We start from the raw sequence: 361,610 nt of genomic DNA, 5'->3' as shown, positions 1-361,610 counted from the left end.
GTTCGCGTAGGTCCTGGCTGTAGGGTCGGCCCATGCCTCGCTCCTCATCTGGAGCGCGCAATGAATCAGCCTCATACCGCCAAGTGAACCCCGCACGACCGACTCAGCTCAGACCGAAAACGCTCTAGAGCCGTCTTCGATGAAGTTGGCTCACGTGCCTCCGTCTTTGCGAGCGGTAGCGAAGCAATCCATGGCAGCGGGACGCTTCAGAACGGTGCGTCCCCCTGGATTGCTTCGCTGCGCTCGCAAAGACGGCCGGGAATCCATTGACGGGGGCGGCTCGGCTCGGTCGGATACGGCTCTAAAGCCACTTCTTCCAGCGGAAGAAGGCGTAGGGCAGCACGGCGGCCACCACCATCATCACCACCGCCATCGGATAGCCGAAGGACCAATCGAGTTCGGGGATGGACTTGAAGTTCATGCCGTAGATCGAGGCGATCAGCGTCGGCGGCATGAACACCACGGCCATGACCGAGAACAGCTTGATGATGTTGTTCTGCTCCAAGTTCACGAGCCCGAGCGTGGCATCGAGCAGGAACTGGATCTTGGTCGAGAGGAAGGTGGCGTGCTCTTCCAGCGATTGAAGGTCGCGCAGGGTGGAGCGGACATCCTCACGCAGGTCGCGCGGGGCCTTGTTGCTCCGATAGATGGCCGAGAGCGACAACAGGATGCGCTCCATGGATACGAGGCTCTCGCGCTGCTTGGAGATGAGATCCCCGTGGCGGCCCAGGGCGCGGAGCGTGTCCTGAAGGGCGGTGTTGCGCGCGCTCGGATCCTCCTGCACCTCGAAGATCGAGCCTGACAGCCGGTCGATCCGCTCGCCCTGGAGCTGAAGCACGTCCGCCGCCCGGTCGATCACCGCCTCGATCAGCCCGGCGAGGATCGCGTCACCCGAGGCCGCGACCGCCTGCCCGTTGCCGGTTGCCCGGCCCTTCCGCTGTGCGAACATGCGGAACGCCTGCGGCTCCTCGTGGCGGACCGTGATGAGGCGGTTACCGCGCAGGATGAAGGTGATGCCCGCGAGACCCGGCTCCTCCGAGTCGCTCACCTTCGACAGTACCCGGCCGGTCATGTAGCGGGCACCGTCCTCTACGTAGAGAAGCTCGGACGGCTCGATGTCCTTCATCTCCTCGCGGGTCGGCACCTCGATCCCGGCGAATTCCTCGACCTTCAGCTCCTCTTCCCGTGTCGGGCGGATCAGGTCGAGCCAGAGCGCCGTCTCCGGAATCACGTCCTGAAGGTTCACGGCCCGGCGCTCGAGCAGGTGCTGGCCTGCCTCCGTCACAAGCTGATGGATGAAGATCACGCGGGAATCTCTTCAGGGACACGGCGTCTGGGGCGGACCCCGCATCCCGCAGGCGAGCGGGAGGCGCAAGGGGCCGTGCGCATGTGGCGCCGTTTCTTGAAGGTTCCGTGACAGTCGTGCCGGAGGCCGCGTCAGTTGCAACCCTTGCAGATGCTGCTCTCGATCCGGCCGGTCAGGGCGCGCTCCCGCTGCTCTTCGCGGGCGGGACGCACCTCACCTGCGCCGAGGGAGGTGCCCGGGGGCTTCGTCACACCCAGGCTGTTCGTATAGGGCGCGGTGATTGTGGAGCCGGGCCCGCCACCCGTCCCGGTCTCGTCCGGCGCCACGCGGCTTTGCGCGAATGCAGCGCCGGGCAGAAGCAGCGAAGCGAACAGAAGGGAAGCGAGCTTGGCGGCCATCGTCGTGTCTCCGTCAGCGGGAAAACGTACGACGGACGCAGCAGTTGCGTCGGATCAGCGCTTGGCTTTGGCCCGGCGGAAAACGCCGACCATCTCGATATGGCCGGCGTGGCGAAACTGGTCGACGGGCGTCACCGTCTCGAGCCGGTAGCCGCCCGCTGCGAGGATCGATGCGTCCCGGCCGAACGTACCGGCATCGCAGGCGACGCCGATCACCAGGGGCACCTTCGACGCCGCGAGCTGGCGCGCCTGCGCCTCGGCCCCGGCGCGGGGCGGATCGAAGACCACGGCATCGTAGGCGTTGAGTTCGAGGGGAAGCAGCGGGCGACGGAACAGGTCCCGTCGCTCCATGGTGATCCCCTTGAGCCCGGTGGCCGCCCGTAGCGAGCGATCGAGACCCGCCAGCGCCGCCGCCTCGCTCTCCACCGCATGGACGGAGGCCTTGGTCGCCATGGCGAGCGCCAGGGGACCGCAGCCGGAGAATAGGTCGGCGACCCGCTTCACCTTCGGTCCCAGGGCGTCGAGCACGAGGTGGGTGAGCGTCGTCTGCCCCGCCGCTGTTGCCTGGAGGAAGCCGCCGGGCGACGGGTAGAGGCGCCCGGCCTCTCCGGGAACGCTGACCGGCTCGGCCTCCATGATCCGCTCGCCATGAAGCGACAGGCGCGCGAGGCCGAGTTCTCCGCCGAGCCTCACCAGGGCCGCGTTGGCGCCGGGAGACACCGGCCCGTGGCCGCGCAGGTCCACGTCGAGCCCCTGGTCGGTCGCGGTCACGGCGACGTCGAGGGGCTTGCGCCCGCCTCCGATGGGAACGGACAAAGCGCAGGCGACGTCCGGTGCGCGGTACAAGGCGGGCACGGTGATCGGACACACATCGAGGGGCACGAGCTCGTGGCTGCGGGCCGCCATCAGCCCTGCTTCCGTTCGTCCCTCGACGAAGCGCACATGCAGGGTGATGCGCCGCCGCCCCTCGCCATGGGCGTCGAGGGCGGGTTGCGGCTCGACGTCGAGCCCTGCCTGCGACAGGGCGCCTGCGACGATGCTCCGCTTCCAGGCGAGTTCGGCGTCGCGGGCCAGATGCTGCGTGCGGCAACCGCCGCAGCGCATGAAATAGGGGCAGAAGGGCTCGACCCGGTCCGGTGCGGTGCGCTCGATGGCAAGGCACTCGGCGCGCTGGCCCTCCCGCCGGATCTCCGCGCGTTCGCCGGGAAGGGTGTAGGGCACGATCGTGCCGTCATCGGCGATGCCGTCGCCCTTCGCCCCCAGGCGGATGATCTCGACGCTCTCACTCACGGCAGCTTGGCCCCAATCAGGAATTCGGTATTGCCGTCGCCGCCCTCGACTGGCGATGGGACGAGGCCCAGGATCGTGGCGCCGCTCGCTTCGAGACGGGCGCGCACCGTCTCACAGACCTCCGCGTGGATCAGCGGGTCGCGCACGATCCCGCCGCGCCCTACACGCTCGCGGCCCGCCTCGAATTGCGGCTTGATCAGCGCGGCGAGGGTCGCACCCGGCGCCAGGAGCGGCAGCACCGCAGGCAGCACGAGGCGCAGCGAGATGAAGCTCACATCGATGCTGGCGAGCTCCGGCACCGGATCGAGCACCCCGAGGCTGCGAATGTCGACCCCCTCGAGGCTTCGTACGCGCGCATCCCCCCGCAGTCGCGGGTGCAGCTGGTCCCGACCGACATCGACCGCGTGGATTAGGCTCGCGCCGCGCGTGAGCAGCACGTCGGTGAAGCCGCCCGTCGAGGCACCGACATCCAGGCAGGGAAGACCGGCCGGGTCGATCCGGAAGGCGTCGAGGGCGGCGGCGAGCTTCAGCCCTCCGCGCGAGACGAAGGGATGCTCGGGCTCGGCCTCTACGAGGGCGCCCGGCGGGATCGTCTCCGAGGCGCGAACGAGGACGCGCCCGTCCACCCGCACGCGGCCCGCGCGGATCGCGGCCTGCGCCCTGGCCCGGCTCTCGAAATGGCCATGCTCCAACAGGAAGAGGTCGGCCCTCTGGCGCTCGCGGTTCATCACTCTCCGGTCTCGTGGGGGCGGATTGCGCGACACCCTGTCGGCGCCGCTCGCGACCCCTACCTAACCGCGGCCAGACAAGAGGGCTATCGTATGACACGCACGCTGACGTTGCTCGCAGCACTGGGATGCCTCGCGGCAGGCGGAGCCATGGCGCAAGAGCCCGCCAAGGAACCGGCCAAGGAACCGGCGAAAGACGCCGCCAAGCCCGCGACCCCAGAGACCTATGAGAGCGCGATCAAGAACGCCAAGGGCGACACGATCGGCAAGCTCTCGATCCGCGACGGGGCGAATACCCTGGTCATGCGCGTGGCCATCCAGCCCGGCGGCCTGCCGCCCGGCTGGCACGGCCTTCATTTCCACGCGGTCGGCGATTGCTCGGACCCGAAGTTCATGAACTCCAAGGCCCATGTGAATCACGATCAGAGCAAGCACGGCCTGCTCAACCCGGACGGGCCGGACGAGGGCGACCTCCCCAACATCTTCGCCAACCCGGATGGCTCGGCCAATGCCGAGGTCTCGTCCGAGACCGCCCTGACCGGCGAAGGCGGGCTGAAGGACGGCGATGGCTCGGCCCTGATCATCCACGCCAACGAGGATGATCACACCACCCAGCCGATCGGCGGCGCAGGCGACCGGATCGCCTGCGGCGTGATCAAGTAGGGATCGCGCGCGGGCGGCCTTCGTCGTCGATGGCGACGAAGGTGAAGGTCGCCCGCGTCACCTTCTCGCGATGCTGGGTGCGGAATCGCCGCGCCCAGGCCTCGACCTCGATCTTCATCGAGGTGCGTCCGACGTGGGACACGCGCGTATAGACGCAGAGCACATCGCCCACTGCGACGGGGCGGAGAAACGTCATCCCATCGAGGGCCACGGTCACGACCCGGCCGCGCGCGCGCTCCACCCCTGCGATGCCGCCCGCCTGATCCATCTGCGACAGCACCCAGCCGCCGAAGATGTCCCCGTTGGCATTGGTGTCGGCCGGCATGGCGATGGTGCGCACGGTGAGATCGCCCTGCGGCATCTCCTCGGCGGCATGGCCGGTGACTGTCTCCGAATCCTGCATGACCGCCCTCAGGGAAACACCCCGGCGAGCGTGAGCCCCGCCGCGACGAACACGAACAGTGCGGACAGGATGCAATCGAGTGGGATCGATTGCCAGAGGTCACGCGACGGGCGCGCCTCCGCGTGCCGCTCGGCGATATCGTTCATGACGAAAAGTCCGCGTTTCCTCGCGGCCAGCCGGATCTGACGCCGACCGTGCCGAAACGGCACCATAGCGCAGGTAGCCAGGAGGCGCGATGGGCGGGCCTTCGTATTCGCGGTCAGTTGTTCCGTACCTGCAACCACGTCTCGACGCGCAGATCGGGCACGCGGGAAAATTCGCGGAGATTGTCGGTCACGACGATCGCATCGATCGCGAGGGCCTGAGCGGCAATCCAGGTATCGTTCGACCCGATCGGCGTGCCGTTGCGCTCGAGGTGCAGTCTTATCCGCGCGTAATGACGGGTCGTGTTCTGATCGACACCGACCAGGGGGAGCCTCCGTGCCAACGCCGACAACAGGGCGCGATTTCGTTCGCTGTAGGCGCTCTTTTCAGCCCCGAATTCGAGTTCGCCGAGTACGATCGTCGAGAGACGGATTGTCGTTGCCGATTCGACTTCGAGACGCTCACGAATCTCAGCACGGCCCTTCAATGCTGCGATGAAGATATTCGTATCAGGCAGATAAAGGCGTGACACCGATTAGTCGTCCCACGATGCCACAGGCTCTGCGGGACGATCTTCGGGCTTGATCAGATCGATCTCATCGGCATCGGGCCAGAAATCCCGAAAAATGTCGGCGGCGCTCTGCGGGTGATCGGGTACGATCCGCGCAATCACCTTGCCGTGGCGGGTAACAGCGATCTCCGCACCTGCTTCGACTTCGGCAAGCAGCGCAGAAAAATGTGCCTTCGCTTCGACCACAGGGACGCTCTTCACCTGCGCCCTCCCTTAATGACCATATGGTCATAATATCGCGGGAGCGCCGGAAGCGTCAACGTCTCACCGATGGGAGCCCTCGCCGGTGCGGACGTCGAGGGCTCCCATCCTCAGGCGATCTGCGTCGTCATATCGACGATCTTCGCCTCGGCGCTCTGACGCACGAGGTCGATGCCGTGCTCGCAATCCTCGCGGCGGACATAACCCTCGCCTGATTCGGCGACGATCTCGCCGTTGCGGGCGCGCAGGCGCCAGCGCCATTGGCCGCCGGCATCCCGGTAGAGTTCGAAGCGCATCGCAATCTCCCAAGAAAGCGCCCGCGACGCGTGGAGCGTCGCGGGCGGATGCCTTCAAGATAAGAGCGCTGCGTCCGTACGGAAGACGGTTCACTTACGAGCGCGGGGCGCGGTCGAGCCAGCCGATGCTGCGGCCGTCGTTGTTGGCGCGGCCCCCCCCCTCGCCCTGGCGCGGACGATTGTCACGGCCGGACCGGGGTTGCTGCGGACGGGCGTCGCGGGCCTGACCGTCGCGACCCTGCGCGGGGCGACCACCCTGCGCCGGACGGCCCTGCTGGGCCGGGCGACCACCCTGAGCGGGTCGACCCTGGCCATGCTGGGCCGGACGGCCCTGGCCCTGTCCGGCGGGACGCCCCCCTTCAGGACGGCCCTGCTGCGGACGGCCCTGGCCGGGACGGCCGCGGCCATCCTGCTGGCGACCGCCGCGCGGTTGCTGCTGCTGGCGCGGGGGACGGCGAGCCTCCTCGCGGGCGATCTCGGCGGCGGCCTCACCGGACGGCGCCACGAAGCCCTCGGGGAAGCCGACGACCGGCACCTTCTGACGGGTCAGACGCTCGATGTCGCGCAGGTAGGCCCGCTCCTCGTCATTGCAGAACGAGATCGCGAGACCGTCCTTGCCGGCACGGGCCGTACGGCCGATGCGGTGGACGTAGCTCTCCGGCACGTTCGGCAGATCGAAGTTCACCACGTGGCTGACGCCCTCGACATCGATACCGCGCGCGGCGATGTCGGTCGCGACCAGCACACGGCACTCGCCGTCGCGGAACGCCTGCAGGGCGCGCTCGCGCTGCGGCTGGCTCTTGTTGCCGTGGATCGCCGCACCCGCGATGCCGACCTTGTCAAGGCCGCGCACCACACGGTCGGCGCCATGCTTGGTGCGGGTGAAGACCAGCACCCGGTCGATCGCCGGATCGCGCAGGATGTGGCCGAGCAGAGCCTGCTTCGCGCCGGTATGGGCGAAGATCACCTGCTGCTCGACGCGCTCGGCCGTGGTGGCGACCGGTGTCACCGCGACCTGAACCGGATCGGACAGGTACTGCGCCGCGAGACCGGCGATGTTCTTCGGCATGGTGGCCGAGAAGAACAGGCTCTGGCGCTGCTCCGGCAGCATCCGCACGATGCGCTTGAGGGCGTGGATGAAGCCCAGGTCGAGCATCTGGTCGGCCTCGTCGAGGACGAGGATCTCGACCCCTTCGAGGGTGAGCGAACGGCGATCGACGAGGTCGATCAGGCGGCCCGGCGTGGCGACGAGGATGTCGACGCCCGGCGCCAATGCCCGCTCCTGGCGGCCGATGGTGACGCCGCCGAACACCACGGTGTTCGTGAAGGGCAGGTGCTTGCCGTAATCGGAGAAGGAATCCGCGATCTGGTTGGCCAGCTCACGGGTGGGGGAAAGCACCAGCACGCGGCAGCCACGGCGCGGCGCGCGACGGTTCTCGAGGCTGAGGCGGTGCAGGATGGGCAGGGCGAAAGCGGCGGTCTTGCCGGTGCCGGTCTGGGCGATGCCGCAGAGGTCACGGCCTTCCATGGCGGGGCGGATCGCCTGCGCCTGGATCGGGGTCGGCGCCGTGTAACCGGCCTCGTCGAGCGCCCGGAGCACGGGCGGAGCGAGGCCGAAATCGGAAAATTGGGTCAAGTCGGTATCCGTCGCAGCGGGACCGGCCGGCCGCGCGAGAGGCAGCGGCATCGTATGGGCGGTCCGTCGAGTGGGGAAAGCCCGCGTGATGGGGCCGTCCGGGTGCATGCACGTTATGAAGAGGGGGGCCGGACCGCGGCGCTGAAGCCCGTCCGTCACGCAGCCCCCTCAGGCGGTCCGTCTATGCGACCGCTGACGCTGCACCCCGCATATGCTGCGGTGCGGCGTGGAAGTCAATGGCGGGGACCTTTTACGCCAGCGGGTTGAGGCTGGCGTTCCGCTTCGGCAGGGGCGCCCGCATGGTCAACGAGAAGCCGTCCGGCGCGTAGTCCGTCGTGACCTCGGCCTGGACCTGGGTGATCAACACCCGCTGCAGGAGCCGAGAGCCGAAGCCCTGGCGGCGGGGCGGCTGGACCGGCGGACCTCCCGTCTCGCGCCAAGTCAGGCGCAACGTCCCCGCGGGGCCGCCCGGCTCCAGATCCCACGCGACGGTGACGCGGCCGGTGCGGTTGGACAGGGCGCCGTATTTCGCGGCGTTGGTGGTCAACTCGTGGATCGCCATGCCGATGGGGACGGCGATGTCCGAGGGCAGATCGATCGGCTGCCCTTCGAGGACGACCCGCCCATCCTCGCCGCCCGCCTCCGCCACTTCGGCATAGGGGCGCAACTCGTTCACGAGGAGCCCCGTGAGCGAGGCGGTCTGCCACGTCGCCTCGGTCAGCACCGAATGCGTGTGGGCCAGCGATTTGATGCGCCCGACGAAGGCCTCGTAGAAGCTGTCGATGTCGGTCGCCGTGCGGGCGGTCGAGCCGACGATCGCCTGAACCGTGGCCAGGGTGTTCTTCACCCGATGGTGCAATTCGCGGATCAGCAGGGTCTGCCGCTCCTCGGCGAGGCGCCGGTCGGTCACATCCGCGACCACCCCGATGAGGCGGCGGGGAAGCCGGTCGGGCGCATCGCGCTCGAACCGGCCCGCCATGTCGATGGTGCGCCATGCCCCGTCGGATTTGCGCCGGATACGGCCGCTGATGTGCAGGTCGCGGTCTTCGCGCAGGGCCGCCGAGATCGCCTTGCGCACCTCCGCCCGGTCCTCGGGGTGGAGGATGCCGTTGAGGAACTCGGTCTTGCCGATCGTGCCATCCTCGGGAGCATGCCCGAAGATCTCGAACATGCGGTCGTTCTCCCACACCGCGTGGTCGTCGAGCATGTGCCATTCGAAGATGCCGAGCCGGGCCACGGCCGTCGCGGCCCGCAGGCGGTGATCGTGCGCCTGCAACTCGCTGCGGGTCTCGATCCGGGTGGTGATGTCCTGCACCACGCCGACCATGCCGGTGAAGGCGCCGTTCTCGTCGGTGAGGGCTTGCCCGCTCACCTGCACCACGACACCGCGCCCCTCGATGGCGAGGCGGGTCTCGAACCGATAGGGTTCGAGGCTCGTCACCGCCTGCTCGACCAGCAGGGCGACGCGCTCCGGCTCGATGAGGAACGGCCGCAGGACGCCCCAGGTCACCGACCGGCCGGGCGGCTGGCCGAGGATGCGGGCGGCCCTGTGGGACAGGGTGACGTAGCCGCTCGCCCGGTCCCAGCGCCATTCGCCGAGCCCGGCCTCGGCCATCACGTCGCGATTGGCCTCGGAATGAGCGGCCTCGTCGGGATCGACCGCCTCGACCACGAGGGTATCGCCGGAGCGTCGGACCCGGACGTCGATCTCGACGCCATCAGCCCGGCGCCAGACGCGGATGCCGGAATAGAGGGAGGACGGCCCGGTCGCGAGATCGGTGGAAGGCGCGCCGTCGAGGCTGCCGGAGGGCCGGGCCAACAGGGCGTGCAGGGCCGGGTTGGCAACGACGACCGTGCTCCCGTCGCTCGACAGAAGGGCGAGTCCGACGAGGGCGCCGTCGAAAGCCGAGCGGCGCGCGTCAACGTCGATGGGATCGTGCTGTGCCCTTCCCGTCACGCCAGAACCCTTGGACACGCGGCACGTCCGAGCCAGACATCTCGGCTGCCGCCATCGCCGACCACCCCGCGTCCCAAGGATGGGGCTCAAGCGTGGCGGCGGCAAGTCTGACCTTTTGTCGGACTCGAGTTGTCAGCGGGGTTTCCGGGCGAATTCCAGGTAGGTCGGGCGCCGACCCGTGGCGATCGCCTTCGCCTCATACCGGGTGCCGGGCCAGCCCGGGAAAGGCTTCAGCCAATCGCGGGAGGAGGTCGCGTCCCAGTGCAGATCGGGGCTACGGGCCGCCCGCGCCAGGGTCCAGCCTGCGTAATCGTCGATGTCGCTGGCGAAGCGGAAGGTGCCGCCATCCTTCAGAAGGCGGGCGATTTGGACGAGCGACTCGTCCGAGACGAAACGTCGCTTGCGCTGGCGCCGCTTGGGCCAGGGATCGGGATAGAGCAGGCTGATGCGCCCGAGGCTGGCATCCGGCAGGCGGGCGAGCAGCGGGGCGACGTCCCCGTCACGGACGCGGACATTGTCGAGGCCGCGCGCCTCCACATCGGCCAGGAGCTTCACCACCCCGTTCACGAACGCCTCGGCGCCGATGAACCCGATGCGCGGATGCGCGGCGGCTTGGGCGGCGAGATGCTCGCCACCGCCGAAGCCGATCTCGAGCCAGACCTCATCCGGCCCGGCTTTCATTTGCGGAAACAGAGTGAGCGGGTCGATCCGGCCGCCGCCCGGCGGCAGATCGATCCTCAGCGCGGGAAGCAGGGTCTCCAGGCGCGTTTCCTGGGCATCCCGCAGGCGCTTGCCCTTGCGGCGGCCGAAGAAGGCGCGCTCCGCCTCCTCCGGTCCGGTCTCGTCGCTTCCCTCCGGCTCGGGAGGGACATCCGCCCTCCCGATCATGGCAGGGTCAGGCGAGGGTCGACCGCAGCTTGTCGGCAAGGTCGGTGCGCTCCCATGAGAAGCCGCCATCCGCCTCGGGGGCCCGGCCGAAGTGCCCGTAGGCGGCGGTGCGGGCGTAGATCGGCTTGTTGAGGCCGAGCGCCGTGCGGATGCCGCGAGGCGAAAGGTCGATGGCGTCCATCAGGACGGCTTCGAGCTTGGCCTCGTCCACCTTCCCCGTGCCGTGCAGGTCGACATAGATCGACAGCGGCTTGGACACGCCGATGGCGTAGGAGAGCTGGATCGTCGCCCGCGAGGCGAGACCGGCGGCCACGACGTTCTTGGCGAGGTAGCGCGCGGCGTAGGCGGCCGAGCGGTCCACCTTCGTCGGATCCTTGCCGGAGAAGGCACCGCCACCATGCGGGGCCGCGCCGCCATAGGTGTCCACGATGATCTTACGGCCGGTGAGGCCGCAATCGCCGTCCGGACCGCCGATGACGAACTTACCGGTCGGGTTGACGTGCCAGACGGTGCCCTCGTTCACCCAACCCTGCGGCAGGGCCTTGAGGATGTAGGGCTCCACGATGGCGCGCACGTCGGCCGAATCGAGGCTCTCATCGAGGTGCTGGGTCGACAGCACGATCTGCCTGACCTCGACCGGGCGGCCGTTCTCGTAGCGCACGGTCACCTGGCTCTTGGCGTCCGGGCCGAGCTTGGCGGCATCGCCCTCCTTCGCCTTCCGGGCGTCGGCGAGATCCTTCAGGATCTTGTGGGCATAGAAGAGCGGAGCCGGCATCAGCTCGGGCGTCTCATCCGACGCGTAGCCGAACATGATGCCCTGGTCGCCCGCACCCTCGTCCTTGTTGCCGGCCGCGTCGACGCCCTGGGCAATGTCGGCGGACTGGGCGTGCAGGTAGATCTGCACCTCGTTATTCTTCCAATGGAAGCCGTCCTGCTCGTAGCCGATCTCCTTCACGGCCTCGCGGGTCAGCTCCTCCAGATCCTTGAAGGTCACCGAATCGGGGCCGCGCACCTCACCGGCGATCACGACGCGGTTCGTCGTGGTCAGCGTCTCCACACCCAGGCGCGCCTCCGGCATGGCGGCGATGTAGGCATCCACGACGGTGTCGGAGATCCGGTCGCTCACCTTGTCCGGATGTCCCTCGGACACGGACTCGCTGGTGAAGAGATAGTTCGAGCGCGCCATTGAGTGATCTCGTCGCCTTGGGAAGCGGGCGTCCGGCCAATGCGGCTCCGCACCCTTGGGGCAAGGCTTTTCCCACCGGCCCGGCGGACGGTCAAGACGATCCGCCGAACTCGTTCGTTATAAAGGACGATGGAAACGTCGGATCAGGTGCGGAGCCGACGCTCCAGTACGTGAACGGCGGCGGCGATATCGCGGCGGGCCTCGTCCGGGAAGGTCTCGTTGATGTGACGACCAACCAGTTCCGCGAGCCCCGTCAGCCCCCCCTCGGAGAACGGAGCCTGTGCCTCTTCCGCGAATCCCTCGGGACCTTCATCGATGCTCGGCATACCGCGGAAGAAATACTCCATCGGCACGCCGATCATGCGTGAAAAGATGTCGAGATGCACGGCGCTGATGCGGTTGGTGCCCTTCTCGTATTTCTGTAATTGAGCTGCGGACATACCGAAGCTTTGCGCGACCCGTCGCTGAGTCAGAGAGGCCTTCCGCCGCTGCTCGGCGATGCGCTGACCGATATAAACGTCGCGCTGGTCCGTCTTCTGGCCTGCCATCGAGAAACTCTCGAACCTCCTGCTGCTGTCGGGCCCGCACGGTGACGCACGAACGCCCGCAAGCTTAGCTGCGGGCTGACAATTTGTCACGGCACGAGCCGACCCAGTCCCCTCCGGCACCGGTGAAGCAAAGGGCGCCGTTCGCACGGTTATGGCAAACTGACGTCTTATGTACCAGATCAGACATTAGCGGCGAACCGCATACGGCTATTCCTGTGCCGACGCCGAAACTCAATCCTGAAGCCGCATTCGCGCAGGCTGCGAGCCGTCGGCGTCGGTGAAGTCGTAGTGACGCGCGAGATCGCCGACGTGGAGGACCCGGCCCGACAGGGCGGCGACATCCGGATCGACCACGAGCGCCGCGAGCGCGCGCCCCGCATAGAGCGGCGTCTCGCTGTCCGGCTCGTCGCGCCCGATCTCGCGGGCACGCTCGGTCGCCACCGATCCCGGCGAGAGGCCCAGCGCCGTCACCCCGTGATCCGCCAGTTCCCGCCCGAAGGCGAAAGCGAGGCGAGCCTCGGCCGCCTTGGCCGAATCGTAGAACACGTCGCCGAGATAGGTTTCGTCAGCCCCGAAGGTGATGAGCGCGAGGACGCCGGAGCGCGCAGCGACCATGGCGGGCGCCACCGCTCTCGCCAGCAGCAGCGCGGGGAGCGCCCCGGCCTGCATGAGCGTGAGATACGGCTCGGCCGACCGGCGCCAGAACGGCGTGCCCCAGGTCGAACCATCGGCGTAGCGCGTCCCGTCGAAGCCCTCGTTGCCACCCCAGACGGCGCAGGCGGCGACGTCGATCCGGCCGAAGCGGCGGAGCACCCAGTGCACCATCTCGTCAACCGCCCGCTCGGAGCGATGATCGCAGAGGTAATGATGTCCCTTACCCCCGGCGAGATCGACCTCGCGTGCCGTGTCCTCGATGGCTTCGGAGCGCATCTCGGTGCGCGGGCCGGTCTCGCTCGACCGGGCGGTGACGATCACCGTCGCCCCGCCCTCCCCCAGGGCGCGCGCAATCCCCCGCCCCACGCCGCGGGAGGCGCCGGCCACGAGGCAGACCTTGCCGGAAAGATCGGGCGTGGGCACGGATCAGGCGGGTTTCGAGCGCGACAGGAAGGCTTGCAGCCGCTGCTGCGATTCCGGTGATTGCAGTTGCGCGTCGAAGGCCGTCGCTTCCGCTTCCAGGGCGGCCTCGACCCGGTCCCGGTCGCCCCGGATCAGTTTCCGCGAGGCGGCGAGTGCGCCCTGCGGCAGGGCGGCGAGCCGGGCCGCCTGCGCGAGGGCATGATCCACCAGCATGTCGGCGGGTAGGACCGCGTTGACGAGACCGAGGGCGACGGCCGCATCCGCGTCCAGCATCTCCGACAGGAGCAGCAATTCGGTGGCCTTCAGCCGCCCGACCCGAAGCGGCAGCAGGTAGCTCGATGCGGCCTCCGGCACGAGGCCGAGTTCCACGAAGGGCATGCGCAGACGCGCCACCGGGCTCGCATAGACGAGGTCGCAATGGAGCGTCAGCGTCGCGCCGATGCCGACCGCGATGCCGTCCACCGCCGCGATCATGGGCGTGTCGGTGCGGGCGAGTTGGCGGATAAAGCGAAGCGCCGGGGCATCGCTGAAGCCGTTCCGCGCCTGGCCGAGGAAGTCCGCGAGGTCGTTGCCTGCGCTGAACATGCCGGGTTGCCCAGCGAAGACCAAAGCGCGGATCGACTCCGACGCGTCGGCCTCTTCGAGCGCTACGCGCATCGCGTCGTACATGGCGCCGGTCAGGGCGTTCTTCTTCTGCGGCCGGTCGATGACGATCAGGCGGACGCCGTTCCCGCCGTCGCTGATCGTGACGTGTTCGGTCATGTCCCCCTCCTCAAACGGCGAGCGCCAGGGCGGCATCGTCGGTGAAGGCGCCGCCGCCGAGCACCGCCTCCTCCAATCCGCCCGCGGCCGGGAGCAGGTTCTCCGCGTAGAACCGGGCCAGCGCGATGCGACCCGCATGGGCCGGATCGGTCTCGCCCGCCTTGAGCGCCGCCGCCGAGGCCAGGGCCGCACGGGCGAGGGATGCGCCGCCGAGCGCCAAGCCGAACAGACGCAGATACGGTGCCGCCCCGGCGAGTGCCGTCTCGGGCCGGTTCGAGGTGAGCACCGCGAGCTGGTGGCTCGTCGCCCGGTCGAGGGATTCGATGGCATTCCGCAGGCGCGCCGCCATGTGGCCGAAGGCAGGGTCGGCATTCTTGAGCAGACCTTCCGCCGCCTTGCGCATCCAGGCGATCTGCCCCCGCGCCGTCGCACCGCCGTTGAGGGGCAGCTTGCGGGCGGTGAGATCGATGGCCTGGATGCCGTTCGTCCCTTCGTAGATGCCGAGGATGCGGGCATCGCGCAGGAACTGCGCCGCGCCGGTCTCCTCCACGAAGCCCATGCCACCATGGACCTGCACGCCGAGCGAGGCGACCTCGTTGGCGATGTCGGTGGAGAACGCCTTGGCCACGGGCGTGAGAAGCGAGGCCCTGTCGTGGGCCGCCTTCCCCTCCGGTCCATGGGCGGCATCCAGCGCGGCGGCGGTGAGGAAGCAGATGGCGCGCGAAACCGCCGTATAGGCCTTCATCGTCAGCAGCATGCGCTGCACATCCGGGTGGGCGATGATGGGACTCGTCGCCTCGGCGGAACCGATCGCCTTGCCCTGCCGACGCTCAGCCGCATAGGCGAGAGCCTTCTGCGTCGCCGCCTCCGCGATGCCGACACCCTGCACGCCGACGCCGAGCCTTGCCGCGTTCATCATCGTGAACATGCAGGCGAGCCCCTTGTTCTCCTCGCCGATCAGCCAGCCGGTGGCTCCACCGTTGTCGCCGAAGGCCATGGAGCAGGTCGGCGACGCATGGATGCCGAGCTTGTGCTCGATCCCGGAGCAGCGGAGATCGTTGAGCGAGCCGTCCGGAAGCACCTTCGGCACGAGGAACAGGGAGATGCCCCGCGTCCCGGCGGGCGCATCCTTCAGCCGGGCGAGGACGAGGTGGACGATGTTCTCGGCGAGGTCGTGCTCGCCATAGGTGATGTAGATCTTCGAGCCGGTGATCCGGTACGAGCCGTCGCCGACCGCCTCGGCACGGCTGCGCAGCAGGGCGAGGTCGGAGCCCGCCTGCGGCTCGGTCAGGTTCATGGTGGCGGGCCACTCGCCGGAGACGAGCTTCTCCAGGTAGCGTGCCTTCAACTCGTCCGAGCCATGGGCCGCCAACGCCTCGATGCCGCCCTGGGTCAGGAGCGGGCAGAGGCCGAAGGACAGGTTCGCCGCGCTCCACATCTCGGTGCAGGCCGCCTCGATCGCCTTGGGCAGACCCTGGCCGCCATGGTCGGGATCGGCCGACAATCCGTTCCAGCCGCCGGACGTGAAGGTCGCATAGGCCTCGCGCCAGCCCGGCGGCGTGGTCACGCTCCCATCCGAAAATTGCGTCCCGTGCCTGTCCCCGACGCGGTTGAGCGGGGCAAGCACATCGCCCGCGATGCGCCCGGCCTCGTTCAGGATCGCCTCCGCATCGTCGGGGTCGACGCCGTCCAGCCCGGAGACGTGGCGCAGGGTGAACAGCATCTCGGAGACGGGCGCACGGTAGCTCATGGGATGTCCTTTCCGTCTCCTCCCGGCACGATACGGGTTTGACCCCGCCCCGCCGCCGGCGCTAGGGCGGTTGACGTCTCAACCCGCAAGGCGGCGCGATGCCGCCGCAGATGGCATCCCGCATGAGCAATCCGGGGTCAACGGTCCCGGCCGAAACCCGGCTTCTCTCGGCTAATTCCGCTGGCATCGCGGAGGCGGTGGCATTCCTGCGCGCCGGGCGGCTCGTCGCCTTTCCGACGGAGACCGTCTACGGGCTCGGCGGCGACGCCACCGAGCCCGCGGCCGTCGCGGCGATCTATGCGGCCAAGACTCGACCGAGCTTCAATCCGCTGATCTCGCACCTGCCCGACACGGAATCCGCACGGAGGCAGGGTGCCTTCGATGCGGAGGCGAACACGCTCGCAGCGGCGTTCTGGCCCGGTCCTCTCACCCTCGTCGTTCCGGCCTCGGCGCAGACAGAGGTCTGCGACCTCGCCCGCGCCGGATTGCCGAGCGTCGCCCTGCGTGTTCCGGTCAGCGAGGCGGCCTGCGCCCTGCTCGACGCCTTCGGCAGGCCCTTGGCCGGTCCCTCGGCGAACCGCTCCGGCCGGGTCAGCCCGACGCGAGCGGCCCATGTGCTGGAAGACCTGAGCGGTCGCATCGCAGCCGTCCTCGACGGGGGCGACACGCAAGTCGGGTTGGAATCAACGGTGGTCGCCTGCCTCGGCGGTCGAGCGCGGCTGCTGCGGCCGGGCGGGATCACCCGCGAACGCCTGCGTGATGTGCTCGGCTACGATCCTGCCGGGCCAGATGAGGCCGATTCCCACGCCCCGGTCGGGCCAGGGCTCCTCGCCTCGCATTACGCGCCGAATGCCCGCGTGCGCCTCGACGCGACACGCATCGCAAAGGGTGAGGCGGTTCTCCTGTTCGGGGCGTTCCGGCCCGAAGGATTCGAGGAGGCCTGCGCCTCCATGAACCTCAGCGAACGAGGCGACACCGCCGAGGCGGCAGCCCGGCTGTTCGGCACCTTGCGTGACCTCGACGCCTCGGGCGCGCAGACGATCGCCGTCGTTCCGATCTCCCCCGAAGGATTAGGCGAAGCCATCCGCGACAGGCTCGGCCGGGCTGCGGCGCCGCGCTGAACTTTTTCGGGAACAAGTCGGCCGCCAACCCGTTCATTGATCAGGAAGGCCACTCAGCCCCCATACGGCCTTCAACCTTTCGAGGCTCGGAGCAATCCGAGCCTTTTCTTTTGCCTTCAGGTCGACCTGCCATCGCTCCCGTAGACGAGGGGGTCAGCCTCTGGTCGTTCGCTCAGGCGAGCTTCGCCGCGATGCCCGCGACGTGCTTGCCCTGGAAGCGGGCGCCATCGAGTTCGACCTGGCTCGGTTGGCGGGAACCGTCGCCGTCCGCGATGGTGCTGGCGCCGTAGGGCGTGCCGCCCTTCACCGCCTCGACGCCCGCTTGACCCTGGAACGCGTAGGGCAGCCCGACCACGACCATGCCGTGGTGGAACAGCACCGTGTGGAAGCTGGTGAGGGTGGTTTCCTGGCCGCCATGCTGCGAGGCGGTCGAGGTGAAGACCGAGCCGACCTTGCCGACCAGGGCACCCTTCATCCAGAGGCCACCGGTCTGATCGATGAACTGCTTCATCTGCGAGGCCATGTTGCCGTAGCGGGTCGGCGTACCGAAAATGATGGCGTCGTAGTTGGCCAGCTCTGCCACGGTCGCGACGGGCGCCTGCTGGTCGAGCTTGAAATGGTTCTGCCGGGCGACTTCCTCCGGGACCAGCTCCGGCACCCGCTTCACGACCACCTCGGCGCCGGTCTCGCGGGCGCCCTCGGCGACGGCATAGGCCATCTGCTCGACGTGACCGTAGGTCGAGTAATAAAGCACGAGGATCTTGGCCACGGCTGACTCTCCTGTTCGCTGCGCCGTTCGTGGCGCCCTGACGCTCCATCGCGCGATGCGCCGCTTGCAGGAAGCCCGCAGATGCAAGACCATCCTTGCAGATCTGCAAGGAGGCGCGATGTCTGCGAGCTGGGACGATTTCCGTTTCGTGAAAGCGGTGGCCGATGGGCATGGCCTCACCGGCGCGGCGGAGGCGTTGGGGATCGACCATTCGACCGCATTCCGGCGCCTCGGTGCCGTCGAGAAAGCGGTCGGCGCACGCCTCTTCGAGCGGGGACGCTCAGGCTACGCTCCGACCCCGACGGGGCGGGCGATGATCGAGGCCGCCAGCCGGATCGAGGCGGATGTTGCGGGGTTCTCTCGAGTCGTGGCGGGCGGCTCCGAGGAGGTGGCAGGCGAGTTGCGCGTGACCGCGCCGGTCGGCCTCGCCGGGCCCGTCTTCATGCCGATCCTGGCGGATTTCTCCCGCCGTTACCCGGCCGTGCGGCTGGATCTGATCGTGGCGGAGGAGACCCTGAATCTGTCGCGGCGGGACGCGGACGTCGCCCTCCGTGCGAGCCAGGGACCAGACGAGACCCTGGTCGGGCGGCGCCTGACCGGACTGTCCTGGGCGATCTACGGCCTGGCCGGTCGCGACTATGGCGATCTCGCCGACGAACGCTGGATCGGGCTCGGCGAGGGCGTGGCGGGCGGCATGCTGAGCCGCTTCATCAAGGCCCGCGTACCACCGGAGCGGATCGTGATCCGCCTCAACGCGGTGACGACGCTGCGGGACGCCATCGCCTCCGGAATCGGCATCGGGCTGCTGCCGTGCTTCGAGGGCGATGCCGATCCGGCCCTTGCGAGGCTGAAGGAGCCGGAGCCCGAGCTACGCGCGGATCTCTGGATTCTGACGCATCAGGACCTGCGCCGGGCGGCACGTGTCCGCGCTTTCATGGACCACGTCGCCGCCGCAATGATGCCTCAGCGCCCGGCCTTCGAGGGGACAAGCGTCAGCCTTTAATCTCGAGAATCTCGACGTCGTGGCCGTTCACCTCAACCACGTCACCGACACTCTTGCCGGTGATCGCACGGGCCAGCGGCGCGACGTAGGAGATCGACCCCTTGTGCGGATCGGCTTCGTCCTCGCCGACGATGCGGAAGGTCTGCTTCGTTTCCTTGCCGGAATCGTCCTCGCGCACCACCGTTACGGTTGCACCGAAATGCACCGTGTCGCCGCCCTTGGGCTCCACGATCTGCGCGGTGTTCTTGCGGGCCGCCCAATAGCGCAGGTCCCGTCCGATGCGGGAATCCTCCGCCTTGTCGTTCGGATCGAGGGAGGCGACCTCACGCTCCAACCGCGCGACTTCGGCCTCGATCTGCTTCAGACCGTCCGGCGTAACGAAGTTGGTGTGGGGCGAGATCGGCCGGTCGGGAAGGTTCTCGAACGCTTCCCCACCCTCGGGCTCTTTGACGAATGCGACGCTCATGGAGAGATCAACACGTTCGATATGGCGACGGTTCCAGTCGGCCTCAGCCGACCGTCACGACGGTGCGACCCCGGACATGGCCGCTGAGGATCTCGTCTCCGAGCCGACCGACCTCCGGAAGCGTCACCTTGCGCGTCATGGCGGCGAGCTTGTCGAGGTCGAGTTCGCGGGCGATCCGCGCCCAGGCCTCGCGCCGCTTGGGCAGAGGCGTCGTCACGCTGTTGATGCCGAGCAGAGAGACACCGCGCAGGATGAAGGGGGCGACCGAGGTCGGCAGATCCATGCCCTGGGCGAGGCCGCAGGCGGCGACGGCACCGTCCGCCTTGGTCATGGCCAGCACGTTGGCGAGGGTCGCGGACCCGACCGCATCGATCGCCGCCGCCCAGCGCTCCTTGCCCAACGGGCGGCCGGGCTTTTCCAACTCGGCCCTGTCGAGGATTTCGGCGGCGCCGAGGCCCTTCAGATAGTCCGTCTCTCCAGGACGCCCCGTCGACGCGATGACGTGCCAGCCTGCCTGCGCGAGCAACGCCACCGCCACCGAGCCGACGCCACCGGAGGCGCCCGTCACCAGGGCAGGCCCGTCGGCCGGGGTCACGCCATGGGCGTCGAGCGCCATCAGGGAAAGCATCGCGGTATAACCTGCGGTGCCCACCGCCATGGCCTGCTCGGGCGAGAGGCCCTGTGGCAGGGGAACGAGCCAGTCGCCCTTCACGCGTGCCTTCTCGGCATAGGCGCCGAGATGCGTCTCACCGACGCCCCAGCCGGTGAGCACGACCGCATCGCCGGGCTTGTAAGCGGAATGGTCCGAGGTCTCGACCGTACCGGCGAAGTCGATGCCGGGGATCATCGGAAAGCGGCGCACCACGGGCGACTTGCCCGTCAATGCGAGACCATCCTTGTAGTTGAGGCCCGAGTGGCTGACGCGGACGGTGACATCGCCTTCCATCAGGTCGGCTTCGTCGAAATCGCGGAACGCGAGGCTCTGTCCGCCCTCGTTCTTCTCGACAACCCACGCCTTGAACGTGCCCATCGCTCGGTCCTCCCGTTTATGGCGGGGAGGTACGCCGCAGACGGCCGGAATCAAGGCGGCCCGGATCGGTGATCCGGGCCGTTCGTCACTCAATATCCGTCGTAGATGCTGCCCCGGGAGAAGCCGAGCCCGACGCCGATATCGGCGGAGCTGGCGCCTGTGATGCCGAACGCATCCGGGATCGACCCGACCACCGGGCCGCCGTAACCCCGGTACCCGCCATAGCCGCCACCCACCGGCACCCACCCGGCCCGCGCCGGCGCGACCAGCACCCGGCGGCTCACCGTGGCGTATTCCGGGGCATAGGTCTCGGGGATCGTCTCGGCCGGACGCACGACGACCGTACGGCGGCGGATAGCGAAACGCGGCGGGGTCTCGACCCAGCAGCCGATCAACTCACCGCCGGGACCTCGGCTCTCCTGCCAGACGCGCCCGCCGGGGGCGACCATCACCCGCTCTTCGACGGTGTCGTAGACCGGCGGGATGGTGCGGTAGACCGTGCGAGGCGGGCGCACCAGCACGTTCTGCTGCACTGTGCCGTAGACCGGCGGGGTCGTCGCATACCGATAGCATTCGGCCCCATAGCACCCACCGGCCATGGCCGGTCCGGCGAGAAGCGATCCGCCGAGGGCAGCGGCGATCGTGAACAAACTGGCGGCCCGGGCACGCATCGTAACAGACCTCGTTAAGCACTATAAATTCAAGGGCACAGCCACTGCTGCGCCTACGCTCAACGAGAAAAGCAGTACCTCGATCAAATCCGCAATCGATACCGCGAATCAGAGTAAAATTAATCTATGGGCACAACTGCGTAGACGCTGCCGGCGCGTCCGTTAACTGTTGCTCGCAATCGTACGGAACCAATTGAGCTTGGACTCTCCGATACCAAATAGAAAACCCCGCCGGCCTGGGCCGAGCGGGGCTCGAAAATCACCTTGAGGGGTGGAGTCGGCTCAGGTCTGACCCGGCTTCAGGCCGTAGAAGATGTGGCGGCCGATCACGTCGAGCTTTCGCATCCGGCGCGACCAGCCGGGCCGAACGTAATTCGCGTGGTAATGGGTCGCGCCGCCGACTTCGGCAACATAGGTGCGCCCCTCCAGCACCGAGCGGGCGACACGGCTCGCATCGTCCCAGGCGGAGGCATCCGTGATGCGCAGCGACTTGCCTTCACACGCGAAGGAGAACTGGCAGCCCATGTAGCGATGGCGGTTCTGATAGACGACGCCGCAGATGCTCGGCGGGTAGAGACCACTCTTCACCCGGTTCAGCACGACCTGGGCGACGGCCGCCTGACCGGTTTCGGATTCGCTACGGGCCTCGAAATACACCGCCTCGGACAGGCAGCGCGTCTCCTTGTCCTGCGCCTCCGGGTCGATCAGATCGGCATAGCGGCTGCGGGGCGCGTCGGACGGTGTAGGCTCGACCTCCTGTCCGCTGCGAAGGGGATAGTCCGGCATCACGAGGCTCGCGGCCGTGATCTCGACGGGGATCGCATCCGTCGGGGCGGGCGTGGTCGAGGACAGGGCGACGGCCTTGGGCACGGCGGGGGTGGAACCGTCGAAGCGGTTCTCGTCCTCATCGCCGGTCTGGTCGGCACTGGCGGCCCCGGTGGACGCGGCGCTGTCGGTGCCGGTGGTCAGCCCGAGATCGGGAACGGGGACGAAGCTGTAGGTCGGCTCGGCTTCGGCGTCCCAAACGGCCGGGCCCGCCGTAAGCAGACCGCTGACGCCGCCGGTCACGTCGCCGAAGAGCATCGCGAGACCCGCTTCGCGGGAGAAGGCGACGGGTTCGGGGTGGAGCGGATCCTCGCCGATCCGGCGCATCGCCGCGCCGATCAGGGCGGTGCCGGGTGGCATGGCCGGAGCGACGCGCCGGATATCGGCGGCGCCGAGCACGCCCGAGCCGACCGTGCTCTCGGTTCCGGCGCTTGCCGTGAAGGAGACCAGCAAGCCCAGCCCGGCCATCCACGGCGTAAATACCGCCGAGAGCCAGCGTAGGTGGGTTTCCGGTCGCGCTCGTCTCGTCGCCGCCACTGCCGAACCGTTCCGATGTGCCGCAACTGCCACGCTGCCCGCCCATCACGGCGGAAGGTGACCCTCACGAAATTTATCGGCCGGGATGGTTGATCGGTGGTTAACGGGCGGATGTCGGGCCGGCGGAACGAAAAAGGGGCGGCCCTTCGGCCGCCCCTTTTCCCTATGGCGATGGTGCTTCGATCACTCGGCGGCGGGCGGGAGGCCCTCGACCGGGTCGATGCCACTCTCGGTCTGACGCTGCTGGAGGATCATCGTGTCCCGGCGACGGGCCACCGAACGGATGTCGGCGACGAGCGAACCGGTACCGGCCGGGATGAGCGAGCCGACGATGACGTTCTCCTTGAGGCCTTCCAGCGTATCGACCTTGCCGTTGACCGCCGCCTCGGTGAGCACCCGGGTGGTCTCCTGGAACGAGGCCGCCGAGATGAACGACTTCGTCTGGAGCGACGCCTTGGTGATGCCGAGCAGAACCGGCACGCCCTGGATCGGCTTCTTGCCCTCGGCAATCAGCTTCTCGTTGAACTCGGCGAGTTCGGTCCGATCGATCTGGTCACCCGAGAGGATGTCCGAATCGCCGCCATCGGTCACTTCGACCTTCTGCAGCATCTGACGGACGATCACCTCGATGTGCTTGTCGTTGATCGACACGCCCTGGAGCCGGTAGACCTCCTGGATCTCGTTGACGAGGTAAGCGGCAAGCTCCTCCACGCCCTTGATCGCCAGGATGTCGTGCGGCGCAGGGTTACCGTCGACGATGTAGTCGCCGATCTCGACCACGTCCCCATCCTGCAGGTGGATGTGCTTGCCCTTGGGGATCAGGTACTCGACCGGCTCCGACCCGTCATGCGGCGTCAGCGTCAGGCGGCGCTTGTTCTTGTAGTCGCGGCCGAAGGCGATCGTGCCCGACTTCTCGGCGATGATCGCCGCGTCCTTCGGGCGCCGGGCCTCGAACAGCTCCGCCACCCGCGGCAGACCGCCGGTGATGTCGCGGGTCTTGGCCGAATCGGTGGAGACACGGGCGAGGATGTCGCCTGCCTTCACCTTGGCCCCCGGATCGTAGCCGATGATGGCATCGACCGGCAGCGCGTAACGGGCATCCGACCCGCGCGGCAGCTTCACGGCCTTCCCGTCCTTGTCGACCACCACCATCGAAGGCTTCAGGTCGGAGGTGCGGGCGGAACCGCGCCAATCGATGACGACGCGCTTGGCGATACCCGTCGACTCGTCGGTCGTCTCGGTGATCGACTGGCCGTCGTACAGATCCTCGTAGGCCACGATACCGTCGACCTCGGTGAGGATCGGACGGGTGTAGGGGTCCCACTCGGCGATACGCTGGCCGCGCTTGATCTTGTCACCTTCGTCGACGCGGACGCGGGCGCCGTATTGCAGACGGTGAACCGCCCGCTCGACCCCGTCCGACCCGACGATGACGACCGCCACGTTACGGCCGGTGGCGACGAGATCCCCGTCCGAGTTCTTCGCGAGAGCCCGGTTGCGGATCTTGATCGTGCCCTCGAAGCTCGACTCGATGAAGGACGAGTCGGCGATCTGGGCGGCGCCGCCGATGTGGAAGGTGCGCATGGTGAGCTGGGTGCCCGGCTCACCGATGGACTGCGCCGCGATGACGCCGACGGCCTCACCCATGTTGACGGGCGTGCCGCGGGCGAGGTCGCGCCCGTAGCAGGTGGCGCAGACGCCGCTGCGGGTGGCGCAGACCAGCACGGAGCGGATCTTCACCTCCTGGATGCCGGCGGCGGTGATCGCCGGCAGGTGCTTCTCTTCGATGGTCTCGCCGGTCTTCACGATGACCGTGCCGTCCTGGGCGACCAGGTCCTCGGCCGTGGCGCGGCCGAGAATGCGGGTGGCGAGCGTGGCGACCACTTGGCCGGCATCGACGATGGCGCGCATCTTGATGCCGTTGGTGGTGCCGCAATCCACCTCGCGGATCACCGCGTCCTGGGCCACGTCGACGAGACGACGGGTCAGGTAGCCGGAGTTGGCGGTCTTCAAAGCGGTGTCGGCGAGGCCCTTACGGGCACCGTGCGTGGAGTTGAAGTACTCCAGAACGTCCAGGCCTTCCTTGAAGTTCGAGATGATCGGCGTCTCGATGATCTCACCCGACGGCTTGGCCATGAGGCCGCGCATCGCCGCGAGCTGCTTCATCTGAGCGGGCGAACCACGGGCGCCCGAGTGGCTCATCATGTAGATCGAGTTGACCTGCTTGTCGGCGCCGGTGTCGTCCTTCTGCACGGACGAGATGCGGCCCATCATTTCCTGGGCCAGCTTGTCCGAGCACTTCGCCCAGGCATCGACGACCTTGTTGTACTTCTCACCCTGGGTGATCAGGCCGTCGTTGTACTGCTGCTCGTAGTCCTTCACGAGCGTGCGGGTGCCCTCGACGATCTCCCACTTGTTCTCCGGCACGACCATGTCGTCCTTGCCGAAGGAGATGCCCGCCTTGAAGGCGTGGGTGAAGCCCAGGCCCATGATGCGGTCACAGAAGATCACCGACTCCTTCTGACCGCAGTGGCGGTAGACGGTGTCGATCATCGCCGAGATCTCCTTCTTGGTCATCAGCTTGTTGACGACGTCGAAGGGCACCTTCCGGTGCAGCGGCAGGGCGGTGGACAGGATCACGCGGCCGGGCGTGGTCTCGTAGGTCTTGGTCAGCGGCTCGCCATCCGGGCCGATGCCCTTCCAGCGCCACTTGATCTTCGAATGCAGCTTCACGACGCCGGCGGCCAGGGCGTGCTCGAGCTCGCCGATATTGCCGTAGACACCCTGCATCGGGTTCAGCTTGTTGGTCGCGTCGAAGGCGCCCGGGAGCCCCTCGCCCACGATCGACAGGTAGTAGAGGCCGAGAACGATGTCCTGCGAGGGCACGATGATCGGCTGGCCGTTGGCCGGGTGCAGGATGTTGTTCGTCGACATCATCAGCACGCGCGCTTCCAGCTGCGCTTCGAGCGACAGCGGGACGTGCACGGCCATCTGATCGCCGTCGAAGTCGGCGTTGAACGCGGCGCAGACCAGCGGGTGCAGCTGGATCGCCTTGCCCTCGATCAGCTTCGGCTCGAAGGCCTGGATGCCGAGACGGTGCAGCGTCGGCGCGCGGTTCAGCATCACCGGGTGTTCGCGGATCACCTCATCGAGGATGTCCCAAACCTCCGGCTTCTCCTTCTCCACGAGCTTCTTGGCCTGCTTGACGGTGGCCGAGAAACCCTTGGCGTCGAGGCGCGCGTAGATGAACGGCTTGAACAGCTCCAGCGCCATCTTCTTCGGCAGGCCGCACTGGTGCAGCTTCAGCTCGGGGCCGACCACGATGACCGAACGGCCGGAGTAATCGACGCGCTTGCCGAGGAGGTTCTGGCGGAAGCGGCCCTGCTTGCCCTTCAGCATGTCCGCGAGGGACTTCAGCGGGCGCTTGTTGGCGCCCGTGATGACGCGGCCGCGGCGGCCGTTGTCGAACAGAGCGTCGACGGCCTCCTGCAGCATCCGCTTCTCGTTGCGGATGATGATGTCCGGCGCGCGCAGCTCGATCAGCCGCTTGAGGCGGTTGTTGCGGTTGATGACGCGGCGATACAGATCGTTCAGATCGGACGTGGCGAAGCGACCGCCATCCAGCGGGACCAGCGGGCGCAGGTCCGGCGGGATCACGGGGATCACCGTCAGGATCATCCACTCTGGCTTATTGCCGGACATCTGGAACGCCTCGATGATCTTGAGGCGCTTCAGGAGCTTCTTCGGCTTCAGCTCGGAGGTCGTGACCGCGATCTCCTCGCGGAGGTCATTGGCGATCTTGTCGAGGTCGAGCTCCTGCAGGATCCGGCGGATCGCCTCGGCGCCGATCATGGCGGTGAAGCTGTCCTCGCCGTACTCCTCCTGAGCGCGCAGGTATTCCTCCTCCGTCAGGAGCTGACGCTCCTTCAGGGGGGTGAGGCCCGGCTCGATGACGCAGTACGACTCGAAGTACAGGATCCGCTCGAGGTCCTTGAGGGCCATGTCGAGCAGAAGGCCGATGCGCGAGGGCAGCGACTTCAGGAACCAGATATGCGCGACGGGGGCGGCCAGCTCGATGTGGCCCATGCGGTCGCGCCGGACGCGCGCCAGCGTCACCTCGACGCCGCACTTCTCACAGATGACGCCCTTGTACTTCATGCGCTTGTACTTGCCGCACAAGCACTCGTAATCCTTGATCGGCCCAAAGATGCGCGCGCAGAACAGGCCGTCGCGCTCGGGCTTGAAGGTCCGGTAGTTGATGGTCTCGGGCTTCTTGATCTCTCCGTAGGACCAGGAGAGGATCTTCTCCGGCGACGAGATCGAGATCTTGATCTGGTCGAAATTCACCGGCTGCGGCTGCTGGTTGAAAAGGTTCATGACCTCTTGGTTCATGATCCGCTCCTCGGCTCGACGCCGCCGGCCCCGCGCCGGGCCGCAGCGTCTTCAAAAAAAGGGCCGGCGCCATGCCCCAGGGGCTCGGCTCGCCGTCGTGCAGGAGGCTCCTCCCCTCCCCGCTCGACCGTGGCGGCGTTGCCGCCGCCACGGGAGGTGTCTTGCGAGTGCTACTCGGCCGCGTCGGCCGGGGGCTCCAGCTGGTCGTTCGCCGCCTTCTTGGAGGACGTCAGCTCGACGTTGAGGCCGAGCGAGCGCATCTCCTTGACGAGCACGTTGAACGACTCGGGGATGCCCGCCTCGAACGTGTCGTCGCCGCGCACGATGGCCTCGTAGACCTTGGTGCGGCCAGCCACGTCATCCGACTTGACGGTGAGCATCTCCTGCAGGGTGTAGGCGGCGCCGTAAGCCTCCAGCGCCCAGACCTCCATCTCACCGAAGCGCTGACCGCCGAACTGCGCCTTACCGCCCAGCGGCTGCTGGGTGACAAGGGAGTACGGGCCGATCGACCGCGCGTGGATCTTATCGTCCACGAGGTGGTGCAGCTTCAGCATGTAGATGTAGCCCATCGTGACCTTGCGGTCGAAGGGCTCGCCGGTCCGCCCGTCGTAGAGCGTCGACTGCGCCGAGCGGTCTAGCCCGGCCATCTCCAGCATCTGCTCGATGTCGGCCTCCTTGGCGCCATTGAACACCGGAGTGGCCATCGGCACGCCGCGACGGACGTTGTTGCCCGCCTCCAGCAGATCCTCATCGGACAGGCCTTCCAACTCCGACGGGGAGTAGATGGACTCCATCTCCTGCTTCAGCGGGGCGATGTCCTGTGTCTTGAGATAGGCATCGACCGCCTTGGACACCTTGCGACCCAAGCCCGCAGCCGCCCAACCGAGGTGCGTCTCCAGGATCTGACCGACGTTCATGCGCGAGGGCACGCCCAGCGGGTTGAGCACGATGTCGGCATGCGTCCCGTCCTCCAGGAACGGCATGTCCTCGATCGGCACGATCCGCGACACGACACCCTTGTTGCCGTGACGGCCGGCCATCTTGTCGCCCGGCTGGATCTTGCGCTTCACCGCCACGAAGACCTTGACCATCTTCATGACGCCGGGCGGCAGCTCATCGCCGCGCTGCAGCTTCTCGACCTTGTCGAGGAAGCGCTGCTCCAGACGCTTCTTCGACTCGTCGTACTGCTTCTGCATCGCTTCCATCTCGGTCATGAGACGGTCGTCGATGACGGCGAACTGCCACCATTGCGAACGCGGATAGTCGTTGATCAGCTCGCGGGTGAGCGTGGTGTCCTTCTTGAAGCCCTTCGGCCCGGCCACCGGTGCCTGACCGATCAGCACATCCGCCAGACGGGCGTAGGTGTTGCGGTCGAGGATTGCCTGCTCGTCGTCGCGATCCTTCGCGAGACGCTCGATCTCCTCGCGCTCGATCGCCTGGGCGCGCTCGTCCTTGTCGACGCCATGCCGGTTGAACACCCGCACTTCGACGATGGTACCAGTGACGCCCGGGGGCACGCGGAGCGACGTGTCACGCACGTCGGAGGCCTTCTCGCCGAAGATGGCGCGGAGGAGCTTTTCCTCCGGCGTCATCGGGCTCTCGCCCTTCGGCGTGATCTTGCCGACGAGGATATCGCCCGCATGGACCTCGGCACCGATGTAGACGATGCCGGCTTCGTCGAGGTTCTTGAGCGCCTCTTCCGAGACGTTCGGGATGTCGCGGGTGATTTCTTCCGGACCCAGCTTGGTGTCGCGGGCCATCACCTCGAATTCCTCGATGTGGATCGAGGTGAACACGTCATCCTTCACGATCCGCTCGGAGAGCAGGATCGAGTCCTCGAAGTTGTAGCCGTTCCACGGCATGAACGCGACGAGCACGTTCCGGCCGAGCGCCAGCTCACCGAACTCGGTCGAGGGACCGTCGGCGATGATCTCGCCCTTCTTCACGAACTCGCCGACGCGGACCAGCGGCTTCTGCGTGATGCAGGTCGACTGGTTGGAGCGCTGGAACTTCTGAAGACGGTAGATGTCGACGCCGGGCTTGTTCGCATCGGCCTCTTCGGTCGCGCGGATAACGATACGCGTCGCATCCACCTGATCGACGATGCCCGTGCGGCGGGCCGCGATGGCGGCACCCGAGTCGCGGGCGACGACCGCTTCCATGCCGGTGCCCACGAAGGGAGCGTCGGCGCGGACCAGCGGCACCGCCTGGCGCTGCATGTTCGAGCCCATGAGGGCGCGGTTGGCGTCGTCGTTCTCGAGGAACGGGATGAGCGCCGCCGCCACAGACACGAGCTGCTTCGGAGACACGTCCATCAGATCGACGCGCTCGGGCCCGACGACGATGACTTCGCCGGCACGACGGCAGACCACGAGGTCTTCCGTGAGCTTGCGGGCCTCATCCATTTGCGCGTTGGCCTGCGCGACGTAGTACTTCGCCTCCTCCATGGCGGAGAGGTAGGCGACTTCATCCGTCACCACGCCGTCGCGCACGCGGCGGAACGGGGTCTCGATGAAGCCGTACTTGTTCACGCGGGCGAAGGTCGCCAGCGAGTTGATCAGACCGATGTTCGGGCCTTCCGGCGTCTCGATCGGGCAGATGCGGCCGTAGTGGGTCGGGTGCACGTCGCGCACCTCGAAGCCGGCGCGCTCACGGGTCAGACCGCCCGGGCCGAGGGCCGAGAGACGACGCTTGTGCGTGACCTCGGAGAGCGGGTTGGTCTGGTCCATGAACTGCGAGAGCTGCGACGAGCCGAAGAACTCGCGCACCGCCGCAGCGGCGGGCTTCGCGTTGATCAGATCCTGCGGCATGACCGTGTCGATATCGACCTGGCTCATGCGCTCACGGATGGCGCGCTCCATGCGGAGCAGGCCCAGACGGTACTGGTTCTCCATGAGCTCGCCGACAGAGCGCACCCGGCGGTTGCCGAGGTGATCGATGTCGTCGATCTCACCCTTGCCATCGCGCAGTTCCACCAGCGCCTTGACGACCGCCAGCATGTCCTCCTTGCGGAGGGTACGCACGGTGTCGGCGGCGTCGAGGTCGAGACGCATGTTCATCTTCACGCGGCCGACCGCCGAGAGGTCGTAGCGCTCGGCATCGAAGAACAGCGAGTGGAACATCGCCTCGGCGGTATCGAGCGTCGGCGGCTCACCGGGACGCATGACCCGGTAGATGTCGAACAGCGCGCCCTCGCGGCCGGAGTTCTTGTCCACGGCCAGGGTGTTGCGGATGTACGGGCCGATGTTGACGTGGTCGATGTCGAGCACGGGGAGCTCGGTGACGCCGACATCGTCGAGCGCCTTGAGCAGCTTCTCAGTGATCTCCTCGCCCGCCTCGGCCCAGATCTCACCCGTCTGCATGTTGACGAGGTCTTCGGCGATGTACTGGCTGACGAGATCCTCGTCGGTCGCCTTGAGGAACTTGACGCCCTTCTCGGTGATCTGCCGGGCGTTGCGGGCGTTGAGCTTCTTGCCCGCCTCCAGCACAACCTCGCCGGACTCGGCGTCGATCAGGTCGGTCGTCGCCTTCAGACCCTTCATGCGCTCGGCATCGAACGGCACGCGCCAGTCGGCACCGTCGCGGTCGTAGACAACGCGGTTGTAGAAGGTCGACAGGATCTCTTCGCCGTCGAGGCCCAGGGCGTAGAGCAGCGACGTCACCGGCAGCTTGCGCTTCCGGTCGATGCGGACATGCACGATGTCCTTGGCGTCGAACTCCACATCGAGCCACGAGCCGCGATACGGAATGATGCGCGCGGCGAACAGGAGCTTGCCCGAGGAGTGGGTCTTGCCCTTGTCGTGGTCGAAGAACACGCCCGGCGAGCGGTGCATCTGCGAGACGATGACGCGCTCGGTGCCGTTGACGATGAAGGTGCCGTTCTCCGTCATCAGGGGCATGTCGCCCATGTAGACGTCCTGCTCCTTGATGTCCTTGACCGACTTGGCCTGCGTGTCCGGATCGACATCGAACACGATGAGACGCAGCGTCACCTTCAGCGGAGCCGCGAAGGTGATGCCGCGCTGACGGCACTCGTCCACGTCGTACTTCGGCGGCTCGAACGTGTAACGGACGAACTCGAGCAGGGCCGTCGAGGCGAAGTCCGAAATCGGGAAGACCGACTTGAACACACTCTGCAGGCCCTCGTCGGCGCGGCCACCCTCCGGCTCGTCGACCATCAGGAACTGCTCGTAGGATGCCTTCTGAACCTCAATGAGGTTCGGCATCTGCGTCACTTCCTTGATCTTGCCAAAGAACTTCCGAATGCGCTTGCGACCGACCAGCGTGTTGGCCATGTGACCTCGCTCCATTCCGCGTGCCCGTTGCCCGGGGAAGCTCGAGGCTCCCGCGCCGTGGCTGTGACGCGCGCCCCGCCGGACCACGCCACCCGTCCCGAATTCCGCCGAACCCGTTTCAGGGCCCACCGGTCGCCCGAAGCGACCTTAGCCCGCGGGTGCGAACACCCGCGGGCTCCGGTTCCGGTCAGCCTCGAGAGGCGCGCCGGAGAGTGATGGGCCGTTGGCGGCCCATCGCCGTCTTACTTGAGCTCGACCTTGGCGCCAGCCTTCTCGAGCTGGGCCTTGAGCTTGGCGGCGTCGTCCTTGGACACGCCTTCCTTGACCGGCTTGGGAGCGCCCTCGACCAGGTCCTTGGCTTCCTTGAGGCCGAGACCGGTGATCGCGCGGACCTCCTTGATGACCTCGATCTTCTTGTCGCCAGCGCTGGCGAGAACGACCGTGAACTCGGTCTGCTCCTCGGCAGCGGCAGCAGCGCCACCACCAGCGGCCGGGCCAGCGGCGACGGCGACGGCGGCAGCGGCGGAGACGCCCCACTTCTCTTCGAGCATCTTGGCGAGCTCGGCGGCCTCGAGAACGGTCAGCGACGACAGGTCGTCGACGATCTTGGCGAGATCAGCCATGTTGGTGTCCTTTCAGGATATCGGTTCGAACGGTTGGGTTTTGAAGGGGCCTCAGGCGGCCTCGTCCTTCTTGGCGTAAGCCCCGAACACGCGGGCGAGCTTGGCTGCCGGCGCGGTGCTGAGCTGGGCGATCTTGGTCGCGGGAGCCTGGATAAGGCCCACGAGCTTGGCGCGCAGTTCGTCGAGCGACGGCAGCGAGGCGAGCGCCTTCACACCATCGGGGTTCAGGGAGGTCGTGCCCATCGCCCCGCCAAGAATCACGAGCTTGTCGTTCGTCTTGGCGAAGTCGACCGCGACCTTGGCGGCGGCGACCGGATCGCCCGAATAGGCGAGCAGGGTCGGGCCCTTCAGGAGCGGCTTGATGGAGGCGACGTCCGTGCCTTCCAGAGCGATGCCGGCGAGGCTGTTCTTGGCGACCTTCACGGTGGCGCCGGCCTGCTTCATCTGCGAACGCAGCTTCTGCATGTCGGCAACCGTGAGGCCCTTGTAGTGGGCCACGACGACGACGGCGCTCTGATTGAACACGCCGTTGAGCGTCGAGACGAGATCAGCCTTTGCTGTCCTGTCCACTGGGCTCTCTCCGGTTGGCGGAACCTGGATTGGCTCCGCCGGTTGCACATGCCGCCCGGACGTGCTCGGCCTCGCGAAAGACCGTGAACGTCCGAACGACGCTTCGCGGCCCTGTCCCCGACCCGCTCCCGAGGGAGCTCACCGGGTGAGTTGGTTCAAACCGATTGCCTGCCTGGCCGAAGCCTGGCGCGGCTGTCGTAAAACGTCGGTCATCCCCGTCTGTGCAGGCTTTGCGATTAAGCTGGCGAACCAGCGCCTGCAGTCTCGGACAGGACATGGCCGAGCAAGGCTCCATCGGGCTGTTCACCCTCTGGATCCCGCTGGCCAGTGACGTCCGGTCACCCGGACGACATTTCGAACGGAAGCCGGCCTATCGGCCGTATCCCTTGATCAAATGAAAAAGCGTGAGGCGCGGTGTATAGAACCTAGCAAGCCGCCTGCCAAGGCCCGAAGCGCGACTTTTCCGCCGCAGGCAAGGGACGAAGCTTGGAATGGCTGCCATGCACCGCTCGCCACCGTCGGGCGGGTCCTGACGGATGGCTTTGCTTTTTGGGTCACCGGGGATATCTTCCTTGGCGAGGACCCGCGGGAGGCACCCCGCGGGCCCTCTTATCAGACGATCCGACTAGATCATCAAAGCGAGATGGATGGCGAACCGCCACCCGTCTCGCGTTTTCGCGATGGTGATGCTCACCATCAGCGGAAACACGATCATCGTCCTCACCTCCTCCGACATGCCTGCTCTCAGGCGGCGGCCGGCTAGCTCCGCCACAGGCTTCCATGCCCGAAGCCGTCGCGTCGGAGGGTGATCGACTGACCGGCCAAGCTTAGGATCAGCGTCTTAGGCTGTCACGTCTTTGGCTCGTCTCAGGCTACATCTTTGCGCGTCGAGACAGAGCTTTGCCCCCCTCGACGGCTTATCCACACGACTTGCGGATGTCTTCCTAGATGCCGGCACAAACCTGCGGCGAGGCCGGCTTACGCTGCCTCGCGCTCCGGCACGAATCGACGGCGGGCATTCTCCCACCAGCTCCGCTCCTCGGCCTCCTTCGCCTCGGCAGCCTTGGCCGCGTAGAACGAGGCGTTGTGCTCGCCGCGCAGGGCCTCACGGGTGAAGCGGATCAGGTGGTGGGCCACGAAGCCCATGTTGAACACCGCTTCGATCTGCCCACGCTTCAGGGCATAGCCCGCCGCCCGCCAGAACGGCCCGCGATAATCCGAGAACAGCCCGACCCGTGTGATGATGTTGAAGCCAAGGATCAACCCGCGCCGCAGGTTGGTGAGCGTCAGCTTGCCCGCCGTCGGCGTGGTGATCCGGTGCGGGTAGGTCACCTCGCACTGATGCTTGAACCGCTCGAAGATCTTCTCCGGGTCGTAAGCGTGAGCGATGGCCCGGCGCCAGCTCGCCACCACCGTGTCGTGGGGGCGCTTGAACAGCACGTTCGATTCGAGCGCAGCATCGTGGATGAGGCGGCCCTCCTTCTCCAGCCGGTCCCATAGGGGCGTCTTCGGCAGGGCCTGGAGAAGGTTGATGGTAAGAACGGGGATCGCCGAGCGATCGATGAAGTCGATCAGATTCTGCTCCGACTTGTCCGTATCGGAATCCAGGCCGAGGATGATGCCGGACGTGACCTCAAGCCCGTAGGAGTTGAGGGTCGAAATCGCCTCGTACATCGGCACGGCGGCGTTGTGGGTCTTGTCGATACCCTTCAGCGCCTCGGCTTCCGGCGTCTCGATGCCGACGAACACGGTCATGAAGTTGGCCTGCCGCATCAGCTCGAGAATCTCGGGCTGCTTGGCCATGTTCAGGGTCGCCTCGCAGGCGAACTGGAGCGGGTAGTTGTTCTTCTTCTGCCACTCCACCAGCACCGGCAGCATCTCGCGCGTCGCCTTGCGGTTGCCGATGAAGTTGTCGTCCACGAAATAGACCACCGCCGGGTGGCCCGGCTGGCTGACGATGGCGTCGAGCTCGGCGCAAAGCTGCTCAGGGGTCTTCAGGCGCGGCTGCCGTCCGTAGAGCTGCGGGATGTCGCAGAACTCACAGCGATAGGGGCAGCCGGACGAGAATTGCAGCGAACCGATCAGGTAGCGCTTCAGCGGCACGGCCTCGTAGGCTGGGACAGGAAAGTCCGCGAGGGCGAGGCGGTCGGCGGTTTCGTAAGTCTCCTGCGAGGTCGGTCGAGCCACACCCGCATCGAGGCGGGCGATCAGCCGGTCCGTCGCATCGCCGATCTCGCCGATGTGGAGGCAGTCGAAATCCGGATACTTCTCCGGCGCGCCGGAGACGGAGGGACCGCCGAGCACCGCGAGCTTACCGGCCGCGTGGGCACGGTCGCAGATGTCGTGGATCTGCCCTTCCTGGATATGCATGCCGGAGACGAACACCGCGTCCGCCCAGGCGAAATCCGCTGCGGAGGCCCGTTTGATGTTCTCGTCGATGAAGCGGCACTCCCAACTCTCGGGCATGTAGGCCGCGATGACGAGGAGCCCCTGAGGCGGCATGAACGCCTTCACGCCGCCCATGAGTGGGTAGGCGTGGGAAAATGTGCCGAAGGACGGCGTATAGGCGGGGAAGACGCAGAGGATGCGTCGACGGGACGTGACGGAGACGGTGCTGCGCATGAATGTGTATCTAGCACAGCCGTGCGCGTTGGCGCCCCCCTTCAGCAGTTAAGAATGGCGTGAGGCGAGAGACGAAGCGACCCAGGGGCTTGCCGCATCGGCCCAGACAAACAAAAAGCGCCCGGCCATGGGCCGGACGCTTCTAAAGGCGAACGATCGCCGGGATCAGGCGGTCAGAACCGTGTTCGGCTCGACCTTCACGCCCGGGCCCATCGTCGAGGTGACGGCGATGCGCTGGACGTAGGTTCCCTTGGCGCCGGTCGGCTTGGCCTTGGCCACCGCATCGGCGAACGCCTTGATGTTCTCGACGAGCTTGTCGGCATCGAACGAGACCTTGCCGATACCGGCGTGGACGATGCCCGCCTTCTCGACGCGGAACTCGACGGCGCCACCCTTGGCGGCGGCGACGGCGCCCTTCACGTCCATCGTGACGGTACCGACCTTCGGGTTCGGCATCAGGCCGCGCGGGCCCAGCACCTTACCGAGACGGCCGACGAGCGGCATCATGTCCGGGGTCGCAATGCAACGATCGAAGTCGATCTTGCCGCCCTGAACGATCTCGAGGAGATCCTCAGCGCCGACGATGTCGGCACCAGCGGCCTTGGCGTCGTCAGCCTTGGCGCCACGGGCGAACACCGCCACGCGCACCGTCCGGCCGGAACCGTTCGGCAGGTTGCAGACGCCGCGGACCATCTGGTCGGCGTGACGCGGATCGACACCGAGGTTCATGGAGACCTCGACGGTCTCGTCGAACTTCGCGGTCGCCCGCTCCTTCACGAGCTTGATCGCCTCGGCGAGCGGGTAGAGCTTGGTCGGCTCCAGGCCCTCGCGGGCGGCGCGGATGCGCTTTCCTTCGCGTGCCATCTGTCCCTCCTCAGGCCGTGACTTCGAGGCCCATGGCCCGGGCGGAACCCCGGATCATGGCGACCGCCGCTTCGACGGAATCGCAGTTGAGGTCGGGCATCTTCTTCTCGGCGATCTCGCGCAGCTGCGCTTCGGTGATCTTGCCGACAGTCGGGCCCTTGCCCGGGGTCTTGGAGCCGGAAGCCGGCTTCTTGCCGATCTTCAGGCCCACCGCCTTCTTCAGGAAGAAGGTGACTGGGGGCTGCTTCATCTCGAAGGTGAAGGACCGGTCCTGATACGCGGTGATGATCACCGGGATCGGGGTGCCCTTCTCCATCTGCGCGGTCTTCGCGTTGAAGGCCTTGCAGAATTCCATGATGTTGAGGCCGCGCTGACCGAGCGCGGGGCCGATCGGCGGCGACGGATTGGCGGCGCCAGCTGGGACCTGAAGCTTCACGTAGCCCGTGATCTTCTTCGCCATGGGGACTGCTCCCAATGTTCATCCGCCCCCACGCTGCCGAGGCGCGGCGGGTCGGACGGTTGCAGGTCGCGGTACGAACCGAAGCTCCCGGAGGCGAAGCCGGGCGGATCTCCCGCGTGTTTTACGCTCAGACCTTTTCGACCTGGGCGTATTCGAGTTCCACCGGAGTGGCACGGCCGAAGATCGACACGGCCACCTTCAGGCGGGAACGTGCATCGTCGATTTCCTCGACGGTGCCGTTGAAGCTTGCGAACGGGCCATCCGCCACGCGGACGGTCTCGCCGATCTCGAACGAGATCGAGGGCTTCGGGCGATCGACGCCCTCGGCGACCTGACCCTTGATGCGCTCGGCCTCGGCATCCGGGATCGGCACCGGCTTGGACTTGTCGGCGCCGAGAAAGCCCGTGACCTTCGGGGTGTTCTTGATGAGGTGGTAGACCTCGTCGGTGAGGTCGCACTTCACGAGGACGTAGCCGGGGAAGAACTTGCGCTCGGCATCGACCTTACGGCCGCGGCGCACCTCGACGACCTTCTCGGTCGGAACCATCACCTCGTCGAACAGGTCGGTCAGCCCGCGCTGCGCGGCCTGGTCCTTGATGGACTGGGCGACCTTGTTCTCGAAATTCGAATAGGCGTGGACGATGTACCAGCGCTTGGACACGGCTTTCGCTCAACTCCGATGAAGTCCGGGGCGTGACGCCCCTCAGAGCCCGAGGATCAGGCCGACGATGAAGCGCATGGCCTGATCGACCACGGTGAAGAAAAGGCTCGTCACCACCACCATGATGAACACCATCATCGTGGTGATGGTGGTCTCGCGGCGGGACGGCCACGTGACCTTGCGGGCCTCGTCACGGACCTGGGAGAAGAACTCGCCAGGGCCGACACGCTTCTGAGGCACCTTGGCAGGCGGCGTCTGACGGGCGGGCGGCACGACATCGCGACCGCGGTTCGTGCCGCGGGCGAGGTCCACCTTCTTCGTCGCTTCGTTCGATGCCATGGCGCCAGATTCGTTGACGGATACGTGCCTTGCGGCTGCGTTCAAAAACGCGAACGCCCGGCGCCGAGGGCCATTCCAGCCCGCACCGACGGTCGCTTCAGATCTCGGATCGGAGCCGCTCTAGCGCAAGTCAGAAGACTTGTCGACCACGGAGCGGCAGGGGCCGGAACTGGCAGGAGTGGAGGGACTCGAACCCGCAACCTCCGGTTTTGGAGACCGGCGCTCTGACCAGTTGAGCTACACTCCTGTGTGCACCGCTTGCGCGACGCGAAGGCTCCATGCCGCAACCGCATCGCGGATGCAAGGGCTGCCGCGCCTTCCGGAGCCCGAAAAAGGAAAAGGCCGGCACGAGGCCGGCCTTTCCACACCTGCCGACTGAAGCGATCAGTCGTTGATGGCGGCGACGACGCCGGCGCCGACGGTCCGTCCGCCTTCGCGGATGGCGAAGCGCAGCTTCTCTTCCATGGCCACCGGCACGATCAGCACCACGTCCATGGTCACGCTGTCGCCCGGCATCACCATCTCGGTGCCCTCGGGCAGCGTGCACACGCCGGTCACGTCCGTCGTGCGGAAGTAGAACTGCGGACGGTAGTTCGTGAAGAACGGCGTGTGGCGACCGCCCTCCTCCTTCGTCAGGATGTACGCCTCGGCCTTGAACTTCGAGTGCGGCTTCACCGAACCCGGCTTGCACACGACCTGGCCGCGCTCCACGTCCTCGCGCTTCGTGCCGCGCAGCAGCACGCCCACGTTGTCGCCCGCCTGGCCCTGGTCCAGAAGCTTGCGGAACATCTCGACGCCGGTCACCGTCGTCTTCGTCGTCGGCCGGATGCCCACGATCTCGACTTCCTCACCGACCTTGATGATCCCGCGCTCGACGCGGCCCGTCACCACCGTACCGCGGCCCGAGATCGAGAACACGTCCTCGATCGGCATCAGGAACGGAAGGTCGATCGGACGCTCCGGCTGCGGGATGTAGCTGTCCACGCTCTCCATCAGCTTCAGGACGGCTTCCTTGCCGATCTTCGGCTCCTTGTCCTCGAGCGCCATCAGGGCCGAGCCCTTGGTGATCGGGATGTCGTCGCCGGGGAAGTCGTACTTCGACAGAAGCTCGCGCACCTCGAGCTCGACGAGCTCAAGGAGCTCCTCGTCATCGACCATGTCGCACTTGTTCAGGAACACCACCAGCGCCGGAACGCCGACCTGACGCGCCAGAAGGATGTGCTCGCGGGTCTGCGGCATCGGGCCGTCGGCCGCCGACACCACCAGGATCGCGCCGTCCATCTGCGCCGCGCCCGTGATCATGTTCTTCACGTAGTCGGCGTGGCCGGGGCAATCGACGTGCGCGTAGTGACGGTTCGTCGTCTCGTACTCCACGTGCGCCGTCGAGATCGTGATCCCGCGCGCCTTCTCCTCAGGAGCCTTGTCAATCTGGTCGTACGCCGTGAACGTCGCGCCGCCAGACTCCGCCAGAACCTTCGTGATCGCCGCCGTCAGAGACGTCTTGCCATGGTCGACGTGACCAATCGTCCCAATGTTGCAGTGCGGCTTGGTGCGAGAGAACTTTTCCTTGCCCATGATTCCCGTTCCTGCGGCGGGGGCAGCGGGGGCGCCCCGGATCCTGCTCGGCCGCCCCGACGCTCGACGGGGCCTAAAAGCGCCGACCGCTTAGAGGGTCATGCCGCGCGGATCAAGGGTATCGCCGAATTCATCTTATTCCGCTGGGCGGTCGCCGGACCCGGCGCGCGGGGCCCGGAACAGCTTCGCTTTGGACGCTACTGTGTCCTCAAAGGCATAGGCGCCTCGCGGCTTGGCGTTTAACTTGGCCTTAGAGCAAGCCAAAACAAACTCCGGGTCTCGCCCTTATGATCAAGAAAGTCCTTCTCGCCACCGCAGCGTCGGCGCTCATCGCCACCGCCGCCAGCGCCGCCGACCTTCCGCGTCGCGCCGCGCCGCCGCCGGTCTTCACGCCGGTCCCGGTCTTCACCTGGACGGGCTTCTACGCCGGTCTCGAGTCGGCCTACACCTTCACCGACAACCAGCGCATCACCACCACCGGCCTGACCGCCGTGACCGCCGGCAACGTGCAGGCCGGTCGCCGCCCGGGTCTCGTGACGACCTCGCAGGACGGCATCGCCAACATCGGCGGCACCGCTGGCTACAACTACCAGTTCACGCCGGGCTCGGGCATCGTGGTCGGTGTCGCGAACAGCATCGACTGGACGGACATCACCAAGAACCGCTTCATCCTCGGCGCTCCGCTCGCCGGCGGCGTTCTCCCGAACCCGAGCCAGTACCGTCAGAGCCTCGACTGGCTCGGCACCCTCACCGGCCGCGTCGGCTACGCCTTCGACCGGTTCCTCGTGTACGGGACCGGCGGTCTCGCCTACGGCAACGTCTTCCACGACGTGAACTTCTACAACCCGGCCGGCACCCTGCAGTTCGCGGGCCGCTACGACGACTTCAAGATCGGCTACGCCTACGGCGGCGGCATCGAGTTCGCCCTCCCGACCGACAGCTTCCTGAACACCTTCGCCGTCGGCCGCTACCTCGGCATCAAGTACGACGCCATCACCATCAAGGCCGAGTACATCCACTACGACCTCGGCTCGCAGAACGTGCTGGTCAACGCCATCCCGGGCGTCGGCACCGGCGCCTACCTCTCGCGCTTCAAGACCGAGGGCAACGTCGTCCGCGCCGGCTTCAACTACAAGTTCGGCGGCTTCTAGGATCACGGGCGGGGAGCGATCCCCGGCCGACAGGGGGGCGGGTGCCGGACACGGCGCCCGCCCCTTTTCGCGTGAACAGGGGGGAAGGCGCGTCGCATGCACATGTACGGCAACTGGCGGTCGGCCGCCGCCTTCCGGGTGCGAATCGCTCTGAAGCTCAAGGGCATCGCCTACGAGGAAACCTTCATCGACCTCGATGCGGGCGACCAGCACAAGCCGGATTTCCGCGCGATCAACCCCCAGGGCGCCGTACCCGCGCTATTCGACGGCGACGGGCCGCCGCTCACCCAATCCCTCGCCATCCTCGACTACCTGGAGGAGACGAAGTGCGGCCAGCGCCTCCTGCCGGAGGATGCCCGTGAGCGAGCCCGGGCGCGCTCGCTGGCGCAACTCGTCGCCTGCGACACCCACCCGCTTTACGTGCCGCGCGTGCGCAACTTCCTGATGGAAGAGTATGCTCTGCCGAAGGATCGCATGATGACCTTCGTGCGCCACGCCTTCACGAGCGGTCTGACGACGCTGGAGAAGCGGCTCACAACGGAGGCCGGGACGGGTCGCTTCTGCCAGGGCGATGCCGTGAGCCATGCCGACCTGTGCCTCGTGAGCCTCTGGGTCGGCACGGGCATCTTCGCTGTGGACACAGCCCCCTTCCCGACCGTGAAGCGGATCGCCGAAACCTGCCTCGCCATCCCGGCCTTCGCGGAGGCGCATCCCCTGCGCCAGCCGGGCGCTCCGCAGGGCTGACGTGACAACGCGGCACGGCGAAATGAGGGAATAACTGGCAAACTCTCGTCGCGCCGGTCTATTCAACATCCCAGTCGGCGGCGTGGACATCCCGCGCCGTGATCTCCGAGGCATCCATGGGTTCAACGGCAAGCGCGTCCGGTCCTCATCGTATCGTCGTCGTCGGCGGCGGTGCCGCCGGCCTTCAGTTGGTGACCAAGCTCGGCGATCGCCTCGGAAAGAAGAACCAGGCCGAGGTCGCTCTCGTCGACCGTGCCCGGACCCATATCTGGAAGCCGCTGCTGCACGAGGTCGCCGCCGGGAGCCTCGATGTCGGCCACCACGCGGTCGATTATCTCCACCACGCGCACCAGCACCATTTCCGATACCGGATCGGCCAGATGACCGGCCTCGATCGGGAGGCGCGAGAGATCACCCTGGCGCCGAGCTTCGATGCCGAGGGTCGGCAGGTCACGCCCGAGCGTAAGGTCACCTACGACACGCTGGTGATCGCGGTGGGCTCCACCACCAACGATTTCGGGACGCCCGGCGTCGCCGAGCACGCCATCGCCCTCGACACGCAGGAGCAGGCGGTGCGTTTCCACCAGCGCCTCGTGAATGCGAGCCTGCGGGCGCACACGCAGGATGGACCGGTGCGGCCCGGCCAGCTGCACGTCACGGTCATCGGCGCGGGCGCCACCGGCACCGAACTCGCCGCCGAACTCCACCGCACCCTGCGCCACGTGGTGGCCACGGGTCTCGACAAGATCGATCCGGACAAGGACATCCGCATCACCCTCGTCGAGGCCGCCGACCGGGTGCTCCCGGCGGTGCCCGAGCGCCTTTCGGCCGAGGTCATGCAGCTGCTGCGCGGAATCGGCGTGGATGTGCGCCTGAAGGCGCGGGTGACGGAAGTGCGAGCCGACGGCGTCGCCTTGGCGGACGGCACCTTCCTGCCCTCGGAACTCGTCGTCTGGGCGGCGGGGGTGAAGGCTCCGCCCTTCCTCCAGAATATCGGTGGGCTGGAGACCACGCGTACCAACCAACTGGTGGTGACGCCGACCCTTCAGACCACCCGCGACCCCGACATCTTCGCGATGGGAGATTGCGCCTATCTCGTGGAGGCGGGTTCCGATCGGCCGATTCCGCCGCGCGCGCAGGCGGCGCATCAGCAGGCGACCCACCTCGTCGGGCAGATCGAGGCCAAGATCGCCGGCAAGCCGCTCAAGCCGTTCAAGTACCGGGATTTCGGCTCGCTCGTGTCGTTGGGCCATTACTCCACGGTGGGAAGCCTGATGGGCTTCATCCGCGGCCAGAACATGCTGATCGTCGGCCTGTTCGCGCGGATGATGTACCGCTCGCTGTACAAGATGCATGAGCGCGCCCTGCACGGGACGATCAAGACCACGATCGATGCGATGGCCCGTGCGCTCACCCGGCGCACCGTCTCACGGGTCAAGCTCCACTAGAGCCGTATCCGACATGACTGCGCGAGACCGGTGGCGCGAGGTCCTTATTGCAAGGCGCTTTCTTTCGACGAACCGGCGACCACTTCGTCGGAAAGCGCTCTAGATCGACACGGTGAATCCCCTCCCCGCCTCATCCTGAGTTGCGGGAGAACAAAGAAGCTCCTCCAAGCACAAGGGAGAACGCCATGATCCTCATCACCGTGATGTACCCGGCCGGGCCGAAGTTCGACATGGGCTACTACCTGAACACTCACATGCCGCTCGTGCGCGAGCGCTGGTCCGGCATGGGCCTGCACGAAGCCACCGTCGTCACCGGCACGAGCACGCCGGACGGCGGGCAGGCTCCGTTCCAAGTGATGGCCCTGCTCAAGTTCGAATCGGCCGACGCCTTCGCCACGGCCGCCGCCGCCCACGGCGCCGAGATCTTCGCCGACATCCCCAACTTCACCGAGGCCCAGGCGCAGGTGCAGCTGAACGAGTTCGCATGATCGATGTCATCGAGGCCGTAAAGGAGGCTGATCCCTCCCTTGGCACCTACGTGCTGGTCCTGCGCGGCGACGCGCGGGCTCTGGCGGCGCCGGACCGTTTCACGCCGGAGGCGCAGGCCTGGATCGACGCCAAGGCGCCGGGAGCCAAGCTGGTTCAGGTGCCGGTGATGCTGAGCCCCTATCCGGGCGGCACGCCGACCCCGCGGACGCTCAGCGTCGCCGCCTTCGCCGATTCCCGCGAACTCGCGGCCTTCGCGACGGCGTGGACGAGCGATCCGATCGAGGACGAAGCCGAGGCAGGCTGAACCGCACCGTCGTTCTTGCGAGCGTAAGCGATGCACGGACGACGGTGGGATCTTCCGGGCTCACGCGGCGCGGATCGTCCGGATGGCCCTGAGCGCCTTGGATCGTTGAACCTCGAGCCGCCGGATCAGCGGGGAGAGATCCCCGCCGGCATGGGCGGCGGCTTCCAACTCGCGGCAGAGTTCCGACAGCCCGGCAAAGCCCAACATGCCCGCCGCCGAAACCATGGCGTGGGCGTCATGGGCAATTTCGCTCCGGTCGTTCGCCGCCGTGCGAAAACGCTGCGACAACTCCCCCGCCAGCATATCCAGCAGGCCGTCGACGCGCTCCGGACCGAAGCGCAGGCGCATCCCGTCGAGCACGTCTGCGTCGAGGATCTGCGGATCGACCTTGGGCGGGGCGCTCGGCACCGGCCGGGCATGGTGCTGGCGCGCACCGGGCTCGGTCCAGCGCCCGATGGTGGCGAACAGATCCTGCCGCTTGAACGGCTTGCCGACGTGATCGTCCATCCCGGCGCGGATCAGATCCTCGACCTGTTCGGGCAGGACGTTGGCCGTCATCGCCACGATCGGTACATCGCGCGCGGGCCCGGCGAGATTGCGGATCCGCCGCGTGGCCGCGAGCCCATCGACCCCCGGCATCTGCACGTCCATGAGGACGAGATCGAAACCGTGTCCTGCGGCGAAGGCCGACTCGACCGCCGTGACGGCCTCCTCCCCATCGACCGCGACCGCCACCTCGTAGCCCTGGGCTTCAAGGACGGCACAGGCGAGTTCACGGTTGATCGCGACATCCTCGGCGAGCAGAAGCCGAAGCCCGGGCTGCGCCCCGGCCGTCATGGGCTCGGCTTTCGCCTGGGTGTTTTCGTGGCTCGGCTCGTCGCCCCGTTGCAGCACGAGGGTGAACCAGAAGGTCGAGCCCACGCCCTCGCGGCTCGTGACCCCGATCGTCCCGCCCATCAGCTCCACGAGCTGATGCGAGATGGCCAGCCCGAGGCCGGTGCCGCCGAAGCGGCGGCTGATCGAATCGTCGACCTGACTGAACCGGCGGAACAGGCGGACCTGATCGGCCGGCGCGATGCCGATTCCCGTATCGGTGATCGAGAAACGCAGCGCCTCGCCCGTCCCGCCGCCGGACACGGTCCCCTCGCCTTCGCTCCGGACACTGAGCGTCACGGAGCCCTCCGGCGTGAACTTCACCGCATTGTTCAGGAGGTTGAGCAGAACCTGCCGCAGCCGTCCCGAATCGCCCACGACGAACCGGGGCAGCGCGGGATCGAGATCGATATTGATGGCGAGCCCGCTTTTCAGGGCGCTCCCGCGCACGATGGAGATCGCCGCGTCGATCATGCCGAGGAGGGGGAAGGACAGGGATTCGAGGGTCAGCTCGCCCGCATTGACCTTCGAGAAGTCGAGCACGTCGTTGACCACCGTCAGCAGGGCCGCGCCGGAATTCTGGATGAGGGAAAGACGGCGGCGATCCTCGCCGTGGATCGTGTCACCTTCGAGCAGCAGGTCGGCATAGCCGATGATGCTGTTGAGCGGCGTGCGGATCTCGTGGCTCATGGCCGCGAGGAAGTTGCTCTTGGCCGCGCTTGCCCGCTCGGCTTCGGCCCGCGCCGTCTCGGCATCGTGGTTGGCCGAGCGAAGGGCCGCCTCGGTCGCCTTGGAATCGGTGATGTCGAGATGCAGGCCGACCATGCGGACCGGCCGGTCGTCGGCACCGAACACCGTGCGTCCGCGCCCGTAGATCCAGCGGTCGCCGACACGGAACTGCGCGGCGTAGGTGCTGCGCGAATCGATCGACCGGCGCACCTCGTTCCAGGCATCGGCGGCATCGTCGGGATTGAGCAGGCCCGTCCAGGTCGCGGCGCTCAGGAGGCGCGGCCCGTTCGCCGGACAATCGAGGCCATGCATCCGCGCACTGGCGGGATCGAGGGAGACCACGCCGGTCTGCATGTCCCAATCCCAGGTGCCCGCCCCCGCCGCCTCCAGGGCGAGGCCGAGCAGTTGGCGCGCATCCTCCATGGCGATGCGCGCGGTGACGATGTCATCGACATCGAGCGCCGTGCCGAGCCATTCGAGGATGTCGCCATTGGCATCGAGCAGGATCGGCGAGATCGAGATCTGGTGCCAGCGGTACACGCCGTCATGACGGCGGATCCGCCACTGGCCGGAATAGCCGACGCCGCTGGCGAGCCCCTTGGTCCAGGCGGCCTCCATGGCGCTGGCGTCGTCCGGATGGTTGCGCGACAGGCGCTCCGCCCGGCTCGCGCCGATGGGGCCGTAATAGGTACGGAACTGCGCGTTGAGGTAAGTCGCCTCGCCGTCGCTGACCCGCATCGTCCAGACAAGGAGCGGCAGGCTCTCCGCAAGCCCGCGATAGCGCACATCGCTGCGGCGGACCGCATCCTGCACCCGGCGCATCTCGGTGACGTCGATGAGAACGCCGACCAGACCCGTGACCGTCCCGCCGGGATCGGTCTGCGCCACGCCGCGGACCACCACGTCGCGCAGGGTCGCGTCCGGCCGAAGGATCCGCGCCTCGTAGGCGAAGGAGCCGCCGGAGGAGAGGGTCTCCCGCACCAGCGCCCTCACGCGATCGCGGTCGTCCGGATGGTAAAGGCTCGCCAGCCGCTCGAAGTCGGGCGGCGACTCCGCGGGGTCGAGCCCGCAGATCCGGTAGAGGCCCGGCGACCACGCGACCCGTTTTTCCGCCAGGATCAGGTTCCAAGTGCCGATGGAGGCGAGCCATTCGGCCATCATCAACTGCGCGTCGGCGCTCTCCTGGGCGCGGGCGCGCAGTTCGATCTCGCCATTCTGCTTGAGGATGACGGCTTCGCGCTCCTCCACCACTGCATCGACCTTGGCGCGCTCGGCCTTGACCAGAGCGAGCCGGAGATGCGCGATCACCGTTTCCGCGAGATCGGAGAAAATGGCTTCCTCGTCCTCGGTGAAGTCACGCGGCTGCGTATCGACGAGGCAGAAGGTGCCGACAGGCAATCCGGGCTCGAGGGCGAGCGGGATGCCGGCGTAGAAGCGGATGCCGCGCTCGCCCCTGACTCCAGCGAGATCCTTGAAATCGGGATGCTCCCAGGTGTCGCGGGCGACGATGGGCACACCCTTCTCGACAGTGAAATGGCAAAAGGTCTGCCGCCGTGGCGCGGTGGTGGGGATCAACTCGCAGGGGGTCTTCAGCCAGACCTTCTCGTCGCCCATCAGCGCGACGAAGGAGCCCGCGACGCCGAAGATGCGCTTGGCCACCCGGCAGACCGCCTCGAAATGCGGTTCCGGCGCGGTGCCGAGAAGCCCGAGCGCAGCCATCGCCTCGACCCGCGCGGCCTCATCGCGCGCGGGGATGACGTCGCTCTCGCCGGGACGTTGTTCGACGTCGTGCCTCATGGGCTGCGACCTACCCTGTCCCCGCCAGACTTCCACCGCGTGCTATGCAGTACGGCTACGCCGGTCCTCAATATCGGCCCGCCGCACAAGACGGAAGGACGACAGCGGCACGGTCGAGGGAAATTGCTTAGGCTTGGCGAACGACAGGTACTGCCACGCCGGGCTACTCCGCCGCCTGCGCCCCCGGCACCGCCGCCAGGAGGTTACGGGTGTAATCGTGCTGCGGCGAGGCGAAGAGTTCTGCCGTAGGGCGCATCTCGACCACCGCGCCGCGATGCATCACCGCGATCCGGTCGCAGATCGTCGCGGCGACGCGCAGATCGTGGGTGATGAACAGCATCGCGAGCGACAGTCGCTTCTTCAGATCCTCCAGAAGGTCCAGAACCTGCGCCTGCACCGACACGTCGAGGGCCGAGACAGCCTCGTCCGCGACGAGCACGTCCGGCTCCATCGCGAGGGCGCGGGCAATGCCGACGCGCTGGCGTTGGCCGCCGGAGAAGGCGTTGGGGTAGCGGTCGTAGGCCGTGGGATCGAGCCCGACCAGGGCGAGCAGTTCCTCGGCCTTGGCGCGGGCCTGCTTCCCGGGCACGCCATGGGCAATAGGCCCGGCGGTGATGATCTGGCCGACCGTGCGGCGCGGATTCAACGAGGCGAAGGGATCCTGGAAGATCATCTGGATCCGGCGGCGCTCGCTGCGCAGGTCGGCAGGCTTCAGGGCCGAATAGTCGAGGTCGCCGACGCGGATCGTGCCGCCGTCGGGTTCGATCAGACGGATGGCGAGGCGCGCCGTGGTCGATTTGCCGGAACCGGACTCGCCCACGAGCCCCAGGGTTTCGCCCCGGCGCACGTCGAAGGTGACGGAATTGGCCGCATTGACCACGCGAGGCGGGCCGAACAGGCGGGCCTTGGTGACATAGGTCTTCCGCAAGCCGCTGACCGAGAGGGCGACGGGCGCGCCGTCGAGGGGCTGGCGCTGCGGTGGGTTCAGCGTCGGCACGGCCGCGAGCAGCTTCTTGGTGTAGGGCGCCTGCGGATCATGCAGGACCTGCGCGGCGGGCCCCGCCTCCACCAGCCTGCCCCGCTGGAGCACGGCGACCTCGTCGGCGATGTCGGCCACCACGCCGAAATCGTGGGTGATGAACATCACGCTCATCCCGCGCCGCTGCTGCAACTCGCGGATCAGTTTCAGGATCTGCGCCTGAGTGGTCACGTCGAGGGCCGTGGTCGGCTCGTCGGCCACAAGCACCGAAGGTTCGAGGGCGAGCGCCATGGCGATCATCGCGCGCTGCCGCTGGCCGCCGGACAATTGATGCGGATAGGCCCGCACGATCTCCTGCGGGTTCGGCAGGCCGACCTCGGTGGCGAGCGCCACCACCTTTTCCCGGCGCTCGGCCTTCGTGAACAGGCCATGCGCCTCGTACATCTCCGCGATCTGGTCGCCGATGCGCATGACGGGGTTCAGGGCCGTCATCGGCTCCTGGAAGATCATCGCCACCCGGCGTCCGCGGAGATCGCGCCACTCCGTCTCGCCGAGGGTGAGGAGATCGCGACCCTCGAAGGTGATGGAGCCGCGTGCGGCCTTCAGGGAGCGCGGCAACAGGCCGGTGAGCGCATAGGCGCTCATCGACTTGCCCGAGCCCGATTCACCCACCACGCAGAGGATCTTGCCCGCCTCCAGATCGAAGTTCAGCCCTTCGACGGCGTAGGGCCGGTCGGCCCCCTTCGGCAGGGCGATGGTGAGATCGCGGATGCGGACGATGGCGGAGGACCGTTCGGGCTCGGACATGGTCAGGCTCCCTCGGTGCGTCGGCGCAGGATGGCGGGCCCATCCTCGCCCAAATCCCAGAACAGGCCCGCCATGATCGCCATCGATTCCCGTGCCTGCGAGCCGAGCAGGTGCTCGTTCGGGGCGTGTTGCTGGCAGGCGGGATAGGAATGGGGCACCCACAGGGTCGGCAGGCCCAGAATCTCGGAGAAGGCGTCGTTCGGCAGCGATCCGCCGAGATTGGGCAGCAGGGCGGGCGCCTTGCCGCTGCTCGCCTCGATCGAGCCGAGCGCCCAGGTCACCCACGGATCCTCCACCGGCAGGCGGGTCGCCATGAACACTTCGGACCCACGGGCCGGGCGCACCGCGACCATGGGGAAGCCGTGGGCGTCGAGATGGGCGCGGACGTTGTCGATCAGCGACTGCCATTCCGTGCCGACGACGAAACGCAGTTGCAGGACCGCCTTGGCATGGGGTGGCACGGCGTTGACCGGTCCGTCCGGATCGCCGGTGCGGAAGGCCAGCACTTCGAGGGCGTTCCACCCGAAGACCCGCTCGGCGGGGGAGAGGCCCGGCTCGCCCCAATCCTCATCGATGGTCGGCGCGGTCGGATCGGTGCCGACGCGGATGTCAGCCAGGGCGGCGCGCACGCCCGGCGGGATCGGTGGCGGGCGCAGACCCGGCACGAGGATGGTGCCCCGCGCATCGACCAGCGAGGCGATGGCACTGGCGAGCACGGTGCCGGGGTTCCGCAGCAGGCCGCCCCAATTGCCGGAATGGTGGCCGCCATCGCGCAGCTCGACGGCCAGCTCGAAATTGAATGCGCCGCGTGAGCCGAGGAACAGGGTCGGCCGCTCGGCACTGAGGCGCGGCCCGTCGGACGCGATCAGCACGTCGGACGCCAGCGCCTCGGCATGCTCGCGGCAGAAGGGGCGCAGGCCCGGCGAGCCCAACTCCTCGCCCATCTCCACGAGGAACTTCACGTTGAAGCCGAGGCGGCCCTGCCGTGACCGGATCACATGATCCAGGGCCAGGAGGTTGAGGATGTGTTGACCCTTGTTGTCCGCCGTGCCGCGCCCGTACCAGCGGTCGCCGTCCACCGTCACGGCCAGGGGGTCGAGGTCCTCGCGCCATTGCTCGGGGTAGTTCCGCACCGTGTCGCCGTGGCCGTAGATCAGCACGGTCGGCAGGTCCGCGCCCTCCTGGCGGCTAGCGATGAAGAGCGGGCCGTGGACGCCATCCGGGTTGGGGAGGATCCGCCGCTCCTGGAAACCGAGGCGTTCGGTGAGCGGGTCCAGGAAGCGCGTCAGGTAAGCGTGCAGGGCTTCGTCCTGGCCGGGCTTCTGGCTTTCGGTCGGCATCGCCACCGCCTCGCGCAGGAGGTTGAGGTAACCGCCCGCGTCGAAATCGGCCGTAGCCCTGGCAATGGCGTCGTCGCGCGTCATGAGATTTCTCTGGAAGGCGAAGGTCGTGACACTCCCGTCCTTGCGGGCGGAGCGAAGCAATCCAGGGCCGTGGGACGTTTCAAACCGTGGCGTGTCCCTGGATCACGTCGCTACGCTCGCGATGACGGTGGTGGAAACATCAGTTCCGGGCCTCGGGGGCGGTCACATCGCGCAAGCCATCGCCCAGGAGGTTGATGGCGAGCACGAGGATGAGCAGCGCCACGCCGGGGATGGTGATCACCCAGGGCTGGAAGAACATGTACTGCTTGCCCTCCGCGATCATCAGTCCCCACGAGGGCAGCGGCGGCTGGACGCCGAGGCCGAGGAAGGACAGGGCGGCCTCGAGCAGGATCGCGTGGGCCATCTCCAGCGTCGCCACCACGATCAGCGCGTTGGCGATGTTCGGCAGGATCTCCTGCAGGACGATCCGCAGGGAGGTGAGACCGGAGGCGCGGGCCGCGCTGATGAAATCCTGGTTGCGGATCTGTTGCGTGGCCGCACGGGCGACCACGGCGAAGCGGTCCCAGAGCAGAAAGCCCAGCACCAGCACCACGACCTTCAGCGAGCCCCCCACGAGGGAGGCCATGGCGAGCGCGACCAGCACGACGGGAAGCGCGAGGCGGGTGGTGACGATGTAGCTGACCACCGCATCGATCCGGCCCCCGAAATAGCCGGCGCAGACCCCCAGAACGGTGCCGATGATCCCGGAAATCAGGGCTGCCGAAATGCCGATCAGCAGAGAGATCTGACTGCCGTAGAGCAGGCGGCTGAGATAGTCGCGCCCGAGCTTGTCGGTGCCGAGGACGTGGTCCCAGGTACCCTTGGCCTGCCAGATCGGCGGGATCAGCCGCCGGGACACGTCCTGGGCATAGGGGTCGTGCGGCGCGATGAGCGGCGCGGTGAGCGCCGCCAGGACGATGAGAGCGAGGAGGCCGCCGCCGATCAGGCATCCCCCGTGGCGCAGGCCCCGGCGCAGGGCCAGGGCCCCAGGCGAGTGGATGGCGGCGGGAGCCTGGACCGGGGCGACCTGCGCCTCCGGTTCCTGCGGCAGGGTGGCTGCGGCGAGGGCCGCGGAGTCGCGGGGCAGGGTCATCACTGGCGAAGCCTCGGATCGAGGAGCGCGTTCAGCAGGTCGGCGGCCAGGGTCAGGGCGATGTAGATCATCGCCAGCACCAGCACGATCGCCTGGACCACGGGGAAGTCGTTGCGGGCGATGGATTCCCAGGCGAGTTGCCCGAGTCCTTGAAGGGAGAACACCGCCTCGATCACGATGGAGCCGCCGAGCATGAAGCCGAACTGCACCGCCGCCAGCGCGATGACCGGGATCACGGCGTTGCGCAGGGCGTGCCGGATCAGAATCTTGCGCGGGGGCAAACCCTTGGCTCGCGCCGTGCGGACGTAGTCGGACGACAGGACTTCCAGCATCCCGTTCCGCGTGAGCCGCATTACGGCGGGCATTGCGTAGTAGCCCAGCGCCACGGCAGGCAGGACGAAGTGCTTCCACGTCGCGTTGCCGGAGACCGGTAGCCAGCGAAGGTTCACGGAGAAGATCAGGATCAGCGTCAGGCCGAACCAGAAGCTGGGCATGGCTTGGCCCAGCACCGAGACCGAGAGCGCGAGCCGGTCGATCCAGGTATCGCGGCGCACCGCCGCCACCACGCCCAGCGGGATCGCCACCAGAAGCGCCACCGCCAGCGCGATGACACCCAGGAAGAGCGTGATCGGCAGCCGCGCGGCCAGCAGGTCGATCACCCGCTCGCGGAAGTAGAACGAGTTGCCGAAATCGAGATGGAGCGCCTTCCAGCCCCAAGCCAGGAACTGCGTGACCAGGGGCTGGTCCAGCCCGTAATCGCGGCGGATCTGCTCGATCTGCGGCCCCGATGCGTCGGGACCGGCGATGGAGGTCGCGAGATCGCCGGACAGGTGGAGGAGTAGGAAGCTCGCCACCGCCACCGTGAAGGCGACGGCGATGGCGACGAGGATGCGCCGGATCGTGAAGGCGATCATAGTCCGCGCCCCCTTACTTCCACGACGCCGCGTAGAAGCGCGGAACCTCGTCGGGCTGGGCGGTGAAGTTCAGGTCGGAGGTGAAGGCGTAGTTGGTCGCGTAGGAGAACATCGGCAGCGCGTAGGCCTGCGACGCGATCCGAGCCAGCGCCTTGGCATAGGCGGCCTTGCGCTTCTCGGGATCGAGGGAGGTGTCGCCCGTCTGGAGATCGGCGATGACCTCGGGATCCTTCGTCAGATCCTCTTCGCCGCCGCGGAAATAGACGCCGTCGAAGGCGGAGACGTCGTTCACCGAGAACGAGCCCCAGGTCTGATAGCCGATGGAGACCTTGCCCGCCCGCAGCGAGTCGCGGAACGCGGCATAGCGCAGGTAATTCAGGCGCACCTTGATGCCGACCGCACCCAGATAGCCGATCACCGCCTCGGCATAGTCCCGCTCGCGATAGGCGCCGAGATCGATCTCGAAACCATTTGCGTAGCCGGCTTCCTTCAGGAGCGCCTTGGCCTTGGCCGGATCGTAGGGGTAGCGCATGACGCCCTGATCGGTGCAGCCGAACTGCTCGATATAGCAAAGCGAGTTCATCACACGGGAATTGCCGCGGACGAGGTTGTCGACCATCGCCTTGCGATCGACCGCGTAGGAGATCGCCTGCCGGACGCGCACATCCTTGAGGGGCGAGTTCTCCTTGGCCCGGCCGAGGGTATCGAATTGGAGGAAGCCGACCCGCATCGTCTCGGCATTGAGCACGGTGAGGTTCGGGGCGGCCTTGAGCTGGTCGGCCTGATCGCTCGGCACCCGCCAGATCCAATCGACCCCGCCGGTCATCAACTCCGCCATCCGGCTCTCGCCATCGGGGATGATGCGGAATTCGAGCTTGCCGATCTTCGGCTTACCCAGCGGGCTGCCGTCCCAGTACTTGTCGAAGCGCGCCATCTTCACGCTACGGCCGTTCTCGACCGCCGTGATCTTGTAGGGCCCGCTGCCGATGGGCGCCTTGGCGAACCCATCGAGACCGACCTTCTTGAAATAGGCGGCCGGGAAGATTGGCGTCGGGCCTGCAAGATATTCCAGGGCCGCCGGGAAAGGTTGCTTGAGGTGGATGCGGACCGAATGCGGGCCCGTCACCTCGGCGGACTTCATCCAGTCCACGTTCTGGCGCGTCACGGTGCGCGCTTCGGGCGTCAGGACGTAGTTGAAGGTAAAGGCCACATCTTCGGGACTGAGTGAATCACCGTTGTGGAAGGTAACGCCCTCGCGGATCACCAGATCGAGGGTCGTATCGTCGACCCATTTCCAGCTCGTCGCGAGCATCGGCTCGTAAGCGCCGGTTTGTGTATTGCGGTAGATCAGAGTGTCCCAGCAGTTTCGCGCCAGTATAACACCCTCGCGGAGGTTGTTATGGTAGGGGCTGACGTTCTCTGGCTCCGAATCGGATGCGTAGACTAACGTGTCGTTCGCTTTACCGGCGAAGGCGGGTCCCACCACGAGGCTCGTGGCAAAGGCGACGGCGAGGGTGCGTACGAGCATTCGAATCGGCTTCCCTACTGGGGTTTCGGGGCGGTCTCGTTTGCTGATTTTTTGACCTTGCCAGCATGTTGTGCAGGAGCCTTCGCAACAAGTACAATTTAGCGAAGGGAGCATTGCCGAATCGGCAACGGAGCCGGAATGCAGACCACGAGCCTGCGCTACTTCCTGACGGTTGCCCGCACGGGCTCCATCGCGGCCGCCTCGTCCACCCTGAATGTCGCCGCCTCGGCGATCAGCCGCCAGATCGCCAACCTCGAAGCCGAGCTGGATTGCGTGCTGTTCGAGCGCCTGCCGCGCGGCATGTCGCTCAGCCCGGCGGGCGAGCTTCTGGCTCGCCACGCGCATCAGGTGCTGGTGCGGGCCGATCAGGTCGTGATGGAGATCCGCGAGATCGAGGGATTGGCACGGGGCCGGGTCAGGGTGGCCTGCTCGGAGGGCTTCGCCCTGGACATCATCCCCACCGTGATCGCGGACTTCCATGCCGACTATCCGGGCATCCGCTTCGAGGTGACGATGCTGCCCCCGGCCCAGGCGACCCATCTCGTCGCGCAGGGTGAGGCGGACATCGCCATCACCTTCGCCATGGCACCGGTGGATGGGGTGGATGTGCTCTATGACGGCACGGTCGAGATGATCGCCTTGGCCGCGCCCCACCATCCGCTGGCGAAGGAAAAGGACCTCTCGCTGTCGGACATGTTGAACTTCCCCCTCGCCCTGCCGACGCGGGACACGACCGTGCGGCTCGTCTTCGACGCGGCGTGCCAGGCGGAAGGAATCGTGATCGAGCCGGTGCTGACGGCGAACGTCCTCTCGGCGCTGCTGCCCTTCGTGCGCCGCTCGCGCGGCCTCGCGCTGATGTCGGCCCTGCCGGTGCAGACGCCCCTGCGCCACAACGAGATCGTGAGCCTGCCGATCCGCTCGCGGGTGCCTCTGACCCGGCGTATCCAGATCCAATCCTTACGCGGGCGGCGCCTGCCCCGCTCGGTTCAGTCGTTCGTCAGCCGCATTCGCGCAGCCCTGCCGCCGCCCCTGGAGACGTCGGCTTGAGGTGATGCCTCGACATAGGATGGAAACATGCCCGTCCCACTCTGATCGCGCGGAGTACGGGACGATGCTCGAAGACGAATACGACGGCACCCGATCGCGCCGGATCGACCGGGCCCTGCTCCTGGCGGCCCTGGTATCGTTCTGCTTCGGCTGCACCGCCATGCTCGCCGGATTGATCCGGTGAGCGAGGGCACGGGCCGCCGGACGGATGAGACGGGCCGGGCCGCGCTCCTTTTGATGGGAAGCGGCCTTATGCTCCTGATCCTGGCCGTGGTCCTGGTGGGTTTCCCCTAAGCGAGAGCCGTATCCGACCGAGTTGAGCCGCCGCTGTCGATGGATTCTCAGGCGTCTTTGCGAGCACAGCGAAGCAAAGACGGAGGTACGTGAGCCAACGTGGTCGAAGACGGCGCTAGCGCGTCGCCCGCTCGACACCCGGCGCGGCCGTCGCCTCCATACGAAGCCGGTCGTGGCGCCAGTCTGAGGGGGGCTCGAAAGTGCCCGCCCAGATCCCCTTGCGGGTCGCCCAGGCGCGCGCCTCCTGCCGGACATAGGCCGTCGAGACTGAGCGGCTGGCGAGCGCATAACCCTGGCTCACGAGAAAAGCCGACAGATCTTCACCGCCGACCTTGCAGGTCGCCTGAGCCCGTCCCTTGCCGTCGAGCTTGTGCGGTTCGCAGGTCACCGGCCCCTCCCCGATCCGCTTGCGCAGCAGCCGGGTCGCCTCGTGTCCGCACGGATAGGAGCGGCCCGCGGCGGTCTCGCACAACTGGCCCTCCTCCGGCGCGTCGATGCCATAGAGGTGGACGCGGACACCGCGGAGTTCGAGCGTGTCGCCGTCCACCACGGTGGCGGGACCGGCAAGGGTCTCCGCGGCACAGGGGGCGCAACCGAGGAGGGCGAGGGCGAGAACAAATCTCCGCATCGAAAGGTCCAGATCCACACTGCTTTGTCGGGCTGACGCCGGAAGCGACAATCCGTGGACGATGTTTGTGGCGGTTTTGTCGAAACGTTGACTTAACGGCGAGATGGCGTCGCCCCGGCGGGAACGGCACCACGGGCGGCCCGTTAAGGTTGCATGCGAACGCTCACCACCCTCGCCTACGGCCTCGCCGCGACCCTGGCTCTCATGGTCGCCACCTCGCACGTCATCGGCCCGCCGAACCCGGACGACGGGCGGCGCGGCGGGCTTACGGCGGCAACGGTGCTGGGCAGCGACGGATCTCAGGCCGACGCGCTACGCGCCACGGCCCGTCCGTCGAGCTAGAGCGCATTCCGACGAAGCGGATGCCGGTTCGTCGCAAGAATGCGCGTCAAAGCTAAGAGCTAGAACCGCCGACCTGATGCAATCAGGTCGGATACGGCTCGAGGGTGATCAGACGCGGTCGCGACCGCCGCGCTTGACGATGACGCGGGTGCCCACCGGCACGCGTTCGAACAGGTCGGCCACATCCTCGTTCAGCATGCGCACGCAGCCGGAGGACATCTGCTCGCCGATGCTCCACGGCTCATTCGTTCCGTGGATGCGGAACAGGATGTCGCGATTGCCCTGATAGAGGTACAGGGCACGCGCCCCGAGGGGGTTATCGAGGCCGCCCTTGCGGGTGCGCGGCAGATCGGGATGCAACGACACCATGGTCGGGGTCGGGCTCCAATCCGGCCAAACGCCCTTCCGGCCGACGCGCGCCTCACCCTTCCACGAGAAGCCCGCTTTGCCGACGCCCACGCCGTAACGCTCGGCCCTGCCGCCCTCCTGCACGAGGTAGAGCTGCCGCTGATCGATGTCGACGACGATGGTGCCGGGCGCTTCCAGGCCGGTATAGGCGACCGTCTGGCGACGGTATTTCGGATCGAGCCTGCCGGTGTCGACCAGGGGAATGTCGAAGGGCTTATCGGCCTTTGCGCCGATGTACCAAGCCGAGTCATCGTCCTGCGCGAGTTGCGCCTGACGGGTCTGGCAGGCGCCGAGCGGCAGGGCAGCCAGCAACGCCAGACATGCCGTCCTGATGCGGTGACGGTCGTTCGGGCGCGTGGCGGCCATGACCTTTCCTTCTGCAACTTTGATTTGCTTGCCTAACCCGATCTCGTCCGCACCGATGTAGCTTTTGCGCCGCATCTTCCGCCCTAGATCGTCCCTACAGGCAGGAGGCGCCCATGCCCGAGACCCAGATCGAGGCCGAAAACACCATCGAGGCGCCGCCGCTCGACCTGCGACCGGCGATCCATCTCGACCATTGCGTGATCCACGTCAGCGACTGGGACCGGTCGAACGCCTTCTATCGGGACGTTGTCGGCGCCGAGATCATCGAGCGCGGCCCCGGCTTCGCCTATCGCTTCGGCGGCGTTCAACTGAACTGCCACGGGCCGGGTGTGAACGCCGTACCGGTCGCGGCGCAGCCGGTGCTCCCCGGCAACAGCGACCTGTGCTTCCGCTGGTCGGGGACGATCGAGGAGGCCATGGCTCACCTCGAAGCTCTGGGCGTACCGGTGGAACTCGGTCCCGTCGAGCGCCACGGCGCAGCGGGCGCCGGGCAGAGCGTCTATTTCCGCGATCCCGACGGATCGCTCCTCGAATTCATTACCTACCCGGCGGAATGAGGCGGGGGAGACGGCCTCCCGCCAGCCCCGCCTCAGCCCCGGCTCTCCGCCAGGGCCTGGTTCGTCTGTTCGAGACGCGTCGCCAGCACCCGCATCAGGGCGATGCTGATCTGGGGGAACTGCGCCAGCAATTCGAGGAAGACGCCCCGGTCGATGCGAAGCGCAGTGACGGCGGTCTCCGCCGTGATGGTGGCCGAGCGGGGCTGATCGGCCAGGATGCCCATTTCGCCGACGAGCGCATCGGCGCCGAGCAACGCGAGGCGCACGGGACCGGCCGGTCCGTCGATGCTTACCTCGGCGCTGCCTTCGAGGATGACGTAGGCGGCGTCCGAGACGTCGCCCCGCGCGAAGAACTTCTGGCCGGGCTCGAAATGCACGCGCTCGCTGGTGAAGGCGAGCAGCTTGAGCCGCGCGGGCTCCACCTCCCGGAACAGCGGGACTTGCCGCAGGGACGAAACCTCGGTGTCGAGGGTCATGCAGGGCTCCGCGACCGGAAGGACAACCGGACGGCGAGATATCGCCAGCCGCCGTCATCCATGCGGCTCGGCGGGTTTTTGTCCAGCCCCGTGCGCGCCCTCGCCCTCGCGGCGGCCCTCTTGCTCACGCCTTCCGGTGTCGCAGAGGCCCGGCTCTCACGGGCGGAACTGGATCGGGTGGCCATGGCGCCGGAGCCCGGGGCACGGGCGCCGTTGAATCTGCCCGTCACACGGGCGGAGGATGGAACCGCGACGAGCCTCGGCGCCGTGCTCGGCGGGCACCCGGCCCTATTGCTGCCGGTGGATTACACCTGCGCCAATGTCTGCGATCCGATGATCGGCCTGTCGGGCGATGCCCTGGCCGCCACCGGTCTCGATCCGAGGGACAGGCGGCTCATTCTCATCGGGCTCGATGCGAAGGACGATGCGGCGACCGCCCGCGACCGCCTCTCTGCGATCTGGGGGGACCGGCCCGGACGTCCGGCCGCTCTCGTGACGGACGCGCCCAGCATCGCACGCCTCACCACGGCGCTCGGGTACCGCTACGCCTACGACCGGGATACGGACAGCTTCGCCCACCCGGCTGTCGCTCTGGTGCTCACCGGGGACGGACGCCTTGCCCGCGTTCTCTCGCCGCTGGCCATGGATCACAAGGTCCTGCGCCTTGCCCTCACCGAGGCGGGCGAGGGCCAAGTCGGCTCGCTGTCCGACCGCCTGATCCTGCTCTGCTACGGGTACGACGCCGCGAAGGGCGCTTACACTCCGCTCATCGGTCGGGTCCTGACGATGCTCGCGGCGGCGACGGTCTTTGCCATCGCCACCCTCATCCTCGTCCTCATTCGTCTGCGTCGTCGGCAGGAGGCGAGCTGATTCGTCTCAGCGCCGCGTGGCAAGGCCCTGTTTGTGCTCATCCGGCGCGTCGCGCTTGGCGCTGACATTCGGCTGCGGCGAATCGATTGGATCCTCGCGGGTCGTCGGATGGGCCGCGTCCTCGGGCGCGGGCATGGGCGGCAGGGGAGCCTGGTTCGGCTCTACCTTCCGCGCATCCTGGTTCACCATGTTGCGATTGGTCATGCGCTGAGATCCTGCGTTGCAACGAGCGGCTGATGCACCTGAATGTTTGCAAGCCGCGATGTAGTCGCCAACGTTTTCGTGCGTGCAGCGGTTGCCGCCAAGCTTAGCGACGGTTTCCGGCCCAGCTCGCAGGCCTAGCAGGAACCTTGGTTATTGCTGAAGGTTGTTGCCGAGTGCAGTGAAGCCTGAGGAGGAACTGATGGCATCCGGAAACTCGACCTCGAAGCGGGGCTTTGCCTCGATGGATATCGAGCGTCAGCGCGAAATCGCCAGCAAGGGTGGCCGCAGCGTGCCCGCCGAGAAGCGCTCCTTCTCGCAGGACCGCGAGCTGGCGTCGTCCGCCGGCCGCAAGGGCGGTCAGTCCACCGGGACGGGTCGCGGCGAGTAATCCTTGACGAGTGAGTTGCGTACACGGCGCCGCGTCCCCTGGACCGGCGCCGTTTTTTTATTGCGCGCTGCACACCCCAACAAAAAAGCCCCGCCGAAGCGGGGCCTTTTAAGGAAAGCGACGATTCTCAGGAGATGCAGCGGCCGGGGATCATGCGACGGGCCTCGGGCCCGACGAGGGAGCTGAGCGGCGCTTCGCAGCCCTCGCGCTGGAAGCGACGGACAGGCTTGGGGGTCGGGCTGCCAGGCAGTTGAACCTCGCTCGCCACCGGCCCGGAGGCGCGGCTGCCGCGCTCGATGCCCGCGACCCGAGTAGGACTCAATGCCAGGGAGGCGGGGCGCATGCCGGGAAGGACCGCCGGGCTGGCCGGAGCCGAAACAGGAACCGTCGGCGCCCACTGATCAGCACTGTCCCGGATCACCGGCTGAGCGAGCACGGTGAGCAGAGCAGCAGGGGCACTGATTCCGAGAATGACACCAGACCGCCGCATCACCGTGACCCTCACGAAGAGCTTGACAGGATGTTCTGATAACGCGGATTGCGTTATCTGGTTCCTCGACTGTCACGCTTCCTTAAGAAGTCAGTATTCGCCCCGCCGAGAGGGCAGCGTGCGGCGACGCACCCCCGTTATCCACAGCCTCTCCCTGTGGTGCAAAAAACACGCACGCTCAAAAAATAACGGAACCGGGGTGCTATCCGGCGGTTCTTGTCACACCCGGCCACTTGGTCCTCCCCGCATTCCCCTTGTGCATCGGCCGGAACCTCATCGACGGGCTGGAGCGTGCTCCGGCCCGTTTCTTTATGTTCGGGGCATGAAAAAGCCCCAGCGGATGCCGGGGCTGTTTCAAAGGAGACGTTGCGGAAGCGAGCCGGTGTAGCCGTCTCGTTAAGCTGACTTGGCCTCGCGGCGGCGGGCCGTCTGCTGGAAGAACAGCGCCTGGCTGATGACGGCCGAGACGTTCGCGGGCTGGAACGGCTTGGCGATCAGGAAGGCGGGCTCAGGCCGCTCGCCGGTGAGGAAGCGCTCCGGATAGGCGGTGATGAAGATCACCGGAACCTCGAAGGTCTTCAGCAGGTCGTTCACCGCATCGAGGCCGGACGAACCGTCCGCGAGCTGGATATCGGCGAGGATCAGACCCGGGCGGGTGTCGCTGCTGGCGATCTTGACCGCCTCGGTGCGGGTGCGGGCGACGCCGATCACGTTGTGGCCCAGGCCCTCGACCAGCGCCTCGAGATCCATGGCGATGAGCGGCTCGTCCTCAATGATGAGGATACCGGTCGCCATGTCGGCGGCGAGTTCACGACCGGCCTCGTCCACGAGATCGCGAACCTCGGCGACGTCGACCCCGAGGATCGTCGCGGCATCCTCTTCCGAGAAGCCTTCGAGGCAAGAAAGCAGGAAGGCCTGCCGGGGCAGCGGCGTGATCTGACCCAGGCGGACTTCCGCCGGGAGATCGTGCTGAACCTGCTCGCTGCGACCGTTGACCGAGAGCGAGTTCCAGATGCGCGTGAACACGCGGAACAGGTCGGCCTTGATGTTGGTGCTGCGCCCGAGCGTGTCGGGCTCGTTGACCAGGGTCTCAAGGGTCGCCGCCACGTAGGCATCACCCGCCACTTGGCTGCCGGTCAGCGCCCGCGCGTAACGGCGCAGGTACGGCAGATGCTGCACCACGAGTTGCGATGTCGACATTCGTTCTACCTGTGCCTCACAATGACCTCAGGCAACGCCCCGCCGTGACCGGTCGGAAAGGTGCCTGGGCCGTGACTTATATGACCCTTGGCTTCCCGCCCAACGCGGGTGCGCACGCTCCGTTCCGCGAGAAACGGAACCGAATTGCAGAGCGGGCGTTGCCGCCGAGCCATGACGCAACTCGAGCCGCAGCACAATGTGGCCGTGTGAATGCGCGCAACAAGGGGCGCTTGGATGACGGTGGACGGATCTGGAGAGGATCTCCGGAACGACAAATCGTGCGCCCAGGGCGACGCTGAGATGGCCGAGGGTGAAATGTTGTCCGAACGATCCGAGATCGACGCACCGCACGACGAGCCGAGCCGACGGGACCCGCGCGAAGCCGCGACACTGACGCCGCACATTCGCGACCGGATCGCCGGTCAGCTCCGGGCGATGTACGATTCCGTGGCGAGCCAACCGGTGCCGGACCGTTTCGCGGACTTGATCGCAAAGCTCGACGCGACCGAGCGCGACGTATCCTGACTGCGTTCTGATTTCTATCGCTTAAAACGAAGAGGGCCGCCCCAGTGGGGCGGCCCTTTCCGTACCGACCTTCAGGATGTGAAGGTTAAAGTGTCGGCGAACGGCCGCGCATCAGGCCAACGACGGCCGAAATCGCGAAGAGGACGATCGCAACGAAGAACACAAGCTTTGCAGCTTCCATGGCGGTGCCGGCAATGCCACCGAAACCGAGCAGAGCCGCCACGAGAGCGACGACGAGGAAAGTGACGGCCCAACCCAACATCGCTGTAATCCTTCTAAAGCTCCGGCACGTCCGAATGTCCGTGCTGATGATTGCCTACAAAACGCCAAGTTTGAGCTTCGGTTCCCAGGATCGTAGCCATTCTGTCGCAGCCAACGGCAACCGGCGGACAGGAGGAACGGTCGGGACCGCCCGGCGTTCGTGGAAGGGTCAGAGATGCCATGTCTGAGGTGAGCGATGCCTGCTTTCGGGTTCAGGACTGCACGTAAGCCTGCGCGCTCGACCGTCGGCGCCATCCCCGCTCGCGTGTCGGCACTCAAGTCGGGGCTCGGGAAGACGGTCTCCGACCTCGTGGCCACCATCGTGCGTGGCCTCGGCCCGGCACCGGTGTTGCAGCCCATCCCGGTGCGCGTGCGCGACCAAAGACGCCATCAGCGTTGAGAGCAGGATAAACTGCTTTGATGGCGAGATAGGCGCACGAAGTCGGCGGACTGATCGTAAAAACCGGTTCCTAGCGCGTTAATCAGTTGTTTACCGGTGTTGCCGGGCCACGCATTGCGCGCCTAATCCGACGGCTGAGGCGAATCGGACGGGGGCGGGCGTGCGTCAGGCTTTGGGACGCCGGAATGGTCTATTCCGGCGTGTCGCCGGGGCCGTGAAGAACGGCCTCTCCGCTGGAAAGGGACGTCGTCGGCTCGTCGGCCCGGCCGTGGCCGGTCTCGTTCTCGGCCTCGGGTCGGTTTCTGTCGGATCTTCCCTCGTGCAGGCCTCCGAGCGCGATGGGGTCGCGGGCTTTTTCGAGATGTTGTTCGGTGGCGGCGCTCCGCGTCAGGCCGAACTGCGCCCGCCGCCTCAGCCGACCCGCTACAACACCCTGCCGCCCCATAGGCTCGACCGCACGCCCAGACGGATCGTGCACACGCCGCGGCCGGAAGCCTTCCGCTTTGCAACGGTCGAGCGCCACAGCCGACAGAATCCCGAGATCGTCCGATCCGCAAGCGGGGATACGACCGTGTGCGTGCGCCGCTGCGACGGCTATCTCTTCCCCCTCGGGACGCTGCACGACCGCACGGACCTGCCCGTCCACCGTAACGCCTGCGCCGCCGCCTGCCCGAACGCGGCGACGGACGTGTTCACGCTGGCGGCGGGAGAGACCGAACTCGAACGCGCCGTCGGCCCCAATGGCCGCCCCTATCGGACTTCGGCCTCCGCCAATGTCTACCGCCAGCGACGGGTGGCGGATTGCTCGTGCCAGCCCCTCGGACGGGCGACCCATGCTTCACTCGAGAGCGATACGACCCTTCGCCCCGGCGATATCGTCGCCACGGGCACGAGCGCGCAGGTCGTCACCCGTATCCGCGCCGGGCGTGTCGACATGCAGGATTACCGCCGCGCCGCCATCGGCAAGACCGAGGTCCGGGCGATCGAGGCGCGGGTCGGCACGATCCGCCGGGAAGCCGCCGCACGCAGCTTCCGCCAGCAGCTCAGAGCGGCCGAGCGCACCCCGAGCGTGGTGCAGGTGGCGGGCGCGGGTGACGGCTTCATCCCGGCACGCGCGAGCCTGCGCATCGTCTCGCCCTCGCCCTACCTCCGCTGATCGCAGCCCCTCGCACCCTTCGGCCCGACGGCATCAGGCCAGCGGTTCTCTGTCCTCTATCGCGTGCATTCTTTCGACGAACCGTCGATCACTTCGCCGGAAATCGCGCTAGATGCGGCCCATGGCAGAGACCGACGATACCAATCCCACCCTCAACCCGGCCATGCCGGAGCCGGGGCATATGGAAGAGGTCGCGCGGCTCATCCGGCGGCGGGTCGCCGGCAATCGCGGCCCGTTCACCGCCACGGGCACTTGCACCTATGTGGTTGGGCGCGGCCGTGTTGCGGTGATCGACCCCGGCCCCGACGATCCGGCCCATCTCGACGGGCTGCTCGCGGACCTGTCGGGCGAGACGGTGGAGGCGATCCTCGTCACCCACACCCATCGCGACCATTCGCCCGGCGCCCGCCGCCTGAAGGAGGCGACCGGTGCGCCGATCCTTGGCTGCGGCCCGCACCGGGCGGCACGTCCCCTCGGCGAGGGCGAGACCCCGGCGCTCGATGCCAGCGCCGACCGGGAGCATCGCCCCGACCGGGAGATGGCGGAGGGCGATACGGTCACAGGTCCGGGCTGGACGCTCACGGCGGTCGAGACGCCCGGCCACACGATGAACCATCTCGCCTTTGCGCTCCCGGAGGCGGATTCGCTGTTCTCGGGCGATCATGTGATGGCGTGGTCCACGACGGTCGTCGCCCCGCCCGACGGGCAGATGCGGGCCTACATGGACTCCCTCGACAAGCTGCGCACGCGCAGCGAGGCGACCTACTGGCCCGGCCATGGCGGGCCGGTGCGCGATCCCAACCGGTTCGTGCGCGGCCTCGCCGGGCATCGCCGCCAGCGGGAGGCCGGCATCCGCAACCGGCTCGCGGCGGGCGACGAGCGCATCGCCGAGATCGTGGCAGCAGTCTATCAGGCTCTCGATCCGCGTCTGCGCGGGGCGGCTGCGCTCTCGGTCTTCGCGCATCTGGAGGATCTGGTTTCGCGCGGCCTCGCCCGATCCGACGGACCACCCCTCCTGCACAGCCGCTATTTCGCGGCGAGTGCCAAGTTCGACACGTCGTCCAGATAGGCGCGGATGCGGTCGGCATTACCGCCGAAGTCGCGGTTGCCGAGGCGCGAGGCCGAGCGGACGTCGATCCGCGCCCCGTCCGCGCGGGGGCGCACCCGCACGGTCACGTCGTCGGGCAGGTTGAGGACAAGGCCGCGAGCGATGGCGTCGATGCGCCCCTGGCCCATCCGCCCGCCGGGCCGGATCGCTTCCACGATCTGCCAATGGCGCTTCAGCGCCGCCTGCCGGGCGAGTTCGAAAGCTTGGTCGGCATCGATGTCGAGGGTGAGCGGCGCGATCTGCGGATAGGCCTTGCGCTGCATGTCCCGCGCCGCGCGGCCGGGATCGGGGGGCAGGCGCCCATCCCGCGCGGCGAAGGCGACGCGCGAGCGCGAGAAGGCGGGCGGCAGGTCCGGATCGGTCGAGATGTCCGACAGCGCGGGCAGCCGTGCTCCGCGCAAGCCCGCATAGGCCGGATAGGCCAGCACCATCACCGCGAGCAGCAGCCCGCCCAGCGCCGCCCCGAGGCCGCGGGCGCCCTCCTGCCAGACGCGCACGAAGGCGAAGATCGCGGCCAGGATCGCGAGCACCGCGACGCAGAGCCCCGCCGCCAGCGCCACCAGCGCGGCCGACACGTCGGCACGCGGATCCCGCACGATGAGGAGGGCGATGCCCGTGGCGAAGAGGGAGAAGACCGCGAGGTGCCGGGCCAGCGGTCCGGCATGGGTCACGGGGTCCTCGACGAGCAGGCGGCGCATGGATTTCCCTGGGGCACGTCGCGGCCCGCTCATGACGGCCGCCACGGAGCCGATCGCTCGGCTGTCGTCTTACGCGGGCGCGCGGCGCCCGGCCAGCCCGTTGCCTTGCATCAATTTTTCCAGACACGGCTGACGCCTCCGTCTGGATCGATGCTTTACGGCGCGTAGGAGCGAATGGCGGCGGGAAGACCCACGGCTTCGGGGGGTTGAAGGATGCTACGCATCCGGGCGAGCGTCGAGGTGGCGCCGCCCGGCTCCTGAATCTCACCGCGCTGCGCCTGCGTGGTCACCGCATCCCACGGTCCCGCGATGGCGATGCGCACCGTGCGCGCGCCCTCCATCGCCTGACGGGGGGCGAGCAGCGCCATCATGTCGAGGCGTTGATCCGGCAGGGAGACCTGACCGCGCAGGGTCGCCGCGACCCCGGCCCCGCGCAGGTCCGCCTCGGTGATCTCGCCGATCCCGTCCGCGAAGCGGAAGGCGATGGCCGCCCGCTCGAAGCCGGTGCGGCCGTTGCGCCGCGCCAAGGCCCCCGGGGCGAGACCGCCATTCCGGTGAATCACATCCGTGAGGTCCAGCCCCGACAGCGCGCCGCCGTCGATGGCCACGCTCGCCCGGCCGCCGAGAGCCGAGACCAGCGCCGCCACGTCGCGGCCGTGGCTTTCGAAGGTGAACTGGCCCTGGAGCGGGCCGGACACCCACCGGCTTCCACCGAGATCGCTCATCAACCCGCCGAGATCGACCTGATCGACGCCGCCCTGCGCCTTCATCTCGGTCTCGGCAGGATCGAGACCGCGCGCCAGGGTGAGACGGCCCTTCACCACGCCGTCCTTGAGCCGGGCGCGGTTGACCGCGACTTCCACGGCGGAGTCGCGTACGAGCACGCTCGCCGCGAGATCCTGCAGGACCAGGGGCCCCACCTGCCCCTCGGTCGCCGACATACGCAGATCGAGATCACCCCGGCTCAAGGGCGCCAGGGCGACGGACGCGCCGCCATCCTCGAACAGTTTCACCAGCGCGCCGACCAGGGGCGCCAGATCGATCCGGTCGGCGGCGAGCGTCGCCTGCGCCGAGAGGCGGGGATTGTCGCCGCCGCTGAGGGCGAAGCCCCCCGCTCCCTCCATCACGGCGTTGCCCGCGCCGACCCGCAGAACCGGCCAGGACACCGTCCGGCCCTGCGCTTCGAAGGCGCCTTCCAGGCTGAAGGCTCCGGTGAGGGGAGAGAGGGGGGCATCGCGGCCGATCCAGGCCAGGGTCTCCGGTAGGGACTTCGTCTGGAACCGGGCGCGGCCCGACAGCGAAGGCGATCCGGCAGCCTCGGCGGGCAGGAGCGCCGTGCCGTCGAAGGCGAGCCCACCGCCGGGCCACGTCGCCTCTGCGGCGAAGGGGCTGCGCTGCCCCTCGAACAGGTCGGACGGCCGCAGCCGCGTCAGCGCGATCCGTGTCGGAACGCCCCGCCATGTCAGGTGCGCCTTCGCCTCGACCGCGCCGCTCCAGAACGGCCACGCGACGTCGAGGCCGATATCCTTGATATCCGCCCCCTCCCCGAGGGTCGCTCCGGACAGAGTGAGGCGAGGCGGATGCTGCCCGCCCCCGGCCACGCCCTCGCGGATCCGCGCGAAGGGCTGAGCCCAGGCGGCGCGCTCCGCCGAAAGCGTGCTGTCCTCGAAGCGCAACCCGCCTACGGGGGAGCGGCCGGTGAGGAAGGCCAGCGGGTCGATGTCGGCGGTGAGGTGTCGGCTCTCGATGAGGGTCGGGCCGCTCGCGTCCGCGATGCGCACCTGTGCCAGGGAAAAGGACGGAAAGGGCAGTAGCCGCAGGGAGGCCGGGCCATCGGCCGTGAGCATCAGCCCGTAGGTGGACAGGGGCCTTTGGGCGAAGGCGATGGCCTTGCGGCTATCCACCGGCCAGTCGCGCAGGCCGAGCCCGGCGAGGGCAAGGGCGCCGATGGCGAGGAGGAGGATCGGGCGGCGCGGCGACATCGGGCTCCGGAGGCACCGCAGACGCGCCACGACCAGCCGGCCGGCGCGGCCCGCTGGGGCTCGTCGAGTAGCCAATCACTTAATGCCTTCCGCGGCTTTTGTATGCCCATGCGACATTTTCGAGGCGGGAAGCTGTGGGTCGTCGCGCGTGACGGATCGGCCTGGCTGCCGCTTCCGGCACTGGACCCGGCGCCCGGAATCGGGAAGAGCAGGCCCGGATCATGCTTACCGGCTCGGCAGAAGCCGACGGGAGGAAGGACGGTTCGATGCGGAAGGTTCACAAGGGTCCGACGGAGGCGCTCGCCGGTCTCCTGCGCGACGACATGATGATCATGTGCGGCGGTTTCGGTCTGTGCGGCATCCCCGATGAACTGATCGACGCGGTGCAGGCATCGGGCGTGAAGGGCCTGACCATCGTCTCGAACAATGCGGGCATCGACGGCGTCGGCCTCGGCAAGCTCTTGGAGACCCGGCAGGTCGCCAAGATGATCTCGTCCTACGTCGGCGAGAACAAGGAATTCGCCCGGCAGTATCTCGGTGGCGAACTCGAGATCGAGTTCAACCCGCAGGGCACGCTGGCCGAGCGCATCCGCGCGGGCGGCGCGGGCATCCCGGCCTTCTTCACCAAGACCGGCTTCGGCACCAAGGTGGCCGAGGGCAAGGAGACCCGCCAGTTCGACGGCGAGGATTACGTGATGGAGCGCGGCCTGTTCGCCGACCTCGCCATCGTCCACGCCCATACCGGCGATACCGAGGGCAACCTCCGCTACCGGATGACGGCGCGCAACTTCAACCCGATGATGGCGACCGCCGCCAAGGTCACGGTCGCGCAGGTGGAGCATCTCGTGCAGCCGGGTGAGATCGACCCCGACACGATCCACACCCCCGGCATCTTCGTGAAGCGGATCATCGCGGTGAACACGGGCGAGAAGCGCATCGAGCAGCGCACCACCCGCAAGCGCAACGACGCGACCCCGGCCGCAGCGGCCGGCGGCGGCACCCACTGATCGCAGGAGAGGAGACCACCCATGGCCTGGACCCGCGAACAGATGGCGGCGCGCGCCGCCAAGGAGCTGGAAGACGGCTTCTACGTGAACCTCGGCATCGGCATCCCGACGCTGGTGTCGAACTACATTCCCGACGGCATGTCGGTGCAGCTGCAATCCGAGAACGGCATGCTCGGCATGGGCCCCTTCCCTTACGAGGGCGAGGAGGACCCGGACCTGATCAACGCCGGTAAGCAGACGATCACCGCCCTGCCGACGACGAGCTACTTCTCCTCCGCCGATTCCTTCGGGATGATCCGGGGCGGGCACATCAACCTGTCGATCCTCGGCGCCATGCAGGTGGCCCAGAACGGCGACCTCGCCAACTGGATGATCCCCGGCAAGATGGTGAAGGGGATGGGCGGCGCCATGGACCTGGTGGCGGGCGTGAAGCGCGTCGTCGTGGTGATGGAGCACGTCGCCAAGAACAAGGACGGCTCGGAGAGCGCCAAGCTCCTGAAGGCCTGCGACCTGCCGCTCACCGGCACGCATGTGGTCGATCTGGTGATCACTGATCTCGGCGTCTTCAGCATCGACAAGAAGGGCGATGGCGGCATGACGCTGATTGAACTCGCCGACGGCGTCAGCGAGGACGAGGTCCGGGCCAAGACCGAGGCCGAGTACAAAGTGGGGCTGCGGTAGCGCCTCCGTTTCCCCTCCTCCCCTTTGCGGGGGAGGGTGGCCCCTGAAGGGGGTCGGGAGAGTGGAGCGCCAGTGCCGGAAACGGTGATGCTGGCTCTCTACTCCTTCGTCATTGCGAGCGTAGCGAAGCAATCCAGGGGCGGAGGGCCGCGCCCAAAGCGTGGTGCTTCCTTGGATTGCTTCGCTACGCTCGCAATGACGGGCTGAGGTGTCGATGAGGAAGCTCCTCCCCCCGCAAGCGGGGAGAGGAGAAACCCTCGCCTCACATCGGCGGGGTCAGGCCGTCCTTGCCGACCGCGACCAGCTTGCCGTCGATCTTGCCGCTGGCCTTGTCGACCACGGCGAAGACCTTGGCGCCCGGCTTGAGGGCGCTGGCATCCGCCGGCTCGAAGGCCACGATCGGGGCCGAGGACGGGACGATGATCTGCTTCGAGCCGTCGTTGCCGTAGCTGACCGTAAGGGTCCGCTCGCCACCCGCCGACTTGTCGGCCTTCACCGTGCCATTGGTCATGGCGCTCTTCACCTTCGGGCCACCGGCCGACTCGGCCTTCACGGTGCCGTTGGTCATCGCGCTCTTCACCTTGGAGCCCACTCCGGCGGTGTGGTCGGTGATCGCATCCCAGGCGTAGTGGCCCTCGCCGGTGCCACGCATGGATTCGGGGAACAGCACGACCTCAAGAGCGGTCATCGGGTTCTCACCCTTGGTGGCCGTGCCGATGAAGGTGCCTTCCTTGATCTGGTCGAGGCTCGACGGCACGACGGACACGACCTTGGCCGAGCCGATGTTCAGCGTCTCGTTGCCGCTGTCGGTCTTGAGGGTGAGCGTGCCACCATCGGCCTTCTCGATCGTGCCACGCACGCGCTCCAGCGCGGAGGCCGCGGAGACGCCTGCAAGGCTGATGAGACCCACGGCGGCGAGGCGGGCGAAACGACTTTGAACGGTCTTCATAAGATGTTCTCTCCGGTGAATAGGCGATAGGTTTCGAGGACCGGACCGGTCACATCGGCGGGGTAAGGCCGTCCTTGCCGACGGCGACGCGAGTGGCGGTGAAGGTGCCGTCCTTGCGGATCGCGACGACGAACACCTTGGCCCCCTTACCGAGAGCCGTTCGCGTGGTCGGCTCGAAGGTTACGACCGGCGCGGACGGGGGAACGAGAATCGTGCTCGATTGACCGCTGCCGTAATTGACCGTGAGCGTCTTGGTGCCGTCCTTGCCGCCAGCATCGGCCTTCACCGTGCCGTTGGTCATGGCGCTCTTGACCTTCGGATGAGCGGCGCTGCCCGTGGTCTCGGCCTTGACGGTGCCGTTGGTCATGGCGCTCCTCACCTTGGCGCCTCCGGCGGTCGTGTCGGCGATCTCGTCCCAGGGATATTGCCCTTCGCCCGTGCCGCGCATTGCCTCGGGGAACAGCACGACCTCTAGGGCGGTCATGGGGTTCTCACCCTTCGTGGCCGTGCCGATGAAGGTGCCTTCCTTGATCTGGTCGAGGCTGGCCGGAATGACCCAGGAGACCTTGGCATCGTCGGCCAGCGCCACGCGCTCGCTCTTGCCGTCGGAGGTTTTCACGGTGATCGCGTTGGGCTCGACCGTCTCGATCGTTCCACGCAGCCGCTCGGGCGCGGCGGCCTGGGCGAGGCTCGTCAGCCCGATCAGCGCGGCGGCGGAGAAGCCGGCAAGAGTCTTCCTCGCGGATGTCGTCATGAAGCATGTCCTGGCTACGGGCCCGGAACATGGCGCGCTACGGCACGGCGACAAGCTTGTGCGCGATTGATCTATGCAGGCTCTTCAACCGCCGCCGTCATTGCGAGCGAAGCGAAGCAAACCAGGGAGGCGGGCCGCCTCCGGACGTAGCGGATCCCTGGATTGCTTCGTTCCTCGCAATGACGGAGCGGGCGCAGAGAAAAGGGGGCGGCGCCGGCGGCACCGCCCCCTTTTCGATCCGTGGTCGTTCCGGTGCTTACGCCGCGAGCGAACGCAGCACGTAAGGCAGGATGCCGCCGTTGCGGAAGTATTCGAGCTCGTCGAGCGTATCGATGCGGCAGGTCAGCGGAACCTGCTTCACCGAACCGTCGGCGGACTTGATCTCGGCGGTGAGCGTCTGGCGCGGCTTCAGTTCACCCGCGAGGCCCTTGATGGTGACGGTCTCGTCGCCCTTCAGGCCGAGCGAATCCCAGCTCGTCTCGCCCTGGAAGACCAGCGGGACGACGCCCATCCCGACGAGGTTCGAGCGGTGGATACGCTCGAAGCTCTCGGCGATCACGGCGCGGATGCCGAGGAGCTTGGTGCCCTTGGCCGCCCAGTCGCGCGAGGAGCCGGTGCCGTACTCCTTGCCCGCGAAGACGACCAGCGGCGTGCCCTGCGCGGCATACTTCTGCGCCGCGTCGTAGATGAACATCTTCTCACCGGTCGGCTGGAACAGCGTGTAGCCGCCCTCGACCACGTTGCCCGAGGCGTCGCGGACCATCTGGTTCTTGATGCGGATGTTGGCGAAGGTGCCCCGCATCATGACTTCGTGGTTGCCGCGGCGCGTGCCGTACTGGTTGAAGTCCTGCACACGCACCTGATGCGACTGCAGATACTCACCGGCGGGCGAGGCCGCGCGGATGTTGCCGGCGGGCGAGATGTGGTCCGTCGTGATCGAGTCCTGGAACAGGCCGAGGATGCGGGCACCCTCGATGTCCGTGACCGGCGCCGGGGTCTTCTGCATGCCGACGAAGTAGGGCGGGTTCTGCACGTAGGTCGAGCCGCCGTTCCAGGCGAAGGTCTCGGCCTCCGTCACCTCGACGCCCTTCCAGTTGTCGTCACCGCCGAACACGTCGGCGTAGCGGCTCTTGAAGAGTTCGGAGGTGATGGTCTGCTCGATGAAGCTCTGGATCTCGGCAGCCGAGGGCCAGATGTCCTTGAGGTAGACCGGCTGACCGTCCGAGCCCGTGCCGAGCGGCTCCTTGGCGAGGTCGACCTGCATCGAGCCGGCGAGCGCGTAGGCAACGACCAGCGGCGGCGAGGCGAGGTAATTCGCCCGCACGTCGGGGTTCACGCGGCCTTCGAAGTTGCGGTTGCCCGAGAGCACGGCGGCGGCCACGACGTCGTTGTCGTTGATCGCCTTCGAGATCGCCGCAGGCAGCGGGCCCGAATTGCCGATGCAGGTCGTGCAGCCGAAGCCGACGAGGTTGAAGCCCAGCGCGTCGAGGCTGTCTTGAAGACCGGCCTTGGCGAGGTACTCGGCCACGACCTGCGATCCGGGGGCGAGCGAGGTCTTCACCCACGGCTTGGAGCGCAGGCCCTTGGCCACCGCGTTGCGCGCGAGAAGACCGGCGCCGATCATCACGCTCGGGTTCGAGGTGTTGGTGCAGGAGGTGATCGCCGCGATGACGACGTCGCCATGGCCGATGTCGAAGTTCGTGCCCTCGACCGGGAAGCGGCCGGAGATATCGCCGCCCTTCTTGAACTCGGTCTGCATGGAGGAGGCGAAGCCCGCCTTGGCGTCGGAGAGCAGCACCCGGTCCTGCGGCCGCTTCGGACCGGCGAGCGAGGGCTGCACCGTGCCCATGTCGAGCTCGAGCGTGTCGGTGAAGACCGGGTCGGGGGTCTTCGCGTCGCGCCACATGCCCTGAGCCTTGGCATAGGCTTCCACCAGGGCGATCCGGTCGTCAGCGCGGCCGGTGACCTTCAGGAAGTCGATGGTCTTCTGATCGACGGGGAAGAAGCCACAGGTGGCGCCGTATTCCGGGGCCATGTTGGAGATCGTGGCGCGGTCGGCCACCGCCATGTCGTCGAGGCCGGGGCCGTAGAATTCCACGAACTTGCCGACCACGCCCTTCTTGCGCAGCATCTGCGTGACGGTGAGCACGAGATCGGTGGCGGTGGTGCCCTCGGGCAGCTTGCCCGACAGCTTGAAGCCCACGACCTCGGGGATCAGCATGGAGAGCGGCTGGCCGAGCATGGCCGCCTCGGCCTCGATGCCGCCGACGCCCCAGCCCAGCACGGCGAGGCCGTTCACCATGGTGGTGTGCGAATCGGTGCCGACGAGCGAATCGGGATACGCGATCTCTTCGCCGCCTTCCTTCTTCGTCCACACGGTCTGCGACAGGTATTCGAGGTTCACTTGGTGGCAGATGCCGGTGCCCGGGGGCACGACGGAGAAGTTGTCGAAGGCCGACTGGCCCCACTTCAGGAAGGTGTAACGCTCGCCGTTGCGGGCGTATTCGAGGGCGACGTTCTCGTTCAGCGCCTTCGGGGTGCCGAACTCATCGACGATGACCGAGTGGTCGATCACGAGGTCGACGGGAACGAGCGGGTTGATCTTCTGCGGGTCGCCGCCGAGCGCCACCATCGCATCGCGCATGGCGGCGAGATCCACCACGGCCGGCACGCCGGTGAAATCCTGCATCAGCACGCGCGAGGGGCGGAAGGCGATTTCGACCTCGGCCTTGCCCTTCTGGTCAAGCCAGGAGACAGCAGCCTCGACATCGGCCTTCTTGACCGAGCGGTCATCCTCGAAGCGCAGCAGGTTCTCGAGCAGCACCTTCATCGAGAAGGGCAGAGAGGCAGCCGACCGGAGGCCGTTCTTCTCGGCCTCGGGGATGGAATAGTAGGTATAGGTCTTGCCACCGGCGCTCAGCGTCTGGCGGGCCTTGAAGCTATCGAGAGATGCCACGGCTGGTCGTATCCTCGCTGCGAATTGATCGAACACGCGCAGGCATAACCCGCGCCACGAAGGTGTTCGGCCTGTGAAGCGCCCGACGGGCGCGCGCCGCCCCGGGAGTGCCCGGTTCGAACGAGGCGCGGGGGCGATTTGGACGCCCTGAATGCCGCGCGGCGCAGCCGCGGCCCGTATAGAACGTTTCGAATGTGCCCGCTACCGGGACGTGATGACAGGTCCGGGAGCCTGTCGTTCGCCTAAATCGCTTGCGACGAAGCTCGACGTCATCGCGAGCACAGCGAAGCGACCCGGGGATTCGCGACGTCTTCAGACGTCTCGCTGCCCCGGATCGCTTCGCTCGCGAAAACGATGATGCGACGGTGAGGCTCAGCCTACCCGCGCTGCGCCCGCGCCAGACCGTCCTTGAACTTGTTCGGCGAAGCCGCCAGCCGGCGCAGGGCCGCGACGTTGGCGGCCGCTTCCTGCTGGCCCATATCCTGGCGCAGCAGCGTCTCCGCCTCGTCGTACCGGCCCTTCAGGCCCAGCACGAGGGCGAGGTTGGCACGGACCTTGGCATCGGCGCCAGGCTGGGCCGCCGCCTGCCGCAGGGTTTCCTCGGCGCGGTCGAGATCGCGCGAGAGGGCATAGGACAGGCCGAGATTCGACAGGAGCGACGGCTCGTTCGGGCGGATCTTCAGCGCCGCCTCGTAGAAACCTTGAGCGCGGACCTGATCGCCCATCTGCGCCGAAGCCGAGCCTTCGGCGGACAGGATGCGCCAGTCGGGATTGGCCGGGGTGTGGGCGTTCGAGAGAACCTCGAGGGCTTCACGGTAGCGCCCGGCCTCCACCAGCGACTTGCCGTAGGCGCCGAGGATCACCGTGTCGCGTGGGTTGCGGAGCGCGGCCTGCTGCAGCACGGCGCTGGCCTGGGTGATCTGGTCCGTCGCGCGAAGCGCCCGCGCGTAGCGGAAGGCGGTGCGGGCATCGCCCGGATTGGCCTTGTAGGCCTCGGCGAGACCGTCGAGATCGCGCCGCGCCGAGGCAGCCGCCGAGTCGGCGGAGCGGGCAGGCCCGATCGAGCCGGTCGTCTCGGGACCGGACGAGGTGTTGCAGGCGCCGAGCGTCACGGCGAGGCCGAGGATGGCGACACCACGGAGGATAAAGATGGCCGAGGTCATGTCACGCTCCGCGCGAGGCTCATGGCGATGGCGGGCCGGGCGAGGCGGATCGCCCTTCTCCGTGCCGTTGCCTCGGTGGTAGATCGTTAAGCCTAACCCTGGGTTAAGGGCGCGCCGAAGGGCTCGCCCGGCGAGGTCGAGACCATTCATGAGCCACTCCGTTCCCGAGGCCAGCGCGATCGCGTCGCTCCTGCCCGCCGGCACGCCCGCCATCGCCGTGACCTGCCTGCGTGCGAGCGGCTGGGAGGAGGGCCTGAGCGCGGCTGAGCGGGCTTTCGCCCGTGCGACCGGTTTCTCCGGCAAGGCGGGCACCGTCGCCTATCTGCCGGGGCCGGACGGAAGCGTGGCGCGGGTGCTGTTTGGCCTCGGCGACCCGGATGCTCCGGGCGCCGACCCGCTCATCGCCGGTCGCCTCCCGACGCTGCTGCCGGTCGGCACCTATCGGCTCGAAGGCGCGCCGGACGCCTCCGCCGCGACCCTGGCGTGGCTGCTCGGCAGCTATCGCTTTGGCCGCTACCGGAAGGGGGACGCCGCCAAGGCCAGCCTCGTCTCGCCAGAGGGCGTCGACGGTGCGGAGGTGGCCCGCATCGCTGCGGCCGTGGCCATGGGCCGCGATCTCGTCAACACCCCGGCCAACGACCTCGGGCCCGCCGAGATCGAGGCCGCCGCGCGGTCGCTCGCAGAGAAGCACGGCGCGGCGATCCGCGTGGTGCAGGGTGAGGACTTGGCGCGTGAGTTTCCCCTGATCCACGCCGTGGGCGAGGCCTCGACGCGCCCTCCCCGCCTGATCGACCTCACCTGGGGGGCCGAAGACGCGCCGCGCGTCACGCTGGTGGGCAAGGGCGTGGCCTTCGACACGGGCGGGCTCGACATCAAGCCGTCCTCCGCCATGCTGCTGATGAAGAAGGACATGGGCGGGGCCGCCGTCGCCCTGGCGGCGTCCGACATGGTGATGGGCGCGGGGCTCTCGCTCCGCCTGCGCCTGCTCATTCCGGCCGTGGAGAATGCGGTGGCGGGCAACGCCTTCCGCCCCGGCGACGTGCTTCGCAGCCGCGCTGGACTCACGGTCGAGATCGGGAACACCGATGCCGAGGGGCGCCTGATCCTCGCCGACGCCCTGGCGCTCGCGGAGGCCGACCAGCCCGACCTGATCCTGGATTTCTCGACCCTCACCGGCGCGGCCCGCGTCGCGCTCGGCCCGGATCTCCCCGCCTTCTTCACGGAGGACGAAACCCTGGCACGGGAGGTCGCGGAGGCGGGTGCGCAGGCCAACGACCCGATCTGGCGCATGCCCCTGCATCAGCCCTACGCGTCGATGCTCGACTCGAAGGTGGCCGACCTCAACAACGTCTCGAACGGCCCCTTCGCCGGGGCGATCACGGCGGCGCTGTTCCTACGCCGCTTCGCCCCCAAGACGAAGCGCCATGGGCATTTCGACCTTTACGGCTGGAACCCCTCCACCAAGCCCGGGCGCCCGGAAGGCGGCGAGGTGCAAACGGCACGGCTCGCCTACGCCTTGTTGAAAGGGCGCTACGGGGGGTGAGGACTCAGACGCACCAGATCAGGCCGCTCTGAGCTTTTTTGCGGCCTCGGCCAACGCCTCGTTCATCCGGGTCTGCCAGCCGGGGCCTGTTTCCTTGAAGGCGGAGAGCACGTCGGGATCAATGCGCAGGGACACCGGCACACGCTTCGATGGGGATCTCGGTCGTCCCCCACGCTTGAGCATGGCCGTCGCGAGGAAGGACGGCAGTCCCGTCCCCCCTGGCTGAAGCCCGGCGAGTTCAGCCTCGGTTAGCTCTGGGTTGTCACAGACCTCATCCCAATCATCCTGGGAATAGGCCGCGTTAGGCGTGTACCCGGGCGCGTGTTCAGGTCCGTTCATAGGCAACCCTCTCCTGGCGGCTTGCGCGGCGAACGCTCACGATATCCGTCGCCTCGGTTCCCAGAGGCGAAACGATCACCGTCACGACAGTCTCCCCGAACCACGTTCCGATAAGGAGAAACCTCTCACGCCCGGTTCGGCTGGGCTTGGTGGGTCGGCTTAAAAAGCGATCGAAGCTGAAAGCCTCTTCAAACTCCGCGAAGTCGAAACCATGCTTGGCAAGGTTCGCTTGCCGCTTTGGGGCGTCGAACGTGAACCGCACGGTTTAGGTATATACCAAAATAGGGCTACTGCAACGCGGTTCCATTCTTACTCCCCCACCGGCAACCCGGTCTCGATCAACCGCGCCCAAAGCGCGGCCCCGTAGGGAGCAGCCTCGTCGTTGAAGTCGTAGAGCGGGTGGTGCAGCGAGGCGCTGTCGCCGTTGCCGATGAACATGTAGGCGCCGGGGCGGCGGCCGAGCATGTAGGAGAAATCCTCAGCGGTCATCATCGGCGCGACCGCCCGGTCGACCTGCTCGGGCCCGACGAGGGATTCGGCGACGCCGGCCATGAAATCCGTCTCGGCGGGGTGGTTCTCGGTAACCGGGTAGCTCGCGCCGTACTCGATGCGGCCCGTCGCTCCGAAGCCCGCCGCGATCTCGCCGACCAGGGCTTCGAGCCTCGCCTTCACCTGTATGCGCACCGCCTGGGACAGGGTGCGCATCGTGCCGCGCATGGTCACGCTTTGCGGCAGGACGTTGAACGCCTCGCCCGCATCGAGCGCACAGACCGAGACCACTGCCGATTGCAGGGGATCGAGATTGCGCGACACGATCGTCTGCAGGGCGATGATGACGTGGCTCGCCACCAGCACGCTGTCGATGGCGTTCTGCGGCAGGGCGGCGTGGCCGCCGCGCCCCTCAATGGTGACGATGAACCGGTCGGTGGAGGCCATGATCGGCCCCGGCCGTACGGCGAAGGTACCGACGGCCATGCCGGGGATGTTGTGCATCCCGTAGACCGATTCGATGCCGAACCGCTCCATCAGCCCGTCATCGACCATCGCCTCGCCGCCGCCCCCGCCCTCCTCGGCGGGTTGGAAGATCAGCACGGCGCTGCCGTCGAAATCGCGCGTGTCCGCGAGGTACTTCGCGGCGCCGAGCAGCATGGCCATGTGCCCGTCATGCCCGCACGCATGCATCTTGCCCGGCACGGTGGACCGATAGGGCAGGTCTCGCACCTCCTGGATCGGCAACGCGTCCATGTCGGCACGCAGGCCGATGGCGCGGTTCGAGCGCCGTCCACGGCCCCGGACGACCCCGACCACCCCTGTGCGGCCAATGCCGGTGGCGACCTCGTCGCAGCCGAATTCGCGCAGGCGCTCGGCCACGAAATCCGCCGTGCGCTCCACGTCGTAGAGCAGCTCCGGATGGGCATGGAGCGTGTGCCGCCACGCCTTCATGGGGCCGGACAGGGCTTTGATCGGTGGGGGGACGGGCATGCCGGCCTGGATCCGTTGGAGACGCGTCCTCAAAGCGCGAGCAAGCCTAAGGCCAGATGCCGCGTCAATCCGAAACCCGTCGGCGTGGAGCCTTCGTCCTCAGGGCAGGCGCGGCATTCCCGGCGGCGAGGTCTTCGAGGATCGGGCAATCCGGGCGCTCGTCGCCGCAGCAATCGGCGGACAGCCGCTCCAAGCTGCGCGCCATGCCCTCCAGAGCGGCGATCCGGTGGCGAAGCTCCGCGATCCGCGCCTGGGCGATCGCCTTCACCGCCGCGCTCGGCCGCGCGCGATCGCTCCACAGGGCCAGCAACTCCGCGATGGCTTCAACGTCGAAGCCTAGATCGCGGGCGCGGCGCACGAAGTGCAGCGTGCGGATGTCCGCCTCGCCGTAGTGCCGATACCCAGCGGCCGTGCGGCGGGCGGGGGGTAGGAGCCCCCGCGCCTCGTACCAGCGGATCATCTTGGCGGAGACGCCGGTGAGCCGCGCCGCCTCGCCGACGGTGACGAGGCCCTCGCTCACGCCGTCCCCCCGGCGCGGCGCAGGCGGAGGGCGTTACCGAGCACGAACAGGCTGGACAGAGCCATGGCCCCCGCCGCCAGAATCGGAGACAGGGACGGTCCGCCGAAGGGAACGAGCAGCCCCGCCGCCAGGGGGATGAGCGCGGCATTGTAGGCGAAGGCCCAGAACAGGTTCTGGCGGATATTGGCCATCACCGCCCGCGACAGGGCGAAGGCCGCACTCAATGCCTCCGGTGCCCCGGACATCAGGACCACGTCCGCGCTCTCGACGGCAATGTCCGTGCCCGTACCGATGGCGAGGCCGACATCCGCCTCAGCCAGCGCCGGAGCGTCGTTCACCCCGTCGCCGACGAAGGCCACCGGCCCATGGGACTCACGGAAACGCTTGACCGCCTCGGCCTTGCCGCCGGGCAGGATACCCGCCGCCACCTCCGCGATGCCGAGCCCGGCCGCGACCTTGGCCGCAGCGCCGGGATCGTCACCCGTCACCATCGCCACCGTAAGGCCCCGCGCGCGTAACGCCGCCACCGCGTCTCGCGCGCCGTCCTTGACCGGATCGGTCACGGCGAGCGCCGCCGCATGGCGCCCGTCGAGGACGAGATGCACGGGGCTGAGGCCCGCGCCGGACCAAGCCTCCGCCTTCGCTGCCAGCGCAGGATCGCGGGCGATACCGAGCCGGTCGAGATAGCGCAGGGCCCCGACAGCGACCGCACGGCCCTCGACCCGGCCCGAGACCCCGAACCCTTCCACGGCCTCGAAAGCCTCCGCCTCCGGCAGAACCAGGCCGCGCGCCCGCGCCGCCGCGATGATCGCCCCCGCCAGGGGATGCTCGGAGCGCCCTTCGAGCCCCGCCGCGAGGCGCAGGGCCTCGTCCGGGGACAGGCCCGCGACGGTCTCGCTCTCGGCGAGCATCGGGCGCCCTTCCGTGAGGGTGCCGGTCTTATCGAGGGCGACGACCTTCACCCGCTCCAGTCCCTGCAACGCGGCACCGTCGCGAAACAGAACGCCCTTCTCCGCCGCCCGGCCGGTGCCGACCATGATGGCGGTGGGTGTGGCGAGGCCCATGGCACACGGACAGGCGATGATGAGCACGGCCACCGCATGGACGAGAGCCGGGCCGAGGGCGGGCGCTGGGGCGAACAGAAGCCAGCCGAAAAACGTCGCGAGGGCGAGACCGATCACGGCGGGCACGAACCGACCGGTGACGCGATCGACCAGAGTCTGGATCGGCAGCTTGCCGCCCTGCGCCCGCTCGACCATGGCGGCGATCTGCGCGAGCACCGTCGCGGCCCCTACCGCGCCGACCCGCAGGTCGAGGCTGCCGCCGCCGTTGAGGGTGCCGCCCACTAAGGCCGCGCCGGGCGACTTCCGCACGGGGGCAGGCTCGCCCGTCACCATGCTCTCGTCCACGCGGCTCTCGCCCGCCACGACCGTGCCGTCGGCGGCGATGCGTTCGCCGGGACGGACGCGGACCACATCCCCGACCGTCAGCGCGGACAAGGGAACCTCGTGCTCGGCGCCGTCGCGGATCACCCGCGCCATCTTCGGCGTCAGGTCCATCAGCCGCGCGATGGCTTGGCCGGTGCGGCCACGGGCGCGGGCCTCCAGCATCCGCCCGAGCAGGATCAGCGTGACGATGACGGCGCTCGCCTCGAAATAGAGGTGGGCCGCCCCCTCCGGCATGATCTGCGGCGCCAGCGTCGAGACCAGAGAGTAGAGGTAGGCCGCGCCCGCGCCGAGGGCGACGAGGGCGTTCATGTCCGGGTGCCCCCGGAACAGGCCGGGAAGACCCGCCGCGAAGAAGCGCCGCCCCGGCCATGCAAGGACGAGGGTCGCGAGCATCGCCTGCACGAGGGCGGCACCCTGCCCGTGGGCAATAGCCGGAAGGCCCTGACCGCCGAGGTGCCCGCCCATGTCGAGCACGACGATGGGGGCCGTGAGAAGAGCGGCGATCCCGAAATCCCGCCGCAGGTCACGCGCCTCGGCTTCGCGCCGCTCCGCCGGATCGACGGTGGCCGCCTCGGAGGGCAGGAGCGCCGTGTAACCCGCCGCCTTCACCGCCGCCGCGAGGTCGGCCGGGGCGACGATGCCCTCTCCGTGCCGAACCAGCGCCTGGCCGGTCGCGAGGTTGACGCTCGCCTCCGTCACGCCGGGCACGGCGCCGAGCGCCTTCTCGACCTTGCCGACGCAGGAGGCGCAATGCATCCCCTCGATCGGCAGCGTGGTTTCGGACGGGGCGACGGGGTAGCCCGCTTTCTGAAGCGCGGCGGCGACCTCGGCAGGCGCATGATCTCGCGTGAGCGCGAGGCTCGCCCGCTTGGTGGCGAGGTTCACCGACACATCGCTGGCGCCGGGCAACCCGGCCAGAACCCGCTCGACCCGCGACACGCAGCCCGCGCAGGACATGCCCTCGACAGGCAGGCTCAGGCGGACGGATTCAGGCTCGGAAAATGGGGCGATCGTATCCATGCCCCTTCAGATGGGGGTTCCCATCGTGGGAAGGTCAAGGGCGGATGGACGTCGCCGAAGACCACAGGGACGTGGACTGTGCGTGCCGGTTGCCGAGGCGGAACTCGAGCGAGCCCGCCCCGGCCGTCGGCACGATTACGACTGAGACTTGAGATAAGCGATCAGGTCGGTGAGCTTCTTGTCGTCGCTGATGCCCTGGAAGATCATCTTGTTGCCGGGCACCTTGGCCTTCGGGTTCTTCAGCCATTCGCGCAGATTGGCTTCGTCCCAGGTGAGGCCGGAATTCTTGAGGGCGGCCGAGTAGGTGTAGCCCTCGTAGGTGCCCGCCTTACGGCCGACGACGCCCTTCAGATCCGGACCGACACCATTCTTCTGGAAGTTGTGGCACGCCTTGCACGGCGCGAAAGCCTTCTCACCCGCCGCCACATCGCCAGCGTCTTGAGCGAAAGCCGGCGTTCCCATCAAAGCGACGACGATGGCGCCGAACGTAGCTGACCGCATCATTTGCCCTCATGTTATCACTGGGCGTTGCGACCCTGCTCGCTTGCCAACCACGCTTGCAGCGAGCCTCGGGCCGCCGGACACGTGGGTGACAAAGACGAAGCGCTGTTCGCATGCCAGGGAATAAACGGACGCCCGGTCCACTTATTCCGGCCCGCCATCATCATTCTTCAGAATGGCTCGAAAAAAGCGGCCGCCGCTTCGTCGAAGGAGGAGCACGGCGGGATGGTCGAAGGCGGATCGCCTCATGACAGCCGCCCGCCCCATCCTCTTGACCCTCCCCAGTTCCTTCTGATCGTCTCGGCGGAACCCGTCACGATCATCGAGGGAGCAGGACCGAGCGATGCCACCGCTGACGATCTACGGCAATTCCGGCTCTGGAAATTGCCTCAAGGTGAAGTGGGTCGCCACGCATCTCGGCCTTCCCTTCACCTGGGAGGAGGTCGATGTCCCGGCGGGGGGCACGCGCACGCCCGCCATGCTCGCCCTCAACCCGGCCGGTCGGGTGCCCTTCGTGGTGCTGCCGGGCGGAGAAGTGCTGTCCGAGTCCAATGCGATCATCGCCTATCTCGCGGAGGGCACGGCGCTGATTCCGCAGACGGCTCTGGCGCGGGCGCGGATGCTGCAATGGATGTTCTGGGAGCAGTACAGCCACGAGCCGTACATCGCCGTGCGGCGCTACCAGCTTCACTATCTCGGCCGCGACCCGGCCGACCTCGATCCCAAGCTGAAGGAACGGGGCGAGGACGCCCTGCGGCTGATGGAGGCGAGCCTCGGCCGCGCGCCCTACCTTGCGGGTCCCGCCTTGAGCCTCGCGGATATCGCCCTCGTCGCCTACACGCGCATGGCGCATGAGGGGGGCTTCGATCTCGCTCCCTACGAGCGGCTTCGCGACTGGATCACCCGCGTGGAGACCGGCCTGGGGATCGGGCCCTACGCCTGAACAGCGGACGCGCCCGCCCGCTTAAGTCCGGCCCAACCCGGCCCGGTACTCGGGCAGGCTCACACGGGCCGTCGTCCCCTGGCCGACCTCGCTCTCGATGGTGAGGCGGCCCCGGTGGCGTCGCAGGCTGTGCTTCACGATGGCGAGGCCGAGCCCAGTGCCGCCGCGGGCACGGCTCGACGCGACATCGACCCGATAGAAGCGCTCGGTCAGCCGGGGGATGTGTTCCGGCGCGATTCCGGGACCCTCGTCGCAGACGGTCAGCACGATTTGAGGACCGTGGCGCGATTCCTCCTCGCGGGTCAGGCCGACGCGGATTTCGCCACCGCCGTATTTCACGGCGTTCGCGATCAGGTTCTCGATCACGCGCGTCAGTTCGTCGGCATCGCCCTGCACGCGGAAGGGGCCGCCGTCCTCGATCAGCGTCACGCTCGCGTCTCGGGCAGCGGCCAGCGGCGCCTGCGCTTCGACCATCTGCCTCGCCAACGCTCCGAGATCGACCACGGTGGTCGGCGCGACATGCTCGCGCAGCTCGATCCGCGACAGGGAAAGCAAATCGTCGATGAGCCGTCGCATCCGCTGCGCCTGGACACGCATGATCTCCAGGAACTTCTCATGCGCGGCAACATCGTCCCGCGCCGGCCCTTGAAGGGTCTCGATGAAGCCGAGGAGCGAGGAGAGCGGCGTGCGCAGCTCGTGGCTGGCATTGGCGATGAAATCGACCCGCATCGCTTCGAGCCGGTGCGCGGAGGTGAGGTCGCGCAGGAACAACACAGCCCCCGCGCCGGAGCCGTCCGGCACTTGAAGCCCACCCACCTGGATCTCGAACGACCGCTCCAGGGGCACGCGGATCTCGTAGGCGACGCGCTGTGTCGGGCCGCCATTCAGCACCGCCTCGACCGCGTCGGTGATCTCGGGGTCACGCAGGGCGAAGGCCAGGGGATGGGACAGGTGCAGGGTCGGCAGCAGCGCCCGCGCGGCGGGGTTGGCTTCCAGAACGCGGGTGCGCCGGTCCACGAGGATGACCGGATCGGGAATATGGGCGAGCAAAGCCTCGGCCACCGCGTGGCGCGGGGTGCCCGCGACGGGCCGGGTCGGCGGCAGAGTCCGGCGGCGCCCCGCGATGAGACCGCCGAGGACGATGGCGCCAAGGCCCGCAAAGGCCCCAGCGACTCCGAGGCTTCCCTCCCAGAGCAGGAAGGTTATGAAGGCGCCTCCGGTGATCGCGGCGCCGCTCCAGGCCGCAGGCCTTCGAGGATCGTCGATCACGGGGCGGTCTCCCGGTCAGCCTTCGCGCTGATCCGGCCAGGACTTCCCGGAGGGTCCGGCGGTCCCCTCGGGCGGGCTGGACTCCCGGTCTCTGGCGCCCCCGGCCCGCTTCACGATCTCGTAGAGGCCGAGCATCGCGAGCGCCGTCACGAACGGCACGACGTAATAGCAGCCCCGGAACAGGAGCAGGGAGGTCAGCACCTCGTTGCGCGGCAGGCTCGACAGGGCGAGCAGGATCGTCGCCTCGAACACGCCGATCCCGCCCGGTGCGTTTGACGCGATGCCGAGCATCGCCGCCAGCACGTAGATCGCGAGGAAGGTGGTGAAGCCGATCCCGGTCTCTTGCGGCAGGAGCACGTAGAGCACCGCCGCCGCCGCGCAGACATCGCCGATACCGACGATCATCTGGCCGATGGACACCGAGGCACCCGGCAGTTCGAGCCGCCATTGCTTGACCGTGACGCTGCGGCGCTTGGCCGAGACCCAGGCGAGATAGCCGAGCACGGCGAGGAGTGCGGCGAAGCCGACGCCCTGATTCAGTTCGATGGACGTGAAGGCGAGCCCGGCGAGCTGCCCCGCCTCGATGATGAGGGACAGGCCGAGCACGACGCCCATGCCGAGCCAGAAAGTGAATCCGGCGATGACCGTCAGCGCGGCGATCTTGGACGCGGAGAGGCCCTGCCGGGCGTAGATCCAGTAGCGGATCGTTCCCGCCGTCAGCAGGGGAAAGCCGAGGGTGAAGCTCACCGCGTAGCTCGTGAAGGAGGCGAGCGCGGTGATGCGGTAGGGCACCTTGATGCGCAACTGCCGGAGGGCCAGCGCATCGTATCCGGTCAGGAACAGGTAGCTGATGCCGACGAAGAAGAAGGCGAGCCCCAGTTGACCCGCCGACGCCTTATCCAGGGCACCGCGCACCTCCGCCCAGGAGACGCTCTGAACGAGCTTGTACAGCACGAAGATGGAGACGCACGAGATGACGATGCTCGCGATTGTGCCGATCCACGCATAGCGGCTGCGACGGGTGGATTTGCCCGTATCGCCCTGCGACGCGCCCTCCTCGACCGGCTTGGCCGAGGCGACATCGTCCCGATGTTGCCCCTGGAAATTCATGCGGATCGGCGTCCGTCCCCTCGCTCGCGTGGGCAGGGCGGGTTCGAGGCCGCAGGGTGAGAAGCCCCTTGCCGGATCACCCGGACCGCGGCCCGTCGCCCGCCATGTAAGCCGAACACCCGCTCATGGCCAGCGAGGCCGTATGCGCTGTACGCAGTCACAATGCGAAATAAGGCGGCAGAGTGCGCCTTCATCCCCCCCGCAGGATGTCCGCAGCCTCCCTGAGGCCGCGTCGGATCCGGGCTGGCACCTCGGGCGAGGTGCACACGTAGGTCGGGCTCGGATGAGGAATTGCGATCACCGGCAGGCCGGGCCGCAGCGTTGCCAGCATCGGAGCGCACCCGCCCGCGAAGCGACCGGCCAGCACCACGACCACCAGATCGGGTAACAGCGCCAGAAGAGGAGCGAGATAGGGTTCGGCCGCCCTCGCCTCGGACCGGCGCGGGGCGCGGTTGAGGGCGCCGGGGGCGTGGATCACCCAGGGCACCGCGTTCCAGATGAGCGTCTCGCGCCGGGCGATCCCGGCCTCGCGCAGGAAGCGGAACAGGTTGGCGGCCGTGCCGTTCGCGCTGTCGCGGGTGACGAAACCGGTGCGCAGCACCATCGGGCCGGGTGTTTCGAGGAGCAGCAGAAGCCGCGCCGTCACGCCCCCGTCGAGGGGGTCGGGGTCCGGCACCGGGGCCCCTTGCGCGGCAGCGATGGTGCGGGCGAGAGCGCGGATCGGCGCCACGTGAGGCAAATCGATGAGAGCCCGCCGCGCGGCAAGGGCCGCCGGGTCCGCGAGGCTTTTCGGGGCCTCGGGCTCAGGGGGCATCGCGAGCCGGGAACGGCTCCGGCAATCGCCCCGTCAGGCGGTAGCGTTCGATCCCCGCCTCCCGCGCCAGACGCTCGGCGAGACCGTCTCGTCCGCCGAACTGGAAGCCGATCTGGCTCGCATAGGCGGCGCAGGCGGAGAGCTTACGCGACTGCGACGCGTCGTCGAAGGCGAAGGCGCGCGGCGTCAGGTCCGAGAACAGGTGAGCCAGCGGCTCCTTCGGGCTCGCCTCGCGCACCGTGTAGGGAAAGTCGCGCCACCACAGGATCGGCTGAGCAGGCGTGAGGCTCCGCAGGGCGCGCACGACCTGCACGTGATCGACATGGCCTCCGACCGCCTGGGGGGCGAGGATCAGGTCCGGCGCTTCCGTCACGATCAGGTCGGCGAAGGCGGGGGCGAGGTCCCGGTCGATTCCATCGTCCGGACGGACAGGCGAGAAGAGTTCGGGCGCGGAACCGTAGCCCCGGTGCGGCGCCTCCCGGAACGGCAGGTGCATGGGCGCGGCGATGCCGAGTTCGCGCGCCGCCGCCTCGTCCTCGGCCCGGCGCAGGTTCATGTAGTTGACCTCCGGCGCGAGACCCTTGTCGAGCTGGCAGGCCAGGGCGAAGCCCTTCGGATCGGCGACGCTCTGGGTGAAGACCGTCGCCATCACCACCCGCCACCCTCCGGAGGCGAGCGTCGCGAGGAGCCCGCCCGCCGAGAAGGCGGCGTCATCGAGATGGGGCGAGAGGGCGAGCGCTGTCGGCATCGTTCAGAGCAGGTGCGGCTCGGCGCGGAAGCGGCAGGACGGGTCGAACGGCAACGCGTCCGGCACGTCCTGGGCCGGGCGCTCGCGCAGCACCTGCCCGTAGACGCTCATGATCTGCGCGCCGACCGCCTGCCAGGAATAGACCCGGCGGCATTCCTCCAGACCGGCGGCGGCGATGCGGCGGCGCAGGGCGCCGTCCTCGACGATCCGGGTCAGGTTGGCGGCGAGCGCGGGGATGTCTCCGGGATTCGTGAGGAGGCCGTTCTCGCCGTCGCGCAGGCAATCCGACACGCCGACCGCGTGGCACGAAACCACGGCCAGCCCCGCCGCCATGGCTTCGAGGATCGTGTTGGAGAAACCCTCCGCATAGGTCGGAGAAGCGAAGACGTCCGCATCCCGATAGAGCGCGGGCACGCTCTCGTACTCGGCATAACCGGTGAAGCGGATGGCCTCCGGGCCGAAGCCATGCTGCTCGGCCAACGCCTTGGCCGGATCGACATCGGGACCGATGCCGGAGATCGTCGCGGCGAAGGGCGTGCCCTGCTCGCGCAGGATCGTCAGGGCCTCGATGAAGTCGAGCACACCTTTCCGGCGGTCGACCCGACCGTGATAGAGCATCCGGATCGGGCCGGAATGCGCCTCGGGCAAGCCGTCCGGCGTGCCTTGTGCGAAGCGGGCCGTGTCCACGGCTCCGGGCACGATCGTGAACCGCGCCGGATCGGAGCCCAGCCGGTCGCAAACTTCCCGGACGAAGGACGTGCCGCCAATCAGCAGGGCGTTGGCGTGGTCGAGCACGGCGCGCATGCCGAGGCGATGCGTCTCGCAGCACGAGCCGACCCAGTGGCCGTCGCCGCCCTGGATCGAGACCACGTTGGGCACGCCGAGCCGCTTCGAGGCGAGCAACACGGCATAGCCGGTTGGGTAGCCGTACTGCGCGTGCAGGATGTCGAAGGGCTTCTTGGCGTGCTCGGCGCAGATGGTCTCGACCATCGTGTCGATGTCGCGCTCGAAATCGCCGCTGGTCTGCTCGCCGAGCTGTTCGAGCCCGATCACCGTCACGCCCGGCACGGGCGGGGGCGGCCCGCCGCCATAGACCCGGGTGCCGAAGGCGTCGCCCCGATATTGCGAGACCATGGTGACGTCGTGCCCGGCCGAGACGAGCTCTCGCAGCAGGTTCTGGGCGTAGACGCTCATGCCGGAAATGGCCGGGAAGTAGCGGCGGCTGAGGAAGAGAATTCTCATGCGAACGTCGATCTGTGTCCCGATTTCGCCGTCATTGCGAGCGGAGCGAAGCAATCCAGGGATCCGCCACGCTCGCCGATGTCCCGCTGCCCTGGGTCGCTTCGCGACGCTCGCGATGACGAGGGGCGCGGCACCCGCTCACACTTGCCGCCGCGTCTCCTGCCCGGAGGCGAGATCCGGCCCCGGACGGCGGCAGGTCCGCAGGTATTCGAGGGCCTGGGGGATCATCACGTCGGCCCGGTGGCTCTCACGGGACAATTCCACGCAGATCAACTTGCCGAAACCGATCTCCTCCAGCGCCGAGAGGACGCCCGGCACATCCATGTCGCCCTCACCGAAAGGCAGGTGGATATGGCTGCCGCGCTTCATGTCCTCGATGGCCACGGTGCCGATCCGGTCAGCGAATTCCCGCACCGCCGCCTCGGGCTCGCGCTCGCCGGTGACGAGGCAATGGCCGGTGTCGAGGGCGAGCTTCAGGCCGGGAATGTCGAGGGCGGCGAAATCGTCCAGGGTTTCGATCAGCATGCCCGGCTCGGGTTCGAGGCAGGGGACGACACCCGCCTCGGCCGCGAAGGCGGCGACCTCCGCAAGCCCATCTGCGAGCCAGCCCCGCGCCTCGTCATGGTCGACGCCGGGCTTCGGCACGCCAGCCCAGAACGAGACCGCCTCGGCGGAGAGCATCCCGCCGATCTCGCAGGCCCGCTTCAGGAATCCGACACGCCGGGCGCGCCCCGCCGCATCGGCGGTGACGAGGGTCGGCTCGTGCTTGGCGGTCGGGTCGAGGAGGAAACGCGCCCCCGTCTCGATGACGCAGGCGAGGTCGAGCTTCTCCATGAGGCTCGCCACCCGGCCGGCTTCCGCCGCCCAGTTCTCCGCGAAGGGATCGAGGTGGTGGATGTCGAGCGTGAGGGCGACGCCGTCGTAGCCCGCCGCCTTGATCAGTTGCAGGGCGTCGTCCAGCCTGTGGTTGGCGGCGCCGTTGGTGTTGTAGGCAAAACGAAGCGTCACGCGGCCCTCCCCTTCCGCTGCTGCAAGCGGAACGGCGCGTGGTGCGATTCCGGCTCACGATAGAGCGGATAGTGGCGCCCGACGATGCGCTCGGCCAGGGCCACGTCGAACAGCGGCTGGCCGCCGAACCGGTCGATCGCTTCCGGCGTCAGGCGGATGGGCCGAAGCGTCTCGCTCTCGGCGCCGAACTTGATCAGCGGATGGTCGCGCTCGATCAGCTTGCGCGTGTTGCGCTCGCCGATGCGGTAGTAGCTCATGGTCTCGACTTCGAGCCCCGGCACGATCGCCTTCACGACGCCGACACCGCCGCCGGGGGGCGAGCAATCCACATAGAGCACGTCGAACCCGGCCCCCAAGAGCCGGTCACAGGCGATCTTGCCGCGCGCATGGCCATCCTCGGCCTGGGTCGTCGGCAACTCGGTGAAGGCCTTCTTCGACCGCTCGGAATAGACCGTGTCCGCAAGTACCGCCCGCAGCCCGGCATTCGGCATCTCGATCCATTCGAGCATGGCCTGAAGCGCCCTGCCCTCTTCGAGGTCCAGGCTGGGGAGCGCCTTCTGGATGAAAGCATCGACATAGCCCGGCGGCGTCACGGTCGCGGCGAGGTCGAGGGGGCCGTGGCCGAAGGTCTTGCGGACGCGGGCGGCCTGGAATTCGAGCAGCGCCTTGCGCAGCGCCCGGTCACGGTCGGGATCGCAGGCCTCGCCGCAGGCCGAAAGGGCGATGGGTGCGGGGGCGCGATCGGGGTCCTCGTCGTAGCCGACGACATAGAGGTTCGTCAGGCCGAACTGGTCGGTGGCGAATTTCGGCAGGGCCCGGATGCCGAGCTCCTTCAGCCGCGCCAACATCGCCGCGTTCTCCGGCCCGATACCGTCGAGGTCGAGCATCACACCCTGGTCGAGGGCACGGAACAGCAGGCCGTTGCCGTCGCGCTGGAGCAGTTCGAGCACGCCATGGCCCAGTGCGAAAGGCACATCCGGACCGGCGCCGAGGCCGTTGGTGATCAAGTTGGTGAAGGGCTGATATCCCTCCGACAGCTCGAAATAATCCGTCGCGGCGATGTCGAGGGGCATCAGCACGATCTCGCCGGTGGCGTGGCGGATCGTGGGCGTCCACTCAAGGACGGTGGCGCGCCCGACCGGCGATCCGGCAGGCAGGCAGAGGGTCAGCGGATCGGCCACGGATGTCTCACCGTAGACCCGCACGAGATCATCGTAGCTCGCCCGCTCCTTGGCGCGGGGCAGCACCGCGAGCGACGGCATCAGGTTTTCGGCGATCTCGGCGACGGCGCCGATCAGTGCCTCGTCATCGGTCGCGCCGTAGCCGATCCCGGAGGGCATCGCGCCGACGAAGAATGGATCGTCGAGGAAGAGCGCGACGAACCAGACCGGCACGCCCGTCCGGTCGAGGGGCGCCAGGGGGAAGCCGACGATCTTCCCCTCGGGCAGGATGTCGAGATAGGCGCGCACCGGATCGGGCAGCCGCTCGGGCAAGCCCTCGATCCGGCGGGGCGCGCCGAATGGATAAGAGCGCGGCGCCTTCAGCTTGGCGTGCCGGGCGCGTTCGTCCTGGGTCTCGCTCACGTCGGTTGTCCGATCCCTTGTTGAAGCCCTGGAACTCCTTCCCTCGCCCTCATCCTGAGGCGCCCGCAAAAGCGGGCCTCGAAGGAGGGCTCCAGTGTTCGCGCGATCCGCTGGAGCCCTCCTTCGAGGCCGCCGCTCCGCGTCGGCACCTCAGGATGAGGGGAGAGGGGTGAGAGCCGGGGGTAGATGGGGCGAGCGTGGCCACTGTCGCGATCATCCCTGCCCATAGGCCCGCGCCACGAGACGCATCGTGTGCAGGTCGCGGGCGGCGCTGTAGGCGACGCGCTCGCTCGGGTTGCGAAGCGCCGAACCGAAGGCACGGACCTGCTCCGTGAAGGGGGAAGCCTCGCCGTCGAAGGGCACCGGCTCGGTCCGGCCCGTGGCGCCGTCATGGAAGGTCAGGGTGCCGCCGGGCGTCTGACCCATCGTGTTCTCGGCCACGAGCATGCCCTTCGTGCCGACGATCTCCAGACGGCGCCGAGGTAGCGCGTCCGGGCAATTGTAGGCGACATGCAGGCTCGCGAGCGCGCCCGTGCCGGTTCGCCCGATGAGCAGGGCGCCGTCATCGACGGCGTAGTCCTGAACCCGGCTCTGCGTGAGGGCGGTGATATCGGTGAGCGGCTCGCCGAGGAGGAAGTCGATCAGGTCGATGCCGTGGGGCGCGAGATCGATCAGCGCGCCGCCGCCCGCCTGGACGGAATCGATCCGCCAGTTCGGCTGGCCCGCCGCCGACCAATCCCGCCCGAGCCAGCAGGCATAGACGATCCGCACCGTCGTGACGGTGCCGAGCGCGCCCGAAGCGACGCGCTCGCGGATCGCCCGGTGGGCCGGATGGTGGCGTTGATCGAAGGCCGTGCCGTAGAAGATGCTCCCCGCCTCGACGGCATGCACCATGGCTTCTGCGTCGGAGAGGGCAGCGGCCATGGGCTTCTCGCACAGCACCGCCTTGCCCGCCCGCGCCAGGGCCTCCACCGCCTCCCGGTGGAGATGGTTCGGGGTCGCGACATAGACCGCCTCGACCTCGGGATCGGCGAGGAAAGCGGCCAAGCCAGGGTAGGTTCGGGCACCCTCGGCGGCAGCGGCCTCGCGGCACGCCGGATTCGGGTCGCAGACCGCGACCAGCCGATGCCCGGCCTCGCGGATGCCGGGCGCCATGTAATCGCGGGCGACCCAGCCGTAGCCGACGATGCCCCAGCCGACCGGTGCCATCACCAGCGCTCCGGCAGGTCGACGAATTCACGCACGCGGACGCGCGGCGTCTCGGGGGCGTCGATGCCCCCGCCATAGGTCAGGCGCTCCGGTCCGGGAGAGCGCATCGGGTAGGTGACGCGCGGGCCGTATTCGGCCTCGTACCGCTCCGAGGGGAAGCGGATCGCGTAATCGTTGCCGTCCGGCACGTAGAGTGGGTTGAGCGACAGGTGCGTCCCGGCCTTGGGCAGGGTCAGCCCGTCCACCACGGAGCGCGGCGCCGGTCGCATCCCCGGCCCGGCCACCACCGAAAAGGCCTCGCAACCGCGTAGCTCCGCGACCTCGTGCGGGATCGGGGCGCGGGCCTCGGCCAAGGCGTGAGTCAACTCGTCGTCATCGTAGACGAGGGCATCGGGGAAGAGTTCGGCGATCTCCTCCACGGTCACCGCCTTGCCCGCCGAGAAGCCGGGGCAATCCCTGTTGTGGATGTGGCTCAAGGCGAGCCAGCCCTCGTCGCCCGCCATCTGCCGAAGGTGATCGAGGAGGCGGGGCTTGTCGTCGAGGAAGTAGAACGCGTCGTTGCACACGACGAGATCGACCGGCGCGTCGGGCACCGGCCAATGCGGCGAGTTCGCATCGAAGCAGACGAGTTGCGCCTTCTCCCCGACCACCCAGTGCCGGGCGACCCAGAGCTTGGCGAACACCACGTCGGCCCCTGCCACCTTGCAGCCGCGCCGGGCGAGCTCGCGCAGGTAATGGCCGATGCCGCAGGCGAATTCGAAGACGCAGGTGGGCTCGTTCCAGTGTGCCTCGAGCATGGCGAGGCCCGCGAGATAGGTCGGGTCGCTCCAGCGATGCAGGAAATAATCGCCCACGCGCCCCCAGCCGAGGAGCCGCACGGCATCGCGCAAGGTGGCGGTGCGACGATCACGGATCAGGGCGAGAAGGTCGGCCGGGTCGGCGGGCGGCCCGTTCCACCAATCGTCCTGATCGGCGAGGATCGCGCACAGCGCCTCGTCCAATTCGCCCGCATCGAGATGGGCGAGCACCCGCTCCACAAGCGCCTCACGGCCGACGCGCAGGTAGGGGATGCCGTCAATGACCGGCCAGCGCTCCCCCGTCTCGGCGTCCCGCAGGGCATGCGGGGCGTCGGGCTTCAGAGGGTGGCCGGTCGAAGGCGAGACGAGGGGAAAGGGTATCATGGCGCTCACGGACAGGATCGGCAGATGGGCGCGAGCGCCCATCGATCAAGCGTCGCGCTCAAGGGATCCGCATGTCCCGCAGAACCCTGTCATGGAAGCTCTTCACCGGCCCCGCATGAACCAACTCCATCTCATCGAGCACCGTGCCCATGGTCAGGGTCGCCGCGCGGAGATGCTGGGCGATCTGGAGGACGCGATCGATGCAATCGGCCGCATGGAAGGCGCGGCCCTCAGACGTGGAATCGTCGGGCAGGATCGCGCGGGCACGCTCGACGGCGGCACGCAGGCCGCCCGCCTCGTCGAGTTCCCCGAGCGCCCAGCCCGTCGCCACCTCCATGATCGGCAGGAGATGGTCGCCGAGCAGCATCTCGCCGGTGAAGCCCGCATCGGGCATCGCGGCGTTATGGAAATGGTGCGCCATGGCGGCGAGGAACACCGTCGATGGGTCCGCCCCGTAGAACGGGCTGAGGCACACGCCGTACACCGCCACCATTAGGCAGTGCTCGGCATGGTTCTCCGGCGGCTCCAGCAGGATCCGGGGCTTGCCGGGGCAGGTGACGCCCGCCCGGGGCTGGGCGGCGAGCGCGCCGACGAAGCCCGGCACGAAGCCCGCCTCCGGATCCTTGCCGGGGGTGAGCCGGGCACGAAGCCGGTCGCGAAGCGCCGGATCGAGCGCCCCCGTCACCTCATCGAACCCGGCGCGAAGAACCGTCGCCGCCTCGGCCTCGGAGAGGCCGGCGGCGGTGAGGAAGGCGGCGTCGAGATCGGTGAGGCGGGTCGCGGCAAGCGCGGTGGCGGTGATGTCGAGGGCGACGTCCTCGGGATCGGCGCCGCCCGTGAGCATGGACCAGCCCTGCGCGAACAGGCGCTCGGCGATGGTCCCCTCGCGCCCGGCGGACCGGACGCGCTTCAGGTCGTTGAGCTCCACGAGGAGATCACGCAACTCGGCGGGCGCACTGGCGCCCGCCCCGGTCTCGTCCTGCATCAGTGAACGCCGAGCCAGTCGAGGAGCATCTTCTCCTGCTTGCCGAAGGCGTGCTCGGGGCCATGGCCATTCTTGACCATCGGCGCCTTGAAGAAGGTCGAGAGCTGCTCCTGCACGCCGCCGTCGCCACGCTTCTTGGCGAGATCGAGAACGCGGGCGATCTCGATCACGAGCGGGGCGGCCAGGATCGAGTCCTTGCAGAGGAAGTTCACCTTCACCTGCATCCGCTGGCCCATGAAGCCGGTGATGTCGATGTTGTCCCAGGCTTCCTTGTCGTCACCGCGCGGGCGGTAATAGTGAATGTGCACGAGATGGTCCTCGACCGGGTAGCCGAGGATCGAGTCCAGCACCGTGCCCTTGGTGTTGAGCTTCGACTGCAGCGAGTTCGGGTCGTTGAGGGCGAGGCCGTCGCGGTTGCCGAGGATGTTGGTCGAGAACCAGCCGTCCACGTGCAGGGCGCGGGCCTTGAAGGCGGGGGCGAGCACCGTCTTCATCATGGTCTGGCCGGTCTTGCCGTCCTTGCCCGCCACCGGGACGTTGAGGTCCTTGGCGAGTTCGAGGAGCGCGGGTACGTCGGCGGCCACCGACGGGGTGAAGTTCGCGTAAGGGATGCCGCTCTTGATCGCCGCGTAGGCGTAGAGCATCGCGGGCGAGATCGCCTCGTCGCTCTCGTCCAGCCCCTTCTCGAAGGCGGCGCTGGAATTGAGGGTCGGATCGGACAGGTCGGGCCAACGCTCGGTCGAGGCGAGGTTCACCACGACGACGTCGTCGAGGTTGCTCTCCTTCTTGAACCGGCTGAGGTCGTTGGCGATGACCGAAACCGCCTCGCGGTGGTCCTTGGCGACGATGCGGTTCTGCCCGTCGATGTTCTTGCAGAACTTGGCGCTGCCCACAGCCGGCCAGGGCGTGATGCCCTTCAGCACCTGGGCGCCGTTCTCGATGTCCTGCTTCGTCAGCACGCCGTGCCCGGCGGCCGCCGAGGCGAGGTCGTCGCCGTTCAGGTCCCAACCCGCGAAGACGAGGTCCTTATAGTCCGCCATGCCGTTGACCGGCACACCCGCCAGCGGCAGCCCATCGAGCCGGTTCGAACCGGACTTGATCATCTCGATGCCGGCAATGGCGGTGGTCGCGACGGCGCCCCCCATGCCAACGATGGCGACGCCGACGCGGCGACCGGTCTGCATGCTCATGGGAAACTGGTGTCCTTGTGAGGACGCGGAACGCGTCCGGGTTGGAAGGTCGAACCCCCGTGCCCGGCTAACGGGCCCTACCCAACTGGGCCGCCGCTGCTTCGTTCCAAGACGGGCTGCGACATCTTGCGACCGCAACTTGCACGATCTGTTCGGATCAACCTGCGCCGCGCCCCTGCGCACAACCTGTGCGAGCCGCCTTCCAGCGGGGCATCGATGGTTAACCCTTCGTAGACCCTGCCACGGTCAGATCACCTCGCCGTCCCATTCTGGTCACGGCAGGCGCCGATAGAGCAGCCGCCCGACCGCACCTGGCCGTCAGATGCCGGGGCCTTCGGAGACAGGGAACAAGAGGACCAAAGAATGGGGGTTTTCCCGGAGCCGGCGCTCTGCGCCGACGACGTGGGCGGACTCATGCTCGCGACGACCACACGCACCCGGCGGTTTGCCCGCAGGCGTGCGACCGGTGCCCTGGCACTCGGCCTGCTTGCCGGTTTCGGCCTGCCGCAGAGTGCAAAGGCACCCGCCTTCTTCGCCACGGCCGCCCAGGCCCATGACCGGATCGAAAACAGCCCGAAGGCCGAGACCGCCCTCACCGCTGCCGCACCGACCGAGACCCGTTCGGCCTGGAACGGCCTGCCCCTGCCGGAGCAGGACCCGCCGACCACGGCCCTGATCGAGGACAACCTCGCCGCCCTCCCCCGCGTGACGCAGAAGGCCGGTGAGGATGCCGTGCGCTTCGGCGAGCGCAGCGTTCCGCTCAAGGTGGTCGACACCATCGTGAAGGCGTCCGAGGAAGCCGGCGTCGATCCCGTCTATATGATGGCGCTCGCCGACAAGGAGTCCAGCTTCGACACCGACGCAAAAGCTGCGACCTCTTCGGCCCAGGGCCTGTTCCAGTTCGTGCGGGCGACCTGGCTGGAGCTGATCCGCGATTTCGGCGCCCGCTACGGCCTCGATGAGGAAGCCGCCTCGGTGAAGGGAAGCGGCCCCGCCATCACCGTCGCGGGTGGGATGAAGGACCACGTCCTGTCCCTGCGCAACGACCCGCGCGTCGCCGCGCTGATGGCCGCCGAACTGATCAAGCGTGACCGGGACCGGATCGAGGCCCGCGTCGGGCGCCCGCTCTCTACGGCGGAGATGTACCTCGCGCATTTCCTTGGCTCGGCGAGCGCGGGCCGGTTCCTGTCGCTCTCGAACGAGAAGCCCGACGAGACCGCCGCCAAGGCTTTCCGTTCCGCCGCCAAGGCGAACCGCAGCCTGTTCACGCAGAAGCAGGGCGGCAAGCGTCGCCACCTGACGATCGCGGAATTCCAGAACCGCATCGAGGACATGATCGATGTACGCCTCGCCCGCTACCGGGGCGTGACCGCCGTGGCGGCCGTTGCGGACACGGTCACTCCGCCCGAGGCCGAGCCCTCTTCGCCGCGCCGTATCGAAGTGACCGAGGCGCTGCCGCCCACGGCCGAATGACCGGCTGAGGAAGGCGGGGCCGGAACGGGCCCCGTACCCCCGGCGTTCTGAGGCGAAACGGCGCAGCTTGGCTGCGCCGGTTTTCAGCCTCCACCGGAGCGCAGACAGCCATAACGACCGCTCCCTCCTTCGATCCTCACTTAAGGACCCCTCCGGGCTTGCCCCGGTCATCGAGCGGGGTATGTCAGCTTTCGCGCTCAGCGGGTGGGTCGGTGCCTACGCCAACGCGTTTGGAGTGATGCTCCTGATCCTCGCTTCCAGCCCCCATCACACCGCCGCACGGCCGCCCAGGCCGTGAGCGACGGCCCGCGCCCGGACGCCTCCCGGCCGGAGGATACGCCGCCAGACACCCGCTCCGCCGGGCGCGAGGTCTTGGGCGCGGCGGCGGCGCTGGGGCGCAGCCTCGGCGTCTTCATGGGACGAGCGGGCGGAGCCTCGTATCAAGCCGCGCGCTCCAGCCTCACGCGCGCGCTCGATGCACGCAAGCAGCGCCGGATCGCCCGGTCCGCTTCGGCTCCACAAGAGGAACCTCGCGCGGAGCCGACCCTGGCTCGTCCGCGTCTGTACACCCGGCTCACCGACTTACGGGCGGCCTCCGGGAAACGGCCGATCCTGGCCGTCGCAGGCGCCGCGATCCTGCTGCCGGTCGCCCTGCTCGCGATCTACGTGTTCGCGGCGCTCGTGACGCTTCCGCCGTTGGGCAGCGGCGTGACGGTGAACGGGCAACGCGCCATCACGGTCGAGGCCGATGATGGCCGCGTCTTCGCCACGCGGGGCACGTTCCGGGGGCAGAAGCTCACCGCCGCCGATCTGCCGCCGCACCTCGCGCAAGCCATCATCGCCATCGAGGACCGGCGCTTCTACAGCCATTTCGGCATCGACCTGCGCGGGCTCGCCCGGGCTTTCTGGCGCAACCTGCGCGGTGGCGGCGTGCGCGAGGGCGGCTCGACCATCACGCAGCAATATGTCCGGCTCGTCACCCTGAACCAGGAGAAGACCCTCTGGCGCAAGACGCAGGAGGCCCTTCTGGCGCTCCGCGCCGAGGCGACGATGAGCAAGGACGAGATCCTGCTCGGCTATCTGGATGCCGCCTATTTCGGGGCGGGCGCCTATGGCGCGGATGCCGCCGCGCGGCGTTATTTCGGCAAGCCCGCCAAGGCGCTCACCCTGTCCGAGGCGGCGATGCTGGCAGGCCTCGTCCGTGCCCCCTCCCAGTTGGCCCCGACCCGCAATCTCGGTGGTGCCAAGGAGCGCGCCGACGTGGTGCTGCAAGCCATGGTCGAGACCGGCGCGATCACATCGAAGGACGCCGATGCCGCAAGGCGCCAGAGCGTGACGCTGAAGACCCCGCCCGAGGCCCCGCCCGGCACGAACTACTTCCTCGACATGATCGCCCCGGACCTGAAGCGCCTCGCGGGGACCGATGGCGACATCACCGTCCGATCGACCCTGAACCTCGACCTTCAGAGCCTCGCGGAGGCGGCCGTGGCCCGCCGTCTCGACAAGGATGGCGCCCGCCGGAAGGTCGGGCAGGCGGCCATGGTCGTGCTGTCGAAGGAGGGGGCGATCCTCGCCATGGTCGGCGGGCGCGACTACGAGGACAGTCAGTTCAACCGGGCCGTGCAGGCGAAGCGCCAGCCCGGCTCGCTGTTCAAGATGCTGACCTACCTCACGGCCTACGAAAAGGGCTTCAGCCCCGAGACCGTCCTCGTCGATCGCCCGGTGCGGATCGGCGATTGGGAACCCGAGAACGACGACGGTCGATATCGCGGGCCGGTGCCGCTACGGACCGCTTTTGCCCTGTCGATCAATACCGTCGCGGCACAACTCGGCCAGGAGGTCGGGATCCCGGCAATCATCGCCACCGCCAAGCGCCTCGGCATCCAATCCGAACTGCCGAACGTGCCGAGCCTCGTCCTGGGCTCGGGGGCAGTGAGTCTCATCGAGATCACCCGCGCCTTCGGCTCGGTTCTCTCGGGCCTGACGCCCTTGGACACCTACGGCGTCAACGCCATCCGGGGCGGCGATCCCAAGCCGGTCTATGTCCGCAGCGATCCGGCGGGTACGGCGAGCCTTCCTGTCGAGCCGCGCACCATGATGCTCGATTCGCTTCAGGCGGTGGTCGAATCCGGCACCGGCCGGGCAGCCCGGGTGCCGGGCCAGATCATCGGGGGAAAGACCGGCACCAGCCAGGATTTCCGCGATGCGTGGTTCGTCGGAATGACCCCGGACCTCGTCGTGGGCGTCTGGGTCGGCAACGACGACGACAGCTCCATGAGCAAGATGTTCGGCGGGGAGATGCCTGCGGGGATCTTCCACGATTTCGTGCAGCGCGCCTCGTCCCTGCTCGCCAAGGGCAAGGCACGCAAGGCCGTCTCCGCCGCGCGGGCCGAGCCGGCGTCCCCTGCTCCCCCGCCCCCGGTCCCGCCTGCGCCGCAGACCGTCGGCCAGGATGAGGTGCGGGGTGTGCCGAGCGTGATCGACACAGGCACGCTCTCCTTCCGGGGGCGCACCGTGCGGTTGCTCGGCCTTGAGGGCCAAGGCGGACATCTCGCCCGGCAACTCGCGGGTTACCTGCGGCGGCGCGAGGTGGTCTGCACCGGGTCCGGCGAGACCGGTGCCCGCTGCACGCTCGACGGGGCGGATCTTGCCGGGATGATCGTCGCGGCGGGCGGCGCCCGCGCCCGCGAGGACGCCCCGGCCGACCTCTTGGATGCAGAGGATCAGGCAAGGGCAGAGCGTGTGGGGATGTGGGGGCGATAGAAGCGTCTCCGGCGGTTTTCTACCGCAAGCGCTCCACCGTCTTCGGATCCTCGGCGCCACCGTAGAATCGGGCCAGGGCCCTGAGGAACAGCGGCTCCTCCGGAGCCGCGCGGCCGAACAGCGTCATGCTGGAGCGGAACTTCATGTCGTCGGGGCTGCCGAACAGGGCATGGGCCGTACCGCCCGCCTGCAAGGTCGCCTCGGTGCAGTCCCGCAGGCGCGGACCGAGAAGGGGATGGGCGAGATAGGCCCGCGCTTCGTCGAGGGAGCCGATCGCGTAGAGTTGGGCCATGGAGCTCGATCCGAGACCCGCAATCTGTGGAAAGATGAACCACATCCAGTGGCTGCGCTTGGCGCCTGCGCGCAATTCGGAGAGCGCCCGCTCGTAGGCGGTCTCCTGGGCAGAGACGAAGCGGTGGAGATCGAAGGGGTCGTCTTTTGCGTGGACCATGGCAGACCCTGCCCTTTTGACCGGAGTGGGATCAACGCGAGCCCGCCTCGCGGAGTGGCGAGGGCATGACTGAGAGGGAGAACCACCGCATGCCGTCTTCCGATGCCCGCTGGCGCTCGATTGCGAAGGCCGTGACATTGCGAAGGCCGTGACGTGGCGCCTCATCGGCAGCCTCGACACCCTGGCCCTCTCATGGTCCTTCACCGGCGACATCGTCGTCGCGGGCACGATCGCTCTGGGTGGAGACTGTCACCAAGACGGTGCTCTATGACCTGCATGAACGAGCCTGGATCCTGGTTCCTCAGGGCTAGGCCTGAAGCGGGAAAGGAGGCGGCGCCTTGGCATCCATTTCGGTCGACGGCATTGATCTGAATCACACGCTGGAGGGTCCGGAGGGGGCGCCCGTCGTCGCCTTCTCGAACTCGCTCGGTGCGACCCTGGCCATGTGGGATGCACTGCTGCCCGCTCTCGCCGGGCGCTACCGCATCCTGCGCTACGATACGCGCGGCCACGGCGGATCGGGCACGCGTGACACCCGAACCGAGATCGCCGACCTTTCCGGTGATCTCGTCGGCCTGCTCGATGCGCTGGGCATCGCCCGCGCCCATTGCGTCGGCCTCTCGCTCGGCGGCATGACCGTGCAGGATCTCGCCTGCCGGATGCCGGAGCGGGTGATCAGCGCCACGCTCATGGCGACGGCAGCCTGCCTGCCCAGTGAAGAGATGTGGAACGAGCGCGCCCGGACCGTGCGCGAGAAGGGCCTCGGTGCCCTCGTCGAGGCAACGCTCGGGCGCTGGTTCACCCCCGGCTTCGCCGAACGCGAACCGGCCTCGATCCAGGCGGTGCGAGAACGATTCGTCGCGTGTGATCCCGTGGGCTACGCCGCCTGTTGTGGTGCGATCGGCCGGATGGATCTCCGCCCCCGCCTCGGGGCGCTCGAAGCGCCGACGCTCGTCATCGCAGGCCGCGAGGATCCCTCGACCCCGCCCACCATGGCGCAGGAGATCTGCGACCATGTTCCCCAGGCCGAACTCGTCGTGCTGCCGAAGGCCGCGCACCTTCTAGCCGTCGAACGCCCAGACGCCGTAGGCTCTTACCTGCGTGCCTTCCTCGACCGAAGCGGCTGACACGCAAAAAGCCCCCGGCGAGCGGCTCGCCGGGGGCTTCCTGTGTTCAGTGAGGGGGCCTGACGGCCCGCGCCTTACTTGATGAGGGCGAGGAGCGCCTTGCCAGCCTTGGAGTTCAGCTCCTTGGCGTCGAGGGTGCCGTCACCGTCCGGGTCGGCCATCTTGAAGCGCTCGCCGACAGCCGCGAGGTATTCCTTCTTGTCGAGGGTGCCGTCGGAATCCGGATCGGCGGACTGAACGCCAGCCTTGCTGAGGCGGCCCTTCAGCTCCTTCGCGTCGAGCGTGCCGTCGGAATCCTTCTCGAGACGATCGAAGGTGGCGGAGGCCACGGCCTCGACTTCCTTCATGTCGACGGTGCCGTCGCTGTCCGTGTCGATCATCTTGACGGCGGCGGCGCCGCCAGCCGGCTTCGCCATGGCGGCAGGCGCCGCGAAACCAACCGCCACGAGGGCCACAGCCGCGAAGCCACTGATGTTACGAAGGGTCATTGCCACTTTCTCCCGAACCTGTTGCCACGCACACCTAAGCTGCGCGCGGCTTTGACGCAAGTGCGAAAAGAAGCATTCGACGCCATCGCAGGTTCCCGAAGGCGACGGGGAACGGTGAGTACCGGCCCCTGTCGCTCGAAGATGTCGCGATCTCAGTATCCGTAGCCGCGCCGGTATTCACGACGCTCGTTACGGTCGCCGTAGCCTTCGCCCCTGTAACGCTCGCGGCGGTAATAGCGACGCTCGGCCTCGCGATCACGGCGATACTGCTCGCGCCGGAAATCGCGCTCGCGCTCACCGCGCGAACGCAGATCGATGCTCGGACCACGCGGGCCGAGTTCGATGGTTTGGGCAAACGCCGGAACGGCCGTCAGAACGGACGCGGCGACGAGAGCACCGGCCAAGACGATTCTCATTGGATCCTCCCCTTTTGAGTCGCGAGACAACTGTGCTCGCGACGAGGAGTTCCGGGAGCATCACCGTCAGGCTAGTGTCGTCAGGTCCTGAAACCAGTGTTGAGCCTGAACATACTGCTTCACCCGATTCGACAGGGCATGGGCGTTCGTGTCGTGGACCACCCAAACCTGCACGGCATCGTTCACCACGATCTCGTGGATACGGGCGAGCAGCTTGTCCTGCTCGGCGGGGTCGAGGCTCGCCTTCACCTTGTCACAGAGGCCATCGACCTCGGGATTCCGGTAATGGCTCCAGTTCACGCCGTTGGGTGAGATCTGCTTCGAATCGTAGAAGCGCAGGATCGCATAGAACGGGTCCGACGTGACGTAGGCGATGTTGCCGGCCGAGACGCCCTTCAGGCTCGGATCCGCCGCACCCTGGCGCCAGCCGGTATAGGCGACTTCCAGTTCCACCACCTTGAACTCGGCCTGGATGCCGACCTCGGCCCAGCTCTGTTGCACGAACTCGTTGATCGGCAGGGACAGCATTTGCCCGGTGCCGCCGCTCGGGATGAGGATCGTGGTCTTGAGCGGGTTCTTCACGGAATAGCCCGCCTCCTCGACGAGCTTGCGGGCCTGATCGACATCGGTCTTGACCACGAAATCCGGCTTGCCGAACCACGGGCTCGACTTCTGCACCTGGCCGGCCGCAGGGCTCGCAAGACCGCCCATCAATTGCACGACGCCGTCCCGGTCGATGGCGAGGTTGGCGGCCTTGCGCAGGCGCAGGTCGCGCCAGGGCGAGCCCTCCAGCATGGAGAGGTGGTAATTCCAGACATGCGGGGTGTCGTTGCCGACGACTCGCATCCCCGCTCCCTTCAGGCGCGGCACGGCATCGGGCGCGGGCGATTCGATGAGATCGACATTGCCCGAAAGCAGCGCGTTCACCCGCGCCAGATCCTCCGGCACGCAGGCGAGCGTCAGCTTCGACAGCTTGGGAATGCGCTTCTTGTTCCAGTACCCGGCGTTCGGCACCATCTCCAGGCTGACGCGCGGTGTGAGCTTGGCGAGCTTGAACGGCCCGGTTCCCGAGGGCTCGAAGGCGAACTTCGCCCAATCGCGGCCGACCTTCTCGAACTGCGTGGGCGAGGAGATCAGGAACCAGAGCATCTGGTAGGGGAACAGGCTGTCGGCGGCCTTCGTCGTCACCTGCACCGTCATCGGGTCGAGCTTCCTGTAGCTCGCCACCCCCGGCAGGCGCGGGCGGACCTGGGCCGCCTGTCGCTGGTCGAAATGCGGTGCTTCCTTGTTCAGCACCTTGTCGAAGTTCCAGATCACCGCGTCGGCGTCGAAGGCCGAGCCGTCATGGAACGTCACGCCGTCGCGCAGACGGAAGATCCAGTTCTTGCGCTCGGCCGGATCGTTCTCCCACGAGGTGGCGAGGCCCGGCACCATCTTGCCCGGCCGGTCGGCCACATCGAGTTCCCAGGCGACCAGGGGATCGTAGAGGGTGAGGCCGGTGAACTGGTAGCCGCCTGCGCCCCGGTCCGGCTGGCCGGTGGTGAGGGGCAGATCCGTCATGGAGATGCCGTAGGTGAGGCTGCCCGGCTCACTCGCGGCGCGGTCGCTCGAGCCCAGGGCGGCGAGTGCCGCGCCCCCGGCCATGAGGGAACGGCGTGTCGGCACGACAAGAGACATGGTGGTCCTGAAGCTGACGCGGCTGGCATCACCGCGTCAGGTATCTTGCATACATCGTGCCGGTGAGCGGCCGCTCAGCCCTGCCAGACCTGACCCGGCCGGAGGGGGATGAACCGGTCCTGCGGCCAACCGGCCGCGTCGAGGGCGGCGGCGAGATCCTCCGCCGGTCGCTCGACGCCCTCGTCGGTGAGCTGGAACGTGCCCCAGTGGTGGCCGAGCGCCTGCGCCGCGCCGAGAAGCCCGGCGATCTCCACCGCCTCGTGCGGATCGACGTGCTGGGGCCGCATGAACCAGCGCGGCTCATACGCGCCGATGGGCAGGGTCGCGAGGCGCGGCGGCCCGAACTGGGCGCGCACGTCGCGGAAGATCGTGCCGTCGCCCAGGCCGGTATCGCCGACATGGTAGTGGAAGCCCTGGGGCGACAGGATCGCGAAGGCGCACCATAGGGCCATGCGGCGGTCGTTCAGCCCCCGTGCCGACCAATGGTTGGCGGGGGTGAGGTGGACGGAGAGCCCGTCGCCGAGATCGACCGATTCACCCCAGTCGCGGGTCTCGACATGCATCGTGTCGTCGTAGCCGCGCAGGATCGCGTCGTTGCCGAGCGGCGCCACGACGAGGGGCTGATGCGCCTGCCAGATCCGGGCGAGGTTCGGCCCGTCGAGATGGTCGTAGTGGTTGTGGGTGATGAGCACCGCATCGATCGGTGGCAGGTCGGCCAGCGCGATGCCCGGCGGGTTCACCCGCTTCGGGCCCGCGAAGCGCACGGGGCTCGCCCGCTTGGCGAAGACCGGATCGATGAGGATGTTGCGGCCCGCGACCTGCACCAGATAGCTCGCATGCCCGATGAGCACGACGCGCAGGCCCGAGACCCGCTCCGGCGGGATATCGGCGGGGAACGGGCTCGGGACGCTCTTCGGCCAGGGGGTGCGCTGGCGTTGGGCCTGCCAGCGGGCGATGTCCTTCAGGCCGCGGTCGGTATCGACCCCGGGGATGAAGAACCGCTTCCCGTCGAAATGATCGGAGACCGGCCCCGAATAATAGGGGTTCGCGTTACGGCGGTGGGCGGCGTAGCCGACGCCGCCGAGGGTCATGACCGTGGCCGCGCTCGCGACCGTCAGCAGGCTGCGCCGTTTCATGCTGTGAGAGATGGCGGCACGGCCGCGCCGGTCAAGCGCGGCACCTTGCCGGATCGGCCATCGGCCGGATCAACCCTCGATGACCTCCGTCGCGAGGGACAGGCGCACACGGTAGACCACTTTGCCCACGGCATCGCGAACGCCCGCCACGTAATCCTGCCGCTCCACCTCGGGGAGCATGTCACGGGCGATGGCCGACATGATGCGGACCACCTTGGCGCGGGCGGCAGGCAGGTCGGGCAAGTCGAACCCGACTTCGTCCTTGATGGGCTGAATGCCGTCGTGCAGGTCGATAAAATAGCGGGGCATTGGCGAACGTGTCTCGGGGCCTCGGTCCTGGGGCGAGACTACGTAAACCATGGTTAACGGAAGCTTGCCGCGCGTGAGATCAGCCTCGTGCTAGGAGCGCCAGCGCAGCTCGCGCCGCTCTAGTGGATTGACGAAGGGCCGCCCCGCAAGACCCGCTTCCAGCGCCTCGCGCTTCAGGCGGAAGTACCATTGCGAGGGCAGATCGCCCTGGCCGAACAGCACCATGGTCGGCTTCCGGTCGAGCCCCTTCTGCGCGTCCTGTAGCACCCGCTGGTCCTGGCCGAGGAACTGGCGCATCAGCGGCCGGGCGACCGGCTTCAGAAGATTGAGAGCCGGCATGCTCCAATAGAGTGCGTTGGTCAGCATCGTCCGGTTGGCGGAGAGCGGGGTCGCGAAGGTGTAATTCGCCACGTGTTTCTCGCCCGCGCGGATGCGCTCCAGCCGCACACCCGGCAAGCGGAACTCGATCTCGACCTCGGGCACGCCGCCGAGCAGCCGGTAGACCGGCGAACTCGTCGTGGTGGCATGGCTCGCCATGGTGAAGCCGTGCATGACCGGCTCGAAGATCTTCACCTTCTCGCGCAGCTGCTTCGAAGGGCGAAACCACCACGTATCGTGGACGAAGGCGACGTGGCCGGGATCGACGAGGCTGAGCACCGTCAGGTCGAAGGAGGCCTCGACCTCCAATTCGACCACGAGGCTTCCGGCAGGCTCGAAGGCCAGTTCCGGCACGGCGGGCGGCTCACCGGCGGGCGCACCGAGATGCGGATTGACCCAGAGGAAGCCGGCGCTTTCGCGGATGGGGAAGGGCTGCACCCGGATGCGGGAGAAATCGGCGGCGTCGTGCTCGGAAAGGGTCGGCACGTCACGGCAGCCGCCATCCGTGCCGAAGCGCCAGCCGTGGAACGGGCACATCAGAGTCTGCCCGTCGAACGGCCCTTTCGACAGGGCCATGCCCCGGTGAGGGCAGCGATCCCGCAGAGCGAAGAACGCCCCGTCCTTGCCACGGCCGATCACCATCTGTTCGCCGTTCAGCCCGACGGCCCGAAGGCGACCGCCCGACAGGCTGTCGGCGCGGCCGACGCAGTACCACGCGCTCGGCAACGGCTGGCGCATCGCCTCGGGATCGAGGGCCGCCTCGTCGGAAGGGCGCGGTGGAGGAACCTGAACGTTCACGGGCGAGATCACGTTGGAGGATGGAAGCCTTCCGGCCGTCTTACCCCCCAACCGCAACGGCGGCAAAAATTCGACCGGCCCGGTGGGCTAACGGACGCAGGCCCACGCCCTTCACAAGCCGCGTCGGGCCGCCTAACTTCCTTTCATCCGCAACTAACGAAAGGAGGTGATCCAGTGTCTCATTGTCATCAGCCGACCGTCTCGGCTTCCCGGACCTGGACCTTCGCCTCCGGCGCGTCGCTCTAAGCGCGTCTGAGACTCGAATTCGGAACAGATCCGCCGGACGTGTCGGTTCGGCAATGGAAGGGCCATCCTGGAAACGGGGTGGCCCTTCGCCGTTTCAGGCATTGCCGGTTCAGGCCTTGGCCGGTTCAGGCCTTCACTTGGAACAAGGGTTGAGCCAAGGCCTCGGCGCGGGCGCGCCACAAGTCACGGTCGCCGCGAAGCCCGTCGCGCTCGGCGATCAACACGTCCCGCTCGGCGCGGACGGAATCCCGCTCCGCGACGGCCCGGTCGCAGGCGCGGCGGAGGCTGTCTCGCTCGGCCTGGAAAGCGTCGTACTCGGCCTGCACCGCCGCTTGCCCGGCCCGCAATTCCTCCAGGGTGCTCATTTCCTGCGCGATGTGCTCGCGCAACTCGCGGATCTGCACGGCGAGTGCCGTCTGCAACGAGTCCTGCCGGTCCTGCTCGACCTGGAGCCGCGCCTTGAGCATCAGGTTTTCGGCCATCAGCTCGGAGATGTCGGCGGCCTCGGCCTCCTCGGCGGCAGCCGGAGCAGGCTGGACGAGACGGGGCCCCCAAGGCGTGTTGTCGGCGGCCGGTGCCTTCAGGCCACCGTCTTCCTCGGTTTCGTAACGCTTGATGGCGGCGAGCCAGTCCTGCAGCGGCCCCGCGCCGCAATGGCTGTCGTCTTCCGGAAGACGGAATGCGCGGGCAGGTTCAGACATCGGCGAGCGTCCTGGGAATCATTCCCTTCCAGCCAATCCCAACATGCTTAACGGCCGGTAAAGACCTGCGGCGTCCACGCCGCACCCCCTGACGCGAGGGGGCGACCATGCAAAAAATTGACTTTTCCACGCTCGGCCGCTAGGTCCCGCCCTCCCGATCCTGAGATGATCGCAACATGACCCGCCGACCGGCCCGAGAGGCCGGAGGTCAACGCCCGACAGCGCGTGTGCGCCCTCGGGCGCAATGGGTGTTGGACCGATGACCGAGGGACGGGCCCGGTGGCGGAGGCATACACCTGATGGTGGCCGAGAGACACGTGCTGAAGATCGAGGATGCGGTGAACGACGCCTGCCCGTGGTCGGGCAAGCCGATTTCGGCCGACTCGCTCACCCTCTACAACGGCGCCGTGGTCGGCTTCTGCAATCCGGAATGCCGGGACAAGTTCGCCCGCGCGATCCAGAGCTTCGAGGCGTCGCTCCAGGCTCGCCGGGTCTCGCGCGCCGGGCTCGAGCAGTAACGGGCCCGGCATGTTCGAAGGACTTTCCGACCGCCTTTCCGGCATTCTGTCCGGCCTGACCCGCCGGGGCGCGCTGACCGAGGCCGACGTCACCGCCGCGATGCGCGAAGTGCGCCGCGCCCTCTTGGAAGCCGACGTCGCCCTGGAAGTGGTGCGCGGCTTCACCGACCGGGTCCGCGAGAAGGCCGTCGGCGCCACGGTGCTGAAGTCGGTCACGCCCGGCCAGATGGTGGTGAAGCTCGTCAACGACGAGCTGGTCGCCATGCTCGGCACCGATGCCGAGATCATCAGCCTGAACGCCCCCGCCCCCGTGCCGATCCTGATGGTCGGCCTCCAGGGTTCGGGTAAGACCACCACCACCGCCAAGATCGCCCGCCGCTTGTCCGAGCGCGAGCGCCGAAAGGTGCTGCTCGCCTCCCTCGACACCCGCCGCCCCGCCGCCATGGAGCAATTGGCGGTTCTGGCGAAGCAGGTCGGCGTCGAAAGCCTGCCCATCGTCGCCGGGCAATCCGCCGTGCAGATCGCCCGCCGGGCGATGGAGGCCGCGCGCCTCGGTGGCTTCGACGTCGTGATGCTCGACACCGCCGGCCGGACCACGGTCGACGAGGCCTTGATGGTCGAGGCGGCCGACGTGAAGGCGGCTACGAACCCGCACGAGGTTCTGCTCGTCGCCGACGCGCTCACCGGTCAGGACGCGGTGAACACCGCCCGCGCCTTCGACCAGCGCCTCGGCGTGACCGGCATCGTGCTCACCCGCATGGACGGCGATTCGCGCGGTGGTGCGGCGCTCTCGATGCGCGCCGTCACCGGCAAGCCGATCAAGCTCGTCGGCACGGGCGAGAAGGTCGATGCGCTGGAGGAATTCCACCCGGCGCGCGTGGCCAACCGCATCCTCGGCATGGGCGACATCGTCTCCCTGGTTGAGAAGGCGGCGGAGACGATCGACGCCGAACAGGCGATGCGCACCGCCGAGAAGATGCGCAAGGGCAAGTTCGACCTTGAAGACTTGTCCATGCAGCTCGCCCAGATGGAGAAGATGGGCGGCATCGGCGGCCTGATGGGCATGCTGCCCGGCATGGGCCAGATCAAGAAGCAGGTCGAGGGCGCGAACCTCGACGAGAAGATGTTCAAGCGTCAGCGGGCAATCATCTCCTCGATGACGCCGCAGGAGCGGAAGAACCCGGACCTGCTGAAGAATTCCCGCAAGAAGCGCATCGCGGCGGGGTCGGGCGTCGACGTCTCGGAGATCAACAAACTCCTGAAGATGCACCGGACCATGGCCGACATGATGAAGGCGATGGGTTCGGGCAAGCGCGGCATTGGACAGGCGCTCGGCTCGATGTTCGGGCTCGGCGGCGGCGGCGGGATGCCCGGCCTCCCCGGCGGCATGAAGCTGCCCCCGGGCATGCCGGAGCCGACCCCGGAGCAGATCGAAGAGATCCAGAAGCAGTTCGGCGGCAAGCTGCCGCCGATGCCGCCGGGCCTCGGTGGCGGGATGCCGAAATTGCCGGGCCTTCCGGGTCTCGGGGGGCCGAAGCTCCCCGGCCTCGGCGGCGGCCTGCCGTTCGGGAAGAAAAAATGACGATCCTGTCCGCGCAAGCCGTCGATCCTGAACTCGCGCGTCTGCGCGACAGCATCGACAATTTCGATGCCGCCCTGATCCACCTGCTCGCCGAGCGCTTCCGCTGCACCCAGCGGGTCGGCGAGCTGAAGGCCCGCAAGGGGATTCCCCCTTCCGATCCGGACCGGGAGGCCCGTCAGGTCGCCCGGCTCCGCAAACTCGCGGTCGAAGCCAAGCTCGACCCCGATTTCGCCGAGAAATTTCTGGCGTTCGTCGTCAAGGAAGTCATCCGGCACCACCAGACGATCGCGGCCGAGCATGGCGCCACGGTCGACGCTCAAGACTAGGAAGTCATCATGTCCCTCAAGATCCGTCTCACCCGCGGCGGCGCCAAGAAGCGCCCCTACTACCGCATCGTCGTTGCCGACGCCCGCTCGCCGCGCGATGGCCGCTTCATCGATAAGGTCGGCGCCTACGATCCGATGAAGGCCAAGGACGATCCGGCCCGCGTCGTGCTCGACAACGAGAAGATCCAGAGCTGGCTCGCCAAGGGCGCGCAGCCGACCGATCGCGTCCTGCGCTTCCTCGACCAGGCCGGCCTCGCCAAGCGTCCGACCCGCAACAACCCGCAGAAGGCCGAGCCGGGCGAGAAGTCCAAGGAGCGGGCCGCCAAGCGCGCCGAGAAGGCCGCCGCCCCGGCCGAAGACGCCGCCGCCTAAGGCACTCGCTGGTGACGCGCCGCCCCGCTGGTCCCAACTCCCGCGACGGCGCTCGCCGCGCCCGACCTCCGGCCCTTGCGCCGGAGGTCGCCACGTCGGCCAAGCCTCCCGCGCCGAAGCCGCCGCCCACCGCCGTGGATCCGGATCTCGTCCTCATGGGCGAGTTCGGTCGGGCCCATGGCCTCAACGGCGAGGTTCGGCTGAAGTCGTACACGGCCGACCCGAAAGCCATCGCGGGCTACGGCCCGCTGATGACCGCCGACGGGCGGGCACTGACCCTCGCCGAGGTCCGCCCCGCTCCCGGCTCCTCGACCGACATGCTGATCGCCCGCGTCCAGGGCGTCTCGGGTCGCAATGCCGCCGAAGCGTTGAATCGCCTTGCGGTCTACGTCCCTCGCGCGCGCCTCGGCACGCCGGAGGAGACGGATGAGTTCTTCACCACCGACCTGATCGGCGCGGAGGCGGTCGATGCCGCCGGAACCCTCGTCGCGACGGTGGTCGCGGTGCCGAATTACGGCGGCGGCGATCTGCTGGAACTTCGCCCGGCAGCGGGCGGCGCCACGGCGCTCCTGCCCTTCACCAAGGCTTTTGTGCCCGATCTCGATGTGCCGGGCCGACGGATCACCGTCGCGCTACCCGAGGATTTCTTCGAGGCGCCGGGGCCGAAGCCCGCCGACGATCCGGGCTGAACCGACGCAACGCGGCGATTGAAAGTCGGGGCCTGAGGATTTATCTTCAGGCCGGAGCCGGGGCGAGCGCTACCTCAACCCCGACTCCTTTGCTCTTGGCTGTTATACGAGCTTGAATGCCAGCGTGATGGTCACGGACCACGCGCTGGCATTTTTACTCACGGTGACGGTGAGAATCGGAATCCCGAGCACACGAATCACCTCCTCTCCGATCGATCTCCTCACCCTCGCGGGGGCGACGGCCGATCAAGTCCGCCGCAAGCCTCATAGCGAGGGCCTTCGGGCCGGAGAGGCGCCTTGAGCGTGGCCGTTATGGCGAGCCGCCTATGGACGCTCAAGCAACCCTACGTTGATTCTTCACACGCCCCGTCTGGGCGAAATCGCGTGATTGTCCTCATCGCGCACTCGCTGCGTCCTTGCATGGACGGATCGTGTCCGGCTTCGGCCTGGCCTCCGGCGTGGGCGCCTCGAACACGGCGAGATACGTTCCGTCAGGCATGGGGTGGAAGCCGGTTTCCCGGTAGCCGACCGCCGCCAACTCGCATCTCAGCAGCGCGGGTGGCGTTCCGTGGCGTGAGGGGATGTCGTTCGCATCGAGGATGCCGACACGGCCTCCAGGGCGCATCGCGGGAGCGAGATTGTAGAGCAGGCCGAAGGGCTGCGTGATCTCGTGGTACATGTGAACCAGCACCACCGCATCGACGGAAGCGGGCGGAAGGCGGGGGTCGTGGGGCTCGCCCCTAACCACCGTGACGTTCCCGAGCCCTTTCACCCGGCGCTCCAGGCTGGCGAGGTAGGCGGGCGTCACGTCCTCCGCGAGGACCTTCCCCGAAGGCCCGACGCGAGGGCTCAACCTCACGACGTAGTAGCCGCTGCCCGCCCCGATATCGGCCACGGTCTCGCCGGGGCCGATCCTCATGGCCTTGGCGACCGCCTCGAACTCTCCGATTTTGTCCCGCACGGCCTCAGCCGTCCATTGGGGCGCGACAATCTCGGCGACGGGCCGATCCGGCTTCGGAAACGCCTCGGCAGGCGCGCCCGGTGGGGACAGGGGTCCGGCGGCCTGGGCCGGTGCCACGAAAGCGAGGGAGAGGAGGAGCGAGAGGCGCAGCATGCTCCATAACCACCGAGGGCATTCGTCGGTGCCGAGCGCGTTGACCGTGCCGCACCGGACGCGCGATCTAGCGCCATGACACGCACGGACATGCCCTGGCGGGCCACCATCCTCACCCTCTACCCGGAGATGTTTCCCGGCCCCCTCGGCATCTCGCTCTCCGGCGATGCCCTCGGCCGGGGCGAATGGAGCCTCGAGGCGCGCAATATCCGCGAGCACGGGCTTGGGCGGCACCGGAGCGTGGACGACACCCCCTCCGGTGGCGGGGCTGGCATGGTCCTGCGCTGCGATGTGCTGGCCGCCGCCATCGACGCTGCTGCCCCGCCCGGGGATCCGAGGCCACGCCTCTTGATGTCGCCCCGCGGCCGCCCCCTGCGGCAGGAGCGGGTGCGTGAACTGGCCTCCGGGCCGGGCGTGCTCGTGGTCTGCGGCCGGTTCGAGGGCGTGGACGAGCGGGTGATCGCGGGACGCGATCTCGAAGAGGTGTCGATCGGCGATTACGTGCTCTCGGGCGGGGAGATCGCTGCGATCACGCTGCTCGATGCCTGCGTGCGGCTTCTCCCCGGCGTGATGGGCAAGGCCGAATCGGGCGTCGAGGAAAGCTTCGAGGGCGGGCTCCTCGAATACCCGCACTATACGCGCCCGAGGGAGTGGGAGGGCCGCGCCATTCCCGACATCCTGAGCGGCGGCAACCACGGTGCCATCGCGAAATGGCGGCGGGACGAAGCCCGGCGCATCACAGCCGAGCGCCGCCCCGATCTCTTGAAGCGCGTACCGTCCTGACGACGCTCAGGCCGCCTTGAGATCGAGCACCGGCCCGTCGGCATCGACCGACAGCGGATCGAATTCCAGCGATTGGTGGCTCGGCCGCTCCATCAAGTCGGGCTTCCGGCCGCGCGGAAGCAGGGCGATCACGAGACCGAACACGACAGTACAGGCCGCGACGATCGCGGCATCTTCGAAGGACATCGGCGCACCTGAAACACAACGCGGTACGTTGGCGAGACTAAGCCGACGATCTTAATCGCTCGTTCTTGTGACCGGCACGCCACCGTCCCGGTGCGGATCGGGCTTGCGCGCGGCCAAGTTTGGGCGCAGACGCGTCGGCGGGACACTCCTCCCCAACGAGGAGCGCCCATCTGCAAGGATGGATCATATGAGTGCTCGACCCACCACGCGCCCCCGCGTGCCTTATTTCTCGTCCGGCCCCTGCGCCAAGCGCCCCGGCTGGACCCCGCAGGCCCTGGCCGATGCCGCCCTGGGCCGCTCACACCGTTCCCCCCTCGGCAAGGCCAAGCTGATTCAGGCGATCGACCTGACCCGTGAGGTGTTGCAGGTGCCCGCCGACTATCGGATCGGGATCGTCCCGGCCTCCGATACCGGCGCCGTCGAGATGGCGATGTGGACCATGCTGGGCTGCCGCCCCGTGGCCGTCGCCGCGTGGGAGGCCTTCGGCAAGGAGTGGGTCACTGACGCGCTCAAGCAGCTCAAGATCGATCCGGTGATCCACCAGACGCCCTACGGCGTGCTGCCCGACCTTTCGGCGATTGATACGAAGAGCAGCGACGTCGTCTTCACTTGGAACGGCACCGCCGCGGGCGTGAAGGTGCCGGACGGCGAATGGATCCCCGCCGACCGCGAGGGGCTGACGATCTGCGACGCCACCTCGGCGGCGTTCGCGCAGCCCCTGCCGTGGGATAAGCTCGATGTCGTCACCTTCTCCTGGCAGAAGGTGATGGGTGGCGAGGCCGCCCACGGAATGCTCATCCTCTCGCCCCGCGCCGTCGCCCGGCTCGAGAGCCACACCCCGTCCTGGCCGCTGCCGAAGGTGTTCCGCCTGACCAAGGGCGGCAAGCTGATCGAGGGCATCTTCAAGGGCGACACGATCAACACGCCCTCCATGCTCGCGGTCGAGGATTACATCGACACGCTCACCTGGGCGCAGCGGATCGGCGGGCTCGAGGCCCTGCATGGACGTGCCGATGCCAACGCGGCGGCGATCTATACCTGGGTCGAGCGTACCCCGTGGGTGGCGCCCCTGGCCGTCGATCCGGCAACGCGCTCCAATACGGGCGTCTGCCTCGTGATCGCCGATCCGGACGTGCTGGCCAAGGGCGACGACGCCGTGGCATCGCTCGCCAAAGGCATCGCCTCGCGGCTTGAGAAGGAGGGCGTCGCCCTCGACATCGCGGCCTACCGCGATGCCCCCGCCGGGCTGCGGATCTGGTGCGGCGCCACCGTGGAAACCGCCGATGTCGAGGCGCTTCTGCCGTGGCTCGACTGGGCCTTCGCCCAGGAAAAGGCCGCGCTGACCGCAGCGGCCTGAAAACCCGCGCCCTTCCCTCGAGGGGCGTTGTGAACGCTTAGAAGCTCACCCCGTCATTGCGAGCAAAGCGAAGCAAGCCAGAGATCCGCCGAGGTCTCGAAATGTCCCGCCGCGCTGGATTGCTTCGCTGGCACTCGCAATGACGACGAGGATGTGAGGCGCGCACCGCGCGAAGCGGCGGCGCCATGCGGACGCACGCCCTGTTTCCTTCCAGCGCCGGAGGCCCCATGCCCGCGCAGCCCCAGACCCCCAAACGAGTCCTCGTCTCTGACGCCCTCTCCGAGGCGGCGATCCGCATCTTCAAGGATCGTGGCATCGAGGTCGATTTCCGCCCCGAACTCGGCAAGGACCGCGACGCGCTGATCCGCGAGATCGGCGCGTATGACGGCCTCGCCATCCGCTCGGCCACCAAGGTGACGCCCAAGGTCCTGGAGGCCGCGACCCGTCTGAAGGTGATCGGCCGGGCGGGGATCGGCGTCGACAATGTCGATGTCCCCGCCGCGACGGCGAAGGGCGTGATCGTGATGAACACGCCCCACGGCAACGCCATCACCACCGCCGAGCATGCCATCGCGATGATGTTCGCCCTGGCGCGCCAGATCCCTCAGGCCGATGCCTCGACGCAGGGTGGCAAGTGGGAAAAGAACCGCTTCCTCGGCATCGAGCTGACCGCCAAGACCCTCGGCGTGGTCGGCTGCGGGAATATCGGCGCCATCGTCGCGGAACGCGGCATCGGCCTGAAGATGAAGGTGATCGCCTACGATCCGTTCCTTTCGGCGGAGCGCGCCGTGGCACTCGGTGTCGAGAAGGTCGAACTCGATGAGTTGCTGGCCAGGGCCGACGTCATCACCCTGCACGTGCCGCTCACGGACAAGACGCGCAACATCCTGTCGGCCGAGGCGCTCGCCCGGACGAAGCCTGGAATCCGCATCGTGAATTGCGCACGCGGCGGCCTCCTGGACGAAGTCGCGCTTCGCGCGGCGCTGGATTCCGGCCATGTGGCGGGGGCGGCGCTCGATGTGTTCGCCGTGGAGCCCGCGCAGGACAATCCCCTCTTCGGGCATCCCAACGTGATCTGCACGCCTCATCTCGGCGCCTCGACGGCCGAGGCGCAGGAGAATGTGGCGTTGCAGGTGGCCGAACAGATCTCGGCCTATCTCGTGGATGGCGCCATCGCCAATGCGGTGAACTTTCCGGCGATCAGCGCCGACGAGGCGCCGCGTCTGCGCCCCTTCGTGGAGCTGTCCGAAAAGCTTGGCTCGTTCCTCGGCCAACTCACCGAGGCGCCGGTCACCGGCATCCGCGTCATCTACGAGGGCGCGGTGGCCGAGATGAACACCCGTGCGCTCACGGCGGCGGCAGTGACCGGGGTGCTCCGGGCCTTCCGCTCCGATGTGAACATGATCTCGGCTCCTGCGCTGGCGCACGAGCACGGCATCGTCGTCGATGAGGTTCGCCGGGGCGGCGCACACAGCAACTTCGAATCGGTGGTGCGGATCACGGTCGAAGCGCAGGACATGCCCCGCGACGCGGCGGGCACCGTGTTCCAGGACGGCAAGCCGCGGGTGATCGAAATCCGCGGCATCGCCATGGATGCCGCCTTCGCGCCGCACATGCTGTTCGTACGCAACCACGACAAGCCGGGCTTCATCGGCCGGTTCGGGAGCCTGCTCGGCGAGGCGGGGGTGAACGTCGCGACCTTCAACCTCGGCCGTGAGCGCGAGGGCGGCGACGCCATCGCCTTCGTGGCGGTGGATGGCCGGGTACCGGAGGAGGTCCTGGCTCAGATCACCGCCATCCCGCAGGTGAAGCGGGTGCGGGCGGTGCGCTTCTGAAGGTACTCAGCCCGTCATTGCGAGCGAAGCGAAGCAATCCAGGGGCGGAGGTCTACCTTCCGAGCTTGGCGCCTCCCTGGATTGCTTCGCTGACGCTCGCAATGACAGAGAGCAAATGAAGAAGGCCCCGGCTCTCGCGAGCCGGGGCCTTCTTCGTCAGAGCGTGACGCTCAGTAGTTGTAGGCGCGCTCGCCGTGATCGGCGATGTCGAGGCCCTCGCGCTCCTCTTCCTGCGTGACGCGCAGGCCGATCGTCAGGTCGACGAGCTTGTAGAGGATAGCCGAGCCGATACCCGACCAGAGCAGGGTCAGGCCGACCGCCTCGGCCTGCACGATGACCTGGCTCATCATATCGTAGGCGCCGACGACCAGCTCACCCGGCTTGGTGGTGTAGTCGGGGATGCCGACGCCGCCGAGCTTGGGATCGACGAGGATGCCGGTCGCGAGAGCACCGAGGATGCCGCCGACGCAGTGGACACCGAAGACGTCCAGGGAGTCGTCGTACCCGAGGGCGTTCTTCACGGTCGAGCACATGATGAAGCAGACCACGCCCGCGACGAGGCCGAGCACGATCGAGCCCATCGGACCGGCGAAGCCGGAGGCCGGGGTGACAGCCACGAGACCGGCGATGGCACCCGAGACCATGCCGAGCAGCGACGGCTTGCCCTTGAGAGCCCACTCGGCGAACAGCCACGCCACCGCCGCACCGCAGGTGGCGACGAAGGTGTTGAGCATGGCGAGCGCGGCGGTGCCGTTGGACTCGAGGTTCGAGCCGGCATTGAAGCCGAACCAGCCGACCCACAGGAGCGAGGCGCCGATCATGGTCATGGTCAGCGAGTGCGGGGCGAGCAGGTCACGGCCGTAGCCGATGCGCTTGCCGAGCATCAGGCAACCGACGAAGCCCGCGATACCGGCGTTGATGTGCACCACGGTGCCGCCGGCGAAGTCGAGGGCACCCTTCTGGAAGAGGAAGCCGGCATCCTTGTTGACGGCATCGAGGGCCGCCTGCGCGCTCGCCTTGGAGGCGTCGTCCGTGGCGGAAGCCAGAGCCTTGGCAGCGCCCGCAACCACATCCGGACCGCCCCAGTACCAAACCATGTGGGCCATCGGGAAGTAGATCAGCGTGACCCAGAGGATCACGAACACGACCAGCGCCGAGAACTTCATGCGCTCCGCGAAGGAGCCCACGATGAGCGCGGGGGTGATCATGGCGAACGTCATCTGGAAGCAGATGTAGACGTATTCGGGGATCACTACGCCGTTCGAGAAGGTGGCGACGGTCGAGTTCGGATCGACGCCCTTCAGGAAGACCTTCGAGAAGCCGCCGACGAAATCGTTGATGCCGCCGCCATTGGTGAAGGCGAGGCTGTAGCCGAAGAATACCCAGAGCAGGCCGGCGATCGCGACGATCGCGAAGACCTGGGTGAGAACCGAAAGCATGTTCTTGGTGCGGACGAGGCCGCCGTAGAACAGGGCGAGGCCGGGAACGCTCATCATCAGCACGAGGGCCGAAGAGATCAGCATCCAGGCGGTGTCGCCCTTGTTCGGGATGGGCGCCGCGGGCGTGGCCGCAGCGGCGGCCTCGGGCGTCGGCGTCTGCGCGAGCGAGGGCTCGACCAAGAGGAGGGCAAGCGCCGCTCCTCCCAAGCCGAGCGAGAGGGCAGTACGGAGTTTCATGGGCACGAGGCTCCCGGTCGCTTAAGCGGTGTGGAAGATCGAAGAGGGAATGGGGTCGATCGAACGGGCGCTGCCGGGCGGTCCGGCGCGGCCCCTTCGCTCAAAGGGCGTCGGCGTCGGTCTCGCCGGTCCGGATGCGCACCGCCTTTTCGAGGGGCATCACGAAGATCTTGCCGTCACCGATCTGGCCGGTGCGGGCGGCACCCGCGATGGCATCGACGACGCTGGAGGTCAGGTCGCTGGCGACCGCCACCTCGATCTTGAGCTTCGGCAGGAAGCTGACGGCGTATTCGGCGCCGCGATAGATCTCGGTATGGCCCTTCTGACGGCCGTAACCCTTCACTTCGGTCACCGTCAGGCCGTGCACGCCGATGCCGGTGAGGGCGTCGCGCACCTCTTCCAGCTTGAACGGCTTGATGATGGCCATCACGATCTTCATGGGTGGCACCCCCTTGTTGAATACTTGGGATCCGACGCCGAACCAGCGCCACGAGGGATCCGGGTGGCCCACACGGCCAGGATGGCCTGCGGTTGCTCCCCCCTATTCAAGGACTGTGCCAGCCAAGCTCGGCCGTAACGACGGCTCCCGCACACAGGCTGCCCGAAAATTAGCCGGTCAATTGCCTACGTGTTGGACAACGGGCAAAATCGTATGCCCACGGAACCGGCATATTGCGCACAAACAGCGTAGGGCGACGCCAAAGGCGTCGCTTACGTCTCTTCTCCCTTTTTAATCCAGGCGCGGCCGGATCAATCCCTCCTGGGCAACCGACGCGACGAGCCGCCCGTCGCGATCGAAGATCTGGCCGCGGGCGAAGCCTCTGGCTCCGGCGGCGGCGGGGCTGTCCTGCGCATAGAGAAGCCACTCGTCCGCGCGAACCGGCCCGTGAAACCACAAGGCATGGTCGAGGCTCGCCGCCTGGACCTGCGGGTCGAACACGGAGCGCCCGTGGGGAATCAAAGCCACGTCGAGCAGCGTCATGTCGGATGCGTAGGCCAGCACCGCCCGGTGAAGGGCCGGATCGTCGGGCAGCGTCGCCGCCGCGCGCAGCCAAACGTTGAAGACAGGTTCGCGCGGCTCACCGCCGCGATAGCGCCGCAGATCGACCGGGCGCAGGTCGATGGGCCGGGGCCGCGCGAAATAGGCGGCGATGGCCTCGGGCAGGGCGAGCCCGGCCATCGCGGCGATCTCCCGCCCACCCGGCAACCCTTCAGGGCCCGGTACGTCGGGCCGTTCCGTCCCGTGGGCGAAGCCGTCTTCGACGATCTGGAACGAGACCGTGGTGGCGAAGATCGCGCGGCCATTCTGGATCGCCTTCACCCGGCGTGTGGTGAAGCTCTGGCCGTCGCGCAGGCGCTCCACCTCGTAGACGATGGGGATGCGCGGATCCCCAGGCAGCAGGAAATAGGCGTGCAGGGAATGGACCGGGCGATCGGCCGACACCGTGCGCTGGGCAGCGACCAGGGCCTGCGCGACGACCTGCCCGCCGAACACGCGGCGCCAGCCGGTCTTGGGGTTGTGACCTCGGAACAGGTCGGTTTCCAGCTGTTCCAGATCGAGGATGGCGATGAGTTCGGCGACCGCCTCGGTCATCGCGTCGGTGTCGGCATCGGACATTCAGGGGGGATCCGCAGGCCTGGGGTTTCCGTTCCAGGTTCGGATGCGACATAGGCTTGTGCATCCGCGCGGTCCATCGGCCGCCCAAGAAGCCGCCCCAGGAAAACGGAGACTTGCGATGACGGCCAGCGCGCTCGCATCGGCCCGGAACGGCGCCCGCCCGGGCAGCCGCACGGTGCTGATCGCCGGAGGCGGCCTCGCCGGGCTGACCCTCGCGCTCGCTTTGAAGCATGCCAACGGCGCGGCGCTCCAGGTGGCGGTGCTCGATCCCGGCGGGGCCGCGCCGGAACGCCATCGCGGCCGGGCCTACGCCGTCGCGGCGGGCGGGCGCCGCATGCTCACGAGGCTCGGGGTGTGGGAGGCGATCACCGATGCGGCGGAGCCGATGACCCGCATGGTGATCAGCGACAGCCGCCTCGCGGATCCGGTGCGGCCGTCGTTCCTGAACTTCGGCGACACCCCGCTCGAAGTCGACGAGCCCTTCGCCCACATGGTCGAGGCCGAGCCCTTCGGCGCAGCCCTGCGAGAGGCCTGCCTCGCCGCGGGCGTATCCCTGATCGAGGCGGCGGTGATCCGCGCCACCTGCGAGGGCGGAACGATGCGGACCGAACTCTCGACGGGGGAGACGATGACGGCGGATCTCCTCGTCGCCTGCGACGGCGCCCGTTCGCGCCTGCGCGAGGCCGCGCGGATCGGCTGGGTCGGCTGGTCCTATCCGCAGGTCGGCATCGTCGCGACCATCGGTCATGCGAAGCCGCATGACGGCCGCGCCTTCGAGCATTTCCTGCCGTCCGGCCCCTTCGCGATCCTGCCCCTGCGGGATGGCGGGCCCCTCGGCCACCGCTCGTCCATCGTCTGGACGGAGCGGAAGGCGGATGCGGAGGCGCTGCTCTCCGGCGATGCGGACGAGGTTCTGGGCGAGATCGCCCGACGGTTCACCCTGGATCTCGGGGAGATCGCTCTGGAGCACGGGCCACACAGCTACCCGCTGTCGCTCGGCCTCGCACGGGCCTTCCAGGCGGAACGCCTCGCGCTGCTGGGCGATGCCGCCCACGTCATTCACCCCATCGCGGGCCAGGGCCTGAACCTCGGCCTCGCCGACGCGGCGGCTCTGGCCGAGGGGGTGAGCGATGCGATGCGCTTGGGCCTCGATCCCGGAAGCCCGGACGTGCTCAAGGCCTACGAGCGCGCCCGCCGGTTCGACACGCTGGCCATGGCCGCAGCCACCGACGGGCTGAACCGGCTTTTCTCGAACGATGCCCTGCCCCTGCGGCTCGCCCGCGATTTCGGCCTCGGCCTCGTGGACAAGCTGCCGGGGCTGAAGGGCTTCTTCATCCGCGAGGCGGCGCAGCAACGCCAGAGCGTGCCGCGCCTGATGCGGTGAGGACGGACCTCAGGCCTTCTTCTTCGCCCGCTCGATGCCCTCGGCGATGAGGCGGTGCGCCTCTTCCTTGTCGCCCCAGCGGACGAACTTCACCCACTTGCCGGGCTCCAGATCCTTGTAGTGCTCGAAGAAGTGCTGGATCTGGTGGATCGTGATCTCGGGCAGGTCGGTGTAGTTCTCGACCCGGTCGTAACGCTTGGTCAGGCGGCGCGACGGCACGGCGATGATCTTCTCATCCTCGCCGCCCTCGTCCTGCATCACCATCACGCCCACGGGGCGTACGCTCATCACGGCGCCCGGGATGATGGCGCGGGTGTTGGCGACCAGCACGTCGCACGGGTCGCCGTCGCCGGAGAGGGTGTGCGGGATGAAGCCGTAATTCCCGGGATAGAACATCGGCGTGTAGAGGAAGCGGTCGACGACCAGCGCGCCGGATTCCTTATCCATCTCATACTTGATTGGCTCGCCACCGAGCGGCACCTCGATGATGACATTGACGTCATCCGGCGGGTTCTTGCCGATCGAGATCGCGTCGATATTCATGGGGTCGCTCCCTGAGGCGGATATGGCCGCGCTGAGCGTCTCATAGACATGCGGGCGTCTGCTGGAAATTGCCCTTTAGCAACGAAACGGGGAAAGCGTTCGCTCAGACGAACACGTAGCCGACCTTCGCCAGGGTGATGCCGCCCACGCGATCCGGCACGAGCGGCCCGCGTTGTCCGCCCATGCTTTGATAGAAGGCGCCCGCCCGGGCATTGTCCTCCAGCGTCCAGACGCCGAGCCGCCCCAAACCGTGATCGGCGAGGTCGTTATGCACCGCACGGAACAGGCGGCGCCCCAGACCGAGGCCCTGATATTCCGGCATCATGTAGAGTTCGTCGATCTCCCCATCGGTGCCGAGCGTGCGGCTGCGAGCGCGCCCGTAAGCGGCATAGCCGACGACGGAATCACCGGTCTCCACCACGGCGAGGGGCCTCCCCCGATTCAGAGCGACCTTCCACCACGTCCGCCCGCGGCCGGAGATCAGCCGCTCCAGGGCGACGCCGGGGATGATCCCGCGGTAAGCCTCGCGCCACGCCGCGTCGAACACCCGTGACAAGCCGCCGAGGTCGGCCTCCCTGGCCCGGCGGATGCTCGTCGTGCGCGTGGTCATCGGCTCGGCCTCCCGTCTCTGTCGGCAAACAACCCCCGGATCCGGCGCAGGTTCGATGCGGATCCGGGCAGAGTGAAGGCAAGATCGGCGCCGTTTCGGCGCAGCGCATTTGCCGGGCTTCCCCCCTGCTGGTACAGGCGGCCCATCGCCTTCCGGACACATCGTGCTCAAACGTTTCATCAAGCCCGAGACGCGCTACGCCCGCCGCATGGCCCGCATCGCCCGCTTCGAGCGGCCGATCGGCGGCGCGGGCAGTCGGCTCATGGCCTGGGCCAACATGCTGCTCGTCGACCACGGCGTGTTCCGCCTCGCCTATCTCAACCGCCACCGGGTCGGTGGGGGCAAGATCTGGCGCTCGGCCCAGCCCGGCCCGCACCAGCTCGCGCGCTTCCGCGCCGAGGGCGTGCGCACGGTCATCTCCCTGCGTGGGGGGCGAGAGCACGGTTCCTGGCCGCTTCAGCGCGAGGCCTGCGAGCGCCACGGGCTCACGCTGGTGGAGTTCGTGCTGCGCTCACGCGAGGCACCGGACAAGGCGACGATTCTCGCCGCCAAAGCCTTCTTCGAAGGCATCGAGTACCCGGCGGTGATGCACTGCAAGTCGGGCGCCGACCGGGCGGGTCTCGCGGCGGCCCTCTACCTGATCCTGCACGAGGGACGCCCCGTGGCCGAGGCTGCGCGCCAGCTCTCGGCCCGCTACGGCCATTTCCGCTTCGCCAAGACCGGCATCCTCGACGCCTTCTTCGACCGCTATCTCGCGGAGGGCGAGCCCAAGGGCCTCGATTTCCTCACCTGGGTCGAGACCGTCTACGATCCGGAAGCCCTCAAGCGCGATTTCCGGCCGGGCTTCTGGTCCGACATGGTCGTGGACCGGGTGATCCGGCGGGAATAGGGGACGCCCCGCTCTCCGGCCCCTACTCTGCCGCAGGCCGAGCCATCTCGCGGAACGGGTGGGCCGGGTAGGTGCCGATGATGCGCAATTCGCGCGAGAAATAGCCGAGTTCATCGAGAGCCCGGCGCAAGCCCGGCTCCTCGGGATGGCCATCGACCTCGGCGTAGAATTGCGTGGCGGTGAATTCGCCCTCGATCATGTAGCTTTCGAGCTTCGTCATGTTGACGCCGTTCGTCGCGAAGCCACCGAGCGCCTTGTAGAGAGCCGCCGGAATGTTGCGCACCCGGAAGACGAAGCTCGTCACGAAGGCCCCCTCCCCCGGAATGGGCTCCGGCTCGGGCGAGAACACCACGAACCGCGTGGTGTTGTGGGCGGCGTCCTCGACGTCGCGCATCAGGATCTCGAGGCCGTAGACCTCCGCCGCCAGCGCCGGAGCGAGGGCGGCGCGGCTCGGATCACCCGCTTCGGCGATCTCCCGCGCGGCACCCGCTGTGTCGCCGCTCACCACCGAGCGCAGACCGAGGCGGCGGATGATCCGGCGGCATTGGCCCAAAGCATGGACATGGCTGTGGGCGCTCTTCAATGCTTCCACCGGCGTGCCCGGCAGAACCATGAGCTGGAAGTGGATCGGCAGGAAGTGCTCGGCCACGATGTGAAGAGTCGAGGTCGGGATCAGGTGGTGGATGTCCGCCACCCGCCCGGCCAGGGAATTCTCGATCGGGATCATCGCCCTCTGGGCGCGCCCCTCGGTCACCGCCGCGAACGCATCCTCGAAGGTCGGGCACGGGAGCGAGGACCAGTCCGGATAGGCCTGGGAGCAGATGATGTGCGAGTTGGCGCCGGGCTCGCCCTGGTAGGAAATCGTGCGGGGGGACATCGTCTCTATCGGGTTCAGTTGAGGCGGCGGCGCTGCATCACGGCGCGCGCCCTTTCGAGATCTTCGGGGGTGTCGACCCCGAGGGGCAGGTCGTCCACGATCACTGCGTCGATGCGCATGCCCGCTTCGAGGGCACGCAGCTGTTCCAGTTTCTCGCGGGTCTCCAACTCGCCCGGCGGCAAGGCGACGAACCGGACCAACGCCTTCCGGCGGTAGGCGTAGAGGCCGATGTGGTGCCAGAGCGGCCCCGGGCCGTAGGGCGCCCGGGCGCGGGTGAAATAGAGGGCCCGCAGGCGGCCGGGCGCCACCTCGTGGCCCACCAGCTTCACGACGTTGGGGTTGTCCGCCTCGTCGGGATGGGTGATCGGCGCACAGAGCGTCACGATGTCGACCGTCTTGTCCGAGAGCGGCACCACGGCGGCGCCGATGATCGCCGGGTCGATGGTCGGCAGGTCGCCCTGTACGTTCACGACCACGTCGTGCCGCCCCTCCGGGTCGATGCTCTCCAGCGCTTCGGCGAGGCGGTCGGAGCCCGAGGGATGGTCCGGCCGCGTCAGCACGGCGAGGCCGCCCGCCGCCTCGACCACCTGCACGATCTCCGGCGTATCCGTCGCCACCACGACGGGGCCGATTCCGGCCTCTACCGCGCGGCGCCAGACATGGATGATCATCGGCTCGCCCGCGATGTCGGCCAGGGGCTTGTTCGGCAGGCGGGTGGCGGCGAGTCGCGCCGGGATGAGGACCAGGGGATCGGACATGGCTCGAAGGGTCCGTGGAAGGCTCGGGTGCATATCAGGCCATGTCCCGATTGTCGTCCCCAGGCATGAGTGCGGGGCCGCTGCGTAGGCAGGACGGTGACAATACTGGCAGAATCCTGCAGGCACCGCCCCCCCGCGACCCCGCGACCCCGCGCAGCGCCATTGTCAAGATCGGTGCGAAGCGGCTAAGGCACCCTCGAAGCCTTCCAGAGAGCAGCCTTGCGGCCGGGTCAGCCCGCGCAGGTGCGGCCGGGAACGTAGAGAGGCCCATGAACTCGTTCGAGGTGAACAAGATCGCCGGTGCCGTGCTCGGCGCCTTGCTGTTCGCGGCCGGCTCGGGATTCGTGGCCGAGCTCATCTACCACCCGAAACCCGCCGGGAAGGCGGGCTACGACCTGCCCGAGGCGGCGGCCGAGGCGCCCGCTGCGGCCGCAGCCGACGCGAAGGTCGAGCCTATCGCCGTGCGGCTCGCCAGCGCCAGCGCCGAGAAGGGCCAGGGCGGCACGAAGGCGTGCCATGCCTGCCACAGCTTCGAGAAGGGTGGCCCGAACAAGGTCGGCCCGGACCTGTGGGACGTGGTCGAGCGCAAGAAGGCCGCTCACGAGGGGTTCGATTACTCGGCGGCGCTGAAGGAGAAGGGCGGCAGCTGGACCTATGCCGACCTCGACGAGTTCCTGACGAACCCCAAGGCTTACGCCAAGGGGACGAAGATGGCCTTCGCAGGCATCGCCTCGCCGACGGACCGCGCGAACGTCATCGCCTACCTGCGCAGCCTGTCCGACAGCCCCAAGCCGCTGCCCGCAGCCGAGAAGGCTGCGGACAAGCCCGCCGCTCAGCCCGCCGCCGCCAAGGAAGGCGACAAGCCCGCCGCTGCCCCCGCGGCCGAGAAGCCGAGCGCCGACAAGCCCGCTTTGAACAAGGGCTCCGAGGGTAAGGATTCGCCGGCCAAGCCCGCCGACACGAACACCGCCAAGCCTGCGATCGAGAAGCCCCCGGGCAGCCCGCGCCCCGAGGGCAACGGCAGCGACCGCAATGCTCCGGCCCCGCCCGCGAACGCGCATGACAGCGACCAGACCGGTCAGCCGTCGAGCCTGATCCCCGCCGAACAGGATGCCCCCTCCGCCCCCGCCACGAAGGAGCCGCCGGCCAAGGCGAACCCGGAAGCGGTGGAGAAGGCAAAGGAACTCGACGTGGGCACGCCCAAGCAGTAGGCGCCGCGCAGGAACGAGAGGCCGGGCTGATCGCCCGGCCTTTTGCGTTTGAGGCGGAGGATGGCGGCCCCGCGCGGTTTCACCGTTCCGGCCACAATTTCTCGTTCCAAACCAGCGTCCATTGCAACGGAAGATGCTTTAGCGGTAGCCGCAGCAGAAGCGCAGAGGATGCCCCTTTGCCGGACGACGTGACCCGACCCATGACGCCGCGACAGGCGCCGCTCGCCCTTCTCGTCGCGGTGACGATGACGGGCACGGTGGCGCTGCACATCTTCGTGCCCGCCCTCGCTGCCGCCGCCCTGGACCTCCACACCGACGCAGCGGGCATCCAGTCCACGATCACGGTCTACCTGATCGGCCTCGCGGGTGGGCAATTGCTCTACGGGCCCCTGTCCGACCGCTACGGCCGCAGGCCGGTCCTGATCGGTGGCCTCACGCTGTATCTCGCGGGGCTGTTGCTCGCGATTCCCGCGCCCAATCTCGGCGTGTTGCTGCTGGCGCGGGCGATGCAATCGCTCGGCGCCTGTTCCTGCCTCGTGATCGGCCGCGCGATGGTGCGCGACGTGTCCACCCGGGAGGACGCGGCGCGCAAGCTCGCGATCCTCGTCACGGCCATGACCCTCACGCCCGCCCTCGCCCCGGCCATCGGCGGTGTGGTGAGCCACGCCTTCGGCTGGCGGGCCGTGTTCGTCCTGCTGGCCCTGGTCGTCGCCATCCTGGGGACATTGGTCATCGTGATCCTGCCGGAGACCAACCGGCAGAAGGTCGCCCTGCCGGGGGCCGTGGCGGTGCTTGCCGCCTATCTGCGCCTCGTGCGCCTGCCCGCCTTCCGCGCCTATCTCGTCGCCGGGGGATGCGGCGGCACGAGCCTTTACGCGTTCCTGGCGGTAGCGCCGTTCCTGCTCGTGAACCGGCTTGGACGCTCGCCACAGGAAGTGGGGTTCGATTGCCTGCTGGTGGTGTTCGGCATGGTGGCGGGCGCGGTGCTGGCGAGCCGCATCGCGGGCCGGGTCTCGATCCTGCGCGCGGCCCGCAGTGGCAACCTCGTCTGCATCGTCTCGGCGCTGGCGCTGCTCGCGATCGACAGGGCCGGCCTGCTCCAGGTCGAGACGCTGATTCTGCCCCTCTTTCTCTACGCGGTCGGCGTCGGCATCCTCAGCCCCAACGCCGTGGCAGGACTGATGAACGTCGATCCACACGCGGCGGGCTCGGCCTCGAGCCTCTACGGCTTCACGCAGATGAGCTTCGGCGCCCTGTTCACTGCCGCCGCGACGGCATGGCCCGCCACCTCGGCGGCGCCGGTCGCCCTCACGCTGCTGGCGGCCGGGCTGATCGCCGCGCTGTCACTGCGGCGGGGCTGAACCTTCAGCGGCCTGCGGGGAGGATCACGCCTGACAACGTGGCGGCGAAGCCCTCGCGCAACTCAACCCAGAGCAGCCGGGCCGGGTCGACCGGGCCGGGCATGGCGAGCTGGCCCGGCGGCACGGGTGTGAAACCGAACCGCGTGTAATAGGGCGCATCGCCGACGAGGATCACGAGGCCCTCGCCCGCCTCCCGCGCGGCGTCGATAGCGGCATGAGTCAGGGCCGAGCCGATCCCGCGCCCCTCGAAGCTCGGATCGACCGCGAGCGGCCCGAGCATCAGGAAGCCCGCCTCTCCCGCCCGCACCGGGCTCATCCGCACCGAGCCGACGAGGAAGCTGCCCACGGAAGCGGTGACGCCGAGATCGCGCCGGTACGGGTTGCCTTCGCGCAGGCGATAGGCGGTGCGCGCGAAGCGGCCGGGCCCGAAGGCGCGGGACTCCAGGCGAGCGATGGCGGGGGCGTCCTCCGTCCGCTCGGGGCGGACGACGAGGGAGAGTGAGGTCACGGCGTGGCGGCTCCGCGGAAACGTGAGCCGCGTAACAGTGCGGAGGCGCGGCGGCAAACCAGAACCGGTTCGGTGCGCGCCTCCGCTGACGTCAGGCGGCCTGACGCGCCTCGTCCTCGATCAAGTCGTCGGCGGGGCCGAAGAACTCGTACTTCACCCGCGAGGCCGGGATGCCGAGGCGCAGGAGCCCGTTGAGGAGATCGCGCAGGAACGCCTTCGGGCCGCAGAGATAGTAGGTCGCCTGCGCCTGAGGCGTGTTGGCGACGAGCCATTCGGCGGTGATCAGGCCGCGATGGTCGTAATCGCGTCCCTGGCGGTCCGACCCTTCGGGGGCGGCGTAGAAGGTGGCGAGTTCCACGCCGCCATGGTGCGCGGCGAGCGTCCGGGCCCGCTCGCCCAGGGCGTGGACGCGCCCGTTCAGGGCTCCATGGACGTACCAGACCGGCCGGTTGTGCCGCTCGTCGGCCAGGGTCTCCAGCATGCTCATCATCGGCGTGAGCCCCACGCCGCCGCTCACCAGCACAACGGGATCGGACGCCTCCGTATCGAGGAAGAAATCGCCCGCCGGGGGCGCGAGCCTGAGCCGGTCGCCGGGCTTCACCTGCTCGTGCAGCCACGTGGAGGCGATGCCCTCGCGCTTGACGGTGATGCGATAGGCGCGGCCATTCGGGGCGCAGGAGACGGAGTAGTTACGCTTCAGGACGCCGATGCCCGGCACATCGAACAGGAAGCCGAGATACTGGCCCGGCCTGTGCCGCAGCACCGGGCCGCCATCGGCGGGAACGAGTACGAAGGAGCGGATCGTCTCGCTTTCCGGCGTCACACTCTCCACCACGAAGTCGCGCCAGCCGTTCCAGCCTCCCGTACCGCTGGCGAGGTCACGATAGATCGCCGCCTCGCGGCCGATCAGCACCTCGGCGAGGAACCAGTAGGCTTCGCCCCAGGCGGCGCAGATTTCGGCGGTGGCGGCATCGCCCAGCACGTCGCCGATGGCCCCGAGCAGGGCGCCTGCCACATGCGGATAATGCTCCGGCAGGATGTTCAGCGCCACGTGCTTCTGCGCGATCCGCTCCACCGCGCCCGCCAGGACGGACAGGTTGTCGATGTTGCGGGCATAGGCCAGCACCGCCTGCGCCAGCGCCTTCGGCTGTGAGCCGGTCTCGCCGTGATGCGACTGGTTGAAGAGATCCCGCATCTCCGGGTTCTCTAACAGGCGCTCATACATGCGCCGGGTGATGGCGAGACCGTGGGCTTCCAGGGCGGGTACGGTCGCCTTGATCAGGGCGATGGTCGCGGGGCTGAGAGGGGTCGGCATGGCAGACTCTTAAGGTGCATTCGACATGAACCTTATGTGCGCGCCATTTAAAACATGCAAGTGAAATACATGTTTCTCGCTACCGAGAGGCGCGGCCTCGCGCTTCGTGGTAAGCGGAAGGTGAGGAATTCAAAATGCGCCTGACCCGCTACACAGATTACAGCCTGCGCTCGCTGATCTATGTCGGCTTGCAAGAGCCTGCGCAGAGCTCGATCGGCGAGATCGCCCGCGCCTACGGGATTTCGGAGAATCACCTGACCAAGGTGGTCCACCAGCTCGGGCGACTGGGGTTGATCCGGACGATCCGCGGGCGCGGCGGCGGCCTGCGCCTCGCTCTTCCGCCGGAGCAGATCGTGATCGGGCAGGTGGTGCGGCAGACCGAGGACGACCTCGCCCTCGTGGAGTGCTTCGCCTCCGGCGCCTGCATCATCACCGCGCCGTGCCGCTTGAAGCAAGCACTCGGCGAGGCGCTGTCGGCCTTCCTCGCCGTTCTCGACGGCTACACCCTGGCGGATCTGCTGAACGATCCCGGATCAGGTGATGTCGCCCGCCTTCTGGGTGTTGCCAAGCCCGACTTGACCAACGCCGACCCTGCGCTCGCGGAAACCTGAGTCACGTGGCCCGCGCGGAGAAGTCGATCCGCGGATCGATCCAGACATAGATCAGGTCGGAGAGCAGGTTCACCGCAAGGCCGATCAGCGAGAAGATGTACAGGGTCGCGAAGACCACCGGATAATCCCGGCCGACGATGGCGCGGAAGGAGAGTTCTCCGAGCCCGTCGAGCGAGAAGATCGTCTCGATCAGCAGCGAGCCGGTGAAGAAGGCCGAGATGAAGGCGCCGGGAAAGCCCGCGATGACGATGAGCATCGCGTTGCGAAAGACGTGCCCGTAGAGAACCCCGCGCTCGGACAGCCCCTTCATCCGGGCGGTGAGCACGTATTGCTTGCGGATCTCGTCGAGGAACGAGTTCTTGGTCAGCAGGGTCGAGGTCGCGAAGGCGCCGATCACCAGGGCGGTGAGCGGCAGAGCCATGTGCCACGCGTAATCGGTGATCTTGTGCCAGAGGGTGAAGCTTTCCCACCCCTCACTGGTCAGGCCTCGCAGCGGGAACCATTGGTAGAACGATCCGCCTGCGAACAGGATGATCAGCATCAGGCCGAACATGAAGCCCGGCACGGCGTAGCCGACGATCACTACCGCCGAGGTCCAGCGATCGAAGCGCTCGCCGTCCTTCACCGCCTTGCGGATGCCGAGCGGGATCGAGATCGCGTAGGATAGGAGCGTCATCCACAGGCCGAGGGAGATCGAGACCGGCAGCCGCTCGCGGATCAATTGGATGACGCTGACGTCGCGAAAGTAGCTGCGTCCGAAATCGAAGCGGATGTAGTTCCACATCATCAGCGCGAACCGCTCGGGCGCCGGCTTGTCGAAGCCGAACTGCTTTTCGAGCTTGGCGATGAATTCGGGGCTGAGCCCCTGCGCGCCGCGATAATTGGAATTGCTGGCGCCGCCAGTCCCGCCGCGCGATCCGCCGCCGAGATCGCCGCTACCGCCGGTGACGCGGGACAGCGACCCCTCGCTCTGTCCCTGGAGTTTGGACAGAACCTGCTCCACAGGACCACCGGGGGCGAATTGTACGATAGCGAAGGTGATCAGCATGATGCCGAGCAGGGTCGGGATCATCAGGCCGATCCGGCGCAGGATGTAGCTCAGCATGGGGCCGGGGTGCTCGTGGCTGTCTCACACTCCATCGTCATTGCGAACGCAGCGAAGCAATGACGACGGGAAGGTCTGGTATCCATCCTCACTCCCGACCGATCTTGCGCGCCTTATCGGGGTCGAACCACCACGTCGCGGGGGCGCCGAGATCGTATTTCGGTGGGTCCGGCGGACGCCCGAACACATCCCACAGGGCGAGGCGGTGCTGTGCCGAATACCACATCGGAACCCAGTGCCGTCCGGCGCGCAGCACTCGGTCGAGTGCCCGGCAGGCCATGGTGAGAGCCACGCGGGACTGTGCCCCGGCGATGGCGGCGAGCAGCGCGTCGACCGCCGGATCCGCGATGCCGGGCAGGTTGTTCGAACCCGTCGTCGCGGCAGCGCGGGAGCCGTAGAGGTCACGCAGTTCCGCCCCCGGCGAGACGCCGCCCGAATAGCGGCGGGGGGTGAGATCGAAATCGAAATCCTTCAGCCGCGACTGATATTGCGACGGATCCACCATGCGGCTCGACGCCTTGATGCCGACGAGCCCGAGGTTGCGGATGAAGGGCTGCGTCACCGGTTGGAAGACCGGGTCGTCATCGAGGATTTCAATCGACAGCGGCTGGCCGCCCGGCAGGCGCATCTCGCTGCCGCTGCGGGTGCAGCCGGCCTCGCGCAGCAGCGCGTCGGCGCGCTTGAGCAGCGCCCTGTCCTGCCCCGATCCATCCGAGACCGGCGGCTGCCAGGGCTCACCGAACACCTCGGCCGGAAGCGTGTCGCGGAACGGCGCCAGCAGGGCCAGTTCCTCCGGTCCCGGAGGCCCGCTGGCCTTCAGGTCGGAATTCTCGAAATACGAGGCCGTGCGCTTGTAGGCGCCGAACATCAGGTTCTTGTTGGCCCATTCGAAATCGAAGCACAGGCCGATCGCCTCGCGGATGCGCGGGTCCTTGAACTGGGGCCGACGCTCGTTGATCCACCAGCCCTGCGTGCCCGAGGGCCGGGCATCCGGCACGGTCTCACGGACCACGCGCCCCTCGACGGCGGCGGGGAAGTCGTACCCCGTCGCCCAGACACGGGCGGTGAATTCTTCGCGAAAGGTGAAGGCACCACTCTTGAACGCCTCGAAGGCCACGGTGCGATCGCGGAAATACTCGTAGCGCAGGCTCTCGAAATTGTGCCGCCCGACATTCACCGGCAACTCGGCGCCCCAATAATCGGGCACGCGTTCCAGTCCGATGGACCGGCCGGGATCGACGGAGGCGACACGATAGGGGCCGGAGCCGAGGGGCGCGTCGAGGGTCGAGGCCTCGAAATCGCGCTTGGCGTAATAGTCGGCCGAGAAGACCGGCAATTGCGCGACGATCAGGGGCAGATCGCGGGCACGGCCCGGCGCGAAGGTGATGACGACGTGCCCATCGCCCTCGGCGCGGGCGTCGGTCATGTCGCGGATCGTCTCCGCGATCTCGGGGTGACCTTTGTCGCGCAGGATCTTCAGGCTGAACGCGACATCCCGCGCAGTGAGCTTCGAACCATCGTGGAAGCGCGCCTGCGGCCGGAGCGCGAACCCGTAGGTCAAGCCGTCCTCGCTGATGGTCACGGAACGGGCGAGGAGACCGTAGATCGCGTCTGGCTCATCCAGGGCGCGGGTCATCAGGCTGTCGAAGGTCAGGTTGACCCCCGCCGCGCCGGAGCCGCGCAGGACGTAGATGTTGAGGGTGTCGAACGTGCCGAGCGACTGGTTGCCCGTCGTCACCGCCAACTGGCCGGAAAACCGCCCGCCCTTGGGGGCCATGGGGTTCACGTAGCGGAAGTGGGCGAAGTCCTGCGGATAGGTGAGGTCCCCGAAGCTCGACAGGCCATGGCGCTCGTCCGGTGCGGCGGCGCGGACCGGGCGCGGCAGAGCAGCGGCGGCGAGACCGCCGAGGACGAGGCCGCGCCGTGTCGCCCTCACCGGGGCGCCCCCGTCTTCGCCGCCAGCGCCTCGTCATACCACCACGTCGTCGGGAACCCGGAATTGGCGTAGAGCGGCAATATCGCCGGATGGTTGAACCGGTTCCAGCGGAGCGTCCGCTGCCGGTCGGATGCCCATTGCGGCACCACGAAATCATGGGCCAGCAGCACCCGGTCGAGGGCGCGGGTGGCAGCGATGACGCCCTCGCGGTCGGGGGCGAAGATCACCTTCTCGATCAGCGCGTCGATGCCGGGATCCTTGATGCCGACAAGGTTTCGCGAGCCAGGCGTGTCGGCCGCCCTCGACCCCCAGTATTCCCGCTGCTCGTTGCCGGGCGAGAGGGACTCTCCCCACCCCGTGGTGGTGATGTCGAAGTCGAAATTGCGGATGCGGTTCTGGTACTGTGCCTGATCGATGACCCGTAGGGTCGCGCCGATGCCGATCAGCTTCAGCTGAGCCGAGAACGGCAGGATCACCCGCTCGAACGTGTTCTGGAATTCCAGGAACTCGACGGTGAGCGGCGTGCCCGTCTTGTCGACCATCTGGCCGCCCTTCAACTCGTAGCCCGCCTCGCGCAGGAGGCGCACCGCCTCGCGGAGGTTGGTACGCACCGCCTCGGGGCTGTCGTTGACCGGGTTCTTGTAGGGCGTGGTGAAGATCGAGGCCGGAACCTTGTCCTTCACGCTCTCCAGGACCTCGCGCTCCTTCCCCTCGGGCAGGCCCGAGGACGCGAGTTCGGAGCCGAAGAAGTACGAGTCGATGCGCTTGTACAGGCCGTAAAACAGCGACTTGTTCATCTCCTCGTAGTTCATGGCGAGGTTGAACGCCCGGCGGACCCTTGGATCCTTGAACTTGTCCTTGCGGGTGTTGAACACGAACGCCTGCATGATGCCCGTGCCCTTGTCGGGGAAGGCTTCCTTGATCAAGCGCCCGTCCTTCACGGCCGGGAAGTCGTCATAGGCCGTCGCCCAGTTCCGGGCGATGTTCTCGACGCGGAAATCATAGAGGTCGCCCTTCAGCGCCTCGACCAGCACGGTGCCGTCGCGAAAATACTCGTAGCGGATGGTGCCGAAATTGTTGCGGCCCGCGTTCACCGGTAGGTCCTTGCCCCAGTAATCCGCGACGCGCGTATAGGTGGCGGTGCGGCCGGGCTCGAACTTCTCCAGCTTGTAGGGGCCGGAACCCAGCGGGATCTCCAGGCTCGTCTCGGTGACGCTGCGCGGGCGGCCGTCCGCGTTCTTGCCCTCCCACCAATGCTTGGGCAGCACCCGTAGCTGGCCGATCACCTGGGGCAACTCGCGGTTGCCCTTCTCCGAGAAGGTGAATGTCACCTCGCGCGGGCCCGTCGCCTCGGCCTTCGAGACCGTGTGGTAATAGGCGGCGTAGAACGGCGAATTCGCCTTCAGCACGTCGAAGGACCACGTGACGTCCTCGGGCGTGATCGGCTTGCCATCGTGCCACTTGGCGCCCTCGCGCAGGCGGTAGGTGACCGAGCCGAGATCGGGGGCGATACGGATCGCCTCCGCGAGCAGGCCGTAGGAGCTGAACGGCTCGTCGGAGGATTCGGTCGTCAGCGTGTCGTAGATCTGCTGGATGCCGCCTTCGAGATCGCCCTTCAGGCCGGACACGACGATGTTGAAATTGTCGAAACCGCCCTGCGAGCCGAGCCGCACGAGGCCGCCCTTGGGGGCCTTGGGGTCGGCATAGTCGAAATGCGTGAAATCGGGGCCGTATTTCGGCTTGCCCATCAGCGTGACGGCATGGGTCCATTCGCCGTTCGCGTCGGGCGGCGCGGGCTGCGCATGGGCCGGGCCGACCATGCAGGCCGCCAGAAGAGTGCCGTTGAACAGGCGGCGGGTCACGGGCTGCGTCACGCTTAAGCTGCCTCCGGTCCTCGCGAACCGCCGGGCCGATGGCCCGCGATCCTTCCGGGGTCTTAGGACGGAGCCCCCTGTGCGTCGAGTGCGCAGGCGCCCCGTGCGTCACGAGGCGCGGGGCTTCGTGTCAGTGGCGAGCGCGCCGCGCGAGATGCGCGCCGACCTCGAACAGCGCCAGATCGAGGATGAGGCGCAAATGATTGCTGGCCTCTCCCGCCGCCTCGTCGAGCGCCTTGCGGGCATCGAGCAGGGACGCGGCCGCCCGGTCGAGGGGCGTGCGCGCTTCCGTATCAGCTTCCGCGAAGAAGCCGCCGCTCTCCTCGCGGCTTTCGGTGATGTCGATGAGGACACCCTTCGAGCGCACGGGGCGGCCACGCTGATCGTAATAGACACGGCCCCGGCTCAGGAGCCAGCGTATGCCCCGGTCGGGTGAGACGACACGGTATTCGGCGACGAACAGACCCCGGCCGGAGCGGGACCGCTTGACCGCTTCGAACAACCATTCCCGATCATCGGGATGAATGCCGATCATGGCCTCTTCGGCGTGCAGCGATTGTCCAGCCCGTTCGGGATCGAGGGCGAGGAGGTTCGCGGCGCCCCGGTCGTACCGGGCGCAGCGGCGCACCATGTCCCAATCCCACGTGCCGACGACACCCGAGGCGTCGAGAGCGGAGCGCAGATCGTCGAAAGACTCGAGGCTATCGCCATCCACCACGGTGGCCACGAGCGGTATCCCCTCAGTTCAAAACCATACTTTACGTCAGGGGATCGTTCCAGCGCCAAGTGGTAAACACCACCTTGAACATTGATAGCTACCCAATCGGAAACCGGACCGGCCCTATACTTTCAAACCAATACGGAGCTTTCTCCCGCCGAGCAACCTGCGCCTTTAGACAATTTTGGCGACAAGGGCGGGGCGGGGTGAGGGGTGCCCCCCTGTCAAGCCCTCCCGTGGCCACGGCGGCCCTCCACCAGCCACATGGCCAGTACGGCGGCGGCCAAGGCCGCGAGGGCGGCGAGGCCCAACGCCAGGGGATAGACCTCGACGCCGCGGATCGTGGCGCTGTCGCTCGGCCGGAAGCCGATCCAATCCCCACCGGAGAGGCGCCCGCCGCGAAGCACCTGCAGGCGCGGCACCTGCAGGGCACCCGACGCGTCGGACAGGCGCCGCACCGAGCCCCCCGACGCCTCGGAGACCGGCCGCAGGCGCTCGGTATCGCTGAACACGTCGGCGAGTTCACGCGGATTGGCGGGGCCGACGCTGACGAAGGCCACGAGGTTGCCCGAGCGCAGGGTGTGCAGGCCGAGGCTCGCAGCCTCGAAGGTGGCGGTGAACAGGCCGGGTTCGCTCGGCTTCAGCGTCAGGGTCGTGACCTTGCCGGTGGGGCCGGTGACGGTCACCGGCTCGGCGGTGTCGGCCATGGTCTGGCGCTCGACCCGGACCTCGCGCCCGCGCCCGGTCGTCTGGGCGCGCAGAGCCTCCTCTTCGAGGGCAGGCTCCTTCATCAGCCAATGGGCGAGGCGGCGGAGCAGATCGAGATAGGGGCCGCCATCCTGGTAGCCCCGGGCCCACAACCACGCATGGTCGGACAGGAGCAGCGCCACGCGGCCCTTGTCCTCCCGTGAGAGGGCGAGCAACGGCAAGCTGTCGGCTCCCGACAGGATCGGCTCGATGCCCGGCCGCAGGCGCGCCTGGACGATCCGCAACCAGTCGCCCCAGGCGGGCGGGGTCGCGTCCGAGCCCGGCAGGGAGCGGGTCACCGGGTGGCGGCGTCCGGTCTGAGTCGGCGTGGCTTTGTAAGGCCGCTCGACCACGCGACCGTCGGGATCGCCGGGCAGGATCCCCGCCAGCCGGGTACGGGCGAGGCTCGCTGCGCCGGCATATTCCGGCCCGGCCGCGATCAGGAGCGCCCCCCCCTCGCGGACATAGCGGACGATGTTGTCGAAATAGGCTTGCGGCAGCACGCTCTGGTTGGCGTAGCGGTCGAAGATGATGAGGTCGAAATCCTTGATCTTCTGAACGAACAATTCGCGCGTCGGGAAGGCGATGAGCGACAGTTCGGAGATGGGCGTGCCGTCCTGCTTCTCCGGCGGGCGCAGGATGGTGAAGTGCACGAGGTCGACATTGGCGTCCGACTTCAGCAGGTTGCGCCATGTGCGCTCGCCCTGGTGCGGCTCGCCCGAGACGAGGAGCACACGCAGCTTCTCGCGGATCCCCTCGATCGGCAGCACGGCGCGGTTGTTCACCGTCGTCAGCTCGTTCGGAAGCGGCTCGACCTCGATCTCGACGACGTTCTGGCCACCATGCTCGATCCGCGTGGAGAGATCGAAGGGTCGGCCGGTGGGCACGTCGCGCCGGTCGATCTCCTCGCCGTCGCGGCGGGTGACGACGACCGCATGGCCGGTGCCGCCGCGCTCCATCACCTCGGCGCGGATCTTCACATCCTTGCCGACAATGCCGAAGCGGGGCGCTTCGACGAGCTTGATCTGCCGGTCGCGCTCGTCGGCATGGCCGGTGACGAGAACGTGGAGCGGCGCCTTGATGCCGAGCTGCGCCAGCGAGTTCGGGATGTCGTGGACGACCCCGTCCGTCACCATGACGACACCGGCCAGGCGCTCGGGCGGGACATCGGCCAGCGCTTGGCCCAGAGCGGTGAAGAGCTTCGTGCCGTCATCGCCCTCCCCCGCATCGGGTACGTCGATGAAGCGCGGCTCGATCGTGGTGAGCGCGCCGAAGCGGCGCTGCAATTCGGCTCGCACCTGATCCGTCACCTGCGGCCGGTCGCCCAGGGCCTGCGAGGCAGACCGGTCGATCACCACCGCCGCGATGTCCTTCACCGGCTCCCGGTCCTCCCGGACGAGGGCCGGGTTGGTCAGCGCCGCGAGGACAAGCGCCAGCACGAGGGCGCGCAGCAGGGCCATGCGGCCCCGCGCCAGCACGGCCAGCACGGCCATCGCCAGCGCGACGGCGGCCAGGACCGCCAGGACGGGCCAGGGCAGAAGAGGCGTGAAGCTGAGGCTCAGCATGACGGCAGACCTTCCCTCGCCGTCTTTGCGAGCGCAGCGAAGCAATCCAGGGCGGCACCACGTTCGGAGGCGGCCCGTTGCCCTGGGTCGCTTCGCTGCGCTCGCGATGACGGCGTGAATGTCGAAGGGGTATCGATGCCGAACATCCTCACTGCCCCAGCCGCTCCAGCAGCGCGGGCACGTGGACCTGATCGGCCTTGTAGTTGCCGGTGAGCGTGTACATCACGATGTTGACGCCGCCCCGGAAGGCCATTTCCCGCTGGCGCTGGTCGCCCCCGGTGATCGGATAGAGCGGCTCGCCCCGGCGGCCGACCGCCCAGGCCGTGGCGAGGTCGTTGCTGGTGATGATGATCGGGCTCACCCCGTCGCCCGCGCGGGCGGGGCGGCGCTCGCCCCCCTCGGGAGCGGGGGGAAGCGCCTCGACCCAAGTCTGGCCGGTGGCGAAACGGCCGGGGAAGCTGTCAACGAGATAGAACGCCTTGGTCAGCACATGGTCGGCGGGCACAGGCTCCAGTTCCGGCACTTCGAGCGTGCCCAGCATCTTGCGCAGATAGATCGCCTCCGGCGTCGGCGGACTGCCGGGACGGCTGGTCAGGGCATCGCGCGTGTCGAAAAGGACCGTGCCGCCGTTCCGCATGAAGGCGTCGATCTTGCGGATCGCCGCCTCGGACGGCTGAGGCCGGTTCGGGGCGATCGGCCAGTAGATCAGCGGATAGAAGGCGAGTTCGTCCTTGGCGGGGTCGAGCCCCGCCGGTTCACCGGGTTCCAGGGCGGTGCGCGCGGCGAGCATCTGCGTCAGGCCCGCCAGCCCGGCGCGGCTCGCCTCGTCCACGGCCGCATCCCCCGTGACGATGTAGGCGAGCCGGGTGATGAGCGCCGATTCAATGCCGTTCGGCCGGTTGGCCGCCGCATCGGCCGCCCGCGCCTCGTGCAGCGGCACCGCACCCGCGAGCACGCCTGCGAGGAGGAGGGCCGCGGGCCGGGCACGAAGAGCGCGCAGGCGGCCCAGGAACCCGCCGAGCCACAGCCCGGCCAGGGTATCGAGCACGAGGAAGAGAAGGGCGGCGGTGAACAGGCCGGGACGCAGATCCACCGTGGCAGCGCCGGCCAGGGAGCCGAGGGAAGCCCCGGAGAGGGGCGCGAAATCGATCGGCGCCAGTCGGTCATCGGGCTTGAGGGCGTTCACGCTGATCCCTCCGTCAGGCGGGCCGTAGAAACCCGGCGGATGTTCCAGGCTCGCCCGGTCGGCGTAATCCGCCGGGACTGCGGTGGCGGCAGCGGGGGGTGAGCCGAGCGCCCCGAACCCGTCCAGCGTGACGCGGGGCGCGAGGACCGCGACCTTCGCCCGGTTCGCTCCGGCGCCCTGCTCCGGGTTGGCCTGACCGGCGCCGGCCAATGCCACCACCCGCCGGAGCATGTCGATGAACAGGCCGGAAAGCGGAAGGTTCGACCACGTGGTGTCGGCGGTGACATGGAACAGCACGATCCGCCCCTGCCCCCGCGTCTGCGCGGTGACGATGGGCGTGCCGTCCTGCAACGAAGCCCAGGTCTTGCCCGGAAGGTCGCCGTCGGGTTCCGCGAGGATCTGGCGGCGGACGCCGATATCGGCGGGCGGTGTCAGGCCCGCGAAGGGGCTTTCCGGCGGGAAGGGCGCGACGGTCTTGGGCGCGTCCCAGGACAGGGCGCCGCCGAGGTTGCGGCCGCCCCGGCGCAGGCGCACCGGCACCAGCGTATCGTGGCCCGCCGCGAGGCGCGGCCCGGCGAAGCGCAGGAGCAGCCCGCCCTCGTCCACGAACTTGTCGATCCGCCCGGCGGTCTTGTCGTCCAGAGCGCCGACATCGGCCAGGACCAGAACCGAGACCTGGTTGTCGAGGAGTTGGTTGATCGATTCCGACAGGCCCGCCGCGCCGCGCGCCTGCTGCACGTCGGCGAAGGGCTCCAGCGCACGGGAGAGATAATAGAGCGGCGCGAGGAGCGGCTGCGACTGGTCGAGGGTACCGCCGAAGACGAGGCCGACCCGCCGCCGCTTGCCGCGCTCGTCCACCAGCGAGACCGCCCCGGCGGACCGCTCGTTCGCCACCTCGATCCGGCTGATGCCGTTACGCAGTTCGGTCGGCATATCGAAGGCGACCTCCGTCCGCGTCGCATCGCCCGCGAAGGCGAAATCGCGCTCGGCCAGGGGCAGGCCCTTCTGGTCGAGGGCGCGGACCACCCCCGCATCCCTGCCGTTCGGCGCGGCGCGCAGGATCTGCGCGGACAGGCGCCCGCCCGTTTCCGAGACGGTCAGTGCGAGGGCGGGCGGCCTGTCGGCCTTGAGCACGCTGAGCGCGGCCCCGGCACCACCCGCAAGGTCGTTGAGCCCCTTCACGAAACGTTCGTCGCCGATACCCGCGACGCCATCGGCGATCCAGACGAGCCCCGCGCCGGGGTTCTTGTCGAGGAAGGCGCCGATGCCCTGGAGATGGGCGTCCCGCGTCGTCCAGTATGGTCGGGGCGCGATGGCCCGCAGCCGCTCGAGGGCGGCAGCCGGGGGCTTCGCCTCCACCACGGAGATGGGTTCGGCAAGGCCGACCACCGCGACGGCGCGCCCGTCGCGGGCCGCACCCTCGACGGTGTCAGTGGCGACGCGCATGCGGTCGCGCCAATCGTGCGCGGAGGTGAAACCGTTGTCGATCAGGACGAGGAGCGCCTTCTTGCCCCCGCCCGCCCCGATCCCGCCGGGACTCCAGACCGGCCCGGCCACCGCCAGGATCAGCGCCGCCGCGATCAGCAGGCGCAGGATCAGCAGCCAGGGCGGCGTCCGTGCCGGGGTCTGGCGCTGCGGGATGAGGTCCGCGACGAGCTTCAGCGGCGGGAAGTCGATCCGCTTCGGGCGCGGCGGCGTGACCCGCAGGAGGATCCACAGCGCGGGCAAGCCGATCAGGGCGGCGAGCGCGAGGGGCGCGGCGAAGGTGAAGCCGAGCATGAGTGCCTCAGCCGCCGCGGGCGATGACGAGGGTGGCCAACCGCAGGGCCGCCTCGCTGGCGGGCCGGTCGGTGCGGTGGAGTGTCAGTGTCCAGCCGGCCGCGCGGGCAATCTCCCGCAGCCTGTCCCGGTGGGCGGCGATCCGCGTCCGGTAGCGTTCGCCCCAGGCCCCGGCATCGCCGATATCGAGGGAAGGTCCCCCTTCGAGATCGTGCAGCACCGCCTGCCCCGTGAACGGGAAGGTCTCCTCCACCGGATCCGCGATCATCAGGAGATGCCCTCGGCTGCCCGCTGCCGAGAGGCTGGCGAGCGAGGCCGCGATCCGCTCGGGCGGCGTGAGGAAGTCGCCGATCAGCACCACCTCATCGAACCGGGCGGGCTGCGCCTCTGGCGGCAGATCCCGGTCGAGCCCGGCATGATCGGCCACGAGGGCCTGGGCCATGTGCTCGACGATGCCCCGCGAGGCCCGCGCCCGGGTGAGGCCGAGGAGCCCGACGCGCTCACCGCCATCCACGAAGGCGTCCGCCAGGGCGAGTCCGAGCACCAGGGCACGCTCCACCTTGGAGGCGCCCGCGAGATCGGACGAGAAGCCCATGGAGGCGGACCGGTCGATCCAGAACCAGATGTTGTGCGCCGCCTCCCATTCGCGCTCGCGGACATAGAGCCGGTCGTCGCGGGCCGAACGGCGCCAGTCGACGCGGGCGGCGGCCTCGCCGGTCACGAAGGGGCGGAACTGCCAGAAGCTCTCGCCCGGCCCGGCGCGCCGACGGCCGTGCAGGCCATGGGCGAGGAGGCTCGACACACGCCGCGCTTCCAGCACGAGACGGGGCATCGTGGCGGCGAGCGCCGCCGCACCCTCGGTTTCGCGACGGCCCGGACGGCGGGTGCCCGCATCGAGGGCCTGGGTGGCGACCAAGGTCAGAGCTTCTCCGCGAGCTTGGCGATCAAGCCCTCGATGGTCTCGCCGTCGGCGCGGGCGGCGTAACTCAGCGCCATGCGGTGCTTCAGCACCGGCTCGGCCAATGCCTTCACGTCGGCGACCGAGGGCGCGACGCGGCCCTCGATCAGCGCGCGGGCGCGGGCGGCGAGCGTCAACGCCTGGCTGGCGCGGGGGCCGGGCCCCCAGAGCAGCTTGTCCTTCACGAGCGGGTCGCCGCCATGGGGGCGGGCAGCGCGCACGAGATCGAGGATCGCCTCCACCACCGCCTCGCCCACCGGCAGGCGGCGCACGAGGCGCTGCGCGGTCATCAGCTGGTCGGTCGACATCACCGCGACGGGGCGGTGCTCCTCGGCGCCCGTGGTCTCGATGAGGATGCGCCGCTCGGCCGCCCGGTCCGGGTAGCCGACATCGATTTCGAGGAGGAAACGATCGAGCTGGGCTTCCGGCAGGGGATAGGTACCTTCCTGCTCGATCGGGTTCTGCGTGGCGAGCACGTGGAACGGCCGCGGCAGATCGTGCCGCTCGCCCGCCACGGAGACGTGCCCCTCCTGCATCGCCTGGAGCAGGGCGGATTGGGTGCGCGGGCTCGCGCGGTTGATCTCGTCCGCCATGAGCAGTTGCGTGAAGACCGGGCCCTTCACGAAGCGGAAGGCGCGGCGGCGATCGGCATCCTCTTCCAGGATCTCGGTGCCGAGGATGTCCGAGGGCATCAGGTCCGGGGTGAACTGCACCCGGCGGGCATCGAGGCCGAGCACGGTGCCCAGCGTCTCCACGAGCTTGGTCTTGGCGAGGCCGGGAAGGCCGACGAGCAGGCCGTGGCCACCGGACAGGATCGTCACCAGGGCGAGGTCGACGACCTTCTCCTGCCCGAAGATGACCCCATGGATCGCCTCGCGGGCCTGTCCGACCGCCTCCAGACAACTTTCGGCTGTCGCAACGATGCCGTCATCGAGGCTGGTGGCAGGGCTGGTGGCCTGACTCATGCCGTTATCCGTCTCCTGGGAGCGCCGCGGACAGGCATCCGCGGAAGGGGAAGAGTGTGAGCCCCCTTAGGAGGGCTGGCAAGGTCGGGATCGCCGCACGGTTGCGCAGCCTCGCCAGCCCCACCGAAACGGAGCTAGGCCTTGACGTCCCGTCCCTCGGTGAATTCCCGCCACAGGAGCACCAGGGCCGCCATCACCGCCGGGCCGAGGAACAGGCCGAGCAGGCCGAAGGATTCGACGCCGCCGAGGATGCCGAGGAGCACCCAGAGGAAGGGCAGCTTGGTGGTGCCGCCGATCAGCGCCGGGCGGATGAAGTGGTCCGCCACGAAGGTGACGACGAGGCCCGCCACCGCGACGATGATCGCGGCCTTCATCGCGCCCGCCGCCACGAGAAGCAGCGCCGCGATGCCGATGGCGACCGCCGCGCCGAACGGAATCATCGCGGCCACCGCCGTGAAGGCGCCGAGCAGCACCGGATGCGGCACGCCCGCGAAGTAATAGACGATGCCGAGGATCACGCCCTCGCCGAGCCCCACGAGGACGAGCCCATCGACGGTGCCGTGCACCGAAGCGACCATCTGCCGCCCGACCCGCTCGCCGCGCGGCCCGAACATCCGGTCGCAGGCGGCGAGCGCCTGCCGCCGGATCGTGTCGCGGTCGCGGAACAGGAAGAACAGGGCGACGAGGCTGAAGCCGAACAGCACGATCCGGTGAACCACCTCCCTGCCGACGTTGCGCGAGGCGCCGAGCACCTTGCCGTTGTCGAAGCGGTGCAGGATCTCCGAACCCGCCTGGGCATGGCCGAGATTGTCGTTCCACCACGCGATGGCCTGCGCCGAGCCGTAGGGCAGGTGCGAGAGGAATTCGGGCGCGGGAATGCCGCTCTCCTCCGCCTTCCGGACGAATTCGGCGACGTCGTGCGCTTCACGGGCCGCCTGGACGCCGAGGACGACGAGGGGCGCCAGAAAGACGAGCGCCACGGCGAGCACCGCCAGCGTCGGGAGAACGATGGTGTGTCCGCCCGGCGGAAACCGCCGCTCGATCCGCTCGTAGAGCGGCCCGAGGGCAATGGCGAGCACCACCGCCCAGGCTAGAGCGGGCAGGAATTCCCGCAGGATGTAGACCCCGAGCGCCCCGAGCGCGAGCACGAGGAACACACGGGCCGCCCCTTGCGACTTGGCCCGCTCGACCGGCGGGAGGACCGACGGATCGGGCCGCGCCTCGGCCAGGGCGCGGGCGGGCGGTACGGGCCGCTCGAAACCGGGATAGAGGGTCGAGGGGGGCTGCGGCTTCATCCGCCTTCTCCGATTCGGATCGTGGCCCGATTCGGCCGCAGCCGGACGTAGCCGTATCTCGCCGCAGATAGGATTGCGTTGCCATTCGGCCACCGCGACCGGCCGGTGGCTGACCGGCTCGTGATCGCGCCTTGCTGGCCAAACCCCTTTTCTCGTCGCGGTTGCCGCACCGGAACCCCTCGTGTAGAGGTCGCGACCATCCGTCGGCGCCGTGCGACGGGCCCGGTCGCCCGGTCCCGCCGTCCGCGCCTCATGGCAGCGAGGGAAAAGGTGCCGGTCTCCGGCGCGAAGGGGCTCCCGCCGCCGAACCGGAATTCGCTCAGAGCCCACGAGAAGACATGTCCGACGATTCCGCCCACGGCAGCGCGACCTTCCAGCGCGTGGCCGACATCATCGCCGAGACGGCCGACATCGAGCGGGACAAGATCACTCCCGAAAGCCACGCGATCGACGACCTCGGCATCGACAGCCTCGCCTTCCTCGACATCGCCTTTGCGGTCGACAAGGCGTTCGGCATCAAGCTGCCGTTGGAGCGGTGGACGCAGGAGGTCAACGAGGGCAAGGTCCCGGCCGAGCAGTACTTCGTGCTGAAGAACCTCTGCGCCCGAATCGACGCCCTGGTCGCCGAGAAGGCCGCCAAGGTCTGATCGGTTCTCGATCCGACGCGCCCGCCCGCCATGCGCCTTGAATATTTCGAGATGATCGACGCCGTGACACGGCTCGATCTGCAAGCCGGTACGATCGAAGCGTCGGCCAAGGTGCCGGATGCGAGCCCGGTCTTCGAAGGACACTTCCCCGGCCACCCTCTGGTGCCGGGCGTGCTCCTGACCGAGACCATGGCCCAGGCCTCGGGCTACCTCATCCTCGCCCATCTCGGCTTCGAGCGGATGCCGTTCCTGACCGGCGTCGACAAGGCTCGCTTCCGCAGCTTCGTCGGCCCGAGCGCCGCCCTGACGGTGACCGCCAAGCTCGAGCATGACGGCTCCGGCTACGCGGTGACGAAGGCGGCGATCACCCATGAGGGCAAGGCGCTCTGCGACGCGGAACTGCGCTTCCGCACCATGCCCTTCCCGGACGGCCTCGACGCGCCGATGCGCGAGCGGGCGAAGAGCAGCGGCCTCCTCGACCTTGCCGGTCTCGGCCGGGGAGAGACAAAGTGAGCCGTCCCGTCCTCGTCACCGGAATCGGCCTCGTCTCCTGCGCAGGCGAAGGGCCGGAGGCGCATCTCGCCGCTCTCGCCTCAGGCGCGGTGCCGCGCACGGACGCGCAGAGCTTCGCGCCCTACCCCGTCCACCCGGCCCCCGCCATCGCCTGGGACCGGCAGATTCCGAAGAAGAGCGACCAGCGCCAGATGGAGGCGTGGCAGCGCCTCGGTGTCTACGCCGCCGGGCTCGCCCTCGAGGCGGCCGGGGTGAAGGAAGACGCTGCCTTCAAGCAGGCGCTGCACCTCGTCGTGGCCGCGGGCGGCGGCGAGCGCGATTACGCGGCCGATGGTGCCATCCTGACCGGTTTGCGCGATGCGCTGGAGCCCGGCGCCTTCCTCAACGAGCGCCTTCAGAACGACCTGCGGCCGACCCTCTTCCTGGCGCAGCTCTCCAACCTGCTTGCAGGCAACATCGCCATCGTCCACGGCGTCACGGGCGCCTCTCGCACCTTCATGGGCGAGGAGGCGGCGGGCGTCGATGCCCTGCGCATCGCCCGGGCGCGGATCGCCTCCGGCCAGAACGAGGCGATGCTGGTCGGCGGCTCCTACAGCGCCGAACGGCCGGATGCGCTGCTCGTCCATGCCATGGGAGGCTTCGCGAAGCAGGGCGATTACGCGCCGGTCTTCGATCGCGCAGCGCCGGGCGGCTTCATCCTGGCGAGTTGCGCCGCTTTCCTGTTGCTCGAATCCGCCGACCACGCGCAAGCGCGCGGTGCCAAGGCCCTCGCCCGACTGGACGAGGTCGCGAGCGGACGCGGCGCCCGTGAGCCCGGCAGCGTGGCGCAGTCCCTGGCGGCCCGGTGGAAGGAGGCCGCGCCCTCCAGCCCCGACGCAGTGATCTCGGGCGCAACCGGCGTCGCGCCCATCACCGCCGAGGAAGCCGAGACCCTCGGCCGCCTCGCCCCCGAAGCAAGGGTCCACGCCCTCGGCGATCTGGTCGGTCACGGCCTCGAAGTCGCCGCTCCGTTCGGCGCGGCCCTGGCGGCGGCGCTGATCGCGGAAGGCAGGGCTGGCGAGGTCGCCGTCACGACGGTGGGGCACCGCCGCGGTGAAGGCGTCATGCGGCTTTCCCGGGCCTGAACGCCCTAACGCCGCCGCAGCCGGATATAGAGCGCGCCCTCGCCGCCATGGTGGCGAGCTGCTTCCTCGAAGCCCAGCACGATGCCGCGCAACTCCGGGCCGCGCAGCCAATGCGGCACGCTCCGGCGCAGCACCCCGCGCTCGCGATAGGGATCCGCATAGGCTTCCCCCCCCTTGCCGGTGACGACGAGGACGTAGCCGTGTCCCGCTGCCCGCGCCCGCAGGAGGAAACCGGTGAGCGCCGCATGCGCCTCGGATTGAATCATGCCGTGGAGATCGAGCCGCGCCTCGATGGCGACGCGCCCGCGCTTCAGGGCGAGGCGCGCCTGCCGTTCCAGCCCCGCCGTCGGGACCGGATGCTGCGGTGGCGCCTGGTAGGGCGCGGCCGTGGCGACGCGCGGCGGCGGCGGCACGAATTTCGGCGGCGTGCGCAGGTTGGCCCCCGCCTTGCGGTCAGCGGGGGAGTTCGGACGCGACGGCGCGGCCAAGGGGCCGGGTCCACGCTCGGGCATGCGCGGGGCGGCGACAGGCGGTCCCTGTTCCGCCTCAGGGATCGCGGTGCGGCCCCGCAGCGGCGTGAAACGCTTGGCGACCTCGCGCCACAGGTGGCTTTCCCCGGGCGACAGACCACGCGGGCGGCGCGGCGGCTTCACAACCCACCTCCGCGCTTCGGCAGGAGGACGACGAAGCCGACCGCATCGCGCAGGTTGCCGGCGGCGACACCGGCATCCACGCCACTGCCAACGAACAGGTCTCCCCGCGCCGGGCCGACGATGGCCGAGCCCGTATCGGCAGCGATGGTGAGGCGGCCACGCTCGCTCTCACCCGCACCGGGCAGACGCCCTTCCAGCCAGAACGGCAACCCATAGCGCCACAGATTGCTATCGACCGCGAGGCCGATGCCGGGACTGAGCGGAGCCCTGGCCGCGCCCGGCGGCCCCAGATGGGGCTCCTCGACCTCCGCCTGCCGGAAGAAGATGTAGGACGCATTCTGGCGGATCAGCCGACGCGCCTCGTCCGGGTGATCGCGGAGCCATCCCGTCCAACGGGCGAGGGTCAGCCCTTCGAGGGGTAGGTGCCCCTCCTGCACGATCAGCTTCGCCACCGCCGTGTAGGGGCGCCCGTTGCGCCCGTCATAGAGTGCCCGCACCACGCGCCCGTCGGGCAGGCGGATCCGGCCCGAACCCTGGACCTGAAGCACCAAGAGATCGACACGGTCGCGCAGCCATAGGATCGGCTCCGCCTTGGCCCCGAGCGCCCCATCCTCGATGGCGGCCCGGTCGGGATAGGGGGAGCGGCTTCCGAGATCCTCCGGCCGGGCGAGGAGCGGCGCGGTGAAGTCCGGCCCCGGCTCCAGCGAACCCGGCAGTTCCGGCTCGAAATAGCCGGTCAGGAAGCCCGGCCGCCCATCGGGGCGCACGACGCGATAGGCCGAGAAGGATGAGCGGAAGAACCCGGCGGCTCCCTCGGGTGGAACGGTCAGAGACTTCGCACAGGCCGCGATGAGGTCGGCGACATTCCCGGCAACGGACGCCTGGCGGTGCGCCGAGATCGGCGCGGCACAGACCCGGCGGAAGGCAACGAGCGCGCCCGCCGGATCGGCCCCCGGAAAGCCCGGCAGGGCGGCGAAGGCGACCGGTTCGAGCCGCGCGCCGCCGACAGTGAGGGGCGCCGGAGCGGCGCGAACGGCCGAAAGGCCGGTCAGCAGCAGGGCTGCGGCGAGGGCAGCCGGAGCGAAGCCGGAGCGGGCACGCGAAGGTCGCACGTCACGAAAGGGTCAGGCACCGGCCTCGGTCGCGACGAGTTGCCAGTTCGGATCCCGCGAGCCGAGGGTGCGGGCGAAGGTCCACACATCGGGCACCTCGACCACGGTCTCGGCGCTGCCGTCCACCACCTTGCCGTCCGCATTGCGGGTGGCGGTGATGAGGTTCGAGAGGAAGCGGACGGTGACGTGGGCCACGCGGTTACGCACGTCCACGGCGACGATCTCGGCCCGGTCGATGGAGACGAAGGTGGTCTCCAGGGTCTGCCGATTGCGCTCGCGCTCGGCGATGGCGCGCTCGAACGCCTCGCCGACCTCCTTGGACAGCAGGGTCCGCAGGGTCTTCCGGTCGCCCTTCGCGAAGGCGATCATGATCGCCTCGTAGGCGACCTTGGCGCCCTCGATGAAGGAGCGGGGCTCGAAGGAGGGCTCGACCTGCACCACGGCCTCGAGGCCGCGCGCGACCTCGGAGCCCGGCTCGGCGATACCGCGCCAATCGCGGGGGGCCGGAGCCGGGGTCGGCTGCACCACCCGGTCGGCACCGGGCAGGCGCACGACGTTGTCGCGCTCCCCGCCACGGCCTTGGGGTTCCGTGCGGCTGCGCTCCACGGGCTTGAACGGCGAGCGTTCTGCGCCGGTCTTCTGACCCAGCACAGACCGCAGCCGCCAGATGACGAAGACGGCAAGCGCCAGGAAGATGATCGTCGTTAAGTCGAAACCGTCCTGCATCACCGATCCGATCGCGGCCGTCCGCGCGTTTGCTGCCCCGCGCGACTGGGCCCTGCCGTAGCGCGCCGTTCCCCAACCCTTATCTGACCAACGCGCTCGGATCGAGCCGGTTGTTCAACGCTTCGTGTCTCAGCTGCGGCCAACGCGCGCCATCACACGTAGAATGGCCGGATATCACCGCAATGCTGCGTCGCTTGTCCGTTCCCTGCGGGCGTGTTAGCCGCGCCGACATTCGGGCCTTCTAGGCCCGTGGAACGACACACCTCCGCCGTCCGCGCCGGACGCCTGATCGAGAAGGAAGTATCCGATGGCCGACTCCCCGGCAGCGAACGGCAACGGCGGCGGCATGCCGCAGGGCGCCCCCACCATCAACGCCCTCGCCCAGTACGTGAAGGACCTGTCCTTCGAAAACCCGCACGCGCCGCGTTCCCTTCAGCCGAAGGAAGGCGCCTCGCCGCAGATCAACATCCAGGTGAACGTCAACGCCTCGCAGCTCAGCGAGACGGATTTCGAGGTCGAGCTGACCCTCGAAGGCGACGCGAAGATGGACAACGAGGTGCTGTTCGCCTTCGACGTGAAGTACGCGGGCATCTTCCGCATGCTCAACATCCCGGAGGATCAGATGCATCCGGCCGTGATGATCGAGTGCCCGCGCCTGCTCTTCCCGTTCGGCCGCCAGATCGTGGCCGAGGCGGTGCGCAACGGCGGCTTCCCGCCCCTGTACATCGACCCGATCGATTTCGTCAGCCTGTACCGTCAGAAGATGATGGAGCAGCAGGGCGCCACGGGTCCGCTGGCCTCCTAAAGTTTGAGGCCCGTCCTCCGGGGCGGGCCTCTTTACCGCGGGCGGGAAGCTTGACCGCACCGTTCGGGCGGCCCATGCGGGCGCCCTCACGGTACCCGGACAGCATGGCCCCCACCGCCCACCTTTCCCTGATCAACCTCTTCATCGGCGACATCCAGGGAGGGCTCGGTCCCTTCCTCGGCACGTGGCTCGCGCAATCGGCGCAATGGAGCCCGGCGCGGGTCGGACTCGTCGTCACCCTCGTAGGGTTCTGCACCCTCTTCCTGAGCGGGCCGTTTGGCGCCCTGGTCGATCGTGTCCATCGCCCCCGCCTGCTGATCGCCTCGGCCTGTGCCGCGATCCTCGCGGGCACGCTGCTCCTCCTGCCTGCGCGTAGCTTCTTCGCCGTCTTCACCGCGCAGCTTCTCGCGGCGGCGGGCGGGACGCTGCTGCTCCCCGCCGTGGCCGCGCTGACCCTCGGCATCGTCGGCAAGGACGGTTTCCCGAAGCAGCAGGGCCGCAACCAAGCCTTCAACCATATCGGCATCCTGGTGGCGGCAGGTGTCATCGGCTTCGGCACGTCCTTCGGACCGGCCATCGCCTTCTACGTCCTCGGCGGCATGGCGCTGGCGGCCATCGTCGCAACGGTGACGACCCCCGCCAACGCCTGGAACAAGCGCCGTGCCGTGGGCTGGAAGGAGGATGACGAGCAAGAGCCGGAGCGTAGCGGCATTCGGCAGGTGCTCGGCAATCGCCGCCTGCTGGTGCTCACCTTGGGGCTGACTCTGTTCAACCTCGGCAATGGCGGGATGCTGACCCTCCTCGGTCAGAAGCTTGTCGCCACCTCCGGGGACGCGACGGTCTGGACGGCTCGCTACGTCATGGTGGCGCAACTGGTCATGGTACCGGTCGCCCTGTTCGCGGGCTCCCTCGCCGACCGGCGGGGGCGTCGTCTGCTTCTGATGGTCGCCTTCGCCGTCCTGCCGGTGCGGGCGGTCATGTCCGGCTTGATCGACGATCCGTGGTGGCTCATCGGCGCAGAGGTATTGGATGGCATCGCCTCTGGCATCGTCGGCGTCGCCGTGCCGGTGATCGTCGCGGACCTGACCTGGGGGTCAGGCCGCACTCAGACGGCTCTGGGCAGCGTCAACGCGGTGCAGGGCGTCGGCGGCGCGCTGTCGGGATGGTATGGCGGCGTCGCCTATGCCTGGTTCGGATGGACCGGGGCCTTCTTCGCCCTGGGCGTCCCCGCTCTCATCGCCTTGGGTCTCGTGATCTGGCTCGATGCCACGCCTGAGCCCGGCCGCCGTCGCCGCCGTCGTGAGCGTCGCGAATCCCGGGCGAAGCAGCCCGCCTGACCACGAAAAAGCCCGGCCGCAGGGGCCGGGCTTTTTCATTCTCACTTCGCAGGAGGATCAGCCGACGTAGGGGCTGCCCGTCTCGGCAGGGAACCGGTCGGCAAGGGCACGACGGAGCTTCTCCAGGGCGCGATTCTCGATCTGGCGAACGCGCTCCTTCGAGATGCCGAGCCGCTGGCCCAGGGCTTCCAAGGTCGCCTGGTCCTCGGCGAGACGGCGCTCCCGTAGGATCCGCAACTCGCGCTCCGAAAGGACACCGAGCGCCTGATGGAGCCAGCCGAGACGGCGCTCGCCGTCGACGGCCGCGCCGACGGTCTCATCCGGCAGGGCCGCACCGTCCACGAGGAAATCCATCCGCTCGGAGGCCGCGTCGCCATCCTCGCCCACGGGGGCGTTGAGCGACATGTCCGGGCCGGACAGACGGGCGTCCATCAACGCGACGTCATCGCGCGAGACGCCGATGGCGCTAGCGATCCGGCGATGGATCTCGTCACCGACATGCTCCTCGGTCGATTGCATCAACCGCGCGCGGAGCCGACGCAGGTTGAAGAAAAGCGCCTTCTGGGCAGAGGACGTTCCGCCGCGCACGATGGACCAGTTGCGCAGGATGTAGTCCTGGATCGACGCCCGGATCCACCACGTGGCGTAGGTGGAGAAGCGGACGTCCCTCTCCGGCTCGAAGCGGGCCGCCGCCTCCATCAAGCCGACATGGCCCTCTTGGACGAGGTCCGCCATGGGCAGGCCGTAGTGACGAAAACGCCCCGCCAAAGCGATGACGAGGCGCATGTGAGCAGAGATCAGACGGTGCAGGGCGCGCTCGTCGCGCCGGTCCTTCCAGCGGACTGCGAGGTCACGCTCCTCTTCCCGGGCGAGGAAGGGCGCTTCCATCGCGCTCCGGATGAATTGTCGACGAATGCCAGCGATCTCCGCCATCCCGCCTGCCTCTCATAACCGAGTGCTTATGCGGCACCGGTCCCATGATCCGGCGCGTGTGGCGCTGCAAAACGAGCAACGCCAAGCGACCGGTAACGGAGGCACGAACGCGAAAGTTCCGCCCCCCGCTGCGTTAAAAATGCAGGGCAGGACGAAAAAGCCGGTCAACTTCTCGACAAATGGGTCGCGACGCGCCGCTTTCCAGAGTCGGATAGCAAGTCCAGGGGGAAAAATGACGCGGCACGCAATTTTTACCTGAAAAGAAAAAAGCCCGGCCAACTCGGCCGGGCTCTTGTTTCACTGAGTTTTACCTCGGATCGCGAGGGCGAAGCGGCTCAGGCCGCCTCCTCCTGGATGTCGTCGCCCTCACCTTCGCCTTCACCCTCGCTCTCGGCTTCCGCCTCGGCCTTGGCACGGCGCGGCGACTTGGCGAGGCTCTGCTCGATGAGCTTCAGGGCTTCGGTCTCGGTGATGCGGTTGACCGACGAGATCTCGCGAACGATCCGGTCCAGGGCCGCCTCGTAGAGCTGGCGCTCGCTGTAGGACTGCTCGGGCTGGGCCTCGGAGCGGAACAGGTCGCGGACCACCTCCGTCACGGCGAGCAGATCGCCCGAATTGATCTTGGCCTCGTACTCTTGAGCGCGACGCGACCACATGGTGCGCTTCACGCGGGCGCGGCCGGTCAGCACGTCGAGGGCCTTCTTCACCACCTCCGGCTCGGCGAGCTTGCGCATACCGACGGAGTTGGCCTTCGCGGTCGGGACGCGGAGGACCATCTTGTCCTTCTCGAAGGATACGACGAACAGCTCAAGCTTGTATCCGGCGATCTCCTGTTCCTCGATCGCGGTGATGCGACCGACACCGTGGGCCGGGTAAACGACGGCCTCGCCGGTCTTGAAGCCTTGCCGGCCTGCGGTCGTCTTCTTGGCTGTGGTCATGCGAGAAGGGCCTCCACACTGACGCGCGACGCGGGGTAACGCCCCGCGCGAAAAGCTGATCCCGGGCGGACGACACCCGGTCGGATCGCGGATACCCGCCTCCACGCCGATAGGCGCAAGTTTCGGGATACCCGTGAAGCCGGGCACGCGACATTGCACTCCGCCGGGGGAACCCGGCGGCCGAACACAAACAGCCCCATGGAGGGAAGTGCGTTTCGGCGCGGAGTAGGCACGTCTGACGCGAGCGACGGCAGGCAGATTGTGTATCACAATCCGCGCCGGAATCAAAGCTCGCTGGAAGGCACGCGCGGGCTCGAAGCACCGCCGTGAGAGGTTTTACACCGACACGCCAGCACGCCTAGGGTGCCAGCGCAGGGCAGGTCTTCGCAGAGCGCAGGACCCAGGAAGGATGAAACGCGATGTCCTTCCGCGGGCGATCCGCCGGCCACGACCGGCGGCGAGCCCGGACGTCCGTCTCAATCGCCCTTGCCGGCGTTCGGCGAGAAGTGGGCCTCCAGCTTTCCGGACACCCCATCCCACTCCTTGGCGTCGGCGGGGGCATCCTTCTTCTGCGTGATGTTGGGCCAGCTCTTCGCGTAATCCGCGTTGAGCTTCAGCCACGTCTCGAGGCTTGACTCGGTGTCGGGCTTGATCGCCTCGGCCGGGCACTCGGGCTCGCAGACGCCGCAATCGATGCACTCATCCGGATGGATGACGAGCATGTTCTCGCCCTCGTAGAAGCAGTCCACCGGACAGACTTCCACGCAGTCCATGTACTTGCACTTAATGCAGTTTTCGGTGACGACGTAGGTCATCGGTTATCTTGGTCCTCAAGTCCCGCATCTTCCGGACGGGGCCGTGCGGCCCGCGCGTCCGGTGGCTGCGCTGGTGCGCAGGCGTTGTTGTGAACGGCTCTAGACCCTGCCTTTCGCACTGACAAGCGCGACGGCGCCGCTCCCTCAGGTGGAAGACCACCTGTGGCAGAGCCTCATCACCCTGCCTCTCCGGATAACAGCTCGTAGAGACCTTTCGCCTCCTCGGAAGGCCCGCGCCGCAAGCCGAGGTCGATGACCCTCACGGCCAGGGTGGCGTGCTGAGCTGCGACCGTTACGACATCCCCGAGGCCGATCGCCTTAGCCGGGTTGTCCGAGCGGGTTCCGTTCACCCGGACATAGCCATCGCTCACCAACCGGGCGGCGAGGGTCCGCGTGCGGGCGAAGCGCGCGAACCACAGCCATTTGTCGAGGCGCTGGCGATCATCACGCATCGCGCCTCCCGCCGGTCAACGCTTGCCGCCGTCGCCGGATTCGAGCTGCGCCTTCAGGGCGGCGAGCTTGGCGAAGGGCGAATCGGGATCGGGCGCACGCTCACGCCGGGGCGGCCGCTGGTCGGGACGAGGCCCGCCGTGACGCTCCTGCCGGGGATCGTGGCGGCCCTCGCCGCGATGCTCCGGACGCCGGTCGGGACGTCCCTCGTCGCGGCGGCGATCCGGACGCCCCCCCTCAGGCCGGTCGCGGCGGGGACCGTCGCGCCGATCCTCGCGGCCCTGACCTTCCGCCCGGCGAGGCTGATCGGAGGCGCCCTGCGGGCCACCCTCGCGCCGACCACCACGCGGACGATTGTTCGGACGGGCATTGGCCGGGCGCTGATGACGCTGAAGCCGCCAGACCTCGACGGGCGCAACCTCGGGGGCGGTGGAAGGCTCGCCTTCGACGGCGGCGTCTTCGCTCACGGTCTGGCCAGCATCCTGACCAGCGTCTTCGCCGACATCTTGGCCGACATCTTGGCCAGCGATCTCCTCGGCCGAGGCCTCCTGAGCCACCGGCGGCTCGGTCGCGGCGGCGACTTCCTCCGCCCCCGGCTCGGCAGCAGGCTCCTCGGCAGCGGCTTCGGGACCCGTCTCGGGCGCAACGGGGCTCTCCGCCTCGGCGACGAGGGCGTCGGCCTCCGGCGCGACCGTATCGTCCTCAGCCTGTACGGGCTCGTCCACCGGCTCCGTACCGACCTCCGCCGTCCCGGCCTCACCCTCCGGGGCGGCTTCGGCGGCGGTTTCGTCCGTCGGCTCGGCGACGGCGGGCTTGGCCGGCACGGTCGGGGCGGCGGCGAGGAGCGGCACGGTGATGGCCGGGCCGGGGCGCGATTCGTTGGCGTAGCCCAGCGACTTCAGGATCGAGGCGAAATCCTCACCCGAGCAGCCGACCAGCGAGGTCATGCCGACGGTGGCGACGAAGGCATCGCCGTCGGCGGTGCCCTCGGGCGGGGCGCCCGGCGTGGTACCGGGGCGGTAGGCGATGGCCGGGCGGATCAGGTCGGCGAGGCGTTCGAGGATATCGACACGCACCGCCCGCTCGCCGCAGACGCGGAAACCGGCGGCCCGGTAGAGGCCCTTGGCGATCTCCTTGTCGACCTTGATCGAGGTGCGGCCGGACCCCGCGAGATGGGCGATCTCATCGAGACCGCGCTGGTCGAGGCCGCCGTTGCGCAGCGCCCAGAGCTGGGCGGCCAGCGTGCGCGGCGCGGGCTTCAGCAAGGCGGGCAGGAAGATGTGATAGGCGCCGAAACGCACGCCGTGGCGACGCAGGGCGGCGCGGCCGTCCTGATCGAGGCTGCGCATCTCGTGCGCCACCTTCGAGCGCTCCAGCACGCCGAGCGATTCGACCACCTGATAGCCGATGCCCTTGGCCAGACCGGTAAGGTCCGCCGCCGTCTCGATCTCCATGAGCGGCCCGAGCAGGCGCGTCACATGCGCCTTCAGCCATGCATCGAGCCGGGCCTGGACCTTTTCGCGGCCAGCGGTGTCGAGGCTGTCATCGGCGAGGACGCGGACCTGCGGGGCGAACAACTTGTCGCCCGGCAGGAGACGCCCGACGGGCGCGCCGGTCCAGCGGATCGTTCCATCATGCGAGAGCACGAGGGTCGAATCGGCGGTGGACGAGAACCGCTCGGCGCGGGCCTCGAATTCGCTGGCGAGCGCCTTCTCGGCTGCGCTGCGGAGCGTCTTGGCCTCATGGCCTTCGGCGCTCGCATCGGGCACGAACAGGAAGCCGTTGAGCTGGCCGACATGCTGACCCTCGACGGTCACATCCCCGTCGGGGGTAATCTGGGCTTCGAGCATCGTGTTCTCTCGTAGGCGTCGCATCAGGACGCTGGTGCGCCGGTCAACGAAGCGGCTCGCAAGGCGTTCGTGGAGGGCGTCCGACAGCCTGTCCTCTACCCGACGCGTTTCGCCCTGCCAATGTTCGGGATCACGAAGCCAATCTGGCCGGTTCGCGACGAAGGTCCAGGTCCGACCCTGCGCGATCCGCCGGGACAGGGTGTCGATGTCGCCGTCCGTCCGGTCGATCGAGGCCACGTGCTCGGCGAACCATTGGTCCGGAATGCGCCCAGCCATGCCCTTCATCAGGAAGCGGTAGAGCTGCGCGACGAGGTCCGCATGAACCTGCGGATGCACCTTGCGGTAATCGGGCACGCCGCAGACATCCCACAGGCGGCGCACGGAGGATGGGCCGCGCGCCATGTCGCGGATGTCCTCCTCCCGCATCAGGATTTCCAGCGCCTGCTGGTCCTCGCCCATCGGCGCCCGGGTCAGGCCCGCCTCGCGGGGGTGCTCATCGAGGCTCGCCTGAAGGGCCTCCAGGCTGGCGAAGGAGAGATCCGGGTTGCGCCATTGCAGGATGCGCAGCGGGTCGAAATCGTGGTGCTCCAGCCGCTCGACCAATTCCGCCTCGAAGGGCGGGCAGCGGCCGGTGGAGCCGAACGTGCCGTCGGATAGGTGGCGCCCGGCCCGACCCGCGATCTGGCCCATCTCGGCCGGTGTCAGGCGACGGAAACGGGTGCCGTCGTATTTCCAGTTGGCGGCGAAGGCGACGTGATCGACATCGAGGTTCAGGCCCATCCCCACCGCATCGGTGGCGACGAGGTAATCGACGTCGCCGCTCTGGTAGAGTTCGACCTGGCTGTTGCGGGTCCGGGGCGAGAGCGCCCCCAGCACCACCGCCGCCCCACCACGCTGACGGCGGATCAACTCCGCGATCGCGTAGACCTCCTCCGCCGAGAAGGCGACGATGGCGGTGCGCCGGGGCAGGCGCGAGAGCTTCTTCTCACCCGCGAAGGTCAGGCTCGACAGGCGCGGCCGGGTGGTGGTGTGGACGTTCGGAATCAGGTCCTGCACTAGTGGCAGGATGGTCGAAGAGCCGATGAGAAGCGTCTCTTCCCGGCCCCGCACATAGAGCAGCCGGTCGGTGAAGACGTGGCCGCGATCCATGTCGGCGGCGAGCTGAATCTCGTCGATCGCCACGAAGGCCACGTCGAGATCGCGCGGCATCGCTTCGATGGTGCAGATCCAGTAGCGCGGACGATCCGGCTTGATCTTCTCTTCGCCGGTGACGAGGGCGACCTTCTCCGGGCCGACCTTGGCGACGACGCGCAGATACACCTCGCGGGCGAGCAGCCGCAGGGGCAGCCCGATCATGCCGGTCGGGTGCGCGAGCATCCGCTCGATGGCGAGATGCGTCTTGCCGGTATTGGTCGGCCCCAGAACGGCGGTCACGCCACGGGCGCGGGCGTCGCGTTTCAGGGAGCGCAGAGCGGGGCGAAGAAGGGCGTCGATGATCGGCTGTTCCTGCGGTCGGACGACCGTCTCCCCTCAATATGGGACGGTGCGCCCGCCCCTGCCAACCTGCGGCACGATGACGGGGTACAGATCGATCTGCACGCCCGTCTGGGGGTGTTGCGGCTCGACATCGGCGCAGAGGGTGTCCGGCACCGCCGTCAACGGCCCCCGCCGGGGCGGCCGGTGCTCGATCACCTGTGCCGACGAGAAGGCATCGCCGCCGCAGGGCGAGCCTGCGGTCAGGGGCTGGGCCAGGGCAGGCGTGGCGCTCAGGAGAACGAGACAGCAGGCGAGACGCATGGGCACGATTCCTGTCTCGCCTCGGCGCGCGGCGACGCCGATCTGACATGCGCCCTACGCGTAAACGTCCCGCTACCCGGATCGATTCACTTCGAAATCATCGACGGATCGTCTTTGCGAGCGGAGCGAAGCAATCCAGGGATGCGCCCTGCTCCGTGACGGCCCGCCGCACTGGGTCGCTTCGCTCCGCTCGCGATGACAGCGTGAAGACGATGGGCAGCTACTCGACCCCTTCCACCAGCACGACCTCGCCGGTTCCGGCGGGCAGGCGCTTGGCGACGGCGGCTTGGTATTCGGGGGAGTAATAATAGGTCCGGGCCGCCTCGTAGGAGTCGAACTCCAGCACGACGTTGCGCGGCCGGGCCTCGCCCTCCAGGGCTTCGCTGCGCCCGCCCCGGACCAGGGGCTTGCAGCCGTAGATCTTCATCGCCTCGGAGGCCATCGCGGCGTATTCCTTGTACGCCTCGGGATCCGTAACCGTCATGCGGACGATGATGTAACCCTTCGCCATGACCACTCCTTCAGCGACCCCTGCCGCCGCGCGGGGATTAGGGCGCCCCCGCGCCGAAGGGAAGCGTCACTGCTCCGGGATGGTCGCCTGGGCGAGCGCCGGGGCAGCCGGCCCGGTCTCGCCCGTGCGGGCCCAGCGGGTCGCCTCGATGATGTTGGTCCCGATCTCGGTCATCACCGAAATGCGCAGCGGCACGAGCAGCCGCGTGCCCTCCACGGGCGCAAGCCAGACCGACATCTCGCGGTTGTCCTCCATGAAGCGCACGCCCGGCCGGTCCGGCCGGTGCCCAGCCACCGCCTTGTAGCGCGCGTTGCAGACGAGGACCGGGCCGGAATAGCCGGGCTTCTGCACCTCGCGCGTCTCGGCGTAGCTCAGGGTCACATTGAATCGCGTCGCCCCGTCGAACAGAGGCAGGCTGCGATCGCAATTGGCCGGATCGGTCGGGGCGCTTCCCGCACGGACCGGCATGACGAGGGCACTCGCCGGATCGACGATGCCGCGCTTATCGGTGGCCGTGACCGGAACCCGGTCCTGCATGTCGACCAGCGGCGGCGTGATCTCGGTCTGAGCCACGTTGCCGTGGGAAAGCGCCATACGCACAGCGATGCCGGAATTGGCGGTGCGCGTCGCGATGGAGAAGGTGCTCGGCAGCGGCCCGGCCCCGAGGGTGCCCGTGGAGCGTGCCGAGCCCTGGCCGCCCGTGATGGCGCCGACGAGGCCGGTGAGCGTCGCGGAGACGTCGACCCGGTAGCTGTCCCGCTCGAACGCGCCGGCGAGGCGGCCGGTCCCGATTCGCATGCCCGCCAGGGCGATGGCGTAATCCACCGTGAGCGAGGCTGCGGTCGCGGAGGCCTTCGCCTTGCGCGGGCGCGCCTCGGCGGAGGGTGTGAGGAACGCCATTGTGGCGACGAGGCTCGCGACCAGCGCGGGCCTGACCGGGATCGTGATACGCATGGTCCGGCTCGAAATCCTGGTCCGCACCGGAACAAGCCGTGCGGAGTGGAACTCGGTTATCCCCGCACCATGGTTAACAGAGGGTTCGGCGAGACCCGGACCAGTCCAGCCTTGACGGGGCGGCCATCGGTCGCCTATAGCCCGCGCCTTCAACAGGACTCCGCCGGACCTGGTTTGACGCACGGGCGCGGCCCGCGGCGCGAAGGTTTGCGCAGGCTGCGATCTGGCCCGCGGCGGAACGAAACGGGATTATTCAAGTCATGGCGCGCCGCTGCGAACTCACCGGCAAGGCCGTTCAGGTCGGCCACCTCGTGAGCCACTCGAACCGCAAGACCAAGTGCCGGTTCCTTCCGAACCTGTGCAACGTCACGCTTCAGTCCGATGCCCTCGGCAAGCGTGTCCGTCTGCGCATCACCGCTCATGCCCTCCGCACGGTCGAGCACCGCGGCGGCCTGGACGCCTTCCTCGTGAAGGCTTCCGAGGGCGAGCTGTCCCCGACCGCCCGTCTCCTCAAGCGCGAGCTGCACAAGAAGCTCGCCGAGGTCCCGGCCGCGGCCTAAGGCCCTTTACTGGTTTCTGAAAACGACCGGCGCTCGCGAGGCGCCGGTCGTTTTCGCTCGTCTGTACCTCCAGCATGAGTCGTGATTGACGGCCTTCTCTCGGCATTGTACCGATCGGTACAGATCTGAAAGGAGCTTGTCATGTCCGAGTCGCGCCCGCCGCTGCCACCCTTTACCGCCGAGTCTGCCGCGCAGAAGGTCCGCGCTGCCGAGGACGGGTGGAACGGTCGTAATCCCGAAAAGGTCGCCCTGGCCTACACGCCCGATAGCCGCTGGCGGAACCGCGCGGAGATCTTTTCCGGCCGACCGGCCATCGTCGAATTCCTGACCCGCAAGTGGAGCCGGGAGCACGAGTACAGGCTGATCAAGGAGCTCTGGGCGTTCCACGAGAATCGCATCGCGGTGCGCTTCGCCTATGAATTCCAGGACGATTCGGGCGCGTGGTTCCGGGCCTACGGCAACGAGAACTGGGAGTTCGATGCGAACGGGCTGATGCAGGCTCGCCATGCCAGCATCAACGATCTGCCGATCAAAGAGAGCGAGCGCCTGTTCCACTGGGATCGCTCCGCCCCCCGCCCGGCCGACCATCCGAGCCTGAGCGACCTCGGCCTGTGAGCCGCAGCGCCGCCGACAGGGCTGCGGCCATCATGGCCGTCGCGGAAGTGTTTCGCGAGCACGGCTTCGAAGGCGCGAGCTTGTCGGCCATCACGGCGCGGACAGGGCTCGGCAAGGGAAGCCTCTACCATTTCTTTCCCGGCGGAAAGGAGGAGATGGCCGAGGCTGTCCTGGCCGAGATCGATGGGTGGTTCACCCGCGCGATCTTCGCTCCCCTACGGAACGATGCCGATCCTGAGGCCGCGATCCGGCGGATGGTGCGGGAGACCGATGCGTATTTCCGTTCCGGCCGCCGGGTCTGCCTGATCGGAGCCTTCGCCCTAGGCGACACCCGCGACCGCTTCGCCACGCGCATCGCCGCGTATTTCGCGGCGTGGCGGGACGCCCTGGCCGAGGCACTCAGGCGGGCCAAGCGCTCAGGGGCATCGGAGCGAGCCGAGCATGCGGTTCTTGCGATCCAGGGCGCCCTGGTCCTGGCCAGAGCGCTGGACGACCCAGGCGTGTTCGGCCGGGCGCTCGAGAGGCTGGAGCAGGAGCTTCTCGCGGAGTGAGAAGCTCCCCTCGGAGCCGCTTCTACCGCCGCCCGCCCGCGGCTTTCCGCCCGGGCAAGCGAACCGGCAGCGGCGAGCCGTCCTCTTCGAACAATTCGGCGAGCTTCTCCGTCATCGCGCCCCCGAGCTCCTCGGCGTCGATGATCGTCACGGCGCGACGGTAGTAGCGCGTCACGTCGTGGCCGATGCCGATGGCCAAAAGCTCCACCGGAGACCGGGTCTCGATGTCCTCGATCATCCAGCGTAGGTGCCGTTCGAGGTAATTGCCCGCGTTCACGGACAGGGTCGAATCATCAACGGGCGCACCATCCGAGATCACCATCAGGATCTTGCGCTGCTCGGGGCGACCGAGCAGGCGCTGATGCGCCCAATCCAGCGCCTCGCCGTCGATGTTCTCCTTCAGAAGCCCCTCGCGCATCATCAGCCCGAGATTCTTGCGTGCCCGCCGCCACGGGGCGTCCGCCGCCTTGTAGACGATGTGGCGCAGATCGTTCAGGCGGCCGGGTGACGGCGGCTTGCCGGCGGCGAGCCACGATTCGCGGCTCTGCCCCCCCTTCCACGCGCGGGTCGTGAAGCCGAGGATCTCGACCTTCACGCCGCAGCGTTCGAGGGTCCGTGCCAGGATGTCGGCGCAGGTCGCCGCCACGGTGATCGGGCGCCCGCGCATCGAGCCGGAATTGTCCAGCAGAAGCGTCACGACCGTATCGCGGAAATTCGTGTCCTTCTCCTGCTTGAAGGAGAGAGGCTGGAACGGGTCCGTCACCACGCGCACGAGTCGCGCCGGGTCGAGCTGGCCCTCTTCGAGATCGAAATCCCAGGCGCGGTTCTGCTGCGCGAGCAGGCGCCGCTGAAGCCGGTTGGCCAGCCGCCCCACCACGCCCTGCAGATGCGAGAGTTGCTTGTCGAGGTAGCTGCGCAGGCGGGCGAGCTCGTCCGCGTCGCACAGATCCTCGGCGTAGATCACTTCGTCGAATTTCGGGCTGAACACCTTGTAGTCGGGACCGCGCGCCTCGTTGGCCTGACGGGGCGGCGGGCGCGAGCCCTCGGCCGCCTCGTCCGATTCGGCGTCCTCGGCCTCGTCGGGCAACTCGCCCGAGGGGGCGTCGGCCTGTTCCTGGGCGCCTTCCTCGATATCGTCCGAGGCTTCCTCCGAGGTCTCGATCTCGGCGCGGTCGCCTTGCGACTTCTCCTCGGAATCGCCCTCGCTCGGGTTCTGCTCGTCGTCCTGAGCGTCGTTCTCGTCGTCGTTCTCGTCGTCCTCCGGGTCGAAGGGCGTCTCGTCCGACATGTCGAGGGAGGAGAGCAGATCGCGGATCGAGCGGGCGAAGGCGCGTTGGTCCTCAATGGAGCCGATGAGCCCATCGAGGTTCGGCCCGGCCTTTTCCTCGATATGCGGGCGCCAGAGTTCGACGATCTTTTCGGCGGCCTCGGGCGGAGCCTGACCCGTCAGCCGCTCACGCACCATGAGCGCGACCGCGTCCTCGAGCGGCGCGTCGGCCCGATCGGTGATCGATTCGTACTTCCCGCCCCGGTGGTAGCGATCCTCCAGCATCGCGGCGATGTTGCTCGCCACGCCCGACATCCGCCGGGAGCCGATGGCTTCCACGCGCGCCTGCTCCACCGCGTCGTAGACCGCCCGCGCCGGGGCGTTCTCCGGGGCGAAGCGGCGGTGCAGCGCCACGTCGTGGCAGCCCAGCCGCAACGCCATGGCATCGGCATTGCCCCGCAGCACGGCCACGTCCCCGGCCGACATCTTCCGCGGCGGCTCGGGCAGGCGCGCCTTGTCGCCCGTCAGCGCCGGCCGGTCGGTGGCGTAAGTCACCTCGATCTCGGCCTTGCGCGCGATGGCGCGAAGGCATCCCGCCACGGAACGCTTCAGGGGTTCCGCGACGGGCTCGCGCCGCTCGCCGGGCTTGCGGTTGGATAGGGACATGCGGGCCCTCAGCTCAGGGCGACGTTCATCGCGCTCTCGGGCAGTTCCTTGCCGAAGGCGCGCTGGTAGAACTCGGCCACCAGGGTCCGTTCCAGCTCGTCGCACTTGTTCAGGAAGGTGACGCGGAAGGCGAAGCCGATGTCGCGGAAGATGTCGGCGTTCTCGGCCCAGGTGATGACCGTGCGCGGGCTCATGACGGTGGAGAGGTCGCCGTTCATGAAGGCGTTGCGGGTCAGGTCGGCCACGCGGACCATGCGGCTGACGATGTCGCGCCCGCTGTCGCCCTTGTAGTGGGTCGCCTTGGACAGGACGATGTCCACCTCACGGTCGTGAGGCAGGTAGTTCAGGGTCGTGACGATGGACCAGCGGTCCATCTGGCCTTGGTTGATCTGCTGCGTGCCGTGATACAGGCCCGACGTGTCGCCGAGGCCGACCGTGTTGGCGGTGGCGAACAGGCGGAAGGCCGGGTGAGGGCGGATGACCCGCTTCTGGTCGAGGAGGGTCAGGCGGCCCGAGACTTCCAGCACGCGCTGGATCACGAACATCACGTCCGGGCGGCCCGCATCGTACTCGTCGAAGACGAGGGCGACGTTGTTCTGCAGCGCCCAGGGAAGGATGCCGTCCTGGAAGGCGGTGACCTGCTTGCCGTCCTGCAGCACGATCGCGTCCTTGCCGACGAGATCGATGCGCGAGACGTGGCTGTCGAGGTTGATGCGCACGCAGGGCCAGTTCAACCGGGCGGCGACCTGCTCGATATGCGTGGACTTACCGGTGCCGTGGTAGCCGGTGACCATCACGCGGCGATTGCGCGCGAAGCCCGCGAGGATGGCGAGCGTCGTCTCCCGATCGAAGATGTAATCCGGGTCGAGATCGGGCACATGCTCCTCGGCTTCCGAGAAGGCCGGCACCTTGAGGTCGAGGTCGATGCCGAAGACATCGCGGACGTTGACGGTGCGGTCGGGGAGCCGGGCGGGCGTGTCGTCGGAGCGCATTCGGGACCTCTTGGAGCGCGGGGCCACGGGAAGGCGGCCATCGCGCGGGAGACGCTGGGAAGCAAGTTCCGCACGTCACGGAACCTTAGACGGCAGCGCGGGGACTCGCTACCGCGGAACGAGAGTCTTCATATAGAGCCGTCCCCCGCCCGCTTCGAGCGGGACGGCGTGCATCGATCGTGCCGCGTGCTCAGCAGAGCCCAGCCCCCCGCAGCACGTCGTGGGCGCGGATGATGTCGCGCAGGCGCTCCTCGAAGGAGCGGTCACCGCCATTGGCGTCCGGGTGGAAGCGCTTCACCAGCGTCTTGTACTGCGCCTTGATGGCCGCCGAATCCGCACTCTCATCGAGGCCCATGACGTCGAGCGCCTTGCTCACGGCGGCCGAACGACGGGGACGTTCGGGCTCCTCCTGCCGGGCCCGTCGGCCCTTGTCGCCCACGCCGTTGGCCCGAAGGATGCCCAGCGGATCGACATAGGCCCAATCGCGGCTCACCTCCTCCTCCGGCTTGGTCGGGCCGGTGCGGTTCACCCCCATCGCCCAGGTCGGCCGGTGTCCGATGATGGCATCCTTCTGATAGGCCTGGACGGCGGCGTCGTTCATGCCGTCGAAGTAATTGTACGAGGCGTTGTAGGCACGCACGTGGTCCATGCAGAAGCGCCAGTACTGGCCTTCAGCCTTGCGGCCCTTCGGCGCGCGATAGAGCCCCGGATTCTTGCAGCCGGGACTCTCACAGGCCGAATCCGCAGCGGCCTTCGGCTCGTCGCAGGACGGCTTGATGCGGATGCTGTCGAACAGGCGCGAGTTGAGATCCATGACGGGCCGATTATGAGGGGGCGTATCGCCAACACAAGGGCACCGGGCCTGATGACGCATGCGCGCAACCGGGCTTGACGGGCTAAGCGACACGAGACGCGAAATGACCGAAACGCTTCGGGACTGGATCGAGATGCGGCTGCGCACCGAATTGGCGCCCGCTCACCTCGATGTCATCGACGAATCACACCTTCATGCCGGCCATTCCGGGGCACGGCCGGGGGGCGAAACCCATTACCGCCTCGATATCGTGTCGGCGGCCTTCGAGGGGAAGAGCCGCGTGGAGCGCCACCGCATCGTGAACGGGCTGATGGACCCCGCCTTCGCCCGGGGCCTGCACGCGCTGGCGTTGCGCGCACGCACCCCCGCCGAGGCGGCGTGACCGAAAGGCTCCGGCCGTGACCCTCGTCTGTACGCCGGAGATCGCGATCCCCGACGCGGAACTGATCGAGACCTTCGTGCGCTCGTCCGGCCCCGGCGGCCAGAACGTCAACAAGCTCTCGACGGCGGTGCAATTACGCTTCGACGTCCGCAGGTCACGCGCCCTGCCGGATGCCGTCGCCGTGCGGCTGATGCGGCTCGCCGGGCGGCGTCTCACCGATGACGGGGTTCTCGTCCTGGTGGCGCAGCAATTCCGCACCCAGGAGCGCAACCGGGCCGATGCCCGCGAACGCCTGGCCGCCCTGGTGGCGGAGGCCGCCGTGCCGCCGACGCCGCGCCGCCCGACGCGGCCGACGCTCGCCTCGAAGAAGCGCCGGTTGGAGGCGAAGACGAAGCGCGGGGTCACCAAGCGCCTGCGCGGCGCACCGATGGATTGACCGCGCCCGCACGGCGCATTGCGGCCCGCCGCCCGGACGCCGATATCGGCGGGACATCGCAAGACGACAGGACGACATGCCCGAACTTCCCGAGGTCGAGACCGTGCGCCGGGGCCTTGAACCCGCCATGGTCGGCGCCCGCTTCAGCCGCGTGACGCTCCGGCGGCCCGATCTCCGCTTCCCCTTCCCCGCCCGCTTCGCCGCTCGCCTCGAAGGCCGAAGCGTCACCGCCCTAGCGCGACGCGCGAAATACCTGACCGCGAACCTCGATTCCGGTGAGACTCTGATCATGCATCTCGGCATGAGCGGGCGCTTCGACGTGGCCATGCCCGACGGCAGCAACCTCTCGCCGGGGGATTTCTATCTCGAAGGTGCGCAGGGCGTACCCAAGCACGACCACGTCGTGATGGCGATGTCGTCCGGAGCGACGGTCACATACAACGATGCCCGCCGCTTCGGTTTCATGGACCTCGTGCCCACGGCGGAGTTGGACACCTGCCGCCACTTCGCAAAGATGGGCATCGAACCCCTCGGCGGTCTCACGGGGGCGACGATCGCGGGCCTGTTTCGGAGCAAGATCACACCGCTCAAGGCGGCGCTGCTCGACCAGCGGCTGATCGCCGGGCTCGGCAACATCTATGTCTGCGAGGCGCTGCACCGGGCGAAGATCCATCCGGAGGCGCCCGCCGGATCCCTTGCGAAACCCGATGGGCGGCCGACGGCGCAGGCCAACGCGCTGGCGCGGGCCATCGTCGCCGTCCTGAACGAGGCGGTGCAGGCGGGCGGCTCGACGTTGCGCGACTATGCCCGGACGGATGGGAGCGCGGGCGGCTTCCAGCACGCCTTCCGGGTCTATGACCGCTTCGGCCTCGCCTGCGCGCGGGCGGGCTGCACGGGCACGGTGGCGCGGATCGTTCAGGCGAACCGATCGACATTTTTCTGTGCCACCTGCCAGCCATCCCCCGGTGAAGCGGCACGACGGCCTGTGGTCGAACGGCAATTTCGCCACAAAAGCGGTTAGGGTCGCGCGGACGACACGACACCCCGATGTGGGCGGCCGACCCTGACCCGTTCACGCAACGGTTCGGCCGGACGCCGAGGATCCCGATGTTCTTTCGCCGTTCGAAGACGCCCCCCGGTGAGGGACAGGAGCCGGTCGATCCCGAGGGCCACGACGACGAGATGCCGTTGCCGCAGCGTCTCTCGCCGCGTTCCCCGAGCGAAGCGATCAAGCCCATCGCCGCCCCGCCGCCGCCCGAGCGCCCCGAGCGCGAGCGCAGCAGCTTCATCGGCCTGTTCAGCGGCCTCCTCACCTTCGCGGTGGCCGCCGCCCTCGCGGCGATGGTGACGCTCACCATCTACCAGCGCAACGTGCAGGAGCCGGGTCCCCTGGCAACGGACAAGGTCGTGGTCATCCCGAGCCGCAGCGGCACGAGCGAAATCGCCGAGACGCTGGCGAAGGAGGGGGTGATCCAGCATACCGGGCTGTTCGAGTTCGCCGCCCGGTTCGGGGGCCGTCCACCGCTGCGCGCGGGCGAATACCTGTTCAAGGCCCATGCGAGCATCGCCGACACGCTGGATACGCTGGCGACCGGCCGTCAGGTGCAGCACGCGATCACCTTCCCCGAGGGGCTGACCTCGGAGCAGATCGTTGCCCGCCTCAACGACAACGACGTGCTCTCGGGCGACATCGGCGAGGTGCCCCCGGAGGGCTCGCTCCTGCCGGATACCTACAAGTTCGAGCGCGGCGCTACCCGCCAGCAGATCGTCAACCTGATGAAGGCGAAGCAGCGCGAGGTGCTGAACCAGATCTGGCAGCGCCGCAGCGCCGACGTGCCTGTGAAGACTCCGGCCGAACTCGTCACCCTCGCCTCGATTGTCGAGAAGGAGACGGGCCGCGCCGACGAGCGTCCGCGCGTCGCCGCCGTCTTCGCGAACCGCCTCAACCGGCGGATGCGCCTGCAATCCGACCCGACCATCGTCTACGGGCTTGTCGGCGGCCGGGGCACCCTCGGTCGCGGCATCCTGCGCTCCGAGATCGACCGCGCGACACCCTACAACACCTACGTCATCGAGGGTCTGCCGCCGGGGCCGATCGCCAATCCCGGCAAGGCCGCGCTGGAAGCCACCGCCAACCCGTCGCGCACCCGCGACCTCTACTTCGTGGCGGACGGGACCGGCGGCCACGCCTTCGCCGAGACCCTTGAGGCGCACCAGCGCAACGTCGCCCGCTGGCGCGCCGTCGAGAAGAGCCGACAGGCCCCGCCTGACGCGGTGGACAAGGCCGATCCGCCTGCCAGCGACACCTCCGGGGCAGCTCCCAGCAGCACGAACGCCGCGCTGCTCGATCCGACGTCGCCGGAGGCCCGCTCCCGCGCCTTCGACGCCTCGGAGGGCACGCGGCTCGATCCGCTGAAGAACAAGACCTACGATCTCGGCTCGCCCAAGAGCATCCCGGTGCTCGCGGAGCCGCCGGGCGCGAAGCAGAAGCCGAAGCGGTAGGCCCCCTCCCCCTTTCTCGCGCCGGAATCCGTGCTACAGCCGCCGTCCCTCCGGACGAAGCACTGCCCATGGCCCAGATCGCGAGCATGACGGGATTCGCCCGCGCCGCCGGTACGTCGGGCGCGGTGCAATGGGCCTGGGAGGTCCGCAGCGTGAATGGGCGCGGGCTCGATGTCCGGGTCCGGGTGCCCGCCGGCTTCGAGGCGGTGGGCGAGACCGCCCGGACCGCCCTGCAGAAGACGCTGTCGCGCGGGCAGATCCAATTGTCCCTGAACCTGACGCGCAGCGAGCGCGCGCCCAAGATGCGCATCAACGAAGCCCTGCTGGCGAGCCTCGCCCAGGCGGTGGCCCGCGTGCCCCGGCCGGAGGGCGTCGCCCCCGCGACCATGGACGGGCTGCTCTCCGTGCGCGGCGTGGTTGAGGCCGAGGAGGAGACCGCCCCGGAGGCCGATACGCTGAATCGGGACCTGACCGACGGCGTGGTCCGACTCGTCGCCGATCTCGTGGAGGCCCGCCGGGCCGAGGGGCGGCAGTTGGAGGAGATCGTCTCCGCCCAGGTCGCCCGTATCGGTGCCCTCACCCAGGCCGCCGAGGACGAGCCGTCCCGCCAAGCCGAAGCGGTGCGCGCCCGACTGAACGCGACGGTCGAGAGCCTGTCCCAGACCAGCCTCGATCCCGAGCGCCTGCATCAGGAAGCGGTGCTGCTCGCCGCCAAGGCCGACGTACGCGAGGAACTCGATCGCCTACGCGCCCATGGCAGCGCCGCCCGTGACTTGCTGGCGGCGGGCGGCCCGATCGGCCGCCGCCTGGATTTCCTGGCCCAGGAATTCGGCCGGGAAGCCAACACCCTCTGTGCGAAGGCGGGCGAGATCGGCCTTTCGCGCATCGGCCTCGATCTGAAGGCCGTGGTCGAACAATTCCGCGAGCAGGTTCAGAACATCGAATGAGCGCGCGGCACATGCACCCCCATTGGAGCCCGGCACGGCCGTGATCGACGAGACGAGAATTGCACGCCGGGGCCTGATCCTCATCCTCTCCTCGCCCTCGGGCGCGGGGAAGACGACGCTGACCCGCGCCATCGCGGCGGATCCGAGTTGGGCGCTCGAATTGTCCATCTCCGTGACGACCCGCGCGCGACGCCCCTCGGAGATCGACGGGCGGCACTATCATTTCATCGACCGCGAGGCCTTCGACGATCTGCGCGCCCGCGACGACCTGCTCGAATCCGCCGAGGTCCATGGCAATTGCTACGGCACCCCGAGGCGTCCGGTCGAGAAGGTGCTGGGCTCCGGCCGGGACATGATCTTCGACATCGACTACCAGGGCACGCGGCAGGTCCGCAGCAAGCTCTCCGGGGACGTGGTGAGCGTGTTCATCCTGCCCCCGAGCATGGCCGAGTTGCGCCACCGCCTGGAGCGCCGGGCCGAGGATTCGGCCGAGACCATCGAGCGCCGCCTCGCCAACGCCCGCACCGAGATCCAGCGGTGGAGCGAGTACGATTACGTCATCGTCAACGACGATCTGCAGAACGCCTTCACCTCGCTTCAGGGCATCCTGGCCGCCGAGCGCCTGAAACGCACGCGCCGCACGGGTCTCGGCGCCTTCGTGGAGCAATTGCTGGCCGAGGGCGACGGGCAGGCCTGACTCAGGCCGTCAGCCATTCCCGCATGGCGTCGAACGTCTCGTTCGCCGCCGCCATGACTTGGTCGCCCTCGGCATCGAACGTATCGAGCCGGGCGCGGAAGGCCGACCACATGGCGCCCGTGCGGACGCCGTGGCCGGAATAATAGGCGAGTCCCCCGTCCATCAGCCCGTGGGCGGAGGCGATGTGCTTGCCGATAACCCGGCCGCCGAGGGTCGAACCTTCGAGCACGTAGAGCGCCCCCATGGCCGGGGCCGGGCCCGAGAGCGCGATGACCTTCGCCAGCGGCAGGGCGCCGATCCCGGCCTCGGACAAACCGAGATAGGCCAGATCCTCGCGCAGGGCGCTGAGGCGGCGACGGGCGTCGAAGAAGTCGCCGTCAGCGAGCGCCGCGCCGATGGCCGGCTCCCAGGCCGCATGAAACCCGTGCAGACGCGCGAGCATGTCGCGATAGCCCGCCAGGGTCGCCACCCGCGCCTTCCAGTCGAGCTCCCGTTCCAGCGCTTCGTGCGTCGACGCCGTGGCCGCTCGCAGCCGCTGATGGAGGATCGGCTGGTCCATGCTCAGGCGGTGATGGTGAAGCAGGCGCCGGGATTGTTCACGACGTCGAGTCTGGCGTTGATCTGGTCCAGCATCGCCCGAATCAGCTTCATGCCGAGGCCGGAGCCTTGCCCGTTGCTCTTGGGCTCGGCCCACCCGTCCGGCAGGCCGCCGCCGTCGTCGCAGACCTTGAGCTGCACGCCGCCCTCATCGTTCAGCGACGAGACCGTGACTTCCACTCGCCCACCACCCGTCGGCGTCGACGCGTATTTGAAGGCGTTGGTGACGAGTTCCGTAGCGATGAGCGAGAGCGCCACCGCCTTGCGGTAGGGCACCATCATCCCGCGCTCGACGGTGAGATCGACGGAATGTCCATCCCCGGCGAGCCCGGCGAGATCCTTGCACAGGCTCTCGATGGTGACGCCGAGATCGACCTCGTCCACCCGGTCGGCCTGATAGAGGCTGTCATGGACGCGGGCGACGCTCATCACCCGCGCGGAGGTCTCCGCAAAGGCTTGGCGCGCCGCCGCATCGGCGATCTGGCGTCGCTGCATCTGAAGGAAGGCCGAGACGATCTGAAGCGAGTTCTTCACCCGGTGGTCGATCTCGCGCGAGAGCAGATCCTTCTGCGCGAGAAGGCGCTCCTTCTCCGCGAGCAGGCCGGTCAACTCATCGATCTTGCGGCGCTGGCGCAGCACGACACCCTCGACCGCCTCCGCCAGAGAGACGGCAAGGTTGGACTGCCATTCGGCCCAGGGGTTGGCGTGACCGGTGCGCTCCTCCACCCACCGCTCGAAGGAGCGCCGGGGCAGCACCGCGACGGAGCCGCTTCCCGCGAGCACGGGTTTGCGCGGGTCGCCACCCCAGGTAACCGTGCTCGGCATTTCCGGCCGGAACCACATGAGCAGGGTCTCGCGCCCATCATCCACGAAGGCCGCGAGCAACCCGCTCGCGACCTCGCGATACGGTCCGGCGGCAGGATAGGCCGTAGTGAAATTACTGCTTTCGAAGCAGGTCTGATCCTGAGGCACGGTTTCACGCAGCCAAGCCGCGATCTCCAGAACGGCCTCGGCGGGTGGCGCGCGGCCGATCAGCGTCGCCCGCTCGCCCGAGACGATGCCCGCCCCCGTCGAATCGAACAGGTGCAGCAGGGTGGTGACGCCGCCCGTAAGCGCGGAGACGAAATCGTCCGAGCGGGTCAGGCTGCGCACCAGCCGTCCCTCGACGTCGAGATGAGCTTGTCTCTCGGCCCAGAGGCGGCGGGACTCGATCTCCTGCACGCGCATGGCGAAGGCATCGGTCAGCACGGTCGCCGCCGCGCGGGTCTCCGGCGGCACGTAATGCGGTCTGCGATGGTGGCCGATCATCAGCCCCCACAAGCGCCCGTCCACCATGATCGAGATCGACATGGAGCCGTTCACGCCGAGGTTGCGCTGGTACTCCAGATGGATCGGTGAGAGCGAGCGGTGCTGAGCGAAGGTAAGGTCGATGGGCGCGTTGTCGGTGCCCGGCGCGCCGACCAGGGCGACGGGCACACTGTCGCGATCGATCACGAAGCGACTCTTGGCCTTAGTGTAGAGGGCGCGGGCCTGTGCGGGGATGTCGGAGGCGGGGAAGCGCAGGCCCAACAGGCTGCGAGACCAGTTCGGCGCCTTGTCCTCGGCCACGGCTTCGCCGTTCCAATCCGAATCGAAGCGGTAGACCAGCACCGCCTCGAAGCCGGTGAGCGCGCGGATTTCCGCGGCGGCGACGCGGGCCGCCCCCACGAGGGTTTCGGCATCGCTCAGCCGCGCGACGGCCAGTTCCGTGTCGGTCTGGCTCGCGAGCCGGAAATCGTCGGCGATATCGGGCTCGCGCTCGATCTCGACGATCAGCCGTCCGGCGTGGAGATGGGCCACCGCGAGGTAGCCGGCTTCGGACCGCTCCGGAAACCGCACCCGCCGCCGGAGCGAACGCCCGTCATCCAACGTGCCGTTGGCAAGCCGCACCTTCACCGCCTCTATGTAGGAGGCGGGCAGGACATCGCCCAAAGGGCGGCCGAGGAGCGGCGGATCGGACAGGTCCACCACTTCGGTGACGTTGGTCGAGAAAGCGGTGACAAGGAGCGTCGCCGCATCCGCCGCGAACAGCACGGCGTTCGGCTGGATCGAGCCCGGAATGTGGATCGGCTCGCGCTCGCACAAGCTGGGATCGACGGGTTCGGCCCGGACCCGGCGGCCGATGGCCGAGACCACCGCATCGCGACGCGCGCCATAACCGAGGGTTTCCATCGCCTCGATGCGCAGCCAGGTGACCGGGTTGCCCGCGAAGGCGCCGCGCCGCATCTGCACCTGCGCCCGCAGGGGCTGCGGCAGGCGGCCGAACACATATTCGAATCGCTCGTCGAGGCTACCGCGCCGCGCACCCGCGAGGAATCGGCCGCGGAAGGCCGGCACATTGGCGGCGGGCATCACGTCCTGGAAATAGTCGCGGCCGAGCACCGCCTCACGCGGCAATTTCAGCAGGTCACTCGCGCCATCGCTGAACGCGACGATGGTGCCCGCCTCGTCAAGGGCGATCACCCCACCTTCAAGGCGGTCCAGCTCGTCAGGGGCTAGGGCGTCGAAGTCGGCACCGTTCGTGCCGCTCTCCAAAGGGGGCTCGCTTGGCGGCATCAGGCACGAGACCGTATCATCGCAGACCGTATGCAGAAACGATCCACGAAGCGCAATGCTTACGAATAACCTGTCGGCCTACGACGTCACAAAGTCGCTCATTTGCTATTCGCATCGCCGACACTTTGTACCATTTCAGACAATGCGGTCGAAAGCCCCTCTTCGAGAGTGGGATGGTAAACCGGGCGGTCGCGCATCGCCTGCACCGTGAGCCCATCCCGCAACGCGTTCGACACGATCTGGGCGAGGTGCTCCACCGCAGGCCCCAGCATCTCACCGCCCAGCAGGCGCCCATCCGGCGCGGCCCAGAGGCATATGCCACCTCGATTGACCCCCTCGGTGCGGGCCCGGCCCTGGTTCGAGAAACTTGTCCGTACGACGATCCGTTTCTCGTCCTCGTCGTAGGCTTCGCCGATCGTCGCGGCCTGCGGGTGAGTGAACACCATGGCCAGGGATGGCCAGGGCTCCGGCACCTCGGGAGGACGCCCGCTTGCCAGTGCGGCCGCATTCTCGCCCGCGATGCGTCCCTGGCGGCTGGCCTCGTGCAGCACCGGACGCCAGGCATTGGCATCTCCCGCGATCAGGATCGGCGCCCCCCGGCAGACGAGGCTGCGGGGGTCGAAATCCGGAAGACCATCCTCGTCCAGCTCAAGCCCTGTGGCGTCGAGGTCGAGCCCGGCGAGGTTCGGCGCTCGCCCGGCCGCCGAGAGAACGGACGCGACATCCGTCGAGCGGCGCTGCCCTCCATGATCGCGCCAGTGGAGCCGCACGCCCTCGCCGCAGCGCTCGGATCCCTCGACCCGCGCGCTGCGATGGAGCGTAAAGTCTTCCGCGAAAAGCGTCGCCGCTTCCTCGACCAAACCGGGTTCGGTGAGGCCCGCGATGGACTTGCCGGAATCGAGCGCCGTGACCCGCACGCCGAGACGCGCCATGGCCTGGGCGATCTCGATGCCGACGGCGCCGAGGCCGAGGACGGCGAGTGATTCAGGAAGATCGGGAATCTCGAACAGGGTGTCGGTGGTGAGCAACCGGTCGCCGAGCCCCTTCAGCGGCTTTGGGACGATGGGACTGGACCCCGTCGCGATCACCGCCGCGCCGAAGCGCAGGCGAACCTTCTCGTCGATCTCCAGGCTGTGGCTGTCGAGGAAACGAGCCTCGCCCTCCATGCGATCCTCGGCGGGGATTGTCTCGACGCCGTCCAGCACCAAGCCGACGAAGCGATCCCGTTCCCGCCGGACACGGTCGAGGACAGCCTTGCCGTCGATGGAAACGCCAGCGACCCGGATGCCGAAGAGATCGGCCGTGCGGGCCGCATGGGCAGCTTCGGCCGCGGCGATGAGGAGCTTGGAGGGCATGCAACCGACGCGGGCGCAGGTGGTGCCACCCGGCCCACGCTCGATCAGAACGGCGCGGGCTCCTGCATCGCGCGCGGCCCGGTAAGCGGCGAGACCAGCCGATCCCGCGCCGATCACCGCTACGTCACATTCCCGTTCGCGCATCCGGCCCCCCAGCCCGTTGTGCCGGGCCAACAGGACGAAAGCGCCTCAGTTCCGGGCTGCGCCGACCCGCCTCAGGCGCGGCCGGGCGCAGTTCCGCCCAGGTGGAAGACCCGGTGCGGCACGAGCTCGCCCCGCTCCACGTCGCCCACGGCGACCAGGATGCCACCGCAGGTCGCGAAGGCCTTGCCGCCGACCGGCGCGTCGCGCCCGCGCAGAATCACCGGCTGGCCGCGCATCAGGCGCAGGCCCATGTCGCGGGAGACGGCGACACCGGGAATGGCATCGAGGGCGGTCTCGACCGGACGCAGATGCGCGAGTGCCGCCTCCGGCCCCTGATCGGTCAGCGTCGCCACCGCGCAGGACTCGGCCTCGGTGAAGGGGCCGACGCGCGTCCGGCGGAGCGCGGCGACGTGGCCGTAGCAGCCGAGCATCCGGCCGAGATCGCGGGCCAGCGCGCGGACATAGGTGCCCTTGCCGCACTCGGCCTCGATCACGGTCTGCCCGTTCTCGTGGGAGACCACTTCGAGCCGGTCGATCTGGACCGGACGGGCGACGAGTTCCACGGTCTCGCCGTCACGGGCGAGGTCGTAGGCGCGTTCACCCTGGATCTTGATCGCGGAGTAGCGCGGCGGAACCTGCTCGATCGCACCGACGAAGGCGGGCAGCGCCGCCTCGACCGCTGCACGCTCGGGCCGGGCCTCGCTCGTCGCGACGGGGCGCCCTTCGGCATCGTCCGTATCGGTCTCGACACCCCAGGCCACGGTGAAGCGATAGGCCTTGCGGCCATCCATCACGAAGGGGACCGTCTTGGTCGCCTCGCCCAGCGCGATCGGCAGGATGCCGGAGGCCAACGGATCGAGGGTCCCGGCATGACCGGCCTTCTTCGCGTTGAAGGCCCGCTTCACCACCGCGACGGCGTGGGTCGAGGTCATACCGACATGCTTGTCGAGGATCACCCAGCCGGACACGTCCTTGCGCTTGGGACGGTCGGGACGGGGGCCGCGCTGTTGCGGGCGGCGACCGTCATGGCTGCGGGCTTCGCCCGGCAGGCCGGCGACCGGCTGCGCCGGACCGTGATCGTCGGTGGAAACCGTCATGTCCTCTGTGCCCTAAAGCGCGAATAAACAGGTTTCAAAAGGACCACGTCCTTTTGCGGGTGCAGGGCGGCGCCCTGCGAACCATAGGGGCTCTGCCCCGTACCCCACCAAAGGGCTCGCCCTTTGGGATCCCGGATTCAATGATCCGTGTCGTGATCCGTTTCGTCGAGGTCGCGACGGACACGCTCATCGCGCAGCAGGCGGTCGATTCGCGCCGCCTCGTCGAAGGTCTCGTCCCGGCGGAAGCGCAGTTCGGGAGCGTATTTCAGGTTCACCCGGCGGGCCACCTCGTGGCGCAGCACCTTCCGGTTGCGCTCCAGGGCGGCGATGACCGGTGCCTCGTCCTGCCCGCCGAGCGGCATGACATAGGCCGTGGCGAGCTTGAGGTCTGGAGACATCCGGACCTCAGGCACCGTCACGACGTGCGAGCCGAGCACGGGATCCTGGATATCGCCACGCTGCAGCACCTCGGCCAGCGCATGGCGGATCAATTCCGCCACGCGCTGCTGGCGCTGGGATGGGCCTGTGGATGTGGGTTTCTGTGCCATGTCCGTAAGCTCGGCCCTCCGCCGGAGTGGAGCGGCCGTTGCCTTCGAGAAAAGAAAAGACGGCCGCGGCTGAGGCCGCGACCGCCCTGTCCGGACTGTCCGTCCGGACGATCAGAGCGTGCGGCGGATCTCCTCGACCCGGTAGCACTCGATCTCGTCGCCAGCGCGCATGTTCTCGAAATTCTCGAAGGCCATGCCGCATTCCTGGCCGCTTGTGACCTCCTTCGCGTCGTCCTTGAGACGCTTGAGGGTCTTGAGCTTGCCCTCGTGGATGACAACGCTGTCGCGCACGAGGCGGACATGGGCGCCGCGCTCCACCACGCCGTCCGTGACGCGGCAACCGGCGACCTTGCCGACCTTCGACACCTCGAAGACCTGAAGGACCGTGGCCTCGCCCAGGCGCTCCTCGCGGAGCGTCGGCGGGAGCATTCCCGACAGCGTGGCTTTGATATCGTCCACGAGGTCGTAGATGATGTTGTAGTAGCGGATATCGACACCCGCGCGCTCGGCGGCCTCGCGGGCCTCCTTGTGGGCGCGGACGTTGAAGCCGATCACCACCGCCTTGGACGCCTGGGCCAGGGTGATATCCGATTCGGTGATGCCGCCGACACCCGAGAGCAGGATGCGGGCTGCGACCTCGTCGTTGCCGAGCTTCTCCAACGCGCCCACGATGGCCTCGACCGAACCCTGCACGTCGCCCTTGATGAGGACGGGCAGCTCCTTGCGGGTCGAGCCCTCCTTGGCCTCGCGCATCATGTCGATGAGCGAGCGGTTGGCGCCGCCTGTGCGGGCCGCAGCACGCTCGCGCTTGATGCGGGCGCGGTATTCGGTGACCTCGCGGGCACGGGCCTCCGTCGGCACCACGATCACGCGGTCGCCGGCATCGGGCGTGCCGTTGAAGCCCAGCACCTCCACCGGAACCGACGGGCCGGCGTACTGAACGTTCTCCCCGAGATCGTCGATCAGGGCGCGAACCTTACCCCACTCGGCACCGGCCACGACGATGTCGCCGGTGAAGAGCGTGCCGCGCTGCACGAGCACGGTGGCGACCGGGCCGCGACCGCGATCCAGCTGCGCCTCGATCACGGTGCCCTCGCCATCGCGCTTCTCGTTGGCGCGGAGGTTCATGATCTCGGCCTGGAGCTGCAGACCCTCGAGGAGATCGGGCAGACCGTCGCCGGTCTTGGCCGAAACCTCGAATTCCAGGGTCTCACCGCCCATGGACTCGACCTGGATGTCGTGCTGCAGCAGCTCGGTGCGGACCCGCTGCGGATTCGCATCCGGCTTGTCGATCTTGTTGATCGCAATGATCATCGGGACGCCAGCCGCCTTCGCGTGCTGAATCGCCTCGATCGTCTGAGGCATGACGCCGTCATCGGCCGCCACCACGATCACGACGATGTCCGTCACCTTGGCGCCGCGGGCGCGCATGGAGGTGAAGGCCGCGTGGCCGGGGGTGTCGATGAAGGTGATCAAGTCGCCAGAGGGCGCCGCCACCTGATAGGCGCCGATATGCTGCGTGATACCACCGGCCTCGTCGTCGGCGACATTGGCCTTGCGGATCGCGTCGAGCAGCGAGGTCTTGCCGTGGTCGACGTGGCCCATGATCGTGACGACCGGCGGACGGGGATCGAGATCCTCCTCCAGATCCGGCTCGTCCGAGGACAGGCCCTCTTCGACGTCCGACTCGGCGACGCGACGAACCGTATGGCCCATCTCCTCGGCGATGAGCTGGGCGGAGTCCGAGTCGATCACGTCGGTGATCTTGTGGATCTGACCCTGCTTCATCAGCATGCGGATCACGTCCACCGCCCGCTCCGACATGCGGTTGGCAAGCTCCTGGATCGTGATCGTCTCCGGGATCGTCACCTCGCGGGACAGCTTTTCCTTTTGCTCGACCTGGCCGCGCCCGCTCATCCGCTGCTGGCGGCGGCGGAAGGAGGCGACGGAGCGCGTACGCTCGTCCTCGCCAGACGTGGCGTTGGCGATCGTCAGACGGCCGCGGTTGCGGTCGCCGCCCGGACCCTTGGGGGTCTTCGGCGGGGTGATGATCTTGAGCGGCATGCCGGGACGGCGGATGACCCGCTTCGTCTCCGACTCGTCTTCGTTGGTCTGCGCGCCGCGACCCGGGGCGGGCCGCGCCGCGGCGCCACCGGCCGGACGAGCGGCGGTGGTTGGCGTGGCCGACTTCTCGGGCTCCGGCGCAGGCGCCGGCTTGGCCATGAAGTTCAGGTCACGCGGCTTGCGGTTGTCGGCCGTCAGGATCTTGCGCGGCTCGTTCGAGGCCGGGCGCGGAGCCGGGGGAGCAGCGGGACGCGGAGCCTCACCGGCACGCGCCGCCGGAGCAGGCGTGCGGGGCGCCGGGCGGGCGGGCGCCGTCGGCTGGCGAGCCGGAGCGGCGGGCTGGCGCGGCGCAGGAGCCGGCGCCCGAGCCTGCACGGGGGCCGGTGCAGCAGGGGTGGGGGCCGGAGCCGCAGGTGCAGCCGGGGCCGGGGCGGGCTCGGCAGGCGCCGGAGCAGGAGCAGCAGCAGCCTGGGCGGCAGCGGCGGCCTGCGCTTCGGCGGCGGCCTTGCGGGCAGCCTCCTCGGCGGCCTTGGCCTCGGCGGCGGCACGGGCGGCCTCCTCCTCAGCCTTGCGGCGAGCCTCGGCTTCCTCGCGCTGGCGGCGGGCCTCGGCCTCGGCGGCCGCCTTGCGGGCAGCCTCCTCTTCCTCGGTCTTGCGGCGCGCATCAGCCTCGCGACGCTGAGCGTCGGCAAGGGCAGCGGCGCGGGCCGCGCTTTCCTGCTCGCTCAAGGTGCGAAGGACGACGCCTCCGGCTGCGGGACGCTGCGGCGGACGCTGAGATCCGGCAGGCGCCGCACCAGCGGGCCGCGCGTTGGGAGCGGTGCGCTGAGCGGGCGTCGCGGCCGGAGCCGGAGCCGCCGGAGCACCGACGCGACGCTTCACAGTCTCGACCATGACCTGCTTCGTGCGGCCATGGGAGAAGCTCTGACGCACCACACCCTGTTCGATCGGGCGCTTCAAGGACAGCGGCTTGCGGGGGCCCCGCTCCGCCGACTTGTCGCCCGGGTTGTTCGTATCGCTCATCCAGTCAGAACCCTGGGGGTTTCCATTCGTGTCGTGGATTGCGCTCCGGTGCCGCCGGATGCGCAATCAATCTCGTGTCGTCATCGTGGGGCTCATACGGTCCCGCCGGGTGAGGCTGGATCGGGCTCCTCGGTCGCCGTGGCGGCGCCCTCGAAGGAGCGGAGCCGACGCCAACGCAACAGGCAGCCGGTAGATCCAGCTCCTGCGACGAGCGCAGCGTGTATCACATGATCCCGACCCAAGGCCATGTCCAATTCGTCTTCGGACAAGTCATCGATGATCGGGACTGCCGATATGGCGTGTCCGTGCCGCCGCATCAAGGCTGCGGCGATCTTCCGGCGTCCGTCCGGGCTCGCCTCGCGGGCGTGAATCACCGCGGCGACCCCCGGATCGGCTCCGATCGCCGACTCGACCTTACCGAACCCGGCCACCACGTTGCCCGCCTTGTTGGCGAGCGAGAGGGCCTGCCGGAGTTCGGCGCGCAGCGCCTCTCCGATTCGTTCAGGCAGGTCGGCCCCGACCGGGGTCGGCCCCTTAAACGCCCGTGAGAACAGGTTTTTCTTCACGGCCGTGGCCACCGCATCCCGCCTGGCGCTGATCCAGGCGCCACGGCCCGGCAGCTTGCCCCGCAGGTCGGGCACCACGGCCCCGTCGGGGCCGCGCACGAAGCGGATCATCGCATCGGGGGCCTGGGCTTCCCGCGTGACAATGCAGGTGCGCGTGCGCGCGCGTCGGCCGGGACCGGCATGGTCGGGCCCCGAATCGAGGGCGTCCTCGATCCCGGCTTCCGTCGTGATGTCCACGGCCTCGCTCATGCTGCGGCGCTCCGGCCTCCCTTACGCCTGCTGCTCGGCGGGCTCGCCCTCGGCACTTTCAATGCCCTCGGCCTCGCCTTCACCCTCTTCCTGCTCCTCCGATTCGGCCGGAGCCTCGATCCAGCCCGCATGGACGCGGGCCGCCATGATCAGGGCCTCGGCCTCGGCGCGGGACATGTCGAACCCGTCGAGGAAGCCTGCGTGGCGCACGGCCTCGGGCCCACGGCCCTCGGTGTAGCCCACGAGGTCGTCGGTGGCGCAGCCCGCCAGATCCTCGATCGACTTCACGTCGTTCTCGCCCAGCGCGACCATCATGGGCGTGGTGACGCCCTCCAGCTCGCGCAGATCGTCCGAGACGCCGAGTTCGCGGCGGCGGTCGTCGTGCTCCTGCTCGATCCGGGCGAGGTGATCCTGGGCGCGGGCCTGGATCTCGGCGCCGGTCTCCTCATCGAGACCCTGGATGTTCGACAGCTCGGAGGTCTCGACGTAGGCGATCTCCTCCACGGAGCGGAAGCCTTCCGCCGCGAGAAGCTGGCCGACGGTCTCGTCCACGTCGAGGGCGTCCATGAAGACCTGGGTGCGCTCGGCGAATTCCTTCTGGCGGCGCTCCGATTCCTCGGCCTCGGTCAGGATGTCGATGTCCCAGCCGGTGAGCTGCGAGGCGAGGCGCACGTTCTGGCCGCGGCGGCCGATGGCGAGCGACAGCTGGTCGTCCGGCACCACCACCTCGATGCGGTCGGCCTCCTCATCGAGCACCACCTTCACCACCTCGGCGGGCTGAAGGGCGTTGACGATGAAGGTCGCCTGGTCCTCGGACCACGGGATGATGTCGATCTTCTCGCCCTGGAGCTCGGCCACCACCGCCTGGACGCGGGAGCCGCGCATACCAACGCAGGCGCCGACCGGGTCGATCGAGCCGTCGCGCGAGATCACGGCGATCTTGGCGCGCGAGCCCGGATCGCGGGCGACAGCCTTCACCTCGACGATACCATCGTAGATTTCGGGCACTTCCTGGCCGAACAGCTTGGCCATGAATTGCGGATGCGAGCGCGACAGGAAGATCTGCGGTCCGCGCACTTCCGAGCGCACATCGAACAGGTACGAGCGGATGCGGTCGCCGGGGCGGAAGGTCTCGCGCGGGATCATCTCGTCGCGGCGGACGATGCCCTCGCCGCGGCCGAGATCAACGATGACGTTGCCGTACTCGACGCGCTTCACGACGCCGTTCAGGATCTCGCCGATGCGGTCCTTGTACTCGTCGAACATCCGGGCGCGCTCGGCGTCGCGGACCTTCTGGACGATGACCTGCTTGGCCGACTGGGCGGCCACGCGTCCGAAATCGAAGGGCGGCAGAGTGTCGGAGATGACGTCGCCGACCAGCGCGCCGGGGTTGAAGCGCCGGGCCTGATCGAGGGTGATCTCGCGGGAATCGTTCTCGACCTGCTCCACCACCAGCAGGTGGCGGGAGAGGCGCAGGGCACCGCTCTTCGAGTCGATCTCGGCATGGACATCCGTCTCGGCGCCGTAGCGGGAGCGGGCGGCCTTGGCGATCGCCTCCTCCATCGCCTCGATGACGATCTGGCGGTCGATCACCTTCTCGCGGGCGACCGCGTCGGCGATCTGGAGGAGTTCGAGCCTGTTGGCGCTGACGACGGCCATCGGTTCAGGTCCTTCTTCTCAAGTGAGCAATTCTAGAGGGGCTCGTCGTGGCCCTTGAGCCGGTTGGCCTTCGTGAGGACCGGCTGCTTCGGCCCGCTGCGCGCGGGCTTCTCGGCGGCTTTGGGTTTCCTGCCCGGAGACTTCGCCTTCGGTGAGGCAGCTTTGGCGGATGCCCCCTTGGAAGAGGTCCCCTTGGGAGAGGCTGCCTTGCCGGGCGCGGGGCGCGGGGCCTCGATGGTCTCGTCCTCGTCCTCGAAATCCCCGTCCTCGTCGCCCGGCGGGCCGCCCCGGCGCAGCGATTCGCGCACCAGTTCGTCGGTGAGGACGAGATGGGCCTCGGCGAGATCGCGCAGGGGCAGGCTGATGCGGCTCGGCAGACCTTCCTTCACGTCGGGCAGGTCGATCGGCACCGTCTTCCCCTGGGCGTCGGGCACCCCGAGGATGCCACGGAAGCGCTTGCGCCCGTCCAGCGGCACGGCCAGCTCGACCTTGGCCTCGTAGCCCGCCCAGCGGGCGAAATCCGAGACGCGCACCAGCGGGCGGTCGATTCCCGGCGAGGACATTTCGAGGTTGTAGGCGCCGCCCACCGGGTCATCGAGATCGAGGATCGGAGACAGCACGCGGCTCGCGGCCTCGCAATCATCGATGGTGCAGGTGCCGTCCGGCCGCTCCAGCATGATCTGCACGGTGCAGCCGTTCTGTGCCGAGACCTTCACGCGCACGAGCCGGAAGCCCAGGCCCTGCAGGGGGCCTTCGACGACCCGCGCCACCTGTGCGCCGACGCCGGTCTCGACCGCGAGACGCGGTTCCATGAGTTCGGAGGGGGATTCGGCCATGAATGTTTCGCGCAAGAGCCCGCATCGGGTGGCGAGGTCGCGGCCAAAAAAAAGAGCGGGCCGGGGGGCCCACTCCGAACCGCAGCCTCGCGACTGCCATCAGAAATGTTGTTCTGTACTTACGGGCAATCGCCTTCCGCCGCAAGGGGCGGGCAGGTACTCTGCCCCATCGCAGCGGGGGAAACGACGTGCCGCACTGGCGCAAGCTCGGCCGGGTCTTCGACCCTTCGACGGTCCATGACCGCCCCTGGCTCAAGGAATTCGCGCAGGCCCCCAGCGCGCTGATCTGTGGCGACGTGGTGCGGGTCTATTTCTCGTGCCGCCCTCCGGCCGATGCCGCCGGCCAGTATGTGAGTCACAGCGCCTATGTCGATCTCGACCGGGCCGATCTGTTCAAGGTCCGCGCCGTCGCGCGGGCGCCGATCCTGCCTCTCGGCGAGACCGGCACCTTCGACGAGTTCGGCGTTTACCCCGTCTCGGTCATCCGGCAGGGGGACGAGGTCCGGGCCTATTACGCGGGCTGGACGCGCTGCGAATCGGTGCCCTTCAACACCGCCATCGGCTGTGCCGTGAGCCGCGATGGCGGCGAGACCTTCCAGCGCCTGGGGCCGGGGCCGATCATCCCCTACACGCCCGACGAACCCTTCGTGATGAGCGGCCCGAAGATCCGCCGCTTCGGCGACACGTGGTATCTGTTCTACATCGCCGGGCGCAGCTGGAAGATGCATGCGGGCCGGGCCGAGCCGGTCTATCGCATCCGCATGGCGACCTCGCCCGACGGGCTGGCCTGGACCAAGGCGGGCCACGATGTGATCCCGCCCCGGATCGAGCCGGACGAGGCGCAGGCGAGCCCTGACGTCTTCCACGCGGACGGCCGCTACCACATGCATTTCTGCTACCGCTACAGCACCGATTACCGGAGCCACGAGCGCGGCTACCGGATCGGCTACGCCTGGAGCGACGACCTCGTGACCTGGACCCGCGACGATTCCCGTGCCGGCATCGACGTTTCGGACGAGGGGTGGGACGCGCAGATGATCAGCTACCCGCATGTCTTCGAGGTCGATGGCCAAACCTACCTCGCCTATCTCGGCAACGATGTCGGGCGCGGCGGCTTCGGCCTCGCCGTCCTCGACGGGCCGATGGGGTGAGACCGATGCGCTGGGACCGGCTCGGCCTTGTCTTCGATCTGCGGAAACACCCCCTGCCCTTCGGCATCGGAGAGTTCGCGCAAGGACCGCAGGCCCTCGTGCTGGAGGACCGGGTTCGGGTCTACCTGTCGACGCGCAGCCGCGATCCGGACGGGAAGTTCCGCAGCCTCGTCGGTTTCGCCGATCTCAGCCCGGACCTGTCGCGGTTCATGGGCGTCAGCGAGGCGCCGGTGATCGGCCCCGGCGATCTCGGCACCTTCGACGAGCACGGCATCTTTCCGATGAACGTGCTGGCGCATGAGGGTCGCATCCTCGCCTACACGACCGGCTGGAGCCGCCGCGTTTCGGTCTCGGTCGAGACCGGGATCGGCCTCGCCATCAGCACCGATGGTGGCCTCACCTTCACCCGCCACGGCACCGGCCCGGTCCTCTCGGCCACGGTCAACGAGCCGTTCCTCGTCTGCGACGGGTTCGTGCAGGTGATCGGGGGCGTGTTCCACATGTGGTACATTTTCGGCACGGCCTGGACCCGGCCCGAGCCCGGTGCGGAAGCCGAGCGCATCTACAAGATCGGCCATGCGACCTCGGCGGACGGAATCGCCTGGACGAAGGACGAGGGCCGCCGCATCGTGCCCGACCGTCTGGGCCCCCACGAGTGCCAAGCCCTGCCGACCCTCTTCGAGCGGGACGGGCGCCACCACATGGTGTTCTGCTACCGCGAGCAGGTCGGCTTCCGCACCGATCCCTCGCGCGGCTACCGCCTCGGCCATGCGTGGTCCGACGACCTCGTCCATTGGACCCGCGACGACGAGGGGCTCGCCCTCCCCCGGCAGCCGGGCGCGTGGGACGGGGCGATGCAATGCTACCCGAACGCCTTCACCTGCGACGGGGCGACCACCCTCCTCTACAACGGCGATGCCTTCGGGCGCTTCGGCTTCGGCGCCGCGCGGCTGGTGGGATGAGGCCGGCCCCGTGATCCTACCTTCGGGGCTGTTCCGCAATATTGGGGTGTCGAGCCGGACAGCCAGACCCCTCCCCTCCGCCCCCTCATCCTGAGGTGCGGCGTCAGCCGCCTCGAAGGAGGGCTCCAGGGATCGCTGCGTGATCTGGAGTCCTCCTTCGAGGCCCGGCAAGCCGGGCACCTCAGGATGAGGTAACGTCCCGGGAGTACGCTGCAGACGGCTTCCGTGCCGCAACGAGGATCGGACCATGACCGGGGCACGCGATTTCGACCGCGAGGCGCAGGACGTTCAGGGGCACCGCTACGCCTACGACTTCGATTTCGATGTCATGCACGGCTACATGGTCCGCGCCTTCACGCCGTTCTTCCGGCCGGGGCGGCTGCTCGAACTCGGCAGCTTCCGGGGCGATTTCACGAAGCGGCTGGTGCCGCATTTCTCCGACATCACCTGCGTCGAGGCGTCCGGCGAAGCCGTGGAGGCGGCGCGCGAACGGCTCGGCGGCGCGGCCACCCTCACCCATGCCACCTTCGAGGACGCCGCCCTGGAAGGCCGCTTCGACACGGTGGTGCTGACCCATGTGCTCGAACATCTCGACGATCCCGTCGGCGTCCTGCGGCGGGTGAACGACGAATGGCTGTCCGAGGGCGGGCGGCTTCTCGTCGCCTGCCCGAACGCCAACGCCCCCTCGCGGCAGATCGCCGTGCGCATGGGCCTGATCTCGCACCACACCGCCGTCACCGAGGCCGAGCGCCTGCATGGTCACCGGCGGACCTACGCCCTCGACACCCTGGAACGTGACGCGGCGGCGGCGGGCCTGCGCGTCGTCCACCGCTCCGGGATCTTCTTCAAGGCGCTCGCGAACTTCCAGTGGGACGCGATCCTGAAGACGGATATCGTCTCGCAGGACTACCTCGATGGGTGCTATGCGCTCGGGCAGGTCTACCCGGACCTCTGCGCGAGCATCTACCTCGTCTGCGAACGAGGCCGCGCAGCCTGAACCCGGAGCCGCCCCGGCGGCGTGAGAGTGAACCGTGCTTCCCTGGATCGAGATCGACACCGGCCCCGTCCCCGGCTGCGAGGCGCCCCTGCGTCTCATGCAGCGCGGCCACGAATATTCGATCTTCGCCGGGTCGAACGAATTGATGAACAGCTTCCGCGGCGGGTCGGAAGAGGCGCTGGCCACTCTCGCCTGCGAAAGGCTGGCGGGGATGCGAGCGCCGCGCATCCTGATCGGCGGCCTCGGCATGGGCTTCACCCTGCGCGCCGCCCTCGCGAGCCTCGGGCCGGACGCCCATGTCGCCGTGGCTGAACTGGTGCCCAAGGTCATCGAATGGGCGAAGGGGCCGCTGACGGAGGTGTTCAAGGGTTGCCTGGAGGATCCCCGCGTCGCCCTGCACGAGGCCGACGTGAACCGTCTGATCCAGTCCGGCCAGGGGGCCTGGGACGCGATCCTTCTCGACGTGGATAATGGCCCCGAAGGCCTCACCCGGCGCGAGAACGACCGGCTCTACGACAGCTGGGGCGTGAAGAGGGCGCTCTGGGCGCTCAGCCCGAACGGCGTGCTCGGCGTATGGTCCGGCGGCCCCGATCGCAAGTTCAAGGCACGGCTGCAGAACGGGGGATTCGTGGTCGATGAGGTGCGCCCTCGCTCCGGGGGGCGGCGCGGGGCGCGGCATGTCGTCTGGCTCGCCTCCCGGCCCGGCCGCGCGAGCACCCCGGCGCGGTAATCTTTAACGCCTCCGGACGCGTATTCCGGGGGCTCCACGGACGGCGTGCTCAAGAGTATTATCCATGGCTTGCGAGCCATTTCGGCAGCGTCCTGCAAGCATCTCTTTCCGTATTGGACATCATCGGGCCGGTCCCAAACCGTCCACAGGATCAGGATTTTGCACGCCCCGGTTGTGCTTCTTGTCTCTTTCTACAATTCTGGTCGCAAGGACCTGATCTCGAGGCCGTCACTGCTTGGCCGAACGGTCAAGTCTTTTGAAGAGCAGCTGCGGACGAACAACAGAGCTTCATGCTCGCCCCGGCAAAAACTGCCGCTCACATGTTAATCCGCATCAGGACACATTAGAAAAACCTTACCCAGCAAGGGCATGTTAACTGCGCATTAACCATGGCCGTGGTCCACATAGCATCAAGTTAAAACTTCGTGTGGAGGGCAGAAACATGGCGGTGACTGCGCGCACTCCCTGGTCGCAAATCTTGAACCAGTTTGCGGAAGGGCTCGACGCTATTCCTGATCAGAAGAGCGCTGAAATTCTTGTTCTCAAGTCCAGCCTCGACAATCCGTCGCCGACCCGCGACGAGTTGGCCGACAAGGACATGCCGGAGGCCGTGACCGAGACGGTCCGTCCTCAGGTCTCGGCCCAGATGACGGCGCCGATCTCGGCTCCGAGCGCCGCTCAAGTGGCGGCAGCCCAACTCGCCGCCCAGTACGCTGCGGCGTCCGATCTAGATCCGGCGGCGGGCGAGGATCTGTCCGATTGGACGACGACCCTCGACATCATCAACGGCATGGCCGGCTACGCCGACGAGCAGCGCTCGCGGGTGAAGGAGCAGGCCAAGTCGTACAAGGAGACCCTGCAGGACCTGCAGAAGGAACTCCGCGACGTCCACCAGCGCCTCCGCCTGTTCGAGAAGCAGGCCGCCGAGACGCAGCTTCAGGCCGATGCCCGCGTCCAGCGGATCCAGGCCGAGGCCGACGCCCAGGTGCAGGACATCCGTCTCGCCGCCGAAGCGCAGATCCGCTCGATCCGCAACGAGGCCGACGGCCGCGTGAAGATCGCCGAGGAAAAGACCCGCGCCGCGAACCTGCGCGCCGTGACCGCCGAGAAGTGGCTCCAGCGCATCGACAACGCCGCGAAGAACCTGCTGACCGGCGTCCATACCGGCGTCTGATGCCCCCGCTCTCACCGGTCCCGTGGCTCGCTTCGGGACAGCCGTAACAGGGTTCTAAACGGGTCAGGGACCGATGGACGACCTCAGCTACGATCAGAACCCCACCGTCAGCTCGCTGATGGAAAAGGGCAAGAAGTTCGCCAATGCCGAGCAGGTGAAGAAGCTCATGCTGCTCAACACGGCCGGTCGGCCGGCGGCGGAGCGGGGCGCCACCGAGACCCTGCCGAGCGCCGAGAAGATGGCCGGGCTCTTGGAGCGGGTCCGTGACGCGGCGAGCTACATCCGCGATGTGGAAGACCGCGCCCAGGAGCAGGAGTACCGCACGCAGGAGCTCCTCGACCAGGTTCGGGCCGACATGCAGGCCGCCCGGAACCAGGTTCTGGCGGCCGAGCAGCGCACGCGGGACATCCAGGCCCAGGCCAACGCTCTGATCAAGGCCGCCGAGGAGCGCGCGCGGGTCGCCGAGGAGCGGGCCGAGGCGTCCGAAGGCTGGCTGCGCCGTATCGCCGAGGCGATCGAGTCCGAGTTCGCACCCGGTTCGGACGAGGCTGCCGCCATCCGCTCGAGCATCGGCCGCGCCGCCGTGGCGTAACGGTCCATCAGGAGTGGGGGACCGGACATGCCAGGGTTAGACGACGCGTTCTGGAATCATCTCGACGACCGCATCGCCGCCACCCTCGTCAGGGCGCCGCGTCGGCGCCGGTCTCAGCAGGCCTCCCCCTCGCTCGTCCCCATGTCGCGTCCGCCTCTGGCGGACGAGGCGCCTTCCGACCGGCACGAAGTGGCCGATTGGACGGGATTGGTGGAGACAATCTCGGCGGCCGGTGCCGCCGCACAGGTGCAGGACGAACGCCTGCGTGAGCGCAACGCCGCCTACGATACCCTCGCCAGCGACCTCTCCCGCGCCCTTGCGGATGTCGAGAGATACAAGGCTCTCGTCGCCCGCGCCGAGGCGCAGGTCGAAGCGAAGTCGCGCGAGATCCAGGCCCTGGCGGAGGCCCGGATCAAGTCGATCCAGGCCCGCGCCGATGCCCGCGTGCAGCGGGCCGAGGAGCGCGCCCAGGCCGCCGACCGGCGGGTGATCGTCGTCGAGGAATGGCTCTCGAGCATTGAGGAGGCGAGCCGCCACCTCATGCCGGTGCAGCGCCAGCCCATCGCCAAGGCGTCCTGAGGCAGGCGCCTCAGTCCCCGCAGCGCGGCAGGCGGCCCTCGATCGGATAGGCCGGATCGTTGTAGCCGGGTGTCGAGGGGTGTCCCACCGTGACGTACTCGTCGACCAACGCCTCGTCCTCCGGCGTGAAGGCGTAGTCGAGCGCGCCGACATATTCCTCCCATTGCGCCAAGGTCCGCGGTCCGGCGATCACCCCCGTCACGAGGCGGTTGTTCAGCACCCAGGCCGTCGCGAACTGTCCGGCCGTGATGCCCCGCGCCTGGGCATGATCCCGAAACAGGCGGGCGATCCTCAGGGATTCCGGGCGCCACTCGGTCTGCATCATGCGCTTGTCGGCGCGGCCCGCGCGGCTTTCCTCCGGCGGCGGCGCGTCGGGATCGTACTTGCCCGTCAGCACGCCCCGCGCGAGGGGCGAATAGGGGAAGACCCCGAGTCCGTAATGCGCGCAGGCCGGCAGATGCTCGGTCTCCGGCATGCGGTTGAAGGCGTTGTAATAGGGCTGGCTGACCACCGGGCGGTCGATGCCCGCGTCGTCGCAGAGGCGGCAGATCTCCGCGACGCGCCATGCGCGGTGGTTCGAGACGCCGAAATGGCGGATCTTGCCCGCCCGGACCAGATCGGCCATCGCCCGCACGGTCTCCCCGAGGGGCGTGCCGTGATCCTCCTTGTGGAGGTAGTAGATATCGATGAAATCGGTGCCGAGTCGCCGCAGGCTGTCTTCGGCCGCCTTCATGATGTGGATGCGGGAAAGCCCGCCCTGGTTCGGCCCGTCGCCGACGAGCGTTGCGACCTTGGTCGCCAGCACCCAATCGTGCCGTTCGGCCGCGATGAGGCGCCCGGTGACCTCCTCCGAGCGGCCTTCCGTGTAGACGTTGGCCGTGTCGATGAAATTCACACCCTGGTGACGGGCATGGGCGACGATCCGTCCGGCATCGGCCTCGTCGGTCGGGCCACCGAACATCATGGTGCCGAGGCAGATCGGCGAGACCTTCAGGCCAGATCGGCCGAGATGGCGATAATGCATGGCGGGGTCCGTCTCCTAGCGGGATGCGCGCTATGTCGCCCGGCGCTCGCAATCGTCAACCACGCGGAAGGGTAACCAGACCCAAAGGCGCGGCGAACTGACCCTGGAAGGGACCGATGCGCGCCCGCGCGGTTTCCCCCCCCGTCCCGCACTCACGCAGATCCGATGACGCGCACCGCATACTCGGCTCCCTCGCAGGCCGCCTCCCGCCCTCCGAGCCGGTTCTGGCCCTGGCTCGACCGGGCGGGCCGCCTATCCTGGCTGAAACTCGCCATCTTCCTGGCCTGCCTCGCTCCAGCCTGCGAACTGGCCGTGGCCTACCGGCTCGGTGCGCTCGGGGCGAAGCCCATCACCGCGCTGATCCACGGGACCGGCGAATGGGCGATGCGCTTCCTGCTGGCGAGCCTCGCCATCACGCCCCTGCGGCGGGTCGCGGACTGGCCGAAGCTGATCCTCGTGCGGCGGATGCTCGGCGTCACCGCCATGGCCTATGCGATCGGCCACCTCGTCCTCTACGTCGTCGATCAGAATTTCGATCTGACCAAGGTCGTCTCGGAAATCGCCCTGCGGATCTACCTGACGATCGGTTTCGTCGGCCTCGTGGGTCTGATCGCGCTCGGCGCCACCTCGACGGATGCCGCGATCCGCAACATGGGTCCGAACTGGCACCGCCTGCACCGGCTCGCCTACACGATCACCGTGCTGGGGCTCGTCCACTACTTCCTGCAGGCCAAGATCGACGTGTCCGCGCCGGTCTTCTGGACGGGCGTGTTCCTGCTGCTGATGGGCTGGCGGATCATGCGCAAGTTCCGCCTGCCGGAGCGCCCCTGGGCGTTGCTTCTGCTGGCGATCACCGCCGCGCTCCTGACGGCGGGGTTGGAAGCGGCGTGGTACGGGCTCGCGAGTGGGGTTCCGGCCGGTCTCGTCCTCTCGGCCAACCTGGACTTTTCCGGGCCGATCCGCCCGGCTTGGTGGGTGCTGGCAGTGGGGCTGGCCCTGCCGGTGACCGCCCTGGTGCAATCCTTCCGTGCGACGCCCCGCGCAGGGAGTGCGAGCCCGCGCTTGTCGCCGCGGGCCTGATGCCTCAGAACCCAGCGGCTCGCCCCTCCGGCGGGCCGACACGGATGGGTCGGGATGATGCGCGGCTTGCTGTTCTTCCTTACGGGCGCCCTGGCGGCCGCTCCGGCCCTCTCGGCGCCTCAGACCAAGCAGCCCGTGACGCCAGCGGCCCCGCCCGCCCCGGTTGCCGCGTCCTGCACCGTGCCGGTGCCGCCCCCGGTCGGCGAGAGGCCGGTCAAGCCCGCCCTGCCGCAGAAACCCGCCTGTCTCGACGCCAAGGAAGGCTGCCCCGGCTGGGAGGCCTACAGCTTCAACGATGCGGTGAAAGCCTACAACCTGCAGGCCCAGGCGTTCCGGCCCCTGGCCGAGGCCTATCTCCAGAAGCTCAATGCCTACGTGAAGGCGAGTTCGGCCTACGCCCAGTGCGAAGCCGAGACGATGCAGAAATAGTCGCGCTCAGATCCGCGCGGGCGCCTTCTTCAGGGCCGTCGCGAAAGCCTTGAGCTGCCGGTTGAGATCAGCCAACTCATTGAGAGCGATGGTCTTATGGCCATCACGAACCGCCCGCTCGATATCCTCGACCTGCGAGGCGACGAGGCGGCGGAGCGCCGTGGCGACTTGTTCACGGGTCATGGATCGAGCGTCTTCGAGAGCCTTCGGATGGATGGCCGGAGGAGCGGCCGGGCACAATCCGGTGATAGGCGGGTAGGCTTAACCCTTCGTGTCGCGCGGCGCGCGCCGGTCACAGGATCATGGGACGCGACGGCCGCCCTTCTGCATCTCGCCCTGGCGCATCGGCATGGCATCGATGGTCTCGAACAGGGTTTGCGGGGGGATCGGCTCGGCGGAGACCATCTTGGCATCGCCATCCTTGCCGACCAGCACTGCGCGGAACGCATCGCCGGGCAGCTTCAGCCGCTTGCGCAGGGCGGTCGCTTCCGGGCCTTTGCCGACGGCCTCCAGAACCACGAGATCACGCTCGGCGAGGCCGTTGCGCACCGGGCCGAGGGCCGCGCGCTGCGCCCTCAATCCGGCATCGTTCAAGGTCGGCGCGAAGACGACGAGGATGCGCGAGCGCCATTTCTGGCTCGCGAACGGGTCGCGCGCCGCCGAAGCGCCGAAGGCGATGGCCGCTAGGCAGAGACCGGCCACGAACGCACGCATTGTCCACCTTGTCCGAGAGTGCGGAACGGCTGCTAACGCGCTGACCCGCCGCCCGTTGCGGTTTGCCGTTGCGGCGAGCCGCCCCAGATCGGGAGCATCGTCCGATCTCGAATACAGGAGCTGCCCATGGCCGCCATGAACCGCCGCATCGTCCTCGCCTCACGCCCACACGGCGAGCCGAAGCCGGAGGATTTTCGCCTGGAGGAGGCCCCCGTGCCGACGCCGGGACCGGGAGAGGTCCTGCTGCGCACGCAGTGGTTGTCCCTCGACCCCTACATGCGCGGGCGGATGAGCGCCGCGAAGTCCTACGCCGCCCCCGTCGAGATCGGCCAGCCGATCACCGCCGAGACGGTCGGCGAGGTCGTCGCTTCGAACAACCCGGCCTTCAAGGTCGGTGAGTTGTGGACCGCCTTCGCCGGATGGCAGGAATACTTCGTCACCGACGGCAAAGGGTCCCGCCGGGTCGATCCCGACGCCGCTCCGCCGTCGACGGCCTTGGGCGTGCTCGGCATGCCGGGGATGACCGCCTATACCGGCCTCCTCAATATCGGGGAGCCCAAGGCGGGCGAGACCGTGGTGGTCGCCGCCGCCGCCGGGCCGGTCGGCTCCCTGGTCGGGCAGATCGCCCGGCTGAAGGGCGCGCGGGCGGTCGGCATCGCGGGCGGGCCCGACAAGTGCCGCTATCTCACCGAGGAACTGGGCTTCGACGCCGCCATCGACCACCGCGCGCCGGATTTCGCGGACGCGCTGGCCCGCGCCTGTCCCAAGGGCATCGACGTGTATTTCGAGAATGTCGGCGGCGCGGTGTTCGATGCGGTGCTGCCGCTCCTGAACGACTTCGCGCGCCTGCCGGTCTGCGGCCTCGTCTCGTCCTACAACGCCACGGAGGTGCCCCCCGGCCCCGACCGCCAGCCCGCGCTGATGCGCATGGTGCTGACCAAGCGCCTCCGCATCCAGGGCTTCATCGTCTGGGACTTCGCATCCCAGGCCGAGGAGTTCCGCCGCGAGGTCGGGACCTGGGTGAAGGAGGGCCGCGTGCGCTACCGTGAGGACGTGGTCCAGGGGCTGGAGAAGGCGCCGGAGGCGTTCATCGGCCTGCTTAAGGGGCGCAACTTCGGCAAGCTGGTGGTGCGCGTCGCGGGTTGAAGGCTCTGCGGGAGGAAGAGACGAAGTGCTGTCGTCCTCCCGCTCCCTGATCCCAAGGGGCCCGCCTTGGGATCAGAGGAGGAACGGTCGGCGTCCCCCCAGCGGATGAGGCGGCATTCCTCCCCGAAACCGCCCGACCAAGCGATTTTCTTCGCTCGGCGCCCCGCCCAGCGATAGCATTCTTCCAAATATTCTTTGTTCAATCCGACCCATCGCGAATAATTCGCCTGCTTCGCGCCTTACGTGACGTGTTGTTTTCTGCGTCTTTGCGCAAAACCGAAAATATCCTCTGGCAAGCCAGCGATCTTTAAAAGGCCGTTTCATTGACGGGATCGTGACCGGACGCCACCCTTTACGGCGACAACAGGGCGTGACGAGGCGCATGTCTTCGCCACGCCTGACCCACCGGAAAGATCCCGTGATGACCCGTCCGAGACTCGTCGGCCTGAGCGCGAACGTCCAGCGTCCGTCCAAGACCCGCACCCTGGTCGATACCATCGTCCGTGAGGCCGCCGCCCATGGTCCGGTGGAGGCCCGCGTGTTCGATTTCGTGGATGCCGGCTCCGGCCTCGGCGCCGCGTGGACGCGGGAGCAGCTCTCCCTCCCCGCCCGCCGGATCGTGGAGGCCATCGAGGAGGCGGACGGGCTCGTCGTCGCCTCGCCGGTCTACAAAGGCAGCTTTACCGGCCTGTTCAAGCACCTGTTCGACCTGATCGACCCCACCGCACTGGCGGGCAAGCCCGTCGCCATCGCCGCGACCGGCGGCGGCGCTCGCCATGCCCTGGTGGTGGAGCATTCCTTTCGGCCGCTCTTCGGATTCTTCGGCGCGCTGCAGGTGCCGGTCACCGTCTACGCCTCGGATGCGGATTTCGCTGATGGTGTCCTGACCGATCAGGGCGTGCGCGAGCGCGCGGGTCTCGCCGGGCGGCAGATCGCCAACCTGCTGGCGGATCGGTCGGCGGCGTCCGCCCCCGTCTCCCTCGCGGCCGCCCGGTGATCGCAGCCATGCTGCACCGGCGCCATATCTTGTCCGGACTGGCCGGGCTCGCGACACTCCCGACGCTCAAAGCCGCACGTGCGGCCGAGCCGGGCGTCTTGCGGATCGGCTATCAGAAGAACGGCATCCTCGTCGTCGCCAAGCAGCAGCGGGCGATCGAGGCCGCGCTGGAACCGCTGGGCCACCGGGTGACCTGGGTCGAGTTCTCCTTCGGCCCGCCGCTGCTCGAGGCGCTGTCCCTCGACGGGATCGATTTCGGCCAGACCGGCGATGCGCCGCCGATCTTCGCCCAGGCGGCGAAGTCGACGCTCGTCTACGCCGCCGCGCAGGAGGCGGGTGGGTCCGGCTCGGGCATCCTGTTGCCCAAGGGCTCGACCCTCAAGAGCCTCGCGGACTTGAAGGGAAAGCGGGTCGCCTTCGCCAAGGCGTCGAGCGCGCATAACCTCACCGTCGCGGCGCTGGAAAAGGCCGGGCTGACCTACGCCGATATCGAGCCGGTGACGCTGGCCCCCGCCGACGCGGCAGCGGCCTTCTCGCGCGGCAGCATCGACGCCTGGACGATCTGGGACCCCTACTACGCCATCGCCGAGGCGGGCGACGGGGTCCGCGTGCTCGCCACCGCCCAGGACATCGCCCCACAGAACAACTTCTTCCTCGCGGGACGCAGCCTCGCGGAACAGCGGCCCGCCGTGCTCTCGGCAGCGGTCGGTGCCCTCGAACGTGTCGCGGCATGGTGCACCCAGAATCGGGGCGAAGTCGCCGCCCTGCTCTCTCAAGGGACCGGCGTGCCGCTGGCCGCCACCCGGAGAGCGGTCGACCGGACCGATTACGTGATCGGCCCGATGACCCCGCGGGTCGCCGCCGCGCAGCAGGCCATCGCGGACCGCTTCCACGCCCTCAAGCTCATCCCCCGCCCCATCCGCGTCGCCGACGCGGTGTGGACCGCGCCTGCCCGTAACGGCTGAGACCGATGACCCACGCCCGAACCCTGACCCAGACCGCCGAGCACGGCCCGAGCCGCCGCCTCCTCCTCTCCGCCGGCCTCGGCCTCGCCGCCGCCTGCGCCCTGCGCCCGGCCCGCGCCGCTGCCACGACCGTGCGGATCGGCTACCAGAAATACGGCTCGCTCGTGCTCCTGAAGGGGCGCGGTTCGCTGGAGCGGGCCCTGAAGCCCCTCGGCGTTGCGGTGGAGTGGGCGGAATTTCCCTCCGGCCCGCCCCTCATGGAGGCGCTGAACGCCGGGGCCATCGATTTCGGCTCGGCGGGCGAAGCGCCGCCGATCTTCGCCCAGGCCGCGAGCACGGAACTGCGCTACGTCGCCGCTGAGCCGCCCGCGCCGAAGGGCGAGGCGATCCTCGTGCCCAAGGGCAGCCCGATCCAGAGTCTGGCGGACCTGCATGGCAAGACCATCGCCTTCAACAAGGGCTCGAACGTCCACTACCTGCTGGTACGGGCCCTCGAGAAGGCGGGCATCCCCTACGATGCGGTGAAGCTCGCCTATCTCGGTCCGGCCGACGCCAACGCCGCCTTCGTGCGGGGTTCGGTCGATGCTTGGGCGATCTGGGATCCGTATTTCGCCGCCGCCGAGCGCGCGACGGGCGCGCGGGTGCTCACCGACGCGCAGGGGCTGGCCCCGAACCGGCAATTCTATCTCTCCCGGCGCGGCTTCACGGATACCAGTCCGGAGATCGTGGACGAGGTGCTGAAGGCGATCGGCGAGATCGATGCCTGGGCCGCAGGCCATGCCGACACGGTGGCGGCGGAACTCGCCCCCTCGGTCGGCATCCCGGCGCCGGTGCTCGCCGTAGCGCTCGGGCGCCTCTCCTATGGCGTCGCGCCCCTCGACGAGGCGGCCGTCGCCGACCAGCAACGGATCGCGGACACGTTCCACACCCTCGGCCTCCTGCCGAAGCCCCTCCGCGTCGCGGACGCGGTGTGGACCGCGCCGAAGAAGGCTGCCAGCCGATGAGCCGCGCCTCGACCCTCTCCCGCCTGAACCGAGCCGCGACGCCCTGGCTTCTGCCGGCGACGATCCTGTTGGGCTGGCAGGCCGCCGTCTCCACCGGCCTCGTCTCGAACCGCTTCATGCCCGCCCCCCTCGACGTGGTGAGGGCGGGCTGGGACGCCGCGCGGACGGGCGAACTCTGGACCAATCTTGGCGTCAGCACCCTGCGGGCACTGGCGGGCTTCGCCATCGGCGGCAGCATCGGCTTCGCGCTCGGCCTCGCCAACGGCCTGTCCCGTGTGTCCGAGACCCTCACGGATACCTCCGTGCAGATGGTGCGCAACGTGCCCCACCTGTCGCTGATCCCACTGGTGATCCTGTGGTTCGGCATCGGCGAGGAAGCGAAGCTGTTCCTCGTGGCGCTCGGCGTGTTTTTCCCGATCTACGCCAACACCCTGCACGGCATCCGCTCGGTCGATCCCGCCCTGGTGGAGATGGGCCGGGTCTACGGCATGTCCCGCGCGGAACTGTTCCGGCGGGTGGTGCTGCCGGGCGCCCTGCCCTCGATCTTCGTGGGGCTGCGCTATGCGCTCGGCATCATGTGGCTGACGCTGATCGTCGCCGAGACGATCTCGGCCTCCTCCGGCCTCGGCTACATGGCGATGCAGGCCCGCGAGTTCATGCTCGTGGACGTCGTGGTGCTGGCGATCCTGATCTACGCAAGCCTCGGTAAGCTCGCCGACACCCTCACCCGGGCACTGGAACGCCACTGCCTGTCCTGGAACCCCGCCTACAGGAGCGCCTGATGTTGCTCGACGTCCTGCGCCGGGACGCGCTCCCGGCCTCCCCCGCCGTCCCCGACACCCGCGAGGCCGCGCCCCGCGCCGGATCACCGGCCCGCCCCGCAGCCGGGCGGGGCCTCTCCGTTACCGTGAACGGGCTGCATAAGAGCTTCGACGGCAACACCGTCATCGCCGGTCTGGACCTCTACATCCCGGCGGGCAGCTTCACGGCCATCGTCGGCCGCTCCGGCTGCGGCAAGAGCACCCTGCTGCGGACCGTCCTCGGGCTGGAGCAGCCGAGCGCCGGTCGGGTGGTGGTGGAGGCGCCCTCTGCCGCCTCGCCACGCGCCGTACCGCCCCGGCGCATCATGTTCCAGGAGCCGCGCCTGCTGCCGTGGGCGAGCGTGCTCGACAACGTCGCCGTGGGCCTGACCGGGCTCGGCACCGGCGCCGAGCGGCGGGATCGCGCGCGAGCGGCCCTGGCCGAGGTCGGACTCGCGGACAAGGCGGGGCAATGGCCCGCCAACCTCTCCGGTGGTCAGCGCCAGCGCGTCGCCCTGGCCCGCGCCTTGGTGAGCGGACCGGGCCTGCTCGCCCTGGACGAGCCTCTGGGCGCCCTCGACGCCCTCACCCGGATCGGGATGCAGGATCTGATCGAGCGGATCTGGCGCATACAGGGCTTCACCGCGCTCCTCGTTACCCACGATGTCAGCGAGGCGGTGGCGCTCGCCGACCGCATTCTCGTCATGGAGGATGGCGGCGTCGCCCTCGATCTGCGGGTCGACGTGCCCCGTCCTCGCCGCCGGGGCGACCCGGAGCTCGCGCGCCTCGAAGGGCGCATCCTCGATCATCTCCTCGGCGCCACACAGGCCGCCTGAGCAAGGACCCGACACCATGTCCCATTCGCACGACGGGCGCGCCGACGTCCTCTGGTTCCTGCCGACCCATGGCGACGGCCGCTATCTGGGTGCAGCCGAAGGCGCGCGGGATGTCTCGTTGCCCTATCTCCGGCAGATCGCACAGGCCGCCGACGAGCTCGGCTATTTCGGCGTGCTGCTGCCGACCGGGCGCTCCTGCGAGGATTCCTGGGTGATCGCCTCGGCGCTCGCCCCCCTGACGCGGGACCTGCGCTTCCTCGTAGCCGTGCGCCCGGGCCTTCAGGAGCCTTCCGCCGCCGCGCGCATGGCCTCGACCCTCGACCGGATCTCCAACGGCCGCCTGCTGATCAACGTCGTGACCGGGGGCGATCCCGTCGAGCTCGCGGGCGACGGCGTGTTCCTGTCCCATGACGAGCGCTACGCCGTCACCGACGAGTTCCTGCACATCTGGCGCGGCCTGATGGCAGGCGAGACCGTCAATTTCGAGGGCAAGCACCTGCGTGTCGAGAACGGACGGCTGATCTTCCCGCCGGTCCAGAAGCCCTATCCGCCGCTCTATTTCGGCGGCTCCTCGGCCCCCGGCATCGCCGTGGCCGCCGAGCATTGCGAGGTCTACCTCACCTGGGGCGAACCTCCGGCCCAGGTGGCGGAGAAGATCGCCATCGCCCGCGAGGCCGCCGCCGCGAAGGGCAAGACCTTCTCCTACGGCATCCGCCTGCACGTCATCGTCCGCGAGACCGAGGCCGAGGCCTGGGACGCCGCCGAACGGCTGATCTCGCGCCTCGACGACGCCACCATCGCCAAGGCGCAGGAGACCCTGAAGCGCCAGGACTCCGTCGGGCAGAGCCGGATGATGGCCCTGCATGGGGGCAACCGCGACAAGCTCGTCGTCTCCCCGAACCTCTGGGCGGGCGTCGGGCTGGTGCGCGGCGGCGCGGGCACGGCTCTGGTCGGCTCGGCCGATCAGGTCGCGGACCGGATGAAGGAATACATCGACATCGGCATCGACCGGTTCATCCTGTCCGGCTACCCGCATCTCGAGGAAGCCTACCGCTTCGCGGAACTGGTCTTCCCGAAGCTGCCGCTCCGGGCAACGACCGGCCGCGCCGCGAGCAACGCGCGCAACAACGGTCCCTTCGGCGAGATCATCGCCAACGACCTCGTGCCGCAGCGGCAAGTCTCCGCAAGCTGAGGCGGGTCCCTCCTATCGTCCATCAACCAGCCTCATCCTGAGGTGGTTGGATGGGTTGCAGCAGGAGCGGTGGCATTTGCGTGGCATCGACAATATCTGCAGGCGGTTCCCGTGCCGCCTTCGGATGCCGCCCGTGATCCCAACCCCGCTCGCCCTCCTCGCCTCCGGTGTGATGCTCGCCTTCGTCGCGGCAGGCACGGGTGCGATCGTGATGCAGCAGGGCTCGTCCTTCAGCCATCCGCGCCGGGTCGGCGGGTCCTTCACCCTCACCGACCTCGACGGCAAGCCGGTGAGCGACGCGGACCTGAAGGGCAAGCCGACCCTGCTGTTCTTCGGCTTCACCCGCTGCCCGGACGTTTGTCCCACCACCCTCTCGACCCTGTCGAGCGTGCTCGGCACGATGGGCAAGGACGGCGACCGGCTGAACGTGGTCTTCGTCACCCTCGACCCCACCCGCGACACACCGGACGTGGTGCGCGAGTACCTGACCTCGTTCGATCCGCGCATCCGCGCCCTGACTGGCAGCCCGGAGCAGATCGCGCGCATGGCCGACCTGTTCCACATCCATGTGAAGCGCATCCCCGGCAAGGACGGGGACTACACGCTGGAGCACAGCGCGGCGGTCGAGCTGTTCGACCGGAACGGCAAGGTCGTCGGAGAGATCGGCTATAACGAGGACGAGAAATCCGCCCTCGCCAAGCTCTACACCCTCGCCTTCCCCGGCCAATGCCACCCGAGCGGCGGCGTCAGCCTCTGGGACGGCGCGGCCGACAGCACCTGCCGCCCTTCGTGATCCCGCCGTCATTGCGAGCGGAGCGAAGCAATCCAGGGTAGCGGGACGTCTGCGGATGTAGCGGATCCCTGGATTGCTTCGCTTGCGCTCGCAATGACGGGGGCGGGGTTTCGCGACCCCCGACGCCCCAATGACGAGGTCAGAACGACAGCTTCATCCCACCCGTGAAGGTGCGCGGCGCGCCCGCGTAGATGGAGCCCGTCGTGGTCGCCAGCGCGGCGGCGCCGTTCTGGAAGCCCGTGGTCGCGCTGATGGAATTGGCCAAATTCTGCGCCGAGGCGATGTAGACCGTGTCGAACAGGTTCCGCACCTCGACATACAGGTTCAGCCGCTTCGCGTAGCCGCCATTCAGCGCCGTCTCGTAATGAATGTTGGCATTGACGATCGTGTAGCCCGGCGCCTTGAGCAAGTTTGCATTGTCGATGACGAAGTCGTCCTGGAAGACGGTCTCGACGAAAGCGCCGAGCCCCGCCAGCGGGCCAGTGGGAACATCGTAGCCGACCCGGGCGAGAAGCTGGTTCGCGGGAACGCCGGGGATGCGGTTGCCTGCCCGGTCGAAACTCCGCGTGAGAGTGCCCCCGCTGATCTGCTCGACGTACTTCGTATAATATTGATCGTTGAAGCCGTAGGCCGCCGTCGCCCGCCAACCGGGGGCGAATTCCCAATCCGCTCCCACCTCGATGCCGCGATGCTCCGAAGCCGGTGCGTTGAACGTGTAGGCCTGAAGCCCCGCGCCCGGCGATTGTGAGACGAGTTCGTTGCGGAAGAACTCGTAGAAGCCGGTGATGCTGAAGGTCACGCCCGGCGCCGGGGTCCAGTCGGCCCCGAGGTCGAAACCCAGATTCTCCTGCGTCTTCAGCTGCGTGTTGTTGCCGGGCAGGCCCGCCGGGGTGATGAACAGGTTCGAGGCGGCGGGCGTCGTGTAACCCGTCGCGACCCGGCTGCGGACCTGCCACTCGTCGCTCGGGCGATAGACGAGGGCGAGTTCGGGGGCGGTGTTGAGGTAGCGGCGGTCTGTGTCGGCGACGCTCCGGGTGATGCCGCTCGCCGCATAGCTGTAGGCGAGGTTGCGGCCGGTGATGCGGGTCGATTCCGCGCTGATCCCGGCGACCGCCGTCACGCGGTCGGTGAGCGCCACCTCGACGCGGGCACGCCCGCCGAGATTGTCCTGAACGGCATTCTGATCGCCGATCAGCCCCCCGAGACTCGGGCCATTATACGGCGCGCGGTTGTAGGTGGCGATGCCGAGGTCGAGGCGGTTATAGGCCAGCGCCACGTAGCCCACCGCCGGAAGACCGAACAGGTCGCCGCGCTTGGTCAGGTCCGTGAGGAAGTTCCACGAGGGGTAAGACCCCGTCGAGGCGGTGGTGTAGAAAGGCTGGTTGAAGTTGCGCTCGTCGAAGACGAGTTGGGTCCGCCACGTGGTGTCGGCGTCGATATCGTGCTCGTAGCGCAGAGCCACCACGGTGCGGCGGTCGTTGCGCTGGAGCGAGGCCTCGGTCGCCGTCACCGGCACGGTGCGCCCGAAGGCACCGTTCACGAAGTAATTGTAGGTCGTGCAGCCCGGCGCCGCCGTGGCCGCCGCCGCGCAGCCGAGCTGGTACGGATTGATCCGGTACTGCGCGAGCGAGGAGCGCGCCGCGAGATTGGCGTGCAGGTCGTTGTTGATGACCTTGAGGGTGAAGCGGTTGTCCGGCGTGGGCGTATAGCTCGCGAGCAGGTTGATGGTCTGCGTGTCGTAGGAGGAATGGTCCTGATAGCCGTTGCCGCGCACGTCGCTGGCGAACAGGCTGATCTCGAACGGGCCGCTCACCCCGCCGACCGTGAAATAGTTCGACAGGTAGCCGAACGACCCCGCATCGACGCCATACTCGTAGCCGTCGATCTCCCGCCCGGTGCGGGTCCGGAAGGCGATGGCGCCGCCCGTCGCGTAATTACCGAACAGGGCCGATTGCGGCCCCCGGAACACGTCGATCCGGCTGTAGGCGCGCGGATCGGTGAGATCGAACCGCGAGGCGCCATCGGGTTGGGTCAAGCTGAACCCGTCCTCCAGCACCACCATGTTCTTGATGACGCCGGTCGAGCGGGCATTGTTGCCCCGGATCGAGACGATCACGTCCCGCGCGCCGTTGCCCTGGCGCACCGTCACGCCGGGGCTGTTGACAAGCACCGAACCGATGCTCGTCGCGGGCCGGTTGGCGATGACGTTCTTCCGGTCGATCTGCGAGACCACCTGACCGACCGGCCGGTCGATGACGAGCGAGGCACCGTTGGGCGGCCCCGAGACGCCGAAGCCCGGAACCGGCACCGGAGCACCGCCCTCGCCGGTGACGGAGAGTTCCTCCAGCGTGACGGCCTCCTGCGCCCGCGCGCCACCGGACGAGGCACCGACGAGAACGAGACCGAACAGGGCGAGCGAAGCGCGCCGCCGCGCGCCGCCCAGGATGAGATCGAGACCGAGCATCGCCAGAACCGCGAGCCCGGTAAGGGGGAACAGGACGCCGAGGACGAGGACGAGCCCGGTGACCGCCGCCACGACGCGTCGGTCACGCGGCCAGGGCGGCGTACCGAGCGAACCCTGTGGGCGGCGCTTCCACCACATCGTGCCCGCCGTGATCGAGAGCAGGATGGTGGCGAGACAGAAGGCGAGCATCGCCAGTTGATTGGCCCGTCCCCAATACTGGCCGAGATGGATACCGATCCCGTACTGGATCAGCCGCCCTACGGGGCCGAGGTCCTGGAAGGGCACATCGAGCAGCGGCTTGCCGGAATACTGGTCGAGCGACACGACCCGCTGGCGGGCGACATCCTTCGGATAGACGGCCGCCGCGTAGACACCCTGCGGCCCCACCGGCAGGGACAATTCGTAGCCGCGCGGCATGCCGAGACGGGTGAGGATCGCCGCCGCATCGTCGATCCCGATCGATTTGCCGGAGGCCGTCGAGGACGGGAGCGGCGCGTCCTCCATCGTCCAACCGGCCGAATCGAGCACCGCGTTCAGCGGCAGGGCGGAGACCGGCTTGTTCGCATAGAGGGCGGCGGGCTGGCCGAGACCGGCGGCGTTCGACCATGAGCGGAGTTGATCGCCCCACCAGATCGACCAGGGCAGGCCGGTCAGCGCCAGGAACAGAAGGCCCCCGCCCGCGACGAAGCCGGTGACGGCGTGGAGATCACGCCACCACACCCGGCGGCGGGGCGTGCCACGCACGCTCACGACGCCGCCGTCCTGCCCGCGCGGCCACCAGAGATAGACACCCGTGACGACGAGGATGATCGCGAAGCCCGCCACCACCTCGATGATTCCGTTCGCCAGGGGCCCGAAATAGGCGAGGCTGTGCAGGCGCCTCACCACCATGAAGAACTCGTCGTCGCGATCGACCGTATCGAGCACCGTGCCGTCGGCCGGGTCGAGGTAGACGAGGATCTTCCGTGCGCCCTCGGCCAGGGTCACCAGGGCCGAGGCGTCGGGCCGGGCGGGGTCGGTGTAGGAGATCGGCGTGCCGCCGGGCACCGCCTGCATCGCCTCGAAGATCAGCCGGTCGGGACCGAGGGGCCTGTCCGTCGGAGTGACCACGTTCCGGCCCGCGAAGGCGGTGGCGTTGATCTCGTCCTTGAAGAGGTACAGCGCCCCCGTCGCGGAGAGCGTCACGAGGAAGGGCAGGCAGAGCAGCCCGGCGTAGAAATGCCAGCGCCACACGGCGCGATAGACGGAATCGCGCGAGGCGCGCACGGCCTGCGCGGCGCCGAAAAGGCGCGCGCTGCCGGAAAGCGAAATCGACATGGGTTTGGGTCCGGTGGCTCTGAGCGATCGAAGGGCGGATCGATCAGGCGGCGGGCGGACCTCGGGAACTGACGGCGCGATTCGGAGGGCCGCGCACCGGCGGACGCTCGGCCGGGCGCCAGACCGACGCCACCGCTTCGCGATAGGGAGCGGCGAGCGCGACGGAAACGAGCGCCGGAAGGACGTGGGGCTGTGCGAGATGCGCGGCGAGGCAGCAGAGATGCTGCGGGCAGGCCGTGCCCTCGTTCGCCGGAGCGCCGTCATGGGCGGCGCAGATCACCCCATCGGGGCCGAAGGTCGGCGGAATGGGCTGGAGCGAGACGAGGAAGACCTGCAGCAACAGGCCGTAGAGCGCGGCCACCGTGATGACCGCGCGGCATCGAGCCGTCCGGTGCCAGGCGCTGCGCATGGATACTGTCTAGGCGGCGAACCGCGTCCGCGTCAACGCAGCGGAAGCACCTGTCGACTCAGCGTTTCCACACGCCGAGCCGCTCGCTGCGGGCATGATCCTCGGCGGCCACCAGTTCGGGGCTCGCCTCGGGGGAGGCCCGGCCGCCGCCATTGTAGAGCACCACCTCCGAGAGGTCGCGCCCGTCCACGAGGCAGTTCATGTTGTCGCTGCCGGGGGCGGGTTGGCAGGTGACGGTGCGTCCGCCGATGTAGCGGGCGAGTTCATCGGCCTGCCCGCCGCGCACCCACTCCACGCCGAACAGGCGAACCAGCTTGCCGCCGACCTTGAGCGTCGCGGTGTCGATCACCTGCACGGTGCCGGTGATGGCGTTGGCGGGCGGCGGGGCATCGGTTTCCGGGTCGCCGCGTCCGTCGCCCTCGGGCGGCGGTGTGACGTTATCAGGCACCGATGGCGCGCGTGCGGTCTGCTGCGGCGTGGGCTCCGGGTTCGAAGCCGGGGGCGGCGCCGGTCGAGACGCCGGAACCGGGGCCGTCTGCGGCGCGCGGGGCGCGTTCACGATCACCGCCAGAAGCACCATGGCGCCGGTCGCCACGGCGGCAGCGCCGAGCCAGAACCGGCCGCGATGCCCGTCCGCGTCGCCCTTCACACCCAGCCGGTCGCCTAGCCCGCCGAGGCGTTCGCTCAAGCCCTCGCGGATATTCGTGCCGGAGGTCTCGTCGCGGCGCAGGCGGCCCTTCAGCGTGACGAAGGCCCCGGCAGCCGAGCGGGCGAGTGCCCTCCCCTGCACCGTGGATTGCTCCGCGAGCGAGCGCGCCTTCTCCGATTGCGAGCCGATGAACCGCGCGGTGGCAGCGCGCATCTCCGACGCGCCTGCCGCGAGGGACGATTCCGCCGCCGCCTTGGATTCGGGGACGGGCGTGGGTTCGGGCTCGGGCTCGGGCGGCAGGAACAGGCCGGGATTCTTGGCACGCTGCTCGGCGATGAGGTCTGCGAGAGTGAAGGGACGCGGGGATGCCCCCTCCTCCGCCTCGTGCAGGCGGGGGGTGCCGTGCCGGTCGAGGACGCGGTAGCCCGGCGGAGCGGCCTGCGGCTCGACCGCTGCCTGGAGGATGAGCAGCAGCGTGCGCTCGGCCACCGGATGCGGCCGGGCCTTGAGGATCTCGTTCCGCAGGGTCTCGCGCAGGGCGGCACGGTCCGGCGCGTCGAGACGCGGATGCGCCTCGGCCTTCTCCTGATCCGCCTCGATGGTCGAAGACGTCATCCGCTCCTGCCGTGCCCTCTCCCGCCGCTCGCGATGGCGCGGCGGGTCAACGATGACGGGCTCTTAGCCCCTGCCAGCAGGCGCGACCAGGGTCTCGGCCCGCTCCTGTCCGGGTCCGGCCCGGTGCAGCACGCGGCCACTCTCCGCGACGATGACCGGACGCTGCCCGGCGAAGCTCACTTCAAGCACCAGTTCGGACGACCCCCGCGACACCGCGCCCCGCTGCGGGTTGGCGGCCCGGAAATCCACGATCGCCCGCACGGTGCACGACGCTCCGTCCGCGCTGCACTGGGTGCTGAAGGCGCGCGCCGCGTAGCGCCGCTCCGGCCAGCGCCGCACGAAGCCGCGCTTCTCGTCGAGCAGGGCGGCCAGGGTGGTGGGACGGCCGTAGAACCGGACGCGGGTGCCGTAGAAGCGCGGTGCGGCGCCGACCATCGCCTCGCCCGGTGCCGAGACCGCTGCAAGGTAATCCATGGCGAGCGTCTGAGCCGCCTCGACCCGGCCAGCGGGCGCGGGTTGGGCTGGAGCCTGGACCTGAGCCCGCGTCGGACCCATCGCGGGGGTGTCGGCGAGGCGCGAGCGGGGCGCATGCCGGTGACGCGGCGCGGGGCGCTCGACCTCGGCGCGCTTCGTCGCCCGCGATGGGCGAGCGGGGGTAGCGGCCGCCGCCTTGGTCGGAGCCGCCGCAGGCGCGGGCTTGGCGGGCGCCTCGGCCGTCGGCGCGGGCTTCGGTGCCGTCGGCGGCGTGCCGACGGCTTTGGATGGATCGACCTTGGGCGGATCGACCCAGGCCCGCGGATCGGCCGAGGCCGGAAGCGTCGCGAGGGGCAGCACGAGCCCGAGGGCCGTGGCGAGCGAAATCAGGGGGATGGGCGAGGCGCGCATGGGACCAGCGGGACCGCGGCAAGGGAACGGGAGGATGAAGAAGAACGCGCCCGGGTGCCGCGTGGGTTCCGGGCTGACAACAGGTCTCGCAGGCCGCCGCCCGCCGCACCAGCTGCGAATTCCGGGGATGATGGGGTTGAGTTCACACGTCTGACGCCCAAGTGCGGAAATACAACACCGGCCCACCCGGCCGGGAAGACAGGATGCGAACCCGGATGACGGCTCCTCAGACGCGACCGCACCGCCGCGTGGCCACGATCACGCGGACCGGGGGAGGTGTCCGATGAGCCAAGTGGCCAAACGGGCGCTGCTCTGCTGCAATTCCAAAGCGCGCAACGGCAACTTCTCCCTCGACGAGGTGCGCCAGATCCTGCGCGAGGGCGGCATCGAACCCGTCGATCCTCCGCAGGAGGGTGATGCCTGCGGCGCCATCCGCGCGCTGGCGGGTCAGGTCGATCTCGTCATCCTGGGCGGGGGCGACGGCACCATGAACGCCGCCGCCGAGGCGCTCGTGGAGACGGGTCTACCGCTTGCCATCCTGCCGCTCGGCACCGCCAACGACCTCGCCCGGTCCCTCGGCCTGCCGCTCGATCCCCTGGCCGCCGCGCGCTTCATCACGAAGGCGCAGCCGCAACCAGTCGATCTCGGCTGGGTCAACGGCCATTACTATTTCAACGTGGCGAGCATCGGCTTTTCGGCCGAACTCGCGGGCGAACTGACTTCCGAGGCGAAGAAGCGGTTCGGCGTCTTCGGCTACGCGGTCGCGGCCGTGCGGGTGCTGCGCCGGGTGCGCCCCTTCGGCGTCACCATCGAGCATGACGGGAAAGTCGAGAAGGTCACGACCATCCAGGTCTCCGTCGGGAACGGCCGCCATTACGGGGGCGGCATGACGGTGGAGCAGGAGGCCGCCGTCGATGACGGCAACCTCGACTTCTACAGCCTGGAGATCGCCCATTGGTGGCGGCTCCTCGCCCTGCTCCCGGCTTTGCGCCGGGGAACGCACGGCAAGGCGGCGGACGTGCGCGCCTTCAAGACCCAGGAGATCCGGCTGACGACGCGCAAGCCCCGGCCGATCAACACCGACGGCGAGTTGACGACCCACACCCCGGCCCACTTCAAGGTCATGCCGAAGATCCTGCGGATCTACGCCCCACCCGCCTCCCAGCGGAGCTGACGTTCGTGAACGACCTCATGCAGTTGGCGGCGGATCCCGCCGCCTGGGCCGCGCTCGCCACGCTCGTGGTGATGGAGGTCGTCCTCGGCATCGACAACCTGATCTTCATCTCGATCCTGACCAACAAGCTGCCGCCGGAGAATCAGGCCAGCGCACGCAGGATCGGCATCGGGCTCGCGCTCGGCCTTCGCCTCGCCCTGCTCGGGCTCGTGGCCTTCATCGTCCACCTGACGGAGCCGGTCTTCTCGATCCTCGGCCACGCCTTCTCGTGGCGGGACATCATCCTGATCGCGGGTGGCCTGTTCCTGTTGTGGAAGGCCACAAAGGAGATCCATCACACGGTCGATCCCGATCCCGTCGAGGAGGGGGGCAAGGGCGGCTCGATCGGCTTCGCGGCAGCCATCGGGCAGATCCTGCTGCTCGACCTCGTGTTCTCGATCGACTCGATCATCACCGCCGTGGGCATGACCGAGCACGTGCCGATCATGATGATCGCCGTCGTGGCGGCGGTGACGGTGATGCTGGTGGCGGCCAATCCTCTCTCGGCCTTCATCGCCAGGAACCCGACCGTGGTGATGCTGGCGCTCGGCTTCCTCATCATGATCGGCATGACGCTGATCGCGGAGGGCTTCGGCGCCCATGTGCCCAAGGGCTACATCTACACGGCCATGGCCTTCTCGGCGGGCGTGGAGGGGCTCAACATGCTCGCCCGCCGCAAGCGCCGGGGCGCTCGGGCGGGCTGAAGCGCCGTCCTACCCGACGGCGGCGCGCAGGGCCGTCGGCCGCGCCACCTCGGCATGGCCGTAGAGTCCACGGTTCTTGGTGTCGGGGACGAGGCGGTCGGTGAGGCCGATCACCGTCTCGGCGGCACCGAGCAGCAGCGCGCCGCCGGGGGCGAGGCTGTGGCCGAAGCGGGCGAGGATGTCCGACTTGGTCGGGGCATCGAAGTAGATCAGCACGTTCCTGCAGAAGATGACGTCGAAGGTGCCGAATCCCTCGAACCCATTCAGCAGGTTGAACTGGCGGAACTCCACCATCGACCGGAGGGAGGCGGCAATCTGCCATTGCTCCCCGATCTGCGTGAAGTACTTCAACAGCCACTGAACCGGCAGGCCGCGCTGAACCTCGAACTGGCTGTAGAGCCCGAGCTTGGCCTTCTCGATCACCTCGCCGGAGATGTCGGTGGCGAGCAGATCGATCTGCCAGCCAGCCAGGCGCGGGGCCGCTTCCTGGAGCAACATGGCGATCGAATAGGGCTCCTGCCCCGTCGAGGCCGCCGCGCACCAGATCCGCAGCTTCTTCCGAGCGGCGTTGCGCTGGATCGCCTGCGGCAGCACCACGTCCCGGAACATGTCGAACGGGGTGCGGTCGCGGAAGAAGAACGTCTCGTTGGTGGTCATGGCCTCGACCACCGCGCGCTCGACGTCGGCGCTATGCGGCAGCTTGAGGCTGCCGATCAGGTCGTGCAGCGTCGCGACGGCGAAGCGGCGGCAGACCGGGGCCAGACGGCTCTCGACGAGGTAGCGTTTCTCGGCGGTGAGGGCGAGGCCGGAGCGTTGCTTGAGGTAAGCCCGCAGGAATTCGAAATCGAGCTCCGTCATGCGGGTTGACCCGTAATCAGGGCGCGCAGGGCCGGTCCGATGTCCGGCAGGGGCAGGATGGCCTCCGCGAGGCCGGCGCGGGCGACGCTGCCCGGCATGCCCCACACGGTGCTCGTGGCCTCGTCCTGTGCGAGGACGGGGCCGCCCGCCTCCACCAGGGCGCGGGCGCCGTTGGTGCCGTCCGAGCCCATCCCGGTGAGGATCACCGAGGCGGTGGCGGCGCCGAAGATCGCGGCCGCGTCCTTGAACAGCACATCCACCGCCGGGCGGCAGAAATTCACGGGCGGGCCGTCATTCAGCTTGATGACCGTTCCACCCGCCACCGAGGCGAGGCCCATATGGCGTCCGCCAGGGGCGACGTAGATCCGGCCCGGCTCCAACCGCTCGTCCATCTTGCCCTCGGCGGCCAGCAGGCCGACCCGCGCGGACAGGTGCTCGGCGAACACCGCCGTGAAGACCGGCGGCATATGCTGCACGATGAGCGTCGGCACCCGCTTCAGGGCCGCGGCCCCGATTCCGGCCAGCGCTTCGCCCACGGCGCGCGGACCGCCGGTCGAGGAGCCGACGAGCAGGACGCGCGGGGTCGCGGCGCGGGCGCGGGGCCGCAGGACGACGGGAGCGGCGGGCTTCGGCGTCGGCGCGGGAGCAGCCGGAACAGGGTTCTGCGACGGTGCGGCGACGGTGCGGCGACCGCGGGCGCGGGCGGCGCCGAAGACCCGGACCCGCTCGATCAGGTCGGCGCGGAAGACATCCGACGTGGTGACGCCCCGGTTGCTCTCGGGTTTGGCGATGTAATCCACCGCACCGAGGGCGAGGCATTTCAGGGAGATGTCGGCGTTGCGGGTCGTCAGCGTCGACATCATCACGACCTGCACGGTCGGGCTCGCCGCCAGCAGGCGCGGCAAGGCCTCGGTGCCGTCGAGTTCGGGCATGTCGATGTCGAGGAGGACAACGTCCGGGTCGTGCCGGGACATCATCTCGAGTGCGATCTTGCCGTTCGACGCAGTGCCGACGAGCTGGAAGCCCGCTTCGGTGATCCAGCGGGCTACGAGCCCCCGCACCACCGCGGAATCGTCGGCGATCAGCACACGGACGGGGCTGCTGGTCGGCGAGACGGGCATGCGCGGCACCGCCGCAGCAGGACTCGAAGGCATGTTGTCCTCTCCCCCTCGCCGGATCAGACGGGGGCTCCCCGAATCCGTGAGACCGCCAATATCGACGTCGACTTGTAATGATTCAGATAAGATTCGAAGCCGACTTTGTGGAAAGCCCGACCTGCTCCAGTTTTGCGGTCAAGATATCGCGATCGAATGGCTTCATGATGTACTCGTCGGCGCCGCCACGCAGGGCGCGGGCGATGGCGCCGACATCGTTCTCGGTGGTGCAGAACACGACCTTCGGCCGCCGCCCCTCTTCGCTCTGCCGCAGTTCCTGCAGGAAGGCGAAGCCGTCGCGGTTCGGCATGTTCCAGTCGAGCAGGATTACGTCCGGCATGGAGGCGGCGCAGAGGTCGAGGGCGCTGTCGCCGTCCTCGGCCTCGATCACCGCGTAACCGATATCCTCAATGATCCGCCGCGCGACCTTCCGGATCACGGCGGAATCATCGACGACGAGGCAGGTCGTCTCGCGCAGGCTCATCGGGGCTTCCTCACGCCGCCTCGGCGCCACGGGCGCCCTTGGAACCGAAATTCAGCAGGGCATCCACGTCGAGGATGACGAGGAGACGTCCGTCCAGCCGGTGAACGCAGGTCGTCAGGTCGCGCCAGCGGGAATCGAGGTTGATCGGCACGGCCTCGCGGGTGTCGCCGTTGAGCTTCAGCACCTCGCCGACCCCGTCCACGATCAGGGCGAAGGTCTCGCCACCCTGCTCCAGGCCGATCGCCATGCCGCGATCGTTCCCGGTGGCCTCGCCGTCCGCCCGGGGGGCGGCGGCGGCCATGCCGAGGCGGCGGCGCAGGCAGAGCGCCGTCACCACCCGACCACGCAGGTTCAGGAGACCGACGATCTCCGGCGGGGCCAGGGGGACCGGCGTCACGCCCGAGGGCACGAACACATCATGGACCCGCTCGATGGCGAGGCCGAACAGGACCCCGTCGACATGGACCGTGACGAAGTCCTCGGTCGGACCCGTCTCGGTGCCGTTGGCGTTGGCAGCCTTCATTTCACGCACTCCGGCAAACGCTTGATCCGATCCACTCAGGCCGCCTGGGCCACATCGTCCTGGGCGGAGGCATCGATCTCGCCGAGGGCGGCCACGAGGCCGCTCCGGTCGAACTTGGCGACGAGGTCGGTGATCGCGAGGGCGCGGGCGCGCTCCAGGGCCTCGGCACCGACCGTGCCGGTCAGGCCGATCACCGGCATGGCGGCGAGGCGCTCGCCGCCCTTGCGCATCGCGCTGACGAGGTCGAAGCCGCTGCGGCCGGGCATGTCGAGGTCGGTGACGACGACCGAGATGCGCTGGTCGGCCTGAAGGGTGGCGAGCGCCTGCTCGGCGCTGCCCGCCGTGACGACCTGGAAGCCCGCCGCCTTGAGCACGGGCGAGAGCATGTCGCGGAAGAAGGCCGAGTCATCGACGAGGAGCAGGGTTTCGGCCTGCTTCTGCACCTTGCGCGGGCCCCGCGCCCAGTCGTCGTAGGCCATGGGCAGGAAGTGGGCGATGTTGATGATGTCCGTCGCCCGGCCGCGCAGCACGGCGGAGCCGATCAGGTCGGACCGGTCGGCGGAGATCTCGATGTCGAGGCGCTCCTCCACGATGTCGACGATCTCGTCCACGACGAGGCCCATGGCCCGCTCGCCATCCGAGAACACCACCAGCGCCTGACGGCCCTCGGACTTGATCGCGATGCCGTCGTCGGCCGGAACCAGCGGCATCAGGCGGCCGCGGTACTGGATGAGCGGACGCCCGCCCAGCCACTCGACCTTCTCGCCCTCGATCTCCTCAAGGCGCGTGACGAGCGACAGCGGCACGGCCTTGAAGCCGCCCCCGCCGCCCTTGAACACGAGCAGCGTGGTGGTCGCCTCGGTGGCTTCCGCCGACTCGGCCTCGGCCTCGGCCGGACCGGCGCTGGCCTGCGTGCCCTGGGCGACCTGGTTGGCGACACCGTTCGGGTCCACGATCAGGACCACGGCGCCGTCGCCGAGGATGGTGTTGCCCGCGAAGAGCGGGATATGCCGCAGCTTGGCCGACATCGGCTTCACCACGATCTCCTCGGTGTGGAACACCTCGTCCACGAGGATACCGAAGCGCTGACGGCCGACCTGAGCCACCACCACGAAGCCGGTGGCCTCGGCTGCCTTCTCGGCGCCGAGAAGGCCCGAGAGGGAAACGATCGGCAGCAGCCGCTCGCGCAGGCGCAGGACCGGCGACCCGTTGATGTGCTCCACGGCCTGCGCGCCCGCGCCGACCCGCACCAGTTCCAGCACCGCCACCTGCGGAAGGGCGAAGCGGTTCTCGCCCGCCCGGACGATGAGCGCGGCGACGATGGCCAGCGTCAGCGGGATCTTGATCGTGAAGACGGTGCCCTTGCCCGCCTGGGTCGCGATGTCGATGACGCCGCCGATCGTCTCGATATTGGTCTTCACCACGTCCATGCCGACGCCGCGGCCCGAGACGGAGGTGACCGCCGCCGCCGTGGAGAACCCGGCGTGGAAGATGAACTTCGCGACCTGCGCGTCGGTCATGCGATCGATGTCGGCTTGGCTGGCGAGGCCACGCTCCACCGCCTTGCGGCGGATGGCGGCGAGGTCGAGGCCCTTGCCGTCGTCGGCGATCTCGATGGTGATTGTGCCGCCTTCGTGGAAGGCCGAGAGTCGGATCGTGCCACGGGCGGGCTTGCCGGAGGCGACACGCTGCGCGGTGGATTCGAGGCCGTGGTCCGCCGAGTTGCGGACCATGTGGGTGAGCGGATCCTTGATGACCTCCAGGACCTGCCGGTCCAGTTCGGTCTCGGCGCCCTGCATCACCAATTCGATCTGCTTACCGAGTTCGGCCGACAGATCGCGCACCACGCGGGGCAGCTTCTGCCACGCATTGCCGATGGGCTGCATGCGCGTCTTCATGACGCCTTCCTGCAGTTCGGCCGTGACGTGCGACAGGCGCTGCAGGGGGACCTTGTAGGCGGAATCCTCGTGGCGCCGGGCGATCTCGAGAAGCTGGTTGCGGGTCAGCACCAGTTCCGAGACCATTGTCATCAGGTGCTCGAGGGTGTCGACGTTCACCCGGATCGTCTGCACCTTGTTGTGATTCTGCTCGCCCTCCGGCGCAGCGGCGGCGGGAGCCTCGGGCTTGGCCGCTTCGGCCTTGGGAGCCTCGACCTTGGGAGCCTCGGGAACTACGGCCTTCGGCGGCTCCTTCGCGGCCAGGGCAGGCGCGGGGGCGGGCGCGGCCTCGACCGGCGGCGGCGGCGCGAATTCGAACTCGTCCGGCCCGGGAGCGGCAAGGAAGGCGGCTTCGAGATCGTCCAGCGAGACTTCGCCGGGCTTGAGCTCGCGCACCACCGGATCGGGCAGCACGATCTCCGGCACGACGGGCGCGGGTTCCGGCGCCCCGCCACCCTCGGACATGCGCTCCAAGGCTTCGATCAAGTCGGAATCGGACCCGGTCGGCTCGGTGCCGGACGCTTCGAGATCGGCCAGGATCGCCTTCAGGCGATCCAGCGTCGCGAGGATGAGGGTGACGCTCGCGGAAGTGGCCGGCATCCCGTCACGGAAGCGGCCCATCAGGGTCTCGGCGGCATGCGCCAGGGCTTCGAGACGCGGCAGGCCCAGGAAGCCGCAGGTGCCCTTGATGGTGTGAACGAGGCGGAAGATGTTCCGCAGGATCGTCTCGTTGTTCGGGTCCTGCTCGAACCGAACGAGCTCCGTATCGACCGTGTCGAGATGCTCGGCGCTCTCGGTCAGAAACTCACGAAGCAGGTCGTCCATCGCCGATACTCGTTACGTGCGAAAGGTCTCGCATCGGCAATCATGACGGAGGGGCGTTATCGAACAGTTGCGCCCCTCACCGCTTTCAGAACTAATCCGGCACAATCAAGCGAGTTCGGTGCCAGAATTCCCAGCATCCTCGACCGAGGGTTGTTCAGTCATCGACGGCTCTGCCGTCACCGTCACTTCGTCGCCCTCGATGGCGAATCGCACATCCATCTTGGCCGCGCGGGCCACGAGGCCGGCGTAGAAGGGCAGGATGCCGTGAGCGTCGACGGTGCCGCTCTCGGGCTCGCCCGCGATCAGCTCCACGACATGCGGCGGGATGCGCGCATGCGAGCCCTTGGCCTTCAACACGAAGGTCGGCGCCTCGCCGTCGCCGGTGATGGTCACGTCGATGAGGCCGCCGCGCGGGATGGCCGAGGTCGTCACCATCACGAGGTTGAGGATGAGCTTCACCTTGTTCTTCGGGAAGAGGGCCTGCGGCGCGCGCCACTCGAGCTTGGTCTTCTCGTCGGCGAACATGCCCTTGGCCACGCTCTCGGCGTCGGCGAGGTCGATCGAGGCGCCCGCCGAACCCGCCGCCCCGAAGGCGATGCGGGCGAACTTGAGCCGGGCCGAGGCCTGACGGGCGCTCTTGCCGATGAGTTCGAGCGCGAATTCGCGCATCGATTCATCCTGGTCGTCCTCCAGCACCTCCAGCCCGTTCACGATGGCGCCGACCGGGCTGATCACGTCGTGGCAAACCCGCGAGCAGAGCAGGGCGGCGAGGTCCAGGCCATCGAGGGTGAGGGTGGGCATCGGGAACTCCGGGGCGGTACGCGTCTGAATGCGCGGGAATGCCAAAAGCCCAGGCCCAGGCGGCGGAACCGGCGGGCAAGGCAGTGCGCACGGATAGACGCCGCATGTCCCTTTGCAAAGCGTTAACCCGGCCGGGCGAGTCGGCCCTGGAGCGCGTTCCGGCGAAGTGGATACCGGTTCGTCGCAAGAATGCGCGTCACGACAAAGAGCGAGAGCCGCCGGCCTGATGGAATCAGACCGGATACGGCTCGAGGGTGCCGCGACAGAAGCGGAATCGACATCCGCCCCCGGCTGGGGCATCCAGGATTTGGGAGGAACGCTTCGTCATGAACGATGCGGCGGCAGTGACCGGAGCCGAGGCCGGGCGGATCGCGGAAACGCTCGCTGAGATCGCCTGCGCGGCCGGAACGGTGCTCCGCCACTGGCACGGCGGTAACTGCCCCCATGTCCTGAAGCCCGACGGATCTCCTGCCAGTGCGGCTGACCTCGAATCCGAGGCACTGATCCTCAAGGCCCTGACCACGCGCTTTCCCGGCATCCCCATCGTCGCGGAGGAGAGCAGCGGCGACCGGGCGGCGGGAGACCTGTTCTTCCTCGTCGATCCTCTCGACGGCACCCGCGACTTCCTGGCCGGCACGCCGCATTATTCCGTCAACATCGCCCTCGTGTCGGAGGGGCGGCCCATCGCGGCGGCGCTCGCCGCGCCGGGCCTGGACCGTGTGTGGTTCTCCGGGCACGACGCCTTCGAGGCGCCGATCATCGACGGCCGCCCCGGCGCGGCGCAACCGGTGCGAGCCCGCAAGGCCCCGGAAGCGGGCCTTCTGGCACTGGGCAGCCGCCGCCACGGCGACGCGGAGACCACCGCCTGCCTCGCCACCCTGCCGGTGATGGAGGTCCGCACCTCCGGTTCGGCGCTCAAGTTCGGGCTGATCGCCGCGGGCGAGGCCGACATCTACGTCCGCTGCGGCCCCACCATGGAATGGGACACGGCGGCGGGCGACGCGATCCTCACGGCGGCCGGGGGCTGCGTCGTTGCTGCCGCGGGCGGGCCGATCCGCTACGGACGCGTCGCGGACGGCTATCGCAACGGCCCCTTCGCGGCCCTCGGCGACCCGGCGCTCGCGGACGACCTCGTCCTGACGGGATCGCCCGCCTGCACCATGCCGATCAGCGCGCCCCGGACCTGACGTCGTCGGGATCGTCGAGCAGGCGGGTCAGGCCCGGCCAGATCGCCTCGGCCTGCCGGGCGAGGGCTGGATCCTCGACAAAGCGCTGCCGCCGCGTCGCATCCCGGAACATGTAGAGACGCCCGTCGAGGATCGCGAACACGGTCGGGTCGGCCTCCACGAGACGCCGATCGAGAATTCCGGCCGCGTCGAAGCCGCCGAGGCGCGGCAGGTAGACCGTGGGGTCGCGTTGGAACGCCGCCCGGTTCGCCTCCAGGGCAAAGCGCCAGACCCGTCCGTTCCAGGGAAGCTCGAACCGGCCCGAGCCTCCGCGCGGCCCGTCCGGCATGAAGTAGCTCACCGGGTCGTAGCCATTGAGGGCCAGCCCCTCGATCCGCGTCGTCTGGCCGCGCGCGGCTGGGGCCGCCAGAAGGAGGAGACCGGCGAGCCCGCCCGCCAGAAGTCGCCGCCGCGATCCATCGCGGTCACCTCCCGTTAACCCCGTCTTGCGATTCTGGCTCAATGCTGGACCCGCTCCAGGCCTCGTGATCGCCCGTTGCCGCACATCCCGCCTGAGGAGGCAAGGGTGTGTCGGCGCAAGGGTTGGCCGGGGCTGCGAAGGGGGCGCGGCCACGCCCATCGGCGGAGGAAACTCCATGACGTCTTCGTTCCCGACCGGCCTTCCGAGGCGGCAGGTTCTGCGGGCCGGGCTCGGCCTCGCGGTCGGCGCCCCTGCCATCGTCCAGGCCCTGCCCGCCCAGGCGGGCCGGTTGCCGCCCAATGCGGACCCCGAAACCTTCCGCGCCGAGGAACTGGTCGAATCCGGACACCGCTTCTTCGGCACGGTGTCGCGGGGGCTCGCCCTCGCCGTCGAGGAGGCGGGCCGCCGCTGGGGCCAGCCGAACGGCTACATCCTCGGCCAGGAGGGCTCCGGCGCCTTCGTCGCGGGCCTGCGCTACGGTGAGGGCGCATTCTACACCCGCAATTCCGGCCAGCAGCGGATCTACTGGCAGGGTCCCTCCCTCGGCTTCGACGTGGGCGGCGATGGCGCGCGCACGATGATGCTGATCTACAATCTCCCCTCGACGCGCGCGCTGTTCCGCCGCTTCGGCGGCATCGACGGCTCGGCCTATTTCATCGGCGGCTTCGGCTTCACGGCGGTGACCGACGGTCGCATCGTGGTGGTGCCGATCCGTAGCGGCGTCGGCGCGCGGCTCGGCGTCAATGTCGGGTACCTCAAGTTCACGCCGCAGGCGACGTGGAACCCGTTCTGAGGGTAGGCGGCGGCTCGGGTGCCTGCATGACGGGCTCGGACTTGCTTGAGACTTGCGCTAGAAGCCCAATGTGAGCAGGGCCGGACCGGCCGGCTGGGGACGCGAGCGGTTCCTCTTGATCGAGACGGCGATGATCTTCGCGCTGGGGTTCCTGGTCGCGAGCCTGCTGGGCCTCCTCGTCCTACCGGCGGTGAATGCGCGTGCCGCGCGCCTCGCCCGCCGCAAGGCCGAGGCGCGCCTGCCCCTGTCCCCCAGCGAGATCGCGGCCGAGCGGGATTTCCTGCGCGCGCAATTCGCGGTGCGCGAGCGGCGGCTCGAACGGGCGGTCGAGGCGGCACGGGCAAAGCGGCACGCGGACATGGCGGCCATCGGCGCCGGGACGATGAAGATCGCAAGCCTCGGCCGCGATCTGGAATCGCTGGAGGCACAGCTCGCCGAGGTACGCGCCCTCAACGGCAGCCTCGAGACGGCCCTCTCCCGCTCGCGGGAGGACGGTACGGCGAGCCTCGCCACCCTCAATGCACTGGAGGCGGCCCATGCCGACCTGCTGGACAGCCTCCTCGCCCTGCGGCGCGGGACCGGCGCGGCAGACATCGCCGCCGAGCGGGACGCCCTCCGGGCGAGCCTGATCGCGGCGGAGCAGGCCCTGGCGGCTGGCTCCGGTCACGACGAGACGGTCGAGCGTGAGAACGCGGATCTGCGCCGCCGTATCACCGAGGTGGCCGATGCCCTGACCGGGCAGGCCCGTCTTCCCAAGGCGGGCGCCTTCGCGGTTCAGGAGCCTGTACCGGAACGGGTCTGACACCATGCAACCGCTCACGCCGTGGGCGGACGCCACGGCGTTGCGATGCCGATTTCGCGAGGGTCGCCATGTTTCGACCACGCGAAGGCATCATCGCAGCGCCACACCTTCGAAGACGAGCACACGGAAAGCGTACTCATGCGCCTGAAGCATATCGTTACCGCCGCGGTCGCGGCGCTCGCCCTGACCCTCCCGGCCGCCGCCCAGCAATCCAAGCGCGGCAACGAGACGCTCAAGAAGTACTGCACGGGCGACTACCTCTCCTATTGCGGCAACCTTGCCCCCGATGATCCGGCCACGGATGCCTGCATGCAGAAGAACTGGAAGCAGCTCTCGGAGAATTGCCGCCGGGCGATCGACGCCTACGAGGCGCAGCAAGGCAGCGGCAAGCGCGAGGGTTCGCAGGGCGGTCGCGACAAGCGCGGCTGAGACCGGCCGCGCCGGGCGACGCGGCTGTTGCCGATCAGCGCTCGCCCGCCGCCGCCGCAACGGCTAAGGTAAGGCTCCGGCCGGGCATCGTGCCCGCCGGGGACCGCTGGACCCGCGCGAGATGCTGCCCCGTTCCGCCCTTCAGATTCTGACCGTCGCCGCGATGGCGGCGCTGGCGCTCGCCGGTTGTGGCCGCCGGGGCTCGCTGGAGCCCCCGCCTACGGCCGCCCCCGCCGCATCGACGGCCCCCGCCGGCAACGCCGCCGCCGTGAAGACCGCCCGCATCCTGCCCGGCAGCATCGGGCTCGGTGGCGGGCAGGCGGAGCCGGATCCCGAGGCCGTACGCGCGGGCGACGAACTCCCCTCCTCGGCGACCCCGCCCTCCGGCACGGAGGCCCCCGTCCAGACGACGAAGGGCGCCAAGCGCGGCTACCGGATTCCCAAGGAGCCTTTCATTCTCGACCCGCTGCTGTAGACGGGCCTCGAACGACGCAGCGACGGCGACAGGCGCGATGCACCACTTCCATTACAGGAACGGCCGCCTCCACGCGGAGGAGGTCGATCTCGCGCGGCTCGCGGACGAGGTTCGCACGCCGTTCTATTGCTACAGCACTGCCACGCTGGAGCGGCATTACCGCGTCTTCGCCGATGCCTTCGCGCAGGACAATGCGCTGGTCTGCTTCGCCATGAAGGCGAACTCGAACCAGGCGGTACTGGCCACCCTCGGCAGCCTTGGCGCGGGGATGGACATTGTCTCCGGCGGCGAGCTCGCCCGCGCGCTGGCGGCGGGGATCGATCCGCGGAAGATCGTGTTCTCCGGCGTGGGCAAGACCCGCGAGGAAATGGCCGCCGCGCTCCGCGCGGGCATCCTGTGCTTCAATGTGGAGAGCGAGCCCGAGTTGGCGCAGCTCTCCGAAGTCGCCACCAGCCTCGGTGCGACGGCGCCGGTTTCGGTGCGCGTGAATCCCGACGTCGATGCGCTGACCCACGCCAAGATCTCGACCGGCACCTACGAGAACAAGTTCGGCATCCCGATCACCCGCGCCCGAGAGGTCTATGCACGGGCCGCCGCCTTGCCCGGCCTCGCCGTGCATGGGATCGACATGCATATCGGCAGCCAGATCACCGATCTGACGCCATTCTCGAACGCCGCCGCGCGGCTCTGTGGCCTTGCGCGCGAACTGATGGCCGATGGGCATGCCCTACAGCACATCGATTTCGGCGGTGGGCTGGGCATCCCCTATCGCGACGACAACGCCCCTCCCCCCGATCCGGCGGCGCTGGCGGCAACACTACGCCCGCATTTCGCCCCGCTCGGCCTGCGGCCGGTCTTCGAGATCGGCCGGATGATCGCGGGTAATGCCGGGATCCTCGTCACCAAGGTGCTCTACGTGAAGCACGGCGAGGGCCGGACCTTCGTGATCGTGGATGGGGCGATGAACGACCTGATCCGCCCGACTCTCTACGACGCGTTCCACGCCCTGCGTCCGGTGGACGAGCCGACGGCCGATGCGCCCCGCCTCGTCGCCGACGTCGTGGGTCCCGTCTGCGAGAGCGGCGACTATTTCGCCAAGGGGCGCGAGATGCCCGAACCGAAGCCCGGCGATCTGATCGCCGTGATGAGCGCGGGCGCCTACGGCGCCGTTCAGGCGGGCACCTACAACACGCGCCCCCTGGTGCCGGAGGTGCTGGTGCGCGGGTCCGAGGCAGCGGTCGTACGGCCGAGGCAGGAGGTCGAGGCGCTCATCGCCCTCGACCGCATGCCCGGCTGGCTCGGCTGAACCAGCCGGACCCGGGCTTCGAGACCGCCGTGCTCCCTCTCTCCGTCTTCATCATCGCGCGCAACGAGGCGGACCGGATCGGCGCCACGATCCGCGCCGTGCGCGACCTAACCGACGATCTGATCGTAGTCGATTCGGGTTCGACGGACGGGACGCAAGCGCTCGCCGAGTCGCTCGGCGCGCGGGTGATCCACAACGAGTGGCCGGGCTACGGGCAGCAGAAGCGTTTCGCGGAGGAGCAGTGTCGCCACACGTGGCTCCTGAACCTCGACGCGGACGAGGTGGTGCCCCCGACGCTCGTCGCCGAGATCCGAGCCCTGTTCGCGAAGGGCGAACCGCCGCATCCGGCGTGGCGCATTGGCATCGCGGAGATTTTCCCCGGCGAGGCCAAGCCTCACCCCTTCGCCTACACGCTGCATCCCGTGCGTCTCTACCGAAAGGATCGTGGGCGCTACTCACCCTCACCCGTCCATGACCGGGTGGATCTCGACGCGGGCGCGACGGCGGGCCGCCTGCGGGCCAAGATCCACCATTTCTCGGTGCGATCGCTTGGTGATCAGCTCGACAAGTTGAACCGCTATTCGGACCAGCAGGCGGACGATCTCGAGGCGCGGGGGGTCGTAATCCCGACATGGCGGGTCTTCGTGGAGCTGCCTGGCAACTTCCTGAAGGCCTATCTCGGCCGCCGCCACTTCGCCCGCGGCACCTACGGTTTCCTGACCGCGATGAACTACGCGATGTCCCGCCACCTGCGGATCGCCAAGCATTACGAACGCCGCCGCCTCGCGACACAGCGAGATCGTCTTGACCGCCCCGGCCGGACGTCCTAGAGCCGTTTTGCCGGAGACGTGGCCGAGAGGCTGAAGGCACTCGTTTGCTAAATGAGCATACCCTTAATCGGGTATCGAGGGTTCGAATCCCTCCGTCTCCGCCACTACCCCTCTAACTATTTGCAACAACGGAATCTTTTTGATTCCGTGGGCTTCTGAGACCGCTCCTGCTACGAAGGAGTTGTAGCGCGCAAAATCGAATGGCACGGCGCGCAGGTTCGGATGTCATCACCTCGCAGCGCCTGCCGGCAGTCTTGAAGCGCGCTTGAACCGCCGCGCTCACTGGCCCTTCCGTCCCTTGCTGTCCTCGCCTGCGCCCACGTTCACCGTGGTCAGGAAGCCGCCCGACACGGTCATCACCTTCTCCACCGTCTCGGCCTTCCAGCGGCCGTCGATGAAGCCGCCGAAGCCCGTGGCGATCACCGGGGCCTCGGCGCGGGCGTGCGGGAGGCCGGGGCTCTCGAAATAGCCCGAGCCACTGTTGTGGCCCCGCTCGTAGGCGTTCGCCTGCGCCGCCTCGCGGGCCTCGATCTCGGATCGGAACGGATGCGGCAGCACCACGATCGGGCCATCCCGGCCCGTCTTCACCTTCTCGAGCTTGCGCCGCCCGGTCTTGTCGTCCTGCCAGCTCGCCGCCACGCTGCCCGCCTCCGGCCGGGGCTCGATGTCGATGTCGTAGGAGAAGCCGCGTCGGCGCTGGATCAGGATCGGCGCCAGCTCCCGCCCCGTGCCGGTCTTGCCCGCCCCGCGCTTCATCGCCACCAGCTTGCCGCCCGCCGGCTTCATGGTGGCGCCCAGCTCGTCCGCCACCTCGTTCAGGAAGTCGATCGGGCTCTGGTCCCAGCGCAGGCGGTAGCCGAGCTTCACCGTGTCCAGGGCCGGATCGACCACCGCCGACAGGCCCGCTCGCTGCGCTTCCTTGCGCAGCACCTCCCCGAACGTCGTGCCCTCGTCGTAGTGCTGACGGCCCGACGCCTTCAGATCGTCCACGAAGTCGGCCGCCTTGAAGTCGAGGCTGATCCGGTCGCCTTCCTCCGGCGCGCCGCGCGCATTCGCCTTCTGGAACGAGAAGCGGCCCTGGTGGACGAGCCCCTCGTCCGCCCAGCCCATGTAGATGTCGAATTCCTCGTCGCGCTTCGGGATGCCGAACCGGCCCGGCGGCCCCAGGCACAGGATCGTCGCCTTGTCGCTCTCCTGACCGGCATTGTCGGTGACCTTCACCTCCAGCCAGATGCCCTTGAGGCGGCCCATCAGGTCGAGGCCGGAGCCGTTGACGACGGCGAGTTGCGGGCGGCGCCACATGCGGCCTCACTCCCAGGGGTTGATGCTGAGCTGCACCCTGAGGCGGTCCTCCGGCGCGGGCCGGGGCACGCGCAAGCGAAAGCCCTCGGGCACGAAGCCGCCGAGCGTCGCGAGGCCGGGATTGAGGGCGAGCAGCCGGTTCACGTTGCCCTCCTGCTCGGTGCCGCACCAGCGTTTGGCCGCCCGGTCCAGGCGGATCTCCTCCGGCACGGCCACGGTAACGGTCTCGCCCATCAAAAGCCCCCCGCCCGCTGCCCGACGAAGACCAGCTCGGCGGTGAACTCGTGGCGGTAGCCGAGCCCATCCGGCGCGGATTTGCCCTCCGTGCCGGTCACGTGCCGCACCAGCACGTCGCCCACGAGTTCGCCCACGGGGAAGCCCAGCCCCCCCGCGATCCCGTAGAGCCGCACGAAGGGCACCACGTCGCGCCGCTTCATGTGGGCGCGCAGGATCTCCCAATTGCGCAGGCCGCCGAACACGTGCGGCCGGGTGGCCAGCGTGATCGTGAGCGTCTCCTCGCCCATGGCGGTGGGCTGGTAGAACGGCTCATCGTCGAAGGGCTGATGCACGGCGATCACCGCCTGCCCGTCGTACTTGTAGTCCTGCGGGTTCAGGCCGATCCGTTCGGCCACGCAGGCGCCGATGAGGCAGAGCGGCCCGCTCATGCGAAGTCGTTCCCCGTGTCGTGGAGGGCGTCGTTGCGGGCCTCACGTGCCCGGCGGTCGGCCTCGCGGCGCACGCCCCGCTCCAGGCTCGCCACGTCGCGCACGCCGTGGACGTGGATCGGGTCGGGGCGTAATTGTCGGGGTTCTGCGCCACGGCCGCCACCCGGACCTCGCGGTCGAGGAGGACGAGATCGGTGAGCCCCTCGGCCGAGATCTTCTCCGGGTCGATGAGGCCGAGGCCGCGCCGCCTCTGGCCCTCGGCTTCGTTGATGTCGGAGATCGGGATCGCGTCCTCCAGGCCGTAATCCTGGGTGCCTCGGGTGCGCTCGACACCGGAGAACTCCACCCGGTTCACCCGGCCGCGCCGCCCGACCTCCGTGTCCGGCACGGTGAAGTGCTCGGCGAGCGGATACTCGGTCCACTTGTACCGCTCGCCCAGCACCGGCACGCGGGGCAGCACTTGGTCGGCGATCAGATCCTGCGCCTGGTTGCGGTAGCCGATCGCGATGGCGGTGATGACCGGATCGACGGGAAAGGGACGTTTGACGGGCACGCGGGGAACCTCCGAGGGGGGGACGGACGGGCTCAGCCGTCGAGGAAGCCGGGGTCGATGAGGGCGTCGAACACGTCGCCCGCGACGGCCGGCACCTGGGCGATGGCGATGACGGCGACCGTCTGGCCCGCCTGCTTCACCGCCTTCACGGCCCGGCCGTCGGCATCGCTGGTGAGGCGGTCGCCCGCCGCGATGGTCCCGCCCGCGCGCACCTCGGCGACGAGGGAAAGCTGGACGTCCACGAGGCCACCGGCATCGCCGCCCTGGCTGTCCGCGATGCCGGCGAGCGGATCCGTGGCGGCGGAGGCCTGCCGCACCGCGTTGCGCGGGCCGGCAAAGGCGATGATCGTGTAGGGCTCGACCGCCGCATCCGTGCGGCAGCTTTTGACGAGGCCGGGCTGCATCGGGGAGGAACTCCGGTTGAGGGCGGGTCAGGCGGTGGCTTTGGCGGTGGCCAGCGTCATGGCGTCGGCGAAGGAGATCGGCCGGCCGGCGGCGCGGTGCTCGTCCTGGATGGTCTGGGCGGCAGCGGCGAGCTGCGCGCTGTCGAGGATGGCGCCGCCTTCGGGCACGCGCCGCGCGTCGAGGCCGGAGGGCTGGAGGTTGGGCGCGGTGGCCGCGAGCATGGCGGTGACGCCCGCGAGGCCGTCATCGGTGGCGCAGAGCGTTTCGAGATGCTCGCGCTGGGCGGGGACGATCTTCCGGCCCTTCAGCGCGCCCTCGATCAGCGCGGAGACCTGCCGGTCGCGGTTGGCCTTCTCGACGGCGGCAAGCCGCGACGAGGCGGTGGAAAGCTGCGCCTGGAGCTGGGCGACCAGCTCGCCCTGTCCGGTCTTCAGCGTGGCGATGGCCGCGAGGCAGGCGGCCTCGTCCGCGCCCTCGGGCAAGCCGAGGGCGGTGGCGATGGGTGTCATCGGGGGCTCCGGGGTTGGGCCGCCCGCGCGGGCCAAAGTGGCATGGGCCAGGGCGGGTTGGCGGGCGAGCGCGGGCGAGGTGACGAGGGCGAGCGCCTTCAGCCGGGTCGCGCGGCCGTGGTCCTGAAAGAAGCTCGGGGAGGTGTAGAGGTACTGGCGCGCGGCGAGCAGCTCGCGGCCCCGGTCGAGCCACTCGACCTTCAGCTGGAGCCCGCCCTCGTGCTCACGCAGCTCGACGCCCCAGCCGACCGCAGGCGCCTCGCCGCCGAACACGCCGGCGGCGTCGGTGGCGTGGTTCACATCGACGGGGATCTTGATCGCGTCGTCCGCGAAGGCCGCCATCAGGGTCGCGGCGGAGACCTCGAAGGCCCGCCCGTCACGGGTCTCGACCCGGCCGACCTTGGGGAACACCGTCACCCACTCGGGCGCGCTGCCATCCTCCGGCAGGGCCACGGTGGCGGCGAACAGAGCGACGCCTGCGGCATCGGCTTGGTCGATCAGGCTGGGAAAGGCGGGGCGCGGCGGCATGACCGCGTTGTCGCGCGGTCACCGGCAGGGCCGCACCCGGAAGCGGTTCCGGGGTAGGCGCGTGGCCGGCGCCTTCCGGTGTGTCGCTTATGTCAGAGTAGGGTCAATGTGACGATGGGCGGGGCCGGTTTCGACCCAACTCAGCCGTCCGGATGGCCACTAGCAGATCTACAAAGCGGTCATCCGGACGTGGATCATCAGGGCACTAAGCGAAAGCTGGCCATTTCGATTTTTGATTCACCATTTAAGCTTAGACGCCATTCTGTATCAGCTTTATCGAATTTTACTTCGTATACATCACAGTCATCGGCGATCGAAATGCCCCTGAATTGGATCGATAGTAACTCGCCCCACCTTTGAAGGGCCCGCTTATTATCCGGTATTTGCTTTTCGAAAGCCCGCGCCAAGCCGGAAGACATTAGATCAGGTTCAGGGATGCCGAGTTGGGTTGCTTTGATGATACGACGAAGCGCCTGTTCACTACCGGATCTCGGCTCGTTTGTGGCCTTCCGTGCTTCGATGGACCGCTCGATAGAAGCTGCCTTTTCCCGGCTGATGCGCGGCGCAGATTGTTCGAGACCGTTTTGATGAAGCACTAACGAGGTGACCGCGCCATTATCGTCTCGTTCAAAGCTAAGCTGCGCCTTGATAAGCGAGTTTCTATAAAAAAATTTCGTCGGACTTTCCGCAAGCAACGAATAGAAAGTTTGACCTGTCAGCCTCGACATCAGCCCATCTTCATCGCGCTCAATGGTAAAGATGCTCTTGGTGGCCAATTCATAAAAGCCGACAAACTGATCCAGCGTTGTTAAATCGATCGAGATCGCTTTACGCGGGAGCGCCTGTTCCGCCGCTAGGCGTACAACCTTATCGGCAGCGCTTTCTGCGTTCGTTCGATCCGTCAGCTTCTGAACCTCTACCCGCAGCTGACGCCAGCTGGAGAACCCATATTTGCGGGCAACTTCCTTTTGGGCTGCCGACAACTGCGCAGTTGGATCTGACACACGCAGAGTCTTGAGCCGCGACTTCGCTTCGTTGCGAAGATGCTCAAGGTTCGGACGCTCTGGGAGGGCATTACTCTGAAGGGCGTGCGATAAGACGGCTTCGGCCATGGAATCCTTCCTTCCTCAGCGCCCATCGTCCGCGTTGCCGGGCAGGAAGTCAGGTCATGATCAAGGATGCCGAATGGGCTAAGCCCTTCACGCGGACCGTTGGCCTATCCTGAGGCCAAAGCTAGGTTACGTCCGGAGATGAAGGACGGCAAGAGGGGCTTGCAGTGGGGCATGTGCGCGCGGAACCGCAATGTCTTCTTCAATGCGTGTGTCGCTCGAAAGCCGAACGGCAAAAATCCACCCCAAGCCGCTATTCCAGCTCTGCACCATGTCGGCCGTGCAGGGAACTGTTGAAGCTTTCCAGAAGCGGACACTCATCGACGGCCAGATAAAAACGGCTGGCCGAATGGGTGGTCATTCATCGCAATCGTGTCGTGAAATCGTAAGGGTAGGCCCGTCATTCTGCGCCGCGAACAGGTGAGACCGTGATGCGGGAAGCGATCTGGGTAGGGTCTTTCATTTCGCTCATCCTCGCCGGATGGTTCTGGCAGGCTGCGCGAAACAACATGCGTTCCGCAAATGCACGCTTCGTGACTGAAGAAGAGACACGTGTTGCGATGGGTTACGTCGCTTGGGATCCAAGCACGCCAGGTGTAGTCCGGACATATCTCGTCATCAGCAGCGCATTCGCTTTCATCATGATGATTTCGGCAAGCGTCGGGGCTTGGTTCGCAGAGGCGCCCGCAATGGCTGCCCTACTAGCGATCGGAGCAATCGGCAGTCTATCTAACGTACTTTGGAAGCTGCTCTCGTTCAGAATGCAATAAAAATTGTAGCCAATAGCTCGCTCATGGATAACAAGGGCAGGAATTGGGGCTTCTGCGAACAATATTTATTTGGATCAAGCGGACTAGTGAGAAAGCATCCCCGTTTTCCATTCTCTATCTCGATCCGTTCACGGTTGCGCGGTTACATTGCGGCTGTGCGCGAATGCAAAGCATTGTCTCAGCGAGGTTTGTATGTTGCGTGAGGCAGTCAAAACTGTCGCACTCGCCTTAGTAGCCGGCGCGCTTTTCCTCGCTGCATTCTTATACCTAATCAGTCATGCTGGACTGGACAAACCCGATTGTGAGCCAGGTTTTTTTGGAACCAAGTGCATCGATTGACGGCGGATAGCCCTTGAATAGCGTCACAATCCCAGGGCCATATAAATTCTTTCGCACCTACGACGTGCCGCCCATCGAGGTGCCCCTCCCCATGGTGGTTGCCGCAGATGTGCCCACGCTGGTGCTCAAGGCCGTTGTGGCGGGTTTGGCCGGCATCATCAGCCTTTTCTTGGGAACGGTACTTTTTTGGCTCATCCTGACGAGTGATCGTCTGTGGCAACTCAGTTCAGTGATCACCCTTGTATGCCTATTGGGCTCCAGCGCCGTGTGTGTGGCCTTCACGTTCAAATGCGTGCGTCTCGCACAAGACCCGCAAGCCCAGTTGGAGATCACGGCAGAAGACGTGTTCGACAGGCGTCAGGATGCGCGGGTGGCCTGGAGCAACGTGCGCCACATGAGCACGATCTCAAACAAGCAGGGGTGGTCCGTCATCCGGTTGCGCCTGCATGCGCCCGTGCAGCGACGCCCTGTGGTGCCCCACTTGTACCTCGGGCTATCCAGCCTGTACTCCGACGATCGCTTCGACATCGCCATCAGGATGCTGGACGCGCGCCCCTACATTCTCGTGCACACCATGGCGGCGCTGGTACGCATGCACGGGGGCACCACTGAAGAACTCACGCAGTGGGGTTGGAACTGAGCGTGCCGTGAGATTGATCAGCCGCCTCATCCCCGACAGTCATGAGAGCTTCGTCATAACGGGCGACCCTAGCAACCTGCCATGAGGCTCGGATCGCGCGCTCGCCGAGCATCGGCAGCACGAGGTGCGGATCGACCACAGCGCGGCTGTGCAGCACGATGTCGTGGAGCTGTAAGGTCGGCCTCGACTAACCCCCGTGGGGCTATCCTGGCATGTTGCTGAGCGCCCGCAACAGGTCGGAAGCTGGAGCGACGACAACGTCTGCTTCATCGCAGAACCGTCCGGAAGCGGACTGGCGGGAAACCACCCCAAGCAGCCCTTCTGAGAGCGACCCACCCGGACGCGTAGACCGCGTGTCCCCGCCTCCCGAAACCGGCCATGCCCCGGATACGCATTGGTCCCGGGCTGGGGTGGCAAGCAGATCCACCAAACGTTACCGAGGATGCAGGTGGCGGCCCTTCCGCTTTGTACTGAACGACGCCCACGCGATGACATCATCGAGCGATAGCCGACCTACGGTCACTGTTCTGATCTCCGGAGGCTTCGAGTTAGCCTACCGAAAGGCGATCCCGGACTTCGAGCAGGAGACCGGCATCACGATTGAGACCCGGTCGGGGGCCTCGCAAGGAACCGGCCCGAAGACGATCCGCTACCAACTTGACCATGGTGCTGAGGTCGATGTCGTCATCCTGTCCAACGAAGGGCTTCATGAACTCATCGGCGCGGGCCTGATCGTCGAGGGCTCGATTGCCGAGCTTGCGACCGCTCCCCTTGCGGCTGCCGTGCAGACGGGTGCTCCGACGTTCGATGTCAGTTCAGTTCCGGCGCTCATCCAGACCCTACTGGATGCCCGCCTCGTCGTGATGCCGGGCAGCACCAGTGGCCTTTTCATCCAGAGGGAAATCCTTCCAGCGCTTGGCGTCGCCGACAAGGTTCGTCTGAAGGTCTATCCGCGAGGAACCGACTCGGCTGCAGCGCTGGCGGCAGGCGAGGCTGATCTTGCGTTGGGGCCCATCAGCGAACTCGTCAACATCCCTGGCGTCGAGCCGGTTGGGGCCCTTCCCGACGAAGTTCAACTCATTCAAACGTTCAGCGCAGCAACGGTGGCGACGGCCAAAAGCCCGGATCTGGCGAAACGTCTGATTGCTTTTCTACAGTCCGAAAAGGCCGAGGCCGCAATGAAGCAAGTCGGGATGAAGCCACTTCGATCAGATCGCGGAACGCCTGCATAGGATGTTGTGGCGTCTGCTTCGATGCACATGCCTTTCAGGTGCGGACGGGCAGGAAACGACCCCAAGCGGTCCTTCCGACCGCGACCCAACCCAGCCACATAAGACGCAGCTATTTCTTCCAGAAAGCAGCCTTTATCTGTGGCACAACGACTTCGGTTCGAAATGTGAACCAGACGCTTGAATACGCCTGCTCAGGGCAGAATCTCCCAGGTGATGCTTACCCTCGCCGTGATCCGTTCGATGCCCGGCTCGACCGGGATGACGGTTGTCACAGCACCACCGCTCGACGATGCACGCCGTGGTAGACTAGCCTCATTGCCATTAGCGCTATCAGGGTCCGGCTCGATGGTCAGTACGCGCCCAAGCCGAACCCCAGCTGCTTCCGCGTAAAGCTTTGCCTTGCGGACCACGTCCCTCGTCGCCTGGACCCGCAACTCATCTAAGGGACGCTGCTCGTCACCAACCGCAAAGCTGATACCCTCGAACACGTTCGCGCCCTTATCGATCAACGTACGGGCAAGCGCTCCGGCGCGGGTGGTATCGTGCAGCCGTACAGTCAGAGCATTGCGACCTTGGTAGCCCCGCAACGTGCGTTTCACCGTTTGCCCTTGCGGTCCACGCTCTTCATCGAACACCGGCGAGAGGGTAATCTCGGTCTTGAGGTCGCGCGGATCTATTCCTTGCGCCTTGATCTCGGAGATCACGCTCTGCGAACCACGGGCTGTTTCCTCTGCTGCGGCTGAAGCCGTGGGCCTCTCGACTGAGACGCTGAGCCGAAGGGTGGCAATATCCGGTACAACCTCGCGCGTTGCGGTCGAGGTCACGCTCATGCTGGGCAAGCGCGACTTGGGCTGATCCTCTTCCGCCGAAGCGCATGCGGCGGAGCAACCGACGATACCAACTGTAACGAGGGCAACCTTCAGCATTCTATCACCGAGGAACATGGTGGCGGCATGCTGCCACCGGCGATTGGAAATGGGCAAGGATTGAAAATTCTCAAATGTGCCGCTGCTATGGGTCGTGAGCGAGGGCGGCGTGGAGTCTGCTCTTATTCTTTCTCTCCTGAACGCATTTCCGCAGTAACCTACCCCAACCAGCCCTTTCCAGCTGCCCCATTAGAAACGCGGGGACAGCCATCGCTACGCTCCGAAAGTAGCAACTCATAACTTAAAATGGTCCGTACATCTGCTCATCCGTTGTACCAGCGAAGCGCCCCGCTATTTCCCAATAGGCGAGCGTGCCAACCGCGGCCTGCGCGACTGCTAATGTCGTATTCAAGATAACATCGGTAAAAATAGTGCTGTGTTTTTGATCAATTGCACTATATTTCGAAATTAATAAGCAAAAGAACAGCACAACAGTGACTAGCGCGGCCGTCATATACCAAGACAGGCACCGTATATGCTTTGCCTATCCTACAATAATGAATACCGTAAACGGAACTGAGCTGACAATCAGAGCGATTATCGCTGCGCCGATGAAGGCGATTATTGAAATTGGATTGAAGAAGGCGAAGAAAAACAATCCAATAGTGATGTGATCGGATGTGTAGATCACGCTTACTGCCATAATGGCAACTAGGGTTGCGGCCGAGCTTGTGATCATCCCGGCATATCCGAGTAGAACGCGCACCACGGCCAATCCCTCAGCACTGTCACAAGACAGCTGTAAATCACAGTGTTTGCTCTTGCCGGATGTCACAATAGGTCGCGAGCGAGCGGAACGATGACGGCTGCTTTTATGGTTTTCTAACTCGGAAGCGGACTGGCCGAAATCCACCCTCAACGGTCATTCCACATCCGGCCCAACCTCGCCGGTATGGCCGATACAAGCGACCGCCCAAAAGCGGATGTGAGGATGGGCGTTCCAATGAGGCTTGCTTGAGGGAACGGCTTCGCTGGAACATGGCAGCTTGCGGTCCTTCGGACCTCGATAGGATGATCGACCTCGAATGCGCAGGCAATCAGCTCTAGGAGTTGCAGCAGGCTTGTTGCTACTCGCTCCAAACATAGTGCAGAGCGCGAACCTTGATTGGCCTGCAGCAAAGGGACTTTCTTTCAAAATCACTCATGGTGTGGAGATAGGCCGCAATGCTACTGGTAAGCCCGCAGCTCAGTTAAGCTTTGTTTGCAGTGCGCAAGGTGGCCTGCACTTATTGCTTCGCACGCGCCTGCCTATCGAATATCCATATCGAAAAAATTTGATGGGAAGGGTCAATGACGTTTGGCTATACGTAGGAAAAGGAATCGAGCGCAAAATTCAATTCGTCTTTGATGTAGTGGCGCAGGGTCGCGGGAATGCGCAGGATTTAGATGAATGGATATTTGGTATAGATGATCCTGACACCATAGTTACACCTCAAATGTCAATGGAGCAGGTTGCTTCACTTGAAAATCTCTTCGGAACTACCCCTCCAACGAGGGTCTCAGTGGTAGGTATCTGGGAAACCGGTGTATTCATGGTTGGGGCTCATCCAGGTAGCGCGATACGCAAAATCCGAGAAAACTGCGTTGCGACATCGGACTGAGCCTCCGCGGTCGCTGGAGGGCTTAAGAATTGAGGTGACGCGCTGCGGTTCGGTGAGACAGAAATGCGTTGGATTATTCTAATCCCCGTAGGCTTAGCAGTGGTCTTTATGTCCTACGTCGCCTTTGGTGTTTACTCCATGGGATTTCGCTCTATGAGCGAGATGGATTTCGATGGCGATGGTTCAACGTCGATCTCCGAAATCATGACTGCGTTGGACGTGGTGAAAATCCCGAGCAAAGACCAGCCCGGTTGCATTGAGTATCTCGATGCGAAAGGAGGCACGCATGTCTATGCCGTGCGCTGCCCAAAAATCCGCTCAGGGTCGTGAGCGGTCTCTGCAACTCTGTCTCATTCGACGCATTCGAGTTTCGTTAGCAGACCGGCAGAAAACCACCCCGCGCAGCCATTCCCGCCCTCGATCCCTGCGTCGCTGGGTCCGCCGCCCCACCCGTCACAGCGAAGTGGCCCTCCAAGGGCCAGAACGGCTTCAATTCCGGCTTCAAGGAATTTGGCGCTCCGACAGGGCTTCACGGGGCGCAGCCCGCTCCACGGGGCGATTTTCGCGCTGACCGGTTCGTGCCCCCGGCATGGCGCGCCCGGTTGTCACGGCGCCGCCGGCGGTGCCCCCAGCAGCTCTTCCCCCGCCTCCGGCTCCGAAAGGGCGAGCTTGTGGCGCATCTGGCGCTGGGACACGCGCAGGCCGAGCGGCACGAGGCGGGCCACCGCCTCTGACAGGGCGGTGATGTCCTCCGGCCGGGCCACGGGGAAGGACACCTGCGGGTAGCGGTCCTGCGGGCCGAAGTTGAAGGCGACGAAGTACGGGATCAGATCCCGGTTGATCGTGCCCGCCGTCTGCTGGCCGTCCGCGCGCTTGATGTCGAGGCGGACCTCGTTGTGCACCTTGGCCTGGGCGAGGCTGCCCGACGAGCCCGCGTCGGCCGTCATGGTCTGGCCAAGCACCACCTTCGAGATCTGCAGATCGAGGTAGCGGATCAACTCGCCGAACACCGCCTCGCCGTGCTGCCCGGAGACGGAGACGAACTCCATCTCCATGCCGAGCGGCACGATGGCGGCGCCGTCGTTGGCGATGTCGCGCACCGCCCGGTAGAGGGTGCGCTTGTCGTCGGCCGTGGCGTTCGGCCCATAGCGGCCGATGCGGAAGGGGATGCCGTAGATCTCCGAGAAGGCCGCCCAATCCTGCAGGGTGAAGCTCTGGATCAGGAAGGCCCAGGCCGCCGGGCGGGCGAGGCCGCGCCGGAGCGGCACGCCCGTCTCGATGGCGGGTACGTGGCGCAGGAACACGCCGTCGCGCACCGGCACGCCGTCGAGGTCCGTGTCGCTGGCGAGCCGCAGCTCCCGCTGCGTCACCCGGTCGACCTGGAAGAAGCGCGGGTCGCGGTGCTCGTAGCGCACCGGCCGCAGCATCCCGCGCTGGTAGTCCCAGATCGGCTCGACGATGGCGTAGCCCTTGGGCACTGCATCCTGCAGCTCGGAGCAGGCGGCGCGGAAGCCCGGCTCATTCACCAGCTCGGTGACGGCATCGACGATCTTGGCGGGGCAGCCTTCGGGGGCCGAGACCGAGGGCTCGATCGTGTCGAAGGCGAGCCGCCGCACCTGCAACTGCGAGCGGTAGTGCATGTACCGCTCCTGCATCTCCATCGCGAGGGTGAGGTAGGCGCGGGCGTGGCCGACATCCGCCTGCCGCATGATGGCCGCGAGGCGCTCCGGCGTCAGACCCGAGGCGACGCCCGCCAGGCGTAAGCTGCGCGCGCCCCATTCGGTCGGTGGCGCCACCTCCTCGGTGAGGAGGGGCATCTCGAACGGATGACCGTCAGGGCCTAGGATTGTCGAGCGGCGGGTGCTCACCATAGGGCGCGGCCTCGGCTGTCCTCGGGTCTCAGGAAGTCGGCAAGGCCGCCATCGCCGGTCACGGGCTCGTAGCCGTAGGTCACCGGGTCGGCGCGGCTGGCGGCGTAGGCCATGACGGCGGCGACAAAGGCGTCGCAGTGGCGGGTGGTGCCGCCTTCGCCCGCCTGCCGCAGGGGCGGGATTGCCGGGATGCCGGCGCGGTAGACAGGGGTGGCGAGATCGCGGACGATCTCGGCATCCTTGGGCACGACGATCGCCCCGTCCTCGAAGGCCGCCTTACACGGCGCCACCTCGGCGAGGTACCAACCGGCGGAGATCTTCACCTCCTCGACCACGTGCGCGCCGTAGCGCTGCTGGGCGACCTCGGCGAGGTAGGCGCCGTTACCGGTGGCATCGAGCTTGGCCGCGAAGAACCTCGGCAGACGGTCGCAGAGGTAGAACAGGATCTGCCGCTGCTGTTCGAACGGGATGTTGGCGAGTTCGACCACGAAGGGCGTCTCGCGGGTGAGGCTCTTCGTGATCGCCAGTGGCCAGAAGATCGTGAGATCGGAGACGCGCCCGAAATCGCCGCCCAGCGCGTGGGCGAGCGTGCAGTCGAGGGTGGCGAGCAGCGGCGCCAGCTCGCGCTCGCACCACTCGTGAATCGTCGCCTCGCGCACCTCCACCGGCAGCAGCTTGAAGCTCGTGGGCTGCGAGAGCCGCACCACCGGGATGCCCTCGCGGGCGCGGGCCTCCACCAGCACGCGGGGCAGGACCACGCCGCCGCCCTGGCTCGGCACGACATAGAGCTCCTCGTCGGCGCCCTCGCCGTAGCGGCGGATCAGCTTCTCCCGCCACTCGGCCTCGGCCTCCGGCGACCACGTCTCGCGCCCCTGCGAGACGAGGCAGATCCGCTCGTAGAGCCCGGCGCGCAGGGCATCGTCGAGATCGAAGCGCACGAGGCCGTAGGGCAGACGCCCCGCGCGGATCTCCGCGATGGTCTCGGCGAACGGGTTGGCGGCGCCGTTATGGGTCGAGATCGCGCTCGGTGCGGTTCAGCCGCGCCTCGACGGCGTTGAGGCGGCGCTCCAGGGCGCGCAGCCGCACCCGCTCGGCGGATGGGAGCCGCGCGGCCCGGCGCACCACGAGGGTCGCGGCGAGCGCCATGACGGCCACGGCGAACAGGCTGACGGTGAGCGCGGCGAGGTCGAGTTCGGCCAGCAGGCGCAGGAGCCCGTTCATCGCACCAACTCCGCGAGGTCGGCCTCGGTGATCGCCGAGGCCAGGAGGCGCCCGTCGCGCACGGCGCGCAGGACTTCGATCGCCCGGCGCAGCTGCGCGCGCATCAATTCGACATCGGCCTGCAGCTCCACGGCGCGCAGGCGGTGGCTGTCGCGGTCGAGTTCTTGGCGCTCCATCTCGGCGCGGAGCGCGACCTCGCGGGCGGCGAGCTTGTCGACCTCACTGATCAGGCGATCCACGAAATCGAGGCTCTGCCGGTCGGCCTTGCGGCCGAGTTGCAGCCCGCCGAACTGGACGCACAGCGCCAGCACCACGCCGAGGCCCACGACCACGGCCAGCACGAGGGCGCCCCACGGCCCGAGGCTCTCGACGATGCGCGCCGCGCTCTCGGCGGCCTTGCCCCACCCGTCCATCTCACCGGCCCGCCGGGGGCTGGCAGAGGCGGCGCCACTTCCGGTTCTCCCGGTCGGCCTGCTCCTTGGTGGCGCGGGTATCCCGCGCCGACCAGAGGACCGGCCGGGCGATGTCGCAATAGCTCGCCTCGGGCGGCGGAGCGTCGGCCGGGCTGCACTGGAACAGGACGAGGAAGCCGACGCAGGTCAGCATCAGTCGGGTCTCCGAAAGGTCGTGTCGAAAGCGGCGTCGGTCGGGTCGGCCCGGTGGGCGGCCTCGGCTTGCGCCTCCACGTCGCGGGCGAGGCGCGTGGCGGCCGTCGCGCGCACCAGCGCGGTGGCCAGGGCCTCGCTGCGGCCGAGGCCGCGCTCGCGCTCGGCATGGGCCCGTGCCACCAGGGCGGTCACGAGCTGGAGGACGAGCCGCACGAGGGCGAGCACGCTCATCGGCTCAGCCGATGCGCCGGGTCGCCGAGACCCGGCCCCAGAGGCCGAGGAGCGAGCCGAGCAGCGCGGCGCCTGCGGCCAGCAGGGTGGTGAGCTGGTCGGCCACGACCTGCTGCGTGCCGGCATCGACCTTCACGCCGAAGAACCCGGCGATGACGGCGACGATGGCGAGCAGCGAGCCGATGATGCCCTTCGAGAGGTACCAGGGCTTGGTGGCGTCGGTGGTGTCCATGGGTCAGCTCCGTGGTGAGGTGTGGCGCTCCCGCGCGCCGGAGGGGACGGCCCACTCAGGGCCGCCGGGATCAGGCTTCGTCGGTGGAGAGGGCGCCGCGTGCCGCCAGCACCCGCACCCCGCCGGGCGCGGGCGCCGGGGCGGTGGCGGGCCAGCGGACACCGACGAGGCGGGCCTTCGCGATGCGCGTGAGGCCGACGCGGTCGGATTGGTTGCCGCCGAGCACGTGGAGCGCGGCCTCGTCCTCGCCGGCATAGAAGCCGACATGGCCGCCGCCCGTGCGCCGGAAGACGCAGACGGCGCCGACCCGCCCGGCCGGGAGCGCCCGGCCGAACTCGGCCCAGGCGAGCGCGGAGAGCGGGTTGGCCGGAAGGGGCTCATCGGGCAGCGTGGCGCCGAGGCAATGGGCGGCGAACAGCCCGCACCAGGGCGTGGCATCGTTCCGGTAGAACCGCGCCGCGACACCGCCGAGCGCCTTCGCCCAGGCGAGGATGACGGGGTTGGAGGTGGCGCCGGACGCTTCGGCCGTACCCTGGAGGCGCTGCGCTTCGGCGAACCACACGGGCACCGGCATGGGCGCCGGCTCGTCGGGGAACAGCAGAGCAAGGGTGGCGCGAGAGGCGATGCCGTCCGGGTGGAGCCGGTGGGTTTCCTGAAACGCCTTCAGCGCCGCGATGGAGCGCCGGCCCCAGACGCCATCGACTTGGGCGGGCCCGAGATCATAGCCGAGCGCGAGGAGCCTCGTTTGGATCGCGGCGGGGGACATGGGTGGGTCCGGGATCGGGGGCGAAGGGCGTGTCCTTCAGTCCCGCGACGATCCCGGAATTGCGCTTGGGCCGGACCCCGGAAGCGGTTCCGGGGGAGAAACTGAATCGTCGTACCAACGATCATCATATTGATAGTCGAAAATAATCCGAACCTGGCTCTCCTGAGTGCTGCAATGCGGCAGCATTGTAGCAATTTCGTCGCCGATTTTTCTATTCGATTCGTCGATAGAACGTATTGACAATATCATGCGAATTTAGATGCTTAATAAGCTCCGAATCAAAAACGGGGCTCACCACAGGCCGCGGGGAGTACGTTCTCATGAACGCCCACGATGATGCCACAAGGTCAACCGAGGAAACCGTGTTCTCGCTTCATGCGGCGGTTTCGACACAAACTGTTCGTTTCGGAACAAATCGAAAGTACGTCGGCCCGCCGGATCAATTTGGATCGGATTTTGAATGGGGTCCGAACGACACGCGATACCACGCGGGAACGATCACGATACCACGGCCTCTGCAACAAGTGACCCTGACGCAAAGGACGGCGGCGGCCGAGGCTACCCAAAGCAAGGTCGATCTCGCCCAGGAACCAAGGAAGGTCATCCGCGACTTCCTGGATGATGCCTCCCACCAGGGACGGATTGCATATGCGGGTTCGAGGCAGTCTCTTGTATTCATCCACGGCTATGCATTCAAGTTCATTGAGATTGCTGACGTCGAGGCGGCCATCGTAAGCAACTACGGCTCACCCAATAATCTTTTTTTCTCCTGGCCATCATATGGCAACCATTTCAAGTACCCAGAAGATCGGACCCATGCCTACGGCTCTGGCGCGGCCGCAGGGCAATTCTTACGGGACTTGCTGGATGAAGTCGCCGCGGCGGAGATCCCTCCCCGACTCAGCCTGATCTGCCATTCCATGGGTAACAGGGTTATGAGTTCGATCGCCCAGGCCTTGAAGGATCCCAAATACCTGAAGCCATACTTCGAGCATATTTTGCTCTTTGCGGCGGATGAGGATTACGCGGCCTTTAATGATCCAGGCAAGTTGCGGCCTGTCTTGCAGATGTACAAGCATAGCTTGAATATCTACACCAATGGCAATGATGGCGCACTGGCCGCAGGCCAACTCGCGAATGGCTTTACGCCGGAGCTCGGCCAATATGGACCCTACTCCTTCCCACTTCAGGACGATTATGGCGCGGCGATCACGAGCGCGTTTTGGCTGAATTGCACCGGGGTCGCGGACTCGATCGGCGGCACCCTCGGGCACCAGTACTTCCGCCTCTCGCCGGAAGCCATGGCTGACGCGCGGCATGTCCTGGAAGGCTTGCCACCTGCGGCGATCCCGGGGCGTGAGCGCGACAACGATTACGGCGGGCAGCGGTACACTATTAAGGCATCCTGAGAGTGCAGGGTCGCACTGAAGTACAAAGTCATTGAATTTAGTTTCTTTCAAAAATCGACGCGAGTTCTCTTCCAAACTCATCGCTCACCAAAGCGGTTCTATAAGTAAATAAAACTTTCACGTAAATACAAGATATTGTTCGATGAATAATCGTTAAATCGAACGATAAAACACGTCAAGCATTGCGCTAGTCATTCAAGGAGAAAGACTGTGATGCACTATTCCAAGACATTGGCCTTGCTCTCGCTGGTCTGCGTGGCTTGGACCACCGGGGCACCGGCCTCCTATCTAGGCGACGACTTCCTGAAAGATGTAGATTTTAACAAGCTTGACACAAAAACAAAGTCTTATGAGGGCAAGTCGCAAGAATACAAGGTGTTCGGCGATATCTTGTTGCCAATCGATAGCGCTAACCGAGCTTTTTCAGGTCGTGTCTGGAAAGACGGCAAAGTCGTCTACGCATTCGATGATGGTATAAGTACTAGTCAAAAGGAAATGTTTAGAAAGGCGTGTGGACTCTGGGAAGTCCCCGGCAAGCTGAAATGCGTTGAGCGCATTTCAGAGAGCAATTTCGTTGTCGTCAGCAAGATTGCCCCCGATGGGGTCATTGCAGGACAATCAGTCGTCGGCATGCCGTCGGGCGTCGGCCATATGGATATCGTCGATTGGAACATGCAAACACTGGTCCATGAGATCGGGCACATGATCGGCAAGGCGCACGAGCACCAAAGATCGGATGCGGCCCAATACATCGATATCCATCTCGAAAACACTAGCGGATCCGAATCCGTTAAGTATAATTTACTGCCCTCATCGACACGGAATCACAATCCGATCGACTTTGATTCCTGTATGTTTTACTTCGATACAGCTTTCTCGAAAAATGGGCAGCGCACTATTGTTCTGAAGTCGCCCTACTCAGCCTACCAGAATAAAATCGGCAAGGCGGAAAAACCTTCTAAAGTCGACAAAGAAGATATCTCGTTTGAATATCGATAAATTTTGGAGGGTAATATGCGGCACGCTCCGGCAGCGCCTGTCTATTTTTTATTTGCAGTTCTGCTATTGCCAAATCCAAGTATAGCAGGTGGAATGCTGAAGGAATTTTCCGGTATTGGACAAATTGGGGGGGCTCAGGTCAATCAAATCATCAAAGATCTTGGGGAAAAGAATATCATTGTTAAGGACGGACCAAATATTCCCGTTCCAATGAAGAATCTCGGGCCGGCTTTGCCCAAAGACGTGCCGCCGACCGAGCAAACGCAAGTCAAGAAAGTACAGGCTGGATCTCCCGTGGCGGCAGCGAGGGATCGGTTATCAGAGCAATTCGATCCGAGAATCGTCGGTGGTAAACTTGCTACCGTAAATGAATTCCCGTGGCAGGTCGTTTTGATCGTCGGAGGAACGCCGAAGGAAGTCAGGTCTCCGTTTTGTGGCGGTTCGATCATAGCATCGCGCTGGATTTTGACCGCGGCTCATTGCCTCGCCGACATTCAATCTCCGGACGGCGTTGAAATTGTGTCGGGATCGAATTTTCCTATGACAATCGGGCAAGGTGACCGAGTCAAGATTGAAAAAATTATTAGTCATCGACAATATAATAGCGAAACGTGGGAAAACGACATAGCTTTGTTGTATCTAGCGCGACCAATTAAGCTCGGTACGCCTGTACTCTTGCCAACTGCTGACATCGAAATTCCCGCCAAATCGGAAGTCACGGTTTCCGGATGGGGGGCGGTCACGATGTACGGTGGCATGACGACGATGCTACTCAAGGCCAGCATGCCGGTGGTTGCTAATGAGGTATGTAATTCTGCGGACGCTTACGGTGGCGCCGTCAAGGCGGGGATGCTGTGTGCCGGTTACCGCGACGGAGGCGTCGATGCTTGCCAAGGAGATAGCGGCGGCCCGCTTGTCGGAACATCCCCTAGGGGAAAACTTCTTCTCGGCGTCGTCAGTTGGGGGAAAGGCTGTGCCCTTCGTCTCAGATACGGCGTTTACACCCGAGTCCCCACCTATATTACTTGGATCAATGAGCATATTAAGTCTCCAAAGCGAGTTTCAAGGCTGTAAGCCCCTTGAAATCGAGATGGCTCGGCAACCGTTCGCGCGACGAGCCGCCCGCGTTCCCGCGAGGATCGAAGGTGATACGGGCTTCCCCTGCGGTGCAGTCGAGAGCCTGAGCCGAGCAGGCGCCGCCTACCGATATTTTTGCGGATGGCTAGGTTCACCGGGGTAGAGTGCGCCCCCACGATCCCGTAGAAAAATCCCCGGGGTGGTACGCGCTGCCCTGGGGTGTGGAAGCCTCGTCTACCGTGGCTTGGTGCTCGCTGGCTTGAGCACCGTTCTTCTCGACCATGTGGTCGGGGAGCCTGCGACGCATGTCCAGGCGCCCCCGGGTGCTAAAGGTCGTGGGGCCGACGGTAGACGGTCTTCCAACTCCCCGACTGCGGTCGGTCGAGGTCCGTTTGCGGGGGCGTACCGCAGACACGGACTCTCCAGGGAGTGGGGGCATGGCGCAGACCCCTCACGAGAGCATCGCCACAACCGGTGTGGGCCACCGGGTCGGGCGTCAGGCCGGGCCGCTCGACGCCGCGATCGGCGCGCGGATCGAGGCTCTGCGCAAAGGCAGAAAGATGTCCGCCGGCACGCTAGGTAATCAGCTCGGGCTCTCGGGTGCGCAGGTGCGCAATTACGAGAAGGGCACGGACCGCGTGCCGGCAGCGACCCTGTTCGCGATCAGCGCCATCTTCGGCCTGCCGGTCAGCCACCTCTTCCCCAGGGGGAAGGGTCCGGCTGTTCCAGCCTATATCGACGACATCACCGCGCGGCTCTGCGCCATCGATGATCTACGGTTTCTGGCGCCCCTGCTGGACATGCTTGCCACAATCGCCCGCTACAAATCGCAGACAGAGGCGGGCGGCCCGCGCGCGCCAATATGGGACTCCGCCGAGGCGGCCGACGATCCTCTCCACGCCCCTATGTCGGCCGGGCGGTGACCAGCCCGCTCACGCCTCGTCCCGCCCCAAACTTCGCACCGCCCGCCGCCCGGCGGGCGTGAGCACCCAGGCCGGTTGCCCCCGCTCGCGCACCGTCACAAGACTCATCCGCTCTAGAGCGTTTTCGGTTTAATCTGGCTCATATCCCGCGGCGGCGAAGAAGTTGGCGCATTCGTCTGGCGTGATGGTGTCGATGAGCCGGCCGATGGCCGTCCACAGCCCTTCGACCGTGCGCTCAGCCGCCTTGCGCAGCAGCGCCTTGAGCTTGGAGAAAGCCATCTCGATCGGGTTGAAGTCCGGCGAGTAGGGCGGCAAGAACAGCAGCCGCGCGCCAGCCGCTTCGATCGCCGCGCGCACGGCCGGCCCCTTGTGGCTGCCGAGGTTGTCCATGACGACGACGTCGCCGGGGGAGAGTTCGGGCACGAGCACACGCTCGACGTAAGTCTGGAAGGCGTCGCGGTTGATCGGCCCGTCCAGCACGAACGGAGCGGCGATCCCGGACAGGCGCAGACCCGCGACGAAGGTGGTGGTTTTCCAGTGGCCATGCGGCACGGGAGATCGCAGCCGCTCGCCGCGTGGTGAGCGTCCGCGGATGCGGGCCATATTGGTCGAAGTCCAGGTCTCGTCGAGGAACACGAGGCGGGCGGGGTCGAGGTCGGGCTGGCCCTCGAACCACGCCTCGCGGGCGGCCTTCACGTCCGGGCGGTCCTGCTCCGTGGCGTGGGCTGTCTTTTTTTGTAGGTCAGGCCGCGTGCGTCGAGGAAGGTCCACAGCGTGCCCATCCCAACCGCGAGGTCGTGCTTGTCCTTCAGGCGAGCGCGCATCTCTTCCAGGGTGATGAGGAAGGCGTGCATCGCGCTGTCGCGCGAGTCGCGCACGGCGCCGAGGTTGTGGAGCGCGATCCATAGCGCCCGGAGCTTGGCGCCGTAGGGGCCTGCCGCCACCGAGCCCGGGCGGCGCAGCGGGCCGCCCGCGCCGGGGATGTCGCGCAGGCGGGCGAGCAGGCGCTCGGCCTCCGCCTCCGTCAGATCCTTCGAGGAGCCGACGCCGTAGGCCGCGAGCAGCGCCCGGTAGGAGCCGTCGTCCAGGCGCGTGCGCGTCTTGATCGCGTGGATCGCCCGGATCATCGACACCATCACGCCAGACGAATGCGCCAACTTCTTCGCCGCCGCGGGATATGAGCCAGATTAAACCGAAAACGCTCTAGCGCCTCACAATCCCGACCGGGGATACCGATGCCGATCCACTCCGCCTTCCTTCTCCTCATCGCCCCTTACCTCGGGGGCGCAGGCCGCCGCCTTCGATGACCTGAAGGGCTATCTCGCCTCCTGCTTGCGCTTCGAAATGAATGGCCCAAACGCGCCGCGCGGGGTCGCCGCCTCGACCCGCATCCACTACGCCCTCGACTGCTGCTCGGATGATGACGCCCGCCTCGACCGGGCGGATGGGCGCCGCCTGCGGAGCGACGGCCTCAGCCCCTCGACCGAGGAGGTAATCCGCGCCGTCGTGACACGAAGCGGCGGTGGCTTCGCCAACGTCCGCTATTGATTGCTTCTAGCCGTCCACCGCTCCGCAATAGGATGCGTGCAAGGTGGGCGCAGAGGAGCAAGAGAGTGACGGGACGCAGCGGGCCGTTGCCGGCGCGACGGCGGCGGGGGAAGAGGAGGCGCGCCGCAATACAAGCCGAGCTTCGCTCTAACAAGGAGATCACCCTGATGGCCGAGGGCCAACGGCTTGACTTCGTGTTCTCGATGATCAAGCCGCACAGCTTCGGTGGCAAGACCGAGTTGTGGGAGCCCACAACCTCGAATCCTTCACCGTGATGGCCGACCTTGCCGCCGTCACGATTCGGATCAAGCTCTACGCCACCGCGCCGACCCTTTGCCTGCCCCCCACCATCACCGCGCGGATGGCCGCGACCATCGACTCGATCTCGCACGGGCGGTTCGGCATCAACCTCGTCACAGGTCGGCCCGGGGGCGTACTCCTCGTCTTCGACTACTTCCTGAAAGGGCTCGACGAATTCGGCACCCGCATCCAGCCCCTGATGAGGACGCGGCGGCACATCACCGTCGAGGCGCCCCTGGCGGAGGTCGCCTGATGGACGTGCCTGCAGCCTACCGGGATCCGGCGGGGCGGTTCGGCGCGGTGACGCTGCCCGCGCGGCCCGAGACCATCGTCTTCGACCCCGCCGCGACGGCGCTGATGATAGTGGACATGCAAAACGCCTACGCCACGAAGGGCGGCCATGCCCACGGCGTCACCCACGCGCAGCTCGTGGACCGCGCACTCCTCAATTTCCTCGCCCGCCCTGAGGGAGAATTGATCCGCCCTCAATTGGTATAGCTTCTGAGCCTGGAAGACGGACGCCGGGGTACCGCATAATCAGCGCGTCGGGGAAAGCGGCCGGGTGGCGCGTCAACGACGGCTCCTGCCAGTGTCTTCGCCCGGGCCGATCACGCTCTTCGACGAGCCTCCGCATGGGGTCCGCAACGCAGTTCCGTCACGTCGCCCATTTCAGGACGTCGGCGGACAAGCCGCTGCCTCGGCGCAGAGGGCTGCAACTGCCTTAGTTCAGGGAAATCCCGGCTGCCGGCAAACCGGACGGTATGGCAGGCGGTACGCCGTTCGGCACCTGAAGATTCGTTGCCTTGGATTCCTCAGCCTTCGACGTCTTCGAACTTCCGATCAACTGCGCAAGCGCTTCGTTTCCGATGCGCGGGCGACGAATAGCCTGCTGAAAATCGGGGGCCGAGTTTCGACGAGACGACAAACTTAGCTGCAAATGCTCAAGCATATCTTTTGCAACTTGCAGTTTATATTTTTCTTTCTCTACATTGGCCAATCGAATTTTTTCTGCATCAGCTTCGCGCAGCTGTGCTTCTTGCGACAAATATCTCAGTTCTAAAGATGCCAAGGTCAGCTTCGAGGATGCGTGCTCCAGGATATCACTCGTTTGAACCGTAGGCCTCGAGAAGTATAAATAAAAGGCGTTAGCCAGGAACAAGAACGTCAAGCCAAAAAGCAGAATATCGAATGTTCTGTTAAAAAGGATCCACCCCCCAAAAATGATGATTGAAACGAGGGCAGAGCTATACATTAAAAGTTTCCGCAAGGCCGCCATTATGCTCCCGCCATTATCCAAATAATGATTTATAATCAAAATTCCCTAAAAATCATTTGAGGCAGGAATGTGACGAGCAATAGTCTGTCAACATTCATATAGCAATCAGATGAAAATATGTGCTGCAATGATGAAGATTGAGATTTAAGGAGGCGAACAGCTTCATAGCTGGCTCCACGCTTTGACCGCAACGCTGTTCGCCTTGAATGAACCCGGGCAACACCAACCCGTCGGATCGGCGACGTCTTCCCCTGAGCCCGCCTTGCACGCCGCGCTCCCTGTGGATGGAGAACCAGTTCCGCACTACATTAAGAGCGGCGTCGTTGTGCGGGGAGTCAATCTTACGAGCGGATGCTCCTTTCACCCGAGAAAATACGGATGCCGCTTGGTGGTTGAATAACGGATCGAGGACGTATCCCTTGAAAATTGACAGACGTTCACTGATTGGCGCTGGCGCCAGCGCACTTGGACAAACTGCCTGTCTGACACGTCCAGCGGATGCCGCATCTGCGCGCAGCATATCGCTCCTGTCCCCCGTCCGCACGGGCGTAGCGACCGTCGATTCTCAGGGCTGCGTGACCTATCCTGACCAACCCGTCGCGGCCAGTAAGACCTTCAACTTTGCAGGCGAAGCAACCGGAAGCTTCAAAAACATCATGATTTCAGTCCCCGGCGTCCGGCCCTGGGGCAAAGTCGTTCAGCAAAGCAACGGTAGCTGGATATGCACAATGGATCTCAGCACGGTACGGACCGGGCCGCTCAATTGTCGCATCATGGCTTGGTACGACGATTGGGGCGAGAAGGTTATAAATCTCGATTTCACGTTGCTTATCGACAATCCTCTGGTTAGGCGCGCCGCATTGGGAGTTCCTGCCGCTGCGGCAGGCATGAGGCCAATCCTCGTTGACGACTTCGATGCCTTTCCCGACGAAAGGCGCTGGGCGTTTGGTGTTCGTCCAGACGGCAGCCAGTGGGGATCCGGCTCGCACTTCATGACAAACAAAGAAAACCTCAGCGACGTCTTCCAGCTGCCGATGCCGTCGTGTCTCCGCATTCGGGCGGTTCATGATGAGAACTATAGAGATCCCGAACGATGGAATCGGAAGTGGCGTTCAGGCCTTCTCTGTACGGCCTATGCCGACCAGCGACCGCCCATCGCGACGTTCCGTAAAGGCTATGTCGAGATGAAGGCCATCCTGCCCCTGGGCAAAGGCATGTGGCCGAGCATGTGGGGTTTGCCACTTCACAAAGACGGGCGCGGACCGAATAAATCCTTTCCTCTCAACGAACTCGATCCGTTGGAAGGCTATTGTCAAACAGCGGACCCGGGCAAGTACTCTATCAGCAACGGTGCCATCGAATGGACCAGCCCCGGAAAGATGGGCAAAGTCAGTGGCCCGAAATTTACCCGAGAATTCGATGCCACATCCGATTGGCACGTGTATGCATGCGCAGTCGATGATACCGATATGACATGCTACATCGACGATAAAGTAACTTACAAGATACCGATTCCGGTCCCGGAACTCAAAGATCCATTTTACTGGATGTTTGACAATGCCCTTTCGGCTGGCGACTGGCCGATCGTGGTCCCGCCAGCCGGGTATGTCGATATGTGGATAGATTATATCCGAATATTTTCAGCCGACTGACGATTTACCACAGCGGAAAGGGCATCCCCAGGCATCCAGGCGCTGGCGGAGCGGGCATCTACGATGCTCGCTCAACCTCTCATCACAGGCAGGGGGCTGTTCGGCGCCACTCTCTCAATGCGGTCCCGTGTCCGCTCAAGTCGGACAGACGAGGGAGACCGCAACATCAGATGTGGAACAGCCCGTGATCGTCGAACCGAAAATTCTCCGTCGATAGCGATCCGATGTTTACGTTCTTGAGCAGGATGCTGTCAGAAGGACTTACGGTGATGAGAGTGTCATTTCCTAGCGCGCTCATATGAGACGCCTTCAGCTCAGCAAAACTATGCAAGTCCGTGCGGTCAATTAGGATCGTATCGTGATTGGTTCCGGCGCCAGCGATGAAGTTGGTGATGCTGTCTTTGCCGAAGTTGGCTGAGAATACGAACGTATCCCCACCGCTGCCCTTGAAGGAATCTGTTACGGTCGCTGTCGAAACTAGGACCACTCCGGTTTGATAAGCGGTTTGGACGTGACTTCCATCCGTGCTCGTCTGATCGGCCGACATCAGTTTCCCTGCGGCGTTATAGCTGTCCCGTTCGGCAACGTAGCTCTTGCCGGTGATGTTGGTGAGGTACACGTCTTTCGACTTGTCGGCATGGACCTGCGTTTCGCTCGCCAGGACGGACTGGCCGCTGGCTGTGGCATAGACCTTGGTGTTGGAGGCTTCCGCGCCGCCTGGCGCGTACTTGACCGCCTGCGTGGCCAGCACCGCCTTCCCGCCGACAATGGCATAGGTGGAGGTGTCCGACATGCCGTTGCTGGCGATCACCGCGTGCGACTTGAGCAGGCCGGCCGCATCGTATTGGTCGGCCGTCACGGTACCGTTCGAGGCGACGGTGTAGCTGTAGTCTAACGTTCCGTCGGCATGGGTGCGGCTCAGATTGGTGAGGGCGCCTGCGGCGTTGTAGCTGTCCCGTTCGGCAACGTAGCTCTTGCCGGTGATGTTGGTGAGGTACACGTCCTTCGACTTGTCAGCGTGGACCCGTGTCTCGCTCGTCAGAACGGGTTGGCCGCTGGCTGTAGCATAGACCTTGGTGTTGGAAGCTTCCGCACCGCCCGGCGCGTACTTGATCGCCAGCGTAGCCAGCACCGCCTTCCCCCCAACAATGGCGTAGGTGGAGGTGTCCGACATGCCGTTGCTGGTGGTCACCGCGTGCGACTTGAGCAGGCCGGCCGCATCGTATTGGTCGGCCGTCACGGTGCCGTTCAGGGCCAAGCTGTAGCGATAATCCACAGTGCCGTTGGCTTGAGTGCGGATTGCTCCGATGAGGGCACCTGCGGCGTTGTAGCTGTCCCGTTCGGCAACGTAGCTCTTGCCGGTGATGTTGGTGAGGTACACGTCCTTCGACTTGTCGGCATGGACCTGCGTTTCGCTCGTCAGGACGGACTGGCCGCTGGCTGTGGCATAGACCTTGGTGTTGGAGGCTTCCGCGCCGCCTGGCGCGTACTTGACCGCCTGCGTAGCCAGCACCGCCTTCCCGCCGACGATGGCATAGGTGGAGGTGTCCGACATGCCGTTGCTGGCGATCACCGCGTGCGACTTGAGCAGGCCGGCCGCATCGTATTGGTCGGCCGTCACGGTGCCGTTCGAGGCGACGGTGTAGCTGTAATCTAACGTTCCGTCGGCATGGGTGCGGCTCAGATTGGTGAGGGTGCCTGCGGCGTTGTAGCTGTCCCGTTCGGCAACGTAGCTCTTGCCGGTGATGTTGGTGAGGTACACGTCCTTGGACTTGTCAGCGTGGACCCGTGTCTCGCTCGTCAGAACGGGTTGGCCGCTGGCTGTAGCATAGACCTTGGTGTTGGAAGCTTCCGCACCGCCCGGCGCGTACTTGATCGCCTGCGTAGCCAGCACCGCCTTCCCGCCAACTTCGGTGTAGGTTGAGGTGTTGACCGTTCCATCCGCCGACGTGACTTGAACGGATGCCAGAACACCTTTGGCATTGTAAAGGGTCACAGTCTTCGGCGCCTCGACGGCAGGCACGACCTTCGTTCCATCCGAGCTTGTCGGCTGCGTCGCCGTTGTCGGCGTGCTACCCGATTTGTTGGTGCTGGGTGTGACTTGAACTGCGTCCGGAATCTTCGCATATGCGCGAATGTAATCAATCTTTGATGTTATCGGCACACTTAACGCATCGGCATTGTTATTGCCAGATCCCTGGGTCGCTAAGTTCGCGACGAGATACATGGGTCCATGCATGTCGCTCGGCGTTGCCTGAGAACCTACAAAATTTCCATCGACATAGAAACTGATCTTATCAGCCTGCCAATCCATGCCATAGGTATGATAGCCGCCAGGGTTTTTGACTTCGCTGTAGACCTGCCTATTAACCTGCCAAGGTATGGTCGGGGTCTGATCCGTGGTGTGGATCGTGCTGTACACACCTTTTACATTGGCGCCGTACTGTTCGACGACATCAAGTTCCTGCCAACCTGATAGATTGTTCGGATTGGAAGCAGCGTTGACGGGCAGTAGCCAGAACGCATTCCAGGCGCCCTTAGCGGTTGAGAAATCTGCACGGATCTCGAAATACCCGTAAGTCTGGGAAAAACTGTTCTTGCTTGAGATCAGACCAGACTCCCAACTACCGGCATAGCCGGATGCCGTCTTGTCCGGGACTGCAGTGATCGAGAGAACCCCATCCGCTACCTTGAACGGATCATAGCCAGACGCCGGATCGACAAATGAGGAGTGCCCGAAACCGATGTCGGAATTGGCATCATACCGCCATTGGGAGCGGATATCGGCCCATGTCGTACCAATTCCGTTCTGAGAGATGCTACGGGCATCGAATTCATCACTGAAAGTTAGTTTGTATTTACCAAGGTCCGGCATCGAGGCCCCCAACGCAATTTATGCAATCGTTGCTCGTACCACTTACGAATCCACTAAAATAATGAGGATATAAAATTGCAAATAGATCAGTGATGCTTCGATGGTTGCCCAAAAATGAAGGCGTCATCTTTCTCTATGTAACGATACTCGTCAGCGCTTCATACATGGGGCTCGCAGCAGCGTTCCCTTCAGAGCTGGATTGAGTCGGTTTTAAAAGACGGATCGTGTTCGAGACGGGACCCTTGTCGACCTGGTTCTTCCATGCCCTCACGGCCGAGGGTCTCCCCGCGATCTGTATCGACCCCCGCCAAGGCCGCCCTCGACATGGTGGCCAACAAGACCGGCGCCAACGACGCCGAGGGATTGGCTCATCTGGCCAAGATCGGTTTCTTCCGCGAGGTGCACGTGAAGGGGTACGACAGCATGCTCGTGCGGACGCTCGTTGCCGGACGTAACAGGCTCGTACGGATGGCGACTGAGCTCTCTAATCAGATCCGCGGCTTGATGAAGACGCTCGGCTTGATCGTGCCGGGCACAAAGGGCGGATCGTTCGAGACGGAGGCTCGACGTCTCCTCTCGGACGAGGACAGTCCGGCTCGCGTCATCCTTCCGCTGCTGGAGGCCTGGGGTGCGGTTCGCCGGCGGGCGGCCGAACTCGGGCGCCAGCTCCTCGCGGGTGCTCGTCGTAGCCAAGCCTGTCAGCGTCTCATGGCGATCCCAGGGATCGGGGCGATCACGGCGACCGCCTTCGTGACCGCGATCGAAGATCCCGCGAACTTCAGGTCGTCGCGCTCCGTCGCTGCCTGGTTCGGGCTGACGACGCGACGCTATCAGTTGGGCGAGGTCGACTATGATGGCCACATCTCCAGAAGAGGAGACGCACACATGCGGGGGCTCCTCTACGAGGCCGCGACCGTTCTGCTGACGCGAAGCTGGGTGGACAGCGACCTGCGTATCTGGGCGCCGAAGCTGCGCGAGCGGCTACGCTTCAAGCGCGCCGCCGTAGCCGTCGCGCGCAAGCTGACTGTCATCATGCATGCCATGTTGCGGTCCGGCCCGTCTTACCTAACGAAGGCTGCCATGGCCTGACCCCAGAACACCCGATCTTGACGGGCGTCAAAGTGCGTCGAGGCGTCTCTGCCGGGACGGGGACGAACCATTCCGCCGAGGCTGTTGCACCCTGAGATCCTCACCGGTCCATCGAGTGCGCTTCACACATCGGAAGGTTCATCCTGCGAAGCCCCATCATGCGGCGGCCCATGCTGACCGCGAAGGCGACCGTGCTCCCGGCAAACGACAGCCCGACGATCCGAAAAGGACTTGCTTTATGCCAAGCGATTAGACGACAGCCTCGCCAGACCGGAGATCGCGGCGATGCGGTAGGGAGAGTTCGTCCTCGACCCGCGCGTCACCGCCCGATCAACTGTCGGATCCCCGCGAAATCTTCGCGCAGACGGTTTCCGATCAGAATGAACAGGGCGATAACATAGAAGGCGCTTCCTGCGAGGAGCGCCAAGCCGATGTGTATGGCATCCGCGAAGGCATTCCTGACGACGAGGTGGCAGATGAACCCGGCCACCATGCCAACCGCGACCGGGGCCAGGATCCCCCGCATGAGGGACCTCAGCGACAGGATGCCGATGCGCTTCAGGGCCAGGAAAGCCAAGCAGGAAAAAAGGACCTGCGCAAGGCTGACTCCCCACACCACGCCCAAAGGGCCGAACCAATAGCCCAGGGCAACCGACGCGATCCGGGCCACCACAAGGAGGACGGTGAGCCAGAAGATCGTCCAGCCGTGCCCCCGGGCGAGGAGCACGGAACCGCAAAGCGACGCGATAACGTTCAGAGCGTAGAACGGTATCAGCACACTCAGCAGCGTTGCCGCATCCTGCCAAGCAGGGCCGAGAAACATGTGAATCAGGCCCGGCACTGTCGCCGAGGCAAAGAAGGCCACCGGAGCCACAACGAGAGCGAGGATGTGGACGAGCTTTGCGTGAAGCTGCCTGATGCTGGCGTCGTCCTCACGGAGGGCATGTGCGTAGAGCGCGCCCCAGAGGGGGTTCGAAGCGGATTCGCACACGAAGCGCGGAACCTGATTAGCGAATGTATAAGTACCCAATGCCGCCGGCCCAAACATGCGACCGAAGGCAAGATTCTCAGCGAAGCGCCCCGCGAAATCTGCCAGCCGGCTGCACACGAGCGAACTGCCCGTTGAAATGTGCGATTTCAGGACGGTGAGACGGAACGTGAAGTCCGGTGGAACGAACGCGATCGCGTTCAGAACAATGGAGCGTACCAAGTACAACGTCACGTACTGAGCTGCCAAACTGAGTGCACCCGCTCCCGAAACCGCGAGTGTGACAGCGACCGCAGCCCCCGTGAGATTGCCCGCGAGGTCGGCGCTGGAGATCGCAACGAGGCGACGCTCCCGCGTCAGCCGCGCGTACGGCAGGACAGCTGACGTCACTAGAATGAAGCTGAATGCGAGCAGCGACATCACATTCGCAACGCGGGGTTCGTTCGAGAGGGAAGCCAGAACCATCCCCCATCCCGCGATGAGCACCCCGAGCAGGACACCGAGGATCAGCACCAACCAGAACGCCGTGGACCACACGTCCCGTGATTCGAGCGGCTCGCGCGCAAGCGAGGCGCCCAAGCCGCCATCCGCCAGCGTCATGAAAAAGGCCACGGTCGGCAAGGCCAGAGCGTAGATCCCGAATTCCGCCGGCCCTAGCAGATGGGCCATCAACGGCAGCATCACCAGTTGAAGCGCAATTTTGACGAGATTCACTCCGCCACCAGCGAGGACGTTGACCGCAAGTCGGCGGCCCTCATTCTTGGTCTTCGGATCAGCCGAAACCGCCTCGGCCTCTATCCCAATCAGGATTCCATCAGTCGACTCATCGGTAAGGAACGCGCTGTTGTCGCCGGTTTTATTTCGCAAATCCTTGTCGGAGCTCTCGTTGGGTGCACTTGAAGCCTTCCCATCTTTTCTATGCATGACAGGAAACGCTCATATGCAATCCTCTACTTGATTCAATGACCAAAATTAATAGTCAAATCATCATAGCTTGGCGAGAGGTCATGATTTGGACAGCGGGCCAATGCTTAATCGACGCCAGATATACAAAATTTCATCGAAAAATCAATCTTGATCTATTTGAGACTCGATTGGATTCGGGGGTAAGCTAAACAGACGCCCTTCGAGCGCGTCGAGGACCGTCCGCCGCCATCTGCTGCCGTAACCACGTCCGCTCCAAGTAGGTAGCCCTCACTGAACCTGAACCGAACGATCGAACCAACCGTTGAGTTCAATCAAGGTCGTTCACTGTGTGCGACACGAATGGCGCCACGAGCCTCGCCCTCATGGCGGCAATCAGCGGCAATGGAAGGCCCATTGGAGATCATTAAGTCAAAGCCAAATGAGAGCGCACTCGATAACGTGAACGATGACACCGGTCGCCGCATCAGCAACAGGCCCCTGGTAGCGCCTATGCCCTTATTTTGAGCAGCGCGTGACACAGGACACGTTGTCTTAAACACCATGACCTCAGAAACATAGCTGCACCGTTCACGGGATAGAGTACTTAATTGATTGACAGATAAGGATTATCAGGATTTACGCTGCCTATGTATTTTCCGCTGATGCGATCTCCAATGAAGTCGATCATATTGCAACCTACAAGGCTTACGGATGCCTGAGGAATTTTATCTCTAACAATTAACACGCCGCGATAATTCTGAATCATATTCCAATAGTTTCATTGAAAAAATGCAAATCAAAGGGTAGATGTTAAGCTTATGATTAATCCCGAGCAAATCAATCGAAACGTAAAAAGACAGACAAGCCCGCACTATGTCTACTTGGATTTTTTACGGTTTGCCGCCGCTATTATGGTCATGCTCTACCACTACTCAACGGCAAATTATGTTTCAGAGCACTGGCAGATCGGCACCAAAGCCGCGATTGGGACAAACCTCGCCGATTACCGACCGTTGATGCCATATTTTTCAACAGGCTGGATTGGAGTGGACATCTTCTTCGTGATCTCCGGGTTTGTGATCGCCCTGTCGGCCGAAGGAAGGGATGTCAAAAACTTCGTACAGAGTCGCGTTTTACGCCTTTATCCTGTCATTGTGATTGGCACGATCATAGCAATGACGGTATCTCTTCTGTACTCACAAACCAATTGGGAAACTATTTTGCTTCTCAGCTTCAAACAGATTGTAATATTTCCTAAGGGCGAATGGATCGATGGCGTCTTTTGGACCCTGGTTGTCGAAGTCGCATTCTATGTTGCCATAACGCTTATTATATACCTTGGCATGTATAATAAGATAGAGACCATTGTGACGTGCTGGTCATTAATGACGCTCGCCATCTCATTGATCACTCTATTGTCCTATCTATCTGATGCATCAGAACTCCACCTCATATATCGCTTCGGCGTGTCGTACTTTTCAAGAATCATTCTCGTTTCGACCGGACCCTATTTTTGCGTCGGGATCTTAGTTTACATTGTCGCGCGGAGCGGGTTGTCACTCAAGCGAGCAGTCCTGCTTGCGGGAAGCGCCGCGGCATGTCTCATCAACATCTATCTCGCGTCGAGCGACGACGAGTTTATCCAGAAGGGATATGCGACAGCCTTTGTGCCGATGATCATATGGTCTTTCGCAGTCATCGGCATTGCCTTTTCTGCCTGGTCCGGAATTTCATCGCCCGGAGGAGCACGGGTTCGGACGATCGCGCGCTGGGTAGGCCTGATGACGTTTCCGCTTTATCTTATCCACAACAGTCTGGGGGCCTACCTGCTCGGCCTCATCATCAAAGCGGGGGTCCCCATCTATCCCGCTTTCTGCATCGCTGTCGTTGTGGTCATCATCGTGAGTTTCGTGATCTCGCGTTCGCTAGAGCCGCTGCTGAGAGGCGCTATCAGAAATCACGTTTTTCCGGGCGTCGATCGGATCCGTATGCGGGTTGCCCATATCGTGAGCGTGCGCTGAAGTTTGCCGTCGAGCGGTCATACCAGCAGGCTGCAGCAAGCCGTCGAACCGAGAATGAGCGGGAAGGAACGCGGAAACCGCACACCCGTGTGCTCCGCCCTCACAATCGCCAGACGCAGCCTCGCCGCTCTACCCCGCCAAGGTTAGGGGACGCGATGCTCAGTGAGCAACGCGACCACTTGCAGGGGTAAGATGACCTTCCCAGGATCCCCGGACTCTGCGGGCATCCCACTTCATCGACGTTGATCGCCGCGCCCTGGCCCATCAGGCGACGGCAGGCTACAGGATGTGGCGAGCGGGGGGATCGTGGCATGCCATCGCCACACGGCCAACGCCCTCAGGGCGCAACGAGCAGAACCGCTCACCTTTGAGCCGCCATCCGGTGGATGGTGGCATACGAACTCGCCGTGGTTCGAGAAACTCCACTGGCGCGAGCCGGCAGCGCTGCTATAGCTACGAGCACGCCGCAGCATATAAGACGCTTCATTTTGGGTTCAGTGCCATCTTCTGACTGAAACGTGATGACGCGAGGATCTTTCCGCTTTTAGTTTTGTGCCTTAACGTATGTTCAATGCGCTATAGCTGCTCACCAACGCGCGCCTGATTGGGACCATATGCATAGGTCTTTGCAAGCAAGAGACACGCCGGAGATCAGACATTACTACATTCGTCTTTGTAATACGCCAAATTTTTCGCTAATTCATCACTGTATTTCTAAAGCGGCAGCGACGCACTCGAGACTAGCATCAAATGAGTAATGCAACTATCTCTGTTGTCATGGCAACATACAATGGATCCAAGTATCTATCGGATCAGCTTGATAGCTTGACTTCGCAGAGTCGATTACCCGATGAGATCCTGATCTCAGATGATTGCTCGACAGACGACACAGTCGCTATCCTTTCGCGCTTCAAGAATGAAACTTCGCTGAACGTTCGGATTATTCGACGTGAAAGACAGCTGCATTTTCGAGAGAACTTTCTGCAAACGGCTTTGGAGGCGAGAAGCGACTTCGTTGCATTCTGCGATCAGGATGATATTTGGCGGCATGACAAGCTGGAACGGTGCGCCAAATATTTTTCCGATCCCAGGGTAGCGATGATTGTTCATCCAGCAGAAACTATTGATCATCAGTCGAAGAAAATCGGGCATTTCCGTCAAGGCATTACCAAGCAAGCGATTATGCCGCCGCTTTCCTACGATCTCTGGCATGGATTTTGGGGATTTTCGATCGTTTTTCGCCGCAATCTTCTCGATCTACTACCGATTCAAGACCGCTTCACCGACTATATCGCGCCAAATCATCTGATTTCCCATGATCGATGGATTACATTTTTAGCCCAAATGGTGGGCCAGACGATCGAGATCGACGAAGAGCTAGTAAAATATAGACAACACGCCTCAAATCTTTTTGGGAAAGGCTCCCTGTTCGCAATTTCGACCGGAGACGAGCTAAGAAACCGAACTGATCGTTATATCGAGATAGCGAACCAAATGCTTACCGTTGTCGCCAGTTTGGATACAGCAACGACCAAGAATTATCCACTGTTCGATAGGGATGCCTGCAAGCATTTTATTACCGAATCTCTTGAAACCCTCAAGAGAAGACGCGAACTGTATTTGGAAGAAAGTCGACCGAAATCTATCATCAAGGCAGTAGCCGCTCTGACTGACGGGACATATAGGTCGTCATTCAGCAAGAAAACCAAGTGGCGATCATTTGCACGCGATCTTCAATATCTTGCTTTTGGTTCGCGATGAACCACCTCCCATACCCACCAATCTTTACAAATTGAATACTTCAACGAGGTAGGAAACTCCCCGCAAATCCCACTTGGGATCGAGGCAACTACATGTCTTTCGATTGAATTCTAACCAAAACATGAAGGTTTGGGACGAGAGCCCAGGTACCGCCAGAGCGAATAGCAAAAATCGCTGTCTTCGACCGCACCCCGTTCATAGCCACACATGGCTCTTTGGCGAGCGCGGATGCGGGAAAGAATCCGTCCGGCAGGGAGTGGACCTCGCATAGGGACGTCGCGTGTCAGACATTCAAAACCGTTCTCACTCAGAAGCTTGCCCTGCGCTACCGTTCCAGCGCTGCGAAGATGACAAACAACGTGGTATCCAGTACAAATGATCAGCTCCGTTCAATGTGAAAGCCGATTTTTTCTGGCTCGGCGTTGACCTACGCAGCTTTCTGGAGAGTGTTTCCTGTGCGCTTGAGATCCCTAGATTTCATACGAGGTCTCGCAGCACTTCTCGTGGTCGTCTACCATTTCCAGCATTTCGCAGCCATCGGCCAAGCGGCATCCTCTTGGTCCGTAGACTCGGCGGCGCTGCCCTTTAGCAGCGCCCTCAAGATCGTCTACCTGTACGGCTGGATGGCGGTTGATTTTTTCTTCGTCATTTCAGGATTTGTATTCTTCTGGCTTTATCGGGAGCAAATCTTTGAACGGAAAGTCAATGCATGGTCTTTTGCGGTACTGCGGTTCACACGCCTGTACCCTCTCCATTTTGTGACATTGCTGTGTGTGGGCGCCCTACAAACTCTTTATCGCCCCATCGCAGGTTCGCCGTTCATCATTCCACATAATGATGCCACGCATTTCCTGCTGAATGTGTTGTTCATACAAAGCTGGGGATTCGAGCGAGGTCCATCATTCAACGCGGCGAGCTGGTCCATCTCTGTCGAAGTCCTTCTATACCTGATCTTCTTTGTCGTCTCTCTGAGCCGGATGTCACGATCGCCTCTAGTGGTGCTTGGCGCGGTCTGTATCGGCCTCTTGTTGCAAGGACTTAACCCGGTCATCGGGCGGGGCATCGCCGGGTTTTTCGCGGGTGGCTTAGCCTACTACGCCTTGCAAACGATTGTCGCCCGCCCAGACCGGAAGAAGCTGACGTGGGGAATCATTGGCTTGACGGCAGCGATCTGGTTTGTCGTCGTGGTCGCGATTCAAGGCGACGTTCTTGAGCATGGCTTTGCCGCCGTAGGATGGGAGCGGTGGACGACGATCGCTGGAAAGATTTCCGGGCGATTTATCTTATATGTTCTGTTCCCACTGACGGTCATCGCCCTGACGACCTCGGAGCGTGTCTTGAATTGCCGCTGGACGCTGGGTCCGCTTCTTGGCGATATCTCGTATGCCGCCTACTTAATTCACTTCCCATTACAACTTTTCGTCGCGAACCTCGTTGTTCGGGACATGCTACCGTCCACTGCGGTCACAGGGCCGGTGGCGCTCTTCGCCTTTCTTGCGACGTTGATTGCTTTGTCCTGGCTAACCTATCGATATTTCGAGCTGCCGATGCAGCGCTTCGGACGCCGCATTCTCCTCGCGCGTCGGGACAAGTTCGCCTGAGCGGTCGTCGTCTCGTTTGCCCCGACAAAGGTTCCGCTAGATTATTGAATGCGCGCCGTCGCACTCATAGAATGGCGATGGGTCATCCAGTCACGAAGGTGGCCGGGCCGCCCTCCCCTCATTCACCGGGATACGTGTAGAGGGGTTCCCTGGGGCGAATCCCGACGTACAAGCCGTTCTTCTCGGTGCTTCTGTCGATAATCGATCCCGCACCGATCACGCACCCCTCCCTGATGACGACGCCTGGCAGGATCATGACACGGGCGTAGATCATGCATCCACGCTCGATGATGATCGGTTTGTAGATCTCGTCGCCGGTCGTCCTACGATAGGGACCGGTTTTGATAATCTTATGGGTTGCCGTTTCTAGATGAACCTCTGAACCCATTCGCACCCATTCGCCCACTTCGATCTGAGCATAGTTATTAATTCGACTCCCAACCCCAATCCGAACGTTGTCACCGAGGGTTAGACGACTAGTAAGAATATTGACACCACTACCAATACTCGAATTATTGCCTATTTTCACGCCGGCGCCTCTTAGGAGGTGAGCGCGCAGGGGGGACAAAACTTCTGTTTGTTGAAGCTTCACCAAAGCCCTAAATGCCACTCTATTCATTCCGTATCCCTTGGACATACCCTGCTACAGGCGGACACGAAACCACCTCAATAAACCAGGATATAGATGAGCCATTAAGCTGTATTTTAGAAAATTTCGCCTTATCGCTGCCACGGGCCATCATATACGCGCAAGCAATACGCGCAACGACAAGATGCGTTTGTGCCTCGGTTTACTGGACGTTTGCCTGGTTGCGAGCTGAGCGGAACCGTTTTGGGCGATCAATTAGCCGGCTCGGGGCTGGTTGGCATGCCACGAGACGCAGTCGCATTCACCAACCTGCTGTCCTTCCGGGACCGCGCGGGATCGTTCAGGACGATACCCAGCACGCGGGTATTGGCCGAGCGTAACGCCCGAATTGCCTCGGAAAGCTGATCGAGCTTCGTCCGGTTCAAAGTGGCAACCAAGACGACGCCCGTCAGCATGTGTCCGATCGCCTGTGCGTCGGGCGAGGATTCGAGCGAAGCCATATCGAGGATGACATCCCGCTGGCGAACAAGGTGGCTCAACCCGGTGCGGATCGCCGGCGAACCCAGAAACGCGTTCGGATCGGCCTTGTGTCCTGTCGCCAAGCCGGCGACGGCCGGGACAAAGCTGAGAGAGGGCGTGATCGCCACTTCAGGAAGGTCAGTGGCGGGCGAAGGCGATTGCATGATCGTATCGAGCCCGGTCCCGGCTCGAGGGGCGAGACGACGGGTGAGATCGGGCCGGCCGAGGTTGGCATCGATGAGAGCGACCCTGGAGCCGAACGCGGCAAGGAGGTGAGCGAGGTTTGCGCTCAAGATGGTGCAGCCATCGCCTTCCTGGCAGCCTACGAACCCGATCGAAACCTGTTGGGACTTGATGCCGGCCGCGAAGATGACCGTGCGGAGCAGGCGCATGGCCAGGGCGAACTCGGTCTCGGGCTGCGTCAGAGCCGTCGTGTCAGTGAGCCGCCCTGCCTTCCACCGCGGGACGGAGACGAGGCAGTCGACCCCGAGCAGACGTCGGATTTGAGCAGGCGAGCGGACCTTGCGGTCGAAGTTGTGAAGCACTGCGATCGACGCAATTCCGGTCACAAGGCCGAGAATGCCGCTGAACAGCAGAATCAGCTTGGTCTGCGGAAAGGCAGCGGCCAGCGGCGGAAGGGCCGAGCCCACGATGCGTGCGTCCGAATCAGGAAATTGGAAGTCGGTGATGACCCCCGTGGCCACGGCCTCTTCGGCCGCCTTCTTCTCGGCTTGGATGAGGGAGATTCGACCTTGCAGGAACTCGATCCCGCGCTGATCGGATGCGGCGTGGACGAACACCTGATCTCGGATATAGGCTGCGGCGATGGAATTCGTAATCCGGGTGGTGTTCGCCGGAGTAAGGCCGCGGAACGAGACTTCGAGAACATAGGATTGGCCGAGGCGCCGCACCTGCACGCGATCGGAGAAGTTCTGAAAGGCGATCTCGCGAGCGCGTGACGCCAGCTCATCGTCCGACGGCCGACTCGACGGCGGGGAAAACAAACCCAGGATCTTACCGAGCGTCCGGCCAACCAGCCCTGGGCCCTTATCCGCGTAGGCCGAATCGCTATCGAGCTTGAGCGTGTCGAACACGTAGCGGAGGTTTCTGGCCGAGCGGATGACCTGGAGCTGGCTCTCGGTCTGGGCGCTGTCGAGGACTGGGGCTGCCGCCGAAGCCGCTGCCGCTGCGTCGGTGCCGGGCGGAAGGCGCACCCGCGGCTCGAGGGCGATTTGGGCGCTCGCGACATATTCGGGCTGCGCCACGGCGACGTAGCCGAGCCCTGCAATGAGGCAGAACAGGATCCACAGGCCGAGCCAGATTGCTCTCCGGCGGACCGCTGCGATCAGGTCACCAATCAGCGTGCCACCGGGGTCATCCGCTTCCTGGCGCATGTCGACATGTTCTAATCCAGGAAGCGCGGCCTGGGGCAGATCTTCGGGACGGCCGAGGGAGGGAGGCGTGTAGTTCATAGGGATGCAGCCCGTTCGGGTGTCAGGCGGAAGCGCAAGAGGTCGAAGGCCGCGATCAAGTTGCCGCGCAAGCGGCCGCGCCGATCGACGTATGGTTCCGGAGACAACGACTTCACGAGATTGGCGGCGACGTTCCGACCAATCTGCCCGATGACCTGCCGCGTCGTCATCGTGCTCTTGCGGTGCATATAAACAGGATTCATGACCTGAGAGTAGCCGAATTTCAGTCCAGAGACCCGACCGCGTTTGACGCCGAGATGGGCACCGTAGGCTGCCCCCACCTTGAGGACACGTCCGCCACGCTTGGCAACTTGTGCGCCAAAGTCGCGATCCTCCAGCCATCCGTAAAGGACGAGCCTCTCATCGAAAAGCAGTCCTTGGATGGCCGCACAGCGGAAAGCCATGTTGCATCCATAGGGACTGAAATTCTCAATTACCCAATCAGTGGTGGAAGGATCGTGGGCGGTGACGCTGGCCACCGCAAATTCCTTGGAAAGCCCAGCACCGAGGATTCCGTCGACAACGACGTGCCCAGTGATGCAGGCGATTGTCGGGTCCGACTGGAAGGCCTGGGCAACGGTCTCGAGCCATCGCGGGTCGGGATAATAATCGTCATCGAAGAACGCAATGAGATCGGCGTTGTCCGGCAGCGCCTTGAGGATCCCGTTGCGCTGCCGCGGGAGGCCCGCAGCCGTGTAGATCACCTGCACGTCCGGATTCTCGGCGACGGCTCCTACATCCTCGGGCCCCGAACAGCAGACGATGATCCGCTGCGGTTTCAAAGTCTGCAATGCGAGATGGCCGAGCATCGCAGCGAGTTGGTCGGGCCGCCCTTTGGTCGCGACGCCAACGACGACACGGAGTGGCTCGGTTGCGGCTACGCTAGACATCTCGCCGCTCGACATCGTTCAACCCCCTTGAATTGAATGAAAAATCAAATTGCCCTGTGGCGAAGGCAATACATTTGTCATGCTCGGCAACACGCACACAGGGCCATCGCGAGATGTTGCCAAGCAACACTTGTCCGGGGCCGAGATTCGTCGTCAATCGAATTGACACACCAGCAGGACCTTGCGGGGATTCCCCTATCGGATTTTGATGCGGACTCACAGCTGGTCGAGCAAGTTGAGATAGGACTGCGCGGATGCGCGCCACGAGAAGAGCTTCACGCGTGCCAAGCCGCGACCCTTGAGGTCCTCCCGAAGGACGGAAGAGGCGATGAGGTTGCGAAAATGAACTTGCCAAGCAGGCCCGTCATCCGGGCCGGCAAGCAAGGCCGCGTCGCCGCAGATCTCCGGCATGCAGGATTGATCGGACGAGACGACCGGGCACCCGAGCGCCATGGCTTCCACCAATGGAATTCCGAACCCCTCTTGCCTAGACGGGAATGCGAGGCAAAGGGCACGGGAGTAGAGCCATGCGAGGTCGTCGTCCGACACGAAACCGAGCCGGTGGATGTTGGCAGCCTCTATGGACCCGATCTGCGCGAAGATCTCCGCGCTGCCGCCTGCCACCACGAGATCGAGCCCTAGGCTATCGAGGGCTTCGGCCTGCTGCAGGATGAAGGCGGCGTTCTTGTGCCGCGCTCGGCTCCCGAGAAGCAGCACAAAGGGCCGCAGGCCCGCGAGAGAAGACGCCAGTCTCGAGTTGGCTCCCTCCCAGCGGTAGACATGCTCATGTCCATTCGGGATAACTGCGACGTCCAAGGATGCGACGCCGAGGTGATGCTTGAGCATGCGGGCTGAGGCATTCGAGACGGTCGTGATCGCCATCGCCCGCCGGGCCAAGGCAGGGATCAACAGGTGATAGGCGGTACGGAAGGCGCGACTGTAACTGTCCGGCGCATCGAAGACGTTTGTATCATGGATGCAGACGATCTGCCGCCGAAGCGCCAGAGGACCCATGTTGCAAAGACTCAGTAAGGGCGCCGTCGCTCGGAGCGGCAGGAGTGTCTGTTCCCACAGATGCCCGCTTGCGCCGTTCACACTACGCACCTCGATCGCTGCAGAAGTCGGCGCTGCGTCGGCACCCGCTGGGATCAAGAGTTCGGCATGCTCTCCGCGATTGTCCAACTCCTGATCGATTTCGCGAACGATTTCACGTGCATACCGCTGCACACCCGTCACCGGTTGGCCATAGAAGCGGCCATTGATTGCAAAGCGCGGTGCCGCCGAGGACCCGATCCCGTTGCTGCGTGCCGCCGAGCGGTCCGACTTGCCCAATGTTTACGATCTCCTTCGCCGGTATGGACCACGCTATCGTCGCGAAACCGGAATTGATGTTCGTTGACGTACCGAACCTTTGGAAACCCCGCCACGTCGGTCGATGTCGGGAGATCCGTCAACGCCCTTCCGGCGCACCTCACGAGCGAAGCTCGCTATAAGGCCGTACGCTCATCAAGGCCGACAGCCTGTGACCTGTCGGAGGGTAGCACGGCGCGAGATGATCTCACTCCGACCATATGCGTTGCCGTGATCATGCCGAGGGCCGCGGCGGTGCTGATGCCGATATCGGGAATGGTTCCTGCAACCTGATACATGACGAGGGTCGGCAATAGGCCAAACTTGACCACCGTCGCGAACGTTTTCACCGCAGGCGGCGCCAAACGGGGCACAGCGAGAAGCTGCTGCGCAATGAAGCCGAACATGAGTATGGCACCGAGGATGCCGGTGCTGCCGAGGATCGAGATCGCCCAGTTCGAGACGCGGATCGAGCCGAGCCCGGCGCCCATGCCGCCCGAGTCAAGGAAAGCGTGCCAGCCGACACGGTTCCACATACTGCGCTCGGCGAAGGACGAGGTCGAGGCCTTCTGGAAAACCATCTTGTCGACCATGGTGATGATCGGATCGAAGAGCGTCGGCTTGATCATGAAGCCAACGAACGCCGAAAAAATCAGCAGAATAATCAGGCTGATTTCGAGATTGATCTGGTCCCGGCGCGGGTCACGGGGATCGAGCATGCGGATGAGGAGGTCGATCCCGTAGATTGCGACCAACACCCCGAAACCGACATAAGCGGTCGATGAGGTAGAAAGGATCGTCATCAACGTCAGCATGACCATCGTGACCACTAGCACGAGGGTCTCGGGACCCTTGCGAAAGAACGGTCGCATGAACAGTAGCATCGACAGCGTGCCGACGCAGATCGATCCGTAGACCGAAGCCTCCGGCATCAGCCCGACCACACGCTTGGCACCCTCGGCTTCGACCTCAGTGAGGAGCGCGTAGCTCGCGTTGCGGAACGGATCGAGGATGGCGCCGATACCAAGCGTGTACGTGATGAAATCTACGACGCCGGTCGCCACGAGGACGATGGCCCCACCCAGCAGCGCACGCTTGAAATGCTCCCGCGTCTCGTCCGTTTGGCCGATGATCGTGAAGCAGAGCGTCGTCCCGTAGGATAGGGCCATATAGCCCGACTGGGTGAAGTTACCGGCCCCCGGCTTCAAGACATCGGTTCCGAAGCGGAGCGCCGAAACCGGCACCACCTCAAACATGTTGGCGAAGACGCGTGGCATCACCTGTGCGCCGACAACGGCGTAAAGGAGGAAGGCCGAGAACAACGCAAGCCGTCGCGGATCCACGGCTGCTTCCAAAGCTCGCGTCGGGTTCCCCCGTTGAACCAACACCTTACAGGCCAACAACGCGGCGCAGGCCGATTGCGGCAGCAAAGTAGCACCTCCGCTGCCCGGCAGCATCTGAAGAGAGCCGAAGCAACCGGTGATAAACAACAAGTAGAGCAGGCTCGGTCCATTGGAGAAGACCGCAACGAGCATGAGGCCCCAGAGCAGGGCAGCGGGCCAAGACACAGCTGCCTCAGAAGTCCTTCAAGGGTTCACCAGAGGCACGAGCACCTCTCGTGCTACTCATCTGCGTATCGGCTGCGCGAGGATCCACGATCCGAGGAACCACCCGGACGACGTCACCCGGCTGCAGGAGGTCGTCGTCCTCTGCAGGAATCGTCTGAGCCTTTCCGGCATGCCGTCGAAGGATGAAGTATTCCGGCTTTGAATACGCCTCCGAGTTGCTCACGACCGTTGCAGGCGACCGGACCTGGGCTTGGTAGAGAAGGTTCTTCGCCCCTTCGAGCCGCGCGGTCACCTCGCTCAGCTTAATGCGGGTCTCGGCGGCTTCCTGCAGAGCCGCATTGCGACGCTGGTCCTTGATTTCGAGGATATCCCGATCGGCCCGGGAGATATCCTGGCGAGCCCGGATCACGGCGATCTGCACGTCGAGACGGTTCGACTCGAGGGTCGCGATAGTCTGCGAGGTCTCGATTTGGCGAGGCATGGCCGAAAGGCCCTTGCTGACCAAGCTCGAAATCCTGGCCAGCTCTTGCTTCATGATCTCGAGCTGCTCGCCCGTCGTCGAGTCCTTCGCGCTCAAGGACGCGATCTGGTCAGTGAGGTAATCCTTGTTCTTCTTGATGTTCACGATCTGCGCATCAAGGGAGGCGCGACGCGTTTCAAGGGCGAGACGCTCCTCATTCATGATCCGCGCGATCTCAGGCTCCTTGGCGCGGGATTCGAGCTCCGGCGGAAACGCGATGGGCTTTTCGCGCAGCTCAGCATCGAGGCGAGACTGCCTCGCCAGGAGCGCGAGGCGGTTCGTGACGTACTCTTGGATGTCGCCCTGCGCCTTCACAGCCTCGCGGACGAACTGCAGAAGGATATCCGTGGGAACCCGCTGAAGGCCGCCGGCAATGCTCACAGCCTGAAGGACGCTGAGTTGTGGGCGGTATTCATACTCGCCGGGCTTCTCCACGCTTCCCATGACATAGTATGGACGGTACTTCACGATCTGAACCGAGGCGTCGGGCTTGGTGGCCAATCCCGCTTTCGTCTTCAATCGTTCGGCGATGTCCGAGGCGACGTCCGTCGTGGTCCGCCCGTTTGCGTCGACTTCACCAATAATGGGCAACGCGATTCGCCCCGAGGCTCCTACGGTAAAGTCACCGTTGAACGCCTGCCACTGATACGCTTCGCCGGTCCCGGCACGCAAATCGGAGACCTTCACTTGAAGTTGGTCCTGCGGGCCGAGCTTGTAGGCCGCCTCGGCCATGGCTTGCCTGCCAGTCGAGCCCAGAAGGACGATGACGGCGGCCAAGCGCCAAATCCGATGATACGTCCTCATGCGACCCTCGCACGTTGAAATTTATTGGAGACGACGCCGGCCTTGAGCTTGCGCTTCGAGGACGGAGGGTTCGGCATGATGATGATCAATAAGCCGCTGACGCAGCCGAAAAGGATCATCATCGCCACGATAGGCACCATCTTTGGGTAGGCGGTGCCGAGCGGCTTGTTGGCGGGCCCAAGGAGGCGGACTTCCGCATCGGCGAGATTGCCTTCAGGAATTTCCCCGAAACGCATGCCCGCCTCAGCGGCGAGCATCTGTCCCTGAAGCTTCTCCAAACGGCGCTCAAGATACACCCCCCGCCGCTGCTCGCGGGCAAGGGCGCCGCGCAGTCGATAGGCGGCATAGGCGGAAGCGATCGAGTTCACGACCCGTGCGGCCTGCTCGGCGCTCTGGGCACGATAAGAGATCTCAATCACATAAGACAGGCTAAGCCGACGCGACCGCACCCGACCGGCGAAGGCATAAAACGCCTCTAGCGAATCATGACCAGATGCGACGAAGCGCTCGAGCCGCGCGATCTTATCGCCGATATAGGCCCAGAAGCCATCCGGTCCGTTGCGGATCTCGGGAGATTTGGCAAGCTCGAGTGCGTTGAATACGCGGTACAGCAACTGCTCAGAACGCAAGACCCGCAATTCGGTCTCGCACTGGACCGTATCCATCATGAATTGGTGGAAATGTCGCTCGTCCTCCGGGCCGTCGTTCACGATAACCCGCGGTTGCAGCAAAATCTGTGTCGTGGCGACATAGTCCGGTCGAAGAAGCTTTACGTAAGCCACCCCGCACAGCGCGAAGGCTCCAACCCAGATGACCAAGAAGACTCGCCGCGTCCAGACAAGGCCGATGGTCGCTGAAATCGAGGCGGATGCCTCCGAAAGGGGGCGAGCGCCGACCCAGATCTGAGCCGATGGTGCGGATTTGGGTCGGAGGCGAAAGCGGCTCATCCTGCCATCTCGCTAGGCCGAAGCCGACTTTCTGCGATCCAGGTGCAAGGTTCCCCCGTCGATCGTCCGCCCCGTGACAGGCATAGCTTTTCCATGCACCCGCATCCAGGCCTCCGCGACGGCCTGGCGCATCTGGCGCTCGAACCGGGCCGGATTGAACTGGCGGGCGTGCAGGACGATGTCCGCCGAATCGAGCGGCAGGCGCTCCAGGCGCTCGATGGCGTCGATCAGCGCATCCTCGCTCTGTTCGTCGAAGAACACACCGGTGCGCCCGTCCACCACCGTCTCGGTGGCGCCGCCGCGACCGAAGGCGACGACCGGACGACCGCTTGCCATCGCCTCCACCGGCACGATACCGAAATCCTCCTCGCCCGGGAAGATCAGGCCGCGGGCGCGGGCATAGTGATGGCGCAGCTGCGCGAAGGGCTGGGAGCCCAGCATCTCCACGGTCGGACCCGCGATCTGCCGCAGCTCGGCTAGCATCTCGCCGCCGCCGATCACCACGAGGCGCCGCCCCGTCCGGTTGAAGGCGCGCACGGCAATGTCGGGCCGCTTGTAGCGGACGAGCTCGCCCACCATCAGGTAATAATCGCCAACCTCTTCCGGCGCGACGGGCGCGAAGGCATCAATGTCCACCGGCGGATGCACAACGTCCGAATCCCGGCGGTAATACCGGCGGATTCGTGAGGCCACGGTGCTAGAATTCGCCACGAACCGATCAACCCGCGCGGCCGAGCTTTCGTCCCAGAGGCGGAGGTAGTGGGTCAGCAGGGGCATCGAAAGCTTGGCCAGCCGCCCGGCGCCCTCGCGGTAATCGTGGTACATGTTCCAAATATACCGCATCGGGGAATGGCAATAGCAGACATGCACTGCCCCCTCGGGCGGGACGATTCCCTTGGCCGGGCCGGATTCACTGCTGATGATCAGGTCGTAGCCCCGTAGATCGAGCTGCTCCAGGGCGAGCGGCATCAGCGGCAAATAGGACTTGTACATCCGCGGCGCGCGCGGAAGCTTGGCGATGAACGAGGTCTTGATGGTGTGCTTGCGGAGCTCCTCCGTGAGGATCTCCGGCACGACCACATGAGTGAAGATGTCCGCCTTGGGGTACATGCGCGCGAGGGCCTCGATGACTTTCTCGCCGCCTCGCATCCCCACCAGCCAATAGTGGATGATCGCGACGCGCATGCAGTCCTCCGGTTCCAGGTTCACGGGACATCGTACGCGCCGGGCCTGCCATCCGATGGCAGGCGTCGCGGAGACGGTTCAAAAGCCGAAGTCGCGGCGATGGCCCCAAGGACCCGCCATGACCTCCCAAACAAATTATATCAATCCGCCGCCATTACACAATCGAATGAACCGGCAAATTGAAAGATCGTTAACTCCAAAATCAGTTGGAGCCTTTAACTAACAAAACTGTCAGCACCGTCTTCACAACAAAGACTATATTGCCGCCGAAATTACGAGACTTGCGGAACAGTACCACCCCGTCGACGACCCCAATCGCTGGAGCGACGAAGGCGGGCGGCAACAGGAGAAACACGTAGACGGCGAACGCGATCCTCAAGTCGAAAGCAAGCTTGAGCGCCGGAGCGGCTCAAACCTAGCCCGTCCTCCGAACATAACTCGATCGAGATCGCTCTTGAGCGACGGGCAGCAAGGGTCAGATCGTGATGCAACCGACTGCCACCCTCTCCGGCACAGCTGGGAGCACCAATGTTTGCGAAGTCGAGGGTATCGATTGCCAGATTGCGCTGCACAATTCAAGTTTGATTCTGGGGCTTTTTGTCCGATTTTTTCGAATTTTCTATGGAACGCTTTTGTTAATCCTAAGATTTCAGGACTAAATTCTTTACACACGCGGCCGTTTGCAAGCGCGGCCAACGCCATAGTTAAGGTTCTTGTTGCGCCGCAATATCGGAAAGTCGACGGGGCGATCCGCCCCTTGGCGGAACTTCGGCCGTAGCCACCACCCATCACAAGCCGTGGTCATCATCATCGGCGATCGCCGATCGGACTGCCTGTGGCCGACGATTGAAAGGATCCCTCGGCCCCAACCAGGGGAGCATCCTCCGGCGCGCGGCCCGTCGTCGCGCGAATCAGCGGCGCCCAACTCGAGTCGCGGCAGTGACAGCCTTCACGCACGAGAAGGCAAGAATTGATCGTTTGAGGGGCTGATCACGACGCAGGGCGATCGCTCGCAGACCTACCGGTACTTCGAGATGCGGGCCGACCTTGCCGACGCCAAGGGTAGGATGCGTTCTGGCTCAAGCCCAACGCGTCGGCCCCAATCCCAACAACCTGCCGGACTGGCAGGAACTCGACGTGATCGAGCATGATGGGCCGACAATCAGGGTCGCTATCGCTGGATCCACGCCACGGATCCCGGGCCGACCAAGAACACCACTTCGGACCTGCACGTCTTCAGGAACAACCCAATGCAGGTAACAGGCGACCACACCAACGGAATGGACTGGCAAAGGACACGATCAGCTTCTACTTCGACGGCCCACTCATGGGGTCGAGGCCGACGCCATCGGACATGCATGGCCCGACGGAACTGCTGGCCAATCTGGCCACGCAGAACGACGCCGATGAGGCGGGCGTTCCGATGACAACGAGAATCGATTGCATCCGGGCTTACTCGAGCAACCCGAATTCAGTCGCCGTCAAGCAGCAGACCGTTTCGGCGCCGGACGGGAAGGATGTCTCCGCGCCGCTGAGATCCACCTCAGAGCGACCCGTTCTCGCGAGACGGCAATCTCGCCGCCAATCCTGACGTGGCGGCGGCGCATATGGACCCGCTTCAGCATTGTCTGGCGTTTGGACTCGCCGAAGGCCACCACCTTGCCTGACCGTCACAGGCTCGGACAAGCCCAGGCGCCTGTCCGAGCCGTCCGCGTCAGTACTTGCGCACCAGCGGGGCCGGGGCGGCCACGGGCGGGGCGCCGAACGCGTAGCGGAAGCCGACCGACACGATGTCCACGCTCGAATCGACCACGCCCGCGAAGGCGATGTTGCCGACGTTGTAGTCGCGCCCGAGGCCCGCCAGGATCCGCGACTTGTCGAGGAACAGGTGCGAATAGGCGAGGTTCAGCGTCAGCTGGTTGCTCCAGCGGTAGCTCGCGCCGACGTTCAGGCTGTAGCGGTCGCCGTCGGGCAGGCGCACCGACCGGTTGCTGAAGTCGATCGGCGAGGTCTCGTAGCCAAAGCCCGCACGCACCGTCAGGGCCGCGTTCACGTCGTACTCGCCGCCGATCGAGTAGTAGTAGCCGTCCTTGTAGTTCAGCGGCAGGTTGTTCACCGCCACGCCGAGCCGGTTCGATACGATGCCGACCGTGCCGAGCCTCGACCAGTTGTCCCATTCGAAGCCGAGGGACACGCGGGCCACCGGGCTCACCGCCTGGGTCAGGCCGACGCTGAGCTTCTCCGGCGTGTTGAGGTTCGCGCGCACCTGCCCGGCCAACGGTGCCAGGGCGAGGATCGGGACGCCGATCGAACCGTCGATATCGTGATGCACCGAGGAGCGGTAGCCGATGCCGAGCACCGTGCCCTCCCACGGGGTGATGGTGGCGCCAGCGGTGAAGCCGACACCCCAGGATTCGCCCTTCAGGAAGGAGCTGGGATAGGCTGCCGGGGGCAGGCCGGGGAGCGGCAGAGCCTGGCGCAGGGTCAGGCGGAAATACTCGATGTTCGGACCGGCGGCGACCGAGAGCCACTCGTTCACCTTGAAGCCGACGACCGGGTTGAAGGCCAGCGAGAAAATCCGCGACGAGCGACCATAGACCTCACCGGCCCAGACTTGGTTCGGCTTGGTGGTCAGGCCGAACGGCGCGCCGGTGGAAATGCCGAGCCACAGCCGGTCGTTGATCTGGTAGGAGCTCGCACCCGCAGGAAGCACCGCGCCCTGGCCGATATCGCCCGAGCCGCCGAGGCCCGCAAAGACCGGGTTGGTGCCGGTGGCCGGGGTGATGGTCGCCGAGGGACCGAGATAGGTGAGGTTCTGCTCGGTGACGAAGCCGGGCCGCATCGTGATGACGGCCGGGTTCCAGAACATCGACGACACGCCGCCGGAGCCTGCCGCCGCGCCCGCGAAGCCCAGCCCCTGGGCCTGCGTGCTCTGCTCCCGAAGCCCGAACGCGCCCGCGAAGGCGGCAGTGCCGCTCAGAAGCGTCGCCACCAGGGCTGCAGCGCCGACCCGGGCGCCAAGCATCGTCCTCATCCCGTTCCTCCCCAAGGACTTGATCTGGAAATCGCCCTTCGAGGGCTTGTTGTTGACGTGGTGAATATTCGGCCACCGATGAAAGACGCTCGGCGGAGCTGGATACGATCCGCAAAGCAGAACCGATTCCCGCAAGGTCAGCCGGAAAGTGTCGTGGCGTCCGGCCTTCCCTATAGGTGAGGACGCTGCCGAAAGCGGAATAAAAATGCAAGGCGGAATGGCGACGCTTACTGCCGGACGTCGGCCTTTTGGGCTGGATCTGCCGCGCTGTGACATTTTCACGTCATCGCGAGCGTGTCGCAACTCCTTCAGGCATTGGCACTATCGTGCGTCGCACCGGTGGGAACCGGCCTTGCGCGAACATGACGTATTGGCTTATAGGTTGACGTATACGTTAGCCCCGATGCACAGTCGGTTTTGGCTGATGGACGAGGACCCCAGAGAGGGTCGGGCCACGCGGAAGGAGGGGGACGATGGACGACGTTGGCGCCCTCGGACATGCCGGGCCGGAATTGACGCTTCGCGCGCTCCATGCCTACGGTGGCCTCGTCGACGAGAAGGCCCCCTGTGTCCGACCTGCTCTATACTGTGACACAGCTCGCCAACGACCTGGGTGTGACGGCGAGAACGGTCCGTTTCTACGAGGACAAGGGTCTGCTGAATCCGCAGCGGGTCGGAAATACACGGGTCTACACGCACCGGGACCGGGCGCGGCTCATCCTCATCCTGCGCGGCAAGCGGCTCGGCTTCACCCTGCGCGAGATCAAGGAATATCTCGATCTCTACGATGCCGACCCGACGCAGCAGGAACAGCTGCGCGCTCTGCTCAAGCGGGTTCAGAACCGCATCGACAGCCTGATCGAGCAGGAGAAGGCGCTCATCGAGACGCTCGCCGAACTGCGCGCCATCGAGCAGCAGGCGCAGGGCGCGCTGGCGCAGCAGCAGCGGGGCTCGGCGCGCCGGGCGCGCTAAGGCACGAAGCCTCTTCGCCGTCGCTCCACCGCCCTCCGTCATTGCGAGCGAAGCGAAGCAATCCAGGGATGCGCCGCCCCCTGGATCGTTCCGCTGCCCTGGATTGCTTCACTGCGTTCGCAATGACGGCTCAGCGAGCCGCTTTGTCGCGCGCTCCGCGCCTCGTCTTCCCCCACCATCGCGACCGTTCCGAGAGGACAGCATGACCAACGTGGTTATCGCGGGCTACGCACGCTCGCCCTTCACCCCGGCCAAGAAGGGCGCCCTCGCCCGGGTCCGTCCGGACGAGCTCGCCGCGCAGGTGGTGCGCCGCCTCGTCACCGAGGCGAACATCCCTTCGAAGGAGATCGAGGACCTGATCGTCGGCTGCGCCTTCCCCGAGGGCGAGCAGGGCTTCAACGTCGCCCGCCTGATCGGCCTGATGGCCGATCTCGACCTCAGCGTCGGCGGCGTCACGGTGAACCGGTTCTGCGGCTCGTCGATGCAGTCGGTCCACATGGCGGCGGGGCAGATCGCGCTGGGCGCGGGCGAGGCCTTCGTCTGCGCGGGCGTCGAGAGCATGAGCCGCGTGCCGATGATGGGCTTCAACCCCATGCCGAACCCGGCGCTGTATGAGAAGCGTCCCGGTGCCTACATGGGCATGGGCGACACCGCCGAGAACGTGGCCCGCCGGTGGGAGATTTCCCGCGCGGAACAGGAAGCCTTCGCGGTGGCGAGCCACCACAAGGCAGCCAAGGCCCAAGCCGATGGGCGGCTCGCCGCCGAGATCGTCCCGATCGCCACCAAGGGCGGCACCGTCGAGACCGATGGCTGCATCCGGGCGGATGCCAGCGCCGAAGGTCTCGCCGGGCTGAAGCCCGCCTTCCAGCAGGACGGCTCGGTCACTGCCGGCACCTCCTCGCCGCTGACCGATGGCGCCTCGGCGGTGCTCGTGTGCAGCGAGGGCTTCGCGAACCGCCACGGGCTGAAGCCGCTGGCGCGGATCGCCTCGGTCGCGGTCGCGGGCTGCGAGCCGGAGATCATGGGCATGGGTCCCGTGGTCGCCTCGCGCAAGGCGCTGGCCCGGGCAGGCATCGCCGCCGACGCGCTGAGCGTGGTCGAACTGAACGAGGCCTTCGCCTCCCAGGCGCTCGCCTGCATGCGCGATCTCGGCCTCGACGAAAGGATCGTCAACATCGACGGCGGCGCCATCGCGCTCGGCCACCCGCTCGGGGCCACGGGCGCGCGCATCGTCGGCAAGGCGGCCTCGCTCCTGTCCCGCGAGGGCGGCCGCTTCGCACTGGCCACCCAGTGCATCGGCGGCGGTCAGGGCATCGCCACCGTTCTGGAGCGCATCTGATGACCGGGATCCGCAAAGTCGCCGTCATCGGCGCCGGGGTCATGGGCTCCGGCATCGCCGCCCATGTCGCCAATGCCGGCGTGCCGGTGCTGCTCATGGACATCGTCCCCGAGGGCGCCGCCGACCGGAGCGCGCTCGCCAAGGGCGCCGTCGCGAAGATGCTCAAGACGGAGCCCGCGTCGTTCATGTCGCCGCGCGCCGCCAAGCTCGTGGAGACGCTGAACGTCGAGGACCATCTCGACCGCCTCAGCGAGGTCGATTGGATCATCGAAGTGGTGATCGAGCGCCTCGACGCGAAGCAGGCCCTCTACAAGCGCATCGACGCGGTACGCCGTCCGGGCACGGCGATCTCGTCCAACACCTCGACCATCCCCCTGGACGCGCTGGTCGAGGGCATGCCGGAGGCGTTCCGGCGCGACTTCCTCATCACCCACTTCTTCAACCCGCCGCGCTACATGCGTCTGCTCGAGATCGTGACGGGGCCGCAGACCGATCCGGCGCTCGCCCAGACCGTGGTGGACTTCGCCGACCGCAAGCTCGGCAAGAGCATCGTCCGCTGCAAGGACCGGCCGGGCTTCATCGCCAACCGCCTCGGCATCGTCTGGATCCAGAACGCTATCGCGGCGGCCGACGATCTCGGCGTCCCGGTGGAGGAAGCGGACGCGGTGATGGGCCGTCCCTTCGGCATCCCGAAGACCGGCGTGTTCGGCCTCGTGGATCTCGTCGGCCTCGACCTGATCCCGCACACCACCAAGAGCCTGCGGGCCGCCCTGCCCCCGGAGGACGCGTTCCACGCCACCTATCGCGAGATGCCGGTCATCACGAAGCTGATCGCGGACGGCTATACCGGCCGGAAGGGCAAGGGCGGCTTCTACCGTCTGAACCGGAAGGACGGTCAGAAGACCAAGGAGGCCATCGACCTCAAGACCGGCGAGTACAGGCCCTCCGCCAAGGCCGACCTGCCGACGCTGAAGGAGGCCAAAGGCCCGCGCGCCGTGCTCGACCTGAAGGGCCGCGTCGGTGACTACGCCTGGACGGTGATGGGCCCGACGCTGGCCTATGCCGCCGGGCTGGTGGGCGAGGCGAGCGACGAGGTTGCCGCCATCGATGAGGCCATGCGCCTCGGATACAACTGGAAGTGGGGTCCGTTCGAGCTGATCGATAAGATCGGCGGCGCCTACGTGGCCGAGCGGCTGGCGAAGGACGGCTATGCCGTCCCGCCGATCCTCGCCGGGCTCAACGGCCAGACCTTCTACCGGGTCGAGAACGGCCGTCGGCAGGTGCTCCAGGCCGAGGGCGGCTACAAGGACATCGTCCGCCCCGAGGGCGTGCTGCGGTTGGAGGACATCAAGCTGTCCGCCAAGCCGCTCCTCAAGAACGGTTCGGCGTCCCTGTGGGATATCGGCGACGGCGTGGTCTGCTTCGAGTTCACCTCGCAGTCGAACGCGTTGGACGAGCCAATCATGATCCTGCTCGGCAAGACCATCAAACTCGTCAAGGACAAGTACAAGGCGCTCGTGGTCTATAACGAGGGCTCGAACTTCTCGGTCGGCGCGAATCTGGGGCTGGCCCTGTTCGCCGCGAATATCGCCGCCTGGGGCGAGATCGAGAAGCTGGTCTCGGTGGGTCAGCAAACCTACGGCCAGTTGAAATACGCGCCCTTCCCCGTGGTCAGCGCCCCCGCCGGGATGGCGCTCGGCGGCGGCTGCGAGATCCTGCTCCACTCGGATGCGGTGCAGGCCCATGCCGAAACCTATATCGGTCTCGTGGAAGCCGGTGTCGGCCTCGTGCCCGCCTGGGGCGGCTGCAAGGAGATGCTGGCCCGCTGGCAAGCGTCGCCCAAGCTGCCGAAGGGGCCGATGCCCGCCGCCGCCAAGGTGTTCGAGACGGTCTCGACCGCCACGGTCGCCAAGTCGGCGGAGGAGGCCCGCGACCTCCTGTTCCTGCGCGAGAGCGACGGCATCACCATGAACCGCGACCGGCTGCTCGCCGACGCCAAGGCCAAGGCCCTGTCCCTGGTCGAGGGCTACGAGGCACCCAAGCCCGTCACCGTGACCCTGCCCGGCCCTGCGGGCGCGCTCGCCATGCGCATGGCGGCCGAGGGCTTCGCCCGGCGCGGCATCGCCACCAAGCACGACCTCGTCGTGGCGGGGGAATTGGCCTCGGTCCTCTCCGGGGGCGAGACCGACACCCTGGATGTCCTCGATGAGGACGCGATCCTCGAACTCGAACGCGACAGCTTCATGCGCCTCGTGCGGACCGAGGCGACCCTCGACCGCTTCGAGAGCGTCATCGAAACCGGTCGGCCGGTGAGGAACTGAAGGCCATGCAGACCTACAAGGCTCCCCTGCGCGACATGCGCTTCGTGCTGCAAGAGCTGCACGCCGACTTCGACACGAAGGGCCTGCCGGGCCTGGAGGACTTCACCCCCGACGTCGCCGACGCCATCCTTGAGGAAGCGGCCAAGTTCTGCACCGAGCGGCTGTTGCCGCTGAACGCCTCCGGTGACGAGGAAGGCTGCCGCCTGGAGAACGGGGTGGTGCGCACGCCGAAGGGCTTCCCCGAAGCCTACAGGGCGTTCCGGGAAGGCGGCTGGACCGCCATGGGCTCCGACCCCGCCTATGGCGGCCAGGGCCTGCCCGCAGGTATCAACAAGCTGGTCGAGGAGATGATTTGCTCGACCAACCTGTCCTTCGGACTCTATCCGGGCCTGAGCCACGGTGCCTATCAGGCGATTCAAGGCCATGCTTCGGAGGAGTTGAAGTCGGCTTACCTGCCGAAGCTCGTGGACGGTACATGGTCGGGCACGATGTGCCTGACCGAACCCCATTGCGGCACCGATCTCGGCCTCCTGCGGACCAAGGCCGTACCGCAGGGCGACGGCTCGTACGCGATCACCGGCTCGAAGATCTTCATCTCGGCGGGCGACCACGACCTCACCGAGAACATCATCCACCTCGTGCTGGCCAAGCTCCCCGACGCGCCGAAGGGCGTGAAGGGCATCAGCCTGTTCCTCGTGCCGAAGTTCCTGCCGCGCGCGGACGGCACGCCGGACGAGCGCAACGGCGTCACCTGCTCGGCGCTCGAGCACAAGATGGGCATCAAGGCCTCGGCCACCTGCCAGATGTCCTTCGATGATGCCAAGGGCTGGCTCGTCGGCGAGCCGCACAAGGGCATGCGCGCGATGTTCACGATGATGAACAGCGAGCGCCTATCGGTGGGCATCCAGGGGCTGGGCGCGGGCGAGGCCGCTTATCAGGGCGCCGTCGCCTACGCGAAGGAGCGGCTTCAGGGCCGGTCCCTCGTGGGCGCCAAGCGGCCCGATCTCGCCGCCGACCCGATCATCGTCCACCCGGACGTGCGCCGGATGCTGATGACGATCCGCGCCTACAACGAGGGCTGCCGGGCGCTCGGCGCCTGGGTCGCCCGCAGCCTCGACGTGATGGAGCGCCATCCCGATCCGGCCGAGCGCCGCCGGGCGGAGGATTTCTCCGCGCTGATGACGCCGATCGTGAAGGCGCTGTTCACCGATCTCGGCTTCGAATCGGCGAGCATCGGCATGCAGGTCTATGGCGGCCACGGCTTCATCCGCGACCACGGTATGGAGCAGTATGTCCGCGATGCCCGGATCTCGATGATCTACGAGGGCACCAACGGCGTGCAGGCCCTCGACCTCGTCGGGCGCAAGCTTCCGGCCCATGCCGGGCGGTTCCTCCGCAGCTTCTTCCATCCGATGCTCGCCGCCCTGGACGAGGCGATCGAGGACGACGATCTCGCGCCCCTCGCCCAGCCCCTGTCGAAGGCCTTCGGCGCGCTGCAACTCGCCACGGCCCACATCGCGCAGAAGGGGTTGAAGGATCCGGAGGAGGCGGGCGCCGCCGCCACCGAGTACCTGCGTCTCTTCGGGCTGGTGGCGCTCGGCTACATGTGGCTGCGCTCGGCCAAGGTCGCCCACACCGCCCTCCGAGCCGGGACCGACGAGCGAGACTTCTACGAGGCGAAGCTCACCACGGCGCGGTTCTACATGGAACGCATCCTGCCTCAGGTGGCGGGCCTGCTGGCCGGCGTGAAGGCGGGCAAGGGCGCGATGATGGCCCTCGACGAGGCGATGTTCTGACGAACGCTGCCGTCATTGCGAGCGAAGCGAAGCAAACCAGGGCAACGGGACATCGCCGACCGTGGCGCCGCCCCTGGATTGCTTCGCTCACGCTCGCAATGACGGTGTGTTGATACGGTAAGGAGTGACACGAATGGCGGATGTCGGAACCCTGGTCGAGGCGATCGAGGAGCGCTCTGACGCGCTGAGCACCCTCGGCTACAAGGTGCGGTTCGACCTGACCGATGGCGGCAGCATCCTCGTGGATGCGACCGGCAGCAGCGTCGCCGTGTCCACCGCCGAGGGGGCCGAGGCCGATACGGTGATGAAGCTCAGCTCCGACAACCTGCTGAAGCTGATCAACGGCAAGTTGAGCCCGATGATGGCCTTCTCCACCGGGCGCCTGAAGGTCCAGGGCTCGCAGGGCGTGGCGATGAAGCTCGCCGGGCTGCTCGACGCCTGACTTTGCCCACCGCCGTCCTTGCGAGCGCCAGCGAAGCAACCCATGGGCGGCGGGCCATCTCAGGATGTCGCGGTCCCTGGATGGCTTCGCTCCGCTCGCAAAGACGGTTCAAGCCACTCAACCCCGCGCCCACTCCCGGAGGTCCGTGACGAACAGGTCGGGGACCTCCATCGCCGCGAAATGCCCGCCGCGCGGCATGTCCCGCCAGCGGGTCACGGCATAGCCACGTTCCACCCACTCGCGCGGCGGCGCGACGGTGCGAGGGTCGGGATAGGCGGCGAAGGCGGTCGGCACCGTGATGCAGGTGCCGGAGGGCATCCGCCGCGCGCCCTCCTCCCGTGCCCCGGCATAATACCAAGTGGCCGTCCCGAAGGCATCGGTCGCTAGGTAGAACAGGGCATTGGTGAGGAGCCGGTCCTTCGAGAACACATCCTCGAAGGACCGCTCGCGCAGGTCGGCCCAATCGTGGAAGCGCTCCACCAGCCATGCGAGCTGCGCCACCGGCTCGTCGGCCATGGCGTAATTCAGCGAGAGCGGCTTCGTGCCCTGCAAATCCGCATAGGCGCCGAGGCGGCCTTGAGCGTCCAAGGCGGCCTTGCGCCAAGCCTTTTCCGTCTCGGTTCCGGCCTCCGCATCGGGCTGGACCAGCAGGTAGTTGAGGTGGATCGCCTTCACGCTCGCGGCATGGTCGAGGGCGAGCCACGCGGTGACGCCCGCGCCCCAATCACCGCCCTGCGCGTGATAGCGCGGATAGCCCAGTTCCTCGCGCATCAGCGTGTCGAACAGCCGCGCGGTCGTGCGCGGGCCGAGGGGCGCCGTCGGCTTGCCGGAAAAGCCGAAGCCCGGCAGCGCAGGCACCACCACGTCGAACGCGTCCTCCGCCCGGCCCCCGTGGCGCGAGGGGAAGGCCAGCGGCTCGATAACGTCCCAGAACTCGTAGACCGAGCCCGGCCAGCCATGGGTGAGGAGGAGCGGGCGTCGGCCCCGCGCCTCACCCACGACGTGAACGACATGGATGTCGAGATCCTCGATCCGCGCCATGGCGTGCGGGAAGCGGTTCAATTCGGCCGCGGCGGCCTCGACATCGAACCCGTCGCGCCAATACGCAACGAGGCCCGCGAGACAATCCGGGTCGCAGCCATAGCGCCAGCCGGCGCCCTCGGGCAGGCGGGGCGTCCGGTACGCGGCGAAGCGGTCGTGCAGCCAAGCGAGCCGGTCCGCATCCCAGGCGAGGGTGAAAGGGCGCATCTCGTATCCTTGTCGGCTTTGCAGAGGGGAACCTGGGGCGGGCGGCCGGGCCGCACAGGGTTGCGCCGTCACGGTTTCGCCGAAGGGCAGCGCCATGGAACCCGCCCCGCCTCGCGAACCGAAGCCGTGCCCATGTCCCTACCGCGCCTCCTCGCCGTCCTGGCGTTCCTGGGCTTCGCGACCGTGGCGCGGGCCGACGAGCCGGTGCTCCAGACGATCGACGCGGCCAATACCCGCTACTCTCCGCTCGCTCAGATCGATGCGGGCAACGTATCCCGCCTCAAGGTGGCCTGGACCTTCTCGACGGGGGTGCTGCGCGGCCATGAGGGCGCGCCGATCGTGGTCGGCTCGGTGATGTATGTGCACACGCCGTTCCCGAACACCGTCTACGCCCTGGACCTCGCCCATGAGGGCAAGATCCTCTGGCGCTACACCCCGCGCCAGGATCCGAGCGTGATCGCGGTGATGTGCTGCGACACGGTCCATCGCGGCCTCGCCTACGCGAACGGTCGGCTGTTCCTTCAGCAAGCGGATACGACGCTGGTCGCCCTCGATCCGGCGACGGGCAAGGTGCTGTGGTCCGTCAAGAACGGTGATCCCGGCCGGGGCGAGACCAACACCGCCACCGTCCTACCGGTGAAGGACGAACTGATCGTCGGCCTTTCCGGCGGCGAGTACGGCGCCCGCTGTCCTGTCACCGCCTACGATCAGGCGACCGGCCAGCGGCGCTGGCGGGCCTATGCCGTGGGGCCGGATTCCGACATCCTGTTCGATCCCGAGAAGACCACCTCGCTCGGCAGGCCGGTCGGCAAGGATTCCTCCCTGAAGACGTGGGAGGGCGACCAATGGATGACCGGCGGCGGCTGCGCCTGGGGCTGGTTCTCCTACGATCCGGCCCTGAACTTCGTCTATTACGGGACGAGCAACCCCTCGACCTGGAACCCGGCCCAGCGCCCCGGCGACAACAGTTGGGCCGAGGCGATCATCGCCCGCGACGCCGACACGGGGGTGGCGCGCTGGGTCTACCAGATGACGCCCCACGACCAGTGGGACTTCGACGGCGTCAACGAGATGATCCTCACCGAGCAGACGATCGGCGGGGAGCGTCGCAAGGTGCTGACGCATTTCGACCGCAACGGCTTCGGCTACACCCTCGACCGGGCCACGGGAGCGCTGCTCGTTGCGGAGAAGTTCGATCCGACCGTCAACTGGGCGTCCCGGATCGAGCAGGATGCCGGGAAGCCCGGCTACGGGCGGCCGGTGCTCGACCCGCGCTTCGCCCCCGAGGAGAAGGGCGAGGAGGAGACGACGACCGGCATCTGCCCCGGGGCGCTGGGCACCAAGAACCAGCAGCCCGCCGCCTACTCGCCGCAGACCGGCCTGTTCTACGTGCCAACCAACCACATGTGCATGGATTACGAGCCGTTTCGCGTGAACTACGTGCCCGGCCAGCCCTATGTCGGCGCGACCCTGACCCTCCATCCGCCGGAGGGCGAGAGCCATACCGGCGCCTTCCTGGCCTGGGACGCGGCGAAGGGCCGGATCCTCTGGTCGAAACCGGAGCCCTTCTCGGTCTGGTCCGGGGCGCTGGCGACAGCGGGGGGCGTGGTCTTCTACGGCACGCTCGAAGGCTACCTGAAGGCCGTGGATGCGCGCGACGGGCGCGAACTCTACCGCTTCAAGACGCCCTCGGGGATCGTCGGCAACGTCACCACCTACATGTTCGGCGGACGGCAATACGTGGCGGTGCTCTCGGGCGTCGGCGGATGGGCCGGGATCGGCCTCGCCGCCGGCCTCACCGACCCCGCCGATGGATCGGGCGCGGTCGGCGGCTACGCCTCACTCGCGGATTACACCGCCACGGGCGGCCAACTCACCGTGTTCGAACGGGGCGAATGAGGCGGGCGCCTATTCGGCCGCCATCGGCAGCGGCAGCGCCTTCGTACCCGGGAAGCCCTCCTCGATCGGCAGGCCGGGGTCGCGGGACCACTCGTTCCACGAGCCGAAATAGAGCTTCACGTCCTTGATGCCCGCTTCCTTCAGGGCCACCAGCGTGTTCGAGGCCCGCGCGCCCTTGAAGCAGTAGAGCACCACGGGCGTGTCCGCATCGATGCCGACCGTGGCGCATTCGGCAAGGATTTCCTCTTTCGCCTTCAACATCTTGCCGGCGGGCGTCGGCTTCATCATCCGGTACCACTCGATCCAGCGGGCGCCGGGGATGCGGCCCTTCCGGGGGCAGAAATCCTTGCCATAGGGCGATGAGGACGTGCCGACCCACTCGTCCACGTCGCGGGTATCGAGCTTCACGACGGCCGGATCCGCCACGGCCATCTTCATGTCCTCGAGATCCACGAAGAGCGACGCCGCCGCCGGATCGACCGGGAAGGTCTTGGGGCTCGGCGCGGTCACCTCGTCCGTCACCGGCTTGCCCTCCGCTGTCCAGGCCGAGAACCCGCCATGCAGGATCTTGACCTTCGGGTAGCCGAGATAGGTCAGCAGGGTCCAACCCCGGCAGGATTGGCCGAAGCCCGTATCCATCGAGGCTTCGTAGATCACGGCGGTCTCGTCGCCGCCGAGGCCCGCCGCGCCGAAGGTCTCGGCGAACTTGTCCTTCATCGCCACCACGCCCTCCGGCGTCGTGGTGGCGAGGTAGGTGAAGACGTCGTGGATGTTGACCGCCCCCGCGATGTGCCCCGCCGCGTAGGCGGCCGGGGCCCGCGTATCGATGGGCACGATGCCGCCCGACGCCATCATCGCCTCGAGTTCGGACGGAGAGATCAGCACGCTCTCGTTCATCCCATACCTCCCGGTCGATCGCCGAAGGCAAAGATCGGTCAGCGCCAGGCTTTCACCCAGGCCAAGATCCATCGGCGCATGGTCAGCGCCGGGCGATCTGCTTTCAGAGTGCGCGCGGTTACTGCGCCCAGCAAGATGATCCTCGCCCAAATAAGGGGCGGCATCCGGCCAAAGATGCGGCAAGCTGCGACGCTCTTTTGCGGTCCGCTCAGTCCTTCGGCTTGGCCCGGACATAACCGCAGGAGATCTGCCGCCCGCGCTCGCGAATCGCGGCGTCGGCGACGTGCAGATCGGCCAACGCATCCTCGATGGCATGGACCAGGGCGGCCCAGCCATCGCGGGCATGAGCCCGGTAATAGGCGAGCGCGATGGTCTCCGCCTCGGTAGGCGTCCAGACCGGCGCAGGCGACTCGCTCGACAGTCCTCGCATCCCGCTCAACCTCCGCTAGAACATATAGCGAACAAAGCCTGTCGGCCGATTCGGTTCAAGCCATCGGCGGGCGATCGCCGGAATCGCGGTGGACCTCTGTGGATCGTGGGGAAAATCGCCCGTGCCAACGCGGCTTTACAGGTTCCACTGCGTCGGCCCCGGCGGCGAGGCGTCCTTCGACCTGCGCGGGCGGCGCCTGCCGACCCTGGCGCAGGTGCGCGCCCATGCCGACCGGGTCGCCCTCGCCCTGATGGAATCGGGTGATTCCGACTGGATCCATTGGATCGTCGATGTCCATGACGGCGGAGGCCGCCGTGTGCTCGTCAGGCCCTTCACGCAGGTGAGAATCCGCCCCCCTGCCCCGCCCGGCAGCCCTGACGAAGTGCCTTGAAAGGGGCAGCGAACCGGGGGCCAGTCCTTTTCGTGCCATGATTGCGAGCGCGGACATCCCGTTGTGGAAAAACGAAATTCGCCCCCGGAACCGGCTTGGGCCCCTCCCCGTCGGCCACCATCTCGCCGCAGTTCGGCCGCCGGTGTATCCCCGCCGACACAGTCTTCGGAGGCGACTTCCGCTAATAGTCATCTCGATCGGGACAGACCTCTGGGGAATCCACAGTTATGAAGAAGCTCGTTACCTCGCTGGCGATGTTCACGGCGCTCACCGCCGCCGCCTCCGCCGCCGACCTGCCGCGCCGCGCTCCGCCGCCGGTGTTCACCCCGGTTCCGGTCTTCACCTGGACGGGCTTCTACGCCGGTTTCAACGCCGGTTACGGCTTCGACGCCTCCAACAACTCGGCCCAGACCATCATCGGCGTCTCGCCGGCCAACCGCATCTTCGCGACCGGCAACGTGCTGCAGCCGGGCGTCCTCGCCTTCTCGAACACCTCCGGCAACGAAGGCTTCGTCGGCGGTGGTCAGATCGGCTACAACTACCAGTTCACCCCGGGCTCGGGTGTCGTCGTCGGTATCGAAGCTGACGCCCAGTACGCCGACTTCGGCCGCCAGCGGAACCGCTTCGCTGCCGCCACCGTTCCGGGCGGCGCCATCGTCCCCGGCACCCTCATCTTCAACCCGAACGGCCTGTCGGGCCTCGACTACTTCGGCACCGTCCGTGGTCGCCTCGGCTACGCCTTCGACCGCACCCTCGTGTACGCCACCGGCGGTTTCGCCTACGGCTCGGGCGGCGGCCGTCAGTTCGGCACCGGCGTCGGCCAGAACGACTTCCAGACCGGCTACGCTGTCGGCGGCGGTATCGAATACGCTCTCCCGACCGACTCGTTCCTGAACTTCTTCCGCTCCTCCGCCGTGACGGTGAAGGTCGAAGGCCTGTACGTGAACCTCGACCAGAACCGCCGCACCGCCGGTGCGTTCGCCACCAACAACCTCGGCCAGCTGGTTCAGGTCGGTCAGCCGGGCGTGACCCTGGTTCAGGGCCCGGCCGGTGTGCGCAACAACACCGAGTTCGCCGTCATCCGCGCCGGCGTGAACTACAAGTTCGGCACCTACTAAGATCACAGATCCAAGCGCCGCCCCGATCCTTCGGGGCGGTCGCAACTGGGGCACGGGGTTCATCCCCGTGCCCTTTTTCGTGTTCAGGCCACGGCTTTCGTCTTGAGCGCATTCCGACGAAGTGGATACCGGTTCATCGGACGAAGGCGCATCAAAACACAAAGCGAGAGCCTCCGTCTTTGCGAGCGCAGCGAAGCAAGGATGACTGGGGATTCATCGACGGGAATGGCTCGGCTTGGTCAGTCACCGCTTCAGGTGCCGGATGATTGTCAGCCTATTTGTCTGAGTATAGAACGAGCCGATCCGGGTAGGCCGTCGCCGATGACGGCGCCGGATGGGGGCTCGGCATGCGGGACTGGACAGCGGCGATCCTCGGGGCCTGCGCCCTCCCGGCCGCAGCGGCGGCGGGCGAGGCGACACGCGCTCCCTTCGGCACCCTGCCCGATGGGAGGGTGGTCGAGGAGGTCACCCTCACCAACGGCACCCTCACCGCGCGGATCATCGCCTGGGGCGCAGCATTGCGCAGCCTCGACGTACCGGACCACGATGGGCGTCCGGCCGATGTCGTGCTCGGCTATGCCGATCTCGCCTCCTATCTCGGCAAGTCGAACTATTTCGGCGCGAGCGTCGGCCGCTACGCCAACCGCATTCGGGGCGGTCGCTTCACCCTCGACGGGCGCGACTACACCTTGGCCCGCAACGATGGGCCGAACACGCTGCATGGCGGCACGGAGGGGTTCGACCGTCGGCTCTGGAGCATCGAGGCCGTCGAGGGCGGCGCGACGCCCTCCGTCACGCTCCGCTACGTGAGCCCGGACGGCGAGGAAGGCTTTCCCGGCACCCTGACCGCCACCGTCACCTACACGCTCTCGGCAGCGGACACCCTGCGGATCGAGTATCGGGCGACCACTGACCGGCCGACCCTCGTGAACTTGACGAACCACAGCTACTTCAACCTTGCGGGCGAAGGCTCCGGCCGTTCGATCCTCGACCACCGGATCATGATCCCGGCGGATCGCTACACGCCGGTGGACGAGACCCAGATCCCCACGGGGGAGATCGCACCGGTCGCGGGCACGCCGTTCGATTTCCGTGACGAAGAGCGGATCGGTGCCCGCATCCGCGATGGACGCGCGGTGCAATTGCTGCGCGGGCACGGCTACGACCACAATTACGTGCTCGGCGACGCGCCCTCGGACGAGCCGCGTCTTGCCGCCCGCGTCATGGACCCCGCCTCGGGCCGCGTGCTCGAAGTGGCGAGCACGGCGCCGGGGGTCCAGTTCTATACGGGCAACATGCTCGACGCGACGACGGTCGGGAAATCCGGTCTCGCCTATCGCCAGTCGGACGCCTTCGCCCTGGAGCCCGAGCTGTTCCCCGATACGCCGAACCAGCCTGCCTTCGGCTCGGCCCGGCTCGATCCCGGCGGCGCGTTCCGCAACGTGATCACCTACCGCTTCCCGTCACCCTCAAGCCCGGATCGGACCGCCCGATGACCGACGCCCCCCGCACGCTCCGCTCCCGGGCGTGGTTCGACAATCCCGACAATATCGACATGACGGCGCTCTATCTGGAGCGGTACCTGAATTTCGGCCTCAGCCTGGAAGAGCTGCGCTCCGGCAAGCCGATCATCGGCATCGCACAGACGGGCTCCGATCTGTCGCCGTGCAACCGGCATCACCTCGTCCTGGCCGAGCGCATCCGTGAGGGCATCCGCGAGGCGGGGGGCATCGTGCTGGAATTCCCGGTGCATCCGATCCAGGAAACCGGCAAGCGCCCGACCGCCGGTCTCGATCGCAACCTCGCCTATCTCGGCCTCGTGGAATTGCTGCACGGCTACCCGCTCGACGGCGTGGTGCTTACCACCGGTTGCGACAAGACCACCCCGGCCTGCCTCATGGCAGCAGCGACGGTGAACATCCCGGCCATCGCCCTCTCGGTCGGGCCGATGCTGAACGGCTGGTACAAAGGCCAGCGCACGGGTTCGGGCACCATCGTCTGGCGCGCCCGCGAGATGCTCGCGGCGGGCGAGATCGACCATGACGGCTTCATCAAGCTCGTGACCTCGTCGGCGCCCTCCACCGGGTTCTGCAACACGATGGGCACGGCCACGACCATGAATACCCTGGCCGAGGCGCTGGGCATGATGCTGCCCGGCACCGCCGCCATCCCCGCCCCCTACCGCGACCGGCAGGAGGCCGCCTACCGCACCGGCAAGCGCATCGTGGAGATGGTCGCGGAGGATCTGAAACCGTCCGACATCCTGACCCGCGACGCCTTCCTCAACGCCATCGTGGTGAATTCGGCGATCGGCGGCTCGACCAACGCACCGATCCACCTCGCGGCCATCGCCCGGCATGTCGGGGCCGAACTCGATGTGACCGACTGGCAGACCCACGGGCTCGACGTGCCGCTCCTCGTGAACCTCCAACCGGCGGGCGCTTACCTCGCAGAGGATTACTACCGCGCCGGCAGCCTTCCGGCGGTGGTGGCGCAATTGATGGACAAGGGGCTGATCCGCGAGGACGCCTTGACCGTCAACGGCCGCAGCATCGGCGAGAATTGCCGCGGCGCGACGATCGAGGACGAGGACGTGATCCGCCCCTTCGACACGCCGCTCAAGAAGGCGGCGGGCTTCCTGGTGCTGAAGGGCAACCTGTTCGACGCGGCCATCATGAAGACCAGCGTGATCGGGGAGGAATTCCGCGCCCGTTATCTCTCGAATCCGGACGACCCCGAGGCCTTCGAGGGCCGCGTCGTGGTGTTCGACGGGCCGGAGGATTATCACCACCGCATTGACGACCCGTCGCTGGACATCACGCCGGATACGCTCCTCGTGATGCGGGGCGCGGGGCCCGTGGGCTATCCCGGCGCCGCTGAGGTGGTGAACATGCGCCCGCCCGCGCACCTCATCAGGGCGGGCGTCTTCGCCCTGCCCTGCCTCGGCGACGGGCGGCAATCGGGCACCTCGGCGTCACCGTCGATCCTCAACGCCTCCCCCGAGGCGGCGGCGGGCGGCGGCCTCGCGCTGCTGCGCACGGGCGACCGAGTTCGGATCGACCTCGGCCGGGGCACAGCCGACATGCTGATCCCGGACGAGGAGATCGCGGAGCGCCGCCGGGCGCTGGAAGCGGCGGGCGGCTACGCCTATCCCGCCTCACAGACTCCCTGGCAGGCGATGCAGCGGGCCGTGGTCGGCCAGTTGCACACCGGCGCCATCCTTGAGGGCGCGGAGGCGTTCCAGCGCATCGCCCAGACCAAGGGCCTGCCGCGCGACAACCACTGAGGGACGCTTCCCTCTCCGTCGTCTTTGCGAGCGTCAGCGAAGCAATCCAGGGACACGCCTCATTCGGAAGCGGCCCTCAGCCCTGGATTGCTTCGCTCTGCTCGCAAAGACGGAATGGGTCCGGGGCACCGGGCTACGTCCGCTCACGCCGTCATCGACATCTCGGTGTCGGCGAGGGCAAGGCGGATCAGTTCGGACATCGCCTCTCGTGCCAGGGCCGGGTCCCCGGCGCGGATCGCCTCGTAGAGGACGCGGTGGTCCGGCACGGGATTGCGCGGCAGGGCCCGCAAGCGCTGCTTGTAGAGTGTCGTCCAGCTGATCGCCGCCGCGATGGAACTCGAAAGGGACAGGAGCGGCGCGTTTCGCGTCGCCTCCAGCACGGCGTGGTGGAAGGCTCTATCGGCCGCGCGGCCCTCGGGCGTGGCGAGGCCGTGTCGGGCCATGGCGTCGAGCGCCTGCTCCATCCGCGCGAGGTCGGTCTCGGAGCGGCGCTCGGCGGCGAGCGCGGCGGCGGCGGGCTCCACGATCTGGCGCAGTTCGAACAGGTCGCGGATGAAGGCTTCGCTCGGCTCGGATTCGAAGGTCCAGGCCAGGATGTCGGGGTCGAGAAGGTTCCACCGGCTGCGGTCGCTGACCCGCGTGCCCGTCTTGGGCTTACTCTCCACGAGCCCCTTGGCGCTCAGGATGCGCATGGCCTCGCGATAGGCGGTGCGCGAGATGCCGAGCTGCTCGGAGAACTCGATCTCGCCCGGCAGCACTTCCCCCGGCGCGTGGCGCCCCGCGAGGATCGCGATGCCGAGCGTGCGCGCCACCGAGCCGTGGATCCGCTGCTTGGCCGTGGCCGGGGGATGCTGCCCACCCTCGCCGTCGGTGCCGCGTCCCACCTGCTCCTCCCTTCAGCCCCGTTCCGCACTACCCATCGGTGCGGCCCAAAGCGAGTCCCCGCGTCACGCCGCGCGCATGAGGCCGATCTCGGTGACGACTGCCGCGCTGTAGCGCCTGAGGTCGGTCAGGGCCGTCTCGTAGTCGAGCCCGTCGCGGCAGGCCGCCTCGACCTCCCGGCACAAGCCAGCCAGATCCCCGAAGCCGAGCATGGCGGAGGCGGCGATCATCGCATGCGCATCCTGGGCAAGGCTCTCGCGGAGCCAAGGCCCGGATTCCCGGCCGAATCGGGCGTCGAGTTCGGCGGCGAGGGCCTGGAGCAGGCTCTGCACGCGCTCCTGCCCGACGGTGCTCGCGATGGCATCGAGGGCGGCGGATTCCGGGATGGGCCGGAAGGAAGGAGCAGCCGATCCGGCCGAGATGCAGCGCTCGATCGCATCGAGGAGTTCGACACGAGCGAAGGGTTTCCCCACATGGCCGCCCATCCCGGCCGCGCGGAACTCCGCGACCTGCTGCGGCAACACGTTGGCGGTCAACGCGATGATCGGGATACCGGCCTTGGCGCCGTCGAGGGCGCGGATCGCACGGGTCGCGCTGACACCGTCCATCACCGGCATCTGCACGTCCATCAGCACCACGTCGTAGGCGTTCGTCTCCACCGCCCGAACCGCCGCCGCGCCGTCCGCCACCACGTCGACCACATGCCCCTCGGATTCGAGGATCGCGCGGGCGAGATCTTGGTTCAGGGGCACGTCCTCGGCCAGCAACAGGCGGCGCGAGATGCGCACCCGGTTCTCCACGGCGCTTTGGGTCTGGGCCGGCGCCTCCGCGCGCGGCAGGCAAATGGTGAACGAGAACGAGGCGCCCTTACCCTCGGCGCTCTCGACGCGGATCGCGCCGCCCATCAGTTCCACGAGGCTCTTGCAGATGGACAGGCCGAGACCGGTGCCGTCGTGGGCGCGGCGATAGGAGCCGTCGACCTGGCTGAAGCGGCGGAACAGCCGGTCCTGCTTGTCGGCGGGAATGCCGATGCCGGTGTCGCTCACGCGGAAGTCGAGATCGACGGTGTCGTTTCGCGTGCCCGAGAGCGAGATGGCGAGGTCGACCCGGCCGGAGGGCGTGAACTTGATGGCGTTGTTGAGAAGGTTGAGCAGCACCTGCCGCAGCCGGTCCTCGTCGCCCCGGACCCATGCCGGAATGGCGGGATCGGCAGTTACGGCCAGGGCGAGCCCCTTTGTCTGTGCGAAGCCGCGCACGATCGACAGGGTGTTGTCGATGAGGAGGGAGAGGGCGAAGGGACGCGACGCGATCTGAACCTGCCCGGCCTCGATCTTCGACACGTCGAGCACATCGTTGACGACGGTGAGCAGGGCTGCGCCCGCCGAGCGGATCCGCTCGCCGTATTGGCGGATGCGCCCGGTGACGCCGTTATCCTCCAGCAGCAGGTCGGCATAGCCGATGATGCCGTTGAGCGGCGTGCGGATCTCGTGGCTCATGGAGGCCAGGAATTCCGACTTAGCGCGGCTTCCGGCCTCGGCGAGTTCACGCGCCGCCTCGGCCTCGCGGGTCCGCTCCGCGACCCTTTGGGCGAGGGTGCCGTTGAGCGTGCGCAGGCCCTCCTCGGCGGCGATGCGAGCGGTGTCGTCGCGCACGGTCAGGACCGCACCGATCTGGCCGCCATCCTGGCCACGCAGCGGCTGTGCATTGCCGACGGCGATCACTTCGGCCCCATCCGGCCGCCGGATGCGCCAGCGTGCCTCGCGCACCGTCTCGCCCCTGACCGCACGCGCGAGCGGCAGGTCGTGAGGCGGGTAAGGCTCCCCCTCCTCGGTGAACAGGTGATAGGTATCGCTGTAGGCGTCGGGCTCGACATCGAGCCGCGAGACCCCGTGGATCGCCGCCGCCGCGACGTTGACCAGAGTGATCCGCCCGGCCGCATCGGTGACGATCACCCCCTCGGCCAGCTGGGCAAGGATCGCCGCGCTCGCCGCCGACGTGAAATCGGACCGCGCCTGCATCGCCCTCAGGCGCTCCTCGGCCTCGGCCCAGGTCTGCGCCTGCCCGGATCGGGCCACCTCCTCCGCCGCCACCCGCGCGGAGACGTCGCGCAAGACCGAGACGAAGCCGTTCGGGACCCCGCCGCCGTCATGGACCAGGGAGAAGGCCAGTTCGAGCCAGACCCAATGCCCGTCCCGATGTCTGTAGCGCAGGACGGTGAGCGCGCTGTCCTCGCGTCCGCTCAGCAGCGCGTCGAGGGACCGCGAGAAGGCGGGCATGTCGTCGGCATGGATGAAGTCGCGCGGGGCGGTGCCGACCAGTTCCGCCGGATCGTAACCGAGGATCGGCGTCACCGCGTGTGAGACGTAGCGGCGCGTCGTGTCGAGGTCGCTGAAGACGATGATGTCGCTCGCGTGCTCGGCGATGAGCCGGTAGCGGCTCTCGCTCGGGCGCGTATCCACCGGACCGGCAACCGCGCCCCCCTGGTCCAGGATGGCGCGCAGGGCTGCGTCCGCCGCAGCCACCGCCTCGGCCAAGCGGGTCTGCTCGGTGACGTCGAGGCAGATGCCGTGAATCGCGACGAGCCGTCCCGCCGGATCGCGCTCGTCGATGCCACGCACGCTGACGTAGCGGATTTCCCCGTTGGGGCGGACGATGCGCGAGCGGTGTTCATAGCCGCCGCGGGCCAGGACCCCGCGCCCATTGACGGCGCGCTCGATCCGGCGGCGGACCTCGTCGCGATCCTCCGGATGGTAGAAGCCGCAATGGGTTTCGAGCGGCACCAAGTCGAGGACCGCGTTGCGGCCGAAGATCGTCGCGATGCCCGCCGACCACGACAGGGCTCGCGACGCGACGTCGAGGCGCCAGTACCCGAACGAAGCGGTCTGCTCCGCGATGCGGCGGGCCGCCTGGGCGTGGGCGTTGCGGGTTTCGCTGGCCGCGAGCTTGTCTTCGGCCTCGTCAACACGCAGGGCGACCGTCGCGAGGCGAGCGGCATCGGCGAGGCGGCCCCAGACCTCCGCACCGGGCTCCGGCTGGTCCTCGCCGCCGAGAACGCAGAGAAGGCCGCGCCAGCCGCTATCCGCCGCGCGAAGGGAGACGCAGGCGCAGAAGCCGGGCTCACCCGGCAGGCCGCGCAGCAGCAGGGTGTCCGAGGCGCGGTCGATCTGCGCGGCGAAGGCATCCGACGTGGTCAGGAGCCCGGCGCGGGCGTCCTCGATCTGGCTCCCGCCAGCGACGCGCAGCCCCCCGGGCCCGTCGAGCAAGACAAAGCTGGCCTTCCCCTCCCCGATAGCCCTGGCTACCGCGCAGGCGGAATCGAGAATCGCGCGGTCCACGTTCGAAGGTCTCACGATGCCTGGGGCCGACAAGGGCCCGTTGCAATCTGCCGATGAATCGTGCGCAACTGATAATTGTTTGTTACGGCCCGGTCATCTCGAAGGAGAGATTGGCCGGGCCGTCAACGACTTGTGATCAGGCCAGCCCGAGCTTCTGGGCGAGGCCGATGCGCTGGAGCTTGCCGGTGGCGCCGCGCGGGATCTCATCCAGGATGAGGATGCGGGCCGGGACCTTGAACGCCGCGAGCCGCTCCGAGGCGAAGCCGCGGATCTCCTTCTCCTCGGCCGCGAGGCCCTCGCGCAGCACGATGGCGGCGGCCACCTCCTCGCCGAGTTTGTCGTGCGGCAGGGCGAAGGTCACGCATTGCAGCACGGCCGGGTGGTCGAGCAGGATCTCATCCACCTCGCGCGGGCTGATCTTCTCGCCGCCGCGGTTGATGATTTCCTTCAGGCGGCCGGTGATGGTGAGGTAGCCGTCCTCCGACAGGGTGCCCTGGTCTCCGGTGCGGAACCAACCCTGGCGGGTGAAAGCCTCGGCATTGGCCTTCTCGTTGTTCTCGTAGCCCTTCATCACGTTGGGGCCACGGATGACGATCTCGCCGGTCTCGCCGGTCGGCAGGGGCTCGCCGTCGGAGCCGACCACCGCGATCTCGGGTCCCGCCGCGAGGCCGACCGAGCCGGGGCGGTTCGTCTTCGGGGGCAGCGGGTTGCAGGCCATCTGGTGGGCGGCCTCGGTCATGCCGTAGGCCTCGATGACGGGCGCGCCGAAGGTCTCTTCCAGTTCGCGCAGCACCTGCGGCGGCAGGGAGGCCGACGAGGAGCGGATGAAGCGCAGCGGACTGCCGGCGATGATCTCGCGGTTGCGCGCCGCGCGGCCGAGGATCGCCTGGTGCATGGTCGGCACGCCCGTATACCACGTGGGCTTCACCTCCTCCATCCACGCGAAGAACTTGAGGGCGTTGAAGCCCGGCGTGCAGGAGACCTGCCCCCCTGCCGAGAGCGGCGCCAGAATGCCCGCGATCAGCCCATGGATGTGGAACAGCGGCATGATGTTCAGGCCGCGATCCTCATGCGTGAAGGCGAGGCTCGTGCGGATGTGGCGGGCCGAGGCGCAGACATTGCCCTGGCTGAGCGGCACGATCTTCGGACGAGAGGTGGTGCCGGAGGTGTGCAGCACCAGGGCGACGTCGCCCTCCTGCGCGAGTCCGCCCTCGGAGGCGGGGGCGCTCGCCTCTCCGGCGAAGGACAGGGTGAAGCTGCCCGCGCCCTGATCCGGTGTCGGCTTCAGGCGGGCCACCGCCATCCCGAGCTTCTCGGCGACGGCGACGGCGGGGGATTCGCTGCCCTCCGCCACGACCAGCAGCTTCGCCCGGAGATCGGTGAGATAGAACTCGAACTCATCGGCCTTGTAGGCCGGATTCAGCGGCGCCGAGGTGGTACCCGCCGCGACCGCGATGAAGGCGGCGGCCATTTCGGGCCCGTTCGGCAGCACGATGGCGACCCGCTCGCCACGGCCGATGCCGCGGGCGTTGAGATCGGCCACGGTGCGGTCGGCGAGCGCGCGGAGACCCGCGAAGGTCAGCGGCACGCCGCCGGGGCTCGACAGGGCAGGCGCCTCGTCCGCGCCCGTAGCGATGAGATCACGAAGGGTGGTTGCGGATGCGGCCACGTCGGCCTCCTCGGATGTCGTGTCGTGTGGGAAATGCGTCAGGCGGAGGCGATGGCCAAGCGACCATTCGCCCGCTCCAGGCTTTGCGCCAGGAGCCGCATCAACGCGTAGACGCTGTCGATATGGGGCGTCGCCACCCCGACGAGGCGTCCGAGTTCGATTACCGAGCCGACCAGGGCCTCGAGTTCGATCGGGCGCCCGGCCTCAACGTCCTGCAGCATCGAGGTCTTGTGCGCGCCGACCTTCTCGGCTCCCGCGATGCGCCGGTCGATCCCGACCCGGAAGGTGATGCCGAGCGTGTTCGCGATCTGCTCGGCTTCCTTCATCATCTCGGTGGCGAGTGCCCGCGTGTCGGGGAAGCGGCAGATGTCTTCCAGGGTGGCGTGGGTGAGCGCGGAGATCGGGTTGAAGCTGAGATTGCCCCAAAGCTTCAGCCAGATCTCGGCCCGGATGTCGGAGGTGACCGGCGCCTTGAAGCCCGCCTTGGTCAGACGCTGCGAGATGTCGAGCACGCGCTCGGACTTCGAGCCATCGAGTTCGCCGAGACCGAAGCGGTTGCCCTCGATCACCTTCACCGTTCCCGGATCGGTGAGGACGGCCGCCGGATAGACCACCGAGCCGACGACCCGGCGCGGGTCGAGATGCTGGGCGATGAGACCACCCGGATCGGCGGTCTCGATCTGCGTACCCTCGTATTGCCCGCCATGGCCCCCGGTGAAGTACCACCACGGGATCCCGTTCTGCATCGTCACGACGCTGGTCTCGGGGCCGATCAAGTGGTGCAGGTCGGCGGCGATGGGGCCGACCTGATGCGCCTTCACCGTGAGCAGCACGAGGTCGTGCGGGCCGGCCTCCTGCATGGAGCGCGTCGCCTTCACGTTGCGGGCGTGGACCTCCGTCCCGTCCTCCTCGATCAGCTTGAGGCCGTCGCGGGCGATGGCCTCCGCGTTGGACCGGGCGATGAAGGTGACGTCCTCGCCGGCCTCGGCCAGCTTCACGCCGAGATAGCCGCCGATGGCGCCTGCGCCGACGATCGCGATGCTCATGGGATTGCCGTCTTCTGCACGGGGTTCGGATCACGGGCCGCCCGGAGGCGGCTTTGGCTCAGCTAGAGCGCATTCCGACGAAGGGGATGCCGGTTCGTCGCCGGAATGCGCCTGGTGACAGGGTCCCGGCGCCGCCTCGCTTGTCAGCGGAAACGGCGCCCGGGAGGCTCGCGCCCGTCAGTGGCTGGCGGCCACGAACTTCGCGCGCATCGGCTTCAGCACGAACAGTGCCAGGAAGGCGGCGAGGAACGCCATGCCCGAGGCGACGTAGAACACCATCTGCCAGCTCCCGGTCTGCGTCTGGATCGCCAGGAAGGCGGGCAGGAGCAGGGAGGCCGTGCCCTTGGCGGTGTAGAGCAGGCCCGCATTGGCCGTGGCCTGCTTGTCGCCGTAGGTGTCCGCGCAGGTCGAGGGGAACAGCGAGTAGATCTCGCCCCAGGCGAAGAACACGAGCCCGGTGAGCAGCACGAAGGCGAAGGGGCTGTGCGCGAACAGACCCAGCGCCAGGATGCCGAAACCCTCGATGGCGAAGGCCAGCACCATGGTGTTCTCGCGTCCGATCCGGTCCGAGACCCAGCCGAAGAAGGGCCGCGTGACGCCGTTCAACACCCGGTCGATGGTGAGCGCGAAGGTGAGCGCAGGCAGTGTCAGGCCGAGGATCGAGACCGGCACGCCGTCGACGTGGAAGTCCTTGGCGATCGGCGCGAGCGAGGCGGTCGCCATCAGGCCGCCAGCGGCCATCAGCACGAACATCAGATACATCAGCCAGAAGACCGGCGTGCGCACCATCTCCGACGGGGCGTACTGGCGGCGGGTCACGACGTTCGCGGTCGGGCGCCCGGCGAGCATCCGGTCCTTGTAGCCCGCATCGGGGGCCATCAGCAGCAGCGAGGCCAGCATCACGATGATGCCCTGGCCGATGCCGAAGACGAGGAAGGTGTGCTCGTAGCCGCTGTCCCGGATCATGGCCGCGATCGGCACGACGGTCAGGGCCGAGCCCGCACCGAAGCCCGCCGCCGTGAGCCCGGCCGCGAGGCCGCGCCGGTCCGGGAACCACTTGAGGGCGTTGCCGACGCAGGTGCCGTAGACAGCGCCCGCACCGATGCCACCCACCGCCGCCGCCGCGTAGAGCATGGGCAGCGAGTCGGCATAGGCGTTCATGGTCCAGCCGAGGGCGCACAGGGCGCCGCCGAACAGCGTGACCACCTTCGGACCGTAGCGGTCCACGAACCAGCCCTCGATCGGCACCAGCCACGTCTCGGTCAGGACGAAGATCGTGAAGGCGACCTGGATCGCGGGTTTGCCCCACTGGAACTTGTCGTTGATCGGATTGACGAAGAGCGTCCAGCCGTACTGCATGTTCGCGATCATCGACATGCACAATACGCCGAGGACCAGCTGCCCCCAACGGCCGAGGGCGGGAGCGCGCACTCCGGCTCCTGTAAGGACGACGGGTCCCGGCGTGGGATCTGCGGCTGGCATAGCCATGTAAGGCAGGCTCCTCTGCGTTCTGAATGCTGAGGGCCAAGGTTCTAATCGAGTAAATATTCGATACAATATGCCAATCGAGCAGATGAGCGATTGTAGAGCGGCAAAATATTTTCGGGGCGTTCGGAAAAATTTGAACTGCGCCGCACCATTGGCTGTGTGCGATGCGGCAATCCCGCCCTTGCCCGAAGCAAGGCGGCCTTGCGCGGGGTCGCGTACCACCCGTCCCGGCTTCGGCGCATAAAGCGCCCCAGGGCGGGGCGAGGACGCGAAGAAGGACGCACGCGAGATGAGCGCGCACAGGGTCGAGGATGCGCTGGCGGCCGCCGCGCCGGTGGTGGCGATCGACGGGGCCTCGCCAGTGGTCCCGCCGCCGCAGGCTCGCGCCGAGGCGACGACCTACGGCATCCTCGCGGCGCTCAGCCTGTCGCACCTGCTCAACGACCTGATCCAGTCCCTGGTACCGGCGATGTACCCGCTGCTGAAAAGCAGCTTCGGCCTGGATTTCGGCCAGATCGGCCTCATCACCCTCACCTTCCAGCTGACCTCGTCGCTGCTGCAGCCGGTGGTCGGGTTCTACACCGACAAGCGCCCGAGCCCGTTCTCCCTGACGGTCGGCATGACCTGCTCGCTCCTGGGCATCGTGCTGCTCGCGAATGCGTGGTCCTACGGCGCGCTGCTCGTCGCGGCGGGCCTGGTGGGCATGGGGTCGTCGGTCTTCCACCCGGAATCCTCGCGCATGGCGCGGGCGGCCTCGGGCGGGCGCTACGGGCTGGCGCAATCGGTGTTCCAAGTGGGCGGCAATACCGGCCAGGCCCTCGGTCCCCTGCTCGCGGCGTTCATCGTGGTGCCGAACGGCCAGCACAGCGTGATCTGGTTTTCGCTCGCCGCCCTCGCGGGGATCGGCGTCCTGGCCTGGGTCGGCACGTGGTACCGGGCGCGCCTGGCAGCGGCGAAGCGGATCGCGAAGGCGGTGGTCGCCCGGCAGGGGCTCAGCCATCGGCGGATCGCCGCCACGATCGGCATCCTGATCGTGCTGATCTTCTCGAAGTTCTTCTACATGGCGAGCTTCAGCTCGTACTACACATTCTATCTGATCGACCGCTTCCACGTGTCGGTGCAGACCTCGCAGCTCTGCCTGTTCGTGTTTCTCGGCTCCGTGGCGACCGGCACCCTGGTCGGCGGCCCGGTGGGCGACCGGATCGGCCGCAAGGCGGTGATCTGGGGCTCGATCCTGGGCGTGCTGCCGTTCACCCTCGCTTTGCCCTATGCCAGCCTGCCGGTGACGGTGGCGCTCACCATTCCGATCGGCATGATCCTGGCCTCGGCCATGCCCGCGATCCTCGTCTACGCGCAGGAACTGCTCCCCGGCCGGGTCGGGCTGGTGAGCGGACTGTTCTTCGGCTTCTCGTTCGGGATGGGCGGGCTCGGGGCGGCGGTGCTCGGTGAGGTCGCGGACCATACGAGCATCGGCTTCGTCTACCGCCTCTGCGCCTTCCTGCCCGTCATCGGCCTGCTCGCGGCCTTCCTGCCCCGCATCAGGCCCTCGCGCTGACAGCCCGCGAGCGGGATCAGCCCATCCCCGTCGCCGGAGATGGGCCGATCCGGTGGACGGATCAGGTGCGCCAAGGATGGGCGGGCAATTCCGTCCGGCCGATGGCGCGGGCACCCGCCTCGGCCACCGTGTGGTCGTTCTCGACGGTGGAGCCGGACACGCCGATCGCCCCCGACATGACGCCCTCTTCGTCCACGATCGGGATGCCGCCGGGGAAGGTGATCAGTCCGTCATTCGAATGCTCGATACCGTAGAGCGGGCCGCCGGGCTGCGAGAGCTGGCCGATCTGCCCGGTCATCATGCCGAAGAACACCGAGGTCTTGGCCTTCTTCTGCGAGATGTCGATGGAGCCGACCCAGGCATCGTCCATGCGGTGGAACGCCTTCAGATTACCGCCGGAATCCACCACCGCGATGCACATCTGCGTGCCGAGCTCCTTCGCCTTCGCCTCGGCGGCTCGGATGGCCGTGAGGGCCTGGTCGATGGTCACGTGCATGGCGTTCTCCTCCTCAACTGAGACAAGCGAGGCTATAGGAGCCCTTTGATCGCTTCAACGCAGGCTCGCAGGAGGGCAACTCGGCGAGCTCAACTTACGTTGCTGCAGCGCATAACGAGAAACGAGCGCGGCGTTACGCAAATGTCTGGCCGCAGGCACGCGGCAAGAAGCCTTGGAAGGTGCGCTGCAATACGATGGTTTTGGGCCCCATTCTAAGATTGGCTGTTTACCATCTTCATAAAGCAAGAAGATCGAACGGGATGGGCCGCGCCGCCGCACATTCGAATTCAAAGATGCTGATTACTGAGCTCAATTTTGCGACTTTCATTTCATCAGTTCATGCGGTAGATGTTCTGTATAGCGTAATTCCGTGATTCGGACGGCAGCAGGCGAAGCCCGCACGGGATGCGCATGGGGAGTCACCATCATGTCGAGCCTCGCAGAGGCAGTGCCGGCCGTGACGAACGGCTTTGCCGAACGTCGTGCGATCGCCCGCGCCAACGCGAATTGGTTCCGTAGACTCGCCGTACGCGCCCTGCACGACGGCTGCCCCGGCGCCACACAGCGGGCCGCGAATGCGCGCAAGGCGGCGCGGCTCGTCCTCGCTCAGGCTCGCCGCGAAGCGGTGGTGCAGCGGATGCTGGAAACGACGGCGCAGTTCGCTGTCTGAGCGCGCCTGCGCCGCGCCGCCTGAGATGCCTCAGGCGGCCCTCTGCCAGACGGGGAAGGGATCCGGCAGACCCTTATAGGGCGCCGGATCGAACGGCGCGCGATCGGCGCCCGTCTCCACGAGGCAGGCATCCAGAGCGGAGCGGATCGCCGCCTCGTCCATGCCCGTTCCGATGAAGACGAGTTCCTGGCGGCGGTCGCCCCAGACCTCGCTCCAGACGGTGTGAAGCCGCTCGCGGAACTCGGCCTCCTCCGGCCAGCGCTGGCGTGGCACTGCCGACCACCAGAAGCCCATGGCCGAAACCCGCGCCACCGCTCCGGCCAGCGAGAACTCACCGACCCAGTTCGGGCGCGTCGCCAGCCAGAAATGCCCCTTGGCCCGGATCAGGCCCGGCCAGGTCGCGTCGATGAACGCCTTGAAGCGCCCCGGATCGAAGGGCCGCCGGGCCCGGTAGACGAAGGAGGCGATGCCGTATTCCTCCGTCTCCGGCACGTGCTCGGCCGCGCCGTAGAGTTCCTTGAACCACAGCGGATGACGCTGCGCCTTCTCCTCATCGAACAACCCCGTATCGAGGATGTCGGCGAGGTCGGCCCGGCCGTGATCCGTTTCGACGATCCGCGCATCGCCGTTGAGGCCCCGCACCACCGAGCGCACCAGGGCCAGCCGGTCCGCCGGGACGTCCCGCGCCTTGTTGATCACCACCACGTCCGCGAACTCGATCTGCTCGACCAGCAGATCGACCAGGGTCCGCGTGTCCTCGTCGCCCGCGGTCTCACCGCGCTGGTGGAGGAAGTCGTTGGAGCCGTAATCCTTCAGGAGATTCACGGCATCGACGACCGTGACCATCGTATCGAGCCGGGCGACATCCGCGAGGCAGCGTCCTTCCTCGTCGCGGAATGAAAAGGTCGAGGCGACGGGCAGCGGCTCGGCGATGCCGGTGCCCTCGATCAGGAGGTAATCGAACCGGCCCTCCTCCGAGAGGCGGCGGACCTCCGCCAGGAGGTCGTCACGCAGGGTGCAGCAGATGCAGCCGTTCGTCATTTCCACGAGGCGCTCATCCGTCCGCGAGAGGCCCGCGCCACCGTCGCGCACGAGGTCGGCGTCGATGTTCACCTCGCTCATGTCGTTGACGATCACCGCGACGCGGCGACCGTCACGATTGTTCAGGACATGGTTGAGGAGCGTCGTCTTCCCGGCTCCGAGAAAGCCGGACAGCACGGTGACGGGCAGGCGGGTATCACGGGCGATCATGGGCAACCGGCGACAAGCAGTGGGGTCGGCCAAGATCATAATGTAATAACATTACATCTTCAAGCATTCTCCCAAGCGACGGCGGTGGCCAGCCCACAAACGAATCCGCCCCGGCGGGGGCCGGGGCGGATCCAACTCTCAGGTTTCGGTGTGGGAGGTGTCGCTTACTCGGCGGCGTGCAGGACCGGCGCCGTGGCCGGGGCGACCGGCTTGCCACCCAGAGCGGCGGCGAGCTTGGCCTCGTCGACCTCACCCTCCCAGCGGGCGACGACGATGCAGGCGACCGCGTTGCCGATGAAGTTGGTGAGGGCGCGGCACTCGGACATGAACCGGTCGATGCCGAGGATGAGCGCCATGCCGACCACCGGCACCGAGGGCACCACCGCGAGCGTCGCCGCCAGCGTGATGAAGCCCGAACCCGTGACGCCCGCAGCGCCCTTCGAGGAGAGCATCGCCACGAGGAGCAGCAGAGCCTGCTCGCCGAGCGAGAGCGGGGTGTCCGTCGCCTGGGCAATGAACAGAGCCGCCATCGTCATGTAGATGTTGGTGCCGTCGAGGTTGAACGAGTAGCCGGTGGGAACGACGAGGCCGACGACGGGCTTCGAGCAACCCGCGCGCTCCATCTTCTCCAGCAGGGAGGGCAGCGCCGACTCGGACGACGAGGTGCCGAGAACGAGGAGCAGCTCTTCCTTGATGTAGCGGATGAGGCGGACGATCGAGAAGCCATTGTACCGGGCGACCGCGCCGAGCACGAGGAACACGAAGATCGCGGAGGTCAGGTAGAAGGCGCCGACGAGGTAGGCGAGGTTGGCAAGGGAGGCGATGCCGTACTTGCCGATGGTGAAGGCCATCGCGCCGAAGGCGCCGATGGGGGCGACTTTCATGATGATGTTGACGACGCCGAAGATGGCTTCCGACAGCACCTTGATGATGTCGAGCACCGGCTTGCCGCGCTCGCCCAGGAAGGCCAGCCCGAAGCCGAACAGGATCGAGAAGAACAGGACCTGAAGGATCTCGCCGCCCGCGAAGGCACCGACCGCCGTCGAGGGGATGATGTTCATCAGGAACTCGACGATGCTCTGCTCCTTCGCCTTGCCGGCGTAGGTCGCGATCGCCTTCGGATCGAGGGACTTGGGATCGATGTGCAGGCCGTTGCCCGGCTGGAGCACGTTCGCGACGATGAGGCCGACGATGAGGGCCAGCGTCGAGAAGGTGAGGAAGTAGAGCAGCGCCTTGCCGCCGACCCGGCCGACCTTCTCGAGGTTCGTCATGCCCGCGATGCCGGAGACGACGGTGAGGAAGATCACCGGGGCGATGATCATCTTGACGAGCTTGATGAACGCGTCGCCCAGCGGCTTCATGTCCGCGCCGAGCTGCGGATAGAAGTGGCCGAGCAGGATGCCGATGGCCACGGCCACCAGCACTTGGAAATACAGCGTGCGATAGATCGGCTTGGGCTTGGCCGGCGGGTGAGGCGCGGTAAGGGGGGACGGTACGGCTGCCATCGTGGCATTCCTCCTGTGCGAGAGACGAAGCGCGACGGTTTGGCCGTCGCTCTTGCTTTTGGCCTCGGGGGCGGCAGTCATGCGAGAAAGGCAGGACTGCGATACGCTTGAGGAATGGCAACCGCTGTGCCAGCTTCCGGACAGGTTGAAGGAATTCTTAAACCATTGTGATGTCTGCTCTTTTTTCCCTTTCATCGGCGGCGCGCGAAACCGCCCTTCCGGAATTCCGCACGGGCGGGCCCAAAGTTTTCCGGGGTTCCGCACCGGGAACCTTTCGGTGAGTGCCATCTCCAGACCCGTGCTGAAGGGGGGACAGGGGCGCGTCCTCGCCCTGATCCTCGGCCTCGCGGCGATGGCCCTTGCCGCCTGGATCGCCGGGCGAGCGGCCGAACGCTCCGCGCTCGCCGACCTCGATCGGCAGGCCCGCGCGACGCTCTCGATCCAGTCCGCCGCCCTGCACGCCGAGATGCAGCGCCAGACCTCCCTGCCGCTCGCTCTCGCGTCCGATCCCGAGATCGGCGCCGTCCTGCGCGAGGACGCGCCGCCCGGTCTCGCGGAGCGGCTGAGCACGCGGCTGAAGGAGATCGCGGGCGCGACCGGCGCGGCCGTGATCTACGTGATGCGCCCCGACGGCCTGACCATGGCGGCGAGCAATGCCACCGAGGAGCGCGGCTTCCTCGGGCGCAATTACGGCTTCCGGCCGTATTTCCGGGATGCCTTCGCCAAGGGCTCGGGCTCGCAATTCGCCCTCGGCACGGTGAGCGGACGGCCGGGCTTCTATCTCGCCCGGCGGGTCGGGGACCGGCTCGGCGTCGTGGTGGTGAAGATCGAGTTCGACGGGGTGGAGGCCGCGTGGCGGGCAGCGGGCGAATCCCTGTTCGTCACCGATCCGCGCGGGATCGTGCTGGTGGCGAGCGATCCATCCTGGCGACTTCGGACCCTTCAGCCCCTCGACGACAAGGCCCAGGCCCAGATCCGCGAGGGGCAGGAATTCGGCGACGTGCCGCTCACCGCCCTCCCCCTCCATCCCGCGCAGGACGGCTTGGTGCGCGTCGGCCGTGGCGCCGAGCCCGCGCGGCTCGCCGTGGTGCGCGATGCCCCCGTCGGGGATACGGATTGGCGCATCCACAGCCTGACGCCGATCACCAAGGCGGTGGCGCGGGAGCGGGCTCAGGCTCAGGTGATCGCCGTGCTGGCCACGGGGCTTGCCGGGTTCGGCCTCACGGTCTGGCTCGCCCGCCGCGCCCGGATGCGCAACCGCCTCGCGGAGGCCGCGACGCGGCGCGCCGAACTGGAGGAGCGGGTGGCTGAGCGCACCCGTGCCCTCAGCGCCGCCAACGACAGGCTGCGCGACGAGATGGCCGAGCGAGAGCGGCTCGGCCGCGAACTCGCCCAGGCCGGTCGGCTCGCCGCCCTCGGCCAGTTCGCCGCGAGCATGGCGCACGAGATCAACCAGCCGCTCGCGGCGATCCGCTCCTATGCCGACAACACCGGCAAACTGATGGAGCGCGGGCGGGTGCAGGACGCCGTGGAGAACGTCGCCGCGATCGGTCGTCTCACCGACCGGATCGGCGGTCTCACCCGGCAATTGAAGGGTTTCGCCCGCCGGGCCTCCGGCCGCCGCGAGCCGGTGGAGGTCGCCGCCCTGTTGCGCGGGGCGCTCGAAGTGGCGACCGCCCGGGCCGAGGCGGACGGCACACCGCTGACCGTCTCGCAGGCCCCCGGCCTCGCGGTGATCGGCGATGCCTCCCGGCTGGAGCAGGTGCTGGTGAACCTCGTGCAGAACGCCCTCGATGCGGTCGCCGAACGCCCGAGCCGCCATGTCGCGGTGTCGGTGACCCCGGAGGCCGAGCGCGTCGCCATCGAGGTGCGCGACGACGGGCCGGGCATCCCCGAGGCCGCACGCGGGCAGATCTTCGAACCGTTCTTCACCACCAAGGCGGATGGGCTCGGCCTCGGCCTCGCCATCAGCCGCGGCATCATCGAAGAGTGCGGCGGCACGCTGAGCGTGCGAGACGCCCCCGGCGGCGGCACGGTGTTCCGGGTGGAATTGGTGCCTGCGGGCAAGGCCGAGAGCCGCCCAAGGGAGACGGAGGCGAGCGCATGAGCGGGGATGCAGCGGAGCGCGTCGTCTTCATCGATGACGAGGAGGATGTGCGCCGGGCCAATCGGCAGAGCCTGGAACTCGACGGCTTCGACGTCGAGACCTTCGGGGATGCGGAATCGGCCCTGTCCGCGATCCTCGAGGAAGCGCCGGGCGTGGTGGTGAGCGACGTGCGACTGCCGGGAGCGGATGGGCGCACCCTGCTGGAGCGGCTGCACCGGATCGACCCGGACCTGCCGGTGATCCTCATCACCGGCCATGGGGACATCTCCATGGCGGTGGCCGCGCTCCGGGGCGGGGCGGTGGATTTCCTGGCCAAGCCGTATCCGGCCGACGCCCTGGTCGCCTCCGTGCGCCGGGCGCTGGAGCGGCGCAAGCTCGTGGTGGAGAACCGGCGCCTGCGCGCCAGCCTCGATGCGGCCCTCGACGAGGACCCCGCCTTCCTCGGCGTCTCGCCGGAAATGGTCCGGCTGCGCCGCCTCGTCCGTGACGTGGCGGCGGCGGATGTCGACGTGCTGGTGCTCGGCGAGACCGGCTCCGGCAAGGAAGTGGTGGCCAGCGCCCTGCACCGCTGGAGCCGCCGGGCCGAGCGCAACTTCGTCGCGATGAATTGCGGGGCCTTGCCCGACAGCGTGGTGGAAAGCGAGCTGTTCGGCCACGAGGCGGGCGCCTTCACCGGGGCCCTCAAGCGCCGGATCGGGCGGATCGAGCACGCGCAGGGCGGCACTCTGTTCCTCGACGAGATCGAGAGCATGCCGCTGCCACTTCAGGTGAAGCTGCTGCGCGTTCTGCAGGAGCGGACAGTGGAACCGCTCGGCACCAATGAAGTCCGGCCCATCGACATGCGCGTCGTGGCCGCCACCAAGGTCGATCTCGGCCTGGAAGCCGCCCAGGGCACGTTTCGCGATGACCTCTACCATCGCCTGAACGTCATCACGGTGGCGATCCCCCCGCTGCGCGACCGGCGGGAGGACGTGATGCTGCTGTTCCAGCACTTCCTCGCCAAGGCCGCCACCCGCTTCGGCCGCGAGGCGCCACCGGTCACGCGGGCGGTGCGCGACCATCTTCAGCGCCACGCTTGGCCGGGCAACGTGCGCGAACTCGGCCATTTCGCGGAACGCTGTGCCCTCGGCTTCGCGCCGGAGGACAAGGCGGCCGAGCCCGCACCGACCCCGACCCTGGCCGAACGGGTCGAACGGTTCGAGCGCGACTTGATCCGCGACGAGTTGATCGTCGCAGGCGGGGACGTGCGCCTCGCCGCCGAGGCGCTGGGCGCCCCGCGTAAGACGCTCTACGACAAGATCGCCCGCTACGGCCTGGTGCCGACCGATTACCGCTAGCAAGCGGTGGACGAAGAGATGCGCTTCCGCGGCGGCCCGATCCACGAGCCTGCCGGGCGCTCAGTTCCTACAGGGACCAACGACCGCTTGGCGAATTCCATCGAGCCTTTCGTCAAATCCCCGTCCTTGCGAGCGGAGCGAAGCAATCCAGGGCAACGGGACGCTCCAAAACGTAGCGCTGCTGGATTGCTTCGCTGTCGCTCGCAATGACGATGCGGGTTCTCTCCCAGACTGCTAGCCCGACCAGCCGAGCGCCCGGCTGATCGTCAGGGCGGTGGCGAGCACCTCCTGGGTGAGTTGCTCCATCCGCGCGGCATCCATGTACTGCGCCGTGCTCGACACGCTGAGCCCGGCCACGATGGCGCCCGAGGCGCCGCGAATCGGCGCCGCCACGCAGCGCACCTCCGGCTCGTTCTCTTCGAGGTCGAAGGCGATGCCCCGCTGCGCGTAGTCGCGCATCCGGGTGAGCCACGTGTCGAGTTCCCGCGGCGGGTGCGCCCCTCGCGCCTCGCCGACGCGGTAGAAGTCCCGCCAGCGTGCTTCGTCGAGGTCGAGAATCAGCGCCTTGCCCAGGCCCGTCGACCAGACCGGATGCCGCTCGCCCACCCGCGAGCTGATTTCCACCCGCCGCCGCCCGGGGATCTTGTCGAGATAGAGCGCCCATTCGCCGTCCAGGACGCCCAGGTGGATCGTGTCCTCGCAGGTCTCCGACAGGCGCTCGAGATGCGGCCGGGCGACCTGCGGAATCGCCATCGTTGCCTGCGCGCGGAAGCCGAGTTCCATCAACTTCGGCCCGAGCCGGTAGCCCTCGCGGGGGACGAAGGTGAGAAAGCGCCGCTCCACCAGGGCGGCCGCCAGCCGGTGTGTGGTCGAGCGCGTGGTGCCCAGCGCCGACGAAAGGGCCGGCAGGTCGCTCGCGCCCGCCGCCACCGCATCGAGCACGTCGAGCCCGCGCAGCAAGGTCTGACTGCCGGTGACGGGTTTGGACATTGACGCCGTGCCGTTTCTGCTCTTATCGTCCCACATACGAAAACGCTATCCCAAAATATGGGATTAAGCAACAGCGAGGGAGAGACGCTCCATGAAGCTTCTGCGCTACGGCCCAGCGGGCGAAGAGAAGCCCGGCCTTCTCGACGGGGAGGGCCGCATCCGCGACCTGTCCGGCCACCTGTCCGACATCGATGGGCGCTGCCTTGGCGCCGAAGGGCTGGCCAAGCTCGCTGCGCTGGCGCCGGAGAGCCTGCCGCTGGTCGAGGGTGAGCCCCGTCTCGGCGTGCCGGTGGCGGGGATCGGCAAGTTCATCGCCATCGGCCTGAACTATGCCGACCACGCTGCCGAATCGAACCTGCCGATTCCCTCCGAGCCGGTGGTGTTCACCAAGGCGATCTCGTCGCTGCACGGCCCGAACGATCCCGTGATGCTGCCGAAGGATTCCGTGAAGGGCGATTGGGAGGTCGAGCTCGGCATCGTGATCGGCCGCCGCGCGAGCTACGTCGAGGAGACGGACGCGCTGGCGCATGTCGCGGGCTACTGCCTCGTCAACGATGTGAGTGAGCGCGAATACCAGATCGAGCGCGGCGGCACCTGGGACAAAGGCAAGGGTTGCGACACGTTCGGGCCGGTCGGCCCTTGGCTCGTCACCGCCGACGAGGTGGGCGATCCGCAGGCGCTGGACCTCTGGCTCGACGTGAACGGCAAGCGGATGCAGACCGGGAACACCCGGACGATGATCTTCACCTGCGCGCACATCGTCAGCTACCTCAGCCGCTTCATGACCCTGATGCCGGGCGACGTGATCACCACCGGCACGCCACCCGGCGTCGGCATGGGCATGAAGCCCCAGCCGGTCTACCTGAAGCCCGGCGACGTGATGACGCTCGGCATCGAGAAGCTCGGGCAGCAGCGCCAGGACGTGCTCGCCTGGCAGCGTCGGGAGGCCTGAGCCATGGCGATCGCGAACCGCTTCGAGGGCCGCCGGGCCATCGTCACCGGGGGCGCGGCCGGGATCGGCCTCGCCGTCGCCAAGCGCCTGACGGACGAGGGCGCCCGGGTGAGCCTGTGGGACATGAACGCCGGGGCCCTGGCCTCGGCGCAGGACGCGATCGGCGCCGCCGACGTGCAGGCCCTCGACATCACCGACGCCGAGGCCGTGGGCCGGGCGATGGCGGGGAGCCTCGCCACCCTCGGCGGGCTCGACGTGATGGTGTGCAGCGCCGGGATCACCGGGCCGAACGGACCCGTGAAGGACTATTCCGCGGAGGCGTGGCGCCGGGTCATCGACGTGAACCTGACCGGCCTGTTCTACTGCAACCAAGCGGCGGTCCCCGCCATGGAGCAGGGCGGCTATGGCCGCATCGTCAACGTCGCCTCCATCGCGGGCAAGGAGGGCAACCCCAACGCCTCCGCCTACTCGGCCTCCAAGGCGGGGGTGATCGGCTTCACCAAGTCGCTCGGCAAGGAACTCGCCGGGACCGGGATCCGCGTGAACTGCGTGACCCCGGCGGCGGTGCGCACGGCGATCTTCGACCAGATGACGCAGGCGCATATCGACTTCATGCTGTCGAAGATCCCCGTCGGCCGGTTCGGGGCCATCGAGGAGGTATCCTCGCTGATCTGCTGGCTCGCGAGCGAGGAAGCCTCGTTCTCCACCGGGGCGGTCTTCGACGTCTCCGGCGGCCGCGCGACCTACTGAGCGGGGGCCTGCCATGAGCGTGCCAAAGATCAAGCACATCCGCGCCAGCGTCGTCCGGGGCGGCGGTGGCGATTACCACGACGTCGATGACGGGCACTGGATCGACGATCACATCGCCACGCCGATGTCCGTCTATCCCGAATACCGCCAGAGCCGACGCTCGTTCGGGATCAACGTCCTCGGCACCCTGGTGGTGGAGGTGGAGGCCGACGACGGCACCACCGGCTTCGCCATCACCACGGCGGGGGAGATCGGCGCCTTCATCGTCGAGACGCACCTCGCCCGGTTCATCGAGGGGCGCCCGATCACCGATATCGAGCGTGCCTGGGACCAGATGTACCGCGCCACGCAATATTACGGGCGCCGGGGCATCGTGGTGAACGCCATCTCGGCGGTGGACCTCGCCCTATGGGACCTTCTGGGCAAGTGGCGCCAGGAGCCCGTCCACGCCCTGCTCGGCGGCCCGGTGCGCGACGAACTGGTGTTCTACGCCACGGGCGCGCGGCCCGACCTCGCCAAGGACCTCGGCTTCATCGGCGGCAAGCTGCCCCTGCAGCACGGCCCGGCCGAGGGTGAGGAGGGTCTGAAGAAGAACCTCGCCAAGCTGGAGGAGATGCGCAACCGCGTCGGCGACGATTTCTGGCTGATGTACGATTGCTGGATGAGCCTCGACCTCAACTACGCGACCCGGCTCGCTCACAAGGCGCAGGAATACGGGCTCAAGTGGATCGAGGAATGCCTCTCGCCCGACGATTACTGGGGCTACGCGCAACTGCGCAAGGACGTGCCGAAGGGCATGCTGGTCACGACCGGTGAGCACGAGGCGACGCGCTGGGGCTTTCGCATGCTTCTGGAAATGGGCTGCTGCGACATCATCCAGCCCGACGTGAACTGGTGCGGCGGCATCAGCGAACTCATCAAGATCTCGGCGCTCGCGGATTCCCACGGCGCGCTGATGGTGCCCCACGGCTCGGGCCCCTACAGCTACCATTTCTGCTGCACGCGCCATAACAGCCCGTTCAACGAGATCATCATGAGCGCGCCCAAGGCCGATCATGTGCTGCCGGCCTTCCACCCGCTCCTCGTCGACGAGCCCGTGCCCGTGAACGGGCGGATGAAGCTCTCCGCCCTCGACAAGCCCGGCTTCGGCGTCTCGCTGAACCCGGATTGCAGCCTGCACCGGCCCTACGCCCGCTAGAGGCAGCCGCCTGCTGCTGCGCCAAGCGCGCCGCAGCAGGCGGCTATCCTGGGAGACACAGCCAAGGACAAGACCACAACGACGACCTCCGGAGAGACGGAGGCGCGAGGGGGAACTCATGCACGCCGAACGCCCTGACACCACCGCGACACTCGACAGCGCCTTCCGCCTGACGCGGCGGCGGCTCGTCCCATTCCTTCTCCTGATGTACGTCCTGGCCTTCCTCGACCGGGCGAACATCGGCTTCGCCAAGCAGGCGTTCCAGGCCTCGGCGGGCATCTCGGACGCGGCCTACGCGCTGGGCGCGGGCCTCTTCTTTCTGACCTATGCCCTGCTGGAAGTGCCCAGCAACCTCATCATGCACCGGATCGGCGCGCGCCTCTGGATGGCGCGCATCATGGTCACCTGGGGGCTGATCTCGGCGGCGATGATGTTCACCTCTGGCGAGGCGTCCTTCTACCTGCTGCGCCTGCTCCTCGGCGCGGCCGAGGCGGGCTTCTTCCCGGGCGTGATCCTCTATTTGACCTACTGGTTCCCGCAGGCACGGCGGGGTCAGGTCATGGGCCTGTTCTATTTCGGCGCGCCCCTCGCCTTCATCATCGGAAGCCCGCTCTCCGGCCTGCTCCTCGAACTCCACGGAACCCACGGGTTGCAGGGCTGGCAGTGGATGTTCCTGATCGAGGGCCTGCTCGCCAGCGTCGTCGGCGTGTGGGCCTTCTTCTACCTCGACGACAAGCCCCGCGACGCAAGCTGGCTGCCGGAAGCGGAAAAGCAGGCGCTCACCGCCGCCCTCGCCCGCGAGGAGGCGAACAAGGCGGGGCACGGCCATGCGAGCCTCGCCACGCTCCTGGTGCAGCCGAGCATGCTGCTGTTCCTCGGGATCTATTTCCTGATCCAGATGAGTGTCTACGGCGTGGTGTTCTACCTGCCGACGCAGGTGGCGGCGCTGCTCGGCAAGAAGGTGGGCCTGGAAGTGGGGCTGGTCGCGGCGGTGCCGTGGCTCTGCGCCCTCGCGGCGACCTTTCTCGTGCCGCGTCTCGCCGACCGGCGGGGCAACCACCGCACCCTCGCCGCCGCCGTGCTCGCCCTCTCCGGCCTCGGCATCGCGGTCTCGGCCGGGAGCCCGCCCGTCATCGCCCTGGCCGCCCTGTGCTGCGCCGCCGCCGGCTTCATCGCGGTGCAGCCCCTGTTCTGGACCTTCCCGACGGCGCATCTCGGCGGCGTCGCGGCGGCGGGGGGCATCGCCCTCATCAACGCCATCGGGGCGCTGGGTGGCTTCGTGGCCCCCAACGTGAAGGCCCTGGCGGACGCGGCCTTCGCCTCGCCGCAGGCCGGGCTCTACACGCTGGCGGGTACCACGCTTCTCGGCGCGGCACTGATCCTGAGCCTTCGGGCGCGGCCCCGCCCCGCCCCTTCGAAGGCCGCCACCGCGTCGTGAGGGGTCCGCCCCGCGGAATCTGGCAGAAAAGCCCTCGTCCCCCCTCGACCTCATCCTGAGGTGCTCGCCTTGGCGGGCCTCGAAGGAGGGCTCCAGAGATCGTGACGCGTACTGGAGGCCTCCTTAGAGGCGGCTATCGCCGCACCTCAGGATGAGGGGGGTGGATGGAAACGAAGGGTGTCTCGGTCCGCCCCTCAGGCGGTGAACTCGTAGGCGCGTTCGCCGTGGCTCGCGAGATCGAGCCCGTCATGCTCGGCCTCCTGATCGACCCGCAGCGGCATCACGAGGCCGAGCGCCCGGCCGAGACCGTAGGTGGCGACGCCCGACCACAGGGCCACCACCACGACGGCCAGCACCTGTACGCCGAGCTGGTCGAGCACCGTGCGGCCTTCCGCGAGGCCGACGCCGCCGAGACCGGCCGGGACGAAGACCGCCAGCAGCAGCGAGCCCAGGATGCCGCCGACCCCGTGCACGGCGAACACGTCGAGGGAATCGTCGATGACGAGGCGGTGCTTCACGAACAGCGTCACGAAGAAGCACACGAGCCCGCCCGCAAGGCCGATGAGCAGAGCCGCCGCCGGTGAGACGTAGCCCGCCGCCGGGGTGATGGTGGCGAGGCCCGCCACGCAGCCCGTGACGATGCCGATGGAGGTCGGCTTGCGGATCTTCACCCATTCGGCCGCCGTCCAGGCCAGGGCGCCCGCCGAGGCGGAGAGATGCGTGACGAGGATGGCGTTGCCCGCGCTCGCATCCGCCGCCAGCGCGCTGCCGCCGTTGAAGCCGAACCAGCCGACCCAGAGCATGCCGGCGCCCATCATCGTCATGCCGGGGCTGTGCGGCGGTTGAAGCGTCGAGGGAAAGCCCCGGCGACGGCCGACCATGAGGGCCAGCAGCAGGGCCGAGACGCCCGCCGTGGTGTGGACGACGATGCCGCCCGCGAAATCCATCGTGCCCAGGGCGGCGAGCCAGCCGCCGCCCCAGATCCAATGCGCCACCGGCACGTAGACGACGAGCATCCACAGGGCCGAGAACAGGGCGACGAAGGGGAAGGCGACCCGCTCGGGGAAGGCGCCGATGATGAGCGCGGGGGTGATGACCGCGAAGGTCATTTGGTAAAGCGCGAAGACGGTCTCCGGCAGAACGGTCGCCGGGCGAACCGGATCGAGATGGGCCAGGAACGCCTTCCCCAGCCCCCCGAGCCACGCCCCATCGCCATCGAAGACGAGGCTGTAGCCGCAGACGGCCCAGAGCACGGAGACGATGCAGCAGATCGCGAAGCACTGCATCAGCACCGAGAGCACGTTCCGCGCATGGACCAGCCCGCCGTAGAACAGGGCGAGGCCCGGCAGCGTCATGAACAGCACGAGTGCCGAGGAGGTCAGGATCCAGGCCGTGCTGCCGGTATCGGGCGCGGCCGACGCGGCGAGGCTGGGCGTGGCGGACAAGGCGAGGAGCATGGCGCCGGGCACGACCCGCGCAAGAAGGGGCAGCATTCGAAAAACCTTCGAGTGAACTGCCCCGCTCTCAAGCAGATTGCCTAGCGATGAGGCAAGCGCACAAATGCCTTTGGAAGCATCACTGCGCAAAAAGTCGCGCGTTGCCGACTTCGGCGGCGGGGATCGCGCTCGGCCCGGCCTGCGAGGGCGTGGTCGCCGGGTTACGGGCAAGCCAGCGAGCGGCCAGGATCGCCAGAACCGCGATGGCGAGCCCGGCGATGACGTCCACGAAGTAATGGCCGCCATCGATCGGCGTGGAGGCGACGAGCAGCCCATTCACGACCAGGGCAGGCAGACGTGCCCAGCGAAGGCTCCAGAAGGCCCAGAGGAACAGGGCACCGAGCGTCGCGTGGAAGCTGGGGAAGGTGATGATGCCTTCCAGGGTGTCGAGGGAGATCGTGTGGAACGTGCCGTCGCGCAGGCCCGCAAGATGCGCCACGTGGGCATAGGCGGCGGCGGGCTGGAGGTGCGAGAAATCCTCCGGCTTCAGGTGCAGGTACACGAAATTCGCCATGGCCGGAGTCAGTCCTGAGATCAGGATCGTGACCGTCCCGGACAGGCAGAAAGCGAGAACGAAGTGCCGGAGGACGGCCAGTCGGCCGCCGAACCCGAGCAGGATGACGACGAACATCATCTGCGCCATCAGGCTGCGATAGGCGAGCGTCATCGCGAAGCCGAGCTTCGGATGCGCATCGACCCAGCCGAGATAGGCCCGCCAATCCAGGCCGAGGGCCTGATCCCAGCCATAAAAGGTCGAATCCCAGAGCGGCCCGCCCGTGGCGGCGACCGCGTAGGATAGAGGGGCCGCGCAGGCCCCGAAGGCGATGACCTGCGCGAGCGCGGTCAGCGTGTCGGCGATACGCGGCTCGGGTCGCCACGTCCGGTAGAAGGCCGCCAGCACCGCGAGCCCGGCGCAGGCGCCGACGGTGAGAGCGGCGCTGTCCCAGGCGAAACGCAGCCCGGCCACGCGCATCCAGACGAGGGTCACGAGGATGATCGCGCCGATCAGGCACCACGTGCAGGTGCCGGGCGACAGCCGCTCAGTGCGCATGGCGATCGGGCTGGTTCGCGGCGTCTCGCGTGAAGCCGGTGGGCTTGGAGGCATTGAACGGCGCGAAGGCCGGGTAGATGCACACCGACACGACCAGCGCCAGCAGGACCATCTCGGTCAGGGAGAGCGCGCGGGCCGAAGGCCGGGGCGCGGGCTTCTCGACTTGCACGGACTCGTCTCTCGCCAGCCACGAGGCTGCGAGTTAGTCACGCACCGGTTAATAACACGTTGCAGTTGCAATTACCGATCGATCGGACCAAGCCCGAGCTTGATCGCCTGACGGTTCGGGCGTCCGAAGCGCAGCACGGCCTGCTCCAGATAGTCGATCGCATCCACGAGGTGGGCGCGGGCGGCGGTGATGTCCTCGTCATCGTCGGGAGGCGTTTCCGCGAGCTTCACCGCCGCAATCAGCACGCGGTCGCGCTCGTCCTCGATACGCGGGTCGCGTTCGAGATACAGGCGAACGTCGGCATCGTAGGCCTCGATCACCGCCCAGGGTAGCGCGTCCTTGGCGATGGCCCCCGGAAAGCGCTGGGCTTGGCGGCGGGCCGCCTCGGCGGCGCGGGCGACAGGGTCGGCAAGCGTCATGACCATTCCCGCGCTGTCCCTCACGCCTCGGCAGTGACAGCCGATCCGGCCCTTGGCAACGCCCCGGCCGCAAGAGCGCATTCCGACAGAACGGATACCGGTTCGTCGCAAGAAGGCGCGTTGAAACCAAGAGTTAGAGCCGCCGGCCTGACGCAATCAGGTCGGATACGGCTCGTGGTGGAGACGTTCGGTCGCGCAGGCCCGGCGAGGCATCACTCCCCGTCGGTGCCCCCCTCGCCCTCATCCTGCGCGAGGTGTCCGACCCGTGACGAGAACGGGCAGCGCAACGTCCAGCACACGCCATCCGGCTCGAAGACGAGGTTCGTCCGCCCGCCGAGACCGTGCCCGACCATCTGGGTCAGCACCTCCGTGCCGAAGCCGTGCCGGACCGGCGTGGCGAGGATGGCCCGTGAGGATTCCTTCCATGTCAGGAACAGGGTGGGCTCCCGCGCCTGCGCCTCGATGCGCCAGGACACCTCGATCCGGCCCGCCGGATCCGTCGCTGCCCCGAACTCGACCGCGTTGACCGCCAATTCATGAAGAACCAATCCGAAGATCTGCGCCGCCCGGGGGCGTAAGTGGATCGCCGGTCCGCTCAGGAGCAGGCGGTCGCCCTCCTGAAGGGTGTAGGTCAGCAATTCCTCGGCGATGGCCGCGTGCAGGCTCACATGTCCCGTATGATCGATGGCGACATGCATGCGCACGATAGCGTCGAGCCGGTCGCGGAGATGGGCCGCGTAATGGGAGGCCTCCTCGCGTGCCTCGGCGGAACGCTGGATGACCTCTCTCACGAGGCCGAGGGTCGTACGCAAATGGTGGCGCGATTCAGCCGGTGCGTCGCGGCGGTCGAGACGCAGGCGAAGACGGGCATTGTCCGCTTCGAGTTCGGCGTTGCGCTGGATCAGCGCGACGTTCGCCTTGTCGGAGTTCATCCGGGCCTCGCGGGTGAGCCTCTTGTCCTCGGCACCCGGCTTCAGGGGCCGCGCACCTCGGACAACCGCCCTTTTCCACCAAGTGATCCGGCGCAAATACAACCTGTGAGCGAATTGCCCTTCGCCGTCCGGGCACGCCGCTTGCCAAGCCGGGAAGGACGGGGCCACCCTTCCGGGGCTACGGCCGTCCTTGCAGATCGCTTCCTTCCGGCAGGCAGATGATGAAAGAAAATTCCATCCCCGAAGAGCTCGACCGCATGGATGTGAAGATCCTGCGGCTGCTGCAGGCGGATGGCCGTCTCGCCAACGCGGATCTCGCCGCACGGGTGAACACCAGCGCCGCCACTTGCCATCGCCGGACGCAGCGCCTGTTCGAGGCGGGCTACATCCGGGGCGTGCGGGCCGAGATCGCCCCAGAGAAGATCGGACGGGGTTCTCTCGTCATCGTGGGCGTGGTGCTGGACCGGTCGACGCCCGAGAGCTTCGAGGCCTTCGAGCAGGCGGTGTCCGGCCTGCCGACCGTGCTGGATTGCCACCTCGTGGCCGGGGATTTCGACTATTTCCTGAAGGTCCGCGTCCGCGACATGGCCGATTTCAACCGGCTCCACAGCGACACGCTGATCCGCCTGCCCGGCGTCCGCCAGACGCGAACCTTCTTCGTGATGAAGGAGGTCGTCGATAACGCCCCCCTTGCCTTCTGAGCGGATCAGCCGTTGCGGAAGGTGTAGCTGTAACCGTTGAGTGCCGGGGCGCCGCCGAGATGGGCGTAGAGCACCTTCGAGCCCTTGGGGAAGAAGCCCTTCTTCACGAGATCGATCATGCCCTGCATCGACTTACCCTCGTAGACCGGGTCGGTGATCATGCCTTCCAGCCGGGCCGAGAGGCGGATCGCCTCGACGGTCTCCTTCGAGGGTACGCCGTAGACCGGGTAGGCGTAGTCTTCGTTGATGACCACATCCTCATCCGCGACCGAGGCCGCTCCAATCAGCTCGGCGGTGTTCCGGGCGATCGAGAGCACCTGGGCCTTGGTCTGGGCCGGGGTGCACGAGGCGTCGATGCCGATGACATTGCGGGCGCGCCCATCGGCGCCGAAGCCCACGACCATGCCGGCATGGGTCGAGCCGGTGACGGTGCAGACGACGATGTAGTCGAAATGCAGGCCCATTTCCTTTTCCTGGGCGCGCACCTCTTCAGCGAAGCCGACATAGCCCAGGCCGCCGAACTTGTGCACCGAGGCCCCGGCGGGGATCGCGTAGGGCTTGCCACCCTCGGCCTCGACCTCGGCCAGGGCGCGCTTCCAGCTATCGCGGATGCCGATGTCGAACCCATCATCGACGAGCTGCGCCTCGGCGCCCATCAGGCGCGACAGGAGGATGTTGCCGACGCGGTCGTAGACGGCATCCTCGTGCGGCACCCAGGCTTCCTGGATCAGACGGCACTTCAGGCCGAGCTTGGCGGCCACGGCGGCGACCATGCGGGTGTGGTTCGACTGCACGCCGCCGATGGAGACGAGCGTATCGGCGCCCGAGGCCAGGGCGTCCGGTACGATGTATTCGAGCTTGCGCAGCTTGTTGCCGCCATAGGCGAGGCCGGAATTACAATCCTCGCGCTTGGCATAGATCTCGACACCGCCGCCGAGATGGGCCGAGAGGCGCTTCAGGGGCTCGATCGGCGTCGGGCCGAAGGTGAGGGGATAACGCTCGAACCCGGACAGCATGGACATGGCGAACTTCCTCTCCGGCCCCAGCGGCCGACCTGAATGCGATGAGGAAAGATTAGCTGAGCCGTCGCGAAATGTGCTTGCAAATTTATCCGTATTTTTGATCCTGATTGTGTGCTTGTCAGGAAAATTACGCGAAAAGTTTTGGAAATTTCCCCGTCAACGGAAGCTTCTTCCAAACACTCATCGCTGCAGGTGCCCGAGCGGCAGGGCGGTCGTGTACTTCACTTGGCCAAGGGCGAAGCTGGAGCGGATGCTCGCCACCCCCGGGATGCGGGTGAGATGGTCGAGCACCAGTTGCTGATACTGGCTCAGATCCTCCAGCACGACGCGCAAGAGGTAATCGGCCTCGCCGCTCATCAAGTAGCATTCCATCACTTCCGGGCGGGACCGAACGGCTTCGTCGAAGGCCTGCAACGCGGCCTGGGTCTGCTTCTCCAACGAGACATGCACGAACACATTCACGGGGAGCCCGACGCTCAGAGGATCGACCACCGCGACGCAGCCACGAATGACGCCCGCCGCCTTCAGGTCGTTCACCCGCCGCCAACAGGGCGAGGTCGAGAGGCCGACCGATTCGGCCAAGTCCGACGTGCTGATTTCGCTGTTCTGCTGAAGGCGCTCGAGGATGCGCAGGCTCGCCGGATCGAGGACGGGCGATCGAGTGGCCATTTTTTCCGTTTCTCCGCTCCGATGACGGCCGAACGCGCGCTCAGCGGTCCATCAGCGGCATAGCATACCTCGAAAGCTGCGAAACGCGGTCGATCCTGCCTATGACGGTGCGGCCGATGCCCCAATCCGGCAACACTTCCCGCGTGCGTGCCCTTATTGTCCCGTGAAACCAGGGAGGCCGCCCCATGAATGCCGTTCCGTCCAAGACCACGATCGCGCGGTCGGCGGAGGTCGATACCGATCCGGTGGAAACCGCCGATTGGGTGGCGGCCCTCGATTCGCTGTTCCGGATGGAAGGCCCGGCGCGGGCGCGCTTCATCCTCGACCGGCTGGAGCGCCGTTCGAAGGAGATCGGCCTGTCCGAGGAGGCTCTGCCCTACTCGCCCTACCGGAACACGATCCCCCTGGAGAAGCAGCCGCGCTATCCCGGCGACCTCGACATCGAGGAGCGGCTGACTTCGATCATCCGCTGGAACGCGCTGGCCATGGTGGTGCGGGCCAACATGGCCTACGGCGAACTCGGCGGGCACGTGGCGAGCTACGCCTCCGCCGCCGAACTGTTCGAGGTCGGCTTCAACCACTTCTTCAAGGGCGGCGCGGACGGCGACCTCGTCTATTTCCAGCCGCACTCGGCACCGGGCGTCTATGCCCGCGCTTTCCTCGATGGACGGCTCTCCGAGAACCAGCTGAAGCATTACCGGCAGGAGATTTCCGGCGACGGCCTGTGCTCATATCCGCATCCCTGGCTGATGCCGGATTTCTGGCAGGTGCCGACCGGCTCCATGGGCATCGGGCCGATCCATTCGGTCTATCAGGCACGCTTCATGCGCTACCTGTCCGACCGCGGCCTCGCCGACACCTCCGGCCGACATGTCTGGGGCGTGTTCGGCGACGGCGAGATGGACGAGCCGGAATCGATCGCAGGCTTGTCGCTCGCCGCGCGCGAGAACCTCGACAACCTGACCTTCGTCATCAACTGCAACCTGCAGCGGCTCGACGGCCCGGTGCGCGGCAACGGACAGATCATCCAGGAATTGGAGAACCTGTTCCGCGGCGCGGGTTGGAACGTCATCAAGGTGCTGTGGGGCTCGGAATGGGACGGGATCTTCGCCCGGGACACCAACCACGCCTTGCTGCGCCGCTTCGCCGAGACGGTCGACGGCAAGTATCAGACGCTCGGCGCCAAGGACGGCGCGTACAACCTCGCCCACTTCTTCGGTGAGGATCCGGAGGTGCGCGAACTCGTCGCCCACATGTCCGATGCCGATGTCGACCGGCTGAAGCGCGGCGGGCACGATTTCCGCAAGCTCTACGCGGCCTTCGCCGCCGCGAAGGCCACCAAGGGCCGCCCGACGGTGATCCTGGCCAAGACCAAGAAGGGCTATGGCATGGGCGGCGCGGGCGAATCGCGCATGACCGCCCACCAGGCGAAGAAGCTCGACGTGGACGCCCTGCGCGCCTTCCGCGACCGCTTCGCCCTGCCCCTCACCGACGCGCAGGTCGAGGCTCTGGACTTCTACAAGCCCGCCGAGGATGGCGCCGAAATGCGCTACCTGCGCGAGCGCCGCGACAGCCTGGGCGGCATGCTGCCCGCCCGCCGCCGCACCGCGCCGACCGTGCCGGTGCCGCCGCTCTCGACCTATGCCGCCTTCGCCCTGGAGGCGGGCGGCAAGGAGATGTCGACCACCACCGCCGTGGTGCGCCTGTTCGGCAACCTCCTGAAGCACAAGGATCTCGGCCCCCGCATCGTGCCGATCGTCGCCGACGAGGCGCGCACCTTCGGCATGGCGAACCTGTTCCGGCAGGTGGGCATCTATGCGCCGCAGGGCCAGCTCTACGAGCCGGAGGATGCCGGCTCGATGCTCTATTACCGCGAGGCTCGCGACGGGCAGTTGCTGGAAGAGGGCATCACGGAAGCGGGCGCCATCTCGTCCTGGACGGCGGCCGCCACGAGCTACAGCGTCCACGGCCTGTCGATGCTGCCGTTCTACATCTACTACTCGATGTTCGGCTTCCAGCGGGTCGGCGACCTGATCTGGGCGGCGGCGGACCAGCGGGCGCGGGGCTTCCTCATCGGCGCCACGGCCGGGCGCACGACGCTCGGCGGCGAGGGCCTTCAGCACCAGGACGGGTCGAGCCACATGCAGGCGGCGGCGATCCCGAATTGCCGCGCCTACGACCCCGCCTTCGCCTACGAGATGGCGGTGATCGTCGATCACGGCGTGCGCGGCATGATGGAAGAGGGGGTGGACGAGTTCTACTACCTCACCGCCATGAACGAGAATTACGCCCAGCCCTCCATGCCGGCGGGCGCCGAGGCGGACATCCTCAAGGGCCTGTACCGCTTGTCCGGGCCGGAGACCGGGACGGGCGCGGTACGCCTCCTCGGCTCGGGCGCGATCCTGCCGGAGGTCATCGCCGCCGCCGAGATGCTGAAGCGTGATTGGGGCGTCGAGGCCGAGGTGTTCAGCGCGACGAGCTTCAGCGAACTCGCCCGCGATGCCCAGACCGCCGAGCGTCAGGCCCGGCTCAACCCCGAGACCGAGGCCCCCCGGAGCCATGTCGCCAAGCTCCTGCCCGGCTCCGCGCCGGTCATCGCCGCGACCGATTATGTCCGCGCCTATCCGCAGCTGATCGCCGCCTATGTCGGCGCCCGGTTCGTGGCGCTCGGCACCGACGGGTTCGGACGCAGCGACACCCGCAACGAGCTGCGCCGCTTCTTCGAGGTGGACCGACAGCACGTGGTGATCGCCGCCCTCCACGCCCTCAGTGAAGCGGGCAGCGTGCCCCGCGCTACGGTCGCCGAGGCGATCCGCAGCTACGGCATCGATCAGGCCGCCCCGGCGCCCTGGACCCTCTGACGCCTCGCACGGCCGCTCCCTCCCCTCGCGCATACCGCGAGGGGAGCCGGATCACGCACCCCCACGCCCACGCCCAACGCGTACCCTTCTCCCGAGGACGACCCCTGCATGAGCGCCGCGCTGCAGATCACCCTTCCCGACATCGGTGACTACAAGGACGTGCCGGTGATCGAGCTCATGGTGAAGCCGGGCGACCGCCTCGCGGTGGACGACCTGATCCTGAGCCTCGAATCCGACAAGGCGACGATGGAGGTCCCCTCCCCCGTCGCAGGCATCGTGCGCGAGTTGCTGGTGGCCGTGGGCTCCAAAGTCTCGCAGGGATCGCCGATCCTGACGCTGGAAGCCGAGGGTGCGCAGACGGCCGCCGCCGAGCCGCCCGCCGCCCCACCTCCTCCGCCGCCCGCTCCGGCTCCGGCCCCGGCTCCCGTTCCCGCTCCGGCTCTAAGCCCCACGCCGTCCGCCGCGCCTGCGACCGCACCTCAGCCTGCCGCCGCCGGCTCGGCCCATGCCAGCCCCTCCGTGCGCCAACTTGCCCGCGAACTCGGCGTCACCCTCGACCGCGTGCCGCCCAGCGGGCCGAAGGGCCGCATCCTGCGCGAGGACGTCCATGCCTTCGTGAAATCGGCGCTGGCCGCCCCCGCCCCCGCCTCCGCTCCGGTTGCTCCGGTGTCCGGCGGGATCGGCGTCAACCTGCCGCCTTGGCCCGAGGTGGATTTCGCCAAGTTCGGACCGGTGCGGCGCGAGCCGCTGTCGCGCATCCAGTCGCTCTCGGGGGCGAACCTCACGCGCAACTGGCTGACCATCCCGCATGTCACGAACTTCGACCATGCGGACGTGACCGAGATCGAATCCTTCCGGGTCGGGCTGAACGCCGAAAAGCGCACGCCGCCCGCTCGGGTGACGATGGTGGCCTTCCTCATCAAGGCCGCCGCCTCGGCGCTGCGCGCCTATCCGCGCTTCAACAGCTCGCTCGACGGGGACCACCTCGTCATGAAGGAGTTCGTCCATATCGGCTTCGCCGTGGACACGCCCAAGGGCTTGATGGTCCCGGTGGTGCGCGATGCCGACCGCAAGGGCCTGATCGAGATCGCCACCGAGATGGCGGCGCTCGCCGACAAGGCCCGCGCGGGCACCCTGAGCGGGGCCGACATGCAGGGCGGCTGCTTCTCCGTCTCGTCGCTCGGCGGCATCGGCGGGGACGGCTTCACGCCGATCATCAACGCCCCCGAGGTCGCGATCCTCGGCGCCGCGCGCTCGCGCATGGAGCCGGTCTGGGACGGCGAGACCTTCCGCCCGCGCCTGATCCTGCCCCTCAGCCTGTCCTGGGATCACCGGGTGGTGGACGGCGTCGCGGCCGCCCGCTTCCTCGGCCATGTCGCCTCGGTCCTCTCGGACCTGCGCCGCGCCCTCCTGTGAGCGTCGATCCCATGAGCGAGATCATCGACATCCGCGTCCCCGATATCGGGGATTACCGCGACGTGCCCGTCATCGAGATTTCGGTGAGCGTGGGCGAGACGGTCGCCCTCGATCAGACCCTGTGCGTGGTCGAATCCGACAAGGCGACGATGGACATCCCCTCGCCCAGGGCCGGGCGGGTGGTGGAGATGCTGATCGGCCTCAACGAAAAGGTCTCCGCCGGGACGGTGATCGCCCGCATCGAGGCCGAGGGCGACGTGCGCCCGGCCGCGCCGGAAGCGCCCCAGGAGGCACCGGCTCACCCCCCTGCTCCCGCTACGGCCCCTTCCGGCAAGACCGATTGCGACGTGGTGGTGATCGGCGGCGGGCCGGGGGGCTATTCCGCCGCCTTCCGCGCGGCCGATCTCGGCCAGCGGGTGATCCTCGTGGAGCGCGAGCCGACTCTCGGCGGCGTCTGCCTCAACGTGGGCTGCATCCCCTCGAAGGCCCTGCTGCACGTGGCCGCCGTCACGGAGGAGGCGCAGCGCCTCGCCGATCACGGCGTGTCCTTCGGTGCCCCGTCGATCGACCTCGACAAGCTGCGCGCCTTTAAAGGCGCGACGGTGCGCCGCCTGACCGACGGGCTCGCGCAGATGGCGCGCCTGCGCAAGGTCGAGGTGGTGCGCGGCACGGCGCGCTTCGTGGGCGCGAACCGCCTCGCGGTCGAGACCGGCGCGGGCGCCGCGCGGGAGATCGGCTTCACCAGCGCCATCGTCGCGGCGGGGTCTTCCCCAGTCGCCCTGCCGATGCTGCCGAAGGATCCGCGCATCGTCGATTCGACCGGCGCCCTCGAACTGCCCTTCGTGCCGAAGCGCCTGCTCGTCATCGGCGGCGGCATCATCGGGCTGGAGATGGCGACCGTCTACAGCGCGCTGGGCGCGCGGGTCGATGTGGTCGAGCGCCTGCCGCACATCCTCGACGGGGTCGACCGCGACCTCGTGGAGGTCTGGACCAAGCGCAACGCCCACCGCTTCGACCGGATCCTGACCGGCGCCGAGGTGGTCGCGGCCGAGGCCGGGCCAAACGGGATCACGGTGACCCTGAAGGACGAGCCCGATCCGCGCACCTACGATCTCGTGCTGCAATCGGCTGGGCGGCGCCCCAACGGCGATGGGCTCGGGCTCGCGGAAGCCGGGGTGAACGTCGAGCGCGGCTTCGTGCCGGTCGATGCGCAGATGCGCACGAACGTGCCGCACATCTTCGCCATCGGCGATCTCGCGGGGGCGCCGATGCTCGCCCACAAGGCGGTGCACGAGGGCCATGTGGCGGCCGAGGTCGCCGCCGGGCACAGGGCCGGATTCGACGCGGCGGTCATCCCGTCCGTCGCCTATACCGACCCGGAGATCGCCTGGGTCGGCCTCACCGAGGCGCAGGCCGCCGCACAGGGACGCGCGGTCGATGTCGCGCGCTTCCCCTGGGGAGCGTCGGGCCGGGCCATCGCCAACGGCGCCGATTACGGGCTGACGAAGCTGATCTTCGACCGCGAGACCCAGCGGATCGTCGGCGGCGCGATCGTTGGCCCGAGTGCGGGCGACATGCTGGGCGAGATCGGCCTCGCCATCGAGATGGGGGCGGACGCCGCCGATATCGGCCGCACCATCCACCCGCATCCGACGCTGGGCGAGACCATCGGCATGGCCGCCGAGGTCTCGCTCGGGATCTGCACCGACCTGCCGCCGCGCAGGCGGTAGGGGCGCCCTACTTGACCATGGCGCCGTAGATCATCTGCCGGAGCAGCGAATAGTAATGGCCCCGCAGGCTCGGGGCCTGGAACATCGCCACCACGACGAGCCGTTCCGTCGGATCGACCATGTAGCGCGGCCCGGTGATGCCGCCCCAATAGACGTCGCCCGGCGCACCGGGCGTCGTGTGGGCGCCGGTGGCGAGGCGGACCGGGTTCACGAGGCTCCAGCCGTAGCCGTCCTCGACGTTGTTGCGCGGGCCGCGAAGACCCGCGAGTTGGTCGGAGTGCAGCATGAAGCGCACGGTCTTCGGAGAGAGCAGCCGCACCCCGTCGATCTCGCCGCCATTGGCCAGCATCTGCAGCAGACGGCCGACATCCCCGGCCGTCGAAGCGAGTCCGGCGCCGCCGGAGAAGCGCTTCGGCGGCTTGCGCAGGTCGAGCCAGCCATAGACCCAGGCGAGCGGGTCTTTCGCCAGCGTCGCCTGCGACGGCTCCGCCAAGCGGTCGGCCCGTGCCTCATCGACCTGCCACACCGTGTCGGTGAGCCCGAGGGGCTGCAACACCTGCTCCGACACGACCCGGTCCAGCGGCTTGCCCTCGATCCGCTCCAGGAGATGGCCGAGCACGTCGGTGGCGATCGAATACTCGAAGGTCGAACCCGGCTGATACAGGAGCGGCTGCTGCCCGAGCTTGGCCAGCATCTCCTCGCCCGTCAGGCTGTAGAGCCCCTCGAGATCCTGATCGCGCTGGTTGCGCCGCACCGCGTTCAACGGCCCGATCCACCAATAGGTGAGCCCGGCCGTGTGCCGCATCAGATCCCCCACGGTCGGCGCCCGTTTGGCCGCCTCCGGGGGAGGCACGTCCGTGCCGGTGCCGCTCTCCGCGCCGGCGAAGACCTTCAGGTCCTTCAATTCGGGGAGGTAGGTCGCAACCGGATCGGTCAGTTTGAAGCGGCCCTGCTCGTAGAGGCGCAATGCCGCCGTGGTGACGAACATCTTCGTCGTGGAGGCGATGCGGTGCAGGCTGTCGCGCTGCATGGGCGAGCCGGGCGCGCGCTCGCCGAACGCGTCGAACATCACCGGCTTGCCGTCGCGCAGGACCAACAGGACCATGCCGGGGATCTTGCCCGCGGCGATGTCGCGCCGGACGAAATCGCCGATGGCCTTCAGGCGGGCGGCGTCGAAGCCCGCCTGCCCGGCCTCGACCGGAGCGGGGGCCGGATCGAAGGCGGCTGAGGGGCCGAGGCCCGCGGCAAGAAGGCCGAAGGCGAGCAGGCCGGTGCGCAGGCTGCGCGTCACGGTGTGGGGCATTTCCTCGACGGTCCTGTTCTCAAAACCCGTCTGGCGCGGGATCGGCACACCCTCCGATGATCGTCCCCTTCCGTCCAGCGAAGGCCGTCGCGGCCGGTCAGATTTGCCTCAGGCTGTTACGTGCCGTGGCTCACTTCAGTTTGCCGAACCGCTTGAGCAGGCGCTCCCGCTTCAGCCGGGACAGGCGGTCGATCCAGAAGATCCCATCGAGCTGGTCGATCTCGTGCTGGATGACGGCCGCGTGGAAGCCGTCCGCCTCCTGCTCGTGCCGCTCGCCGTCGAGGCCGGAATAGGCGAAGCGGATGCGCGCAGGCCGGGTGATCCGTTCGCGCACGCCCGGCATGCTGACGCTGCCCTCGTCATGGGTCTCCGTCTCATCCGAGGCCCAGAGGATCGCGGGGTTCACATAGACGTGCAGATCTTCGTCCGGCGCCATGCGGATCGCCATCAGCCGCGCGGCCACGCCGAGATGCGGCGCCGTGAGGCCGATGGCGGAGACCGCCAAGAGCGTGTCGCGCAGATCGTCCGCGAGGGCCACGAGTTCGGGGCCGAAGGTCTCGACCGGCTCGGCGGCACACGAGAGCCGGGGATCCGGGAATGACACGAGGGGGCGGGCGGGCATGGTCGGTCTGTTCCTGGCAGAGTCTTGTTCCTGAGGCCTTGCTCGTGTGGGTCTTGGCCCGGACGGTTCCGAGGCGGTACATCCCCCCGCTCGCCGGGGCCAGACCCCGGTTCCACGCGCGCTCGCTCGGACGACGGGAGACATCATGACCACCGTGAACCAGCTGATCGCCCAGGAACTCGGCGTGCGCGAGGCCCAGGTCGAGGCCGCCGTCGGCCTGCTCGACGGGGGCGCGACGGTGCCCTTCATCGCCCGCTACCGGAAGGAGGCGACCGGCTCCCTCGACGATTCGCAGTTGCGCACGCTTGAGGAGCGCCTCGGCTACCTGCGCGAGTTGCAGGATCGGCGCGGCACCGTGCTGGACAGCATCCGCGCGCAGGGCAAGCTCACCCCGGCGCTGGAAGCCGCCATCGCCGCCGCGGACACCAAGGCGCGGCTGGAGGACATCTATCTTCCGTACAAGACCAAGCGCCGGACCAAGGCGCAGATCGCCCGCGAGGCCGGGCTCGCGCCGCTTGCCGAGGCTCTCCTCGCCAACCCGATGGCCGATCCGCTGAAGACCGCCGACGGCTACGTCGCGCCGGACAAGGGCGTGGCGGGTGCGGACGCCGCCCTCGAGGGCGCCCGGCACATCCTGATCGAACGGTTCGCGGAGGATGCCGACCTCGTCGGGCGTCTGCGCGAGGATGTCTGGCGCGCCGGACAGGCCGTCTCGCGGGTGCGCAAGGGCAAGGAGGCGGCGGGCGCCAAGTTCTCCGACTACTTCGATTGGAGCGAGCGGCTGGAGCGCATGCCCTCGCACCGGATCCTCGCCCTGTTCCGGGGCGAGAAGGAGGAAATCCTCGATCTCGACATCGCCGCCGAGGGCGAGGACATGCCGGCGGGCACGCCCGGCCCGTTCGAGCGGGCGATCTGCCACCGTCACGGCATCGCCGCCCAGGGTCGCCCCGGCGATGGATGGCTGATCGAGACCGCGCGCGTCGCGTGGCGCACCAAGATCCGCACCGGCATCAAGACCGATCTGCGCACGCGGCTGTTCGAGAAGGCCGAGGCCGAGGCGGTGAAGGTGTTCGCGGGCAATCTGAAGGACCTGCTGCTCGCGGCCCCCGCCGGGGGCCGGACCACGCTGGGGCTCGATCCGGGCTACCGCAACGGCGTGAAGGTCGCGGTGGTGGACGCGACCGGCAAGGTGCTCGCCGTGGAAACCACCTATCCGCACGAGCCGCAGCGCCGCTGGCGCGAAACCGTCGAGACCCTGGGCCGCCTCTGCCGCCGCCACAAGGTCGAGTTGCTGGCCGTCGGCAACGGCACCGCCTCCCGTGAAACCGACAAGCTCGCCGCCGAGGTGCTGGCTGCCAACCCGGACCTCTCCATGACCAAGGTGATGGTCTCGGAGGCGGGGGCCTCGGTCTATTCCGCATCCGAGATCGCGAGCCGCGAATTGCCGGATCTCGACGTGTCGCATCGCGGCGCGGTGTCGATCGCCCGCCGGTTGCAGGACCCTCTCGCGGAACTCGTGAAGATCGATCCGAAATCCATCGGCGTCGGCCAGTACCAGCACGATGTCGGCGAGGCGAAGCTGTCGCGCTCCCTCTCGGCCGTGGTCGAGGACGCGGTGAACGCGGTGGGCGTCGATGTGAACACCGCCTCGCCCGCGCTGCTCGCCCAGGTCTCCGGCCTCGGCGCGTCGCTCGCCGCCAACATCGTCGCCCATCGCGACGGGAACGGGCCGTTCCGCAGCCGCGTCGCGTTGAAGAAGGTGCCGGGCCTCGGGCCGAAGACCTTCGAGTTGTCGGCGGGCTTCCTGCGCATCCGCGATGGCGAGAACCCCCTCGACAGTTCCGGCGTCCACCCGGAAGCCTATCCGGTGGTGCGGCGGATCCTGGAGGCGACGAAGAGCGACATCCGCGCGCTGATCGGCGACGGGGCCAAGCTCAAGACCCTCTCGCCCGCCACCTTCGCGGACGAGCGCTTCGGCGTGCCGACCGTGCGCGACATCATCGCCGAGTTGGAGAAGCCCGGCCGCGACCCGCGCCCGGCCTTCAAGACGGCGACCTTCCAAGAGGGCGTCGAGACCATCGGCGACCTGAAGCCCGGCATGCAGCTCGAGGGCGTGGTGACGAACGTCGCCGCCTTCGGTGCCTTCGTCGATATCGGCGTCCATCAGGACGGCCTCGTCCACATCTCCGCCATGGCGCGGCGCCGGATCTCCGCCCCCTCCGAGGTGGTGAAGGCCGGGGATGTGGTGCGCGTCCTCGTCCTGTCGGTGGATGTGCCGCGCAAGCGGATCGGCCTCTCGATGCGCCTCGACGACCCGATCGACCGCCCGGCCTCGCCCGCCGGACCGAGGCCCGGCGCGCGGCCGGAGCCCAGGCAACAGGACAAACCGCAGGACAGGCGGCCCGCCCCCCGCGACGAGCCGGGCGGCGCCCTCGCCGAGGCCCTCCGCCGTGCCGCGACCCGGCCCAACCGGTAGGTCCCGGACGCGAACACGACGGCTCGCGCGAGCCGTCGGACATGAGGTCGGCGCCCTGCGGCGCCGACCGTCGCGACCCCCGATCCTCTCGATCAGGCCGCCTTCTTGAGCGCGGGAGCGGTCGACCCGGCTTCCGGTGTCCCGGCGGCCTCGTCCTCGCCGGTCTCGGAGATCTCCCCCTGCCACTTGGCGACCGCCGCCGTGGCGAGGCCGTTGCCGAGCACGTTGGTGACCGTGCGGCCCATGTCGAGGATCTGGTCGATGCCCATGATGAGCAGGATGCCCGCTGCGGGCAGGCCGAACATCGGGGCGGTGGCCGCCACCACGACGAGGGAGGCGCGCGGAACCCCGGCGATGCCCTTGCTGGTCACCATCATCACGAGCAGCATCGTCGCCTGCTCGGCAAAGCCCATGTGGATGCCGTAGGCCTGCGCGATGAAGAGCGAGGCCATGGCCTGATACATCATCGAGCCGTCGAGGTTGAACGAGTAGCCGAGCGGCAGCACGAAGCCGGTGACACGGGGGCTCACGCCGAACCGGCTCAGCATCTCGACCGTCCGCGGGAAGGCGGATTCGCTGCTCGCGGTGGAGAAGGCCAAGATCATCGGCGCGCGCAGCAGACGCAGCAGGCGCACCACCGGGCGGCCGAGGATCATGAAGCCCGCCGCGATCAGCAGCAGCCACAGGGCCGAGAGACCCGCGTAGAAGCTCGCGATGAACCGCCCGTAATCGGCGAGCACGCCGAGGCCCTGGACCGTGACCACGGCGGCCATCGCCGCGAAGACGGCGAGCGGGGCGAGCTTCATCACCGCGTCGGTGACCTTGAACATCACCCGCGCCAGACCTTCGAGGAGAAGGATCATCGGCTCGGAATAGCGGCGCTCGATCGCGCTGAGGCCGAAGCCGAAGAAGACCGAGAAGACGAGGATCTGAAGAACCTCGTTCGTGGCCATGGCCGAGACGATGCTTGTCGGGAAGACGTGGGTGATGAAGTCCCGCAGGTTGAGCGAGGCCGCCTTGAGGCCGGTCTGCGCGCCCGCGTCCGGAAGGGGCAGGTTCAAGCCCGCGCCGGGCTGGAACAGGTTCGCGGCGATGAGCCCGAGGGAGAGCGAGACCACCGAGGCGGTGACGAACCAGCCCATGGCGAGGGCGGCGACGCGGCCGACCGAGCGGGCATCCCCGAAGCTCGCGATGCCCGCCACGATGGTGGCGAATACGAGTGGCGCGATGATCATCTTGATCAGCCGCAGGAAGATGTCGGTGACGATGGTGAAGTTGGAGGCCAGGGCCTTGGCCTCCTCCGGTCCCGCCGCCTGCCCGTGAAGCACGGCGCCGACGAGGATGCCGAGCGCGAGCCCGATCCCCGTGTACAAGGTGAGCCGCCCCGATCGCGGGGCCGTATCGGCATGCGTCATCTCTTCGAGTCCTCCCTGGACGGTTCTGGGTGTGTGAAAGAAAGCGGGATCCGGCCGCTGGCGTGACGGGGGCGGATCCCGAAACCCGGCTCAGGCGACCGGCGCGAAGGCCTGCGGGCGGGTCAGGCGCTCTGGCTTGAGCACCGCATCGAGCTGGGCACGGCCCATCAGGCCCTTTTCCAGCACGAGGTCGTAGACACCGCGACCCGTGGCATGCGCCTCCACCGCGACCGCGGTGGCGTTGCGGTAGCCGATATACGGGTTGAGCGCCGTGACAAGCCCGATCGACTGCTCGACACTGGCGCGAAGCCGCTCGCGGTTGGCCGTGATGCCGCGCACGCAGTTCACATCGAGGGTCCGGCAGGCCGCTTCCAGATGGGCGAGGCTGCGGAACAGGCTGTAGGCGATCACCGGCTCGAAGGCGTTGAGCTGCAATTGCCCGGCCTCGGCGGCGAAGCTGATCGTCACGTCGTTGCCGATCACCTCGAAGGCGACTTGGTTCACCACCTCCGGGATCACCGGGTTGACCTTGCCCGGCATGATCGAGGACCCCGCCTGCCGCGCGGGCAGGTTGATCTCGTTGAACCCGGCGCGCGGCCCGCTGGAGAGCAGGCGCAGATCGTTGCAGGTCTTCGAGAGCTTCACCGCGACGCGCTTCAGCACGCCGGACACCTGCACGAAGGCCCCGCAATCCTGCGTTGCCTCGATCAGGTCCTCGGCCGTGACGAGGGGGATGCCGGTGAGGCGGGACAGCTGGCGGCAGACGATGGCCGCGTAGAGCGGGTGGGCGTTGATGCCGGTGCCGATGGCGGTGGCGCCCATGTTGATCTCGCGGATCAGCAGCTCGGCCTCGCCGAGCCGGGCCTCGTCCTCACCGAGCATCCGCGCATAGGTGCCGAATTCCTGGCCCAGCGTCATCGGCACCGCGTCCTGCAACTGGGTCCGGCCCATCTTGAGGATGTCGGCGAACTCGACTGCCTTGGCCTCGAAGCTGCCGCGCAGGGAGGCCATCGCCACGGTGAGACGGCGGATGGCGCCGATGGCCGCGATCTTCAGGGCGGTCGGATACACGTCGTTGGTGCTCTGCCCCATGTTGACGTGTTCGTTGGGGTGGAGATGCTCATAGGCGCCACGCGTGTAGCCGAGGATCTCGAGCGCCCGGTTGGCGATGACCTCGTTGGCGTTCATGTTGGTCGAGGTGCCCGCGCCGCCCTGGATGAGATCGACCACGAACTGATCGTGCAGGGCACCGGCCCGGATCTCCTCGCAGGCCGCGACGATCGCCCCGCAGCGCCGCTCATCGAGCAGGCCGAGTTCGGTGTTGGCCAGAGCCGCCGCCTGCTTGATCGCTGCGAGCGCGCGGATCAGGTCCGGGCAATCGGCCAGGATCGTGCCGCTGATCGGGAAGTTCTCGACGGCACGCTGGGTGTGGATACCGTAATAGGCGGATGCCGGAACGGGCGCGTCGCCCAGCATGTCGTGTTCGAAACGGACGGCCTCTGGAACCGGGACGGTCACGGCAAACTCCTCGCGCGACGGCGCTCCGTCGCGCCGAGGGTGTGGCGGACGGTCGAAGAGCGACGGCCCAGGGGGCGCCGCTGCGGATGACGGGATGGCCCCGGAGCGCGGGCGCCTCGCAGGAGATGCGGTCGCGCTTCGGGTTGGCGTTCGATAGGCCCGGCGCCCGCGCGACGCCAATGCTAGTTACGACCGGAATTATTCCGCATGCGAATAGTTTTGCGAGACGGAGGCTGCAGCGTTCCAGACCTGATCGAGGAAGGGGCGCGTCCGCTCGGCACTGCGATAGAGCCGGATCTCCATCGGCATGGCGGGGCTGACCGCCGTCAGCGTTCCCGCCGCAACCTCCCGCGCCACGAGGCTGGCGGGTAGCCACGCTACCCCATGGCCGCCGAGCGCCATGGTCCGCAGGGCCTCGGCCATGGAATTCTCGTTGGTGTGGACGGGATAAGTCTCCGGCGCGCCCGGCTGCGCCTGGGCGATGGTGGCCAGGCGCCCGAGGAACGAGCCACGCGAATACTGCAGCAGCGGCAGGCGGCCCCGCGCATCCGGCGTGAGCAGACCGGTCGCGGCGAAGGCGGCGAGGCTGTCTTGGCCGATCACCTGGAAGGGATGGCGCTCGGGATCGAGGGAGATGGAAATTGCCGGGTGGTGATAGGTGAAGAGCAGGTCGTAGCCGCCTTCGACCAGGGCCTGGATGCAGATGTTGAAGTTCTCGGGCAGCACGCGGCTGCCCAGCGGCCCGACCACCTCGCGGATCCGCCCCAGCCATCCCGCCAGGACGGAAAGGCAGAGGGAGTGCAGCGCCGTGATCGTGACGTGGGGCAGGCTCGACGCCTCGCTACGGCTGCGGAAATCCGCCCGGCTGAGGGTGAGGAGCCGCACCACCTCCTCGGCGGTCTCGAGGAAGTGGCGTCCGTCGGCCGTCAGGGTGATCGGGTAGGTGCTGCGGTCGAGGAGGACGGTGCCGAGCCAGACCTCCAGCGAGCGGATCCGGCGGCTGAAGGCCGATTGGGTGACGTGGCGCAGTTCGGCCGAGCGCGAGAAGCTGCGTGTCTCCGCGAGGCTGATGAAGTCCTCGACCCATTTCAGCTCCATGGCCCCCTCCACCCACGCGCATCACCTCGCATAGGCCATCGGGGCCGCCACAGGCGCGCGCAGGACGCTACACCGGGCGCAGGCTGTCGCCAGGGCCGCTCAGCCTCCGGGCGGACGCGCGGGCCGTGAGCCCAGATGCCCGCGCAGGGTGTGTGCCTCGTAGTCGGTGCGGAACAGGCCCCTCCGGCGTAATTCCGGCAGAACCAGTTCGATGAAATCGTCGAGACCACCGGGCAATGTCGCGGGCATGATGTTGAAGCCGTCCGCCCCGTGGGCGCGGAAGCGCTCCTCCATTTCATCGACGATCTGGGCGGGCGTCCCGACGATCTGGGAATGGCCCCGCGCGCCCGCGATCCGCAGGTAGAGCTGGCGCAGGGTCAGCCCCTCGCGCCGGGCGAGGTCGAACATCAGTTGCTGCCGGGACTTGATGCCGTTCGCCTCCGGCAACTCCGGAACGGGGCCGTCGAGGGCGTAGCTCGTGAGGTCGAAGCCGCCGATCATCCGCTCCAGCAGGGCGAGGCCGACCGCCGGGTCGATCAGCGCCTGCAACTCCTCGAATTTGGCGCGGGCCTCGTCCTCGCTGCGCCCGACCACGGGGAAAAGCCCCGGCATCACCTTAAGGTCGTCGCGGTCGCGCCCGAAGCGGGCCATGCGCTCCTTCAGGTCGCCGTAGAACTCGGTCGCCTCCGCGAGGGTCTGGTTGGCGGTGAACACGATCTCGGCGGTCCGGGCCGCGAGATCCTTGCCCGGTCCCGAGGCCCCGGCCTGGACCACGACCGGCTGCCCCTGGGGCGTGCGCGAGATGTTGAGTGGTCCCCGCACCGTGAAATGCTTGCCACGGTGGTCGAGGGGCCGGAAGCCGTCCGGTTTCGAGAACTGGCCGCTGTCCCGGTCGATGATCACCGCCCCGTCGTCCCAGGTGTTCCACAGGCCGAGAACGACATCCACGAACTCCTCCGCCCGCTCGTAGCGGTCGGCGTGGCGCGCGATGGCATCGTCCCCGAAATTCGCGGCTTCGGCGTCGGTGGCGGAGGTCACGAGGTTCCAGCCCGCCCGGCCGCCGCTGAGATGATCCAGCGACGCGAAGCGCCGGGCGACGTTGTAGGGCTCGTTGAACGTCGTCGACGTGGTCGCGACGAGGCCGATCCGGCTCGTCACGGCGGCCAGCGCCGAGAGCAGCGTCACCGGCTCGAAATGGGTGGAGCGCGCCGTGCGCTCGCTGGACCGCAGGTTGCCGTCGCGGATGCCGGAGCCATCCTCCAGGAACAGAAGGTCGAACTTCGCCGCCTCGGCCTTCTGCGCCCAGCCGACGTAGCGCGAGAGCACGAGCCCGCCATCGGCCTCGCTCGACGGGTGTCGCCACCCCGCGATGTGGTGGCCCGTGGCGTAGAAGAAGGCGCCGAGGCGCAGGCTGTCCTGTCTCATGATCCGGTACTGGCGACGCGGCGATGATCCCGCTCGGGATGCGGCCGACAACGTGATGGAGGCAAGTTCCTCCGTCAACGAGAAGCTTATCTTATTGAGCGGCGGCCGGAGCAGTACATCGCCACTGCGAGAAACATCGTCTGGAGACGCTTCTTTCAAGCGATCGCAGCGGGACGAGGGACGGGGAGGTTGATATCGCGGGCTGCGCGTCTAGCTCACGCCCCGAGGAAACAACCACAGGAGGAGCTTGCCCGTGTACAGCCATATGATGGTCGGCACCAACGACATCGCCCGGTCGAAGATGTTCTACGATGCCTTGTTCGCCGCGATGGGCGGACGGCCCGGCCGGGAGGACGCGGCGGGTCGCCTCGTCTACCAGCACAAGGGTGCGATGTTCCTCGTCACCAAGCCGATCGACGGCCAGGCCGCGAACCCAGGCAATGGTGGGACGATCGGCTTCGCGGTGGACTCGCCGGAACAGGCCAATGCGTGGCACGAAGCGGGCACCGCGCATGGCGGCACCGCTATCGAGGATCCGCCGGGCGAGCGGAACGGCGCCGCAGGCCGCCTGTATCTCGCCTATCTGCGCGATCCGGACGGCAACAAGCTCTGTGCCCTGTACCCCCTCGGCTAAGGCATGACCGGAGGGCGCGGCATCCGGCGCCCTCCCCCGATGGCACTCAGGCGGTCAGCAGAAACCGGCCCGAGGCCGGATCCGTCGAGCGGAAGCGCGTGGCGAAGACGTCGGCCGGGACGGGCCCGTCACGCAGGCAAGCCCCCTCACTGAACGTGTGCCGTCTCGGTCGAGCTCGCAGCCTTGACGGGATCGGAGGCCCGTAATCCCGAAATCACCGCCTCTCTCTGCTTCCGTGTGTGGCGACGCACGCCGCTTCAAAAGTACAAGGATTAAAATAAGCAAGTATTACTTGTGCGAACGCACACTTATAGGCGAGAAATTGTCGTCTACATTCATCTCAACGGCGCAGGACACGGGGTCCGGCGCACTTAAACCGAAGGTTTTTGAGATGATGCGCTTCGCGACCCTGAGCCTCGTTGCCGTAGCCCTCGCCGTTCCGTCCCTCGCCCGCGCCGAAGGTGGCGATGGGAGCCGTCAGGCCGCTGGCGGTGGCTACATGAGCAGCTTCATCAGCGATCCGAACCACAATCCGAAATCCCTGCACTCGCAGGTGGCGGGCACGGGTCAGATCTCCGGTGCGCCGATGTACAACGACGCTCCGGCGGCACGCGCTTCGACCATCGCCCGCCGCGACGTGATTGCGCCGAACTGGGCCTCGGGCCGCGCCCCCCGTCGCGCTCACCGCTGATCCGCGCAGCGGATCTGGCCGGACAGACCCGCCCGAGCGATCGGCGCGGGTCGTTCGCGTGTCCGGACGCGGAAAGAATCGCGCGGGCTGGGGCGCGGAGCGGGATACGGGGGCCCGTGACCGGTGGTTGTGAGATCGAAGCATCCCGCTTCGCATGCAAACATCCACCGAGGGCAGCCCATGGCCGCGAAGCCGAAGACTCTGCACGACGCCTTCTATGAGACGTTGAAGGATGTGTACTATGCGGAGAGGCAATCCGTTCGGGCCCTGAAGAAATCGGCCAAAGCCGCCGAGCACGAAGATCTTCGGCAAGCGTTCGAAACCCACGCCGAGGAAAGCGCCAATCAGGTCGAGCGCCTGCAACAGGTGTTCGAGATCCTCGGCAAGCCCGCGCGCGGCAAGACCTGCGAGGCGATGCAGGGCCTCACGTCCGAGATGGAAGAGGATCTGGAGGATTTCGGCGATAGCCCCGCTGCCGACGCCGTGCTGGTCGGCTGCGCACAGGCGGTGGAGCATTACGAGATTGCCCGCTACGGCACCCTGAAGACCTGGGCGACCCAACTCGGCTACGGGGACGCCGCGAAGCTCCTGGACGAGACGTTGCAGGAGGAGAAGAAGACCGACGAACTGCTCTCGCAGATCGCCGAGCGCATCAACGTCGAGGGTTCCGGAAGCGAGACGGAGCCGGTCAAAGGCGGGCGCAAATCCGCCTGAGGGCAGCCGGGCAAGACTTTCGCACCGTGAGGGGCTAGACTCGCGACTCACACCAGGGAGGGACAGATGGGCCTACTTGCCTTCATCCTGATCGGCGGACCGTGGGTCGCCGCAACGGCATGGCTCTGGCTCCAGGCGGGTGGCGTCGAGGCGTGGCGCCACGTCGTCCACGGCGATGCGCTGAACCACCGCTGACGCATCCGGAGCCGACACCGGCTCGGCGCCTCTAACCCATTGAAATCACCAAGATAGACCATCGCCTGCGATCTCTCGATCGCAGGCGATGCTACATCGTCCGTCGCCCTCCCCCGCATTCAGGGGCGATGAGGACTACGTCGCCTCGGTGGGCAGGCGTGTGGCATATTCCGTTTCAAACGAACGTGAAGACGGGCGACTCCGCCTCAGTATGCCACGAAGACGCCCCGCTTAAAGCTTCGCCGCCGCACTCCCTCATTAAGCATAAATTTTGCAGTATTAATCATCGAACGATCTACGTAGCATACTCAAGTTTATTTGATTGATTTCCGCGCAGCAAAATCTTAAAAAACAGACGATTAATAACTTGTTTACCAATTAACAGTTTCTACCCCTGCCCACACGTCAACTGGAAAGAGAAACATGCCGCGTGCATTGCCGATCGCGACTTATGCCGTCTCTGCGACCGGCGATGCCGATGAGTTTCCCGTTCGGGGGCAATGGGCCGGACGGGCTGCCAAGCGCGGTCTCGACATCGCGGTCGCCGCGACGGCGCTGCTCCTTCTGCTGCCACTCTTCGCCCTCGTCTCCGCGGCGGTCTGGTTGGGCGACCGCAAGTCGCCGATCTTCAGCCATAGTCGCCTCGGACGCGACGGGCGCAGCTTCGGCTGCCTGAAGTTCCGCTCCATGGTGGTGGATGCCGAAGCCGTCCTCGTCGCCCACCTCGCGGGCAACGCCGTCGCGCGCGCCGAATGGGATGCCACGCACAAGCTCACCCACGATCCGCGGGTGACAGCGCTGGGCCGGGTCCTGCGCAAGACCTCCCTCGATGAACTGCCGCAACTCATCAACGTCCTGCGCGGCGAGATGAGCCTCGTCGGCCCTCGCCCGATCGTCCAGGCGGAGGTCGCCCGCTATGGCGCCGCCTTCGAGACCTGCTTCTCGGTGCCCCCCGGCGTCACTGGCCTGTGGCAAGTCTCCGGCCGCTCCGACACGACCTATGCGGAGCGGGTCGCCCTCGATCTCGACTACGCCGCCCGGTGGAGCCTTCGGCGCGATCTCACCATCCTGATCAAGACCGTTCCGGCCGTCTTCGCCCAGCGGGGAAGCCGCTGAGGCAGCCTTCCGAAAGCCCGGCGAGCCTTCGCGGACCTATCGATTGTCCGCGAAGGCTCGCACAGGAGAACCCATTTAGCGATCATCCTCCTGAAACAGAGAACCTGACCTATAGACTTTCAATTTATCGACCTAAAACAGGGCTGATCCGTCGGCCCTCAAATGGGGGCATGCAACCCTAGATCTTTGTCCGGCCAGGACTTGTCATCCAAGGGTCAGAAAGGCGGATCGGACACCGGGTCGCCGCCGCATGGACCAAGCACGGAACACTCTGCTGGCCAATCTTTCCCGGCATGCCGGTCACGCCCGACAGCGTCTCGCGTTATCGGTCGACCACACGGGACAACTGGTCGGAATTCCGCAGTCGAGTTTGGAAGCGATCGAGCGCGGTACTTATGAGGGGACGGCAACATTGGATGAACTCATCCAGTTGTCGTTGTTCCTCGGCCTGACATCGACGGGGATGCCGCGCGCGAAGCCGCCCGGCGCGCGTAACTGACGGAACGTTGCCTCGGTCGGACGATCGTTTTGAACAGAACTCAAAAAGTGGCGATCGTATTTTGAATTACGAAGCAAATCGCACGGACGGATTTAACGCTCACTAGTTTTTAATCATTCTTTTACTTCGTAACCCGAAGTTGCGAGGACAAATTGTGCTCTCGGGCTACTATGTCGAAAAACGCACAAACAGCATTGCGCCAGGAACACGAGCGTACGATCGAGGACGCCCTCCTAGCCGCCCTCGATCTGAGGGATTCGATCTTCAAGATCGGCGACGAGCCACTGATCCGGACGATGGATTTGCTGATTTACGCTCTGGGCAAGGTCGCCGTTCGCAAACGTGGGCCCCAGAAGCTCGCCTGAACCCTCCGTCGGCTCATCGGCGCCCCGCTCGATGTCGAAGGATGTCCGCCGCTCAGTCGCGGGTGAGTTCCCGGGCGGGGCGCGCGTCACCACCCATCGGTCGCCCCCCACCGCGGGCCGGATCCCGCCGGAATGGCTTCCGGACTCCCAGTTTCGCCACCCAGGGATAGACGGCAGGCAGGACCACGAGGGTGAGCAGCGTCGCGGAGATCAGCCCGCCGATCACGACGGTGGCGAGTGGACGCTGCACTTCGGCTCCCGCGCTGGTCGAAAGGGCCATCGGCAGGAAGCCCAGGGCGGCCACGAGGGCGGTCATCATCACCGGACGCAGCCGCATCTCGGCGGCGCGGGTCGCCGCCTCCCGTGGGTCGAGGCCGGCGCCTTCGAGATCGCGGATGTAGCTCGTCAGCACCACGCCGTTCAGGATCGCGATGCCGAAGGTCGCGATGAAGCCGATCGCCGCCGAGATCGAGAAGGGCATGTCCCGCAGGGCGAGCGCCAGGATGCCCCCGGTGGCGGCCATCGGCACGTTGAGGAAGATCAGCCCGGCGAGGCGGATGTCGCCGAACATCACGACGAGGAGCACGAGGATCGCTGCCAGCGCCGCCGGCACGACCACGGAAAGCCGGGCCGTCGCCTCCTGCAAGTTCTGGTACTGGCCGCTCCACTGGAGCGCGTAGCGGGGCGGCAACTTCACTTGGTCGGAGACGGCCTTCTGAGCGGCGTCCACGAAACTCTGCACGTCCCGGCCCCGGACGTTGGCCTGGATCGAGATGCGCCGCTGAAGCCGCTCGCGACTGATCTGCGCCGGGCCGGAGGCGACCTCCACCGAGGCGACCATCGATAGCGGCACCGTCATGGACGCGCCCCCCTCCTTGCCCGGCCGCCCCACCGGCAGGGCACGGATGCGCTCGATGTCGCTGCGATCCGCCGGATCGAGCCGGACCACGATGTCGGTGATGGAATTGTCGTCGCCGTAGACCATCCCGGCGGTGCGCCCGCCGATGCTCTCGACGACGTCGAGCACATCCGAGACGTTGATGCCGTAGCGCGCGGCCTTCGCGCGATCCACCTGGATCGAGAGGGCGGGCATCCCGGCTTGCGCCTCGGCCTTCACATCCGCCGCGCCTTGGATGCCCGAGACCACCCGCACGATGGAATCCGCCGTGTCCTTCAGGACCTTCAGGTCGTCACCGTAGAGGCTGATCGCCACGTCGCCGCGCACGCCTTCCAGCAGGTCGTCCATGCGCATCTGGATCGGCTGCGAGAAGCTGTAGGCGACGCCCGGCACTTCCTCCTTCAGGCGCTTGTCGAAGGCGGCGACCAACCCCTCTTGGCTGTCGGCCGTCTTCCAGGTGGAGGGGTCGGTGAGGGTAATGAAGCTGTCGGTCGATTCGACGCCCATCGGGTCGGTCGGAATTTCCGCGCTGCCGGTGAGGGAGACGATCCGCTTCACCTCGGGGAAGGATTTCAGCACCCGCTCGATGCGGGTCACCGTGGCGAGTGAGGCATCGAGCGCGATGCCCGGCAGCTTCTCCGAGGTGATGACGATCGAGCCCTCGGACAGCTTCGGCAGGAACTCGCCCCCGAGCCGGGTCGCCACCACGCAGGATCCGGCGAACAGGGCGAGCACCGTCAGGACGGTGGCGAGGGCGTGTCGCTCGGCCCATTGCAGCACGGGCGTATAGGCGCCCCGCACCGCATGGACGAGGCGCGTCTCGTGCTCGCCGATGCCCCGCCCGGCGAGGAAGATCGCCGCCAGCGCGGGCATGAGGGTGAGGGTGACGATCAGCGACGAGGCGAGCGCGAGGATCACCGTCAGCGCCATGGGGGCGAACATCTTGCCCGCCACGCCCTCCAGCGCGAGGATCGGCACGTAGACGATGATGATGATCGCGACCGCGAAGATCACCGGGCGGGCCACCTCGGCGGCGGCCTCGCGGATCAGGTCGTGGGCCGGGCGGTCGGGATGCTCGCCACGGGCACGCAGCACGTTCTCGATCATCACCACGGCGCCGTCGACGATCAGCCCGAAATCGATCGCCCCGAGACTCATCAGGTTGCCCGACAGGCCGAGGAGCCGCATCCCGGCGAAGGCCATCAGCATCGAGAGCGGAATCGCCGCGGCCACGATCAGCCCGGCGCGCAGGTTGCCGAGAAGCAGGAGCAGCACCACGATCACCAGCACCGCCCCTTCGAGGAGGTTGTGCTCCACCGTGTGGATCGTGCGATCCACCAGCGCGCTGCGGTCGTAATAGGGAACGATCTCGACTCCCGGCGGCAATTGCTTGCGCAGGTCGGCGATCGTCTTCTTCACATCCTCCACGACGGCGCTGGCGTTCTCGCCGTAGCGCATCATCGCGATGCCCACGACGGTCTCGCCTTGCGCATCATGGGTGACGGCGCCGAGCCGGACTTTGGGGGCCTCCTGCACGGAGCCGAGGGTGCCGAGCGTCACGGGCACGCCGCCGGGGCCGGTGGCGACGACGATGTTGGCGATGTCTTCCGGATTCTTGGCGAGGCCGAGGCCGCGGATCACCTGCTGCTGGTCGTTGTGCTCGATATAGGCGCCGCCCCGTGCGGCGTTGTTGTCGGCCAGCGCCGTGTAGACCTGAGCGAGCGTCACGCCGTAGCGGCGCAGGGCTTCCGCCGAGACGCGGACCTCGTCCGTCGGCATCTGGCCGCCATAGATGTTCACGTCGGCAATGCCGGGGGTGAGCTTCAGCTTCGGCGCGATGGTCCATTGCAGCAGGCGCTTCAGCCGCATTGGCGTGTAGGCTGGTCCCCGCAATTCGAACTGGTAGATCTCGCCGAGCCCCGTCGCCATCGGCCCCATCTGCGGGTCACCGACGCCGGCGGGCATCAGGTTCTTGGCCTGGGGCAGGCGCTGGAACACTTCCGCACGCGCCGAGACGATCGAGACGGAATCATCGAAGGTGACATAGACCGCCGAGACCCCGGCCCGGGATGTCGAGCGGACGTTGGAGAGCCCCGGTGCGCCCGCCATGGCGTTCTCGACGGGGAAGGTGACGAGCCGTTCGACCTCCAGAGGCCCGAGCCCTGGCGAGAGGGTGAGGATCATCACCTGCTTCGGCGAGATGTCCGGTACCGCGTCGATGGACAGGCCGCGCAGGTTGGCGACCCCGCCCGCCGCCGCCGCGAGGGCGATCATCAGCACCAGGACACGGCGACGGACCAGTAGGGCGAACCACGACCGCATCGCCGCGCCTCAATCCGTCGAGCCGAGGAGGCTGCGAAGCAGGATCGCCTTCAGGCCGAAACTGCCCGCCGTGGCCACCGTCTCGCCCTCGGCCACGCCCTTGCGCACCTCCACCCAGTCGGAACGCTGGATGCCCAGCGTCAGGGCTCGCCGCTCGAACGTATCGGGGGCGGTGCGCACGAAGGCGATCGGGCCGCCCTCGGTCTGCTGCACCGAGGCCGCCGGGATGGTGACGCCGTCACGGCCGAGATCCGCCGAGACCGACACGGAAACGAATTGATTGGCGCGCAGCAGATCCTGCGGGTTGTCGAGCTCGATCCGCGCCGGGGCGGTGTTGGTTGCGGGGTCGAGGGCGGCGTTCACCGAGCGGACATGACCTTCGAAGGGCGGCTGGCCCGGCATGGGGTTCTCCACCGAGGCCGCATCGCCCGCCTTCACCCGTGCGATGTCGGCCCCGTAGAGGCTCGCCAGAACGACGACGCGGGTGGGGTCGGCCACCGTGAAGGCATCCCGCCCGGTATCGACCACCTCGCCCAGGGTGATGCCGACGCTCGTCACCACACCGCCGATCGGCGTGACCACGGCGCTGGTGCCGGGTGCGGCGCCTTCTGCGGGGGCAAGGCGCTGATATTGCGCCCGATACGTCTCGACATTGGCCTGCGCCGATTTCACCGCCGCCTGCGCCTTGGCAAGATCGACCTGCCGCCGCTCGACCTCGGCCTGTGCCACCCCGCCGAATTTCAGCTGCTCCAGCCCGCGCCGGACCTGCAAGGCCGCCACGGCCTCGGAGGCCTGCGCCTCGCCGAGCGCTGCCTGCGCCGCGAGGAGCCCGTTGCGGGCATCGAGGATTCCGGCCGCATCGAGGGTCGCGAGCGTCTGGCCTGCCGTTACCCGGTCACCGGGCTGGACGGCGAGGCTCAGCACTCGCCCTTGCGTGCGCGGCTTCAGATGCGTCACCCGCCGCTCGTCGAAGGCGATGGTGCCCGGCGCACGCACGGGCAACACGATCCGCCGGGTCTCGGCTTGGCCGAAGGCGAGACCGATCCGCTTCTGGCCCGCCCCGTCCAGGGTCACGAGATCGGGATTGGCGGGGGCCGCATCACCCTTGTCCGCATTCTTTGCAGCGGGCGCCTCGGCCGGAGGCGAAGCGAGGCCGAGGGTTTCGAGGATCGCGGCGCGATAGGTCCATCCCGCGAAGGCGATGGCGCCCAGCACCACGAGAAGCGGAAGCACGGGCACGCGACGGCGCCGTACGACGGGAGCGGGAGACGCGGCGGATTCGCGCTCGGGGGCCTCGCCTTCTGTCGGGTCGGAAGGCTCCGCGTGCCGTGCTGACGACTCGGCATTGAGCGTCATGGGCCAGCGCCTCCATGACCGGCCGTGCCGGAGATCGCGAGTGGTGGAAGAAAGCTCATGCGTCGAAGCCCGGGCGCAAGACCTCGTCGCTTACGAAGCGCCCTGTCTCGACCTCGCGGACCACGACATCGTAGCCCTCGCTGCGAAGCTCCCTCACTCGGTCGATGGACACATAGGTTCCCGTCTCGACATCGTAGAGCCGGGTCCGGCCGTAGCGATTGATCAGGCGGCGGGGCCGCCGCTTGCGAGGCATCGGTTAAGGCTCTCTCGTCGGTGCGGGGCGCAGGCGTCCCGGCTGCGGCAGAGAGGCAGGGAACGCGATAGAAGCATTCTAATAAGTTGGGCGAACGCGATGCGGCGCCACTAAATTCTGGTTCACACAGGCTCCCCGCCGCAGATCGCCGGGGCGATATGCGCGACAAGGGGACCAACCGGAGGATGGACTGACGCGTGGCGAGGCTTCTGCTGATCGAAGATGACGGCGAGACCGCCGGAGTCGTGCTCGACGACCTCCTCGGGCGGGGCCACGAGGTCGTCTGGGCGGCGACCGGTCCCGACGGCGCGCGGGAGGCCCGCGTCGGCGCCTGGGACGCGATCATCCTCGACCGGATGCTGCCCGGCCAGGACGGCCTCGGCGTGCTGCAGGACCTACGACGGGATGGGGACCGGACTCCCGCCCTCGTCCTGAGTGCCCTCGGCGACGTGGATGAGCGCATCCGCGGCCTGCGGGCGGGCGGCGACGACTACCTCGCCAAGCCCTTCGCTCTGGGCGAACTCGCCGCACGGATCGAGGCGCTGCTCCGGCGCCCGGTCGACGGCCGCGAGACCCTGCTGCGCGTCGGAAGCCTCGAAATCGATCTGATCGCCGGAACCGGGCGGCGCGGATCACGCGATCTCGATCTCCTGCCGCGCGAACTCAAGCTCCTCGCCTACCTGATGCGCTCGCCCGGCCGGATCGTGACGCGGGCGATGCTGTTCGAGGAGGTGTGGAACTACCGCTTCACCCCGAAATCGAACCTCATCGATGTCCATCTCGGGCGCCTGCGCCGCAAGCTCGAAGCCGCGGGGGAGCCACCCCTGATCCAGAACGTGCGCGGCGTCGGCTTCACCCTCACCCCCGATGACTGACCTCATGCGCTCGACCACTTTGCGCTGGGCGCTCGGCATCGCGGCGTGGTCGGTCCTGCTCGCGCTGACGATGTTCGCCTTCATCTACTGGCAGACCGCCGCCTACCTGCGCGAGGAACTGGCCGAGACCCTGCGGCTCGAAGTCCGCGCCGCGGCCGCCGATCCGGCCGCCACCGCGCTCAGGGTCGATACGTGGACGGCCATGGATCCCCATGCGCGGCATTACGGCGGACTGTTCGACCCCGGCGGAACGCGGCGCGCGGGCAATCTCGACGCGATGCCGGATGGCCTGCCCCGCGACGGCGACGCCTACCGCGTCGGCGCCACGGTGGAAGTCGGCACGCGCAGGCTGGTGGACGAGATCTGGGCGGCGGCCCTGCCACTGTCGGGCGGCGGGACGGTGGTGATCGCCCATGACACCGACGACATCGACCGGGTGCGGGTCACGACCCTGCGGGCCTTCGGGCTCGCCCTCGTGCCGATGCTGGCGCTGTCCGGCCTCGGCGGGATCCTCCTGGCCCGGCGCGCCCGCGAGCGGCTGGCTGCCACCGAGGCGGCCTTGGACGAGGTGATGCGCGGCAACCTGGGCAAGCGCCTGCCCGTCGGCAAGCGGAACGACGAGTTCGACCGCTTGGCCGCGAACGTGAACCGGATGCTCGATGAGATCGAGCGGCTCATGGGCGAGGTCCGCAGCGTCGGTGACGCCGTCGCCCACGACCTGCGCACCCCACTGACGCGGCTGCGCGCCCGGCTGGAGCGCAGCCGGGCCCAAGCCCAAACGGTGAAGGAGTTCCACGACGCGATCGACCAGGGCCTGGCCTGGATCGACCAGACGCTGGCCATGGTCACAGCCGTACTGCGGATCGGCGAGATGCAGGAGGGCCGCAGGACCGCCTTCGGCCCGATCGATCTCGGCGAACTCGCTGCCAACGCCGTGGATTTCTTCGAACCCGTGGCCGAAGAGAAGGGAATCAGCCTGACATTGGCGGCGGAAGCCGGGCTCCCGGTGATCCAGGGGGATCGCGACCTCTGCTTCGAGGCCCTGTCGAACCTCCTCGACAACGCTTTGAAATTCACGCCCCCAGGCGGCGAGGTCCGCGTGCGGGTTTCGCGCGGCCCGGATGCGGTCGTCGTGGCGGTGGAGGATTCGGGGCCGGGCCTCTTGCCGAGCGAGCACGAGAAGATCTTCCAGCGCTTCTACCGCGCGGAGGCGGCCCGCCAGAATCCCGGCAACGGCCTCGGGTTGAGCCTAGTGGCGGCCATCGCCAAGCTTCACGACGCGAGCCTGGGCATCCGCGCCTCCGAGGCGGGAGGGTGCCGTTTCGAGATGGCCTTTGCCACCGTGGCCAATCATCGAGTCTGACATCCCGCTCGAGAGCCGGGAGCCCCGGGTCCACGACGCAGAGGGCAGACCTGAGGGACGTGATCTCAGCGCCTGCCGAAGGAGCCGATGGGTCATCCCTGGCGGACGGATGAGCGGTTTGTGAGGATTGTTCCGCGGCTATCCCGCGGATCGTCTCGAACCCGATCCATCGCGCCGCATTCCGATAGCCACCACCAAGCGCGCCATGCAAAGCGCACTAAAAATTTGCATCTTCAAGCAATCGATTCTATTTCAGCCCCATACGCCGCGATTTGTCGGCGAGAGGGCATGATCTGGTGAAGATAGACAGATATTTTAATCGCCTAATGTTTGACTTGTTTAGCTTTGTTGGACAAATTTTCCGAAGAAACGACATCAAATATAGCATTTTCTTCGATAAAAATCACTATCTTTCGCAACAGACGGCGCCCATAGGCGGAGACCCTGCCCTTCATTACGTCCGAACGGGATGGAAGTCGGGATTCAATCCGTCCGCGTATTTCGATCAAGAATTCTATCTTTCCCGGTATGCCGACGTCAAAGATGCGAATGTCAATCCGCTAAAACATTACCTGACGCATGGCTTTGCCGAGGGGCGCATCCCAAGTCCGCACTTCGATCGCGCGCTGTTTTTGACGCATCACCCGGATCTACAGCGCCGGCCCATCGATGCGGCAGCGGAATGCATCAGGCTGTATGGCACCTATCAGTGGCAAATGGCTTCCCGGCTACCGATCCGCTCCGCCCCCCTGTTCGATGCCGCGTGGTATATCGCCTCGTCGCCGGATCTCATGATCTCGACCGAGGAAGCATACGATCACTATAAGCGCATCGGTTGGAAGGAGGGACGGGACCCCAACCCGCTCTTCGACACGGATTGGTACCTCCTCAACAATCCCGATGTTGCCGCGTCCGGAATGGAACCGCTGACGCACTTTGAAACGCACGGCTATTTGGAGGACAGGCGACCGAATCCCCTGTTCGACACGGCGTGGTACAGGGGCAGGTATCGCGATGTGGGCAACCCGAAGATCGATCCGCTGCGGCATTTCATCGAGCACGGAGAAGCCGAAGGGCGCAATCCCCACTTGCGATTCCACACGCGCTGGTACCGGGAGACATACCCCGAGAGCTCAGAGTTCCCGTGGGGCGTTTTCGCGTATCACTACCGCGTCGGCCGGGCTCGAGGGCAGAAGCCTCATCCATTCTATGACGATATCCTGGTCGTTTCTCCCGGGGATCCGACAAAGGCCACTGAAACGGCAAGAGAGTATTCTCTGGGAGAGCCGATGGAGCCGTACAAGTCCTGGCTCGAGGTCAATCAGGACACGGCGTCCGACCGCGCGTTCCTCATGCGAGAGCTTGCGAGACTCGGCGACAAAGCTCCTCTCGTGTCCGTCGTCATGCCGACATACCAGTCGGATCTCAAGTTCTTGACCGCCGCGATCGAGAGCGTCCGGTCGCAAATCTATACGAACTGGCAGCTCTGCATCTGCGATGACGCCAGTCCGGATCGAAAAATCGTCGATCTCATCAGCACCTACGCGGCCCTGGATCCGCGGATCGTCTGGACACGCTCAGAGACGAACGAAAACATCAGCGGTGCGTCCAACCGGGCTGCGGCGCTCGCCACCGGTGAGATCATCGCCCTGCTCGACCACGACGATCTCCTTCATCCGCATGCCCTCGCGGAGATCGCCATCTGTTACGCCGACCATCCCGAGGCAGAGATTGTCTACTCGGATGACGACAAGATCGATCTCGCGACGCAGCGGTACGCGCCGCAATTCAAGCCCGACTGGAGCCCCACACTCCTTCTGTCGTTTATGTATCTGAGCCATCTGTTCACGTTCAAACGATCCTTGTTCGAGCGCGTCGGCGGGTTCAGGATCGGGTTCGAGGGGTCGCAGGATTTCGACCTTGCCCTCCGTCTCAGCGAGCACGCTGGCGCGATCCGCCACATCCCGCGCGTGCTCTATCACTGGAGGGCGGTCCCGGGGTCTACCGCGATGAGCGGCGATGCCAAGCCCGATGCTTTCGAAAGGGGACGGCGCGCTGTCCAGGACGCGTTCGACCGCCGCGGCCTCAAGGCAAAGGTCATCCAGCCGGACTTCGCCCGGATGGCACGTCTCGGCATCTTCGAACCGTCTTTCCCGGATTACGGGCCACACGTCACGATCATCATTCCGAATAAAGACAAGGTGGAACTGCTTCGCGCCTGTGTGGAAAGCCTAAAGCGTACGACCTACCGCAACTTCGATATCTTGATCGTAGACAATGAAAGTACCGATCCTGCTGCCTTGCGCTACATGGCGAAGTGCGGCGCGACGGTGTTGAGCGTAGCGAGCCCCGCAGAAGGTTTCAGCTTCTCCCATCTCGTCAATGCAGGCGTCGCGGCGGCGAAGGGGGACTATGTCCTCCTCCTGAACAATGACACCGAAGTCATATCGCCTCGTTGGCTGTCGCAGATGGTTGGCTATGCGCAGATCGACAAGGTCGGTGCCGTGGGCGCCCGCCTTCTCTACGATGACAGGCGGCTCCAGCATGCCGGCATCACCCATGGTCTCCACGAGGGCATGCCCGGTCATAGCTTCAAGTTGCTCCCCGATTACGATCTCGGTCACATGTGTCTGTCCCGGGCGACGAGGGAAGTCGCCGGCGTCACCGCCGCCTGCATGTTGACGCCGAGGGCGCTGTTCCTGGAGATCGGCGGCTTTGACGAAGCGAACTTCCGCGTCGCGTATAACGATGTGGATTACTGCTATCGACTGGTCGATTCTGGCTACAGCTGTATTCAATGCGGCTCCGCCGAACTGTTCCATTACGAGGGCAAGAGCCGTGGCTTCGGCGACGATCCGGCCGAGGAACGGGCGATGCGCCGTAAATATTCCGGGCGCGTGGACTCGTACTACAATCCCAATCTCACCCTGAGCGACGAGCAGTTCGGCGTGGCGCGGACCCATGTCGCGCGCTCTCAGGGCAGGCCGATTCGGACGCTGTTCGCCAGCCACAACTTAAACTTGGAGGGGGCGCCGAATGTCCTGTTCGAGCTCGCGAGCGGCTTGGCGGCGCAAGGTCGTATCGACCCGATCGTGATCTCGCCGAGCGATGGACCTCTCCGGCAAGCCTATGCGGATGTGGATCTTCCCACCACGGTCATCGAGCACCCCTTGCTCGGGTGGCCACCGGAGGAGGAGATGAATACGCGCCTGCGGCGGCTCGGGCAGACCTTCCTCGAGGCCGGGATCGAGGTGGTGGTGGCCAACACCGCCGAAAGCTTCTGGGCGATGGAGGCGGCCCGGCTTGCCGGACTGCCCAGTCTTTGGATCATCCACGAAAGCGAACCCTGGCGCACGTACTACGCGCATTATCCGCACCACATCGAAGCGATGGCCTTCAACGGCTTCGAGAGTGCCTACCGGGTCGTCTTCGTGGCGCGCTCAACCCTCGAGGCATGGTCTCCGCTCAACACAAAGGGGGCCTTTACTCTCGTGCGCAACGGGCTGAACGCCTCCAGGCTCATCAGAGGCATGGACCAGATCGACCGGGACGAGGCGCGCGTGCGGATGGAGGTCGCATCCGGCTCGGTGGTGTTCACCCTCGTCGGGACGGTTTGCGAACGGAAGGGGCAACTTGATCTCGTGCAGGCCTACGCCCTCCTCCCGGATACCCTGGCGGCCCGCGCCGAGATTTGCATCGTCGGCGACCGCCCGAGCGCCTACAGCAAGACGATTCACGAGACGATCAACGCGCTCCCGAAAGATCGGGCAAGGCGAGTCCACATCGTTCCGGAGAGCGACGAGGTACCAACCTTCCTGAAGGGCAGCGACGTCTTCGTCTGCGCGAGTCGCGTGGAGAGCTATCCGCGCGTGACGCTGGAGGCGATGGCCGCCGGACTGCCACTCATCACGACGCCGGTCTGGGGCATCCGGGAGCAGGTTCGCGAGAACGTCAATGCTTTCTATTACGAGCCGGGTGATGTGGCCGAGCTCGCTGAGTACATGGCCCACCTGATTGAGGACGACGAGTTGCGCTCCCGCTTTGCCGAGCGGTCTACGGTCGTGTTCGAGAGCCTGCCGGACTACGACTTCATGCTCGACCAGTACGGGCGCCTGATAGAGCAGGCCGTGGGGACGCGTTCTTGATGGCAACCTGGGAGAGACATTGAATCAAGCGCGGCATCGTCGGCTTTACCGATCCCCTACGAGATGCCGCCGACTTCATCGGCCCCACCCCCATCGCCGCCGCGCCCTGGATGCGGTGCCTCTCAATTCAGCCGAGGTGAGCTTTCGTTTTCCCTAAAACGCGCCTAAACCGCTTTCGGTTGACCGATCCCGAGGTTCGAAACTATGCTTTCGGAGCGCCAGACCGCGATCATGGACATCGCGCGCAGCGATGGGCGGGTGCTGGTCGATGCCCTGTCGAGCCGCTTCGCGGTCAGTGTGCAGACCATCCGCAAGGATCTCAACGACCTCTGCGATGCGCGGCTCCTCTCGCGGATCCATGGTGGGGCGGTGCTGGGGGCCGGGGCCGAGAACCTGAATTACGAGGCGCGTAACGCCATGGCGGCGCCCGAGAAGGCCGCCATCGCCCGGGCCGCCGCCGACCTGATCCCGGACCGGTCCTCGTTGTTCATCAACATCGGCACGACGACCGAGGCCGTCGCCCGCGCGCTGCTCGGCCATTCCGGCCTGATGGTCATCACCAACAACCTCAATGTCGCCCATGCCCTACGGGCGAGCCCGGAGATCGAGTGCATCGTCGCGGGCGGACTGATCCGACGCTCGGACGGCGGGATCGTCGGCGAGGCGGCCGTCGACTTCATCCGTCAGTTCAAGGTCGATTTCGCGGTGATCGGTGCCTCGGCCATCGACGAGGACGGGTCGCTCCTCGATTTCGACTATCGCGAAGTGCGGGTGGCACAGGCGATCATCGCCAATGCACGGCATGTCGTGCTCGTCGCCGATGCCAGCAAGTTCGAGCGCAGCGCCCCGGTGCGCCTTGCCCAGCTTCCACAGATCGGCACCTTCGTCACGGACCGCTGCCCCAGCGAGGCCCTGCGCGACCTCTGCCGTGCCTCCGGTGTCCGCTTGGTCGAAACGGCGACCTGACACACTGCTTTCGATTGACTTTCGTTTTGTTTCGTATTTAATGTCTCCACTTTCGAAGCCGCGCGTACAGCGCCGTGGCACGGGAGGGGGAGGATCATGCGAACGTTCGACGTCGCCATCATTGGCGGTGGCATCAACGGCTGCGGCATCGCGCGCGATGCAGCCGGGCGCGGATACTCGGTCTCGCTGACCGAGCAGAACGACCTCGGCAGCGGCACCTCGTCCTGGTCCACCAAGCTCATCCACGGCGGCCTTCGCTATCTCGAGCATTACGAGTTTCGCCTCGTGCGTGAGGCGCTGGCCGAGCGTGAGGTGCTCTGGGGCATCGCGCCCCATATCGTGCGCCCGCTCCGCTTCATCCTGCCGCTGCATTCCGGCCTTCGACCGGCCTGGCTGCTGCGCGCGGGCCTGTTCCTCTACGATCATCTCGGCGGCCGGAAGCGCCTGCCTGCCACGCAGCCGGTGGACCTCGGCGGCCCTCTTGGCGCCCCCTTGAAGGACACGTTCCGGCGCGGCTTCGAGTATTCGGATGCGCGCGTCGACGACACGCGCCTCGTCGTCCTCAACGCCCGCGATGCGCAGATACGCGGCGCCGACATCGCGGTCGGCACTCGCGTCGTCTCCGCCCGGCGCGAGGATGGCCTGTGGCGCATCGTCCGGCGCGATCTCCGCACCGGGCAGGAGGAGGAGATCGCCGCGCGCTTCCTCGTGAACGCGGCCGGACCGTGGGTCGACCGGGTGATCCAGGGACCGCTCGGGCGCAGCGAGGCCAAGCATGTGCGCCTCGTGCAGGGCTCGCACATCGTGGTGCGCAAGCTCTACGAACACGACCGCGCCTACATTTTCCAGAACGCGGATGGGCGGATCATCTTCGCCATTCCCTACGCGAACGACACCACCCTCGTCGGCACCACGGACCGCGACTATTCCGGCGACCCTGCCGAGGTGGCGATCACCGAGGAGGAAACGCAGTATCTCCTGGACGCCGCCAGCGAATACTTCGCGAAGCCGCTGCGCCGCGAGGACATCGTCTGGACCTTCTCCGGCGTGCGTCCGCTCTTCGATGACAACGCCTCCGCCGCTCAGGAGGCCACGCGCGATTATGTGCTGAAGACCGACGGCGCCTCGGGCCAAGCCCCGGTGCTGAACATCTTCGGTGGCAAGATCACCACCTACCGCAAGCTCGCGGAGGACGCGCTCAAGGAGATCGGCCAGCATCTCGGGTCTCGGGGACGCCCGTGGACCGGGAGCGCGGCGCTGCCGGGCGGCGACTTCCCGGTGGACGGCGTGGCCGAGATCGAGGCCCGCCTCACGCGGATGGCGCCGCACCTGTCGGCGGCCACGGTCGCGCGCATGGTGGCCGCCTACGGCACCGACGCGCCGCGCATCGCCGAGAATCTCGGGCGCGATCTCGGCCACGGCCTCCACGAGGGCGAGTTGCGCTGGATGATCGAGCACGAATGGGCGCGCACTGCCGAGGATGTCCTGTGGCGCCGGTCCAAGCTCGGCCTCGCCTTCACGGCGGACGAAGCTGCGGCGCTCGGCGCGACGATGGCCGCCACCGCCTGAGGCCGAAAGCCTTCACCCCGAGGCGACGCGGATCGTCGCCACCCCGTCCCCTCGGGACGACACGGGCCTGGGCTCCCCACGGCCTCCCCTACGAAGGCGCGCCATGATCGGCTTCCTCGCACCCGCGGCCCACAAACCGCCCCTACCATCCGACCGCGTCGATGCGACCTACCAGCGGCTGCGCTGGCAGATCTTCGCGGGCATCTTCCTGGGCTATGCGGGCTATTACCTGCTCCGCAAGAACTTCTCCCTGGCGATGCCCTATCTCGTCGAGCAGGGCTACAGCCGGGGCGAACTCGGAACCGCGCTCTCCGCCGTCGCCATCGCCTACGGCCTGTCCAAGTTCCTGATGGGCATGGTCTCGGATCGCTCCAACCCGCGCTACTTCCTGCCGCTCGGCCTCGTGCTCTCGGCGCTGGTGATGTTCCTGTTCGGCTTCGCGCCCTGGGCGACGTCGAGCGTGGGCATCATGTTCGTGCTGCTGTTCCTGAACGGCTGGTTCCAGGGCATGGGCTGGCCGCCGAGCGGCCGGACCATGGTGCATTGGTGGTCGCAGAAGGAGCGCGGCGGCATCGTCTCGGTCTGGAACGTGGCGCACAATGTCGGTGGCGGCCTCATCGGCCCGCTCTTCCTGCTCGGCCTCGCGTGGTTCCACGACTGGCACTCGGCCTTCTACGTCCCGGCGGCGGTGGCGCTCGGTGTCGCGGTCTTCGCCTTCCTGGCCATGAGGGACACCCCGCAATCCTGCGGACTGCCCTCGGTCGAGACTTGGAAGCAGGACTTCCCGGAAGGATACGACGCCAACCACGAGCGTGAATTCTCGACGCGCGAGATCTTCGTCGAGCACGTGCTGAAGAATCGCCTGCTCTGGTACATCGCCTTTGCCAACGTGTTCGTCTACCTGCTGCGCTACGGCGTGCTGGATTGGGCGCCGACCTACCTCAAGGAAGCCAAGCACTTCTCGGTCGACAAGACCTCCTGGGCCTATTTCCTCTATGAGTGGGCGGGCATTCCCGGCACGCTTCTCTGCGGCTGGCTCTCGGACAAGCTGTTCCGCGGCAACCGCGGCGCCACGGGCGTGGTGTTCATGGTCGGCGTGCTGGTGGCGACGCTGGTCTACTGGCTCAACCCGGAGGGCAATCCGGGCATCGACCTCGCGGCGCTGATCAGCATCGGCTTCCTGATCTACGGACCCGTGATGCTGATCGGCCTGCAGGCCTTGGAACTGGTGCCCAAGAAGGCGGCCGGAACGGCGGCGGGCTTCACCGGCCTGTTCGGCTATCTCGGCGGCTCGGTCGCGGCGAGCGCGCTCGTCGGCTACACGACCGACCATTATGGCTGGAACGGCAGCTTCATCCTGCTGATCGGCGCCTGCGTCCTCGCGATCGTCTTTCTCGCGCTAACGCTGGGCCACAAGAGCGCCCCACGCCAGGCGTGATCGAAACGGCGTCCACGACAGAGATCGTGGGCGCCGTCCCGCGCGGCCACAGCTATTCGAAACAGCCGTGGTCGCGTGCGCCGACGCGCAATCGATAGACGTGAAAGATCGATTCTCTCTGCTTGAACCAGCGTTCTCCCGTCACCGGATCGAAGCCGTTGACGCGGCCCGATTTGGCGATCGACCGGACCAACCGGTTCGCGAGAGCAACGCTGTCTATATCGTGAGCAACCAATTCCGGCGGACGCCGGACGTCACCTTTAACTTCCCTGATGAAGATCGAATGAGGCATGTCTATCACCGACAGACGACGAGATCTGCATCAACTTACAAATTTTGAGCGAGTTCGCGGCCTCGACCGAGGTAGTTAACGAAAGGTGGAGACGGGAAGACCAAGTCCTTCGCCTTCCCGTGTGTCACGCTGCTGGGGCCGCCACGTTGGTCCAGACGTCGAGGACCTGATGCAGGATGCGCCCGAGTTGCTCGGCCGAATACGGCTTGTGCAGCAATTCGAACCCGTGGTCGCTCTCGCGGGCGAGCACGTGGCTGTAGCCCGAGGTCAGGACCACCGGCAGGTGTGGCCAGCGTTGCTGTAGCTCCCGGGCCAGGGCGATCCCGCCCATGCCCGGCATGACCACATCCGAGAAGACGAGGTCGAACCCGCCCCCGTCCCGGCCGAGCCGCTCCAGGGCGTCCTCCGCATTGTTCGCCAAGGTGGGGCGGTAGCCGAGGTCTTCGAGGATCTGCGTCGCGAACTGGCCGACGCCGACATTGTCCTCCACGATCAGGATGCTCTGCCCCGCCCCCAACGGCGCCAGCCCCCCATCCTGCACCCGCTCGATGCAGGGCCCGTCGAGGGCTGCCACTTCCGGCAGGTAGAGCGTGAAGGTGGTGCCTTCGCCCACGACGCTGCGCACATCCACGTCGCCGCCTGATTGCTTGGCAAAACCGAACACTTGGCTCAGGCCGAGGCCCGTCCCCTTGCCGACCTCCTTGGTGGTGAAGAACGGCTCGAAGATCCGCCCCATCCGGTCCTGCGGAATGCCCATGCCGGTATCGGTCAGCGACACCGCGACGAAGGGCGCCGTGGACCCGGCATGGCCGCGAACGGCGGGCAGCGTGGCGCCGCAGGTCACGCGCAGGATCAGGGTGCCCTCGCCATCCATGGCATCGCGGGCATTGACCGCCATGTTGACCAAGGCGGTTTCGAACTGGCTCACATCCGCGCGGACGTGGCAGCTCGTGTTCGGCACCTCGATCAGCACCTGCACCCGTCCACCGGTCAGCGTGTCGAGCATGTCGGCGATCTCGGTCACCCGCTGCCCGGCGCTGAATACCTCGGGCTTGAGCGCCTGACGCCGCGCGAAGGCGAGGAGTTGCCCGGTCAGCTTGGCCGCGCGGTCCACCGTGTCGGAGACCGCGTCGAGATAGCGGCGCTTGCGGGCCTCCGGCAGATCGGGCCGACGCAGGAAATCGACCGAGGAGCGGATGATGGTCAGGAGGTTGTTGAAGTCGTGCGCCACGCCGCCCGTGAGCTGGCCGACGGCTTCGAGCTTCTGGGATTGGCGGAGCGCATCCTGCGCATGGGCCAGTTCGGCCTGGCCACGCAACCGCTCGCTGACGTCCATGACGAACTGATAGCAGCCCATCCGCTGCCCTTGTGCGTCGCGCAGGGTACGGAAGCTGATCTCGTATGCGGGACGGGCGCGGTCCGCGTCGCCGAATTCCTGGACGAAGGTGATCTCCTCGCCCGCGAGGCCCCGGCCCCAGCCTTCCCTGACCTGGGCCTGATGCTCCGGCTGGTCGGCCAGAAGGTCGAGCATGTTGTCGCCGACCTTCGGCCGCACGCCGTAGATGCGCGCGAATTCGTCCGCATTCGCCTTGTTGATGGCGAGGATGTTGTAGCCGAGATCGACCGCCATCACCATGATGTCGGTGCGCTCGACAATCGTCGCGAGCAGGTTGAGCTCGGCCGTGCGCTCCGAGACTTGGTGTTCCAGGGTCTCGTTGAGAAGCTGGAGGCGGCGCTCGCTCTCGGCCAGCCGCTGCTCGGTCTCCCGGCGCTGGCTGAGATCCGCCGTGACGGCCAGAAGGCTCTTGAACCGGCCCTGCGCGTCGTCGAGGCGCCTGACACTGCTGTTCGCCCAGATCGAGGAGCCGTCCGGACGCAGGTAAATCTTGTCGAGGGCGGTGCCGTGTCCGGTCTCGATCGCCTGCGCGATGATCACCCGGCTCTGGGCCATGAAGGCCGGATCGGTGACATCGGCGACGGTGATCCGCAGCATCTCCTCCGGCGTGCGGCGGAGAATACGGCACATCTCTGAGTTGACGCGGAGGAATCGCCCCTCGGCATCGACCTCGGACAGGCCGACGGGCGCGCAGGCGAAGATCGCCGACAGGCGGGCTTCGCTGTCGCGCAGGGCGACCTCTGCGCGGGCCCGCTCGATCGCCGCCTTCACGCGCTCGCCCACCTCCCGGATCAGGTTGCCCTCGGCCGTTGTCCAGACACGGGGAACCGCGCTTTGCACTGCCAGCAGGCCGACCCATTCCGCGCCGCGGAACAGCACGACATCCACGAAGGCGCCGACCTCCCGCGAGCCCAGGCCGGCGCGCGCCTCGGGGTTGAACCGCGGATCGGACGGAACGTCCTCGACCGCGACGACCGTGCCGTCGCGATAGGCGGTCAGAAGGTCCGGGCCGAAGGCCGCCAGCGAATGCTTGCCGATGATCGTGCCGACGCCGTCGATATATTCGCGCTCAACCGTCATGAGGCTGCCGGCGATCTCGGCATAGAAGACGCGGCTCGCGCCGACCCGCTCGCCGAGACGGCGCGAGGCGACCTCGACGATCTCGGTGGATGAGGTGAGCGGCCGCAGCGTGTCACTGAGCGCGAGCAGGAAGGATTGCCGTTCCTCGTTCTCGCGAAACGACAGGTCCGCACCCGGCCGCTCGATGCAGGTACCGTACAGACCCTCGGCCTGCCCGGCCGGGTTTCGGATGGGCTGAAGGGACAGCGAGAACCGGCCCGCATCCGTGTCGTCGTCCGTCAGGACGGCGCGGCCGGACAGGGCCTCGTCCAGCGACGGACCGAGATCGGGCCGGATCTCACGGCAGGGGCGGCCGAGGGCGGCCGGATGCGCCGCGCCGAGGAGCCGCGCATAAGAATCGTTGTAGAGGAGCCTCTGATCGGGCCCCCAGACGAGAAAGGTCGGCTGGGGCGAGCCGAGCATGAGACCGACGAGCGTCGTCAGGGATGGCGCCCAGGCCGCCGGATCGCCGAAGAACGAGGCAGCCCAATCGTGCTCGCGCATGAGCGAGCCCATCTCGCCCCCGTCAGTCAGGCAGACCGGGATGCACATCGTCGCGTTCGCTCTCCTGTGCATCGCGTGGCCACGCCGATTCTAGGGGCCTCGCCCACAGGATCGATGGCAACGGCCGTCACGCTTTCGCGTCCGCCGCAACTTGGTTGCCACGATCCGAATGAGGAAAGGCCCGCTCAGCGCGGCCTCAAAGCCGGTACACCTGTCATTGCACCCAGCCTGCGAGAGCGTGCTCACGAAGGGCCAAGCTTGTCAAAGCGCGGTGAGAACCGAGCCTCGCGCACGAGCTTGGCCGCAAAAACCGCCTTTTTTGCGTTGCCCGCCGCGCGTGGTCAGGCCCGGCGGGCCGGGGGCTCGGCGGGACCGGAGGCAACGGCGGCGGCGTCCGCCTCGCTCAGCGACGGGCGCACCACCGGAGGACGGCGGGGATCGTAGCCCGGCGGCATGGCGTCCCGCAGAGTCCGGGAGCGGGTCACGAGGAAGTCGATCAGGTGGTTGCGCAGGGCGTAGTAGCCCGGCGCATGGTGGAGCTGCGTCCGGTCGCGGTTCTTGGGCAACGGGTTCTCGACGATCTCGGCAACCTTCGCCTCGGGCCCGTTCGTCATCAGCACGATGCGGTCGGCGAGATAGATCGCCTCATCGACGTCGTGGGTGATCATGAACACGGTCTGCCCGGTCTCGACGCAGATCCGGCGCACCTCGTCCTGAAGCGTGCCGCGCGTCAGCGCGTCGAGGGCCGAGAAGGGCTCATCCATCAGCAGGATCTTCGGCTCGATGGCGAGCGCGCGGGCGATGCCGACGCGCTGCTTCATGCCGCCCGACAATTCCGACGGGCGCTTGTGCTCGGACCCGGCGAGGCCGACCGTCGCGATGGCCTTGCGCGCCCGCGCCTCGATCTCCGCCCGCTTCGCCTTCCGCCAGCGGGAGGAGACCGCATAGGCGACGTTGCCGAGCACGCTGCGCCAGGGCAGCAGGGCGTGACCCTGGAAGATGACGGCGCGGTCCAGGCTCGTGCCGGTGATGGCCTGACCGTCGACGATGACGGTGCCCTCGGAGGGCGTGTCGAGCCCGGAGAGGATGTTCAACACCGTGGTCTTGCCGCAGCCGGAATGGCCGATCATGCACACGAACTCGCCACGCTGCATCGGCAGCCACAGATCCTCGAAGATCGTCGTGCTCTTGCCCCCCGGCGCCGGGTAGCGCCGGGCGATCCCTTCGATGGAGATGAACTTCTCGGAGGACGACATGCGGCGGGTCCCGGTATCGGGGGCGGCGCGGCCGGCGCGGCGCACGAAGGGAAGGAGCGTGCTCATGGCGCGGCGCCTCATTCGGGGAAGGTGACAAGGGCCTGCGCCCGCGCAAGGAGCTGGTCGAGGACCATGCCGACGAGACCGATCACCAGGATCGAGGTGATCACATTGGTGATCGAGAGGTTGTTCCACTCGTTCCAGACGAAGTATCCGATGCCGGTGCCCCCCACGAGCATCTCGGCGGCGACGATCACGAGCCACGCGATGCCGATGGAGATGCGCATGCCGGTGAGGATCGTCGGCGCGGCGGCGGGCAGGATCACCGTGAAGGCGCGCCGGAGCGGGCTCACCTCAAGGGTACGGGCGACGTTGAGCCATTCCTTCCGCGTCCCGGCGACGCCGAAGACCGTGTTGATCAGCATCGGCCAGACCGAGCAGATGAAGATCACGAAGATCGCCGAAAGGCTCGAATCCTTGATCGTGTAGAGAGCGAGCGGCATCCAGGCCAGGGGCGAGACCGGCTTCAGGATCTGGATGAACGGATCGAGCGCCCGGCTCATCAACGGCGACATGCCGATGAGGAAGCCGACCGGGATCGCGACCAGCACCGCGAGGCCGTAGCCCAGCGCCACGCGGCCGATGGAATAGGCGAGCTGGATGCCGATGCCCTTGTCGTTGGGCCCGCGGTCGTAGAACGGGTCCTTCAGGTGCTTCCAGATGGTCGCCCCGACATCGAGGGGGCCGGGCATGGCCGACTTGCCCGTGGTGGCGGTCTGCCCCATCAGCGCGGCGTATTCGGGATCCATGGCCTGGGTGCTGGCGGTGCCGCTGACCGACACCTGCCAGAGAAGTAGGACCAGCGCGAGCAGCGCCAGCGAGAGGATGCCGGCGCGCAGCCGCAGGGAGCGGATCATGGCTCAGCTCGCGCGCTTGATCTTGAAGGAATCGAGGTATTCGGCGGGCTTGGCCGGATCGAAGGTCTTGCCCATCACCACGAAGGTCTTGGTGGTGGCCTCCGGCGGAGTCAGCCCCTCCTGGCGCATCAGCTTGGCGGCATCGGTGGCGCGGTACACCTGCTTGGCCACGGCGGCGTAATCGACATCGCCCTTGATCTGACCCCACCGCTTCATCTGGGTCAGCGTCCAGATCGCGAAGCTCTCGTAGGGGAAAGGATCGAAGGCGACCCGCTTCGGGTCCTTCTTCACCCCGCCGAGCCCGTCCGCATAGGTGCCGGTGAGCACCTGCTCCACCACGGTGAGCGGCTGGTTGAGGTAGTTGGCGGGCGCGATGGCGGCGGCGATCTCCTTCCGATTCTCCGGTGCCGAGGCATAGGCGGTCGCCTGCAGGATCGCCCGCAGGAGCGCGGCGGTGGCGTTCGGCATCGTGCGGACCGTGTCCTGCGCCACCGAGAAGGAGCAGCAGGGATGCCCGTCCCAGATCTCCTTCGACAGGACATGGATGAAGCCGACGCCGTCATAGACCGCGCGCTGCACGATGTTGTCGGGGGCGAGGAAGCCATCGATGTTGTCGGCGCGGAGGTTGGCGACCATCTCGGGCGGCGGCACCGAGCGGAGCTGCACGTCGGTGTCCGGGTCGATGCCGTGCTCGGCGAGGTAATAGCGCAGCAGGTAATTGTGGTTCGAGTAATCGAACGGGATCGCGAGCTTGAAGCCCTTCCAGTTCTTCGGGTCGCGGTTGTCCTTGTGCTTGGTGGCGAGGCAGATCGCCTGCCCGTTGACGTTCTCGATGGCGGGCACCGCGAAGGGCACCGGGTTCGAACCGAGCCCCATGGTGATGGCGAGCGGCATCGGTGCCAGCATGTGGGCGGCGTCGTATTCCTTGTTCAGGGTTTTGTCGCGCACCACCGCCCAGCCAGCGGTCTTCACCACTTCGACGTTGAGCCCCTGCTTCTCGTAGAAGCCCATGGGCTTGGCCATGATGATCGGCGTGGCGCAGGTGATCGGGATGAAGCCCACCTTGAGGTCGGTCTTTTCCGGCTTGCCCGCCTCCGCGAACGCCTCGGCCACGAACTTCGTCGGGAGGATCTGGCTGATCGCCGCCGTCGCGGTCGCGAGCCCGACGCTCCGCAGGAAGGCGCGGCGCTCGGCCTGATGCGGGAACAGGGCCCGCATCATCGTCGTCTCGACGGCGCGCTCGATCGCGGCATCCCCAGCCGGCAGGGCCGCCTCGTGCGCGGCCTGCGTCGCGTGCGCCCCGCAGGAACAGCCGCCACGGGCGAGGCGTCGCTTGGCGGCGAAGGGGTTGTCGAACGGGGCCATCGCGATCTCCGGCAGGACAGGTCAGAAACGCTCAGCAACAGTCGCGCCAACCGCGACAGTCGCCGGATTTGTTCGTCACATCAGCGGCTTGCCGCGGAAGAATGAGGGTCGGTCGGCGCGGGGACCCTCGACAATGTCGATCTTTTGTCGACATTGGCGGCAGGCCGAGCCCAGCGATCGAGCAGGGCTGAACGGAGCTTGCGCGGGCAGGCATCGCGGCTTTCCTCACGCCGCGAGCCACGCGACGACATCGCCGTTCCGCCGCTGCTCCATCGCGAGCCTCTGCGCGTTCTCCTCCACGACGTGCCAGGGCGCGCCTGCGACCGGCCTGCCGTGGACGGCGATGGGGGCCACGCGGCTCTTCAGGCGGATCACGGGCGCGGCATGGGCGTAGCCGGGATGCGGCCGTCCGAGGATCGCGTGGGCAATGGTCTCGGCTTGGCGGGCGATGGGCTCGATGAAGCGGCAGGGCCGCCCGTCGAGGCTGATACAATCGCCCAGGGCGAAGATGTCGGGCGCGCTGGTGCGCAGGGTCGTGGGATCGACCACGATGCCGTTCTCGAAGGCGAGGCCCGCGCCGCGCACGAGACGCGAGGGCGTCGCGAGACCGGTCGCGGCGATCACCGTCGCCGCCGTCAGACTCGTGCCGTCCGCCAGGGTGAGGGCGATCGCGCCGTCCGGCTGCCGCGCGAGGCCGCTCACGAGGCTGGCGCCCCGGTAGCGGATGCCGATCCCTTCGAGACCCGCCAGCAGGCGCCGCCCGGCCGCTTCCGGCAGGAGTTCGGGCAGCGGCAAGGCCTCGGCCGCGAGGAGCGTGACCGCATGACCCGCGCGGGCGAGATCCTCGGCCAGTTCGCACCCCACGAGTCCTGCACCGATCACCGCGACCGACCGGAGACCGCGCGCGAGTTCGCCATGGAGCGCGCTCCATGCGGCGAGGTCGTTCACCCGCCAACACAGGGCCGGATCGAGACAGACGGGCAGCGCCGGGCGTGCCCCGTGAGCGAGGACGAGGTGGGTGTAGGACAGGGTGCCCCGCGTCGTGCGCAGGGAATGCCGTTCCGGCGAGAGCCCGACGGCCACGGTCTCGGCCATCAGCCGCAGGCCGAGGCGCGCCGCCGCGTCCCGCCCCGTCTCGCGACGGAGCGCCTCGGGCGTCAGGCCGCGACTCAGCGCGATGGACAGTTCGGGCTTGTGGTACAGGCCGCCGTCGCAGGCCGTGACCAGCGTGATCGGAACCTGCGCATCCTCGGCGCGGATCGACTCCGCGACGCTCCATCCGCCGAGCCCACCGCCGACGATCACCACGCCCGGCCGACGCTGCGGCGCCGGGGACATCGCGGTCGGCGCGACCGCAGCCCGCCGCCGGTAGGGCTCGAAATCGGATTTCGTGACGCCGCAGATCGGGCAGGCCCAATCCTCGGGGATGTCGGCGAAGCGGGTGCCGGGGGGCAGGCCGCTGTCGGGATCGCCCTCGCCCTCATCGTAGATCAGGCCGCAGGCCCGGCAGAGGAATTGTTGCCAGGGGCCGAGGCCATCGGCCGGTTCCGGCGCGCTCATGCCCGCCCTCCCCCGGTCGCGGCGGGCAGCGTCTCGCGCGACAGCCGCGCCATCTCCCAACGCAGATGCTTGATCGCGGGGGTGACGATGGCGACGAAATGCGCCTCCCGGATCCGGCGCTGGGGGGCCGCCGACATCAGGTAGCCCCGCGCGCCCTGGTGCAGCAGCGCCGATTGCGAGGCGCGCAGCGACAGTTCGGCGACCTGCGCCCGGGCATCGAGGACATCGATCAGGTAATCGGTCGCGGTCTCGTAGGGCGTCCGCGCCAGCCGCATCACGCGCTCGCGCAGTTCGGCGAGTTCGGCCGCGATCGAGTCCGGCCGGTCGTCGAGGAACTGGTTGACGTGGCCTAGGGGCTCCTCGACCGCCAGCATGGACGTGAGGCTGCCCTCGCTCACACCGAGGCCCATGCCGCACTGAAGCAGGATGAAGGCGGCGCGGATGCGCCCGATGAAGGGCCGCGCCGGATCGGCGATGAGCTCGTCCTGGCCGACGAAGAGATCGTCCACCCGCACACCCCAGGTGCTGGTGCCCTCCATGCCTGAGAAATGCGGGCAGGGGCGCAACTCCACGCGGTCGCACGCCAGCAGGAACATGATCTCGTGGCTGATCGTGTCGCCGGGGCCTGTGACCCCCGCGATGGCGCCGCAATATTGGCCGGGCCCGATATGGCTGACCCAGGGCAGCATGCCGCTGACCCGGTAGCCGCCGGGGACGCGCCGGGCGCGAAGCAAGATCGGCTCGATCCCGGCGAAGGCCTTCATCGGGTTGGAGAGCGCCGTTCCGCCGAACGTCCGGCCCGCCACATGGGCGTCGAGCACGCCTCCCGTCAGAGCCGGGTTGCCCGATTGCTCGAGGTAGAGGCCGCAGACATCGTGGCACCACATCAGGAAGCCCGTGGCGCCGCAGGCCCGGCTCGCTGCCTGCATGGCGGCGAGCGACAGGCCGAAGCGCGCCCCGTGCCGGTCGAGATGGACGCCGAGCGCTCCGGCCGCGCCGAGCTGGCCGAGGATGTCGAGCGGGTAGGCCCCGCGGTCGATCTCGACCGCCGCCGCACTCAGCGGACCATCGGCGATGGCCTTCGTTCCGGCGAGGACGGCCGTATCGGACCAATCGGGAAGGGCCGGAGCGGCGTCCGGCACGTCATGATCCACCGCGCGGACAGCGAGGGCGCTCGACATCGTGCAGTCTCCTCAGGAAGCGGGGAAGCGGCGGGACGCTCTCTCGTCCCGCCACGGGTCTCAGGAGGCGAGGCCGATCGTGAAGGGGATCGGGTTGCGCATGGAGTTGGCCACCGGCGAGTAGAGGTTGGCGTGCTGCACGATGGCGTCGAGTTCCTCGCGGCTGGCGTCGCCCTCGATGGTCACGGCCACCCGGATTTCCTGGAAGCCCATATCGGCGGGCATCTTCTCGGCGCCCCCGGCGCCCCAGGCGGCCGGATTGCCGATATCGCCCTCGAGATGCAGTTCGAGGCGAGAGAGCCGCACCTGCTTCCACGTCGCGACGGCGGTGATGCCGACCGCAAGGCAGCCACCCAACGCCGAGAGCACGATCTCACCCGGTGCCGGGGCCGTGTTCTCACCGAACAGGTGCAGGGGCTCGTCCACCACGACCGGCTTGTGATCGCCGACATAGCTGAGGGTGCGGTACTGCCCCTCGACGACAGTGTGGACCTTGTTGGTGCCCCGTGAGCCCGGATTGTTCCGGCCCTTCTCCGCGAACTGCATCAGGCCGTCCCGGTCGATCGGGCGCAGATAGGTGGTGACGGTGGTGGGGGCGGCGCTGGCGCTCATGGCGGTGTTCTCTCCTTGCACGAGCCCCGCCGGGCCCGGCTCGGAAGGGGATTGGCAAGCCGGATGCCACTCCACAAGCACGAGGAAAATTTTTGAAAAAGCTTCCTATGACAGCGGTTTAGCGAGGAAAGGCTTTGCTGTTCGATGACGGCTGCGGGGGGTGATTGTCGCCACTTTGTCGACAATGTCGGTTTTGTCGGATTGCCCTCCGATTCTGACCGGGAGGCCGCTTCCGTCCCACCCTGCCCCTCCTTCGCCGCACCTCCGGCCTGACTGAAAAGGTCGGTGAGGCGCGTGACACCCTCGTCGTCCTTGCGAGCGTCAGCGAAGCAACCCACGGCAGCGAGACATTCCCGCGCGTGGCGGATCCCTGGATGGCTTCGCTCCGCTCTCGAAGACGGAGAGGTACCTGCGTCTTCGCAGTCAGGCTTAGAGATGAAGGCCGGGGCGCGAAGGCGAGATGCGACGCCCCCTCAAGGAGCAGCCTGAAGCTTCCGCCAGCGATACGAGAATTGCCGCTCGGTCAGTCCGAGCCTCTGCGCGGCGCGGGTCTTGTTGCCCCCGGCCTGAGTCAGGGCCATGCGGAGTTCCGCGTGGCCATGGGAGTCGGCGGGCATGTAAGGCCGCACGGTGGCGAGCGCGCGCAACGCCGCCGCCCGGTCCGGCGCTGGATAAGATGTTGCGGCGAAAGTGGGCGTCATGACCTGGGCGCCTTCGAGCATCGGCTGCACATCCTCGACGTCGAGCACGCCCTCGCTCGCCAGAAGGACGAGCCGCTCGATGAAGTTGGCGAGTTGGCGGATGTTGCCCGGCCAGGGCTGACGGGCGAGATGGGCCACGGCGGCCTGCGTCAGATGGACATTGCGTTGATTGCCCTGGTTCGCCTGCGTGAGGAAATGCAGGACCAGATCGGGAATGTCGCTGCGCCTGTCCGCGAGCGGCGGCAGGGTGATCGGCACGACGTTGAGCCGGTAGAACAGATCCTCCCGGAAGCGGCCATGGGCGACCTCGGCGGCGAGGTCCCGGTTCGTCGCCGCGACGAGGCGCATGTCGACGCGGATCTCGCGCTTGCCGCCGAGGCGCACGACGGTGCCCTCCTGCAAGGTCCGCAGGAGCTTGGTCTGGAGGATGGCGGGCATCTCGCCGATCTCATCGAGGAAGATCGTGCCGCCGCTCGCCTGCTCGAACCAGCCCGCCCGCGCCTCGACCGCGCCAGTGAAGGCCCCGCGTTCGTGCCCGAACAACTCGGATTCGAACAAGCTGTCGGGGATCGCCGCGCAATTCACCTTGATGAACGGCTTGTCCCGGCGCGGCCCCGCCAAGTGCAGCGCGCGGGCGAAGAGCTCCTTGCCGGTGCCGGACTCCCCGAGCAGCAACACGCTCGCCGTCGCATCCGCGACCTTCTCGACCTGCACCAGGGCGCGCAACAGGGCGGGCGAGGTGCCGATGATGCCGTAGCGGGCGCGCTTGATGCGCAGTTCCCGCGCCAGCATGTCGTTGTGCTCCTCGAGCGCCCGGGTCTTGCGCTCCACCCGCTCGTTGAGGGTCAGCAACTGGCTGACCATCGTGGCGATGATCCGCAGGATCGTGAGATCGTCCGAGAGCGCCCGCTCCCGATGCCGGATGCGGTGGCAGGCGATCGCCCCGACCGTCTTGTGCTCGACCCGGATCGGAAGAGCCAGGAACGACACGGCGCCGCGTGGGAGCTGCGCCCGCGCAACGGCCCGCCCGAGGAAGATCGGATCCTTGTCGATGTCCTGTACGATGATCAGGTGCCCGTCCTGGATGACCCGGCCGGTGATACCTTCCCCCGGCGCGTAGCGGCCGCGGGCCGCCTCCTCGCGGGTGAGACCGTAGGAATAGGCGATGCGATATCCCTCGCCGCCGGGATCCTTGAGGACGATGCGCCCCCGGTTCAGCCCGACGATCTCGGACAGGAGATGCAGCATCTCGCGGGCGATCTGATCGAGGCCGAGGCCCTTGCCGATCAGGTTCATCACCTCCTGGATGAGGAACATCTCCTGCGTGCGCCAATGCGCGGGCAAGGCCTGCTTGAGGGCGTGTCCATCCATTCCCGGCGCATCCCGGTTCGCTGATCGGCGTGCCGACAGCCTGCAAGCTTCGTGCAAATCCCGGCTGCGTCCGTTCGGCCGGTTGCCAGATCGGCGAGGCATTGTATAAAATCTACGAAGCTTTCAGAGGGTGCGATGGCGCTTGAGGATTCCACGACGTCTCCACCCGGCCGTCTGCGGCACAGGACCGTCTCGGCCGCCGTGGCGGATTCCCTGCGGCAGCGGATCCTGAACGGCGAGTTGGCGCCGGGCATCCAGCTTCGGCAGGACGCCCTGGCGGAGGAATTCGGCATCAGCCGTATCCCGATCCGGGAGGCCCTACTGCAACTCGAGGCCGGAGGCCTCGTGAAGATCGTGCCCCATCGCGGGGCCGTGGTCGCGGGCCTCTCGGTGGAGGAGGTCGAGGACATCTTCCAGCTTCGCCTGCAACTCGAACCGCCCCTGCTGGCCCTGTCCGCGCCGCGCTTCACCCGGGCGGATTACAAGGGTTTACGGGCCCTGACCGAGGAATACGGCGCCGCCCTCGAAGCGGGGCAGATCGAGCGCTGGGGCGAACTGAACCGGCGATTCCACCTGGACCTGCTGCGCCACGCGGCGCGGCCGCGCTCGCTGAGCATCATCTCCGGCCTGCTTCAGGATTGCGACCGGCCGACCCGCCTTCAACTCTCGGCCTCGGGTGATGTCGCCCGTGCTGACCGGGAGCACACCCAGATCGTCGCCCTGTGCGAGGCGGACAAGGTCGGCGAGGCCGCGGAGTTGCTGCACGCTCATATCGCGCACGCGGCGACCTCTCTCATCGAGATTTACCGTCGCGCCCACGCTGACTGAAAAACAGGGTTCGTCCCGCCCCTGAACCTGCTTGACGGTTCGCAGATTTTATACAATCTACAAAAACGAGATTCGGCAGGGGGCTTGCTGTGTCGGAGAACGCACTGGAGACAGAGGGGCTGACCAAGGCGTTCGGTGGTTTCACCGCCGTCCGGAGCGTCGACCTGAAAGTCCGCCGTCACACGATCCACGCGCTCATCGGCCCGAACGGCGCGGGCAAGACCACGTTCTTCAACCTGCTGACGAAGGTCCACACGCCGACCTCCGGCCGGATCGTCTACGAGGGCGCCGACATCACGGCCGAATCCTCGGCGGCGATCGCCCGGCGCGGCGTCGTCCGCTCGTTCCAGATCTCGGCGACCTTCCCGAACATGAGCGTGCGCGACAAC

Annotated in this window: 330 protein-coding genes, 2 tRNA genes and 6 pseudogenes (1 of these 338 cut by a window edge); 136 read left to right on the top strand and 202 right to left on the bottom strand. The window is 67.2% G+C overall.

What is annotated here, in order from left to right; translation table 11 throughout:
* Positions 1-301 precede the first annotated feature (301 nt).
* The 4 genes from J4O73_RS09990 to J4O73_RS09975 form a co-directional block, all read right to left on the bottom strand.
* Entirely contained in the window at positions 302-1,306 is a 1,005-nt protein-coding gene (locus J4O73_RS09990; RefSeq protein WP_426216845.1) for a magnesium transporter CorA family protein, read from the bottom strand.
* A 131-nt stretch (positions 1,307-1,437) separates the two neighbouring features.
* Positions 1,438-1,704 (bottom strand): hypothetical protein, encoded by a 267-nt coding sequence (locus J4O73_RS09985; protein WP_426216843.1) that lies wholly within the window; start codon positions 1,702-1,704, stop codon positions 1,438-1,440.
* 54 nt (positions 1,705-1,758) lie between these two features.
* Positions 1,759-2,994 (bottom strand): class I SAM-dependent RNA methyltransferase, encoded by a 1,236-nt coding sequence (locus tag J4O73_RS09980; RefSeq protein ID WP_426216841.1) that lies wholly within the window; start codon positions 2,992-2,994, stop codon positions 1,759-1,761.
* Positions 2,991-3,722: a TlyA family RNA methyltransferase gene (locus tag J4O73_RS09975; protein ID WP_426216839.1), complete on the bottom strand. Its 732-nt coding sequence runs from the start codon at positions 3,720-3,722 to the stop codon at positions 2,991-2,993. The genes J4O73_RS09980 and J4O73_RS09975 overlap by 4 nt, the downstream gene beginning before the upstream one ends.
* A 93-nt stretch (positions 3,723-3,815) precedes the next feature.
* Here J4O73_RS09975 and J4O73_RS09970 point away from each other — a divergent pair, with 93 nt between their 5' ends.
* Positions 3,816-4,385 carry a superoxide dismutase family protein gene (locus tag J4O73_RS09970; protein WP_426216837.1) on the top strand — a complete coding sequence of 190 codons (570 nt, stop codon included), beginning with the start codon at positions 3,816-3,818 and terminating at the stop codon, positions 4,383-4,385.
* On the opposite strand, the gene yciA is transcribed toward J4O73_RS09970, so the two are convergent.
* The 13 genes from yciA to J4O73_RS09905 all read right to left on the bottom strand — a co-directional run bounded on the left by yciA (position 4,378) and on the right by J4O73_RS09905 (position 15,804).
* Positions 4,378-4,788 carry an acyl-CoA thioester hydrolase YciA gene (gene yciA / locus J4O73_RS09965; protein ID WP_426216835.1) on the bottom strand — a complete coding sequence of 137 codons (411 nt, stop codon included), beginning with the start codon at positions 4,786-4,788 and terminating at the stop codon, positions 4,378-4,380. The genes J4O73_RS09970 and yciA overlap by 8 nt on opposite strands.
* Positions 4,789-4,796: 8 nt before the next feature.
* The gene (locus J4O73_RS09960) at positions 4,797-4,934 is read right to left on the bottom strand and encodes a hypothetical protein (RefSeq protein ID WP_378966982.1); all 138 of its coding nucleotides are present in this window, start codon (positions 4,932-4,934) and stop codon (positions 4,797-4,799) included.
* Between the two features lie 113 nt (positions 4,935-5,047).
* Complete coding sequence (locus J4O73_RS09955; protein ID WP_426216833.1) at positions 5,048-5,464, bottom strand: PIN domain-containing protein; 417 nt, start codon at positions 5,462-5,464, stop codon at positions 5,048-5,050.
* 3 nt (positions 5,465-5,467) lie between these two features.
* On the bottom strand, positions 5,468-5,704 hold the full coding sequence (locus tag J4O73_RS09950) for a type II toxin-antitoxin system Phd/YefM family antitoxin (RefSeq protein ID WP_426216831.1): 237 nt from the start codon (positions 5,702-5,704) through the stop codon (positions 5,468-5,470).
* A 110-nt stretch (positions 5,705-5,814) separates the two neighbouring features.
* Entirely contained in the window at positions 5,815-6,000 is a 186-nt protein-coding gene (locus J4O73_RS09945) for a YegP family protein (protein WP_378975231.1), read from the bottom strand.
* 94 nt (positions 6,001-6,094) lie between these two features.
* Complete coding sequence (locus J4O73_RS09940; RefSeq protein WP_378966984.1) at positions 6,095-7,636, bottom strand: DEAD/DEAH box helicase; 1,542 nt, start codon at positions 7,634-7,636, stop codon at positions 6,095-6,097.
* Between the two features lie 250 nt (positions 7,637-7,886).
* The gene (locus tag J4O73_RS09935; protein ID WP_426216900.1) at positions 7,887-9,593 is read right to left on the bottom strand and encodes a sensor histidine kinase; all 1,707 of its coding nucleotides are present in this window, start codon (positions 9,591-9,593) and stop codon (positions 7,887-7,889) included.
* Positions 9,594-9,725: 132 nt separating this feature from the next.
* Positions 9,726-10,481: a tRNA (guanine(46)-N(7))-methyltransferase TrmB gene (gene trmB / locus J4O73_RS09930; RefSeq protein ID WP_426216829.1), complete on the bottom strand. Its 756-nt coding sequence runs from the start codon at positions 10,479-10,481 to the stop codon at positions 9,726-9,728.
* Positions 10,482-10,488: 7 nt separating this feature from the next.
* Positions 10,489-11,667, bottom strand: a complete 1,179-nt coding sequence (gene metK, locus J4O73_RS09925) for a methionine adenosyltransferase (RefSeq protein WP_426216827.1) — start codon at positions 11,665-11,667, stop codon at positions 10,489-10,491.
* A gap of 143 nt (positions 11,668-11,810) precedes the next feature.
* Entirely contained in the window at positions 11,811-12,215 is a 405-nt protein-coding gene (locus J4O73_RS09920) for a helix-turn-helix domain-containing protein (RefSeq protein ID WP_426216825.1), read from the bottom strand.
* A 231-nt stretch (positions 12,216-12,446) separates the two neighbouring features.
* Positions 12,447-13,256 (bottom strand): SDR family NAD(P)-dependent oxidoreductase, encoded by an 810-nt coding sequence (locus J4O73_RS09915; RefSeq protein WP_426216898.1) that lies wholly within the window; start codon positions 13,254-13,256, stop codon positions 12,447-12,449.
* A 39-nt stretch (positions 13,257-13,295) separates the two neighbouring features.
* Positions 13,296-14,054 carry an enoyl-CoA hydratase-related protein gene (locus J4O73_RS09910; RefSeq protein WP_426216824.1) on the bottom strand — a complete coding sequence of 253 codons (759 nt, stop codon included), beginning with the start codon at positions 14,052-14,054 and terminating at the stop codon, positions 13,296-13,298.
* Between the two features lie 10 nt (positions 14,055-14,064).
* A complete protein-coding gene (locus J4O73_RS09905) occupies positions 14,065-15,804 on the bottom strand; it encodes an acyl-CoA dehydrogenase (protein ID WP_426216822.1) in 1,740 nt (579 codons plus the stop codon).
* A 122-nt stretch (positions 15,805-15,926) separates the two neighbouring features.
* On the opposite strand from J4O73_RS09905, the gene J4O73_RS09900 reads away from it, so the two are divergent.
* Complete coding sequence (locus J4O73_RS09900) at positions 15,927-16,925, top strand: L-threonylcarbamoyladenylate synthase (RefSeq protein WP_426216820.1); 999 nt, start codon at positions 15,927-15,929, stop codon at positions 16,923-16,925.
* A gap of 172 nt (positions 16,926-17,097) precedes the next feature.
* Here J4O73_RS09900 and wrbA read toward each other — a convergent pair whose 3' ends face one another.
* Positions 17,098-17,694: an NAD(P)H:quinone oxidoreductase gene (gene wrbA / locus J4O73_RS09895; RefSeq protein ID WP_426216818.1), complete on the bottom strand. Its 597-nt coding sequence runs from the start codon at positions 17,692-17,694 to the stop codon at positions 17,098-17,100.
* Positions 17,695-17,812: 118 nt separating this feature from the next.
* On the opposite strand from wrbA, the gene J4O73_RS09890 reads away from it, so the two are divergent.
* On the top strand, positions 17,813-18,697 hold the full coding sequence (locus J4O73_RS09890; protein ID WP_426216816.1) for a LysR family transcriptional regulator: 885 nt from the start codon (positions 17,813-17,815) through the stop codon (positions 18,695-18,697).
* Here J4O73_RS09890 and greA read toward each other — a convergent pair.
* The 15 genes from greA to tuf form a co-directional block, all read right to left on the bottom strand.
* Complete coding sequence (gene greA / locus J4O73_RS09885) at positions 18,687-19,163, bottom strand: transcription elongation factor GreA (protein ID WP_426216814.1); 477 nt, start codon at positions 19,161-19,163, stop codon at positions 18,687-18,689. The two genes, J4O73_RS09890 and greA, sit on opposite strands and share 11 nt — an antisense overlap.
* A 43-nt stretch (positions 19,164-19,206) precedes the next feature.
* Positions 19,207-20,193 carry an MDR family oxidoreductase gene (locus J4O73_RS09880; RefSeq protein WP_426216812.1) on the bottom strand — a complete coding sequence of 329 codons (987 nt, stop codon included), beginning with the start codon at positions 20,191-20,193 and terminating at the stop codon, positions 19,207-19,209.
* Positions 20,194-20,282: 89 nt separating this feature from the next.
* Complete coding sequence (locus tag J4O73_RS09875; protein WP_426216810.1) at positions 20,283-20,864, bottom strand: hypothetical protein; 582 nt, start codon at positions 20,862-20,864, stop codon at positions 20,283-20,285.
* A 282-nt stretch (positions 20,865-21,146) separates the two neighbouring features.
* Positions 21,147-22,157, bottom strand: a complete 1,011-nt coding sequence (locus J4O73_RS09870; protein ID WP_426216808.1) for a cell wall hydrolase — start codon at positions 22,155-22,157, stop codon at positions 21,147-21,149.
* A 252-nt stretch (positions 22,158-22,409) separates the two neighbouring features.
* Positions 22,410-26,618, bottom strand: coding sequence for a DNA-directed RNA polymerase subunit beta' (gene rpoC, locus J4O73_RS09865; RefSeq protein ID WP_426216806.1), 4,209 nt, complete (start codon positions 26,616-26,618; stop codon positions 22,410-22,412).
* Between the two features lie 170 nt (positions 26,619-26,788).
* The gene (rpoB, locus tag J4O73_RS09860) at positions 26,789-30,913 is read right to left on the bottom strand and encodes a DNA-directed RNA polymerase subunit beta (RefSeq protein WP_426216804.1); all 4,125 of its coding nucleotides are present in this window, start codon (positions 30,911-30,913) and stop codon (positions 26,789-26,791) included.
* A gap of 242 nt (positions 30,914-31,155) precedes the next feature.
* Positions 31,156-31,536 carry a 50S ribosomal protein L7/L12 gene (gene rplL / locus J4O73_RS09855; RefSeq protein WP_378967011.1) on the bottom strand — a complete coding sequence of 127 codons (381 nt, stop codon included), beginning with the start codon at positions 31,534-31,536 and terminating at the stop codon, positions 31,156-31,158.
* A gap of 51 nt (positions 31,537-31,587) precedes the next feature.
* The gene (gene rplJ, locus J4O73_RS09850; RefSeq protein ID WP_378967013.1) at positions 31,588-32,106 is read right to left on the bottom strand and encodes a 50S ribosomal protein L10; all 519 of its coding nucleotides are present in this window, start codon (positions 32,104-32,106) and stop codon (positions 31,588-31,590) included.
* 978 nt (positions 32,107-33,084) lie between these two features.
* On the bottom strand, positions 33,085-34,728 hold the full coding sequence (locus J4O73_RS09845; RefSeq protein ID WP_426216802.1) for a B12-binding domain-containing radical SAM protein: 1,644 nt from the start codon (positions 34,726-34,728) through the stop codon (positions 33,085-33,087).
* Between the two features lie 165 nt (positions 34,729-34,893).
* Positions 34,894-35,592 carry a 50S ribosomal protein L1 gene (gene rplA / locus J4O73_RS09840; RefSeq protein ID WP_378967018.1) on the bottom strand — a complete coding sequence of 233 codons (699 nt, stop codon included), beginning with the start codon at positions 35,590-35,592 and terminating at the stop codon, positions 34,894-34,896.
* Positions 35,593-35,602: 10 nt separating this feature from the next.
* Complete coding sequence (gene rplK, locus J4O73_RS09835) at positions 35,603-36,052, bottom strand: 50S ribosomal protein L11 (RefSeq protein WP_238248985.1); 450 nt, start codon at positions 36,050-36,052, stop codon at positions 35,603-35,605.
* A gap of 127 nt (positions 36,053-36,179) precedes the next feature.
* Positions 36,180-36,713 (bottom strand): transcription termination/antitermination protein NusG, encoded by a 534-nt coding sequence (gene nusG / locus J4O73_RS09830; protein WP_378967020.1) that lies wholly within the window; start codon positions 36,711-36,713, stop codon positions 36,180-36,182.
* 42 nt (positions 36,714-36,755) lie between these two features.
* On the bottom strand, positions 36,756-37,052 hold the full coding sequence (gene secE, locus J4O73_RS09825) for a preprotein translocase subunit SecE (RefSeq protein WP_378967022.1): 297 nt from the start codon (positions 37,050-37,052) through the stop codon (positions 36,756-36,758).
* Between the two features lie 170 nt (positions 37,053-37,222).
* A tRNA-Trp gene (locus J4O73_RS09820) sits at positions 37,223-37,299 on the bottom strand.
* Between the two features lie 137 nt (positions 37,300-37,436).
* On the bottom strand, positions 37,437-38,627 hold the full coding sequence (tuf, locus tag J4O73_RS09815; protein WP_426216798.1) for an elongation factor Tu: 1,191 nt from the start codon (positions 38,625-38,627) through the stop codon (positions 37,437-37,439).
* Between the two features lie 287 nt (positions 38,628-38,914).
* On the opposite strand from tuf, the gene J4O73_RS09810 reads away from it, so the two are divergent.
* The 5 genes from J4O73_RS09810 to J4O73_RS09790 all read left to right on the top strand — a co-directional run bounded on the left by J4O73_RS09810 (position 38,915) and on the right by J4O73_RS09790 (position 42,763).
* Positions 38,915-39,778 (top strand): outer membrane protein, encoded by an 864-nt coding sequence (locus tag J4O73_RS09810; RefSeq protein WP_426216796.1) that lies wholly within the window; start codon positions 38,915-38,917, stop codon positions 39,776-39,778.
* 96 nt (positions 39,779-39,874) lie between these two features.
* A complete protein-coding gene (maiA, locus tag J4O73_RS09805; protein WP_426216794.1) occupies positions 39,875-40,522 on the top strand; it encodes a maleylacetoacetate isomerase in 648 nt (215 codons plus the stop codon).
* A 116-nt stretch (positions 40,523-40,638) separates the two neighbouring features.
* Positions 40,639-41,970: an NAD(P)/FAD-dependent oxidoreductase gene (locus J4O73_RS09800; RefSeq protein ID WP_426216792.1), complete on the top strand. Its 1,332-nt coding sequence runs from the start codon at positions 40,639-40,641 to the stop codon at positions 41,968-41,970.
* 185 nt (positions 41,971-42,155) lie between these two features.
* Positions 42,156-42,458 (top strand): EthD family reductase, encoded by a 303-nt coding sequence (locus J4O73_RS09795; protein WP_426216790.1) that lies wholly within the window; start codon positions 42,156-42,158, stop codon positions 42,456-42,458.
* The gene (locus J4O73_RS09790) at positions 42,455-42,763 is read left to right on the top strand and encodes a hypothetical protein (RefSeq protein ID WP_426216788.1); all 309 of its coding nucleotides are present in this window, start codon (positions 42,455-42,457) and stop codon (positions 42,761-42,763) included. The genes J4O73_RS09795 and J4O73_RS09790 overlap by 4 nt, the downstream gene beginning before the upstream one ends.
* A gap of 60 nt (positions 42,764-42,823) precedes the next feature.
* Here J4O73_RS09790 and J4O73_RS09785 read toward each other — a convergent pair whose 3' ends face one another.
* The 6 genes from J4O73_RS09785 to J4O73_RS09760 form a co-directional block, all read right to left on the bottom strand.
* The gene (locus J4O73_RS09785) at positions 42,824-46,162 is read right to left on the bottom strand and encodes a PAS domain-containing protein (RefSeq protein ID WP_426216786.1); all 3,339 of its coding nucleotides are present in this window, start codon (positions 46,160-46,162) and stop codon (positions 42,824-42,826) included.
* Between the two features lie 163 nt (positions 46,163-46,325).
* A complete protein-coding gene (locus tag J4O73_RS09780; protein WP_426216784.1) occupies positions 46,326-47,948 on the bottom strand; it encodes an ABC transporter ATP-binding protein in 1,623 nt (540 codons plus the stop codon).
* 2 nt (positions 47,949-47,950) lie between these two features.
* Positions 47,951-49,372 carry a M20 family metallopeptidase gene (locus J4O73_RS09775; protein ID WP_426216782.1) on the bottom strand — a complete coding sequence of 474 codons (1,422 nt, stop codon included), beginning with the start codon at positions 49,370-49,372 and terminating at the stop codon, positions 47,951-47,953.
* 139 nt (positions 49,373-49,511) lie between these two features.
* Positions 49,512-50,465, bottom strand: a complete 954-nt coding sequence (locus tag J4O73_RS09770; protein ID WP_426216780.1) for an ABC transporter permease — start codon at positions 50,463-50,465, stop codon at positions 49,512-49,514.
* Entirely contained in the window at positions 50,465-51,379 is a 915-nt protein-coding gene (locus J4O73_RS09765) for an ABC transporter permease (RefSeq protein ID WP_378967041.1), read from the bottom strand. The genes J4O73_RS09770 and J4O73_RS09765 overlap by 1 nt, the downstream gene beginning before the upstream one ends.
* 13 nt (positions 51,380-51,392) lie before the next feature.
* A complete protein-coding gene (locus tag J4O73_RS09760; protein WP_426216779.1) occupies positions 51,393-52,907 on the bottom strand; it encodes an ABC transporter substrate-binding protein in 1,515 nt (504 codons plus the stop codon).
* 138 nt (positions 52,908-53,045) lie between these two features.
* Between J4O73_RS09760 and J4O73_RS09755 the strand changes: the two genes are divergently transcribed.
* Entirely contained in the window at positions 53,046-53,954 is a 909-nt protein-coding gene (locus tag J4O73_RS09755; protein ID WP_426216778.1) for a LysR family transcriptional regulator, read from the top strand.
* 409 nt (positions 53,955-54,363) lie between these two features.
* On the opposite strand, the gene J4O73_RS09750 is transcribed toward J4O73_RS09755, so the two are convergent.
* Positions 54,364-54,876, bottom strand: coding sequence for a thermonuclease family protein (locus J4O73_RS09750; RefSeq protein WP_426216776.1), 513 nt, complete (start codon positions 54,874-54,876; stop codon positions 54,364-54,366).
* Between the two features lie 153 nt (positions 54,877-55,029).
* Here J4O73_RS09750 and J4O73_RS09745 point away from each other — a divergent pair, with 153 nt between their 5' ends.
* Positions 55,030-55,218 carry a hypothetical protein gene (locus J4O73_RS09745; RefSeq protein WP_426216775.1) on the top strand — a complete coding sequence of 63 codons (189 nt, stop codon included), beginning with the start codon at positions 55,030-55,032 and terminating at the stop codon, positions 55,216-55,218.
* 108 nt (positions 55,219-55,326) lie between these two features.
* On the opposite strand, the gene J4O73_RS09740 is transcribed toward J4O73_RS09745, so the two are convergent.
* Positions 55,327-55,992, bottom strand: a complete 666-nt coding sequence (locus tag J4O73_RS09740; protein ID WP_426216773.1) for a L,D-transpeptidase — start codon at positions 55,990-55,992, stop codon at positions 55,327-55,329.
* Positions 55,993-56,105: 113 nt separating this feature from the next.
* On the opposite strand from J4O73_RS09740, the gene J4O73_RS09735 reads away from it, so the two are divergent.
* Complete coding sequence (locus J4O73_RS09735) at positions 56,106-56,549, top strand: VOC family protein (RefSeq protein WP_426216772.1); 444 nt, start codon at positions 56,106-56,108, stop codon at positions 56,547-56,549.
* Between the two features lie 32 nt (positions 56,550-56,581).
* On the opposite strand, the gene J4O73_RS09730 is transcribed toward J4O73_RS09735, so the two are convergent.
* Positions 56,582-57,025, bottom strand: a complete 444-nt coding sequence (locus J4O73_RS09730) for a cyclic nucleotide-binding domain-containing protein (RefSeq protein ID WP_426216770.1) — start codon at positions 57,023-57,025, stop codon at positions 56,582-56,584.
* Between the two features lie 78 nt (positions 57,026-57,103).
* Between J4O73_RS09730 and J4O73_RS09725 the strand changes: the two genes are divergently transcribed.
* A complete protein-coding gene (locus J4O73_RS09725; protein WP_426216768.1) occupies positions 57,104-57,895 on the top strand; it encodes an electron transporter in 792 nt (263 codons plus the stop codon).
* A gap of 6 nt (positions 57,896-57,901) precedes the next feature.
* On the opposite strand, the gene J4O73_RS09720 is transcribed toward J4O73_RS09725, so the two are convergent.
* Positions 57,902-58,099, bottom strand: coding sequence for a hypothetical protein (locus J4O73_RS09720; protein WP_426216767.1), 198 nt, complete (start codon positions 58,097-58,099; stop codon positions 57,902-57,904).
* A 199-nt stretch (positions 58,100-58,298) separates the two neighbouring features.
* On the opposite strand from J4O73_RS09720, the gene J4O73_RS09715 reads away from it, so the two are divergent.
* The gene (locus J4O73_RS09715; protein ID WP_283207231.1) at positions 58,299-58,487 is read left to right on the top strand and encodes a general stress protein; all 189 of its coding nucleotides are present in this window, start codon (positions 58,299-58,301) and stop codon (positions 58,485-58,487) included.
* 127 nt (positions 58,488-58,614) lie between these two features.
* Here J4O73_RS09715 and J4O73_RS09710 read toward each other — a convergent pair whose 3' ends face one another.
* Together J4O73_RS09710 and J4O73_RS09705 are read right to left on the bottom strand one after the other, a co-directional pair.
* Positions 58,615-58,977 (bottom strand): hypothetical protein, encoded by a 363-nt coding sequence (locus J4O73_RS09710; RefSeq protein WP_426216765.1) that lies wholly within the window; start codon positions 58,975-58,977, stop codon positions 58,615-58,617.
* 396 nt (positions 58,978-59,373) lie between these two features.
* Positions 59,374-60,177, bottom strand: a complete 804-nt coding sequence (locus J4O73_RS09705) for a response regulator (protein WP_378967062.1) — start codon at positions 60,175-60,177, stop codon at positions 59,374-59,376.
* Between the two features lie 300 nt (positions 60,178-60,477).
* On the opposite strand from J4O73_RS09705, the gene J4O73_RS09700 reads away from it, so the two are divergent.
* A complete protein-coding gene (locus J4O73_RS09700) occupies positions 60,478-60,702 on the top strand; it encodes a NepR family anti-sigma factor (RefSeq protein WP_426216764.1) in 225 nt (74 codons plus the stop codon).
* A gap of 85 nt (positions 60,703-60,787) precedes the next feature.
* Here J4O73_RS09700 and J4O73_RS09695 read toward each other — a convergent pair whose 3' ends face one another.
* Positions 60,788-60,964 (bottom strand): DUF1328 domain-containing protein, encoded by a 177-nt coding sequence (locus J4O73_RS09695; RefSeq protein ID WP_007568853.1) that lies wholly within the window; start codon positions 60,962-60,964, stop codon positions 60,788-60,790.
* Between the two features lie 195 nt (positions 60,965-61,159).
* On the opposite strand from J4O73_RS09695, the gene J4O73_RS09690 reads away from it, so the two are divergent.
* The 3 genes from J4O73_RS09690 to J4O73_RS09680 all read left to right on the top strand — a co-directional run bounded on the left by J4O73_RS09690 (position 61,160) and on the right by J4O73_RS09680 (position 63,588).
* Entirely contained in the window at positions 61,160-61,363 is a 204-nt protein-coding gene (locus tag J4O73_RS09690) for a PA1414 family protein (RefSeq protein ID WP_426216761.1), read from the top strand.
* Between the two features lie 319 nt (positions 61,364-61,682).
* A complete protein-coding gene (locus J4O73_RS09685) occupies positions 61,683-62,519 on the top strand; it encodes a DUF2865 domain-containing protein (protein WP_426216759.1) in 837 nt (278 codons plus the stop codon).
* A 163-nt stretch (positions 62,520-62,682) separates the two neighbouring features.
* Complete coding sequence (locus tag J4O73_RS09680; RefSeq protein WP_426216896.1) at positions 62,683-63,588, top strand: MBL fold metallo-hydrolase; 906 nt, start codon at positions 62,683-62,685, stop codon at positions 63,586-63,588.
* Here the strand turns inward: J4O73_RS09680 and J4O73_RS09675 are convergent.
* Positions 63,546-64,325, bottom strand: a complete 780-nt coding sequence (locus J4O73_RS09675) for a DUF1499 domain-containing protein (protein WP_426216758.1) — start codon at positions 64,323-64,325, stop codon at positions 63,546-63,548. The genes J4O73_RS09680 and J4O73_RS09675 overlap by 43 nt on opposite strands.
* A gap of 155 nt (positions 64,326-64,480) precedes the next feature.
* Complete coding sequence (locus J4O73_RS09670) at positions 64,481-66,307, bottom strand: AsmA family protein (protein ID WP_426216756.1); 1,827 nt, start codon at positions 66,305-66,307, stop codon at positions 64,481-64,483.
* Positions 66,308-66,573: 266 nt separating this feature from the next.
* Between J4O73_RS09670 and J4O73_RS09665 the strand changes: the two genes are divergently transcribed.
* Both J4O73_RS09665 and J4O73_RS09660 read left to right on the top strand, forming a co-directional pair.
* Positions 66,574-67,314 (top strand): CoA transferase subunit A, encoded by a 741-nt coding sequence (locus tag J4O73_RS09665; RefSeq protein WP_426216754.1) that lies wholly within the window; start codon positions 66,574-66,576, stop codon positions 67,312-67,314.
* 21 nt (positions 67,315-67,335) lie between these two features.
* Entirely contained in the window at positions 67,336-67,995 is a 660-nt protein-coding gene (locus tag J4O73_RS09660; RefSeq protein WP_426216752.1) for a 3-oxoacid CoA-transferase subunit B, read from the top strand.
* Between the two features lie 262 nt (positions 67,996-68,257).
* On the opposite strand, the gene J4O73_RS09655 is transcribed toward J4O73_RS09660, so the two are convergent.
* The 4 genes from J4O73_RS09655 to J4O73_RS09640 form a co-directional block, all read right to left on the bottom strand.
* Positions 68,258-68,944 (bottom strand): metal ABC transporter permease, encoded by a 687-nt coding sequence (locus J4O73_RS09655; protein ID WP_426216750.1) that lies wholly within the window; start codon positions 68,942-68,944, stop codon positions 68,258-68,260.
* 49 nt (positions 68,945-68,993) lie between these two features.
* Positions 68,994-69,698 carry a metal ABC transporter permease gene (locus tag J4O73_RS09650; RefSeq protein ID WP_426216748.1) on the bottom strand — a complete coding sequence of 235 codons (705 nt, stop codon included), beginning with the start codon at positions 69,696-69,698 and terminating at the stop codon, positions 68,994-68,996.
* A 256-nt stretch (positions 69,699-69,954) separates the two neighbouring features.
* Complete coding sequence (gene acnA, locus J4O73_RS09645; RefSeq protein ID WP_426216747.1) at positions 69,955-72,654, bottom strand: aconitate hydratase AcnA; 2,700 nt, start codon at positions 72,652-72,654, stop codon at positions 69,955-69,957.
* A 377-nt stretch (positions 72,655-73,031) separates the two neighbouring features.
* On the bottom strand, positions 73,032-73,817 hold the full coding sequence (locus tag J4O73_RS09640; RefSeq protein WP_426216745.1) for a tetratricopeptide repeat protein: 786 nt from the start codon (positions 73,815-73,817) through the stop codon (positions 73,032-73,034).
* Positions 73,818-73,965: 148 nt separating this feature from the next.
* Here J4O73_RS09640 and J4O73_RS09635 point away from each other — a divergent pair, with 148 nt between their 5' ends.
* A complete protein-coding gene (locus tag J4O73_RS09635) occupies positions 73,966-75,360 on the top strand; it encodes a leucyl aminopeptidase family protein (protein ID WP_426216743.1) in 1,395 nt (464 codons plus the stop codon).
* Between the two features lie 18 nt (positions 75,361-75,378).
* Here the strand turns inward: J4O73_RS09635 and J4O73_RS09630 are convergent, their stop codons facing one another.
* The 6 genes from J4O73_RS09630 to J4O73_RS09605 all read right to left on the bottom strand — a co-directional run bounded on the left by J4O73_RS09630 (position 75,379) and on the right by J4O73_RS09605 (position 80,670).
* Complete coding sequence (locus tag J4O73_RS09630; RefSeq protein ID WP_426216741.1) at positions 75,379-75,699, bottom strand: BrnA antitoxin family protein; 321 nt, start codon at positions 75,697-75,699, stop codon at positions 75,379-75,381.
* A complete protein-coding gene (locus J4O73_RS09625; RefSeq protein ID WP_426216740.1) occupies positions 75,686-75,961 on the bottom strand; it encodes a BrnT family toxin in 276 nt (91 codons plus the stop codon). Before J4O73_RS09625 ends, J4O73_RS09630 begins: the two co-directional genes overlap by 14 nt.
* Positions 75,962-76,008: 47 nt before the next feature.
* On the bottom strand, positions 76,009-77,181 hold the full coding sequence (locus J4O73_RS09620) for a M20 aminoacylase family protein (protein WP_426216738.1): 1,173 nt from the start codon (positions 77,179-77,181) through the stop codon (positions 76,009-76,011).
* Between the two features lie 64 nt (positions 77,182-77,245).
* On the bottom strand, positions 77,246-77,701 hold the full coding sequence (cueR, locus tag J4O73_RS09615; RefSeq protein WP_426216736.1) for a Cu(I)-responsive transcriptional regulator: 456 nt from the start codon (positions 77,699-77,701) through the stop codon (positions 77,246-77,248).
* Complete coding sequence (locus J4O73_RS09610; RefSeq protein WP_426216734.1) at positions 77,698-80,169, bottom strand: heavy metal translocating P-type ATPase; 2,472 nt, start codon at positions 80,167-80,169, stop codon at positions 77,698-77,700. The genes cueR and J4O73_RS09610 overlap by 4 nt, the downstream gene beginning before the upstream one ends.
* A 135-nt stretch (positions 80,170-80,304) precedes the next feature.
* Complete coding sequence (locus J4O73_RS09605) at positions 80,305-80,670, bottom strand: c-type cytochrome (protein ID WP_426216732.1); 366 nt, start codon at positions 80,668-80,670, stop codon at positions 80,305-80,307.
* A 343-nt stretch (positions 80,671-81,013) separates the two neighbouring features.
* Between J4O73_RS09605 and J4O73_RS09600 the strand changes: the two genes are divergently transcribed.
* Complete coding sequence (locus J4O73_RS09600) at positions 81,014-81,613, top strand: glutathione S-transferase family protein (RefSeq protein WP_426216730.1); 600 nt, start codon at positions 81,014-81,016, stop codon at positions 81,611-81,613.
* Between the two features lie 21 nt (positions 81,614-81,634).
* Here the strand turns inward: J4O73_RS09600 and J4O73_RS09595 are convergent, their stop codons facing one another.
* From J4O73_RS09595 to J4O73_RS09545, 11 genes are all read right to left on the bottom strand, one after another.
* Positions 81,635-82,882, bottom strand: coding sequence for an ATP-binding protein (locus J4O73_RS09595; protein ID WP_426216728.1), 1,248 nt, complete (start codon positions 82,880-82,882; stop codon positions 81,635-81,637).
* A gap of 15 nt (positions 82,883-82,897) precedes the next feature.
* Complete coding sequence (locus J4O73_RS09590; protein ID WP_426216726.1) at positions 82,898-83,992, bottom strand: lysylphosphatidylglycerol synthase domain-containing protein; 1,095 nt, start codon at positions 83,990-83,992, stop codon at positions 82,898-82,900.
* Positions 83,993-84,182: 190 nt separating this feature from the next.
* Positions 84,183-84,806 carry a uracil-DNA glycosylase gene (locus tag J4O73_RS09585; protein WP_426216724.1) on the bottom strand — a complete coding sequence of 208 codons (624 nt, stop codon included), beginning with the start codon at positions 84,804-84,806 and terminating at the stop codon, positions 84,183-84,185.
* Positions 84,796-85,554, bottom strand: a complete 759-nt coding sequence (locus J4O73_RS09580) for a PIG-L deacetylase family protein (RefSeq protein ID WP_426216722.1) — start codon at positions 85,552-85,554, stop codon at positions 84,796-84,798. The genes J4O73_RS09585 and J4O73_RS09580 overlap by 11 nt, the downstream gene beginning before the upstream one ends.
* A 3-nt stretch (positions 85,555-85,557) precedes the next feature.
* The gene (locus tag J4O73_RS09575) at positions 85,558-86,796 is read right to left on the bottom strand and encodes a glycosyltransferase family 4 protein (protein ID WP_426216720.1); all 1,239 of its coding nucleotides are present in this window, start codon (positions 86,794-86,796) and stop codon (positions 85,558-85,560) included.
* Between the two features lie 138 nt (positions 86,797-86,934).
* On the bottom strand, positions 86,935-87,804 hold the full coding sequence (locus tag J4O73_RS09570) for a sugar phosphate isomerase/epimerase family protein (RefSeq protein WP_426216718.1): 870 nt from the start codon (positions 87,802-87,804) through the stop codon (positions 86,935-86,937).
* The gene (locus J4O73_RS09565) at positions 87,801-89,387 is read right to left on the bottom strand and encodes a YcaO-like family protein (RefSeq protein WP_426216717.1); all 1,587 of its coding nucleotides are present in this window, start codon (positions 89,385-89,387) and stop codon (positions 87,801-87,803) included. The genes J4O73_RS09570 and J4O73_RS09565 overlap by 4 nt, the downstream gene beginning before the upstream one ends.
* Before the next feature lie 213 nt (positions 89,388-89,600).
* Positions 89,601-90,596, bottom strand: a complete 996-nt coding sequence (locus J4O73_RS09560; RefSeq protein WP_426216715.1) for a Gfo/Idh/MocA family protein — start codon at positions 90,594-90,596, stop codon at positions 89,601-89,603.
* Positions 90,596-91,777 (bottom strand): class I SAM-dependent methyltransferase, encoded by a 1,182-nt coding sequence (locus tag J4O73_RS09555; protein ID WP_426216895.1) that lies wholly within the window; start codon positions 91,775-91,777, stop codon positions 90,596-90,598. Before J4O73_RS09555 ends, J4O73_RS09560 begins: the two co-directional genes overlap by 1 nt.
* A gap of 58 nt (positions 91,778-91,835) precedes the next feature.
* A complete protein-coding gene (locus J4O73_RS09550) occupies positions 91,836-92,762 on the bottom strand; it encodes a hypothetical protein (RefSeq protein WP_426216713.1) in 927 nt (308 codons plus the stop codon).
* Positions 92,762-93,952: an inositol-3-phosphate synthase gene (locus J4O73_RS09545; protein ID WP_378967124.1), complete on the bottom strand. Its 1,191-nt coding sequence runs from the start codon at positions 93,950-93,952 to the stop codon at positions 92,762-92,764. The genes J4O73_RS09550 and J4O73_RS09545 overlap by 1 nt, the downstream gene beginning before the upstream one ends.
* A gap of 363 nt (positions 93,953-94,315) precedes the next feature.
* Between J4O73_RS09545 and J4O73_RS09540 the strand changes: the two genes are divergently transcribed.
* Both J4O73_RS09540 and J4O73_RS09535 read left to right on the top strand, forming a co-directional pair.
* On the top strand, positions 94,316-95,425 hold the full coding sequence (locus tag J4O73_RS09540; protein WP_426216711.1) for a transglycosylase SLT domain-containing protein: 1,110 nt from the start codon (positions 94,316-94,318) through the stop codon (positions 95,423-95,425).
* A 294-nt stretch (positions 95,426-95,719) separates the two neighbouring features.
* A complete protein-coding gene (locus J4O73_RS09535; RefSeq protein ID WP_426216709.1) occupies positions 95,720-98,188 on the top strand; it encodes a PBP1A family penicillin-binding protein in 2,469 nt (822 codons plus the stop codon).
* Between the two features lie 19 nt (positions 98,189-98,207).
* Here the strand turns inward: J4O73_RS09535 and J4O73_RS09530 are convergent, their stop codons facing one another.
* The gene (locus tag J4O73_RS09530) at positions 98,208-98,639 is read right to left on the bottom strand and encodes a DUF1810 domain-containing protein (RefSeq protein ID WP_426216707.1); all 432 of its coding nucleotides are present in this window, start codon (positions 98,637-98,639) and stop codon (positions 98,208-98,210) included.
* 148 nt (positions 98,640-98,787) lie between these two features.
* On the opposite strand from J4O73_RS09530, the gene J4O73_RS09525 reads away from it, so the two are divergent.
* From J4O73_RS09525 to pcaD, 3 genes are read left to right on the top strand one after another with little or no spacing between them, the layout of a single operon-like run.
* Positions 98,788-98,910, top strand: a complete 123-nt coding sequence (locus tag J4O73_RS09525; RefSeq protein ID WP_426216705.1) for a DUF2061 domain-containing protein — start codon at positions 98,788-98,790, stop codon at positions 98,908-98,910.
* Entirely contained in the window at positions 98,879-98,950 is a 72-nt protein-coding gene (locus tag J4O73_RS09520; RefSeq protein WP_426216893.1) for a DUF2061 domain-containing protein, read from the top strand. The genes J4O73_RS09525 and J4O73_RS09520 overlap by 32 nt, the downstream gene beginning before the upstream one ends.
* 27 nt (positions 98,951-98,977) lie before the next feature.
* Entirely contained in the window at positions 98,978-99,766 is a 789-nt protein-coding gene (gene pcaD / locus J4O73_RS09515; RefSeq protein WP_426216703.1) for a 3-oxoadipate enol-lactonase, read from the top strand.
* A gap of 74 nt (positions 99,767-99,840) precedes the next feature.
* Here the strand turns inward: pcaD and J4O73_RS09510 are convergent, their stop codons facing one another.
* From J4O73_RS09510 to J4O73_RS09480, 7 genes are all read right to left on the bottom strand, one after another.
* Positions 99,841-100,254, bottom strand: coding sequence for an EF-hand domain-containing protein (locus tag J4O73_RS09510; protein WP_426216701.1), 414 nt, complete (start codon positions 100,252-100,254; stop codon positions 99,841-99,843).
* Positions 100,255-100,406: 152 nt separating this feature from the next.
* The gene (locus J4O73_RS09505; RefSeq protein WP_426216700.1) at positions 100,407-100,670 is read right to left on the bottom strand and encodes a hypothetical protein; all 264 of its coding nucleotides are present in this window, start codon (positions 100,668-100,670) and stop codon (positions 100,407-100,409) included.
* Positions 100,671-100,736: 66 nt separating this feature from the next.
* Positions 100,737-102,347 (bottom strand): ABC transporter substrate-binding protein, encoded by a 1,611-nt coding sequence (locus J4O73_RS09500; protein ID WP_426216698.1) that lies wholly within the window; start codon positions 102,345-102,347, stop codon positions 100,737-100,739.
* A gap of 74 nt (positions 102,348-102,421) precedes the next feature.
* Positions 102,422-103,483, bottom strand: a complete 1,062-nt coding sequence (locus tag J4O73_RS09495; protein ID WP_426216696.1) for an MBL fold metallo-hydrolase — start codon at positions 103,481-103,483, stop codon at positions 102,422-102,424.
* Between the two features lie 69 nt (positions 103,484-103,552).
* The gene (locus tag J4O73_RS09490) at positions 103,553-103,792 is read right to left on the bottom strand and encodes a DUF6894 family protein (protein ID WP_426216694.1); all 240 of its coding nucleotides are present in this window, start codon (positions 103,790-103,792) and stop codon (positions 103,553-103,555) included.
* A 90-nt stretch (positions 103,793-103,882) separates the two neighbouring features.
* Positions 103,883-104,908, bottom strand: a complete 1,026-nt coding sequence (locus J4O73_RS09485) for a Rieske 2Fe-2S domain-containing protein (RefSeq protein WP_426216891.1) — start codon at positions 104,906-104,908, stop codon at positions 103,883-103,885.
* A 431-nt stretch (positions 104,909-105,339) separates the two neighbouring features.
* On the bottom strand, positions 105,340-105,915 hold the full coding sequence (locus J4O73_RS09480) for an ATPase (protein ID WP_426216692.1): 576 nt from the start codon (positions 105,913-105,915) through the stop codon (positions 105,340-105,342).
* A gap of 299 nt (positions 105,916-106,214) precedes the next feature.
* On the opposite strand from J4O73_RS09480, the gene J4O73_RS09475 reads away from it, so the two are divergent.
* Genes J4O73_RS09475 through rimM form a run of 5 tightly spaced genes read left to right on the top strand, consistent with a single transcriptional unit; the run spans position 106,215 to position 109,402 of the window.
* Entirely contained in the window at positions 106,215-106,433 is a 219-nt protein-coding gene (locus J4O73_RS09475) for a glutathione S-transferase (protein ID WP_243953718.1), read from the top strand.
* A 10-nt stretch (positions 106,434-106,443) separates the two neighbouring features.
* The gene (ffh, locus tag J4O73_RS09470) at positions 106,444-108,015 is read left to right on the top strand and encodes a signal recognition particle protein (protein WP_426216690.1); all 1,572 of its coding nucleotides are present in this window, start codon (positions 106,444-106,446) and stop codon (positions 108,013-108,015) included.
* Positions 108,012-108,341 (top strand): chorismate mutase, encoded by a 330-nt coding sequence (locus J4O73_RS09465; RefSeq protein ID WP_426216688.1) that lies wholly within the window; start codon positions 108,012-108,014, stop codon positions 108,339-108,341. Before ffh ends, J4O73_RS09465 begins: the two co-directional genes overlap by 4 nt.
* A gap of 9 nt (positions 108,342-108,350) precedes the next feature.
* Positions 108,351-108,713, top strand: a complete 363-nt coding sequence (gene rpsP / locus J4O73_RS09460) for a 30S ribosomal protein S16 (protein ID WP_378967153.1) — start codon at positions 108,351-108,353, stop codon at positions 108,711-108,713.
* An 11-nt stretch (positions 108,714-108,724) separates the two neighbouring features.
* On the top strand, positions 108,725-109,402 hold the full coding sequence (rimM, locus tag J4O73_RS09455) for a ribosome maturation factor RimM (protein WP_426216685.1): 678 nt from the start codon (positions 108,725-108,727) through the stop codon (positions 109,400-109,402).
* A 394-nt stretch (positions 109,403-109,796) separates the two neighbouring features.
* Here rimM and J4O73_RS09450 read toward each other — a convergent pair whose 3' ends face one another.
* Entirely contained in the window at positions 109,797-110,516 is a 720-nt protein-coding gene (locus J4O73_RS09450) for a class I SAM-dependent methyltransferase (RefSeq protein WP_426216683.1), read from the bottom strand.
* 75 nt (positions 110,517-110,591) lie between these two features.
* Here J4O73_RS09450 and trmD point away from each other — a divergent pair, with 75 nt between their 5' ends.
* The gene (gene trmD / locus J4O73_RS09445) at positions 110,592-111,299 is read left to right on the top strand and encodes a tRNA (guanosine(37)-N1)-methyltransferase TrmD (protein ID WP_426216681.1); all 708 of its coding nucleotides are present in this window, start codon (positions 110,592-110,594) and stop codon (positions 111,297-111,299) included.
* A 6-nt stretch (positions 111,300-111,305) separates the two neighbouring features.
* On the opposite strand, the gene J4O73_RS09440 is transcribed toward trmD, so the two are convergent.
* Entirely contained in the window at positions 111,306-111,485 is a 180-nt protein-coding gene (locus J4O73_RS09440) for a hypothetical protein (protein ID WP_426216679.1), read from the bottom strand.
* Positions 111,486-111,672: 187 nt separating this feature from the next.
* Between J4O73_RS09440 and J4O73_RS09435 the strand changes: the two genes are divergently transcribed.
* Together J4O73_RS09435 and serA are read left to right on the top strand one after the other, a co-directional pair.
* The gene (locus tag J4O73_RS09435) at positions 111,673-112,842 is read left to right on the top strand and encodes a phosphoserine transaminase (protein WP_426216677.1); all 1,170 of its coding nucleotides are present in this window, start codon (positions 111,673-111,675) and stop codon (positions 112,840-112,842) included.
* Between the two features lie 227 nt (positions 112,843-113,069).
* Positions 113,070-114,677, top strand: coding sequence for a phosphoglycerate dehydrogenase (gene serA, locus J4O73_RS09430; protein WP_426216675.1), 1,608 nt, complete (start codon positions 113,070-113,072; stop codon positions 114,675-114,677).
* Between the two features lie 170 nt (positions 114,678-114,847).
* Here the strand turns inward: serA and J4O73_RS09425 are convergent, their stop codons facing one another.
* The 3 genes from J4O73_RS09425 to tesB all read right to left on the bottom strand — a co-directional run bounded on the left by J4O73_RS09425 (position 114,848) and on the right by tesB (position 117,947).
* A complete protein-coding gene (locus tag J4O73_RS09425; RefSeq protein ID WP_426216673.1) occupies positions 114,848-116,353 on the bottom strand; it encodes an ammonium transporter in 1,506 nt (501 codons plus the stop codon).
* Positions 116,354-116,453: 100 nt separating this feature from the next.
* Positions 116,454-116,792 carry a P-II family nitrogen regulator gene (locus J4O73_RS09420; RefSeq protein WP_238248428.1) on the bottom strand — a complete coding sequence of 113 codons (339 nt, stop codon included), beginning with the start codon at positions 116,790-116,792 and terminating at the stop codon, positions 116,454-116,456.
* Positions 116,793-117,083: 291 nt separating this feature from the next.
* Positions 117,084-117,947, bottom strand: a complete 864-nt coding sequence (gene tesB / locus J4O73_RS09415) for an acyl-CoA thioesterase II (protein WP_426216889.1) — start codon at positions 117,945-117,947, stop codon at positions 117,084-117,086.
* A gap of 142 nt (positions 117,948-118,089) precedes the next feature.
* Here tesB and J4O73_RS09410 point away from each other — a divergent pair, with 142 nt between their 5' ends.
* Positions 118,090-119,355 (top strand): FAD-dependent monooxygenase, encoded by a 1,266-nt coding sequence (locus J4O73_RS09410; RefSeq protein WP_426216671.1) that lies wholly within the window; start codon positions 118,090-118,092, stop codon positions 119,353-119,355.
* A 9-nt stretch (positions 119,356-119,364) separates the two neighbouring features.
* Here J4O73_RS09410 and ppa read toward each other — a convergent pair whose 3' ends face one another.
* Entirely contained in the window at positions 119,365-119,898 is a 534-nt protein-coding gene (ppa, locus tag J4O73_RS09405) for an inorganic diphosphatase (RefSeq protein ID WP_426216670.1), read from the bottom strand.
* 103 nt (positions 119,899-120,001) lie between these two features.
* Positions 120,002-120,508: a GNAT family N-acetyltransferase gene (locus tag J4O73_RS09400; RefSeq protein WP_426216668.1), complete on the bottom strand. Its 507-nt coding sequence runs from the start codon at positions 120,506-120,508 to the stop codon at positions 120,002-120,004.
* A 163-nt stretch (positions 120,509-120,671) separates the two neighbouring features.
* Here J4O73_RS09400 and J4O73_RS09395 point away from each other — a divergent pair, with 163 nt between their 5' ends.
* Positions 120,672-121,397 (top strand): tyrosine-protein phosphatase, encoded by a 726-nt coding sequence (locus J4O73_RS09395; protein ID WP_426216666.1) that lies wholly within the window; start codon positions 120,672-120,674, stop codon positions 121,395-121,397.
* A gap of 22 nt (positions 121,398-121,419) precedes the next feature.
* On the opposite strand, the gene J4O73_RS09390 is transcribed toward J4O73_RS09395, so the two are convergent.
* Entirely contained in the window at positions 121,420-122,274 is an 855-nt protein-coding gene (locus tag J4O73_RS09390; protein ID WP_426216664.1) for a prephenate dehydratase, read from the bottom strand.
* A gap of 14 nt (positions 122,275-122,288) precedes the next feature.
* Positions 122,289-123,032, bottom strand: a complete 744-nt coding sequence (locus J4O73_RS09385; protein WP_378967179.1) for a 3-deoxy-manno-octulosonate cytidylyltransferase — start codon at positions 123,030-123,032, stop codon at positions 122,289-122,291.
* A gap of 269 nt (positions 123,033-123,301) precedes the next feature.
* On the opposite strand from J4O73_RS09385, the gene J4O73_RS09380 reads away from it, so the two are divergent.
* A complete protein-coding gene (locus tag J4O73_RS09380) occupies positions 123,302-124,243 on the top strand; it encodes a c-type cytochrome (RefSeq protein ID WP_426216662.1) in 942 nt (313 codons plus the stop codon).
* Between the two features lie 200 nt (positions 124,244-124,443).
* The gene (locus tag J4O73_RS09375; RefSeq protein ID WP_426216660.1) at positions 124,444-125,604 is read left to right on the top strand and encodes a multidrug effflux MFS transporter; all 1,161 of its coding nucleotides are present in this window, start codon (positions 124,444-124,446) and stop codon (positions 125,602-125,604) included.
* Positions 125,605-125,608: 4 nt separating this feature from the next.
* Here J4O73_RS09375 and J4O73_RS09370 read toward each other — a convergent pair whose 3' ends face one another.
* Positions 125,609-126,112 carry a GNAT family N-acetyltransferase gene (locus J4O73_RS09370; RefSeq protein ID WP_426216658.1) on the bottom strand — a complete coding sequence of 168 codons (504 nt, stop codon included), beginning with the start codon at positions 126,110-126,112 and terminating at the stop codon, positions 125,609-125,611.
* Between the two features lie 91 nt (positions 126,113-126,203).
* On the bottom strand, positions 126,204-127,427 hold the full coding sequence (gene hmpA, locus J4O73_RS09365; RefSeq protein ID WP_426216656.1) for an NO-inducible flavohemoprotein: 1,224 nt from the start codon (positions 127,425-127,427) through the stop codon (positions 126,204-126,206).
* A 134-nt stretch (positions 127,428-127,561) separates the two neighbouring features.
* On the opposite strand from hmpA, the gene J4O73_RS09360 reads away from it, so the two are divergent.
* A complete protein-coding gene (locus J4O73_RS09360; protein WP_426216655.1) occupies positions 127,562-128,038 on the top strand; it encodes an Rrf2 family transcriptional regulator in 477 nt (158 codons plus the stop codon).
* 1 nt (position 128,039) lies between these two features.
* On the opposite strand, the gene J4O73_RS09355 is transcribed toward J4O73_RS09360, so the two are convergent.
* From J4O73_RS09355 to J4O73_RS09315, 9 genes are all read right to left on the bottom strand, one after another.
* Positions 128,040-129,143 carry a microcin C ABC transporter permease YejB gene (locus J4O73_RS09355; protein WP_426216653.1) on the bottom strand — a complete coding sequence of 368 codons (1,104 nt, stop codon included), beginning with the start codon at positions 129,141-129,143 and terminating at the stop codon, positions 128,040-128,042.
* A gap of 88 nt (positions 129,144-129,231) precedes the next feature.
* A complete protein-coding gene (locus J4O73_RS09350) occupies positions 129,232-131,079 on the bottom strand; it encodes an extracellular solute-binding protein (protein WP_426216651.1) in 1,848 nt (615 codons plus the stop codon).
* Positions 131,076-132,899 carry an extracellular solute-binding protein gene (locus J4O73_RS09345; RefSeq protein WP_426216887.1) on the bottom strand — a complete coding sequence of 608 codons (1,824 nt, stop codon included), beginning with the start codon at positions 132,897-132,899 and terminating at the stop codon, positions 131,076-131,078. Before J4O73_RS09345 ends, J4O73_RS09350 begins: the two co-directional genes overlap by 4 nt.
* A gap of 184 nt (positions 132,900-133,083) precedes the next feature.
* Positions 133,084-133,680: a PAS domain-containing protein gene (locus J4O73_RS09340; protein WP_426216649.1), complete on the bottom strand. Its 597-nt coding sequence runs from the start codon at positions 133,678-133,680 to the stop codon at positions 133,084-133,086.
* Between the two features lie 215 nt (positions 133,681-133,895).
* Positions 133,896-135,983, bottom strand: a complete 2,088-nt coding sequence (locus J4O73_RS09335) for a hypothetical protein (protein WP_426216647.1) — start codon at positions 135,981-135,983, stop codon at positions 133,896-133,898.
* 148 nt (positions 135,984-136,131) lie between these two features.
* The gene (locus J4O73_RS09330) at positions 136,132-138,948 is read right to left on the bottom strand and encodes a DUF4159 domain-containing protein (RefSeq protein ID WP_426216645.1); all 2,817 of its coding nucleotides are present in this window, start codon (positions 138,946-138,948) and stop codon (positions 136,132-136,134) included.
* Positions 138,949-138,955: 7 nt separating this feature from the next.
* Positions 138,956-139,864, bottom strand: coding sequence for a DUF58 domain-containing protein (locus tag J4O73_RS09325; RefSeq protein ID WP_426216643.1), 909 nt, complete (start codon positions 139,862-139,864; stop codon positions 138,956-138,958).
* Positions 139,865-139,866: 2 nt separating this feature from the next.
* Positions 139,867-140,871, bottom strand: a complete 1,005-nt coding sequence (locus J4O73_RS09320) for an AAA family ATPase (RefSeq protein WP_426216641.1) — start codon at positions 140,869-140,871, stop codon at positions 139,867-139,869.
* 134 nt (positions 140,872-141,005) lie between these two features.
* Positions 141,006-142,166 carry an AI-2E family transporter gene (locus J4O73_RS09315; RefSeq protein WP_426216640.1) on the bottom strand — a complete coding sequence of 387 codons (1,161 nt, stop codon included), beginning with the start codon at positions 142,164-142,166 and terminating at the stop codon, positions 141,006-141,008.
* 338 nt (positions 142,167-142,504) lie between these two features.
* Here J4O73_RS09315 and J4O73_RS09310 point away from each other — a divergent pair, with 338 nt between their 5' ends.
* Genes J4O73_RS09310 through J4O73_RS09300 form a run of 3 tightly spaced genes read left to right on the top strand, consistent with a single transcriptional unit; the run spans position 142,505 to position 144,450 of the window.
* On the top strand, positions 142,505-142,813 hold the full coding sequence (locus J4O73_RS09310) for an acyl carrier protein (RefSeq protein ID WP_378967208.1): 309 nt from the start codon (positions 142,505-142,507) through the stop codon (positions 142,811-142,813).
* Between the two features lie 30 nt (positions 142,814-142,843).
* Positions 142,844-143,326 carry a 3-hydroxyacyl-ACP dehydratase FabZ family protein gene (locus tag J4O73_RS09305; protein ID WP_378967210.1) on the top strand — a complete coding sequence of 161 codons (483 nt, stop codon included), beginning with the start codon at positions 142,844-142,846 and terminating at the stop codon, positions 143,324-143,326.
* A complete protein-coding gene (locus J4O73_RS09300; RefSeq protein WP_426216637.1) occupies positions 143,323-144,450 on the top strand; it encodes a beta-ketoacyl-ACP synthase in 1,128 nt (375 codons plus the stop codon). Before J4O73_RS09305 ends, J4O73_RS09300 begins: the two co-directional genes overlap by 4 nt.
* A 5-nt stretch (positions 144,451-144,455) precedes the next feature.
* On the opposite strand, the gene J4O73_RS09295 is transcribed toward J4O73_RS09300, so the two are convergent.
* The 3 genes from J4O73_RS09295 to J4O73_RS09285 are packed head-to-tail and all read right to left on the bottom strand — an operon-like array spanning position 144,456 to position 146,941.
* The gene (locus tag J4O73_RS09295) at positions 144,456-145,103 is read right to left on the bottom strand and encodes a Smr/MutS family protein (RefSeq protein ID WP_426216635.1); all 648 of its coding nucleotides are present in this window, start codon (positions 145,101-145,103) and stop codon (positions 144,456-144,458) included.
* A complete protein-coding gene (gene mltA, locus J4O73_RS09290) occupies positions 145,100-146,215 on the bottom strand; it encodes a murein transglycosylase A (protein ID WP_426216634.1) in 1,116 nt (371 codons plus the stop codon). The genes J4O73_RS09295 and mltA overlap by 4 nt, the downstream gene beginning before the upstream one ends.
* A gap of 12 nt (positions 146,216-146,227) precedes the next feature.
* Entirely contained in the window at positions 146,228-146,941 is a 714-nt protein-coding gene (locus J4O73_RS09285) for a Tim44/TimA family putative adaptor protein (protein WP_378967218.1), read from the bottom strand.
* 307 nt (positions 146,942-147,248) lie between these two features.
* Between J4O73_RS09285 and secB the strand changes: the two genes are divergently transcribed.
* The gene (secB, locus tag J4O73_RS09280; protein WP_378967220.1) at positions 147,249-147,746 is read left to right on the top strand and encodes a protein-export chaperone SecB; all 498 of its coding nucleotides are present in this window, start codon (positions 147,249-147,251) and stop codon (positions 147,744-147,746) included.
* A gap of 104 nt (positions 147,747-147,850) precedes the next feature.
* Positions 147,851-149,083, top strand: coding sequence for an MFS transporter (locus tag J4O73_RS09275; protein WP_426216631.1), 1,233 nt, complete (start codon positions 147,851-147,853; stop codon positions 149,081-149,083).
* Positions 149,084-149,140: 57 nt separating this feature from the next.
* Here the strand turns inward: J4O73_RS09275 and J4O73_RS09270 are convergent, their stop codons facing one another.
* The 8 genes from J4O73_RS09270 to J4O73_RS09235 form a co-directional block, all read right to left on the bottom strand.
* Positions 149,141-150,016: an RNA polymerase factor sigma-32 gene (locus J4O73_RS09270; RefSeq protein WP_426216629.1), complete on the bottom strand. Its 876-nt coding sequence runs from the start codon at positions 150,014-150,016 to the stop codon at positions 149,141-149,143.
* Positions 150,017-150,351: 335 nt separating this feature from the next.
* Positions 150,352-150,954, bottom strand: a complete 603-nt coding sequence (locus J4O73_RS09265; RefSeq protein ID WP_426216627.1) for a CarD family transcriptional regulator — start codon at positions 150,952-150,954, stop codon at positions 150,352-150,354.
* A 476-nt stretch (positions 150,955-151,430) separates the two neighbouring features.
* A complete protein-coding gene (gene fdxA, locus J4O73_RS09260) occupies positions 151,431-151,769 on the bottom strand; it encodes a ferredoxin FdxA (protein WP_378967228.1) in 339 nt (112 codons plus the stop codon).
* A gap of 176 nt (positions 151,770-151,945) precedes the next feature.
* On the bottom strand, positions 151,946-152,221 hold the full coding sequence (locus J4O73_RS09255) for an RNA-binding S4 domain-containing protein (protein WP_426216626.1): 276 nt from the start codon (positions 152,219-152,221) through the stop codon (positions 151,946-151,948).
* 15 nt (positions 152,222-152,236) lie between these two features.
* The gene (locus J4O73_RS09250; RefSeq protein ID WP_426216624.1) at positions 152,237-155,503 is read right to left on the bottom strand and encodes a helicase-related protein; all 3,267 of its coding nucleotides are present in this window, start codon (positions 155,501-155,503) and stop codon (positions 152,237-152,239) included.
* Positions 155,504-155,599: 96 nt separating this feature from the next.
* A complete protein-coding gene (locus J4O73_RS09245; RefSeq protein ID WP_426216885.1) occupies positions 155,600-155,866 on the bottom strand; it encodes a hypothetical protein in 267 nt (88 codons plus the stop codon).
* 220 nt (positions 155,867-156,086) lie between these two features.
* Positions 156,087-156,377 (bottom strand): DUF1330 domain-containing protein, encoded by a 291-nt coding sequence (locus tag J4O73_RS09240; protein ID WP_378967237.1) that lies wholly within the window; start codon positions 156,375-156,377, stop codon positions 156,087-156,089.
* Positions 156,378-156,443: 66 nt separating this feature from the next.
* Entirely contained in the window at positions 156,444-157,331 is an 888-nt protein-coding gene (locus J4O73_RS09235) for a DUF3108 domain-containing protein (protein ID WP_426216622.1), read from the bottom strand.
* A gap of 260 nt (positions 157,332-157,591) precedes the next feature.
* Between J4O73_RS09235 and rpmB the strand changes: the two genes are divergently transcribed.
* The 3 genes from rpmB (at position 157,592) to J4O73_RS09220 (ending at position 159,057) form a co-directional block, all read left to right on the top strand.
* Positions 157,592-157,891: a 50S ribosomal protein L28 gene (gene rpmB / locus J4O73_RS09230; RefSeq protein ID WP_378967241.1), complete on the top strand. Its 300-nt coding sequence runs from the start codon at positions 157,592-157,594 to the stop codon at positions 157,889-157,891.
* Positions 157,892-158,032: 141 nt separating this feature from the next.
* Entirely contained in the window at positions 158,033-158,506 is a 474-nt protein-coding gene (locus tag J4O73_RS09225) for a DUF1348 family protein (protein WP_426216620.1), read from the top strand.
* The gene (locus J4O73_RS09220; protein WP_426216618.1) at positions 158,503-159,057 is read left to right on the top strand and encodes a TetR family transcriptional regulator; all 555 of its coding nucleotides are present in this window, start codon (positions 158,503-158,505) and stop codon (positions 159,055-159,057) included. Before J4O73_RS09225 ends, J4O73_RS09220 begins: the two co-directional genes overlap by 4 nt.
* 22 nt (positions 159,058-159,079) lie before the next feature.
* On the opposite strand, the gene cobT is transcribed toward J4O73_RS09220, so the two are convergent.
* From cobT to J4O73_RS09205, 3 genes are all read right to left on the bottom strand, one after another.
* Complete coding sequence (cobT, locus tag J4O73_RS09215; protein WP_426216616.1) at positions 159,080-160,990, bottom strand: cobaltochelatase subunit CobT; 1,911 nt, start codon at positions 160,988-160,990, stop codon at positions 159,080-159,082.
* An 8-nt stretch (positions 160,991-160,998) separates the two neighbouring features.
* Positions 160,999-161,982, bottom strand: a complete 984-nt coding sequence (cobS, locus tag J4O73_RS09210) for a cobaltochelatase subunit CobS (RefSeq protein ID WP_426216614.1) — start codon at positions 161,980-161,982, stop codon at positions 160,999-161,001.
* Positions 161,983-162,172: 190 nt separating this feature from the next.
* Positions 162,173-162,796 carry a J domain-containing protein gene (locus tag J4O73_RS09205; protein WP_426216612.1) on the bottom strand — a complete coding sequence of 208 codons (624 nt, stop codon included), beginning with the start codon at positions 162,794-162,796 and terminating at the stop codon, positions 162,173-162,175.
* A 103-nt stretch (positions 162,797-162,899) separates the two neighbouring features.
* Here J4O73_RS09205 and J4O73_RS09200 point away from each other — a divergent pair, with 103 nt between their 5' ends.
* The 6 genes from J4O73_RS09200 to gmk all read left to right on the top strand — a co-directional run bounded on the left by J4O73_RS09200 (position 162,900) and on the right by gmk (position 167,760).
* Positions 162,900-163,178 (top strand): BolA family protein, encoded by a 279-nt coding sequence (locus J4O73_RS09200; RefSeq protein WP_378967250.1) that lies wholly within the window; start codon positions 162,900-162,902, stop codon positions 163,176-163,178.
* A gap of 16 nt (positions 163,179-163,194) precedes the next feature.
* Positions 163,195-163,614 carry an alternative ribosome rescue aminoacyl-tRNA hydrolase ArfB gene (arfB, locus tag J4O73_RS09195; protein ID WP_426216610.1) on the top strand — a complete coding sequence of 140 codons (420 nt, stop codon included), beginning with the start codon at positions 163,195-163,197 and terminating at the stop codon, positions 163,612-163,614.
* 76 nt (positions 163,615-163,690) lie between these two features.
* A complete protein-coding gene (gene mutM, locus J4O73_RS09190) occupies positions 163,691-164,635 on the top strand; it encodes a bifunctional DNA-formamidopyrimidine glycosylase/DNA-(apurinic or apyrimidinic site) lyase (RefSeq protein WP_426216608.1) in 945 nt (314 codons plus the stop codon).
* A gap of 86 nt (positions 164,636-164,721) precedes the next feature.
* Positions 164,722-166,116: an endolytic transglycosylase MltG gene (mltG, locus tag J4O73_RS09185; protein WP_426216606.1), complete on the top strand. Its 1,395-nt coding sequence runs from the start codon at positions 164,722-164,724 to the stop codon at positions 166,114-166,116.
* Positions 166,117-166,184: 68 nt separating this feature from the next.
* Positions 166,185-167,063 (top strand): YicC/YloC family endoribonuclease, encoded by an 879-nt coding sequence (locus J4O73_RS09180; RefSeq protein ID WP_426216604.1) that lies wholly within the window; start codon positions 166,185-166,187, stop codon positions 167,061-167,063.
* Between the two features lie 40 nt (positions 167,064-167,103).
* A complete protein-coding gene (gmk, locus tag J4O73_RS09175; protein WP_426216602.1) occupies positions 167,104-167,760 on the top strand; it encodes a guanylate kinase in 657 nt (218 codons plus the stop codon).
* A gap of 1 nt (position 167,761) precedes the next feature.
* On the opposite strand, the gene J4O73_RS09170 is transcribed toward gmk, so the two are convergent.
* The 9 genes from J4O73_RS09170 to rimP form a co-directional block, all read right to left on the bottom strand.
* A complete protein-coding gene (locus J4O73_RS09170) occupies positions 167,762-168,319 on the bottom strand; it encodes a biliverdin-producing heme oxygenase (RefSeq protein ID WP_426216600.1) in 558 nt (185 codons plus the stop codon).
* Positions 168,320-168,321: 2 nt separating this feature from the next.
* Positions 168,322-170,952 (bottom strand): histidine kinase dimerization/phosphoacceptor domain -containing protein, encoded by a 2,631-nt coding sequence (locus J4O73_RS09165; protein WP_426216598.1) that lies wholly within the window; start codon positions 170,950-170,952, stop codon positions 168,322-168,324.
* Between the two features lie 98 nt (positions 170,953-171,050).
* Complete coding sequence (locus tag J4O73_RS09160) at positions 171,051-172,451, bottom strand: dihydrolipoyl dehydrogenase (protein WP_426216883.1); 1,401 nt, start codon at positions 172,449-172,451, stop codon at positions 171,051-171,053.
* 71 nt (positions 172,452-172,522) lie between these two features.
* A complete protein-coding gene (gene truB / locus J4O73_RS09155) occupies positions 172,523-173,548 on the bottom strand; it encodes a tRNA pseudouridine(55) synthase TruB (RefSeq protein WP_426216596.1) in 1,026 nt (341 codons plus the stop codon).
* Positions 173,549-173,685: 137 nt separating this feature from the next.
* Positions 173,686-174,096 carry a 30S ribosome-binding factor RbfA gene (rbfA, locus tag J4O73_RS09150; RefSeq protein ID WP_426216595.1) on the bottom strand — a complete coding sequence of 137 codons (411 nt, stop codon included), beginning with the start codon at positions 174,094-174,096 and terminating at the stop codon, positions 173,686-173,688.
* A gap of 111 nt (positions 174,097-174,207) precedes the next feature.
* Positions 174,208-177,183, bottom strand: a complete 2,976-nt coding sequence (infB, locus tag J4O73_RS09145) for a translation initiation factor IF-2 (RefSeq protein WP_426216593.1) — start codon at positions 177,181-177,183, stop codon at positions 174,208-174,210.
* Positions 177,184-177,275: 92 nt separating this feature from the next.
* Positions 177,276-177,998, bottom strand: a complete 723-nt coding sequence (locus tag J4O73_RS09140) for an RNA-binding protein (protein WP_426216591.1) — start codon at positions 177,996-177,998, stop codon at positions 177,276-177,278.
* A 21-nt stretch (positions 177,999-178,019) separates the two neighbouring features.
* Positions 178,020-179,657: a transcription termination factor NusA gene (gene nusA, locus J4O73_RS09135; RefSeq protein WP_426216589.1), complete on the bottom strand. Its 1,638-nt coding sequence runs from the start codon at positions 179,655-179,657 to the stop codon at positions 178,020-178,022.
* 32 nt (positions 179,658-179,689) lie between these two features.
* Complete coding sequence (gene rimP, locus J4O73_RS09130) at positions 179,690-180,493, bottom strand: ribosome maturation factor RimP (RefSeq protein WP_426216587.1); 804 nt, start codon at positions 180,491-180,493, stop codon at positions 179,690-179,692.
* Between the two features lie 188 nt (positions 180,494-180,681).
* Between rimP and J4O73_RS09125 the strand changes: the two genes are divergently transcribed.
* The 7 genes from J4O73_RS09125 (at position 180,682) to J4O73_RS09095 (ending at position 186,678) form a co-directional block, all read left to right on the top strand.
* Entirely contained in the window at positions 180,682-181,644 is a 963-nt protein-coding gene (locus J4O73_RS09125; protein WP_426216585.1) for a glycosylase, read from the top strand.
* Positions 181,645-181,649: 5 nt separating this feature from the next.
* On the top strand, positions 181,650-182,606 hold the full coding sequence (locus tag J4O73_RS09120) for a hypothetical protein (protein ID WP_426216583.1): 957 nt from the start codon (positions 181,650-181,652) through the stop codon (positions 182,604-182,606).
* A 247-nt stretch (positions 182,607-182,853) separates the two neighbouring features.
* Positions 182,854-183,603, top strand: coding sequence for a class I SAM-dependent methyltransferase (locus J4O73_RS09115; RefSeq protein ID WP_426216581.1), 750 nt, complete (start codon positions 182,854-182,856; stop codon positions 183,601-183,603).
* A 34-nt stretch (positions 183,604-183,637) separates the two neighbouring features.
* Positions 183,638-184,333, top strand: a complete 696-nt coding sequence (locus tag J4O73_RS09110; RefSeq protein WP_426216579.1) for a spermidine synthase — start codon at positions 183,638-183,640, stop codon at positions 184,331-184,333.
* Positions 184,334-184,775: 442 nt separating this feature from the next.
* A complete protein-coding gene (locus J4O73_RS09105) occupies positions 184,776-185,507 on the top strand; it encodes a cell division protein DivIVA (RefSeq protein WP_426216577.1) in 732 nt (243 codons plus the stop codon).
* 73 nt (positions 185,508-185,580) lie between these two features.
* Entirely contained in the window at positions 185,581-186,099 is a 519-nt protein-coding gene (locus J4O73_RS09100; RefSeq protein WP_426216575.1) for a hypothetical protein, read from the top strand.
* 27 nt (positions 186,100-186,126) lie between these two features.
* On the top strand, positions 186,127-186,678 hold the full coding sequence (locus J4O73_RS09095) for a hypothetical protein (protein WP_426216573.1): 552 nt from the start codon (positions 186,127-186,129) through the stop codon (positions 186,676-186,678).
* Positions 186,679-186,688: 10 nt separating this feature from the next.
* Here the strand turns inward: J4O73_RS09095 and J4O73_RS09090 are convergent, their stop codons facing one another.
* Positions 186,689-187,702: an aldo/keto reductase gene (locus J4O73_RS09090; RefSeq protein WP_426216572.1), complete on the bottom strand. Its 1,014-nt coding sequence runs from the start codon at positions 187,700-187,702 to the stop codon at positions 186,689-186,691.
* 165 nt (positions 187,703-187,867) lie between these two features.
* On the opposite strand from J4O73_RS09090, the gene J4O73_RS09085 reads away from it, so the two are divergent.
* Both J4O73_RS09085 and J4O73_RS09080 read left to right on the top strand, forming a co-directional pair.
* The gene (locus tag J4O73_RS09085) at positions 187,868-188,782 is read left to right on the top strand and encodes a sulfite oxidase heme-binding subunit YedZ (protein ID WP_426216571.1); all 915 of its coding nucleotides are present in this window, start codon (positions 187,868-187,870) and stop codon (positions 188,780-188,782) included.
* Positions 188,783-188,839: 57 nt separating this feature from the next.
* Positions 188,840-189,211, top strand: coding sequence for a hypothetical protein (locus J4O73_RS09080; protein WP_426216882.1), 372 nt, complete (start codon positions 188,840-188,842; stop codon positions 189,209-189,211).
* 6 nt (positions 189,212-189,217) lie between these two features.
* Here the strand turns inward: J4O73_RS09080 and J4O73_RS09075 are convergent, their stop codons facing one another.
* The gene (locus J4O73_RS09075; protein WP_378967299.1) at positions 189,218-189,394 is read right to left on the bottom strand and encodes a hypothetical protein; all 177 of its coding nucleotides are present in this window, start codon (positions 189,392-189,394) and stop codon (positions 189,218-189,220) included.
* A 117-nt stretch (positions 189,395-189,511) separates the two neighbouring features.
* Positions 189,512-189,925: a DUF4174 domain-containing protein gene (locus tag J4O73_RS09070; protein WP_426216568.1), complete on the bottom strand. Its 414-nt coding sequence runs from the start codon at positions 189,923-189,925 to the stop codon at positions 189,512-189,514.
* A gap of 126 nt (positions 189,926-190,051) precedes the next feature.
* Here J4O73_RS09070 and J4O73_RS09065 point away from each other — a divergent pair, with 126 nt between their 5' ends.
* The 8 genes from J4O73_RS09065 to J4O73_RS09030 all read left to right on the top strand — a co-directional run bounded on the left by J4O73_RS09065 (position 190,052) and on the right by J4O73_RS09030 (position 197,658).
* Positions 190,052-191,071 (top strand): NADP-dependent oxidoreductase, encoded by a 1,020-nt coding sequence (locus J4O73_RS09065; protein ID WP_426216567.1) that lies wholly within the window; start codon positions 190,052-190,054, stop codon positions 191,069-191,071.
* Positions 191,072-191,492: 421 nt separating this feature from the next.
* Positions 191,493-192,068: an FMN reductase gene (msuE, locus tag J4O73_RS09060; RefSeq protein WP_426216565.1), complete on the top strand. Its 576-nt coding sequence runs from the start codon at positions 191,493-191,495 to the stop codon at positions 192,066-192,068.
* An 8-nt stretch (positions 192,069-192,076) separates the two neighbouring features.
* Positions 192,077-193,033 (top strand): aliphatic sulfonate ABC transporter substrate-binding protein, encoded by a 957-nt coding sequence (locus J4O73_RS09055; protein ID WP_426216563.1) that lies wholly within the window; start codon positions 192,077-192,079, stop codon positions 193,031-193,033.
* Positions 193,034-193,038: 5 nt separating this feature from the next.
* Positions 193,039-194,037 (top strand): sulfonate ABC transporter substrate-binding protein, encoded by a 999-nt coding sequence (locus J4O73_RS09050; protein ID WP_426216561.1) that lies wholly within the window; start codon positions 193,039-193,041, stop codon positions 194,035-194,037.
* The gene (gene ssuC / locus J4O73_RS09045) at positions 194,034-194,819 is read left to right on the top strand and encodes an aliphatic sulfonate ABC transporter permease SsuC (protein ID WP_426216880.1); all 786 of its coding nucleotides are present in this window, start codon (positions 194,034-194,036) and stop codon (positions 194,817-194,819) included. The genes J4O73_RS09050 and ssuC overlap by 4 nt, the downstream gene beginning before the upstream one ends.
* Positions 194,819-195,673 (top strand): ATP-binding cassette domain-containing protein, encoded by an 855-nt coding sequence (locus J4O73_RS09040; protein WP_426216559.1) that lies wholly within the window; start codon positions 194,819-194,821, stop codon positions 195,671-195,673. Before ssuC ends, J4O73_RS09040 begins: the two co-directional genes overlap by 1 nt.
* Positions 195,674-195,689: 16 nt before the next feature.
* Positions 195,690-196,865, top strand: a complete 1,176-nt coding sequence (gene ssuD / locus J4O73_RS09035; protein WP_426216557.1) for an FMNH2-dependent alkanesulfonate monooxygenase — start codon at positions 195,690-195,692, stop codon at positions 196,863-196,865.
* A gap of 133 nt (positions 196,866-196,998) precedes the next feature.
* Positions 196,999-197,658, top strand: coding sequence for an SCO family protein (locus tag J4O73_RS09030; RefSeq protein ID WP_426216555.1), 660 nt, complete (start codon positions 196,999-197,001; stop codon positions 197,656-197,658).
* Positions 197,659-197,797: 139 nt separating this feature from the next.
* Here J4O73_RS09030 and J4O73_RS09025 read toward each other — a convergent pair whose 3' ends face one another.
* From J4O73_RS09025 to J4O73_RS09005, 5 genes and pseudogenes are all read right to left on the bottom strand, one after another.
* Complete coding sequence (locus J4O73_RS09025; RefSeq protein ID WP_426216878.1) at positions 197,798-200,122, bottom strand: TonB-dependent receptor family protein; 2,325 nt, start codon at positions 200,120-200,122, stop codon at positions 197,798-197,800.
* A gap of 135 nt (positions 200,123-200,257) precedes the next feature.
* Positions 200,258-201,439: pseudogene (locus J4O73_RS09020) on the bottom strand (PepSY-associated TM helix domain-containing protein); the annotation flags it as partial.
* A gap of 43 nt (positions 201,440-201,482) precedes the next feature.
* The gene (locus tag J4O73_RS09015) at positions 201,483-201,848 is read right to left on the bottom strand and encodes a hypothetical protein (protein WP_426216553.1); all 366 of its coding nucleotides are present in this window, start codon (positions 201,846-201,848) and stop codon (positions 201,483-201,485) included.
* 58 nt (positions 201,849-201,906) lie between these two features.
* The gene (locus J4O73_RS09010; protein WP_426216552.1) at positions 201,907-203,112 is read right to left on the bottom strand and encodes a thermonuclease family protein; all 1,206 of its coding nucleotides are present in this window, start codon (positions 203,110-203,112) and stop codon (positions 201,907-201,909) included.
* A 63-nt stretch (positions 203,113-203,175) separates the two neighbouring features.
* The gene (locus tag J4O73_RS09005; protein WP_426216550.1) at positions 203,176-203,997 is read right to left on the bottom strand and encodes a hypothetical protein; all 822 of its coding nucleotides are present in this window, start codon (positions 203,995-203,997) and stop codon (positions 203,176-203,178) included.
* A 283-nt stretch (positions 203,998-204,280) separates the two neighbouring features.
* Here J4O73_RS09005 and J4O73_RS09000 point away from each other — a divergent pair, with 283 nt between their 5' ends.
* On the top strand, positions 204,281-205,171 hold the full coding sequence (locus J4O73_RS09000) for a lipid kinase (protein ID WP_426216548.1): 891 nt from the start codon (positions 204,281-204,283) through the stop codon (positions 205,169-205,171).
* A gap of 5 nt (positions 205,172-205,176) precedes the next feature.
* Positions 205,177-205,914, top strand: coding sequence for a TerC family protein (locus J4O73_RS08995; protein WP_426216546.1), 738 nt, complete (start codon positions 205,177-205,179; stop codon positions 205,912-205,914).
* Positions 205,915-205,923: 9 nt separating this feature from the next.
* On the opposite strand, the gene J4O73_RS08990 is transcribed toward J4O73_RS08995, so the two are convergent.
* From J4O73_RS08990 to chpT, 6 genes are all read right to left on the bottom strand, one after another.
* A complete protein-coding gene (locus J4O73_RS08990; protein WP_426216544.1) occupies positions 205,924-206,772 on the bottom strand; it encodes a CheR family methyltransferase in 849 nt (282 codons plus the stop codon).
* Positions 206,769-207,926 (bottom strand): chemotaxis-specific protein-glutamate methyltransferase CheB, encoded by a 1,158-nt coding sequence (cheB, locus tag J4O73_RS08985; protein ID WP_426216542.1) that lies wholly within the window; start codon positions 207,924-207,926, stop codon positions 206,769-206,771. The genes J4O73_RS08990 and cheB overlap by 4 nt, the downstream gene beginning before the upstream one ends.
* Before the next feature lie 82 nt (positions 207,927-208,008).
* Positions 208,009-208,410 carry a response regulator gene (locus J4O73_RS08980; RefSeq protein WP_378967330.1) on the bottom strand — a complete coding sequence of 134 codons (402 nt, stop codon included), beginning with the start codon at positions 208,408-208,410 and terminating at the stop codon, positions 208,009-208,011.
* Positions 208,411-208,420: 10 nt separating this feature from the next.
* Positions 208,421-208,933 (bottom strand): chemotaxis protein CheW, encoded by a 513-nt coding sequence (locus J4O73_RS08975; protein WP_378967332.1) that lies wholly within the window; start codon positions 208,931-208,933, stop codon positions 208,421-208,423.
* Positions 208,934-208,968: 35 nt separating this feature from the next.
* Complete coding sequence (locus tag J4O73_RS08970; RefSeq protein ID WP_426216539.1) at positions 208,969-211,695, bottom strand: hybrid sensor histidine kinase/response regulator; 2,727 nt, start codon at positions 211,693-211,695, stop codon at positions 208,969-208,971.
* Between the two features lie 105 nt (positions 211,696-211,800).
* Complete coding sequence (chpT, locus tag J4O73_RS08965) at positions 211,801-212,496, bottom strand: histidine phosphotransferase ChpT (RefSeq protein WP_378967337.1); 696 nt, start codon at positions 212,494-212,496, stop codon at positions 211,801-211,803.
* Between the two features lie 326 nt (positions 212,497-212,822).
* On the opposite strand from chpT, the gene J4O73_RS08960 reads away from it, so the two are divergent.
* Positions 212,823-213,683, top strand: coding sequence for a 3'(2'),5'-bisphosphate nucleotidase CysQ family protein (locus tag J4O73_RS08960; protein WP_426216536.1), 861 nt, complete (start codon positions 212,823-212,825; stop codon positions 213,681-213,683).
* Here the strand turns inward: J4O73_RS08960 and J4O73_RS08955 are convergent.
* Complete coding sequence (locus J4O73_RS08955; protein ID WP_426216535.1) at positions 213,664-214,185, bottom strand: YHS domain-containing (seleno)protein; 522 nt, start codon at positions 214,183-214,185, stop codon at positions 213,664-213,666. The genes J4O73_RS08960 and J4O73_RS08955 overlap by 20 nt on opposite strands.
* Before the next feature lie 133 nt (positions 214,186-214,318).
* Here J4O73_RS08955 and J4O73_RS08950 point away from each other — a divergent pair, with 133 nt between their 5' ends.
* From J4O73_RS08950 to J4O73_RS08920, 7 genes are all read left to right on the top strand, one after another.
* Entirely contained in the window at positions 214,319-214,936 is a 618-nt protein-coding gene (locus J4O73_RS08950; RefSeq protein ID WP_426216533.1) for a DUF1134 domain-containing protein, read from the top strand.
* 130 nt (positions 214,937-215,066) lie between these two features.
* On the top strand, positions 215,067-215,738 hold the full coding sequence (locus J4O73_RS08945; protein WP_426216877.1) for a hypothetical protein: 672 nt from the start codon (positions 215,067-215,069) through the stop codon (positions 215,736-215,738).
* 138 nt (positions 215,739-215,876) lie between these two features.
* Positions 215,877-216,167, top strand: a complete 291-nt coding sequence (locus tag J4O73_RS08940) for a 3',5'-cyclic-nucleotide phosphodiesterase (RefSeq protein ID WP_378967348.1) — start codon at positions 215,877-215,879, stop codon at positions 216,165-216,167.
* A 121-nt stretch (positions 216,168-216,288) separates the two neighbouring features.
* Entirely contained in the window at positions 216,289-216,642 is a 354-nt protein-coding gene (gene lptM / locus J4O73_RS08935; RefSeq protein WP_426216531.1) for an LPS translocon maturation chaperone LptM, read from the top strand.
* A 37-nt stretch (positions 216,643-216,679) separates the two neighbouring features.
* On the top strand, positions 216,680-217,948 hold the full coding sequence (gene lysA / locus J4O73_RS08930; protein ID WP_426216529.1) for a diaminopimelate decarboxylase: 1,269 nt from the start codon (positions 216,680-216,682) through the stop codon (positions 217,946-217,948).
* A 29-nt stretch (positions 217,949-217,977) separates the two neighbouring features.
* Positions 217,978-218,778: a glycosyltransferase family 2 protein gene (locus J4O73_RS08925; protein WP_426216527.1), complete on the top strand. Its 801-nt coding sequence runs from the start codon at positions 217,978-217,980 to the stop codon at positions 218,776-218,778.
* Positions 218,779-218,790: 12 nt separating this feature from the next.
* Positions 218,791-218,882 (top strand) — tRNA-Ser (locus tag J4O73_RS08920).
* Between the two features lie 175 nt (positions 218,883-219,057).
* Here the strand turns inward: J4O73_RS08920 and J4O73_RS08915 are convergent.
* From J4O73_RS08915 to J4O73_RS08885, 7 genes are all read right to left on the bottom strand, one after another.
* Positions 219,058-220,080: a phage late control D family protein gene (locus J4O73_RS08915; RefSeq protein WP_426216525.1), complete on the bottom strand. Its 1,023-nt coding sequence runs from the start codon at positions 220,078-220,080 to the stop codon at positions 219,058-219,060.
* A gap of 6 nt (positions 220,081-220,086) precedes the next feature.
* A complete protein-coding gene (locus J4O73_RS08910; protein WP_426216523.1) occupies positions 220,087-220,314 on the bottom strand; it encodes a tail protein X in 228 nt (75 codons plus the stop codon).
* Positions 220,314-220,712 (bottom strand): phage tail protein, encoded by a 399-nt coding sequence (locus J4O73_RS08905; RefSeq protein WP_426216521.1) that lies wholly within the window; start codon positions 220,710-220,712, stop codon positions 220,314-220,316. Before J4O73_RS08905 ends, J4O73_RS08910 begins: the two co-directional genes overlap by 1 nt.
* Positions 220,627-221,298: a hypothetical protein gene (locus J4O73_RS08900; RefSeq protein ID WP_426216519.1), complete on the bottom strand. Its 672-nt coding sequence runs from the start codon at positions 221,296-221,298 to the stop codon at positions 220,627-220,629. The genes J4O73_RS08905 and J4O73_RS08900 overlap by 86 nt, the downstream gene beginning before the upstream one ends.
* Before the next feature lie 32 nt (positions 221,299-221,330).
* A complete protein-coding gene (locus tag J4O73_RS08895; RefSeq protein WP_426216517.1) occupies positions 221,331-221,702 on the bottom strand; it encodes a hypothetical protein in 372 nt (123 codons plus the stop codon).
* A 27-nt stretch (positions 221,703-221,729) separates the two neighbouring features.
* Entirely contained in the window at positions 221,730-222,740 is a 1,011-nt protein-coding gene (locus J4O73_RS08890) for a phage protease (protein ID WP_426216515.1), read from the bottom strand.
* A gap of 197 nt (positions 222,741-222,937) precedes the next feature.
* Complete coding sequence (locus tag J4O73_RS08885) at positions 222,938-223,852, bottom strand: DUF3471 domain-containing protein (RefSeq protein ID WP_426216513.1); 915 nt, start codon at positions 223,850-223,852, stop codon at positions 222,938-222,940.
* A gap of 428 nt (positions 223,853-224,280) precedes the next feature.
* Here J4O73_RS08885 and J4O73_RS08880 point away from each other — a divergent pair, with 428 nt between their 5' ends.
* From J4O73_RS08880 to J4O73_RS08870, 3 genes are all read left to right on the top strand, one after another.
* Positions 224,281-224,619: a hypothetical protein gene (locus J4O73_RS08880; protein WP_426216511.1), complete on the top strand. Its 339-nt coding sequence runs from the start codon at positions 224,281-224,283 to the stop codon at positions 224,617-224,619.
* 352 nt (positions 224,620-224,971) lie between these two features.
* Positions 224,972-225,598 (top strand): hypothetical protein, encoded by a 627-nt coding sequence (locus J4O73_RS08875; RefSeq protein WP_426216509.1) that lies wholly within the window; start codon positions 224,972-224,974, stop codon positions 225,596-225,598.
* Positions 225,599-226,086: 488 nt separating this feature from the next.
* Positions 226,087-226,830, top strand: coding sequence for a substrate-binding domain-containing protein (locus J4O73_RS08870; protein ID WP_426216507.1), 744 nt, complete (start codon positions 226,087-226,089; stop codon positions 226,828-226,830).
* Between the two features lie 191 nt (positions 226,831-227,021).
* On the opposite strand, the gene J4O73_RS08865 is transcribed toward J4O73_RS08870, so the two are convergent.
* Together J4O73_RS08865 and J4O73_RS08860 are read right to left on the bottom strand one after the other, a co-directional pair.
* The gene (locus tag J4O73_RS08865) at positions 227,022-227,756 is read right to left on the bottom strand and encodes an SIMPL domain-containing protein (RefSeq protein WP_426216505.1); all 735 of its coding nucleotides are present in this window, start codon (positions 227,754-227,756) and stop codon (positions 227,022-227,024) included.
* 484 nt (positions 227,757-228,240) lie between these two features.
* Positions 228,241-228,609, bottom strand: coding sequence for a hypothetical protein (locus tag J4O73_RS08860; RefSeq protein ID WP_426216503.1), 369 nt, complete (start codon positions 228,607-228,609; stop codon positions 228,241-228,243).
* A gap of 208 nt (positions 228,610-228,817) precedes the next feature.
* On the opposite strand from J4O73_RS08860, the gene J4O73_RS08855 reads away from it, so the two are divergent.
* Positions 228,818-229,357, top strand: a complete 540-nt coding sequence (locus tag J4O73_RS08855; protein ID WP_426216501.1) for a hypothetical protein — start codon at positions 228,818-228,820, stop codon at positions 229,355-229,357.
* Between the two features lie 153 nt (positions 229,358-229,510).
* Positions 229,511-229,687: a hypothetical protein gene (locus J4O73_RS08850; protein WP_426216500.1), complete on the top strand. Its 177-nt coding sequence runs from the start codon at positions 229,511-229,513 to the stop codon at positions 229,685-229,687.
* Between the two features lie 275 nt (positions 229,688-229,962).
* Here the strand turns inward: J4O73_RS08850 and J4O73_RS08845 are convergent, their stop codons facing one another.
* The 8 genes from J4O73_RS08845 to J4O73_RS08810 form a co-directional block, all read right to left on the bottom strand.
* Positions 229,963-231,174, bottom strand: coding sequence for a phage portal protein family protein (locus J4O73_RS08845; RefSeq protein WP_426216498.1), 1,212 nt, complete (start codon positions 231,172-231,174; stop codon positions 229,963-229,965).
* 47 nt (positions 231,175-231,221) lie between these two features.
* Positions 231,222-232,166, bottom strand: coding sequence for a hypothetical protein (locus J4O73_RS08840; protein ID WP_426216496.1), 945 nt, complete (start codon positions 232,164-232,166; stop codon positions 231,222-231,224).
* Between the two features lie 67 nt (positions 232,167-232,233).
* Complete coding sequence (locus tag J4O73_RS08835) at positions 232,234-232,449, bottom strand: hypothetical protein (protein ID WP_426216494.1); 216 nt, start codon at positions 232,447-232,449, stop codon at positions 232,234-232,236.
* Positions 232,446-232,862, bottom strand: a complete 417-nt coding sequence (locus tag J4O73_RS08830; protein WP_426216493.1) for a hypothetical protein — start codon at positions 232,860-232,862, stop codon at positions 232,446-232,448. The genes J4O73_RS08835 and J4O73_RS08830 overlap by 4 nt, the downstream gene beginning before the upstream one ends.
* A gap of 1 nt (position 232,863) precedes the next feature.
* The gene (locus J4O73_RS08825; protein ID WP_426216491.1) at positions 232,864-233,055 is read right to left on the bottom strand and encodes a hypothetical protein; all 192 of its coding nucleotides are present in this window, start codon (positions 233,053-233,055) and stop codon (positions 232,864-232,866) included.
* Positions 233,055-233,288, bottom strand: coding sequence for a hypothetical protein (locus tag J4O73_RS08820; protein ID WP_426216489.1), 234 nt, complete (start codon positions 233,286-233,288; stop codon positions 233,055-233,057). Before J4O73_RS08820 ends, J4O73_RS08825 begins: the two co-directional genes overlap by 1 nt.
* A 4-nt stretch (positions 233,289-233,292) precedes the next feature.
* The gene (locus tag J4O73_RS08815; protein ID WP_426216487.1) at positions 233,293-233,520 is read right to left on the bottom strand and encodes a hypothetical protein; all 228 of its coding nucleotides are present in this window, start codon (positions 233,518-233,520) and stop codon (positions 233,293-233,295) included.
* Positions 233,521-233,590: 70 nt separating this feature from the next.
* Positions 233,591-234,286, bottom strand: a complete 696-nt coding sequence (locus J4O73_RS08810) for a TIGR02594 family protein (RefSeq protein ID WP_426216485.1) — start codon at positions 234,284-234,286, stop codon at positions 233,591-233,593.
* Positions 234,287-234,606: 320 nt separating this feature from the next.
* On the opposite strand from J4O73_RS08810, the gene J4O73_RS08805 reads away from it, so the two are divergent.
* The 4 genes from J4O73_RS08805 to J4O73_RS08790 all read left to right on the top strand — a co-directional run bounded on the left by J4O73_RS08805 (position 234,607) and on the right by J4O73_RS08790 (position 238,694).
* On the top strand, positions 234,607-235,695 hold the full coding sequence (locus J4O73_RS08805) for an alpha/beta hydrolase (RefSeq protein ID WP_426216483.1): 1,089 nt from the start codon (positions 234,607-234,609) through the stop codon (positions 235,693-235,695).
* A gap of 213 nt (positions 235,696-235,908) precedes the next feature.
* Positions 235,909-236,694, top strand: coding sequence for a M12 family metallopeptidase (locus J4O73_RS08800; RefSeq protein ID WP_426216481.1), 786 nt, complete (start codon positions 235,909-235,911; stop codon positions 236,692-236,694).
* Between the two features lie 15 nt (positions 236,695-236,709).
* Positions 236,710-237,768 carry a serine protease gene (locus tag J4O73_RS08795; RefSeq protein ID WP_426216479.1) on the top strand — a complete coding sequence of 353 codons (1,059 nt, stop codon included), beginning with the start codon at positions 236,710-236,712 and terminating at the stop codon, positions 237,766-237,768.
* Positions 237,769-238,208: 440 nt separating this feature from the next.
* On the top strand, positions 238,209-238,694 hold the full coding sequence (locus J4O73_RS08790) for a helix-turn-helix domain-containing protein (RefSeq protein ID WP_426216477.1): 486 nt from the start codon (positions 238,209-238,211) through the stop codon (positions 238,692-238,694).
* Positions 238,695-238,823: 129 nt separating this feature from the next.
* Here the strand turns inward: J4O73_RS08790 and J4O73_RS08785 are convergent.
* A protein-coding gene (locus tag J4O73_RS08785; RefSeq protein ID WP_426216875.1) for an IS630 family transposase occupies positions 238,824-239,821 on the bottom strand; the annotation gives its coding sequence in 2 pieces (ribosomal slippage) (positions 238,824-239,431 and positions 239,431-239,821; 999 coding nt in all).
* On the opposite strand from J4O73_RS08785, the pseudogene J4O73_RS08780 reads away from it, so the two are divergent.
* From J4O73_RS08780 to J4O73_RS08765, 4 genes and pseudogenes are all read left to right on the top strand, one after another.
* Positions 239,775-239,885: pseudogene (locus J4O73_RS08780) on the top strand (IS630 family transposase); the annotation flags it as partial. The gene J4O73_RS08785 and the pseudogene J4O73_RS08780 sit on opposite strands and share 47 nt — an antisense overlap.
* 153 nt (positions 239,886-240,038) lie before the next feature.
* Positions 240,039-240,242: a hypothetical protein gene (locus J4O73_RS08775; protein ID WP_426216476.1), complete on the top strand. Its 204-nt coding sequence runs from the start codon at positions 240,039-240,041 to the stop codon at positions 240,240-240,242.
* A 120-nt stretch (positions 240,243-240,362) separates the two neighbouring features.
* Positions 240,363-240,741 (top strand): annotated as a pseudogene (locus J4O73_RS08770) (LLM class flavin-dependent oxidoreductase); the annotation flags it as partial.
* 53 nt (positions 240,742-240,794) lie between these two features.
* Positions 240,795-240,944, top strand: a pseudogene (locus J4O73_RS08765) (pyrimidine utilization protein B); the annotation flags it as partial.
* A 319-nt stretch (positions 240,945-241,263) separates the two neighbouring features.
* On the opposite strand, the gene J4O73_RS08760 reads toward J4O73_RS08765, so the two are convergent.
* Positions 241,264-241,794, bottom strand: coding sequence for a hypothetical protein (locus J4O73_RS08760; protein ID WP_426216475.1), 531 nt, complete (start codon positions 241,792-241,794; stop codon positions 241,264-241,266).
* A gap of 443 nt (positions 241,795-242,237) precedes the next feature.
* Here J4O73_RS08760 and J4O73_RS08755 point away from each other — a divergent pair, with 443 nt between their 5' ends.
* Entirely contained in the window at positions 242,238-243,470 is a 1,233-nt protein-coding gene (locus J4O73_RS08755; RefSeq protein ID WP_426216474.1) for a hypothetical protein, read from the top strand.
* A 166-nt stretch (positions 243,471-243,636) separates the two neighbouring features.
* On the opposite strand, the gene J4O73_RS08750 is transcribed toward J4O73_RS08755, so the two are convergent.
* Complete coding sequence (locus J4O73_RS08750) at positions 243,637-246,345, bottom strand: family 16 glycosylhydrolase (protein WP_426216472.1); 2,709 nt, start codon at positions 246,343-246,345, stop codon at positions 243,637-243,639.
* A 215-nt stretch (positions 246,346-246,560) separates the two neighbouring features.
* Between J4O73_RS08750 and J4O73_RS08745 the strand changes: the two are divergent.
* Positions 246,561-247,434: pseudogene (locus J4O73_RS08745) on the top strand (IS110 family transposase); the annotation flags it as partial.
* 319 nt (positions 247,435-247,753) lie between these two features.
* Here J4O73_RS08745 and J4O73_RS08740 read toward each other — a convergent pair.
* A complete protein-coding gene (locus J4O73_RS08740) occupies positions 247,754-249,346 on the bottom strand; it encodes an oligosaccharide flippase family protein (RefSeq protein WP_426216470.1) in 1,593 nt (530 codons plus the stop codon).
* Between the two features lie 800 nt (positions 249,347-250,146).
* On the opposite strand from J4O73_RS08740, the gene J4O73_RS08735 reads away from it, so the two are divergent.
* The 3 genes from J4O73_RS08735 to J4O73_RS08725 all read left to right on the top strand — a co-directional run bounded on the left by J4O73_RS08735 (position 250,147) and on the right by J4O73_RS08725 (position 254,711).
* Positions 250,147-251,349, top strand: coding sequence for an acyltransferase family protein (locus J4O73_RS08735; protein ID WP_426216468.1), 1,203 nt, complete (start codon positions 250,147-250,149; stop codon positions 251,347-251,349).
* A 750-nt stretch (positions 251,350-252,099) separates the two neighbouring features.
* Positions 252,100-253,110, top strand: a complete 1,011-nt coding sequence (locus J4O73_RS08730; RefSeq protein ID WP_426216467.1) for a glycosyltransferase — start codon at positions 252,100-252,102, stop codon at positions 253,108-253,110.
* Positions 253,111-253,556: 446 nt separating this feature from the next.
* A complete protein-coding gene (locus J4O73_RS08725) occupies positions 253,557-254,711 on the top strand; it encodes an acyltransferase family protein (RefSeq protein WP_426216873.1) in 1,155 nt (384 codons plus the stop codon).
* Positions 254,712-254,829: 118 nt separating this feature from the next.
* Here J4O73_RS08725 and J4O73_RS08720 read toward each other — a convergent pair whose 3' ends face one another.
* The 9 genes from J4O73_RS08720 to J4O73_RS08680 form a co-directional block, all read right to left on the bottom strand.
* Positions 254,830-255,330: an acyltransferase gene (locus J4O73_RS08720; protein WP_426216465.1), complete on the bottom strand. Its 501-nt coding sequence runs from the start codon at positions 255,328-255,330 to the stop codon at positions 254,830-254,832.
* Positions 255,331-255,551: 221 nt separating this feature from the next.
* Positions 255,552-257,213, bottom strand: coding sequence for a Wzz/FepE/Etk N-terminal domain-containing protein (locus tag J4O73_RS08715; protein WP_426216463.1), 1,662 nt, complete (start codon positions 257,211-257,213; stop codon positions 255,552-255,554).
* A 74-nt stretch (positions 257,214-257,287) separates the two neighbouring features.
* Positions 257,288-258,196, bottom strand: coding sequence for a glycosyltransferase family 2 protein (locus tag J4O73_RS08710; protein WP_426216461.1), 909 nt, complete (start codon positions 258,194-258,196; stop codon positions 257,288-257,290).
* Positions 258,197-258,397: 201 nt separating this feature from the next.
* Entirely contained in the window at positions 258,398-259,513 is a 1,116-nt protein-coding gene (locus J4O73_RS08705) for a glycosyltransferase family 4 protein (protein WP_426216459.1), read from the bottom strand.
* Between the two features lie 155 nt (positions 259,514-259,668).
* On the bottom strand, positions 259,669-261,066 hold the full coding sequence (locus J4O73_RS08700) for a hypothetical protein (RefSeq protein ID WP_426216457.1): 1,398 nt from the start codon (positions 261,064-261,066) through the stop codon (positions 259,669-259,671).
* 40 nt (positions 261,067-261,106) lie between these two features.
* Entirely contained in the window at positions 261,107-262,396 is a 1,290-nt protein-coding gene (locus J4O73_RS08695) for a polysaccharide biosynthesis/export family protein (RefSeq protein ID WP_426216455.1), read from the bottom strand.
* 23 nt (positions 262,397-262,419) lie between these two features.
* On the bottom strand, positions 262,420-263,370 hold the full coding sequence (locus tag J4O73_RS08690) for a Wzz/FepE/Etk N-terminal domain-containing protein (protein WP_426216453.1): 951 nt from the start codon (positions 263,368-263,370) through the stop codon (positions 262,420-262,422).
* 12 nt (positions 263,371-263,382) lie between these two features.
* On the bottom strand, positions 263,383-264,555 hold the full coding sequence (locus tag J4O73_RS08685) for a glycosyltransferase (protein ID WP_426216451.1): 1,173 nt from the start codon (positions 264,553-264,555) through the stop codon (positions 263,383-263,385).
* Between the two features lie 1,714 nt (positions 264,556-266,269).
* Positions 266,270-267,580: an OmpP1/FadL family transporter gene (locus J4O73_RS08680; RefSeq protein ID WP_426216872.1), complete on the bottom strand. Its 1,311-nt coding sequence runs from the start codon at positions 267,578-267,580 to the stop codon at positions 266,270-266,272.
* Positions 267,581-268,156: 576 nt separating this feature from the next.
* Between J4O73_RS08680 and J4O73_RS08675 the strand changes: the two genes are divergently transcribed.
* From J4O73_RS08675 to J4O73_RS08655, 5 genes are all read left to right on the top strand, one after another.
* Positions 268,157-268,561 carry a MerR family transcriptional regulator gene (locus J4O73_RS08675; protein ID WP_426216449.1) on the top strand — a complete coding sequence of 135 codons (405 nt, stop codon included), beginning with the start codon at positions 268,157-268,159 and terminating at the stop codon, positions 268,559-268,561.
* Positions 268,562-268,763: 202 nt separating this feature from the next.
* Complete coding sequence (locus J4O73_RS08670; RefSeq protein ID WP_426216447.1) at positions 268,764-269,900, top strand: thiolase family protein; 1,137 nt, start codon at positions 268,764-268,766, stop codon at positions 269,898-269,900.
* On the top strand, positions 269,900-272,221 hold the full coding sequence (locus tag J4O73_RS08665) for a 3-hydroxyacyl-CoA dehydrogenase NAD-binding domain-containing protein (protein ID WP_426216445.1): 2,322 nt from the start codon (positions 269,900-269,902) through the stop codon (positions 272,219-272,221). The genes J4O73_RS08670 and J4O73_RS08665 overlap by 1 nt, the downstream gene beginning before the upstream one ends.
* A 5-nt stretch (positions 272,222-272,226) precedes the next feature.
* Entirely contained in the window at positions 272,227-274,017 is a 1,791-nt protein-coding gene (locus J4O73_RS08660) for an acyl-CoA dehydrogenase C-terminal domain-containing protein (RefSeq protein ID WP_426216444.1), read from the top strand.
* A gap of 133 nt (positions 274,018-274,150) precedes the next feature.
* Positions 274,151-274,459: an SCP2 sterol-binding domain-containing protein gene (locus J4O73_RS08655; protein ID WP_426216442.1), complete on the top strand. Its 309-nt coding sequence runs from the start codon at positions 274,151-274,153 to the stop codon at positions 274,457-274,459.
* A 117-nt stretch (positions 274,460-274,576) separates the two neighbouring features.
* Here J4O73_RS08655 and J4O73_RS08650 read toward each other — a convergent pair whose 3' ends face one another.
* Positions 274,577-275,707: an epoxide hydrolase family protein gene (locus J4O73_RS08650; protein ID WP_426216440.1), complete on the bottom strand. Its 1,131-nt coding sequence runs from the start codon at positions 275,705-275,707 to the stop codon at positions 274,577-274,579.
* A gap of 132 nt (positions 275,708-275,839) precedes the next feature.
* Here J4O73_RS08650 and J4O73_RS08645 point away from each other — a divergent pair, with 132 nt between their 5' ends.
* Positions 275,840-277,606: a methanol/ethanol family PQQ-dependent dehydrogenase gene (locus J4O73_RS08645; RefSeq protein WP_426216438.1), complete on the top strand. Its 1,767-nt coding sequence runs from the start codon at positions 275,840-275,842 to the stop codon at positions 277,604-277,606.
* Between the two features lie 9 nt (positions 277,607-277,615).
* On the opposite strand, the gene J4O73_RS08640 is transcribed toward J4O73_RS08645, so the two are convergent.
* Positions 277,616-278,503: a sulfurtransferase gene (locus J4O73_RS08640; RefSeq protein ID WP_426216437.1), complete on the bottom strand. Its 888-nt coding sequence runs from the start codon at positions 278,501-278,503 to the stop codon at positions 277,616-277,618.
* A gap of 208 nt (positions 278,504-278,711) precedes the next feature.
* Complete coding sequence (locus J4O73_RS08635) at positions 278,712-278,933, bottom strand: hypothetical protein (protein ID WP_426216436.1); 222 nt, start codon at positions 278,931-278,933, stop codon at positions 278,712-278,714.
* A gap of 121 nt (positions 278,934-279,054) precedes the next feature.
* Here J4O73_RS08635 and J4O73_RS08630 point away from each other — a divergent pair, with 121 nt between their 5' ends.
* The 4 genes from J4O73_RS08630 (at position 279,055) to J4O73_RS08615 (ending at position 283,728) form a co-directional block, all read left to right on the top strand.
* Positions 279,055-279,324: a DUF6894 family protein gene (locus J4O73_RS08630; protein ID WP_426216435.1), complete on the top strand. Its 270-nt coding sequence runs from the start codon at positions 279,055-279,057 to the stop codon at positions 279,322-279,324.
* Positions 279,325-279,551: 227 nt separating this feature from the next.
* Entirely contained in the window at positions 279,552-280,442 is an 891-nt protein-coding gene (locus tag J4O73_RS08625) for an outer membrane protein (protein WP_426216434.1), read from the top strand.
* A gap of 347 nt (positions 280,443-280,789) precedes the next feature.
* Positions 280,790-281,938: an aldose epimerase family protein gene (locus tag J4O73_RS08620; protein WP_426216433.1), complete on the top strand. Its 1,149-nt coding sequence runs from the start codon at positions 280,790-280,792 to the stop codon at positions 281,936-281,938.
* On the top strand, positions 281,935-283,728 hold the full coding sequence (locus tag J4O73_RS08615) for an IlvD/Edd family dehydratase (protein WP_426216432.1): 1,794 nt from the start codon (positions 281,935-281,937) through the stop codon (positions 283,726-283,728). Before J4O73_RS08620 ends, J4O73_RS08615 begins: the two co-directional genes overlap by 4 nt.
* 143 nt (positions 283,729-283,871) lie before the next feature.
* Here the strand turns inward: J4O73_RS08615 and J4O73_RS08610 are convergent, their stop codons facing one another.
* From J4O73_RS08610 to oxlT, 5 genes are all read right to left on the bottom strand, one after another.
* Entirely contained in the window at positions 283,872-284,612 is a 741-nt protein-coding gene (locus J4O73_RS08610) for a FadR/GntR family transcriptional regulator (RefSeq protein WP_426216431.1), read from the bottom strand.
* A 63-nt stretch (positions 284,613-284,675) separates the two neighbouring features.
* Positions 284,676-287,945, bottom strand: a complete 3,270-nt coding sequence (locus tag J4O73_RS08605; RefSeq protein ID WP_426216430.1) for a PAS domain S-box protein — start codon at positions 287,943-287,945, stop codon at positions 284,676-284,678.
* Positions 287,946-288,081: 136 nt separating this feature from the next.
* Complete coding sequence (locus J4O73_RS08600) at positions 288,082-289,614, bottom strand: acyl--CoA ligase (protein WP_426216429.1); 1,533 nt, start codon at positions 289,612-289,614, stop codon at positions 288,082-288,084.
* A gap of 38 nt (positions 289,615-289,652) precedes the next feature.
* A complete protein-coding gene (locus tag J4O73_RS08595) occupies positions 289,653-290,660 on the bottom strand; it encodes a 2-dehydropantoate 2-reductase (protein ID WP_426216428.1) in 1,008 nt (335 codons plus the stop codon).
* 177 nt (positions 290,661-290,837) lie between these two features.
* On the bottom strand, positions 290,838-292,148 hold the full coding sequence (gene oxlT / locus J4O73_RS08590; protein WP_426216427.1) for an oxalate/formate MFS antiporter: 1,311 nt from the start codon (positions 292,146-292,148) through the stop codon (positions 290,838-290,840).
* Positions 292,149-292,437: 289 nt separating this feature from the next.
* Between oxlT and J4O73_RS08585 the strand changes: the two genes are divergently transcribed.
* The gene (locus J4O73_RS08585; RefSeq protein ID WP_426216426.1) at positions 292,438-293,703 is read left to right on the top strand and encodes an MFS transporter; all 1,266 of its coding nucleotides are present in this window, start codon (positions 292,438-292,440) and stop codon (positions 293,701-293,703) included.
* 61 nt (positions 293,704-293,764) lie between these two features.
* Here the strand turns inward: J4O73_RS08585 and J4O73_RS08580 are convergent, their stop codons facing one another.
* The gene (locus J4O73_RS08580) at positions 293,765-294,199 is read right to left on the bottom strand and encodes a GlcG/HbpS family heme-binding protein (protein ID WP_426216425.1); all 435 of its coding nucleotides are present in this window, start codon (positions 294,197-294,199) and stop codon (positions 293,765-293,767) included.
* 427 nt (positions 294,200-294,626) lie between these two features.
* Here J4O73_RS08580 and J4O73_RS08575 point away from each other — a divergent pair, with 427 nt between their 5' ends.
* Positions 294,627-294,869: a hypothetical protein gene (locus J4O73_RS08575; RefSeq protein ID WP_378967464.1), complete on the top strand. Its 243-nt coding sequence runs from the start codon at positions 294,627-294,629 to the stop codon at positions 294,867-294,869.
* A gap of 30 nt (positions 294,870-294,899) precedes the next feature.
* On the opposite strand, the gene zigA is transcribed toward J4O73_RS08575, so the two are convergent.
* On the bottom strand, positions 294,900-296,120 hold the full coding sequence (gene zigA, locus J4O73_RS08570) for a zinc metallochaperone GTPase ZigA (RefSeq protein WP_426216424.1): 1,221 nt from the start codon (positions 296,118-296,120) through the stop codon (positions 294,900-294,902).
* Positions 296,121-296,284: 164 nt separating this feature from the next.
* Positions 296,285-297,625, bottom strand: coding sequence for a dicarboxylate/amino acid:cation symporter (locus J4O73_RS08565; RefSeq protein WP_426216423.1), 1,341 nt, complete (start codon positions 297,623-297,625; stop codon positions 296,285-296,287).
* A gap of 277 nt (positions 297,626-297,902) precedes the next feature.
* Between J4O73_RS08565 and J4O73_RS08560 the strand changes: the two genes are divergently transcribed.
* Positions 297,903-299,732 carry a sensor histidine kinase gene (locus J4O73_RS08560; protein WP_426216422.1) on the top strand — a complete coding sequence of 610 codons (1,830 nt, stop codon included), beginning with the start codon at positions 297,903-297,905 and terminating at the stop codon, positions 299,730-299,732.
* On the top strand, positions 299,729-301,069 hold the full coding sequence (locus tag J4O73_RS08555; RefSeq protein ID WP_426216421.1) for a sigma-54-dependent transcriptional regulator: 1,341 nt from the start codon (positions 299,729-299,731) through the stop codon (positions 301,067-301,069). Before J4O73_RS08560 ends, J4O73_RS08555 begins: the two co-directional genes overlap by 4 nt.
* 234 nt (positions 301,070-301,303) lie before the next feature.
* On the opposite strand, the gene J4O73_RS08550 is transcribed toward J4O73_RS08555, so the two are convergent.
* A complete protein-coding gene (locus J4O73_RS08550) occupies positions 301,304-302,059 on the bottom strand; it encodes an IclR family transcriptional regulator (protein WP_426216420.1) in 756 nt (251 codons plus the stop codon).
* Positions 302,060-302,150: 91 nt separating this feature from the next.
* Between J4O73_RS08550 and J4O73_RS08545 the strand changes: the two genes are divergently transcribed.
* From J4O73_RS08545 to J4O73_RS08530, 4 genes are all read left to right on the top strand, one after another.
* Entirely contained in the window at positions 302,151-303,011 is an 861-nt protein-coding gene (locus J4O73_RS08545) for a fumarylacetoacetate hydrolase family protein (protein ID WP_426216419.1), read from the top strand.
* Between the two features lie 3 nt (positions 303,012-303,014).
* Positions 303,015-303,761: an SDR family oxidoreductase gene (locus tag J4O73_RS08540; protein WP_426216418.1), complete on the top strand. Its 747-nt coding sequence runs from the start codon at positions 303,015-303,017 to the stop codon at positions 303,759-303,761.
* Positions 303,762-303,774: 13 nt separating this feature from the next.
* The gene (gene rhmD, locus J4O73_RS08535; RefSeq protein WP_426216417.1) at positions 303,775-304,959 is read left to right on the top strand and encodes an L-rhamnonate dehydratase; all 1,185 of its coding nucleotides are present in this window, start codon (positions 303,775-303,777) and stop codon (positions 304,957-304,959) included.
* 118 nt (positions 304,960-305,077) lie between these two features.
* Positions 305,078-306,397, top strand: a complete 1,320-nt coding sequence (locus J4O73_RS08530) for an MFS transporter (protein ID WP_426216416.1) — start codon at positions 305,078-305,080, stop codon at positions 306,395-306,397.
* Between the two features lie 194 nt (positions 306,398-306,591).
* Here the strand turns inward: J4O73_RS08530 and J4O73_RS08525 are convergent, their stop codons facing one another.
* The 5 genes from J4O73_RS08525 to J4O73_RS08505 form a co-directional block, all read right to left on the bottom strand.
* Entirely contained in the window at positions 306,592-307,890 is a 1,299-nt protein-coding gene (locus J4O73_RS08525) for an ammonium transporter (protein WP_426216414.1), read from the bottom strand.
* 82 nt (positions 307,891-307,972) lie between these two features.
* Positions 307,973-308,944, bottom strand: coding sequence for a phosphatase PAP2 family protein (locus tag J4O73_RS08520; RefSeq protein WP_426216412.1), 972 nt, complete (start codon positions 308,942-308,944; stop codon positions 307,973-307,975).
* Complete coding sequence (locus tag J4O73_RS08515; RefSeq protein ID WP_426216411.1) at positions 308,934-309,113, bottom strand: hypothetical protein; 180 nt, start codon at positions 309,111-309,113, stop codon at positions 308,934-308,936. The genes J4O73_RS08520 and J4O73_RS08515 overlap by 11 nt, the downstream gene beginning before the upstream one ends.
* 71 nt (positions 309,114-309,184) lie before the next feature.
* A complete protein-coding gene (locus J4O73_RS08510; RefSeq protein WP_426216409.1) occupies positions 309,185-309,538 on the bottom strand; it encodes a hypothetical protein in 354 nt (117 codons plus the stop codon).
* Positions 309,539-309,744: 206 nt separating this feature from the next.
* Positions 309,745-310,464: an HWE histidine kinase domain-containing protein gene (locus tag J4O73_RS08505; protein ID WP_426216407.1), complete on the bottom strand. Its 720-nt coding sequence runs from the start codon at positions 310,462-310,464 to the stop codon at positions 309,745-309,747.
* Positions 310,465-310,685: 221 nt separating this feature from the next.
* On the opposite strand from J4O73_RS08505, the gene J4O73_RS08500 reads away from it, so the two are divergent.
* The gene (locus J4O73_RS08500; RefSeq protein WP_426216870.1) at positions 310,686-311,165 is read left to right on the top strand and encodes an Lrp/AsnC family transcriptional regulator; all 480 of its coding nucleotides are present in this window, start codon (positions 310,686-310,688) and stop codon (positions 311,163-311,165) included.
* A gap of 5 nt (positions 311,166-311,170) precedes the next feature.
* Here the strand turns inward: J4O73_RS08500 and J4O73_RS08495 are convergent, their stop codons facing one another.
* Positions 311,171-312,181, bottom strand: coding sequence for a 1-aminocyclopropane-1-carboxylate deaminase (locus J4O73_RS08495; protein ID WP_426216868.1), 1,011 nt, complete (start codon positions 312,179-312,181; stop codon positions 311,171-311,173).
* 186 nt (positions 312,182-312,367) lie between these two features.
* Positions 312,368-312,856, bottom strand: a complete 489-nt coding sequence (locus J4O73_RS08490; RefSeq protein ID WP_426216406.1) for an Lrp/AsnC family transcriptional regulator — start codon at positions 312,854-312,856, stop codon at positions 312,368-312,370.
* Positions 312,857-313,041: 185 nt separating this feature from the next.
* Between J4O73_RS08490 and mdeB the strand changes: the two genes are divergently transcribed.
* The 3 genes and pseudogenes from mdeB to lpdA all read left to right on the top strand — a co-directional run bounded on the left by mdeB (position 313,042) and on the right by lpdA (position 318,863).
* Positions 313,042-315,717 (top strand): alpha-ketoglutarate dehydrogenase, encoded by a 2,676-nt coding sequence (gene mdeB, locus J4O73_RS08485; protein WP_426216404.1) that lies wholly within the window; start codon positions 313,042-313,044, stop codon positions 315,715-315,717.
* An 87-nt stretch (positions 315,718-315,804) separates the two neighbouring features.
* Positions 315,805-317,133, top strand: a pseudogene (gene aceF / locus J4O73_RS08480) (dihydrolipoyllysine-residue acetyltransferase); the annotation flags it as partial.
* Positions 317,134-317,144: 11 nt separating this feature from the next.
* Positions 317,145-318,863 carry a dihydrolipoyl dehydrogenase gene (gene lpdA / locus J4O73_RS08475; RefSeq protein ID WP_426216402.1) on the top strand — a complete coding sequence of 573 codons (1,719 nt, stop codon included), beginning with the start codon at positions 317,145-317,147 and terminating at the stop codon, positions 318,861-318,863.
* A gap of 7 nt (positions 318,864-318,870) precedes the next feature.
* Here the strand turns inward: lpdA and J4O73_RS08470 are convergent, their stop codons facing one another.
* Positions 318,871-320,166 (bottom strand): serine hydrolase domain-containing protein, encoded by a 1,296-nt coding sequence (locus J4O73_RS08470; protein ID WP_426216400.1) that lies wholly within the window; start codon positions 320,164-320,166, stop codon positions 318,871-318,873.
* Positions 320,167-320,296: 130 nt separating this feature from the next.
* Positions 320,297-320,788, bottom strand: coding sequence for a peptide deformylase (locus tag J4O73_RS08465; protein ID WP_426216398.1), 492 nt, complete (start codon positions 320,786-320,788; stop codon positions 320,297-320,299).
* A gap of 145 nt (positions 320,789-320,933) precedes the next feature.
* On the opposite strand from J4O73_RS08465, the gene J4O73_RS08460 reads away from it, so the two are divergent.
* On the top strand, positions 320,934-323,264 hold the full coding sequence (locus J4O73_RS08460) for a Tex family protein (protein ID WP_426216396.1): 2,331 nt from the start codon (positions 320,934-320,936) through the stop codon (positions 323,262-323,264).
* A gap of 92 nt (positions 323,265-323,356) precedes the next feature.
* On the opposite strand, the gene J4O73_RS08455 is transcribed toward J4O73_RS08460, so the two are convergent.
* The 4 genes from J4O73_RS08455 to J4O73_RS08440 all read right to left on the bottom strand — a co-directional run bounded on the left by J4O73_RS08455 (position 323,357) and on the right by J4O73_RS08440 (position 328,720).
* Complete coding sequence (locus J4O73_RS08455; protein ID WP_426216394.1) at positions 323,357-324,679, bottom strand: dicarboxylate/amino acid:cation symporter; 1,323 nt, start codon at positions 324,677-324,679, stop codon at positions 323,357-323,359.
* 90 nt (positions 324,680-324,769) lie between these two features.
* On the bottom strand, positions 324,770-326,197 hold the full coding sequence (aspA, locus tag J4O73_RS08450) for an aspartate ammonia-lyase (RefSeq protein WP_426216392.1): 1,428 nt from the start codon (positions 326,195-326,197) through the stop codon (positions 324,770-324,772).
* A 198-nt stretch (positions 326,198-326,395) separates the two neighbouring features.
* On the bottom strand, positions 326,396-327,295 hold the full coding sequence (locus J4O73_RS08445) for a LysR family transcriptional regulator (protein WP_426216390.1): 900 nt from the start codon (positions 327,293-327,295) through the stop codon (positions 326,396-326,398).
* 99 nt (positions 327,296-327,394) lie between these two features.
* A complete protein-coding gene (locus J4O73_RS08440; protein WP_426216389.1) occupies positions 327,395-328,720 on the bottom strand; it encodes an LLM class flavin-dependent oxidoreductase in 1,326 nt (441 codons plus the stop codon).
* 253 nt (positions 328,721-328,973) lie between these two features.
* Here J4O73_RS08440 and J4O73_RS08435 point away from each other — a divergent pair, with 253 nt between their 5' ends.
* The 7 genes from J4O73_RS08435 (at position 328,974) to J4O73_RS08405 (ending at position 332,934) form a co-directional block, all read left to right on the top strand.
* Positions 328,974-329,354 (top strand): VOC family protein, encoded by a 381-nt coding sequence (locus J4O73_RS08435; RefSeq protein ID WP_426216387.1) that lies wholly within the window; start codon positions 328,974-328,976, stop codon positions 329,352-329,354.
* Between the two features lie 391 nt (positions 329,355-329,745).
* Positions 329,746-330,045: a hypothetical protein gene (locus tag J4O73_RS08430; protein WP_426216385.1), complete on the top strand. Its 300-nt coding sequence runs from the start codon at positions 329,746-329,748 to the stop codon at positions 330,043-330,045.
* 180 nt (positions 330,046-330,225) lie between these two features.
* The gene (locus tag J4O73_RS08425) at positions 330,226-330,759 is read left to right on the top strand and encodes a ferritin-like domain-containing protein (RefSeq protein WP_426216383.1); all 534 of its coding nucleotides are present in this window, start codon (positions 330,226-330,228) and stop codon (positions 330,757-330,759) included.
* 66 nt (positions 330,760-330,825) lie between these two features.
* On the top strand, positions 330,826-330,954 hold the full coding sequence (locus J4O73_RS08420) for a hypothetical protein (protein WP_378967515.1): 129 nt from the start codon (positions 330,826-330,828) through the stop codon (positions 330,952-330,954).
* A gap of 423 nt (positions 330,955-331,377) precedes the next feature.
* Positions 331,378-332,070 carry a sugar transferase gene (locus tag J4O73_RS08415; RefSeq protein ID WP_426216381.1) on the top strand — a complete coding sequence of 231 codons (693 nt, stop codon included), beginning with the start codon at positions 331,378-331,380 and terminating at the stop codon, positions 332,068-332,070.
* Positions 332,071-332,320: 250 nt separating this feature from the next.
* Positions 332,321-332,569, top strand: a complete 249-nt coding sequence (locus J4O73_RS08410; protein WP_426216379.1) for a helix-turn-helix domain-containing protein — start codon at positions 332,321-332,323, stop codon at positions 332,567-332,569.
* 170 nt (positions 332,570-332,739) lie between these two features.
* Complete coding sequence (locus J4O73_RS08405) at positions 332,740-332,934, top strand: hypothetical protein (RefSeq protein WP_426216377.1); 195 nt, start codon at positions 332,740-332,742, stop codon at positions 332,932-332,934.
* A gap of 52 nt (positions 332,935-332,986) precedes the next feature.
* Here J4O73_RS08405 and J4O73_RS08400 read toward each other — a convergent pair whose 3' ends face one another.
* The 3 genes from J4O73_RS08400 to J4O73_RS08390 all read right to left on the bottom strand — a co-directional run bounded on the left by J4O73_RS08400 (position 332,987) and on the right by J4O73_RS08390 (position 337,763).
* Positions 332,987-336,154, bottom strand: coding sequence for an efflux RND transporter permease subunit (locus tag J4O73_RS08400; protein WP_426216375.1), 3,168 nt, complete (start codon positions 336,152-336,154; stop codon positions 332,987-332,989).
* 9 nt (positions 336,155-336,163) lie between these two features.
* On the bottom strand, positions 336,164-337,393 hold the full coding sequence (locus tag J4O73_RS08395; RefSeq protein WP_426216373.1) for an efflux RND transporter periplasmic adaptor subunit: 1,230 nt from the start codon (positions 337,391-337,393) through the stop codon (positions 336,164-336,166).
* 172 nt (positions 337,394-337,565) lie between these two features.
* Positions 337,566-337,763, bottom strand: coding sequence for a polyhydroxyalkanoate synthesis regulator DNA-binding domain-containing protein (locus tag J4O73_RS08390; RefSeq protein ID WP_426216371.1), 198 nt, complete (start codon positions 337,761-337,763; stop codon positions 337,566-337,568).
* Positions 337,764-337,960: 197 nt separating this feature from the next.
* On the opposite strand from J4O73_RS08390, the gene J4O73_RS08385 reads away from it, so the two are divergent.
* The 6 genes from J4O73_RS08385 to glpT all read left to right on the top strand — a co-directional run bounded on the left by J4O73_RS08385 (position 337,961) and on the right by glpT (position 348,119).
* Positions 337,961-338,638, top strand: a complete 678-nt coding sequence (locus J4O73_RS08385) for a response regulator transcription factor (RefSeq protein WP_426216369.1) — start codon at positions 337,961-337,963, stop codon at positions 338,636-338,638.
* Between the two features lie 4 nt (positions 338,639-338,642).
* Complete coding sequence (locus J4O73_RS08380) at positions 338,643-340,001, top strand: ATP-binding protein (RefSeq protein WP_426216367.1); 1,359 nt, start codon at positions 338,643-338,645, stop codon at positions 339,999-340,001.
* 326 nt (positions 340,002-340,327) lie between these two features.
* Positions 340,328-344,146 (top strand): glycosyltransferase, encoded by a 3,819-nt coding sequence (locus tag J4O73_RS08375; RefSeq protein ID WP_426216365.1) that lies wholly within the window; start codon positions 340,328-340,330, stop codon positions 344,144-344,146.
* A gap of 204 nt (positions 344,147-344,350) precedes the next feature.
* The gene (locus J4O73_RS08370; RefSeq protein ID WP_426216363.1) at positions 344,351-345,112 is read left to right on the top strand and encodes a DeoR/GlpR family DNA-binding transcription regulator; all 762 of its coding nucleotides are present in this window, start codon (positions 344,351-344,353) and stop codon (positions 345,110-345,112) included.
* Positions 345,113-345,208: 96 nt separating this feature from the next.
* Entirely contained in the window at positions 345,209-346,681 is a 1,473-nt protein-coding gene (gene glpD, locus J4O73_RS08365; protein WP_426216362.1) for a glycerol-3-phosphate dehydrogenase, read from the top strand.
* Positions 346,682-346,784: 103 nt separating this feature from the next.
* The gene (gene glpT, locus J4O73_RS08360; protein WP_426216360.1) at positions 346,785-348,119 is read left to right on the top strand and encodes a glycerol-3-phosphate transporter; all 1,335 of its coding nucleotides are present in this window, start codon (positions 346,785-346,787) and stop codon (positions 348,117-348,119) included.
* Between the two features lie 52 nt (positions 348,120-348,171).
* On the opposite strand, the gene J4O73_RS08355 is transcribed toward glpT, so the two are convergent.
* From J4O73_RS08355 to J4O73_RS08315, 9 genes are all read right to left on the bottom strand, one after another.
* Positions 348,172-348,411 carry a hypothetical protein gene (locus J4O73_RS08355; RefSeq protein ID WP_426216358.1) on the bottom strand — a complete coding sequence of 80 codons (240 nt, stop codon included), beginning with the start codon at positions 348,409-348,411 and terminating at the stop codon, positions 348,172-348,174.
* 124 nt (positions 348,412-348,535) lie between these two features.
* Complete coding sequence (locus J4O73_RS08350) at positions 348,536-351,478, bottom strand: PAS domain-containing protein (protein WP_426216356.1); 2,943 nt, start codon at positions 351,476-351,478, stop codon at positions 348,536-348,538.
* Between the two features lie 293 nt (positions 351,479-351,771).
* Entirely contained in the window at positions 351,772-352,752 is a 981-nt protein-coding gene (locus J4O73_RS08345; protein ID WP_426216354.1) for an ABC transporter ATP-binding protein, read from the bottom strand.
* A gap of 11 nt (positions 352,753-352,763) precedes the next feature.
* On the bottom strand, positions 352,764-353,603 hold the full coding sequence (gene ntrB, locus J4O73_RS08340; protein ID WP_426216352.1) for a nitrate ABC transporter permease: 840 nt from the start codon (positions 353,601-353,603) through the stop codon (positions 352,764-352,766).
* Positions 353,604-353,606: 3 nt separating this feature from the next.
* Complete coding sequence (locus J4O73_RS08335) at positions 353,607-354,968, bottom strand: CmpA/NrtA family ABC transporter substrate-binding protein (protein WP_426216350.1); 1,362 nt, start codon at positions 354,966-354,968, stop codon at positions 353,607-353,609.
* 225 nt (positions 354,969-355,193) lie between these two features.
* Positions 355,194-356,528: an FAD-dependent oxidoreductase gene (locus J4O73_RS08330; RefSeq protein ID WP_426216349.1), complete on the bottom strand. Its 1,335-nt coding sequence runs from the start codon at positions 356,526-356,528 to the stop codon at positions 355,194-355,196.
* Positions 356,525-357,709 (bottom strand): acyl-CoA dehydrogenase, encoded by a 1,185-nt coding sequence (locus tag J4O73_RS08325; protein WP_426216347.1) that lies wholly within the window; start codon positions 357,707-357,709, stop codon positions 356,525-356,527. The genes J4O73_RS08330 and J4O73_RS08325 overlap by 4 nt, the downstream gene beginning before the upstream one ends.
* A 60-nt stretch (positions 357,710-357,769) precedes the next feature.
* A complete protein-coding gene (locus J4O73_RS08320) occupies positions 357,770-358,321 on the bottom strand; it encodes an OsmC family protein (protein WP_426216345.1) in 552 nt (183 codons plus the stop codon).
* A 473-nt stretch (positions 358,322-358,794) separates the two neighbouring features.
* Positions 358,795-360,393, bottom strand: a complete 1,599-nt coding sequence (locus J4O73_RS08315; protein WP_426216343.1) for a sigma 54-interacting transcriptional regulator — start codon at positions 360,391-360,393, stop codon at positions 358,795-358,797.
* A 135-nt stretch (positions 360,394-360,528) separates the two neighbouring features.
* On the opposite strand from J4O73_RS08315, the gene J4O73_RS08310 reads away from it, so the two are divergent.
* Positions 360,529-361,221, top strand: coding sequence for a GntR family transcriptional regulator (locus J4O73_RS08310; RefSeq protein ID WP_426216341.1), 693 nt, complete (start codon positions 360,529-360,531; stop codon positions 361,219-361,221).
* 89 nt (positions 361,222-361,310) lie between these two features.
* Positions 361,311-361,610, top strand: the 5' end (the start) of a protein-coding gene (locus J4O73_RS08305) for an ABC transporter ATP-binding protein (RefSeq protein WP_426216339.1). Its footprint extends 453 nt past the window's final position; only the first 300 of its 753 coding nucleotides appear in the window; the start codon lies at positions 361,311-361,313; the stop codon falls past the right edge of the window.

The sequence above is a fragment of the Methylobacterium sp. NFXW15 genome, from assembly GCF_049887755.1.
Taxonomy (GTDB): Bacteria; Pseudomonadota; Alphaproteobacteria; order Rhizobiales; family Beijerinckiaceae; genus Methylobacterium.
Note: the sequence above shows the minus strand (reverse complement) of the source record. Positions and strands in the feature narration are given on the sequence as shown.

Excerpts from the sequence above, each read along its gene's own strand:
- J4O73_RS09985 (WP_426216843.1), bottom strand. The coding sequence starts at position 1,704 with ATGGCCGCCAAGCTCGCTTCCCTTCTGTTCGCTTCGCTGCTTCTGCCC.
- J4O73_RS09975 (WP_426216839.1), bottom strand. The coding sequence starts at position 3,722 with ATGAACCGCGAGCGCCAGAGGGCCGACCTCTTCCTGTTGGAGCATGGC.
- J4O73_RS09970 (WP_426216837.1), top strand. The coding sequence starts at position 3,816 with ATGACACGCACGCTGACGTTGCTCGCAGCACTGGGATGCCTCGCGGCA.
- yciA (WP_426216835.1), bottom strand. The coding sequence starts at position 4,788 with ATGCAGGATTCGGAGACAGTCACCGGCCATGCCGCCGAGGAGATGCCG.
- J4O73_RS09960 (WP_378966982.1), bottom strand. The coding sequence starts at position 4,934 with ATGAACGATATCGCCGAGCGGCACGCGGAGGCGCGCCCGTCGCGTGAC.
- J4O73_RS09945 (WP_378975231.1), bottom strand. The coding sequence starts at position 6,000 with ATGCGCTTCGAACTCTACCGGGATGCCGGCGGCCAATGGCGCTGGCGC.
- trmB (WP_426216829.1), bottom strand. The coding sequence starts at position 10,481 with ATGATCGGGAGGGCGGATGTCCCTCCCGAGCCGGAGGGAAGCGACGAG.
- metK (WP_426216827.1), bottom strand. The coding sequence starts at position 11,667 with ATGGCGCGCTCGAACTATCTCTTCACCAGCGAGTCCGTGTCCGAGGGA.
- J4O73_RS09920 (WP_426216825.1), bottom strand. The coding sequence starts at position 12,215 with ATGGCAGGCCAGAAGACGGACCAGCGCGACGTTTATATCGGTCAGCGC.
- J4O73_RS09910 (WP_426216824.1), bottom strand. The coding sequence starts at position 14,054 with ATGACCGAACACGTCACGATCAGCGACGGCGGGAACGGCGTCCGCCTG.
- J4O73_RS09905 (WP_426216822.1), bottom strand. The coding sequence starts at position 15,804 with ATGAGCTACCGTGCGCCCGTCTCCGAGATGCTGTTCACCCTGCGCCAC.
- J4O73_RS09900 (WP_426216820.1), top strand. The coding sequence starts at position 15,927 with ATGAGCAATCCGGGGTCAACGGTCCCGGCCGAAACCCGGCTTCTCTCG.
- J4O73_RS09890 (WP_426216816.1), top strand. The coding sequence starts at position 17,813 with ATGTCTGCGAGCTGGGACGATTTCCGTTTCGTGAAAGCGGTGGCCGAT.
- greA (WP_426216814.1), bottom strand. The coding sequence starts at position 19,163 with ATGAGCGTCGCATTCGTCAAAGAGCCCGAGGGTGGGGAAGCGTTCGAG.
- J4O73_RS09880 (WP_426216812.1), bottom strand. The coding sequence starts at position 20,193 with ATGGGCACGTTCAAGGCGTGGGTTGTCGAGAAGAACGAGGGCGGACAG.
- J4O73_RS09875 (WP_426216810.1), bottom strand. The coding sequence starts at position 20,864 with ATGCGTGCCCGGGCCGCCAGTTTGTTCACGATCGCCGCTGCCCTCGGC.
- J4O73_RS09870 (WP_426216808.1), bottom strand. The coding sequence starts at position 22,157 with ATGGCCGGGCTGGGCTTGCTGGTCTCCTTCACGGCAAGCGCCGGAACC.
- rpoC (WP_426216806.1), bottom strand. The coding sequence starts at position 26,618 with ATGAACCAAGAGGTCATGAACCTTTTCAACCAGCAGCCGCAGCCGGTG.
- rpoB (WP_426216804.1), bottom strand. The coding sequence starts at position 30,913 with ATGGCCAACACGCTGGTCGGTCGCAAGCGCATTCGGAAGTTCTTTGGC.
- rplL (WP_378967011.1), bottom strand. The coding sequence starts at position 31,536 with ATGGCTGATCTCGCCAAGATCGTCGACGACCTGTCGTCGCTGACCGTT.
- J4O73_RS09845 (WP_426216802.1), bottom strand. The coding sequence starts at position 34,728 with ATGCGCAGCACCGTCTCCGTCACGTCCCGTCGACGCATCCTCTGCGTC.
- rplA (WP_378967018.1), bottom strand. The coding sequence starts at position 35,592 with ATGGCACGCGAAGGAAAGCGCATCCGCGCCGCCCGCGAGGGCCTGGAG.
- rplK (WP_238248985.1), bottom strand. The coding sequence starts at position 36,052 with ATGGCGAAGAAGATCACGGGCTACGTGAAGCTTCAGGTCCCAGCTGGC.
- secE (WP_378967022.1), bottom strand. The coding sequence starts at position 37,052 with ATGGCATCGAACGAAGCGACGAAGAAGGTGGACCTCGCCCGCGGCACG.
- tuf (WP_426216798.1), bottom strand. The coding sequence starts at position 38,627 with ATGGGCAAGGAAAAGTTCTCTCGCACCAAGCCGCACTGCAACATTGGG.
- J4O73_RS09810 (WP_426216796.1), top strand. The coding sequence starts at position 38,915 with ATGATCAAGAAAGTCCTTCTCGCCACCGCAGCGTCGGCGCTCATCGCC.
- maiA (WP_426216794.1), top strand. The coding sequence starts at position 39,875 with ATGCACATGTACGGCAACTGGCGGTCGGCCGCCGCCTTCCGGGTGCGA.
- J4O73_RS09800 (WP_426216792.1), top strand. The coding sequence starts at position 40,639 with ATGGGTTCAACGGCAAGCGCGTCCGGTCCTCATCGTATCGTCGTCGTC.
- J4O73_RS09795 (WP_426216790.1), top strand. The coding sequence starts at position 42,156 with ATGATCCTCATCACCGTGATGTACCCGGCCGGGCCGAAGTTCGACATG.
- J4O73_RS09790 (WP_426216788.1), top strand. The coding sequence starts at position 42,455 with ATGATCGATGTCATCGAGGCCGTAAAGGAGGCTGATCCCTCCCTTGGC.
- J4O73_RS09785 (WP_426216786.1), bottom strand. The coding sequence starts at position 46,162 with ATGAGGCACGACGTCGAACAACGTCCCGGCGAGAGCGACGTCATCCCC.
- J4O73_RS09780 (WP_426216784.1), bottom strand. The coding sequence starts at position 47,948 with ATGTCCGAGCCCGAACGGTCCTCCGCCATCGTCCGCATCCGCGATCTC.
- J4O73_RS09775 (WP_426216782.1), bottom strand. The coding sequence starts at position 49,372 with ATGACGCGCGACGACGCCATTGCCAGGGCTACGGCCGATTTCGACGCG.
- J4O73_RS09770 (WP_426216780.1), bottom strand. The coding sequence starts at position 50,465 with ATGACCCTGCCCCGCGACTCCGCGGCCCTCGCCGCAGCCACCCTGCCG.
- J4O73_RS09765 (WP_378967041.1), bottom strand. The coding sequence starts at position 51,379 with ATGATCGCCTTCACGATCCGGCGCATCCTCGTCGCCATCGCCGTCGCC.
- J4O73_RS09760 (WP_426216779.1), bottom strand. The coding sequence starts at position 52,907 with ATGCTCGTACGCACCCTCGCCGTCGCCTTTGCCACGAGCCTCGTGGTG.
- J4O73_RS09755 (WP_426216778.1), top strand. The coding sequence starts at position 53,046 with ATGCAGACCACGAGCCTGCGCTACTTCCTGACGGTTGCCCGCACGGGC.
- J4O73_RS09750 (WP_426216776.1), bottom strand. The coding sequence starts at position 54,876 with ATGCGGAGATTTGTTCTCGCCCTCGCCCTCCTCGGTTGCGCCCCCTGT.
- J4O73_RS09745 (WP_426216775.1), top strand. The coding sequence starts at position 55,030 with ATGCGAACGCTCACCACCCTCGCCTACGGCCTCGCCGCGACCCTGGCT.
- J4O73_RS09740 (WP_426216773.1), bottom strand. The coding sequence starts at position 55,992 with ATGGCCGCCACGCGCCCGAACGACCGTCACCGCATCAGGACGGCATGT.
- J4O73_RS09735 (WP_426216772.1), top strand. The coding sequence starts at position 56,106 with ATGCCCGAGACCCAGATCGAGGCCGAAAACACCATCGAGGCGCCGCCG.
- J4O73_RS09730 (WP_426216770.1), bottom strand. The coding sequence starts at position 57,025 with ATGACCCTCGACACCGAGGTTTCGTCCCTGCGGCAAGTCCCGCTGTTC.
- J4O73_RS09720 (WP_426216767.1), bottom strand. The coding sequence starts at position 58,099 with ATGACCAATCGCAACATGGTGAACCAGGATGCGCGGAAGGTAGAGCCG.
- J4O73_RS09715 (WP_283207231.1), top strand. The coding sequence starts at position 58,299 with ATGGCATCCGGAAACTCGACCTCGAAGCGGGGCTTTGCCTCGATGGAT.
- J4O73_RS09710 (WP_426216765.1), bottom strand. The coding sequence starts at position 58,977 with ATGCGGCGGTCTGGTGTCATTCTCGGAATCAGTGCCCCTGCTGCTCTG.
- J4O73_RS09705 (WP_378967062.1), bottom strand. The coding sequence starts at position 60,177 with ATGTCGACATCGCAACTCGTGGTGCAGCATCTGCCGTACCTGCGCCGT.
- J4O73_RS09700 (WP_426216764.1), top strand. The coding sequence starts at position 60,478 with ATGGCCGAGGGTGAAATGTTGTCCGAACGATCCGAGATCGACGCACCG.
- J4O73_RS09695 (WP_007568853.1), bottom strand. The coding sequence starts at position 60,964 with ATGTTGGGTTGGGCCGTCACTTTCCTCGTCGTCGCTCTCGTGGCGGCT.
- J4O73_RS09690 (WP_426216761.1), top strand. The coding sequence starts at position 61,160 with ATGCCTGCTTTCGGGTTCAGGACTGCACGTAAGCCTGCGCGCTCGACC.
- J4O73_RS09680 (WP_426216896.1), top strand. The coding sequence starts at position 62,683 with ATGCCGGAGCCGGGGCATATGGAAGAGGTCGCGCGGCTCATCCGGCGG.
- J4O73_RS09675 (WP_426216758.1), bottom strand. The coding sequence starts at position 64,325 with ATGCGCCGCCTGCTCGTCGAGGACCCCGTGACCCATGCCGGACCGCTG.
- J4O73_RS09670 (WP_426216756.1), bottom strand. The coding sequence starts at position 66,307 with ATGTCGCCGCGCCGCCCGATCCTCCTCCTCGCCATCGGCGCCCTTGCC.
- J4O73_RS09665 (WP_426216754.1), top strand. The coding sequence starts at position 66,574 with ATGCGGAAGGTTCACAAGGGTCCGACGGAGGCGCTCGCCGGTCTCCTG.
- J4O73_RS09660 (WP_426216752.1), top strand. The coding sequence starts at position 67,336 with ATGGCCTGGACCCGCGAACAGATGGCGGCGCGCGCCGCCAAGGAGCTG.
- J4O73_RS09655 (WP_426216750.1), bottom strand. The coding sequence starts at position 68,944 with ATGAAGACCGTTCAAAGTCGTTTCGCCCGCCTCGCCGCCGTGGGTCTC.
- J4O73_RS09650 (WP_426216748.1), bottom strand. The coding sequence starts at position 69,698 with ATGACGACATCCGCGAGGAAGACTCTTGCCGGCTTCTCCGCCGCCGCG.
- J4O73_RS09640 (WP_426216745.1), bottom strand. The coding sequence starts at position 73,817 with ATGACCTCGGCCATCTTTATCCTCCGTGGTGTCGCCATCCTCGGCCTC.
- J4O73_RS09635 (WP_426216743.1), top strand. The coding sequence starts at position 73,966 with ATGAGCCACTCCGTTCCCGAGGCCAGCGCGATCGCGTCGCTCCTGCCC.
- J4O73_RS09630 (WP_426216741.1), bottom strand. The coding sequence starts at position 75,699 with ATGAACGGACCTGAACACGCGCCCGGGTACACGCCTAACGCGGCCTAT.
- J4O73_RS09620 (WP_426216738.1), bottom strand. The coding sequence starts at position 77,181 with ATGCCCGTCCCCCCACCGATCAAAGCCCTGTCCGGCCCCATGAAGGCG.
- J4O73_RS09610 (WP_426216734.1), bottom strand. The coding sequence starts at position 80,169 with ATGGATACGATCGCCCCATTTTCCGAGCCTGAATCCGTCCGCCTGAGC.
- J4O73_RS09605 (WP_426216732.1), bottom strand. The coding sequence starts at position 80,670 with ATGCGGTCAGCTACGTTCGGCGCCATCGTCGTCGCTTTGATGGGAACG.
- J4O73_RS09600 (WP_426216730.1), top strand. The coding sequence starts at position 81,014 with ATGCCACCGCTGACGATCTACGGCAATTCCGGCTCTGGAAATTGCCTC.
- J4O73_RS09590 (WP_426216726.1), bottom strand. The coding sequence starts at position 83,992 with ATGAATTTCCAGGGGCAACATCGGGACGATGTCGCCTCGGCCAAGCCG.
- J4O73_RS09585 (WP_426216724.1), bottom strand. The coding sequence starts at position 84,806 with ATGCCCCCTGAGCCCGAGGCCCCGAAAAGCCTCGCGGACCCGGCGGCC.
- J4O73_RS09580 (WP_426216722.1), bottom strand. The coding sequence starts at position 85,554 with ATGCCGACAGCGCTCGCCCTCTCGCCCCATCTCGATGACGCCGCCTTC.
- J4O73_RS09575 (WP_426216720.1), bottom strand. The coding sequence starts at position 86,796 with ATGAGAATTCTCTTCCTCAGCCGCCGCTACTTCCCGGCCATTTCCGGC.
- J4O73_RS09560 (WP_426216715.1), bottom strand. The coding sequence starts at position 90,596 with ATGGCACCGGTCGGCTGGGGCATCGTCGGCTACGGCTGGGTCGCCCGC.
- J4O73_RS09555 (WP_426216895.1), bottom strand. The coding sequence starts at position 91,777 with ATGATACCCTTTCCCCTCGTCTCGCCTTCGACCGGCCACCCTCTGAAG.
- J4O73_RS09550 (WP_426216713.1), bottom strand. The coding sequence starts at position 92,762 with ATGCAGGACGAGACCGGGGCGGGCGCCAGTGCGCCCGCCGAGTTGCGT.
- J4O73_RS09545 (WP_378967124.1), bottom strand. The coding sequence starts at position 93,952 with ATGAGCATGCAGACCGGTCGCCGCGTCGGCGTCGCCATCGTTGGCATG.
- J4O73_RS09540 (WP_426216711.1), top strand. The coding sequence starts at position 94,316 with ATGGGGGTTTTCCCGGAGCCGGCGCTCTGCGCCGACGACGTGGGCGGA.
- J4O73_RS09530 (WP_426216707.1), bottom strand. The coding sequence starts at position 98,639 with ATGGTCCACGCAAAAGACGACCCCTTCGATCTCCACCGCTTCGTCTCT.
- J4O73_RS09510 (WP_426216701.1), bottom strand. The coding sequence starts at position 100,254 with ATGACCCTTCGTAACATCAGTGGCTTCGCGGCTGTGGCCCTCGTGGCG.
- J4O73_RS09505 (WP_426216700.1), bottom strand. The coding sequence starts at position 100,670 with ATGAGAATCGTCTTGGCCGGTGCTCTCGTCGCCGCGTCCGTTCTGACG.
- J4O73_RS09500 (WP_426216698.1), bottom strand. The coding sequence starts at position 102,347 with ATGTCTCTTGTCGTGCCGACACGCCGTTCCCTCATGGCCGGGGGCGCG.
- J4O73_RS09495 (WP_426216696.1), bottom strand. The coding sequence starts at position 103,483 with ATGAAACGGCGCAGCCTGCTGACGGTCGCGAGCGCGGCCACGGTCATG.
- J4O73_RS09490 (WP_426216694.1), bottom strand. The coding sequence starts at position 103,792 with ATGCCCCGCTATTTTATCGACCTGCACGACGGCATTCAGCCCATCAAG.
- J4O73_RS09485 (WP_426216891.1), bottom strand. The coding sequence starts at position 104,908 with ATGCGCCAGCCGTTGCCGAGCGCGTGGTACTGCGTCGGCCGCGCCGAC.
- J4O73_RS09480 (WP_426216692.1), bottom strand. The coding sequence starts at position 105,915 with ATGTCTGAACCTGCCCGCGCATTCCGTCTTCCGGAAGACGACAGCCAT.
- J4O73_RS09475 (WP_243953718.1), top strand. The coding sequence starts at position 106,215 with ATGGTGGCCGAGAGACACGTGCTGAAGATCGAGGATGCGGTGAACGAC.
- ffh (WP_426216690.1), top strand. The coding sequence starts at position 106,444 with ATGTTCGAAGGACTTTCCGACCGCCTTTCCGGCATTCTGTCCGGCCTG.
- J4O73_RS09465 (WP_426216688.1), top strand. The coding sequence starts at position 108,012 with ATGACGATCCTGTCCGCGCAAGCCGTCGATCCTGAACTCGCGCGTCTG.
- rpsP (WP_378967153.1), top strand. The coding sequence starts at position 108,351 with ATGTCCCTCAAGATCCGTCTCACCCGCGGCGGCGCCAAGAAGCGCCCC.
- J4O73_RS09450 (WP_426216683.1), bottom strand. The coding sequence starts at position 110,516 with ATGCTGCGCCTCTCGCTCCTCCTCTCCCTCGCTTTCGTGGCACCGGCC.
- trmD (WP_426216681.1), top strand. The coding sequence starts at position 110,592 with ATGACACGCACGGACATGCCCTGGCGGGCCACCATCCTCACCCTCTAC.
- J4O73_RS09440 (WP_426216679.1), bottom strand. The coding sequence starts at position 111,485 with ATGTCCTTCGAAGATGCCGCGATCGTCGCGGCCTGTACTGTCGTGTTC.
- J4O73_RS09435 (WP_426216677.1), top strand. The coding sequence starts at position 111,673 with ATGAGTGCTCGACCCACCACGCGCCCCCGCGTGCCTTATTTCTCGTCC.
- serA (WP_426216675.1), top strand. The coding sequence starts at position 113,070 with ATGCCCGCGCAGCCCCAGACCCCCAAACGAGTCCTCGTCTCTGACGCC.
- J4O73_RS09425 (WP_426216673.1), bottom strand. The coding sequence starts at position 116,353 with ATGAAACTCCGTACTGCCCTCTCGCTCGGCTTGGGAGGAGCGGCGCTT.
- J4O73_RS09420 (WP_238248428.1), bottom strand. The coding sequence starts at position 116,792 with ATGAAGATCGTGATGGCCATCATCAAGCCGTTCAAGCTGGAAGAGGTG.
- tesB (WP_426216889.1), bottom strand. The coding sequence starts at position 117,947 with ATGACCGAGGCGGTCGCCGAACTCATCGCCATCCTCGATCTGGAACAG.
- J4O73_RS09410 (WP_426216671.1), top strand. The coding sequence starts at position 118,090 with ATGACGGCCAGCGCGCTCGCATCGGCCCGGAACGGCGCCCGCCCGGGC.
- ppa (WP_426216670.1), bottom strand. The coding sequence starts at position 119,898 with ATGAATATCGACGCGATCTCGATCGGCAAGAACCCGCCGGATGACGTC.
- J4O73_RS09400 (WP_426216668.1), bottom strand. The coding sequence starts at position 120,508 with ATGACCACGCGCACGACGAGCATCCGCCGGGCCAGGGAGGCCGACCTC.
- J4O73_RS09390 (WP_426216664.1), bottom strand. The coding sequence starts at position 122,274 with ATGTCCCCCCGCACGATTTCCTACCAGGGCGAGCCCGGCGCCAACTCG.
- J4O73_RS09385 (WP_378967179.1), bottom strand. The coding sequence starts at position 123,032 with ATGTCCGATCCCCTGGTCCTCATCCCGGCGCGACTCGCCGCCACCCGC.
- J4O73_RS09380 (WP_426216662.1), top strand. The coding sequence starts at position 123,302 with ATGAACTCGTTCGAGGTGAACAAGATCGCCGGTGCCGTGCTCGGCGCC.
- J4O73_RS09375 (WP_426216660.1), top strand. The coding sequence starts at position 124,444 with ATGACGCCGCGACAGGCGCCGCTCGCCCTTCTCGTCGCGGTGACGATG.
- hmpA (WP_426216656.1), bottom strand. The coding sequence starts at position 127,427 with ATGCCGACCCCTCTCAGCCCCGCGACCATCGCCCTGATCAAGGCGACC.
- J4O73_RS09360 (WP_426216655.1), top strand. The coding sequence starts at position 127,562 with ATGCGCCTGACCCGCTACACAGATTACAGCCTGCGCTCGCTGATCTAT.
- J4O73_RS09355 (WP_426216653.1), bottom strand. The coding sequence starts at position 129,143 with ATGCTGAGCTACATCCTGCGCCGGATCGGCCTGATGATCCCGACCCTG.
- J4O73_RS09345 (WP_426216887.1), bottom strand. The coding sequence starts at position 132,899 with ATGGTCGGCCCGGCCCATGCGCAGCCCGCGCCGCCCGACGCGAACGGC.
- J4O73_RS09335 (WP_426216647.1), bottom strand. The coding sequence starts at position 135,983 with ATGCTGAGCCTCAGCTTCACGCCTCTTCTGCCCTGGCCCGTCCTGGCG.
- J4O73_RS09330 (WP_426216645.1), bottom strand. The coding sequence starts at position 138,948 with ATGCTCGGCTTCACCTTCGCCGCGCCCCTCGCGCTCGCCGCCCTGATC.
- J4O73_RS09320 (WP_426216641.1), bottom strand. The coding sequence starts at position 140,871 with ATGAGTCAGGCCACCAGCCCTGCCACCAGCCTCGATGACGGCATCGTT.
- J4O73_RS09315 (WP_426216640.1), bottom strand. The coding sequence starts at position 142,166 with ATGAAGCCGCAGCCCCCCTCGACCCTCTATCCCGGTTTCGAGCGGCCC.
- J4O73_RS09310 (WP_378967208.1), top strand. The coding sequence starts at position 142,505 with ATGTCCGACGATTCCGCCCACGGCAGCGCGACCTTCCAGCGCGTGGCC.
- J4O73_RS09305 (WP_378967210.1), top strand. The coding sequence starts at position 142,844 with ATGCGCCTTGAATATTTCGAGATGATCGACGCCGTGACACGGCTCGAT.
- J4O73_RS09285 (WP_378967218.1), bottom strand. The coding sequence starts at position 146,941 with ATGCAGGACGGTTTCGACTTAACGACGATCATCTTCCTGGCGCTTGCC.
- secB (WP_378967220.1), top strand. The coding sequence starts at position 147,249 with ATGGCCGACTCCCCGGCAGCGAACGGCAACGGCGGCGGCATGCCGCAG.
- J4O73_RS09275 (WP_426216631.1), top strand. The coding sequence starts at position 147,851 with ATGGCCCCCACCGCCCACCTTTCCCTGATCAACCTCTTCATCGGCGAC.
- J4O73_RS09270 (WP_426216629.1), bottom strand. The coding sequence starts at position 150,016 with ATGGCGGAGATCGCTGGCATTCGTCGACAATTCATCCGGAGCGCGATG.
- J4O73_RS09265 (WP_426216627.1), bottom strand. The coding sequence starts at position 150,954 with ATGACCACAGCCAAGAAGACGACCGCAGGCCGGCAAGGCTTCAAGACC.
- fdxA (WP_378967228.1), bottom strand. The coding sequence starts at position 151,769 with ATGACCTACGTCGTCACCGAAAACTGCATTAAGTGCAAGTACATGGAC.
- J4O73_RS09255 (WP_426216626.1), bottom strand. The coding sequence starts at position 152,221 with ATGCGTGATGATCGCCAGCGCCTCGACAAATGGCTGTGGTTCGCGCGC.
- J4O73_RS09245 (WP_426216885.1), bottom strand. The coding sequence starts at position 155,866 with ATGCGTCTCGCCTGCTGTCTCGTTCTCCTGAGCGCCACGCCTGCCCTG.
- J4O73_RS09240 (WP_378967237.1), bottom strand. The coding sequence starts at position 156,377 with ATGGCGAAGGGTTACATCATCGTCCGCATGACGGTTACGGATCCCGAG.
- J4O73_RS09235 (WP_426216622.1), bottom strand. The coding sequence starts at position 157,331 with ATGCGTATCACGATCCCGGTCAGGCCCGCGCTGGTCGCGAGCCTCGTC.
- rpmB (WP_378967241.1), top strand. The coding sequence starts at position 157,592 with ATGGCGCGCCGCTGCGAACTCACCGGCAAGGCCGTTCAGGTCGGCCAC.
- J4O73_RS09225 (WP_426216620.1), top strand. The coding sequence starts at position 158,033 with ATGTCCGAGTCGCGCCCGCCGCTGCCACCCTTTACCGCCGAGTCTGCC.
- cobT (WP_426216616.1), bottom strand. The coding sequence starts at position 160,990 with ATGTCCCTATCCAACCGCAAGCCCGGCGAGCGGCGCGAGCCCGTCGCG.
- cobS (WP_426216614.1), bottom strand. The coding sequence starts at position 161,982 with ATGCGCTCCGACGACACGCCCGCCCGGCTCCCCGACCGCACCGTCAAC.
- J4O73_RS09205 (WP_426216612.1), bottom strand. The coding sequence starts at position 162,796 with ATGGATCTCAACTCGCGCCTGTTCGACAGCATCCGCATCAAGCCGTCC.
- J4O73_RS09200 (WP_378967250.1), top strand. The coding sequence starts at position 162,900 with ATGACCGAAACGCTTCGGGACTGGATCGAGATGCGGCTGCGCACCGAA.
- mutM (WP_426216608.1), top strand. The coding sequence starts at position 163,691 with ATGCCCGAACTTCCCGAGGTCGAGACCGTGCGCCGGGGCCTTGAACCC.
- mltG (WP_426216606.1), top strand. The coding sequence starts at position 164,722 with ATGTTCTTTCGCCGTTCGAAGACGCCCCCCGGTGAGGGACAGGAGCCG.
- J4O73_RS09180 (WP_426216604.1), top strand. The coding sequence starts at position 166,185 with ATGGCCCAGATCGCGAGCATGACGGGATTCGCCCGCGCCGCCGGTACG.
- J4O73_RS09170 (WP_426216600.1), bottom strand. The coding sequence starts at position 168,319 with ATGGACCAGCCGATCCTCCATCAGCGGCTGCGAGCGGCCACGGCGTCG.
- J4O73_RS09165 (WP_426216598.1), bottom strand. The coding sequence starts at position 170,952 with ATGCCGCCAAGCGAGCCCCCTTTGGAGAGCGGCACGAACGGTGCCGAC.
- J4O73_RS09160 (WP_426216883.1), bottom strand. The coding sequence starts at position 172,451 with ATGCGCGAACGGGAATGTGACGTAGCGGTGATCGGCGCGGGATCGGCT.
- truB (WP_426216596.1), bottom strand. The coding sequence starts at position 173,548 with ATGACGGTTTCCACCGACGATCACGGTCCGGCGCAGCCGGTCGCCGGC.
- rbfA (WP_426216595.1), bottom strand. The coding sequence starts at position 174,096 with ATGGCACAGAAACCCACATCCACAGGCCCATCCCAGCGCCAGCAGCGC.
- infB (WP_426216593.1), bottom strand. The coding sequence starts at position 177,183 with ATGAGCGATACGAACAACCCGGGCGACAAGTCGGCGGAGCGGGGCCCC.
- J4O73_RS09140 (WP_426216591.1), bottom strand. The coding sequence starts at position 177,998 with ATGAGCGAGGCCGTGGACATCACGACGGAAGCCGGGATCGAGGACGCC.
- nusA (WP_426216589.1), bottom strand. The coding sequence starts at position 179,657 with ATGGCCGTCGTCAGCGCCAACAGGCTCGAACTCCTCCAGATCGCCGAC.
- rimP (WP_426216587.1), bottom strand. The coding sequence starts at position 180,493 with ATGGCCGAATCCCCCTCCGAACTCATGGAACCGCGTCTCGCGGTCGAG.
- J4O73_RS09120 (WP_426216583.1), top strand. The coding sequence starts at position 181,650 with ATGCGCTGGGACCGGCTCGGCCTTGTCTTCGATCTGCGGAAACACCCC.
- J4O73_RS09115 (WP_426216581.1), top strand. The coding sequence starts at position 182,854 with ATGACCGGGGCACGCGATTTCGACCGCGAGGCGCAGGACGTTCAGGGG.
- J4O73_RS09105 (WP_426216577.1), top strand. The coding sequence starts at position 184,776 with ATGGCGGTGACTGCGCGCACTCCCTGGTCGCAAATCTTGAACCAGTTT.
- J4O73_RS09100 (WP_426216575.1), top strand. The coding sequence starts at position 185,581 with ATGGACGACCTCAGCTACGATCAGAACCCCACCGTCAGCTCGCTGATG.
- J4O73_RS09095 (WP_426216573.1), top strand. The coding sequence starts at position 186,127 with ATGCCAGGGTTAGACGACGCGTTCTGGAATCATCTCGACGACCGCATC.
- J4O73_RS09090 (WP_426216572.1), bottom strand. The coding sequence starts at position 187,702 with ATGCATTATCGCCATCTCGGCCGATCTGGCCTGAAGGTCTCGCCGATC.
- J4O73_RS09085 (WP_426216571.1), top strand. The coding sequence starts at position 187,868 with ATGACGCGCACCGCATACTCGGCTCCCTCGCAGGCCGCCTCCCGCCCT.
- J4O73_RS09080 (WP_426216882.1), top strand. The coding sequence starts at position 188,840 with ATGCGCGGCTTGCTGTTCTTCCTTACGGGCGCCCTGGCGGCCGCTCCG.
- J4O73_RS09075 (WP_378967299.1), bottom strand. The coding sequence starts at position 189,394 with ATGACCCGTGAACAAGTCGCCACGGCGCTCCGCCGCCTCGTCGCCTCG.
- J4O73_RS09070 (WP_426216568.1), bottom strand. The coding sequence starts at position 189,925 with ATGCGTGCGTTCGTGGCCGGTCTCTGCCTAGCGGCCATCGCCTTCGGC.
- J4O73_RS09065 (WP_426216567.1), top strand. The coding sequence starts at position 190,052 with ATGGCCGCCATGAACCGCCGCATCGTCCTCGCCTCACGCCCACACGGC.
- msuE (WP_426216565.1), top strand. The coding sequence starts at position 191,493 with ATGACCCGTCCGAGACTCGTCGGCCTGAGCGCGAACGTCCAGCGTCCG.
- J4O73_RS09055 (WP_426216563.1), top strand. The coding sequence starts at position 192,077 with ATGCTGCACCGGCGCCATATCTTGTCCGGACTGGCCGGGCTCGCGACA.
- J4O73_RS09050 (WP_426216561.1), top strand. The coding sequence starts at position 193,039 with ATGACCCACGCCCGAACCCTGACCCAGACCGCCGAGCACGGCCCGAGC.
- ssuC (WP_426216880.1), top strand. The coding sequence starts at position 194,034 with ATGAGCCGCGCCTCGACCCTCTCCCGCCTGAACCGAGCCGCGACGCCC.
- J4O73_RS09040 (WP_426216559.1), top strand. The coding sequence starts at position 194,819 with ATGTTGCTCGACGTCCTGCGCCGGGACGCGCTCCCGGCCTCCCCCGCC.
- ssuD (WP_426216557.1), top strand. The coding sequence starts at position 195,690 with ATGTCCCATTCGCACGACGGGCGCGCCGACGTCCTCTGGTTCCTGCCG.
- J4O73_RS09025 (WP_426216878.1), bottom strand. The coding sequence starts at position 200,122 with ATGCTCGGTCTCGATCTCATCCTGGGCGGCGCGCGGCGGCGCGCTTCG.
- J4O73_RS09015 (WP_426216553.1), bottom strand. The coding sequence starts at position 201,848 with ATGCGCAGCGCCTGGCACCGGACGGCTCGATGCCGCGCGGTCATCACG.
- J4O73_RS09010 (WP_426216552.1), bottom strand. The coding sequence starts at position 203,112 with ATGACGTCTTCGACCATCGAGGCGGATCAGGAGAAGGCCGAGGCGCAT.
- J4O73_RS09005 (WP_426216550.1), bottom strand. The coding sequence starts at position 203,997 with ATGCGCGCCTCGCCCATCCCCCTGATTTCGCTCGCCACGGCCCTCGGG.
- J4O73_RS09000 (WP_426216548.1), top strand. The coding sequence starts at position 204,281 with ATGAGCCAAGTGGCCAAACGGGCGCTGCTCTGCTGCAATTCCAAAGCG.
- J4O73_RS08990 (WP_426216544.1), bottom strand. The coding sequence starts at position 206,772 with ATGACGGAGCTCGATTTCGAATTCCTGCGGGCTTACCTCAAGCAACGC.
- cheB (WP_426216542.1), bottom strand. The coding sequence starts at position 207,926 with ATGCCTTCGAGTCCTGCTGCGGCGGTGCCGCGCATGCCCGTCTCGCCG.
- J4O73_RS08980 (WP_378967330.1), bottom strand. The coding sequence starts at position 208,410 with ATGAGCCTGCGCGAGACGACCTGCCTCGTCGTCGATGATTCCGCCGTG.
- J4O73_RS08975 (WP_378967332.1), bottom strand. The coding sequence starts at position 208,933 with ATGAAGGCTGCCAACGCCAACGGCACCGAGACGGGTCCGACCGAGGAC.
- J4O73_RS08970 (WP_426216539.1), bottom strand. The coding sequence starts at position 211,695 with ATGGACGACCTGCTTCGTGAGTTTCTGACCGAGAGCGCCGAGCATCTC.
- chpT (WP_378967337.1), bottom strand. The coding sequence starts at position 212,496 with ATGCCCACCCTCACCCTCGATGGCCTGGACCTCGCCGCCCTGCTCTGC.
- J4O73_RS08960 (WP_426216536.1), top strand. The coding sequence starts at position 212,823 with ATGAACGATGCGGCGGCAGTGACCGGAGCCGAGGCCGGGCGGATCGCG.
- J4O73_RS08950 (WP_426216533.1), top strand. The coding sequence starts at position 214,319 with ATGACGTCTTCGTTCCCGACCGGCCTTCCGAGGCGGCAGGTTCTGCGG.
- J4O73_RS08945 (WP_426216877.1), top strand. The coding sequence starts at position 215,067 with ATGATCTTCGCGCTGGGGTTCCTGGTCGCGAGCCTGCTGGGCCTCCTC.
- J4O73_RS08940 (WP_378967348.1), top strand. The coding sequence starts at position 215,877 with ATGCGCCTGAAGCATATCGTTACCGCCGCGGTCGCGGCGCTCGCCCTG.
- lptM (WP_426216531.1), top strand. The coding sequence starts at position 216,289 with ATGCTGCCCCGTTCCGCCCTTCAGATTCTGACCGTCGCCGCGATGGCG.
- lysA (WP_426216529.1), top strand. The coding sequence starts at position 216,680 with ATGCACCACTTCCATTACAGGAACGGCCGCCTCCACGCGGAGGAGGTC.
- J4O73_RS08915 (WP_426216525.1), bottom strand. The coding sequence starts at position 220,080 with ATGTGGCGCCGCCCGCAACTCGCCGTCGTCAACGGCTCCGGCCTCGAC.
- J4O73_RS08910 (WP_426216523.1), bottom strand. The coding sequence starts at position 220,314 with ATGGGCGAGACCGTTACCGTGGCCGTGCCGGAGGAGATCCGCCTGGAC.
- J4O73_RS08895 (WP_426216517.1), bottom strand. The coding sequence starts at position 221,702 with ATGCAGCCCGGCCTCGTCAAAAGCTGCCGCACGGATGCGGCGGTCGAG.
- J4O73_RS08890 (WP_426216515.1), bottom strand. The coding sequence starts at position 222,740 with ATGCCGCCGCGCCCCGCCTTTCCCAGCCTGATCGACCAAGCCGATGCC.
- J4O73_RS08885 (WP_426216513.1), bottom strand. The coding sequence starts at position 223,852 with ATGGCCGAAGCCGTCTTATCGCACGCCCTTCAGAGTAATGCCCTCCCA.
- J4O73_RS08880 (WP_426216511.1), top strand. The coding sequence starts at position 224,281 with ATGCGGGAAGCGATCTGGGTAGGGTCTTTCATTTCGCTCATCCTCGCC.
- J4O73_RS08870 (WP_426216507.1), top strand. The coding sequence starts at position 226,087 with ATGACATCATCGAGCGATAGCCGACCTACGGTCACTGTTCTGATCTCC.
- J4O73_RS08865 (WP_426216505.1), bottom strand. The coding sequence starts at position 227,756 with ATGCTGAAGGTTGCCCTCGTTACAGTTGGTATCGTCGGTTGCTCCGCC.
- J4O73_RS08850 (WP_426216500.1), top strand. The coding sequence starts at position 229,511 with ATGAGCGAGATGGATTTCGATGGCGATGGTTCAACGTCGATCTCCGAA.
- J4O73_RS08845 (WP_426216498.1), bottom strand. The coding sequence starts at position 231,174 with ATGCCCCTCCTCACCGAGGAGGTGGCGCCACCGACCGAATGGGGCGCG.
- J4O73_RS08835 (WP_426216494.1), bottom strand. The coding sequence starts at position 232,449 with ATGAACGGGCTCCTGCGCCTGCTGGCCGAACTCGACCTCGCCGCGCTC.
- J4O73_RS08830 (WP_426216493.1), bottom strand. The coding sequence starts at position 232,862 with ATGGACGGGTGGGGCAAGGCCGCCGAGAGCGCGGCGCGCATCGTCGAG.
- J4O73_RS08825 (WP_426216491.1), bottom strand. The coding sequence starts at position 233,055 with ATGCTGACCTGCGTCGGCTTCCTCGTCCTGTTCCAGTGCAGCCCGGCC.
- J4O73_RS08820 (WP_426216489.1), bottom strand. The coding sequence starts at position 233,288 with ATGAGCGTGCTCGCCCTCGTGCGGCTCGTCCTCCAGCTCGTGACCGCC.
- J4O73_RS08815 (WP_426216487.1), bottom strand. The coding sequence starts at position 233,520 with ATGGACACCACCGACGCCACCAAGCCCTGGTACCTCTCGAAGGGCATC.
- J4O73_RS08810 (WP_426216485.1), bottom strand. The coding sequence starts at position 234,286 with ATGTCCCCCGCCGCGATCCAAACGAGGCTCCTCGCGCTCGGCTATGAT.
- J4O73_RS08805 (WP_426216483.1), top strand. The coding sequence starts at position 234,607 with ATGAACGCCCACGATGATGCCACAAGGTCAACCGAGGAAACCGTGTTC.
- J4O73_RS08800 (WP_426216481.1), top strand. The coding sequence starts at position 235,909 with ATGCACTATTCCAAGACATTGGCCTTGCTCTCGCTGGTCTGCGTGGCT.
- J4O73_RS08795 (WP_426216479.1), top strand. The coding sequence starts at position 236,710 with ATGCGGCACGCTCCGGCAGCGCCTGTCTATTTTTTATTTGCAGTTCTG.
- J4O73_RS08790 (WP_426216477.1), top strand. The coding sequence starts at position 238,209 with ATGGCGCAGACCCCTCACGAGAGCATCGCCACAACCGGTGTGGGCCAC.
- J4O73_RS08775 (WP_426216476.1), top strand. The coding sequence starts at position 240,039 with ATGAATGGCCCAAACGCGCCGCGCGGGGTCGCCGCCTCGACCCGCATC.
- J4O73_RS08760 (WP_426216475.1), bottom strand. The coding sequence starts at position 241,794 with ATGTATAGCTCTGCCCTCGTTTCAATCATCATTTTTGGGGGGTGGATC.
- J4O73_RS08750 (WP_426216472.1), bottom strand. The coding sequence starts at position 246,345 with ATGCCGGACCTTGGTAAATACAAACTAACTTTCAGTGATGAATTCGAT.
- J4O73_RS08740 (WP_426216470.1), bottom strand. The coding sequence starts at position 249,346 with ATGCATAGAAAAGATGGGAAGGCTTCAAGTGCACCCAACGAGAGCTCC.
- J4O73_RS08735 (WP_426216468.1), top strand. The coding sequence starts at position 250,147 with ATGATTAATCCCGAGCAAATCAATCGAAACGTAAAAAGACAGACAAGC.
- J4O73_RS08730 (WP_426216467.1), top strand. The coding sequence starts at position 252,100 with ATGAGTAATGCAACTATCTCTGTTGTCATGGCAACATACAATGGATCC.
- J4O73_RS08720 (WP_426216465.1), bottom strand. The coding sequence starts at position 255,330 with ATGAATAGAGTGGCATTTAGGGCTTTGGTGAAGCTTCAACAAACAGAA.
- J4O73_RS08715 (WP_426216463.1), bottom strand. The coding sequence starts at position 257,213 with ATGCGCCAGGAAGCGGATGACCCCGGTGGCACGCTGATTGGTGACCTG.
- J4O73_RS08710 (WP_426216461.1), bottom strand. The coding sequence starts at position 258,196 with ATGTCGAGCGGCGAGATGTCTAGCGTAGCCGCAACCGAGCCACTCCGT.
- J4O73_RS08700 (WP_426216457.1), bottom strand. The coding sequence starts at position 261,066 with ATGCTCGTTGCGGTCTTCTCCAATGGACCGAGCCTGCTCTACTTGTTG.
- J4O73_RS08690 (WP_426216453.1), bottom strand. The coding sequence starts at position 263,370 with ATGAGCCGCTTTCGCCTCCGACCCAAATCCGCACCATCGGCTCAGATC.
- J4O73_RS08685 (WP_426216451.1), bottom strand. The coding sequence starts at position 264,555 with ATGCGCGTCGCGATCATCCACTATTGGCTGGTGGGGATGCGAGGCGGC.
- J4O73_RS08680 (WP_426216872.1), bottom strand. The coding sequence starts at position 267,580 with ATGCTTGGCGCCCGGGTCGGCGCTGCAGCCCTGGTGGCGACGCTTCTG.
- J4O73_RS08670 (WP_426216447.1), top strand. The coding sequence starts at position 268,764 with ATGACCAACGTGGTTATCGCGGGCTACGCACGCTCGCCCTTCACCCCG.
- J4O73_RS08665 (WP_426216445.1), top strand. The coding sequence starts at position 269,900 with ATGACCGGGATCCGCAAAGTCGCCGTCATCGGCGCCGGGGTCATGGGC.
- J4O73_RS08660 (WP_426216444.1), top strand. The coding sequence starts at position 272,227 with ATGCAGACCTACAAGGCTCCCCTGCGCGACATGCGCTTCGTGCTGCAA.
- J4O73_RS08655 (WP_426216442.1), top strand. The coding sequence starts at position 274,151 with ATGGCGGATGTCGGAACCCTGGTCGAGGCGATCGAGGAGCGCTCTGAC.
- J4O73_RS08650 (WP_426216440.1), bottom strand. The coding sequence starts at position 275,707 with ATGCGCCCTTTCACCCTCGCCTGGGATGCGGACCGGCTCGCTTGGCTG.
- J4O73_RS08645 (WP_426216438.1), top strand. The coding sequence starts at position 275,840 with ATGTCCCTACCGCGCCTCCTCGCCGTCCTGGCGTTCCTGGGCTTCGCG.
- J4O73_RS08640 (WP_426216437.1), bottom strand. The coding sequence starts at position 278,503 with ATGAACGAGAGCGTGCTGATCTCTCCGTCCGAACTCGAGGCGATGATG.
- J4O73_RS08635 (WP_426216436.1), bottom strand. The coding sequence starts at position 278,933 with ATGCGAGGACTGTCGAGCGAGTCGCCTGCGCCGGTCTGGACGCCTACC.
- J4O73_RS08625 (WP_426216434.1), top strand. The coding sequence starts at position 279,552 with ATGAAGAAGCTCGTTACCTCGCTGGCGATGTTCACGGCGCTCACCGCC.
- J4O73_RS08620 (WP_426216433.1), top strand. The coding sequence starts at position 280,790 with ATGCGGGACTGGACAGCGGCGATCCTCGGGGCCTGCGCCCTCCCGGCC.
- J4O73_RS08615 (WP_426216432.1), top strand. The coding sequence starts at position 281,935 with ATGACCGACGCCCCCCGCACGCTCCGCTCCCGGGCGTGGTTCGACAAT.
- J4O73_RS08595 (WP_426216428.1), bottom strand. The coding sequence starts at position 290,660 with ATGAGCATCGCGATCGTCGGCGCAGGCGCCATCGGCGGCTATCTCGGC.
- oxlT (WP_426216427.1), bottom strand. The coding sequence starts at position 292,148 with ATGGCTATGCCAGCCGCAGATCCCACGCCGGGACCCGTCGTCCTTACA.
- J4O73_RS08585 (WP_426216426.1), top strand. The coding sequence starts at position 292,438 with ATGAGCGCGCACAGGGTCGAGGATGCGCTGGCGGCCGCCGCGCCGGTG.
- J4O73_RS08580 (WP_426216425.1), bottom strand. The coding sequence starts at position 294,199 with ATGCACGTGACCATCGACCAGGCCCTCACGGCCATCCGAGCCGCCGAG.
- J4O73_RS08575 (WP_378967464.1), top strand. The coding sequence starts at position 294,627 with ATGTCGAGCCTCGCAGAGGCAGTGCCGGCCGTGACGAACGGCTTTGCC.
- zigA (WP_426216424.1), bottom strand. The coding sequence starts at position 296,120 with ATGATCGCCCGTGATACCCGCCTGCCCGTCACCGTGCTGTCCGGCTTT.
- J4O73_RS08565 (WP_426216423.1), bottom strand. The coding sequence starts at position 297,625 with ATGGCAGCCGTACCGTCCCCCCTTACCGCGCCTCACCCGCCGGCCAAG.
- J4O73_RS08555 (WP_426216421.1), top strand. The coding sequence starts at position 299,729 with ATGAGCGGGGATGCAGCGGAGCGCGTCGTCTTCATCGATGACGAGGAG.
- J4O73_RS08550 (WP_426216420.1), bottom strand. The coding sequence starts at position 302,059 with ATGTCCAAACCCGTCACCGGCAGTCAGACCTTGCTGCGCGGGCTCGAC.
- J4O73_RS08545 (WP_426216419.1), top strand. The coding sequence starts at position 302,151 with ATGAAGCTTCTGCGCTACGGCCCAGCGGGCGAAGAGAAGCCCGGCCTT.
- J4O73_RS08540 (WP_426216418.1), top strand. The coding sequence starts at position 303,015 with ATGGCGATCGCGAACCGCTTCGAGGGCCGCCGGGCCATCGTCACCGGG.
- rhmD (WP_426216417.1), top strand. The coding sequence starts at position 303,775 with ATGAGCGTGCCAAAGATCAAGCACATCCGCGCCAGCGTCGTCCGGGGC.
- J4O73_RS08530 (WP_426216416.1), top strand. The coding sequence starts at position 305,078 with ATGCACGCCGAACGCCCTGACACCACCGCGACACTCGACAGCGCCTTC.
- J4O73_RS08525 (WP_426216414.1), bottom strand. The coding sequence starts at position 307,890 with ATGCTGCCCCTTCTTGCGCGGGTCGTGCCCGGCGCCATGCTCCTCGCC.
- J4O73_RS08520 (WP_426216412.1), bottom strand. The coding sequence starts at position 308,944 with ATGCGCACTGAGCGGCTGTCGCCCGGCACCTGCACGTGGTGCCTGATC.
- J4O73_RS08510 (WP_426216409.1), bottom strand. The coding sequence starts at position 309,538 with ATGGTCATGACGCTTGCCGACCCTGTCGCCCGCGCCGCCGAGGCGGCC.
- J4O73_RS08505 (WP_426216407.1), bottom strand. The coding sequence starts at position 310,464 with ATGAACTCCGACAAGGCGAACGTCGCGCTGATCCAGCGCAACGCCGAA.
- J4O73_RS08500 (WP_426216870.1), top strand. The coding sequence starts at position 310,686 with ATGAAAGAAAATTCCATCCCCGAAGAGCTCGACCGCATGGATGTGAAG.
- J4O73_RS08495 (WP_426216868.1), bottom strand. The coding sequence starts at position 312,181 with ATGCTGTCCGGGTTCGAGCGTTATCCCCTCACCTTCGGCCCGACGCCG.
- J4O73_RS08490 (WP_426216406.1), bottom strand. The coding sequence starts at position 312,856 with ATGGCCACTCGATCGCCCGTCCTCGATCCGGCGAGCCTGCGCATCCTC.
- mdeB (WP_426216404.1), top strand. The coding sequence starts at position 313,042 with ATGAATGCCGTTCCGTCCAAGACCACGATCGCGCGGTCGGCGGAGGTC.
- lpdA (WP_426216402.1), top strand. The coding sequence starts at position 317,145 with ATGAGCGAGATCATCGACATCCGCGTCCCCGATATCGGGGATTACCGC.
- J4O73_RS08470 (WP_426216400.1), bottom strand. The coding sequence starts at position 320,166 with ATGCCCCACACCGTGACGCGCAGCCTGCGCACCGGCCTGCTCGCCTTC.
- J4O73_RS08465 (WP_426216398.1), bottom strand. The coding sequence starts at position 320,788 with ATGCCCGCCCGCCCCCTCGTGTCATTCCCGGATCCCCGGCTCTCGTGT.
- J4O73_RS08460 (WP_426216396.1), top strand. The coding sequence starts at position 320,934 with ATGACCACCGTGAACCAGCTGATCGCCCAGGAACTCGGCGTGCGCGAG.
- J4O73_RS08455 (WP_426216394.1), bottom strand. The coding sequence starts at position 324,679 with ATGACGCATGCCGATACGGCCCCGCGATCGGGGCGGCTCACCTTGTAC.
- J4O73_RS08445 (WP_426216390.1), bottom strand. The coding sequence starts at position 327,295 with ATGGAGCTGAAATGGGTCGAGGACTTCATCAGCCTCGCGGAGACACGC.
- J4O73_RS08440 (WP_426216389.1), bottom strand. The coding sequence starts at position 328,720 with ATGAGACAGGACAGCCTGCGCCTCGGCGCCTTCTTCTACGCCACGGGC.
- J4O73_RS08430 (WP_426216385.1), top strand. The coding sequence starts at position 329,746 with ATGATGCGCTTCGCGACCCTGAGCCTCGTTGCCGTAGCCCTCGCCGTT.
- J4O73_RS08425 (WP_426216383.1), top strand. The coding sequence starts at position 330,226 with ATGGCCGCGAAGCCGAAGACTCTGCACGACGCCTTCTATGAGACGTTG.
- J4O73_RS08420 (WP_378967515.1), top strand. The coding sequence starts at position 330,826 with ATGGGCCTACTTGCCTTCATCCTGATCGGCGGACCGTGGGTCGCCGCA.
- J4O73_RS08415 (WP_426216381.1), top strand. The coding sequence starts at position 331,378 with ATGCCGCGTGCATTGCCGATCGCGACTTATGCCGTCTCTGCGACCGGC.
- J4O73_RS08410 (WP_426216379.1), top strand. The coding sequence starts at position 332,321 with ATGGACCAAGCACGGAACACTCTGCTGGCCAATCTTTCCCGGCATGCC.
- J4O73_RS08405 (WP_426216377.1), top strand. The coding sequence starts at position 332,740 with ATGTCGAAAAACGCACAAACAGCATTGCGCCAGGAACACGAGCGTACG.
- J4O73_RS08400 (WP_426216375.1), bottom strand. The coding sequence starts at position 336,154 with ATGCGGTCGTGGTTCGCCCTACTGGTCCGTCGCCGTGTCCTGGTGCTG.
- J4O73_RS08390 (WP_426216371.1), bottom strand. The coding sequence starts at position 337,763 with ATGCCTCGCAAGCGGCGGCCCCGCCGCCTGATCAATCGCTACGGCCGG.
- J4O73_RS08380 (WP_426216367.1), top strand. The coding sequence starts at position 338,643 with ATGCGCTCGACCACTTTGCGCTGGGCGCTCGGCATCGCGGCGTGGTCG.
- J4O73_RS08375 (WP_426216365.1), top strand. The coding sequence starts at position 340,328 with ATGTTTGACTTGTTTAGCTTTGTTGGACAAATTTTCCGAAGAAACGAC.
- J4O73_RS08370 (WP_426216363.1), top strand. The coding sequence starts at position 344,351 with ATGCTTTCGGAGCGCCAGACCGCGATCATGGACATCGCGCGCAGCGAT.
- glpD (WP_426216362.1), top strand. The coding sequence starts at position 345,209 with ATGCGAACGTTCGACGTCGCCATCATTGGCGGTGGCATCAACGGCTGC.
- glpT (WP_426216360.1), top strand. The coding sequence starts at position 346,785 with ATGATCGGCTTCCTCGCACCCGCGGCCCACAAACCGCCCCTACCATCC.
- J4O73_RS08355 (WP_426216358.1), bottom strand. The coding sequence starts at position 348,411 with ATGCCTCATTCGATCTTCATCAGGGAAGTTAAAGGTGACGTCCGGCGT.
- J4O73_RS08350 (WP_426216356.1), bottom strand. The coding sequence starts at position 351,478 with ATGTGCATCCCGGTCTGCCTGACTGACGGGGGCGAGATGGGCTCGCTC.
- J4O73_RS08345 (WP_426216354.1), bottom strand. The coding sequence starts at position 352,752 with ATGAGCACGCTCCTTCCCTTCGTGCGCCGCGCCGGCCGCGCCGCCCCC.
- ntrB (WP_426216352.1), bottom strand. The coding sequence starts at position 353,603 with ATGATCCGCTCCCTGCGGCTGCGCGCCGGCATCCTCTCGCTGGCGCTG.
- J4O73_RS08335 (WP_426216350.1), bottom strand. The coding sequence starts at position 354,968 with ATGGCCCCGTTCGACAACCCCTTCGCCGCCAAGCGACGCCTCGCCCGT.
- J4O73_RS08330 (WP_426216349.1), bottom strand. The coding sequence starts at position 356,528 with ATGAGCGCGCCGGAACCGGCCGATGGCCTCGGCCCCTGGCAACAATTC.
- J4O73_RS08325 (WP_426216347.1), bottom strand. The coding sequence starts at position 357,709 with ATGTCGAGCGCCCTCGCTGTCCGCGCGGTGGATCATGACGTGCCGGAC.
- J4O73_RS08320 (WP_426216345.1), bottom strand. The coding sequence starts at position 358,321 with ATGAGCGCCAGCGCCGCCCCCACCACCGTCACCACCTATCTGCGCCCG.
- J4O73_RS08315 (WP_426216343.1), bottom strand. The coding sequence starts at position 360,393 with ATGGATGGACACGCCCTCAAGCAGGCCTTGCCCGCGCATTGGCGCACG.
- J4O73_RS08310 (WP_426216341.1), top strand. The coding sequence starts at position 360,529 with ATGGCGCTTGAGGATTCCACGACGTCTCCACCCGGCCGTCTGCGGCAC.